Here is a 461,373-nt window from a genome sequence, read left to right on the forward strand (position 1 = left end):
GCTCGATGCCGTAGAAGAAGCCGTTGCCGCGGACGTCGCCGACGATCGGCAGGTCGAGCAGCTTGCTGAGGGTCTGGTGGAACGCGTCCTCGTTGTCGAGGACGTGCTGGTTGAGGCCCTCCTTCTCGAAGATGTCGAGGTTGGCTATGCCGACCGCGGCGGAGACGGGGTGGCCGCCGAAGGTGTAGCCGTGCAGGAAGGTGTTCTCGCCCTTGTAGAACGGCTCGGCGATGCGGTCCGAGATGATGCACGCGCCGATCGGGGAGTAGCCCGAGGTCATGCCCTTGGCGCAGGTGATCATGTCCGGGACGTAGCCGAACTTGTCGCAGGCGAACATCGTGCCGAGGCGGCCGAAGGCACAGATGACCTCGTCGGAGACGAGCAGCACGTCGTACTTGTCGCAGATCTCGCGCACCCGCTGGAAGTAGCCGGGCGGGGGCGGGAAGCAGCCGCCCGCGTTCTGCACCGGCTCCAGGAAGACGGCGGCGACCGTCTCCGGGCCCTCGAAGAGGATCTCCTGCTCGATCTGGTCGGCGGCCCAGCGGCCGAAGGCCTCGGGGTCGTCGCCGTGGATCGGGGCGCGGTAGATGTTGGTGTTCGGCACCTTGTGCGCGCCGGGGACCAGCGGCTCGAAGGGGGCCTTGAGGGCCGGCAGACCGGTGATGGACAGGGCGCCCTGCGGGGTGCCGTGATAGGCGACCGCGCGCGAGATGACCTTGTACTTCGTGTGGTTGCCGTTGAGCTTGTGGTACTGCTTCGCCAGCTTCCACGCGGTCTCGACGGCCTCGCCGCCGCCGGTGGTGAAGAAGACCTTGTTGAGGTCGCCCGGCGCGTAGTCGGCCAAACGCTCCGCCAGCTCGACGGCCTTCGGGTGGGCATAGCTCCACACCGGGAAGAAGGCCAGCTCCTGCGCCTGCTTGTAGGCGGTCTCGGCGAGCTCGTGACGGCCGTGGCCCGCGTTGACGACGAAGAGGCCGGACAGGCCGTCCAGGTACTTCTTGCCCTTGTCGTCGTAGATGTAGGTGCCCTCGCCACGCACGATGGTGGGGACGGGCGCGTTCTCGTACGACGACATGCGGGTGAAGTGCATCCACAGGTGGTCGTAGGCGGTCTGGCTGAGGTCCTTGCTCACGGCTATCGGGTTCCCCACATATAGGTCTGCTTCTTGAGCTTGAGGTAGACGAAGCTCTCGGTGGAGCGCACGCCGGGGAGGGCGCGGATGCGCTTGTTGATGACTTCGAGCAGGTGGTCGTCGTCTTCGCAGACGATCTCCACGAGGAGGTCGTGCGAGCCCGCGGTCATCACCACGTACTCGGCCTCCGGCATGGCGGCCACGGCGTCCGCGACCGGGTCCACATCGCCCTCGACGTCGATGCCGACCATCGCCTGCCTGCGGAAGCCCACGGTGAGCGGGTCCGTGACGGCGACGATCTGCATGACGCCCTGATCGAGCAGCTTCTGGACGCGTTGGCGCACGGCCGCCTCGGAGAGGCCCACGGCCTTGCCGATGGCGGCGTACGGACGGCGTCCGTCCTCCTGGAGCTGTTCGATGATCGCCAGAGATACGGCGTCCACGGGAGGGGTGCCGTTCCCACTGCCGCTTCCGCCAGGGTTTCCGGTGCGGGAGCTGCGAGGGGTGCTGGGGTCTGCGCTGCGACTGGCCACAGGCTCACTGTGCACGACGTCTCGTCACTTCCGCAAGCCTCGATCGATGAAATTCGTTGTCTGAGACTCGGATACTCACGGATTCCGCAGTTCTGGGCAGCTGGGTATGTTGAAAGCGTCGGTGCAGCGACTAGGGTGGGTGTCTCATCCACTGGACATCTGACTTGGAGGGCCGCGGAAGTGACCACCGAGCTGCGCCGTCTGCGCAACTACATCAACGGAGAATTCCGGGACGCGGCCGACGGACGGACCACCGAGGTCATCAACCCGGCGACCGGCGAGGCCTACGCGACGGCGCCGCTGTCCGGCCAGGCCGACGTGGACGCCGCGATGAAGGCCGCCGCCGACGCGTTCCCCGCCTGGCGCGACCTCACCCCCGCCGAGCGGCAGAAGGCCCTGCTCAAGATCGCCGACGCGTTCGAGGAGCGGGCCGAGGACCTCATCGCCGCCGAGGTCGAGAACACGGGCAAGCCGACCGGGCTCACGCGGTCCGAGGAGATCCCGCCCATGGTCGACCAGATCCGCTTCTTCGCGGGCGCGGCCCGGATGCTCGAAGGGCGCGCCGCGGGCGAGTACATGGAGGGCCTGACCTCCATCATCCGCCGCGAGCCGATCGGCGTCTGCGCGCAGGTCGCGCCGTGGAACTACCCGATGATGATGGCCGTCTGGAAGTTCGCCCCGGCGCTCGCGGCCGGCAACACGGTCGTGCTCAAGCCGTCCGACACGACCCCCGCGTCGACCGTCCTGATGGCCGAGATCATCGGCTCCATCGTGCCGCCCGGCGTCTTCAACGTCGTCACGGGCGACCGCGACACCGGCCGTGCCATGGTCGAGCACCCCACCCCGGCGATGGCGTCCATCACCGGTTCGGTGCGCGCGGGCATGCAGGTCGCCGAGTCCGCCTCCAAGGACCTCAAGCGCGTCCACCTGGAGCTCGGCGGCAAGGCCCCGGTCGTCGTGTTCGAGGACACCGACATCGCCAAGGCCGTCGAGGACATCTCCATGGCGGGCTTCTTCAACGCGGGCCAGGACTGTACGGCCGCCACGCGCGTGCTCGTCCACGAGTCCATCCACGACGACTTCGTGACCGCGCTCGCCAAGGCGGCCGCCGACACGAAGACCGGGCAGCCGGACGACGAGGACGTGCTCTACGGCCCGCTGAACAACGCCAACCAGCTGAAGCAGGTCTCCGGCTTCATCGACCGCCTCCCGGCGCACGCCAAGGTCGAGGCCGGCGGCCAGCGGGTCGGCGAGAAGGGCTACTTCTACGCCCCGACCGTCGTCTCCGGCCTCAAGCAGGACGACGAGATCATCCAGAACGAGGTCTTCGGCCCGGTCATCACCGTCCAGTCCTTCACGGACGAGGCGCAGGCCGTGGAGTACGCGAACGGCGTCGAGTACGCGCTCGCCTCCTCCGTCTGGACGAAGGACCACGCGCGCGCGATGCGCATGTCCAAGGTCCTCGACTTCGGCTGCGTCTGGATCAACACGCACATCCCGCTGGTCGCGGAGATGCCGCACGGCGGCTTCAAGAAGTCCGGCTACGGCAAGGACCTCTCGGCGTACGGCTTCGACGACTACACGCGCATCAAGCACGTGATGACGTCGATCGAGGGCTAGTACCGCTCCGGCCTCGGTTTTATTGAGGTGACCGGCCGAGCCGCCCCCGCGTACCGTTGCGTACGCGGGGGCGGCTCCGCGGTGTGCTTCCTTCTTTCTCTTCTCTGCAAAAGATCCGTAGCGCACCCACTCCCCGCCCCCGCTTTTTCTCTGCACCACGGGGTGGGACCTATGACGACGACAGCGATGACCGACGACCTGCTGGGCCTGCTGCTCCGCCGCCGACAGAGCGTGTACGTCCCCGAGGGCTCTGTCCCTGAGGGCCCCGTCCCTGAGGGCTCCGGACCGTCCGCCGTGACCGAGGCCGGCGTCGTCGTCCTCGAAGCCGAACTCGCCGACCGCGGGCACCTGCTGACCGCCCCGCTGCGCCGCGCGCTGACCGCGCTGTCCGCCCACGACCTCGCGACGACCGGGCGCAAGCTGCTCGCCGACGTCGACGCCCTGATGGGCTCCGACCGGCACCACGCCCCGCTGTTCGCCCGGTTCCCCGCCGAGACCGCCACTCAGCCGGCGTACGAGCGGTACACCACCGTCATCGCCGAGTACCTCGCCGCCCAGCCGCACCAGCCCTGCATGAACTGCGCGGGCACCAAGGCGAGCGTGCGGGCGCTCGACCCGTGCGCCCACCTCCTGTGCGACGACTGCCTCGGCGCGAAGATCGTCCCCTGGAACTGCTGCGACCAGTGCTGCGAGTGGTACGAGTGCCCGATCTGCGACAAGCGCTACGAGACCGAAGGACCCCTCGACCCCTGGCTCGACACCGGCGCCGGCCGGGGCGGTGACGGCGGCCCCGTCCTGCGCGCCCTCTCCCTCGGCGCGCCCGGCGACGCCGCCGCCGAACTCGCCGCGCTGCTCGCCCGCCGCACGCCCCTGAACCCGCGGGACCACGACGACCTCGTCCTCCTCCTCGGCCACCTCGACCCGGCCGCCGCCGCGGACTGGCTGCCGGCCGCCATCCCGCTGCGCGAGAGCAAGGCACTCGCCCTCGCGCCGCTCCTCGACCTGCCCGACGTGCGCCCGCTGATCGGGCGGTACGCGGACACGGCCACCGACGTGCTGCGCATCCTCGTCGTACGCTCCGGGGGCGACCCCGACCTGCTCGAACTCCCGCGCCTGCGCGGTCTGCCGCGTCCCGTGCGCCGCGAACTCCTCACCCTGCTCGACGGGTTCGACTTCCGGCGTCTCGCGGAGGACATGGCACGCCACCCGCGCGCGTGGAAGCGCGTCGGTGAAATCCTGCACCCCTTCGAGCACGCCCACCGCCACGCGCGCGTGGCACTCGCCTTCGCCGCCCTGCGCGGCACGCGCGTGCGGGACGGCGCGCTCGGAGAGGTCCTGCTCGCCGAGGCCGCCCGGCACGACGACGTCCGCCTCGCGGGCGACCGGCTGCACGTCGTCACCTGGCAGGCGCGCGTCGAGGAGGCGCTCGGCCGCTGGGACGTCGAGGCCGCGGTGCGCCTGCTGCGCGAGCGCCCCGGCGAACTCCTGCGCCGCCTCGACCTGCTCCTGGCCCGCTCCGGCTCGGCGACGCTTCCCGACACCGTCGGCGAGGCGCTCGCCGACGCCCTGCCGCGCTCCGGCCCCGGGCCGCTGCTCGGCGCGTACGGCCGCATGAAGGTCCGTGCCGTGCCGGGGCACCGCCGCGTCTTCTTCCCGCGCGGCCGCGTCACCAAGGCGTACGCGGTCGAGGACCACCGGCCGCCGCTGCCCGCCCGGGTGGCGGGGCGCGCCGGTGAGCTCATCGAGGCCGAGGCGGTGCGACGCCTCGCGGAGCGCGACGGCGAGCGGTACGACGTGGCCGTCCTGGACGCCGCCCTCGCCGACCTGCCCCTGCCCTTCGCCGAGCGGGCGTCGGCCGCCTCGCTGGTCGCCGTGCCGCGCGGCAGCTCCCTGCCCATGCCGGAGGACAGCGAGACCGTCCGCCTCTTCCTGCACTGGACGCAGCCCAAGGGCGTACGCGTCGACCTCGACCTGTCCGTCGCGCTCTACGACGACCTGTGGCGCTTCATCGGCCTGTGCGACTACACGCGCCTTGAGTACGCGGGCGGCGCCGCACGCCACTCCGGGGACCTGACCTCCGCGCCCGCACCGCAGGGCGCCACCGAGTACCTGGACCTCGACCTGCCGCGGCTCGCGAACACCGGGGTGCGGTTCGTGGTGCCCGCGGTGTTCTCGTACAACGACATCCCCTTCGATGAACTCCCCGACGCCTTCACGGGGTTCATGGCGGTCAAGGGCAAGGAGCGGGCCGTCTACGACCCGCGCGCCGTCCGGCAGCGCTTCGACCTCGCGGGCGACGCGAAGCTGACCGTGCCCATGATCGTCGACCTGCGGACGCGCCATGCCTGGTGGACGGACGTCACCCTCGCCACGACGGGCACCCACCACGCCGTGTGGGGGTACCGGAAGCAGATCGGCCGCATGGGCAACGACCTGCTCGACACCTTCCAGCCGCGCGGCCGCGCCACGCTGTGGGACCTGGCCTGCTGGACGGCGGCGGCCCGCACCGACGGAGACGTGTACGTGCGCGGCCGCGGCCACGTCCTGTGGGGCTACCGCCGTGCGGAGGGCGAGCCGCGCGCCGACTTCGCGCTGCGCATACGGGACGGCTGGGAGCCGGACGCGCTGCGCGCGGAGGCGGAGTTGACGGACCGGACCGCCCTGCTGGCGCTGCTGCACGGCGACCTGCCGGGCGCGCGGGACGCGGCGTCCGGCACGGCGTACCGCCTCTACCCGGGGCCGGTCGACGAGGGGGCGCTGGAGCGGGTCACCGCGGGCGACCTGGCGGGGTGGCTGGAGCCCGCGTGACGTACGCGTTCGTGTCGCGGTGATCGACAAGGTGTCGGCTCCTCGGGGCGGGGCTCGACGCTGCGTCCATTGCCGCGCCGCCGAGCGGAGGCGCATGCTGCCGGGGTGCGAGCGAACCCCATGACCTCCTCCGTGTCCCGGTCCCGGACCTCCTCCGTGTCCCGCCGTTCCCTGCTCCGCGTCCTGGGCGGCGGTGCGGCCGTCGGCACGCTCGCCGGATGCGGGGTGCCGGCCGCGTACATCGAGCCGGGGGAGCGGGCGGCGGCGAGCGACCGCTCGCGCAGGGACAGGGCGCTGACCTTCGCCAACTGGCCGCTGTACATCGACACCGACGACAACGACAAGACGAAGCGCCCCTCGCTGGACGCCTTCGAGAAGCGGACCGGCATCGACGTCCGCTACACGGAGGAGATCAACGACAACGACGAGTTCTTCGGCAAGATCAGCCCGTCCCTGATGAACCACCAGGAGACCGGCCGCGACCTCATCGTCATCAGCGACTGGATGTGCGCACGCTTCGTGCGGCTCGGCTGGGTCCAGGAGATGGACCGCGCCCGGCAGCCCAACGTCACCAAGTACCTCGACCCGCTCCTGCGCTCGCCGCACTTCGACCCGGGCCGCAAGTACACGGTCCCCTGGCAGTCGGGCATCACCGGCATCGCGTACAACAAGCGCAAGGTCGGCCGCGAGATCAAGCAGGTCTCCGACCTGTGGGCGGACGACCTCAAGGGCCGCGTCACCCTCCTCTCCGGCCTCGACGAGGCGTTCGCGCTGCTCCTCCAGGGCGACGGCGTCGACATCAGGAAGTGGACCGCGGACGACTTCCACCGGATGTGCGACAAGGTCGAGAAGATGGTGAACAGCCATCACATCCGCCGCTTCACCGGCAACGACTACATCAAGGACCTCTCCAGCGGCGACGTCCTCGCCTGCCAGGCCTACAGCGGCGACGTCATCCAGCTCCAGGCGGACGACCCCGACATCGAGTTCGTCGTCCCCGAGGAGGGCGCGGAGCTGTGGGCGGAGTCCCTGATGGTCCCCAACCTGGCCCGCCACAAGCAGAACGCCGAACGGCTCGTCGACTACTACTACGAGCCCGAGGTCGCCGCGGAACTCGCCGCCTGGGTCAACTACGTCTGCCCCGTCCCGGCCGCCCGCGACATCCTCGCCTCCTCCAAGGACAAGGAACTCGCCGCCCTCGCCGAGGACCCACTGATCTTCCCCGACGACGCGATGCGCGAGCGGCTCGTCATCGCACGCGACATCACATCGAAGGAACGCACGGAGTTCGCGAAGCGGTGGAACGCGTTGGCGGGGCTGTAGCCGCTCCGGTGGTCAGCCGCGGCGGCGGCGCAGGGCGGTGCGGGCGTTCTCGACCGCGTACGTGATGTTCAGCCGCCAGGTCGCCAGCTTGTCCTCCACCTTCGATGCGACCGTCCGCCACTTGAACCAGAGCGGCAGGTCCCGGAACGGCACGTAGTCGAGGGTGTCGTCGACGGCGGTCGCCGCGATGCCGCGATGCCCCTCCGCGCGAAGCGCGGCGAACAGCTCCGGGGTGAGTGCGCCATGGACGCGAGCAGCAGTGCCCGCAGCGGTGTATGCGAATCCCCGCTGGCCGGGGTCCGACAACCGCATGGCTCGGATGATGCGCGGGGAAACTTCACCGAGTGTGCAGTTGAAGGCCAAGCCGATGGCTGCCGTACCGAGACGGCTCTCACCGCGCTCGTACGCCGCGTCCCACTCGGCGGGGTCGTCGATGCCCAGCAGGCCTTCGCCGGTTTCCCAGTTCCACTCGGCCGCCATGGCCTCTTTCCTTCCATTGCCCGCCCGTCAGTTTTTGCACGGAGGCGGGAGCACCTTCTGCTTCTTCTTGTTGTTGATCATCTTCTCCTGTACCAGCCTGGTCAGGTCGTTTTCCTTCACAGTGTTGGACGGGTACGAGGCCTGCACGTGGCCATGGTAGATCTCCTTGACGATCTTGCCGTTCTTGTCGGTGACGTACTCGTGACGATCGAGGACCACAATCTCGTTGTTCACGTGGTCCACACCGACGCGACGGAATTTGGCCGGGTTGGTTCCGTCGCCCAGGGGGATGGACCGGTCCAGCGCTGCCTGTCCGTTCGCAGGCCTCCGGCCGATCTCGCCCTTGGCCGACGAACTGCTCCCAGAGCCATGCTTGCTGTACGACGAGTCGTCGTAGATGCGCGTCGGCTCGTCACTCTCGAGGCCGAGCGGGTCGCTCCACCGCAGAGGATTGTCGACGTACGCGTGATGGTTCGGCGCCGGGACCAGGCCGAGCGGGTCGGGGGAGAGATAGCTTGCCGTGTCCGGGTCGTAGTAGCGGGACAGGTTGTAGTGCAGGCCCGTCTCCGGGTCGCGGTACTGGCCCGGAAAGGCCAGCGGGCACAGGCCGCTGTCGTCGTCGGCCAGCGGCTTTCCCCACAGGCTGGTCGCGGAGCGCCAGGCGATCGAACCGTCCTCCCCGACGAGTTCGTTCGGGGTGCCGACGAGGTCGGTGACGATCGCATAGAACTGCCTGCTGATCTCGTCCGGATCGGCTGTGCGCCACCGGCTGCGCACCTGGGCTGCCGCCCGGTGGGTGCCGGGCTCCCAGTCCCAGGTGTCGGTCTCCGTCAGGTCGCCACGGAGCGACCGCTGTTCCGCGAGGTTGACGCCGTCCCAGGTGAAGAGGGTCTCGTCGGCGACCGAACCGTCGTCGTCGACGCGTACCTTGGCGGTGCGCCGGCCGAGCACGTCGTAGCGGTACCGCCATACGCCGTTATCCGGCGTCCGGGCCTCGGTGAGCCGGTCGTCGGCGTCCCAGGCGTACGTCCAGATCCGGCGAAGGCCCGACAACGTCCGTCGGATCACGCGGATCACGCGCCCCTGGGCGTCGTGCTCGTACGTGGAGCGGCCCGCCGAGGTGACGCGCGTTCCGGAGTGCCGCGCCGGGCCCTGTGCGTCCTGGCCGCCGGGGGCCGGGTGGGATGCGGCGGTGAGGTTGCCGAGATCGTCGTAGGCGTAGGTCTCGGTCCAGGTCTTCGCGGATACCCGGGTGACGCGGCCCGCGGGGTCGAGGTCGAACGTGCGGGCGCCTGCCAGTCGGTCCGCGATCCCGGTCAGGTATCCGTCCGCGCGATAGGCGTAGGAGCGGGACTGCCGCACCGCACCGTCGCCACCCGTGCGCGCCCGGACGGTCTGCTCGACGAGGCGGTGCCCCGCGTCCCAGGACTGCGTCAGGGTGGCGGCGGGGCCCAGGCCGCGAGCGGTCTCCCGGCCGGCCGCGTCATACGCGAAGGTCAGCTCGCCACCCGCGGTGACCAGCGAGGTGGGCAGACCGACGGAGTCGTATGCCCAGCGCGAGGTGGCGCCGGAGGGCGTGGTCCGGCGGACCCGCCGACCCAGTACGTCGTACTCGCTGGTGACGGTCCGGCCGTCGACGGCCTCGGCGACGATCCGGCCGGCCACGTCATAGGCGTAGGTGACGCTGCCGAGGGCGCTCGTCGCCTCCAGAAGGCGTCCGGCGGGGTCGTAGCGCAACGAGGTGACCGTGCCGTCGTCGGTGCTCATGGTCACCATCCGGCCCGCGGTGTCACGGGTCATCCGCACCGTCTGGCCGGAGCCGTTGGTGCGCTCGACCTGGCGTCCGGTCGGGTCGCAGCGGTAGGTGAGCGTGCGACCGTCGAAGTCGGTCTCGCCGATCAGCGTGCCCGCCGCGTCGTAGCGGTAGCTCCACGCGTCGCCCCGCGGATTGTGCACGGTCGTGAGTCGCAGCTCGGTGTCGTGCGAGAAGCGGTAACGGGTGCCGTCCGGGTCGGTCCGGGCGCTGGGCAGGTCGAACGCCCCGTACTCGAACTCGGTGGTGGTCCCGGCCGCATCGCGGTATGCGGTGAGGTTGCCCTCCGCGTCGTACCTCCATGTCTCTCGCCCGCCGTCGGCGCGCTCACGCCACAGGAGCAGCCCCTCGGTGTTCCAGCTCTGGCGGACGGTCCCACCGACCGGGTCGTGGATCTCCACGGCACGGCCGAATACGTCCCTGCGCACGGAGACGACGCTGCCGCGCGGATCGACGACCCGCACCGGCAGGCCCGCCTCGTCGTTCTCGTACCGGGTCGTGTTGCCGAGCGCGTCGGTCTCGGCGATCCGGTGTCCGCGCTCGTCGTAGTGGTACGAGGTCACCGCGCCCTGCGGGTCGGTGCTGGTGAGCAGATTGCCCCGGTCGTCGTACGCGCCTTCCCAGCGTGCGCCGTCGGCCTGTGTGATGGCGACCGGCAGGACACCGTCCGCGTACTCGACATGGACGCTGGTGCCGTCAGGGCGGTCCATGCGCAGCGGTTGTCCGTGTGCGTCGAGGGTGTAGCGCGTCGTGCGGCCCAGCTCGTCGGTACGAGACAGCAGGTGTCCACGGGCATCGTGCTCGGTGTGCACGGTGAAGCCCAGTGGGTCGACGACACGGGTGAGGTGGAGCCGCTCGTCGTGGTGGTACTCGGTGGTGTGGCCGAGCGAGTCGGTGTAGCGGGTGACGCGGTGGTCGGAGTCGTAGCCGATGACGCAGCTGAGGGCGGAGTCGGCGCCCTCCCCGCGTATGCAGCGGTCGTCCTCGTCGTAGGTGAAGCGGTACCAATAACCGTTGCGGTCGGTCCAGGACGTGATGCGGGCGTGCGCGTCGTAACTGAGCCGGTAAGGCAGGCCGGACGAGTTGTGGATCTCGCTCAAGTTGCCGGCGGCGTCATACCGGTAACGCATCAACGTCCTGCCGTTGGGACCGTACCCGGGGTCGCGCAGGCGCAGTCCGGTCACCCGGCCGTCGTCGGTGTCGACGTCGACGTGGTAGCCGCCCGAATGACGCACGGCCACGGGTGTGCCGTGGGCGGCACGGTCGATGTCGACGCGATGGCCGTTCTGGTCCGTCACCGCGGCGAGCGGCATGGTGAACGCCTCGTCGGCGGCCACCGCGCGGCGGGTCGGCGCGAAGTGGCGGGTGTGGCCGCTTTCCGGGTCGGTGACGCGGATGGGGGTGCCGGGGGCGCCGTCCCAGTCCAGAGGCCAGCGCGGACCCGCCACCGGCAGGACAGAGGCGCCGGGCGCGGGCACCGGGTAGCGGAGGATCATGCCGTCCTCGGTGGCGAACAGCACCCCTTCATGGTCCAGTTCGAGACGTTCGTCCAGCGTGGAGGCCCAGGAGGGGCCGAAGCAGCGGCCCGAGAAGTAGCTCGACAGGTGGGTGCGGCGCAGGGCCAGCGGGAGCAGGCCTGGCAGTTCGACGTCGGTCTTCTCCATGATCATTTCGCCGGAGATCATGTCGACGGGGTCGCCGTTCTTGCAGCGGGCCTTGGCGGGCTTGCTCGTCGCCACGTCGTCCGCGCCGCGCCGCAGGCCGTTCTTGAGGCCTTTGGCCATGCCCTTGAGGCCCTTCAGCCCCTTGCCGAGTTTGGCGGCGGTGGTGATCCCCTTCATGCCGGGGACGCAGTCCATGGCGGCGAACGCCACGTCCATGAGGGTGGCTTGTCCTTTTGCGTATTTGCTCAAGGTGTCGGCCAGCACGATGGCACCCGCGACGATGACGATGGCGGCGAGGATCGGGCCGCCGACGATCATCGCGATCACACCGACCACGGCGACGACGACCTTGCAGACGGCGACGATGGTGTCCCAGTTGTCGGAGACCCAGTCGCCGATCTCCTCCCACCACTTGCGGTTCCTGATGCCCGCGTCGGAGGCCTCGTCGATCTTCTTCTTCGCGGTGCCCGCGGCCTCCTCGCGCATCTTGCGCGCGTCGGCGGCCATCTTCTTCGCCGCCTCCAGCGCACTCTTCGCGGAGTCCACGTCACCCTGCGCGGACTTCTGCGCCTTCTCGGCGGAGTGCGCGTTGCGGGTGGCGGCCTTGACCTTGTCCTCGTCCGGCTTGGGCACGTCCTTGCCGCCGCCCGGCTTGTCCTTGTACTTGTCCGCTTCCTTGCCCGCCCGCTCCACCCAGGAATCGGCCGAGGAGAGCCGGGACTTGGCGCTGCTCAGGTCGGCCTGCGCCTCACGGCCCTTGACCAGCGCCTTGTCGGCCAGCGACTGGGCACGCTCCAGCTCCGGCCAGTACGCGGACAGCGCGTCGCCCGCCATCTCGTAGCTCTTCTTGAGCTTCTTCAGCTTGCTGGGCGCGTCCTCGAACTTCTCCGTGAAGGCGTCCGCGGTCTTGCCCACCCACTTCAGGATGGCCTCATCGCCCGCCATCCCCTTGATGTCCCGCAGGACCCTGCCCACGTCGTCCGCGAAGTCGTGGAGGTTCTTCGCCAGCGACCGCACCCGGTGCGGATCACCCGGCGTCGGATCCTCGTCCAAGTCCAGGACATGCCAATCCTTCGGCCTGTGTCCCGCCATCGTGCAACCCCCGTCACGCCTTACTCACCAAGAACCCGCGTACGGACGAACGTACAAGCTTCGGCTGTTTGGTGGAAACGCGACGGGGCACGGCGTCAGGACTCCGGAGCTCAAGGTCGGAGTGCGGCTTCCACTATGCGCTGGGTGACCGGGTTCGCCTCCATGCCCTTCGCGTCGGTCGCGTTGACCGAGTAGACGAGGGTGCGGGAGCCGTTCTCGGTGGAGGCGATGATGTTCGTGTAGCCGTAGCGCGCACCCGTCTTGAACCAGTACGTCTTCCCGTTGATGTCCATGGTCTGCAGGCCCGCAGCGAAGGTGGGCTTCGCGGGAGCGTTCGGCCCGAGACGGGGGAGGGTGAACATCTCCTTCAGTTGCGGCTGCGGCACGACCTTTCCCGCGAACAGCGCCTGGGTGAACGTCTCCAGGTCGGCCGTGGAGGAGATCATGTCGCCGGCCGCGAACCGGTCGTACTGGGTCCACACGGTGGCGTCGACCAGGCGGGTGGTGCCGTCCGGCTGCTCCTGCTTCTGGTAGCCGCGGTTGTGCGGGCCGCGGATGTGGAGGTCCTTGCCGGGGAAGTAGGTGTCGCGCATGCGGAGCGGGTGGAAGATCCGCCGGGCCGCCTGGTGGGCGTACGTGTCTCCGGTGACCTTCTCGATCAGCAGGCCCAGCACGGTGTAGTGGATGTTGCGGTAGTGCTGCTCGGCGCCCGGGTCGTGCTCGGGGCCCTTGGCTATCGCGGAGTCGAGGACGGTCCGGGGGTCCAGCGTGTCGTAGCGGTGGGCGAACACGTCGTCGAAGCCGTCGCCATTCTTGAGGCCGCTCGTGTAGTTGAGGAGGCTGCGGACCGGGATGGGGTCGAACTCCGCCGTGAACAGGCCCGGCAGGTAGTGCTGCACGGGTCGGTCGAGGTCGATCGTGCCCTCGGCGGCCAGTTGCAGCACCATGGCCGCCGTCACGATCTTTGTCGTCGACCCGGCGCGCAGTCGGCCGTGCGGATCCGCCTTGCGGTGCGTGACCAGGTCGTGCACGCCGGAACTGCCGCGCCAGGTCCCGTCCGTGCCGCCGACCCGGACGAGCGCGGCGGTCGCGTCGGCGTTCGGCAGCCCCTTGATCGCGTCCCGCAGGAGCTTGTCGTTCGGTCTGTTCGACGTCGACGGGGCGTCCGTCGCAGCGTGCGAGGGGTATGCGAGCGCCGGGGCGGCCGCCGCGCCGGTCAGCCCGAGGACGAGGGCGGCGGCGACGGCGGCACGGGCGGGAACCTTCACGGTGACTCCTGGGACGGGTTCGACGGGATGTGGTCACATCCTGGCGAGCGCCCCGGGGGCGGTGGATCGTCAGTGGGGAGGGCTCTGTCCCGGGAAGCTGTCGGGGGCCAACGGGGCTCGGAGTCGGGGGTGTTGGAAGGGGAGTCCCCTAGGGGGTGGCGCTAGGGCCGGCGAAGGCCGTGCAGCGTTTCGATGCGGTTCGTCGTGATCGCGTCGGTGCCCGCGGCGATCAGGCGGCGCATCGAGCGGCGTGTGTCCGGGGTCCAGGCCGAGACGAGCAGGCCCTGGCGGTGTACGTGGAGCGTCAGTTCGCGGTCGACCAGCGGGAAGCGGAAGTTGAGCCAGCGCGGCTTCACCGCGTCCAGGAGGACGGGGCGGGGCGGGGCCAGGGTCGTCCAGGTCAGCGCGATCTCCGCGGCCGGATCCGCCTCGCGCACGGCGAGCATCGTCCGCCCGCCCGCGCAGTAGTACACCCGCTCCGCCGCGCCGCACTCCGCGACGACCCCGACGACCGTGCGCACGGCGTCGTACGTCGCCCCCGGCAGGTCGATCATGAGCCGGTGCCCCTCGGTGGCCGCGAGGGCCGCGGCGAGGGTCGGGACGCCGCCCTCGGTGAGGCCTTCGACCTCCGCGGAGGACAGGGCGGCGAGCGGCCGCTCGTACCCCCACAGGCGCTTCAGGGTCGGGTCGTGCAGCAGGACGGGTACGCCGTCCCCGGTCAGGCGGACGTCGATCTCCACCGCGTCCGCGCCCCGCTCGAACGCGGAGCGCAGGGACGGGAGGGTGTTCTCACGAACGCGGTAGGGATCGCCTCGGTGGGCCACAGCAGTCACGGTGCGCATGGGCCCATTGTGGTCACGGGATGCGGATGGGTGGGTTTATTGCGGATGGGCGCGTTCGTTGCGGATGGGCGCGTTCGTTGCGGATGGGTGCGGTCGTTGCGGATGGGCGCGTTCGTCACGGCGCGAGCCACGTGTCCGTGTACGTGTCGATCTCGGCGGCGATCCGCGCCTTGCCCGCCGGGTCGAGGAAGGACGCCTCGACGGCGTTCTTGGCGAGGTCCGCGATGCCGCGCTCATCGAGGCCGAGGAGACGGGCCGCCACGGCGTACTCGTTGTTCAGGTCCGTGCCGAACATCGGCGGGTCGTCGGAGTTGATCGTGACGGTCACTCCTGCCTCGACGAACTGCTTGACCGGGTGCTCGTCGAGGGTGCTGACCGCGCGGGTCGCGATGTTCGAGGTCGGGCAGACCTCCAGCGGGATGCCGTGCTCGGCCAGGTGGGCGAGGAGCTTGGGGTCCTGCGCGGACGTCGTGCCGTGCCCGATGCGCTCGGCGCCCAGGTGGATCAGGGCGTCCCAGACGGTCTCGGGGCCCGTCGTCTCGCCGGCGTGCGGGACCGAGTGCAGGCCCGCCGCGATCGCCCGGTCGAAGTACGGCTTGAACTGCGGGCGCGGCACGCCGATCTCGGGCCCGCCGAGCCCGAAGGAGACCAGGCCCTCGGGGCGCAGCTTGTCGGTGGTGGCGAGGCGGAGCGTCTCCTCGGCCGATTCGAGTCCGGCCTCGCCGGGGATGTCGAAGCACCAGCGCATTACGGTGCCGAACTCCTTCTCGGCCGCCGTGCGGGCGTCCTCGATGGCGTCCATGAAGGCGCGGTCGTCGATGCCGCGGCGCACGGAGGAGTACGGGGTGATCGTCAGCTCGGCGTAGCGGACGTTCTGGCGCGCCATGTCGCGGGCCACCTCGTACGTGAGGAGGCGTACGTCCTCCGGGGTGCGGATCAGGTCCACGACGGACAGGTAGACCTGGATGAAGTGCGCGAAGTCCGTGAACGTGAAGTAGTCGGCGAGCGCCTCGGGGTCGGTCGGCACCGAGGAGTCGGGGTGCCGGGCGGCCAGCTCGGAGACGATGCGGGGGGAGGCCGAGCCGACGTGGTGCACGTGCAGTTCCGCCTTGGGCAGTCCGGCGATGAAGGCGTGCGTATCTCTGGCGGGCGCGGCTGTGGTCTGCTGCTCGGTCACGGTTTCCTCCCCAGGAACGGGTTTGATCGGCTGATCGATGGGTCGGGGATCATCGTAGGCGGCGGTCGGCGTGGGGAAAGCGAGGGCCGTAGCATGACGGAACGTACGAAAGAGGTGACCCGTCATGTCCGCGAAGTCCGAGGACGACGCCGTGCCCGACGCGGGCGGCGCGGGTGGCGCGAGGGCGCCGGAGGAACGTGATCCTTGGGCGCCGCCGGTGGAGGACCAGCCGCGGAGTGTCCCGACAGGGGGTGCCTGGGGGTCGGTGCCGCAGCCGCCCGTGTCTCCGGTGGCCGGTGTGCCGCCCGTCGGCAACCCCTTCGCCGCGCCCGGCGAGCCGGTGCCCCCGCCGCCCGTCTCACCGGACGGGCCAGGGCAGATGCCGTACGGGTACGGGTACCCGGGTCCGGGGCAGCAGGGGTTTCAGGGGCAGCAGGGGTATGCCGGGTACCCCGGATACGGCTGGGCCGCCATGCCCATGGCTCCCGCGAACGGCATGGGCGTCACCGCGCTCGTCCTCGGGATCATCGCCGCCGCCGGTTTCTGTCTGTGGCCGCTGGCGATCGTCCTCGGCATCCTCGCGGTGGTCTTCGGCGCGGTGGGACGCGGCAAGGCGCGGCGGGGCGAGGCGACGAACGCCGGACAGGCCCTCGCCGGGATCATCTGCGGAGCCGTGGGCATCGTCCTGGGCGTGGCGCTGCTCGTGATCCTCGTCGTCGTGCCGGACGACGACTCGGACGACGGGTCCACGCGGGACGACGAACCGGGCTATTCGGCCGCGGCGACCTCTGCGGCTCCTGCGGCTTCGGCGGCCGCCTCCTCCGTGGGGCCGAGTCTCACCCTCCGTACGTAGCCTCCGACTCGCCGAGCACCGCGGCGAAGTCCGCTGCGAGCCTCGCCGCGTCCGCGGGACCGAGCGCGGACGTGGTGATGCGTACACCCGTGGGCGCCGCGATCCGGAACCGCGCCCCCGCCGCCACCCACCACCCGTGCGACCGCAGCCCGTTGACGACCGCGGACTCGTCCCGCACCGGCACCCACACGTTCATCCCGCTCTCTCCGTGTGCCGCGATCCCGTGCCCCGCCAGCTCGCGGATCAGTGCCGCGCGCCGCTCCCCGTAGACACGCTCGGCCCGGCGCACCACCTCGCGGGCCGCCGGGTCGGCCAGCGTCCGCTCGACCGTCTCCTGCAGTACGTGGCTGACCCACCCCGAGGTGAGCAGCATCCGTCCCTCGTGCCTGGCCAGCGTGGTGGCGTCGCACGCGAGGGCAGCCCAGCGCAGGTCGACGCTCAGATGCTTGGAGACGGTGCGGACCTGCGCCCAGCGCGGGAGCCCGCCGGTCGCCAGCGAGTGCGGGGCCGCCCCCGCGATCTCCGCGTTGTGGTCGTCCTCGACGACGAGCACGTCCGGATGCCCGGCGAGTGCGTCGAGCAGCGCGTCCCGCCGCTCCGCGGTGAAGTGGCCGCCCACCGGGTTCTGCCCGCGCGGGCTGCACACCACGGCCCGCGCGCCCGCCCGCAGCGCCCCGCGCAGCGCCTCCGGCCTCATGCCCTCGCCGTCCACGGCGACCGGCGCCATGCGCAGCCCCAACGCCGGTACGAGGTCGAGGAGGTGGTGGAAGCCGGGGTCCTCCACGGCGACCGTGTCGCCCGGCTTCAGCTCGACCGAGAGCAGCCGGGCCATGCAGTCCAGCGCGCCGTGCGCGAACGTCACGTCGCCGTCGGGCACGCCGTCCCGCGCGAACCACTCCCGGGCCCGCTCCTCGAGACCGGCGAGGCGCGGCGACCCGCGGTACGAACCGTTCACCGGCTCCACCCGGGCGGGCGGCAGCAGGACCGGAAGCAGCTCCGGATCCGGATGCCCGCCCGCGAGGTCGCGCACCCCCTGGGGCGCCTTCGGCGGCCTGCGGGTCCCGACCGCAGGGGCCTGCGCCACGACCGTTCCGCCCCGGCCGCGGGTCACGACGATGCCGCGCTGCCGCAGTTCCTTGTAGGCCGTCGCCACCGTGCCGGCGCTGACCCCCAGGTCGTCGGCGAGCCTGCGCACCGGGGGCAGGGCGGCGCCCGGCGCCAACCCGCCGTCGGCCACGGCCTGTTCGACCGAAGCGGTGATTCCCTTGGCGGTCGAGCCACTGATCACATATTGTGCTGCCACGTAAACAATTATGTACCGGTACAAAAGAGAGCGTCAAGGGGGACGGGTGAGCCTCAGGCGGAAGCGGTCCGCGCTGTACGCACGCATACCGGGGGGCGCCGACGGCCGGCGCATGCTCTGGATCGCCCTGATCAACAAAATGGGGACCGGTCTGTGGATGGGGGCGGCCGCCCTCTACTTCACCCTGGTCGCCGGACTCTCCGTCGCCGAAGTCGGCGTGCTCCTGGGGGTCTCGGGCGCCGTCGGCATCGCGGGCGCGCCGCTCGCGGGCCACCTCGCCGACCGCTTCCCGGTCACCCGCATCCTCATCGGCGCCCAACTCCAGCAGGCCGCGGCGCTGTTGGCGCTGCTCACGACGGACGACTTCGCGCTGCTCCTGCTGTACTCAGCCGTCAACAGCCTCGCCGACCGCGGCGCCAACGTCCTCACCAAGCTGTACGCCGCCCGCATCGCGGGCCCGGACCGCACCCGGTACCAGGCCGTGCAGCGCACCGTCTCCAACGCGGGCTGGGCCGTCGGCGGGCTGGCCGGCGCGTGCGCCCTCGCGATCGGCACCACCCACGCCTACCAGGCGCTGCTCCTCGGCAACGTGGTCAGCTTCCTCGCCGCCGCGGCCCTCACCCTGCGCTGCGCCGAACCTCCGTCGCCGTCCCGCGTGGTGTCCGGCTCGATGACGGCCGGACCGGTGGCAGCAACCGCCCCCCGACCGGCATCCAACCCATGGCGCGACCGCTCCTTCCTGCTCTTCACCGTGACCGAGGCGGCCCTCTTCCTCGACGACGCGGTGCTCCAGGTCGGCATCCCCCTGTGGATCGTCCACGCCACGGACGCCCCGCACGGGCTCGCGCCGCTCCTCATGGTGCTCAACTGCGTGCTGGTCGTCTGCTGCCAGGTCCCGCTGTCCCGGTTCGGCAGCACACCGGAGCGGGCCCGCGCGCTCCTCGTACCGCTGGCGGGCTGTTTCGTCGTCGGGTGTGCCGCGCTGACCGCGTCCGCGTTCGGCGGCACCGGGCTCGCCGTCGCCGCGCTCACGGTCGCCGCCGTCGCCCTGACCTTCGCCGAGATACTCCACGCCATCGCGTCCTGGGAGCTCTCGATCGCGCTCGCCCCCGGTGACGCCCAGGGCGCCTATCTCGGGGTCCACGGCCTGTCCTCGTCGGCGCAGCGCAGCGGCGGGCCGCTCCTGGTCACCGCGGTGATCGCGGCGGGTCCGCTCGCCTGGCCGGTCCTCGGGGCCGGTGTGATCGTGACGGTGGCGGCGCAGAGCCGTCTCGTACGGAAGCGGCTGACCCGGCAGCGCGTCGAGGCGAGTCGGGCCCCGGCCGACCACGTGGTGGGGGTACCTCCAGCCGGTTATGACACAGGCTCCTAGACCCGCTCCCGCGCTTCCATCAGCGCGAACCCCAGCAGGTTCGGTCCCCGCCACTTCTCGGGGGCCTCCGCGCGGGGGTCGTCCGCCGCCAGGCCGATGCCCCAGATGCGGTCCAGGGGGCTGGCCTCGACCAGGACGCGCTGCCCCGTCGCCACGAGGAAGTCCCGCAGCGCGGGGTCCGACGCGAACTTGTGCGTACTGCCCGCCACCACGATGCCGAAGCGCTCGCGCACCCATATCGCGTCGTCGAAGTCCCGGACGAGGCGGCCGGCCTTCTTCGCCTCGGCCGGGGTGCGGGCCGCGAGGACCGCCCGTTCCGCGTCCGCGTCGCCGAAGAGGCGGGCCTTGGCCGCCATCATCCAGTGCTCCGCCGTCGCGTACTCCACGCCGTCCACCGTGAACGGCGAAGGCCACCACTGACTCAGACAGCTCGCACCGAGCGTGCCGTCCCGCCGCGGGGTGTGGCCCCAGAAGTGCAGATACTTCACCTTCTCGCCCGCGCGCACCGCGCCGACCAGCGCCTCCACCGAGTCGATCTTCGTCATGCACGCGAGTCTGGCACGCACCACTGACATTCCGTCCTGGGTTTTCCGGGTCGACTCGACACCTGGTCGACAGATTCCGTCGCGTAACCAAAAGGCAACAACGGAATCACTTGTTGGACTATCACTGCTCTGTCAGGATCGGCACTCAAATCGATCCGGAGCTACGCCGACCCCCGCGGGACGGGGCGGGCGGCGGAGGAGAGCGTCATGCACAACTTCCAGGCGCGGGACCACTTCGCGGACGGTGCGCAGTACATCGCCGGGCGGCTGACCAAGGGGACGTCCGGCGCCTCCCACGCGGTGATCGACCCCGCCACGGGCGACGAGGTCTACACGTACGAGCTCGCCGGGAGCGACGACGTCGACGCCGCCGTCGCCGCGGCCGCCGAGGCGTTCCCCGGCTGGGCGGGCGCCACCCCGGGCGAGCGTTCCGACGCCCTGCACCGGTTCGCGGGCGTCCTGGCGGAGCGTGCCGAGGACATCGCGCAGGCCGAGTCGCTGCAGTGCGGCAAGCCGATCAAGCTGAGCCGCGAGTTCGACGTCCCCGGGACCGTCGACAACGCCGCCTTCTTCGCGGGCGCGGCCCGGCATCTCCAGGGCCAGTCGGCCGGCGAGTACACCGGTGACCACACCTCGTACGTACGCCGCGAGCCCATCGGTGTCGTCGGGTCCATCGCCCCCTGGAACTACCCGCTCCAGATGGCCGCCTGGAAGGTCCTCCCGGCGATCGCCGCGGGCAACACCATCGTCCTCAAGCCCGCCGAGCTCACCCCCTTCACCTCCCTCCTCTTCGCGCAGGCGGCCACCGAGGCGGGCATCCCCGACGGTGTCGTCAACATCGTCACGGGCGCGGGCAAGGACGCCGGTGAACACCTCGTGGGTCACCCCGATGTCGCCATGACGTCCTTCACCGGGTCCACCGGCGTCGGCAAGCGCGTCGCCGAGATCGCCACCGCCACCGTCAAACGGCTCCACCTGGAGCTCGGCGGCAAGGCGCCCTTCGTCGTCTTCGACGACGCCGACCTGGACGCCGCCGTGCACGGCGCGGTCGCCGGCGCGCTCATCAACTCCGGGCAGGACTGCACGGCCGCCACGCGCGCGTACGTGCAGCGCCCGCTCTACGAGGCGTTCGTGCAGGGCGTCGCCGACCTCATGGAGAGCGTGCGGCTCGGCGACCCGTTCGACCCGAGCACCGACATGGGGCCGCTCATCTCGCACGCGCACCGCGACCGCGTCGCCGGGTTCGTCGACCGCGCCCGCTCCTACGCGCGCGTGGTGACCGGCGGCGAGGCGCTCCAGCACCCCGGCGCGTACTACAAGCCGACCCTGATCGCGGACGCCGCGCAGGACAGCGAGATCGTGCAGTCCGAGATCTTCGGGCCCGTCCTCGTCGTGCTGCCCTTCGACGCCGACGACGAGGGCATCCGGCTCGCCAACGACACCCCCTACGGCCTCGCCGCCTCCGCCTGGAGCCGCGACGTGTTCCGCGCCAACCGCGCGACCCGCGAGATCAAGGCGGGCTGCGTGTGGGTCAACGACCACATCCCGATCCTCAGCGAGATGCCGCACGGCGGCTACAAGGCATCCGGCTACGGAAAGGACATGTCCGCGTACTCCTTCGAGGAGTACACGCAGGTCAAGCACGTCATGTTCGACAACACGGCGGTCGTCCGCAAGGACTGGCACCGCACGATCTTCGGGGACCGGTAGTCACGCGGTCACGTCGTCACAGGCCGCGTGACCGGCGGCCGCCTCCCTCCCGAAAGGGCAACCACGCGCATGGAGCAGTACGAGCCCCACCGCCTTTCCCCGGCCCAACTGGCCGCCATGCACCGCAGCTACCGGAACGGCAGGGCCGCCCTGACCCGCCGTAGTGTGCTGCGCGCCTCCACGGGCGGCGCGCTCGCGATCGGCGGCCTCGGTGCGCTCAGTGCCTGCGGCATCCCCGCGGCGGGCAAGAGCCAGGGCGAGGTCTCCTCCGACGACCACTCGGCGGGGGAGAAGCGCATCAGCTTCTCCAACTGGACCGAGTACATGGACGTCGACGAGAAGGACGAGAACCGGCGGCCCACCCTGGACGCGTTCACGAAACGCACCGGGATCACGGTCAAGTACACCGAGGACATCAACGACAACGTCGAGTTCTTCGGCAAGGTCAAACCGCAGCTCGCCGCGGGCCAGGAGACCGGACGCGACCTCATCTGCGTCACCGACTGGCTGGCCGCCCGGCTCATCCGCTTCGGGTGGGTCCAGAAACTGGACCCGGCCAACCTGCCGCACGCGTACACCAATCTCTCCGCCCAGTTCCGTGATCCGGACTGGGACCCGGGCCGGTCGTACTCCTATCCCTGGACCGGCATCTCCACCGTCATCGCGTACAACAAGAAGGCGACCGGCGGTAAAGAGATCACCTCGGTGTCGCAGCTGCTCGACGACCCGAAGCTGAAGGGGCGCGTCGGGTTCCTCTCCGAGATGCGCGACACCGTCGGCATGACACTCATCGACATGGGCAAGGACCCCGCGGACTTCACCGACGACGACTTCGACGCGGCCATCGCCCGCCTCCAGAAGGCCGTCGACCGCAAGCAGATCCGGCGCTTCACCGGCAACGACTACACGTCCGACCTGGCCAAGGGCGACATCGCGGCCTGCCTCGGCTGGGCCGGCGACATCGTGCAGCTCCAGGCCGACAGCCCCGATGTCGCCTTCCACATCCCCGACCAGGGCTACATCACGTCCACGGACAACCTGCTCGTCCCGAACAAGGCGCGGCACAAGAAGAACGCCGAGCGGCTCATCGACTACTACTACGAGCCCGAGCCCGCGGCCCGCCTCGCCGCGTACATCAACTACGTCTGCCCGGTCGACGGGGTACGGGACGCCCTCGCGGAGCTCGACAAGGACGCCGCGTCGAATCCGCTGATCATCCCCGACAAGGAGATGAAGGAGAAGTCCCGGGCGTTCCGGTCGCTCACGCCGAAGGAAGAGACGGCGTACGAAGAGAAGTTCGCGAAGCTGTCCGGCGCGTGACGCTCCGGCGGACGAGGCCACTTTTTGCCTGCGGGTCCGCCGTGGCTGGTCGCGCAGTTCCCCGCGCCCCTAAAAGACACGGGACGCCTCCGCCCCCCTCTACTCCTTCCTGGACCACACCATGACCTCTGCTCAAGAACACGGCGGCGACGTCCGTCTCTCCGGGATCAGTAAGACGTACGGCTCGTTCACCGCCGTGCGGCCGCTCGACCTCACCGTGCCGCAGGGCTCCTTCTTCGCCCTGCTCGGGGCGTCCGGCTGCGGCAAGACCACCACGCTCCGCATGATCGCGGGCCTGGAGGAGCCCAGTTCGGGGACCGTGCACCTCGGCGACCAGGACGTCACGGCGCTGCCGCCGTACAAGCGGCCCGTGAACACCGTCTTCCAGTCGTACGCGCTCTTCCCGCACCTGGACATCTTCGAGAACGTCGCCTTCGGGCTGCGCCGGCGCGGCATCAAGTCCGTGAAGGGCCAGGTCGGCGAGATGCTCGACCTGGTGCAGCTCGGCGAGCACGCCCGAAAGAAGCCGCACCAGCTCTCCGGCGGCCAGCAGCAGCGCGTCGCCGTCGCCCGCGCCCTCATCAACCACCCCAAGGTGCTCCTCCTCGACGAGCCGCTCGGCGCCCTCGACCTGAAGCTGCGCCGCCAGATGCAGCTGGAGCTCAAGCGCATCCAGACCGAGGTCGGCATCACCTTCGTGCACGTCACGCACGACCAGGAGGAGGCCATGACCATGGCCGACACCGTGGCCGTGATGAACGGCGGCCGCGTCGAGCAGCTCGGCGCCCCCGCCGACCTGTACGAGAACCCGCGGACGACGTTCGTCGCCAACTTCCTCGGCACGTCGAACTTCATCGAGGCGGATGTCCAGGCGGGCGCCGCACGTAGCGGTGACGACATGGTCGTCAAGGCGGGCGACTGCAAGCTGACGCTGCCCGTCGCGCGATGTAGCGGCCCCACCGCCACGGGCGGCAAGGTCATCGTCGGCGTGCGCCCCGAGAAGATCTCCCTCAGCCACGCGGACGACGCCGGACGGATCCCCGAGGGCCGCAACCGCATCACCGGACGCATCGCCGACAGCAGCTTCATCGGCGTATCGACGCAGTACGTCGTCCGCAGCCCCGTCTGCCCGTCCTTCGAGGTGTACGCGCAGAACATCGAGCGCGACACCCGCCTCGTCCCCGGCGCCGAGGTCGTCCTGCACTGGAACCCGGCCCACACCTTCGCCCTCGATGCCTCCCAGGACGTCGACGCGGGCGTCGAGAAGGTCGAGGAGGACGCCTCCGCATGACGACCGTGACCGACGCACCACCACCGACGGCGCCCGCTCCCGAGGAGCCACCCGCACGCAAGCCGCGCAAGCGAGGGCGGCTCGTTCCCTACTGGCTACTGCTCCCCGGCATCCTCTGGCTGATCGTCTTCTTCGCCCTGCCGCTCGTCTACCAGGCGTCGACGTCCGTGCAGACCGGCTCCCTCGAAGAGGGCTTCAAGGTCACCTGGCACTTCGCCACGTACTGGGACGCGCTCACCGACTACTGGCCGCAGTTCCTGCGCTCGGTGCTCTACGCGGGCGCCGCCACGGTCCTGTGCCTGCTGCTCGGCTACCCGCTCGCCTACCTCATCGCGTTCCGCGCGGGCCGCTGGCGCAACGTCATCCTCGTCCTGGTCATCGCGCCGTTCTTCACCAGCTTCCTCATCCGTACGCTGGCGTGGAAGACGATCCTCGCCGACGGCGGCCCGGTGGTGGGCGCCCTCAACTCCCTGCACGTCCTCGACGTCACCAGCTGGCTCGGCGTCACGGCGGGCGACCGGGTCCTCGCCACACCGCTCGCGGTGATCTGCGGACTCACGTACAACTTCCTGCCGTTCATGATCCTGCCGCTCTACACCTCGCTGGAGCGCATCGACGGCCGGCTGCACGAGGCCGCGGGCGACCTCTACGCCAAACCGTCCACCACGTTCCGCAAGGTGACCTTCCCGCTCTCCATGCCGGGCGTCGTCTCCGGGACGCTGCTCACCTTCATCCCCGCGGCCGGTGACTACGTCAACGCCGACCTGCTCGGATCCACCGACACCCGTATGGTCGGCAACGTCATCCAGACGCAGTTCCTGCGCATCCTGGACTACCCGACGGCCGCCGCTCTCTCCTTCATCCTCATGGCCGCCATCCTCTTCATGGTGACCTTCTACATCCGCAAGTCGGGGACGGAGGATCTCGTCTGATGGCCGCCCTCTTCCGCTGGCTCCGGCGCAATGTCGTCGTCATCGCGGGCCTGCTGACGCTCGCCTATCTGCTGCTCCCGAACGTCGTCGTCACGGTCTTCTCCTTCAACAAACCGAAGGGCCGCTTCAATTACTCCTGGCAGGAATTCTCGCTCGACGCGTGGAAGGATCCGTGCGGCGTCGCCGACATGTGCGGGTCCCTCTCGCTGAGCCTGCAGATCGCCACCTGGGCGACGATCGGCGCGACCGTGCTCGGCACGATGATCGCCTTCGCCCTCGTGCGCTACCGGTTCCGGGCGCGCGGCGCCATCAACTCGCTGATCTTCCTGCCGATGGCCATGCCCGAGGTCGTCATGGCCGCCTCGCTGCTCACGCTCTTCCTGAACATGGGCGCGCAGCTCGGCTTCTGGACCGTCCTCATCGCCCACATCATGTTCTGTCTCAGCTTCGTGGTGACCGCCGTCAAGGCGCGCGTCATGTCGATGGACCCACGCCTGGAACAGGCCGCCCAGGACCTCTACGCCGGTCCCGTGCAGACGTTCCTGCGGGTGACGCTGCCGATCGCCGCACCCGGCATCGCGGCGGGCGCGCTGCTCGCCTTCGCGCTCTCCTTCGACGATTTCATCATCACGAATTTCAACGCGGGCTCGACTGTGACCTTCCCCATGTTCGTATGGGGATCCGCGCAGCGGGGCACGCCCGTTCAGATCAATGTGATCGGTACGGCGATGTTCCTCGTCGCCGTCCTGCTCGTACTCTCCGGAATGCTCATCGGCAAACGCCGCAACAAGCAGTCCCGGTAATCCAAGCAATTGATGAAGGAGTGGAAATCATGGCCCCTGGTGCCATGACCCGTTTCACCGAATCCCTCTCCGACGCCAAGCCGGTGTCGTTCTGGCTCGACGACCCCGGCAGGCCCGCCCCCGAGCCCGCCCTCACCGGCGACGAGCGGTGCGACCTGCTCGTCGTCGGCGGCGGGTACAGCGGCCTGTGGACCGCGCTCATCGCCAAGGAGCGCGACCCGCGCCGCGACGTCGTCCTCGTCGAGGGCCGTGAGGCCGGCTGGGCCGCGTCCGGCCGCAACGGCGGATTCTGCGCCGCCTCCCTCACCCACGGCATCGCCAACGGCCTCTCCCGCTGGCCGGACGAGATCGCGAAGCTGGAGGAGCTCGGCGCGCGCAACCTCGACGAGATCGAGGCGGCCGTCAAGCGGTACACCATCGACTGCGACTTCGAGCGCACCGGCGAGATCGACGTCGCCACCGCACCGCACCAGATGGCCGAACTCCGCGAGATGTACGAGGAGATGGCGGAGCACGGCCTCGCCGAGGGCTCCGAGCTCCTGGACGCGGACGCGCTGCGCGAGCACGTCGACTCGCCTACCTTCCTCGGCGGCCTCTGGGACCGCGAGGGCGTCGCCATGCTGCACCCGGCGAAGCTGGCGTGGGGCCTGAAGCGGGCCTGCCTGGAGAAGGGCGTACGCGTCTACGAACACACGCCCGCGCTCGAACTGGCGTCCTCCGGCGCCGGCATGGCGATCCGCACGCCCTACGGCAGGGTCTTCGCCCGCCACGTCGCCCTTGCCACGAACATCTTCCCCTCGCTGGTCAAGCGCCTGCGCCCGTACACCGTGCCGGTCTACGACTACGCGCTGATGACCGAGCCGCTGACCGACGAACAACTGGCGGCGATCGGCTGGAAGAACCGCCAGGGCCTCGGCGACAGCGCCAATCAGTTCCACTACTTCCGGCTCTCCGCCGACAACCGCATCCTGTGGGGCGGCTACGACGCGATCTACCCGTTCGGCGGGAAGGTGCGCGCCGAGTACGACGACAGGCCCGAGACGTACGCGAAGCTCGCCGGGCACTTCTTCACGTGCTTCCCGCAGCTGGAAGGGGTCCGTTTCACGCACGCGTGGGGCGGCGCGATCGACACGTGCTCGCGGTTCTCGGCGTTCTTCGGCACGGCCCACAAGGGGCGCGTCGCGTACGCGGCGGGCTACACGGGCCTCGGTGTCGGGGCCTCCCGGTTCGGCGCCGACGTCATGCTCGACCTCCTGGCGGGCGAGCGGACGGAGCGCACGGAGCTGGAGATGGTGCGGACGAAACCGCTGCCGTTCCCGCCCGAGCCGTTCGCGTGGACCGGTGTCGCGCTGACCAAGTGGTCGCTGGCCCGCGCCGACGCCAACGGCGGCAGGCGGAACCTGTGGCTGAAGACGATGGACAAGCTGGGGCTCGGCTTCGACAGCTGAGGCGCACGGCGCGGTCGTCACTGCTTCGATTCGTCGCCGAAACCCGCGTAATGCTCCGGCCCGCGGCCTCTCTCCCCTGTGACGCGCATGTTGCCGCACAGGGAAGGAAGGTTCTGTCATGACTGGCTCGGGTGACTCGGGGGCGAGGACGGCGATCGAATGGCTGGTGTCGGTGGCGCCGGATCCGGACGCCTGCCGCTGGGAGTGGGAGCGCAGCCCCCTGGGGGTCGCGCTCCTGCCGGCGGGCCGGCGCTGGGACGTGCTGATCCTGCCCGGCGAACTCGGCTATCCCACACTGGACGTGCTGGGCCGCTGCGTCGACCGCCCCGGCCCCGTGCTGGCCGACTTCGGCGACGAACGCATGGGGTTCTTCGTGCCGCCGGGCACGGTCTCGCGCTGGCTCGGCACGGGGGTGCGCGGCGCGGGCCGCGGCACCTGGGTCGTCGTGCCCTATCCGGGCCGGGCCGCGGGCGGCGTCCGCTGGCTGGTCCCGCCGGACGGCTCGGGGACGCTGACGGATCCGGGAGTCCTCGAACTCGCGATGCACGAGGCGGCCGCGCGCCTCGCGGGCGACGGCCACGACGGTGGGACGTGAGCTGCCGGAAACCTTGACAACTCGATTGGTCTGGACCAAGTTATGCGCGACCCGCCCTCCAAACCCCCCATGCCCGGAGGCAGTTGTGGATCGCTCTTCGTTGCCCCGAACAAGCCCCGCCGGCCGCATGAGACGCGCCGCCGTGGTCGCCGTCGCCGCCTGCGCGCTCGCCGCGTCCGGCCTGCTCTCCACCCGCGCGACGGCGGCCCCCGAACCCCGGGCCGCCGAGCCCCGGGCCGCGGGACCGGCCGCGCCCGCCGACCACGCCCTCGTCGGCTATCTGCACACCAGTTTCGCCAACGGCTCCGGCTACACCCGGCTCGCCGACACCCCCGACAGCTGGGACATCATCGACCTCGCCTTCGGCGAACCCACCTCCGCCACCTCGGGCGACATCCGCTTCGGCCTCTGTCCCAAGTCGGAGTGCCCGAACGTCGAGACGAAGGACGAGTTCAAGGCCGCGATCAAGGCCAAGCAGGCGGCGGGCAAGAAGGTCCTGATCTCCATCGGCGGCCAGAACGGCCAGGTCCAGCTCAAGACGGCGCAGGCCCGCGACACCTTCGTCGCCTCGGTCTCGAAGATCATCGACGAGTACGGGCTCGACGGCCTGGACATCGACTTCGAGGGCCACTCGCTCTCGCTCAACGCCGACGACACCGACTTCAAGAACCCGAAGACCCCGGTGATCGTCAACCTCATCTCGGCGGTGAAGACCCTCAAGGCCAAGTACGGCGCGGGCTTCACGCTCACCATGGCGCCCGAGACGTTCTTCGTGCAGCTCGGATACCAGTTCTACGGAACGGGGAAGTGGGGCGGCCAGGACCCGCGCGCGGGCGCGTACCTGCCGGTCATCCACGCCCTGCGCGACGACCTCACTTTGCTGCACGTCCAGGACTACAACTCGGGGCCGATCATGGGCCTCGACAACCAGTACCACTTCATGGGCGGCGCGGACTTCCACATCGCGATGACCGACATGCTGCTCACCGGCTTCCCCGTGGCGGGCGACAAGAACAACGTCTTCCCGCCGCTGCCGCCCCGGAAGGTCGCCATCGGCATGCCCGCCTCCGTCAACGCGGGCAACGGCCACGTGTCCACGGGCGAGGTCAACAAGGCCCTGGACTGCCTCACCAAGGGCAGCAACTGCGGCTCGTACAAGACCCACGGAACCTGGCCCGACCTGCGCGGCCTGATGACGTGGTCGATCAACTGGGACCGCTTCAACAACCGGGAGTTCTCGCAGAACTTCGACCGGTACTTCGGCTGACCGGCGCCGCCTTCCGGCTGACCACCAGCACCACCGCCTGCAGCAGCACCGCGGCCAGGCACCAGCTCGCCACCACGTCCAGCGGCCAGTGGTAGCCCCGCCGCACCAGACCGAACCCCACCGCCACGTTCAACAGGCAGCACCCGATGACCAGTTCGCGGCGGCCGTACGCGCCACGGAGCAGCGGCAGCAGGAGCAGGGCCGCCGCTCCGTAGGCGACGGCGGCCGTCGCCGCGTGGCCGGAGGGGTAGAAGCCGCCGTCACCCGCCGTGCCGGGCGGTCCTGCACGGTCGATCACCGCCTTGAGCGGGGCGACCAGCACGGGCACCGCCGCCATCGCGACCAGCGCGGCGACCGCGGGCAGCCACCACCGGAACGCACCGCCGCGCCGCGCGTGCCATGCGGTGTACGCGGACACGGCCACAAGGAACGGCACGGCCACCGTGGCGTTGCCGAGGTCGGCGAGGAACTCGGCGGCACCGTCCGGCAGCCGGCTCCCGGTGAGGGCGCGCCCCGCGCGCTCGTCGGCGCGGCGCAGCGGGCCTTCGGCGACGACCTGCCAGGTCAGCAGCGCGAAGAGGAGGACGCTCAGGGACATCGGCAGGAGCGGCCGCCGCGGCATGGGCGGCCGCTCCATCGGCGCGGCGGGCACGCCCCGGGAACCCGGAGCCTGGGGTGCGGACATGTGCCCCAGCCTGTCATCCCTGTCGTTCCCTCGGCCCGCCAGGAGGGATCACCGGCGCGTGCCGGACGGCCTCAGTGCTCGTGGTCGCAGCACTTGTTCCGCAGCTGCTTGCCCGTCCGGGCCCACTGCTTGCGCTCCTTCGACGTCACCTTCACCGCGGGCACCGCCGACACCAGGTCGCTCACCTCGTACGGGATGCCGCCGCGCATCACCGACACCGTGCGCACCAGCGAGTCGAAGTCGGTGAACGGGTCGCCGTCGATCACCGCCAGGTCGGCGAGCTTGCCCACCTCCAGCGTGCCGAGGTCACGGTCGAGGCCGAAGATCCGCGCGGGCGCGGACGTCGCCGTGCGGAGCGCCTCGGAGACCGAGTAGCCGCCGCGCCGCAGCGCGCGCAGGCCGAGGTGGACGCCCAGGCCGGTCGGGATGCCCGGCGAGTCCGTGCCGAGGGCGATCAATCCGCCGCCCGTCGTGATCCTGCGATAGATGTCGACCTCCCGCGCCATCGTGGCCAGCTGTGCCTCCGTGGGTGCCTGCGCGGCCAGGCTCTGCACCTGGGCCGTCTCCCACGGCGGCATCAGGCGGGTGACCCGCTCGTCGTCGGCGAGGCTCGGCGCCGCGCCGATCAGGGGAGACGCCGAGAACGGCGTCGCGACGAGGTGGAAGTCGCCGGTGGCGGTGTAGATCTCCGTCACGTCCTGGTACGCGAGCTCGCCCGCGGACGTCGCGTGGCCGAACTCGGCGCGCTGGGTGGCCTGGAGGTGCGTCGTCAGGTCCTGGCCGAGCTGGATGCCGGGGGAGAGGTTGTGGCTGCCGGTGCGCACGCCCATCTCCTCGTGCGCGAAGCGCGCGGCCTCCTCCATCACCCAGCCGGGGGCCCGGACGTAGGTCTTGACGAAGTCCCAGTCCAGGGCCTTGCCCCGGGAGAGGGTCAGGCGCAGGCCCTCGCGGGTCGCGTGGACACGGTTGTCCCAGGCGACGCGCGATCCGTCGAGGACCTCGCTCGCCGTGACGAGCCGGGGGCCGGTCAGCTCCCCGGAGGCGGTGGCCTCGCGCAGCCTCGCCCCCTCGTAACCGGAACCGCCCATCGACATGGCGCTGGTGACGCCGTACGAGAGGAAGAGGGCGGACTGCCGGCCGCCGTAGACGGCGGGCTGCGGATGCATGTGCGTGTCCCACAGGCCGGGGATCACGGTCCGCGCGGAGGCGTCGACGCGGCGGCCCGCCGCGCGCCCGGCACGGTGCGGCGCGACGTCCGTGACGCGGCCGCCCCGGATGGTCACGTCGACGTCCTCGCGGACGCTGTCGTCGCCCCCGGAGCCGTCCCAGAAGCGGCCCGCGTGCAGGACGGTGTCCTCGGGCGCGGGGCGGCGTGTGGTGAGCGGCAGCTTGACCGTACGGACGCTGCCGTCGGCCACGGTGAGGAGCCGGAGCCGCCCGGCGGAGAGGTACAGGACGTGGCTGCTGTCGCCCGACCAGGTGGGGTGGTCGGCGGCCTCCGCGGGGAAGACGCGGGGCTTGCCGTCCGGGGTGCCGTCGGCGTCCACGGGCAGCAGCCACAGCGCGGACTCGACGACCGCGGCCATGTGGCGGCCGTCGGGGGACCAGACGGGTCCGTTGCTGTTGCGGTCGGAGATGGAGGTGTGCGGCGCCACGGCGTGGGTCCGCGCGGACCCGTCGGCCGTGTCGATCACGCGGATGAGGTTGTAGCCCTCGCGGAAGCGCTGGTTGACGCGGTTGCGGAAGCTGACGGCGACATGGCGGCCGTCGGGGGACCAGCTGGGCCTGCCGGACAGCTCCCCGCCGGGCGGGCTGGTCGCGAGGACCTTCTCCTGGCCGGTCCGCAGGTCCTTCACCAGCAGGTTCGTCACGAGGTCGAAGCAGGCGAGACGGTGGCCGTCGGGGGAGAGCGCCGCCTGGATGCGCCCGCCGGACGCGAGGACGGTCTCCTCGCCGGTGTCCAGGTCACGTCTGCGGATCGCGGGCATGCCGTCGCGGTCGTCGGAGAAGAGCAGCGCCTTGCCGTCGGGCGTCCACGCGGCCGCGTAGAGGTACCCGGTGGCCTTGGCCCGCGTCACCCGGCGCGGCGCCCTGCCGCCCGAGACCTCGCCCACCCAGAGGGAGTTGAGGGCGGTGAAGGCGACCCGCTTGCCGTCGGGCGACAGCACGGGCAGGTCGTAGGCGCGCACGGGACGGCTCGCGGTGTCGGACAGGTCGAACGTCTTGAGCTCGTACTCCGGTCGGTCGACGGGCAGCGGCGCGGTGAAGGGGATGTCCTTGCGCGTGCCGGGATCGTCGGCGCGTACGACGGTGAAGTGGCCGTCGACCGTGAGGAGCAGCTCCTTGGCGGAGATCCAGCGGGGCGGCGCGGGCTCCACGTCGCCGCCGACCGCGACCGCTTTGCCGTCCACGACGAGGGCGCAGGAGGCGTTCGGCGCCGCGGTCGTGCGCAGGTACGCCAGGGTGCCGGTCGAGGAGACGGCGGGCACGAAGATCTGGGCGGTGGTCGGGTCGGTGTGCTCCACGGTCACCGCGCCGCTGCCGTCGGCGGCCACGGAGGCGATCGTGCGGGCGTCCAGGGCGCCCGACTTCACCGCGGCGCGGACGAACAGCACCCGCTTGCCGTCCGGCGACCAGACGGGGTCGAAGTCCTCCCAGGCGCCGTCCTGCACGGGACCGGACTGGCCGGGCTTCCCGGTGAGCCGGGTCAGCTCACCGCTCGCGAGGTCGAGGACCCAGATGCGGTAGGGCGCGCCCGAGACGGGGTCGCCGCCCCGCTCGGAGGCGAACGCGATCCGCTTGCCGTCGGGCGACCAGGCGGGGCCGCGGTCGTCCCACGGGCCCTCGGTGCGCTGGGTGAGCTCGGAGCCGTCCGGCTTCAGCGTCCAGATGTGGAAGTTGCCCGTACGGAACGCGCAGACGGCGATCAGCCGGCCGTCGGCGGTGTGCACCGGACGCGTCGGCTCCAGGTCCGCGGGGGTGAGCGGCACGGCGTCGCCGCCCGTGCGCGGCAGGGACCACAGCACGCCCTGCACCTCGGCGACGAGCCGGTCGCCCGCGAGGGACGCGGCGCCGTTGGTGGTGGCGGTGAAGCGCAGCCGGGTCGCCGCGGCGGCTTCCGCGGCACCCCCGGCCCCGGCGGGGCGGGTGGCGGCGTGGGCGCTGCCGAGGCCGGCGAAGGCACCCGTCGTGGCAGCGGCACCGACGGCCGTCGTCGTCTGCAGGAAACGGCGGCGCGATATGTAGGGGATGCTCAACTTTTCTCCCGCGTAGGCCTGTTGGTGCACTGACGGTGACCGGAAAGGACGCTTCGCGATCTTCACGCAGCGGGCGGGCGGCGAGGAGTGCTGCGCAGGATCACGGCAAAAACGACATGACCCGCGCAGGAAGGCGCGTTATACAGGGAGGCGTGAGAACCCATTCGCCGACCGGCGGCGCAGCCGAGCCGCTCGCGGCGGAGCCGGACCTCGACCGACTGGACCTGCGCATCGTCGGCGCCCTGCAGATCGAGCCGCGGGCCTCGTGGGCGAAGATCGGCACCGTGCTCGGCGTGGACGCCGTGACCGTCGCGCGCCGCTGGAACCGGCTGCGGGCGGCGGGCCTCGCCTGGGTGACGGCGTACGAACCGGGGCCCGCGCAGGGACGCCTCGCGGTCGTCGAGGTGGAGTGCGCGGGCAACCCGCTGGAGGTCGCCGACACGCTCGTCGGCGACCAGGAGTGCCAGACGCTCGACATCGCGTCCGGCGGGCGCGACCTGCTCGTCGGGGTCTGCGCGCACGACGAGGTGGCACTCGCCGACTACCTCCTGAAGCGCCTCGGCACCGGACCGCAGATCCGGGCCGTGCGCACCCAGCTCGTCACGTCCTTCGTGCGGGAGGCGGGCGACTGGCGGCTCGGGGAACTGCCCGCGGACCTGGCGGCCCGGTTCACGGAACACGGCGCGCGCGAACCGGGCGCCCCCGTGGCCCTGACCGGCCTGGAGCGCGCGGTCCTCGATGTCCTGCGCGAGGACGGGCGGATGCCCGCCACCGCGATCGCGGCCCGCACGGACGTCCCCGTGCGCCGGGCACGCGATGTCGTGCAACGCCTGTTCCTGCACCGCCGGGTGGCGCTGTGGACGGACGTCGCCCGCGCGAGGTGCGGGCGGTCCGTGCAGGCCTGGTTCTTCCTCCAGGTCCCGGCCCGGCGCCTCGCGGGGGTCGCGGCCCGCCTCGCCCGCCTGGACGAGGCGCGCCTGGTGGTCACCACGGTGGGCACGTACAACCTGGCGGTCTGCGTCTGGATGCGCGAACTCGCCGATGTCACGCGGCTGGAGGCGCAGATCGAGGACGGCCTGGAGGGCGTACGGATCGCGGACCGCTGCATCACGCTGCGGACGGTGAAGCGGGCGGGCAACCTGCTGGACGCACAGGGCCGAAGAACGGGCCGCACGAGCTGAGAGCCCGCGGCGGCCCCGGACATGCCGAAGGGCCGACGCAAGGGGGGGAGTGCGCCGGCCCTTTGGTGGCCGACCGGCCCGGACTGTCCGAGGGGACCTGCTCACGCGGGTCCGTCGGGGGAGTCTCCGAAGCGGTCTTCCGGATCGGGGGGCCGCGCGCCCCGGGGGGTGTGGGGCGGGCGGCCGTCCGATCGGTGAGGAGTTCCGGAGCCCGAAGCTCCGGGTGTGTGCGCTGGGCACTACCAGGGCGGGGCTGGGGAGGCTCCGCCGTGGCGCCGCCCACAGTCCCCTGTGAGCGGGTGTTTCTCTCATCTGCAGAAACCGTACGGCAGCGGATGGCGGGCCGACAGCCGGAACGGCAACCCGTCATGGGGCCCGCACACCTTCTTCACACGCCCCGACGGTCACCCCGGTCGCGGGGCCGCTCAGACGCGGGCGAACGCGCCCTCGATGATGTCCAGACCCTCGTTCAGCAGGTCGTCGCCGATGACCAGCGGCGGCAGGAAGCGCAGGACGTTGCCGTACGTGCCGCAGGTCAGCACGAGCAGGCCCTCCGCGTGGCAGGCCTTGGCCAGCGCGGCGGTCGCCTCCGGGTTCGGCTCCTTGGTCGTACGGTCCTTGACCAGCTCGATGGCGATCATCGCGCCGCGGCCGCGGACGTCGCCGATGATGTCGAACTTCTCGGCCATGGCGGAGAGCCGGGCCTTCATCGTCGACTCGATCGCCTTCGCCTTGGCGTTGAGGTCGAGCTCCTTCATGGTCTCGATGGCGCCGAGGGCACCGGCGCAGGCCACCGGGTTGCCGCCGTAGGTGCCGCCGAGGCCGCCCGCGTGCGGGGCGTCCATGATCTCGGCGCGGCCCGTCACGGCGGCGAGCGGCAGACCGCCCGCGATGCCCTTGGCCGTGGTGATGAGGTCCGGGACGATGCCCTCGTCCTCACAGGCGAACCACTGGCCGGTGCGGCAGAAGCCGGACTGGATCTCGTCGGCCACGAAGACGATGCCGTTGTCGTTGGCGAACCGCACGATCTCCGGCAGGAAGCCCTTGGCAGGCTCGATGAAGCCGCCCTCGCCGAGGACCGGCTCGATGATGATCGCGGCGACGTTCTCGGCGCCGACCTGCTTGTTGATCATGTCGATGGCCTGCTTGGCGGCCTCGGGACCGGCGTTCTCGGCACCCGTCGGCCAGCGGTAGCCGTACGCCACCGGGACGCGGTAGACCTCGGGGGCGAACGGGCCGAAGCCGTGCTTGTACGGCATGTTCTTGGCGGTCAGCGCCATCGTCAGGTTGGTGCGGCCGTGGTAGCCGTGGTCGAAGACGACGACGGCCTGGCGCTTGGTGTACGCACGGGCGATCTTGACGGCGTTCTCGACGGCCTCGGCACCGGAGTTGAACAGCGCCGACTTCTTCGCGTGGTCACCCGGCGTGAGCTCGGCGAGGGCCTCGGCGACGGCGACGTAGCCCTCGTACGGCGTGACCATGAAACAGGTGTGGGTGAAGTCCTGGAGCTGGGCGGAGGCCCGGCGCACGACGGCCTCGGCGGAGGCGCCGACGGACGTCACGGCGATACCGGAACCGAAGTCGATCAGACGGTTGCCGTCGACGTCCTCGATGATGCCGCCGCCCGCGCGCGCGGTGAAGACGGGCAGCACGGAGCCCACGCCACCGGCGACCACGGCGGTACGGCGGGCCTGCAGCTCCTGCGACTTCGGACCGGGGATGGCGGTGACGACGCGGCGCTCCTGCGGAAGGGCAGTCATGAGGGGCTCCTGTTGCTGACGGGGGTGGGGCGACGTTACGGACGCTCTCCTGCTTTCTTCGCAGGTTAGGGGCGGCACCAGGGGGTGGGCATGCTCCATGGGGGAGTCGTTCGGCGTGGCGGTTGTCCGTGGTGGACATAGCGGAGCGCTGATCGCCGGGCGCGTATCCGGTGAGCTCGCCCCGCGGGGGCACTAGATTGACCCGCGAAACAGGAGAGCGGCAGGCCAGGGGGCAAGAATCGTGGATTCCGACGGCACGCAGGACGCGCAGGGCACGCATGCCACGCCGGTGCCGCGCCCGGCGTCGCCACCGCACGGGGCCGTACCGCCCGCGCCCGCACAGCGGTCGCAGGGCGCGCCGGGTCCGGCGGCCGGTCCGCCGCCCCGGCCCGCGCAGGCCCCCGGCGCCCCGCCGCTGCCCGACGGGGCCGCCTTCCTCGCCTGGCTGCGCGCGCCGCGCCCCGCCGCCCTGCCCGGCATCTGGCGGTTCGCGCACCGGCCGCGGCCCGCCCAGGAGCCCGACACCGTGCCGACCCGGCAGCTGTTGAGCGGCGCCCTGATCTCGTTCCTGGTCGGCTGGCTGCTCTGGTCGCTGCTGTGGAACGGGTATTTGGGCGGCTGGTGGGTCCTGCCGATCGAGCTGTTCCTGCCCGACGCCTGGCTCTACACCGGCGACAAGGTCGGCAACGCCGTCGTCTGGTACGGCTACTACACCCTCATCGCGTTCGCCATCATGATCGGCGTCGGCAGGCTCGGCCGCTGGGGCGAGGTCTGGCGCCGCTTCGTCGCCCCCCGCCTGCGCCGCCCCGACGCGCCTCCGCCGCCGCCCGCCCCCGAGGACGACCCCGCCCGCTGGCCGCAGCTGCGGGCCGCGGGCGCGGAGGCCGCCGCCGACCGGCTCGCCGCCGACGCGCGGGCCGGTCTGATGCGGGACGTGGACCACGCGCGGATCGCGCGGGCCTGGCGGTCCGTGCGCACCGGCCACAGCCCGCTGCACGTCTTCACCGACGCCGTCGTGCGCGACGGCGCCCGCGCCTGCCCGCACCCCTCGGGGGACAGGGACCTGCCCGCGCGGGCCGCCCGGCACGACCTCGCCACCGCACAGGTGCGGATCGGCACGACCGCCGACGACCCCCGCAACCCCTACGCCTACCGCGACACAGGGCTCGCGCTCGGGCCCGAGCTGCTCGGCACCTCCCTGCTCGCCGTCGGCCCCGGCGGCTCCGGCAAGACCGGCCGCGTGGTGTGGCCGATCGCCGAATCGTTGTGCCTGGGCGCACTCGCCGGGCGGGCCGCCGTGGTGGTCGTCGGGGCGGCCGGCGCCGGACTGGGACCGGCCGAGGACTACGACGTGATCGTCCGGATCGGGCAGCCCGACTCCGTGTACGACCTCGACCTGTACGGCGGCACCAACGACCCCGACGAGGCCGCGGCCGTCCTCGCCGAAGCCCTCGTCGGCGACCTCGTCGACCCGCACCCCAGCGGTGACAGCCGCCGCTCCACGACCTGCCTCGCCCAGCTCCTCGGCCCCTTCCTCGCCGTCCACCGGCGCTTCCCCTCGGTGCCCGAACTGCGCGCCCTGCTCGACGGGTCGCCCGGCCCGCTCGGCGCCCTGCGCAAGGCGCTCCAGTCGGCGGGGCACGACGCGATGATCAGGGAACTCGACGCCCGCGAACGCCAGTTGGGGCATCCCGGCGACCCGGGCGCGGTCCTCGCCGACCGCATCGCGCTCCTGGACCGCCCCGCCTTCGCGCCGTTCTTCGACACCTCGGGCCGCAGCACCCCCTTCTCGCTGCGCGCCCTCGACCACCCCGTACGGGTCCGCATCGACCTCCCCGAGCGCGGACACGCCGACGCCTCGCGGATCCTGGCCCGCCTCGTCCTGGCCCAGTTCACGGCCGTCGCCGCCGGACGCGAGGACCGCTCCCTCTTCGCCTGCCTCGTCCTGGACGACGCGTCGGGCACGATCACCCCGGAATCCGTACGCCGGGTCCAGCGGCTGCGGTCCGCCAACGCGGGCGTCGTCATGACCTTGCGTACGCTCGACGACGTACCCCGTCCGCTGCGCACACCGCTGCTCGGCGCGATCGGCTGCCGCATGGCGCTCTCCGGGCTCACGCCGTGGGACGGCCAGGACTTCGCGGAGGTCTGGGGCAAGGAGTGGACAGAGGCCCGCGATGTGACCGACCGGCAGATCATCGCCGAGACCCCGCTGGGCAAAACCGTGCACATGCTGCGCCGCGTCATCACCGGCAACGCGCCGACGGCCCGCGCCGTCACCGTCCGTCAGGTCGAGCGTGAGCGCTGGTCCGCTTCCGAGCTGGCGCACGGGGTGCCGCCGGGGCACGCAGTGCTGTCCCTGACGGACGTACGCGGGGAGCACGCGCCCCCGCTCCTGGTGGACCTGCGCTCCTGAAGCGGCGCGGGCCCCGGCCTGAAGCGGCGTGGACGGGGCACCCGGAAAGTCCGGCGCGGAGAACGCGCCGGATCACCCCCATCCGGATCACCCGTACGGGGAGTTCGGTCTCTGCGGCACCATACGGTGAGGCAGAATCGACACAGGTCGTTCATACGGACCGGCCAAAAGATCCACATCCGGCGCCCGTGAACCGGGGGCCGGGAAACCCACCCGCCCCGCCTGCCGCAGACCTGAAGGTCCCATGCCGCCCACGCTCGCCTCGCTCGTCCACCACTCCGCGCTCAAGCTGACCGTGCGCGCGGGCGAGGAACGCCTGGACGCCCCCGTGCGCTGGGCGCACGCCAGCGAGCTCGCCGACCCCGTGCCCTACATGGAGGGCGGCGAACTCCTCCTGATCACCGCGCTCAAGCTGGACGCGGAGGACCCGGACGCCATGCGGCGGTACGTGAAGCGGCTGGCCGGCGCCGGGGTCGTCGGGCTCGGCTTCGCCGTCGGCGTGCACTACCCCGACATCCCGCGGGCCCTCGTCGACGCCGCGACCGACGCCGACCTGCCCCTCATCGAGGTGCCGCGGCGCACCCCGTTCCTCGCCATCAGCAAGGCCGTGTCCGCCGCCATCGCCGCCGAGCAGTACCGCGCCGTGACGGCGGGCTTCGCCGCCCAGCGCGAGCTGACCAAGCAGGCGCTGAGCGACGGCCCCGAGGGACTGCTCCTCGCGCTTGCCGGACAGGTCGACGGGTGGGCCGCGCTGTACGACGCGTCGGGCGCCGTCGTCGCCGCCGCGCCGGAGTGGGCCAACCGCAGGGCCGCCCGGGTCACCGCCGACGTGGAACGCCTCAGGGAGCGCCCCGCGCCCGCCAGTTCCGTCGTCGCGGGCGCCGAGGACCGCGTGGAGCTGCACTCGCTCGGCACGGGACGCAGGCCGCGCGCGGCGCTCGCGGTCGGCACGGCATCGACCCTCGGCACGGCCGAGCGCTACGCGGTCCACTCCGCCATCGCCCTCCTCACCCTGACCACCGAGCGTTCCCGCTCCCTGCACGCCGCCGAGCAGCGGATCGGCGCGGCGGTCCTGCGCATGCTCCTCGCGGGGGAACCGGACCACGCCCGGACGGTCGCCGGCGAGCTGTACGGAAGCCTCCTCGACGCACCGTTCCGCCTCGTCGTCGCCCAGGTCGCGTCCGCGTCCGCGGCGCGGGTGCGGGCGGGCGCGGAGGAGAACGGCGAGGGCGATGCGCGGCCCGGCACGGCGTCGGCCGCGGTGCTCGCCGCGGTGGCCGACGCGTCCGGGAACGGCGACCCGCTCGCCGGACTCGTCGACGTCGTCGAGGCCGCGGCCGCACGCTCCGGCGAGGCCCTGCTCGTCGTCCCCTACGGGGAACGGCTCGTGCTGCTCGTCGTGGACGGGGGAGCGGGCGCGCGGGCGTGCGCGGAGTACGCGGCGGCGCTGGAGGCGGGCCGGGGCACGGCGGGGCGCGATACGTCCCCCTCGGGCGAGGAGGGCGAGCTGGTGATGGGCCTGTCGGCCCCGGCAGGACCGATCGCCGCGGCGACGGCGTACAAACAGGCGGAACAGGCGCTGTCCGTCGCGCGGCGGCGCGGCCGTGCGCTCGTCGAGCACGAGGAACTCGCCGCGGGGTCCGTCCTGCCGCTCCTCGCGGACGACGCGGTGCGGGCCTTCGCGGACGGCCTCCTGCGCGCCCTGCACGAACACGACGCGACGGGCCGCGGCGACCTGGTCGCCTCCCTCCGCGCCTGGCTCTCCCGCCACGGCCAGTGGGACGCGGCCGCGGCGGACCTGGGCGTCCACCGCCACACCCTCCGCTACCGCATGCGCCGAGTGGAGGAAATCCTCGGCCGCTCCCTGGATGACCCGGACGTCCGCATGGAGCTCTGGCTCTCCCTGAAGGCAACGTCCACGAACTCGGACTGATCCCGAGCCCCGTAAGGGGCGCGGGGAACTGCGCGACAAGCCCCCACCGCCCCGCAGGTGAAGAACCGCCGCCCCGGCGCAGGCCAGCGCAGAGACGACGACACATACAAAGCGGCACAAGGCCCCAGGCCAGCACTCCGCACAGGACAAACACCGACGCCCACCCCTACCCCTACCGTGAGGGACGTACGTACCGCCAGACACACCACCGCGGAAGGGCCGGGAATCGACATGACTTCCATCCACGCCTTCTGGCTCGCCGGTCGCCAGACCACCGGCGAGACCACCTTCGACGTCACCTCGCCCTGGGACGGCCGGGTCGTCGGCAAGGCCGCCGTCCCGACGGACGCCCAGGTGGAGGAAGCCGTCGCCGCCGCGTACGCCGTGCGCGACGAGTTCGCCGCCACCCCGGCCCACGTCCGGGCCGCCGCCCTCACCCACGTGTCGAACCGCCTGGTCGAGCGCACCGAGGAGATCGCCCAGCTGATCTCCGCCGAGAACGGCAAGCCGATCAAGTGGGCCCGCGGCGAGCTCGGCCGCGCCGTCTCCGTGTTCCGGTTCGCCGCGGAGGAGGCCCGCCGCTTCAACGGCGGCGAGGCCCAGCGTCTGGACACCGATGCCGGCGGCCAGGGCCGTCTCGCCCTGACCCGCCGCTTCCCCAAGGGCGTCGTCCTCGGCATCGCGCCGTTCAACTTCCCGCTGAACCTCTGCGCGCACAAGGTCGCCCCCGCCATCGCGGTCGGCGCGCCGATCATCCTGAAGCCGGCCCCCGCCACCCCCCTCTCCGGCCTGATCCTCGGCGAGCTGCTCGCCGAGACGGACCTGCCCGCCGGTTCGTGGAGCATCCTGCCGGTCGCCAACGACAAGATGCCCGCCCTCGTCCAGGACGAGCGGCTGCCGGTCATCTCCTTCACGGGTTCCGAGAAGGTCGGCTACGCGATCATGGACTCGGTGCCGCGCAAGCACTGCACCCTGGAGCTCGGCGGCAACGGCGCGGCCGTCGTCCTCGGCGACTACTCCTCCGACGAGGACCTCGACTGGGCCGCCTCGCGCATCGCCACGTTCTCCAACTACCAGGGCGGCCAGTCCTGCATCTCCGTGCAGCGGGTCATCGCGGACGCGTCCGTGTACGACCGGCTCGTGCCGCGCGTGATCAAGGCCGTCGAGGCCCAGGTCACCGGCGACCCGTCCGACCCGGCGACCGAGGTCGGCCCGCTGGTCAACGAGGACGCCGCCAAGCGCGTGGAGTCCTGGGTCGACGAGGCCGCGAAGGCCGGCGCCAAGATCCTCACCGGCGGCAAGCGCGACGGCGCCTCCTACGCGCCGACCGTCCTCGCCGACGTACCGGCTGACGTCACGATCGCCTGCGAGGAGGTCTTCGGTCCCGTCCTCACCCTGAAGAAGGTGAACGGCGAGGCCGAGGCGTTCGACGCGGTCAACGACTCCAAGTACGGCCTCCAGGCGGGCGTCTTCACGCACGACCTGCAGACCGCCTTCCGCGCCCACCGCGCCCTGGAGGTCGGCGGCGTGGTCATCGGCGACGCCCCCTCGTACCGCGCCGACCAGATGCCGTACGGCGGCGTGAAGCAGTCCGGCGTGGGCCGTGAGGGCGTGCGCTTCGCGATGGACGACTACACGTACGAGCGCGTCATGGTCCTGACGGGCCTGGCCCTGTAGCCGGTCCGGCAGACCAACGGCCGGAGCCCACTGTGCGGGGGCTCCGGCCGTTGTCGTACGCCCCCGGGCCTGCCTGGTGGTGGTGACACCAGGCTCCGCACGCTCTCCCCACCCGCCGCCCCGCGCCGCCACTGTGGTCCGCATGGACCGACACACCACCCTCGTCACCGGCGCGACCCAGGGCCTCGGCCGCGGCATCGCCCTCGATCTCGCCGCCCGCGGCCACGCCGTCCTCCTGCACGGCCGCGACCGCGCCCGCCTGGACGCCGTCGCCGCGGAGGTGCGCGAGCACGCCCCGGACGCCCCCGTCCGCACCTACCTCGCCGATCTCGGCGACCTCGACCAGGTGCGCGGGCTCGCCGCCGAGATCGCCGCCGCCGAACCCCGGCTCGACGGGCTCGTCAACAACGCCGTCGCGGGTGGCGGCGCCGAACCCCTCCGGCGGGAGTTCAGCGCGCAGGGGCACGAGCTGCGGTTCGCCGTGAACCACCTCGCCCCCTACGCCCTCGTCCGCGGACTGCTGCCCCTGCTCACCGCGTCCGCGCCCGCCCGCGTCGTCAACGTCGCCTCGATCGGGCAGGAGGCGGTCGACTTCGACGACGTGATGCTGGAGCACGGCTACGAAGGGCTGCGCGCCTACTGCCGGAGCAAGCTCGCGATGATCATGGCGACCTTCGAGCTGGCCGCCGAGCTCGAAGGCACCGGCGTCAGCGTGAACGCCCTCCATCCGGCGCACCTCATGGACACCGAGGGCGTACGCGCGTACGGCCTCGCCCCGCTCGTCGGCGTCGACGAGGGCGTACGGCCCACCGTGCGGCTCCTCGTCGACCCCGAACTCGACGGCACGACCGGCCGCTACTTCGACCAGTACAGCGACACCCGCGCCCACGAGCAGGCGTACGACCCCGCGGCCAGGGCCCGCCTGATGGAACTGACCCACCGTCTCCTCGGCCGACCCCCGTCTCCTCCGCGTCCCTGGGGGAGCGAAGGCTGCGCGAGGACTGGTGGGAGCGGGGCGGATCGGGTACCAACGATCCAGTAGCACCAGTCAGTAACCGACCGGGTCACGATCGGGCCGACCGGTCCGACGGCCCCACTCCGCGGCGAGGTGAGCTCCTCATGTCCGCAGCAACCCCCAAACCGTCCGTGAGCGAACGCGAGGCCCGGCAGGTCGCCGAGGCCGCCCGCGAGCAGGACTGGCGCAAGCCCAGCTTCGCCAAGGAACTCTTCCTCGGCCGATTCCGGCTGGACCTCGTCCACCCGCACCCGATGCCGCCCGACGAGGACGCGCAGCGCGGCGAGGAGTTCCTCGCCAAGCTCCGCGACTTCTGCGAGACGAAGATCGACGCGGCCCGCATCGAGCGCGAGGCGAAGATCCCCGACGAGGTGCTCAACGGCCTCAAGGAGCTCGGCGCCCTCGGCATGAAGATCGACACGAAGTACGGCGGGCTCGGCCTCACCCAGGTGTACTACAACAAGGCCCTCGCCCTGGTCGGCTCCGCCAGCCCCGCGATCGGCGCGCTGCTCTCCGCGCATCAGTCGATCGGCGTACCGCAGCCCCTGAAGATCTTCGGCACGCAGGAGCAGAAGGACGCCTTCCTGCCTCGCTGTGCCCGTACCGACATCACCGCGTTCCTGCTCACCGAGCCCGACGTCGGCTCCGACCCGGCGCGTCTGGCCACCATGGCGGTGCCCGACGGCGACGACTACGTGCTCGACGGCGTGAAGCTGTGGACCACCAACGGCGTCGTCGCGGACCTGCTCGTCGTCATGGCGCGGGTGCCGAAGTCCGAGGGCCACAAGGGCGGCATCACCGCGTTCGTCGTCGAGGCGGCGTCCGAGGGGGTGACGGTGGAGAACCGCAACGCGTTCATGGGGCTTCGCGGGCTCGAGAACGGCGTGACCCGCTTCCACAACGTGCGGGTCCCCGCCGCCCACCGCATCGGACCCGAGGGCGCGGGCCTCAAGATCGCGCTCACCACCCTCAACACCGGACGGCTCTCCCTGCCCGCCATGTGTGTCGGCGCGGGCAAGTGGTGCCTGAAGATCGCCCGCGAGTGGTCGGCCGCGCGGGAGCAGTGGGGCAAGCCCGTCGCGTTCCACGAGGCGGTCGGCTCGAAGATCTCCTTCATCGCGGCGACGACCTTCGCGCTGGAGGCCGTCCTCGACCTGTCCTCGCAGATGGCCGACGAGGACCGCAACGACATCCGCATCGAGGCGGCCCTCGCCAAGCTGTACGGCTCCGAGATGGCCTGTCTGATGGCCGACGAACTCGTCCAGATCCGCGGCGGCCGCGGCTTCGAGACCGCAGAGTCCCTCGCGGCCCGCGGCGAACGCGCCGTCCCCGCCGAGCAGATCCTGCGCGACCTGCGCATCAACCGCATCTTCGAGGGCTCCACGGAGATCATGCACCTGCTGATCGCCCGCGAGGCGGTGGACGCCCACCTGAAGGTCGCGGGCGACCTCATCGACCCCGACAAGACCCTCTCCGACAAGGCGAAGGCGGGCGCGCGGGCCGGTGGCTTCTACGCCAAGTGGCTGCCGCAGCTGGTGGCGGGGCCCGGCCAACTCCCGCGCTCGTACAGCGAGTTCCACCCCGAGGGGTACCCCGACCTCTCCGGTCATCTGCGCTACGTCGAGCGGGGGGCCCGCAAGCTGGCGCGCTCCACCTTCTACGCCATGTCCCGCTGGCAGGGGAAGATGGAGACCAAGCAGGGCTTCCTCGGCCGCGTCGTCGACATCGGCGCCGAACTCTTCGCGATGAGCGCGGCGTGCGTGCGCGCCGAACTCCTGCGCACCACCGAGGACCACGGCCGCGAGGCGTACCAACTGGCCGACGCCTTCTGCCGCCAGTCCCGCATCCGGATCGAGGAGCTGTTCGGGCGGCTGTGGACCAACACCGACGATTTGGACCGCAAGGTGGTCAAGGGCGTCCTGTCGGGGACGTACACCTGGCTGGAGGAAGGGGTCGTCGACCCCTCCGGCGACGGCCCGTGGATCGCGGACACCGCGCTGCCCGCGACGCCGCGGCCCGATGTGCGCAGGGTGATCGAAGAGGGCTGAGGGTCAGCCGAGCGCCAGCTGGTGCAGGGCGGCGAGCGCGCCGTCGATGGCGTGCGGCTGCAGCCTCCCCGAGGCGTCCGGCCTGTTCCACCGCATGAGGTTGAGGGCGAGGGTCATCTGACGCCGGCCGTCGGCACTGGTCTGGGACGTCGTCCCGGCGCCCCAGACCGTGCCCTCGTGCCCCCAGTACACGCGGCCGCCGGGGGCCTCGGTCCGTGTCAGGCCGAGCCCGTAGTCGAGCTTCTTGCTGCCGTCCAGGGCGCGCACCGGGCCCGTGCGCTGCATCTGCGCCAGCGACTCCCGGTCGACGACGCGGCCGTCGAGCAGCTCGCGGAAGAAGTGGTTGAGGTCCGCGACGGTCGACACGAGGCCCGCGCCCGTCATCACCCAGGACATGTCGTAGACGCTGTAGTCGCGGGGCGGCTCGATCAGGCCGTACAGCGACTCGTACATCAAGGAGTGCGGTTCCTCGATCCGCGGCGTCCCGGTCGGGAACGAGGTGTTCCGCAGTCCGGCGGGCTCGATGACGTCCCGGGTGATGCACTTCTCCGCCGTCACGCCGGTGACCTGCTCCAAGACCTCTCCGAGCAGCAGGTAGTTGGTGTTCGAGTACGTTCCGACGGGCCCTCCGGGCGCACCGCCGGGGGGTGCCGCGAGGCCCATCTCGATCAGCTCGGCCGCGCGGAACTCGCGGAACCGGTTGTCGTCCAGGCTCGCGGGCGACACGTCCTTCAGGACCGGCAGGCCCTTGAGGGACGGGAAGGCGTACGGGAGGTAGTCGCTGATGCCGCTCGTGTGGTCGAGAAGCATCCGGACCGTGATCTTCCGGCCGCGCTCGCCGGGCACGAGCTCCGGCAGGTACGCGCCGATCGGCTCGTCGAGCCGGACCCTGCCCTCCTCGACCTGCCGCAGGACCGCGGCGGCGGTGAAGGTCTTGGTGACGCTGCCGACGCGATGGCGGATGTCGGGGTCGACGGGGCGGCCGGTGCCGAGGTCGGCGACGCCGGACGCGCCGCGCCACACCCGGTCGCCGTCGCGGACCTCGGCGCAGATGCCCGGCATGCCGGCGCGGTGGACGGCGTCCAGGGCGGACTGCAGCCGGTCGGGGTCAAAGCCTGATTCCTGGGTTCGGTTCGTCATGGCGGCCATCCTCACGGGGCGCCCCGTGCGAGGTCAGCCGCCGTCCGTCGCGTGTCACGCCCCGAAAACCCGCCGAACGGCGCCAACCCCCGGGCTACCGTGGCCCGGTGATGACCCAGGTGATCGTTCTCAACGGTGGTTCAAGCTCGGGCAAGTCCGGGATCGTGCGCTGTCTGCAGTCGGTCCTGCCGGAGCCGTGGCTGGCCTTCGGCGCCGACACGCTGGTCGCCGCGATGCCCGCGTCCCTGCAGTCGTCGGACGGCGGCATCGAGTTCGCGGCGGACGGCACGGTGAGCGTCGGGGAGGAGTTCCGGGCCCTGGAGGCGGCGTGGATCGAGGGGGTCGCCGCGATGGCCCGCGCGGGTGCCCGGATCATCGTCGACGAGATCTTCCTCGGCGGCGGGGAGTCGCAGCGGCGCTGGCGGAAGGCCTTGGGGGAGCTGCCGGTGCTGTGGGTCGGTGTCCGGTGCGACGCCGCGATCGCCGAGGCCCGCGGGATCGCACGCGGGGACCGGGCCGTCGGCATGGCCGCGTCGCAGGCCGAGGTGGTCCACCGCGGCATGGTCTACGACCTGGAGATCGACACCGCCCACGCCGAGTCGATGGAGTGCGCGCGGACCATTGCTGCCGCCGTGTGACCCAGCCCACAATGGGTGGACCGGCCGACGGGCCGGGGAGGGGTCGCCATGTCCGTCCTCAGGCTGGACCAGCTCACCGGCAAGATCATGCGTGCGGGCGAGGGCAGGCTCCTGCGCAAGCTCGAACGCGTCAGGGCCCAGGTCAACTCCGTCGAAGGCGAGATCGAGCGGCTCTCCGACGCCGAACTCCGCGCCCTCACCGACGAGTACAAGGAGCGGTACGCCGACGGGGAGAGCCTCGACGCGCTGCTCCCCGAGGCCTTCGCGACCGTCCGCGAGACCGCGCGGCGCGTCCTCGGCATGCGCCACTTCGACGTCCAGGTGATGGGCGGCGCGGCGCTCCACCTCGGCAACATCGCGGAGATGCAGACGGGGGAGGGGAAGACCCTCTCCGCCACGCTGCCCGCGTATCTGAACGCCCTGACCGGCAGGGGAGTTCACCTCGTCACGGTCAACGACTACCTGGCCGAGCGCGACGCCCGCTGGATGGGCCGCGCCTACCGCTTCCTCGGGCTCACCGTCGGCGTCATCAAGGCCGACATGAGCCCGGACGAACGCCGTGCCGCGTACGCCTGCGACATCACGTACGGCACGAACAACGAATTCGGCTTCGACTACCTGCGCGACAACATGGCCTGGTCCAAGAGCGAACTGGTGCAGCGCGGGCACCACTTCGCGATCGTCGACGAGGCGGACTCCATCCTCATCGACGAGGCCCGCACCCCCCTGATCATCTCCGGCCCCGCCGACCAGCCGACGCACTGGTACGGATTCTTCGCCGACGCCGTCCGCAGAATGCGGGGCATAGCCATCCAGGAGGAGAAGTACACGGCGCCGCAGCGCAAAATGGAACTCGCGGAACTGCGCGCCGCGTACGACTACGAGTACGACCCGAAGAAACGTACCGTGGCGGTCCTCGACAGCGGTGTGGAATTCCTTGAGGACCAGCTGGGCATCGACAACTTCTACGACTCCGCCCACACCTCGCTCATCGGCCAGCTGCACAACGCGCTCAAGGCGAAGGAACACTTCAAGAAGGACAAGGACTACGTCGTCACCGACGGAGAAGTCCTGATCGTCGACGAGCACACCGGCCGCATCCTCGCGGGACGGCGCTACAACGAAGGCGTCCACCAGGCCATCGAGGCCAAGGAGGGCGTCGAGATCAAGGACGAGAACCAGACCCTCGCCACGATCACCCTGCAGAATTTCTTCCGCCTCTACGAAAAACTCGCCGGAATGACGGGAACGGCCATGACGGAGGCCGCCGAATTCCACCAGATCTACAAACTCCACGTGGTGCCCATCCCCACGAACAAGCCGATGATCCGGGCCGACAAACCCGACGTGATCTACCGCGACGAGTCCGTCAAATTCGAGGCCGTCGTCGCCGACATCATCGAAAAGCACGGCACCGGCCAGCCGATCCTCGTCGGCACCGTCTCCGTCGCGAAGTCCGAGCACCTCTCCGCCCTGCTCACCCGGCGCGGCATCCCGCACGAGGTGCTCAACGCCAAGAACCACCTGCGCGAGGCGCAGATCGTCGCCCAGGCAGGACGCAAGGGCGCCGTCACCGTCGCCACGAACATGGCGGGCCGCGGCACCGACATCATGCTCGGCGGAAACCCCGAGGCCATGGCGGAGGCCGAGCTGCGGGCGGACGGCCGCACCCCCGAGGACGACCCGGACGGATACCGCGCGGCCCTCGACCGCAGCACCGCCGCGGCCGCCGCCGAGCACGACGAGGTCACCGCCCTCGGCGGGCTCTACGTCCTCGGCACCGAACGCCATGAGTCACGCCGCATCGACAACCAGCTGCGCGGCCGCTCGGGCCGCCAGGGCGACCCCGGCCGGTCCCGCTTCTACCTCTCGCTCGGCGACGACCTGATGCGCCTGTTCCGCGCCGAACTCGTCGAACGCGTGATGCTCATGGCCAACGTCCCCGACGACGTGCCCATCGAGAACAAGATGGTGACCCGCGCCATCGCCTCCGCACAGTCCCAGGTCGAGCAGCACCACTTCGAGACCCGCAAGAACGTCCTCAAGTACGACGAGGTCCTCAACCGCCAGCGCGGCCTCATCTACCAGGAACGCCGCCGCGTCCTGGAGGGCGAGGACCTGCGCGAGCAGATGCACCACTTCATGGCCGACACCATCGACGCGTACGTCGCCGCCGAGACCGCCGACGGCTTCCCCGAGGAGTGGGACCTGGAACGGCTCTGGACCGCCTGCCGCCTCCTCTACCCCGCCCGCGTCACCACCGACGACCTCGACCGGAAGGCGGGCGGCCGCGCCGAGGTCACCCCGCTGCTGATCACCCGGACCCTCACCGACGACATCCACGCCCGCTACGAGGAACGCGAGCGCGCCCTGGGCCCCGACGTCATGCGCGAACTGGAGCGCCGCGTGGTGCTCTCCGTCCTCGACCGCAAATGGCGCGAGCACCTGTACGAGATGGACTACCTCCAGGAGGGCATCTGGATGCGGTCCTACCTCGGCAGGGACCCCCTGTTCGAGTTCCAGCGCGAGGGCTTCGACCTGTTCACCGCCATGATGGACGCCATCAGGGAGGAGTCCGTCGGCTACCTCTTCAACCTGGACGTCCGCGCCGAAAGCCTGGAGGCGCGCAAGAGCAGCGGCCAACTCCGCTTCAGCGCACCGACGATGGACACCGCGGAAGGCGTCCAGGAGGGCGATTTCGACAGACGCGACAAGAAGGAGTGACCCCGATCGGGCACGCCCTGTCGGGCCGGACCCGGGATACGGCCACAATAGGGGGATGAGCGACAGCCCATCCCCCCTCGCCGACCCGCATCTCGTCTTCGACCCGCTCACGGGCGACGGACCGCGGGACATCGTGATCCTCGGCTCCACGGGTTCGATCGGCACCCAGGCCATCGACCTCGTCCTGCGCAACCCCGACCGCTTCCGCGTCACGGCGCTCTCCGCCGCGGGCGGCCGCGTCGGCCTCCTCGCCGAGCAGGCGCGCAGGCTGCGGGCCGGGACGGTCGCGGTCGCCGACGAGAACGCCGTACCGGCACTGCGCGAGGCCCTGCAGGGGCAGTACGCCGCGGGGGAGCGGCTCCCCGACATCCTGGCCGGACCGGACGCCGCCACCCAGCTGGCCGCGTCCGACTGCCACACCGTCCTCAACGGGATCACCGGCTCCATCGGCCTCCGCCCGACGCTGGCCGCCCTCGAAGCGGGCCGCACCCTCGCGCTCGCCAACAAGGAATCCCTCATCGTCGGCGGCCCCCTCGTGAAGGCGCTCGCCAAGCCCGGCCAGATCATCCCGGTCGACTCCGAGCACGCCGCGCTCTTCCAGGCGCTGGCCGCCGGCACGCGCGCGGACGTACGGAAACTGGTCGTCACCGCCTCCGGCGGCCCCTTCCGCGGGCGTACGAAGGCCGACCTGGCGGACGTCACCCCCGAGGACGCGCTGGCGCACCCCACCTGGGCCATGGGCCCGGTCATCACCGTCAACTCCGCGACGCTGGTCAACAAGGGTCTGGAGGTCATCGAGGCGCACCTGCTCTACGACATCCCCTTCGACCGCATCGAGGTCGTCGTCCACCCCCAGTCGTACGTCCACTCCATGGTGGAGTTCACCGACGGCTCGACCCTCGCCCAGGCCACCCCGCCCGACATGCGCGGCCCCATCGCCATCGGCATCGGCTGGCCCGAGCGCGTCCCCGACGCCGCCCCCGCCTTCGACTGGACGAAGGCGTCGAGCTGGGAATTCTTCCCCCTCGACAACGACGCGTTCCCGTCGGTCGGGCTCGCCCGGCGCGTCGGGGAGCTCGCGGGCACGGCTCCGGCAGTGTTCAATGCCGCCAACGAGGAGTGCGTGGACGCGTTCCTGAAGGGCGCCCTGCCCTTCAACGGGATCATGGAGACGGTCACGAGGACGGTGGAGGAGCACGAGACCGCCGTCACCGGCGGTCCGGGAACCTCCCTGACCGTCGCGGACGTCCTCGAAGCGGAGACCTGGGCGCGTGCTCGGGCACGCGAACTGGCAGCGAAGACGACCGCGGAGGCCCGTGCATGACGACACTGATGATGATCCTCGGGATAGTCGTCTTCGTGATCGGGCTGCTCTTCTCGATCGCCTGGCACGAGCTGGGGCACCTGTCGACCGCCAAGATGTTCGGCATCCGCGTGCCGCAGTACATGGTGGGCTTCGGACCGACCCTCTTCTCGCGCAAGAAGGGCGACACCGAGTACGGCGTCAAGGCGATCCCCCTCGGCGGGTACATCCGCATGATCGGCATGTTCCCGCCCGGCGCCGACGGCCGCATAGAGGCACGCTCCACGTCCCCGTGGCGCGGCATGATCGAGGACGCGCGCTCGGCGGCGTTCGAAGAGCTCAAGCCCGGCGACGAGACCCGCCTCTTCTACACGCGCAAGCCCTGGAAGCGCGTCATCGTCATGTTCGCCGGGCCGTTCATGAACCTGATCCTCGCCGTGGCGATCTTCCTCGGCGTGATGATGACGTTCGGCATCAGCAGCCAGACCACCCAGGTCGGCAAGGTCTCCGACTGCGTCATCCAGCAGAGCGAGAACCGCGCCAAGTGCGAGAAGGGCGACAAGGCCGCACCCGCCAAGGCGGCGGGCCTCAAGCCCGGCGACAAGATCGTCGCCTTCCAGGGGCAGAACGTCGACGACTGGTCCGCGCTCCAGTCCAAGATCCGCGAGACCATCGGCCCGGCCACCATCACGGTCGAGCGCGACGGCAAGCGGCTCGACCTGCACGCGAACCTCATCAGGAACCAGGTCACCAAGACCGACGGCGACGGTGCCTACGTGGAGGGCAAGTACGTCTACGCGGGCTTCCTCGGCTTCACCCCCGCCACCGGCATCGTGCAGCAGTCCTTCGGCGACTCCGTCGACCGCATGGGCGACATGATGGAGAACGGCGTCGAGTCGATCATCGCCCTGCCGTCCAAGATCCCCGACCTGTGGAACGCGGCGTTCGGCGACGGCGAGCGCAAGCAGGACTCCCCGATGGGCGTCGTCGGCGCGGCCCGCGTGGGCGGCGACGTGTTCACCCTGGACATCCCGCCGGAGAACCAGATCGCGATGATGCTGTTCCTCATCGCGGGCTTCAACCTCTCGCTCTTCCTCTTCAACATGCTGCCGCTGCTCCCGCTCGACGGCGGCCACATCGCCGGCGCCCTGTGGGAGTCCGTGCGCCGCAACGCCGCGAAGGTCCTGCGCCGCCCCGACCCGGGCCCGTTCGACGTCGCCAAGCTGATGCCGGTCGCCTACGTGGTGGCGGGGATCTTCATCTGCTTCACGATCCTCGTCCTCATCGCGGACGTGGTGAACCCGGTCAGAATCTCCTGATTACGAGAAATTTACGGCGCCCCGGCACGTTGTGTGTCGGGTCGCCCACCATTGGGTGGACTTCCGGACGTGATGTGCCCGGGCCCCGGAGGGTGCCGTAATCTCGAATCCGGAGCCCGCAGATCTCGGGACCCGGAGCACACCGCGTGCTCGACACTCTGTGATCCACACTCTTGGGGATGCTCGCCAGATGACTGCCGTATCGCTCGGAATCCCGTCCGTTCCGACCAAGCTCGCCGACCGAAGGGTCAGCCGCAAGATCCAGGTCGGCACGGTGGCCGTCGGCGGGGACGCACCGGTCTCGGTCCAGTCGATGACGACGACGCGCACGTCCGACATCGGCGCCACGCTGCAGCAGATCGCGGAGCTGACGGCGTCCGGCTGCCAGATCGTGCGCGTCGCCTGCCCGACGCAGGACGACGCGGACGCGCTGTCGGTCATCGCGAAGAAGTCGCAGATCCCCGTGATCGCGGACATCCACTTCCAGCCGAAGTACGTGTTCGCCGCGATCGACGCCGGGTGTGCGGCGGTGCGCGTCAACCCCGGCAACATCAAGCAGTTCGACGACAAGGTCAAGGAGATCGCGCGCGCCGCGAAGGACGCGGGTACGCCGATCCGCATCGGCGTCAACGCGGGCTCCCTGGACGCGCGCCTCCTCAAGAAGTACGGCAAGGCGACCCCTGAGGCGCTCGTCGAGTCGGCCCTCTGGGAGGCGTCCCTCTTCGAGGAGCACGACTTCCGCGACATCAAGATCTCGGTCAAGCACAACGACCCGGTCGTCATGGTCAACGCGTACCGTCAGCTCGCCGCCCAGTGCGACTACCCGCTCCACCTCGGTGTGACCGAGGCGGGCCCCGCCTTCCAGGGCACGATCAAGTCCGCCGTCGCGTTCGGCGCGCTGCTCTCCGAGGGCATCGGCGACACGATCCGCGTCTCCCTCTCCGCGCCGCCCGCGGAGGAGATCAAGGTCGGCATCCAGATCCTCGAATCCCTCAACCTGCGCCAGCGCCGCCTGGAGATCGTCTCCTGCCCGTCCTGCGGCCGCGCCCAGGTCGACGTCTACAAGCTCGCGGAAGAGGTCACCGCCGGCCTCGACGGCATGGAGGTCCCCCTCCGCGTCGCCGTCATGGGCTGCGTCGTGAACGGCCCCGGCGAGGCCCGCGAGGCCGACCTCGGCGTCGCCTCCGGCAACGGCAAGGGCCAGATCTTCGTCAAGGGCGAGGTCATCAAGACGGTGCCCGAGTCCAAGATCGTGGAGACGCTCATCGACGAGGCGATGAAGATCGCGGAGCAGATGGAAAAGGACGGCGTGGCCTCCGGCGAGCCGACGATCTCGGTCGCGGGCTGACCCACCCGGCTGCGCGGCCCGAAGGCCCCAAAGCCCCGGGGCCGCACCACGCCTGCCCACGATCACCCCAGCCCCCAACCCCGCCGCTCCGCGGCGGCCCCTCCCACCCACCCACCCGTGCACCCCGCACCACCTCGCTCCGTAGGAACCGCTGCCCTACCCCAGCGCGAAGGTGCCGAGCAATGGGCGGGCGGGTGGGTACGACGCCGCGGAGCGGCGGAGAAGCCCCCACCCCCACCCAGGGGAAGCCCGCCCCCCACCCGGGACCCCGACGGACAAAAGGCACCCCCGCACAAGGCGCCCCCGCCAGGTACAGTGCGGAGATCAGCAGACCGTATGGTGAGGCCCCCGCACGTGTTGACTCAGACCACCACCCGGGTCCTCGAACCGAGTGACCTCGACGCCGCGCTCGCCGTGCTCGACCGCGAGCCGGTCGCGAACGCGTTCGTGACCGCCCGCGTCCAGGTGGCGGGCCTCGACCCCTGGCGTCTCGGCGGCGAGATGTGGGGCTGGTACGAGGACGGCATGCTCGCCTCCCTCTGTTACGCGGGCGCCAACCTCGTCCCCATCTGCGCCACCCCCCGGGCCATCCGCGGGTTCGCCGACCGCGCCCGCAGGGCGGGCCGCCGCTGCTCGTCCATCGTCGGTCCCGCCGAGTCCACCGCCCGGCTGTGGCGGCTCCTGGAGCCCTCCTGGGGCCCCGCCCGCGAGGTCCGCGCCCAGCAGCCCCTGATGGTCACCGACCGGCTCCCGGACGACGTCGTCCCCGACCCGTACGTCCGTCGCGTCCGCAAGGACGAGATGGAGACGATCATGCCGGCGTGCGTGGCGATGTTCACGGAAGAAGTCGGAGTGTCACCGCTCGCGGGGGACGGCGGCCTGCTCTACCAGGCCCGCGTCGCCGAACTCGTCGGCTCCGGCCGCTCCTTCGCCCGCCTCGACCGCGACGGCAAGGTCGTCTTCAAGGCCGAGATCGGCGCCGCCACGTCGCAGGCGTGCCAGATCCAGGGCGTCTGGGTCGCCCCCGAGTACCGCGGCCGCGGCCTCGCCGCCCCCGGCATGGCCGCCGTCCTGCGCTACGCCCTCGCGGACATCGCCCCCGTCGCCAGCCTCTACGTGAACGACTTCAACACCGCGGCCAGGGCGGCATACCGACGCGTCGGCTTCCAGGAGGTCGGGGCGTTCATGAGCGTCCTGTTCTGAACGTGGGCGTCGCGAAGTAGGGTCGCCCCATGACAGACGATGTCGTGATCGCGCCGCTCGACCTCGCCGCGCGCGTGGACGACGCACTGAGCGTCCAGGCCCACGCCTTCGGGCTGAGCGACGACGAAGTGGCCGTCCGGCGGCAGATCGTCCTGCGACACCTCACCTACCCGGGCGCCCGCGCGTTCGGCGCGACGACCCCCGACGACCGCCTCGTCGGCTTCGTCTACGGCATGCCCAACAGCCGCGGCCACTGGTGGTCGACGGTCGTCGAGCCGTACCTGCGCAGCCAGAACCTGGACGGCTGGCTCGACGACTCCTTCGTGATCACCGAGCTCCACGTGCACCCGGGCCACCAGAACCGCGGCATCGGCCGCGCTCTGATCACGACGATCACCGAAGGCGTCCCCGAGCCCCGCTCGATCCTCTCCGCCATCGACGTCGAGAGCCCCGCCCGCGGCCTCTACCGCTCCCTCGGCTACGCGGATCTGGCCCGCCGCGTCCTGTTCCCGAGCGCCGCCCGGCCGTACGCCGTGATGGGTGCCCCGCTGCCGCTGCCGGCCCCGCCGAAACGGTTCTGAGCCGTAACCGATTTCCGCCCGCCGCCGGCCCCCGGCTAACCTCCTGGTCATCATCCTTACGCAGCAGGAGTTCACCATGGCCCAGGTCCAGCGCATGTCCCGACTGATGGCGAAGACGCTGCGCGACGACCCCGCGGACGCCGAGGTGCTCAGCCACAAACTCCTCGTCCGCGCGGGATACGTGCGCCGCACCGCCGCCGGTGTCTGGTCGTGGCTGCCGCTGGGCAAGAAGGTCCTCGCCAACGTGGAGCGCGTGGTGCGCGAGGAGATGGACGAGATGGGCGGCCAGGAGGTCACCCTGCCCGCCCTGCTGCCCAAGGAGCCCTACGAGGCGACCGGCCGCTGGACCGAGTACGGCGCCGAGCTGTTCCGCCTCAACGACCGCAAGGGCGGCGACTACCTCCTCGGCCCCACCCACGAGGAGATCTTCACCCTCCTGGTCAAGGACCAGTGCACGTCCTACAAGGACCTGCCGGTGATCCTCTACCAGATCCAGACGAAGTACCGCGACGAGGCCCGCCCCCGCGCCGGCATCCTGCGCGGCCGCGAGTTCCTCATGAAGGACTCGTACTCCTTCGACACGGAGGACGAGGGCCTGGCCCAGTCGTACGCGCTGCACCGCGCCGCGTACCAGAAGATCTTCCAGCGCCTCGGCCTGGACTACCGCATCTGCGCCGCCACCGCCGGCGCCATGGGCGGCTCGAAGTCCGAGGAGTTCCTCGCCCCGGCCGCGGCCGGCGAGGACACCTTCGCCGACTGCCCGAACTGCGACTACGCGGCGAACACCGAGGCCGTCTCCTTCGCCCTCAAGCCGGTGGACGCGGCGGATGTGCCCGCCGCCGAGGAGATCCCCACCCCGGACACCCCGACCATCGAGACGCTCGCCGCGCACCTCGGCGTGCCCGCGTCGGCCACCCTCAAGAACCTCCTCGTGAAGGTCGACGGCGAGATCGTCGCCGTCGGCGTCCCCGGCGACCGCGAGGTCGACATGGACAAGGTCGAGGCGCACTTCGCCCCCGCCGCGGTGGAGCTGGTGACGGCCGCCGACTTCGAGGGCCGTGCCGATCTCGTACGCGGCTACGTCGGCCCGCAGGGCCTGGAGAAGGTCCAGTACATCGCCGACCCGCGCGTCGCCCCCGGCACCGCCTGGATCACCGGCGCCAACAAGGACGGCGTGCACGCCAAGAACGTCGTCGCGGGCCGTGACTTCGAGGTCGACACGTACGTCGACGTGGTCGTCGTCCAGGAGGGCGACCCCTGCCCGAACTGCGGCACCGGCCTCAAGCTGGACCGTGCCATCGAGATCGGCCACATCTTCCAGCTCGGCCGCAAGTACGCCGACGCCTTCCAGCTCGACGTCCTCGGCCAGAACGGCAAGCCCGTCCGCGTCACCATGGGCTCGTACGGCATCGGCGTCTCCCGCGCCGTCGCCGCCCTCGCCGAGCAGCACGCCGACGACAAGGGCCTCATCTGGCCCGAGGAGATCGCCCCCGCCGACGTCCACGTCGTCGCCGCCGGCAAGGCGCTCCAGACCGAGCTGGCCCTTGAGGTCTCCGACAAGCTGGCCGCGGCCGGCGTCCGGGTCCTGGTCGACGACCGTCCCGGCGTCTCCCCGGGCGTGAAGTTCACCGACTCCGAGCTGATCGGCGTGCCGAAGATCCTGGTCGCGGGCCGCCGCTCCGCCGACGGCGTCGTCGAGCTCAAGGACCGCCGCACCGGCGAGCGCGAGGAGCTCACGGTCGACGAGGCCATCGCCCGCCTCACGGCCTAGTCAGTGCCTCAAAGGGGCGCGGGGAACTGCGCGACCAGCCACATGACATGCGGTCCGCAGTTCCCCACGACCCGTCAGAGCCAGTCCGCGAACTCCAACAGCAGCTCAGCGTCCTGCGCACGCCCTACTCGCCGTGCCCTGACACCTGACTCGACCGCGCGGAACAAGGTCCAGCCCCGCAGCCGCTCCTGCTCGACCTCCAGGGACTCCGCCAGCTTCTTCACGCGCCGCCGCGTGATCGAGGCGCCCGACGGCGACGCGATCAGGTCCTCGACCCGGTCGCGGACGAGCCGGGCCAGGTCGAAGGCGGGCTCGCCGACCACCGGGTCGGGGCCCACGGCGAGCCACGGCAGCCGGTCCCCGGCGAGCACCTTGCTCTGCCGGAACGTGCCGTGCAGCAGCCGCGGCTCCACGTCCGCCGCGAGCAGCTCGTCCCGCGCCGCGAGCGCCGCGTCGACCAGCGGGGCGACCTCCGCGTCGGCCGCGGCGGAGGTCCGCATGGCCTCGGCCTGCCGGCCCGTGCGCTCGGCGACCGTCTCGAAGCGGTGGTCGGCGGGCGGCTTCACCCACAGCCTGCGCAGCGTCCCCGCCGCCTCCAGGAGGGCCTTGGCCTCGGGCAGCGACCGCACGGACACGTCACGGTGCAGGCGCTCCATGAGCAGCGCCCCGTCCGCGCACTCGGGGTCGAGCAGCCGCGCGGCGCCGAGCCCGTTCCAGTGGGCGAGCGCGGCCCGCTCGCTCTCGGGACGCGACCGGGGCGGCACGAGCTTCAGCACCGCGGGCGTGTCGTCGGCGCGCCGGACCATCAGCACGAGGCTGCTGCGGCCGCCGGGCACGTGCACCCGCTCGACGGTCAACTCGCGTAGAGCGACGGCTTTTTCGGCTGCCCCCGGCAGCTTGTCCAGCCAGTCGTCGCCGTCCTGCGCCGTCTCGCCGAGTGCTGTGACGAGGCGCTGCGGCGGTTCGAGAGCCATGCGCGAGTCGTTCCCTTCCTGAGCGCGTTACGCCTGGGGTGTCGCCGGTGCGGACGACGGTGTCGACCGCTCGGCGAGCCCAGGGAAGGCTACGCTCCCGCCGCGCCACCGTGCCGCACGGACCGCCGCCTCCCGCAGTGCGAGGGCCGCGGTGCCCCGCCGGGTGCCCGACGAGGCGCGTACGAGATCGGAGTAGACGCCCGCGACCCGGTCCTCCAGCTCCGTGGCGAGCCGGACGGCGGCCGCGGCGTCCGGCACCGGGAAGGGCAGCGAGTACGCGGCGTCCGCGGACTGCGGCTCGCCGCCGAGGTCGCGCACCGCGCGCTGCAGCTCGTCGCGCCGGGCGCGGTGCGCGTCGTACGCCGTGCGCGCCTCCGTCCTGCGCTGGTCGCCGATGCGGCCGCCGACGACGCCGTAGCCGTACACGGCGGCGTGCTCGGCGCCGAGGGCGGCCTGCAGCGCCTTCAGCTCGTCGTCCTTGGACGGCTCCGGCGAGTCCTTCGTATCGCTCACTTGTCGTCCTCCTTCTCCGTCAGCAGGTAGGCGTGGGCCGCGCCCGCGGCGGCCACCGAGGCGAGCAGCCTGCCCTCCTCGGCGGGGGCGTCGAGCAGGGCCTTGCCCCGCCGGTCGGCCAGCTCGCGTTCGGCCTCGGCGAGGTCGCGCACGGCCTTCTTCGGGTCGGAGGCCACGGAGGGCGAGGGCGCCTTCGACGCGGAGCCGCCGGCAGGACCGGACGCGGCGGGGGAGGGGGTCTTGCCGTCCGTGCCCGTGGGGCCCGTGCTCTTCTCGAACGCCTCCACGTGCCGCTTCACCTCGCCCCGCAGCGGCCCGAGCCGCCCGTCGAGCGAGGGGTGCGCCGCGAGCACGGCGTCGTACCGCCGCAGCAGTTCCCTGCTGTCCTTCGCCGCGGCGGCGCGCAGGCGCCGGGCCGCGGACGGGCGCCCGTCGGGATCGGAGTCGGCGGAGTCCGAGCAGCCCGCGAGCAGCGCCGCGGACGCGACGCCCGCGGCCCCGGCGAGCAGACTCCTTCGGCGCGGTCCCGGACGGGAGCGCGGGGCGGTGCGATACGACGGCACGGCAGACGTCCTCGGAAGGAAGGCCAAAAGGCGCGAGCGATAACGGTGCGAAAGGGAACGGAAAGGAACAGAAAGGGAGATCGGTGGGCACAGGCCCGGTGATCACCGTACCTTCGGACCGCCCCGGCGCCCGCGATCGGCTCGGAACGGAGCGCCGCATCGTCCGGTCCGTGGGCGGCAACACCCCTTCGGACCGGATACCCTTTGACCTGACACGCAGACTTGCAACGCACCCACAACAGCACACGCGGCCGAGGAGTCACCCGGATGAGCACCACCCAGAGCGAGAGGCTGCGGCAACTACTGGAACCGCTCGTCACCTCGCAGGACCTGGATCTCGAAGAGATCGAAGTGGCCTCCGTCGGACGCAAGCGGGTGCTGAGAGTCGTGATCGACTCCGAGGACGGCGTGGATCTGGACCAGATCGCGGACGTGAGCCGAGCGCTCTCCGCGAAGCTCGACGAGACCGACGCGATGGGCGAGGGCGAGTACGACCTGGAGGTCGGTTCCCCCGGCGCCGAGCGCGCGCTCACCGAGCGCCGCCACTACCTGCGCGCCGTCGACCGCCTGGTGAAGTTCACGCTCACCGAGGGCGGCGAGGTCACCGCCCGCATCCTCACCGTGGACGACGAGGGCCTCGACCTCGAAGTGCCCGGCGTCAAGGGCCGCAAGCCCACCTCCCGCCGCCTCGCCTTCGACGAGATCGAGAAGGCACGCGTGCAGGTCGAGTTCAACCGCAAGGACAAGAAGGAAGAGGAGGCGTAGCCGTGGACATCGACATGAGTGCCCTGCGGGGTCTGGTCCGGGAGAAGGAGATCTCCTTCGACCTCCTCGTCGAGGCGATCGAGTCGGCCCTCCTCATCGCCTACCACCGCACCGAGGGAAGCCACCGCCGCGCGCGCGTGAAGCTCGACCGCGAGAGCGGACACGTGACGGTCTGGGCGAAGGAGGAGGCGGACGACCTCGAGGAGGGCCAGGAGCCCCGCGAGTTCGACGACACCCCGTCCGACTTCGGCCGCATCGCCGCGACCACCGCGAAGCAGGTCATCCTGCAGCGCCTGCGCGACGCCGAGGACGACGCGACGCTCGGCGAGTACGCCGGGCGCGAGGGCGACATCGTCACCGGCGTGGTCCAGCAGGGCCGCGACCCGAAGAACGTGCTGGTCGACATCGGCAAGCTGGAGGCCATCCTGCCCGTGCAGGAGCAGGTGCCCGGCGAGCAGTACCCCCACGGCATGCGCCTGCGCAGCTACGTCGTCCGGGTGGCCAAGGGTGTCCGCGGCCCGTCCGTGACGCTGTCGCGCACGCACCCGAACCTGGTGAAGAAGCTCTTCGCGCTGGAGGTCCCGGAGATCGCCGACGGTTCCGTCGAGATCTCCGCCATCGCCCGCGAGGCCGGCCACCGCACCAAGATCGCGGTCCGCTCGACGCGCTCGGGCCTCAATGCCAAGGGCGCCTGCATCGGCCCCATGGGCAGCCGTGTGCGCAACGTCATGGGCGAGCTCAACGGCGAGAAGATCGACATCGTCGACTGGTCCGACGACCCCGCCGAGATGGTCGCCCACGCGCTCTCCCCGGCCCGCGTCAGCAAGGTCGAGGTCGTCGACCTCGGCGCCCGCTCGGCCCGCGTGACCGTGCCGGACTACCAGCTGTCGCTCGCGATCGGCAAGGAGGGCCAGAACGCCCGCCTCGCCGCGCGGCTCACGGGCTGGCGCATCGACATCAGGCCCGACACGGAGCAGCCCGCCGACCAGTAGCGGGCCGGGTGCGGAGCCGCTCCGGGAATAAATTCCGGGCGGCCACCGCTTCGATCACGACAGTATGTGGCGAGTAGCCGTTCGATTCTTGCCCCAAAGGGGTGAGGTCGGTGCGGGGAGGTAGACTTAAGCGTGTCTGGCCGGACGCATGCCCGCGCATGCCCTGAGCGCACCTGTGTGGGGTGCCGGGAGCGAGCGGCCAAGAGCGATCTGCTGCGCATCGTGAGGAAAGAGGGCGCCTGCGTCCCCGATCCGCGCGGTACGCTGCCCGGCCGGGGTGCGTATGTACACCCCGCCCTGGTCTGTCTGGACCTGGCGGTCCGCCGCCGGGCGTTCCCGAGGGCGTTCCGCGCCCAGGGGCCGCTCGACACGGAGGCACTGCGCCGGGCTGTCGAGACAGTCGCCCAGGAGGCGACACCGTAAGACGTGGGCGCACGGAACCCCGTGTGGCCCTGGTACCCCGCGAGTTGGAAGTAGGTCGAGATTGCGATGAGCACTCGATGAGCACGCGATGAGTACGCCCATGAAGTAGCGACGGTCCGGCGTAACCCGGACCTAAAAGGAGCGAAGTGGCTAAGGTCCGGGTATACGAGCTCGCCAAGGAGTTCGGCGTAGAGAGCAAGGTCGTCATGGCCAAGCTCCAAGAACTCGGTGAATTCGTACGTTCGGCGTCCTCGACGATCGAGGCGCCGGTAGTACGCAAACTGACTGACGCATTGAACCAGGGCGGTGGCAACGGCAAGTCCGCCGCCAAGCCCGCGGCGCCGCGCAAGCAGGCCGCCCCCAAGCCGGCGAGCCCCGCGGCTCCCGCAACCCCCTCTCCCGCGCAGGCCGCCCGTCCGGGTCCGGCCGCGCCGAAGCCGCCGGCGCCCAAGCCCGCCGCGGCCGAGAAGCCCGCGTCCCCCGCGACGCCGGGCCCGCGCCCGACGCCCGGCCCGAAGCCGCCGGCCCCCAAGCCCGCACCGGCCTCGCCGGCGCCGACCGCCCCGGAGTTCACCGCTCCGCCGGCCGCGCCCGCAGCCCCCGCGGCCCCGCAGGCGCCCCGTCCGGGTGCCCGTCCCGGCGCCCCGAAGCCCGGTGGCCGTCCGGCCCCCGGTCAGGGCCAGGGTCAGGGTCAGGGCCGTGGTGACCGCGGCGACCGTCAGGGTGCTCCGCGCCCCGGCGGCCAGGGTGGCGCCCCGCGTCCCGGCGGCGCCCGTCCCTCGGGTCCGCGCCCGGGCAACAACCCCTTCACCTCTGGTGGCTCCACCGGCATGGCGCGCCCGCAGGCGCCCCGTCCGGGCGGCGCCCCGCGTCCTGGTGGCCAGGGCGGTCAGGGCGGCCCCGGTGGCGCCCCGCGTCCGCAGGGCCAGGGTGGCCCCGGTGGCGCTCCCCGTCCGCAGGGTCAGGGCGGCGCCCGTCCGACCCCCGGCGGCATGCCCCGTCCGCAGGGCGGCGCTCCGCGTCCCGGCGGCGGTCCCGCCGGTAACCGTCCGAACCCGGGCATGATGCCGCAGCGTCCCGCCGCGGGTCCGCGTCCCGGCGGTGGCCCCGGCGGTGGCCGTGGTCCCGGCGGCGGCGGTCGCCCGGGTGGCGGCGGCGGTCGTCCCGGTGGCGGCGGCTTCGCGGGTCGTCCCGGTGGCGGTGGCGGCGGTTTCGCCGGCCGTCCCGGCGGTCCGGGTGGCGGCGGTGCCGGTCGTCCCGGTGGTGGCGGCGGCTTCGGCGGTCGTCCCGGCTTCGGTGGCCGTCCCGGTGGTCCCGGTGCCCGTGGTGGCACGCAGGGTGCGTTCGGCCGTCCCGGCGGGCCCGCCCGTCGTGGCCGCAAGTCGAAGCGGCAGAGGCGCCAGGAGTACGAGGCCATGCAGGCCCCGTCGGTGGGCGGCGTCATGCTGCCTCGCGGCAACGGACAGACCGTCCGCCTGTCGCGCGGTGCCTCGCTGACCGACTTCGCCGAGAAGATCAACGCGAACCCGGCCTCGCTGGTCGGCGTGATGATGAACCTCGGTGAGATGGTCACCGCCACGCAGTCCGTCTCCGACGAGACGCTGAAGCTCCTCGCCGAAGAGATGAACTTCGTCCTGGAGATCGTCAGCCCGGAGGAGGAGGACCGCGAGCTCCTCGAGTCGTTCTCCATCGAGTTCGGCGAGGACGAGGGCGGCGAGGACATGCTCGTCTCCCGTCCGCCGGTCGTGACCGTCATGGGTCACGTCGACCACGGTAAGACCCGACTGCTGGACGCGATCCGCAAGACGAACGTCGTTGCGGGCGAGGCCGGCGGTATTACGCAGCACATCGGTGCGTACCAGGTCGCCACCGAGGTCAACGGTGAAGAGCGCGCCATCACCTTCATCGACACCCCCGGTCACGAGGCGTTCACCGCCATGCGTGCCCGTGGTGCGAAGTCCACCGACATCGCGATCCTCGTGGTCGCGGCGAACGACGGTGTGATGCCGCAGACGATCGAGGCGCTGAACCACGCCAAGGCGGCCGACGTGCCGATCGTGGTCGCGGTCAACAAGATCGACGTCGAGGGTGCCGACCCGACCAAGGTGCGCGGTCAGCTCACCGAGTTCGGTCTGGTGGCCGAGGAGTACGGCGGCGACACGATGTTCGTCGACATCTCCGCGCGCCAGGGCCAGAACATCGAGCAGCTGCTCGAGGCCGTGGTCCTGACCGCGGACGCCTCGCTCGACCTGCGGGCCAACCCGGAGCAGGACGCGCAGGGCATCGCGATCGAGGCCCACCTCGACAAGGGCCGCGGCGCCGTCGCGACCGTCCTCGTCCAGCGCGGTACCCTCCGCGTCGGCGACACGATGGTCGCCGGTGACGCGTACGGCCGAGTCCGCGCGATGCTCGACGACAAGGGCGAGAACGTCGAGGAGGCGACCCCGTCGACTCCCGTCCTCGTTCTCGGTCTCACCAACGTGCCGGGTGCCGGCGACAACTTCCTGGTTGTCGACGAGGACCGTACGGCGCGTCAGATCGCCGAGAAGCGTGCGGCCCGTGAGCGCAACGCCGCGTTCGCCAAGCGCACCCGCCGGGTGTCCCTCGAGGACCTCGACCAGGTGCTCAAGGCCGGTCTGGTCCAGGACCTCAACATCATCATCAAGGGCGACGCGTCCGGTTCGGTGGAGGCTCTCGAGTCCTCGCTGCTCCAGCTCGACGTCGGTGAAGAGGTCGACATCCGCGTCCTGCACCGCGGTGTGGGTGCGGTCACCGAGTCCGACATCGACCTGGCGATGGGCTCCGACGCCATCGTCATCGGCTTCAACGTCCGTGCGGCCGGTCGTGCCGCGCAGATGGCGGAGCGCGAGGGCGTCGACGTCCGCTACTACTCGGTGATCTACCAGGCCATCGAGGAGATCGAGGCGGCCCTCAAGGGCATGCTCAAGCCGGAGTACGAGGAGGTCGAGCTCGGCACCGCGGAGATCCGCGAGGTCTTCCGCTCGTCCAAGCTCGGCAACATCGCGGGTGTCCTCATCCGTTCCGGCGAGGTCAAGCGCAACACCAAGGCCCGCCTGCTCCGCGACGGCAAGGTCATCGCGGAAGGCCTCAACATCGAGGGTCTGCGCCGCTTCAAGGACGACGTCACCGAGATCCGCGAAGGGTTCGAGGGCGGTATCAACCTCGGCAACTTCAACGACATCAAGATCGACGACGTCATCGCGACGTACGAGATGCGCGAGAAGCCGCGCGGCTGATCAGTTCACTGATCTGATCCGCTCGGTTCAGTGTCGGGGCCGGTCGACGGGGAAAATCCCGTCGATCGGCCCCGGCCGTTCCGTGTACGGTTCTTGTGTCCCTGCCAAGTGGTTGGCGGGGCCTCGACCCCGTACCGGCGGGACATCCGGACACACATGTATGTGGGGACTCTGTCCTTCGATCTGCTCCTCGGCGACGTACATTCGCTGAAGGAGAAACGCTCCGTCGTCCGTCCGATCGTCGCCGAGCTCCAGCGCAAGTACGCGGTGAGCGCGGCGGAAGTGGGCGGTCAGAACCTGCACCGCAGAGCCGAGATCGGCCTCGCGGTGGTGTCAGGCGACGCGGGCCACCTCCACGACGTACTGGACCGGTGCGAGCGGCTCGTCGCCGCCCGGCCCGAAGTGGAGCTGCTGTCGGTACGACGGCGGCTGCACGGCGACGATGATTGAACACAGCAAGACAAGCCCAGGGAATGCCCGGGGATAAGGGAGACGGAGCAGTGGCCGACAACGCGCGGGCGAAAAGGCTGGCGGACCTCATCCGAGAGGTGGTTGCTCAGAAGCTGCAGCGCGGGATCAAGGACCCGCGGCTCGGCACGCACGTGACGATCACGGACACCCGGGTGACCGGCGACCTGCGGGAGGCCACGGTCTTCTACACGGTCTACGGCGACGACGAGGACCGCGCGGCGGCCGCGGCGGGCCTGGAGAGCGCCAAGGGCGTCCTCCGGTCGGCGGTCGGACAGGCCGCGGGCGTGAAGTTCACGCCGACCCTGTCCTTCGTCGCGGACGCCCTGCCGGACAACGCACGGGCCATCGAGGACCTCCTCGACAAGGCACGGATGTCCGACGCCAAGGTGCGCGAGGTCTCGGCAGGCGCCGAGTTCGCGGGCGGTGCGGACCCGTACCGCAAGCCCGAGGACGAGTCCGACGAAGAGACGGACGGCGACGCCCGAGCATGAGCAACAGCGGCACCACGCCGGACGGCCTTGTCATCGTCGACAAGCCGTCCGGCTTCACTTCGCACGACGTGGTGGCCAAGATGCGCGGGATCGCCAAGACCCGCCGCGTCGGGCACGCGGGCACCCTCGACCCCATGGCGACCGGTGTCCTCGTGCTCGGTGTCGAACGCGCCACCAAGCTCCTCGGCCACCTCGCGCTGACCGAGAAGGAGTACCTGGGCACGATCCGGCTCGGCCAGAACACCCTGACCGACGACGCCGAGGGCGAGATCACCTCGTCGACGGACGCTTCGAAGGTCACCCGTGAGGCCGTGGACAAGGGCATCGCCAAGCTGTCCGGCGACATCATGCAGGTGCCGTCGAAGGTCAGCGCCATCAAGATCGACGGCAAACGGTCGTACGCCCGCGCCCGCAAGGGCGAGGACTTCGAGATCCCGGCCAGACCGGTCACCATCTCGGCCTTCACGGTGTACGACGTCCGCGACGCGGTCGCCGAGGACGGCACGCCCGTGCTCGACCTGGTCGTCTCGGTCGTCTGCTCCTCGGGTACGTACATCAGGGCCATCGCCCGCGACCTGGGCGCCGACCTCGGCGTCGGCGGTCACCTGACCGCGCTGCGCCGCACCCGCGTCGGCCCCTACAAGCTGGACACGGCGAAGACCCTCGACCAGCTCCAGGAGGAGCTGACCGTGATGCCCGTGGCCGAGGCCGCGGGCCGCGCCTTCCCGCGCTGGGACGTGGACGAGAAGCGCGGACGGCTGCTGCTCAACGGCGTCCGGATCGACATGCCCGAGGAGTACGCGGGTGTGGGCGCCGTCGCCGTCTTCGACCCGGAGGGCCGCTTCCTGGTCCTCGCGGAGGAGTCGCGGGGCAAGGCCAAGAGCCTGGCCGTCTTCGCCTGACGGCCTGCTCCGGATGGTGGAACGTAGTGGAGCGGCGGACCTCGGTCCGCCGCTCCACGATTCCCCCCTCTAGAGGTCTGTCCACCGACACGCCTCCATTCACCCCATCGGGCAGGCGCTCGGAGTGAACCGGGGGGTCGGAAGGGGGCGCGTTCGCGCCGTCACCTGTCCTGCCGATCATCCCCGACCTACGGTCGAAGGAACGGGGCACGTCGGGGAGGTTCGAGCATGGCGGGACGCGGCCGGGACGGCTTCTCGGTTCCCGGCTTCTCGGTTCCGGCGCCGGAGGCGTCTCTGGTGCGGGTCTGTGATCTCGCGGGACGGCCGCGCGGCACGGGGTTCGCCGCCGACGAGCACGGCACGGTCGTCACCAGCCACGAGGCGGTCGACGGCCTCGCCCGGATCGTCCTGCACGCCGCGGACGGCCGCACCTGCGTGGTGCCCGCCGAAGCGGTGGCGGAGCTGCCCGGCACCGACCTCGCCCTCGTCCGCACCGAAGGACTCGGACTGCGGCCTCTCCCCGTCTCCGCCCGGGCATCCGTGGCGACCGGCACGTACGTACGCATCGCCGCGGGCGGCTGGCGCGAGGCGCGGGTCCTCGGCACCTCGCCGGTCACGTACACGGCGACGGACCGCTTCCACGCGGTCGGCGCCGCCCTGGAACTCGCGATCGGCACGGACGGCGCCGACGCGCTGCGGCTCGGCGGGGGCGCCGCGGGCGGGCCGGTCGTGGACGCGGCGACAGGCGCGGTGCTCGCCGTCCTCGGAACGGCCCTGCGGCCCCGCCATGGCTCCGGACCTTCTTTCGAGGACGCCCACCGCCCGGCGGGCTTCGCCGTCCCGCTCCTTGAGGCGGCCGCCACCGACCCGGGCGGACCGCTCGCCGAGCTCGTCGCGCGCAACGCGGCGACCGTTCCCGCGTACGGCGAGGACCTCAACCTCGCGGGCGCACTGCACCTCACCGCGACCTCGACGGGCTCCGACGGCCCGCCCGTCCCGCTCCGCGAACCGGTCGAACGCCCCTCCTTGGCGCGGGAGTTCACCACCTTCATGACCGGCACCGCCCGCGTGCTCGGCCTCGTCGGCGACCCCGGCACGGGACGCACGACGGAACTGGCCGCGCTCGCCGCACGACGCGCCCAGGGCACCGAGCCCGCCCCCACGCTGTGGCTGCGCGGCGCGGACCTGCGGGGCACGGACGCGTCCGTCGCCGACGCGGTGGAGCGCGCGCTCGACCGCGCGGGACGCATCCTCACGGCGTCGGCGGGGGACGAGCGGACCCTCGGCGACGTGGGGGCCGACCGGCTGGCCCGGCTCGTACGGGACGCCGGACGACCACTCCTCCTCCTGCTCGACGGCCCCGAGGAGATGCCGGCCGTGCTCGCCCACCGCCTCGCGCAGTGGAGCGCCGGCACGGCGCGCTGGCTGCGGGACACGGACACACGGCTCGTCATCGCCTGCCGCGTGGAGTACTGGGAACAGGCCGGGGCCCACTTCGACGCGGCGTCGCTGCACGCGGCGGCGGGCGGCGCGGAGCTCCCCGGCTGCGTACGCCTCGGGGACCTGCCGGAACCCCAGGCGAGCGAGGCCCGCGCGCTCCACGGCATCCCCGACGACGCGCTGGCCCCCGCCGACGCCCGGCACCCACTGGCCCTGCGCCTGCTCGGCGAAGTGCGGGGCGCGACGCCGACCGCCCCGCCGCCGGGCACTCCGACCCGTGAGGAAGTCTTCAGCGCCTACCTGCACCTGCTCTGCCTGCGGGTCGCGGTGCGGCTCGCGGCGGCGAACGGGCTGCGCGGGAGCGCGGTGCGGCGCCTGGCGGCGCGGGTGGCCGGCCAGGTCCACGAAGCGGCACGGCGCTGCCTCGGCCCCGGCCACGGGGAACTGGACAGGGCCTCCTTCGAAGAAACCTTCCCGTGGGGGGCACGCCTGCACGGCTGCACGGGCTGGGCGTCAGCGGTACTCACGGAGGGCCTCCTCGTGCCGGCGGGCCCGGGCTACCGCTTCGCACACGAGGAGCTGGCGGACTGGCTCCAGGGCACGCATCTGGACGTGGACGGGGCTCTGGAGGCGCTGGTGCATCGCCACAGGGGTCGGGGGCGGGGTGGCCCCGTGGTTCCGGAGCAGCGTCGGCGCAAGCCGGGCAGCACCTCCGCCCCGGCCCCCGCTCGCCCCCTGCCCGTGCCGCGGCACCGCATCGGGCCCGTGATCCAGGCGCTGCTGCTGCTCGGGCGGCAGCGGGGGGCCGCGGAGCTGGCGTCGCGACTGGGGGAGCTCACCGACGCGCTGGTGGAGTTCGGCCGAGAGGGAGAGGGAGGGGCAGAGGCAGAGGGGCCGGGTGGCGGAGGGACGGGGGACTCGGGGGATTCGGGGGACGCCGTGTGGTGGGCCGGGCATCTTCTCGGCGAGGTGCTGCTGCGCGTGCCCGACGCGACGCCCTATCTCGCGGTGCTCGAACCCCTCGCCGTGCGCGGGGAGTTCGGGACGGCGTTCTGGCTGCGGCTGCCGCTCGCCGAGGCCGACCGGTTCTCGCTGCTGCGCCGGCTCGTCGTGCACGACGGCCCCCCGGGGTCCCCGGACCGCCGCCTGGACGCCGTCGCCGCACTGCTCCGCGCCGACCCCGCGAACGTACAGCCGCTCCTCGCGCGGTGGTTCGCCGACGAACGCCCGCTGGACGCGGCGCCCGACGCCACCGTCGCCTCCGCCGCGCAGGCGCTGCTCCACACCCACCGGCACCGTGCCATCGACGACCTCACCGAGGCCCTCGTCGACTGCGCGCACGCCCGCGCCGACGAACTGCTCGCCGCGCTCGCGGAGGAGGAGCCCGCGGCCTTGTGCCGGGCCGTCGACCGCTGGGCCCGCGACGAACGCCCCGCCCGGCGCGTGGCGGCCGCCGCCTACGCCCTGCGCGCCGCCCCGCACGCCACCACCCCCGCCGAACACGCCCTCCTGCGGTGCGCCGCCCTCGCGCTGCTCGCCCACCCGGCCGACGACGCCCTCCACGGCGCCGCCCTCGCCCTCCTCGTACGCGACCCGCAGACCCGCGCCACGCACCTGCCGGACGCCCTGCGGCGCTTCAGCGCCGGGGACCCGCGGCTGCCCGCGAGCGCCCTCGCCGCCGCCCTCACGACCCACCCCGACCCCGTCCTCGACGCCTTCCGCACCCGGCTGCACGCCTCGGACCCGGCCGCCGACGCCATCCTGTGCTGCCTCGCCGACGTGACCACGCCGACGCTCGCCCGCCGCGTCGCCACCCTCGTCCACGACCTCCTGGAGGCCCGCCCCGAAGCGGCCGCGCCCGCCGTCGCGTACATCGACCGCCGCCTCGAACACGGCCCCGACGTGCGCCCCGTCCTCTTCCCCCTGGTCGCGGGGCTCCTGCACAGCAGGCACGTACAGGTCCGTGCGGCCCTCGCGCCCGTGCTCGCCGCGCCCGGCACCGACGCGTCACGTGCCCTGCGCGGCGAACTGCTCGACGTCCTGCTCAGCCAGGAGCGGGACGCCGCCGTCCTGGAGAGCGTCCTGCGGGCGGTGGTGCTCGGCGCGGCGGAGTGCGGCGGGGACCGAACGCGCGAGCGCGTCCACCGCACCGCGCTGCTGCTCGTCCGCACGCCGGAGGGCGCGTCCCGGTGCGACCGGTGCCTCGTCGAACTGGCCCGCGGCGGCCGTCCGGGCTTCGCCGCGCTGCTCATCGGCTGGCTGACCGACGCCCCGCAGGACTGGGCCGCACTCGTCGGCCCGAGCGCCCTGCGGGTGCTGGAGAACCTGGCGGGCGGTGTCAGCGTCCCCGCATAGGAACGACGCACGGGAATGATGCGCGGGAGTGACCCCCGCCACTCCCTCCGGTGCGAGCCGCGAGGTGTCGGCATGGCACTCTTAGTCCTGCGCAATCGGCAATGGGAACGTACAGATGTACGTGACGTATACGGGTTCGGCGAGGAGCAAAGAAGTGCAGCGCTGGCGTGGCTTGGAGGACATCCCCCAGGACTGGGGGCGCAGCGTCGTCACCATTGGTTCCTACGACGGCGTGCACCGCGGGCACCAGCTCATCATCGGCCGCGCGGTGGAGCGCGCCCGTGAGCTCGGCGTGCCCGCCGTCGTCGTCACCTTCGACCCGCACCCCAGCGAGGTCGTGCGCCCCGGCAGCCATCCGCCGCTGCTCGCCCCGCACCACCGGCGCGCCGAGCTGATGGCCGAGCTGGGTGTGGACGCGCTCCTCATCCTCCCCTTCACCACCGAGTTCTCGAAGCTGTCGCCCGCGGACTTCGTGGTCAAGGTCCTCGTCGACAAGCTGCACGCGCGCGTGGTCGTCGAGGGCCCCAACTTCCGCTTCGGCCACAAGGCGGCGGGCAACGTCGACTTCCTCGCGGAGCTCGGTGGCACGTACGACTACGAAGTGGACGTCGTCGACCTCTACGTGAGCGGCGAGGCGGGCGGCGGCGAGCCGTTCTCCTCGACGCTGACCCGGCGTCTCATCGCCGAGGGCGATGTCACCGGAGCGGCGGAGAGCCTGGGCCGGCCGCACCGCGTCGAGGGCGTCGTGGTCCGCGGCGCCCAGCGCGGACGGGAACTGGGCTTCCCCACGGCGAACGTGGAGACCCTCCCGCACACGGCGGTCCCCGCGGACGGCGTCTACGCCGGCTGGCTCCATGCCCAGGGCGAGGCGATGCCGGCGGCGATCTCCGTCGGCACGAATCCGCAGTTCGACGGGACGGAGCGGACGGTCGAGGCGTACGCGATCGACCGCGTCGGGCTCGACCTGTACGGGTTGCACGTGGCCGTGGACTTCCTGGCCTTCGTCCGCGGCCAGGCGAAGTTCGACACGATCGACTCGCTGCTGGTGGCCATGGCGGATGACGTGAAGCGGTGCGGGGAGCTTGTGGCGGCGGCGGGCCGATCGTAGTGCCTCGGCCGGCGTGACCGGCCCTGCCTGCGGCTGGGCGGCGGGCGCTCGCGCAGTTCCCCGCGCCCCTTGAACGCACTCGCCGTGGGGTGCCGGGGTCTTTACGCGGCTGCGGGCCGGTGGGGGCTGGTCGCGCAGTTCCCCGCGCCCCTGAAAGCGCCCGTTGGGCGCTCCCATGTCGTGGGAGCCTTGTCGCTCGTCCGGTCGTCGCAGGGTCGCGCCCCTGGGAAGCGCCCGTAGGGTGCTTCTTCAGGGGCGCGGGGAACTGCGCGAGCAACCACGATGTACGCGCACTCGACCACGGGCCCGGGGTTCCACGGCGATGGTGCTCAAGAGCGCGCCGCCGCCCAATGGCACGCGACCTGCGTCTCGCCCGCGCCGGAGAGCACCGGCAGATCCTCCCCGCGGCAGCGGTCCGCGACCCCCGTCCGGGCCGCCTCGCCGGAGGCGAGTACCTGGCAGCGGGCGTGGAAGCGGCAGCCGCCGGGGATGCGGGAGGGGTCCGGGGGCTCGCCCGTGAGGACCACCGGGTCACCGTCCGCTTCGGGCAGGACGGACAACAGGGCCTGGGTGTAGGGGTGTTGCGGCGACGTGAGGACCTCTTCCACCGTTCCCGTCTCCACGATCCGGCCCAGGTACATCACCGCCACCCGGTCCGCGATGTTCCAGGCGAGGCCGAGGTCGTGGGTCACCACCAGCGCGGACAGGTTCAGTTCGTCGCGGAGTCGTAGCAGGAGTGCCAGGATCTCGCCCCGTACGGACGCGTCCAGCGACGCCACCGGCTCGTCGGCGACGATGAGTTCGGGTTCGAGGACCAGCGCGCCCGCGATGACCACACGCTGGCGCTGGCCGCCCGAGAGTTCGTGCGGGTAGCGCAGGAAGAAGCGTTCGGGCGGGCGCAGGCCGGCCCGGGAGAGGGCTTCGGCGACCGCTGCCCGCTCGTCGCCCCGGTAGCCGTGGATGCGCAGCCCCTCCGCCACGGCGTCGTACACCGTGTGCCGCGGATTGAGCGACCCGCTCGGGTCCTGGAGGACCAGCTGGACCCGCTTGCGGTACGCCTTCAGGGCGCGGCCGGAGTAGTTCAGGGGCTCGCCGCCGAACGTGACCTTGCCGGACGTCGGGGGGACGAGGCCCAGCAGCGAGCGGGCCAGCGTCGTCTTGCCGCAGCCCGACTCGCCCACGAGGGCGACGATCTCGCCGCCCTTGATGTCGAGGTCGACGCCGTCCACGGCGCGCGCGGTGGGCCCGCCGCGGCGGCCGGGGAAGGCGATGTGCAGGCCGGCGGCGGTCAGCAGCGGCCCCTCGGGCGCCGCGACAGTGGTCTTCTCGGGTTCCGCGACAGTGGTCTTCGGCTCCTGCGTGGTCATGCGCGCGTCCTCTTCACGGGGGCTCTCGGTCACGGTGTGCGCTCCGCCGTCGCGGGAGCCGATGTGGGCTGCGCGGGCAGCGGCGCGCCCGCGTGGACGCAGGCCGCGCGATGGTGCGGCCCCGCGTCCCGCAGCGCCTGGTCCTCCGTGGCGCAGGTGTCGAGGGCGACCGGGCAGCGCGGATGGAACGTACAGCCCGTGGGGAGCGCGGACGGGTCGGGCGGATCGCCCGGCAGGCCGCGCGGCGCGAACCGCGACGTGATGTCGCCGATGCGCGGGAAGGCCGCCGAGAGCGCCTTGCCGTACGGGTGCCTGGCGTTCTCGTAGACCTCGGAGGCCGGGCCCTCCTCGACGACGCGGCCCGCGTACATCACCGCGAGCCGGTCACATGTGTCGGACAGTACGGCCAGGTCGTGGCTGATCATCATCAGGCCGAGGTCCTGCTCGGACACCAGCTGTTCGATGAGGCGGAGAATCTGCGCCTGGATCATGACGTCGAGCGCGGTGGTCGGCTCGTCGGCGATGATCAGCCGCGGATCGCAGGCGAGCGCCATCGCGATCATCACGCGCTGACGCTGGCCGCCGGACAGCTCGTGCGGATAGGCCTCCGCGCGGGCGGCGGGCAGCCCCACGTGTTCGAGGAGCTCGCCCACCTTGGTCTTCGCGCCGGCCTGCGTCGCCTTCTTGTGCAGCAGGATCGGCTCGGCGATCTGGTCGCCGATGCGGTGGACGGCGTTCAGGGAGTGCATCGCGCCCTGGAAGACGATCGAGGCGCCGGCCCAGCGCACCGCGCGGACCCGCCCCCACTTCATGGTGAGGACGTCCTCGCCGTCGAGCAGGATCTCGCCGGACACCTTCGTGCCTGCGGGCAGCAGCCGCAGCAGGGCGAGCGCGAGCGTGGACTTGCCGCACCCCGACTCACCCGCGACGCCCAGCTTCTGGCCCGCCTCGACGTGCAGGTTCACTCCGCGGACCGCGGCGGCGCCGTTCGCGTACGTCACTTCGAGGTCGCGTACGTCGAGCAGCCGCCGCGGGCTCGCTTCGGTCATGTCGGGCGGGCTCGCTTCGGTCATGTCGGTCGACTCGGTCAACGGGAGGCCCCCAGCCTGGGGTTGAGCACGGATTCCACGGCGCGGCCGCACAACGTGAACGCCAGCGCGACGACGGCGATGGCGAGACCGGGCGGGGCGAGGTACCACCAGTGCCCCGCGCTGACCGCGCCCGCCTCGCGCGCGTCCTGCAGCAGCCCGCCCCAGGAGACGCTCGTCGGGTCGCCGAGGCCGAGGAACGCGAGCGTGGCCTCGGTGAGGATGGCGCCGGAGATGACGAGCGTGGTCTGCGCGAGGACGAGCGGCATGACGTTGGGCAGGACGTGCCGGGACATGATGTGGCCGTGGCCGCCGCCGAGGGCCTGCGCCCGCTCGATGTAGGGGCGGGACTCCACGGCGAGGGTCTGCGCCCGGACCAGGCGTGCCGTGGTCGGCCAGGTCGTCACGCCGATCGCCAGGATGATCGTCCAGATCGTGCCGGACATCACCGCGGCGAGCGCGATGGCGAGCACGAGCGTGGGCATCACGAGGAACCAGTCGGTGATGCGCATGATCACGGTGGCGTACCAGCCCTTGAAGTGCCCGGCGGTGATCCCGACGAGCGTGCCGATGGCCACCGAGAGGACGGCGGCGAGCAGTCCCACGGTGAGCGACATGCGCGCGCCGTACACGAGCAGGCCCAGCAGGTCGCGTCCGAACTGGTCGGTCCCCAGCGGGAATTCACCGCTCGGCGACTCCATCGGGTCGCCCGGCGCGCCGGTCACGCTCTGCGCGTCGGAGCCGACGAGCAGTGGCGCGAAGACCGCGGCGAGGGCGATGAGGACGAGCACGGCGAGGCCGACGAGTCCGGCGCGGTGCGTGCGGTACTCGCGCCAGAAGCGCGCCGCGGAGTGCCTGCGCCGCGTCCAGGCGAGTGACCGCGCGCTCTTGGCGGCAGTCGGCGTGTGGGTCGCGGGTACGGGGTCGGTCGGTGCGGATTCGGTCGTCATCGGCCCACCCGGGGATCGAGCAGCGGATAGATCACGTCGGCCAGGGTGTTCATCAGGATCACCGCGACGGAGAAGACGAAGAACAGTCCCTGCACCAGCGGCAGGTCGGGCACGCTCAGCGCCTGGTAGAAGAGCCCGCCGAGGCCCGGCCAGGAGAACACGGTCTCGACGAGGATGGCGCCCGCCACGACCGTGCCGAGGTTGACGAACATCAGGGTGACGGTCGGCAGCATGGCGTTGGGGACGGCGTGCCGACGCCGTACGAGATCGTCCCGGAGCCCCTTCGCCCGCGCGGTCGTCAGGTAGTCGCTGCCCATCTCGTCGAGCAGGGACGACCGCATGACGAGCAGTGTCTGGGCGTACCCGACCGCGACGAGTGTGACGACGGGAAGCACCATGTGGTGCGCGACGTCGACGACGTACGCGAAGCCCGTCTCGCCGCCGGACTCCAGGCCGCCGGTCGGGAACATCCCGGGAATGGGCCCGATGCCCACCGAGAAGGTGATGATCAGCAGCAGCCCCAACCAGAACGACGGCACCGAGTACAGCGTCAGGGCGAGCCCGGTGTTGAAGCGGTCGCCGAGCCTGCCGTTGCGCCACGCGGTGCGCGTGCCGAGCCAGATGCCGATGATCGTGTAGAGGACGTACGCCGTTCCGGTGAGCAGGAGCGTCGCGGGCAGCGCCTCGGTGATCTTGTCCATCACGGGAGCGTGGAACTGATAAGACGTGCCGAAGTCGCCGCTCAGCACATTGCCGGTGTAGTCCCAGAACTGGGCCATGACCGACTTGTCGAGGCCGAACTCCTCGCGCATGGCGGCGAGTTGTTCGGCCGAGACGCGCTTGCCGCCCGTCATCTGCTTGACGGGGTCGCCGGGGATCAGCCGGAACAGGAAGAAGCTGGTGACGAGCACGGCGAACAGCGACACGACGGCGCCGCCGATCTTGCCCGCCACATAGAGGAGGTAGGCGCGGGTGTTGCGGTCCCGGGGCCCGCGGGCCGACGCCGCCCCGGCGGCGGCCGGGTCGCCGTCGGCCCCGGGACCCTTGGGGCCCTCGGTGTCGAGCAGTGCGGGATTGCTGTCAGCGGTCATGCGTTACTCGCGGTCCTCTGCGGTAGAACGGCGGCGCAGGGCGAACAGGACTCCGCCGCCCACGAGCACCACCGCGGCAGCGGCGATACCGATGATGACACCGGTCGAGCTGCCGTCCTTGGAAGAACTCTTCCCATCCGCGGGCACGGCCGACCACCAGCTCCAATATCCGTCCTGGCCGTAGATGTTGCCGGCGGCCGTCGGCATGGTGGTGATGGACTTGATCTGGTCGGTGCGGTAGGCCTCGACGGCGTTCGGGTACAGGAGCACGTTCATGTACCCGGAGTCGTACAGCCACGACTCCATCTGCTTCACGATGTCGGCGCGCTTGCCCGGGTCGTACTCGGCGAGCTGCTTGTCGTACAGGCTGTCGAACTTCTTGTCGCAGATGAAGTTGTCCGTGGCCGCGCTCTCCTTGGCCTTCTTCGGCAGCGCGGCGCAGGTGTGGATGCCGAGGACGAAGTCCGGGTCGGGGTTGACGGACCAGCCGTCGAAGGCGAGGTCGTACTCACCCGCGTACCAGGGCACGGACACGTCGTCGAGGCAGTTCACCTTGAGCCCGATCCCGAGCTCCCCCCACCACTCCTTCAGATACTTCCCGACGGCCTTGTCGTTGGGGTCGGTGGCGTGACAGAGGATGCGGAAGTCGAGAGGCTTTCCGTCCTTCCCGACCCGCTTGCCGTCACTGTTCTCCTTGTACCCCGCCTCGTCGAGAAGTTCGGCGGCCCGCTTCGGGTCGTACTTCAGCTCCTGCTCGGCGGACGGCTTCCAGGCGTACTCGGAGAAGCGCGGCGGAATGTATCCGGCCCCTTCGACAGCATGCCCCTGGAAGACCTTCTCCACGAGCGCCTCCCGGTCGACGGAGAGGAAGAGCGCCTGCCGGACCCTCTTGTCGAGCAGCGCGGGATGCCCGTCACCGAACTTCTTGCCGTCGAGGGTCTTGGCGCCGGGGTTGGTGGCGAGGGCGAAGAAACGCCGCCCGGGTCCCTCGTTGACCTTGATGTTGTCCTCGTTCTTCAAGGACTCGGCCTGCGCGGGAGTCAGCGCGGGCTGCCCGGCCACGAACGACACCTCGCCCTTCCTGAGGGCGGAGACGGCGGCGTCCTGGTCCTTGTACGTCTTGAAGACCAGCTCGTCGAACTTGGGCGCCCCGCGCCAGAAGTCCTTGTTGGCCTTCAGCCGTACGTACTGGTCGACCTTGTAGTCCGTCAGGGTGAACGGCCCGTTCCCGACGATCGGGAAGTCCTTGTCGTTGTTGAACTTCGAGATGTCGTCGACCTTTTCCCAGACGTGCTTGGGAACGATGGGCACATCGAGTGCGGCCATGGTCGCCTGCGGCTTCTTCAACTCGATGACCAGCTTGGTGGGGCTCGGCGCGGTCACCTTCTTGAAGTTGGTGACGAAGTTCGAGTTCGCGGTGGCGGTGCCTTCCTTGGACATCACCTTGTTGAACGTCCACGCGGCGTCCTCGGCGGTGGCCTGCTTCCCGTCCGACCACTTGGAGTCGTCCCGGATGGTGTACGTCCAGGTCAGCTTGTCGTCGGAGGACTCCCACTTCTTGGCGAACCCGGGGATCGCCTTGTTGTCCTTGGCGTCGTAGTTCGTCAGGTACTCGTACGTCAGCCGGTGGATGCTGGTGCTGAGCAGCCGCTGGGCGAGGAACGGACTGAGCGAGTCGACGCTCTGCGCCACGGCGACGGTGAGCACGTCCTTCCCACCGCCGTCCTCGGCCTGTGCGAGCTGCGGCCCCGGATTGAGCGGCGTGGCGAGACCGGCCGTCAGAGTGAACGCGGCGACGCCACCGGCGAGGACGAGCTTCAGGGGGCGGTGGGGGTGGGGGCGACGACGGGAGTGGCACTGGTGCCGGGGTGTTGCTTCCCGCCGGGGTGCTGCTGATCTGCCGTGCTGATCTTGTGTGTCCATGGGTCGGTGACCTCGCGTCATCGCTCGCGCAGGGATGGCTGGTTGCACATTGTTCGATCAAGAAACGTCAGCTGGTTGCTGTGTGTTTACCAGCGCCGGTCTGCGCGCGTCAACGGCGTGCGCACCCCATGTGGCCTGCGGAAATAACGAGTTGACCGGTATGGAGCACACATTGGTCGAGACCAGTGACGCGTGGCTGGTGAGGGGGTGACGGCTGGGGGAGGGGTGACTTGACCTGGCGGTCCGGGGGGTGCGGGCGCGGTCGGGGTTGGGGCGCGCCCGGGGCGGGCTGTGTGGCGGGACGGGTTCTGGGGCCCTCCCTGCTGTGGGCAGGCGTTCCGCACGGCGGAACGGGTGGGCACAGCCCCCGGTGCCGGGTGGGACGTACGGAGGCGTACATGCGGGTGGGCCCGCACCGAGGAACGGTGCGGGCCCACTGATGAGTCGGCGGTGACTACTGCTGCTGCTGCGGAGGCGGCGGCTGCTGGAAGGGCGCGCCGGGCTGCGCGGGCGGAGGAGCCTGCTGTGGCTGCTGTGGCGGTTGGGGTTGTTGAGGCTGCTGCGGCTGCCACCCCTGCGGGGCGCCGGGCTGCTGCGGATAGGGCTGCTGCCCGGGCTGGGGCGCCTGCGGCTGGGGCTGGGGCTGTTGGGGAGCGTACGGCTGAGGTTGCTGAGGAGCGTACGGCTGCGATTGCGCCTGCGCCTGCGCCTGCGGCGAAGCCTGCGACACCTGCTGCCCCGGCATAGGCGGAGCCAAATGCGGCGGCGGATTCCCATCCGACGTCCACAGCCCCTGCTGCTGCTGTGCCCGCACGAAGTCCTCCGCGACCATCGCGGAAAGATTGAAGTACGCCTCCCGCACCTTCGGCCGCATCATGTCGAGATCGACCTCCGCACCGGCGGCGAGATGCTCGTCGAAGGGGATGACGACAACGCCCCGGCACCGCGTCTCGAAGTGCGACACGATGTCGTCGACCTTGATCATCTTGCCGGTCTCGCGCACCCCGGAGATGACGGTGATGGACCGCGAGACGAGATCGGCGTACCCGTGCGCGGAGAGCCAGTCCAGAGTCGTCGATGCGCTGCTCGCACCGTCCACGGACGGCGTGGAGATGATGATCAGCTGGTCGGCGAGGTCGAGAACCCCGCGCATGGCGCTGTACAGCAGCCCCGTACCGGAGTCGGTGAGGATGATCGGGTACTGCTTGCCCAGTACGTCGATCGCGCGCCGGTAGTCCTCGTCGTTGAACGTGGTCGACACGGCCGGGTCCACGTCGTTGGCGATGATCTCGAGCCCGGACGGCGCCTGCGAGGTGAAGCGCCGGATGTCCATGTACGAGTTGATGTACGGGATCGCCTGGACGAGGTCACGAATGGTCGCCCCGGTCTCGCGCCGCACGCGCCGGCCGAGCGTACCGGCGTCGGGGTTGGCGTCGATCGCGAGGATCTTGTCCTGCCGCTCGGTGGCGAGCGTGGAGCCCAGCGCCGTGGTGGTGGTCGTCTTGCCGACGCCGCCCTTGAGGCTGATGACGGCGATGCGGTAGCAGGAGAGGACCGGAGTACGGATCAGCTCCAGCTTGCGCTGCCGCTCGGCCTCCTCCTTCTTGCCGCCGAGCTTGAACCGCGAACCGCCCGCGGGCCGACTGCTCTTGGCCTTGGGCTTGGTGTTGCGCAGCAGCCGGTCGGAGGACAGCTCGACGGCAGCGGTGTACCCGAGCGGAGCCCCGGGATTCGTACGCTCCCGCTGATCGTGCTGCACGGCCTGCGGCCAGGCGGCACCGGTACGGGGGTCGACGGGGGCTTGGGGCTGCTGGGGCTGCTGGGGCTGCTGGGGAGCGTAGGGCTGAGCGGGAGGCTGAGCCTGGGCGGGCACGTGAGGCTGCGGTTGGGCAGGTGCCTGAGGCTGGGCCTGGGCCTGCTGCTGCGGTGCGGCCTGCTGCTGAGGCGCGAGCGGCTGGTTCGGGAAGGGCTGCTGGTTCGAAAGGGGCTGTGCGCCAGGAACGGCCTGCTGTCCGGGAACCTGCGGCTGTGCCGGGAACGGCTGCGCGGGCTGTACAGGCTGTACTGGCGGCTGCGGCGCCTGCTGCCCCTGCGGCGCGGGTGCTTGCGGGAACCCGTAGCCGCTGCCCGGGCCGGCCGATTCGGGCGTGACCGGAGCGGTGGGGGCGGGGGCGAAGTTCTGCGGGGGAACGCCGGGCGCGGGGGCGCCGGATTGCGGGAATCCGTAGCCGCTCTGCGGGGGCTGCGGAGCGGCAGGCGCGGGGGTGGGGTTGGGGTTGGAGTTCTGCGCGGGCGGGGCCGGCGTGGCGGCGGGCGCGGTCTGCGGGAACCCGTACGCGCCCTGCGGCGCCTCGGGGGTCGCGGGTGCGGGCGGAGCGGAGTTCTGGGCAGGCGGAGGCGGCGCTGTGAAGGGCGTGCCGGGGGCGGCGGCAGGCGCGGTCTGCGGGAACCCGTACGCGCCCTGCGGCGCCGCAGGAGCGGCGGGCGTGGCCGGAGTGGCCGGAGTGGAATCCTGGGCAGGCGGAACGGGCGCCGCGAACGGCGCGCCGGGAGCGGCGGCAGGCGCAGGTGCGGTCGGAGGCCACGTACCCGGCGCGGGCTGAGGGGCCTGCGGCTGAACCGGCGCAGCGGGCTGGACCTGCGCCTCCGGCGTCTGGCCGGCCGCAGGCTGCTGCGCGTCCGGCGCGGGCACGGGCCATTGCGGAGCGGCGGTGGGAGCCGCGGGCTGGAACGCGGGCGGCAGCGGAGGCAGCACGTCCTGAGGAGAGGGCGGCGGAGGCCAAGCGGACGGCACGGCGTCCTGTACGACATCGTCAGCCCCGCCGGAGCCGGACGAACTGACCTCGTGGTCCACGGAACCGTCTGCGGACTCACCGGACTCGGCAGACGCACCGGATTCACCGACGTCATCGGACGAGACCACACCGGACTCGTCCACGCCGGAGGAAGCAGCACCAGAGGAAGCAGCACCAGAGGAAACCGCACCGGAGGAAGCCGAATCAGCGGAAGCCACACCAGAGGAAGCGGAAGCCACGTCGGACCGCTCGGCCTCGGCCCCGGCCTGCGCCTCCACGTCCCGCCCAGCCGCAGCGGCCAGCTCCTCGAACTCCCGCTTCAGGGCGCGAGCGGAGAACCGCATGGTGGCGCCACTCTCAAGATCGCCACCGCCAAGACTCTCACCGGCGGGTTCGACGACATCGCTGTCGGCAGAGGCGGAGGCAGCCCCAGGCGAGGCCTCGACCTCCTGCTCCTTTGCCTCCTCGGCCTCCACGAGGGCGTCGACGTCCTTCTTGGGCACGACGCCCGTCACATGCACGGAAGCCGCAGGCCCGGCGAGGGCCCCGCTCCAGTCGGAAGCCCCACCACCGGAAGCCACGGGCGGCACGGAGGAAGGGGCGTCCGGAGACTCGACGTCGACGGCGGAGGACCCAGCAGACGCCGAGGCACCTGTCTCCTCCGCGTCATCCACAGAAGCGGAAGCATCCGAAGAATCCGAAGCAGCCCCGGACCCCGCAGGCTGAAACCCACTCCCGACGGGCAACTTCGGCACCACGCCGGGAACACCGGCCGAAGGCGGCCCCAGCGGCAGCGGAGGAGGCGGCGGAGCGGCGAAGGAGGGCATGGCGGGAGCGGGAGCCGCCGGCGCGGAAGCAGCGGCAGGCCCGGCGACACCCGAACCGGAACCCGAGGAGTCGGACTCCTCCGAGCCAGACTCCTTCGAGCCGGAGGAATCCGCAGCAGCGGAGGAATCCGACGCAGCGGAGGAATCCAACGCACCCGACGTGGAAACAGGCGCCGCCGAAGGCGTCTCACCCGCACTGCCGGAAGCGTTCTGCGTGTACCAGGCAGGCGGCGCGTAGTCGATGGTGAACTCGCCCGTCGTCTCGGCAGCGGACTCCGCGTCGGACTGATCATCGACGGGTGAGTCCCAGCCCCTGCGGATCTCGTCCCGATCGCTGTTCACAATGCCTCCTGATGTGGTCGAGCACCCTCGTGCCGTGGTGGGGGGCGACCGTTCCTGTCGTCCGATCCGCCTGGCTCTCCCCGTTGAGGGACGCGTAGGACCCGTTCAAGGGTTCTGGCGTCGCGCCCTGTCCCAGCCTAATCACCAAAACCAGGAGCACGGCAGGGCAGTCCGCCCCACCCATGCTGTCCATTGGGTCACGCTCCACGCAGAAGCGATCCACGTACATCAAACGGTGACAGACAAAACCCTCAACGCCCGACACTCCACCCCGAATTACCAGAGGCCGCGCCTGATCAGTCCATCCGTCGAGCGGTACCCAACAATCCGGTCTCGGCATCCGTGCAGCGACTCCTGTGAGTCGACTCGCGAGCTGGTCCGCGGTGCGCACCACGCACCTCTGGGCCCCGTCAGGCCGCCTCCGCGCGCTGGCACGGCCTCGGGGGAGAGCTGCGGGTCGAGCGTGAGGGCGATCCAGGTGATCCGTACGGTCGGCGCGCCCGTGAGGGCCTGCGGAACCGCCGTCACGAACGTTCCGTCACCGACCATGCCGACCTGCCGACGGTCCCGCCCGCTGTAGGCGTACGTCCGGAGAGCGGGGTCGCATTCGACCGCCGGTACCCCGGGCCGGGCCGACGGCGACTACCGAGACGGCGACCTGAAGGGGGCGAGTTATGCGCAGTGACCCCGTGCCGGGGCAGGGCGTAGACGAAACGGGGTGGACGCGCGCGGGAGGCGTCCACCCCGTTCTCCGTACGCCGGTACGCGGCGTGGCGTCACCTCACTCGGTCGCCGCGACCCCGCCATTGCGCACCGAAGGCTCCAGGTCGAACTCCCCGTCCCGCGCGCCGAGGACGAACGCCCGCCATTCCGCGGCCGTGTACCGGAGCACGGTCTCCGGATCCAGCGACGACCGCATGGCCACGGCGCCCTCGGGCAGGTACGCGATCTCCACACGCTCCTCGTGCTTTTCGGTGCCCGGCGCGCTGTGCCACTCGACGCCGGAGATGTCGAGGGCGTAGAGCTCCTCCTTCTCGCGTTCCTTGCGAGCCTTTTCCTGCGCCTCGGTGTCGGGTGCGTCGGTCATGGCGGAGGGTCCCTTCACAACATACGAAAGAGCTGTGGGGCCACCCTACTTGCGGGCTCTGTCCCTGTTCAGACGTTGGAGAGAACGGCAGCCCCTCAGAGGCCGCACCCCGTCCCCGCCGTGGGCCCGGGCGCCAATGAACCGCACATACCTGCGCGAAGTCCACACTTCAGATATCCGAGACAGTCGCGCCGCAGGCCCGCCAACTGCCCCTACTCGCCTCGGCGGTAGCGGATCAGCATCGCCACGGACATGGCCACCGTCGACGCCACCATGACCATGCCCATGACCTTCATGAGCGGGTGTGCGCTCGCCACTCGGGGATAGGGTGCCCGACGTGCACACGAGTGGCAGGTGATCCAGTCGACCGTTGAAGGGGTCAACTGCCCGCAGAATGCGGGCATTTCCCGGTACGTGTCGGGGGCACGGCTCAGAAATAGGCCACGGGGGTCGGTTCTCCCACGGCCGCGCCACGCCGTACGAGACAGTCGGTGCACAGGGCGCGGGCGCAACACCGGCAACAGAGGGCGCCCGGACCGCCCGTGCCCGGCGATGGCACCGGCATCGGTATTGAGGGGGAACAGCAGGTGAGCACGACGGCCTCCACGACGACCATCGCATTCGGGCGGCCGAGCGGCGGAAACCCTCCCGCAAGCACATCCGGACGCGGGGCAGGGGCCCGGACCGACACGGCCTTCGGCTTCTGCCGGGTCACCATCGTCGCGCCCGACAGTCGCATCGACGTGGCGCTGCCCGACGACGTCCCGGTCGCCGGCCTCTTCCCCGAGGTTCTGCGGCTCTCCCGGCAGGGCCCGGCCGAGGGCGCACCGGTCGGCTACCACCTCGTACGCCGCGACGGCACCGTCCTCGACAGCGCCCACACCTTCGCGACCCAGCGCATCCTCGACGACGAGTTCCTCGCGGGGGTACGCACGCGGGTGCACGGCGACCGGGCTTCTTCCGCTACCCCACCCAGGTCGCCGCCGTACTGACCGCCGGCCTGGTAACCCTCGTCCTGCTCGGTATCGGGCTCTGCCGCGACCTGCCCACCGGTTCGGCAGGTGGCAGCACCGCACTCGACCTGCGGACCATCTGGCTCGTCGCGGCGATCACGGCGTCCCCCAGCCCATTCGTACCTGCGCAGAAAGGCCCTACCAGCGTGAGCTTCGGCCCGCCCCCGTCCCCTTTCACCCAGTCCACACTGGCGGCAGCCGAGGGAAAGAAGCGCCGCACGGTGCTTGTCGTCGGCGTGCTGCTCGCGCTGACCGCGGCGCTGTGCGCGGGTGGCTGGGTCCTGTGGGGGAGGGGCGGTGACAGCACGTCGAAGCCGGACGCCGACCGGGCCCGGCCCGCCGACGCCATCAGGGAGACAGTGGAAACGCCTCCCAGGACCCCGGAGGGCGGCACCGCTGCCGAGTACGTGGACAAGCCCCTCAAGGAGGGCCAGACCGCCTCGGCGAAGGGCACATGGGCGACGGAGAAGATCGTCGCGAAGGGCATCGTGAACGTCGTCAGAGGATTCAGGATCGGCGACTCCGAGAAGGTCTGGCAGCTCAAGTTCCCCGGCCCCGTCTGCGCGGTGACGCGCCACGTCAGCGTGGACGGCAGAACGGCCGTCGCCTTCTCCGGCGAACGCCCCAAGAAGACCGACACGGGCGAGGGGGACACCGCCCCGTGCGACCGGATCGCGGTGTTCGACATCGACACGGGCAGAAAACTCTGGGACAAGAAACTGCCCGGCGAGGCCGCTCTGGCGATGGGCGTCAACGTGACGATGACCCGGGGGACGGTCGTCGCGGTCTCCGGGCAAGCCTCGGTGGCGTACGACATGACCAGTGGAAGGCGGCTGTGGACCGACACCTCGGTCTCGAAATGCGCCGACCTGGGGTATGCCGGGGGCCGTGGCCTGGTCGCCCTCGTCCGGTGCGGTGACTCCGGGGACCCCGAGTTCCGCGTTCAGAAGGTCGCCCCGCGTACGGGGAAGACCCTGTGGACGTACAAGGTCGCCGCGTCGATCAAGGGGGTCCACCTGGCCTCCTCGTCACCGCCCGTCATCGCCGTCGCGGCCGGGGACCTGACGTCCACCAACCTGATCGCCCTCAGCGACGACAAGGGCAGACAGCGCGGCACGATCCGTCTTGAGGGCGATCGCTACGTACATGGCTGCGACGAGACCTTCAGCGCCGAGGTGGAGCGCTGCACCGGGGTGGTCGTCGGGAAGCGGCAGCTCTACATGGCGACGAAGCCGCGAGAGTTCTCTCCGGAGACGTCCCGCGGCCCGGTGGCCAACGAGATCGTCGCCTTCGATCTGGCGACCGGTAACACCGTACGCAAATTCGATGCAAGGCCTGGCCGTCCGATGTTCCCGCTGCGCATGAGCGGGGACAAGGTGATCGCCTACCGGGAAGCCGCGACCGCGCCCTCCGCGGCCGTCAGCCTGGACCCGGACTCGGGGAAGGAGTCCCTTCTGCTGCTCTTCGGGGAGGACGAAGCGCCGGAGATGAACGGCCTGGAGCCGCCCGAGGTCGTCTACGAGCACGGCCGCATCTTCCTGGCCGCCACGAGCGTCACGCGGTCCAAGGGCGACGGGCCCCAGCAGTGGGTGATGAGAGGATTCGAGAGCAGCGGCTGACCGTCGCGCCGGGCCCGCCACGCCGACTGGTAACCTGTGTAACGACCGTCAGTCTGCATACCCCCGGATCCCGCAGGGATCAGGACGGGAAACGCAGGGACCCGGACCCGCGAGGGCCCGCCCGACGGCTCATCCCCGCCTCCCGAGTCACGGAAGCCCCCCTGAGACGTAGACCAGGGGCACTCGGAGGCACTCGAAGACATCACGAGGAGTACGCGTGTCGCTCGACGCCGCTACGAAGAAGCAGATCATGACCGAGTTCGGCCAGAAGGAGGGCGACACCGGCTCCCCCGAGGTCCAGGTGGCGCTGCTCTCTCGCCGCATCTCCGACCTGACCGAGCACCTCAAGACCCACAAGCACGACCACCACTCGCGTCGTGGTCTGCTGATCCTGGTCGGTCAGCGTCGCCGCCTGCTGCAGTACCTGGCTAAGAAGGACATCCAGCGCTTCCGTGCGCTGGTCGAGCGCCTGGGTATCCGCCGCGGCGCGGCGGGCGCCAAGTAAGACGGCGTGAAGGGAGCGGTTCCCACTCGAAGCACTCGAAGGGGGCCGCTCCCTTTGCTGTACATGCGCGCTGTCACCGACGCTTTGTAGTCTGGTGACATACGCACGCCCCCGGGGCAAGAGAATCCGGGGGCGGCGAGAACGACGTAAGAACGAAAAACCCCCACGAGGGAGAGGCGCACCAGCCGCCGCCGGTCCTCGGTAGTGGCCCCCGGGAGACATCCCCGGGTGCTTCGATCGAAGACCGGCCCGCAACGACGGCGCGCTTCTCCACACCGTCCCGGCGGCCGCGCACGACGCGCGGCCGCAGACGAACGGGACACCGCCCTGGTCCACACGGGATCCGGGCGGGACGACGAAACGTAGACACGTAGACACGTAGGAGAACAGTGGAGAACGAGACCCACTACGCCGAGGCCGTCATCGACAACGGCACGTTCGGCACCCGCACCATCCGCTTCGAGACGGGCCGCCTGGCCAAGCAGGCCGCCGGCTCCGCCGTCGCGTACCTGGACGACGACACCATGGTGCTGTCGGCCACCTCCGCTTCCAAGCGGCCCAAGGACCAGCTCGACTTCTTCCCCCTGACGGTGGACGTCGAGGAGCGGCAGTACGCCGCCGGCAAGATCCCCGGTTCGTTCTTCCGTCGTGAGGGTCGCCCCTCCGAGGACGCGGTCCTGACCTGCCGCCTGATCGACCGCCCGCTGCGTCCTTCCTTCAAGAAGGGCCTGCGCAACGAGATCCAGATCGTCGAGACGATCATGGCGCTCAACCCCGACCACCTGTACGACGTAGTCGCGATCAACGCCGCCTCCTGCTCCACGCAGCTGGCCGGCCTGCCCTTCTCGGGCCCGATCGGCGGCACGCGCGTGGCGCTCATCAAGGGCCAGTGGGTCGCTTTCCCGACGCACACCGAGCTCGAGGACGCCGTCTTCGACATGGTCGTCGCCGGTCGCGTCCTGGAGGACGGCGACGTCGCGATCATGATGGTCGAGGCCGAGGCCACCGAGAAGACCATCCAGCTCGTCAAGGACGGCGCCGAGGCGCCGACCGAAGAGGTCGTGGCCGCCGGTCTCGAGGCCGCGAAGCCCTTCATCAAGGTCCTCTGCAAGGCCCAGTCGGACCTCGCCGCCAAGGCCGCCAAGCCCACCGGCGAGTTCCCGGTCTTCCTGGACTACGAGGACGACGTCCTCGAGGCCCTGACCGCCGCGGTCAAGACCGAGCTCGCCCAGGCGCTCACCATCGCCGGCAAGCAGGAGCGCGAGGCCGAGCTGGACCGCGTCAAGGAGATCGCCTCCGAGAAGCTGCTCCCGCAGTTCGAGGGCCGCGAGAAGGAGATCTCCGGTGCCTACCGCGCGCTGACCAAGAAGCTGGTCCGCGAGCGCATCATCAAGGACAAGGTCCGCATCGACGGCCGCGGCGTCACGGACATCCGTACGCTGGCCGCCGAGGTCGAGGCCATCCCGCGCGTGCACGGCTCGGCGCTGTTCGAGCGTGGCGAGACCCAGATCCTGGGCGTCACCACCCTCAACATGCTCCGCATGGAGCAGCAGCTCGACACCCTCTCCCCGGTGACGCGCAAGCGCTACATGCACAACTACAACTTCCCGCCGTACTCGGTCGGCGAGACCGGCCGCGTCGGTTCGCCGAAGCGCCGCGAGATCGGCCACGGCGCGCTCGCCGAGCGCGCGATCGTGCCGGTGCTCCCCTCGCGCGAGGAGTTCCCGTACGCGATCCGTCAGGTCTCCGAGGCCCTCGGTTCCAACGGCTCGACGTCCATGGGCTCGGTCTGCGCCTCCACGATGTCGCTGCTGAACGCCGGTGTGCCGCTGAAGGCCGCCGTCGCCGGTATCGCCATGGGTCTGATCTCCGAGGAGATCGACGGCCAGACGCACTACGTCGCCCTCACCGACATCCTCGGTGCGGAGGACGCCTTCGGTGACATGGACTTCAAGGTCGCCGGTACGAAGCAGTTCGTGACCGCGCTGCAGCTCGACACCAAGCTCGACGGCATCCCCGCCTCGGTCCTGGCCGCCGCGCTGAAGCAGGCCCGCGACGCGCGTCTGCACATCCTCGACGTGATGAACGAGGCCATCGACGTTCCGGACGAGATGTCCCCGAACGCGCCGCGCATCATCACCGTCAAGATCCCGGTGGACAAGATCGGTGAGGTCATCGGCCCCAAGGGCAAGATGATCAACCAGATCCAGGAGGACACCGGCGCCGACATCACGATCGAGGACGACGGCACCATCTACATCGGTGCCGCCGACGGTCCGGCCGCCGAGGCCGCCCGCGCCACGATCAACGGCATCGCCAACCCGACCATGCCGGAGGTCGGCGAGCGCTACCTGGGCACCGTCGTGAAGACGACGACCTTCGGTGCGTTCGTCTCCCTGCTCCCGGGCAAGGACGGTCTGCTGCACATCTCGCAGATCCGCAAGCTCGCCGGCGGCAAGCGCGTGGAGAACGTCGAGGACGTCCTCGGTGTGGGCCAGAAGGTCCAGGTCGAGATCGCCGAGATCGACTCCCGCGGCAAGCTCTCCCTCATCCCCGTCATCGAGGGTGAAGAGGACGACGACCAGAAGGACGACACCGACAAGTGACGTCGCGTAGCACCACGACGACGGCCCGCACCTCCTCGGAGGCGCGGGCCGTCGCCCGTACCCAAACCCTCATCAAGGGCGAGAACGGCATCGGCACCGTCCGCAGGACGACCCTCCCCGGCGGCCTGCGCGTCGTCACGGAGACCCTGCCGTCCGTGCGCTCGGCCACCTTCGGCATCTGGGCCAACGTCGGCTCCCGCGACGAGACCCCCTCCCTGAACGGCGCCACGCACTACCTGGAGCACCTCCTCTTCAAGGGCACCAAGAAGCGCAGTGCCCTCGACATCTCCGCCGCGCTCGACGCGGTCGGCGGCGAGATGAACGCCTTCACGGCGAAGGAGTACACGTGCTACTACGCGCGCGTGCTCGACACGGACCTGCCCCTCGCCATCGACGTCGTCTGCGACATGCTGACGGGCTCCCTCATCCTCCAGGAGGACGTCGACGCCGAGCGGGGCGTCATCCTCGAAGAGATCGCGATGACCGAGGACGACCCGGGCGACTGCGTGCACGACCTGTTCGCGCACACGATGCTCGGCGACACGCCCCTCGGCCGCCCGGTCCTCGGCACGGTCGACACGATCAACGCCCTCGACGCGGGCCGCATCCGCCGCTTCTACAAGAAGCACTACGACCCGACGCACCTCGTGGTCGCGGCCGCCGGCAACGTGGACCACAACAAGGTCGTACGCCAGGTCCGTGCCGCCTTCGAGAAGGCCGGCGCGCTCCGCGACACCGACGCGACCCCGATGATCCCGCGCCAGGGCTCCCGCACCCTGCGCACCGCCGGCCGCGTCGAGGTCGTCAACCGCAAGACCGAGCAGGCCCACGTCATCCTCGGCATGCCGGGCCTGGCCCGCACCGACGACCGCCGCTGGGCCCTGGGCGTCCTGAACACGGCCCTCGGCGGCGGCATGTCGTCCCGCCTCTTCCAGGAGGTACGGGAGAAGCGCGGCCTGGCCTACAGCGTGTACTCGTACACGTCGGGCTTCGCCGACACCGGCCTCTTCGGCGTGTACGCGGGCTGCCGCCCCAGCCAGGTGCACGACGTCCTGAAGATCTGCCGCGACGAGCTCGACCAGGTCGCCGAGCACGGTCTGACGGACGACGAGATCGGCCGCGCCATCGGCCAGCTGTCCGGCTCCACCGTCCTCGGCCTCGAGGACACCGGCGCCCTGATGAACCGCATCGGCAAGAGCGAGCTCTGCTGGGGCGAGCACATGTCGGTCGACGACATGCTGGCCAGGATCTCCGCGGTCACCCCCGACGAGGTGCGCGAAGTGGCCCGCGACGTACTCGGCCACCGCCCGTCCCTGTCGGCCATCGGCCCGCTCAAGGACAAGCAGGCGGCCCGCCTCCACGAAGCGGTCGCCTAGTTCCGTACGGGCCCCACCTCTCGATACCTCTCGAAGGAATGAAGGACATGAGCAAGCTGCGCGTGGCGGTCATCGGCGCCAAGGGCCGTATCGGCTCCGAGGCCGTGAAGGCCGTCGAGGCCGCCGAGGACATGGAGCTGGTCGCCGCCCTCGGCCGGGGCGACAAGCTGGAGTCGCTGACCGAGGCGGGCGCCCAGGTCGCGGTCGAGCTGACCAACCCCGACTCGGTGATGGACAACCTCGACTTCTGCGTACGGCACGGCATCCACGCTGTCGTCGGTACGACGGGCTGGACCGACGAGCGTCTCGCGCGGCTGCGCACGTCGCTGGCCGCGTCCCCGGAGACGGGCGTGCTCATCGCCCCGAACTTCTCCATCGGCGCGGTCCTGACCATGAAGTTCGCGCAGATCGCGGCGCCGTACTTCGAGTCCGTCGAGGTCGTCGAGCTGCACCACCCGAACAAGGCGGACGCCCCCAGCGGCACCGCCACGCGTACCGCCCAGCTCATCGCCGAGGCCCGCAGGGAGGCGGGCAGCGCCCCGCAGCCCGACGCCACGACGACGGCCCTGGACGGCGCCCGCGGCGCGGACGTCGACGGCGTGCCGGTGCACTCCGTGCGCCTGCGCGGCCTCCTCGCCCACCAGGAGGTCCTGCTGGGCGGCGAGGGCGAGACCCTGACGGTGCGCCACGACTCGCTGCACCACAGCAGCTTCATGCCGGGCATCCTGCTCGGCGCGCGCCGCGTGGTGAGCACTCCGGGCCTCACGTTCGGCCTGGAACACCTCCTGGACCTCGGCTGAGCGACATGCGCGCGAAGATCACCTACGCCGTCACGGCTGCCGTCCTGGTCGTCTACTTCGTCCTGGTCGGCAGCCGCGGCGTGCTCCTGATAAAGCACGGCACCGCGCTCACCGTCACCTTCGGTGTCGCGGTGCTCATCCTGCCGTTCATCGGCATCTGGTTCCTCTGGAAGAACACCCAGTTCGTCCAGCGCGCCAACCGCCTCGCGGCCGAGCTGGAGGCCGAGGGCGGGCTGCCGGTCGACGAGTTGCGGCGCACCCCGGCGGGCCGTATCGACCGCGACTCGGCCGACGAGGTGTTCGCCCGCCGCAAGGCCGAGACCGAGGACGCGCCGGACGACTGGCGCTGCTGGTTCCGGCTGGCCGTCGCGTACCACGACGCCAGGGACACGCCCCGCGCGCGGAAGGCCATGCAGCGCGCCATCGCCCTGCACGCGGGCAGGCCGGTCGACGTCTGACGAAGATGGTCAGGCGGTGGGCCGGTACTCGTCGGCCCACACCTCGATGGAGTCGGCCGCGCGGTTGAACGCCTCGTGGCGCGCCAGGAAGTCCGCGTTGCGGTCGGTCAGGAGCAGCTGCTGCGGCCCGGTCGACTGCTGATCACGTCGTACGAGAACAAGTGCCTGGCCCTGGACCGTGCGGGGGAGTCCCAGCCAGCGCACCGGCTGCTGCGCGGTCCGCACGGCGGAGATCTGCTCCCACGCGAGCGTCTGTGTCGTCAGGAAACCGACCCTGCGCAGCCCGTGGGCGCTGACCCAGGTGCCCATGCGCAGCAGGCGCAGTGCGCTCACGATGATGAGGACGGCGAGCGCCGCGCAGATGGCGGCACCCGCCAGGGAGTCCGCGAACGCGATGATCACCGCGGCGAACAGGACGAACGAGGCGAGCAGCAGCAGGACCGCGCCCGCGCCCACACGCCAGGGGCCCGGCCGGTAGGGCCGGCGCCAGTGATCGCGGTCGTCGAAGGGCAGCGCCGCGTCGTGCGCCACGTCTTCGAATGCGCGGTCCGCGGTCAGGAAGGGCAGGGGCACGGGCTGATCCTCACTCGATCCACACATGGGCTGTGCCCGGTGAGGCTATCGAGCCGTGCCCCCCGCTACCACCCTTGGGGGTCCGGACGAGTTCAGTGCCGGACGATCATGGTCGGCCCCGGTCAGCGGTTGTCGGACGCTTCCGACTTCTGCGTGTGCGCGGGTGACTGGTCGGCCGACATCGCGGGCATCCCGAAGAGCAGGGATCCCACCAGACCGGCCACGACGGTGAGGCCGATCAGCGTGCGGCTCACGACCTGACTGGCCGACGCGCGCTCGCGGGGAGGGGGAGTGACGTTACTGCGGAACTTGTCGGCTTCGGCGATGAAGGCGAACGGGACGGGCTCTCGCCGACGGAACATGGGGTGCGCTTCTCCTCACGGGTCTCGAACGGAGCTGTGTGAGCTCTGTTACTTGGATAGACGCGTGAATCGCCCAAAAGGTGCCCTGTTTCGGCAAATTAGTCGAAGAATGTCGTGGCGGGTCACCGAACGGCCGATTGTCAGTGGCTGGCCATAGAGTGGGCGCCGCCCGAGTGATGCACATGGAAGGACCCCCGCCTGTGAGCGAGACCCCCACCGAAGACCTCAAGCCCAGCTTCCGCAGCGAGGTCACCGTCGAGCTGGTGAAGCATGCCGCCACCGACTCCGACGTCCTGTGGGCCGCCCGCGTCTCCACGGCGGGCGAGCAGTCCCTCGACGAGCTCCAGAAGGACCCGGAGCGCTCCAAGGGCCTGATCAACTACCTGATGCGGGACCGCCACGGCAGCCCCTTCGAGCACAACTCGATGACCTTCTTCATCAGTGCCCCCATCTTCGTCTTCCGCGAGTTCATGCGGCACCGCGTCGGCTGGTCGTACAACGAGGAATCGGGTCGGTACAGGGAGCTGCAGCCCGTCTTCTACGTCCCCGACGCCTCCCGCAAGCTCGTCCAGGAGGGCCGCCCCGGGAAGTACGTCTTCGTGGAGGGCACCGAGGCCCAGCAGGAGCTGACGAGCCGCGTCATGGAGGACTCGTACCGCCAGGCGTACGAGGCGTACCAGGAGATGCTCGCCGCCGGTGTCGCCCGCGAGGTCGCCCGCGCGGTGCTCCCGGTCGGCCTCTTCTCGTCGATGTACGCGACGTGCAACGCGCGTTCGCTGATGCACTTCCTCGGCCTGCGCACGCAGCACGAGCTCGCCAAGGTCCCGTCCTTCCCGCAGCGGGAGATCGAGATGGTCGGCGAGAAGATGGAGGAGCAGTGGGCCAAGCTCATGCCCCTCACCCACGCGGCCTTCAACAAAAACGGACGTGTGGCGCCCTAAGGGACGCGCCGTAAGGCACTGATGTGCGGGTGCACCGAGCGAAGTGTCCGGTTTGCGGCACTTCGTGAAGTTCATCTAGCCTGATCAAACGGACCCGGCACTGCTTGAACCCCCGAGCAGGCAGTGCCGGGCTCCACACTTGTCAGGTCCCCACACATCCCCCGAGGGGCGACCCCGCGCTGAGCAGCGAGTAGCGTGTTACCCATGGCTCCGACCTCCACTCCGCAGACCCCCTTCGGGAGGGTCCTCACCGCCATGGTCACGCCCTTTACGGCGGACGGCGCACTTGACCTCGACGGCGCGCAGCAGCTCGCCGCCCACCTGGTGGACGCAGGCAATGACGGCCTGGTCATCAACGGCACCACCGGTGAGTCCCCGACCGTCAGTGACGCGGAGAAAAACGATCTCGTACGAGCCGTACTGGACGCTGTCGGAGACCGCGCCCACATCGTCGCGGGCGTCGGCACGAACGACACCCGGCACAGTCTCGAGCTCGCCCGCGCCGCCGAGCAGGCAGGCGCCCACGGCCTCCTGACCGTCACGCCGTACTACAACAAGCCCCCGCAAGAGGGCCTGTTCCGGCACTTCACCGCCATCGCCGACAGCACCGACCTGCCCGTCATGCTGTACGACATCCCGGGCCGCAGCGGCGTTCCGATCAACACGGAAACCCTCGTCCGGCTCGCCGAGCACCCCCGGATCGTCGCCAACAAGGACGCCAAGGGCGACCTCGGCCGCGCCAGCTGGGCCATCGCCCGCTCGGACCTGGCCTGGTACTCCGGCGACGACATGCTGAACCTCCCGCTCCTGTCCGTCGGCGCCGTCGGCTTCGTCTCCGTCGTCGGCCACGTCGTCACCCCCGAGCTGCGCGCCATGCTCGAGGCCCACCTCACCGGTGACGTACAGAAGGCCACGGAGATCCACCAGAAGCTGCTCCCCGTCTTCACCGGCATGTTCCGCACCCAGGGCGTGATCACGACGAAGGCGGCGCTCGCCCTCCAGGGGCGCCCCGCGGGCCCGCTCCGTCTCCCGATGGTGGAACTGTCACCCGACGAGACGGCCCAGCTCAAGATCGATCTCGCGGCCGGCGGGGTACAGCTGTAACCACAGACTTCACAACTGAATAAGCGAGACCCGCGGGCGCGTCCCGGACGAACAACCGCCCGCAACCCCACACAACAACTGCTACTGCACGAACGTCATACGCGCCACGTGCCTTGGAGGTACGTGGCGCGCGTGGTGAGGAGAGTCTTTTGAGTCATCCGCATCCTGAACTCGGTGCTCCGCCGAAGCTCCCGAAGGGCGGCCTGCGCGTCACGCCGCTCGGCGGCCTCGGCGAGATCGGCCGCAACATGACCGTCTTCGAGTACAACGGTCGCCTGCTGATCGTCGACTGCGGAGTGCTCTTCCCCGAGGAGGAGCAGCCCGGAATCGACCTGATCCTGCCGGACTTCTCGTCCATCAGGGACCGCCTCGACGACATCGAGGGAATCGTGCTCACGCACGGGCACGAGGACCACATCGGTGGTGTCCCGTACCTCCTGCGCGAGAAGCCGGACATCCCGCTGATCGGCTCTAAGCTGACCCTCGCACTGATCGAGGCGAAGCTCCAGGAGCACCGCATCCGTCCGTACACGCTCGAGGTCGTCGAGGGCGACCGCGAGCACCTCGGCCCGTTCGACTGCGAGTTCGTCGCCGTCAACCACTCCATCCCGGACGCCCTGGCCGTCGCCATCCGCACCCCCGCGGGCATGGTCGTCGCCACCGGCGACTTCAAGATGGACCAGCTCCCTATGGACGGGCGCCTCACGGACCTGCACGCGTTCGCACGGCTGAGCGAGGAAGGCATCGACCTCCTCCTCTCCGACTCGACGAACGCCGAGGTCCCGGGCTTTGTGCCGCCCGAGCGCGACATCTCGAACGTGATCCGCGGTGTCTTCGCCGGCGCCCAGAAGCGCATCATCGTGGCGAGCTTCGCCAGCCATGTGCACCGCATCCAGCAGATCCTGGACGCCGCCCACGAGTACGGCCGCCGGGTCGCCTTCGTCGGCCGCTCGATGGTCCGCAACATGGGCATCGCCCGCGACCTGGGCTACCTGCGTGTTCCGCCGGGCCTGGTCGTCGACGTCAAGACGCTCGACGACCTTCCCGACAACGAGGTCGTCCTCGTCTGCACGGGTTCCCAGGGCGAGCCCATGGCCGCGCTCTCCCGCATGGCCAACCGCGATCACCAGATCCGGATCGTCCAGGGCGACACGGTGATCCTGGCGTCGTCGCTCATCCCCGGCAACGAGAACGCGGTCTACCGCGTGATCAACGGCCTGACCCGCTGGGGAGCGAACGTCGTCCACAAGGGCAACGCCAAGGTGCACGTCTCCGGCCACGCGTCGGCCGGCGAGCTCCTGTACTTCTACAACATCTGCAAGCCCAAGAACCTGATGCCGGTCCACGGCGAATGGCGCCACCTGCGCGCCAACGCCGAACTCGGCGCCCTCACCGGCGTCCCGCACGACCGCATCGTGATCGCCGAGGACGGCGTCGTCGTCGACCTCGTCGAGGGCAAGGCGAAGATCGTCGGCAAGGTCCAGGCGGGTTACGTCTATGTGGACGGCCTCTCCGTGGGAGATGTCGGCGAGCCGGCACTGAAGGACCGCAAGATCCTCGGCGACGAGGGCATCATCTCGGTCTTCGTGGTCGTGGACTCCAGCACCGGCAAGATCACCAGCGGCCCGACCATCCAGGCACGCGGCTCCGGCATCGAGGACTCGGCGTTCAACGCCGTGATGCCGAAGATCCACGAAGTACTGGGGAAGTCGGCCCAGGACGGCGTCGTCGAACCCCACCAGCTGCAGCAGCTCATCCGCCGCACGCTGGGCAAATGGGTCTCGGACAACTACCGCCGCCGCCCGATGATCCTGCCCGTGGTCGTCGAGGTCTGACCTTCACGACTGCGTGAACTCCGGAGCGGGGCGCCTCGATTTGCATCGGGGCGCCCCGCTCCGTTAGGTTTACGGCTCCGCCAGCGAGGGAAGCCCCGAGCACTCACGTGCCTGGGACCGACCGAGCGGGGCGGGAAATCCGACTCAGAACTTCTGATAAAGTCGGAGCCGCCGGAAAGGGAAACGCGAAAGCCGAAAGGCCGGAGCGGGAACCGGAAAGGCACCGAGGAAATCGGACACGAAAGAGTCTGATAGAGTCGGAAGCGCAAGAACAAAAGAAACACCGAAGGGAAGCGCCCGGAGGAAAGCCCGAGAGGGTGAGTACAAAGGAAGCGTCCGTTCCTTGAGAACTCAACAGCGTGCCAAAAGTCAACGCCAGATATGTTGATAACCCCGGCTCACTTCGGTGAGTTGGAGGTTCCTTTGAAAAAACACAGCGAGGACGCTGTGAACGGACGGGATTATTCCTCCCGACCGTTCCGCTCTCGTGCTGTGTCACCGGATTACCGGTACACATTCACGGAGAGTTTGATCCTGGCTCAGGACGAACGCTGGCGGCGTGCTTAACACATGCAAGTCGAACGATGAACCACTTCGGTGGGGATTAGTGGCGAACGGGTGAGTAACACGTGGGCAATCTGCCCTTCACTCTGGGACAAGCCCTGGAAACGGGGTCTAATACCGGATAACACCTTCTCTCGCATGGGAGAGGGTTGAAAGCTCCGGCGGTGAAGGATGAGCCCGCGGCCTATCAGCTTGTTGGTGAGGTAGAAGCTCACCAAGGCGACGACGGGTAGCCGGCCTGAGAGGGCGACCGGCCACACTGGGACTGAGACACGGCCCAGACTCCTACGGGAGGCAGCAGTGGGGAATATTGCACAATGGGCGAAAGCCTGATGCAGCGACGCCGCGTGAGGGATGACGGCCTTCGGGTTGTAAACCTCTTTCAGCAGGGAAGAAGCGAAAGTGACGGTACCTGCAGAAGAAGCGCCGGCTAACTACGTGCCAGCAGCCGCGGTAATACGTAGGGCGCAAGCGTTGTCCGGAATTATTGGGCGTAAAGAGCTCGTAGGCGGCTTGTCACGTCGATTGTGAAAGCTCGGGGCTTAACCCCGAGTCTGCAGTCGATACGGGCTAGCTAGAGTGTGGTAGGGGAGATCGGAATTCCTGGTGTAGCGGTGAAATGCGCAGATATCAGGAGGAACACCGGTGGCGAAGGCGGATCTCTGGGCCATTACTGACGCTGAGGAGCGAAAGCGTGGGGAGCGAACAGGATTAGATACCCTGGTAGTCCACGCCGTAAACGGTGGGAACTAGGTGTTGGCGACATTCCACGTCGTCGGTGCCGCAGCTAACGCATTAAGTTCCCCGCCTGGGGAGTACGGCCGCAAGGCTAAAACTCAAAGGAATTGACGGGGGCCCGCACAAGCAGCGGAGCATGTGGCTTAATTCGACGCAACGCGAAGAACCTTACCAAGGCTTGACATACACCGGAAACGGCCAGAGATGGTCGCCCCCTTGTGGTCGGTGTACAGGTGGTGCATGGCTGTCGTCAGCTCGTGTCGTGAGATGTTGGGTTAAGTCCCGCAACGAGCGCAACCCTTGTTCTGTGTTGCCAGCATGCCCTTCGGGGTGATGGGGACTCACAGGAGACCGCCGGGGTCAACTCGGAGGAAGGTGGGGACGACGTCAAGTCATCATGCCCCTTATGTCTTGGGCTGCACACGTGCTACAATGGCCGATACAATGAGCTGCGATACCGTGAGGTGGAGCGAATCTCAAAAAGTCGGTCTCAGTTCGGATTGGGGTCTGCAACTCGACCCCATGAAGTTGGAGTTGCTAGTAATCGCAGATCAGCATTGCTGCGGTGAATACGTTCCCGGGCCTTGTACACACCGCCCGTCACGTCACGAAAGTCGGTAACACCCGAAGCCGGTGGCCCAACCCCTTGTGGGAGGGAGCTGTCGAAGGTGGGACTGGCGATTGGGACGAAGTCGTAACAAGGTAGCCGTACCGGAAGGTGCGGCTGGATCACCTCCTTTCTAAGGAGCACTTCTAAGCCAAGCTTGCTTGGTTCAGAGGCCACTACGTCGGCACACGTTCGACGGTGGTTGCTCATGGGTGGAACGTTGACTACTCGGCACACTTGATCGTCTTCTCCTTCTAGTACTGCTCGTCAGAGCGTGGAGGGTTGAGGGAAGCGGTAAAGGGTGTCGGGCACGCTGTTGGGTATCTGAGGGTACGGGCTTGTTCCCGACCTCAATGCCGACCCCAGTGCACTCGGGCTACTGGTCCGGGGTGATGGGTGGTTGGTCGTTGTTTGAGAACTGCACAGTGGACGCGAGCATCTGTGGCCAAGTTTTTAAGGGCGCACGGTGGATGCCTTGGCACCAGGAACCGATGAAGGACGTGGGAGGCCACGATAGTCCCCGGGGAGTCGTCAACCAGGCTTTGATCCGGGGGTTTCCGAATGGGGAAACCCGGCAGTCGTCATGGGCTGTCACCCGCTGCTGAACACATAGGCAGTGTGGAGGGAACGCGGGGAAGTGAAACATCTCAGTACCCGCAGGAAGAGAAAACAACCGTGATTCCGGGAGTAGTGGCGAGCGAAACCGGATGAGGCCAAACCGTATGCGTGTGAGACCCGGCAGGGGTTGCGCATACGGGGTTGTGGGATCTCTCTTTCACAGTCTGCCGGCTGTGAGACGAGTCAGAAACCGTTGATGTAGACGAAGGACATGCGAAAGGTCCGGCGTAGAGGGTAAGACCCCCGTAGTCGAAACGTCAGCGGCTCGTTTGAGAGACACCCAAGTAGCACGGGGCCCGAGAAATCCCGTGTGAATCTGGCGGGACCACCCGTTAAGCCTAAATATTCCCTGGTGACCGATAGCGGATAGTACCGTGAGGGAATGGTGAAAAGTACCGCGGGAGCGGAGTGAAATAGTACCTGAAACCGTGTGCCTACAAGCCGTGGGAGCGTCGGGATGGAGCTTGCTCCATCCTCGTGACTGCGTGCCTTTTGAAGAATGAGCCTGCGAGTTTGCGGTGTGTTGCGAGGTTAACCCGTGTGGGGAAGCCGTAGCGAAAGCGAGTCCGAACAGGGCGATTCAGTAGCGCGCTCAAGACCCGAAGCGGAGTGATCTAGCCATGGGCAGGTTGAAGCGGCTGTAAGAGGTCGTGGAGGACCGAACCCACCAGGGTTGAAAACCTGGGGGATGACCTGTGGTTAGGGGTGAAAGGCCAATCAAACTCCGTGATAGCTGGTTCTCCCCGAAATGCATTTAGGTGCAGCGTCGTGTGTTTCTTGCCGGAGGTAGAGCACTGGATAGGCGATGGGCCCTACCGGGTTACTGACCTTAGCCAAACTCCGAATGCCGGTAAGTGAGAGCGCGGCAGTGAGACTGTGGGGGATAAGCTCCATGGTCGAGAGGGAAACAGCCCAGAGCATCGACTAAGGCCCCTAAGCGTACGCTAAGTGGGAAAGGATGTGGAGTCGCAGAGACAACCAGGAGGTTGGCTTAGAAGCAGCCACCCTTGAAAGAGTGCGTAATAGCTCACTGGTCTAGTGATTCCGCGCCGACAATGTAGCGGGGCTCAAGCGTACCGCCGAAGTCGTGTCATTCCAGCAATAAGCCCCAACGGGTGCTGGGATGGGTAGGGGAGCGTCGTGTGCCGGGTGAAGCTGCGCCGGAAGGCAGTGGTGGACGGTTCACGAGTGAGAATGCAGGCATGAGTAGCGATACATACGTGAGAAACGTGTGCGCCGATTGACTAAGGGTTCCTGGGTCAAGCTGATCTGCCCAGGGTAAGTCGGGACCTAAGGCGAGGCCGACAGGCGTAGTCGATGGATAACCGGTTGATATTCCGGTACCCGCTGTGAAGCGTCAAACATCGAATCAGGCGATGCTAAGTCCGTGAAGCCGCCCCGGAGCCTTCGGGCAAAGGGGAGTGGTGGAGCCGACGGACCAGACTTGTAGTAGGTGAGTGATGGGGTGACGCAGGAAGGTAGTCCAGCCCGGGCGGTGGTTGTCCCGGGGTAAGGGTGTAGGCCGTGCGGTAGGTAAATCCGTCGCACACGAGGCTGAGACCTGATGCCGAGCCGATTGTGGTGAAGTGGATGATCCTATGCTGTCGAGAAAAGCCTCTAGCGAGTTTCATGGCGGCCCGTACCCTAAACCGACTCAGGTGGTCAGGTAGAGAATACCGAGGCGTTCGGGTGAACTATGGTTAAGGAACTCGGCAAAATGCCCCCGTAACTTCGGGAGAAGGGGGGCCATCACTGGTGATCGGATTTACTCCGTGAGCTGGGGGTGGCCGCAGAGACCAGCGAGAAGCGACTGTTTACTAAAAACACAGGTCCGTGCGAAGCCGTAAGGCGATGTATACGGACTGACGCCTGCCCGGTGCTGGAACGTTAAGGGGACCGGTTAGTGCGCTTTCGGGCGTGCGAAGCTGAGAACTTAAGCGCCAGTAAACGGCGGTGGTAACTATAACCATCCTAAGGTAGCGAAATTCCTTGTCGGGTAAGTTCCGACCTGCACGAATGGCGTAACGACTTCTCGACTGTCTCAACCATAGGCCCGGTGAAATTGCACTACGAGTAAAGATGCTCGTTTCGCGCAGAAGGACGGAAAGACCCCGGGACCTTTACTACAGTTTGATATTGGTGTTCGGTTCGGCTTGTGTAGGATAGGTGGGAGACTGTGAAGCGGGCACGCCAGTGTTCGTGGAGTCGACGTTGAAATACCACTCTGGTCGTGCTGGATGTCTAACCTCGGTCCGTGATCCGGATCAGGGACAGTGTCTGATGGGTAGTTTAACTGGGGCGGTTGCCTCCCAAAGGGTAACGGAGGCGCCCAAAGGTTCCCTCAGCCTGGTTGGTAATCAGGTGTTGAGTGTAAGTGCACAAGGGAGCTTGACTGTGAGACCGACGGGTCGAGCAGGGACGAAAGTCGGGACTAGTGATCCGGCGGTGGCTTGTGGAAGCGCCGTCGCTCAACGGATAAAAGGTACCCCGGGGATAACAGGCTGATCTTCCCCAAGAGTCCATATCGACGGGATGGTTTGGCACCTCGATGTCGGCTCGTCGCATCCTGGGGCTGGAGTCGGTCCCAAGGGTTGGGCTGTTCGCCCATTAAAGCGGTACGCGAGCTGGGTTTAGAACGTCGTGAGACAGTTCGGTCCCTATCCTCTGTGCGCGTAGGAATATTGAGAAGGGCTGTCCCTAGTACGAGAGGACCGGGACGGACGAACCTCTGGTGTGCCAGTTGTCCTGCCAAGGGCATGGCTGGTTGGCTACGTTCGGAAAGGATAACCGCTGAAAGCATCTAAGCGGGAAGCCTGCTTCGAGATGAGTATTCCCACCCCCTTTGAGGGGTTAAGGCTCCCAGTAGACGACTGGGTTGATAGGCCAGATCTGGAAGCCCGGTAACGGGTGGAGGTGACTGGTACTAATAGGCCGAGGGCTTGTCCTCAGTTGCTCGCGTCCACTGTGTTGGTTCTGAAACCACGAACAACCCCATGCAAGGTCACGCATGGTGCGGTTGACAGTTTCATAGTGTTTCGGTGGTCATAGCGTGAGGGAAACGCCCGGTTACATTCCGAACCCGGAAGCTAAGCCTCACAGCGCCGATGGTACTGCAGGGGGGACCCTGTGGGAGAGTAGGACGCCGCCGAAATCCTTTTAATAGAGCTGGTCCCTGAACTTCGGTTCAGGGACCAGCTCTTTTTTGTTTTCTGTCACTTGCCGTTCACGTTGTGCAGCCAACATCCGCTGTATGGGGACAGTTGCAATGTTGCGCGCAGCCGGCGTCGGTGCCGGTGACGAAGTCGTCGTGCCTGCCTACGGCAACACCGAGGTGGCCGAAGCCGTGACCCTCACCGGAGCGGTGCCCGTCTTCGCGGACATAGAGCCCACCACGTACTGCCTCGACCCCGACGCCGTAGCCGCCGCGGTCACCCCGCGCACCGCTGCCGTCGTCGTCGTACACCGCTTCGGCAACCAGGCCGACGTACGGCGGCTGAGAGACGTAGGACAGCGCCACGGGCTGCTCGTCCTGGAGCAAGGCGAAGCCGAGGGATCGGGCGACGCGCTGTCGCGTCGACGGCAGCACGCCGCGTACCTCAGCGGGCGGCTCAACGGAGTCGTGACACCCGACGGCGGCGCAGGGCACAGCTACGAGCAGTACGTCGTGCGGGTGCCCGGGAACGGGCGGCCCGACCGGGACGCCTTCGCACGTGCCGTACGGGCCAAGGGCGTTGATTGTCATGTGCCGGTGAAGACGCCCGTGCACCGCATGCCGCGGTTCTGGAGGGACGTGCGGCTGCCCGAGACCGAGCGGGCCGCGGACGAGACGCTGGCGCTTCCCGTCGGGGCGTCCATGACGCGACGTGAACTCCAGCGCGTGGTGTCCGCGTGCAATGCGCTCGGCGGGCTGCTGCAGCCGGCCTTCTGAGCCTTACCCGGCTTTCCTGGTGTGAGACCCGAAGAACTCCCACATCAGGTCGGTCGCGCTGATGCCGGCCGTCGGATCGGACATTCCACCGCCCGCGCCCTTCGGCCAGGAGTGGCCCATGTCCGGCAGCCGGTAGACGACCACGTCCGAGCCGTCGCGGCACGTGGCCTCGGTCTTCTCGACGGTGGTCCTGTGCAGTTCCTCGGGGTTCCCCACTGTGCAGGACAGGCGTTTCTGCCAGGTCTTGATGCCCTTGTCCATCGCGCTGAAGTATGGGTCCGCGCCCCCGAGGAACGTGATCACCGAGACAGGGGCCTTCGGCTTGTAGGACGCCTTTTCGGCGTCCGTGCCGAGGAATCCGCCGCTCACCGGAGCTATGGCCGCGAAAGTGCCGGGGAGTTCGACGGCGAGCTTGTACGTCATGTCGCCGCCGTTGGAGATGCCGGTGGCGTAGACGCGGTCCGGATCGGCGTTCCAGGTGCTGGCCAGCCGCTTCGTGAGCGTACGGATGAATCCCACGTCGTCCTCCGTGCCGCAGCAGATCATCGCGTTGAACGCCTTGTCGAGGCCGTCCGGATAGGCGACGAGGAAGTCCTTGTCGTCCGCCTTCGCGTTGAGGCCGCTGATGGCTGCCGCGGCACTGCCGTCTCCCGGATACGGGTGCATCGCGACGACGAGCGGGAGGCTCTTGGCGCGGGAGAAACCGGGTGGGGCGTGCACGGTGTAGACACGCTTCTCGCCTTTCCAGGAGAGCGTGACCTTCTGGTCTCCCGGGCGTGGGCTCTCCGTCGGCGACGACTTCTTGGCGGGGATCCGGTTCGACGGATTGTCGTCGTCGGAACCGCAGGCCGCCAAGGGCAGGAGCAGGGCCACGACGGCCAGGGGACGGGCGTACCGCACATGCGTACCGCGTTGGCTCGGCATGGGCGCAGAGTGGCAGCGTCGGAAGGGGCGGTCCAGAGGAAGGGACGGTTCGAGGCCCCTTCGATTTCGGGTATGATCTATTCCGTTGCCGCGGGGAAAACCCCCGAAGGGCAGCAGGCCCCTATAGCTCAGTCGGTAGAGCGTCTCCATGGTAAGGAGAAGGTCAGCGGTTCGATTCCGCTTGGGGGCTCAAGCACGAAAGGCCTCCGCCCAGTTGGGCGGGGGCCTTTTTGCGTATCCGGGTTGCCCAGGAGGGGAAGGCCGGGGCACTTTGCGGTGCCCCGGCGGCCTCAGTCCTTCTGCAGGCCGGGGACCCGCATCGCGAGGATCGCCATGTCGTCCGACGGTGCGTCCGTCGCGAAACGCTCCACCGCGCGCATGATGCGGGCCGCGACCGCGCCGGCCGTCAGGCCCGTGCAGGTCGTGAGGACGTCGGCCAGACCGTCGTCGCCGAGCATCCGCGTGCCCTCGCGGCGTTCCGTGACCCCGTCGGTGACGCAGAGCAGGACATCGCCCGGGTCGAGCGTCGCCGTCTGCTCGTACAGCTCCAAGTCGTCCATGACGCCGAGCAGGGGCTGCGGTTCCGCGTACGGCTCGACCGTGCCGTCCTGGCGCAGGCGCAGCGGCAGCGGATGGCCGGCGCAGACGATTTTCAGCACCGCCGAGCCGTCCTCCTGGGGCCACAACTCGCCGTACAGAAGCGTCAGGAAGCGGCTGCGGGCACCCTCGTCGAGGATCGCGGCGTTGAGGCGTTCGAGGACGGCCGGGCCGCCGAAGCCCTCTCGGGCGAGCAGGCGCAGCGCGTGGCGGGCGAGGCCCGTGACGGCCGCGGCCTCCGGGCCCGTGCCGCAGACGTCGCCGATCGCGAAGCCGTACGCACCGTCGCGGATCGGGAAGAGGTCGTAGAAGTCACCGCCGACTTCGTTGCCCTCGCCGGCCGCGCGGTAGATGACGTCGACCTCGACGCCCGGCACCTGCGGCAGTCCCGGCGGCAGCAGGCTGCGCTGGAGGGACTGGCTGATGGCCATGCGCTCCGAGTAGAGGCGGGCGTTGTCGAGGGCGAGGGCCGCTCGGCGGGAGAGATCTTCGGCCAATTCCAGGATCTCTTGGCGGAAGTGTTCGTCGGCGGGCTTGCCGAGCGTGAGCATGCCGATGACGCGGTTGCGGGCGACCAGCGGCAGGACCACGGTCTCGCCGCCCACCGCCGAAGCGGTGGAGAGCGTCGTGCCGATGCCCGAGCCGAGACCCGGGGTCTCGCCCAGGCCCAGGCTGCGCATGGACGTGCGCAGGGCGGCCTGGTGGGCGGCCTCGGAGGGGGCGGCCCAGACGCGGGCGCCCGGGGTGGGCACCGGGTCCGGCGGCGCGATCTTGGAGAGGAGTGCCTTGAGGCCGTCGATGCGCTCCTCGTCCTCATGCAGGACGTACGAAAGATAGGGCTCGGCGGACTGGTCGGCGATCGTGTAGACCGCGCACCAGGTGGCGAGTGTGGGGACCGTCATCTGGGCCATGAGGGCCAGCGTCTGGTCGCGGTCGAGGGTGCCCGCAAGAAGGTCGGAGGCCTCGACGAGGAAGGAGAGCGAACCGCGGCGGAGCCTTTCGAGCTCGCCGAGGCGGGCGGACTCCACGGCCAGGGCGATGCGGTCGGCGGCGAACTGGAGACGCAGGGCCTCCTCGTTCGAGTACCGCCCCGACGCCTCGGCGGCGACGCCCAGGGAACCGGTGAGGCGGCCCTCCACCTTCAGCGGGACCGTGACGACGGAGCGCATGCCGGTGCCAGAGAGCAGGGGGACCGCGCCGGGCACCACCGTGAGGTCCTCGTGGACGGCCGGCATGCGGGCGGAGCCGTAGCGTCCGGGGGCCGACTCGACCTGGACGCGGGCGAAGCGCTGGCGGGCCGAGGGGAGGCCCGTGGAGGCGCGTACTTCCAGCTCGGTCTCGTCGTCGGTGGCCAGGAGCAGGAACGCGGCGTCGCCGTCGAGCATGTCGCGGGCGCGCTCCACGGTGCGCTGGAGCAGGCCGTCGAGGTCGTCCGGGGCGGGCGAGCCGATGAACACCTCGAAGGGGTCCGCGGCGTGCGGCTCGCTGAGGGAGCCGGGCTCGGGGGCCGCGCCGCGCAGCGGGGTCTGGAGGACGGCACGCTCGTCGTCGCGTACGAGGAGACAGACGGTGGAGGGTTCGCCGTCGGCGTCGCGCACGCGCAGGTGCGAGGCGTAGACGGGGACCACGCGGCCGTGGGCGTTGCGGACGCCGTAGCTGCCCTCCCAGCGGGAGAGCTGGAGGGCCTCGGCGATGCCGGTGCTGGTGCCCGGGGTGTGCGGCCAGGCCGCGAGGTCGTTGAGGGGCTTGCCCATGACCTGCTCGGCCACGTACCCGAAGAGTTCCTCGGCGTCCTCGTTCCAGGCGGAGATGGCGCCCAGGCGGTCGATCTGGATGACGGCGACGCGGACTCGGCCGTCGGCGACGGGCAGCAGGTCGGCCGGGAGCGAGGGGCCCGCGGTGCGGGTGCCGACGGAGCGGTGGGGCAGGTCGAGCTGGAACCAGACCTGTTTGTGCGTGGGGGTGTAGTCGACGCCCCAGCGGGTGGCCAGCGCGGCGCAGAGCTGGAGGCCGCGGCCGCCCTCGCGGTCGGGGCTGCCCATGTTCACGGAGGACTGCTGGAGCGGGATCTCGCGTTCCGGATAGCGGTCGGAGACCTCGATGCGGACGGCGTCCTCGCTGCGCAGACACTCGACGTCGGCGGCCGTGCCGGCGTGGACCACGGCGTTGGTGACCAGCTCGCTGGTGAGGACGACGGCGTCGTCGATGACGTCCGAGAACCCCCAGCCCTGGAGGGTGTCGCGCACGAAGGAGCGGGCCGTCGCGACGGAACGTCCGACGGGTTCGAAGGTGGCAGCCGCACGCGCGGTGATCACAGCACTCCTCGTACGAGTATCGACGGCGTCGACAGTGGCGACTGTCTCGACGCCCAATTCTCCCGAACCCATGGTGCGGCCGCCCCTCCGATGCCCGCTTGTTTCGTGTACCACCGCCCAGGCCGGGCAGGACCGGGGTGGTTGGACAGCCGGATGCAAGGTTACTTACCTTCGCCGTCCATGCTGATGCCGGTCGTCAGTGTTTCCGCCCGGAGGGTGTGCGGACGGTGTGCGAAGCTGCCGAACTGTTATGGCCTGGTTCGGCCATGGTGAAACACTGGGCAAGCTTCATGCAGCAGCTCAGAACAACCCGAGCAGTACCGGTCGACCCTTGCGGGAGGGACACAGTGGAGTCTGGCGCAGCGACGCGGGGCACTAAGACGCGCGCGAAAGACGGACAGTCCCTGAACAAACAGCGCAAACCGCGCAACGGGACGACGGCGTCGGTGGATGCGGCGGCTCTGAACAGGCTGCTCGCGGCCCTGGTGGCGATGCGGGACGGCAATTTCCGCAAGCGGCTCACGGTCTCCGGCGACGATGTGATGTCGGAGATCGCCGCCGTCTTCAACGAGGTGGCCGACCGGAATCTGCATCTCACGGGAGAGCTGTCGCGGGTGCGGCGCATGGTCGGACGTGAGGGAAAACTCACGGAACGGCTGGAGGCCGGTGCGAGCGAAGGGTCGTGGGCGGCCGCGATCGACGCGTCGAACGCGCTGGTCGACGATCTCGTACGTCCGGTCTCGGAGGTCGGCCGGGTTCTGTCCGCGGTGGCGGACGGCGACCTGGAGCAGCGCATGGAGCTGCGGGCGCAGGGGGCCGACGGAAACGGGCACCCGCTGCGTGGTGAGTTCCTGAAGGTTGGGCGGACGGTCAACAACCTCGTCGACCAGCTCTCCACGTTCACGGACGAGGTCACGCGCGTGGCCAGTGAGGTCGGCACCGAGGGCAAGCTCGGCGGGCAGGCCCGGGTGCGCGGTATGTCGGGTTCGTGGAAGGACCTCACGGACTCCGTGAACACCATGGCGTACCGCCTGACCGCTCAGGTGCGGGACATCGCGCTGGTGACGACGGCGGTGGCCAAGGGCGACCTGTCGCGGAAGGTCACCGTCCATGTCGCGGGCGAGATGCTTGAGTTGAAGAACACCGTCAACACGATGGTGGACCAGCTGTCGTCGTTCTCGTCGGAAGTGACGCGCGTCGCCCGCGAGGTCGGCACGGAGGGCGAGCTCGGCGGCCAGGCGCAGGTGCCGGGTGTGGCGGGTGTGTGGAAGGACCTCACCGACTCGGTGAACCTCATGGCCGGCAACCTCACCGCCCAGGTGCGCGGCATCGCGGAGGTCACCACGGCGGTCGCCAACGGCGATCTGTCCCGGAAGGTGACGGTGAGCGCGCGCGGCGAGGTCGCCCAGCTCGCCGAGACCATCAACCAGATGACCGAGACGCTGCGCACGTTCGCGGACGAGGTCACGCGCGTGGCGAACGAGGTCGGCGCCGAGGGGCAGCTCGGCGGGCAGGCGAATGTGCCGGGCGCCGCCGGTACGTGGAAGGACCTGACGGACTCGGTCAACACGGTTTTCCGCAACCTCACCACGCAGGTGCGGGACATCGCGACGGTGACGACGGCGGTGGCGAACGGCGACCTGTCGCAGAAGGTCACCGTCGATGTCGCGGGCGAGATGCTCGAACTGAAGAACACCGTGAACACGATGGTCGACCAGCTGTCGGCCTTCGGCTCCGAAGTGACGCGCGTGGCGCGGGAGATCGGCGTCGAGGGTGAGCTGGGCGGCCAGGCGCAGGTGCAGGGTGCGGCCGGTACGTGGAAGGACCTGACGGACTCCGTCAACACCGCGTTCCGCAACCTGACCGGGCAGGTCCGCAACATCGCGCAGGTGACGACGGCGGTGGCGAACGGCGACCTGTCGCAGAAGGTCACGGTGGACGTCTCCGGCGAGATGCTCCAGCTGAAGAACACCGTGAACACGATGGTGGACCAGCTGTCGTCGTTCGCCGACCAGGTCACGCGGATGGCGCGCGACGTGGGCACGGAGGGGCGCCTCGGCGGGCAGGCCCGCGTGGACGGCGTGAGCGGCACCTGGAAGGACCTCACGGACTCCGTCAACTTCATGGCGGGGAACCTGACGTCGCAGGTGCGTCAGATCGCGCAGGTGACGACGGCCGTGGCGCGCGGCGACCTGTCCCAGAAGATCGAGGTCGACGCGCGTGGCGAGATCCTGGAGCTGAAGAACACCATCAACACGATGGTCGACCAGCTGTCCGCCTTCGCGGACCAGGTGACCCGGGTGGCCCGCGAGGTGGGTACCGAGGGACGCCTCGGCGGTCAGGCGCAGGTGCCCGGCGTGGCCGGTGTGTGGCGTGATCTGACGGATTCCGTGAACGGCATGGCCGGGAACCTGACGGCGCAGGTGCGCAACATCGCGCAGGTCGCGACGGCGGTGGCGCGCGGTGACCTGTCGCAGAAGATCGACGTGGACGCGCGTGGCGAGATCCTTGAGCTGAAGAACACCCTGAACACGATGGTGGACCAGCTGTCCGCCTTCGCCGAGCAGGTCACGCGGGTCTCCCGCGAGGTGGGCACGGACGGCATCCTCGGCGGCCAGGCCGAGGTCCAGGGTGTGTCGGGCACCTGGAAGGACCTCACGCAGTCCGTGAACGGCATGGCGAACAACCTCACCCTTCAGGTGCGGAACATCGCCGAGGTCACGACGGCCGTCGCCATGGGCGACCTCTCCAAGAAGATCACCGTCGACGCGAAGGGCGAGATCCTCGAACTCGTCACGACCGTCAACACGATGGTCGACCAGCTCTCCTCGTTCGCGGAGCAGGTCACGCGCGTGGCCCGCGAAGTGGGCACCGAGGGCCAGCTGGGCGGCCAGGCGCGGGTGCCGGGCGTCACCGGCATCTGGAAGGACCTGAGCGACAACGTCAACCTGATGGCCAACAACCTGACCAGCCAGGTGCGGAACATCTCCCAGGTCTCGGCGGCGGTCGCCAACGGAGACCTGACCAAGAAGGTGACGGTCGAGGCGCGCGGCGAGGTCGCGCAGCTCGCCGACACGGTCAACACCATGGTGACGACGCTGAGTTCGTTCGCCGACGAGGTCACGCGCGTGGCCCGTGAGGTGGGCACCGACGGCATCCTGGGCGGGCAGGCGCGCGTGCCGGGCGTCTCCGGTACGTGGAAGGACCTCACCGAGTCCGTGAACTCGATGGCGTCCAACCTGACCGGCCAGGTCCGCAACATCGCGATGGTCACCACCGCGATCGCCAAGGGCGACCTGACCAAGAAGATCGACATCGACGCCCGGGGTGAGATCCTGGAGCTCAAGACGACCATCAACACGATGGTCGACCAGCTGTCGTCCTTCGCGGAGCAGGTCACGCGCGTGGCCCGCGAAGTGGGTACGGAGGGCCAGCTGGGCGGCCAGGCGCGCGTGCGGGACGTCGACGGCACGTGGCGCGACCTCACCGAGTCCGTGAACGAGATGGCGGGGAACCTGACCCGTCAGGTGCGTGCCATCGCGAAGGTCGCCACCGCGGTGACCCGCGGTGACCTCAACCTGAAGATCGAGGTCGACGCGGCGGGCGAGATCCAGGTCCTCCAGGACAACATCAACACGATGATCGCCAATCTCCGCGACACGACCCTCGCCAACAAGGAGCAGGACTGGCTGAAGGGCAACCTGGCGCGGATCTCCGGTCTGATGCAGGGCCGCCGCGACCTGGAGGACGTCGCCTCGCTGATCATGAGCGAGCTCACGCCGGTCGTCTCGGCGCAGCACGGCGCGTTCTTCCTGGCGATGCCGACGGACGACGGGCAGGACCTCGGGGGCGATCACGAGGACGCGTACGAACTGCGCATGCTCGGCAGCTACGGCTACTCGATGGGGTCCATGCCGACGTCCTTCCGGCCCGGCGAGACGCTCATCGGGACGGCCGCCAAGGAGCGGCGCACCATCCTGGTGGAGAACGCGCCGTCCGGGTACCTGCGGATCGCGTCCGGTCTGGGGGAGGCGCCGCCCGCGCAGGTCATCGTGTTGCCGGTGCTCTTCGAAGGGACTGTCCTCGGCGTGATCGAGCTGGCCGCCTTCCAGCCCTTCACGCAGATCCAGAAGGACTTCCTCAGCCAGATCGCCGAGATGATCGCGACGAGCGTCAACACCATCAGCGTCAACACCAAGACCGAGGTGCTGCTCAAGCAGTCGCAGGAGCTGACCGAGCAACTGCGGGAGCGGTCGGCCGAGTTGGAGAACCGGCAGAAGGCCCTGCAGGACTCCAACGCGGAGCTGGAGGAGAAGGCCGAGCTCCTTGCCCAGCAGAACCGCGACATCGAGGTCAAGAACACCGAGATCGAAGAGGCCAGGCAGGTCCTGGAGGAGCGGGCCGAACAGCTCGCGGTCTCCATGCGCTACAAGTCCGAGTTCCTCGCGAACATGTCGCACGAGCTGCGTACGCCGCTCAACTCGCTGCTGATCCTGGCCAAGTTGCTCGCCGACAACGCCGACGCGAACCTCACCCCCAAGCAGGTCGAGTTCGCCGAGACGATCCACGGCGCGGGTTCGGACCTGCTGCAGCTCATCAACGACATCCTCGATCTGTCGAAGGTCGAGGCGGGCAAGATGGACGTCTCCCCGACGCGCATCGCCCTGGTCCAACTCGTCGACTACGTAGAGGCCACTTTCCGGCCGCTCACCGCGGAGAAGGGACTCGACTTCTCCGTACGGGTCTCCCCGGAACTGCCCGCGACGCTGCACACGGACGAACAGCGCCTGCTCCAGGTGCTGCGCAACCTGCTGTCGAACGCGGTGAAGTTCACCGACTCCGGAGCGGTCGAGCTGGTGATCCGGCACGCCAGCAACGACGTGCCCAACGCGATCCGCGAACAGCTGTTGGAGGCCGGTTCGCTGCGGGACGCGGACGCCGACCTGATCGCCTTCTCGGTGACGGACACCGGCATCGGCATCGCGGCCAGCAAGATGCGCGTCATCTTCGAGGCGTTCAAGCAGGCCGACGGCACGACGAGCCGGAAGTACGGCGGTACGGGCCTCGGCCTGTCCATCAGCCGTGAGATCGCGCGGCTGCTCGGCGGCGAGATCCACGCGCAGAGCGAGCCCGGACGCGGCTCCACGTTCACGCTCTATTTGCCGCTGCACCCGAGCGAACTGCCGCCCCAGGGTTACGCGCAGTTGGCGCCCGCCCCCCAACCGCGGGAGCTGCCCGCCCTGGAGGAGGCCCCCGCGGCCGAGGGCACCGCACAGCCGGAGGTCGCTCCGGCGCGCCGTGAGGAGCCCCAGGGGCCCTCCGCGCTGTTCCGGCGGCGGCGTCGCCCCGCGCCCGTACAGGAGCCCTCGGCGCTGCCCGGGCAGCCCGCCGGCGGCGCCCAGGAGGAGCAGCGGACGCAGGAGCCGTGGCCGACCGCGGGCCAGGAGACACCGGCCGTGGCACGGCCCGGTTTCCACTTCGGCGGCGAGAAGGTGCTGATCGTCGACGACGACATCCGCAACGTCTTCGCGCTCACCAGCGTCCTGGAACAGCACGGCCTCGCGGTGCTGTACGCGGAGAACGGCCGGGAAGGCATCGAAGTGCTGGAACAGCACGACGATGTGACGGTGGTGCTGATGGACATCATGATGCCCGAGATGGACGGGTACGCGACGACGACCGCGATCCGCAGGATGCCGCAGTTCGCCGGGCTCCCGATCATCGCGCTCACCGCGAAGGCGATGAAGGGCGACCGCGAGAAGGCGATCGACTCCGGAGCTTCCGATTACGTCACGAAGCCGGTCGACCCGGATCACCTGTTGTCGGTCATGGAGCAGTGGATGCGCGGCGAGTGACCGAGAACCGGCTTCGTCACACGGAGTTGCTGACAGAGTGTGGCCGAGGTCGTGTAGAACCGCGGTATACGGGGAACCTTCTGGTCTCCCACCGCGTTTCTGCTACGTGCACAGTGACATCGCGGTGACAGGGTGTGGCGACAGGCGGGGTGCGGCTACCATGACCGGCACAAGGACGGGCGGCGCAAGGGAGTCGTCCCCTGGGGCGGCGCCCGGTGTTTCGCCGGGGCGAGGAGGGCGGGCCATGGTGCAGAAGGCCAAGATCCTCCTGGTCGATGACCGGCCGGAGAATCTGCTGGCGCTGGAGGCGATCCTCTCTGCGCTCGATCAGACGCTGGTGCGGGCATCGTCCGGGGAGGAAGCGCTCAAAGCACTACTCACGGACGACTTCGCGGTCATTCTGCTGGACGTCCAGATGCCAGGAATGGACGGTTTCGAAACCGCGGCGCACATCAAGCGGCGGGAGCGGACCCGGGACATCCCGATCATCTTCCTCACCGCCATCAACCACGGGCCACATCACACCTTCCGTGGGTATGCCGCGGGGGCCGTGGACTACATCTCCAAGCCGTTCGACCCGTGGGTGCTGCGCGCGAAGGTCTCGGTGTTCGTCGAGCTGTACATGAAGAACTGCCAACTGCGGGAGCAGGCGGCTCTGCTCCGTCTCCAGCTGGAGGGCGGCGGCAAGGCGACGGCCGGCGACACGAAGGAGCCCGCGGGGCTGCTCGCCGAGCTGTCGGCGCGGCTCGCCGCGGTCGAGGAGCAGGCCGAGGCGCTGTCCAAACAGCTGGACGACGAGTCGGCGGACGCGGCGGCGGTGGCCACGGCCGCCCATCTCGAACGCAAACTCACCGGTCTGCGGCGGGCTCTTGACGCCCTGGGACCGGGCACAGGCACCGGCGCCCCTTCGGTGCCCTCGCAGAACTGACGCGGCACGAAGCCTCACTGACGAGGTTTCGTGCCGTCGGCATCCGGTGAACCACCGTCAGTTCCAGGCCTCCGGAGGGGCGACACGAACGGGTGAAGCAGTGGGCACACGTGTCCACAGAGGCCCGCACCGGTAACCTCACACCCATGGCCTCACGTCAGTCCGCAGCCAAGAAGACGCCCGCGAAGAAGGCGGCCGCGCCGACGAAGGCTCCGGCGAAGAAGGCCGCCGCCAGACCTCCCGCGAAGAAAGCCGCGGTGAAGAAGGCGCCCGCGAAGAAGGCACCGGCCAAAAAGGTCGTCGCCAAGCCCGCACCCAAGCCGGCGCCGAGCCCCACAGGGGGCCTGTACCGGATCGTGCGCGCCGTCTGGCTCGGCCTGGCGCACGGGGTCGGCGCGATGTTCCGCGGCATAGGGCGGGGCGCCAAGGGTCTCGACCCGGCGCACCGCAAGGACGGCCTCGCGCTCCTGCTGCTCGGCGTCTCGCTGATCGTCGCCGCGGGCACCTGGTCGAATCTGCGCGGACCCGTCGGCGACCTCGTCGAGGTCCTGGTGACCGGCGCCTTCGGCCGCCTCGACCTGCTGGTGCCGCTGCTGCTCGGCGCCATCGCCGTACGCCTCATCCGGCATCCCGAGAAGCCCGAGGCGAACGGCCGCATCGTGATCGGTCTGTCCGCCCTCGTCATCGGCGTCCTCGGACAGGTCCACGTGGCCTGCGGCTCGCCGGCCCGCAGCGACGGCATGCAGGCGATAAGGGACGCGGGCGGCCTCATCGGCTGGGGCGCCTCCACTCCGCTGATCTTCACCATGGGCGAGATCCTCGCGGTCCCGCTCCTGGTGCTCCTCACCGTCTTCGGTCTGCTCGTCGTCACCGCGACGCCCGTCAACGCCATCCCGCAGCGGCTGCGGCTGCTCGGTGTGAAGCTCGGCGTCGTCCAGGCGGAGCCCGAGGTCTACGAATTCACGGACGACGACGAGCGGTACGACGAGCAGTGGCGCGAGGCGCTGCCCGCACGCCCCGCGCGCAGGCGTTCCACCGCCCCCGAGGCGTACGACCCCGGTCACGCCGAGGAAGAGGCGCTCACCAGGCGCCGCAGGCCGCGCAGGACCCCCGTACAGCCGGACATGGACCGGCCCATGGACGCCGTGGACGTGGCGGCCGCCGCGGCCGCGTCCCTGGACGGCGCGGTGATGCACGGCATGCCGCCCTCACCGCTGGTCGCCGACCTGACGCAGGGCGTCTCCCAGGAGCGCGAGGAGCGCGAGCAGAGCCGTCGGCACGACCGCGGCCAGGAACAGCTCCAGGAACAGAGCCAGGAGCAGGGGCGCAAGGCGCCCGTGCCGACCGCGCGCGCCACGGACGCGCCGGTGCCCGGCAAGCTCAGGAAGAAGCCGCAGGCGGCCGCCGACAGCGCGGACAGCCCCGTCCCCGACCTCACGAAGTCCACGCCCGAGACCCAGCGCGAGCTGCCGCCGCGCGCCGAGCAGCTCCAGCTCTCCGGCGACATCACCTACTCGCTGCCCTCGCTCGACCTCCTGGAGCGCGGCGGCCCCGGCAAGACCCGCAGCGCCGCCAACGACGCGGTCGTGAACTCGCTGACGAACGTCTTCACCGAGTTCAAGGTCGACGCCGCCGTCACTGGCTTCACGCGCGGCCCGACGGTCACGCGGTACGAGATCGAGCTCGGCCCGGCCGTGAAGGTCGAGAAGATCACGGCGCTGGCCAAGAACATCGCGTACGCGGTGGCCTCCCCGGACGTCCGGATCATCTCGCCCATCCCCGGCAAGTCCGCCGTCGGCATCGAGATCCCGAACACCGACCGCGAGATGGTCAACGTGGGCGACGTGCTGCGCCTGGCCGACGCGGCGGAGGACGACCATCCGATGCTCGTCGCGCTCGGCAAGGACGTCGAGGGCGGCTACGTGATGGCCAACATGGCGAAGATGCCGCACATCCTGGTGGCCGGAGCCACCGGGTCCGGCAAGTCGTCCTGCATCAACTGCCTGATCACGTCGATCATGATAAGAGCGACGCCCGAGGACGTCCGGATGGTCCTCGTGGACCCCAAGCGCGTCGAGCTCACCGCGTACGAGGGCATTCCGCACCTGATCACGCCGATCATCACCAACCCCAAGCGGGCCGCCGAAGCACTCCAGTGGGTCGTCCGCGAGATGGACCTGCGCTACGACGACCTCGCCGCGTTCGGCTACCGGCACATCGACGACTTCAACCAGGCCGTGCGCGAGGGCAAGCTCAAGACGCCCGAGGGCAGCGAGCGCGAGCTCAAGGCCTACCCGTACCTGCTCGTGATCGTCGACGAGCTCGCCGACCTGATGATGGTCGCGCCGCGCGACGTCGAGGACTCGATCGTGCGCATCACGCAGCTCGCGCGCGCGGCCGGCATCCACCTGGTGCTCGCCACCCAGCGCCCGTCCGTGGACGTCGTGACGGGTCTGATCAAGGCGAACGTGCCCTCGCGGCTCGCGTTCGCGACCTCCTCGCTGGCCGACAGCCGCGTCATCCTGGACCAGCCGGGAGCGGAGAAGCTCATCGGCAAGGGCGACGGCCTGTTCCTGCCGATGGGGGCGAACAAGCCCACCCGTATGCAGGGCGCCTTCGTCACCGAGGACGAGATCCACGCCGTGGTGCGGCACTGCAAGGACCAGATGGCGCCGGTCTTCCGCGACGACGTCACCGTCGGCACCAAACAGAAGAAGGAGATCGACGAGGACATCGGCGACGACCTCGACCTGCTGTGCCAGGCCGCCGAGCTGGTCGTCTCCACCCAGTTCGGCTCCACGTCGATGCTGCAGCGCAAGCTGCGCGTCGGCTTCGCCAAGGCCGGCAGGCTCATGGACCTCATGGAGTCGCGCTCCATCGTGGGGCCCAGCGAGGGTTCGAAGGCACGTGACGTTCTTGTGAAACCTGACGAGCTGGACGGCGTGCTCGCGGTGATCCGCGGGGAGGCTCAACCAGAAGGGTGAGCGAGGCTCACCCGTAAGGGAACGGCAGGCAACCGTTTCTCTTCGGCATACGTCAAGTTGAGGAGAGAAGAGCACGATGTCCCACCATCAGGATGTCCGGCCATTCTGATGGCGTACAAAGTCCGTCCGCCCGGTTGCCCCACCGTTTCGAGACCCCCCTAAAATGAACCTCCGGCAGGTGGCTACACGCTCGAAAGGCGCCCCCGTGTCCATCGGCAACTCCCCTGAAGAAGACCGACCTTCGGACGACCGCCTCGACCGCACCGCCCGTGCCACGGACGACAGTCCGGCGGACGCCCGCCCGGCCGAGCAGCGGCCCTCGATCGGCCACGTCCTGCAGCAGGCCCGCATCGCCGCCGGCCTGACCGTCGACGAAGTGAGCACCTCCACGCGCGTGCGCGTCCCGATCGTGCACGCGATCGAACAGGACGACTTCTCGCGCTGCGGCGGCGATGTGTACGCCCGCGGACACATCAGGACGCTGGCGCGCGCCGTCGGCCTCGACCCGGCCCCACTCGTCGCCCAGTACGACGAGGGCCACGGCGGCCACCCGCCGGCGCCCACGCCGGCGGCGCCCCTCTTCGAGGCCGAGCGCATCCGCTCCGAGCCGCGCCGCCCGAACTGGACCGCGGCCATGGTCGCCGCGATCGTCGCCGTGATCGGCTTCGTCGGCTTCACCGCGTTCAGCGGCGGCGACGACAGCGACGAAGGCTCCAAGTCCGTCGCCGAAGGCGCCACCGCGGCGCCCACCAAGACCAGTGAGAAGCCGAAGCCCTCCAAGCCCGCCGACCCCAAGCCCGATCCGTCCGACAGCGCCATCGCCGGAGTCCCGCGCGACAAGGTCACGGTCAAGGTCCAGGCCGCCGACGGCCGCAGCTGGATCTCCGCCAAGGACCACAACGGACGCACGCTCTTCGACGGCGTCCTCGAGCAGGGCCAGGACAAGACGTTCCAGGACAAGCAGAAGGTCGACCTCGTCCTGGGCGACGCGGGCGCGATCGAGCTGTATGTGAACGGCAAGCAGGTCGAGAACGAATTCGAGCCCGGCCAGGTGGAGCGCCTCACGTACACGAAGGGCGACCCCGAGGTCGGCTGACCGCCTTCCGCACGCCGCTGACCTGCGGTTCCGTGCGGGACGCGGTGACGGTGGGGTGACGTGCCGGGGGCCGTGGGCCGACCGCCGGGTAACCCTGGCGGCGGGGGCCGAGGCGCGGACGAAGTAGTCTTGAGACCATGCCCGAACGCCGCACCGTCGCCCTTGTCACCCTTGGCTGCGCCCGTAACGAGGTGGACTCGGAGGAGCTCGCAGGCCGCTTGGAGGCGGACGGCTGGCAGCTCGTCGAGGACGCCGAGGACGCGGACGTCGCCGTCGTCAACACCTGTGGCTTCGTCGAAGCCGCCAAGAAGGACTCCGTCGACGCCCTTCTCGAAGCCAATGATCTGAAGGGCCACGGCAAGACCCAGGCCGTCGTCGCGGTCGGCTGCATGGCCGAGCGGTACGGCAAGGAGCTCGCCGAGGCGCTGCCCGAGGCCGACGGCGTGCTCGGGTTCGACGACTACGCCGACATCTCCGGCCGTCTGCAGACGATTCTCAGCGGCGGCAGCGTCGAGGCCCACACCCCGCGCGACCGGCGCAAGCTGCTGCCGATCAGCCCCGCCGAGCGCCAGCTGGCCAAGGCGGACGTCGCGCTCCCTGGCCACGCGGACGCCGCGGCGCCCACCGACCTGCCCGAGGGCGTCGCGCCCGCCTCGGGACCGCGCGCCCCGCTGCGCCGCCGCCTCGGCACCAACCCCGTCGCCTCCGTGAAGCTGGCCTCCGGCTGCGACCGGCGCTGCTCGTTCTGCGCCATCCCGTCCTTCCGCGGCTCGTTCATCTCGCGCCGCCCCTCCGACGTCCTCGGCGAGACCCGCTGGCTCGCCGAGCAGGGCGTCAAGGAGGTCATGCTCGTCTCCGAGAACAACACCTCGTACGGCAAGGACCTCGGCGACATCCGCCTCCTGGAGACGCTGCTCCCCGAGCTGGCCGCCGTCGACGGCATCGAACGCGTGCGCGTCAGCTACCTGCAGCCCGCCGAGATGCGCCCCGGCCTCATCGACGTCCTCACGTCGACGGAGAAGATCGCGCCCTACTTCGACCTGTCCTTCCAGCACTCCGCGCCCGGCGTCCTGCGTGCCATGCGGCGCTTCGGCGACACCGACCGCTTCCTGGAGCTTCTGGACACCATCCGGTCCAAGGCGCCGCAGGCCGGCGTCCGGTCCAACTTCATCGTGGGCTTCCCCGGCGAGACCGAGGCGGACGTCGCCGAGCTGGAGCGTTTCCTGACGGGCGCGCGCCTGGACGCCATCGGTGTCTTCGGATACTCGGACGAGGAGGGCACCGAAGCGGCCACGTACGACGCGAAGCTCGACCAGGACGTCGTCGACGCGCGGCTGGCCCACATCTCCCGGCTCGCCGAGGAGCTCACCTCGCAGCGCGCCGACGAGCGGCTCGGCGAGACCGTCGAGGTCCTCGTCGAATCCCTCGACGAGGAGGAGGGCCCGCTCGGCCGGGCCGCGCACCAGGCCCCCGAGACGGACGGCCAGATCCGCTTGACGGGCACCATCGGTGGGGATGCCTTGCAGGTCGGCCGTATGGTCGTGGCAAAGGTCGTCGGCACGGAGGGCGTGGACTTGGTGGCCGAGTGTCTCGAGGAGGCCCGCAGATGACAGGAGTCCCGGCACCCGCGGGCGGCTCCGGCGCTCAGGGCGCTTCGAGCGCCAAGCCGGTGCGCGGCGGGAAGCTGGGCGCCGCGGCGGTCAATCAGGCCAGCCTGTGGAACGTCGCGAACCTGCTGACCATGGTGCGGCTGCTGCTCGTGCCCGGCTTCGTGATGCTGCTGCTCGGCAACGGCGGGTACGACCCGGCCTGGCGCTCGTTCGCCTGGGCCGCCTTCGCCGTCGCCATGATCACCGACCTCTTCGACGGTCACCTGGCGCGCACGTACAATCTGGTCACGGACTTCGGGAAGATCGCCGACCCCATCGCCGACAAGGCGATCATGGGGGCGGCGCTGATCTGTCTCTCCTGGCTCGGCGATCTGCCCTGGTGGGTGACCGGCGTGATCCTCGGGCGCGAGCTCGGGATCACGCTGCTGCGGTTCTGGGTGATCCGTTACGGCGTCATTCCGGCCAGTCGTGGCGGCAAGATGAAGACGCTGGCGCAGGGTACGGCCGTCGGGATGTACGTTCTTGCCCTGACCGGGCCGCTCGCGACCCTGCGGTTCTGGGTGATGGCCGTCGCCGTCGTGCTGACCGTGGTGACGGGGCTCGACTATGTGAAGCAGGCCGTCGTGCTGCGCAGGCAGGGCATGGCCGAAGCGCGTGCGGCGGCTGCGGAGTCCGCCCGGGAGGCAGCGAAGTGACGTCCCGCGGGCTCTCGGCCGACGGTGTGCCGGTTCCGGCCTCGGAGCTTCCGGCTGCCCGTCTGGTGCGGCTGCTGGCCGCGCGCGGTGAGACGCTCGCGGTCGCCGAGTCGCTGACCGGGGGCCTGGTGGCCGCCGAGATCACGTCGGTGCCGGGCGCCTCGAAGGTCTTCCGGGGGTCGGTCACCGCGTACGCCACGGAGCTGAAGCGGGACGTGCTCGGGGTCGACGGCACTCTGCTGGACGAGCGCGGGGCCGTGGATCCCGAGGTCGCCCGGCAGATGGCGGACGGTGTGCGCCGGTTTCTCGGCGCGGACTGGGGCATCGCCACGACCGGGGTCGCCGGTCCGGAACCGCAGGATGGGCAGCCGGTCGGCACCGTGTACGTCGCGGTGGCGGGGCCTGACAGTGCTGCTGACGGGCCGGATTTCGAAAGCATGCGCGGTTACGCCGATGGCGGAGCGCGTGGGAAAGTGGCCGCCCTGCGGTTGAACGGTGACCGTTCGGAAATCCGTATGGAGAGTGTACGGAGCGTGCTCACGTTGCTTCTCGAGCGGCTGTCCGGAGAACGGTCCGGGAATGGGCGGGCACAGGATACGGAACAGAACGGGGGGAATTGATGTTTGCAGCCCTGAGTGAACACGACATCGCTCCCCGCACGGCCGCCGCGCAAGGCGGTACGGTGGGGCGTGAAGGATGCGGCTACGCGGTCCGAGGAGGGAGCCACCGATGATTCTGCTCCGTCGCCTGCTTGGTGACGTGCTGCGTCGGCAGCGCCAGCGCCAGGGCCGTACTCTGCGCGAAGTCTCCTCGTCCGCCCGAGTCTCGCTCGGCTATCTCTCCGAGGTGGAGCGGGGGCAGAAGGAGGCTTCCTCCGAGCTGCTTTCCGCGATCTGCGACGCGCTTGACGTACGGATGTCCGAGCTCATGCGTGAAGTGAGCGACGAACTGTCGCTCGCCGAGCTGGCTGAGTCTGCAGCAGTCCCGGAACCGGTGCGTGCGCCGGTTCGCTCGATGCTCAATTCCGTGTCCGTGGCCGGCGTGCCACCGGAACGGGTCACGATCAAGGCACCCGCGGAGGCGGTCGACGTCGTCGCGGCGTGATGCGACGCTGCTCCTGAGCAGCTCTGGGAAGTGTGTGGAAGCCCCGACCGGGTACCCGGTCGGGGCTTTCGTTTGTTGAGGTGAGCCCACCTGGCCCCGCTACCGGATGGTCTGGTACCGGATGGTTGGGGCAGCTGTTCGCAAATCGACCTATTTGGCTATTTTGTGTCATGGTTGGTGGGGATTTACCTCATTCGCTCGTGTGTTGGAGGAGACAGATGTACGTCGTGAAGAGCCCGCTGTCCGATGCGGATCTCAAGACGGTCTCGGAGGCACTGCAGGGTGCGCTCGTGGACCTGGTCGACCTGTCGCTGGTCGCCAAGCAGATCCACTGGAACGTGGTCGGCCCGCGCTTCCGCTCCGTGCACCTGCAGCTCGACGAGGTCGTGGACACCGCCAGGCAGCACTCGGACACCGTCGCGGAGCGTGCCTCCACGCTGGGTGTCTCGCCGGACGGGCGCGCGGCGACCGTGTCCCAGAGCAGTGGCATCGGGAAGGTCCCCGAGGGCTGGGTCAAGGACGTGGACGCGGTCGGGACGCTCGTGGACGCGCTCGGCGCGGTGATCACGCGGATGCGTCAGCGTGTCGAGGCGACGGGCGAGGCCGACCCGGTCAGCCAGGACATCTTCATCGGCATCACGGCCGACCTGGAGAAGCACCACTGGATGTTCCAGGCGGAGAGCAGCTGATTCCGCGTGTGAGGGCGCGTGAGGGTGCTCCCCATGAGGCGGCGTGGCCGTTCGTGCGCCGGGAGCGTGCGGCGGGGCAGTCGCTCCCGGCCACGCTCCAGGCGCCGCCGATACGCCCTCCCATGGGGTGAACCCCGGCGTTTAGCGTCGATCTCGCGTTGGGCGGGAGGTGGCATCTGTGGCAGCCGTGACCGGGACAGCCGTGACATGGCGGGCCGTACGATGGGTGCCCTTCCTGGCGCTCGGCGCGCTCTGGTGGTGGGGCGTGCTGCGGCTCGCCTTCTCGCCCGACGCGGGAGTGCTGGAAGGAGCGGTCGCCGCCGGAGGGTGGGGACTGAGCGTGCTGCCCGTGCACTGCGTGCCCAGGGCCCGCGCGCTGGATGAGGCGAGGGCGGCCAGGGGAGCTGACCCCGCGCAGTACGCGCGGCGCCCCGACGGGGAACTGCGGTGGCCGGGGGAGCGCACGGCTCTCGCATGGTGGGGACGGGCCGTCGTGTCGGCGGGGCGGGTGCGGGGGCGCGCTCTCAGGGTGCGGGCTACCAGGGCATGGCGACGCCGCCGTTCGGGCGGAGGATCTGGCCCGTCGTGAAGGACGCGGCGTCCGACGCCAGGTGCAGCACGGCGTGCGCGATGTCGTCCGGATCGCCCACACGGCCGAGCGGTGCCATGCGCCGCATGGTGTGTTCGGTGTGCGCCTGCTTCTCGCTGTCGGGGCGCTCCGATGTTGTCATAGGGGTGCGGATCCATCCCGGTGCGACGACATTCACGCGGATGCCGTGCGGGCCGAGCTCTGTGGCCAGCGTTTTCGAGAGCTGGACGACGGCGGCTTTTGACGCTCCGTAGCAGAGGAGGCCGGGGGCGCCTGTGTCGACGGCGCCCGACGCCATCGTGATGATGCTGCCGCCGGAGCCTGCGTCGACCATCGTGCGGGCGGCGGCCTGGCATGCGTACAGGACGCCTTTGAAGTTGATGTCCATGACGCGATTCAGGTCTTCGTCGCGGGTCTCCAGGACCGGACTGCTGTGCATGACGCCGGCTATGGCGGCGAGGATGTCGAGGCGGGGTGTCGCTGCTGTGGCTATTGCCCGGTCGACTTGAGCCCTGTCGGTCACGTCCAAGGGGTACGTGTATGCGGTGCCGCCGGCCTTCGTGATGAGCGCGGCGGTCTCCTGGAGTCCTGGCTCGTCGCGGTCGGCGCAGTGCACGGCGGCACCCGCTTCCGCGAGGAGCCGCGCCGTCGCACGCCCGATGCCGCTGGCGGCGCCGGTGATGAATGCGGTGCGTCCGGTGAGGTCGTACGCCGTGACGGGCATGGGGGGACGGTACGGCCGAATCTGATGGGGCGTCAACTGGCTGGGTGATGGCTGTTGTTGACGGTGTGCAGGTTGCGGGTGGTGTGTCCGGGCGGCCGGGCGTGTCGTTGGGGCGCCGGTCAGGGGGTTGGGCCCTGCTGGCAGGTGGGGCACCAGTAGGTGGGACGGTCGCGGGAGCCGTCTCCTTGCTGGGCGCGGCGGATCGGGGTGCGGCAGCGCCAGCAGGGGCGGGACGCACGGCCGTAGACGAAGAGGCGCTGGCCCGGACGGTCGCGGCCCGTAGTGGTGCGGTTGGGCTGGTTCCGGTTCGCTTCCAGGAGCTTCTTGGAGAGGCTCGGCACGCGGGCGGCCGTCTCTTCGGAGAGGTCGCCGACGGGGAGCCACGGGGTGACGCCGAGGATGAAGCAGATGTCGCTCTTGAACACGTTGCCGATGCCCGCGAGGTTGCGCTGGTCCAGGAGGGCTTCGCCGAGGGCGCGGTCGGGAACCGCCAGGATGTTGTTCAGCGCGCGCTCCGGGTCCCAGTCCGGGCCCAGCAGGTCGGGGCCCAGGTGGCCCACGGCCTTGTCCTCGTCGGCGGTGCGGAGCAGCTCAAGGACAGGCAGGCGGTACCCGACGGCGGTGCGTTCGGCGGTGCCGAGGATGGCCCGGATCTGGTACGAGGGACCGCCGCGCCAGCGCTCTCCGGGGGCGTACAGCTGCCAGGAGCCGTCCATCCGGAGGTGGGAGTGGAGGGTGAGGCCGCCCTCGATGCGGGTCAGGAGGTGCTTGCCGCGCGGGGTGACGTCCAGGATGGCGCGTCCTGTGAGGTCGACCGTCGCGAGTTTGGGGACGCGGAGGTCGGAGCGCGTGATCGTGTGCCCCGCGAGGGCGGCGTGCAGGCGTCGGCACGCCTGGTAGATCGTGTCACCTTCGGGCATGGGTCCAGGGTGGCATGACGGGGGTGGCGGGGGCTGGAGTGGCTGGCGCGCGGGTGATCCTGCGCGTGGGCCTCATGCGCGGAGCCTCAGTCCGCGTGGCGTGGCGTGGAAGCCCGCTCCTTCCAGGAGAGGGGCGAAGGGGGACGTGAGTGCGGCCTCGCCATTGACCCGCTCCACCGTGACCGTGCCGAGGGAGCCCGCGCGGGCGGCCCCGGCCAGGGCTTCCGAGGCGGCGTGCAGGCGGGGGTCGTCGGCGATCGGGGCGTCCGGGACGGCGGGCCAGGCGAGGAGCGTCTTGCCGCCGCGTTCCATGTAGAGCGTCAGCTCGCCGTCGACCAGGACGACCAGGGAGCCGGCCTTGCGGCCCGGCTTGTGGCCGGCGCCGTTCGGCGGCTCGGGCCACGGCAACGCGGCGCCGTACGCGTTGGCGGGGTCGGCGGCGGCGAGGACCACCGCGGCCTGGGCGTCCGAGGGGCGTGAACCGTCCGTACGGTCGCGGGAGTTCGCGGTCGCGCGCAGGCGGTCCACCGCTCCGTCCATGGCGAACTGTGCGGCGCCGAGACCTTCGACCACGTAGCCCCGACGCGCCTGGCCGCTGTCTTCGAAGGCCGACAGGACGCGGTACACCGCCGAGAAGCCGCCCTCGACCCCCTCGGCCGCGACCGCGCCGCGCGTGACGACGCCGTGCCGGTCCAGGAGGGCGCGGGCCAGGGCGTGGGCGCGCAGGGTCGGGTCGGGCTCGCGGGGAGGGAGCAGGGACCAGCGGCCCGCGACGGTGGGAGGGCCGGTGCGGGAGGCGGTGCGGGCGGCCGCGGTGAGGCTTCCGTAGCGCCCGCGCGGGACGCCACGCTTGGCGCGGTGGGCCGTGGAGCCCGCGGTGCGCCCCGAGCCGAGGAGCGAGCGCATCGGGCCGAGCGTGTCGTTCGTGAGCAGGCCGGACCAGGACAGCTCCCAGATGGAGTCGGCCAGTTGCGGATCCAGCGCGTCCGGGTGGGTGGTGGCGCGCACTTGGTCGGCGATCTGGCGGAAGAACAGTCCGTACCCCCCGGAGAGGGCGTCCAGGATCGACTGGTGCAGTGCGGTGAGCTCCAGGGGGTGCGGGGGCGGAAGGAGCAGGGGCGCGGTGTCGGCCAGATAAAGGGAGACCCAGCCGTCCTTCCCGGGCAGGGAACCGGCGCCCGCCCAGATGACCTCGCCGGCCGCCGTCAGTTCGTCGAGCATGGCCGGGTTGTAGCCCGTCACGCGCGAGGGCAGGACGAGCTTCTCCAGGGCGGAGGCGGGAACCGTGGCGCCCTGCAACTGCTCGACGGCGCGCACCAGGCCGTCGATGCCGCGCAGGCTGTGCTTGCTCAGGTTCTGCCACTGGGGCAGGAACTGGGCCAGGGCGGCGGGCGGCACCGGTTCCAGTTCGTGCCGCAGGGCGGCGAGGGAGCGGCGGCGCAGCCGGCGCAGTACGGCCGCGTCGCACCACTCCTGGCCGATGCCCGCCGGATGGAACTCTCCCTGCACCACACGGCCGTTGGCCGCGAGGCGCTGCAGCGCGCCCTCGGTGACCGCGGCGCCGAGCCCGAAGCGGGCCGCGGCCGCGGCGGACGTGAACGGGCCGTGCGTGCGGGCGAAGCGGGCGAGGAGGTCGCCCAGGGGGTCCTTGACGGGCTCCGTGAAGGCCTCGGGGACGCCCACGGGCAGGGCGGTGCCCAGGGCGTCCCGCAGCCGTCCCGCGTCCTCGATGGCCGCCCAGTGCTCCGCCCCCGCGATGCGGACCCGGATCACACGGCGTGCGGCCGCCAGCTCCTCCGCCCAGTCCGGTTCGGCGCCGCGCTCGGTGAGCTCGGCCGCGGTGAGCGGGCCGAGCAGCCGGAGCAGGTCGGCGACGCCTTCGGCGTCCTTGACGCGGCGGTCCTCGGTGCGCCACTGGAGCTCCTGCTCCAGCTCCGCCAGGACGTCGGCGTCGAGCAGTTCGCGCAGTTCCGCCTGGCCGAGGAGCTCGGCGAGCAGCCGTGAGTCCAGGGAGAGGGCCGCTGCGCGCCGCTCGGCGAGGGGGGAGTCGCCCTCGTACAGGAACTGGGCCACGTACCCGAACAGGAGGGAGCGGGCGAAGGGGGAGGGCTCGGGGGTGGTGATCTCGACGAGCCGGACGCGGCGCGACTCGATGTCGCCCATCAGCTCGGTCAGGCCCGGTACGTCGAAGACGTCCTGGAGGCACTCCCTGACCGCTTCAAGGACGATGGGGAAGGACCCGAACTCGCTCGCCACCTCGAGGAGCTGGGCGGCGCGCTGGCGCTGCTGCCACAGCGGGGTGCGCTTGCCGGGGCTGCGGCGCGGCAGCAGCAGCGCGCGGGCGGCGCACTCGCGGAAGCGGGAGGCGAACAGCGCCGAGCCGCCCACCTGGTCGGTGACGATCTGGTTGACCTCGCCCTTGTCGAAGGTGACGTCACCGGCGCCCACGGGGGGCTTGTCCGCGTCGTACTCCACAGGGGGCGTGGTGGGCTCCTGGTCGAGCAGGTCGAAGCCCATCAGGTCGGCGTCCGGGAGCCGGAGGACGATGCCGTCGTCGGCGTGCATGACCTGGGCGTCCATGCCGTACCGCTCGGTGAGGCGGGCGCCGAGGGCGAGGGCCCACGGAGCGTGCACCTGGGCTCCGAAGGGGGAGTGCACGACGACCCGCCAGTCGCCCAGTTCGTCGCGGAACCGCTCGACCACGATGGTGCGGTCGTCGGGGATGTGCCCGCAGGCTTCGCGCTGTTCGCCGAGGTACGCGAGGACGTTGTCGGCGGCCCACGCGTCGAGCCCGGTGGCGAGGAGGCGCCCGCGCGCGTCCTCCTGCGAGAGCGCGCCGACCTCGCGGAGGAACGCGCCCAGGGCGCGGCCCAGTTCGAGCGGGCGGCCCAGCTGGTCGCCCTTCCAGAAGGGGAGGCGGCCCGGGACGCCGGGCGCCGGGGAGACGAGGACCCGGTCGCGCGTGATGTCCTCGATGCGCCACGAGCTCGTGCCGAGGGTGAAGACGTCACCCACCCGCGACTCGTACACCATCTCCTCGTCGAGCTCTCCGACGCGGCCGCCGCCCTTCTTGGGGTCGGCGCCCGCGAGGAACACCCCGAAGAGACCGCGGTCGGGGATCGTGCCCCCGGAGGTGACCGCGAGGCGCTGCGCCCCCGGGCGTCCGGTGACCGTGCCCGCGACGCGGTCCCAGACCACGCGCGGCCGCAGCTCGGCGAAGGCGTCGGAGGGATACCGGCCCGCGAGCATGTCCAGCACGGCCGTGAACGCGGACTCCGGGAGGGAGGCGAAGGACGCCGCGCGGCGGACCACCGTGAGCAGGTCGTCGACCTGCCAGGTGTCGAGTGCGACCATCGCGACCAGCTGCTGGGCCAGCACGTCCAGCGGGTTGGCCGGGATGCGCAGGGACTCGATGGAGCCGGTCCGCATCCGCTCCGTGACGACCGCGGCCTGCACCAGGTCTCCCCGGTACTTCGGGAAGACGACTCCCGTCGAGACGGCGCCCACCTGGTGGCCCGCGCGGCCCACGCGCTGGAGCCCGGACGCGACCGACGGCGGCGACTCGACCTGCACGACCAGGTCGACCGCGCCCATGTCGATGCCCAGCTCCAGGCTGGACGTGGCGACGACGGCCGGGAGCCTGCCCGCCTTGAGGTCCTCCTCGACCTGCGCGCGCTGCTCCTTGGAGACCGATCCGTGGTGGGCGCGCGCCAGGACCGGAGGGGCGCCCTTGGCGGCGCCCGATTCCGCCATCAGCTCCGCGGGGGAGTGGTCCTCGGGGAGCGACTCGCCGGTCGCCCTCTCGTACGCGATCTCGTTGAGGCGGTTGCACAGGCGCTCGGCGAGACGGCGCGAGTTGGCGAACACGATCGTCGAGCGGTGCGCTTGCACGAGGTCCGTGATGCGCTCCTCGACGTGCGGCCAGATCGAAGGGCGCTCTGCCTCGGCCCCCGGCCCGTCCCCGGAGTCGCTGACCGGGGAGCCGCCCAGCTCCGCGAGGTCCTCGACGGGAACGACCACGGACAGGTCGAACTCCTTGCCGGAGTCCGGCTGGACGATCTCCACCTTGCGCTTGGGCGACAGATAGCGTGCCACCTCGTCCACCGGACGCACCGTGGCCGACAGACCGATGCGGCGCGCGGGCTTCGGCAGCAGTTCGTCGAGCCGCTCCATGGACAGGGCGAGATGGGCGCCGCGCTTGGTGCCCGCGACCGCGTGCACCTCGTCGAGGATCACCGTCTCGATGCCGGTCAGCGCGTCCCGCGCCGCGGACGTCAGCATCAGGAAGAGCGACTCGGGCGTGGTGATCAGGATGTCCGGCGGGCGCGTCGACAGCGCACGGCGCTCGGCGGCCGAGGTGTCACCCGAACGGATCCCGACCCGCACCTCCGGCTCGGGCATGCCGAGGCGCACCGCCTCCTGACGGATACCGGTCAGCGGGCTGCGCAGATTGCGCTCCACGTCGACCGCGAGCGCCTTCAGGGGCGAGATGTACAGCACCCGGCAGCGCTTCTTCGCGTCGGCCGGCGGCGGTGTCGACGCGAGCTGGTCGAGGGCCGCGAGGAACGCGGCCAGGGTCTTTCCGGAGCCCGTGGGTGCGACGACGAGCACGTCCGAGCCCTCGTGGATGGCCTGCCACGCTCCGGCCTGGGCGGACGTGGGCGCGGAGAAGGCACCCGTGAACCAGCCGCGGGTCGCGGGGGAGAAGCTGTCGAGGGCGCTGTGAGCGCCGGCGGCGCCGGGAGCACTGGACGCGGAGCTGACCATGACCCCATCGTGCACCCCACCACTGACATCGGCGCCCACCTGCGGAAAAGAGGTCGCGTGCCCCTCGCGGAATGGAGGCGTGGTGGGTTCGGCGGAACAGGCGCGGCACTGGCGGTACGCGGCGCGCTCGCCGCAGACACGGTGCTCCGGGTATGGCGGTGACCCGGCTGCTGCGGCTCAACGGCGGGCATCTGCCGCAGCGCACGGTTCGCACGGCGGGCCCCAGGACCGCCGCACGCGCGCGTACCGTTCCTCGTCGTCATCGCCGCGGCCGTCGCCGTCACGGCGGGGCTGCGCGCGCTGGCGAGGTGAGGGGGGCGATCCCGGTGCTCGCGGTACCCAGGGTGTCCTCTCAGGCGATGTCCCGTCCGTACGCCCGGAGCGTACGCAGCGCCTGGATGGTGACGATGGGCCGCGCCTCCATGGCCGTGCCGGGAGCCCACTGCCGCCAGCGCACCGGCCAGCCGCCGTCCGCCGCCTGGTCCCGCGCCAGGAAGTCGAGGGAGCGCGCCATCTCCGCGTCGGTGAACCACGAGCGCGCGAGCGACTCCGGGACCTTCGCGAAGTCGTGCGGGAAGTGGTGTTCTCCCGGTGCGTAGCCGGGCTGCACCGGATAGGCGTCGAGGTCCGCGGGGTCCAGCGCCACGAGCCGCTGCTCGCGCACGAGACGACCCAGGCGGTCGGCGGCGGCACGCGCGCGTGGGCGGTCGGGTACACCGTCCAGGAAGGCGACGGCCGCCTGGATCTCGTAGGGATGCGACGTCTTCAGCGACTCGACGGCCGTCCAGCAGAAGTCCGTGGCGCGGAAGAGCCAGGCGTGCCACACCTCGTTGCGGTGCAGCAGACCCACTACGGGGCCGGTCGCGAGCAGCTCGCTGGGCGGGTCGTCCATGATCGGCATGAACGGCGCCGAGGGGTAGCCGCGCTGGCTGGGATGGATCGCGGGAAGGGCACCCTCGGGCGTCGACACCGACGTCAGGTAGCGGCAGACGCGCTCCACCCGCTGTCCGCCGCAACGGTGGATCGAGTCCAGGACGCCCAGCGCGTGCCCGGTGTGCAGGGGCTGGCTCACGGGCCCGCGCAGATCGGGCTCCAGTGCGTAGCCGTACCCGCCGTCCGCGGTGGCGTACGAGGTCAGGGCGGTCTCCACCGCGTCCGCGGCCGCGTCACCTCCCGCGCCGTCCAGGAAGTGGTACGCGAACCGTCGCTGCTCCAGGACGCGCGCGGTGAGCCAGACGAAGCGCTCGGCGCGGGCGAGCGGGGAGAGCGCCGCGTCGGGTGAGGGCACTGCGGGAGATGCTCCGGTTTCGGCCATGCACCGACCGTAGGACGGAAAGCGTTCTCGACGACCCCCTGCGCCCGGCCGCCCCCTCAGGGGCGTGATACTGGAGTCATGCGGTTGACGGTCTTCTGGCAGCGGATGGCGGCCCACTTCGGTGCGGGGTACGCCGACTCCTTCGCGCGCGATCACGTGATGGCTGAATTGGGCGGCCGTACGGTCAATGAGGCGCTGGATGCGGGCTGGGAGGCCAAGGACGTCTGGCGTGCGGTGTGCACGGCGATGGACGTACCCGCCGAGAAGCGCTGAAACAGGGGCTGTCCGGCGGCGCCGGAAGGGTTCCACGCGCGCGTGGGTCGTGCCCTCCCCGTCCCAAGCGCGTCCCAAGATGTGAGGGTGGCGTCCGGTCGGCGCCGACGTGGGCGAGACTTGGCCCGTGGCACCGACAGACGAGACCGCGCAGGTCACCCAGGACACCGCTCCGCCCGGCACGACGCCGCCCGCACAGCCCCCCGCCGGAACCCAGGCAGGGCAGGGCGCCCGCATGCCGCGCTGGCTGCCGCGCGCCATGGTTCTCGCCCTCGCGCTCGTCGCCTGCTTCCAGCTGGGCAGCTGGGCGTTCCATCAGTTGACCGGGCTGTTGATCAACGTATTGATCGCGTTCTTCCTGGCGCTCGCGGTCGAGCCCGCGGTGAGCTGGATGGCCGCGCGCGGTATGCGCAGGGGTTTCGCCACGTTCCTGGTCTTCCTGGGCGTCGTGATCGCCAGCGCCGGCTTCATCGCCTTGATGGGGTCGATGCTCGCGGGCCAGATCGTGGACATGGTCGAGGACTTCCCCGACTACCTGGACAAGGTCATCAGCTGGATCAACCAGACCTTCCACACGGACCTCTCCCGCGTCGAGGTCCAGGACAGCCTGGTCCACTCGGACTGGCTGCAGAAGTACGTGCAGAACAGCGCCAGCGGTGTCCTGGACGTGTCCGCGCAGGTGCTGGGCGGTCTCTTCCAGCTCCTGACGATCCTGCTGTTCTCGTTCTACTTCGCGGCCGACGGGCCGAGGCTGCGGCGCGCCCTGTGCTCGGTGCTGCCGCCCGCCAAGCAGGCCGAGGTGCTGCGGGCCTGGGAGATCGCGGTCGACAAGACCGGCGGCTACCTTTACTCGCGCGGCCTGATGGCGCTGATCTCCGGGATCGCGCACTACATCCTGCTGCAGGTGCTCGAAGTGCCCTACGCGCCCGTGCTCGCCGTGTGGGTGGGCCTCGTGTCCCAGTTCATCCCCACCATCGGCACGTATCTCGCGGGCGCCCTGCCGATGCTGATCGCCTTCACGGTCGACCCCTGGTACTCGCTCTGGGTGCTGGTCTTCGTGGTCGTCTACCAGCAGTTCGAGAACTACGTACTGCAGCCCAAGCTCACCGCCAAGAGCGTGGACATCCACCCCGCCGTCGCGTTCGGCTCGGTCATCGCGGGCACGGCGCTCCTCGGCGCGGTGGGGGCGCTCATCGCCATCCCGGCCGTCGCGACGCTGCAGGCGTTCCTCGGGGCGTACGTGAAGAGGTACGACGTCACGGACGACCCCCGGGTGCACGGGCACCGGCGCCAGGTCGGAGCTCCCCTCCTCGCCCGGATGCGGCGGGCGCTGCGGGGGCCGAACAGGCCGGAGGCCCCGGCGGAGCCGGGTGGATCCTCGCCGAAGCCGGGCAAGCGCAAGTAGGAGAGAGCGGGCGCCGGGGGAGGGCGGGCGCGGGCGTCGGCGGGAGCCGGCGGACGGCGTCGGCCCCGGCGTGCCACGCTTGACACTAAATTCGAACATCCATTCTCATGGGTTGTCCGGCGGCGATTCTGCGGGGTGGACCTCGAGTTATCCACAGGCTGGACGGGCGTCGGGGCGGATTGTCAGTGGCAGGCGTTAGCGTCTTTGACGTGAAGCGATCGACTCAAGCAAATCGGGTGGAACCCATGGCAGGAACCGACCGCGAGAAGGCGCTCGACGCCGCGCTCGCACAGATTGAACGGCAATTCGGCAAGGGCGCAGTGATGCGCATGGGCGAGCGGCCGAACGAGCCCATCGAGGTCATCCCCACCGGGTCGACCGCGCTCGACGTCGCGCTCGGCGTCGGCGGCATCCCCCGCGGCCGTGTGGTGGAGGTGTACGGCCCGGAGTCCTCCGGTAAGACGACCCTCACCCTGCACGCCGTGGCCAACGCCCAGCGGGCGGGCGGCGCGGTGGCCTTCGTGGACGCGGAGCACGCCCTCGACCCCGAGTACGCGAAGAAGCTCGGCGTCGACATCGACAACCTCATCCTGTCCCAGCCGGACAACGGCGAGCAGGCCCTCGAGATCGTCGACATGCTGGTCCGCTCCGGCGCCCTCGACCTGATCGTCATCGACTCCGTGGCCGCCCTGGTGCCGCGCGCGGAGATCGAGGGCGAGATGGGCGACTCGCACGTGGGTCTGCAGGCCCGCCTGATGAGCCAGGCCCTGCGAAAGATCACCAGCGCGCTCAACCAGTCCAAGACCACCGCGATCTTCATCAACCAGCTGCGCGAGAAGATCGGCGTGATGTTCGGTTCCCCGGAGACCACGACCGGTGGCCGCGCGCTGAAGTTCTACGCGTCGGTGCGCATGGACATCCGCCGCATCGAGACCCTGAAGGACGGCACGGACGCGGTGGGCAACCGCACCCGCGTCAAGGTCGTCAAGAACAAGGTCGCGCCGCCCTTCAAGCAGGCCGAGTTCGACATCCTCTACGGCCAGGGCATCAGCCGCGAGGGCGGCCTGATCGACATGGGCGTCGAGCACGGGTTCGTCCGCAAGGCGGGCGCCTGGTACACGTACGAGGGCGACCAGCTCGGCCAGGGCAAGGAGAACGCCCGCAACTTCCTGAAGGACAACCCCGACCTCGCCAACGAGATCGAGAAGAAGATCAAGGAGAAGCTGGGCGTCGGAGTGAAGCCCGAGGCGCCGACCGAGGAGCCGAGCACGGACGCGACGGGCGCCGCCCCGGCCGCCGACGACGCCAAGACGGTGCCCGCTCCGGCGGCCAAGGCCGGCAAGTCCAAGGCCGCGGCGGCCAAGAGCTAGTCCGTGACGCGACGAACCGACTGGGCGGACCACACCGCCCCCGAAAGCCGCACCGGCACTGCCGGGCGGCGCCACGGGGGCGGTGTGGATCAGGACGGCGCGGGCCGGTGCGCCGACCGGGGTGACGGCGACGGTTTCCAGGCCAGCGGAAGCTTCCGGGACGGCGACGGCTTCCAGAACGATGGTGGCCACCAGGACGACGAAGGCTTCCGGGGCGGAGGCGGTCGGAGTCGTGGGCGCCGGCGCCGCCGCGGCCGATTCGGGGACTCCGGCAGCCCGGATTCCGACAGCCCCGGCGGCCACCAGGACAGCGGTTCCCCTTCCTCGTCGAGGGCCGAGAAGGGGGAGCCGCCCACGGATCCCGCCGAGCGGGCACGGGCGATCTGCCTGCGCCTCCTCACCGGCACCCCCCGCACGCGCAAGCAGCTCGCCGACGCACTGCGCAAGCGGGAGATCCCCGACGACGTGGCGGAAGAGGTCCTCTCCCGCTTCGAAGAGGTCGGACTGATCAACGACAGCGCCTTCGCGGACGCCTGGGTGGAGTCCCGGCACCACGGCCGGGGTCTGGCCCGCCGTGCACTCGCGCGGGAGCTGCGCACCAAAGGCGTGGAGTCCACGCTGATCGACGAGGCCGTGGGGCAGCTCGACGCGGAGCAGGAAGAGGCGACCGCGCGGGAGCTCGTCGCCCGCAAGCTCCGCTCCACGCGGGGCCTCGACCGCGACAAGCGCCTGCGCCGCCTGGCGGGCATGCTCGCCCGCAAGGGTTACGCGGAGGGCATGGCGCTCCGCGTGGTCCGGCAGGCGCTGGAGGAAGAGGGCGAAGAGACCGACGACCTGGGGTACGAAGGGTTCTGAGCGGGCCGCCCCCACGGGGGTGGGGCGGCAACCGGAACGATCTCCGTACCCCGGCTCGCGCTCCGCAGGGTGGGGGTAACCCCCCTGCGGAGACGCCGGGTTGCCGCAGTGCACAGGAACCTGTGCACAGGCGACTGTGTACGCATGGCAGAGGAACCCGGCAGGACCGGGGCGGAGCGGGCCGAGGGCCCGCGGGAACTCAATGATCTCCACGTTCTGAAGGCGCTCGCGCAGCCGCGGCGGCAGCAGATGCTGCAGCACCTCACCGTGCACGGCCCGGCCACGTCCGCGACGCTCGCCCGAGCCCTCGGGCTCAACACCGGCGCGACCAGCTATCACCTGCGCGAACTCGCCCGCTACGGCTTCGTCGAGGAGACGCGCGGCTCCGGGCACGGACGTGAGCGCTGGTGGCGCGCCGTCCCGGGCGACCGGCGCTTTCCGCCGCGCAGCCGGCAGAGCCCCGAGATGCGGCTCGTCATGGACGAGCTCAACCGTCTCTCGTACGCCGCCGACCTGGAACTCTTCGGGCAATTGCAGCGCGATCCCGGCCCCGACGAGTGGGCCGACGCGCTGCCGCACTCCCGAGGCACGATTCGGCTGACCCTCCCCGAACTCCACGAGTTCTTCGAGGAGTACATCGCGCTGCTCAACCGCTACAAGCGGTCCGAAGCGGACACCCCGGACGGCGCTCGCACCGTCCTCACCCGCTTCCTGGCCTTCCCCGCGCCCACCGCCTCCTCCGCCGACGCCGGCTCCTCCGACAACAACCGAAAAGAGTCCGAGCCCTCATGATGCTGCGCTACGCCCTGCAGACCGTCAGAGACCGCAAAGGCGGATTCGTCGGCGCCTTCCTCGCGCTGATGTGCGCCGCGGGCCTCATCACGGCCTGCGGCACCCTCCTGGAAACCGGCCTGCGCGGCACGATCAAGACCGAGCGCTACGCCGCGGCCCCCGTGATCGTCTCCGCCGACCAGAACGTGCACCAGACCACGGTCAAGCATAAAAAGGGCAAGACCAAGATCAAGCACAAGGCGAAACCGATCGCCGAACGCGCGTGGCTGCCGGCCGACGACATCGGGAGCAGGATCAAGAGGGTCCCGGGCGTCGATTTCGTCGTACCCGAACTCACCTTTATTGCCCAGCCGTTGAGCCCGGGTGCCGGAACAGGAGCGGGACCCGACGACAACGCCGACACCCCCACGTACGGGCACGCATGGAAGTCCGCCGCCCTCACCCCCTTCCGCCTCGTCGACGGAAAGGCCCCGCGGTCCTCGCGCGATCTCGTCATCGACCGCGGTCTCGCCGACCGCGCGGGGCTGCGCCCCGGCGACCGTCTCACCGTCCAGTCGACGCAGAGCCCGCGCGACTACCGCATCACCGGAGTGGCCGCGCCCGCGAACGGCGCCCTGACCCACCAGACCTCGCTCTTCTTCTCCTCCGATGAGGCCGAACGGCTTGCGGCGCACCCCGGGAAGGTCACCGCCTTCGGCGTCATACCGGCCGAGGGCACCTCTGTCGCCGACCTGGAGAAGGCGGTCGAGCAGGCCGTCGAGGGGACGACGGCCCAGGTCAGCGCGGGGGACGACCGCGGGCCCGTGGAGTTCCTGGACGCGGCGGGAGCGCGCGTCAAGCTCGTCAGCATGGGCGGGGCCATGGGTGGCACCTCCCTCCTCGTCGCTGTGCTCGTGGTGGTCGGCACCTTCGCCCTCTCCATTCAGCAACGCCACCGCGAACTCGCCCTGCTGCGTGCCGTCGCCGCGACTCCGCAGCAGATCCGCAGGCTCCTCGGGCGTGAGGCGGTGCTCGTCGGCGTGGTGGCGGGTGCGGCCGGCGCGCTCGCCGGGATCCCGCTCGCAGGCGTGCTGCACGAGCGGTTCGTGGCAACGGGGGCCGTGCCCGCCACCCTTGAGCGCACCGTCAGTGCCTTCCCGCCTCTCGTCGCCGTCGCTGCCACCGTGCTGGGAGCCTGGGCCGCCGCGCGCATCGCGGGGCGCAGGATCGTCCGTATCCGCCCGGCGCAGGCTCTTGCCGAAGCGCAGATCGAGCCGCGACGGCCCGCCTGGAGCCGAGTCGTCGCCGGTCTGGTGCTGCTCGTCGGCGGTGTCGTCCTCGTCGCCGTGCTGAGCGTGCTGCGCACCGAGGCGGCGTCGACCCCCGTGACGTTCCTGACGGTCGTGGTCTTCGCCTGCGCCATCGCCCTCCTCGGTCCGTTCGTCGTCCGGGCAGCGGCCGCACTCCTCCGAGGACCGCTCAGGCTGTCCGGCCCCGGAGGCAAGCTCGCCCACGCCAACCTGCGCGGCAACGCGGCCCGCATGGCCGCCGTCGTCACGCCGCTCGCCCTCCTCACGGGCATGGCCTGCACCGTCCTCTTCGTCCAGCCCACCCTCGACGACGCCGCCCGCGGCCAGGCCCGCGACGGCATCCGCGCGGACTGGGTGCTGGCCGCGCAAGGCCCCGGCGTACCGGCACAGGCCGCCCGGAAGCTGCGGACGACCGACGGTGTGCAGGCTGCCACCGAGGTCGTCCGCACGACGGTCCGCGTGGGGCTCGACAAGTACCCCGCGCAGGGCGTCACCCCTGAGCACCTGGCCCGGACCTGGGACCCGGACGTCACCGCAGGATCCATCGAGGACTTCGGTGAGGAGAGTGGCGCCGTCAGCGAACTGGCCGCCGACCGGCTGGGGCTGAAGCCGGGCAGCACGCTCGCGTTCACCTTGGGAGACGGCACGAAGACGAAACTCACCGTGCGCGCCGTCTACGCACGCGGGCTCGGCTTCGGGGACCTGACCATGGCGCACGACCTGGTCGCCCGCCACGTGGACAACCCGCTCGCCGCCACGGTCCTCGTCAGGAGCGACCGTACACAGGAACAACTCGCGGCGGCCGTCGACAAGTTCCCGGGCGTCCGTGTACTCACCCCGGCGGCCGCGGACGACCTCCAGGCGGAGAGCCGCAGGACCAACGCCGAGGTGAACCTGCTCGCGATGGGGCTCGTCCTGGCCTTCACCGCCATCGCCGTCGTCAACACACTGGCGATGTCCGTCTCCGAACGCGTCCGTGAGTTCGCGATGCTGCGCCTGGCCGGGGCGACGCGCCGTCAGGTGCTGCGGATGCTCCGGACCGAGGCGCTGGCCGTCCTGTTCATCGGTACCGCGCTCGGCAGTGGGGTGGCACTCGCCGTCCTGACGGCGTTCAGCATCGGCATGACCGGAAGCGCGGCACCGACGGTCGCCCCTCTGGTGTACGTCTCCGTGCTCACCGTCGCCGGTTTGCTCGCCCTGATCGCGACCGCCCTGCCCGGCCGCGCCGCCTTGAGGCCGCTCCCCGTCACGGTGGCGACGGCCAAGGAGTAGGCGGCACGGCCGTCCTCACGCCTGGGCGGTCACCACCGGCAGCCCCGCCGCCCGCCACGCCTGAAAGCCCCCCGTGAGGTCAGTGGCGTGGCGGAGCCCCAACTGCCGCAGGGAGACGGCCGCGAGGCTGGACGCGTACCCCTCGTTGCAGACCACGACGACGCGCAGGTCATGGCTCGTGGCCTCCGGAGCGCGATGGCTGCCCTGAGGGTCGAGCCGCCACTCCAGCTCGTTGCGTTCGACGACGAGTGCGCCGGGGATGAGCCCGTCCCGCTCCCGCAGCGCCGCATAGCGGATGTCGACCAGCAGGCCACCGGCCTCGGCGGTTTCGTACGCCTTCTCCGGAGAGAGCCGGTCGAGCCCGAGCCGTACCCGTTCCAACAACGTGTCGATGCCCACCGGCTGTTCGTCACCCACCGGCTGTTCGTCGCTCACTGCCAGTCCTCCGGGCGCTCGACGGACTCCAGACGGAGCACGTCACCCGTCCGGCTGTAGCGGCGGATCCGCGGCAGCGGCGGGTAGTACGCGTGCACGGAGACGGCGTGCTCGGTCGTCGACTCGTTCAGGACCTCGTGCACGTGGTTCCGGCCGAAGGCGCGGCCCTCGCCGGGCGTCAACTCCCGTTCGCGGTCGACGTCGTCGGAGAGCTCCAGGGTCTTCCACCCGTCGGTGGGAAGCCGCGCGGCCAGGGAGTTCTCCTTGAGGGTGCCCGCCGCGGCGAGGAAGGCGCCGACCGACTCCGCGTGGTCGTGCCAGCCGGTGCCGGTGCCGGGCGGCCAGCCGATCAGCCAGGCCTCACTGCCACCGGGCCCCTCCAGGCGTACCCACGTACGGCCTTCGGGGTCCAGCGGCAAGGAGGCGATGAGTTCGGAGTCGGCCGCGGTGCGGCGGACGAAGGCGAGGAGTTCGGCGGCGGTGGGCGCCGAGGACCGCGTCGACGACGGCGCGGTGGAGGAAGGGACAACAGACAACGGATACCGTCCTGGAGGTTCGCGGAAAGCGCGCACGACGTGACCCGGAGCGGTGCTCGGTGAACGGTGCTCGGTGCGCGAGGGGAAAATGCGAATTCAGCAGGACGGGTGACACACGCAGCCTGCGTAGCGGACGAGGTCCATATGGACCCTCCGCCACAGGCGCACATCGGTGTCGGTCACGATCCGGAGTAGACCACGGGGGTGCAGGCCGGTCAACCCCGGCTCAGCATGCGAACGGGGACCGTCCACGGAGACCGTGCAGAGCGCAGCCGAGGTGGTGTCCTTGCCCTCACCCCGAACGCCGTGCCGCCCCCGCAGCCCCCGCCGAGCTCTCCTCCTCGCCCTCGCCCGCGCTCGTGCCCGCGCGGCCGTTCTGCTCCCCACCGTCCGCCCGCCCGGTTGGGGCGGGCCCGCCCAGTGCCGCCTCGGCCGCCGCGTACAGCTCGGCGGGGCGTACCCCGGACAGCGCGGTGACCAGGTGGCCGTCGGGGCGTACGAGCAGGACCGAGTGGGCCGCCGCGCCGGGGTAGCTCTCCGCGACGAGCAGCTCGGCGGCGTGCGGCAAGGCCGTGACCGCGGCGGCGAGCCGCGGCATGATCCCGGCGGTCACCCAGTGCCGCCGCTCCCACACCACGGTGCCCGGCGCGACGAGGACGACGATCAGATGCCCGAGCCCCAGGCGGTCGCGCAGTTGGACGAAGGACCCGTCCGGCGCCGTCACCCGCACATCCGCGACGGGCGCGCCCGGCTCCGTCCCGACCGCTGTGACGGACTCGGAGGGAACGGGTGCCAGCGGCGAATCGGCGTACGACGAGGGGGCGCCCAGGGGCCCGCGCCCGACGTGACCGTCCGTGAGGAGCGTGTCGTGCCCGCGGGCCGTCCCGGGGACGTACGAGCGCAGGTTCTTGCTGCCGCGCAGCGCGGGCAGCGACTGGTCGGCGGCGCGCAGCCGTGCGGCCACACCGGCCCGCCGCTCGACCTGATAGCTGTCCAGCAGCGCTTCGCGCGCGCCGTGGTGCCAGGCGAGCCCCAGCTTCCACGCGAGGTTGTCGGCGTCCCGCAGCCCTTCGTCCAGCCCCTGGGTGCCGAGCGCGCCGAGCAGGTGCGCGGCGTCCCCGGCGAGGAAGGCACGGCCGACCCGCCACCGTCGGGCGAGTCGGTGGTGGACGGTGTGCACGCCCGTGTCCAGCAGTTCGTACGGCGGTGTGGAGCCACCGCACCAGCCCGCGAGGGTCTCCCGGATGCGGACGACGAGGGCGTCGGGCGTCACCAGGTCGCCGCGCGGCGGAAGCAGCCAGTCGAGCCGCCACACTCCGCCGGCCAGCGGCCGCCCCACCACCTCGGCGCCTCCGTGGCGCCACGGAGGCATCCGATGCAACAACGCCTGGCCGGGCCAGGGAAGTTCCGTGCGCAGCGCGGCCACGGCGTGTCGCTCGACGGCCGTACGTCCCGGGAAGCGGACGTCGAGGAGTTTGCGCACGGTGGAGCGCGATCCGTCGCAGCCCACGAGGTAACTGCCGCGCCACCACGTGCCCTTGGGGCCGCGGGTGTGGGCGGTCACGCCGCCGGCGTCCTGCTCCAGGGAGTCGAGCTTGCTGTCCACCGCGACCTTGACCAGCCGCTCGTCGGCGATGGCCTCGCGCAGTGCGGCGGTCAGCTCGTGCTGCGCCAGGTGCAGCGGGGCCGGGGTCGCCTCATCGAAGTCGAGTTCCCGCATCAGTTGCTTGCGCCGCACCGAGCGCCAGCCCGTCCAGCGCGCGCCCGTCTCCGTGTCGCCGAACGAGTGACCCGCGAGCCGTTCGGCGAACGCCGCGGTGTCGTCGCGGAGGACGACCGTCCGCGCGGGTCGCTGTTCGTCCTTGCCGGGTCCCTCGTCGAGGACGACGGTCGGCACCGAGTGGCGGGACAGTGCGAGGGCGAGCGCGAGTCCGACGGGACCCGCACCGACGACGATCACCGGGTCCACGGCGCACACCCTCCGGCCCGGCGGGCTCCGAGGGTCCGGGCTGCCCGGATGCTCTGGACGTACGTACAGGAACTGGCAGTTGGAGCCCGGTGCACGATCACAGAACGTATGCAACCTATTGCCGCTGCTTGCGTCAAGCGACGGCGGCCCCGACGCGACCTTCGGCGCCACCTCCCTGTCCGATCGTCACATCACAGGCCGAGGACCGGCCCGGAAACGGTAAGGGGCGACGCCCCATGGACGCCGCCCCTTACCTCGGCTCGTTCGCCGCAGCTCACTCAGCCCGATTTCCCGGGCGGCTCGTCGGCCTTGGCGGCCGCCTGCTCGGCCTCGGCCGTCGGACCCTTGGGGTCGGACGGGTCGAGCGCCCCCGGAGCCTCGGCGGGCTCGGCGGCAGCGGCGACGGCGATGCCCGTCTTGGCGCGGCGCCCGCGCTTCTCGACCCAGGTGGCCAGGCCGGAGAGCGCCATGCACATCGCCACGTAGATCGTGCCGACGACCATGATCACCGGAACGTAGATGTACTGCCCGTTGACGAGAGTCGTGTTGGCCAGCTGCCGGGCCGCATACAGGAGCTCCGCGTACGTGATGATGTAGCCGAGCGACGTGTCCTTCAGCGTGACCACCAGCTGGCTGATGATCGTCGGCAGCATGGACCTGACCGCCTGCGGCAGCAGCAGCATCGTCATCACCTGGGACTTGCGCAGTCCCAGTGCGTACGCCGCCTCCACCTGACCGCGCGGCACGGCGTTGAAACCGGCTCGCAGCACCTCTGCCTGCACGGCGCCGTTGTAGACGGCCAGACCGATGACCAGGGCCCAGAAGCCGTTGTTCTCGCCGACGAAGCCCAGGTCACTCTTGTAGGTGAGGAAGAGCACCCAGAGGGCGTAGATCGTGATCAGCAGCGGGATGGCACGGAACAGCTCGATGAAACCCGTGGCCAGCCAGCGGATCGCGCGGTGATCCGACGCGCGGGCGACCGCGAGCAGCGCACCCAGCACCAGGGACAGCGCACCGGCGAGCGCGAACACCTTCAGCGTGGTGAAGATGCCGTCACGGATGGCGATCCGCACGTTGGCGTAGTTGAAGGTGTTCCAGACCTCGGACGCGAAGTGCCCTCGGTCGGCGAGCCGCATGATCACGAAGGTGATGAGACCGATGATCGCGACCGTGCCGATGACCGAGTAGATGCGGTTGCGCATCCGGGCCTTGGGGCCCGGGGCGTCGTACAGGACGCTGGAGCTCATCGTGCGACCTCCAGGCTCCGCTCGAGCAGCCGGAACAGGCCGCTGATGGTGAATGTGATCACGAGGTAGCCGAGCGCCACCCAGAGGAAGAGCCAGGCGATGGCGAAGCCCTGGTCGCTGAGGACCTTCTGCCAGCCGAACAGTTCCGTGACGCTGAAGGCGCCCGCGATGGCGGAGTTCTTGGTCAGGGCGATGAAGATGCTGCTCAGCGGCGGCAGGACGGTGCGCACGGCCTGGGGCAGCACGATCGTTCCGAGCGTCTGGAAGAACGTCATGCCGAGGGAGCGGGCGGCCTCGGCCTGCCCGAGCGGCACGGTGTTGATACCGGACCGTACGGCCTCGCAGACGAACGACGAGGTGTAGACGCTGAGCACGATCAGCGCCTTGGTCCACGGGTCGAAGCCGAAGTCGAAGACCTGCGGCACGGCGAACCAGATGGTCAGGAAGAGCAGCGTCAGCGGCGTGTTCCGGAACAGGGTGACCCAGGCGGCGCCGAAGAACCGCAGCGGCGGTACCGGCGAGACCCGGAAGCCGGCGAGCACGACGCCAAGGATCAGCGCGAGCACGCTGCTGGCCACGGTCAGCCAGACCGTGCCTATGAATCCCTCGCGGAATTCCGCGAAGTGGTCGAGCAGTACGTTCACGGGGATGTCCTCGTGGGCGGCAGTGGTCGGGCAGGGTGAGCCGGTCCCCGTACGCACCGTGATGCGTACGGGGACCCGGTCAACTCACTGCCGGGGAGTGGGACGAGCGGTTAGGCGCGGTCAGTAGCGCTCGAGAGCCGGCGGCTCGGTGTACTTGGACTTCGACAGGCCGAGCGTCGCGTCGTACGCCTTCTTGTAGTCGCCGTTCTTCTGGTGCGCCTCGATGGCGTCCGCCACGGCGTCGCGCAGGGCCTTGTCGTCCTTGCTCATGCCGACGCCGTACGGCTCCTTGGTGAAGGGCTTCTCGACGACCTTCAGCGCCTTCGGCTGCTGCGCCGCGTACCCCTTGAGGATGGCGTCGTCGGTGGTGACGGCGTCGACTTCCTTGTTGATGAGCTGCTGCACGCACTCGGAGTACTTGGCCAGCTCGACGGTCTTCGCGCCGTACTTCGACTTCTTGATCTCCTGGAGCGGAGTGGAGCCGACGATCGAGCAGACCTTCTTGCCCTTCACGGTGTCCGGACCGGTGATGTCCTTCTCATCCGCGCGGACGAGAAGGTCGGCGCCCGCCATGAAGTACGGACCGGCGAAGCCGACCTGCTTCTTGCGCTCGTCGTTGATCGTGTACGTGCCTACGTAGAGGTCGACGTCGCCCTTGGAGATGGTGGTCTCGCGGACGCCGGAGTCGATCGTCTTGAACTCGATCTGGTCGGGCTTGAAGCCGAGGTCGGCGGCGACCATCTTGGCGATCTCGATGTCGAAGCCGGAACGCTTGCCCGCGCTGTCCTTGAAGCCCAGGTACGGCTGGTCGTCCTTGGCGCCGATCACGATCTTGCCGGCCTTCTGGGCCTTCTTCAGGACCGAGGAGTCGACCTTGACGTCGGACTTCACGGCGTACGTGGGCAGCTTGGGCGCGTTCTTGCCGCCGGTCGGGTCCTTCGGCTTGTCGCCGGCCGTACCCTCCTCGCCGCCGCATGCCGTGGCGGTCAGGGCGAGAGCGGCGACGACGGCCGCCGCGGCAGCGGACTTGCGGAGCTTCATGGTGAACATCCTCTGTTTCGACTGGTGTGGAGACGGCGTGGGAGCCTCAGTGCTTAAGGATCTTCGACAGGAAGTCCTTGGCCCGGTCGCTGCGCGGGTTGTTGAAGAACTGGTCCGGCACTGCCTCTTCGACGATCCGGCCGTCCGCCATGAAGACGACGCGGTTGGCCGCGGAGCGTGCGAAGCCCATCTCGTGGGTGACGACGACCATCGTCATCCCGTCCCTGGCGAGCTGCTGCATGACCTCGAGGACCTCGTTGATCATCTCCGGGTCGAGCGCCGACGTGGGCTCGTCGAAGAGCATCACCTTGGGGTCCATCGCCAACGCGCGTGCGATGGCGACGCGTTGCTGCTGGCCGCCGGAGAGCTGCGCGGGGTACTTGTCGGCCTGGGAGGCGACGCCGACGCGGTCGAGCAGACCGCGTGCCTTCGCCTCCGCCTCCGCCTTGCCGATCTTGCGCACCTTGGTCTGGCCCAGCGTCACGTTCTCGAGCACGGTCTTGTGCGCGAAAAGGTTGAAGGACTGGAAGACCATGCCCACGTCCGCACGGAGCCTCGCGAGCTCCTTGCCCTCCTGGGGCAGCGGCTTGCCGTCGATCGAGATGCTTCCCGAATCGATCGTCTCAAGGCGGTTGACGGCACGGCACAGGGTCGACTTGCCGGACCCGGAGGGGCCGATCACGACGACGACCTCACCGCGGGCGATGGTCAGGTCGATGTCCTGGAGCACGTGCAGAGCGCCGAAGTGCTTGTTGACGTTCTTCAGCACGACCAGGTCGTCCGCCCCGGGCGGTATCGCGTCCTTGGTCACCGATACTTCGGTCACGGCTTGTTGCTCCATCCTCCTCGGTTGGGAGGACAGTAATAACCCAGTGCGACCAGCGTCATTACATCTGAGGGGAAATTGAGCATAACGATCCGGCCGCAACCGGACACACCGTGTGAAGAGGGTCCACGGAGTGCGTACCGGGTGGGTAACGGAACGTGCTCGTGACCTGAACCCTCTTGACGTGGTCCTTATGCATCGGCGTGGATGCCTTGATGGCGCGTGCCCGGACGGCCCGTGCCGCGGTGCCTCGCACCGCCGCCGACCATGATGACCAGCCGCGACGGAACGACCGATGAACCGGAGGGGGCCCCTATGAGACTGCTTCTCGTCGAGGACGACGACCATGTGGCGGCCGCCCTCTCCGCGGTCCTGGCCCGGCACGGCTTCGACGTCAAGCACGCCCGCAACGGCGAGGAGGCCCTGCAGGCCCTGCTGCCCGCGGAAACGCCCCCCTTCGGAGTGGTGCTTCTCGACCTGGGCCTGCCCGACCAGGACGGCTACGAGGTGTGCGGCAAGATCCGTAAGCGTGGCTCGACACCCGTGATCATGGTGACGGCCCGCTCGGACGTACGCTCCCGGATCCACGGCCTCAACCTCGGAGCCGATGACTACGTAGTGAAGCCGTACGACACCGGGGAACTCATCGCCCGCATCCACGCCGTCATCCGCCGGCCCACCCCTGGGGGCGCACCGGCATCCGAGGACAGCGATCTGCGACTCGGGCCCGTGCACATCGAGCTGCCCACCCGGCAGGTCACCGTTGACGGTTCAGTTGTCCAACTGACCCGCAAGGAATTCGACTTGCTGGCACTCCTCGCGCAGCGCCCCGGAGTGGTCTTCCGCCGGGAGCAGATCATCAGCGAGGTGTGGCGCACCAGTTGGGAGGGGACCGGGCGCACGCTGGAGGTGCACGTGGCCTCCCTGCGCTCCAAACTGCACATGCCCGCCCTGATCGAGACCGTGCGCGGCGTCGGCTACCGCCTCGTCGCCCCGGCCGCGTGACCGGGAGCAAGGACAGGTGCGTTCCCGCCTCCTCCCGCTGCTGATCGTCCTCATGGCGGGTGTACTGCTCGCGCTCGGCTTCCCGCTCGCCGTCAGCGTCGCCGCGGCCCAGCAGCAGAAGGTGGTCGTCGACCGGATCGACGACACCGCACGCTTCGCCTCGCTCGCGCAATTCGTCACCAAACGCCCCAGAGGTCCATCGGGACTGGGCGGCACGGACGAACGCCGCGAGACGCTGCAGAACGAACTGGACGACTACTTCGACGTCTACGGCATCCGCGCGGGCGTCTTCTACCGCGACGACGGCGCCATGGCCCAGTCCCCGAACGGCTGGTTCCTGCCCCGCCACGGAGCCCTGCGCAGCGCCTTCGAGGAGGCGCTGCGCTCGCGCGGCAGCCATGACCCGGAGCAGGTCTGGCCGTGGCAGCGGGGGCGGCTGGCCGTCGCGTCGCCGGTGATCAAGGACGGTGACGTCATCGCGGTCGTCGTCACGGACTCGCCGACCGGACGCATGCGCTCCGAGACACTGCACGGCTGGCTGCTCATCGCCGCGGGCGAGTCGGCTGCCATGCTGCTGGCCGTCGGCGCGGCCCTACGGCTCACCGGCTGGGTGCTGCGGCCGGTGCGGATCCTGGACGCGACCACGCACGACATAGCGACAGGGCGTCTCAAGTCCCGGGTCGCCGCGGCGGGCGGCCCACCGGAACTGCAGCGCCTCGCCCGTTCGTTCAACGAGATGGCCGACAACGTCCAGGACGTCCTGGAACAGCAGCGCGCCTTCGTCGCCGATGCCTCCCACCAACTGCGCAACCCCCTGTCAGCACTGCTGCTCCGCATCGAACTGCTCGCCCTCGAACTGCCCGAGGGCAACGAGGAGGTCGCCTCGGTCCGTACCGAGGGCAAACGCCTGGCCCAGGTCCTCGACGATCTGCTCGACCTCGCGCTCGCCGAGCACGCCGAGGCCGACCTGAGCGTCGTCGACATCGGGGAGCTCACCGCCGAACGCGTCGCCGCCTGGCGGCCGCTCGCCGACGAGCGCGGCGTGCGGCTGACGGGCGACTGCCCGGCCACCACCGGCTGGGCCGATCCGATCGCCCTCTCCAGCGCGCTGGACGCGGTGATCGACAACGCCCTGAAGTTCACGCCCGAGGGCGGGGACGTGCGGGTGGCGGTCGCGTCGAGCAACGGGACGACGACCGTCGTGGTCACGGACGGCGGGCCCGGCCTGACCGAGGACGAGCTCGCGCGTATCGGCGACCGCTTCTGGCGCAGCAACCGCCACCAGAACGTGCGGGGTTCGGGTCTTGGCCTGTCCATCTCCCGGACGCTGCTCGCGGCCGGCGGCGGCTCCATCGCGTACGCGCGCCACGAACCGCACGGCCTGCGGGTGACGGTCCGCGTCCCGCGCAGCGAGCCCCTGGGAACGGCCTGAGGGGCCCGCTCAGCGCCGCGGGCGCCGGGTCAGGGCTTCACCGAGCGGTAGTAGCGGCGCGCCCCTGTGTGCAGCGGGAGCGGGTCCGTGAACAGCGCCGTGCGCAGATCCACCACCTGTGCCGCGTGCACCTGATCGCCGATGTGGTCGCGGCTGTCGATGACCGTGCGGGTCAGCTGCTCGGTGAGCGCGGGATCGGTGCGGTCCGTGGTCACCAGGAGGTTCGCCACGGCCAGCGTCGGCACGGCGGAACCGTGCTGGGCCTCGGGGTACGCGTCCGCCGGCATCGTCGCGGCCCGGTAGTAACGCGAGCCGCCGCCCTGCTTGTGCAGCGCCTCCACGAGGTAACCCAGCTTCACGAGCTTGATGTCCATCTTCTTGGAGAGGGCACGCACGGAGTTGGTCGGGAGCCCGCCGGACCAGAAGAACGCGTCGATGGAGCCGCTCTTCAGGAGGCCGGGCATGGTGTCTATCCCGGCGGCCACCGGCTCGATGTCGGATTCCGGTTCGAGCCCCGCGGCGCTCAGCACCCGGTCGGCTATGAGCCGCACCCCGGAGTGGTCCTGGCCCACCGCCACGCGCTTGTCGCGCAGATCGGCGACGTTCTTGATCTTCGAGGACCGGGGCACGACGAGCTGTACGTAGTCGTCGTAGAGGCGCGTACAGCCCCGCAGCCGGTACCAGCCCGGTTCGGCGTCCAGCCGGTACGTCTCCACCGCGTCGGCGGCCGCGATGGTGAAGTCGGACTTCCCGGTGGCCACGCGCGCGACGTTCTGCTGCGACCCCTCGCTGTTGAGGAGCTCGACGTCGACGTCCGGCATGTCCTTGGAGATCGCCGTCTCCAGGAGCTTGCCGTACCGCTCGTACACGCCTTCCCGCACGCCCGTGCTGAACGTGATCCGCCCGCTGGGGGAGTCCGCGTCCATGGGCAGCAGCCACCACATCAGCAGACCGAACACCACGAGGGCCGCGGCGGAACCCTGCAAGGCGCGGCGCCTGCTGATCCCGGGGAGTGCCTTGAGCATGCGCGCGATCCTGCCAGCCCACTCACCGTGATGACCAGGGGAGAGGTCACACCGGGCCGCCGCGGAGCCCGCCCGCCGGGTGCCGCCGTCGCAATCCGCGGGCACGCGCGCGTGGCGACCCCGTACCCTGGGGGGCGAGATGAGCGCGAAGACTTACGAGGTGCGCACCTACGGGTGCCAGATGAACGTCCATGACTCCGAGCGGCTTTCCGGCCTCCTTGAGGACGCCGGCTACGAACGTGCGCCCGAAGGAGCCGACGGCGACGCCGACGTCGTCGTCTTCAACACGTGCGCCGTGCGCGAGAACGCCGACAACCGTCTGTACGGCAATCTCGGCCGCCTGGCGCCGATGAAGACCAAGCGTCCCGGGATGCAGATCGCGGTCGGCGGCTGTCTGGCCCAGAAGGACCGCGACACCATCGTGAAGCGGGCGCCCTGGGTGGACGTCGTCTTCGGCACGCACAACATCGGCAAGCTGCCGGTCCTCCTGGAGCGTGCCCGCGTCCAGGAAGAGGCGCAGGTCGAGATCGCCGAGTCGCTCGAAGCCTTCCCGTCGACGCTGCCGACCCGCCGCGAGAGCGCGTACGCGGCCTGGGTCTCCATCTCCGTCGGCTGCAACAACACCTGCACGTTCTGCATCGTGCCCGCGCTGCGCGGCAAGGAGAAGGACCGCAGGACCGGCGACATCCTCGCGGAGATCGAGGCGCTCGTCGGCGAGGGCGTCTCGGAGATCACCCTCCTCGGGCAGAACGTGAACGCGTACGGCTCGGACATCGGTGACCGCGAGGCCTTCAGCAAGCTCCTGCGGGCCTGCGGGAAGATCGAGGGCCTGGAACGCGTGCGCTTCACGTCCCCGCACCCGCGCGACTTCACCGACGACGTGATCGCCGCCATGGCCGAGACGCCGAACGTGATGCCGCAGCTCCACATGCCGCTGCAGTCCGGCTCGGACCCGATCCTCAAGGCGATGCGCCGCTCCTACCGGCAGGATCGTTTCCTGGGCATCATCGAGAAGGTCCGCGCGGCCATGCCGGACGCGGCCATCTCGACCGACATCATCGTGGGCTTCCCCGGCGAGACCGAGGAGGACTTCGAGCAGACGATGCACGTGGTCCGCGAGGCCCGCTTCGCGAACGCCTTCACCTTCCAGTACTCCAAGCGCCCCGGGACCCCGGCGGCCACCATGGAGGGCCAGATCCCCAAGGAGGTCGTCCAGTCGCGCTACGAGCGTCTGGTGGCCGTCCAGGAGGAGATCTCCTGGGAGGAGAACAAGAAGCAGGTCGGCCGCACCCTGGACCTCATGGTCGCCGAGGGCGAGGGCCGCAAGGACGGCGCCACCCACCGCCTCTCCGGCCGTGCGCCCGACAACCGCCTGGTCCACTTCACCAAGCCGGACACCGAGGTGCGCCCCGGCGACGTCGTGACCGTCGAGATCACCTACGCCGCGCCGCACCACCTGCTCGCCGAGGGCGCCGTCCTGAACGTGCGTCCCACGCGCGCGGGCGACGCCTGGGAGAAGCGGAACACCGAGGCGGCCGCCAAGCCCGCGGGCGTGATGCTGGGCCTGCCGAAGATCGGCGCTCCGGCACCGCTGCCGGTGGCGACGGGCAGCGGCTGCGGCTGCGACTGACGGAGTCAGGCCCCACCCGGGGGCGTTACGCTGCGGATCATGCTTGTCGCCGCCGCCGTCTGCCCCTGCCCGCCGCTGCTCGTTCCCGAGGTCGCCGCGGGTGCCGCTCCTGAACTCGACGCCGCGCGTGCGGCGTGTTCGGACGCCATCGGGGTGCTCGCCGCCGCACGGCCCGATCTCCTCGTCGTGATCGGGCCCGCCGAGCAGAGCGGGCGCGGACCGCATCCGCAGGGTGCGCGCGCCTCGTTCCGCGGCTTCGGGGTGGACGTGGACGTCCGTCTCGGACCGGTACCACCCGAAGCGGAAGCGGAAGCGGAATCGGCGCCCGGAGCCGAGGGGCGGAGTGGGCTTCCGTCGTCGCTCGCTGTCGCGGGCTGGCTGCTGGAGCGCGCACAGTGGTCGGCGGCGCCGGTCGAGGGTCTCGGTGTGGGGGAACCCCTTGAGGCGGAGCGGTGCATCCACGTCGGAGCGGGCATCGGGGCCCGGGCCGACCGGGTGGCACTGCTGGTGATGGGCGACGCCAGCGCGTGCCGCACGCTGAAGGCGCCTGGATACCTCGACGAGCGGGCGGCCGGCTTCGACGCCGAGGTCGGGCGTGCCCTTGGGGAGGCCGACATCGAGGCGCTGAAGGCGCTGGACGCGGGCCTCGCGTACGAACTCAAGGCGGCGGGCCGCGCACCCTGGCAGGTGCTCGCCGGAGCGGCGGAGGGCGCCGCGCTGCGCGGCGAGCTGCTCTATGAAGACGCGCCCTACGGCGTGGGGTACGTGGTGGCTGCCTGGTCGTAGCCCGGCTGCCGCGGCGGTGCGGCACGCACGGACACACGGTGGCGGCCGCGAAGCGAGGTGCTTCGCGGCCGTCCTCCGCTGCGGTTCAGGAAGCAGGCGGGGGCGACGGAGGCGTCTGGGGAGTCGTAGGGCCGGCGCTGCTGCCCGCGTCCTTGTCCCCGTCCGCCCCGGCGATGCGGTCGAGGGCGTCCTTCGCCTTCCCCGTGCCCGCCTGGATCTTGTCGCTGTACTTGCCCTTGGTCTTCTCGTCGACCACCTTCGCAGCCTTGTCGAGGCCCTGGTCGATCTTGCCCCCGTGCTGTTGCGCCAGGTCCGAGACCTTGCCCTTCGCAGGGGCGAGCTTGGCTTTCAGTTGGTCCAGGAAGCCCATGGGTCCACCTTCCCTCGCTGGGGAGCTACTTGCGGGCGCCCTCGCCGGCTCCGTTGTCGGCGGCCTCCTCGGCGGACTGCTGCTTCGGAATGTCCACACCCTCCGCGTCAGCCGCTTCGGCGGCCTCCGCGGACTTGTCCTCGGCAGCGCTCTCGGTGTCGGTATCGGCACTGGCCTCGGCGGCGGGCTTCGCGTCGCTGTCGGCCTCCGAGGCGGCCTCTTCGGCTGTCTCGGGCTCGGCCGTCAGCGTGGCCGCTGTCGCCTCGGCCGTCGACGCCTCTTCGCTGTCCTTGGACTTCCGGCGGAAACGTGCAAAAACGCCCATATCTACTCCATACGTTACTCGTGTGGGCGAAATCCCGCCCCACCCGGTGCGTCCCATTGCGTCGCCCGGGTCATCGGTCCTCGAAACCGGCGGCCGGAACCTCGCAACAGGCAACGACCCCAGAGCCGTGCCGTCACGTAGCTCGTTCGGGGACGAGGCCCGATGTTTGCGAGACTGGGGCGGTGAGTAGCACAGCCCCCGCCCCGCGGGTCATCGCCGTCGTCGGTCCGACCGCGGCAGGAAAGTCCGATCTGGGCGTTTTCCTCGCCCAGCGCCTCGGCGGCGAAATCGTCAACGCCGACTCGATGCAGCTCTACCGAGGGATGGACATCGGCACCGCCAAGCTGACGCCCGAGGAGCGCGGCGGCGTGCCCCACCATCTCCTCGACATCTGGGACGTCACGGAGGCCGCCAGCGTCGCCGAGTACCAGAAGCTGGCCCGCGCCGAGATCGACCGACTCCTCGCGGAGGGACGCTGGCCGATCCTCGTCGGCGGCTCCGGCCTCTACGTACGGGGGGCAGTGGATCACCTGGACTTCCCCGGCACCGACCCCGACGTGCGGGCCCGCCTGGAGGAAGAGCTCACGCTGCGCGGCTCCGGAGCGCTGCATGCCCGCCTCGCGGCCGCCGACCCCGAGGCGGCCCGGGCCATCCTGCCCAGCAACGGCCGCCGGATCGTCCGCGCCCTGGAGGTCATCGAGATCACCGGCAAGCCCTTCACCGCCAACCTCCCCCGCCACGAATCCGTGTACGACACGATCCAGATCGGCGTCGACGTGGCACGCCCCGAGCTCGACGAACGCATCGCCACGCGCGTGGACCGCATGTGGGACCGCGGCCTGGTCGACGAGGTGCGCGCACTGGAGGCCCAAGGGCTGCGCGAGGGGCGTACGGCGGCACGGGCGCTCGGCTACCAGCAGGTGCTCGCGGCGCTCGCGGGAGAGTGCACCGAGGACGAGGCGCGCGCCGAGACCGTGCGCGCCACCAAGCGCTTCGCACGCCGCCAGGACTCCTGGTTCCGCCGTGATCCGCGGGTGCACTGGCTCAGCGGGGCACTGGCCGACCACGAGGAACTCCCGGAGCGCGCGCTGGCGTTGGTCGAACGACCGGTCACAGCCTGATCACGTGATGGCATCGGGACGCTCCGGCGGTCATCCCGGCACCTGACGCCGTGCCATCATCGACCTTCGATCGACCGGTGAAGTCCGAAGTGGGAGGGCGCGTGGCGATGGAGGCCGGCCCTCGTGACACCGCACATGACGGCGGAGAGCAGCTCAGTCCCGACGGTCCCGACGAGACGTCGGGAGGCGTGACGTCGAGCGGCGTGACGGACGACGGTCCCGACGCGGACGAGATGTCCACCGCGGCCGAGGTCGAGGTCGAGCTGCGTCCCCAGCCGCGGCTGCGCATCTGGCAGCTCGCACCCATCGTGATCCTGGCCGCGGTCGGCTCCCTGATGTTCGCCTTCCCGCTCGCCTTCGAGTTCGGCGACGGCGGCGCGGTGGTCGCCATGCTCGGTCTGCTGATCAGCTGCTGCGCCGCCGGCTGGGGCATGATGGCCGCCCGCCGCGTGGGCCACACCTGGCCGGGGCTGCCCGAGCGCGGCTCCGGGAGCCGCCCGGACTGGCGCGTCGTCTCCGGGTACGCCGTGCTGTTCCTGAGTGCGGTGGTCCTCGCCGTGTGGCGGGTGGCCAGGCTCCGCTGAGCACACCGCGTGGACCGGGTGTCGTACCCACCCCGTACGATCGAGGAATGAGCACGCGGATCGCCTTCCTCAAGGGGCACGGGACCGAGAACGACTTCGTGATCATCCCCGACCCCGACAACGCCATCGAGCTGTCCCCGTCGGCCGTGGCCGCTCTGTGCGACCGCCGCGCGGGCATCGGTGGCGACGGCCTCCTCCACGTCGTGCGCTCCGCGGCCCACCCCGACGCCCGCCATCTGGCGGACCGCGCCGAGTGGTTCATGGACTACCGCAACGGCGACGGATCCGTCGCGGAGATGTGCGGCAACGGAGTGCGTGTCTTCGCCCGCTACCTGCAGCGCGCCGGGCACGCCGTCGAAGGCGATCTGGCCGTGGCCACGCGCGGCGGCGTGAAGACCGTGCACATCGCCAAGGAGGAGTCCGGCGGCGACATCACCGTCGGCATGGGCAAGGCGGCCCTCCCCGAAGGGGACGTCACCGTCACGGTCGGCCACCGCCGGTGGCCCGCGCGGAACGTGAACATGGGCAACCCGCACGCGGTCGCCTTCGTCGACGACCTCTCCGAAGCGGGCAACCTCTACGAAGCACCCCCCTTCAGCCCCGCCTCCGCCTACCCGGACGGCGTGAACGTCGAGTTCGTCGTCCCCCGGGGCCCGCAGCACGTCGCCATGCGCGTGCACGAGCGCGGCGCGGGCGAGACCCGCTCCTGCGGCACCGGCGCCTGCGCCGTGGCCGTGGCGGCCGCCCGCAAGGACGGCCTGGACCCGGCCGCGACCGGGACCCCGGCCACGTACACCGTCGATCTGCCCGGAGGGCGCCTGGTGATCACCGAGCGGCCCGACGGCGAGATCGAGATGACGGGCGGGGCCGTGATCGTCGCCGAGGGCGAGATCGCGTCCGAATGGTTCGAAACGGCAAGCGCATGAACTGTCGCTCGAATGGGTGATCCGTTTCACGCTCGGCGAGAGGCGGTCAGCGCCACGTGATGGGCTCGGTAGCATCAAGCACCGGCCCGGACGGAGTACGCCGCCGTCCGCACACCGCCGGTCGAAGCAGCCGGAGGTGCTCATGAGTGCGGAGGCCACGAACCCTGCCACGCCCGGCCCCGTCGTGTCCGGGGTCCAGCGCAAGCGCGGCCGTGCGCGTCTCGACCTGCGCAGGCTCGGCAGGGCCGCCCTGCTCGGATCCGGCACCCGGGACCGGCTGCCCGACGCGATCGGCCATGTGGCGGAGGCCCACCGGAACCACTATCCGGACGCAGATCTGGAGCCGCTGCGCCGTGCGTACGTCCTCGCGGAGTCCTCGCACCGCGGCCAGACGCGCAAGAGCGGCGAGCCGTACATCACCCACCCGCTCGCCGTCACCCTGATCCTCGCCCAGCTCGGTGCGGAGATCACGACCCTGACCGCCTCCCTGCTCCACGACACCGTCGAGGACACCGACGTCACCCTCGACCAGGTGCGGGCCGAGTTCGGCGACGACGTCTGCTACCTGGTCGACGGCGTCACCAAGCTGGAAAAGGTCGACTACGGAGCGGCGGCCGAACCCGAGACCTTCCGCAAGATGCTCGTGGCCACCGGCAACGACGTGCGCGTCATGTCGATCAAGCTCGCCGACCGCCTGCACAACATGCGCACCCTCGGTGTCATGCGCCCCGAGAAACAGGCCCGCATCGCCAAGGTCACCCGGGACGTGCTCATCCCGCTCGCCGAACGCCTCGGCGTACAGGCGCTCAAGACCGAGCTGGAGGACCTCGTCTTCGCGATCCTCCACCCCGAGGACTGCGCCCAGGTCAAGGCCATGATCGCCGCCAACGCCGAGAGCGAGGGAGACCCGCTCGGGGACATCGCGGGCGAGGTCCGCAACGTACTGCGCGACGCCGGCATCACCGCCGAGGTGCTCATCAGGCCCCGGCACTCCGTCTCCGTCCACCGCGTGCACCGCAAACGCGGCGAACTGCGCGCGTCCGACTTCGGCCGCCTCCTCGTGCTCGTCAACGAGGACGCCGACTGCTACGGAGTCCTGGGCGAGCTGCACACCTGCTTCACGCCGGTCGTATCGGAGTTCAAGGACTTCATCGCCGTACCGAAGTTCAACCTCTACCAGTCGCTACACACGGCCGTGACCCGCTCCGACGGCGAGGTCGCCGAAGTCCTCATCCGCACGCACCAGATGCACCAGGTCGCCGAGGCAGGCGTCGTAGCCCTGCACAATCCCTTCGCTCCTCCTTCGGAGGAGCCGTCCGACCGCGCCGACGACGAGCGCGTGGACCCGACCAGGCCCGGCTGGCTCTCCCGGCTCCTCGACTGGCAGCAGGCCGCCCCCGACCCGGACACGTTCTGGTCGACGCTGCGCGAGGACCTCGCCCAGGACCGCGAGATCGCCGTCTTCCGGCCCGACGGCGGCACGCTCGGCCTGCCCGCGGGCGCCAGCTGCGTGGACGCCGCCTACGCCCAGTACGGCGAGGACGCCCACGCCTGCATCGGCGCGCGCGTGAACGGCCGTCTGGCGACGCTGAGCACGGTCCTGAGGGACGGCGACAGCGTCCAGCTGCTCATGAGCCAGGACCCCACGTCCGGGCCCTCACGCGACTGGCTGGACCACGCCCGCACGCCCGCCGCGCGGATCGCCATCCGGCGCTGGCTCACGACGCATCCCACGCCGGCACCCGCAGCCGTCGCGCCCACGTCGTCCACGCAGCGGCCGCCGCAGCAGACGTCCGCGGTCGTGCCCGGGCCGGAGGACTCCGCGGCCCTGCGGCCCGCCGCGGCCAACGCCGTCGTGGACCGCGAAGGCGCCAGCGTGCGCCTCGCCGGCTGTTGTACGCCGGTGCCTCCCGACGACGTCACCGCGTTCGCCGTCCGCGGCGGCGTCGTGACCGTCCACCGGGTCGGCTGTCCCGCGGTGGAGCGCATGAAAGAAGTGGGACGTCCGGAGATCGGCGTGCGCTGGGGAGACACGGCCGAGTGCCGCGTCACCCTGATCGCCGAATCGTTCGGCCGGGCGCATCTGCTCGCCGACCTCACCGAAGCGATCGCCCTCGAAGGAGTGGCGATCATCTCGGCGACCGTGGAGCCGCCGACACAGCAGCGCGTACGCCACACGTACACGCTCCAACTCCCCGACGCCGCACACCTTCCCGGGCTGATGCGCGCGATGCGCGAGGTCCCCGGGGTGTACGACGTGAGCCGCGCGCAGCATCCGGCGGCCGCCGCCCACTGAGCGTGCCCGGAGGGACGCTCGGCGTCTCGGCGCCTCAAGAGAGACTCGTTCGAGTGGCACGGCGCGCGCCGTCACCACGCGGAAGACGCGCGCTGATAGCGGTTGCTCATGCTGCTCACCCCTCGGACCACGGCCTCAGGGCCGAAGGCCCTCCGCCCCCCTCGTGTCGCCGCCGCACTGATCACGGCGACCGTGTCCGCCGCCCTCCTCGCGGCGAGCGCCCCCTCGCCCGCCACCCCGCTCGGCATCGGTGACCGCCTCTTCCCGCACCTGGGCAACCCCGGATACGACGTGCAGTCGTACGACATCGCCTTCACCTACCGCGGTGACAACCGCAAGCCGCTGGACGCCGTCACCACGATCGAGGCCACGGCGACCGAAGCCCTGGACCGTGTGAACCTGGACTTCGCGCACGGCACAGTGCGCTCCGTCGAGATGAACGGACGGCGTGCCCGCTTCGAAAGAAGCGGCGAGGACCTTGTCGTCACGCCGTCCGCGCCCCTCGGACGGGACGACCGGATGCGGATCACCGTCCGCCACACCAGCGACCCCGTGTACGCGAAGGGCACCCAGGGAGGCTGGGTGCGCACCGATGACGGTCTCGCCATGGCCAACCAGGCCGACGCCGCCCACCTGGTCTTTCCGTGCAACGACCACCCGGCGGACAAGGCGGCCTTCACGTTCCGCGTCACCACGCCCAAGGGGTACACCGCCGTCGCCAACGGCCTCCCCGTCGGCACGACCCGGCGCGGCGCCGCCACCACCTGGGCGTACCGGCACCACCACCCCATGGCGACCGAGCTGGCGCAGGTGTCCATCGGCCGCTCCACCGTGCTGCACCGCGAGGGCCCGCACGGCCTGCCCGTGCGTGACGTGGTGCCCACGGCGGACCGCAAGGTCCTGGAGCCCTGGCTGAAGAAGACACCCGCCCAGCTCGGCTGGATGGAGAAGAAGGTCGGCCGCTACCCCTTCGAGGTCTACGGCGTCCTGATCGCCCAGGCAAACACCGGTTACGAACTGGAGACGCAGACGCTCTCTCTCTTCGAGAGAGAGCTCTTCACCCGCCCCGAGTTCCCGGAGTGGTACGTCGACGCGATCATGGTGCACGAACTCGCGCACCAGTGGTTCGGCGACAGCGTCAGCCCGAAGTCGTGGTCGGACCTCTGGCTCAACGAGGGCCACGCCACCTGGTACGAAGCCCTCTACGCCGAGGAGAAGGCGCACAAGCCCATGGCCGACCGGATGCGGCAGGCCTACCGCCAGTCGGACGGCTGGCGCGCGGCAGGCGGGCCCCCGGCCAGGCCGAAGGCGCCCGCACCCGGCAAGAAGATCAGCATCTTCCGCCCCGTCGTCTACGACGGCAGCGCCCTGGTGCTCTACGCCCTGCGCCAGGAGATCGGCCGCCCCGCCTTCGAGCACCTGGAGCGGAACTGGGTCCGCCGCCACCAGGACGGCAACGCCGAGACCGCCGACTTCGTGCGGCTCGCCTCCCACGTCGCCGGGCGCGACCTCACCGGGTTCTTCGACAGCTGGCTGTACGGGAAGAAGACGCCGCCGATGCCGGGGCATCCGAAGTGGAAGTCCGGGAAATAACCCGGGTGACGAGACGGGCCGTGTCGTGCAACCATCGTCAGGTCGACGGCACGGGCCCGTCAGGGACATCCCCTCGGGGACATCTCAGGGCACGATCGGCAGGTTCCGGGAATCTCCGGACCGCATCGGGCGTTGTCGACTGTGACGGATCCCGCATCCGTCGCCTTCCCATCGACGGATCGACGTAAGGACCCAATGACCTCCTCTTCTTCCCCTTCCCAGGACGCACAGAGCTTCGCGCAGAACTACCCCGAAGGTCTTCGGGCCGATGCCCTGATGGAAGAGGACGTCGCCTGGAGCCACGAGATCGACGGAGAGCGGGACGGCGAACAGTTCGACCGCTCCGAGCGCGCGGCTCTGCGCCGCGTCGCGGGCCTCTCCACCGAGCTCGAGGACGTCACCGAAGTCGAGTACCGACAGCTCCGTCTGGAGCGCGTGGTGCTCGTCGGCGTATGGACCTCCGGCACGGTCCAGGATGCGGAGAACTCCCTCGCCGAGCTGGCCGCTCTCGCCGAGACGGCGGGCGCGCTCGTGCTCGACGGCGTCGTCCAGCGCCGCGACAAGCCCGACCCGGCGACGTACATCGGCTCCGGCAAGGCCTTGGAGCTGCGCGACATCGTGCTCGAGACCGGAGCCGACACCGTCGTCTGCGACGGTGAGCTGAGCCCCGGCCAGCTGATCCACCTCGAAGACGTCGTCAAGGTCAAGGTGGTCGACAGGACCGCCCTGATCCTCGACATCTTCGCCCAGCACGCCAAGTCCCGTGAGGGCAAGGCGCAGGTGGCCCTCGCGCAGATGCAGTACATGCTGCCGAGGCTCCGAGGCTGGGGTCAGTCGCTCTCCCGTCAGATGGGTGGCGGCGGCGGTGGCGGCATGGCCACCCGTGGTCCCGGTGAGACCAAGATCGAGACGGACCGGCGACGGATCCGCGAGAAGATGGCGAAGATGCGCCGGGAGATCGCGGAGATGAAGACGGGCCGCGACATCAAGCGCCAGGAACGCAGGCGCAACAAGGTGCCCTCGGTCGCCATCGCCGGATATACGAACGCGGGCAAGTCCTCGCTGCTCAACCGCCTCACGGGCGCGGGCGTGCTGGTGGAGAACGCACTGTTCGCCACCCTGGACCCCACCGTCCGCAGGGCCGAGACGCCGAGCGGCCGGATCTACACCCTGGCGGACACCGTCGGGTTCGTCAGGCACTTGCCGCACCACCTCGTCGAGGCCTTCCGCTCCACCATGGAGGAGGTCGGCGACTCCGACCTGATCCTGCACGTGGTGGACGGTTCGCACCCGGTGCCCGAGGAGCAGCTCGCCGCCGTGCGCGAGGTCATCCGTGACGTGGGCGCGACCGACGTGCCCGAGATCGTGGTGATCAACAAGGCGGACGCGGCGGACCCGCTGGTGCTCCAGCGCCTGCTGCGCAACGAGAAGCACGCGATCGCGGTCTCCGCGCGGACCGGCGCCGGCATCGAGGAGCTGCTCGGGCTCATCGACACCGAGCTGCCGCGGCCCGAGGTCGAGATCGAGGCCCTCGTTCCGTACACGCACGGACAGCTCGTCTCGCGGGCACACGCCGAGGGCGAGGTGCTCTCCGAGGAGCACACCGCCGACGGCACCCTGCTCAAGGCGCAGGTGCACGAGGAGCTCGCCGCGGAGCTCGCTCCGTATGTGCTCGCCGCGCACTGAACCTGGGCGCATCGTGCATGAGTGAAGGCCCGCCCCCTCTCGCAGGGGGCGGGCCTTCGCCGTTTCAGTGACGCCGCGCGACGGTGGGGCCGCGCGGCTGTGTGCCTACTGAGCGCCGTACTTCTTGCTCATCATGTCGTAGACCTGCTCGGCGCCGCGGCCCAGCTGCGGGCCCGCCAGCCAGGTGTTCTCGGCCGGGCCGATCGAGGTGTTCGACACGAGCTTCGTCTTGCCGCCCGACACCCGGAACCAGCCGCCACCGGACGAACCGCCGGTCATGGTGCAGCCGATGCGGTACATCGTCGGCAGCGACGGCGACAGCGAGAGACGCCCCGGCTTGTCGACGCACTTGTGCATGATCAGGCCGTTGTACGGGGGAGCGGCCGGGTAGCCCCAGGCGCCCATCGAGCTCACGCTCCGCGTGGCCGGGGTCGAGAAGTCGACGTCGAGCGCGTTGCCGACGGTCTCCTCGAGGGACTTGCTGCCCTGCTCCGGCTTGACGTGCATGACGGCGTAGTCGTACGTCGCACCCGCGCCGCCCGTCGGACCGCCGCCGCTGATCCACTCATTGGAGGTCGAGACCCAGTCCGCCCAGTACTGGCCGTAGGGGGCGATCTCCTGCGGTGCCGCGTTGCGCAGGTCGGTCTCGGACTTGCCCAGGTCGTTGTACGACGGCACGAAGGCGATGTTGCGGTACCAGCCGCCCTCGGCGCCCGCGTGCACGCAGTGGCCCGCGGTCCACACGAGGTTGGACTTGCCGGGGTTGCGCGGGTCCTTCACCACGGTGCCCGAGCAGACCATCGAACCCTTGGGGGAGTCGAAGAAGATCTTGCCGACCGGAGCGGCGTTCTCGTGGTACGGCGTCTTCTCCTGCTTGGCCTGGACCGGCCTCGGCTCCGGGTCGGTCGCGCCCTGATCGGCGGTCGCGTCCTTCGCGGCGATCGTCTTGTTCGGGTCCTTCGCCTTCTTCATCCGCTCGGGCTTCCAGTGCCCTTCGATGACCGGGTTGGCGAAGTCCTTGGCCTCTCGGACCCAGTCGTCCTTGTCCCAGTTCTTCCAGGCGCCGTTCTTCCAGTCGTCCAGGTCGATGCCCTTGTCCTTGAGCTTGTCGGCGAGGCCGTCGGGAAGCCGGACATCGGAACCGGAGTCGGAGCCGTCGGCCCCCTGGGACGTGGTGGAGTCCGGCTTGTCGCTCGCCGTGTCGTCGCTGGGACCACAGGCCGTGGCGGTGAGCGCCAGAGTGGCCGCGAGCCCGGTGGCGGCGAGCGCCACCCGCCGTCCGCGGCTGCGCGCGAACGGCGCACGAGTGGAACGCATGGTGCTGTTACCCCCGATGGAACGTGAATCTGCCATGTGCGTGTCATGTCTGTCGGTGCGGAACCCCGCGCCGGACGACGATGCAACACCCCACTATGCCTGTGGGGTTGGGGACGAACGGCGGCGGGGGCGTGAAGGTTTCCGACGCCCCGCCGCCGTACAGAGATCCCTCTGGGGAAGACCCTGAGGTCCTCCCCGCGGGGAGGACCTACTTGTCGGCGAACTTCTTGCTCACCGCGCTGTAGATGCCCTTGGCCTCCTTGCCGAGGCGCGGACCGGCCAGCCAGCCCGCCGTCACCGGACCGATGGAGGTGTTCGAGACGAGCGCGGGCTTGCCGTCCTGGCCCTTGGCGACCCAGCCGCCGCCGGACGAGCCGCCGGTCATGGTGCAGCCGACGCGGTACATCGTCGGGTCGGGCTTCGTCAGCGAGAGACGGCCCGGCTTGTCGGCGCACTGGAACATCTTCTGGCCGTCGAACGGCGGCGCCGCCGGGTATCCCGTCGCCGTCATCGTGTCGATCCGCGGAACGGCCGGTGCGTTGAAGTCCACCGGGAGGGCGGAACCGACCGTCTCCTCGAGCGACTTGCCCTCACTGCCCTTCTCCGGCTTCACATGGATGACCGCGAAGTCGTACGGCGCGCCCGCACCGCCGGTCGGACCGCCCTGCTCGATCCACTGGTCGGAGGTCTGCGCCCAGTCGCCCCACCAGACGCCGTACGGAGCGACCTCTTCCTTCGGAGCGTTCTGCAGCTCAGCGACCGACTTGCCGCTGTTGTTGTACGACGGCACGAAGACCATGTTGCGGTACCAGCCGCCCTTGGCGCCCGCGTGCACGCAGTGGCCCGCGGTCCACACCATGTTGGACTTGCCCGGGTGGGCCGGGTCCTTCACGACGGTCGCGGAGCAGACCATCGAACCCTCGGGGCCGTCGAAGAAGAGCTTGCCCGACTCGGCGACCTGGTCGTGGTACGGCGGCTTCACGGCGGCCGCCGCCACGGGCTTGGGGGTCGGGTCGGTGACGCCCTGGTCACCGGAGATGTCGTTGTCGTCGACGCCCCGGTCGGGGTTCTTGTCGGCGTCGCGCATCCGGTCCGGGTCCCAGAGGTCCTCGATGATCGGGTTGACGAAGTCGCCGGCCTCGCGGAGCCAGTCGTCCTTGTTCCAGTTCTTCCAGGCGCCGTTCTTCCATTCGTCCAGATCGATCCCGTTCTCCTTGAGCTTGTCCTTCCAGGCGTCCGGGATCTTGATCTTGTCGTCACCGTTGCTGTCGCCGGGCTGGGCCGAGGACGAGTCACCGCCGGCGTTGTCCTCGGTGGGACCGCAGGCCGTGGCGGTCAGTACGAGCGCCGCGCCGAGCGCCACAGCCGCCACAGGGGAGGTTCTGGAGCGCAGGCTCCTCCTACTGCGAACAGCGAAGAGCGGACGTATGGGTCGCATCGTGAGATTCCCCCTGGGCCTCGAAATTGTTCCAAAGTGCTGGACATCCGGGTGCGGAGCACCCGTTGCCACCGGTGCGGCACCCCTTCGCTCGATTTGCTCGGGTTTGCTCGGGGGAGCGGCGCCAGCCGTGGCTGATGAACGGCCCCCACACTATGCCGGTGCCGTTGGGGACGGCCGACGGAAGGGCAACGGTTCCGTCACGGCAAGGATCTTCCACTTGCCCGTGTTCCGCCGGGACTCTCGTCGTTGGTACGTACGGGGGAGTCGCCGCATGCGTTCATCCCCCTGCCCAACTCGCCTGCGCGTTCGCCCAGATGACGCTCTCCGGACCGTCGCCGGACGGCCGCGTTCGTCCACAGCGGGAGGACCAACAGTCGTGGCCGTGACCGAGCCTGCGCCCGCGGCGGCGTCCGCAGTGAATTCCGTAACGCAGCCCGTAACACAGTCCGTGACGCAGTCCGTGACGCACGGAGGGGCGAACCCCGTGGCGGCTCCCGCGGCGCAGACCACAGCTCACGAGGGCATCCTGCGACGCCAGGCCGCGCGCGAATCGGCCGCCCGTACCTACGCGCGAGCCCTGCCGATCGTCCCGGTCCGAGCCCGCGGCCTGACGATCGAGGGCGCCGACGGCCGCCGCTACCTCGACTGTCTCTCCGGCGCCGGGACGCTCGCGCTCGGCCACAACCACCCCGTGGTGCTCGAAGCGATCAGGAAGGTCCTCGACTCCGGGGCCCCGCTGCACGTCCTCGACCTGGCGACGCCGGTCAAGGACGCCTTCACCACGGAGCTGTTCCGTACGCTGCCGCCGGGTCTCGCGGACCGTGCGCGGATCCAGTTCTGCGGCCCGGCCGGGACGGACGCGGTGGAGGCGGCGCTGAAACTCGTGCGTGCGGCCACCGGTCGCGACGGGCTCCTCGCCTTCACCGGCGCCTATCACGGCATGACCGCGGGGGCGCTCGAAGCGTCCGGCGGCGCGTCGACCGTCCGGGTCGGGCGCCTGCCCTACCCCCAGGACTACCGCTGCCCCTTCGGCCTCGGCGGCGCTCGGGGCGCCGAACTGTCCGCCCGGTGGACGGAGAACCTCCTCGACGACACCAAGTCGGGCGTACCGGCCCCGGCCGGCATGATCCTCGAACCCGTGCAGGGCGAGGGCGGGGTCTACCCCGCACCCGACGCCTGGCTCCGACGGATGCGCGAGATCACCGCCGCCCGCGGCATCCCGCTCATCGCGGACGAGGTGCAGACGGGTGTCGGCCGTACCGGCGCCTTCTGGGCCGTCGAGCACAGCGGCATCGTCCCGGACGTGATGGTGCTCTCGAAGGCGATCGGCGGCAGCCTCCCCCTGGCCGTCGTGGTCTACCGCGACGACCTCGACGTGTGGCCCCCCGGCGCCCACGCGGGAACCTTCCGCGGCAATCAGCTCGCCATGGCCGCGGGTGCGGCGACCCTCGCGTACGTCCGTGAGAACGGCCTCGCCGAACGCGCCGCCACCCTCGGCGCCCGCATGCTCACCCAACTCCGCTCCCTGGCCACGCACCACCCCTGCATCGGCGAGGTCCGCGGCCGGGGGCTGATGATCGGCGTAGAGCTGGTGGACCCGAACGCCGGACCCGAACCGGCGACGGAGCGAGAACCAGAACCGGAACCGGCCCTGGACCCGCTGCCCACCGCACAGCCCCGCCCCCCGGCGCCCGAACTCGCCGCCGCCGTGCAGCGTGAGTGCCTGCGCCGAGGGCTCATCGTCGAACTCGGCGGCCGTCACTCCAGCGTCGTACGACTCCTGCCTCCCCTCACCCTCACCGACGAACAGGCGGCCGCGGTCCTCGACCGCCTCGCCGACGCGCTGGCCACCGCGGCGCGCGCCCACCTCAGATAACCGAGACGGGCCCGGGCGGCCGTCCTGCAGGACATGATCCGCTCAGCACGTCCCGAGCCGCGTCACCACACGGAGACCCGAACAACCCCACAAGGAAGCCCTCTTGAACGCCACCCCCGCATCCGAAGGCCGCCCCCAACCCGACGCCCCACGCGCGTGCGGCGCGCACACCTCACTGGTGGCGGAGTCCGGTACGGTTCCCCGGCAGAAGGGTGGCGGCCAGGAGGCCGAGCGCCTGCGCGGGGCATCCACCGACCTGTTGGAACACCCCGACCCGCACATCGCCGCACAGGCCGCGGCCGTCGAGAACCTCCTGCGCTGCTGGGTCAGGGAGAACAACCTCCCCGCCCCGGACCGCGGCATCCTGCGGGTCCCCCTGGAGGCCAGCGGAACGGCCCTGCTCGTCCCCGTGCACTACTGGTCGGCCACCGGATGGCACCGCTTCAGCCTCCCCTACCTGGAGGACGGCCCCGCCGGCGCCCCACCCGTGGACGCCGTCACCGTCGCCGCCCTCCTCGGCCGCGAGTCAGCCCGGGGTACGACGGACTCGCCGGCCCAGGACGACAGCGCGGAAGCGGCGGCAACCGCGGTCAACGCCGCCGACAAGACAGAGGCAGCCGGCGCGGATCAAGCAACCGGCGGGGAGCAAGCAGTCGACGCGGAGCAAGCGGATCGAGCAGCCGACCCGCCCGAGCCGGTCGACGGCGCCGACCTGGTGGGGCGCGTCGCCGACTCGGTTCGGCGCACGGCCACCTTCATCGCCGACCGTCGCGACCGGCCAGCCGACGAACCCGACCTCTTCCTCGCCGCCGAGCAGTCCCTCCTCCTCGGGCACCCCCTGCATCCGACCCCCAAGAGCCGCGAGGGCCTGTCCGACACCGAATCCCGCCTCTACTCCCCGGAGTTGCGCGGCGCTTTCGCGCTCCACTGGCTGGCCGTCGACCGCTCCGTGCTCGCCTCCGACTCGGCGTGGACCGAGCGCGGCCGCACCGTCCCCGCCGACCGGCTCGCCGCCCGCCTGGTCGGCTCCGAGCTGCCGCTCCCGGACGACCGCGTCGCCCTTCCCGTGCACCCGTGGCAGATCCGCGAGCTCCGGCACCGGCCCTCCACCGCCGCGCTCTTCGACGCCGGCCTGCTCCAGGATCTCGGCACGCACGGCGTCCCGTGGCGCCCCACCTCCTCCGTCCGGACCCTCTACCGACCGGGCGCGGCCGCCATGCTGAAGCTGTCGCTCGGCCTGCGCATCACCAACTCCCGTCGCGAGAACCTCCGCAAGGAACTCCACCGCGGCGTCGAGGTCCACCGGCTGTTGCGCAGCGGCCTCGCCGAGGAGTGGCAGTCGGTCCACCCCTGCTTCGACGTGGTCCGCGACCCGGCATGGCTCGCCGTCACCGCACCCGACGGCACGCCCGTCGCCGGGCTCGACGTCATGATCCGGCACAACCCCTTCCGGCCCGGAGACGACGCCACCTGCATCGCCGGACTCGTCTCACCCCGGCCCTCCGCACTGCCCTCCTGCCAGGACAGCCACGCGATGCACTCCCGACTCGGCGAAACCGTCACCCGCCTCGCCGGGCGAACCGGACGCTCCCGAGGCGCGGTCGCCACCGAGTGGTTCCTGCGCTACCTCGAAACCGTCGTACGCCCCGTGCTCTGGCTGGACAGCGAAGCGGGTGTCGCCCTGGAGGCGCACCAGCAGAACACCCTCCTCCTGCTCGACCCCGACGGCTGGCCCGTGGGCGGCCGGTACCGCGACAACCAGGGCTACTACTTCCGCGAGTCCCGGCGCGCCGACCTCGATCGACGACTTCCCGGCATCGGGCGGGACAGCGACACATTCGTGTCCGACCAGGTGACGGACGAGCGGTTCGCCTACTACCTCGGCATCAACAACGTCCTCGGCCTCATCGGGGCCCTCGGAGCCGAACGGCTCGCGGACGAACGGCTGCTGCTGGCCGCCTTCCGTCGTTTCCTCGCCGACGTGGCATCGGGCCCCGCCAAGCTGCGCACCTCGCTGCCCGCGACCTTGCTCGACTCACCCGTGCTGCGCTGCAAGGCCAACCTGCTGACCCGGTTGCACGGTCTCGACGAGCTCGTCGGCCCGGTCGACACCCAGTCCGTCTACGTCACCATCCCCAACCCCCTCCATTCCTGAGGACATGCCCCACCTCTGCTGACAGGAGCGACGTCGTGCCTCCCACCGACGCGAGCACCGATGCCGGGACGGATGCCGGTCCCGAGGCCGGACCCGATGCCGGAATCGAATCCGCCTCCAGCGGCGCCGACTGCACGGACACCCTCGACCTGCGGCTGCCCGATGAACTCGTCGCCCTGATGGCGGAAGGCGAGCGGCGGATCGGTGGGATGCGGGACGATCTCCTGGACGGCGTCGGTGACTGGGGCCCTGTCACCACCGGCGCCGGTGTCTTCCAACTCGTACCCGTACGTCTCGAACGCGACCTCCCGGTGATCAGCCGCTGGATGAACGACCCCGCGGTGGCCGCCTTCTGGGAACTGGCCGGACCCGAAGCCGTGACGGAGGCCCACCTCCGGACACAGCTGGACGGGGACGGGCGCAGCGTTCCCTGCCTGGGCGTGCTGGACGGCATGCCGATGAGCTACTGGGAGTTGTACCGGGCGGACCTGGACCCACTGGCCCGGCACTACGCCTCGCGACCGCACGACACCGGCATCCACCTCCTCATCGGCAGCGTCGCCAACCGCGGCCGGGGCCTCGGCACTTCGCTGCTCAGAGCCGTGGCCGACCTGGTGCTCGACCACCGCCCTTCCTGCGCACGTGTCGTAGCCGAACCCGACCTGCGCAACACCCCCTCCGTATCCGCCTTCCTGAGCGCCGGCTTCCGCTTCTTCGCCGAGGTGGACCTGCCCGACAAACGCGCGGCTCTCATGGTCCGTGACCGGGCCCTGCGCGCCGTGCTCTGACCCGGTCACTCCGAGAACTCCGCTCGCCCCGATCCGGTTCCCTCACTGAGGAGTCCCCGTGCCGAATCCGTCCGTCAGTCCGACGTCCCGCCCGTCAACCGAGCTCTACGATCCGCCCGAACTGACCCAGGACAGATGGCGAGAGGCTGGACGCCGGCTGCTGGCCAAGATGATCGGGGAGTTCGCGTACGAGGAGATCATCCGGCCCGTGCCCGCACCCGTCTCCGCGCCTGAAGGGGAGCGGGACGGGGACGGGAGCGAGAGCGGAGGCGGGGAGGCGGTCACCTACCGGCTCCGGCTCGAACCCGCAGGACCGGACGAGGCCGCGGACGAAGCGCAGGGGCGGGACGAGCCCGCCGACACCGCGGAGCAACAAGGCACCGTCGTCACGTTCCGGGCGCGCCGCGGATCGTACGGAAGCTGGTATGTGGACCCGGCCGGCCTGACCCTCACCGAGGGCAACGGGCCGGCCGTCGCATTGAGCGACCCCCTGCGCTTTCTCGTACTGGCCCGCCGGACGCTGGGCCTGGACGGTGCCACCCTCGGACATCTCATCCGCGAGCTCACCGTGACCCTCAGCGCCGACGCCCGGATAGATCACACGGCGCTCGACGCGGCTCAGCTCGCCGACCTCGGCTACGCGGAACTCGAAGGACATCAGACAGGCCATCCCTGGCTCGTCCTCAACAAGGGCCGCATCGGATTCTCCGCCGGCGACACCGACCGCTGGGCGCCCGAGGCGCGCCGTTCCACGACGCTCCCGTGGATCGCCGTCCACACCGACCTCGCCGTGTACCGGGGCGTCGCGGGACTGGACACCGCCGCGCAGCTCTACGCGCGTGAGCTGTCCGCCGACATCAGGGAAGTCTTCGCGGACTTACTGCGCGCACGCGGGCTGGACCCCCAGCACTATCTCTTTCTGCCGGTGCACCCCTGGCAGTGGGACGAGACCGTGCTCCCGCTCTTCGCGCCGTCCATCGCCGCGCATGCCATCGTCCCCCTCTGCTCCGACGGCGACCTGCGCCTTCCGCAGCAGTCCATCCGTACGTTCCTCAACACCACCCGACCCGACCGGCACACCGTGAAGCTGCCGCTGTCGGTCCTGAACACGCTCGTGTGGCGGGGCCTGCCCACCGGCCGCACGGTCGCCGCGCCCGCCGTCACGGCCTGGATGCACGCGCTGCGGGACGCCGACCCCTTCCTGCGCGACGAGTGCGGGGTGATTCTGCTCGGCGAGGTGGCGTCGGTGGCCGTCGAGCACCCTGTGTACGACGGATTGCCGGAAGTTCCTTACCAGTACCGAGAATTGCTCGGCGCCATCTGGCGAGAGCCCCTGCACCCGTACCTCGCTCCCGGTGAACGCGCCCGCACGCTGGCCTCCCTCACGCACACCGACTTCGACGGACGCGCGTTCGTCGCCGAGCTCGTGGAACGCTCGGGACTGGCCCCCGGGGTCTGGCTGCGACGGCTCTTCGCCGCACTGCTGCCGCCCCTGCTGCACTTCCTCTACCGCTACGGAACGGTGTTCTCTCCCCACGGGGAGAACGCCATCGTCGTCTTCGACGACCACGACGTGCCCGTCCGGCTCGCGGTGAAGGACTTCGTCGACGACGTCAACGTCAGCGCCGTGCCGCTGCCCGAGCACGAGGCGATGCCCGAGGACGTACGCGACGTACTCCTCACCGAGCCGCCCGGTTTCCTCACCCAGTTCATCCACTCGGGCCTCTTCGTGGGTGTCTTCCGTTACCTCGCGCCCCTCTGCGAGGAGCAACTGGGCGTTCCGGAGGCCGACTTCTGGTCCTACGTACGGGCCGAGATCCTGCGGCACCAGGCGCGCGCTCCCGAGCTGAAGGAACGGTACGAGATGTTCGACCTGCTCACCCCCCGTATCGAGCGGCTCTGCCTGAACCGGAACCGCCTCCACCTCGATGGATACCGCGACCGGCCCCAGCGTCCGCACGCCGCTGTGCACGGAACCGTGGCCAACCCCCTCCATCAACCGTGATCGGCGGATTGTCAGTGGGGCACCGTAGGGTGGTCGCGCTATGACGAAGCCCTCGCTCCCCGAGCTCCTGCACGCTGCCGTCGCCGCTGTCGGCGGTACGGAACGCCCTGGCCAGGTGTCCATGGCCGAGACCGTCGCCGAGGCGATCGACGATGGCTCCCACCTGCTGGTCCAGGCCGGCACCGGCACCGGTAAATCCCTGGGCTACCTGGTGCCGGCGCTCGCCCACGGCGAGCCGGTGGTGATCGCGACGGCCACCCTCGCCCTGCAGCGACAGCTCGTGGAGCGCGACCTGCCGCGCACCGTGGACGCCCTGCATCCGCTGCTGCGCCGCCGACCGCAGTTCGCGATGCTCAAGGGGCGCTCGAACTATCTCTGCCTGCACCGCCTCCACGAGGGCATGCCGCAGGACGAGGAGGAGGGCCTTTTCGATCAGTTCGAGGCGGCCGCTCCCACCAGCAGGCTGGGCCAGGACCTCCTGCGCATGCGGGACTGGGCGGACGAGACCGAGACCGGTGACCGCGACGATCTGACCCCCGGGGTCTCCGACCGGGCCTGGTCCCAGGTGTCCGTCTCCTCCAGGGAGTGCCTGGGAGCGTCGAAGTGTGCCTACGGAGCGGAGTGCTTCGCGGAGGCGGCCCGCGAGCGCGCCAAGCTCTCCGAGGTCGTCGTCACGAACCACGCGCTGCTCGCCATCGACGCCATCGAAGGCGCCCCTGTCCTGCCTCAGCACGAAGTGCTGATCGTGGACGAGGCGCATGAGCTGGTCTCCCGCGTCACCGGCGTGGCCACCGGGGAGCTCACTCCGGGGCAGGTCAGCCGTGCCGTGCGCCGGGCCGCGAAGCTGGTCAACGAGAAGGCCGCGGACCAGCTCCAGACCGCTTCGGAGGGCTTCGAGCGGCTGATGGAGCTGGCCCTGCCCGGCCGACTCGAAGAGATTCCCGAGGACCTCGGCTATGCGCTGATGGCCCTGCGGGACGCCGCGCGCACGGTCATCAGCGCGCTCGGCTCGACCCGGGACAAGTCGGTCCAGGACGAGGACGCGGTCCGCAAGCAGGCGCTCGCCTCCGTGGAGTCGATCCACGACGTGGCGGAGCGCATCACGAACGGTTCCGAGTGGGACGTGGTCTGGTACGAGCGCCATGATCGCTACGGAGCCTCCCTCCGGGTGGCCCCCATGTCCGTGTCGGGGCTCCTCAGGGAGAAGCTCTTCGCCGACCGTTCGGTCGTCCTGACCTCCGCCACGCTCAAGCTGGGCGGTGACTTCAACGGAGTGGGGGCCTCGCTCGGTCTCGCCCCGGAAGGCACCGAAGCCGATGACGCGCCCGTCTGGAAGGGGCTCGACGTCGGCTCCCCGTTCGACTACGGCAAGCAGGGCATCCTGTACGTCGCCAAGCATCTGGCCCGGCCGGGACGCGAGGGCACGCGCAGCGACATGCTGGATGAGCTGGCCGAGCTGATCGAGGCGGCCGGCGGGCGCACCCTCGGCCTGTTCTCCTCGATGCGAGCCGCTCAGGGGGCGGCGGAGGAGCTGCGGGAGCGGTTGGACATGCCGATCCTCCTGCAGGGTGAGGAGACGCTGGGCGAGCTGATCAAGGGCTTCGCGGCCGACCCGAAGACCTGCCTGTTCGGGACGCTCTCGCTGTGGCAGGGCGTCGACGTGCCGGGCCCCAGCTGCCAGCTGGTGGTCATGGACAAGATCCCGTTCCCGCGTCCCGACGATCCGCTGATGAGCGCCCGCCAGAAGGCGGTCGACGAAGCCGGTGGCAATGGCTTCATGGCGGTCGCGGCGACCCACGCGGCCCTGCTGATGGCGCAGGGCGCGGGACGTCTCGTACGGGCCTCCGGGGACCGTGGAGTGGTCGCTGTCCTGGACCCCCGCCTGGCGACGGCCCGCTACGGCAGCTACCTGCGGGCTTCGCTGCCCGATTTCTGGTACACGACGGACCGCAATCAGGCCCGTCGCTCGCTGGCCGCGATCGACGCGGCGGCGAAGGCGGACGAGGCGTAGCCCCGACTGGCTCCGACGGCGCAGGTCGTCGGAGACGCAGCAGGGCCCCGGAACCGGCGCAGTTGGTTCCGGGGCCCGGTCAGGGGCGAGTCACACCCGCCGGAGCACCGCCACGACCTTGCCGAGGATCGTCGCCTCGTCGCCGGGGATCGGCTGGTACGCGGAGTTGTGCGGGAGCAGCCAGACGTGGCCGTCCTCGCGCTTGAATCGCTTGACCGTCGCCTCGCCGTCCAGCATGGCGGCCACGATGTCGCCGTTCTCCGCGACGGGCTGGCGGCGCACCGTGACCCAGTCGCCGTCACAGATGGCGGCTTCGATCATGGAGTCACCGACGACCTTCAGTACGAAGAGCTCGCCGTCACCGACCAGCTGGCGCGGGAGCGGGAAGACGTCCTCGACCGATTCTTCGGCGAGGATCGGTCCGCCGGCGGCGATGCGGCCCACGAGGGGGACGTACGACGCGGCGGGCTTGCCTGTGGTGTCGGTGGGCTGGCTGCTGGGCTGGTCCGAGCCCCGCACCTCGTACGCCCGCGGGCGGTGCGGGTCGCGGCGCAGGAAGCCCTTGCGCTCCAGAGCCATCAGCTGGTGGGCCACGGAGGAGGTGCTGGAGAGCCCCACCGCCTGACCGATCTCCCGCATGGACGGCGGGTAGCCTCGCCGCTGCACGGAGTCCCTGATGACCTCGATCACTCGGCGTTGCCTGTCGGTCAGCCCCGAGCTGTCCGCGCGGATGCCTGGAGGTCGGCCCGGCAGGGAGCGAGTGGGCTTGGGCCCCTCCTGGTTCGTGGCTGCGTCATTCATGGCATGCACCGGCTCGAGTCGGCTCTGGGAGCGGTCCTGGGCTGTGATGGTGGCGCTGTCTGCGGTGGTGGTCACGTCGGTCGGCCCCTCTCGAGATGTTCTCTCCCTAGCTAGCCAACGGTAGTTGCTTTCGAAAGGTTGCGCCAAACACACGTTCGAGTGAAAAAACGGAGATTACCTACCGTGATCATGTGTTTGGGTGTATGGCTAACGCTCGGGCCGAACGGCAATTCGGTTCATTACGGTACGCTTCACCGCCGGGACAGTGAGCCCCTCGGTGGGGCCCCCATACTGCCACCCGGCACCCCGTCAACCCGGCACCGGCCCCCGCCCAGAGCGGCGCGAGTGGCCTTTGCGTGCGTCCGGGATGGTCTGATGCGGCACGACACGCGCGATGCCGAAAAAGCGACCAAACCCCAGATCTAGTGGTTGGATTGCGGCAGCAGCCCAGAAGTTGTGGTCCCTGGTCTTTCAGGGGCTCGAGGATCGCCTATGCTTGGGGCTGCTTCGAGGGGCCCCAAGGGCCCGTTGATGCCGATGAGTCGTGCCGTGAAGGAGGGTTGGAAGTTCCATGCACTGCCCCTTCTGCAGGCACCCCGACAGCCGCGTGGTCGACAGTCGCACCACTGACGACGGCACGTCGATCCGACGGCGCCGTCAGTGCCCCGACTGCTCCCGTCGTTTCACGACCGTGGAGACGTGCTCACTCATGGTGGTGAAGCGCAGCGGCGTGACGGAACCCTTCAGTCGCACCAAGGTCATCAATGGCGTCCGCAAGGCATGCCAGGGACGGCCCGTGACCGAGGATGCCCTCGCACTGCTCGGCCAGCGGGTCGAAGAAGCGGTGCGGGCCACCGGAAGCGCCGAGCTCACCACTCATGACGTGGGCCTTGCCATACTCGGCCCGTTGCAGGAGCTCGACCTCGTCGCCTACCTGCGCTTCGCGTCCGTGTACCGGGCCTTCGACTCGCTCGAGGACTTCGAGGCCGCCATCGGGGAACTGAGGGAACAGCGGCTCGAGGCCGAGCCGCGCGACGCGGGCGGAGAGCGCGTCGTGAACGACCGCGGGCCTGGCGGGACTGTCGAAGTCCCGGTGCCCGCCACTGCCGCCGACTGACCGGCTGGCCGACGGGCCGGCGGCGAACCAGACCTGTTGAAGGCGCCCTCCGGGGTGCCCTCGACACCAGACACACATCCGTGCCATGGGAACAACGTGGCACTTCAGGGCGTTTTAGCCTGATATAGGGAGGCGGCATGACCGAGACGACGAGCGGCCCGGCACGAGGTTCCCGCGCCAAGGGTTCCAAGGCCAGCAAGGGTCTGCGTATCGAGCGCATCCACACGACCCCCGGCGTGCATCCGTACGACGAGGTGGTCTGGGAGCGCCGTGACGTCGTCATGACCAATTGGCGCGACGGCTCGATCAACTTCGAGCAGCGTGGCGTCGAGTTCCCCGACTTCTGGTCGGTGAATGCGGTCAACATCGTCACCAGCAAGTACTTCCGCGGGGCCGTCGGCACCCCGCAGCGCGAGACCGGCCTCAAGCAGCTGATCGACCGCATCGTGAAGACGTACCGCAAGGCTGGTGAGGACTACAACTACTTCGCCTCGCCCGCCGACGCGGAGATCTTCGAGCACGAGCTGGCCTACGCCCTCCTGCACCAGATCTTCAGCTTCAACTCTCCGGTCTGGTTCAACGTCGGAACGCCCCAGCCCCAGCAGGTGTCCGCCTGCTTCATCCTGGCCGTCGACGACTCCATGGAGTCGATCCTCGACTGGTACAAGGAAGAGGGCATGATCTTCAAGGGCGGCTCCGGCGCCGGCCTGAACCTGTCCCGCATCCGTTCCTCCAAGGAGCTGCTGTCCTCCGGAGGCAACGCCTCGGGCCCCGTCTCCTTCATGCGCGGTGCCGACGCCTCCGCCGGAACCATCAAGTCCGGTGGTGCCACCCGCCGCGCCGCCAAGATGGTCATCCTCGACGTCGACCACCCCGACATCGAGGGCTTCATCGAGACCAAGGTGAAGGAAGAGGAGAAGATCCGCGCCCTGCGTGACGCGGGCTTCGACATGGACCTGGGCGGCGACGACATCACGTCCGTCCAGTACCAGAACGCCAACAACTCGGTCCGTGTGAACGACACGTTCATGAAGGCGGTCGAGGAGGGCGGCAAGTTCGGCCTCACCTCCCGCATGACGGGCGACGTCATCGAGGAGGTCGACGCCAAGTCGCTCTTCCGCAAGATGGCCGAGGCCGCCTGGGCGTGTGCCGACCCCGGCATCCAGTACGACGACACGATCAACGCCTGGCACACCTGCCCGGAGTCCGGCCGCATCAACGGCTCGAACCCGTGCAGTGAGTACATGCACCTGGACAACACGTCCTGCAACCTCGCCTCGCTGAACCTGATGAAGTTCCTGAAGGACGACGGCAAGGGCAACCAGTCCTTCGAGTCCGAGCGCTTCTCCAAGGTCGTCGAGCTGGTCATCACCGCGATGGACATCTCCATCTGCTTCGCGGACTTCCCGACGCAGAAGATCGGCGAGAACACCCGCGCCTTCCGTCAGCTGGGCATCGGCTACGCCAACCTGGGCGCCCTGCTCATGGCGACCGGCCACGCCTACGACTCGGACGGCGGCCGTGCCCTCGCCGGTGCCATCACGTCGCTGATGACGGGTACCTCGTACAAGCGCTCCGCCGAGCTCGCCGCGGTCGTCGGCCCGTACGACGGCTACGCCAAGAACGCCACGCCGCACAAGCGCGTCATGAAGCAGCACGCCGACGCCAACGCCGCGGCCGTCCGCATGGACGACCTGGACACGCCGATCTGGGCCGCCGCCACGGAGGCCTGGCAGGACGTCGTCCGCCTCGGCGAGAAGAACGGTTTCCGTAACTCTCAGGCCTCGGTCATCGCCCCGACCGGCACCATCGGTCTCGCGATGTCCTGCGACACCACGGGCCTGGAGCCCGACCTCGCCCTGGTGAAGTTCAAGAAGCTCGTCGGCGGCGGCTCGATGCAGATCGTCAACGGCACCGTGCCGCAGGCCCTGCGTCGCCTGGGCTACCAGGAGGAGCAGATCGAGGCGGTCGTCGCCCACATCGCCGAGAACGGCAACGTGATCGACGCCCCGGGCCTGAAGCCCGAGCACTACGAAGTCTTCGACTGCGCCATGGGCGAGCGTTCCATCTCCGCGATGGGCCACGTCCGCATGATGGCCGCGATCCAGCCCTGGATCTCGGGAGCCCTCTCCAAGACGGTCAACCTCCCGGAGACCGCCACCGTCGAGGACGTCGAAGAGGTCTACTTCGAGGCCTGGAAGATGGGCGTCAAGGCGCTCGCCATCTACCGCGACAACTGCAAGGTCGGCCAGCCCCTCTCCGCCAAGAAGAAGGAGGAGGAGAAGGCCGAGATCACCGAGAAGACCGAGGACACGATCCGTGCCGCGGTCGAGAAGGTGGTCGAGTACCGCCCGGTCCGCAAGCGCCTCCCCAAGGGCCGTCCCGGCATCACCACGTCCTTCACGGTGGGTGGCGCCGAGGGCTACATGACCGCGAACTCCTACCCGGACGACGGTCTCGGTGAGGTCTTCCTGAAGATGTCCAAGCAGGGCTCGACCCTCGCGGGCATGATGGACGCCTTCTCCATCGCCGTCTCCGTCGGTCTGCAGTACGGCGTGCCCCTGGAGACGTACGTCTCCAAGTTCACGAACATGCGCTTCGAGCCGGCCGGCATGACGGACGACCCGGACGTGCGGATGGCGCAGTCGATCGTCGACTACATCTTCCGCCGCCTGGCGCTTGACTTCCTGCCCTTCGAGACGCGTTCCGCGCTCGGCATCCACTCGGCCGAGGAGCGTCAGCGCCACCTGGAGACCGGGTCGTACGAGCCCGCCGAGGACGAGGTGGACGTCGAGGGCCTGGCCCAGTCCGCTCCGCGGCAGCCCGAGTCCCTGAAGGCGGTCGCCACGCCGAAGGCGGAGGCGGAGACGGTCAAGGAGGTCCCGCAGCAGGCGCACACCAGCGCTGAACTCGTCGAGATGCAGCTGGGCATCCAGGCCGACGCCCCGCTCTGCTTCTCCTGCGGCACGAAGATGCAGCGCGCCGGCTCCTGCTACATCTGCGAGGGCTGCGGCTCGACCAGCGGCTGCAGCTGACAGCGACCGGTCCACGTCCGACGCGCGGTGCTGAGCGCTCCGCGCGGAGGACGGTGGGCCGAACCTGAGAGAGGGTGTCGACCATGGGTCGGCACCCTCTTCCGGTGCGTCAGTGTTCGCTGCCCATCAGGGACGCGAAGGTCGTCGGGTCGGCATCGAAGCCGCGGACGAGACCGCGGAACGACCACGCTCCGGCTGCGTCCCGCGTGAACTGGGCGATCGTTGCGGCCGTGCTGCCGGCGACGTCGGAGAGGTCGCTCTCCGCCAGGTTGTTGTGACCCTCGCGGATGCGGAACGCGGCGTTGGAGATGTCTCCGAAGACCTTCTGTCCCGTCTCCTGCTGTATGGCCACTCCCACCACGACACGCGTGTAGGTCGGGGCGAGCCGGTCCAGTTCCAGCGTCATGATCTCGTCGAAACCGAAACCCTGGCCCGTCCTGCTGTCACGGTTGAGGGTGATCGTGCCGTCGGGGGAGCGGCTGTCGAAGTGCACGAGGTACACAGGGGCGCCATACGGAGCGTCGGCCGCGTACGTCGCCGCGATGATGTCGAGGTCATTGGGCGGCGTTCCGGCCGGGCTCGGGTCCCACTTGAGACCGACTTCGACCTTCTTGATGCCCTTGTGGACACTGTTCACTGGACTTCCCCCTCCTTGTTCCCCGGGTTCCCCGGCCGCTCCGACCGCGCGAGGCCTGTTCCACCACGTGCACGCCATGACGTAACGCACACGCTACGGCGTACGACTGACAACGTCGTAGCGCCCCAGGTCAGAGACTGGTCAAGTGAGCCACGCCCAAACCTGGTTGGTGCGGTGCACGACCCCGTAGATCATGGACCCATGACATGGAACGGGGAAGAACTCGACATCGATGCCTACTTGGCGAGGCTCGGACATACGGGCAAGACGGAGCCGGACCTGGAGACCCTGCGCACGCTCCACAGGGAGCATGTCGCGGCGATCCCCTTCGAGAATCTCGAGATGATGCTCGGCAGGCCGGTCCCGCTGGACCTGCCCGCCCTGCAGGACAAACTGCTGCGTCGGCAACGGGGCGGCTACTGCTACGAACAGAATCTGCTCTTCGCGGCCGCCCTGGAACGCATCGGCTTCCATGTCGTCGGTCTCGGGGCACGTGTCAGGGCCGGGGCCACCTCCACGCGTGCGGTGAGTCACATGCTCCTCAAGGTGGAGGTCGACGGGGAAGCCTGGCACTGCGACACCGGCTTCGGAGCCGACGGGCTGCTCGAACCGATCCCGTTGCGCGGGGATGTGGAAATGCGACAAGGAGAGTGGCGATTCAGCCTCCACGAGGAGGATGAGGACGAAGGCGTCCTGGTGCTGCGGACATGGCAGCCCGGAAGCGGATGGTTCGACCTCTACGCGTACACACAGGAGCGGCGCCTCCCCGTCGACTACGTGGTGATGAACCACTACACCTCGACCCACCCCAGGTCGTCGTTCATTCGCCGGCCCGTGCTGCAGAAGGCCGGTCCCGAGGTGCGCCGCAGGCTGGTCGGCGATCTGCTGACGCTGACCCATCCGGACGGCACGACGGACGAACGAAGCGTTCCTGTGGGCGAATTGACGGACGTTCTCGACCGCGAGTTCGGTATTGAACTCGATGCCGAGGACTCCGCGGAGCTGATCCGGGTGCACTACGCCGGAGCGTGACCCGGGCCGTGCTCCGCGCCGTACGATGGCGCGGTGCTGGTCAAGTGGATTCGCTGCTCCGTGGTCGATCGTCGGGGGTTCGAACGAGGACAGCGGAAGTGGGCGGGGCTCTTGGGGGAGCCGGGGTTCCGGGGGCAGGGCGGGGGGTGGAGCCGAGGGCGGCAGGGTGTCGCCCATGTCTTCACGTTCTGGGAGAGCCGCGCCTTCTACGACTCCTTCATGGCCCGTTCCCACGATCGGCTGGCGGCCGGGCAGTCCGGCACCTACAAGGACCTCCGAGCCAAGCTCTTCGACCACCGTTTCGATGTGAAGACCGGGTTCGAGCCGCGCTTCACCGACGTGGACGTGGTGCGCGTCGCGCACTGCCGGGTCCGGGAGCCGCGGGTGGAGCATTTCGCGCTGATGCAGGAGAAGGTCTGGAACCCTGCCATGGCCGGCTCGCCCGGCATGGTGCGGGGCCTCTTCGGCGAGGCGCCCGGACACGAATTCCTGGTCCTTTCCATGTGGTTGTCGTCGGCCGAGCACGGCAAGTACCGCGCCGAGCGGGTGGAGCGTCTCTCGCTGCGGGCGCAGACGGAGGCCGATGTCGCTGCGCTCGCGGGCGACATCGTGGAACTGGAACCGTCGTGGACGGTGTGACCTCTTCTTGATCCTGGGGCGGCCGGGCACGCTGGGGCCGCTGGGCTTGCTGGGGCGGCCGGGCCCGCTGGAGGCCGGGGGCCTGGGTTGCCGCCCACCTCACCGCCGGGCGAACGCACCCGCACGTGTCGCGGCGACGGCAGCTGCGGCCGCCTGGTCAGCGAGAGCCGTGTCGACCGGTTCTCGCGTGATGAATACGCGGAGCAGCAGGGGCGCGGACACGGCACGGACGAGCGCCGCCGCGTCGGTGTCCGGGGCCGCCTCGCCGCGTTCCACCGCGCGCTCGACGACCGTCTCGCAGCGCCCGAACCGCTCGGCGTAGAAGGCGTGGAGGGCATCGGCTGCCCGTGCCGACTGGAAGGCCGCCGCGACGAAAGCGGTGGGGGCCGCCGCGGTCGTCTCGTCGGAGAAGGACTCGACCACCTCGCGGGCGAGCTCCCGCAGATCGCCTTCGAGGCTTCCGGTGTCCGGCGGAGTCCACGTGTCCTCACCCGCCATTTCCAGGGCGTCGGCGACCATGCCTTCGAGGCCGCCCCAGCGGCGGTACAGCGTGGTCTTGTGGACTCCGGAGTGATCGGCGACGTACTCGACGGTGAGCCCGGGATATCCGTGGTCGGCGAGTCCGCTCAACACGGCGTCGCGGACGGCTGCGCGAGTCCGGGCCGTCCGGCCGCCGGGGCGACGGGTGCCCGGCGCGGGCGAGACCGACGAAGCGGGCGAAACGGACCCTGAACCCGCTGGCTCGGTCGACTCGGCCCGTTCCTCTGCGCCCGGCCCCCTTCCTTCCGCGCTGGGTGCGCCACCGCTCTGACCAGCAGAAACAGCCTTGCCCTTCATCTTTACGCCCCTTCCCCGGCCGTTCGGTCGGCACAATAATCGCTACCCGTGTTGCGTTAGGTGCGCCAGTCTGCCACACTCATCGTAATGCGACAGAGGTTGCGTTTGATGGAGTGGATGGAAACCGGGGGTTCCTGTGCCTACTCAGATTTCTCTGCACGACGTGACCAAAGCTCGCGGGGATCGGCTGATCCTCGACGCGGTCTCTCTCGCGATCAGGCCGGGTGAACGCATAGGCGTTGTGGGGGAGAACGGCGCGGGCAAGTCCACGCTGCTGCACCTGATGTCCGGAGACCTGCGGCCCGACGAGGGTGAGGCGGTCACTGTCGCCGAACGGGGGGCCGGCCTGCTCGCGCAGACTCCCCGGCTTCCGGCGGACCGGCACGTCGGCGATGCCATCGACGCGGCTCTGACCGAACTTCGTTCCATGGAGCGTCGCTTGCGGGAACTTGAAGCGGGGCTCGGGTCCGCCGGTGAGCAGGACCTGGGCCGGGACCTGGGCGAGTACGGGGACCTGCTCACCGCTTTCGAGTTGCGCGGCGGATATGAGGCGGACGCGCGCGTGGACAAGGCGATGCACGGTCTGGGGCTCGGGCACATCGGCCGGGACCGGGTGCTGGGGAGTCTGTCCGGCGGCGAACAGGCCCGGCTCGGTCTCGCCTGCCTCATCGCGGCCGCTCCCGAGGTCATGTTCCTGGACGAACCGACGAATCACTTGGACGAGAGTGCGCTTGACTGGCTGGAGAGTGCCCTCTCGGCACATCGCGGGACGGTCGTCGCGGTCTCCCATGACCGCATGTTCTTGGAGCGCGTGACCACCGCGATCCTTGAAGTGGACGCCGACCGTCGATCGGTGGTGCGGCACGGCGGTGGCTACCAGGGACTGATCGCGGAACGGGCGGCTGCGCGGCTGCGCTGGGAGCAGCAGTACGAGCAATGGTGCGAGGAGACGAGCCGCCTCCAGGAGTTCATGGCGACCACCGCCCATGCGGTGGCCGGTGGGCGAGGGATGAAGGACAACAACAAGATGGCGTACGACCGGGCCGGCGGGCGGGTCCAGGCCTCGGTCGCGGGACGTGTCAGGAACGCCCAGGAACGACTCCGAAGGCTGCGGGAGCAGCCGGTTCAGCGGCCGCCCGAACCGCTCAGCTTCACTGCACGTCCGCTGACAGGCGCGACGCAGGGCGAGCTGGTGAGCCTGCGGAACGTGAAGGTGGGAGAGCGCCTCTCCGTGGAATCGCTCACCGTCTCGGCGGGGGAGCGACTGCTGATCCACGGAGGCAACGGCGCGGGCAAGTCCACACTGCTGCGCATCATGGCGGGAGTGCTGCAACCCGACGCAGGCACGGTCGTCCGCAGAGGACGGATCGGCTACCTCGCCCAGGAGATACCGGTACGACGCCCGACCGAGTCTGTCCTCGACGCCTTCGGGCAGGGCCTGGGCCTGGCTGACGACGAGCAGAGGGAGCTGCTCCTCTCCTACGGCCTGTTCAGGCCCCGTGACCTGCACGTCCCGGTGGGCTCCCTGTCCGCGGGGCAGCGGCGGAGGCTGGCCCTCGCCCGCCTGCTCGCCAGACCCGCCGACCTGCTGTTGCTTGACGAGCCGGCCAACCATCTGGCGCCGGGTCTGGTCGAAGAACTGGAGGCGGCACTGGACCAGTGGACAGGAGCGCTGGTCGTCGTCTCGCACGACCGATTGCTCCGTCGGCGCTTCACGGGCCGAATACGCCGGATGGAGTCCGGGCGGCTACCCGACTGAGCAGCCCACCAGCGACCCGATCTAGGGTTTCCCTATGGCACGCCCGAGGCGCATCATCCTGGTCAGGCACGGCGAGTCGGCAGGCAACGCCGACGACACCGTGTACGAGCGCGAACCCGATCACGCCCTCGAGCTCACCGAAACGGGGTGGTCGCAGGCGGGGGACACGGGGAAACACCTGCGGGAACTGCTCGGTCGCGAGCGCGTGAGCGTGTACGTGTCGCCGTACCGCCGCACCCACGAAACCTTCCAGGCCTTCCGGCTCGACCCGGAGCTGGTGCGCGTCCGGGAGGAGCCGAGGCTGCGGGAGCAGGACTGGGGCAACTGGCAGGACAGGGACGACGTGCGGCTGCAGAAGGCGTACCGCGACGCGTACGGGCACTTCTTCTACCGGTTCGCGCAAGGAGAGTCGGGGGCCGACGTCTACGACAGGGTCGGGGCCTTCCTGGAGAGCCTCTACCGGAGCTTCGAGGCGCCGGACCATCCGCCCAACGTCCTGCTGGTCACGCACGGGCTCACGATGCGGCTGTTCTGCATGCGGTGGTTCCACTGGTCGGTGGCCGAGTTCGAGTCGCTGTCCAACCCGGGCAACGGGGAGATGAGGGTGCTGGTGCTCGGCGACGACGGCAAGTACACGCTGGACCGGCCGTTCGAACAATGGCGGAAGCCTGAGTCGTACGGCGTCACGGGCTAGACGACGTCGGAGGGGAGGGGGGTCGACCCCGGTCCGGAGCTGTGACCGGGATATCACCGGGCGGCGGTTCCGGCAGGCTCGGGGGAAGCGGTTGAGTGGTGCTGGATCCGTTGGCAACGAATTAGAGTGGCAGGGCGATGACCGCTGATTCCTCTCCCGACCGGCGCCTCGAGCGCGCTCTGGCCAGTCTGCGCGGACTGGCGGTGGGGGACGCGCTGGGCTCACAGTTCTTCGTCCCCGCGCATTACCCCCTGCTCAAGCGCCGCGAGCTGCCCGACGCTCCCTGGCAGTGGACTGACGACACGGAGATGGCCTGCTCCGTACTGGCCGTCCTCACCGAGCACCGTCGAATCGACCAGGACGCCCTCGCCCTGTCGTTCGCCCGGCACCACGACTTCGACCGTGGCTACGGTCCCGCCGTGAACCGGCTGCTGCGGCAGGTCCGCGAAGGCGGGGACTGGCGGGAGCTGGCCTCCGCGCTCTTCAAGGGGCAGGGGTCCTGGGGGAACGGTGCGGCCATGCGGATCGCCCCGCTCGGCGCCTGGTACGCGGACGACCCGGAGCAGGCGACGCACCAGGCGGAGATCTCGGCGTACCCCACGCATCAGCACCGTGAGGCCGTCGTCGGAGCGATGGCGGTGGCCGCGGCCGCGGCGCTGGTGGCCGCTCCCGCGGGGCCGCCCGCGCCGAAGGAACTGCTCGACGGCGTGATCGACCTGGTGCCGCGCAGTGCGGTGGGGGCGGGGTTGCGCAGGGCGCGGGACATGCTCGACTACGGCGACGCGGGAACCGTCGCGGCGGTGCTGGGGTGCGGTCGGCGGACGACGGCGCACGACACGGTGCCGTTCGCGTTGTGGTCGGCGGCTCGTGGGCTCGGGGCGTACGAGCGGGCGATCTGGGACACGGCTCAGGTCGGCGGGGACATGGACACGACGTGCGCCATCGTCGGCGGTGTCGTCGCCGCCGGGGAGGGTGGGGCGCCGCCCCGCGAGTGGCTGGACCGGACGGAGGCGCTGCCGGACTGGGCTCTCGACGGGACGGTCTGAACCTCCGCTCGGAGACCCGTGCTCGACGACCCGCGCGTGACGGGTCCGCTCGGCGACCTTCGCTCAGCGAGTCTCAGCGAGCCTCAGCGCAGTGACTGTCCGCTGAGGTTGTCCGCGAGGGTCTCCTCGCTCGGCACGCGGCCCGCGGTGGGCGGTGCGCCCGGTCCGGGGCTACGGCTCAGGCCGTTGCCTCGGGGCCACGGCTCGGGCCCCCGTGTCTCGGGGCCACACCTAGGGCTCCCGTGGCTCAGGGTCACAGTTCGGGACCCCGTGTCTCAGGGGCCACGGCTCAGAGCCATGCCTCAGAGCCATGCCTCAGAGCCATGGCTCATGGCCACACCGTGGTCCGCCCCGTGTGCACCGGCACCGGCACCGGCCCCGCGCCCCGCTGCGTGCGGGCTCTGCTCCACGCGCCGCAGGTGCCGACCGGCGTGGTGGTTGAGGTCGCCACGTCTGTCGGCACCCGTTCTGTCGGCACCCGTTCCCGCGGTCTCGCGGGTGGTTGTTCGTCAGCCGGCTGCCGGGCCCGCCGCGCTGGCCGTGCCGGCGAGGGCGTCGAGGTCGCTCTTGCGGACGCGGATCACCAGTGCCGCGGTGATCAGGGCCAGGACGGCCATCGCGGCGGCCGGGATGAAGGCGGTGGAGATGCCCTCGGCCAGGATCTCGTGGCTCCAGGGAGCCGGGAGCTCGTGGGTCTTGGCGAACTCGGCCTTCTGCTCCGGGGAGGCGGTGGCCATGAAGTCGGCCACTTGGTCCTTGGCCTCGTTGCGGCTCGCCGTCCCGAAGACCGTGGTGAGGATGGAGAGGCCGAGCGAGCCGCCGACCTGCTGGGTGGCGTTGAGGAGGCCGGATGCCGCGCCCGCCTCGTGCAGGGCCACTCCGGAGACGGCGGTCAGGGTCAGGGTCACGAAGTTCAGGCCCATGCCGAAGCCGAAGAGGAGCATCGGGCCGAGTACGCCGCCGACGTACGAGCTGTCGGGGCCGATCAGGGCCTGCCAGCCGAGGCCGACGGCGACGATGGCCGAGCCGGTCACCATGAACGGCTTGGGACCGAGGACGGGGAGGAACTTCTGCGACAGGGCCGCGCCGATCGCGATGACCACCGTGACCGGGAGGAAGGCGAGGCCGGCCTCGATCGGGGTGTAGTTCAGGATGTTCTGGACGAAGAGGACGATGAAGAAGAACATGCCGAACATCGCGGCGGCCAGGCTGAGCATGATCACATAGGTGCCGGAGCGGTTGCGGTCGGCGAACATGCGGAGGGGTGTGATCGGCTCCTTCGCCCGCTTCTCGACGAACACGAAGGCCACGAGCAGGACGACCGCGGCGGCGAACGAACCCACGGTGATGCTGTCGCGCCAGCCCTCTTCGGAGGCGCGGATGAACCCGTAGACCAGGGAGGCCATGCCGAGCGTCGATGTCAGGGCGCCGAGGATGTCGAAGCGGCCGGGGTGGCGTTCGGACTCATTGATGTAGAGCGGGGTGAGGACGGCGATCAGGATGCCGATGGGCACGTTCACGAACAGGACCCAGCGCCAGTTCAGCCACTCGGTGAGCATGCCGCCCGCCAGGAGGCCGATGGCGCCGCCACCCGCGGAGACGGCGGCGAAGACGCCGAAGGCGCGGTTCCGCTCGGGGCCTTCGGGGAAGGTCGTCGTGATCAGCGCCAGCGAGGTGGGCGAGGCGATGGCGCCTCCGACGCCCTGCAGGGCGCGGGCGGCGAGCAACTGCCAGGGCTCCTGGGCGAATCCGCCGAGGAGCGAGGCGAACGTGAAGAGGAGGATGCCGGCCATGAAGACGCGGCGGCGTCCCAGGATGTCACCGGCGCGACCGCCGAGGAGCAGCAGCCCGCCGAAGGTGAGGGTGTACGCGCTGACGACCCAAGTGAGGTCGGTCGTCGAGAAGTTGAGGGCTCCCTGGATGTGGGGGAGCGCGATATTCACAATCGTGGCGTCCAGTACCACCATGAGTTGGCAGGCCGCGATGACGGTGAGAGCTAAGCCGGGGTGCCCCTCTCGGCGGGCGGTTCCGGGCTTTTGATTCTTCGTCAGCTGAGAGGTGGTCGACATGATCCCCCACAAGTTCCTTAGTGAACGGTTCCGTTCACTGTCAATCACGACGGTAGTGACACCTCTTGAGTGAACGCAACCGTTCACTGATCCTTCTTCTGTTCTCTGCCTCCCTTGTGTCCTCTATGGAGAGAAATTGATGGCTACTTCCCGTTGGTCCGCGGTTCCCGCACGGACGGCGTCGGCGCGCCGCCGGGGGCCCGTCCTGGAACGGGCGATCCTCGATGCCGCCCTGGAGCAGCTCAGCACGGTCGGCTGGAGCGGGCTGACGATGGAGGGCGTGGCCGCGGGGGCGCAGACGGGCAAGGCCGCGGTGTACCGGCGGTGGCCGTCCAAGGAGGATCTCGTCGTCGACGCGCTGCGGGCCGGGCTGCCTCGGCTCGACAGTCCGCCGGACCGCGGCAGCGTCCGCGAGGACCTGTTGCAGCTGTGCAAGGAGATGCGGGTCACGATGTTCTCGCGCACCGGTTTCGCCCTGCGTGCGGTGCTTCACGAATGCGATACGGCGACGGCCGAACGTTTCCATGAAGTGATCTTCCAAGGCGTCATCGAGCCGAGTGTCCAGTTGATCAAGGAGGTCATACGCCGGGGAATCGAGCGCGGAGAGGTGCGCTCCGGGGGAGTGGACGCGTATGTCTGCGATGTCATTCCGGCGATGTTCATGTATCGCTCGAAGGTGTGCGGGAGCGAATGGAGCGACGAGGAATTCGAGGCCTTGATCGACCGGGTGATGGTTCCGATGCTGCGCCTCTGAGGGGCCGGCCGTCCGAGGGCGGGGCTGGGTGTCGCGGGCGGGCCCCGGCGGCGTAGGCTATTGCCGCCATGCCGTACGAACCACCCACCCACACCGTCGAGCGCTCCTTGCGCGCCACCACCGGAGCGAAGATCGTCGCCGGTGTCGACGAGGTCGGGCGCGGCGCGTGGGCGGGGCCGGTCACCGTCTGTGCGGCGGTCACGGGCCTGCGCAGGCCGCCGGAAGGGCTCACCGACTCCAAGCTGATCACTCCCAAGCGGCGTACCGCGCTCGCCGAGGAGCTGACGGGCTGGGTCACGGCGCACGCCCTCGGTCATGCCTCGCACGAGGAGATCGACGACATGGGGATGACGGCCGCGCTGCGGCTCGCCGCGGTGCGTGCTCTGGAGGGGCTGCCGGTCCGCCCGGACGCGGTCATCCTCGACGGGAAGCACGACTATCTCGGCACTCCCTGGCGGGTTCGTACGGTGATCAAGGGCGACCAGTCCTGTGTGGCCGTCGCCGCGGCTTCGGTGATCGCGAAAGTTCAGCGCGACAAAATGATGGCCGAACTGGGCATCGAACATGCAGACTTCGGTTTTGCGGCCAACGCCGGCTATCCGTCGCCGGTGCACAAGGCCGCGCTGGCGGAGCGGGGGCCCACCCCGTACCACCGGCTCACGTGGGCGTATCTTGATGCGTTGCCCCAGTGGCGGCACCTCAAGAAGGCCCGCAGCTGGGCGGACGGAAATGTTCCGGAAATCGAGGGTCAGCTCGGCTTTGAGTTCTGACGCTTTTCCGGGCCTTCCCGTCGCACTCATGTGCCACCCGCCGACGCGCGTCGCATCGGCGTTTGATAGACAACACTTCATGCCTCTCATTCCCGAGGAGCCTCAGATTCACGAGAGTGCCCAGGGTCCCCGCGCCACGACGGCCAGCGGCCGTACCGCGCCGACCCCCCGCCCCGTACCCGGACCGCGTCCCGCGGCCCCGCCGCGCCCCGGCCGTCCGGGTCCTGCCCGGCCGATGCCGCCCGCGCAGCGCACGCCGCGTGACGCGGCAGCCAAGCCCGGGCCCGCCGCCCCGGCTGCCCCCGGTCCCACCGCCTCCGACGCCCCGGCGCCTGTGCCGCAGATCCAGCTGATCCCGGCTTCGGCCGAGGGTGCGCTGGACGCGGCCGAGGAAGCGGTCGACCTTCTTCTCGACTCCGGGCGTGCCCCCGGCGAGGTCCTGGTGATCAGCACCGGTGACCCGCACCCGTGGGCCGCGCACGAGCTGTCCTTCGGTGAGGCCTCCTACTGGGCCCAGCACGACGCGGGCGACGACGTCTTCTACGCCGACGCCGCCGCCCTGGATCGTGCCGCGTCCCGGCCCGTGGTCGTCGTCGCCCTCAACGGCGGCAGCGAGGAGACCGCGGTCGCGGCCCTGCCGACGGCCCTCACCCGAGCCGGCACCCTGCTGATCGTCTGCGGCGACCCGCAGCGGATCAACTCGATGCTGGGCGCGGCCGCCTGAGACGACCTCCGTCGGCCGAAGTCATGGCCGACATGGGGTCGTGGCAGGCGTGGAGTCGTGGTTGACCGTGCGGTGGTGCCGTCGGGCGCCGACCGCGCGGGAGCACGGTGACGTGGCCGACGTGCGCTGATGTGGGCCGACGTACACCCGACGTGCCGTACGTCAGCGTGCCGCCGCGCGGCGCAGGACATCGGAGGCAGCCCCTCCGGTGCGTATCGCCGGCGGATCGGTTCCGGTGAAGGGCTCGGGCCGCGAGCCGATGCTCGGCTGTCGGCCGCCGCGCCCCTCGCCCAGCACCTGCCAGCCGTCGGACGTCAGCGTGATGTACGCGCCGCAGCGCAGCCCGTGCAGCGTGCAGGCATCGCGCAGGCCCCACATCCAGGCACCGTCCTCCTGGGTCCAACGGGCGTCCCCTTCACGGCAGTAGAGCAGTACCGCGGTGCGTACCGGAGTGCGGCGGCGCAGGTCGTGCGGGATGACCCGGCGCAACTGCGCGAGCAGCGCGTTGCGGAAGACCCAGCCGTCCGTCACCGTCGCGCGCCGACTGAACGAGGCGCTCGCGCGCAGCCGTTCGTCGGGGTCGAGGACCGCCACGACGGCCGTCGTCGGCGTCGGCAGATGGCGCGCGTGCAGACCGCTGACGACGTCTCGCGGGTTGCGCAGCAACGGAATGCCCGCCGCCGACCACTCGGCGGGTTCCAGCATCCGCGCCAGTCGGTGGGCGGAGTCGGCGGAGTCGGGGGAGAACTCGGCCGAAGCCGAGGTCGAGGTCGACGCCGACACGGGTGAGCCCGGCGTGGATGCCGCGCCGGACGAGGCGAATCCGAAGGTCACGGTCCTCCCTTCGGCTACGCGCCCGTACGCGGGCGGGGTCGGGCTGGGGGAGCGCACCGCGGCACGGCCCTGGGGACCACGGGGCGCACGGGAGCGCTTCCAATTGTTCCCGCCGCGATCGCCGGGGGCAATGAACAAATCGGCACGGGATGCCGGTATCGGACGGTGCGTTGCTTATATCCCTGCCCAGATCATCCGCGTCCGAGTCCTCCGAGTCCTCCGAGCCCTGTGACTCCTCCGGGTCCTCCGGGTCCTTGGGGTCCTTCGGGTCCTTCGAGCCTTCCGGGACCCGTGGGGCCGTGGCGGATTCGGCGATTGTCAGTGGCATCGGGTTGCATGGAGCCATGGACACCCTGGAGCTCCGCACCGAAGCCGACGCCATCCTCGCCGAGCTCGTCGGCGACCCCGGGGGGTCGGCCCGGCTGCGCGAGGACCAGTGGCAGGCGGTCGCCGCGCTGGTGCAGGAGCGGCGGCGCGCCCTGGTGGTGCAGCGCACCGGCTGGGGCAAGTCGGCGGTGTACTTCGTGGCGACGGCCCTGCTGCGCCGCCGCGGCGCGGGCCCGACCGTGATCATCTCCCCGCTCCTCGCCCTCATGCGCAACCAGGTCGAGTCCGCGGCGCGCGCCGGTATCCAGGCGCGCACCATCAACTCGGCCAACCCCGAGGAGTGGGACACGATCTACGGCGAGGTGGAGCGCGGCGAGACCGACGTCCTCCTCGTCAGCCCGGAGCGTCTCAACTCGGTGGACTTCCGCGACCAGGTGCTGCCCAAGCTCGCGGCCACCACCGGTCTGCTGGTGGTGGACGAGGCGCACTGCATCTCCGACTGGGGCCACGACTTCCGGCCCGACTACCGCAGGCTGCGGGCGATGCTGGCCGAGCTCTCGGCCGGCGTGCCCGTGCTCGCCACGACCGCGACGGCCAACGCGCGCGTGACGGCGGACGTGGCCGAACAGCTCGGCACCGGTGCGGGCGAGGCGCTGGTGCTGCGCGGCGCGCTGGAGCGCGAGAGCCTGCGCCTCGGCGTCGTGCAACTGCCCGATGCCGCCCACCGGCTGGCCTGGCTCGCCGAGCACCTCGACGAACTGCAGGGCTCCGGGATCATCTACGCCCTGACCGTCGCCGCCGCCGAGGAGGCCACCGCGTTCCTGCGGCAGCGCGGCTTCAAGGTGGCGTCGTACACGGGGCGTACGGAGAACGCCGACCGGCTGCAGGCCGAGACCGACCTCCAGGAGAACCGGGTCAAGGCGCTGGTCGCCACCTCGGCGCTGGGCATGGGCTTCGACAAACCGGACCTGGGTTTCGTGGTGCACCTCGGCTCGCCGTCCTCGCCGATCGCGTACTACCAGCAGGTGGGCCGCGCGGGGCGAGGCGTCGAGCACGCCGACGTGCTGCTGCTGCCGGGCAAGGAGGACGAGGCCATCTGGCGCTACTTCGCCGATACGGCGTTCCCGCCCGAGGCGCAGGTCCGCCAGACCCTCTCCGCGCTCGCCGACGCGGGGCGGCCGCTCTCCGTGCCCGCCCTGGAGGCCGTGGTGGAGCTCCGCCGCACCCGGCTGGAGACGATGCTGAAGGTCCTCGACGTGGACGGCGCGGTCAAGCGGGTCAAGGGCGGCTGGATCTCCACGGGCGAGCCGTGGGTGTACGACGCCGAGCGGTACGCGTGGGTGGCCAGGCAGCGACAGGCCGAGCAGCAGGCGATGCGGGACTACGTGAGCACGGACCTGTGCCGCATGGAGTTCCTGCGCCGGCAGCTGGACGACGAGGGTGCGGCTCCGTGCGGGCGGTGCGACAACTGCGCGGGTGCCTGGACCGACGCGTCCGTCTCCGAGGACGCGCTGTCGGGCGCCACGAAGGAGCTGGACCGGCCCGGCGTCGAGGTCGAGCCGCGCAGGATGTGGCCGACGGGCATGGCGGCGCTGGGTGTCGAGCTCAAGGGGCGTATTCCGGCCAAGGAGCAGTGCTCCACCGGTCGGGCGCTCGGCCGTCTCTCGGACATCGGGTGGGGCAACCGGCTGCGTCCGCTGCTGGCCGAGAACGCGCCGGACGGGCCTGTCCCCGACGATGTACTGAAGGCGGCGGTCGCGGTCCTCGCCGACTGGGCACGTTCGCCCGGGGGATGGGCGACCGGCGGCGCGGACGCGGCGGCCCGGCCGGTGGGCGTCGTGGCCGTGCCGTCGCTCTCCAGGCCGCAGCTCGTCGGCTCGCTCGCGCAGGGGATCGCGAGCGTCGGTCGCCTGCCCTTCCTGGGGACGCTGGCGTACGAGGGTCCTGACGGCGCGCACGCGGCGCGCCGCAGCAACTCCGCCCAGCGGCTGCGGGCGTTGTCGGACGCCTTCGCCGTCCCGGAGGAGCTGGCCGCCGCGCTCGCCGCCTCACCGGGTCCTGTCCTGCTCGTCGACGACTACACCGACTCGGGCTGGACCCTCGCCGTCGCCGCGCGTCTCCTGCGCAGGGCGGGCGGCAGGGAGGTGCTGCCCCTGGTGCTGGCGGCGGCGGGCTGAGCCTCCCCCGGAGGGAGGGGAGGCTCAGCCGGGGGGAGGCTCCGAAACTGCGGAGCCATGGCTCACGGACGGCTCGTCAGGTATCCGCCCATGGAGGTGAAGTACTCCGTCGCGGGCAGCTCGCGGCCGTCCTCGGTCCGTACGTGCGTGATGGCCAGGCCGTGGTTGCGGCCGAAGCGCGCGTCGGCTCCGGCGACGATCACCACGCCCTCGCCCTCGCGGTAGAAGATGCGGCCCGGCGTGCCGCCGTAGCGGTTCTCGGACACGACCGCGGAGACGATCTCCAGGCGCTTGCCCTTGTGGAAGGCGTAGGCGCTCGGGTACGGCGCGGACTGGGCGCGCACCAGGCGCTCCAGGTCCTCGGCGGGCCAGGTCCAGTCGATGCGGATGTCCTCGGCGGACCGCTTGTGGAAGAAGCTCGCCTGGGAGCGGTCCTGCTTGGTGAACTCCGTCTGCCCGCCGGCGATGAGGTCGAGTGCGCCGATGGTGACCGGGGCGATGAGGTCGACGGTCTTGTGGAAGAGGTCGGTGGCGGTGTCCTTCGGGCCGACCGCGACCGCCTCCTGCCGGACGATGTCGCCGGCGTCGAGCTCGTCGTCCATCATGTGCGCGGTGACGCCCACTTCGGACTCGCCGTTGATCATCGCCCAGATGATCGGCGAGAAGCCGGCGTACTTCGGCAGCAGCGAGTCGTGGACGTTCAGCGTGCCGTAGCGCGGGAGGCCGAAGATGCGCGGCGGGATCCAGGTGCGCCAGTTGTTGGCCACGATGATGTCCGCGTCCGCCTCCTTGAGGCGCTCGAACAGCTCTTCGTCGTCAGGGCGGTTGCGGATCAGGACCGGGACGCCGTGCTCCTCGGCGAGGTCGGCGACCGAGTCGCTCCAGATCTTCTCGTACGCGTGCTCGCTCTTGGGGTGAGTCACCACCAGCACCACGTCGTGCTCGGAGTCCAGGAGGGCTTGCAGGGTGCGGTGCCCCCAGGTCTGGTAACCGAACATGACGACCCGCATGGGGGTTCCTCCTCAGGGCAGGGAATGACTGACGCTAAGTAAAGCAAGGCTTACCTTACTGTGCAATGCGTCCACTCGGCACCGTAACAACGCGAGTGCTCCGTGCCCCAGTTGAGGGCGTGACTGCCCGTCCGGTATGCCCCCATGTCTGTTTTGCCCGGTCGACAGCTGTCACGTATTAGCTTAGGCTCACCTAAGTTCGAGTGGGTCGCCCGTCGACGTGCCCACTTTTTGTACCTTCCCCCACGCCTGACAGGCGGCTTCCCCGCACGATGGGAGTGACATGTCACAGGTTCTTCCTGGCGACGACGCACCACTGGTCCACGACCTCATTGGCATCGGCTTCGGCCCGTCCAACGTGGCGATGGCGATCGCGCTCAGCGAGCACAACGCGAGCGTCGGCAGGGAGGAGACGGTCACCGCTCACTTCTTCGAGCAGCAGCCGAGCTTCGGCTGGCACCGCGGCATGCTGATCGACGACGCGACCATGCAGGTGTCCTTCCTCAAGGACCTGGTGACACAGCGGAACCCCACCAGCGAGTTCAGCTTCCTCTGCTACCTGAAGAGCAAGGGCCGCCTGACCGACTTCATCAACCACAAGAACCTGTTCCCGCTGCGCGTCGAGTTCCACGACTACCTGGAGTGGGCCGCGGCCAAGGTCGACGACCAGGTCTCCTACGGCCACGAGGTCGTCGGGGTCACGCCGTTCGTGCGGGACGGAGCGGTCGAGTACCTGGACGTCACCGTCCGGTCGGCGGAGGGCCTCGCGGTCCACCGCGCCCGCAACCTCGTCATCGGCACCGGCCTGCGCCCCCTCATGCCGGAGGGCGTGGAGCGCGGCGACCGCGTCTGGCACAACTCCGACCTGCTCGCCAAGGTCGACGGCCTGGAAGGCACTTCGCCCTCCCGCTTCGTCGTCGTGGGCGCGGGCCAGAGCGCCGCCGAGAACGTCGCCTACCTGCACCGCCGCTTCCCCGAGGCCGAGATATGCGCCGTCTTCTCGCGCTACGGCTACAGCCCCGCGGACGACAGCTCCTTCGCCAACCGGATCTTCGACCCGGACGCCGTCGACGAGTACTTCGAGGCCCCCGAGGGCGTCAAGCGCCGCCTGATGGACTATCACGGCAACACCAACTACTCCGTGGTGGACATCGACCTGATCGACGACCTGTACCGGGAGTCGTACCGGGAGAAGGTCCTCGGCACCGAGCGCCTCCGCTTCCTCAACGTCTCGCGCCTCACCGGCGTCAAGGAGACCCCGGACGGCGTCCGCGCCACCGTGAAGTCCCTCGTCACCGGCGAGGAGAACCCCGTCGACGCCGACGTCGTGGTCTTCGCCACCGGCTACAGCCCCGCCGACCCCATCGGCCTCCTCGGCGAGGTCGCCGACCGCTGCCTCCGTGACGACGAGGGCCGCGTCCGCGTCGAGCGTGACTACCGCGTGGCGACCGACGCCGACCTGCGGTGCGGCATCTACCTCCAGGGCGGTACGGAGCACACGCACGGCATCACGTCGTCGCTGCTGTCCAACATCGCGATCCGGGTCGGTGAGATCCTCGACTCGGTGCGCGAGCGGAGCGCCGCGTCCGCCGAGGCCCGCCCGGTCGCCGGCGAGACGGGCAGCGCCGCGCGCTAGAGCGCGGGCGCACGAGCCACGACGCAGGCCCCGCCCGCCGTACGGCACGATCCGATCAAAGGGACAACGGATCAAAGGGATAACGTACGTCGACATGAGCACGACTGCAGTGGAGCGACCCGCGCCGAGGGACGCAACGGAGTCCCGTCGGCGGCGGGTCGTGGGCCTGGGCGTCCTCGCCGCGGTCCTGGTGATCGCGGCGGCGGCGTCGCTGGCCGTCGGGGCGCGGGCGCTGACCCCGGCCGAGGTGTGGCACGGGCTGTTCGCCGGGCCGGAGTCCGACCAGCGGCTGACCGAGATCCGGCTCATCGTGCAGACCGTCCGCGTGCCGCGGACGGTGCTCGCCGTGGTGGCGGGCGTCGCGCTCGGTGTCGGCGGCGCGCTGATCCAGGGGTACACCCGCAACCCCATCGCGGACACGGGCCTGTTGGGCGTGAACGCGGGCGCGTCGTTCGCTGTGGTGACGGTGGTCGCTCTGTTCGGGTTCTCCAACCCGTTCCAGTACGTGTGGTTCGGCTTTCTCGGAGCGGCCGTCTCCGGTGTCGTCGTGTTCGGCCTCGCGAGCATCGGGCGGGGAGCCGGGAATCCCCTGACCCTGGCCCTCGCCGGGCAGGGCATCACGGTGTTCCTCGCCGCGATGACCACGGCCGTCTCCCTCTCGGACACACAGTCCCTGAACGCGCTGCGGTTCTGGAACGCGGGCTCCGTGGCCGGTGTCGACTTCGACGTGATCTGGCCGGTGACCGCGTTCATCGCCGTCGGCCTGGTCCTCGCCCTGACCACGCTGCCCGCCCTCAACCTGCTCAACCTGGGCGAGGACGTGGCGCGGGGGCTCGGCGTGAACATCGCGGTCAGCCGGACCGTCGGCATCCTCGCCATCACCCTGCTCGCGGGTGCGGCGACGGCGGCCTGCGGCCCCATCGCGTTCCTCGGCCTGATGGTGGCGCACGTGGCCCGCTACCTCACAGGACCGGACTACCGTTGGCTGGTGCCGTACGCGGGACTGCTCGGCGCGGTCGTCCTGCTGGTCTGCGACATCGTGGGCCGACTGGTGGTGCGGCCCGGCGAGTTGGAGGCCGGGGTCGTCGTGGCCCTGCTCGGGGCGCCGTTCTTCGCGGTCCTGGTCTGGCGAGGAAAGTTCAAGAACGCATGAGCGAGACAGATGTGAAGCCCGCACTGACGCCGGGCGTCCGGCTCGGACCCCTGTCGTTCGTCTGGCGGCCCTGGCTCGTCCTCGTCACGCTGGTCCTCGCGGCGGCGACCTTCCTGGTGTTCTGCCTGTCCATCAGCATCGGCGACTTCCCCATCGGCCTCTCCCGCGTGCTGGCCACGCTCGTCGGCCGCGGCGAGCAGGTCGACGAGTTCGTCATCATGGATCTGCGGATGCCGCGCGCCCTGGCGGGGCTCGTCGTGGGCATCGCGCTCGGCGTCTCCGGCGCGATCACGCAGTCGGTCGCGCGCAACCCGCTGGCCAGCCCCGACATCCTCGGCATCACCGGCGGCGCCAGCGCGGTCGCCGTGTTCTCGGTGACGGTGTCGGGCGGGACCGCGGCGGCGGTCATCGACTCGATCGGGCTCTCCGCCGCGGCCCTCGCCGGTGGCCTGTTCACGGGCCTGCTCGTGTACTTCCTGGCGTGGCGGCGCGGGGTCGACGGCTTCCGGCTGATCCTCATCGGCATCTCGGTGAGCGCCGTGACGCAGGCGATCACGACCTGGCTCCTCGTCTCCGCCGACATCAGGGATGTGGCGCGCGCCCAGGCGTGGCTGGTCGGTTCGCTGGAGAACCGGTCGTGGGACCAGGTGTGGGTGGCGCTCTGGTGCTCGCTCGGCCTGCTTGTCGTCGTGGCCGCGGCAGCCTTCCAGTTCAAGCCGCTGCACCTCGGCGACGACATCGCGGCGGGGCTCGGTGTCCGCTTCGGGCGGGTGCGTGCGGTGCTGCTGCTGTGCGCGGTACTGCTGGCGGCCGTGGCCGTGAGCTCGGCGGGACCCGTTCCGTTCGTGGCGCTGGTGGCGCCGCAGGTGGCGATGCGTCTGACGCGCCGTCCGACGCCGCCGCTGATCGCGTCCGGTCTGTTCGGGGCGCTGCTCCTGATCGGCGCCGACCTCACCGCGCGTGCGGTGCTGCCGAACAATCTCCCCGTCGGCGTGGTCACCGCCGCGATCGGCGGCCCCTTCCTCGTCTACCTGTTGGTGCGGGCGAACCTCAAATAGCGGGCTCGGCTCGATTAGCTGGTACAAAGGTGAGGCAAACCTAATATTAGGGGGGCTTGTGGTCGCTCAGTACATCACCGAGATCGAGCCGGCGGTCCAGGACACCGCGCGGCTCGCCGCCAGGGGCGTCTCGGTCGGATACGGCAGCCGTACCGTCATCGACGATCTCGACGTGTCCATCCCGCCCGGAGTGATCACGACGATCATCGGCCCCAACGGGTGCGGCAAATCGACCCTGTTGCGCACCCTGACGCGGCTGCTGAAACCGGTCAGCGGCTCGGTCGTGCTGGACGGCCAGGACATCGTCAAGCTCAAGACCCGTGACGTGGCGAAGAAGCTGGGGCTGCTGCCGCAGACGCCGGTCGCGCCGGAGGGCCTCACGGTGGCCGATCTGGTCGCCAGGGGCCGTCACCCGCACCAGAGTTGGCTGCGTCAGTGGTCGTCGGACGACGCCGGTGTCGTGGAGCGCGCGCTGGCCATGACCGGCGTCTCCGACCTGGCCGACCGCCCCGTCGACTCGCTCTCCGGCGGTCAGCGCCAGCGCGTCTGGATCTCCATGACCCTGGCGCAGGGCACCGACCTGCTGCTCCTCGACGAGCCCACCACGTACCTGGACCTGGCGCACGCGATCGACGTACTCGACCTGGTCGACGATCTGCACGAGTCGGGGCGCACCGTGGTCATGGTGCTGCACGATCTCAATCTGGCCACGCGGTACAGCGACCACCTCGTCGTGATGAAGGCGGGTGCGATCCTTGCGCAGGGGCACCCGCGCGACGTGATCACGGCGGAGCTGCTGCAGGAGGCGTTCGGGCTGCGCGCCCGGGTCGTCGACGACCCGGTGGGCGACCGCCCGCTGATCGTGCCGATCGGCCGTACGCACGTCCAACTCGACTGACCCCACTGCGAAGCGGTTCGGTAAGGCTAGGCTAACCTCATCTCTGCAGGATAAGGTTTGGCTGCCCTGAGTCCGGGGCGCAGCGGTCAGCGCGACAGCAAGGGAATGCGGATGCTCCTCCACCGAACGACGCTCACGAAGCCCCGGCGGCTGGCGGCCGTACTGACCGCCACGGCGCTCGGTGTCGGCCTCCTCGCTGGCTGTGGTTCCGACTCGGACGACAAGGCGGACGACAACGCCCCGGCGGCCGCCGCCGGCGGTACGTTCCCGGTCACCGTGGAGCACGCGTTCGGGTCCACGAAGGTCACCGAGGCCCCCAAGCGCGTCGTCACCGTCGGCTACACCGACGACCAGACCGCCCTGGCCCTCGGCACCAAGCCGGTCGGCATGGTCGACCAGTACCCGAACCCGGAGGGCAAGTCCCCCGACATCAACACCCAGTGGCCTTGGGTGAAGGACAAGTGGGGCGACACCAAGCCCGACGTCATCATGAAGAACGGCGACTCCGGCCCGAACTACGAGAAGATCGCCGCCCTGCGCCCGGACCTGATCATCGCGGTGTACTCCGAGATCGACAAGGCCGCCTACGACAAGCTCTCGCAGATCGCCCCGACGGTGGGCCGCACCAAGGGCGAGAAGGAGCTCTTCAGCGCCCCCTGGCAGGACAACGCGGTGCACATCGCCAAGGCGCTCGGCAAGGAGGACGAGGGCAAGAAGCTCGTCGAGGGCATCGAGGACAAGCTCGCCGAGGCGAAGAAGTCGCACCCGAAGTTCGCGGACCAGACCTCCGTCGCCCTGTCCTGGTACAAGGACTCCATCAACCCGTTCACCTCGAAGGACGTCCGCGGACGGCTCCTGACGGGCATGGGCTTCACGTACCAGACGAAGATCGACAAGATCGCCGGCGGCAAGTTCTCCACCGAACTCTCGCCCGAGCGCACCGACCTGGTCGACGTCGACCGCATCGTCGTCATCAACGACAAGGCCGACACCGCCGCGCTGAAGAAGTTCAAGCTGTTCGCCAACCTGGACGCCGTGAAGAAGGGCAACGTGTCCTACCTCCTGGACAGCGAGGGCCCGGCGGTCGGTGCCGCGATGTCGCAGGGCACCGTCCTGTCCCTCCCGTACGCGATCGACGAGCTCGTCAAGTCGGTCGAGTAGCGATGACGTTCCCCTTGCCCCGTCCCCGTCCCCGGCTCGACTTGGTCTTCGTGTGAGCATCACCGAAACACCCACCACCGCAACACCCCCCGCGACGCTGCGCACCGCGTCCGGACGCGAGGCCACCCGGTGGGTCTCGGCCCACTGCCGCGAAGTCCCGTGGCTGACGACGGCCACCGTGTTCACCACGGTGGCCGGGGCGGCGCTCCAAGTGCTCCCCGTGCTGCTCCTCGGCCGGGTGGTCGACGGAGTGGTCGAGGGGGAGGGGCGCTCGGTCCTCGTCACGATCGGCGTCCTGATGGGCGTCGCCGCGCTGCTCGGCGCGGTGGCCACCGCGGCCTCGACGTATCTGATCGGGCGCCTCGGCGCGGACCTGCTCGCGCGGCTGCGGGAGGGCGCCGTCCGCGCGGTGCTCGGCATGCCGAGCGCGCGGATCGAGCAGGTCGGCCGCGGAGACGTGCTCTCCCGGGTCGGCGACGACGTGGCCGTGCTGTCCAAGGGCATCCGCACGGCCATCCCCACCGTGTTCTCGGCGGGCGTGCTGGTCCTCATCGCCACGGTCGGCATGTTCGGCCTGGACTGGCGGCTCGGCCTCGCGGGCGCCGCCGCGCTTCCCGCGTACGCGCTGGCCCTGCGCTGGTACCTGCCGCGCTCCGCCCCGCTCTACCGCAAGCAGCGGATGGCCCAGGCCGACCGCGCCCAGGCGCTGATCAGCGGCCTCAACGGCATCGACACAGTCCGCGCGTACCGCCTGGAGGACGACGTCCGGGAGAAGGTCACCGCGGAGTCCTGGCGGGTGCGCAACCTCGGGATCGACGTGTTCCGGTTCTTCGGCCGGTTCGTGGGCCGCGAGAACCGAGCCGAGTTCATCGGGCTCGTCCTCATCCTCGTGGTGGGATACGCCCTGCTGGAGGCCGACGCCGCCAGCCTCGGCGAGGTGTCGGCGGCCCCGCTGATGTTCCACCGCCTGTTCACCCCGCTCGGCGCCATCATGTTCACCTTCGACGAGGCGCAGAAGTCGGGCGCGAGCCTGACCCGTCTGGTCGGGGTGCTGGGGGAGTCCGCCGAGGAGCGGCTGGTGGGCGACACGTCCGTCGCCGTGGCCGACGCCGTGCCGCACCAAGTGACGGTGCAGGGGCTGACGTTCACCTATCCGGGCGCCGACGAACCGGTGCTCAGGGACGTCGACCTGACGATCACGGCCGGCGGTTCGCTGGCGCTCGTGGGCGCGACGGGTGCCGGCAAGTCGACGCTGGCCGCGCTGATCGCGGGCATCGGGACTCCGCAGACGGGTTCGGTGCGCATCGGCGCGCACGACCTGGGCGGTCTCGACGAGGCCGGGGCGCGGGCCCTGGTGAGCATCCTGACGCAGGAGACGCACGTCTTCTCGGGACCGCTCGCCGACGACCTGCGGCTCGCGGCACCGGAGGCGACCGACGCCGAACTCATGGACGCGCTGCGCACGGTGGGCGCCTACGACTGGGTCGAGGCGCTGCCGGAGGGCCTGCACACCACGGTCGGCGAAGGCGGTGAGCGCCTGGACGTCACGAAGATCGCGCAGATCGCGCTGGCCCGCCTCGTCCTCGGCAGGGCGCCGGTCGTCGTGCTCGACGAGTCGACCGCGGAGGCGGGCAGCGAGGGCGCGGCGGAGCTGGAGCGTGCCGTGCTGGCCGCGTGCGCGGGCCGTACGACGCTGTTCGTGGCGCACCGGCTCACGCAGGCGATGGCCGCGGACCGGATCGCCGTGCTGGACGCGGGGCGTGTGGTGGAGCAGGGCACTCACGACGAGTTGGTGGCTCTGGGCGGCCGGTACGCGCGTCTGTGGCGGGCCTGGCGAGAGGGTAGTTAGGCAAGCCTAATTTAGGTTAGCCTAACTGCGATTACCTGAAAGGGACGCTGTGTCTTCGATGATGGAACCGAGCACTCGCCTCGTGCTGCTCTCCCCCGACCGCCTGGCCGATGTGCGTCGGCGTGCCGGCGACTACTCCGACCGGACCATCGCCGAGGCCTGCGCCATCGGCCTGTCGTACTGGGCGACCGGCCGCAGCCCCGAAGGCATCGAGCTCGCGCCGGGCACGCTCTTCGCGGACGTCCTCGGCTGGGTCGACAACGGCGGTACGGGGCCCGGCAGTCGGGAAGCAGGCAGCCACGAAGCCGGCGCCCGCGAGGCAGGCGCCCAAGGCTGGCATGTCCCTGTCCCCGACGGCGTCGATCCCGAGGAGGCGCAGCTCGCACTCGACGACCTCGCCGACTTCCCCGACCGGCCCCTCGGCACCGTCGCCCCGGTCGACGCGGAGGCGCGCCTCAAGATCCTCGCCGAGTGGAACGACACCGGCGCGGACCGGGCCCGCCCCACCATCGTCGAGATGTTCCGCGAACAGGCCCGCACCAGGCCCGACGCCGTCGCCATCGTCGACGAGCACCGCTCCCTGACCTACCGTGAGGCGGCCGAACGCTCCGCCCAGCTGGCCCACCATCTCCTCTCCCGCGGCCTCGCCCCCGAACAGGTCGTCGGCATCTCGCTCGGCCGCTCCGCCGACATGGTCGTCGGCCTCCTCGCCGTACTGCAGGCGGGCTGCGCCTTCGTACCGCTCGACCCGCAGTGGCCCGCCGCGCGCCGCTCCGTCGTCATCGAGGACGCCCGCGTCGTCCTGCAGCTCAACTCCTCGGGCGAGCACGACCCGCAGGAGCCGGAAGCCGTCGCCGTCGACCTCGCCGACTGGGCGTTCGGCTCCCTGCCCGCCACGGCACCCGGCGTCTCCGTGGACGGCGACTCACTCGCGTACGTGATCTTCACATCCGGCTCGACCGGGCGGCCCAAGGGCGCGATGATCCGGCACGCGGCGATCAGCGAGCGGCTGCTCTGGCAGGTCGACGAGATCCTGCACTTCGGCCACGACGACGCGTCCCTGTTCAAGGCGCCGCTGTCGTTCGACATCTCCATCAACGAGATCTTCCTGCCGCTGGTCAGCGGCGGCCGCCTCGTCGTCCTGCGGACCGGCGGCGAACGCGACCCGCACCACCTGCTGAGCGTCATCGCCGAGCAGCGCGTCACCTTCACGTACCTCGTGTCGTCCATGCTGGACGTGCTCCTGGAGATGGCGGGCGACTCCGGCCGCCTCGACAGTCTGCGCCACGTCTGGTGCGGCGGCGAGGTGCTCACGCCCGAGCTGTACGAGCGGTTCCGCACTCGGCTCGCCATCCCGATGTACCACGGCTACGGCCCCGCCGAGACGACGATCGGTGTCTCGCACGTCATCTACCGGGGCGAGGCCGAGCGCCTCTCCACCTCCATCGGCAGGGCCAACCCCAACACCCAGCTGTACGTCCTCGACGACGAGCTGCGCCCGGTCCCGGTCGGTGTGGGCGGCGAACTGTACGCGGGCGGCCTCCTCCTGGGGCGCGGCTACGTCAACGCGCCCGGCCTGACCGCCTCCCGCTTCATCGCCAACCCCTTCGCCTCGGACGGGTCCCGGCTCTACCGCACCGGCGACCTGGCACGGTTCGCGCCCGACGGAACCCTGGACTTCCTCGGCCGCGCCGACAACCAGATCAAGATCCGCGGCATGCGCCTGGAGATCGAGGACGTCGAGGTCGGCCTCGCCGAACACCCGCGCGTACGCCACACCTGCGTCGTCGCCAAGAAGAACACGGCAGGCGGCACCTACCTCGTGGGATACGTGATCCCCGCGGCCGGCAGCGAGGACCTGCGGGCCGACGAGGTCAAGGCGTGGGCCGTCGACCACATGGTCGAGTACATGGTCCCCACCCACATCGTCGTGATGGACGCGTTCCCGCTCACCGCGAACGGCAAGCTCGACCGCAAGGCACTGCCCGAGCCCGCCGCCACGACCGGCGCGGTCGCCCCGCCCACCACCGAGAACGAGCGCGTGGTCTGCGCGGCGGTCGCCGCGGTCCTCCAGCTCGACGAGGTCGGCGTCGACCAGGACTTCTTCCAGCTCGGCGGCGACAGCATCCTCACCATCTCGCTGCTGAGCGCGCTCCGAGAGGCCGGGCTCTACGTCACGGCACGGCAGATCTTCACCCACAGCGTCGTCGGCGCCCTGGCCGCCGTCGCGAGTCGAGAGGACGTCTCCACCGTCGACCACGGCGACGTCGCGACCGGCGCCGTCGTCGGCTCGCCCATCGTGCAGTGGCTCGGCGAGACCACCGACGCCGTCGACGGCTTCGTCCAGTCGGTCGTCCTCAACACCCCCGCGGAACTCACCGCCGAGGCGCTCGACGAGATACTCGGCGCCGTCCTCGGACGGCACGACATGCTGCGCGCGAAACTCGTGCGCGGCGACCGCTGGAGCTTCGACATCCCGGAGGCCGACCGCGCCGCCGCCCCCGTGTGGCAGGAGAGCGACCGGCCGCTGGAGGCGTGCGTCGAGCTCGCCACCGACGGGCTCGACCCGGACGGCGGAGTGATGTTCCGCGCGGTCTGGCGCCGCGCCGACAACCAACTCGTGATCGTCGTCCACCACGTGGTGATCGACGGCGTGTCCTGGCGGGTCCTGATGGAGGACCTGGCCACGGCGTGGCGCCAGTGCTCCTCCGGCGCACCCGTCGAACTGCCCCCGGTCGGCACGTCGTTCCGGCGCTGGACGCAGCTTCTGGAGCGCGCGGACTTCACGGCGGACCTCACCTACTTCCAGCGGCCCCTGCCGGGCACCGACCAGCCGGTGGGCCGGCGCGCCCTGACCGCCGCCGACACCGTCGCACGCGAGCGGATCCGAACCGTCTCCGTCGGCCCCGAGGTCACGGCCGCCCTCCTCGGCGAGATCCCCGCCAAGTTCCACGCGGGCGTCAACGACGTGCTCCTCACCGGCCTCGCCGTCGCCCTCGCCCGGTGGCGCCGCGACCTCGGGCAGGACCAGACGTTCGCGCACATCGAGCTGGAGGGCCACGGCCGCGAGGGCGGGTACGTGGCGGACGCCGCGGGCTTCGAGCCGGAACTCTCGCGCACGGTGGGCTGGTTCACGACCCTCTTCCCGGTGACCGTCGACCCCGGCACCGCCCCCGACCTCACCGATCCCGCGTACCTCGCCGCCGCCCTCAAGGCGGTCAAGGAAGACCTGTCCCACGTACCGAGTAACGGCATCTCCTACGGCGCCCTGCGCTACCTGAACGACACGCGGTTCGACGCCCCCGCCCCCCAGGTGCTCTTCAACTACCTGGGCCGCTTCGACGCGGGCGCCTCGGGCGACTGGCAGCTCACGGGCGCCACCGGCCAGCTCGGCGAGAAGCGCGACCCGGACATGCGCCTGCCGCGCGCCCTGGAGTTCAACGCCATCGCCGAACCCGCCTCGGCCGGCGGCGAGTACGAACTCGTCACCACCGTCTCCTGGCCCGACGGCATGTTCACCGTCGAGGACATCGCGACGCTCGGCGGCTACTTCCGCGTCGCCCTGGCCGGTCTCGCCGCGCTCGACGAGGGCGGCCACACCCCCAGCGACTTCCCCTTGGTGCCGCTCACCCAGGCCGACGTCGACAGCCTGGACGGCCCGGCGCTGCGGGACATCCTGCCGCTGACCCCGCTGCAGGAAGGCCTGTACTTCCACTCGGTCTTCGACGACGACTCGGCGGGTGCCTACGTAGAGCAGCAACTCCTCACCCTTGAGGGGGAGGTGGACGCGGACCGGCTCGCCGCCGCCGCGACCCGGCTGCTCACGCTCTACCCGAACCTCGCCGCGCGCTTCACGGCCCTCGCCGACGGCCGCGTGGTCTCCGTCCTGGAGAACGGCGTCCAGGCGCCCTTCACGACGGTGGACCGCCCCGGCATCACCGATGCCGAGATACGCGACCTCGCCGAGCGGGACCGGCGCGCCGGGTTCGACCTGGCCACCGGGCCCTTGATGCGCTACACGCTCGTCCGCGCGGGCGACGAGCGCACGGTCCTGGTGCAGACCGTGCACCACATCATCGCCGACGGCTGGTCCGTGCCGCCGATGCTGCGCGCGCTGCTCGCCGAGTACCACGCGCCGGGCACCGTGTACCCCGTCGGCGGCTTCCCCGACTACGTGCACTGGCTCGCCGGACGGGACGACGACGAGAGCGACCGGGTGTGGGGCGAGGAGCTGGCCGGGCTGCCGGGGTCCTCCCTGGTCGCCGAGGGCCACACTCCGTCGGACCGGTTCGCCGACACGGCCGTCGAGGCTCAGCACGACGTCGACGCGGCCGTCCGGACCGCCGGTGTGCCGCTGAGCGTCGCCGTGCACAGCGCGTGGGCCGTGACCCTGGGCGGCATCCTGCACTCCGACGACGTGGTGTTCGGCTCCACGGTGTCCGGGCGCGACGCGGACGTGCCCGGCATCGGCGACATGGTGGGCCTGTTCATCAACACGATCCCCGTACGGGCCCGTTGGTCCGGCTCGACCACGGCGGGGGACCTGCTCGCCCGGGTGCGGGAGCACCAGAGCGCCGTCCTGCCGCACCAGCACGTCTCGCTGGCGCGGATCGGCCGCCAGGCGGGCGCGGGGCCGCTCTTCGACACCCTCGTGGTGTTCGACGTCGCGACCGATGTGGACGGCCTGCGGACCCCCGACGCCGAGCTCGTCATCACCGACATCGTCAACGAGGGCGCCCCGCACTACCCGCTCACCCTCGTCGTGGAGCGCGCCCTCGACGGACGCCCCCGCTTCAACCTGATCTACGACGGCGAGCTCCTCGGTGAGAGCACCGCCCAGGGCATCCTGCGCACCTTCACGCGGGCCCTCGACGGCCTCCTGACGCGTCCGGACGCTCTCGTCGGCGACCTGGTACCCGAGGGGGACCGGAGGCCCGCACGCGTCGCGCAGGAGACTTTGGGCGGCCTCTTCGACGCCGCCGCGCGCCGTGACCCGGCGGCCACCGCCGTCACCCAGTGCGCGCTCGACGGCGGCACGAGGTCGCTGACGTACGGCGAACTGGCCGACGCCAAAAGCGAATTGGCGGTGGGGCTGCGCGCCGCCGGGGTCGGCCCCGGCAAGCGCGTCGCCGTCGCCGTCCCGCGCTCCGTGGAGCAGGTCGTCGCGCTCGTCGCGATCGTCTCCGCGGGCGGTGCCTACGTACCGCTGGACCTGGCCTACCCGGACGAGCGCCTGGAGTACATCCTCGCCGACGCCTCCCCGCAGGTCGTCCTCGTCGACCGCGAGCAGCGCGACCGCTTCACCGGGCTCCTGGAGCGGGCGGGCGTACCGGCCCGCGTGCTCGTCCAGGGCGAGGAACTGCCGCGGGACACGGACGAGTCCGCCGACGAGGCCCGCCCGCACGATCCCGCGTACGTCATCTACACGTCCGGCTCGACCGGCCGCCCCAAGGGCGTCGTCGTACCGCACTCCAGCGTGGTCACCCTGCTCGCCAACACCCGGCCTGACATGGGCTTCGGGCCGCACGACGTGTGGGTGCAGTTCCACTCCTTCTCCTTCGACTTCGCGGTCTGGGAGCTCTGGGGCGCGCTGGCGCACGGCGGTGAGCTGCTCGTGCCCGAGTACGGCCTGACCCGCTCCCCGGTCGACTTCCACCGGCTCGTCCGCGAGCGCGGTGTGACCGTGCTCAACCAAACACCGTCGGCGTTCTACCAGTTCATCGAGGCGGACCGGCACGCCGGCGAACCGCTCCCCGCGCTACGGAAGATCATCTTCGGTGGCGAGGCGCTCGACCTCGGGCGGCTGCGCGGCTGGGTCGAGCGGCACGGCACGGCGGCGCCCGAGCTGGTCAACATGTACGGCATCACCGAGACGACCGTGCACGTCACGCACCGGGTGCTGACCGACGCCGACTTCACCCGTGGCCAGGACGTCAGCCCCATCGGCGGTCCGATCCCCGGTCTCGTCACCCATCTGCTCGACGACCGGCTCCGGCCCGTGCCGCCGGGTCGCGTCGGTGCCATCTATGTGGCGGGCGACCAGGTGTCGCTCGGCTACCTCGGCAGGTCCGGCCTGACCGCGGGCCGTTTCGTGGCGAATCCGTTCACCGACGACGGCTCCCGCATGTACCACACGGGCGACCTCGCCCGCCGTACGCTCGACGGCGAGCTGGAGTTCGTGGGCCGCGCCGACGACCAGGTCCAGCTCAAGGGCTTCCGCATCGAGCTCGGCGAGGTCGAGTCCGCGCTGCGCGAGCTGGACGGCGTGGTCGATGTGGCCGTCACCGTCGCTGACAGCGGCGATCACCTCGTCGCGCACGTCGTGGGCCGCGTCCCTGGCGACCTCGCGGGCCTGCTCGCCGCGAAGCTGCCCGTGCACATGGTGCCGAGCCGGGTCCTGACGGTCGACGCGCTGCCGCTCACCGTCAACGGCAAGCTGGACCGCAAGGCACTGGTCGAACGCGCCGCGCACGAGGACGACGCTTCCGCCGCCGTCGCGAGCGATTCCGCGCTCACGTCGCTGGTCGGCATCTTCGCGGAGGCGCTGCCCGGGTCCGCCGCCGTGGACGAGGACACCGACTTCTTCATGGCGGGCGGCGACAGCATCGTCGCCATCACCGTGATCAACCGCGCCAGGGCGCTCGGACTGCCGATCGCGCCGCGCGACGTCTTCCTGTTCAGGACGCCGCGCGCGCTCGCCGAGCACGTGGGTTCGAGCACGCCGCAGGCCAAGGCGCCCGCTCCCACCCGCCACGAGGACGGTCCTCTCACGCCGACGCCGATCATCCTGCGCCAGCGCGAACTGGGCGGCTCCCTCGACCGGTTCGTCCAGGCCAGGACCCTGTCGGCGCCCGAGGGCACCGGCTTCGCCGACGCCGAGCGCGCCGCGAACGCCGTCGTGGCCGCCCACCCGGCCCTGCGGACGCGACTGCGCGTCGAGCACGGCGTGTGGGCGCTGCGCACCGAACCCGCCCGCGAGGTCACCGTCGCCCGCACGGACGCCGACGCCTCGACGGCCGCGGACGAGGCCGCCGGACGGCTCGACCCCACCACCGGCGACGTCGTGGCGTTCTCGTGGCTGGAGGCGACCCGCACCCTCGTCGTCACCGTGCACCACATCGCCGTCGACGCCGTGTCCTGGCTGGTCCTCCTCGACGACCTGGCCACCGCCATGCGCGGCGCGGACCTGGCGCCGCCGACCACGTCCTACGCCGAGTACGCCGACGCGCTCACGCTCGGCGCCGCCTCCGACGAGGTGATCGGCGGCCTCCCGCACTGGATCACCACCCTCGACGCGCCCCCGCTGCTGCCCGGCGCCGACACCGGCAACCTGCGCGAGACCACCGTCGTCCTGCCGCCCGAGGCCGGCGACCGCCTCACCCGCACCGCGCCCGCCGCCCTCGGCGTCGGCCTCACCGAGCTGCTGTGCGGCGCGCTCCGCACCGCCCTGACCCACGTACAGCCGACGCCCACCGACCTCGCGGTCGAGCTGGAGCGGCACGGACGGGTCGCCCTCTACGAAGAGCACGACTACACGCGCACAGTGGGCTGGTTCACCTCCATCGCGCCCGTACGGCTCACCGCGCACACCGACCCCGTCGCCGCCGCGCGCGAGGTCGCCGAGCGCCAGCCGGACGAGCGCGGGCACATCGCGTACGGACAGCTGAAGTACCTCAACCCGCAGACCGCGCCGCTGCTCACCGGCCGCCCTCAGGTCCTCTTCAACTACCTGGGCCGTGGCAGCGAGTCGCAGGCGGTGCACGTCACCGGAGGCGACCAGGGCAGCCCGTACGCCGTCGAGGTCAACGCCTGGACCGACGACGCCACCGGCAGCCTGCACGCCGTCTTCACCCTCGCCGACGGCATCCCCGACGCCGTCGCCGAGCACTGGCTCGCCGCCCTGGAGCGCGTCGCCGACGCCTCCGCGTCCGCCGAGCGCACCGCGCCGGTCACCCCGCTGCAGCGAGGCCTGTTCTTCCAGGCGCAGCTGGCGGGCGCGGCCGGGCACTATGTGGCGCAGAGCTGGTTCACCTTCGACCGGCGCCTGGATGCCGATGCGCTGGCCGAGGCCATGGCGCACGTCATCGCACGGCACCCGGTCGTCGGCGCCGGCTTCACCACCGACGACGACGGCAACCCGGTCCAGGTCCTCAAGGCAGGACGGCGCGTCGACGTCCGCACGGTCGAGCTCGCGGACGACGCGGAGGTCGAGGAGTTCCGTACCCGCGACCGTGACGCCGGATTCGACCCGGCCGACGCGCCGCTCATCCGCCTCACCGTGGTCCGCCTGCCCGGCGGCCACGACGGACTGCTGCTCAGCTACCACTTGCTGCTGTGGGACGGCTGGTCCCGCGAGATCGTGCTGCGGGACCTGTTCGACGCGTACGAGGCCGTGGTGGCGGGCGAGCCGTTCGACTCGGCCCCGGCCACGCCGAGCTTCGAGGAGTACGCCAGGGCGCTCGACGCCAAGGACTCCGCCGTGGCGGAACGTTTCTGGGCGGAGCACCTGGCGGGCGTCCCGGGCCCGACCCTGCTCGCCGGACCCGCGCCGACGCTCTCGCAGGACCTGCCGCCCGCGCTCGTGCACCGGTTGACCGCCGAACAGTCCGACCTCCTGAAGGACGCGGCCAAACAGCACGGCGTCACGCTGAACGCCGTCCTCACCGGCGCGTTCGGCCTCCTCCTCGGCGCCCACACGGGCCGCAGCGACGCGGTGTTCGGCGTGACCGTGTCGGGCCGGGACGGCGAGGGACTCTCCGACGTCGTCGGCGTGCTCCTCAACACCGTGCCGACCTGGACGAAGGCGCGGCCCGACGACACCGTCGGCGGCTACCTGTCGGCCGTACAGGCGGCCAGGGTCGAGGCGATGGAGCACGAGCACCTCGGGCTCGGCGAGATCCAGCGCGCCAGCGGACACGACACCCTGTTCGACAACCTGTTCGTGCTCCAGAACTTCCTGGACATGGACGCCTTCGCCGAGATGAACGCCCGGCATGGCATCACCTCGGTGAAGGCCGACGACTCCACGCACTATCCGTTCACGTGGGTCGTGACGCCCGGCGACCGGCTCACGGTCAAGCTGGAGCACCGCTACGGAGACACCGATTACGCCCGCCGCCTCCTCGACGACTACGTACGCGTACTCGACGACCTGGCCCGTGCGACAGGCCCCCTCGGCGCGCTCCCCGGCCTCGGCCGCGCCCCCGAGCCCGCCGAGCGCACGGACGTCGGCACGGACACCGTCGTCGACCGGTTCGACCGGGCGGCCGAACGGGACCCCGAGCGCGTCGCCCTCGTCGCGCACGGCTCGACGATGACCTTCGCCCAACTGCGGGACCGCAGCCGCGCGGTGGCCGGTGTGCTCGCCGGGCGCGGTCTCGGCCCCGAGACGACCGTGGGGCTCGCGATTCCGCGCTCCCTCGACTCGATCGTGGCGCTGTTCGCGGTGCTGCGCGTCGGTGCCGCGTACGTACCGCTGGAGCTCGACCACCCGGACGAACGGATCGCGGCGATCGTCGAGGACGCCCGCCCCGACGCGATCCTCACGGTGAGCGCGGTCTCGCCGCGGCTGACCGGCACCGTGGCCGACGCCGGCGGTCTGATCGAGCTGGACCGTCCGCTTCCGGCCGCCGAACCGTTCGTCACGTTCACCCCCGACGACCCGGACCGGCTGCGCCACCCCGCGTACACGATCTACACCTCCGGGTCGACCGGCAAGCCCAAGGGCGTGGTGACCGAGTACGCCGGACTCACCAACATGCTCGTCAACCACCAGCGGCGGATCTTCGAACCGGTCCTCGCCGAGCACGGCCACCGGACCTTCCGGATCGCGCACACCGTGTCCTTCGCCTTCGACATGTCGTGGGAGGAGCTCCTGTGGCTCGCCGACGGACACGAAGTGCACATCTGCGACGAGGAGCTGCGCCGCGACGCGCCCGGCCTCGTCGAGTACTGCCTGGAGCACGGGATCGACGTCATCAACGTGACCCCGACGTACGCGCAGCAGCTGGTGGCCGAGGGCCTGCTCGACCAGCCGGAGCGACGCCCGGCGCTCGTGCTGCTCGGCGGCGAGGCCGTCACGCCGACGCTGTGGCAGCGGCTCGCCGAGACGGAGGGCACGGTCGGCTACAACCTGTACGGGCCCACCGAGTACACGATCAACACCCTCGGCGTCGGCACCTTCGAGTGCCAGGACCCGGTGGTGGGCGTGCCCATCGACAACACCGACGTGTACGTCCTCGACCCGTGGCTGCGGCCGCTGCCCGACGGTGTCCCCGGCGAGCTGTACGTGTCGGGCGTCGGCATCGCGCGCGGCTACCTCGGCCAGTGCGCGCAGACCGCGCACCGCTTCGTGGCCTGCCCGTTCGGTGCCCCCGGCGAGCGCATGTACCGCACCGGAGACCTGGTGTTCCGCAGGCCCGACGGGAACCTGACGTACCTGGGCCGCACCGACCAGCAGGTCAAGATCCGTGGCCACCGCGTCGAACTCGGCGAGGTCGAGGCCGCGTTCGCCGGGCACCCGGCGGTGCGGTTCGCCGCCGCGGTCGCCCAGCCGGACCCGCAGGTCGACGGCGCGTACCGGCTCGCCGCCTATCTGGTGCTCGACGGCGCCGACCTGGCTGCCGTCGCCGCCGAGGTGGGCACGGGCCTGCCGGACTTCCTGCGCCCGACGCACTACGCCGAGGTCGACAGCATCCCGCTGACCGTGAACGGAAAGGCGGACACCAAGGCGCTGCCGGAGGCCAAGCCCCTCGGCGCGCTGACCACGTCGGGGGAGCGCGGTCCGGAGACCGAGACGGAGACCGTGGTCTGCGAGTTCTTCGCCGAAGCACTGGACCTCGACGACGACGAGGTGAGCGCGGTGAGTGACTTCGTGTCCCTCGGAGGACACTCGATGCTGGCGGTACGGCTGATCGGGCTGCTCCGCCGCGAGTACGGTCCTGTGATCACCATCCGAGACCTCTTCACCCTGCGAACCCCGGAAGCGATTGCCCGCCATCTCGATGAAGACAACGACAACGCCGACAACGCCGACGACTCCGTCGGCTCCTGACATGAAGCCGCCCCGACCGGGATCCGACATCCTCCGGACCGCTCTGCGCCGCAACATCGGCGCGATGGTCCTCGGCACCGTCCTCATGGGCCTGTACCAGGCCGGTGAGACGGCGTTCCCCATCGCGCTCGGCATGATCGTCGAGCACACGATGCGGGACGACAGGACCCTCGGCGCGCTCGCGGTCTCCATCGGCGCGCTCGCCGTGATCATCACGACGGTCTCGCTGTCGTGGCGGTTCGGGATGCGCGTCCTGCAGAAGGCCAACACGACCGAGGCGCACCGCTGGCGCGTGAAGGTCGCCGCCTGCGGGCTCCAGCCGGTGGCCAGGGACGTCGACCTCAAGTCCGGCGAGGTCCTGACCATCGCCACCGAGGACGCCGACCAGACCGCCGACATCATCGAGGTGGTGCCGCTCCTGATCAGCTCGCTGGTCGCGGTGCTCGTCGCGGCGGTCGCGCTCGGCATGGCCGACTACCGGCTCGGGCTGCTCGTGATCGTGGGCACCGTCGCGATCCTGTCGATCCTCAGCGTGATGTCGAAGCGGATCGGGTCCAGCACGCGCGAGCAGCAGGCCCGGGTCGCGCGGGCCGGCGCGAAGGTCGCCGACCTGATCAGCGGCCTGCGCCCGCTGCACGGCTTCGGCGGCAACCACGCGGCGTTCCGCTCCTACCGGACCGTCAGCTCGGAGGCCAAGCACCAGGCGGTCACCGTCGCCAAGGTCAACGGCGTGTACGCGGGCACGGCCCAGGCCCTCAACGCGGTCCTCGCGGCCGCGGTGACCCTGACGGCGGGCTGGCTGGCCTTCGACGGCGGCATCACCATCGGCGAACTCGTCATGGCCGTCGGCCTGGCGCAGTTCATCATGGAACCCCTGAAGATGTTCTCGGAGATGCCCAAGTACGTGATGATCGCGCGGGCGTCGGCCGAGCGGATGGCGCTGGTCCTCGGCGCGCCGCCGGTGACGGAACCCGGGCGGGGGCGCCCGGCCGCGGGCGGGGGCCTGGAGATCGACTGCGTCCGGTACGGGTCGCTGCGCGAGCTGAAGTTCACGGTGGCGGCGGGCGAGTTCGTGGCGATCGCCGGGTACCAGCCGCGCGCGGTCGCCGATCTGGCGGCGATCCTCGCGATGAACGTGCCGCCGGACGCGTACGAGGGAGTGGTGCGGGTCAGCGGCCAGGAGATGGCGGACCTCTCGGTCGAGGCGGTCCGCGAGCACATCCTGGTGAACCCGTACGACGGGGAGATCTTCGCCGGCACCCTCCGCTCGAACATCGACCCCTCGGGCACCAGCCGGACGATCTCCGAGGCCGTCGAGGCGTCCATGCTCACCGACGTGGTCGCCCTCCACCGCGAAGGCCTCGACTACGGAGTGCGCGATCGGGGAGCCAACCTCTCCGGAGGACAGCGTCAGCGCCTCTCCCTGGCCCGCGCGCTGGCCGCCGACACGGACGTCCTCGTCCTGCACAATCCGACGACGGCCGTCGACGCGGTCACCGAACAGCTCATCGCGCGGAACGTCGCCGAGCTGCGCCGGGGCCGTACGACCGTCGTCATCACCAGCAGCCCGGCGATGCTGGACGCCGCCGACCGCGTCCTCGTCCTGGACGACGGCGTCATCACCGCGGAGGACAGCCACCGCAACCTGCTCGCCTCCGACGAGGCCTACTGCGCGGCGGTGGCGAGGTGACGGGCCGCGTCGAGATGTCCGTCAGGAGAGGGCCCAGGCGACGTCCCTGAGGAGGGCGTGCCGCCAGCCCGCGCGGTCGTGGCCGGCGGCCGCCCGCGAGATCCGTACGGTCGCACCGGCCTCCTTGACCAGCGTCTCGGTCAGCTCGCAGTGCGGGAGCATCCGCGGCTCGTGCTCGCCGAGGTCGAACGCGATGCGCAGGCCGGACAGGTCGGGGCGCTCCGCGCGCAGCCGCGCGGCGACGGTCCCGCCGACCGGGCCGCCCAGCGGATCCTCCGACGCCATGGCGTCGGGCGTCCACCAGAACGACGGTGACTGACACGCCACACGGGACACCAGGTCGGGGAAGTCCAGCGCCGCGTACATCGCGCTGAGCCCGCCGAGGCTCTGCCCGGCGACCACCAGACGCTCCGGGTCCGCGTGCACGCCGCTCCCGGCCACCAGAGGCAGCAGCTCGTCCCGTACCGCCTCCCACAGCGCCGGATCGCACCCGAACTCGCCCAGCCTGTCTTTGGACGGCAGGAAGACGAGGGTGACCGGCTCCATCTCACCCGCGGCGACGGCGGATTCGAAGGCGGTCATGGCCGGGTGCAGGTAGAGCCAGTCGTCCCCGTCGAGCAGCAGCACCAGCGGGCCGCCGCCGGCCACCGCGTGGACGCGCACGGTGCGCCGCCCGCCGAGCCGCTCACTGGCCCACCGGATCCGGGTGCCGGGCAGGGGGAGCGTGTCGTCGGCCCCGACGGCCGGCCAGTGGGGCTGGGCGGGGGCATCGGGGGTCGCGGCGATGGAGCGGTCGCCGCCGGCGCCGTGCGGGTTGAGCGGGTCGGCGTACGCCTCGTCGCCCACCAGGAATCGGTAGGTCACGCGCAGCCGCCGAGGCATGCGTACTTCGGCGTACCAACAGTCCGTGTCGGCCCATTGGGTCAGCCGCACGGGGTCCGACCAGCTCTCGAAGTCGACGCGGGGGGACGGTCCGTGCCCGCGCCAGAGGAACAGGGTCCGCCAACCGCCGTCGTCTGCGGGTACGGAGACGGGGCTCCGGGCAGCCGACCAGAAGGCTTCGGTGCCGGGTCCGCCGGACAGTCCGTACTCGGCGAAGGCGTTCCCGGTGTCGGCCGCGGGGCGCATCAACGTCTCCTTGTGAGAGGGAAGGGAGTAAGGCTAAGCTCGCATTAATTTAGGGGAGCCTAACCTAATCATCCTGACGGAGGCACTGACACATGAGCACCAACCCCTTCGACGACCCCGACGGCCGCTTCCTGGTCCTGGTGAACGACGAGGGGCAGCACTCGCTCTGGCCGTCCTTCGCCGAGGTGCCCGGCGGCTGGACGACCGCCTTCGGCGAGGACTCGCGGGACGCCTGCCTGGAGTACATCGAGACCAACTGGACGGATCTGCGGCCGCGTTCCCTCGTGGCGTCGGTGGAGGGCTGACCGCACCTCTTCGGCGCGTGATGAGGCCCTTCTTAAGAGGCACCTTTCAAGGAGGCCCCTTTGGTGCTCTGCAAGAGGCTGACGAACGCCCGCTTCCTCACCATGGATCCGGACCACCCCGTCGCCCACGACCTGGGCATCCTGCGGGGCCGGATCGCGGGCCTCGACGCGGCCGTGACCTCCCGGCCCGCGCGCGAGGTGATCGATCTGCGGGGCGCCACCGTGCTGCCCGGCTTCATCGACGCCCACGTGCATCTCGCCTGGACCGGGCTCAAGGAGGGCACCCCGAGCATCGCGGGCCGCACCCGCGTCGACGACGTACTCGCCGTCGTGGCGGCGGCCGCGGCCCGCGAACGCTCGCCCGGCTCCTGGCTGAGCATCGCCGGATACGACCAGCGGGCCCTCGGCCGCCATCTGACCGCCGCCGAACTGGACACGGTCAGCGGGGGCCACAAGGTCTACGTCCTGCACGAGTCCGGACACGGCTGCGTGGTCAACTCCGCCGTCCTGGACCTGCTCCCGCCCGGCACCCCGCACGAGAACGGCTTCCTCGCCGAGGGCGCGATGGGCGCCGCCCGCGCGCTGCGCCTGCCGTACTCCCAGCGCGAACTGGCCGAGGCGATCGGACGGGCCGCCCGCACCTGCCTGGCCGAAGGCGTCACCGCCTGCGCCGAGGCGGGCATCGGCGGCACCCTGTTCGGCCACAGCCCGGTCGAGCTCGGCGCCTACCAACTCGCCCGCGACGAAGGGCTGCTCCCGCTGCGCGTGCAGCTGATGGTGGCCGCGGAACGCCTCCGCCCGGTCGCAGCGCACGAGGACGACGGCTTCCCCAGAGCCCTCGACCTGGGCCTGCGCACCGGCTTCGGCGACGACTGGCTCTCCGTGGGCGCGCTGAAGGTGTACACCGACGGCGGCATGATGGCCCGGACGGCCGCGCTCAGCAGACCGTACGAAGGACTCGGCCACGCGGGTCAGTTGCAGGACGACCCGGCCGCGCTCACCGACCTGATTGTCGACGGGCACCTGGCGGGCTGGCAGCTCGCCGTCCACGCCATCGGCGACCGCGCGGCCGACCTCGCCCTGGACGCGCTGGAACGGGCCCAGCGCCTCCGCCCGCGGCCCACCGCACGGCACCGCATCGAACACGCGGGCCTGATCCGCCCCGACCAGCTCGCGCGGTTCGCGCGGCTCGGCGTCAGCGCGGTCGTCCAGCCCACCTTCCTGCACAGCTTCGGCGACGACTACGCCGCGATCATGGGCGAGGAGCGGGCGCCCTGGCTCTACCGCGGCCGCGCCTTCCTGGACCACGGCATCCCACTGGTCGGCAGCTCCGACCGGCCCGTCACGGACGGCGCCCCGCTGCGGGCCGTCCAGTTCATGGTCGAGCGCGCGTCCGGGTCGGGCCGGGTGATCGGCCCGGACGAGGGCATCACCGTCGACGAGGCCCTGTACGCCTACACGGTGGCCGGTGCCCGCGCCTGCCACTGGGAGGACGCGTTGGGCACCCTCACCCCGGGCAAGCGCGCCGACCTGGTGGTGCTCGGCGACGACCCCCGACGTGTCGACACGTCACGCATCGGCGACATCGACGTGGTGGCGACGTACGTGGAGGGACGCGAGGTGGCCCCTAGGAGCTCGTGAGGACCACGAGTTGCCGCGTCGCGCGGGTCATCGCCACATAGCGGTCGACCGCGCCTTCGACGCCCTCGCCGAACGTCTCCGGGTCGACGAGGACGACCAGGTCGAACTCGAGCCCCTTCGACAGCTCCGGGGTGAGGGACCGTACGCGCGACGGGACCTGGTACCGCTCCCGGAACTTCTCGTGGAAGGCCCGGTCGCCGATGACGCAGGCGACGCCGTCGGCGTGCTCGTCGAGCCAGGTGCCGAGGACCGAGTCCAGTTCGGCGACCGACCCGTGGGCGACGGGAATGCCGCTGCTGCGGATGGACGTCGGGACGTTGGCGTCGGGGATCTCGGCACGGATGACCGGCTCGGCCTCCGCCATGACCTCTTCGGGCGTGCGGTAGTTGATGCTGAGGGCGGCCATGGTGACCCGGTCGATCCCGGCCCGCGCGAGCCGCTCCTCCCACGACTCGGTGAAGCCGTGCCTCGCCTGGGCGCGGTCGCCGACGACGGTGAAACTCCGCGACGGGCAGCGCAGCAACAGCATCTGCCACTCAGCGTCGGTCAGTTCCTGCGCCTCGTCCACGACGACGTGCACGAACGGCCCCGCGAGCCGGTCCGGGTCCTCCGCGGGCAGCGCGCTCCCGTCGATCAGCGTGTCCTGGAGGTCCTTGCCGCGCAGCATCCGCACCGCGCCCTCGCTGTCGTCACCGGCCGAGGAGAAGTCGGCGGCCGAGAGGATCTCGTCGATGACACCGGACATGCGCTCGCGTTCGGCGGCGACGGCGGCATCGTGGCGCCGCTTGCGCCGCGCCGCCTCCGGGTCGCCGAGCCGCTGCCGCGCGGCGTCCAGGAGCGGCAGATCGGACACGGTCCAGGCCTGCGGGGCTTCCTTGCGCTGCAGCCGCGCGACCTCGTCCCGGTCGAGCAGGGGCGCGCACATCCGCAGGTACGCGGGGACCGTCCACAGGTCGGACACGAGGTCCGCGGCGTCGATCAGAGGCCACGCGCGGTGGAGCGTCGTGACCAGCTCCCTGTCCTGGCGCAGCGCCCGCAGGAACGTCTCGGCGGAGACATCGCCGTCGTGCGTCTCCATGTCCTCGTCCAGGCCGAGCTTGTCCATGAGGATCGTGGCCAGCTCCTCCCAGATCAGCTCCCGCGCCTCGTTGTGCGGGGTGCCGGGGCCCGGCGCCCGGAAGGCCTCGGCCCAGTCGTCGGCGCTCACCCGGACGTCGGCCCAGGGCGTGGAGACCGTGTACGCGTCCGTGGGCGGCTCCTCGTAGAACCGGACGGCCTTCTCGATCGCCCGCACCATGTCCGCGGTCGACTTCAGGCGTGCCACGTCCGGGTCGCTCTCGGGGACGGCCGCTGCGCCCTCGGGGACCAGGTCGCGCAAGGTGCAGGTCTGTACGCCCTCCTCGCCGAGGCTGGGCAGGACGTCGGCGACGTACCCCAGGTAGGGCTCGTGCGGACCGACGAAGAGCACTCCGCCGCCGCGGCGATGCCGGCCGAGCCGGGGGTCGGAGTAGAGCAGGTACGCGGAACGGTGCAGGGCGACGACGGTCTTGCCCGTGCCGGGCCCGCCGTCGACGACGAGCGCCCCGCGTGAGCCCGCGCGGATGATCGCGTCCTGGTCGGACTGGATGGTGCCGAGCACGTCGCGCATCCGGGCCGAACGGTTGCCGCCCAGGCTGGCGATGAAGGCGGACTGGTCGTCCAGCGCGGCGTGGTGTTCGAGGCCGTCCGCGGTGAAGACCTCGTCCCAGTAGTCGCTGATCCGGCCGCCGGTCCAGCGGTACCTGCGGCGGCTCGCCAGCCCCATCGGGTTGGCGTGGGTCGCCGCGAAGAACGGTTCGGCGGCGGGCGAACGCCAGTCGACGAGCAGTCGGCGGCCCTCGCTGTCGGTGAGGCCGAGACGGCCGATGTACAGGGGTTCGGCGTCGGTGCCGTCCTTGCCGTCCTTGTCGTTCTTGTCGTTCTTGACGTCCACGACGTCGACGCGTCCCAGGCAGAGGTCGAGACCGAAACGGCGCAGGGCGCGCAGCCGGCTGCTCACCCGGTGGATCTCCGAGTCACGGTCCATGGCCTCCCGGCCGATGCCGCCGGGCGCCTTGCGGAGGGTGTCGAGACGGTCGGAGAGCTCGGCGACGGTCTGGTCGAGACACTCCGCGATCGCCGCGAAGTGCCGCTCGTCGCGGGCGATCAGCGCCGGCTCGGCCTTGGGCGAGAGATTGGCGGGCAGGTTGAACGCGCTGCTGCTGGTCAGGGGGGTCTCCGATGTCCGCGAAGCTGGGGTGGGCCAGTGATTCTGCGGGACGGAGGGGGCCTTGCCGCAAGCCCCCCTGTGGGCTATAACTTGAGAGTGGCAAGAGGTGGGTTTTCCCTCTTGCCTTTGTTGTGTCCGGACGGGATGTCCGACCCGCCCCTTCTTCAAGTTCCTTCCTCCCTGGCCCTGGCCGTTCTGTGCCGACTGGACTCGATAGTTAGGTAAGGCTAGCCTTACCTCGCCAGTTCGATCGTGGACCATCGTGAACCATCGTGGAACCGAGGAAGGTACAGCCTTGATCACGGCTACGCCGCGCCCTGCCCCGCTGCGCGAACTCCCCGCGCACGAATTCTCCGCGGGAGCACCCTCCAGGGTGCCCGTCGTGCGCCCGGCCCGTGCGGAGGACGCCGCCGAACTCGCCGCCCTCTCCCGGCCCTTCGTGCGCTCCGGTGCGCTGCGCGAGAGGCCCGCGTCGGTCTACGCCGACCATGCCGCCGACTTCCTCGTCATGGCCGAACCCGGTGGCACCCTCGAAGGCTGCGTGGGCCTGCGGGTGCATCCGGCCGACCCGGCGGAGGGCCGTGGCCCCGCGGGCGTTCTCTACAACTTCTGCGTGGCAGGGCACCGGCAGGGCCGCGGCGTGGGCGCCGGGCTCATGCGCGCCGTACTGGCCGTCGCTCGCGCCAAGTCGCTCGGGGCGCTCTTCACGGCGACGACCGGCGGGGGAGACCTGTTCCTCCGGTACGGGTTCGCCCCCGCGGCCGTGCGGACGGCGCCGTCGGCGTGGGCGGGCTCCCTCGACCCGCGGCGCAACGCGCGGATTCTCGCCAGGAGTCTGTGAGGTCCAAGGACCTCGTGCGGCCAAGGACTGCGTGAGGCCAGGCACTTCGTAGGTGCAGGCAGTGCAGGCAGTGCAGGCAGTGCAGGCAGTGCAGGCAGTGCAGGTCAGACGGTGCACTCGTCGTGTTCGGCGCTCTCATCACGCTCGACGACCTCGTCGAGCACCACGGTCGTGCCGGGACTCGTCTCGCCGAGTACGCCGCTCAGCACCGCGTGCCGCACCCGGCCGTCGAGCACGTGCGCCATGCGCACACCGCCGCGGACGGCCCGCAGGCAACCCTCCATCTTCGGCAGCATCCCGCTGGCGAGCCCCGGCAGCAGCTCGTCCAGCTCGTCGGCCGTGAGGCGCTCGATCACCTCGGTGCTGCGCGGCCAGTCCGCGTACAGACCCTCGACATCCGTGAGCATCACGAGGCGTTCGGCGTCGAGGGCCACGGCGAGCGCCGACGCGGCGAGGTCGGCGTTGACGTTGTAGACCTGGCCGTCCTCGCCGCGTGCCACGGGGGAGACGACGGGGATGTGGCCCTGCTCCAGGAGCGTGCGCACTGTCCCCGGATTCACCTTCACGACGTCTCCGACGAGACCTATGTCCACCGGCCGGTCGTCCACCCAGGCGGCCCGCCGTACGGCCGTCATCGTGTGTGCGTCCTCGCCCGTCATGCCGACGGCGAAGGGGCCGTGCGCGTTGATGTGGCCGACCAGTTCGCGCTGGACCCGGCCGGTCAGCACCATGCGGACCACCTCCATCGTCTCCGGAGTGGTCACCCGCAGGCCCGCCGCGAACCGCGTCTCCAGGCCGAGCCGGTCGAGCATCGCGTTGATCTGCGGCCCGCCTCCGTGGACGACGACGGGGCGCAGACCGGCCCGCCACAGCTCCACGACGTCCTGGGCGAACGCCCGCTGCAGATCCGCGTCCACCATGGCGTGCCCACCGAACTTGACGACGACGACGCTGCCTCGCATGTGTGCCTCTACTCCGTTCACGAGCTGTACGCGCTGTTCTCGTGGACGTACGCAGCGGTCAGATCATTCGTCCAGATCGTCGCCGACGCATCCCCGGAGCGCAGGTCGACGGTGACCGTCACCTCGCGCCCCGAGAGGTCCACCTTGTCCCGCGGCTCCCCGGCCGCACCGTCCCTGCACACGCGTACGCCGTTGATGGATACGTCGATGCGGTCCGGATCGAAGACCGCGGAGGTCGTGCCGATCGCCGACAGCACCCGGCCCCAGTTCGGATCCTCGCCGTGCAGGGCGCACTTGAGGAGGTTGTTGCGGGCGATCGACCGTCCCACGGTCACGGCGTCCGGCTCCGAGGCCGCGCCGACCACCCGCACCTCGATCTCCTTCGACGCGCCCTCCGCGTCCGCGACGAGCCGGAGCGCCAGGTCGAGACAGACGCCGTGCACGGCCTCCGCGAACCCGGCCGGGTCCGGCCGCACCCCCGAGGCGCCCGAAGCCAGCAGCAGCACGGTGTCGTTGGTGGACATGCAGCCGTCCGAGTCCACCCGGTCGAAGGTGGTGCGCACCGCTTCCCGGAGCGCGGAGTCGAGCGCCGGGGCGCTGACGTCGGCGTCCGTGGTGAGGACCACGAGCATCGTCGCGAGGCCGGGGGCCAGCATGCCCGCGCCCTTCGCCATACCGCCCACCGTCCAGCCGGGACCGGACGCGACCGCCGTCTTGTGCACCGAGTCGGTCGTCTTGATCGCGATCGCCGCGGACTCGCCGCCGTCCTCCGACAGCTCCGCGGCGGCGGTGTCGATGCCCGCCGTCACCCGGTCCATGGGCAGCCGGACACCGATGAGCCCGGTGGAGCAGACCGCGACCTGCTCGGCCACGCAGAGGGCTCGGGCGGTGCGCTCGGCCATCGCGCGGGCGTCGTCCTCACCCGCGGGACCCGTACAGGCGTTGGCGCCCCCGGAGTTGAGGACGACGGCGGCCAGCGCACCGTCGCCGGTCACGCGCCGCGACCAGCGCACGGGCGCGGCCTGCACCCGGTTGGAGGTGAACACCGCGGCCGCCGCGTCCGACGGGCCGCGGTTCACCACGAGTGCCAGGTCGGGGGCGCCGGAGTCCTTGATCCCCGCGGACACCCCGCTCGCGGCGAATCCACGGGCAGCGGTCACGCTCACGGAGCCACTCCATTCACGGGCAGCCCCGTCCCTTCGGGGAGTCCGAGTGCGATGTTCATGCTCTGCACCGCACCACCGGCGGTGCCCTTGGTCAGGTTGTCTATCGTGCTGACGCACACGAGCCGCCCGGCGGCCGCGTCCACGGTCACCTGCACCTGGGCGGTGTTGGACCCGAGGACGGCGGAGGTGGAGGGCCAGGTGCCGGGCGGCAGAAGGCGTACGAAGGGTTCGTCGGCATAGGCGGTCTCGTACGCGGAACGCACCGCGTGCTCCAGGGCGTGTACGGCGGTCGGGGTGTTGACGTCGTCCGGGGGATGTACGTCGTCCGGGGCGGCGTGGGGGCGCAGGCGTGCCGAGCAGGTGGCGAGGATGCCGCGCGGCATCGGTGCGAGGGTCGGTGTGAAGGACACGCTCACGCGCTCGCCCGCGACGCGGGACAGGTTCTGCACCAGCTCGGGCGTGTGCCGGTGGCCGCCGCCGACTCCGTAGGGCGTCATCGAACCCATGACCTCGGAACCGACGAGATGCGGCTTGGCCACCCGGCCCGCCCCCGACGTGCCACTGGCCGCGACGACGACGGCCTCCGGCTCGACGAGCCCCGCCAGGAAGGCCGGGAAGAGGGCGAGGGTCACCGCCGTCGGGTAGCAGCCGGGCACGGCGATACGGTCGGTCCCCTTCAGCTCGCCCCGGGCGCCGGGCAGTTCGGGCAGCCCGTAGGGCCACGTACCGGCGTGCGGGGAGCCGTAGAAGCGCTGCCAGTCCTCCGCGTCGCGCAGCCGGAAGTCGGCGCCGCAGTCGACGACGAGGGTGCCGGGTTCCAACTGCTGTGCCAGCGCGGCGGACCGGCCGTGCGGCAGTGCGAGGAACACGACGTCGTGTCCCCGCAGGGACTCCGCCGACGTCTCCAGGAGGATCCGGTCGGCGAGAGCGGCCAAGTGCGGCTGTACGTCGCCGAGTCGCCGCCCCGCGCTGCTGTGCGCGGTCACCGCGCCGATCTCGACCTCCGGATGCGACACCAGCAGACGGAGGAGCTCCCCGCCGGCATAGCCACTGGCTCCGGCCACCGCGGCCCGTACTGTCATGGCAGCCCGTACTGTCATGGTCTCCGTCTTTTGTGCTGGGTCCGACCTGCGAAGTGAGCTTAGCCTAACCTAATTAAGTCCGGTGGCTGTTCGCGGGTTGGCGTGCCCCTGATCGGGGTTATCCACAGGGTGAACCGGAACCCGGCGCTTCGCGGGAGAGTCGGCGCATGACGAACCACAGCGAAGCAGCGGGTCAGTTCGAGCCCGACAGTTCCGTCCATGCCGACAGCGTCGTCGCCCGCCCCGGGAACGCGGGCGACCCGTTCGGGCAGCCGGTGGTCACGCTCCGCACGCCGGCCGAACTGGCGGACGCGTTGCCGTACTTGCTCGGGTTCAGGCCCGAGGAGAGCATCGTGCTCATCGCCCTGCACGGAGAGCGGGGCCGGTTCGGCGGCCGCGTGCGCCTCGGCGTTCCCGAGCGGGCGGAGGACTGGCCGTGCGTCGCGGAGCAGCTGGCCCAGTGCCTGGTGGGCGGCTCCGCGCGGAGGGGCGAGCGGCCCGACGGCATCGTCGCGTTCCTCTGCCAGGATCCCGTCGGCGCGGAGACGGGACGGCAGGTCGTGGAGCGGCTGCGCCCGCTGGCGCAGGAGCTGCGCACGGCGTGCGGCCGCCTGGACGTGCCCGTCTTCGAGGTCGTGTGCATCTCGCAGGACCGCTTCTGGACCTACTGCTGCCCGGACGTCCGCTGCTGTCCGCCGGAAGGCATCCCCCTGCTCAGGCCGGGCACCTCGGTCCTGGCCGCCGCGGCGACGTACATGGGGGTGCGGGCCACCGCCACGCAGAGCGAGATCCGGGGACGGCTCACCCCGTGGGAGACCGCGGCGGCTGCGGATCAGGAGCGAGCGCTCGACGCGGCGAGCGTCGAACTGCTTCCCAGGATGCTGCGCGAAGCGGAATGCGACGGGGACCGTGACACGGACTCGCGCGAGGTGAGCGACGAGACGAGCCGCGAGGTGTGCGACGAAGAACAGGGCGTCGGCGTCGCCTCGGAGACGCTCGACCTGGCGCGCCGGATCATGGCGCGTCTCGAAGCGGCGCCCCCGGCACCCGGCGACATCCTCGACGCCGACAACAGGGACGACGAACTGATCGCGCACGACGAGGCGGCCGCGCTCATCTTCGGGCTCCAGGTCCGCACGACCCGAGACCGCGCGGCGGAGTGGATGGAGGGGAGCGAGGGGCCGCCCGCGCTGCGCCTCTGGAGGGCCCTGTCCCGGCGCTGCGTCGGGGCGTACGCGGAGTACGCCGCCGCGCCACTCGCCCTCGCCGGCTGGGTCGCCTGGTCGCTCGGCGACCTCGCGGAAGGTCAGGAGGCCCTGGACATGGCGCTGGTCGCCGACCCCCGGTACGCCTTCGCGCTGCTCCTCAACCAGGCCTGCAACGACGACCTGGACCCCGAGTCGATCCGCCGCTGCCTGCGACGGAAGCGCGAGGCCCGCGACGACGTCGCACCTCGGCGCCGCCGTCGCCGTCGGACGCGTACGGCGAGCGAGGCTTCCCGGCGCACCGCGAGCGAGGCTTCCCGGGCGCCCGGGAGCCCGGCCAGGGGCCCGCAGCAAGGCCGCCGCCCGGGCCGCCGCATCGCGAAGGACACCCGATGACCGCACAAGCTGTGGGCCACATGGTCGGCTTCGTCCGGGCAGGCGTGACTTGGCGCAGGGTCTGCCCGTTCACCTGAGTGGCGGTACCCGGCCGTGTCGCACCGCCGATTCACACGCACGACAGACACCGCAGACACGCAGACCGCCAGACACGCAGACCGATATACACGCAGACACGCAGACACCGTGCAGGCACCGCAGACAACGCAAAAGAAGCTGCCCATGTCTCTTCCCGCCCCGTCTTCTGTCGGACGACCCCCGTCGTCCCGGCCTACACGCCCGTCGCCGCCCACACCCCCGCCCTCACCCTCATCCTCACCGGCCGTGGCGCCTGAGCCGCGCCGTGTCCGCGAACTCCCGCCCGCGCACACCGCACTGATCTGCGTCGCCCTGCCCGCCCTCGCGATCTCGACCGACCAGGGGCAGCTGACCGGCCGAGGTCTGGAGGGCTTCTACCGCGCGGGTCGCCGGACCCTGTCCCGCTGCCAGGTACGGGTGGCGGGGCGGGACCCGGTCGCCGTACAGGCGCGCATGCTCTCCGCGGACAGCGCCCGGTTCGTCGCGACGCTCCGGCTGTCGACGGACGGCGGTCCCGACCCGGAGGTCGTCGTCGAGCGGATCCGGCACGCGGACGGCACGGAGCGGATCACCTTGCACAGTGCGTCGGGGCGGCCCCTGCGGCTGCCCCTCGAGGTCGCGCTCGGCACGGACCTCGCGGAGGTGGGCGCGGTCGCCTCGGGCCGGGCTGGACCCGAACTGCCCGCCAGCGTGCACGACTCCGGCATGCGGTGGTCCTCCGCCGCGGCCCACTGCGTCGTCACGGCCGACCCCGCGCCCGCGGACGCCCTGGCCTCCGCGGGACTGCTGCGCTGGGAGGTGGACCTGCCGCCGGGCACCTCCCGAAGCGTAGAACTCAGGGTGCGGCCCGACGGCGCGGGACCGGTCCGCGCCGCGGGACGCGGTGCGATGCGCCCGGCCAACGGGGCACGGGCGACCGGCGACGACCCGAGGGTCCAGCCGCTCCTCGCCCGCTCCGTCGAGGATCTGCAGGCACTGCTGCTCCGGGATCCCGGGCATCCGTCCGACATGTATCCGGCCGCGGGCGCGCCGTGGCGCTGCGGACTCGCACCGGCCGAGGCGCTGGCCGCCGCCCGTATGGCACTGCCGCTCGGCACCCGTATCGCCGCGGGCACGCTGCGCACGCTGGCCCGCGGCCAGCTCGGGGGCCCGGGGTCCCGGTCGGGCCTGATCCCGGGTCCGCTGCGTGACGCGGGCCCCCATCTGCCGCCCGGTTGCACGGGCACCGAGGCGACCCTGCTCTTCCCGGTGCTGCTCGCGGAAGCCCGGCGCTGGGGGCTTTCCGCGCAGGAGGTCGAGGAGCTGCTGCCCGCGGCGGAACGGTGCCTGCGATGGCTGCACACCGCCATCGGTGACGGCGTCTTCTTGTCCGACGTCCACCGGTCGGGGGTCGCGCGCGCCGAGGTCCAGGCGCACGCGCATCGAGCGGCGCTGCTCGGCGCGGACCTGCTCGCCGCGCACGGCCGCGCGGATTCCCTGGGGCTGCGCCAGTGGGCGGCCCGGTTGCGGTCCGCCTTCCAGGAACAGTTCTGGGTGGACGACCGGGCGGGTGGCAGGCCGGCCGCCGCGCGTCTGGCCGACGGAAGGCTCGTGCCGCACCTCACCGCAGGCGCGGCCCACCTCCTGGACACCGGTCTGCTCGGCTTGGGCACGCTCGCCCCAGGACTGCTCGACAAGGTCAGGACCGAGCAGCTCGCCCGGCTCTTCGGCGGGCCCGTCATGGACTCCGGCTGGGGGCTGCGCAGCCTGGGGGCGAAGGAAGTCGCGTACAACCCGTTCGGGCACAGGGGTGGGGCGGTCCGCGTGCACGAGACGGCGGTCGCCCTCACCGGGCTCGCGGCTGCCGGGTACGAGAAGGAGGCGAGCTCGCTCCTGCGCGGCCTGTTGTCCGCTGCCGAGTGCTTCGGCCACCGGCTGCCCGAGATGTACGCGGGGGAGCAGCGCACGGAAGGCGCGGCTCCGCTGCCGCACCCGGCGGCCTGCCGCCCGGCCGCCACCGCCGCGGCCGCAGGGGTGCACGTCCTCACCGCGCTCGCCGGGATCCGGCCGGACGCACCCGCGGGCACGGTGAAGCTCGCTCCGATGCGCAGCGCCCCGCTGGGCGAGCTGGGTCTCAGCGGGCTGAGCGTCGCCGGAGCACCGTTCTCCGTACGGGTGAGCCGGCTCGGCCTCGCCATGGTCGAGGAGGCGGCCGACAGGCTGCAGTTGGGGGTATGACCATGTCCCACGTACAGCGTTGGCGCACGGACGAACGGACCCGCGCACCCGGCGACCCGGGCGGCGAAACGACGGGAAGCAACTGGACGGCAATGGGCGAAGGAGGTGTTTATCGTCAAGCAGACGACTATGATCGCGGCATGTCGCCCTACGACCCGTCGGCCTTCCCGCCCTTCGCTGTCACCGTCGACCTGGTCGTGCTGACCGTGCGCCGGCACGCGCTCTGTGCGCTGGCCGTGCGGCGCGGCGAGCAGCCGTTCCAGGGACGTTGGGCGCTGCCCGGAGGGTTCGTACGCGCGGATGAGGACCTGTCGTCGGCGGCGGCGCGTGAACTGAGCGAGGAGACGGGCCTGTGCGCGCACGCGCCCGACGCCCCGGCGCAGGCCAACGGAGCGCACCTCGAACAGCTCGGCACGTACGGCGACCCGAAGCGCGACCCCCGTATGCGTGTGGTCAGCGTCGCCCACCTCGCGCTCGCCCCGGACCTGCCGGCGCCGCGCGCCGGTGGCGACGCGAACAGCGCCCGCTGGGCCCCGGTTGAGGCCCTGCTCAAGCAGGGTGGCTACGGCCGCGACGACGAACAGGCCGCCCCCCTGGCCTTCGACCACGCCCAGATCCTCGCGGACGGCGTCGAGCGCGCCCGCTCCAAGATCGAGTATTCCTCGCTGGCCACGGCCTTCTGCCCGCCGGAGTTCACCGTCGGCGAGCTGCGGCGCGTGTACGAAGCCGTCTGGGGCGTCGTCCTCGACCCGCGCAACTTCCACCGCAAGGTCACCGGCACCCCGGGCTTCCTCGTGCCCACCGGCGGGACCACCACCCGCCAGGGCGGACGCCCCGCCCAACTGTTCCGCGCGGGCGGCGCCACGCTCCTCAACCCACCGATGCTGCGCCCCGAGGTCTGAAACCCGCCGACGCTGTGCCCGAGGTCTGACGCACTGGACACCAGTGACCCACGCCCTGACCGAAAAGCCGCAAATGTCGCGTTATCTTGCTGCAGTACCCACGGGGTTCGTCCGTCCCCGATCCGGCGGACGGGCCCCGGCCGCCGAGCGGTCGCACATCCTGCGAGAGAAGCGATGATCCAGGCCATCGGACTGACCAGCAATCCCCGCCAGGAGCTCCCGCCCGCCGTCGAGGACGTGTCCTTCGAGGCACGCACTGGCCGTGTCACGGCACTGCTCGACGCCGAGCCGATCGGCACGACCACGGCGCTGCGGTTGATGCTCGAACTCCAACAGGGCCGGGGCGTCACGTACTTCAGAGGCCGCCCCCTGCACCGGATCGCCCACCCCTCGCGCGAGGTCGGTGTCCTCATGGGTGACGTCCCCGGCCACCCGGCGCGTTCGGTCCGCGGCCATCTGCGCATGCTGTGCGCGGCCGTGGGAGTGCCCGTCCTGCGCGCCGACGACGTCCTGGAGGCCGTCGGACTCGTCAGCCTCCGGGACGAGCGCCTCGGCACCCTCTCCCGCGGCATGGACCGGCGACTGGGTCTGGCCTGCGCGCTGCTCGCCGACCCCCACACGCTTGTCCTGGACAGGCCGGGCGAGGGCCTCTCGACCCGGGAGAGCGCCTGGCTGCACGGCATCCTGCGCGCCCACGCCTCCCAGGGCGGCACGGTCCTGTTCACCACGAACGATCCCAAGGAAGCGGCACGCACCGCCGACCGCGTCGTCACCCTGGACTCCGGACACCTGGTCGCCGACCAGGAGGCCGCGGACTTCGCACGCACCAGACTCCGCCCCCGCGTCGCCGTCCGAACCCCGCACGCCGCCCGCCTGGGCGCACTCCTCACCAAAGAGGCGCGCGCGGCACACCGCACGATCGAGGTCGTCAAAGAGGACGGCAACCGCCTCTCGGTCTACGGAAGCACGTGCGCCGACGTGGGCGAGACCGCGTACCGCCACGGAATCCTCATCCACCAACTCGCCACCGAAACCGGCGACACGGGCCCACGAACCCCTCCGGGCCCGGCGCCCCTGCCACATCGGACGCCTCCGACAAGCCAGACGCCTCCAACGCATGAGGCGCCCCCAGCGCATCAGACGAGCCCGACACGGGAGCCGAGCCCGAGGCACCCGACGAGCCCGACACACCCGACGACCCCAACCAGCCGGAGACACCAGCCGGACCCGCAGGGTCGGCCGGACCTGCAGGGTCGGCCGGACCTGCAGGGTCGGCCGGACCTGCAGGGTCGGCCGGACCAGCAGGGTGGTCGAGACCGCCCGGGTTGCCCGGGGCGGCAGGGCAGCCAGGACCGCGAGGATGGGCCGGACCAGCAGGCCGCCCAGGACCGTCCAGGTCACAAGGACTACCAGGGCGGCCCCCGGGACCACCAGGGCGGCCCCCGGGACCACCAGGGCGGCTCGGCCCAGAAAGAACGGTCGAACCCCGCAGCCCCGCCCGGCCCGATCCCCGCCCCGGCTTCGGCCGCCGAGGCCGTCCCCGCGGTCACCTGCGAAACCGCCACGGAAGCGCAGGCCCAATGTCACCCGGCTGACGACTCGCCCGGCGCCGACGCCGCAGGCGTGGCAGAAGCCACCTCCGAAGCCGTCTCCGACGCCCCCGGCGAAACCGCCGCCATGGCCCCACCGGCAGGAAGCGGCGACGACACGACGCCGCTCGACACGGTGCGGTCCGACCCCACGCCGCCCGACACCGAACCGCTCGACACAGTGCCGACCGACGCGGCGCTGCTGAACACGGCACCGTCCGACCCCGGGCCGCTCGACGCGGTGGCGCCCGGCGCGTTGCCGTCCGGCGCGTTGCCGTCCGAGGCCGCCCCGCCCAACCCGGCGCCGCCAGACACCGTCCCCCTCGACACCGGCACCCGCCCTCACCGCTCCCACACGCCGGCAGGGACCGGGACCTCGACCGCCCCCGAGGGCACAACCTCGGCGCCCGCGCACGCGCCCGCGCCCGTTTCCGCATCTGTGTCACCCCCCGCCCCGACCTCGGCCTCCGCCCTCCCGCCTCCCATCACCGTCCGCGCCGGCAGAAGCCCCCTGCGCCCTCTGCGCTACGAAATCCGGCGCCTGCTGGGCGTCGGCACGGGCTACTTCACCCTGGCTGCCGTCCTCGCAACCTCCGTCCTCTTCTCCGTCTTCTTGGCGCGGTCCGGGCACACCCCCCAACCGCACCTGCTCGCCGCCTGGCCCCACGAACTGCCCCTGCCGCCCGCCGCCCTCGGCGCCGGGCTCCTCGGCGCCCTCGCCTTCGGCGACGAGTTCCGCCACCCCGCCCTCGCCGCGGACCGTGGCACCGTCCCGCGCCGCCTCGGGCTGCTCGGCGCCAAACTCCTCGTCGCGGCCGCGACAGGGCTGCTCCTCAGCACTCTCGCGGTGCTCTCCGACGCCGTTCTGCTCCACCTTGTATACGGAGAAGAACTCACGAAAGTTCCCGCCGACTGGCCATCTCTGACCGCCAGTTGGTACGCCTTGGTGACGGGGTGTGCCTGGGCCGGCGTGCTGGCCGCCGGAGTGTTCCGGTCCACGACCGCGGGCCTCGCCGCGGTGCTCGCCGTGCCTATCGTCGTCGTACCTCTCGTACAGAAGGCCGTCGAGGGACCAGCTGTGCGATCAGCCGTCGGGCTTCCGGCACGGCTCCGGGACCTCGCCCTGGTGCAGTGGCCGTTCGGCGCCGAGCGATATCTGGCCGCGGGAGTGCGCATGATCGCTCAACCCGTGGGCACCGCGCTGATGTTGTCGCTGACCGCTCTGCTCTGCGCATATCTGCTCACGGCGATGCGCACCAGAGTCCGATGACGACCACCCGCCGCCTTCCGGAACGGGGCTGCGCGCAACTCCCCGCAGGGCGTCCGTTTCTTTCCGATAAGGCGTCAATTGCGGCGGGGTAAGCGATCACCCTTTCGTGTGCTTTTCACCAAAGACCTCAAGGGAGTTGGAGGCAGCGCCGACAACTGATCCGTGAGTACCCTTGCGCACACCATGATGACCACCGCCCGCTCCGCCGACTCCGGTCTCGCCGGCCCGGGCGACCTCGACCGATACCCGTACGCGGAGTCCGCCGTCGGCGACCGCGTCGCACCTCCCGTCTGGGACGGCCCCGACCAGGACCTGGGGCGCGTGGGCCGGCGCGCCGCCGGAAGCCGCGGCCGCGGGCTGCACGGCCAACTCGTCCAGCAGCTCGGCCAGATGATCGTCTCCGGTGACCTCGGCGCCGACCGCCCGCTCGTCCCCGAAGAGATCGGCCAGCGCTTCGAGGTCTCCCGCACCGTCGTGCGCGAGTCCCTGCGCGTGCTCGAGGCCAAGGGCCTGGTCAGCGCCCGGCCCAACGTCGGCACGCGCGTGCGCCCCGTCAGCGACTGGAACCTGCTCGACCCGGACATCATCGAGTGGCGCGCCTTCGGGCCGCAGCGCGACGACCAGCGCCGGGAGCTCGGCGAGCTGCGCTGGATGATCGAGCCCCTCGCCGCGCGCCTCGCCGCCGGACACGGCCGCGAGGAGGTGCAGCAGCGCCTCGCCGACATGGTCGAGATCATGGGGCACGCGCTGGGTCAGGGTGACGTGATCACCTTCTCCCGCGCGGACGCCGAGTTCCACTCGCTGCTCATCCAGGTCGCGGGCAACCGCATGCTGGAGCACCTCTCGGGCATCGTCTCGGCCGCCCTGCAGGTCTCCGGCGGCCCGATCACCGGCTGTGACCGTCCCAGCGAGGCCTCGCTCGTGCACCACTCCCGTGTCGTCGACGCCCTCGCCGCCGGCGACGGATCCGGCGCGGAGGCCGCCATGCGGCAGCTGCTCACCGTCCACCCCGAGGTGGAGCGCGTCGTGCCCGCCCCGCGCGAGCACTGACCGCGCCTCCACGTAGGCGCCGCGGCCGTGCGCGTGCCCCGCGCCGGCGCTGAGTCGTCGCGTACGTCACTCCGTGCCCGTCGGCGACTCCGCCGTCGCCCCCTGTGTCGCCGGACCCGCCACGAGCTCCTCGGAGAGCACGGGGGAGTCCGGCGACACGAATGTGGGGGGTTTCTTCGCGGGGCATCGGGGGATCATTCGTGCATGCGTATAGGCCGCTTCTGACCGCATCTGGATGCTTTTGTGCGCTTACGGGGTGTGACTCGGGCCACGTAGATTGGGCGTAACGCTCCAAGGAACAGCGCGATGACCTAAGAGGTGATAGCCGAGGAAGGAATACAGCGGTCGTTCGCGACGCTGTGCAGCTCCCCGGCCCCGCCCGCGCCGTCGGCCCAAATCCCTAGCCGCCGGTCGTCGGCTCCGGTCCACAATGGACGGGGCCGGAAGCCGTTTTCCAACGTTCCGAGAGGTTGTTCGTGTCGGCCAGCACATCCCGTACGCTCCCGCCGGAGATCGCCGAATCCGTCTCTGTCATGGCGCTCATCGAGCGGGGAAAGGCTGATGGGCAGATCGCCGGCGATGACGTGCGTCGTGCCTTCGAAGCTGACCAGATTCCGGCCACTCAGTGGAAGAACGTTCTGCGCAGCCTCAACCAGATCCTCGAGGAAGAGGGTGTGACGCTGATGGTCAGTGCCGCGGAGCCGAAACGCCCCCGCAAGAGCGTCGCAGCGAAGAGCCCGGCCAAGCGCACCGCGACCAGGACGGTCGCGGCCAAGGCCACCACGGCGAAGCCCACCGCCACCGCCGCCACTGAGGCGCCGACCGCGGACGGCACCGCCGAGGACGCGCCCGCGAAGAAGGTCGCAGCCAAGAAGACGACGGCCAAGAAGGCCGTCGCCAAGAAGACCACCGCCAAGAAGACGGCGGCCAAGAAGACCACCTCCAAGAAGGACGCCGACGAGCTCCTCGACGAAGAGGTCACCGAGGAGGCACCCGCCGCCGGCAAGCCCGGCGAGGGCGAGCCCGCCGAGGAAGGCGCCCAGGGCTTCGTCCTCTCGGACGAGGACGAGGACGACGCGCCCGCCCAGCAGGTCGCCGCGGCCGGCGCCACCGCCGACCCGGTCAAGGACTACCTGAAGCAGATCGGCAAGGTCCCCCTCCTCAACGCCGAGCAGGAGGTCGAGCTCGCCAAGCGCATCGAGGCCGGTCTGTTCGCCGAGGACAAGCTGGCCAACGCCGACAAGCTCGCCCCGAAGCTCAAGCGCGAGCTGGAGATCATCGCCGAGGACGGGCGCCGCGCCAAGAACCACCTCCTCGAGGCCAACCTCCGCCTGGTGGTCTCCCTGGCCAAGCGCTACACCGGCCGCGGCATGCTCTTCCTGGACCTCATCCAGGAGGGCAACCTCGGTCTGATCCGCGCGGTCGAGAAGTTCGACTACACCAAGGGCTACAAGTTCTCCACGTACGCCACCTGGTGGATCCGTCAGGCGATCACCCGCGCCATGGCCGACCAGGCCCGCACCATCCGTATCCCGGTGCACATGGTCGAGGTCATCAACAAGCTGGCCCGTGTCCAGCGCCAGATGCTCCAGGACCTGGGTCGCGAGCCCACGCCGGAGGAGCTGGCCAAGGAACTCGACATGACCCCCGAGAAGGTCATCGAGGTCCAGAAGTACGGCCGTGAGCCGATCTCCCTCCACACCCCCCTGGGTGAGGACGGCGACAGCGAGTTCGGTGACCTCATCGAGGACTCCGAAGCGGTCGTGCCGGCCGACGCGGTCAGCTTCACGCTCCTGCAGGAGCAGCTGCACTCCGTCCTGGACACCCTGTCCGAGCGTGAGGCGGGCGTGGTCTCCATGCGCTTCGGCCTCACGGACGGCCAGCCCAAGACCCTCGACGAGATCGGCAAGGTCTACGGAGTGACGCGCGAGCGCATCCGTCAGATCGAGTCGAAGACGATGTCGAAGCTGCGTCACCCGTCGCGCTCGCAGGTCCTGCGCGACTACCTCGACTAGGCACAGGCCGGTCACCCGAAGGCTCCACGAAAGGCCCGAAGCCCGCGACAAGCGGACTTCGGGCCTTTCGCCTGCGCGGGTGCGGGGTGAGCGATACTGCATGACTCTGGGGTACGCAATGGCAACCCAGAGTGAGGAGATCGCATGCGTCGTCCCTTCGCCCGAGCGTGGACGGGGGTGCTGGCTCTGGCGGCCACTACCGTCGCCCTGCCCCTGGCCGTCCCGGCCCCCGCGTCGGCCGACAGCGTGGTCGTCGGAGGCCATCCGGTGGACGTGTCCGACAGTCCATGGGTGGTCGCCGTGTCCAGCCGTGCCCGGTTCGGCAGCTCACGAGCAGGCCAGTTCTGCGGCGGCGTGATCACCGGGCGCTCCACGGTCCTGACCGCGGCCCACTGCGTGAGCAAGGACGTGCTGGGGGTGCCGCTGAAAGAAGTGACGGACCTGAAGGTCCTCGTCGGCCGCGGGGACCTGCGGTCCTCCGAGGGGGACGAGGTGTCCGTACGCGAGGTCCGGGTCAACCCGGAGTACGACGCGCACACGAACTCCGGCGACGTGGCGGCCCTGACCCTCGCCGAGCCCCTTCCGGAGGGGCGCACCATCCGGATGGCGGGGCCCGGCGACCCCGCGTACCGGCCGGGCACGGGTGCCGCCGTATACGGCTGGGGGGACACCACCGGAGAGGGCGATTACGCCCGCTCGCTGCATTCGGCGCACGTCGAGGTGCTTGCCGACCAAGTGTGCGAGGAGGCGTACCCGGGCAGTGCCGAGGGGCGGTACATCGCCCGGACCATGCTCTGCGCCGGCGAGATGAAGGGGCGACGGGACGCCTGTCAGGGCGACAGTGGCGGCCCGCTCGTCGCGCGCGGCCGTCTCATCGGGCTCGTGTCCTGGGGGAGCGGCTGCGGCCGTCCCGGGAGCCCTGGCGTCTATACGCGGATCTCGGACGTCACCAGGGTGCTGAGCGCCCGCGACTGAGCCGTCCCCGGCCGGTGACGGGTCGGCGGGCGGCTCAGAGGGGCCCAGAAGGGCTCTGGGTGCCTCTGTGACGAGAGCGGGCGGCCGTCCCTGCGGTTGGCAGGGGCGGCCGCCCGTTCGCCGGCCTGGTGCGCCGGAGCTGGCTCGTCGTGGATGCGAGGTGTCAGCGTTCCTCTTCGGTGACGCTTTCCGGAACGGCGGTCAGGCGCTCCGTCTCGTCCTGTATCTCAGCGGCGATCTTCTTGAGTTCCGGCTCGAACTTGCGGCCGTGGTGGGCGCAGAAGAGCAGTTCACCGCCGCTCAACAGGACGACGCGCAGGTATGCCTGGGCGCCGCAGCGGTCGCAGCGATCAGCGGCCGTCAGGGGGCTCGCGGGGGTCAGAACAGTAGTCACGTCGCCTCTTCTCTAGCTCGACGAGCTGTCGTACCAGGGTCAACATCCAACCAGGCCGAAAACGTTCCCGCTCGTGGCTTTTCCTCGAACTTTTCTTTCGAGGTGGCTGTCCGTTGCCGGTTGGCGGCGAATGTGCCGTATTGCGTCTCTTACGTGTCTTACGGTTTCGCGCTGTCTGTCAGGTCAGGTCGTCCCCGGCTGGGTTGCCGGTTGTTCATGAGGACGTGCCCGGAGCCTAAATGGTTCATGCCTCGAAGGGAACGTGACGTGCGCTTCACTCCATCGAGGGATCGAACGTGTATGCGAGTCTGGACTAGTCTGAGTTGAGACGAGGGTGGCGTGACAACGGCTCTACCAGGCCTCGGTACCCTCTGACCGGTAACCGAAGCCGCGTCCTTACCCCAAAGGACCCCCCTTGAAATTCAGCGAGGAGCGAACCGCGTGACCGCCGAGACGTCCGTGCCGTCCACAGCGTTGCTGACAGGAGCAGACCGGGACGGTTCCAACTACACCGCGCGGCACCTCCTCGTCCTGGAGGGGCTCGAGGCCGTCCGCAAGCGTCCGGGCATGTACATCGGGTCGACGGACAGCCGCGGTCTGATGCACTGCCTCTGGGAGATCATCGACAACTCCGTCGACGAGGCCCTGGGCGGGTACTGCGACCACATCGAGGTCATCCTCCACGACGACGCCTCCGTAGAGGTCCGGGACAACGGCCGAGGCATCCCGGTCGACGTCGAGCCCAAGACCGGCCTCTCCGGGGTCGAGGTCGTCATGACCAAACTCCACGCGGGCGGCAAGTTCGGCGGCGGCTCGTACGCCGCCTCGGGCGGCCTGCACGGCGTGGGCGCCTCCGTGGTGAACGCGCTCTCCGCGCGCCTCGACGTCGAGGTGGACCGCGCCGGGCACACCCACGCCATCAGCTTCCGCCGCGGTGTCCCCGGCGCCTTCGCCAAGCCGGGCCCCGAGGCGCCCTTCGACCCCTCGGCCAGGCTGAGCAAGGTCAAGAAGGTCCCCAAGGCCCGCAGCGGCACGCGCGTGCGCTACTGGGCGGACCGCCAGATCTTCCTGAAGGACGCCAAGCTCTCGCTGGAGAACCTGCACCAGCGCGCCCGCCAGACCGCCTTCCTGGTCCCGGGCCTGACCATCGTCGTGCGCGACGAGCTCGGTCTCGGCGACGGCGGCTCGAAGGGCGAGGAATCCTTCCGCTTCGACGGCGGCATCAGCGAGTTCTGCGAGTACCTGGCGCAGGACAAGGCGGTCTGCGACGTCCTCCGGTTCTCCGGTCAGGGCACCTTCAAGGAGACCGTCCCCGTCCTGGACGAGCACGGCCAGATGACGCCCACCGAGGTCACCCGTGAGCTGGGCGTGGACGTGGCCATGCGCTGGGGGACCGGGTACGACACGACGATCAAGTCCTTCGTCAACATCATCGCCACCCCCAAGGGCGGCACCCACGTCTCCGGCTTCGAGCGCTCCCTCACGAAGACGATGAACGAGGCCATGCGCACCCAGAAGGTGCTCCGCGTCGCCGAGGACGACATCGTCAAGGACGACGCCCTGGAGGGCCTCACGGCGGTCGTCACGGTCCGTCTCGCCGAGCCGCAGTTCGAAGGCCAGACGAAGGAAGTGCTCGGCACCTCCGCGGCCAACCGCATCGTCGCGAACGTCATCGCCAAGGAACTCAAGGCGTTCCTGACCTCCACCAAGAGGGACGCGAAGGCTCAGGCCCGCGCGGTCATGGACAAGGCCGTCGCCGCCGCGCGCACCCGCATCGCGGCCCGCCAGCACAAGGACGCCCAGCGCCGGAAGACGGCCCTGGAGTCCTCGTCGCTGCCCGCGAAGCTCGCCGACTGCCGCAGCGACGACGTGGAGCGCAGTGAGCTCTTCATCGTCGAGGGCGACTCCGCGCTCGGCACCGCCAAGCTGGCCCGGAACTCCGAGTTCCAGGCGCTCCTGCCCATCCGCGGCAAGATTCTCAACGTTCAGAAGGCGTCCGTGACGGACATGCTGAAGAACGCCGAGTGCGGCGCGATCATTCAGGTCATAGGAGCCGGGTCGGGCCGGACCTTCGACATCGACGCGGCGCGCTACGGAAAGATCATCCTGCTCGTCGACGCCGACGTCGACGGCGCGCACATCCGGATCCTGCTGCTGACGCTGTTCCAGCGGTACATGCGGCCGATGGTCGAGGCGGGCCGGGTCTTCGCGGCGGTCCCGCCGCTGCACCGCATCGAGCTCAGCCAGCCGAAGAAGGGCCAGGACAAGTACATCTACACGTACTCGGACCGCGAGCTGCGCGAGACGCTTCTCGAACTGCAGCGCAAGAACATCCGGTACAAGGACTCCATCCAGCGCTACAAGGGCCTGGGCGAGATGGACGCCGACCAGCTGGCCGAGACGACGATGGACCCGCGCTTCCGGACCCTGCGCCGCATCAACATCTCCGACCTGGACTCCGCCGAGCAGGTCTTCGATCTCCTGATGGGCAACGACGTCGCGCCGCGCAAGGAATTCATCACGAGCTCCGCGGCGACGCTGGACCGCTCGCGGATCGACGCGTAACAATCCGCGCGCCCCGGTGCAGGGGCGCGCGAGATACGGCAGGAGCCGTGCTCTCCACCCGCGGGTGGAGAGCACGGCTCCACCCGTGTTCAACCCCTGCGCCGATGCCGTGACCAGGCGGTTTCCGTAGCGTCGAAGGCGTCGGTCCTCCGCGGACCGGCCTCGTCCCGCTCGCCGTACGGAGGCTGACATGTCCGGGCTCACCAACGCACTGGTGATCTGCGCCGTCGTGGTGCTGGTGGTCGTCCGCCAGTTCAAGGCGCAGGAGATCGGCACGGACCGGCGCTGGTGGCTGATACCAGCCGTGCTGGTCTTCATGGCCGTGCGCGAACCCGACCTGATCGATCCCCAGCACCGTGCGACGTCCGTGACACTGCTGGCCGTCGAGCTGCTCGTCGGCCTGGCCATGGGCGCCGGCTGGGCGCGTACGTCCCATGTGTGGACCGAGCCCGACGGCACCGCGTGGAGCAAGGGCACCAAGGCCACCGCCGTGGTCTGGGCCGTCGGCATCGGACTGCGGGCGGGGCTCTTCGGCATCGGCTCGCTGCTGCATGTGCGCCAGGGCACCCCCGGTCTGATGCTGGCCCTCGCGGCCACGCTGCTGGTCCGCAGTGGTCTGCTCATACAGCGCGCCGGCACCCGACCCGCAGCGTACGGTATGGCCGACGCGGCGCCCGAGCCGATGCGGAAGGAACCCGTGTGAGTGGGGACTGGTGGACGAGGTGGCCCTCCCGCGAGGCGCTCACCTGGGCGGGGATGAGCCTGGCCCGACTGTGGTTCGTCAGGGTCCTGCGCGTGGTGATCCTCGGCAGCCTGCTCTGGGACGCGTTCCACACGGAACGCGGTTGGCGGCTGGTCGCCGGGGTGGCGATCGTCCTGGCCGTCGCCGGGGTGGGATGGGCGTTCTTCCGGGTCTCGTTCGCCCACCGCCTCTGGCCGTCCCTGGCACTGATGTCACTGCTATGGGCCGCCGCGATCGCTGCCGAGTCCGGTGACTGGCAGGTGCTCGCCACGGTGCTGTGGTGCGGCTCGGCGATCTCCGCCCTGGAACGCCTCCCGATGGTCGCGGCGGCGCCTTGTGTGCTCCTGGCGATGACCGGATACGCCGCATACATAGGCGACAGCCCGCTCACCACGGCGCTCGTCGTCATCGGCCTGGCACTGGCCGGGTACACCCTGCGACTGGACGCGGAGGCGCGAGGCAGCGCCCTCCGGCTGCTCACACAGGAGCGCGCCGCGCGGGTCGCGGAGACGGAAGCGGCCGCCCTCGCCGAGCGGGCCCGCATCGCCCGCGAGATCCACGACGTGCTCGCGCACAGCCTCTCCGCCCAGCTCGTCCACCTGGAGGCCGCGCGGCTGCTGATCGAGGGCGACGCGTCCAAGGAGCAGGTTCTGGGCCGGGTGGTGGCGGCGCGGTCCATGGCCAGGGAGGGGCTCGCCGAGACGAGACAGGCGCTGTCCGCGCTGCGCGGGGAGATGACCCCGGTCGAGGACTTCCTGCGCGAGCTCGTCGCGGCGGACCGTGCGTCGGTCACCGTGACGGGGGACCGGCGCCCCCTGCCGGCCGAGGCGTCCCAGGCGGTGCGGAGGGTGGCGCAGGAAGCCCTGACGAACGTCCGCAAGCATGCGCCCGGCGCGCAGGTCGAGGTGTGCCTGCGGTACGAGAACGATCAAGTGAGGCTCGACGTCAGGGATTCGGGAGGGAAGTCGCCGGGTGAACTCGCCGCTTCCGGTGCCGGGTACGGTCTGCTCGGGATGCGCGAGCGCGCCGAGCTGCTGGGCGGATCCCTGGAGGCGGGACCGGGTGAGGAGGGCTTCGTGGTGACGCTGAGGGTGCCGGGATGACGGGGGACGAAACCGCTGCGAAGGCGGCGGACGCCGGTCCGGCGGGGCCTGTCGAGAGCCGGGGTAAGCCACCCGCGCGGGTGATCGTGGTCGACGACCAGACCGTGGTGCGTGAGGGGATCGTGATGCTGCTGGGACTGCTGCCCGGCATCGAGGTGGTGGGCGCCGGAGCGGACGGCGAAGAGGCCGTGCGCCTGGTCGGCGAACTCGCTCCGGACGTCGTCCTGATGGACCTGCGGATGCCCCGGTGCGACGGCGCGGAGGCCACGCGACGTATCCGCGCCGAGTATCCGGGAACTCAGGTCGTCGTGCTCACGACCTACGCGGACGACGACTCGCTGTTCCCCGCGCTCAAAGCGGGGGCGCGCGGCTACCTCACGAAGGACGCGGGCGGGGACGAGATCGTGCGGGCCGTCGAGGACGTGCTCTCGGGGGACGCGGGACTCTCCCCTCGGATCCAGCGGCGGCTCCTCGAGCGGCTGTCGGAGCCGGACGACGCGCCGTCGGCGGCTCCGCCCGACGGCCTGACCGCGCGGGAGACCGAGGTGCTGGTCCTGATCGCCGAGGGAATGTCGAACCACGAGATCGCGCGGGCGCTGCACGTCTCCACCGCGACAGTGAAGACCCACATCAACAACCTCTTCGCGAAGGCATCCCTCAAGGACCGCGCGCAGGCCGTGCGTTACGCGTACCGACATGGGCTCATCAAGCTGGACAGAGGCTCCGGCATCTGACGTGGCTTCACCTGATGGGGTGAAGAGCATTGAGAGGAGAGTCAGGGATCTTACCGTTCTGTCCATCCTTGGGCACGTGGCCGAACAGGGCTGCGGACTAAGGAGAGTTCGGTGGAGAAGCACGAGGGGCCCGACGGCGGACCGGGCCGGGCCGCTACCGGCCGGGACCGCTCCGGCGACCTGAGAGACCCCTGGTACGACACGCTTGCCTCCGGCTGGGGAGAGCTCGACGGCACAGGGGAGCCGGCTCCCGCGGGCCCGCAGGGGAGCACGAGTGCGGCCGACATCTACGTGGAAGTGCAGCGCAGCGCCGCTTTCCAGGAAGTGCGCGGTCGCTACCGGAGGTTCGTCGTCCCGGGAGTGGCGCTCTTCTTCACCTGGTACGTCGCGTACGTCGTGGCCGCGACGACGGCACCGGGCCTGATGGCGCGGCCCGTCAGCGGCGCGGTGAACGTGGCGATGGTGGCCGGGCTCGGGCAGTTCCTGACGACGTTCCTGCTGACATGGGCGTATGCGCGCCACGCACGGCTGCGGCGGGACAGGGCGGCGCTCGACCTGCGCTGGGCCGTCTTCGAGCAGAAACGGGAGCAGGAGCAGCGGGTGGAGCGGGGTGCGGGGGTGCGGCCGGACGTGGTGCCCGCGCAGAACGAGGTCCCTGCGCATGAAGCGGTGTGCGCCCGGGAGGTGGAGCGGTGAAGGGGGATCACCAGACCTTGGCGTTGCTGTTGTTCGGGGTGTTCGTTGCCGTCACCCTTGCGATCACCACCTGGGCGAGCCGCAAGAGGCACGGCTCGGCGGAGGAGTTCTACGCGGGCGGGCGGCTGTTCTCCCCGATGGAGAACGGTTTCGCCATCGCCGGTGACTACATGTCGGCCGCCTCCTTCCTCGGCATCTCCGGGCTGATCGCCCTCTTCGGCTACGACGGGCTGCTCTACTCGGTGGGCTTCCTCGTCGCCTGGCTGGTCGTCCTGTTTCTCGTGGCCGAACTCGTGCGCAACTGCGGGAGATACACGCTCGGCGATGTCGTCGCCGCGCGGATGAGGGAGCGTCCCGTGCGGATCGCGGCGGGAACTTCTTCGGTCACCGTGTCCGTTCTCTATCTGGTGGCGCAGATGGTGGGGGCCGGCTCACTGGTGGGGCTGCTGCTCGGAGGGACGAGCGGGGCGGCGCAGACCTGGACGGTGATCGGCGTCGGCGCGCTCATGGTCGTCTATGTGTCGCTGGGAGGGATGCGGGCCACCACCTGGATCCAGATCGTCAAGGCGGTCCTGCTGATGGCCGGGGCGATCGCGCTGACCGTCCTCGTCCTGGTGCGTTTCCACGGCGACTTCGACCAGTTGCTGCGGACGGCGGCGGACCGCAGTGGTCACGGCGACCGGTTCCTCGCGCCCGGGCTGAAGTACGGCGGGGACTGGACCGCGCGCCTCGACTTCATGAGCCTCGGCCTCGCCTTGGTCCTCGGCACCGCCGGTCTGCCGCACATCCTTTCCCGCTTCTACACCGTGCCGACCGCGCGGGCCGCCCGCCGTTCCGTCGTCTGGTCCATCGGCCTGATCGGCAGCTTCTACCTGATGACGATCGTGCTCGGGTTCGGCGCGGCCGCGCTCGTCGGCCCCGATGCGGTGCGCGGGTCGAATGCCGCGGGCAACACGGCGGTTCCGCTCCTCGCGCTCGACCTGGGAGGCGGCGCGCACTCCACGGGCGGAACGGTTCTGTTCGCGATCGTCGCCGCCATCGCCTTCGCCACGATCCTCGCCGTGGTCGCCGGGATCACGCTCGCCTCGTCGGCGTCCGTGGCCCACGACCTGTACGCCTCCCTGCGGCGGCGGGACGCGAAGCCGCGCAGCGAGGTGGCGGTCGCCCGGCTCGCCGCCGCGGGGATCGGCGTGATCGCGATCGGCCTCGGTCTGCTGGCCCGCGATCTCAACGTCGCCTTCCTGGTGGGCCTCGCCTTCGCCGTCGCCGCGTCAGCGAACCTTCCGGTGCTGCTCTACTCCCTGTTCTGGCGGAGCTTCACGACGCGGGGTGCGGTGTGGTCGGTGTACGGGGGACTGCTGCCCGCGCTCGTGCTGGTGGTCCTGTCGCCGGTGGTCTCCGGAGGGCCGCACTCCCTCTTCCCCGGGGTCGACTTCCAGTACTTCCCCCTGGAGAACCCGGGTCTCGTCTCCATCCCGCTGGGCTTCCTCGCGGGGTGGCTCGGCACGGTCACCTCGCGCGAGGCGGCGGACGAGATCAAGCACGCGGAGACGGAGGTGCGGTCGCTCACGGGTGCCGGTGCGGCGTAACGATTCCCCCCACGTGAGGGGAAGGCGGCCCGCTCGGCACGTCGGGTCTTCGCGGTGTCTCAGGCGCTGGCCGCCCACTCGTAGCGGTGCTCGGGGCGGCCCGTGTCGCCGTACTTGAGGCTCAGCCGGACTCTGCCCGTGCGCTCCAGGAGCTTCAGGTAGCGCTGTGCCGTCTGCCGGCTCAGTCGGGTGCGGTCCGCCAGCTCCTGGGCCGACAGCGGCCCCTCCGCGGCCATCAGGGCCCGGCGCACCAGCTCCGCCGTCGTGGGGGAGTGCCCCTTGGGGAGCTCGGGCGCGGGAGTCGACGACAGGGCGCTGAACATGCGGTCGACCTCGGCCTGTTCGGCCTCGCCGCCGCTGTCCAGGGTGCGGCGCAGGGCGGCGTACGCGTCGAGCTTCGCGCGCAGACCCGCGTAGGAGAACGGCTTCACCAGGTACTGGAGCGCACCGTGGCGCATCGCCGCCTGCACGGTCGCGACGTCGCGCGCCGCGGTCACCATGATCACGTCCGTCTGGTGGCCCCGCTCCCGCAGGCTGCGTACGACGGAGAGTCCTGTCTCGTCCGGCAGGTAGTGGTCAAGCAGCACCAGATCGACGGGCACGTCCTCGACGAGGCGCAGGGCCTCGGCGGCGTTGTGCGCCTTCGCGGCCACGCGGAAGCCGGGGATCTTCTCCACGTAGGCGGCGTTGACGTCCGCGACGCGGGTGTCGTCGTCCACGACGAGAACCTCGATCATCGTGGCTCCTCGGGGACGCGGGTCATCGTCGCTCCTTCGTGCTGTGGACCGTTCTGCTCGTCCGCCGTGGCGATCCCGGGCTCCGTCAGCCCCTCGGGCAGTACGACGGTGAACTCCGCGCCGCCGTCCGGAGCTTCACCGACGCGTGCGCTGCCGCCCTGCCGTTCGGCGAGCCTGCGGACCAGGGCGAGACCGATGCCGCGTTTGCCGTGAGCGGGCGGCTCCTTGGTAGTCCACCCCTCCGTGAAGATCGTCTCTCGCTGTTCCGCGGGCACTCCCGGGCCGGAATCGCGCACCTGTAGGACCACGGTGCGCCCTTCGGTGCGCAGATCGACCTCCACGCGTGCGTGGCGGGTGCCGGCGACGGCGTCGAGGGCGTTGTCGACGAGGTTCCCGACGATCGTGACGAGACCGCCCGGATCGACGAGGCGGTCCGGCAGGGCGGTGTCGCGCCGTACCGAGAGAGCGACGCCGCGCTCCGTCGCCACGGTCGCCTTGCCGACCAACAGGGCGGCGAGCAGCGGATCGTGGATCTTCTCGGTGATCTGCTCGGCGGTCACCCGGTGGGCGCCTGCGACCTCGCCGACGAACTCCGCGGCCTCCTCGTACATCTCCAGTTCCAGCAGCCCGAGGAGCGTGTGCATGCGGTTGGCGTGCTCGTGGTCCTGCGCGCGCAGGGCGTCGATCAGGCCTCGGGTGGAGTCGAGCTCCCGGCCGAGTTGTTCGAGCTCCGTGCGGTCGCGCAGGGTGGCGACGGCGCCGCCGTCGTCCATGGGCATGCGGTTGGCGACCAGGACGCGCTGCCCGCGCACGGTCAGCAGATCGGTTCCGGTGACCCGGCCGGCGAGCACGTCGGTCGTACGCCCGTCCCCGAGCGCTTCGTCGAGCGGCTGCCCGATCACCTCCGTACCGAGCCCGAGGAGACGCTGCGCCTCGTCGTTGAGCAGCCGGATCCGGCCGGTCCGGTCCAGCGCGACGACTCCCTCACGGATGCCGTGCAGCATCGCCTCGCGCTCGGCGAGCAGCGCGGAGATGTCGGAGAAGGCCAGGTCGCGGGTCTGCCGCTGCACCCTTCGGGAGATCAGGTACGCGGCGAGCGCACCGACGGCCAGGGCCCCGCCCGCGTAGGCGAGCAACCCGGGGATCGAGTGGACCAGACGGGCCCGCACGCTGTCGTACTCGATGCCTACGGAGACAGCGCCCACAATGTCCCCGCCCGCGTCCCTCAATGCCACCTTGCCGCGGGCCGAGCGCCCCAGCGTGCCGTTGTCGATCTCCATGACATCACGCCCGGCGAGGGCGTCGCTGGGGTCCGTCGAGACGACCTTGCCGATCTGGCCGCGGTCGGTGTGGGACCAGCGCACGCCTTCCTTGTTCATGATCACTACGTACTCGGCGCCGCTGGCCCGCCGGATCCGCTCGGCCGCCTTCTGGACGGGTCCTTCGGCCGTGGGCGGGGACGACGACAGGTCCTCGGCGAGGCGCGGCTGGGCGGCCGTCGTCTGCGCGATGGCCAGCGCCCGGCGCATCGCCTGGTCGTCGAGCTGGTCGCTCAGCGGCGCGAGGAAGAGGCCGGTGGCGAGCACCGCGACCCCGGCCGCGATGGCCAGCTGCATGAGCAGCACCTGCGAGAACACACGCCGCGGCAGGCCGAGGCGCAGGCGTCGCGCAGGGGAGGTCGGGCTCATGTGTACGAACGGTACGGCCGCGACGGGGCTACTTCGAAGTCACTGTGGCGGGGATCTCGTACGTGGGCCCGTCGGCGCTCTCGGGGATCGTCCGCACGGCCACGACGTCCATCCGCGCGGGTGAGCCGAGTTCCGCGCCGCAGCTCTCCGGGCGGGGCGGCAGCGACACCTCCTGCGCGACGGTGACGCGCCACCGGCGGCCGTCCGCGTGCGCGACGGTCACCTCCCAGGGCGACGCCTTTCCGTCCGCTCCGGCCGCCCTGTCCGTCGCGACGACCCGCAGGGCGTCGGCCGCGTCTTCGCCCGTCTCCTCGCGCACGGCGAGCTCGGCGGCCTGCCCGGGCCGCTCCCAGGCCGAATTGCCCCGGCAGCCCTTGGTGAGGACGCGGCCCGCGCGTGCGGCGTCGAGGACTTCCTTGACGGCGGGTGTCTCCATGCGGCCGTACGCATATCCGTAGGGCAGCACGAGCAGGGTGGGCGAGAAGCGATGACCACCCAGATGAGTGGTTTCCCAGGTGCCCTCTGCCTCGGAGGCGGCGAGGTCGGCGGCGAGCGGCCGGCCGAGCAGGGCACAGCAGCGGTCGCGCTTGCCGTTCGTGCACACGAGCGCGAGCGGGTCGCCGGTGTGCGGGGCGCCGAAGCCGCCGTGGTCGCCCGCGCCGAGGGCGGCGAAATCGAGGTCCAGCAGCTGACGGGGATCGTCGAGCACCGTGCCGCGCAGCCAGGTGCGGCCCGGGACGGTGTGCCCCACGTAGACCTGGTGCCGGGCCGCCGCGTGACAGTCCGCGTGGCGTCCGGGGCGGCGGATCAGGGCGATGCGCACGCCGGTGCCCTTGGCGGCCCTGTCCAGGGCGCGGCCGAGCTCCGGGTCGAGGTGGCTGGACGTCAGGGCCTTGGCGCCCCAGGGGCCCGGCTGTTCCAGCAGGAGCCATGTCCGGGCGGTGGCCGCGGTTCCCGCGAGCGGTTCGGACAGGTCCCGCGAGGCGGTCGCACACGTACTCACGCAGGCGAGCCTAACCCCCGCTGCTTCCCGGGTCCTTCAGGCACCGTCTGCCACCGCTGGTGGGCCTCTGGGGCGGGCCGGGCGACGCGGAGGGCGTCACGTCCCCGAGGCGGCCTGCGGGGAGGGCATCGGCTGGGGCGGGCGAAGACCGACGTACTGGCCGCTGGGACGCATCCGCAGCGGATGCTCCTGGTACTCCTCGAGAGCGTGCGCGATCCAGCCGGCCGTGCGTGCCACCGCGAAGATCGTCTCGCCCGCCTCCGCCGGCATCCCCGTGGACGACGTGAGGACGGCCAGGGCGAGGTCGACGTTGGCCCGCAGGTCGGTGTGGCGGGCGGTGGTGGCGACCACGTCGCGTGCCGCCGCCAGGGCGGGGGCGGCCTTGGGCATCCCCTCCAGGAGGGCGAACAAGGCCTGCGCGCGCGGGTCCTCGTCGGGGTAGAGCCGGTGGCCGAGCCCCGGGACCCGGCGGCCCGCGCGGAGTTCGTCGGCGACCACGGGAGCCGCGCTGCCCCGGTCGAGCACTTCGAGCAGCATCCGGTGGGCGAGCCCGCTCGCCGCGCCGTGCAGGGGGCCTTCCAGGACGCCGAGTCCTGCGGACACCGCGGCGTAGGGGTGGGCGCGCGCCGAGGCCGCGACGCGGACGGCGAGCGTCGACGCGGCGAGGTCGTGGTCGACGAGCAGCGCGAGTGCCGTGTCCAGGGCCTCCAGCGCGGCCTCGTCGGGCTCGATGCCGGTCAGTCTGGCCCACAGGCGGCGGGCGAGCGGGCCTGCGTCACGGTGCATGGGCAGGACGGGCGGAAGCGCGGTGACGAGGGTGGGGATGAGGGTGCGCGCGGTGCCGATGACGGCGTCTTCGGAGAGGTCGAAGCGGAGCGGGTCGGCGGCAGCGGCGGCAATGGCGGCGACGCGCAGCCGGTCGGTGGGGCCGCTGTGCTCGGGCAGCGCGTCGACGGCGCCGCGGGCCGCGGCGACGGTCTCCTCGGGGGCGGTGAAGTCGACGCCGGGGCGCAGGACGCCCGTCCACAGCCACTCGGCGACCTCCTCGTAGGAGTGGTCCAGCGCGAGCTGCGCGGCGTCGACACCGCGGTAGTAGTAGCGGTCCTTGTCGATGAGCGTGATGCGGGTGCGTACGGAGAGCTCGTTGGCCGCGGTCGGTGCGGCGGGTTCGCGTCGGTTCCTGCGGGCCAGCGCCTCGACCTCCTTGACGTCGAAGGTGCTGCCGCGGGAGCCGGGGCCGCGGCGGCTGCTGAGCTGTCCGCGGCTCACGTACGCGTACACGGTCTCGGGCTTCACGCCGAGCAGTTCGGCGGCTTCCTTGGTGCTGAGCCGCCGGCTTTCGTGCGTGGTTCCTTGATCCGTCATGGGCGTCACCGTATCCGCATCCCGATACCTGTACGTTCATATTGATCGAATCAATATTGACACAATATCAGTCAAGCATGGACAGTCGAATCAAGTCCAGGGAGGAAGTCGAGGAAGAACATGCCGATCAATGGCTCCACCGCCGCCCCCACCGAGCCCGTCGAGGTCCCACGAGGACTCGCCGGCGTCGTCGTCACCGAAACGGAGATCGGAGACGTCCGGGGGTACGAGGGCTTCTACCACTACCGCCAGTACTCGGCCGTCGAACTCGCGCAGCAGCGCGGCTTCGAGGACGTGTGGCACCTGATGTTCCACGGCGAGCTGCCCGACGCCGCGCGGAGTGCCGCGTTCGCCGCGCACACCGCGTCGCTGCGTCATCTCCCCGCCGAGGTGCGCGATGCGCTGCCCGCCATAGCCCGCGCCAGTGTCCTGTCGGGCCCGCTCTCGGGCCTGCGCACCGCCCTGTCCCTCTTCGGTGCGTCGCAGGGCTTCCGCCCGGTGTACGACATCGACGACGAACGACGCCGCGCGGACGCCCTGGCCGCGTCCGCCGTCGTGCCGACACTGCTCACCGCGCTGTACCGGCTCGGCCAGGACCTCGACCCCGTGGAACCGCGCGACGACCTGTCGTACGCCGCCAACTACCTCTACATGCTCACCGGTTCGGAACCGGACGCCGCCCGCACCCGGGCGATCGAGCAGTACTTGATCTCGACCATTGATCACGGCTTCAACGCGTCAACATTCACCGCCCGGGTCATCACCTCGACGGGCGCGGACGTCGCGGCCTGTCTGGTCGGCGCGGTCGGCGCGCTGTCGGGCCCGCTGCACGGTGGCGCCCCGAGCCGGGCCCTCGACACGCTCGACGCGATCGGCACCCGCGACCGCATCGACGGCTGGATCCGCGAGCGGGTCCTCGCCGGGGACCGCATCATGGGCTTCGGCCACCCCGTCTACCGCACCGAGGACCCCCGCTCCCGCATGCTGCGAGGCATCGCCCAGCAGTTCGGCGGCGACATGGTGGAGTTCGCGGTGGAGGTGGAGCGCCGGGTCGAGGCGATCCTCGCGGAGCTGAAGCCGGGCCGCGAGCTTCACACGAACGTGGAGTTCTACGCGGGCGTGGTCATGGAACTGTGCGGCCTGCCCCGCGAGATGTTCACGCCGACGTTCGCATCGGCACGGGTGATCGGCTGGAGCGCCAACATCCTGGAACAGGCACGCGACACAAAGATCATCCGCCCGGCGGCACGCTATGTGGGGACGGTTCCTCCGGTGCCAGTGCCGGCACCGGCGCCTGCGGCGCCAAGGCTTACGTAGGCCCGTCGTCGAGAGGGGCCGGCCTTTCAGGCTGTGGCGTGAAGTGGCCATGCCCGGGAGCTGCGAGCGTAAGGCACCCCCGGTGCGCCGCTTCACGCGGAGCTCCGGGGGCGCGGGTCAGCGCGTGCAATTCAGTGCTCAGACATCAGGAATGTCGATCTTGGCGCGAATTAGTGTCTCGCGGGTGATGACCACGATCCGCTCGTCACGCGAACGCCCGGCGTCGGCCGGAAGTCTGCTGTCGAGCGCCGCTGTCCTGTCGGCGCCGATGACGGCGAAAGTGCCGTCACTCAGCTCGAAGATGTCGGGGCATGTGTTGCCGTCGAGGCTGCCGCGCTGACGGGGAGAGGCGCCGATGCGGCGGGTGATGTCTGGTGTGCTCACGAGCGGTAGATTCCCATCTGTCGGGGGCTGTTTCTCGCCGATTCCGCTCGCTGGGACCAGCGAGAATCAGCCAACCTGTGTATCGCCTGTGAGTTCTCCATGAGCACTTCGTGGGACGTCGCCGCGGTGTCCCAGCTTGGTTCACTCGGCGCCGGGCGGAGCGGGGTGCGGCGGCGTGAAGTACGTCGTGGACGCCACGGCGGGGCCGGCGTCCACGGCGCTCGCGTACACCTCGTCGGCGGTGCGCACGAAGGCGCGCATGCGGCGGTCGGAACCCGACTCCGCGAGTCGGTGCCAGGACGCTCCGCTGTTCGCCCAGTAATTACGGCCCACCTCGCCGCGGAAGTAGTCACTCAGGACCGCCCGCAAGGAAGACTCGTTGAGCAGATCGAGTGTGAAGTCGCTCCACCACATGCTGACGATCAGGTTGCTCACGAGAATCTGCCGCCAGCGCTCCTGTGTGACAGGTGTGTTGGGTGGCTCCCAGCACACCAGGAAGGACGGGTCCTGCAAGGTGAGCAGAGTGAGCTGATGGTGATTTGAGCGGTGGGCTGTCTCGTTCTGTATGCGGGTCTGCCGCGACTGGTGGGCGATGGATAGGACGACGCCCATCAATGCGGCGGCCGAGAAGAGAACCGACAGGGCACCGTAGGTCTGGCTGATGTCGCTGAGGCGGTTCCAGTCCAGCGAGCGTGGTGCCAGGCCGTCGAGCAGGAACGGGGTGAAGCAGATGACAGCGAGTGAGGCCAGGGTCACGCAGGCCCATGCCGCGGCGCCGCGAGGCCTGCTGTTGCGTCGGGTCACTGAGGCGTCCTCCTCCGGCCTCAGCCGACCGGGCCGAGGCCGTCCGGTTCGTCGCGGGAACCGGCCGGGAGCGCGGGGGTATCCGTCCCGCGCCCCTGAGAGGTCACCGCTTGGCTACTTATCAGGGATGTCCGCTTTAGCCCTGATCAACGTTTCGCGGCTGATGACGACGATGCGCTCGTAGTCTGCGCGCCCGGCGTCGGAAGGCAATTCTGCTTCCAGGACTGTGGTCCAGTCCGTCCCAATGACGGCGAAGTTGCCATCGTTCAGCTCAAAGATGTCGGGGCACGTCTGGCCGGAGGTGCTGCCGCGTTCACGCGGGGACACACCGATGCGGCGCACGATCTGCAAAGGGATCCTGATCCTCTGATGACGGATGGATGGGGTGGCGGAAGGTTACTCCTCTTGTGGTCGGATATTCCGCCGATATGACCTCTATCGGGTTACTCCGGCGGAGTGCCCACCACCCACCACTCCTCCGTGTCGGATTCATCCAGGTCCTGGATCAAGTGGTCCACCATCCGCCCCACTTGGGCCTCTACGGAGTTTTCTTCGAGGCTCGCCCTGGCGTCCCGGGTGACCTCCCAGTACTCGCGGAAGATGGGATTTTGGAGTGTCCCGCGCAGGTGGCCGAAGAGCTCGACCCGGCTGACGTTGCCGATGCGGTAGGCGAGCAGGGCGTTTGTGTACAGGGCGTTGGCGAAGAGGAACTGGCGATGCTTCGCATGCGGAAGTGAACCCTCGGACGTGTCGAGCACCGCGGCCAGTGTGGGATCCTCCATCGCCTTGCTCAGCAGTTCCCACTGGAGGCGCTGCTGGTTGGCCAGATCGATGTGTCGCTGCGGCTCTCCACGGTCCTTCTGTTCGCACCGGTCGAGCCGCATACGCAACTTCTTGAGCTGATGCTGCTGGTTGAGGAGGACGCCGAGAGCGCCCACGGTCAAGGCCAGCCCCGCTGCGGCGGCAGGACCCACCCCCCGTAACCAAGCCTTCTGTGTGGTCATGTCAACCCCCGAATCGGCGACCGTCCGCCGGTCGTCGGGTGCGGGTCGACAGGGAGCGGACCGGCGAGCGATGGGCGGTGCGCTTGCCGTCTCCCAGGGTGCCGAGCGGCTCTGATCGGCGGGGAGGCGGAGAGGAGGCGCACGGAAGGAAGCGGTGGTCTGACAACCCTGCGCCGTGCCTAACGTGTGCCCCGCGAGCGCCGCTAACAATCGTTCACTCCGCGGCTCGACTACGCGTGCCTATCCTGGCCCCGTCTTCATTCGTCGTACGGAATCCGTCGCGGTCCGTACCAGCGTCGATACGAGAGGTCCGCGTTGAACAGGCAGCAGATCCCGGTCGTCGTCCTCGCCGGCTTCCTCGGCTCGGGCAAGACGACCCTGCTCAACCATCTGCTGCACCACAGCGGCGGCAGCCGGATCGGGGCGATCGTCAACGATTTCGGTTCGATCGAGATCGACGCCATGTCCGTCGCCGGTCAGCTCGGCGACTCGACCGTCTCCCTCGGCAACGGCTGTCTGTGCTGCGCCGTGGACGCCAGTGAGCTCGACGAGTACCTGGAGCGGCTCGCCCGGCCCACCGCCGGGATCGATGTCATCGTCATCGAGGCGAGCGGGCTCGCCGAGCCGCAGGAGCTCGTGAAGATGCTGCTGGCCAGCGAGAATCCGCACATCGTGTACGGGGGGCTCGTCGAGGTCGTGGACGCCGCCGAGTTCGACGCCACCAGGGAGCGGCATCCCGAGGTGGACCGGCACCTCGGGATCGCCGACCTCGTCGTGGTCAACAAGGTCGACCGGGTGCCGGGTGGGGAGCGCGAGCGCGTTCTCGAGGTCGTCCGAGGGCTCGCGGGGCGCGCGGCCGTCGTCTCCGCCTCGTACGGCCGCGTCGACGTGGAGCTGTTCTTCGATCGCGCTCCCGTGGGGGAGCGCGTGGGGCAGCTCTCCTTCGACGACCTTCGCGAGGACGACCACGGTGACCAGCATGACCACCACGACCACGACGGCCATCTGCACTCCGCGTACGAAAGTCTTGCCTTCACCTCCGACGTGCCCATGGGGCCACGCCCCCTGATGGCCTTCCTGGACAGCCGTCCCGAAGGGCTTTACCGCATCAAGGGGTACGTCGATTTCGGTACCGCCGATCCGCGGAACCGGTACGAGGTCCACGCCGTGGGACGGTTCCTGCGCTTCTACCCGCAGCCGTGGGGTCCCGGTGAGCCGCGGCTGACCCAGCTGGTGCTCATCGGGTCGGGCGTCGACGTACTGGCCCTGGAAAAGGAACTGGAGGCCTGTCGCGAGTACGCCCCACAGGCCGCCGACGAGCGGAGCATGTGGGGCGTACTGCGGTACGTGCAGGAGCCGGACGAAGATCTCGGTGAGGAAGAGGGGGCCACCGGCTTCTGGTCGGCTACACCGGCCCCGCCACCGCCGCCACCGGCTTCTTGAGCGAGACGCCCGAGCCGTCGCGGCGCGGGTCGATCTCCGGCAGCTCCGCAGGCGTGCCGTTGCGCTGTGCCGCGTGCGGCGGCGTCGGGCCCGTCCAGGCGAAGCTCAGGCAGTCCTCGCCCTTCAGGAACCGCTGGACGCGCACGCCACCCGTGGCGCGCCCCTTGCGCGGGTACTGGTCGAACGGCGTCAGCTTGGCCGTCGTCTGCACCGAGTCGTCCAGCGTGCCGCGCGAACCCGCCACCGTGAAGACGACCGCGTCCGTCGCCGGATCCACCGCCGCGAAGGAGATGACCTTCGCGCCCTCGGCGAGCTTGATGCCCGTCATGCCACCCGCCGGGCGCCCCTGGGGGCGGACCACCGAGGCCTGGTAGCGCAGGAGCTGGGCGTCGTCCGTGATGAAGACGAGGTCCTCCTCGCCCGTGCGCAGCTCGGCCGCGCCGACGATGCGGTCACCGTCCTTGAGCGTGATGACCTCCAACTCCTCCTTGTTGGACGGATAGTCGGGGACCACACGCTTGACGACGCCCTGCTCGGTACCGAGCGCGAGGCCCGGCGAGGACTCGTCCAGCGTCATCAGACAGATCAGCTTCTCGTCCTTCTCCAGGGTCAGCAGCTCCGAGACGGGCGCCCCTCCGGAGAGGTTGGGTGCGCTCGCCGTCTCCGGCAGCTGGGGAAGGTCCACTACGGAGAGGCGCAACAGGCGCCCACCCGACGTGACCGCGCCCACCTCGCCGCGCGCCGTCGCAGGCACCGCCGAGACGATCACGTCGTGCTTCACGCGCTTGGTGCCGCCCTCGGCGAAGGGCTCGCCGTTGGCCGTACGGGCCAGCAGACCCGTGGAGGAGAGGAGGACCCGGCACGGGTCGTCCGCCACCTGCAGCGAGATCGGGGCGGCGGCGGGGGAGCCGGACGACTCCAGGAGCACCGTGCGCCGGTCGGTGCCGAACTTCTTGGCGACGGCGGCCAGTTCGGAGGAGACCAGCTTGCGCAGCTCCGCGTCCGACTCCAGGATGCCGGTCAGCTCGTCGATCTCGCCGTTCAGCTTGTCGCGCTCGGACTCCAGCTCGATGCGGTCGAACTTGGTCAGGCGGCGCAGCGGCGTGTCCAGGATGTACTGCGTCTGGATGTCGCTGAGCGCGAAGCGCCCGATCAGGCGCTCCTTGGCCTGCGCGGAGTTCTCGCTGGAGCGGATGAGGCGGATGACCTCGTCGATGTCCAGGAGGGCGACCAGGAGGCCGTCGACCAGGTGCAGACGGTCGCGCTTCTTGCCGCGGCGGAACTCGCTGCGGCGGCGCACCACGTTGAACCGGTGGTCGAGATAGACCTCCAGGAGCTCCTTCAGACCCAGGGTGAGCGGCTGGCCGTCGACCAGCGCCACGTTGTTGATGCCGAAGGACTCCTCCATCGGCGTCAGTTTGTAGAGCTGCTCCAGGACGGCCTCCGGGACGAAGCCGTTCTTGATCTCGATGACCAGGCGCAGGCCGTGCGCGCGGTCGGTGAGGTCCTTGACGTCGGCGATGCCCTGGAGCTTCTTCGAGCCGACCAGGTCCTTGATCTTGGAGATGACCTTCTCGGGGCCGACGGTGAAGGGCAGTTCGGTGACGACGAGGCCCTTGCGGCGCGCCGTCACGTTCTCCACGGACACCGTCGCGCGGGTCTTGAAGGTGCCACGGCCCGATTCGTACGCGTCCTTGATGCCGCCGAGGCCGACGATCCGGCCGCCCGTGGGCAGGTCCGGACCCGGCACGTACTTCATCAGCGTCTCGAGGTCCGCCCCCGGGTGCTTGATGAGGTGGCGGGCGGCGGCGATGACCTCGCCGAGATTGTGCGGCGGCATGTTCGTCGCCATGCCGACGGCGATGCCGGACGCGCCGTTGACCAGGAGGTTCGGGTACGCCGCCGGGAGGGCGGACGGCTCCATCTCCTGGCCGTCGTAGTTCGGCTCGAAGTCGACGGTGTTCTCGTCGATCGACTCCGTCATCAGGGAGGTGGCGTCGGCCATCTTGCACTCGGTGTACCGCATGGCGGCCGGCGGGTCGTCGTTGCCGAGCGAACCGAAGTTGCCGTGGCCGTCCACCAGGGGGAGGCGCATCGAGAAGGGCTGCGCCATGCGCACCAGCGCGTCGTAGATCGACGCGTCGCCGTGCGGGTGCAACTTACCCATGACCTCGCCGACGACACGGGCGCACTTCACATAGCCGCGGTCGGGGCGCAGGCCCATCTCGTTCATCTGGTACACGATCCTGCGGTGCACCGGCTTCATGCCGTCGCGGGCGTCCGGCAGGGCACGGGAGTAGATGACCGAATACGCGTACTCGAGGAAGGAGCCCTGCATCTCGTCGACGACGTCGATGTCGAGGATCTTCTCCTCGTACGACTCGTCGGGCTGCGGGGTCTTCGTGCTGCGGCGGGCCATCGCTGCTGCGGCTCCTTCACCAAGCAAGTGCGGGTTCTGACGCCGACCATTGTGGACTGTCCCACTGACAACGCCGACCACGACCCGTGCACCGGCGCTGTCACCCGCGACTACGCCGAGGGCGGAGCGGGAACTTCGTCAGGTGCTGACACGCTTGCATACAGTGGCAGGACTGGCAGCAATTGTTCTGATCCAGCGATGATCCAGCGATCGAAGGGACGTACATGCCCATGGGTCACACGGCCACAGCCGAGGCCGGCTCCGGCGGCCTGAAAGCGACCGAGCACCGGCTGGCCAACGGCCTGCGCGTGGTGCTCTCGGAGGACCACCTGACCCCGGTCGCCGCGGTCTGCCTCTGGTACGACGTCGGCTCGCGCCACGAGGTCAAGGGGCGTACCGGCCTTGCTCACCTCTTCGAGCACCTGATGTTCCAGGGTTCGAAGCAGGTGCACGGCAACGGCCACTTCGAGCTGGTCCAGGGAGCGGGTGGCTCGCTCAACGGCACGACGAGCTTCGAGCGCACCAACTATTTCGAGACCATGCCCGCCCACCAGTTGGAGCTGGCCCTCTGGCTCGAGGCCGACCGGATGGGCTCCCTGCTCTCCGCGCTCGACGAAGAGTCGATGGAAAACCAGCGCGACGTCGTCAAGAACGAGCGCCGCCAGCGCTACGACAACGTTCCCTACGGAACCGCGTTCGAGAAGCTCACCGCGCTCTCGTACCCGGAGGGCCACCCGTACCACCACACGCCGATCGGCTCCATGGCTGACCTGGACGCGGCCACCCTGGAGGACGCCCGCGCGTTCTTCCGTACGTACTACGCGCCCAACAACGCGGTCCTCTCGGTCGTCGGCGACATCGACCCGGAGCAGACGCTCGCCTGGGTCGAGAAGTACTTCGGGTCGATTCCCGGCCACGACGGCAAGCAGCCGCCGCGCGACGGCTCGCTGCCCGAGCGCATCGGCAAGGAGCTGCGCGAGGTCATCGAGGAGGAGGTCCCCGCCCGCGCCCTGATGGCCGCCTACCGCCTCCCGGAGGACGGCACGCGCGCGTGCGACGCCGCCGACCTCGCCCTCACCGTCCTCGGCAGCGGCGAGTCCTCCCGGCTCTACAACCGGCTCGTCCGCAGGGACCGCACCGCGGTCGCCGCCGGCTTCGGTCTGCTGCGTCTCGCCGGGGCGCCCTCGCTCGGCTGGCTCGACGTGAAGACGTCGGGCGACGTCGAGGTCCCCGTCATCGAGGCCGCCGTCGACGAGGAGCTGGCCCGCTTCGCCGCGGAGGGCCCCACCCCGGAGGAGATGGAGCGCGCCCAGGCACAGCTGGAGCGCGAGTGGCTCGACCGGCTCGGCACGGTCGCGGGCCGCGCCGACGAACTGTGCCGGTACGCGGTCCTGTTCGGCGACCCGCAGCTCGCCCTGACGGCCGTACAGCGCGTCCTCGACATCACCGCGGAGGAGGTGCAGGAGGTCGCCGCGGCCCGCCTGCGCCCCGACAACCGCGCGGTGCTCGTGTACGAGCCCGTGGAAGGCGCCGACGAGGGTGCCGAGGAAGAAGAGGAGGCGGCGAAGTGACCGAGGCCGCGACGATGCAGTTCCACCCCCAGCCCCAGGCCGGTACGGCGAAGCCGTGGGCCTTCCCCGCCCCCGAGCGCGGCACGCTGCCCAACGGCCTCACCGTCCTGCGCTGCAACCGCCCCGGCCAGCAGGTCGTCGCCGTCGAGGTCCACCTCGAAGCGCCCCTGGACGCCGAGCCGGAGGGCCTGGACGGCGTCGCCACCATCATGGCGCGGGCCTTCAACGAGGGCACCGACAAGCACTCCGCGGAGGAGTTCGCCGCCGAGCTCGACCGCTGCGGCGCGACCCTCGACGCGCACGCCGACCACCCGGGTGTGCGGGTCTCCCTGGAGGTCCCGGTCTCCCGCCTCCCGAAGGCGCTCGGCCTGCTCGCCGACGCCCTGCGGGCCCCCGCCTTCGCGGACAGCGAGATCGAGCGGCTCGTGCGCAACCGCCTGGACGAGATCCCGCACGAGGCCGCCAACCCGGCGCGCCGCGCCGCCAAGGAGCTCTCCCGGCAGCTGTTCCCGCCGACGTCGCGCATGTCGCGCCCGCGCCAGGGCACCGAGGAGACGGTCACGGCCATCGACTCGGCGGCGGTGCGCGCCTTCTACGAGAAGTTCGTCCGCCCCGCCACGGCCACCCTCGTCGTCGTGGGCGACCTCGAGGGCACCGACCTGGACGCCGTCCTCGCCGACACCGTCGGCGCCTGGACCGGCTCCGCGGGAGAGCCGCGCCCGGTGCCGCCGGTGACCGCCGACGACCGCGGCCGCATCGTCATCGTGGACCGCCCCGGAGCGGTCCAGACGCAGCTGCTGATCGGCCGGGTCGGCGCCGACCGGCACGACCGCGTCTGGCCGGCCCAGGTCCTCGGCACGTACTGCCTGGGCGGCACCCTCACCTCGCGCCTGGACCGCGTCCTGCGCGAGGAGAAGGGATACACCTACGGTGTACGGGCGTTCAGCCAGGTCCTGCGCTCCGCCCCGGACGGGACGGGCGCCGCGATGCTCGCCATCAGCGGCTCCGTGGACACCCCGAACACGGGCCCGGCGCTGGACGACCTCTGGAAGGTGCTGCGCACCCTCGCCGCCGAGGGGCTGACCGACACCGAGCGCGACGTGGCCGTGCAGAACCTGGTGGGCGTGGCCCCCCTCAAGTACGAGATGGCGGCCTCCGTGGCGGCGACGCTCGCCGACCAGGTCGAGCAGAACCTGCCGGACGACTTCCAGGCGCAGCTGTACCGGCAGCTGGCCGCCACGGGCACCGTGGAGGCCACCGCGGCCGTCGTGAACGCCTTCCCGGTCGACCGTCTGGTGACGGTCCTCGTCGGGGACGCCGCGCAGATCGAGGAGCCCGTCAGGGCCCTCGGGATCGGTGAAGTCAGCGTGGTCACCGGCTGAGTGACGGACGACTGAGAGGACCCCGGCGGACCGTTTCGGCCGCCGGGGTCCTCATATGTCCGGATTCATATGCTGGTTGCCTGTCTGCCGTGTGGCGTGCGCTACAAAAGTCGCGTTCTGTTTGTCGATTGAAAGACGATCCGTTTAGCGTCGACCCGGCTGTCCGTCGCGCAGTACGCCGCATCCGCGGCACCGGGCAGTCATCGCCGAGTCCCCGTACGGCGCGAGCCAGGGGAGCCGGGGACCCACATGTCCCCTGGGGTGAATCGGGAACCTTGCCGTGAGGCGAGGGACTCGTAGGAGACCTTCCTGCTCCGAACCCGTCAGCTAACCCGGTAGGCGAGAGGGAAGGAAAGGAACACCCGCCACATGGCGTTCACCCGTGCCACCGGGAAGCACCGTCGTCCGAGCCGCATGACGCGGACCACCGCGAACGTCGCGGGTGTCGCGGCGCTCACCACCACCGGTGTCATCGGAGGCCTCGCCGGCCCCGCGCTCGCCGCCGCCGACGAAGCGGCCGTGGAGCACACCGGCCTCACCCAGGCGATATCCGTCGGCGACTCGCTCGCCGAGAGCATCGACGCGCAGGCCGCCGCACAGCGCCAGGCCGCCGACGACGCCGCTGCCGCCAAGAAGGCGGAAGAGGCGGCCAAGAAGAAGGCCGCCGAGGAGAAGCGCAAGGCGGAGGCCGAGGCCAAGGCGAAGGCCAAGAAGGAGCGCGAGGCCAAGGAGCGCGCCGCCCGCGAGGCCGAGCGCAAGCGCCTGAACACCTACGTCTCCCCGATCTCCGGCTCGTACGTCTCCACGGGCTACCAGACCGGCGGCGCCATGTGGTCCTCCGGCAGCCACACCGGTGTCGACTTCCACGCCGCGTCCGGCACGTCGGTCCACGCGGTCGGCTCCGGCACCGTCGTCGAGGCCGGCTGGGGCGGTGCCTACGGCAACAACGTGGTCATCAAGATGAACGACGGCACGTACACCCAGTACGGCCACATGTCGTCCCTCAGCGTCACCGTCGGCCAGACGGTCACCCCGGGCCAGCAGATCGGCCTCTCCGGTTCCACCGGCAACTCCAGCGGCCCGCACCTCCACTTCGAGGCCCGCACCGGCGCGGACTACGGCTCGGACATCGACCCGGTCTCGTACCTGCGCTCGCACGGCGTCAACGTCTGACCGACGCGGCCCACGCGGCATCACACCGAAAGCCCCGGCTCCTCGTGAGCCGGGGCTTTCGCCGTTCACGGCCGACATGTTCACGGCCGCCGCGTTCTTGGCCAAAAGATATCCATGAATTCCGGCCCGCCGTCGGAAATTCCGGTGCCCTGCAATAGAGTCACGGAAACGAGCGTCGGTCGACCGCGTCGCGCGGGGATCAAAGCGGAGGTCCGGTCATGCGCGTTCCCGCGCACTCGGTATGCACGGCCATTCGGGACGACATAGTCGCCGGTGTATACGCAAGAGGTGGCAAACTCACCGAGGAACTCCTGGCCCGGCGCTACGGAGTCTCCCGCGTCCCCGTGCGCGAGGCGCTGCGCACGCTGGAGGCCGAGGGCTTCGTGGTGACCCGCAGGCACGCGGGCGCGTGCGTCGCCGAGCCGACGGAGCAGGAGGCCGCGGACCTCCTGGAGGTCAGGACGCTGCTCGAACCGCTCGCCGCGGCCCGCGCCGCGCAGCGCCGCACGGACGCACACCTGAAAGTCCTGCGCGGACTCGTCAGGCTGGGTCAGGAGCGTGCCAGGAGCGGCCTGGGGGAGGATCTGCGCTCCCTGGGCGGCTGGTTCCACGAGACGCTCGCCCAGGCGTCCGGCAGCCCCGGCCTCACGGCGCTGCTCACCCCGCTCCGGCACAAGATCGCCTGGATGTACGCCGTCGAGCCCTCGGCGGCGCCGGGCGAGTCCTGGTCCGAGCACGCGGCGATCGTCGACGCGGTCGCCCGCAGGGACGAGCAGCGGGCGCGGGCACTGACGGCGGCGCACGTCGAGCGGACGCGCGCGTCCCACCGCTTGCGTCCCGTGCACGGGGGCGGCCGTGTGAGGGATCCGCAACATGCCGTAAACACAATGAGTCTCCGCAATTAACGGGGACCCCGTATATAAATGCCCGATGGTGTGCGCGAATTGTTTGGCATATTCGGCGCCGTGCATACGTCGATGGGGTCACCCGGAATTCCGGGTGACCCCATCGACGTAATGCGAGGAACGTGTCCTAGACCGTCTCCGGAAGCTCCTCGAGCCCCTCGGCGACCAGCTTCGCCAGACGGTCGAGGGCGGCGTCGGCGCCCTCGGCGTCGGAGGCGAGCACGATCTCTTCGCCGCCCTGGGCGCCCAGGCCGAGCACCGCGAGCATCGAAGCGGCGTTGACCGGGTTGCCGTCGGCCTTGGCGATCGTCACGGGGACGCCGGCGGCCGTGGCCGCGCGGACGAAGATGGAGGCGGGTCGGGCGTGAAGGCCCTCGGCCCAGCCGACGTTGACGCGGCGCTCAGCCATGTGTTGCTGCCCTTCCAGATGTCACACAGTTGTCTAGACCAGTGTCTCATGCCGTAGCGGGTGCTCTGCCGGACAGAGGTCCCGGCCCAGACCGCCCTTCGACCTGTCCTAGCCTGCCCCGGCCCGGGCGGCCGCGCGACCCGTACCCTGGCCCCATGCAGACCCCGTCGGATCAGCAGGATCGGCACGACTACCCGTCGCACTGGGAAGCCGATGTGGTGCTGCGCGACGGAGGCACCGCCCGCATCAGGCCCATCACGGCCGAGGACGCGGACCGCCTGGTCAGCTTCTACGAACAGGTCTCGGACGAGTCGAAGTACTACCGCTTCTTCGCGCCCTACCCGCGGCTGTCCGCCAAGGACGTGCACCGCTTCACCCACCACGACCAGGTGGACCGGGTGGGGCTCGCGGCCACCGTGGGCGGCGAGTTCATCGCCACCGTGCGCTACGACCGCATCGACGAACGCGGCATGGCCGCCAGCGCGCCCGCCGATGAGGCCGAGGTCGCCTTCCTCGTGCAGGACGCCCACCAGGGCAGGGGAGTCGCCTCCACGCTCCTCGAACACATCGCGGCCGTCGCCAGGGAGCGCGGCATCCGCCGCTTCGCCGCCGAGGTGCTGCCCGCCAACACCAAGATGATCAAGGTCTTCACGGACGCGGGCTACCAGCAGAAGCGCAGCTTCGAGGACGGTGTCGTCCGCCTGGAGTTCGACCTGGAGCCCACCGACCGCTCGCTCGCCGTGCAGCGCGCCCGCGAACAGCGCGCCGAGGGGCGGTCCGTGCAGCGGCTCCTCACACCGGGGTCGGTCGCGGTGATCGGGGTGGGCCGGGCGCCCGGCGGCGTGGGCCGCAGCGTTCTGAACAACCTCCAGGAGTCCGGTTACACAGGGCGCCTGTACGCGGTGAACAGCGCCTTCGTAGAGGGCCGCCAAGGCGACGCGGACATCGACGGGGTACCCGCGCACCGCTCCGTGGCGGACATCGAGGAGCCCGTGGACCTCGCGGTGGTCTCCGTGCCCGCCGACCGTGTCCCGCAGGCCGTCGCCGAGTGCGGTGAGCACGGAGTGCGCGGCCTGGTGGTGCTGTCCGCCGGGTACGCGGAGAGCGGCGTCGAGGGGCGCGAGCGGCAGCGCGAACTGGTGCGCCAGGCCCGGTCCTACGGCATGCGCATCATCGGCCCGAACGCCTTCGGTGTCATCAACACCTCTCCGGAGACACGGCTCAACGCCTCGCTCGCCCCGCAGTCCCCCGCGCGGGGCCGCATCGGCCTGTTCACCCAGTCCGGCGCTATCGGCATCGCCCTGCTGTCCGGACTGCACCGCAGGGGCGCGGGCCTCTCCACCTTCGTCGGATCCGGCAACCGCGCGGACGTGTCCGGCAACGACCTCCTCCAGTACTGGTTCGAGGACCCGGACACCGACGTCACGCTGATGTACCTGGAGACGATCGGCAACCCGCGCAAGTTCACCCGGCTCGCACGGCGTTCGGCGACCACCAAGCCGCTGGTCGTCGTCCAGGGAGCCCGGCACAGCGGCATCGCGCCGACCGGCCACGCCGTCCAGGCGACCCGGCTGCCGCACGCCACGGTCTCGGCGCTGCTGCGCCAGGCGGGCGTCATCCGCGTCGACACCGTCACCGAGATGGTCGACGCGGGGCTCCTGCTCGCGGGGCAGCCGCTCCCGTCCGGGCCCCGCGTGGCCATCCTCGGCAACTCCGAGTCCCTCGGCCTCCTCACGTACGACGCGTGTGTCGCCGACGGACTGCGGCCGCAGCGGCCCCGCGACCTGACGACCGGGGCCACCCCCGCGGACTTCCGCACCGCGCTCACCGAGGCCCTGTCCGGCGACGGCTGCGACGCGGTGATCGTCAACGCGATCCCCTGGGTGGGGGAGGACGGCGCGACGACCGACCCCGAGACGCTCGCCACGGAGCTGCGGGCCGCTGCGGCAGGCTGCCCGGCGAAGCCGGTGGCCGTGGTGCACGTCGAGCTCGGCGGTCTCGCCGAGGCACTCGCGGCCGCGACCAGCACGGGACCCGACGCGCCCACCCCGCCGACCGGCAGGGAGCCGGAGGCACCGGGCCTTGCGGAGACACCGGCCGCCGCGGAACCGATGACTCCGGAAGCCCCAGGACCCCCCGAGCCGCCCGCCTCCGACCAGTACCGCATCCCCGCCTACATCCCCGCCTACCCCGCCGCCGAGCGAGCCGTCCGCGCCCTCTCCGAAGCCGTCAAGTACGCCCAGTGGCGCCGCGAGGCCGCCGAGCCCGGCCGGGTCCACGAGTACGACGACATCGACGAGAACGGCGCCGCGGCGCGCATCGAGGAGCTGCTCGCCGCGGACGGTGACCCGCGCGGGCTCACCCTCGCCCCGGACGACGCCCACGAACTGCTCGGGCGGTACGGCATCCACGTACGGCAAGCGCTTCCCGCGCCCGACCCCGACGCCGCCGCGGCAGCCGCGCGGACCCTCGGCTATCCCGTGGCCCTGAAGACCACGGCTCCGCACCTGCGCCACCGCGCGGACCTCGGCGGGGTGCGCCTCGACCTCGCCGACGAGGAGCAACTGCGCCGGGCGTACCAGGAGCTGACGGACGCCTTCGGCAAGCCCGCCGAGCTGCGTCCCGTCGTGCAGGGCATGGTCCCGCGCGGGGTCGACACCGTGGTCCGCGCGGTCATCGATCCGGCGGCAGGGGCCGTGCTCTCCTTCGGCCTCGCGGGGGCCGCGTCCGAGCTGCTCGGCGACACCGCCCACCGCCTCGTCCCGGTCACCGACCGCGAGGCGGCCTCGCTCGTCCGGTCCATCCGGACCGCGCCGCTCTTGTTCGGCTGGCGCGGTTCGGCGCCCGTCGACACCCCGGCCCTCGAAGAGCTCCTCCAGCGGGTCTCCCGGCTCGTCGACGACCACCCCGAGGTGGTCGGCGTCTCCCTGGAGCCGGTCGTCGTCGCCCAGCGCGGCCTCTCCGTGCTCGACGCCTCCGTACGGCTCGCGCCCCCGCCTGCCCGCGACGACCTGGGCCCGCGCACCCTTCCCGGCTACTGAGGCGCCCACGGGGCACCGTGCGCCCCGCGCCGGGCCGTAGGATGGACGGCATGGCAAAGACCGGTACGACGACCCAGGGGCTGCGCGCGGCGATCGAGCGCAGCGGCTACTACCCGGCCCTCGTGGCCGAGGCGGTGGAGGCCGCGATCGGCGGCGAGGCCATCGGGTCCTACCTGGTCCACCAGGAGACGACGTTCGACGCCAACGAAGTGCGCCGGCACGTCACCGTCCTCGTCCTGACCGGCACGCGCTTCATCGTCAGCCACACCGACGAGCAGGCGGCGGACAGCACGTCCCCGACGCCGTACGCGACGACCTCCACGGAGTCCGTCAAGATCGGCCGCATCTCCTCGGTCGTCGTCAGCCGAGTCGTCGCCAACCCCGAGAAGTACGTTCCCGGGACGCCGCCCCGCGAGGTCGTCCTGACCATCGGCTGGGGCGCCGTGTCGCGCATCGACCTGGAGCCCGCGGCCTGCGGCGACCCCAACTGCGAGGCCGACCACGGGTACACGGGCAGCTCGACCGCCGACGACCTCAGCCTGCGCGTCAGCGAGGCGGGCGACGGCCCCGACACCGTGCGGCAGACCCTTGCCTTCGCCCAGGCCCTGTCCGAGGCGACCGCGGACAACGCCCGCTGATGTCCCTTTCCTCCTGGGACGACGTACAACCGATCGCCCTCGACACCGCTCCCGTGCCCGCGTACGGCGCGGGCTCGCTCGCCGACCTGCTGCCCACGCTCGTCGCCCACCAGGGCGTCGACGGCTTCGCGCCCGTCATCCCCGAACTCGCACCGGCCGACCGGAACTGCGTCTTCCTCATCGACGGCCTGGGCTGGGAACAGCTCAAGGCCCACCCGGCCGAGGCGCCCTTCCTGACGTCGCTGCTGCAGAGCTCGCGCGGCGGCACGGGCCGCCCGATCACCGCGGGCTTTCCCGCCACCACCGCGACCTCGCTCGCCTCGGTCGGCACGGGCCTGCCGCCCGGCGCGCACGGCCTGCCCGGCTACGCGGTCCGGGACCCCGCCACCGGCCAGCTGATGAACCAGCTGCGCTGGAACCCGTGGACCGACCCGCACGCCTGGCAGCCGTACCCCACCGTCTTCCAGCGCGCCCACGACGCGGGCGTGCACACCGCGCAGGTCTCCTCGCCGACCTTCGAGCACACCCCGCTCACCAAGGTCGCGCTGAGCGGCGGCACCTTCCGTGGCAGGGCCTCCGGCGAGGACCGCGTGGACCTCGCCGCGAAGCAACTGGCCGCGGGTGACCGTTCGTTGATCTACACGTACTACGCGGAAGTGGACGGCAAGGGGCACCGCTTCGGCGTCGACTCGGACGCCTGGCGCGGCCAGCTCATGTACGTCGACCGGCTCGTCCAGCGCCTCGCCGAGCAGCTCCCGCCGCGCAGTGCCCTGTACGTCACCGCGGACCACGGCATGATCGACATCCCCTTCGACGACGCGTCCCGCATCGACTTCGACGAGGACTGGGAGCTGCGCGCGGGTGTCGCGCTCCTCGGCGGCGAGGGCCGCGCCCGCCACGTGTACGCGGTGCCGGGCGCCGCGAACGACGTCCTGACGGTGTGGCGCGAGGTGCTCGGCGAGCAGTTCTGGGTCGCGGGACGCGACGAGGCGATCAACGCGGGCTGGTTCGGTCCACACATTGATCAACGTGTGTACGACCGTATCGGTGACGTCGTCGCGGCCGCCCACGACGACGTGGCGATCATTGCTTCGGAGCGCGAGCCCAAGGAGTCCTCCCTCGTCGGCATGCACGGCTCCATGACCCCCGTCGAGCAGCTCGTCCCGCTCCTCGAAGTACGCTCCTGACCGGGCTCCGCCGGCCCGCCCTCCCACCCGCCCCGAAAGGTCTTCCACTCCCCATGCCCGAGCTGGTGTTCTTCTCCGGAACGATGGACTGCGGAAAGAGCACGCTGGCTCTGCAGATCGAGCACAACCGTTCCGCTCGCGGACTCCAGGGGATGATCTTCACGCGGGACGACCGGGCGGGTGAGGGCAAGCTCTCCTCCCGGCTCGGTCTCGTGACCGACGCGATCGAGGCGGCGGACGACTTCGACTTCTACGCCCACCTCGTCGACCACCTCTCGCAGGGCGGCCGCGCGGACTACGTGATCGCGGACGAGGCGCAGTTCCTGGCCCCGGACCAGATCGACCAGCTCGCCAGGATCGTCGACGACCTCGGTCTGGACGTCTTCGCCTTCGGCATCACCACGGACTTCCGCTCCAAGCTCTTCCCGGGCTCGCAGCGGCTGGTGGAGCTCGCCGACCGCGTCGAGGTGCTTCAGGTCGAGGCCCTCTGCTGGTGCGGCGCACGGGCCACGCACAACGCCCGCACCATAGGCGGCGAGATGGTCGTCGAGGGTGCCCAGGTGGTCGTCGGCGACGTCAACCAGTCGCCGGACGAGGTGGGTTACGAGGTGCTGTGCCGCCGCCACCACCGGCGCAGGACGACGGCGGCGACCGCGCGCGCGGGAGCCCTGTCGCCCGACGTGCTGCCGGTCGACACGGCCGCCGCCCGCGTCTGAGGGCCGGCGTCATGACACAGGCTCTGAGTCAGGCGTCCGCCCGTGAGCGTACGAGGGTGAAGGCGGCGCCCTCCGGGTCCGCGACGGTCGCCATCCGGCCGTAGGAGGCCTCCCAGGCGGGTTTGACGACATGGCCGCCGAGCTCGACGACCCGCTCCACCGCCTCGTCCACGTCGGCGACCTCGAAGTGCGTCATCCAGTGCGGCCCCCGGTCGTGCGGCAGCGCCTGTCCGAGGCCGTGCACGGACGCGACCGGCCGACCGTCCACGTGCAGCGTCACGTAGTCGAAGTCCGCCGAGACGACGGCCTCCACCGTGCAGTCGAAGACGTTCTGGTAGAACTTCACGACGCTGCTCGTCTCCACCGTCAGAAGCTCGTTCCAGGTCGGCGTGCCTGGCCTGCCGACCACCGCGGTGCCCAGATGCGCCGCCGCCTGCCAGATGCCGAACACGGCGCCCATCGGGTCCGACGCGATCGCGAGGCGCCCCGCGTCGCCCGCGTCGAGGGGCCCCACGCCGACCGTGCCACCGCAGTGGCGCACCGCCTCCGCCGTCGCGTCCGCGTCATCCGTCGCCAGGTAGGTCGTCCAGGCGATGGGCAGATGGCGGTCGGCGGGCAGTCGGCCGATGCCCGCCACCTCGTGACCGTCGAGCAGGGCCCGCACGTACGGCCCGAGTTGCTCGGGGCCGGGGCGGAACTCCCACCCGAAGAGTGCCCCGTAGAACTCCTGGGTCGCGGGGAGGTCGCGCGTCATCAGGCTCACCCAGCAGGGCGTGCCGGGCTTGGGCCGGCCCGTCCCGCCGCCGTCCTGCCGCACTTTCCCGAAGGGGTCCGACGAGCTCTGTCCCGACGAGCTCTGTTCAGGGGAGACCCCATTCGCCCGCGCCTCGGTCATCGTCACCCTCTCCTCGGCCTGTGTGTCGGCCGCTCGGTTCTTGTTCGCATGTGCGTGCGGTAGCCCGCGCCGCGCTGTCCGGCTTCCCGCGGTAGATGCCCGATTTCTTGCTTCTCATCCGTGAACACGTGATTGCTGAGCGATGTCTGCGCATCGACAGGGCGTGCATGTTTCCATACGCCCCGTGTTCGGCCGTGTCCGGCGGAGCAGGGTAGCCGGACCTTGGCGGCGCGACTACCCCGTACGCAAGGATGGGGCCATGAATGCCATCATCTCCGCATCCGAACTCGCCAGCGAGCTGGCGGGCGAGAATCCGCCGGTCCTGCTCGACGTCCGCTGGCACCACGAGGGCTCGCTGCGCTCCGCGTACGAGGAAGGCCACATTCCGTCGGCCGTCTTCGTCGATCTCGACGCTGACCTGGCCGGTCCCGCCGGTGCGGGCGGCCGGCATCCACTGCCCGACGTGGATCGCTTCGGCGCCGTGATGCGGGCGGCTGGCGTCTCCCCGGACCGTGCCGTCGTCGTGTACGACGGTGGCCAGAACTGGGCGGCGGCACGTCTGTGGTGGATGCTCCGCTGGACGGGTCACGTGTCCGTGCGCGTGCTTGACGGCGGTATCGGCCTGTGGACGGGACCGCTGGAGAAGGGGGCGGGTACGGCTCCCGCGGAGGGTTCCTTCGAACCGGCACCGAACAGCGAGGATCTGCTGGACGCGGATTCGGCCGCGGCCCTGGCCCGCTCCGGGCTGCTCCTGGACGCCCGGGCCGCCGAGCGCTACCGCGGCGAGGTCGAGCCGATCGACAACGTGGCCGGGCACATCCCAGGCGCGGTCTCGGCACCCACTACGGAGAACGTCGCTGCGGACGGCCGCTTCAAGTCCGCCGCCGAGCTGGCGGAGCGTTTCCGGAAGCTGGGCGCCGCCGACACCGCGGAGATCGGCGTCTACTGCGGCTCGGGAGTCTCGGGCGCCCACGAGGTGCTCGCCCTCGCCGTGGCGGGCATTCCCGCCGCGTTGTACGTCGGCTCGTGGTCGGAGTGGTCGGCCGACTCGAAGCGCCCCGTCGCGACGGGCCCGGACCCGCAGTAAGGCTTTACCGCTGCTCTACGGAGAGCCCGGCCAAGGAGAGGGGGGTCGCACCGGACGGTGCGACCCCCCTCTCCGTAACAGCTGCCCGTCGGCGGCTACTCCTGCTTCTTGCGGCGCGTGCCGAAGACGATCTCGTCCCAGCTGGGGACGGCCGCGCGCCTGCCCGGCCGCACGCCGTCTGCCTCCGCCTGACGGTCCGTCGAGCCGACGAGCCGGTCGCGGTGGCTCGCCACCGAACGCGGCATGAGCACGTCCGCGTAGGCGGCGCCCGCGCCGGCCGCCGCCGGGGGCTCCTCGGCGTCCGGCTCCTGCTCGGGCTCCTCCGAGACGGGTGCCACGGGCGTGACGCTCGGCGGCAGCTCCGCGGTGGCCGCCGAGGGGCGCTCGGGCACCACCATGTCGCCGCGGAAGCTCGGCACCGCCTCCAGGAGGCTGGTCAGGGAGTCGCGCTCCTGTTCGGCGACCGCGGCGCCCGCTCCGACCCCTTCCTCCGGCGGGTCGACGGGAGGCGCGGGAATGCTCGGGCGGTCCAGCTGACGGTCCAGAGCGCGGTCGAGCGGCCGGTCCGCGGGACGGTCCCTCGGAAGCCTCGCGATGCGCGGCACGAACGGGAAGCTGGGCTCGGGCGCGGCGATGTCGTCCGTCTCGCCGATCAGCGAACGCGCTTCCTCGTCCACGGCCTGGACGAGCCGCCGGGGCGGGTCGTACGTCCAGCACGCGGAGTGCGGCTCGGTCGCGACGCGGTAGACGAGCAGGACCTCCCAGGTGCCGTCGTCACGGCGCCAGGAGTCCCACTGGACGGTGTCCTTGTCGGCGCCCCGCAGCAGCAGCCGCTCCTGGACGGCCTCGCCGAGCTGGGGTCCGGTGTTCTCACCGGGACGGCGTACGGGGGTCTTCCTGGCGCGCTCCGCCATGAAGGCGCGCTCGGCGAGCACGGGTCCTTCGAAGCGGCGGACGCGATCGACGGGGATGCCCGCGAGCTGGGCCACTTCTTCCGCGCTGGCACCGGCACGTATCCGTGCCTGGATGTCGCGGGGGCGGAGGTGGCTCTCCACCTCGATCTCGATCTGTCCGAGTCGGGGCCTGTCGCCGCGGACGGCCGCACGCAGCCGCTCGTCGATCGGAAGCGTGTACTCCGTGCTGTCCGCAGCCTTCAGCACCAGCCGTGTGCCGTCGTTGCTGACGGCCACGACACGCAGTTCGGGCATGGGGACCTCCCGGGTGGTGCCTGCCGACGTCACGTGCGTCGCTGCTTCCGCTAGTCGAGTGTGGCCTGCCCGGGTGCAGCCTGCCACAACCTTGCCGAGTTGCCCGGCGTGTCGGGCAAGGGCCCTGGATCGCCGTTATGGCACGGTTACCTATTCGCAACGCTAAGTGACGACCTTCGTCACCCTGTGCAGCGAGCCCCCCACCCGGCGGTCCTGCAAGGCCCCGGGCACCCTGGCGGGAGACCGGACCCAGGGCTCGCAACAGTACTCCATTCGGGCCACGCGGGTGGACCGCCGCGCCGCCGAACTTCTCGTGGCGGACGGGAGTTGGCGCCCGCCCCTGCCCTGCGCCGTCCGTGCGCGGGTGGCGCACTTCACGTAATCGGCAGAAACGGAACTAATCACTTCGCCCATACGTCCCTGTCTCGTGTAGTCAGACGAGAAAGGCAGGCAAGGGTCGGAGATGCGTGAAAAGCCGGATTCCGGCAAGGAGTCGAAGGACCAGGGGGAGCCGGAGGAGAAGCGGCGCCTCGATCTGAGTGTGCCGCAGGTGGCGGGGAGCGCCATCGCCGCGGTCGTGGCGGCGAAGCTCGCCTCGAACCTCGGTGTCTACGGGACGATCCTCGGCGCCGGTGTCGTGAGCGCGATCGCGACCTGTGGCGGCACCGTCTTCCAGCATTTCTTCAAACGTACGGGCGAGCAGATACGTGACGTCACGGTGCAGGCCAAGCCGAGGGCGCGGCAGGTTCCCGTGACGGCCGCGACACACGTGCCCGACACTTTCAGGACGTCGGCGAGAACCTCCGCCTACCCGGGAGCTCTTGGTGCGACGGGGCCCGTGACCACGACGTGGGGGAGACCCGAGGCGGCCGCCCCCGGCACCGATGCCGACGCGACCGCGCTGCTGCCCACGGCCGGGGACGCGGATCCCGCGGCGGATCCCACCACCGTCCTGCCCGCCGCCGGCACGGATCCCACCACGGTGCCGCCGCCCGCGGGCGACGCGGACGCCACGACACTGCTGCCCACGGCAGGGACGGTCGGCGCCGACGCCGAGAGGACGCAGTTCCTCGGTGCGGTCGACGCCACACAGGCGTTGCCGCAGGACGACGCCACGCGCGTGCTGCGCACCGCGGGCCCTGGCCAGGCGCCGGCGCCGACGACCGTCTTCGAACCCGCACTCCCGTCGGAGGAGTTCACCGAGGGCACCACGCACCGCACGCAGGTCCGCAGCTGGAAGCGGCCGCTGATCGCCGCGGCCGTCGTCTTCGGTGTCGCCATGGCGGGCATCACCACGTACGAGCTGGTCTCCGGCAAGGACCTGAGCGGCGGCGAGGGCACCACCATCAGCAACGGCGTCTCGGGGCACAACTCCTCCCCGAGGAAGCAGTCCCCGTCCACCGACGAGCCCTCCGGACAGCCTTCGGACGACGGCACGTCGGGCACGGGTGACGGCTCGCAGGAGGACGGCGACAACGCGTCGCAGGACCCGAACGGGACCGGCGGCGACAACTCGGGCAACGGTACGGGCGACAACAGCGGCAATGGCAACGGCACCGACTCCGGCTCGAAGGACGACACCGGAAACGGCACCGGCACGGACCCGGACAAGGACAAGGGCGACGGCTCCGACTCCGGAGACGACGGAGCGACGACGGACCCGACGCCCACGCCCAAGCCCACTCCGACGCCCACTCCCTCGAAGGGCTCGGGCACGGGCGGCGACCCCCAGCAGGGCGGAACGCCCACTCCGTAGGGGAGGGTCAGGCGCCGAGGACCCGCCGCAGATAGTCGTTGCCGAACATGCGGTCGGGGTCGAGGCGGTCGCGCAGGGCGGTGAACTCGCCGAAGCGGGGGTACTGCTTGGAGAAGTACTCCGCGTCGCGCGTGTGCACCTTTCCCCAGTGCGGCCGCCCCTCGTGCGCGGTGAAGATCCGCTCGGCGGCCGTGAAGTACGCCTGGTACGGCGTGCCCCGGTACATGTGGACGGCGATGTACGCGGTCTCACGGCCCGACGCGGTGGAGAGCGTGATGTCGTCGGCGGGCGCCGTGCGCACCTCCACGGGGAAGCTGATGCGCAGCCGTGAGCGGTCCACCATCGCCTTCAGCTCGCGCAGTGTCTCCACGAGGGCGTCGCGCGGAACGGCGTACTCCATCTCCATGAACCGGACCCGGCGCGGGCTCGTGAAGACCTTGTAGGGGATGTCCGTGTACGTCCGCGCGGAGAGCGCCTTGCTGGAGAGCTTCGCGATGCCCGGGATGGTGGCGGGGAAGGCCCGGCCCACGGAATTGACCACCTGGAAGAGGCCGTTGGAGAGCAGCTCGTCCTCCACGAAGGCGCTGACCCTGCCGGGCGGCGCCGCGGGGCCCGGGCTGCGGTTGTTGCGCTTGGTGTTGCAGTTGCCGGTGTGCGGGAACCAGTAGAACTCGAAGTGCTCGTTCTCGGTGACGAGGGCGTCGAAGTCGTCGGTGACCTTGTCGAAGGTCATCGGCTCCTCGCGGGCCGTCAGGAAGAAGATCGGCTCGACGGCGAAGGTGATCGCGGTGATCACGCCCAGCGCGCCGAGTCCGATGCGCGCGGCGGCGAAGACGTCGGGGTTCTCGTCGGCGGAACAGGTCAGGACCGTGCCGTCCGCGGTGACCAGTTCGAGGCCGGCGATCTGGGCGGCGATCGAGGCCGAGTCGCGGCCGGTGCCGTGCGTGCCGGTGCTGACGGCCCCCGAAACGGTCTGCTCCATGATGTCGCCCATGTTCGTGAGCGACAGGCCCTCCCGCGCGAGCGCCGCGTTCAGGCGCTTCAGCGGGGTGCCGGCCTCCACGGTGACCGTGCCCGCGGCGCGGTCGATGCCGCGGATGCCGGTCAGCAGGTCGGGGCGTATGAGGAGGCCGTCGGTGGAGGCGGTCGCCGTGAACGAGTGCCCCGTCCCGACGGGCTTCGCCTTGAGGCCGTCCTCCTTGGCCCGGCGCAGGGCCGCCGCCAGCTCGTCGACCGAGGCCGGGGTGGTCTCCCTGGCCGGCCGCGCGGTGACGTTGCCCGCCCAGTTACGCCACGTCGCTGTGCTCTTCCCGCTGCCCGTGCCCGTGCTCATGGGACCCTCCCCGTTGCGGAACCGGCCGCTTCAGCCGGCGATACCCAAGGAATCCGACCGCGGCCGCGACGGCCCCGGAGATCCCCGGTACCCCGTACCCGGCCCCCGACCCCGCGGCGTCGATGACCCAACCGGCCGCGGAGGAGCCGAGCGCGACGCCGACCGCGAGTCCCGTGCTCACCCACGTCATGCCCTCGGTCAGTTTCGCGCGTGGTACGTGCTGCTCGACGAGGGCCATCGTCGTGATCATCGTCGGTGCGATGGAGAGGCCCGCCACGAACAGCGCCACGGCCAGAAACAGCAGGTTCCCGACCAGTTGCAGCGGGATCATACTCACGGCCATCGCACAGACACCCAGCAGCCACCTGGGGGCGGGCGCCCCCTTGAAGTGCACGAGCCCGAAAGCGGCCCCCGCCACGCAGGAACCGAGCGCGTAGACGGCGAGGACCAGGCTCGCCGCGGACTTGTGGCCCTGGTCCTCCGCGTACGCCACGGTCACCACGTCGATCGACCCGAAGATCGCGCCGGTCGCGACGAACGTGGCGACCAGCACCTGGAGGCCGCCGCTCCGCAGCGCCGACTCCTTGGTGTGGTGCTCGCGCGGGTGCGGCACCGGCTCGGTGGCCCGCTGCGCCGTCAGCCAGAAGACGCCCACGGCGAGGAAGACGCCCGCGAGCAGCGGTCCGGCCTCGGGGAACCACACCGTGGAGAGCCCGATCGAGATGATCGGGCCGAAGATGAAGCAGACCTCGTCGACCACGGACTCGAAGGAGTACGCGGTGTGGAGCCGCGGGGTGCCGCGGTACAGGACCGCCCAGCGCGCCCGGATCATCGAGCCCACGCTCGGCACGCAGCCGACCAGCGCGGCGAAGACGAAGAGCGTCCAGTCGGCCGTCTCGAACTTCGCGCACAGCAGCAGCCCGGCGACCGCGGCCAGGGACACCAGCGTCGCGGGGCGGAGCACCCGGCGCTGTCCGTACCGGTCGACGAGCCGGGAGATCTGCGGCCCGATCGCGGCCGCGGACAGCGCCACGGTCGCCGACAGGGCGCCGGCGAGGCCGTACCTGCCGGTCAGCTGGGACACCATGGTCACGATGCCGATGCCCATCATCGACAGCGGCATGCGGCCGAGGAACCCGGCGGTGGAGAACGCCTTGGTGCCGGGGGCGGCGAAGATGGCGCGGTAGGGGCTGGGCACGTGGACTCCGCGGAAACGCCGGGGCGGCTTCCGACGGAAGGACCCCGGTAAGGCATGAAGATAGCCGATACAGCTTACGGCTCCGGCGGGGCTCGGCGCACCGTGATTTCCGCGGCGGTACACCGAGATACACCGACCCCCCCGGGCCTGACGCAGTGTGACTTTTCCGGACGGCGGAGGCCGTTTTCCGCCTGTCAGTGGCGGGTGGCAGGATCGGATACATGTCCGATGCGCTGGATCCCACTCCGTATGACGCCCTGCTGCTGCTCTCGTTCGGCGGCCCCGAAGGCCCGGACGACGTCGTCCCGTTCCTGGAGAACGTGACGCGCGGGCGCGGCATCCCCAAGGAGCGGCTCAAGGAGGTGGGGCAGCACTACTTCCTGTTCGGCGGGGTCAGCCCCATCAACGACCAGAACCGCGCCCTGCTCGACGCCCTGCGCAAGGACTTCGCCGAGCACGGCCTCGACCTGCCCGTCTACTGGGGCAACCGCAACTGGGCGCCCTACCTGACCGACACCCTGCGCGAGATGGTCACCGACGGCCACCGTCGCATCCTCACCCTGGCCACCAGCGCGTACGCCTCGTACTCGGGCTGCCGCCAGTACCGCGAGAACCTGGCCGACTCCCTCGCCGTCCTGGAGTCCGAGGGTCTGGAGCTGCCGAAGATCGACAAGCTGCGGCACTACTTCAACCACCCCGGTTTCGTACGTCCCATGATCGACGGAGTCCTGAAGTCCCTCGCCGACCTCCCCGACGACGTGCGGGACGGCGCGCACCTCGCGTTCACCACGCACTCGATCCCGAACGCCGCGGCGGACACCTCAGGCCCCGTCGAGGACCACGGCGACGGCGGTGCGTACGTCAAGGAGCACCTCGACGTGGCCCGCCTCATCGCCGACGCCGTCCACGAGGAGACCGGCACCGAGCACCCCTGGCAGCTCGTCTACCAGTCCCGCAGCGGCGCCCCCCACATCCCGTGGCTGGAGCCCGACATCTGCGACCACCTGGAGGAGCGGCACGGCGCCGGGGCCCCCGCCGTGGTCATGGTCCCCATCGGCTTCGTGTCGGACCACATGGAGGTCCTGTACGACCTCGACACCGAGGCGGAGGCCAAGGCGGCGGAGCTCGGCCTCCCGGTCCGGCGCTCGGCGACCGTCGGGGCCGACCCGCGCTTCGCCGCCGCGATCCGGGACCTCGTCCTGGAGCGGGCCGCCGCCGAGAGCGGCACGCCCGTGAACCCCTGCGCCCTGGGCTCTCTCGGCGCGAGCCACAACCTCTGCCCGGTCGGCTGCTGCCCCGCCCGCGCCCCCAAGCCCGCCGCCGCGGGCGCCGACAGCCCGTACGCGTAAGGACCCTCTTGTGAACGACGGAGCCGACGTGACCGACGTGTCCGACCCCACCGGCCTCAAGGCCGAACTCCTCGCCGTCGCCCTGGAGGCCGCCCACCGCGCGGGGACCTTCCTGCGCGACGGGCGACCCGACGACCTCGGCGTGGCCGCCACCAAGTCCAGTGCCGTCGACGTCGTCACCGAGATGGACATCGCCTCCGAGAAGCTCATCACCGACTTCCTCGCGGAGCGCAGGCCCGCCGACGGCGTCCTCGGCGAGGAGGGCGCCAGCTCCGCAGGGAGCAGCGGCGTCCAGTGGGTCGTCGACCCCATCGACGGCACCGTCAACTACCTCTACGGCCGCCCCGACTGGTCCGTGTCCATCGCCGCCCGCAAGGACGGCGAGACGCTCGTCGGGGTCGTGCACGCCCCGATGCGCGGGGAGACGTACCGCGCGGTCCTCGGAGAGGGCGCCTACGTCAACGACGTGCCCGCGCGCGTGCGCCCCGCCCCCGCCCTCGACCAGGCCCTGGTCGGCACCGGCTTCGGGTACATCGCCGAGCGCCGCGCCCAGCAGGCCGAGGTGGCCCGCCACCTGATTCCGCGGGTGCGCGACATCCGGCGCGCCGGTTCGGCCGCCATCGACCTGTGCGACGTCGCGGTGGGCCGCCTCGACGCGTACTACGAGCGGGGGCTCAACCCGTGGGACTTCGCGGCGGGCGACCTCGTCGCGCGGGAAGCGGGCGCCCTGACCGGTGGCCGCCCCGGAGAGCCCCTCTCGGGCGAGCTGAGCATCGCCGCCCCACCGGTCCTCTTCGAGACGCTCCAGGGCCTCCTGGAGGACCTCGGCGCCTGGCACGACTGAGACGCACCTGCCCGGCGGACACCGCATCCGCGCAGACAGAAGGGCCCCGACACCTCGTCCAGGTGTCGGGGCCCTTCCGTTTAGATCTTCGGGGCTCGGTCAGGCGTGGAGTGCGCCCACCTCGACACCGTGCTCGGCGGCCAGGCGGTGGAGATCTTCCAGCTCCGCCAGCTCGACCTCGGCAAGGAAGTCGTCTCCCGTCTCACGGGCCTTCGTGAGGTCGGACTCCGTGGCCTTTATGCGCTGCAGAAGACCTGCGGTGAATGCGTCCATGGTTGCGCCCCCTCGGCTGGGTCGTGGGTCGATGGCACGGGGGTGTGCCCTCAAAGAAGGGGCGATCACGTCTCAAGCCGCTCTGGGAAAGCGGTTCGTGGCGCGCCACATACAAAGCGTGATCGCGGGTGTAAGGCCGTCCTCCCCTGGCTCCCTTCCGCAGAAACCTCAACGGACCGAGAAAATCCGGCATTCCCGTGGCCCGATCACGTCGACAGGCCGCCTTACAGCCGGTTTATGGCCGAAAGGGGCAGGATGGAGGCCTACCCCAAGACAGACCTGCCCGCAGGGGCACAGAGGAAGGACAGCGACGTGCGCGTACTCGTCGTCGAGGACGAGCAGCTGCTCGCCGATGCGGTGGCCACCGGACTGCGCCGGGAGGCCATGGCCGTCGACGTCGTGTACGACGGCGCGGCCGCCCTGGAACGCATCGGCGTCAACGACTACGACGTCGTCGTGCTCGACCGGGACCTCCCGCTCGTCCACGGCGACGACGTCTGCCGCAAGATCGTCGAGCTCGGCATGCCGACCCGCGTCCTGATGCTCACCGCCTCGGGTGACGTCAGCGACCGTGTCGAAGGCCTGGAGATCGGCGCGGACGACTACCTCCCCAAGCCCTTCGCCTTCAGCGAGCTCACGGCACGCGTGCGTGCCCTCGGACGGCGCACCAGCGTGCCGCTGCCGCCCGTCCTGGAGCGCGCCGGGATCAAGCTCGACCCGAACCGCCGCGAGGTCTTCCGCGAGGGCAAGGAGATCCAGCTGGCCCCCAAGGAGTTCGCCGTCCTCGAAGTGCTGCTGCGCAGCGAGGGCGCGGTCGTCTCCGCGGAGCAGCTCCTGGAGAAGGCCTGGGACGAGAACACGGACCCCTTCACCAACGTCGTCCGGGTGACCGTCATGACCCTGCGCCGCAAGCTCGGCGAGCCCGCCGTCATCGTGACGGTGCCGGGCTCCGGCTACCGGATCTGACCGGCGGTGGCCGCGACCCCGGCGCCGCCAGCCGCGCCTCCGAAGCCGACGTGGGACCCGAGGAAGGCCGAGCCGCCGTTCCCCTGGCTGCGCCCGACCATCCGCATACGGCTCACGCTGCTCTACGGCGGCATGTTCCTGATCGCGGGCATCCTGCTGCTCTCGATCATCTATCTGCTCGCCGCCCAGGCCCTGAACGTCGGCAGCGACCTGCCGTTCAGGGTCACGGGCAAGTCCACGGTCAGCAGCAGCACCTGCGCCAACTTCCAGGGGCTTCCGGAACAGCCGACCGAGGCGCAGCTGAACCACGCGCTGAACGAGTGCGTCAACCAGATGCGGCAGAGCGCCCTCGACAACCTGCTGAGCCGCTCGCTGCTCGCCCTGCTCGGCCTCGCCGTGATCGCTTTCGCCTTCGGGTACGCGATGGCGGGCCGCGTGCTCTCGCCGCTCGGCCGCATCACGCGCACCGCGCGCCGGGTGGCCGGCACGGATCTGTCCCGCCGCATCGAGCTGGACGGCCCGGACGACGAGCTGAAGGAGCTCTCGGACACCTTCGACGAGATGCTGGACCGCCTGGAGCGGGCGTTCACCGCCCAGCAGCGGTTCGTCGGCAACGCCTCGCACGAGTTGCGCACGCCCCTGGCGATCAACCGCACGCTTCTGGAGGTGTCCCTCTCCGACCCCGGGGCCCCGCCGGAGCTCCATCAGCTCGGCAAGACGCTGCTCGCCACCAACGAGCGCAGTGAGCAGCTCGTCGAGGGCCTGCTGCTGCTCGCCCGCAGCGACAACCAGATCGTGGAGCGGAAACCGGTCGACCTCGCCGAGGTGGCCAATCGCGCCGTCGACCAGGTGCGGGCCGAGGCCGACGCGAAGGGCGTGGAGATCCGCGGTGAGCGCGGTCCGGCCGTCGTGCAGGGCAACGGCGTCCTCCTGGAGCGGATCGCCCTGAACCTCGTCCAGAACGCCGTCAGGTACAACGTGCAGGACGAGGGCTGGGTCGAGGTCACCACGGAGGCCCAGCACGGCCAGGCGGTCCTGGTGGTGTCGAACACGGGCCCGGTGGTGCCCGCGTACGAGATCGACAATCTTTTCGAGCCGTTCCGGAGGCTGCGCACGGAGCGGACGGGCAGCGACAAGGGCGTGGGTCTCGGCCTGTCGATCGCCCGGTCGGTGGCGCGGGCCCACGGGGGCCGTATCATCGCGGAGCCGCGTGAGGGGGGAGGGCTCGTGATGCGAGTCACCCTGCCTCTCTGAGAAGCGGCCGCAGACGCGCTGACGTGTTCGCTTTGAGCGGAATTTCCAGGGGTGGACCCCGGGGATGATGTGTGCGATCGATCACAGAGGCGATTTTTCGGCCATCTACTCTCTGTGATCGTGAAAGTCGTCGGAAAGCCGGGAAAATCCGGGTTTTCGGGAGTCTTGATCACGGGAAGTACACGGGGTGGCGCCCGTGAAGCGCAGTACGAGGACCGTGTACGGTCCCGATCGCCATCCAACAGAACGCCTCTTCAGAGGTGCGGTTGGGTGTCGATTGAGTAACAGACCTTGATGTGAGGCAAAATCTCCGCCTCAGGTCGGGCACAAGTCCGGCCTCTCACGCGTTACGTGCGCTGGAGACACCCGCAGACACCCAGAGGGGGAGAGCGACATGGCAACGGACTACGACACCCCACGTAAGACCGACGATGACGTCAACGAGGACAGCATCGAGGAGCTCAAGGCACGGCGGAACGACAAGTCGACCTCAGCGGTCGACGTCGACGAGTTCGAGGCCGCAGAGGGCCTCGAGCTGCCCGGCGCCGACCTTTCCAATGAGGAGCTCGCCGTCCGCGTGCTCCCGAAGCAGCAGGACGAGTTCACCTGCATGAGCTGCTTCCTGGTGCACCACCGCAGCCAGCTGGCCAAGGAGAAGAACGGCCAGCCGATCTGCCGCGACTGCGACTGAGGCGGGGTCGGCCGTGACTGGCTCGACCCCGTTCCGGAAGCGCCGCTTCCGCAAGCGCGGGGCGGACGAAGCCGGCGTCTCGGACGTCGGCGCACGTGACGACGGGCGAGGCTCTTCAGCAGACGGAGCAGCCTCGCTCGAACCGGCGAACGCCCTGGAGGCGGTGCCGGACGCGACGGCGGCCGACAAGGCCCCCAGGACCGCAAGGAGCGCCGATGAGGCCGGGTCCAGGGGCAGCCGTGTCGCCGCCGTCACGCACGGAGTGAAGGAAGGCGTGCGCAAGGGCGGGCGCGGCGCCAAGGCCGGCATCGGCTATCTCGCCGACCGGCTCATCGAGAACGCCCCGCGGATCCCGGTCCGCGATCTCGCGACCCTCCGCAAGCAGTTCCCGGGCCTCGGCCCCGAACAGCTCGCGGACAAGCTCATCGCGGGCGCCGCCAACGCCACGTCCACCGTGGGCGCGGGAGTGGGCGCCGCCGCGATGCTGCCGGTGCCGCCCGCGATGCCCGCCGAGCTCGCGGCGGAGATCACCGGCGTCGCCGCCATCGAACTGAAGCTGATCGCCGAGCTGCACGAGGTCTACGGCCTGCGGCCGGAGGGCAACCTCAAGCAGCGCAGCACCGCCTACCTCAACTCCTGGTCGCAGGAGCGCGGCGTCGAGGTGACCAAACCCGCGACCTTCAACGCCGCCCTGGGCGGCCAGATGAAGCGCGAGCTGCGGCAGCAGATCATGAAGCGGATGGTCCGGAACCTGCCGAACCTCATGCCCTTCATGGTCGGTGCGGCGGTCGGAGCGGTCATGAACCGCAGGGACACCAGGAAGCTGGCCTCGCGCATCCGCAAGGACCTGAGCAAGAACCAGGTGCCCTGGAGCGAGCTGCCCCAGCTGCCGCCCCTGGAGAAGCCGGACAACCCGCTGCGGATGGGAGAGATCCCCCGCGAGCTGGGGCGCTGAGCCCGCGACCAGTCCCTTACGCGGCGCTCTGGCGCACGGAGTCGAGGGCCGCCGCCAGCTCCTCCGGGTGCCGCGTCGAGACGTACACGTACGGAGTCGGATCCTCGGGATCCGTGATGTTCACGCGCAGCGCCGTCGGGATGTAGGCGCGCAGCAGCATGTACGCGCGAGGGTCCGCCTTGTACGAGCGCCAGGCGCGCGTCTCCTCACCGGTCAGGACCTCCGCGTCACCCAGCGCGGACACCGGGATCTTCGCGTCGCCGACGACCAGTGAGCCCGCCACCACGCGGATCCGCACCGCGCCGTACGCGCTGGTGACGACCGCCGCCACCGCCGTGCCGCCGACCAGGCCGCCGAGCAGCGGCAGCGTGCCGAACGGCAGCAGGATCAGGGCCATCGCCACACCCACCAGGACCGAGGCGAACCACCACGAACGGGGCGCGGTCAGGCGTTCTTCGTAAGGCTGCATGGAACCTAGCTTGGCACGGTGCGGTCCCCACGCTGACGCGGAGGTAAGGTCTGCGCCTGTGAGTGGTACATCAGCAGCTCTGACGCCCCCGGCCGACGCCATAGCGCCCGTCCGCCACCCCGACGCACCCGCCCCCGGTGAGCTCATCGGTGCTCACTACGAGCACTGTTTCGGCTGCGGCGAGGGACAGGCGCACGGACTGCACCTCGCGGCGCGGGCCGGCGAGGGCGTGGCGGTCACCGCCGAGTTCACCGTGCGCGAGGCGCACCAGGGCGCCCCCGGGCTCGCCCACGGCGGGGTCCTCGCCACCGCGCTCGACGAGACGCTGGGCTCGCTGAACTGGCTGCTGCGCGTGATCGCCGTGACCGGACGCCTGGAGACCGACTTCGTGCGGCCCGTTCCGCTGGGCACCGTGCTGTTCCTGGAGGCCGAGGTCACCGCGGTCGCCGGGCGGAAGATCTACTCGACCGCCACCGGACGCATCGGCGGCCCCGAAGGCCCCGTCGCGGTCCGTGCCGACGCGCTCTTCATCGAGGTGAAGGTCGACCACTTCATCGACAACGGCCGCCCGGAGGAGATCCGGGCCGCCATGAACGATCCGGACCAGATCCGGCGCGCCCGCGCCTTCGAGGTGAACCCGTGATGCCCTCCCGTGAGCTGGACGTGCTGATCAGGCGCGTCGACCCCGAGGTGCCGCTGCCCGCGTACGCGCAGCCCGGCGACGCCGGCGCCGACCTGCGGACGACGGAATCCTGCGAACTGGCGCCCGGCGAGCGGGCAATTCTGCCCACCGGAGTGTCGATCGCCCTCCCTGAGGGGTACGCGGCGTTCGTACACCCCCGTTCGGGGCTCGCCGCACGCTGCGGTGTCGCTCTGGTGAATGCCCCGGGGACGGTGGATGCCGGGTACCGTGGGGAGATCAAGGTGATCGTGGTGAATCTCGACCCGCGCGACAGCGTGCGGTTCGAGCGTTTCGACCGGATTGCCCAACTGGTCGTCCAGCAGGTCGAGAAGGTTCGCTTCCAGGAGGTGGCGGAGCTTCCCGCATCGGCGCGGGCCGAGGGGGGCTTCGGGTCCACCGGCGGCCATGCCGCCGTGGGCAGCGGTCCGGGTGCGAACCCGGGCGAACAAACGGGTGGGAATCGATACGCATCGGTCGTATCCGACCGGGAAGGACAGTGACGTGTTCGGACGTCGCAAGAAGGACAGTGCCGCCGAGGACGCGGCGGGCGCGGACGAGCAGGTCGTCGACGACGTGCACGGTGACGAGCCCGCGGACTCCGCCGACGGCGCGCGCTCGCGCGTGAGGCTCGAGCCCGAGCCCCGTCCCGACGGTCCCTGGGACCTCTCGGAGGTCCGTGAGCCCGGCGAGGGCCGGGTGGACCTCGGCGGGCTCTTCGTGCCGGGCGTCGAGGGCATGGAGCTGCGTGTCGAGGTCGCGGGCGACGCGATCGTCGCGGCGACCGTCGTGCTCCAGGACAGCGCCATCCAGCTGCAGGGCTTCGCCGCCCCCAAGAAGGAGGGCATCTGGGGCGAGGTCCGCGAGGAGATCGCCTCGGGCATCACCCAGCAGGGCGGTGTCATCGACGAGGTCGAGGGCCCTCTCGGCTGGGAGCTGCGCGCGCAGGTGCCGGTGCAGCTGCCCGACGGCACGGGCGGCGTGCAGGTCGTGCGCTTCATCGGCGTCGACGGCCCGCGCTGGTTCCTGCGCGGTGTGATCTCCGGCCAGGGCGCGGTGCAGCCGCAGGCCGCCGGGCTCCTCGAGCAGATCTTCCGGGACACGGTCGTCGTCCGCGGCGAAGGACCGATGGCGCCGCGCGACCCGATCGTCCTGAAGCTGCCGGACGACGCGCAGATGGTCGCCGAGGGCGTCCAGCAGGAGCAGCAGGAGGGCTCGCGCTTCTCGGGCGGCATGGGGCAGCTGCAGCGCGGCCCCGAGATCACCGAGGTGCGCTGATCACCCACGTGATCTCAGGAGGGTGCTGACCCTCCCTCACATGCGCGGTGGCCCGCGATGGTTCCGGTTCGTCCGGACCGTTGCGGGCCACTTTTGTGTCCGCCCATACTGTGCCGGTCACTCGGGGGGAGACCGGTGCGGTGAGGCGACGGCGGTTGCCCGCGGCGGTGCGGGGGAGCAGGCGGCACGGCCTGGTGTTTGGCGCGGCCGGGCTCGCCGTGCTGCTCGCCGCGACGGTGCTGGCCGCGCTGGCGGCACTCTCCGAGAAGGCCGTCGAGGGCGGAGTCCAGCGCAGGCTCGCCGCGGACCGTGAAGCCGTGGTCGAGGTGGCGGGCCCCCACCGGGCGCGTGGCGCGGGGAAGTTGAACGCGGACGTACGTGCCGCGCTCGACCGAACCTACGGCGACGTGCCCCACCACACCTGGTCCGCGCTGCGCGCACCCGCGGCCCGCAACGACGAACTCGCCGTCACCACGGCCGCCGGCCGCCCGCGCGAGGACGCCACGCTCTCCGTGGTCGCCGTTCAGGGCACGGAACGGCACGCCTCGCCGGTCACCGGACGGTGGCCGCGCACCGGCGGGGGACCGGTCGAGGTCGCGCTGACCGAGAGCGCCGCCGCGGAGCTCGCCGTGCGGCCGGGCGACGGGATCACCGTGCGGGGCGCGGACGAACGTCCTGTGCCGATGCGTGTCGTCGGGGTGTACGCCGCCGAGGGCCGCGCGCCGGCCGTGTGGGCCTCCTTGAGCAGTACGTTCGGGACGCCCGACACGATCGCGGTCGTGCCCCGCGAGGCCTTCGCCCGCACCGAGGGCCTCGCGCGGGACGCCAGGGCGCTGTGGCTCGGGGTGCCCCGCGCGGACGGGCTGCGACTCGGCGACATCGAGCCGCTCCGGGAGCGGGCCGAACGCTTCGCGGGCAGCGACGCGGTCGGCGGCGGCGACCTGACGCTGTCCGCCGGGCTGCGCCGCGCCCTCGACCGGCTCTCCACTCCGATCGCCGTGGCCCGCGCCGGGCTCTACGTCCCCGCGACGCTCCTCGCCGCGCTCGCCGTGGCCGCCCTCGTGCTCACCGCACGACAGCTCGCCGAACACCGACGCCCCGAGTTGGCGTTGCTGGCCGCCCGCGGAGCGGGTACGCGCCGGCTCGTCCTGTCGACCGCCGGACAGTGGGCCTGCGTCGCCGTCCCGGCCGGACTCGCCGCGCCGTTCCTCGCGGGGCCGCTGCTCCACGTACTCGAAGAGGCCGGGCTCATCGAGGGAGACATGCCCGCGACGGCGGTGACCGGGCCGGGGTGGGCGGCGGCCGTGGCGGCGCTCGTCGTGCACGGTCTCGGAGTGCTCGTGCCGACCGCGCGGGTCGTGCGGGACCGGCGGGCCGTGGCGAGGCTGCGGCTGCGCGTCGCGCGGTTCGCGGGGGCGCAGCGGTTCGGGGCGGATCTGGCGCTCGCCGCGGTCGCCGTGCTCGGCTGGCTGCAACTGCGGCAGTACCGGTCGCCGGTGACCGGCGGCAACGGTGTCGACCCGGTCCTCGTGCTCGCGCCCGTCGCGATGACCGTGGCGGCCGCGCTGCTCGTCCTGCGCTTCCTGCCGCTCCTTGCCCGCGTCGTCGACCCGCTCGCGCGGCGCGGGCGCGGCCTCGTCCTGCCGCTCGGCGGCTGGCAGATCGGCCGCCGCGCGGCCCGGCACGCGGGACCCGCTCTCGTGGTCACGCTCGCCCTCGCCGTCGCCGCCCTGAGCAGCACGGCACTCGCCGTCCTGGACCGCGGCGACCGCGACCAGGCCGCCTTCCAGGTGGGGGCCGACCTGCGCGTGGAGCCGGGAGACGGGGTGCCGCCGGGCGAGCGGCGCGCCGCGTACGAGGCGCTGCCGGGTGCCGCGTCCGTCACTCCGGTGGTCACCACGGAGGGGTACGTCGAGCAGGACGCCGTGGCCGTCACCGGCATCAACACCGGGCGCGGACCGGTCCCTTCGCTGCGCGGCGACCTCGTGGAGCGGCCCGTGCGGGAGCTTGTGGCGCCGCTCGGCCGAGGCATTCCGGAGCACGGCCTGCCGGTGGGGCGGGCGGCCACGGACCGGGGGCCGCTGACGGAGCTGCCGCTCCGCGTACACCTTTCGGCGGACGGGGGCGGCACTGTGGTGCCCGTGCGTCTCACCGTCTTCTTCGAAGACGGCGACGGGTTGACCCGCTCGAGCTCCGTGACGATCAAGGAGGGCGGTGCCCGGACGCTCCTGCTGAAGGTGGGGGTCCGTGGTGCGGGCGTACGCATCCTCCAGATCGACCTGAGCATGGTCGGGGAGCGCGTACGGCGCACGTACCGGCTGACGGTCGACCGGGTGCCGGGTCTCACGCGCCCCGCGCGCTGGCGCGACCTGCGCACGGATCCGCCCGACCGGCGCGCGGCCGGCTGCCCCGGCGCCGCGCGCGAGGAGCCGGGACGTGGCCGGAAGCCACCCTCATCCGGGGCGGCGCCGGGACCCGTCCTCTGCTCCGACCGGCCCGGCGCCGGCAAGCTCATCGACGCGGTGCTGCGGGGGCCGGACGGAGACCTCAAGTACCCCACCTGGAGCGTGCGGCTCGGCACCGACCGCTCCAAGGGGCGCCCGGCCGCGCCCGCCCTCGCCGACGACGCGCTCCTGGCCTCCGGCACGGTGCGGGTCGGCGACACCGTGACCGTGCGGGGGAGCACGGGCGGGAGCGCGCGGGTCAAGATCGTCGGGCGGGTCGCGGCGGTGCCGGGGCTGCCGCGCGACCGGCCGCGCCTGCTCGCCGACTCCCGTGCCATGGCCGCGCAGTGGGCCCTGGGCGGGGCGTTGCCGGGGGCGGAGAGCGCGTGGTGGGTGGGGGTCCGGGGCCGGGACGCGGGGGCTGCGCTCGCGGCGGTGCGGGACGATCCGCGCCTCGGGCACGCGGTGGACGTCCCGTTCGTTCAGGAGGAACTGGCCGCCGATCCCCTGCGGCGCGGGGCGCGCGGGGCGCTCGTCCTGTGCCTGGTGCTCGCGCCCGCGTTCGCCGTCATCGCGTTCACCCTGCACACGGTGGTCTCCGCGCGCTCCAGGGAACGGGAGTTCGGGCTGCTGCGAGCGCTCGGGGTGCGCCGGGGACAGCTCGCCGTATACCTCTGGACCGAGCAACTGGCCCTGGCCGCCGTGGCGACGCTGCTCGGCACGGCGCTGGGCACCGCGCTGGCCCTGCTGATCGTGCCGGTGGTGACGGTCGACGCGGAGGGGGACCCGGTCTTCCCGGACCTCCTGGCGTCGGTGCCGTGGGTGCGGGTGACGGTGACGGCGGGACTGACCGCGGCGGTGATCTGCGGGGTCGTGACGGTGGCGGCGCGGGTCCTCGGACGGGTGGACCTGGCGCGGGTGCTGCGGGCGGGGGAGGGGGCGTGAGGGGGCGTGGGCGCGAGCGCGCGTGGTGTTCCCGGGGCGCTTCTGGGCGTGTGCGGCGCGGGCGGCGGAGCTATTTGCTGTGTCGGGGTGTGGCTGGGTGAGCGGGGCGGTGGGGTGTGGTTCGGGGGTGGTGGGTGGTTGTGAGGGGTGAGTGGGGGCGGTGGGCGGTGCTCGTGGTGGGGCTCGGGGTGTTGGTCGGGGTGCTCGTCGCCGTGGCCGCCGGGGGGCCCGGGCTGGTCGAGCGGCTGGGTGGGGAGGCGCTGGCGGGGCGGTTCGAGCAGGTGCAGCGTGCCGCGCCCGGCGTCGTGCACAGTGCGCGGTTCGATCCGGAGGACCCTCCTCCCGGTGACGAGAGCGACCTCGGCGCCGATCTCGCGCGGTACGGCACCGTCATCGAGAACGCCGCGCCCGCCGCCCTGCGCGGCAGCCTCGTCCTCGACTCCACCCGGATCGCGCTGCCCACCGTGGACGCGGACGTGGCGGGCGGCGCCTCGCTGTCCCTGGTGTACGCATCCGACGCCCCCGGTCGGGCCGCGTACGTCGCCGGGCGGGCACCCCGCGCGCGTGGGCAGGTGGTGGAGCTCGCCGTGTCCGAGCGGACGCGTGACGCGCTCCGGCTGCGCGTAGGGCAGCGGATCGATCTGCGCGGCGGCGCTCTCACGAACGTGCAGGCCGTGGGACGGGTCGTAGGGGTCTACCGCGCGGAGGGCGGCGGCCACGGGCCGCAAGGTGACGGGGAGCAAGGTGACGGGGAGCAAGGCGACGGGGAGCGCGCGCACCAGCGTCTCTGGAGCGAGAAGCCCCTGTTGTCCCGCCCCCTGCCCGGCCCCGCCGGTACCGCCCCGGACGCCGGCGCGCTCATCGCGCCCCGCGCCGCCGAGGTCCTGCAGAACCAGGCGGACGCCGAGCTCACCGTCGAGTGGAACATGCGCCTCGACCTGCGGGGCGAGACGGCCGCCCGCTTCGTGGGGGACAGCGGGGCGCGGGACTTTCAGCGGCTCATGGCCCGCTACCCGATCGCCGCGAAGCAGGCCTTCTGCAACGTCGAGACGTACGGCGGCAAGTGGTGCGTCCTCGGCACCCACCCCGCCTCCGAACTGGAGAGCGACACCGAACTGACTAGCGCCTTCGAGGAGTTCCGTACCCGCTGGCGTCAGGCGAACGTCGTGATGTCGTTCGCACCGGCGTCCCTGCTCGGCGTGGGCCTCGCCGCCGTCGTGGTGACCTCGCTGCTCGTCGTGCGCCGACGGCTCGACGGTGACCGGCTGCGGCGGGCCCGCGGGGCGTCGGCCACCGCGCTCGCCCTGCGGCGCGCGGCGGAGAGCGCGCCCGCCGCGGTGCTCGGGGCAGGCATCGGCTGCGCGGTCGCCGCCGCGGTGCCGGGGAGTTCACCCGCGTACGGCCAAGGGCTGACCGTCGCCCTCGTCTGCTGGCTGCTGCTGCCCGCCCTGACGTGGTTCGCCGTGCGGGACCGCGCCGTGCTGCGGGAGCGGGCGCCGCGCGGCGGCGGGCGCAGACTGGTCGTGGAGGCGCTGGTGGTGCTCCTCGCCGCGGGCGGTGTCCTCGCGCTGCGGGCGCGGGGCACGGAGGGCGCGGCGGGTCCTGACCCGCTGCTCGCCGCGGTGCCCGTGCTGCTGGGGCTCGCGACCGTCGCCGTCCTCGTGCGGTGTTATCCCTTGCCCGTACGCGCGGTGGCGCGGTGGTCGGCGCGGGGGCGGGGTGCCGTGGCGCTCGTCGCGCTCTCCCGTGCCGCCAGGGAGGCTCCCGCGCGCGGTCTCGCGCTGCTCGTCCTGGTGGTGACGCTCGCGGGTGCCGTCTTCGGAGGGCTCGTCCTGGGGACGCTCGTGGAGGGGCGGCACACCGCGGCGGCCTGGCGGGTGGGCGCGGACGCCTCCTTCCTGGGCGCCGAGCGCGACCCGGGCACGGCGGAGCGGCTGGCACGCGCGCGTGGAGTGCGGAAAACGGTGACCGTGCGGCAGGTGCGCGTCGATCCGGTGAGCGAGAGGGACGGGGGACGGTACGGGGTCTCCAGTCTGGTCGGGGTGGACGGCGCGAAGCTCCGCGCGGCGGCGCCGGGTTCGTCCGCCGCCCGCGCGCTGCACGACGCCGGACTCACCCGGGGCGGCCGCGGACGCGACATCCGCGTACTCGCCTCCGAGGGGCGCACCGGCGACCTGCTGACCTTCACGCGGCTCGGCAAGGAGACGCGGCTGCGGATCGTCGGGACGCTGCCGGACGGCGTGGCGCGCGACGCCGCGCTCGGACCCTTGCGCGACGCCACCACGTCCCGGCAACACCTCCTCGTCGCCGACAACAGGGACCTGCGCGCTTTCAAGGCCGCCGAGTTCGAGGGGTCCGCGCTCCTGCTGTACGGCGCCCGTATGGACACCGAGGCGCTGCGTTCCCTCGTACCGCGAGCCGCACCCGGAGCGGCCGGCGGGGAGCTCCGCATCCGCGCCGAGGAGCAGGCGGACGCCGACGACGACCGGCTGATCGCCGCCGTGGCGGCGGCACACACCGCCTGCACCGCGCTCGCCGTGCTGCTCGCCCTCGTCGCCCTCGTCCTCGAACTGCTCCTCTCCGCACCCGCGCGCGGGCGCACCACGGCCTACCTGCGCACGCTCGGCCTCGGCGGGCGCGCCGCGTCCGCCCTGCACCTGCTGCAGCTCCTGCCTCTCGTGCTCGCCGCGGTCGTGGGGGGCGTCGCGCTCGGGCTCGCGCTGCCCTCGCTGCTCGGACCCGCCCTGGAACTGCGGGAGTTCACCGGTGGGCCCGCGGCGCCCGCCCGGCACGTCGACGCGCTGTTCACCGCGGCCCTGGCCGCGGGACTCTGTCTCCTGGCCGCCGCGGCGGTGGGCGTGGAGACCTGGCTCGGGCGGCGCCGGGGGCTCGGCGCGGTCCTGCGACTGGGGAGAGCGGATGACCACTGACCTGGCCGAACTGGAGGCGCGGGCCCGCGCCGCGGGGCGTCCCGCGGCCGACGAGGGGCTGGTCGTCTGCGACAACCTCGTCCGCGTCTACCGCACCGAGGCGGTCGAGGTGCAGGCACTCCAAGGCCTCGACCTGGTCGTCTCGGAGGGCGAGTGCGTGGCCCTGGTCGGCGCGTCGGGGTCCGGCAAGTCCACGCTCCTGTCGATCCTCTCGGGGCTCGACCTGCCCACCGCGGGCCGCGCGAGGGTCGCGGGGCACGACCTGCTCACCATGGGGCGCCGCGAGCGGCTCGGCTACCGCAGGAGCACGGTCGGCTTCGTCTGGCAGCAGACCGGCCGCAACCTGCTGCCGTATCTGACCGCCCTGGAGAACGTGGCGCTGCCGATGAAGTACACGCGCGTGCCCCGTCGTACGCGGCAGGAGCGGGCCGCCGAACTGCTCGGCGTGCTCGGTGTGGCGCACTGCCGCGGCCGGCGGCCCGACGAGCTCTCCGGCGGCGAGCAGCAGCGCGTGGCCGTCGCCGTCGCCACCGCCAACTCCCCGCGCGTCCTGCTCGCCGACGAGCCCACGGGGGAGCTGGACACGGCGAGCGGCGAGGACGTCTTCGCGGCGTTGCGCCGCGCCAACGAGGAACTCGGCGCGACGGTCCTGGTCGTCACGCACGACCCGCTCGTCTCGGAGCAGGTGCGGCGCACGGTACGCATCCGGGACGGACGCACCTCCACGGAGACGCTGCGCGAGCGGGGCGGCGACGGCGAGGAGTTCACGGTTCTGGACAGGGCGGGACGGCTGCAGCTGCCGGGGGAGTACGTCGAGAGGTACGGGCTGCGAGGGCGCGTACGACTGACGGCGGAGCCGGGGCACGTGGGGGTGTGGCCGGACAGGGAGAGCGGCCCGCCCAGGACCTAGGCAGGCCGGGCGCCGGGTGGTGATACTGGCGCCATGGTCGTCGTCGAGGATCTCCACCGGACGTACGGCTCCGGCGCTGCCGCCGTCCGCGCCCTGCGCGGTGTCTCCTTCACCGTCCCGCGCGGCGAGCTCGTCGCCCTGAAGGGCCGCTCCGGATCGGGCAAGACGACGCTGCTCAACCTCGTCGGCGGACTCGACGCCCCGGACCACGGGAAGATCGCCGTGGACGGCGTGGAACTCGCGGGCCTCGGCGAACGCGGCCTCCTGGAGCTCCGCCGCGACCGGCTCGGCTTCATCTTCCAGTCCTTCGGGCTCATCCCCATCCTCACCGCCGCCGAGAACGTCGGCGTCCCGCTGCGGCTCCGCAAAACCGATCCACGCGCGCGTGAAGAACGCGTCGCCCTCCTCCTGGCCCTCGTCGGACTCGCGGACCACGCCGCGCAACGACCCGGCGAGCTCTCCGGCGGACAGCAGCAGCGCGTGGCCATCGCCCGCGCCCTCGCCAACAGGCCCGCCCTCCTGATCGCCGACGAACCCACCGGGCAGCTCGACGCGGAGACCGGGCTCGCCGTGATGGAGCTGCTGCGTGCCGTCGTCCGCAGTGAGGGCGTCACCGCGCTCGTCGCCACGCACGACGCGGCACTCCTCGACCTGGCCGATCGGGTCCTCGAACTGCGCGACGGCGAGATCGTCACGCCCTGAGCAGGCCCTCCACCGGTCCCGCCTCTCCCCGGCCCCGACCCATCAGGGTTCTGTCAAGGACCGCGCCCCCGTACCCCCTCGTCCGTATTGCCGGAATTGTTGGCCGTAAGGTCGACGCTGCGTACACAGCAGTTTCTGCGTACACAGCAGTTTCGGGAAGACAATGAGGCCATGGCACGCGGCAAGCTACGGATCTACCTCGGTGCGGCACCGGGCGTCGGCAAGACGTACGCGATGCTCTCCGAGGCCCACCGCCGAGTCGAGCGCGGCACCGACTGCGTGGTCGCCTTCGTGGAGCACCACGACCGGCCCCGCACCGAGGTGATGCTGCACGGACTCGAACAGGTGACCCGCAGGGACCTGGAGTACCGCGGCACCGCGTTCACCGAGATGGACGTCGACGCGGTCCTGGAGCGCGCCCCCGCGGTCGCCCTCGTCGACGAACTCGCCCACACCAACGTCCCCGGCTCCCGCAACGCCAAGCGCTGGCAGGACGTCGAGGAGCTCCTCGCCGCCGGCATCGACGTCGTCTCCACCGTCAACATCCAGCACCTGGAGTCGCTCGGCGACGTCGTCGAGTCGATCACCGGCGTGCGGCAGAAGGAGACCGTGCCGGACGAGGTGGTCCGCCGCGCCGACCAGATCGAACTGGTCGACATGTCGCCACAGGCACTGCGACGCCGCATGGCGCACGGCAACATCTACAAGTCCGACCGCATCGACGCGTCCCTCTCCAACTACTTCCGGCCCGGCAACCTCACGGCCCTGCGCGAGCTCGCGCTGCTCTGGGTCGCCGACCGCGTCGACGAGTACCTCCAGCAGTACCGCGGCGAGCACAACATCCGCTCCACCTGGCAGGCCCGCGAACGCATCGTCGTCGGCCTGACCGGCGGGCCCGAGGGCCGCACCCTGATCCGCCGCGCGTCCCGCATGGCCGCCAAGGGCTCCGGCAGCGAGATCCTCGCCGTCTACATCGCCCGCAGCGACGGCCTGACCGGCGCGTCCCCCAAGGAACTCGCCGTCCAGCGCACCCTCGTCGAAGACCTCGGCGGCACCTTCCACCACGTCATAGGCGACGACATACCCGCCGCCCTCCTCGACTTCGCACGCGGCGTCAACGCCACGCAGATCGTCCTCGGCTCCTCGCGCCGCAAGACCTGGCAGTACGTCTTCGGGCCCGGCGTCGGCGCCACCGTCGCCCGCGACTCGGGACCCGACCTGGACGTGCACATCGTCACGCACGGCGAGGTCGCCAAGGGGCGCGGCCTGCCTGTCGCCCGCGGCGCGCGCCTCGGCAGGTCCCGCGTCATCTGGGGCTGGCTCGTCGGCGTCGCCGGGCCCCTGCTCCTGACGGTGCTGCTCACCCACGTCGACGCGGACCTCGGCCTCGCCAACGACATGCTGCTGTTCCTGACCCTCACGGTCGCCGCCGCACTGGTCGGCGGACTGATCCCGGCGCTCGCGTCGGCGGCCGTCGGCTCGCTGCTCCTCAACTACTACTTCACGCCGCCGCTGCACCTGTGGACGGTCTCCAACAACAAGAACATCGTGGCCATCGCCGTGTTCGTGGGCGTCGCCGTGTCCGTGGCCTCCGTCGTGGACCTCGCGGCCCGCCGCACCCACCAGGCCGCCCGGCTGCGCGCCGAGGCCGAGATACTCTCCTTCCTCGCCGGCAGCGTGCTGCGCGGCGAGACCAGCCTCGAAGCTCTCCTCGAACGCGTCCGCGAGACCTTCGCGATGGAGTCCGTCGCCCTCCTGGAACGCGCCGGCGACACCGACCCGTGGACCTGCGCGGGCAGCGTCGGCGACGGGCGCCCGCTGGAACGCCCCGAGGACGCCGACGTGGACATGCCCGTCGGCGACCACATGGCGCTCGCCCTGTCGGGCCGGGTCCTGCCCGCCGCGGACCGCCGCGTCCTCGCCGCGTTCGCCGCCCAGGCCGCCGTCGTCCTGGACCGCCAGCGCCTGCAGTCCGAGGCCGACCAGGCCCGCACCCTCGCCGAGGGCAACCGCATCCGCACCGCCCTGCTCGCCGCCGTCAGCCACGACCTGCGCACCCCGCTCGCGGGCATCAAGGCCGCCGTGTCCTCCCTGCGCTCCGACGACGTCGAGTGGTCCGACGAGGACGAGGCGGAACTCCTCGAAGGCATCGAGGAGGGCGCCGACCGCCTGGAACACCTCGTCGGCAACCTCCTCGACATGTCCCGGCTGCAGACCGGCACCGTCACCCCGCTGATCCGCGAGGTCGACCTCGACGAGGTCGTCCCCATGGCGCTCGGCGGCGTCCCCGACGGCAGCGCGGAACTGGACATCCCGGAGACGCTGCCCATGGTCGCCGTCGACAAGGGCCTCCTGGAGCGGGCGGTCGCCAACATCGTCGAGAACGCCGTGAAGTACGCCCCCGACGACACGCCCGTCAAGGTCTCCGCGAGCGCCCTCGGCGAGCGCGTCGAGATCCGCGTCGTCGACCGGGGGCGCGGCGTGCCCGACAGCGCCAAAGACCGCATCTTCGCCCCCTTCCAGCGCTACGGTGACGCTCCCCGAGGTGCCGGCGTGGGCCTCGGCCTCGCCGTCGCCCGCGGCTTCGTCGAGGCCATGGGCGGCACGCTCGCCGCCGAGGACACCCCCGGCGGCGGCCTCACCATGGTCCTCACCCTGCGGGCGGCGGCCGGACGCCCGCCGGTACGCCCCGAGCTGTCGTCCCAGGTCACCTCATGACCCGGAACCAGGCGGCCACTCCACAGAACCAGCAGTCCAGCACTCCGAAAGGCAGGTACGCATGACCCGGGTGCTCGTGGTCGACGACGAGCCGCAGATCGTGCGCGCCCTCGTGATCAACCTGAAGGCGCGCAAGTACGACGTGGACTCGGCCCCCGACGGCGCCACCGCGCTGCAGGTCGCCGCGGCCCGCCACCCCGACGTGATCGTGCTCGACCTCGGTCTGCCCGACATGGACGGCGTGGAGGTCATCAAGGGCCTGCGCGGCTGGACGCGCGTCCCCATCCTGGTCCTCTCCGCCCGGCACAGCTCGGACGAGAAGGTCGAGGCGCTCGACGCGGGCGCCGACGACTACGTGACCAAGCCCTTCGGCATGGACGAACTCCTCGCCCGACTGCGCGCCGCAGTCCGCAGGGCGGAGCCCACCGGGACGGGCGACGACGACGCGATGGTCGACACGGGCGACTTCTCCGTCGACCTGGCCGCCAAGAAGGTCAACCGCGGCGGCCGCGACGTACGCCTCACCCCCACGGAGTGGCACCTCCTGGAGGTGCTCGTACGCAACACCGGCCGCCTGGTCAGCCAGAAGCAGCTCCTCCAGGAGGTCTGGGGGCCCTCCTACGGGACGGAGACCAACTACCTGCGCGTCTACATGGCGCAGCTGCGCCGCAAGCTGGAGACGGACCCCGCGCATCCGCAGCACTTCATCACGGAACCGGGAATGGGATACCGGTTCGAGAAGTGACCCTTCCGAAAGGTGACCGGATCGGTCGCTTCAGCACGCTCCTCAGCGGGTACTGAGCGGACATAAGCACAGATGAGCGCACCCCTTTCACCGGTGTCCCCGCCCCCCGGTACGCTTCTTGTATGAGTGCTGTTTCTGGTTCCGACAAGCCGGCGGGCCGTTTCCGGCGCATGCTCGACCGGCTCTCCTCCTCCCAGGAGGATCTGGAGTCGGAGGAGCTGCGGGAGGACGCCGAGACAGCGGGCTGCGTCCGCATCGGCGACTGCCGTGACCGCCAGATAGTCACCGTTACTGGTACCTTGCGCACGGTCACTCTGCGACCACGGGCCGGGGTTCCCGCCCTGGAGGCCGAGCTGTTCGACGGTTCGGCTGCGCTGGACGTGGTGTGGCTCGGCAGGCGCTCCATCGTGGGAATCGAACCGGGGCGCAAGCTGATCGCGTCCGGCCGGATCTCGGAGAGCCGGGGACGCCGGGTGCTCTTCAACCCGAAATACGAACTCAGACCCCTCGGACGGGAGTAGCCGGTGACGTCCCTCGACAAGCCGACGGAGCACGGGAACGCGCCGACGGACCACGGGAACGCGGGTCAGGACGCGGATTCCCGGGCCGTGACCGAGGCAGCGCTCTTCGAGGCCTTCGGCGGCGTGCGAGGCATGGTGGAGACCGTCCTCCCCGGCCTGCTCTTCGTGACGATCTACACGATCAACAAGGACCTGCACATGTCGGCCATCGCGGCCCTCGCGGTGTCCCTGGTGCTCGTGGTGGTCCGCCTGGTCATGAGGGACACCGTCAAGCACGCCTTCAGCGGTGTCTTCGGGGTCGCCTTCGGCGTGGTCTTCGCGATGATGACCGGCAACGCCAAGGACTTCTACCTGCCGGGCATGCTCTACACCCTGGGCCTCGCCCTGGCGTACATGATCACGACCATCGCGGGCGTCCCGCTGATCGGCCTCATCCTCGGCCCGGTCTTCAAGGAGAACCTCTCCTGGCGCACCCGCAACCCCGGCCGCAAGAAGGCGTACGCGAAGGCCAGTTGGGCCTGGGGCCTGATCCTGCTCGCCAAGTGCGCGATCCTCTTCCCGCTGTACTGGTGGGCGGACACGACACAGTTCGGCTGGGTCCTGATCGCCCTGAAGATCCCCCCCTTCCTCCTCGCCGTCTACCTGACCTGGGTCTTCCTGGCCAAGGCCCCGCCACCGATCGACGTCTTCGCGGAGATGGAAGCGGCGGAGAAGGCGGAAGAGGAGCGCAAGGCCGCGCGGCCTTAGCGGGTGGGTGCGCCCCGCCAGGGGCGCGGGGAACTGCGCGCCCAGCGCACGAAAAGCCGCAGTCGCGTCTGCCGGGATCTCGGCAGACGCGACTGCGGCTTTCTTCTGGTTGCTCGCGCAGTTCCCCGCGCCCCTTACGGGACCTCAGCCCACTGCATCCTCGCGGCGCACCGAGAGCAGATCCTCCAGCTGCTCCTCCCGCGCCTGCGCCGCGACGAACAGCAGCTCGTCACCCGCTTCGAGGGAGTCGTCCGCGGTCGGCGCGAGGACGCGCGTACCGCGGATGATCGTGACCAGCGACGTGTCCTCGGGCCACTGCACGTCGCCGACCTGCGTGCCCGCGAGGGCCGACTCGGGCGGCAGCGTCAGCTCGACGAGGTTCGCGTCGCCGTGGCTGAAGCGCAGCAGCCGTACGAGATCACCGACGCTCACCGCCTCCTCGACGAGCGCGGACATCAGGCGCGGCGTGGACACCGCGACGTCGACGCCCCAGGACTCGTTGAACAGCCACTCGTTCTTCGGGTTGTTCACCCGGGCGACGACCCGCGGGACGCCGTACTCCGTCTTGGCGAGCAGCGAGACGACGAGGTTGACCTTGTCGTCGCCGGTCGCGGCGATCACGACGTTGCAGCGCTGCAGCGCGGCCTCGTCGAGCGAGGTGATCTCACAGGCGTCGGCGAGCAGCCACTCGGCCTGCGGGACGCGCTCGACCGAGATGGCGGTCGGCGCCTTGTCGACGAGAAGGACCTCGTGGCCGTTCTCCAGGAGCTCACCGGCGATGGAACGTCCCACCGCGCCGGCTCCGGCAATGGCGACCCTCATCAGTGACCGCCCTCCTCGGGGCCTTCGGCGAACGCCGCTTCGACCTTGTCGACCTGGTCGGTGCGCATCATGACGTGCACCAGGTCGCCTTCCTGCAGGACCGTCTGCGAGGTCGGCAGGACCGCCTCGCCCAGCCGGGTGAGGAAGGCGACGCGTACGCCGGTCTCCTCCTGGAGCTGGCTGATCTTGTGTCCGATCCACGCGGGCGACGCGTGCACCTCGGCGAGCTGCACCCCGCCGGTGGGGTCGCGCCACAGCGGCTCGGCGCCGGACGGCAGCAGCCTGCGCAGCATCTGGTCGGCGGTCCAGCGGACCGTGGCGACCGTGGGGATGCCGAGGCGCTGGTAGACCTCGGCGCGACGCGGGTCGTAGATGCGGGCCGCGACGTTCTCGATGCCGAACATCTCGCGGGCCACGCGGGCGGCGATGATGTTCGAGTTGTCGCCGCTGGAGACGGCGGCGAAGGCGCCCGCCTCCTCGATGCCGGCCTCGCGCAGGGTGTCCTGGTCGAAGCCGACGCCGGTCACGCGGCGGCCGCCGAACCCGGCCCCGAGGCGGCGGAAGGCCGTGGGGTCCTGGTCGACGACGGCGACCGTGTGCCCCTGTTGTTCCAGGTTCTGGGCGAGAGCGGAGCCGACTCTCCCGCAGCCCATGATGACGATGTGCACCTGTCCTTTACCCCGCACTCCTGGTCATCCCGCTGACCTGCGAAAACATCCTGCTCACTCTTTTCTGTCACTGTGCCGGCAACCACGGGGCAACAGCGTGCGGCGTTGCCAGGAGACGAGCTTAAGCCGCAACGGGTCCCTCGCACTCACCCGCGTGCCGGAGAGGTCAGTCGACGCTCCGCAGCAGGCTCTCCACGTTCTGCAGGCGGTGGCCGAGTTCGACGAGCTGGAGGCGGGTCGACTCCTGCTCGGATCTGGCGCGCTCGACGGCCTCGCGGTACTCGTGCATGGCCTCGGCGTACTGCCGGTCGCGCTCGCGGTTGCGCTGCGTCTGGAAGTACGCGACGGCGACGATCGCGCCGGCGAGTATCAGGAAGAAGGCGACCGGAATGATCACGTCGTCCATTAAGACCCCTCTGAAGGTTGCTGACCGGTCTCGCCGGATTGCTGACCGGCCTCGCCCGGCGCACCGTGCCGGACGGCCGCGAGGATCGTATCCACGTTCAACCGCACGTCGAACGGCGCCAGTTCGAAGTACTTGAGCGCCTTGCCGTCGTCGGAGAGTTCCAGGCGGCCGACGACGAGACCGGCCTTCTCCAGGCGTTCGAGGTGCATGTAGAGCAGGGGGCGGGAGACGCCGAGCCGCCGCGCCAGTTCGCTGACGTACAGCTGTCCCGCGGCGAGCTCGGTGATGATCCGGATCCGCTGGGCGTGGCCGACGGCGGAGAGGAAGGCGAGCAGCTCTTCGCTGTCCATGCTCCGCCTTCGCGCTGGTCCCGAAACCTGTCAAACCTGTCAGCCAAGGCTTACGCATGACGGGATCCACTGTCAATTCCCGTGGAACCGCCTCATGGGCTCCTCCAGTCGTCCGTCACATGACAGTTGACGGCTCGTTCCTTCACCTGTCAGTGTCTTCTTACACATGAAGCAACGGGGAGTCGGGGGAAGTCATGAGAAAGCGATCGGTCACGGTGCGCGTGGCCCGGTGGAGCGCGCTGCATCCAGGGCGCGCGGTCATCGGCTGGCTGGTGTTCGTGGTGCTGTGCCTGGGGGGCGGCATCGCCGCGGGCATGAACAGCGCGACGGCGGAGGACTTCCGCGTCGGCGAGGCAGGCCGGGCCGAGGCCCTGGCGGCCGAGGGCGGCATCCCGCTGCGGTCCACGGAACACGTACTGATCCGTGACGCGTCGGGCTCGATCGGCAAGCCGGGCCCGCTGGACAGGGCGGCCGCCGACGCCGCCGTCGAGGACATCACGGCGCGGATGAAGTCCCTGCCCGAGGTCGCCGCGGTGAAGGCACCCGTGGCCTCCGCCGACGGACGCGTCCTGCGGGTCCCCGTCGAGCTGACCGGGACCGAGCAGGACGACCAGGAGAGGGTGCCGCCCCTCCAGGAGCAGACGGCCGAGGCCGCGAAGGCCCATCCGGGCCTCGTCATCGAGGAGACCGGCGACGCCTCCGTGAGCAAGGGCGTCGACGACCAGCGCGACGAGGACCTGAAGTTCTCCGAGGCGATCACGCTGCCCATCACGCTGATCACGCTGGCCGTGGTCTTCGGCTCGGTCGTCATGGTCGGCGTACCGCTGCTGCTCGCCGTCACCTCGATCATGGCGACGATGGGCCTGGCGATGGTGGCGTCGCACCTGCTGCCCGACACGGGTGTCGGGATGAGCATGATCCTGCTGATCGGCATGGCCGTCGGCGTCGACTACACGCTCTTCTACCTCAAGCGCGAACGGGAGGAGCGGGCCCGCGCGGGTGGCCGCCTCACCTCGGAGGCGCTGGTCGAGGCCGCCGCCGCGACGGCGGGCCGCGCGATCGTCGTCTCCGGGCTCGCGGTGATCGTCTCCACCACCGCCCTCTACCTGGCCCGCGACGTCATCTTCGACTCGCTCGCGACCGGCACCATCCTGGTCGTCGCCGTGGCGATGGTCAGCTCGGTGACCGTGCTGCCCGCGCTCCTGGTCAAGCTCGGCCGCCGGGCGGAGCGGCGCACGGCGAAGCGCGTCGCGCGGGGGAAGCCGGTCCGGACGTACGGCGAGAAGAAGCCGGGCCGCGCCTGGAACCTCCTGCTGGCCCCCGCCCGCAAGCGCCCCGCGCTCACGCTCGGCCTCTCGGTCCTCGTGCTGCTGGGGCTCGCGCTCCCCGCGCTGGACATGAACCTGAAGAACCCGGCGCGGGACAGCTTCTCCCGCGACATCCCGGCGATGCGGGGGTACGACAGGCTGCTCGAGGCCTTCCCGGAGCAGCGGGTGCGGCACGTGGTCGTGGTGCGGGCGGAGGCTTCGCGGGCCGGTGACGTACGGGAGGCGCTGGGGGCGCTGGAGCGCAGGGCGCAGTCGGACCCGCTCTTCGCGCGCGCCGGCGGCGGCGACGGGACCGAGAAGGGCTCCTCCGGCGGTCCGCTCCTCCGCTCCTCCGAGGACCGGAGGACCACGACACTGGAACTCAACGTTCCGCACCCCACGTACTCGAAGAAGGCTGAAGACTCACTCGACCACCTCCGCGCCACCCACCTGCCCGCCACCGTCGGCAAGCTGCCCGGTGTGGAGACGGCCGTCACCGGCGAGGTGCCGCGCGGCGTCGACTACGTAGGACACCAGAACGACAAGCTGCCGCTCGTCCTCGGCTTCCTGCTCCTGATGACCTTCGTGATGACCGTCTTCGCGTTCCGCTCGGTCGTGCTCGGGCTGCTCGGCGTCGTCCTCAACCTGCTCTCCGTCGGCTCCGCGCTCGGCGTGCTCGTCCTCGTCTTCCAGGGGGACTGGGCCGAGGAACTGCTCTCCTTCGTCTCGCTCGGCGGCATCTCGTCGCGCGTGCCGCTCTTCCTCTTCGTGATCCTCTTCGGGCTCTCGATGGACTACCAGGTCTTCGTCGTCAGCCGGATCCGCGAAGCGGCCCTGAACGGCGTGCCCACGCGGAAGGCGGTCATCGACGGCATCACGTCGTCCGCCAAGGTCGTCACCAGCGCGGCGATCGTCATGGTCACCGTCTTCGCGAGCTTCGTGATGCTGCACATCCTGGAGATGAAGCAGATGGGCCTCGTCCTCGCGGTGGCCGTCCTGCTCGACGCGTTCGTGATCCGCGTCATGATCCTGCCGGCCGCGCTGCTCCTGCTCGGACGCGCGGCGTGGTGGCCGTCGCGAGCGATACGCCGGGCGGAGGCGCGGGTGGCGGAGGCGCGGACGGCAGAGGAGCGGATGGCGGAGGCGCGTCCGGTACCGCTTCCCGCCCGTCCGGAGGGGCGCAGGATCGCACAAGGCAGATAAGCGGAGCAGTTGGGGGTGGTGGGTGGGCGCGCCCCCATTCGAACGCTTACGATCCTCTCCGTGTCCAAACTGACCGACGTGCCCAAACGCATCCTCATCGGGCGCGCACTGCGCAGTGACCGGCTCGGAGAAACGCTCCTGCCGAAGCGCATCGCACTCCCCGTCTTCGCGTCCGACCCGCTCTCGTCTGTGGCGTACGCGCCGGGAGAGGTCCTCCTGGTCCTCTCCATCGCGGGTGTGTCGGCCTACCACTTCAGCCCCTGGATCGCCGTAGCGGTCGTCGTGCTGATGTTCACCGTGGTGGCGTCCTACCGCCAGAACGTGCGCGAGTACCCGAGTGGTGGTGGCGACTACGAGGTCGCCAACACCAACCTCGGCCCGAGAGCCGGCCTCACCGTCGCGAGCGCCCTGCTCGTCGACTACGTCCTGACCGTGGCCGTGTCGATCTCCTCGGGCATCGAGAACCTCGGGTCCGCGGTGCCGTTCGTGGTCGAGCACAAGGTGCTCTGCGCGGTGGCGGTCATCGTCCTCCTCACCCTGATGAACCTGCGGGGCGTGAAGGAGTCGGGGAAGCTCTTCGCCATCCCGACGTACGTCTTCGTGGCCGGGGTCTTCATCATGATCGCGTGGGGTGCTTTCCGGAGCATCGTCCTCGGCGACACGATGAACTCGCCCACCGCCGACTACGAGATCAAGCCCGAGCACCAGGGCCTGGCGGGCTTCGCTCTCGTCTTCCTGCTCCTGCGGGCCTTCTCCTCGGGCTGTGCGGCCCTCACCGGCGTCGAGGCGATCAGCAACGGCGTCCCGGCCTTCCGCAAGCCGAAGTCGAAGAACGCCGCGACGACGCTCGCGCTCATGGGCGGCCTGGCCGTCACCATGTTCTGCGGCATCATCGGCCTCGCCATGGCGACCAACGTCCACATGGCCGAGAAGCCCGCGCACGACCTGATCCACAACGGCGTCCCCGTCGGCAGCGACTACGTCCAGAACCCGGTGATCTCCCAGGTCGCCGAGGCGGTCTTCGGCCACGGCAGCTTCCTCTTCATGATCCTGGCCGCCGCCACCGCGCTGGTCCTGTTCCTCGCGGCGAACACCGCGTACAACGGCTTCCCGCTGCTCGGCTCGATCCTCGCCCAGGACCGCTACCTGCCGCGCCAGCTGCACACCCGCGGCGACCGCCTCGCGTTCTCCAACGGCATCGTGCTGCTCGCGGGCGCGGCCGCACTGCTCGTAGTGATCTACGGCGCGGACTCGACCCGCCTGATCCAGCTCTACATCGTCGGCGTCTTCGTCTCCTTCACGCTCAGCCAGATCGGCATGGTCCGGCACTGGAACCGCCACCTGGCGAAGGAGAAGGACCAGACGAAGCGCCGCCACATGATCCGCTCGCGCGCGATCAACACGTTCGGCGCGTTCTTCACGGGCCTCGTCCTGGTGGTCGTCCTCGTCACCAAGTTCACGCACGGCGCGTGGGTCGCGCTGCTCGGCATGTGCATCTTCTACGTGACGATGACGGCGATCCGCCGCCACTACGACCGCGTGGCCGAGGAGATCGCCGCCCCGGAGACCCCCAACGACGACAGCGTGCGCCCCTCGCGGGTCCACTCGATCGTCCTGGTCTCCAAGATCCACCGGCCGACGCTGCGCGCGCTGGCGTACGCGAAGCTGATGCGCTCCAACACGTTGGAGGCCCTCAGCATCAATGTCGACCCGGCGGAGACGAAGGCACTCAAGGAGGAGTGGGAGCGCCGCGGCATCACGGTCCCCCTGAAGGTCCTCGACTCGCCGTACCGGGAGATCACCCGCCCGATCATCGAGTACGTCAAGAACCTGCGCAGGGAGAGCCCGCGCGACGTCGTCAGTGTGATCATCCCCGAGTACGTGGTGGGCCACTGGTACGAGCACCTGCTCCACAACCAGAGCGCCCTGCGCCTCAAGGGCCGCCTCCTCTTCACCCCGGGAGTCATGGTCACCTCCGTCCCCTACCAGCTGGACTCCTCGGAGGCCGCGAAGAAGCGGGCCCGCAGGCGTTCGGAGTGGAACGCGCCGGGTGCGGTGCGGCGGGGCCCGGTGGAGAAGCCGAGGCGCCCGAAGGAGCAGAACAAGAAGGACCAGAACAAGAAGGAGCCGAGCAAGAAGGCCTGAGGCTTTCAGCCCGTCTGACTCATGGTGAGCGGCCGGACGACACCCACGTAGACTGGTGGGCTGTAGTCCGGCCGTCGCCCTTTTCTCATTTACGTAGTGGAGTCACCCCGCCATGCAGGCAGATCCGAAGAATTCGCAGGCGGGGAACTCGCTGGTGGGCCAGGAGTACGAGGTCGAGATCGGCCCCGTCGCGCACGGCGGCCACTGCATCGCCCGTACGGACGAGGGCCAGGTCCTCTTCGTCCGCCACACGCTGCCGGGCGAGAAGGTCATCGCCCGCGTGACCGAGGGCGAGGAGGGCGCACGCTTCCTCCGCGCGGACGCGGTTTCCGTGCTGGAGCCCTCCAAGGACCGCGTGGAGGCCCCCTGCCCCTACGCGGGCCCCGGCCGCTGCGGCGGCTGCGACTGGCAGCACGCGAAGCCGGGCGCGCAGCGCCGCCTCAAGGGCGAGGTCATCGCCGAACAGCTCCAGCGCCTCGCCGGACTCACCCCCGAGGAGGCGGGCTGGGACGGCACGGTCATGCCGGCGGAGGGCGACAAGCTCCCGGCCGGCGAGGTCCCGTCGTGGCGCACGCGCGTGCAGTACGCGGTGGACGCGGACGGCAACGCGGGCCTGCGCCGCCACCGCTCCCACGAGGTCGAGCCGATCGAGCACTGCATGATCGCGGCAGAGGGCGTTTCGGAGTTGGGCATCGAACAACGGGACTGGTCGGGCATGGCGTCGATCGAGGCGATCGCGGCGTCGGGCTCCCAGGACCGCCAGGTGATCCTGGCCCCGAAGCCGGGCGCGCGCCTGCCGATCGTCGAGCTGGACAAGCCGGTGTCCGTCATGCGCGTGGGCGAGAAGGACGGCGGAACGCACCGCGTCCACGGCCGCCCCTTCGTTCGCGAACGCGCCGACGGCCGTACGTACCGGGTGGGCAGCGGCGGCTTCTGGCAGGTCCACCCGAAGGCGGCGGAGACCCTGATGCTGGCGGTCATGCAGGGCCTGACCCCGCGCAAGGGCGACACGGCCCTGGACCTCTACTGCGGCGTGGGCCTCTTCGCGGGAGCCCTCGCGGACCGCGTCGGCGAGAAGGGCGCGGTGCTCGGCATCGAGTCCGGCAAGCGCGCGGTGGAGGACGCCCGCCACAACCTCGCGGGCTTCGACCGCGTCCGCATCGAACAGGGCAAGGTCGAATCGGTCCTCCCGCGCACGGGCATCACGGAGGCCGACCTCATCGTCCTGGACCCGCCGAGGGCGGGCGCGGGCAAGCAGACGGTGAAGCAGTTGGCGGGGCTGGGTGCGCGACGCATCGCTTACGTGGCGTGCGATCCGGCCGCGCTGGCGCGGGACCTGGGGTACTTCCGGGAGGGTGGGTATCGGGTGCGGACGCTTCGGGCGTTTGATCTGTTTCCGATGACGCATCATGTGGAGTGTGTGGCGATTTTGGAGCCTGCCGCCAAGGGGGCCTGACCCTGGTGTGGGGGGTCAGCGGTTCACTGGGGTTTCGTGGGTGAGGCGTGACAGCTTTTCGGGGTTGCGTACGGCGTAGATTCCAGTGATGAGGCCGGCTTCGAGGCGGAGTGCCAGGACTGAGTCGATCTTGGGGTTGTTCTCGGAGTTGTTCTCGGGGTCGTCTTCGGCGGCGTCCGTGCGGAGGATCAGTGCTGGGTGGCCGTTGACCTGGGCCGGGTGGAAGGTCGCCGAGGTGAGTCGGCTCAGTACGTTGATCACCGGTTCGGCGCCCACGACCGGTTCCAGTGCGGCCCGTACGACTCCGCCGCCGTCCGTCAGCAGCACGACGTCCGGGGCGATCATGTCCAGCAGGCGTTGCAAGTCGCCGGTCTCGACCGCCTGTTGGAATGCCGCGAGCGCGTCGCGTGACTGGTCCGGTGAGACGACCTCGCGCGGTCGGCGCGCCGCCACGTGGGCCCGCGCGCGGTGCGCGATCTGCCGGACCGCGGACGGGGTCTTCTCGACGGCCTGCGCGATCTCGTCGTAAGCGAGATCGAAGACGTCACGCAGGACGAACACGGCCCGCTCGGTCGGCGCGAGCGTCTCCAGTACGAGCAGCATCGCCATGGAGACGCTGTCGGCCAGCTCGAAGTCCTCGGCGACATCGGGTGAGGTGAGCAGGGGCTCGGGCAGCCACGGGCCGACGTAGGACTCCTTGCGGCGGCGCACCGTGCGCAAGCGGGTCAGTGCCTGGCGCGTGGTGATGCGCACCAGGAAGGCGCGCGCGTCCCGGACCGTGTCCTGGTCGATGTCCGCCCAGCGCAGCCAGGTCTCCTGGAGGACGTCCTCGGCGTCCGAGGCGGAGGCGAGCATCTCGTAGGCGACGGTGAACAGCAGGTTGCGATGGGCGATGAACGCCTCGGTCGCGGGGTCGGGCTCGGTCACCGGTGGCTCCTGTCTGTCGCGTACCTGATCCCTTCACGCACAAGTCGCCGCCCGGCGGCCCCTTGTGACACGGCAGCCTGGTGGCCTGTGTCACATCGGCGTGGTGTCACAGGGGTCCGGCGGTCGGTGACTTATGGGCGTCAAGACGCTGCGCGGATCATCCGCGCGGCACACGATCCCACGAGCGAGGACGTTGTCATGGAACCCCGTATGAACCTGTTCGCGAACGAGACCGGCGCCAAGATCGGCAAGCGGATCTTCGCCGTCAGTCAGGTGATCCACGAGTCGTCACTGCCCAAGCCGACCCAGGAGCTCGTGCAACTGCGCGCCAGCCAGATCAACGGCTGCGGTTTCTGCGTCGACATCCACGGCAAGGACGCCGCGGCCGCCGGCGAGACCGCGACCCGGCTGAACCTCGTCGCCGCCTGGCGGCACTCCCAAGTGTTCACCGAGGCCGAGCGGGCCGCGCTGGCCCTCGCCGAGGAGGGCACCCGCATCGGTGACGGCCGCGAGGGCGTGTCCGACGAGACCTGGGACCGGGTCCGCAAGCACTACGACGAGGACCAGGTCGTCGCGCTGGTCGCCCTGATCGCAATGATCAACGCGACCAATCGGCTCGGTGTGATCCTCAATAACGTGGGCGGCGCCTATGAGTCAGGCAATCTCGCCACCATCGCCGGCTGATCACCATCGCCGGTCGCCGGTCGCCGGTCGCCGGTCGCCGGTCGCCGGTCGCCGGTCGCCGGTCGCCGGTTGCCGGTGATCACCGTCCGCGCCGTCCATCGGACCGTACGTCCCGTCGAGGGGCTGCGGCGCCTGCGGACCTGCGCCGAGTGAGTGTCCCCTACTTCGGCTGCCGGCGGCGGACCACCTCCGTGATCCAGACGGGCGCGAAGGGAGACGTGCAGCCCGGAGAGGTCGGATAGTCCCTCAACACCTCCAGGCGCTCGCCGATGGCCACCGCACGCGCGCGGTACTCGGCGTGCTCGATGCCGATCTGCGCCAGGCAGTGGTTCATCGCCCACTGGAGGCGTTCCGGCGCGTCCTTCATCTCCGCCTCGATGACGTCGAGCAGCCCGGGGAGGTCCAGGCCCTCGGGCTTCTTCGCCACGCGCTCCGTGGTCAGCGCCCAGCCGGCGCTCGCGACCACCGGGTCCGGATCGGCGGACCAGGCCCGGCGCAGTTCCTCGGAGTGCGGGCTCTTCTTCACCACGTAGTTCACGAGCCAGTCGTGCACCTTGGGTGTGCGTGCCTCGCGGATCATGGTGTCCAGCTGATCGCGCTCGAACGCCTTCGGGCGGCAGATCAGGAGAGCCAGCAGTCTCGCCGCCGTCTCCTCCGTCTCCCAGAGCCGGCAGGCGAGATCCTGCTGCGTCTTCAGCCGCTTCGCGAGCGCGCGCAGACTGCCGAGGTGCACACCGTGATCGTCACCGTGCTTCTCGTTCACCTTGCGCGTCTTCGGGTCGTCGAGCTCGGCCAGCTCGGCCATCACCTCGTCGAACGCCACCGTCTCGGTCACCTCGGTCTCCTGCCGTCCCCGCCATGAAACGTGGTTGCGCGTTCCACCTTGCCCTGGGCCCGTGAGTCCTCGCCCGTCGGTACGACCGCCCGCGGCAATCGCGGCTCCACCACCGGCCGGAACACCTTCCGCACCGGCGGAGTCGACAGCAGGAACACCGTCGTGATGACGGCGACCGTGAGGAGGGCCTGGCCCGGTACGCCCAGGTCCTTCAGGTACGGGTACAGGCCCGCCGCCTCGCCCGCGCGGATCAGGAGGCCGTGGAGGAGGTACGGGTACATCGTCGCGGCGCCCAGGGCCGTGAAGACGGTGCGGCGGCGGGGGACGCAGGCGAAGAACGCCGCTACCAGGGCCGCGCTCAGCAGGAAGATGCCGATGCGGATGGCCAGGTACTGGGGCCAGGTCACGTCCAGGTCCGTATAGCCCGCGTCCATGGAGAGCCAGTGTTCGTCGGGGGCCGGGAGCCACAGGTACGACGCCGCTCCGGCGCAGACCAGGGCGGGGATCGCGCAGCGGCGGGCCAGGCTCGTGCGCAGGAGGGCGAAGTGTTCCGGGCGCAGGTTCAGGCCCAGGACGAACCAGGGCAGGAACATCAGCACGCGGGGGAGCGCCAGGTCGTAGGCCATCGTTGTCAGGCCTGCCAGGAGGGACACAGCTGCCGCTGTGGGCACCGGGTAGCGGATCGCTCGCCATACCGGGGTGCTGAGCCGCCAGAGGAACAGGGCGATCAGGAACCAGCAGAGGTACGTCGGTTCCGTGGGGGTGTACGCGAACGGCTCGTCCCGCACCGCGCTGTTCGTGGCCGCGTACGCCAGCTCGAAGAGCAGGTACGGGAGGAGGACTCCCTCCAGGAGTCGGCGTACCTGGGCCGGGGTGCCCGTGAAGCGTTGCGAGAAGTAGCCGCACAGCAGGATGAACGCCGGCATGTGGAACGTGTAGATCAGCGTGTGCACCGACTGGAGCGCGTGCGTGCCGTACACGATCTGTTCCCAGGAGTGGCCCAGGGCGACCAGCACGATCAGGAGGAACTTCGCGTTGTCGAAGAACGGGTCCCGGGTGAGGTCCGGCCCGCCTGCCGCGTTCTGTGTGCGGGGCGGATCCTGCGGCTTCGTGCCCGGCATCCGTACGCGCATCACGCCCTCGACCTCCCCTCCGTCGGGGACCCCACCGGCTGCCAGGGAGCCAGGCGACCTCCTCCACGCGTGGCATGGGTCCAGTACAGGCGGCTGTCGAGGCCGAGCATCGTGAGGACGACGCCGCCCGACGACAGGGGGGCGCTCGACGGGGCGCCCGCGGGGAGTACGCCGGTGTGGTTCCACTGCGGGCGGGTCTGCGGGCGGTTCCTCGCCCTGCCCGAGGTCCCCCACGCCGTGGCGACATCGCCCGTGGCGGTACGGGCCGCCAGCAGCACGTCGCCCCAGTCGTCGGACGTGGCGCTCACGGGGCCGTAGCCGCCCGCCCCGCCCAGGTCGGCGACGGACGTCGACGTGTGTGCCGTGGACGAACGGCGTACGCGGCCCGGTTCCGCGGAGTCGGAGGGGGAGGAGGCGGTGAGGGCGCTCGCGTGCAGGCGGGCCGAGCAGACGTTGCCGGAGTTCGGGGCGCGGTAGAAGACCCGGACGCCGTCGTCGTCGCGGCGGACGGTCAGCGGCAGGGTGGTGGCCGGGAGGCCGGTGGCCAGGGGGCCGCGCACCTCGGCTCCCGGCTCGTCCTTGATCCAGGCCAGCACGGTGTGCGGGGTGGCGGCCAGGACGTACGACCGTCCGGTGCGGTCCGTCGCCGTCACCGGGTCGCTGTGCACCGCCTTGCCGCCCAGGCTCCGCCACGGCGTCCACGTGCCGTCCGGCTGCTGGGCGCGCGTCGTCAGCTGATGGGTGCTGTCGCGCAGGAAGACCGACATCGCGCCGTCGCGGTCCACGGCGACCGCCGGGGAGCTGATGTCGTTCGTACCGATCTCGTCGGACAGCTCGGGGGTGCCGAGGGACTGCCAGGGACCGAAGGGCTTCCCCGGGGCCTCCTGGACCACGTACCCCACTTCCTTGCCGTACCCGGCCGCCGTTCCGTCGCCGAAGAGGGTGCGGGTGCCGAAGACCGCTATCCGCCCGTCGGGAAGAGCCGTGGGGCGTACGCCTGTGTCCATGTCGGTCTCCGGCTGGAACACGGGACCCTTCCAGTCGCGCGCGTCCCACTTCCCGCCCTTGACGCCCTTGCCGCCCGGGCGGTGCCAGTGCGCGATACGGCCGTCCAGCACGGCGAAGGCCCACAGGCTGTCGTCCTTGCCCGTGAGCAGCCAGTCGGCGCCGCTGTCGCCGGCGTGGTGGATGCTGTGCGACCAGCGGGGCTTGGGGCTCGCGGCGACCTTGAGGTCACCGCAGCCCGCCGGGTCCTCGCAGGAGTCGCGGGTGGCGTCGTCGCTCCAGGAGTACGTGGCGAGCGTACGGGCCTTCGACGCGCCGGACGCGGGGTCCAGGGCCTGGGGGAGACCGCCGTTGAAGTAGCCCATGTAGGTCTGCACGGTGAAGTGGGGGCGCGATCCGGTGGCGGCGTACCGGGAGAGGGCCTGCTGCACGAAGCGGGCGCCGAAACGGTGGTCCTGGTGGTCGGAACACTTGAGGTTGCGGTCGAGGCGGCCCGGTGTCGGGTTCTGCATGCGGACCTGGGTGGGGCGGAACCGCTCGAGGTAGCCGGTCAGGGTCTGGATGAGCTGTTCCTTCGTGTACGAGAAGTCGCGGGTGACCGGACCGCCGTGCGCCAGCTGCGAGCCGAGCGCGTCGATCCGGCCCTCCCACAGTCCGTGCAGGCTGTGCGGGCGATCGCCGGTGATGCTGCCCGCCTCGTGCAGCAGCGTCCACACCAGGTGGATGTGGGGGTACCCCTGCAACGTGTCGAGCTCCGCCTGCCCGCCGCCCGCCGTCGCAATCACGGTGCGCTGCCAGGGGTGGCCGGGGCGTCCGGTGACCATCTCCGCGTACGCGGCGCGAATGCCGTTCTGCCGCGCCTTGGCGTACTTGCGCTTGTCGCGCGTCGGGCGGGGGCGGCCCTGGCTCGCGCCCATGCCCACGCCCTTGCCCGAACCACCCGTGCCCGTATGCGCGCCCGCCCGCGGGCCGTTGACGCCGTTGGACTCGCCGGACGTGAGGTAGATCGTGGTCAGCGGCCTGCCGCTGCGCAGCGACTGCCCGACTTCCGGGTTGATGAAGAACAGGTCGTCGTCGGGGTGCGCGACGATCTGCACGATCGCTTCCGTCGTCTGCGGCTGCGGCCCGGACGCCGCCCACGTGCCCGTCGGGGCGGCCCTGCTCAGGTCCGGTGCCTGATGCGGCACCGCGGGCGCTTCCCCGCCGCCACCGTTCGACCGGACGGCCAGTCCTATGCCGACCCCTATGGGCGTCATGGCACCCAGCACGGTGGCCGCGAGGACGTTGCGACGGGTGGCGCGCGGGCGCGAGAGAAGGCGCTTCTCGGGGGGCATGGGTGGTCTTGCCTATCTGCGTCTGACGTACCGGCCACTCGGCTCGCGAGGCGCCGCCGTGAACTCCTTGATCACTGGGGAGGATGACGCTCGGAAGCGGGGGGTTGTCCTCAGTGATCTTCCTCACGGGTGATCCGGGGGCGTCTTGGAGGTGTTCTATGGGTGTCCTGCGGTCGTCCTCGCGGGTGGGTCTCACGTCACTCAGTGACGGGGCGCAGGTGCACTGGACCGCGGCGCTGCCGGACGGCGCGGGTGGGGACGGTGCGGGCGCAGGCGGTGGGCGGACGTCGCCCGTCGTGCTGCTGCACGGCGGTCCCGGGCTCCCCGACTATCTGGGCGACGTCGCCGGCATGGTCGCGGACCTCGCGCCCGTGTACCGGTACGACCAGCGCGGGACCGGGCGGTCGGTGTGGCAGGGGCGTCATACGTTCGCGCGGCACGTCGGCGACCTCGCCGAGCTCCTCGACGCGTGGGGCGCGGCCCGTGCCGTGCTGGTCGCGCACTCCTACGGTGCCGATCTCGCCGCCCGGTTCTGTCTCGCGCACCCGGACCGGGTGGCCGCCGTGCTGCTGATGTGCGGGCCGTTCCTCGGGGACTGGCGTGCCGGGTACCGGGCCGAGCGGGATCGCCGCATGACCGACGCGCAGCGGGAGCGGCTCCGCGTACTGGAGGAGTTGCCGCACCGCAGCGAGGAGCAGGAGGTCCAGCTGCTCACCCTGGCGTGGTTCACCGATCATGCCGATCATTCCGATGCCGGACGTGGGTGGCGGTGGGCCGAGCGCGACGCGCGGCTGAGGCGGCCCGTCAACTGGGGGATGAACCGTGAGCTGGGCGCGGCGGGGCGGGCAGATCCCCTCGACGGGCATCTGGACGAGTTGCGCGCGTGTCTGCCCGTGCGGGCGGAGCTGCTGGGCGGGTGCGACGACCCGCGGCCGCTGTCGGCGCTCGACGGCCTCGCGCGGTCGCTCGGTCTGCCGCTGACCCGGATCGAGGGCGGCGGTCACGAGCCCTGGCTGGAGCGGCCCGACGCCGTGCGGGCCTGTCTGCGGCGTTTCGTGCGGGGGCGTTCCTGATCTGACTCGACGCTCCTATTGCACATATATTGCAAGTGCGTATGGAGTGCAGAGGGAGTGTGCGGTGGGTCAAGGCAAACCAGTCGTGCTGGGCATCGAGTCGTCGTGCGACGAGACCGGAGCGGGGATCGTCCGGGACGGAGAGCTGCTCGCGCACGTGGTCGCGTCGAGCATGGACGAGCACGCGCGGTACGGCGGCGTCGTGCCCGAGATCGCCGCCCGCGCCCACCTGCACGCCTTCAACCCGGTCGTACGACAGGCCCTCGACCAGGCAGGACTGCGGCTGACGCAGCTCGACGCGGTCGCCGTCACCACCGGTCCCGGCCTGTCCGGCGCCCTCCAGGTGGGGCTCGCCGGCGCCAAGACCCTGGCCTACGCGGCCGGGGTGCCGCTGTACGGCGTGCACCACCTGGCCGGACACGTCGCCGCCGACACCCTGGAGCACGGCCCGCTGCCCGAACCGTGCGTCGTGCTCATCGTCTCGGGCGGGCACACCTCGCTGCTCCTGGTCCGGGACCTCGTGCGCGAGCCGATCCTGCACCTCGGGGACACGCTCGACGACGCGGCGGGGGAGTGCTTCGACAAGGTCGCCCGCATCCTGGGCCTGCCGTATCCGGGCGGGCCCGCGATCGACCGCGCGGCACGGGACGGGGATCCGCGGGCCGTGGCGTTCCCGCGGCCGCTGACCCGCCCCGGCGACGACCCGTACGCCTTCTCCTTCTCCGGGCTCAAGACCGCCGCGGCCCGCTGGGTCGAACGGCACCGCCTCCGGGGCGAGGACCTGTCGGTGGCCGACGGGGCCGCCGCGCTGCAGGAGGCCGTCGCCGACGTACTGACCCGCAAGGCACTGGCGGCCTGTCGCGCGTACGACGTGCGGACGCTGGTCGTCGTCGGAGGCGTGGCGGCGAACTCCCGGGTCCGCGGACTCGCCGAGGAGCGGTGCGCGGCCGCCGGGATCGAGCTGCGCGTGCCGCCCATGACGCTGTGCACCGACAACGGCGCGATGATCGCCGCCGTCGGCGATCTGCTGATGCGCTCCGACGCCGAGCCCGCGCCGCTGAACGTGTCGATCGACCCGTCGGCGCCGCTCGCATACGCCTCGCTCACCCCGCTGCCGAGCGCACCGGGACGGGCTGCCTGACAGGCATCACCATCGGCCCCCCGGGTGACCGTCTGCCGCCGTACGCGGACGACGTCCGCAGTGTTGGCGTGGACGCCTTAAGGGGTGCGCCCCGCGCGAGGGGTGCGCACCCCTCGCGCGGGACGTTCAGTTCGTGGACGTCAGCGGCCCGTACGCGTCCGGGCGGCGCGTCGCCAGGAACGGGAAGAGCTCCAGCCAGTCGCGGCGCGCGTCGAGGTCGAGGTCGGCGACCAGGACGGCGGGCTCGTCGCGCGGGGCCTGCGCGAGGACCCGGCCGTAGGGGTCGACGATGAACGAACTCCCGTAGAACGTGAGGCCGTTCTCGGAGCCGATGCGGTTCGGCACCACCATGAACGTCGCGTTGGCGATCGCGTTGCCGGTGATGACCTTCTGCCAGATCGGCTGCGTGTCGAAGCCGGGGTGGCCGGGCTCGGAGCCGATGGCGGTCGGGTAGACGAGGACGTCGGCACCGGCCAGGGAGTAGGCGCGGGCCAGCTCCGGGAACCACTGGTCCCAGCAGGTCGGCAGGCCGAGGTGGGCGTCGTCGACCCGGACCAGCGGGAACGCGTCGTCGCCGGCCGGGCCCTGGCGGAACCAGTGGTCCTCGTAGTAGCCCTCCGAGACAGGGATGTGGGTCTTGCGGGTGCGCTGGGCGAGGCTGCCGTCCGGGGCGACGAGGATCGCCGTGTTGTAGCCGAGCCCGTCGTCCTCGCCGTCCGGCGCGGGGGCCCGCTCGTACAGCGAGGCGTGCACGTACAGCCCGTGCTCGCGTGCCGCCTCGGCGGCGAACGTGAACGTCGGGCCGGTGAGCAGCTCCTCGGGCTCGGCCGGGGCGGGGTGGTCGGCCTTGCGCACGACCGCGAAGTACGGCGACAGCGTCAGCTCCTGGAGGCACACCACGCGCGCGCCTTCCGCCGCCGCGAGACGGATGCCCTCGCGCAGGGCCGCGCGGTGCTCGTCCGGGTCGCGGTGCCAGCGCTGCTGCACGGCGGCCACGCGGAGGGGGGACCGTTCGGCGGGGCGGGTCCTGGTGGGGGACGCGGGCGGGTTGTACGCGGTGATCAGACGCATGACGACTTCCAGGGGAGGAGTACGGGGAGGGCGGAGTGGTGTCGCTCGCCGGTGCCGGAACGTTCCGGCACGGCCGAATGTAAACCGTGCCGGAACGTTCCGGCAAGAGTCGGCCCCGACTGATCGCGTACGTCTACACTTCGGCCACGTGAATGCCCGTACCGTCACTCTCCTCGACGTCGCCCGCGCCGCCGGAGTCTCCAAGAGCACCGCCTCCGACGCCCTGCAGGGCGCGGGCCGCGTCGCGGAGGCCACCCGCGAGCACGTCAGGGAGGTCGCCGCCCGCCTCGGCTACCGGCCGAACAGCGCCGCGCGCAGGCTCCGCCGCGCCAGTACCGGCGCCATCGGGCTGCACCTGCCCCAGACGGCGACGCGCCTCGACTACTACATGAACCTCGCCTTCGGTGCCGTCGCCCGCGCCCAGGAGGAAGGCTTCGACGTCGTCCTGCTCGCGCCCGCCACCGGCACGCACGAACCGCTCGCCTCACGCGTCGACGGCCTCCTCGTCATCGACCCCGAGCTCGACGACCCCGCCGTGCCGGGTCTCCTCGGCGCGGGCATCCCCGTCGTCACCGGCGAGCGCTACCTCGGGTCGGCCCCCGCCCCCAGCGGCGCGGTCATCTGCGACAACTCCGCCTCCCTGACCGCCCTCCTGGACCACGTGCACGCCCGCGGCGCCCGCCGCCCCGCCCTGCTGGCGCCCGCCGACACCTCCGCGTGGGCCGCGGCGCTGCACGGCACGGCCGGTGTCTGGGGGCGTATGCACGACGTGCCGGTCGAGGTCCGCACGGTCTCCTTCGCGGCGACGCCCCGCGAGGCGGAGGAGGCCACGCTCGCGCTCCTCGCCCAGGCGCCGGAGATCGACGCGGTGATCTGCGCCCCGGACGGCGCGGCACCGGGGGTGCTCCACGCGGCCGCCGCCCAGGGCCGTGCCGTGGGTCGCGACTTCTACGTGGCCGCCTGCGTGGACGGAACCGCAGTCCGCGGCGCGGCGCCGCCCGTCACCGCCGTCGACCTGCGCCCTTCGGCGTACGGGCACGCCTGCGCGGAACTCCTCTGCGACATCCTCGCGGGCCGCACCGACCCGGCGACGGTCCGTACCCACCAGTGGGCCCTGGAGGCCCGCGCCTCCACGCTCGGCCCGGCCGACTGACGCGAGCCGCCCGGAATGCACCCTTCCGTGAACGGCGGGAGAGTGGGTACGTCGCCCGACCAGGGGCGGCGCCGAGCGAGCGTGTCGCCGAGGGAGCGTGTCGAACGTGGCCAAGGAAAAGAAGCTCAAAAAGGGTGACCAGGTCTCCTGGAAAAGTCATGGGCAGACCGTTCCTGGCAAGGTGAAGAAGAAGATCACGGAGCGTACGGAGGCCGCGGGGCGCAGCGTCGACGCGTCCAAGGACGAGCCCCAGTACGAAGTCATCAGTGACAAGTCCGGCCGCAACGCCGTCCACAAGCCGGGTTCTCTGCGCAAGAAGGGCGGCGGCTCTTGAGCGGCGACGGCGACGGCGAAGGAAAAGAGCAGCGGGACGACACCTACAAAGAATTCAAGGAAGCCGTCAATATGACGCCTCGCGCGCTCAAGGACTGGCTGGCCACGGACGACTCGAAGAGCGTGGGCCAGTCGGACGGCGGCGGCGAGAGCGTGGGACACGCGTCCGGGCGCCGCATCATCGAACTCCTGGAAAAGAAGAAGGCCGATCTCACGGACAGCGACATCGCGCACATGCGTAAAGTCGTCGGATACGTGCACCGCCATCTGAAGCAGCGGCCGAGCGGCGACGTCACGGAAACGCGGTGGCGATACTCCCTCATGAACTGGGGGCACGACCCGACGGCGTAGAGGCGAGCAGGAACACCATGAGCACCGGTCCCGGAGAGCCCGAGCAGCAAGCCCTTTTCGGGTGGTCGGACACCGTGCCCGAGGGCGCCGCGCCCCCGCCGGGCCGCGCCTTCCGCGACAGCCCCGAAGCCCGCCGCATGCTCGACGTGCGCGAGGTCTACGCCGAGCCCGCCGCCCTCGACTCCCCGCGCGGTCAGCAGATCATGAGCCGGCTCCCGCCGGACGTGCGGGTGACCGAGGTCGACGGGCACTGGCGCATCCCGTCCCTGCACGGCAACGACGGCAACATCGGCCGGTGGGTCCGGATCAAGACCGAGACGCTCGTCCTCGGTGTCAAGCACAAGCTCGCCACCCGCCCCAACGGCCGCTCCGCCGACTGGATCGCCCCGGGCCCCTCCAACGGGTGCGCGATGGCCTGCGCCTACTGCTACGTCCCACGGCGCAAGGGCTTCGCCAACCCCATCACGCTGTTCACCAACATCGAGGCGATCGTCGCCCACGTCCGGCGCCACGTGCGGGCCCAGGGCCCGAAGACCGAGCCCAACCAGTGCGACCCGCGGGCGTGGGTGTACGACATCGGCGAGAACGGGGACTGTTCCGTCGACGCCCTGGTCAGCGACAACACGGCCGACCTCGTCGCCGCGTTCCGCGCCATGCCGACCGCCAAGGCCTCCTTCGCGACCAAGTTCGTCAACCCCGACCTGCTCGCGCTCGACCCGCGGGGGCGCACGCGGGTGCGCTTCTCCGTCATGCCTCCCGACGACGCGCGGCTCCTCGACATCCGCACCAGCCCGGTCCCCGAGCGGATCGCCGCGGCCGCCGACTTCCTCGACGCGGGGTACGAGGTCCACTTCAACCTCTCGCCCGTCGTGCTGCGCCCCGGATGGCAGCGGGACTGGGCCGAGCTGCTCGTCCACCTCGACGACGTCCTGCCCGCCCGCGTCAAGGAGCAGGCGGCCGCCGAGATCATCATGCTGACCCACAACGCGGGGCTCCACGAGGTCAACCTGGGCTGGCACCCCAAGGCCGAGGAGCTCCTCTGGCAGCCGGACGCGCAGGAGACGAAGCGGTCGCAGAACGGGGCCCTCAACGTCCGCTACTCCCAGGACGTCAAGCGCCAGGCCCTCGCGCGCCTCCACCAGCTCCTCGAGGAACACGCGCCCTGGCTGCGCATCCGGTACGCCTTCTGACGAGCCCGGTCCTGCGATCCCGGTCCTGGATCCCGGTCGTGAGAGGAGGATCGTTACTTCTTTCACGTACGGGTGATATGGGGCGTATCGGGACGGAGGGCTGGGGAGTCACCGGGCGGCTCGCGTTGCTCGTCGAGCCGCAGGCAACTCAGCTCACAGGAAAGAGAGTTCACATGCGCCGCTCCGCCGCCGTCATCCTCGGTGCCGTCATGCTGCTGGGGGTCCTCGCGGTGCCCGCCAGTGCCGTGCCGGACCCCGTCACGACCGTCGACTGCCTGACCCAGGCGGCCGGCGACGTCACGTCCCTCGTCGACCCGGCGAGTCTCGGCGTCCCCTCGGAGGTGCCGGGCGCGGCGTGCCTCGCTCCGTGACGGTCTGAAGGGGCGGGCGGCCCGCGCGGGCCGCCTCAGCCGCCCCATCGGTAGCCGTCGCCGAAGAGGAGCGTGTGCTCCAGCACGTCCTCCATCGGGTCGTCGATCTGGCCGGTGTTGACCAGCGCGACCACGGGCGCGTTGTGCGAGTTCTCGTGCGTCTCGTCGGCGTGTGCCGTGCCGGAGCACAGGACGGCCGGTGCGGCCGCTGCGGTGACCAGGGTCCAGCGGGACATCTTCCGTACCCAATTGCCGTTCACTGCGGCCTCCTTGGAGCGTGCGCGTGCGGGCCGCCGGTCGCGGCCCGCTCACCGGGGGTAACCCGGGCGCGCTCGTGAAGTCACCGATTGTCACTGACGATCATACGAACGGGTTGTCGCCGTCCGTCGCCCGAATGACCCAATCCCTCTGTCCCGTAAGGCTTCCGCATGTTCCGTCACGCTCTGGCTCTCGCTCTCTTCGCCCTTGCCGCTGCTATGGGACCGGCCGCGGCGACCACCGGCGCGGCGAATCCCGGCCCGCTGCCCCTGCCGCTGCCCGTCGCCGACACCGTCGTCAATGAAGGGGTCTCGGTCGAGGGGCCGCTGATCAACAACATCGGCCTGCCCACCGTGTTGTGACCGTGCAGGTGAGAGGGGTCAGGTGCGGAGTCCGGGCGGGAAGCCGGTCCAGCGCAGGGCCTCGGGCAGGTGCCCCATGTCGTTGTAGAGCACCAGCGCGGCGGGGCGGCCCGGGGTGTAACGGATGACGGTCAGGGCCGCGTTGCCGTGGTTCAGGCCGAGCCAGCGTGCGGGTGGGGCGTCGAGTGCGGCGCGGACCAGCCAGGCGGTCAGGAAGTTGTGGGTGACGAGGAGTTCGTGGCGCGGAGTGTCACCGGGGACGGGGCCGGTGAAGCGGGACAGCGCCTCGGCGGCGAGTGCGGGGCCTTCCTCGCGTTCCGCGTCGGGGAAGCGGGCCAGGCGTTCCAGGGTCGCGTCGGCCGTTTCCGGGGGCAGTTCCTCCGTGCGCGGGATGTAGGGGAGGTAGTCGCCCGCCGGGGCCGAGCGGATCAGGGGGGCGTTGCCGTCCAGGGCGTCGGACATCAGGGTCGCGGTCTGTTCGGCCCGGGGGAGGGGGCCGTGGTGGATCGCCGCGAACGGGATGCCGCGCAGCCGCTCGCCGAGCAGGGCCGCCTGTGCGCGGCCTCCCGGCGTGAGGCCGCTCTCGTCGGGCGTGGCCTCGCCGTGCCGGGTGATGTAGAGGTGGCGGGCGGACGTCGCGTCGGTGTCGGCCGTACGGGTCGTGGGGGTGATCATGACGGCAGGGACGCCCTCGCGTTCCGCGTCGGTTCCGCCCGCTCGTGCGGACCCGGCGCAGGTTCCGCCCGCCCCGAAGGCCGCACGAGACCGTACGTAGGGTGGCGGGACACCACAGAAGAGGAGCGTGACATGTCCGCCGCCGAACGGAAGCCTGCCGCCCTGCTGGGCCTGGACGCCATCAAGGATGACCTCGCCGCCCTCTACCGCGACCTGCACGCCCACCCCGAGCTGTCCTTCGCCGAGCACCGCACGGCCGCCGAGGTCGCCCGCCATGTGGAGTCGTACGGCTACGACGTCACGACCGGCGTCGGCCGCACCGGCGTGGTCGCCGTCCTGGAGAACGGCGCGGGACCGACCGTCCTGCTGCGCGCCGACTTCGACGGGCTGCCCGTGACCGAGCGCACCGGGCTGCCGTACGCGTCCGTGCACGACGGGGTGATGCACGCGTGCGGGCACGACATGCACGTCACCTGTCTGCTGGGCGCGCTGAAGCTGCTCGCGGACGCCCGCGCCGACTGGTCGGGCCGGATCGTCGGTGTCTTCCAGCCCGCGGAGGAGGTCGCCAAGGGCGCGCAGGCGATGGTCCGGGACGACTTCTACGCGCGGTTCGGCGTGCCGGACGTCGTGCTCGGGCAGCACGTCGCGCCGCTGCCCGCCGGGATGATCGGCGCGCACCCGGGGCCCGCCTTCGCGGCCACCGACTCCCTGCGCGTGCGGATGTTCGGCAAGGGCGCGCACGGTTCGCGGCCGGAGTCGTCGATCGACCCCGTGGTGATGGCGGCCGCGACGGTGATGCGGCTGCAGACGGTCGTGTCCCGGGAGATCTCCGGCGCCGAGACGGCCGTGGTGACCGTCGGCTCGCTCCAGGCGGGCACGAAGGACAACATCATCCCCGACGAGGCCGAGCTGAAGATCAACATCCGATCGTACACGCCCGAGGTCCGTGCGAAGGTGCTCGCCGCCGTCGAGCGCATCGTCAAGGGCGAGGCGGCCACGGCAGGCGCGGAGCGGGAGCCCGAGATCACGGAGATCGACTCGTTCCCCGTGCTCGACAACGACGCCGACGCCGTGACGAAGACGATGGCCGCCGTCGGCGCGGTGCTCGGGGAGGACCGTGTCTTCGACCCCGGTCCGGTCACCGGCAGCGAGGACGTCGGGTACTTCGCGACCTCCGCCGACCGCGAAGTGCCCCTCTGCTACTGGCTGTTCGGCGGCGCAGACCCCGCGGAGGTCGCCGCGGCGCAGAAGGCGGGGACCTACGAGCGGGACATCCCCTCCAACCACTCGCCGTTCTTCGCGCCGCTGGTCGAGCCGACCCTGACCACCGGGGTCACGGCGCTCACAGCGGGTGCGCTGGCGTGGCTGGGCGGCCGGCCGTCACAGTGACGGCCGGCCGTAAGAGGCCTGCGGAGGAACGCTGGTGACGGGGGCTCAGCCCTCGTCGCCGCCGTCCTCCAGGTTGCCCTCGGTCTCCAGGTAGGCCTGTCGCAGCGCTTCGAGCACCGCCGGGTCCGGCTTCGCCCACATGCCGCGCGACTCCGCCTCCAGGAGGCGCTCCGCGATGCCGTGCAGCGCCCAGGGGTTGTTCTCCTGGAGGAACTGACGGTTCGTCGGGTCCAGGACGTACGTCTCGGTGAGCTTGTCGTACATCCAGTCGGCGACGACGCCCGTCGTGGCGTCGTACCCGAACAGGTAGTCCACCGTGGCGGCGAGTTCGAAGGCGCCCTTGTAGCCGTGGCGGCGCATCGCCTCGATCCACTTCGGGTTGACCACGCGGGCGCGGAAGACGCGGCTGGTCTCCTCGACCAGCGTGCGCGTGCGGACCGTCTCGGGGCGGGTCGAGTCGCCGATGTACGCCTCCGGGGCGGTGCCCCGCAGCGCGCGCACGGTCGCCACCATGCCGCCGTGGTACTGGAAGTAGTCGTCCGAGTCCGCGATGTCGTGCTCGCGGGTGTCCGTGTTCTTCGCGGCCACCGCGATGCGCTTGTACGCGGTCTCCATCTCGGCGCGGGCCGGGCGCCCTTCGAGGCCGCGCCCGTAGGCGTAACCGCCCCACACCGTGTAGACCTCGGCGAGGTCCGCGTCGGTGCGCCAGTCGCGGGAGTCGATGAGCTGGAGCAGACCCGCGCCGTACGTGCCCGGGCGCGACCCGAAGATGCGGGTGGTGGCCCGGCGCTCGTCGCCGTGCTCGGCGAGGTCGGCCTGGGCGTGGGCGCGGACGTAGTTGCGGTCGGCGGGCTCGTCCAGGGAGGCGGCGAGCCGCACCGCGTCGTCGAGCAGCCCGATCGTGTGCGGGAACGCGTCGCGGAAGAAGCCCGAGATGCGCAGCGTCACGTCGATGCGCGGGCGGCCCAGCTCCTCGTACGGAACGGCCTCCAGGCCCGTCACGCGGCGCGACGCGTCGTCCCAGACCGGGCGGACGCCGAGCAGCGCCATCGCCTCGGCGACGTCGTCGCCCGCGGTGCGCATCGCGCTCGTGCCCCACAGGGACAGGCCCACGGAGGTCGGGTGCTCACCGTCGTTGTCCTGCTTGTACCGCTCCACCAGCGAGTCGGCCAGCGCCTGGCCCGTCTCCCACGCGAGGCGGGAGGGGACGGCCTTCGGGTCGACCGAGTAGAAGTTGCGGCCGGTCGGCAGGACGTTGACCAGACCGCGCAGCGGCGATCCGGACGGGCCCGCCGGGACGAAGCCGCCGTTCAGGGCGTGCACGGCGTGGTCGAGCTCGGCGGTGGTCGCCGCGAGGCGCGGCACGACCTCGCGGGCCGCGAACTCCAGGATGGCGGCGACCTGTTCGCCGTGGTCCCCGGCGACGGAGACCGCGGCCGCCGGGTCCCAGTCCGCGTCGTCCATCGCCTGGACCAGCGCGCGTGCCTTGTCCTCGGCCTCGTCGGCCGTCACGCGCGTGGCCGCCGACTCGTCGAGGCCCAGCGCCTCGCGCAGACCCGGCAGCGCGGTCGTGCCGCCCCAGATCTGGCGGGCGCGCAGCACCGCGAGGACGAGGTTGACGCGGTCGGCGCCGGCCGGCGGGTTGCCGAGGACGTGCAGACCGTCACGGATCTGCATGTCCTTGATCTCGCAGAGCCAGCCGTCGACGTGCAGCAGGAAGTCGTCGAAGCCGTCGTCGTCCGGGCGCTGTTCGAGGCCCAGGTCGTGGTCCAGCTTCGCGGCCTGGATGAGCGTCCAGATCTGCGCGCGGATCGCCGGGAGCTTCGCCGGGTCCATGGAGCTGATCTGCGCGTACTCGTCGAGGAGCTGCTCCAGGCGCGCGATGTCGCCGTAGGAGTCGGCGCGCGCCATCGGCGGCACCAGGTGGTCGATGAGCGTGGCGTGGACGCGGCGCTTGGCCTGCGTGCCCTCGCCCGGGTCGTTGACCAGGAACGGATAGATCAGCGGCAGGTCGCCGAGCGCGGCGTCGGGCCCGCAGGCCGCGGAGAGGCCCGCGTTCTTGCCGGGCAGCCACTCCAGGTTGCCGTGCTTGCCGAGGTGGATCATCGCGTCCGCGCCGAAGCCGTTGTCGGCGGCGGGCGCCGCGATCCACCGGTACGCCGCCAAGTAGTGGTGCGACGGCGGCAGGTCGGGGTCGTGGTAGATCGCGATGGGGTTCTCGCCGAAGCCGCGCGGCGGCTGGATGAGGATGAGCAGGTTCCCGCGGCGCAGCGCCGCGAGCACGATGTCGCCCTCCGGGTCGCCGCCCCGGCCCACGCGGGACCGGTCGAGGAACATCTCTCCGGGCGGCGGCCCCCAGTGCTCCTCGACGGAGTCGCGCAGCTCCTGCGGCAGCGTCGCGTACCACCGCTTGTAGTCGGCGGCCGGGATGCGCACCGGGTTGGCGGCGAGCTGCTCCTCGGTGAGCCAGTCCTGGTCGTGGCCGCCCGCGTCGATGAGCGCGCGGATCAGCTCGTCGCCGTCGCCGGAGACCAGCCCGGGAATGTCGGCCTCGGGGCCGAAGTCGTACCCCTCGGCGCGCAGCCTGCGCAGCAGCTCCACGGCGGACGCCGGGGTGTCGAGGCCGACCGCGTTGCCGATGCGGGAGTGCTTCGTCGGGTACGCGGAGAGCACCAGGGCGAGGCGCTTGTCGGCGGCCGGGATGTACTTGAGGCGTGCGTGGCGTACGGCGATTCCGGCGACGCGGGCCGCGCGCTCGGCGTCGGCGACGTACGCGGGAAGGCCGTCCTCGTCGATCTCCTTGAAGGAGAACGGGACGGTGATCAGGCGGCCGTCGAACTCCGGCACCGCGATCTGGCTCGCGGCGTCCAGCGGCGAGACGCCCTCGTCGTTCTCCTCCCAGGCCGAGCGCGACCCGGTCAGGCAGAGCGCCTGGAGGATCGGCACGTCGAGGCCGGTCAGCGCGCCCGCGTCCCACGACTCGTCGTCGCCGCCGGCGGAGGCCTCGGCGGGCTTGGTGCCGCCGGCCGCGAGGACCGTGGTCACGATGGTGTCGGCGACGCCCAGCGCCTCGATGAGCTCGGGTTCGGGGGCGCGCAGCGAGGCGACGTACAGCGGCAGGGCCCTGGCGCCCGCGTCCTCGATCGCGCCGCACAGCGCGTCCACGAACGCGGTGTTGCCGCTCATGTGGTGGGCGCGGTAGTAGAGCACCGCGACCGTCGGGCTGTCAGTGCCTTCGGCGCCGTCGGCGCGGGCCGTGCGCTCCAGCGGGCCCCACGAGGGGGCGGCCGCGGGCGGCTCGAAGCCGTGGCCGGTGAGCAGCACGGTGTCCGAGAGGAAGCGGGCCAGCTGCTCCAGGTTCGCGGGGCCGCCGTGCGCCAGGTAGGCGTGCGCCTCGGCGGCGATGCCGACGGGCACGGTCGAGGAGGCCATGAGCTGGGCGTCGGGTGCCTGTTCACCGGTGAGCACGACCACGGGGAGGCCGGTCGCGATGAGCTGGTCGAGGCCGTCCTGCCAGGCGCGGACGCCGCCGAGGAGGCGTACGACGACGAGGTCGACGCCGTCGAGCAGGGCGGGCAGCTCCGCGAGGTCGAGGCGGGACGGGTTGGCGAACCGGTAGTCGACCGGGCCTCCCGCCGCGCGGGCGCTGAGCAGGTCGGTGTCGGAGGTCGACAACAGCAGAAGCATGCGGGCGCAGGCCTTCCTCGGGGTGTCCGCGCCCCGGGTGGTCGTATGGACGGCAGGAGTTCCTGGCTCACCCCACGTGGGTGGGGCTCACAGTGGCGGGACCGCGCCGGATTCGCACCGGGCTTCCTCCCTCGGGTCCTGGTGGACCCACGCCGTCGCTGGCGTCGACGGACCTGGCGGTCCGCCGCCTGCATAGTAAGTCCTGCCCGCGCTCCGCGGTGCGGGCACCTGCCCGGACGGTCCGGATCGGAAGGCGACCGGCCGGATCCGCGTGGGTATGCTCGCCGCCATGCCGCCCACCCCAGCATCCTCCCCAAACAAGGGCGAATCCCTCATACGCGACCGGGGCGACGCCTGCCCCGGAGCCCTCCGCCTGCACCGCGCCGACGACGGCCTCCTGGCCCGACTCCGCCTGCCGGGCGGGCTTCTGACTGCTCGTCAGGTGGAGGTGTTGGGTGTCGCCGCGGAGGGTTTGGCCGACGGCAACCTCAGCATCACCTCACGCGGCAACGTCGAGCTGCGCGGCCTCGGCGACGCGTGCGGCGGCGAACTCTCCGCGCTGCTCGCGGACGCGGGCCTGCTCCCCTCCGAGCGGCACGAACGCGTCCGGAACGTGGTGGCGTCCCCCCTCGCGGGAACGGACGGAATCGGCCACGCCGACGTCCAGTTGTGGGCCCGTGACCTGGACGGACTCCTCTGCGCGGAGGACTGGACGCCCCGACTTTCCGGCCGCTTCCTGTTCGCCCTCGACGACGGTCGGGGAGACGTGGCGGGACTCGGCGGCGATGTGACCTTGATCGCAGAATCGGGCGGGACGGCGGTGGTCGGGGTGCGGAGCGTGTCGTTCCGGATCGCCGGAGCCGACGCCCCGCGGGCGGCGCTCGCCGCGGCGAAGGCGTTCCTCGCGGCGGCGAGCGCCGCGGGGAACGGGGCTTGGCGTGTGGCCGAACTCCCGGCCGGGCAGACCGTCGACTTGGGCGGGGCGCTTGAGGAGGCGGGGGTCGGTGCGGTGCGGCTCGGGGCAGGGGGCGGGGGCTCGGGTGGTCCGGCGGTGCCGGGTGGTCCGGCGGTGTCGGGTGGTCTGGTGGCGTCTGGGGGCTCGGCGGTGTCCGGTGGCGCGGGTGGTCCGGCGGTGTCGGGTGGTCTGGTGGCGTCCGGGGGTGCGGTGGCGTGCGATGGTTCGGCGGTGCCCGGTGACCTGGTGGCTTCCGGGGGCTCGGCGGTGCCGGGCGGCTCGGCGGTGTCCGGTGGCGCGGGTGGTCCGGCGGTGTCGGGTGGTCTGGTGGCGTCCGATGGTTCGGTGGCGCCTGGTGATCTGGTGGCGTCGGGGGGCTCGGCGGTTTCGGGCGGCTCGGCGGCGTCTGGGGGTTCGGTGGCGTTCGGTGGGTCGGGGGATCGGGCGGCGCCCGGTGGTTCGGGTGGGGGGTCGTCCGATGGCGGAGCCGTCGCGGGGTGGTCGGGGCGGCCGGGGACCGCGAGTCCGGGTGGCCCGCCACCTGGTGTCATCGGGCGCGCTGTCTCCGTATACGCCCCGCTGGGGCGCGTCACCGTTGCCCAATGGCGGGCCCTGCTTCCGCTTCCGACGGACGAGCTCCGCGTCACCCCGTGGCGCGGCCTCGTGATTCCCGGCTTCGGAGACGAGGGGGCCGCCCGGGAGCGGCTGACCGCTCTGGACCGCGCCGGGCTCCTCGCCGACCCCGACTCGCCCTGGCTCGGCGTCGGCGCCTGCACCGGTCGCCCCGGGTGCGCCAAGTCCCTCGCCGACGTCCGCGCGGACGCCGCGCCCGGCCACGGCTCGCTGCCCGTCCACTGGTCCGGCTGCGAACGGCGGTGCGGGCACCCGCACGGCGACTGGGTCGACGTCCTCGCCACCGGGGACGGCACCTACGAAGTGACGCTGCACACCGGCGGCTCCACTATCCCCGTCACGGGCGACACCCTGACCGAGACGGTCACCACGGCACGTACCACCACGAAACCAACGGCCACGAGATGAGCGAGAGCACAGTGTTCGACTACGAGAAGGACGGCGCGGCGATCTACCGCGAGTCCTTTGCCACCATCCGCGCGGAGGCGGACCTCCAAGGCCTGCCCGCCGACGTCAGCCAGGTCGCGGTCCGGATGATCCACGCCTGCGGGATGGTCGACCTCGTGCGCGACCTCTCGTACAGCCCGCGCGTGATCGCCGACGCACGCAAGGCGCTGCGCGACGGCGCGCCGATCCTCTGCGACGCCAACATGGTGGCGAGCGGCGTCACGCGCAAGCGGCTGCCCGCCGACAACGACGTGATCTGCACCCTCGCCGACCCGTCCGTGCCGGACCTCGCGCAGCGCATGGGCACCACCCGCAGCGCCGCCGCCCTCGAACTCTGGCGCGACCGCCTCGAAGGCTCCGTCGTCGCCATCGGCAACGCGCCCACCGCCCTCTTCCGCCTCCTGGAGATGATCGAGGAAGGCGCGCCCCGCCCGGCCGCCGTCCTCGGCATCCCCGTCGGCTTCGTCGGCGCGGCCGAGTCCAAGGACGCGCTCGCCGAGCACGACTCCGGCCTGGAGTACCTGGTCGTACGGGGCCGTCGCGGCGGTAGCGCGATGGCCGCGGCGGCGATCAACGCGATTGCGAGCGAAGCGGAATGAGCGGCGTGCCGATGCCCATCGAACAGAGCTCGCCCAACGAGCGGAACTCGCCCACCGAACAGGACTCGCCCACCGAACAGGAATCGCCCACCGGGCAGCGCCCCACGGGGCGGCTCTACGGCGTCGGGCTCGGGCCCGGCGATCCGTCGCTGATGACCGTGCGCGCCGTGGAGGTCATCGCCGCCGCCGATGTGGTCGCGTACCACTCCGCACGGCACGGCCGCTCCATCGCCCGCTCGATCGCGGCCGCGCACCTCCGCGCCGACCACATCGAGGAAGCGCTGGTCTACCCCGTCACCACGGAGAGCACCGACCACCCCGGCGGCTACCGCGGCGCCCTCGACGACTTCTACGAAGAAGCCGCCGCCCGCCTCGCCGCCCACCTCGACGCGGGCCGTACCGTCGCCGTCCTCGCCGAGGGGGACCCGCTTTTCTACGGCTCCTATCAGCACATGCACAAGCGCCTCGCGCACCGCTACCCGACCGAGGTCATCCCCGGCGTCACCTCGGTGAGCGCCGCGGCCGCCCGGCTCGGCGAGCCCCTCGTCGAGGCGGAGGAAGTACTGACGATCCTGCCCGGCACGCTCCCCGAGGAGGAGCTCGCCGCGCGCCTCGCGGCGACGGACTCCGCGGTCGTCATGAAGCTCGGCCGTACGTTCGGGAAGGTGCGCGGCGCCCTGGAGCGCGCGGGCCGGCTCGACGAGGCGCGGTACGTCGAGCGGGCCACCATGAAGGGCGAGCGCACCGGGAGCCTCGCCGAGGTGGACCCGGAGTCGGTGCCGTACTTCTCCGTGGCGGTGCTGCCGAGCCGGGTCGCGCCGCTCACCGGAGGCCCCGCGCCCCGGTCCGCCGAAGAGTCCCGTGAGCGCGGTGAGGTCGTGGTCGTCGGCACGGGGCCCGCGGGCCCGCTCTGGCTGACGCCCGAGACGCGCGGCGCGCTCGCCGCCGCGGACGACCTGGTCGGCTACACGACGTACGTCGACCGTGTACCGCACCGGCCCGGACAGCGGCGGCACGGTTCCGACAACCGGGTGGAGTCCGAACGCGCCGAGTTCGCCCTGGAGCTCGCGAAGCGCGGGCGGCGCGTCGCCGTCGTGTCGGGCGGCGATCCCGGCGTCTTCGCGATGGCCACGGCGGTCCTGGAGGTCGCCTCGCAGGACCAGTTCGCCGACGTCCCCGTCCGTGTGCTCCCCGGGGTGACCGCCGCCAACGCCGCGGCCGCCCGCGCGGGGGCGCCGCTCGGGCACGACTACGCCACGATCTCCCTGTCGGACCGGCTCAAGCCGTGGGAGGTCATCGCGGAGCGGCTCGCCGCGGCGGCCGCGGCGGATCTGGTCCTCGCGCTCTACAACCCCGGCTCGCGGAGTCGCACCTGGCAGGTGGGCAAGGCGCGGGAACTCCTCCTCGCGCATCGGACGCCGGATACGCCGGTCGTCCTCGGCCGGGACGTCGGCGGTCCCGAGGAGAGCGTGCGGATCGTACGCCTCGGGGACCTCGACCCCGCGGAGGTCGACATGCGGACGCTCCTGATCGTCGGCTCCTCCCAGACGCGGGTCACGCGGCGGCGCGGGGGCGAGGACCAGATCGTCTGGACACCACGGAGGTACCCGGAGGGGTAGCCCTCGTGTGTGCCGTCTGCGGGTGCGGTGTGGTTGCTCGCGCCCCGCGGCGGAGCCGCACGTGTCAGAGCCCCGCGCCCCTGGAAGCACGGGTCCGCGCCCCGTCAGGGGCTCGGGGAACTGCGCGACCAGCCACGACGCACCCGCACCTGGCCGCGCAGCGTCCGCGCCCAGGCAGCCGCCTCCTCCGGCGTCGCGACGGCGGTGACCCCCTCCGGACCGGCGGGGCGCCGGACGACCACCACCGGCACCCCCGCCTCGCGCGCAGCGACAAGCTTCGGCGCGGTCGCGGAACCCCCGCTGTCCTTCGTCACCACGACGTCGACCCCGTGGGCGCGCAGGATCTCCCGCTCGCCGTCGAGCGTGAACGGACCCCGGTCGAGGAGTACCTCCATGCGCGCGGGGAACGGCGGCTCGGGCGCGTCGACGGAACGTACGAGAAACCAGTGAGCGCCCAGCTCGGGGCCCGCGAACGCGGCCAGCCCCATCCGCCCGGTGGTCAGGAATACCCGCTCGCCGAGGGCAGGCAGCACCCGAGCCGCCTCCTCCAGGGAACCGACCTCGTGCCAGTCGTCCCCCTCCGACGCGACCCAGCCGGGGCGGCGCAGGGCGAGCAGGGGAACATGGGCACCGGCGGCGGCCTTCGCCGCGTTGAACGAGATCGTCCCGGCGAAAGGATGGGTGGCGTCGATGAGCGCGTCCACGTGGTGCTGCCGCAGCCATGCCGCAAGGCCCTCGGCGCCGCCGAAACCGCCGACGCGCACCTCGCCCGGCGGCAGCCGGGGCGAGGCGACCCGCCCCGCGAGGGAGCTGGTCACCCGCATCCCCGCGTCGCCCGAGCCCCCCGCGTGGCCCGAGTCCCCCGCGTCGTCCGCCTCGGCCGCGAGGAGCTCCGCCAGACGGCGGCCCTCGGTCGTTCCCCCCAGAATCAGTACGTGCACGGAGTTCGGTTTCCTTCATGAGTGAGGCAGCTAAGGCCACGGGCGGGCGCAGCGCCCAACTCAAGCACACCGGTCTGCGGTCCGGCTGGACGACCGGCGCCTGTGCGACGGCCGCCACGACGGCCGCGTACACGGCGCTGCTCACCGGCGACTTCCCCGACCCGGTGACCATCACGCTGCCCAAGGGCCAGACGCCCGCGTTCGCCCTCGCCGCCGAGGAACTGGGCGTCTCCCACGCCATGGCGGGCATCGTGAAGGACGCGGGTGACGACCCGGACGTCACCCACGGCGCCCTCGTACGGTCGACGGTGCGGCGGCTGCACACCGGTGCGGGCGTCGTCTTCAAGGCGGGCCCGGGTGTCGGTACCGTCACCCGGCCCGGGCTGCCCCTGGACGTCGGTGAACCCGCGGTCAACCCCGTACCGCGGCAGATGATGCGGGACCACGTGACGGAGGTCGCTGTCCGCGCCGGGACGACACCCGACGTGGAGATCACTCTCTCCGTCGACCACGGCGAGGAGATCGCCCGCTCCACCTGGAACCCGCGCCTCGGCATCCTCGGCGGCCTGTCCATCCTCGGCACGACCGGCATCGTCGTGCCCTACTCCTGCTCGGCGTGGATCGACTCGATCCGGCGGGGCGTGGACGTGGCGCGCGCGGCGGGGCGCACGCACGTCGCCGGGTGCACGGGGTCGACGTCGGAGAAGACGGTCGTCGCCGAGTACGGGCTGCCGGAGGACGCGCTGCTCGACATGGGGGACTTCGCGGGCGCCGTCCTCAAGTACGTGCGCCGGCATCCCGTCGACCGCCTCACCATCTGCGGCGGCTTCGCGAAACTCTCCAAGCTGGCCGCGGGCCACCTCGACCTGCACTCGGCCCGCTCCCAGGTCGACAAGGGCTTCCTGGCCGTCCTCGCCCGCCGGGGCGGCGCGTCCGAGGATCTTGCCGCGCAGGTCGCGGACGCCAACACGGGTCTGGCCGCGCTCCAGTCGTGCGCGGCGGCCGGGGTGCCGCTCGGCGACCTGGTCGCCGAGACGGCGCGCGACGAGGCGCTCGGGGTGCTGCGGGGCGCCCCGGTGATGGTCGACGTCATCTGCATCGACCGGGCGGGGAACGTGGTGGGGCGCAGCGCCCTCAAGTGAGGGCCCCTCGCCGCTCCTGGTGGGCCGCGCCGTCAGCAGGTGTGACGGTCCCGGTCCGCCGAGTACAGGTGGCTGTCGCGGAACTGCGAGGCCCCCAGCGTCCGGCCCACCATGATGACGGCGGTCCGTACGATGCCCGCCTCCTTGACCTGCCCGGCGATCGACTCCAGCGTGCCGCGCAGGATCACCTCGTCGGGGCGGCTGGCGAGGGCGACCACGGCGGCGGGGCACTCGGCGCCGTAGTGCGGCAGGAGCTCCTCCACCACGCGGTCGACGTATCCGGCGGCCAGGTGGAGGACGAGCAGCGCGCCGCTGCGGCCGAGCGTCGCCAGGTCCTCGCCTTCGGGCATGGCGGTCGCGCGCTGCGCGATGCGCGTGAGGATGACGGTCTGGCCGACGGTCGGGACGGTCAGCTCCCGCTTCAGCGCGGCCGCCGCCGCGGCGAACGCGGGGACGCCCGGCACCACTTCGTACGGCACTCCGGCCGCGTCGAGCCGCCGCATCTGCTCGGCGACCGCGCTGAACACGGACGGGTCGCCCGAGTGCAGCCGCGCCACGTCGAGGCCCTGCTCGTGCGCGCGCACCAGCTCGGCGGTGATCTCGTCGAGGTTGAGCTGCGCGGTGTCCACCAGCTGCGCGCCGTCCGGGCACTCGGCGAGCAGCTCGCGCGGCACGAGGCTGCCCGCGTACAGGCAGACCTGGCAGGAGGCGATCCGCCGCGCGCCGCGGACCGTGATCAGGTCGGCGGCGCCGGGTCCCGCGCCGATGAAGTACACGGTCATCTGTCGTCAACTCCTGCTGTTCTGTGCCTGCTGCTCTGTGCCTGGGCGGGGACCGTGGTGGGCGCTGCCGCGGTGGCGGCGGTGATGGGCGCTGCCGTGGTGGGGGCAGTGGTGAGCGGTTTGGTGACGGACCACTGGGTGACCGGCATCGCCTGCCGCCAGCCGGTGAAGCCGCCCACGGGGACGGCCTGCGCGACCGCGAGCCGCACCAGCTCGCCGCCGTGGCGCCGGTACCACTCGGTGAGCAGCGCCTCCGACTCCAGCGTGACGGTGTTGGCGACGAGGCGGCCGCCGGGCGGCAGCGCGTCCCACCCGGCGTCGAGGAGGCCGGGCGCGGTGAGGCCGCCGCCGATGAACACGGCGTCGGGCGTGGGGAGTCCGGCGAGGGCGGCCGGTGCGGCGCCGGTGACGACGCGCAGGCCCGGCACGCCGAGCCGGTCGGCGTTGCGGGTGATCCGTTCCGCGCGCACGGGGTTCTTCTCGATGGTGACGGCCCGGCACGACGGGTGCGCCCGCAGCCACTCCACGGCGATCGAGCCGGAGCCGCCGCCGACGTCCCAGAGCAGTTCGCCGGGTGCGGGCGCGAGCGCGGCGAGCGTGGCGGCGCGTACGTACCGCTTCGTGAGCTGTCCGTCGCTCTCGTACGCGGCGTCCGGCAGGCCAGGCACGACGCCGAGCCGCAGTGCGTCGGGGGAGCGGCGGCACTCGACGGCGACGACGTTCAGCGCGTCGCCGGGCGCGTGCGACCAGGTGTCGGCGATCCCTTCGTACGAGGACTCGCCCTCGGCGCCGAGCTGTGCGAGGACGCACAGCCGGCTCGGGCCGAAACCGTGCTCGCGCAGCAGGGCGGCGACTTCGGCGGGCGTGTCGGCGTTCGCGCTGAGCACGAGGACGTGGCGCCCGTCGTGCAGCGCGGCGGCGAGCCGCGCTGCCGGGCGCCCGACGAGTGTGACGACCTCGGTGTCCTCGACGGGCCAGCCGAGGCGCGCGCAGGCGAGGGAGACGGAGGACGGGTGCGGGAGCACGTGCAGCGCGGCGGCGCCGACCTCTTCGGAGAGGGCGCGTCCGATGCCGTAGAACATGGGGTCGCCGCTGGCGAGGACGGCGACGCGGCGTCCGGCGTGGGCGGCGAGCAGGCCGGGCACGGCGGGCCGGAGCGGGGAGGGCCAGGGGACGCGTTCGCCGGGGCACTCCGCGGCGGGCAGCAGCTCCAGCTGGCGGGGTCCGCCGATGAGGACGTCGGCTTCCGCGAGGGCGGCGCGTGAGGCGGCGGGGAGTCCTTCCCAGCCGTCGGCCCCGATCCCGACGACGGCGACGGCCGGTATGCCTGTAGGGGATGCGGGGGTCACTGCTGGTACCTGACCTCGGGGTTTGGGAAGGGACTGCGCAGCCGCACTCTACTGGGGACCCGGCGCCGCATCCCTATCGCCGGTTGCGCAGCGAGCGCTGCGAGCCGCCGCAGGCGGCAGGTTAGCTTAGGCTAAGCTAACCAATTCATGGATCTGGTGAGAGAACACGAGCTGAGGGAACACGAGCTGAGGGAACCCGAGCTGAGAGAACCCGAGCCGGGAGTACCGGAGGCGGGAGACCCCGAGCCCGCCGACGGCCCCGCCGCGCCCAGCCCCGCCCTCGAAGGCCTCGCCCGCCGCGCCTCCGCCGCCGACGAGGGCGAGCTCCCCGCGCTCCTCGACGCGTTCTGGCAGGACGTCGAAGCGCGCGGCGGCACCCCGCTCGTCGAGCCCGTCGACGGCGACCACCAGTACCGCGCCGTCACGTTCCTGTGGCGCGGGCACCGGGCCACCCGCCAGGTCCTGCTGCTCGCCAACCGGCTCTACGACCGCGAGCACCTCGCCGACGCCCTCCTGGCCCCGCTGCCCGGCACGGACGTCTGGTACCGCACCCTCCGCCTCCGCGCCGACCACCGCGCCTCGTACCGCCTGGCCGCCGACCTCACGCCCGGCGACCTCCCCGCCGGCCCCGAAGCCCGTCAGCTCCGGCTCCGCGCCCTCGCCCCGCACGCGGCCCACGACCCCCTCAACTTGCGCCGGATCGGCGACCGCTGGGGGCAGCCGGACGGCTCCGTCTTCGCGCTGCCCGACGCGCCCGCGCAACCGTGGACCGAGCGGCGTGCCGGTATCCCGCGAGGCCGCGTCGAACGCCACCGGCTGCCCGCGGGTGCGCTGGGCGCCGAACGCGACGTCTGGACCTACCTGCCGCCGGGCGGCCCGCGGCCCGACAGCCCCGTCGTCGTCCTCTGCGACGGCGACATGTGGTTCGGACGGCTCGCGCTCGAAGACACCCTGGACGCCCTCGCCGCCGACCGCGCCGTACCGCCACCCGTCGTCCTCGCGCCCGACGCCGTCGACCGGCTCACCCGCTGGCACGACCTCACCGCACACGACGACTACGTCACGTTCCTCGCCGACGAGGCACTGCTCTGGGCCGCCGAACGCCTGACCTTGACACTCCATTCGGCCCGCACGGCCGTCGCGGGCCAGAGCCTCGGCGGACTCACCGCCCTGTACGCGGCGCTGCGCAGGCCCGACCGGTTCGGCGCCGTCCTCGCCCAGTCACCGTCGCTGTGGTGGCGGCCCGGACTGCCGCACGGCACACCGAAACTCGCGCCCGCAGACGAAACGCCCTGGCTCGCCGAGCGCTTCGCCACCGACACGCCGCGTCCGGCCCTCCGCGTCCATCTCGACGTCGGACTCCACGAGGGCGCGATGGTCGATCACAGCCGGTGCATGTACGAGACGCTCGCCGCGCGCGGCGACCTCGTGTCCCTCAGGGAGTACAACGGCGGTCACGACTACGCCTGTTGGCGCGGCGGCATCGCGGAAGGCCTGGTCAACCTGCTCGGCCGGGCGGGCGCGCGCCGACCGCAGGTCTGACCGCAAGAACTCCGGCGCCGGGGGAGCCATCCGTGTCGCTGTTGGGCTGAACGGGTGACTTGGCGTAAGAATTGGCCGGTGCAGAGAACAAGTGCGAGCCAGGACGGGGTGGATCAGTGAGCAGCAGTCAGCGCCACGACGTCACCGACGAACAGTGGGAAGGGCTCGCCCAGGTCGTACCGCTGCGCAGCCGCAACGAATGGCCTTCCTGGCCGGGGCACCGCGCGCTGCCCGACGCGGAGACCGAGACGCGCCGCCGCTTCGTCGTGATGCGCGTCAACGTCTTCGCGGACGCCCGCGAGGTCGCCGAGACCGTGATGGCACAGATCCCGGTCCTCCTGGATCTGACCGGCGCCGAGACGGACGTCGCCAAGCGCGTCCTGGACTTCAGCAGCGGCGTCGTCCTCGGGCTGAACTGCGGGATGCACCGGGTCGACAAGAACGTCTTCCTGCTCGCACCGCCGGGCACGGAGGTACAGGGCCTGGTGGACGCGGTCTCGCAGCCCTGAGAACAGGGTACGGCCGGGCGGGGCTCCACCCGTTCGGGGGCTCTAGCCGTTCGGCGGGCCACGCGGGGGATCTTCGGGGGGAATCCCCCGATCGTAGGAAGGTCGGTTGGGCGTAACGGTTCGCCGTGCGCACGGCCGCCTACCTTCCGGTCATGACGGTGCATTCCCGAAAGCCGGCCGCCGAGCCATCGGCGGCCCAGGATCGGCCGCAGGTCACCCAACTGCGTCTGTCCGCCTTCGCAGGACACCGCGCCGCGGTGCTCCCGCTCGGCCCGATGACGCTGCTCACCGGCCCGAGCGGCAGCGGGAAGTCCAGCGCGCTGGGTGCGTACGAGGCACTGGCACGGCTCTGCGCCGGGGCGGAACTGCCCGACGTCTTCGCGGACCCCGTGGCCTGCGTTCCCGAGCGTGCCCGCGCCGACGGGCAGCAGCGGCGTGGCTTCCGCATCGGCTGCACGGTCGACGGACCCGCCGGTCCCGTCCGGCTCGACCTCGCCGTGCAGGCCGAACCCGAACTGCGCGTCGTGGGCGAGCGGCTGACCCAAGGTGACCTCGTGCTCCTGGAGACCGCGCTGCGCGATCCGGGCCGGCGCGTGGTGCAGGCCGCCTGGCACACCGCGGGCGCGACCCCCGTGACGCGCGCCCCCATGCCGGACGACCGGCTCGGCACGGCGCTCGTGCCGCTGCGCGTCGCGGGCAAGACCGACGGGCAGCGCCTGGTGCTCGCGGCGGCGGAACAGGTCGTCGTCGCGCTGCGCTCGGCGTACGTGTGCGACCCGCGGCCCAGCCGCATGCGCGCCCCCGTCCCCGCCGGACTCATCGGTTCCGGGCGTCTCCTGGGCGGCTGCGACAACCTCGCCGAAGTCCTGTGGCGCACCCGTGCCGAGTGCGCGGTACGCCACGCCATGCTGGTCTCCGCGGTGCGGTCCGGGTGCGCGGGGCCGGTCGCCGACGTCGTCGCCGAAGAGGTGGAGGACGGCGCGGTGCACGCCTACATCGACCGGGGCGGCGGGGTGCGCACGCCGCTCGGGCGGCTCGGCGACGGCGAGTTGAGGTACCTGGCCCTGGCGCTGGTCCTGCTGACCGGCACCGGAGTGCTCGCCGTCGACCCGGTGGCGGAGGTGCCGCAGGCGTACCAGAGCCTGACGATCCTCGCCGACGGCCTGGACCGGCGCCTCGACGCACGACAGGCCCGGACCCTCGGGGAACTGGCGGCGCGCACCTGCGGACGCGGGCACATCAGGCTGGTGGGGGCGGTGGGGGACGCGTCCTGGGCGGCGGACGCCGGGGCCTCGGTGGTAGACCTGGAGCCGTGACGGAACGACTTGACGTGGCGGTACTGCAGCGCAGGCTGGCCGAGTTCGCGGCGGCACGCGACTGGGAGCGGTACCACACCCCCAAGAACCTGGCCGCGGCGCTCAGCGTGGAGGCCTCCGAACTCGTGGAGATCTTCCAGTGGTTGACGCCGGAGGAGTCGGCCCGGGTGATGCGGGACCCTGACACGGCGCCCCGCGTGACGGACGAGGTGGCCGACGTCCTCGCGTATCTGCTGCAGTTCTGCGAGGTCCTGGGGATCGACGCGCTGGCGGCGCTCGCGGCGAAGATCGAGCGGAACGAGACACGTTTTCCGGTGCCGCCGGTGCCCGAAGGGCCCTGAATCTCATCGGTGGCTGCCCGGTGGCCGGCCGGTGGATCTCCGGATCCAGCATTTTCGTCACTCTCCGGAGTGGATGGCTTGTCCAAACTCGACTATGTGTCCACAGATTTCCGCCCTGCCCTGGCTTTTCGCCCCGATGGGCCTCACTCTGGGTAGTGGACAGGGGAGTTCGGGCAAGCGTGCGGTGAGTGCGCGCGGGATGCGGGATGGAGGGGCCGGGATGAACGCGACGCGGCTCATCGAGGCGAACCGCCGTGCTCTGGCGCGCAGCCAGGATCCCGCGGACATCGTCGTGGAGGTCTGGCAGTCGCAGGCGCTCGCGCAGGCGATCGGCAACCACCTCGCGGTCGCGGGCCCTCCCGAGTTACGGAGCGAGGCGCTGGGCCTGAGCGAAGTCGGCGGCAGAGCCTGCGGGGTGCTCGACGCCCCGCGCCTCGGAATGGAGGACATACGGGCGGCGCGGCTGACGGGGACAGGCGACGCGCACGAGGTGCTGCTCGGGCTCGGCAGGCTCCTCGGGGAGGTCGGCATCGCACTCGTCGGTGTCGCCATGGGGGCCGAGGAAGAGGGGGTGTACTGGCAGTGCATGGAAGCGATCGACGCGGCGGACGAGTCCAGGGACCGCGTGCTGGAGATGCTGCGCAGACTCGCGGTGCGGGCGGAGGCCCTGCCGGAGCCGGACTCGGCGGCGGGCCCGGCATGACAGGCCCCCCGGCCGACCCCGCCGAGGGGCGGGGCCGCGGAGGAAGTGGGGGACTAGAGGCGTCGGGGTTCGCCCTCGCCCTGGGGGCGGGTGTCCGGGTCGAGAGTGCCGGAGGCGGAGCCCGACGGTGCCGTCGACTGCTGCAGGTCGGCGTCGAGCTGGGTCAGATCCGCGTTGAGCGCGGCCATCAGCTCCTCCATCTGCTGCAGCAGACCCTTGGGTGGCTGCTGCGCGGGCACGGACGCGTCGTGCGCGGCCTCTTGAGCGGGCGCGGCCTCCTGATCGGGCACGGCTTCCTGGGACATGACGGCCTCCTCGGCCCTCGCCCTCCCGAAGGGGACGGGCAGTTGACGCGGGCGACGCCCCGGCAGCGGCCGCCGGCGCGGGTGCCGGGCGGTCCGGCTCCGCCCGAGCCAACGATCACCCGTCGGACGGGGTCACTGGACGCGGACCCGCGCCGACACCCCGTTGACGGTTTTTCACCCGACCGGGTCGGTGGGGGAACGGCGGGACCGGCGGGGTTGACGGGCGTTCGAGCGTGCAGGATGGATCCATGGATCTTCGAATCTTCACCGAGCCCCAGCAAGGGGCCACCTACGACACCCTGCTCACCGTCGCCAAGGCCACCGAGGACCTGGGTTTTGACGCCTTCTTCCGCTCGGACCATTACCTCCGCATGGGCTCCTCCGACGGTCTGCCGGGCCCCACGGACGCATGGATCACGCTCGCCGGGCTCGCCAGGGAGACCAAGCGGATTCGGCTGGGCACACTGATGACGGCCGGCACGTTCCGGCTGCCGGGTGTCCTCGCCATCCAGGTGGCGCAGGTCGACCAGATGTCGGGCGGCCGGGTCGAACTGGGACTCGGTGCGGGCTGGTTCGAGGACGAGCACAAGGCGTACGGCATTCCGTTCCCCAAGGAGAAGTTCGCCCGCCTCGAGGAGCAGCTGGAGATCGTCACCGGCCTGTGGGGCACGGAGGTCGGCCAGACCTTCAGCCACGACGGCAAGCACTATCAACTCACCGACTCCCCGGCCCTGCCCAAGCCGGCGCAGGCGAAGGTGCCGGTCCTGATCGGCGGCCACGGCGCGACCCGCACCCCGCGCCTCGCCGCGCAGTTCGCCGACGAGTTCAACATTCCCTTCGCCTCCGTCGAGGACAGCGAGCGGCAGTTCGGCCGGGTCCGCGCCGCCGCCGAGCAGGCCGGGCGCAAGGGCGGCGATCTGGTGTACTCCAGCGCGCTGGTGGTGTGCGTCGGCAAGGACGACGCGGAGGTCGCACGGCGCGCGGCGGCGATCGGGCGCGACGTGGACGAGCTCAAGGCGAACGGGCTCGCGGGTTCCCCGGCCGAAGTGGTGGACAAGATCGGGCGGTACGAGGCGATCGGCGCGAGCCGCATCTACCTCCAGTGCCTGGACCTGGCCGACCTGGACCACCTGGAGATCATCTCCTCGCAGGTGCAGTCGCAGCTGTCGTAGGCGACGGGTCGGCCCTCTGGACGTGGCCGCCGGGCTCACCCCTCCGGTGCCCGGCGGCCACTTCTGTGCACGGTGGTGAGGCTGAATAAACCTTTCGGGCGGCAAGATCGCTGCATCGGGGTAACCGGGCGGCATATACAGGCGAGTTGGGCGAAACGGCAGTTAGCGTTCCCAGCGGATCCGGGCGCTTTCCCGGATCCGCCCACGTCTCACCGCATGTCTCCGTATGTCTCCGTATGTCTTCGCACGTCTCCGCACGTCGTAAAGGAGAGCTCGCCCCGATGACCGTTGAGACCAGCCCGGCAGAGCGGCTGGAGCCCGCTCCGCGGACCAGCCTGAGCACCGAGGCCGCCCGCAACCTCGCCACCACGACCAAGTCCGCCCCCCAGATGCAGGAGATCACCTCACGGTGGCTGCTGCGGATGCTGCCATGGGTGGAGACCAAGGGCGGCACCTACCGGGTGAACCGGCGGCTGACCTACACCGTCGGCGACGGGTGCATCGAGTTCCTGCAGGACGGTGCCGACGTCCGGGTGGTGCCGCGGGAGCTGGGCGAGCTGGCCCTGCTGCGCGGCTTCGACGACGTCGACGTGCTGTCGGCCATCGCCGACCGGTTCGTGCAGCGCGACTTCCGAGCGGGTGAGGTGCTGGTCGAGCGCGGCGCCCCCGCCGAGCACATCCACCTGATCGCGCACGGCCGGATCAAGCAGACCTCCGTCGGCAAGTACGGCGACGAGGTGGCCGTCGCCGTACTTGCGGACGGAGGCCGGTTCGGCGACGACGCGCTCCTCGACGACGGCGCGCGGTGGGACTTCACCGCCACGGCCGAGACCTCCGGCACGCTGCTGACCCTGTCCCGCTCCGACTTCGCCTCCCTCAGGTCGTCCGCGCCGACCCTCCACGCACACCTGGAGGAGTTCGCGTCGCGGTCCGTGCCGCGGCAGACGCGGCACGGCGAGGCCGAGATCGCGATGTCGTCGGGGCACGTCGGCGAGGCGAAGCTGCCGGGCTCCTTCGTGGACTACGAAGCGCACCCGAGGGAGTACGAACTCTCCGTCGCGCAGACCGTTCTCCGGGTCCACACGCGGGTCGCCGACCTCTACAACGGCCCGATGAACCAGACCGAGGAACAGCTGAGGCTCACCGTCGAGGCGCTGCGCGAGCGCCAGGAGCACGAGCTGATCAACAACCGTGAGTTCGGCCTGCTCCACAACGCGGCCTTCAAGCAGCGCATCCAGCCCCACTCCGGCACGCCCACGCCGGACGACCTCGACGATCTGCTCTGCCGCCGGCGCGGCACCAAGTTCTTCCTGGCCCACCCCAGGACCATCGCGGCCATCGGCTGGGGCTTCAACGCCTACGGGGTGTACCCGGACAACGTCGACCTCGGCGGCCAGCAGGTTCCCGCCTGGCGTGGCGTACCGATTCTGCCGTGCAACAAGATCCCCATCACCGAGGACAACACCAGCTCGATCCTCGCGATGCGTACGGGCGAGGACAACCAGGGCGTGATCGGCCTGCACCAGACCGGGCTGCCCGAGGAGTACGAGCCGGGCCTCTCGGTGCGCTTCATGGGCATGAGCGAGCAGGCGATCATCTCGTACCTGGTCACGGCGTACTACTCGGCGGCCGTCCTGCTGCCCGACGCGCTCGGCGTCCTGGAGAACGTGCAGATCGGCCGCAGGCGCGACTAGGGCCGCTGTCCCGGTGGATCCGCCCGTCATCACATGAAGGAGCTACGGATGCCCGATCCCGGGCTGCCCACCCTGCACCCGAACCCCGCCCTCGAAAGGATTCTGCGCGGCCCGAGCGGGCTGGGCACGGCGGGGCTGCACCTGGGCGAGGTGCCGGTCCGGGCCGCGAGCCCGGCGCAACCGGCCGTGCTGCCGGAACCGGCGAGCCCGGCGGAACCCGCCGAAGCGGTTGAGGCGGTCGACCCGGTCGACCCGGTCGAACCTGCCGAAGGGACGCCGATTCCGGGGCTTTATCACCATGCCGTGCCGGAGCCCGATCCGGCGCGGGTGGCCGAGGTCAGCCGGCGGATCAAGGCGTGGGCCGTGGACGAGGTCCAGGCGTTCCCGCCGGAGTGGGAGGACCAGTTCGACGGCTTCTCCGTCGGGCGCTACATGGTCGCCTGCCACCCCGACGCCCCCACCGTCGACCACCTGATGCTCGCCACCCGGCTCATGGTCGCCGAGAACGCGGTCGACGACTGCTACTGCGAGGACCACGGCGGCTCGCCCGTCGGCCTCGGCAGCCGTCTGCTGCTGGCCCACACGGCCCTCGACGACCTGCACACGACGGAGGAGTACGAACCAGCGTGGCGGGAGTCTCTCACGGCGGACGCACCGCGCCGCGCGTACCGCTCCGCCATGGCGTACTTCCGGCAGCACGCCTCGCCGTCCCAGGCCGACCGCTTCCGGCACGACATGGCCCGACTCCACCTGGGCTATCTCGCCGAGGCCGCGTGGTCCGAGACGGACCACGTGCCCGAGGTGTGGGAGTACCTGGCGATGCGCCAGTTCAACAACTTCCGCCCCTGCCCCACCATCACCGACACCGTCGGTGGCTACGAACTGCCGGCCGACCTCCACGCCCTGCCCGCCATGCAGCGGGTCATCGCCCTCGCGGGCAACGCCACCACCGTGGTCAACGACCTGTACTCGTACACCAAAGAACTCGACAGCCCCGGCCGTCACCTGAACCTGCCCGTAGTGATCGCCGAACGGGAGGGCCTCTCCGAACGGGACGCCTACCTGAAGGGGGTCGAGGTCCACAACGACCTGATGCACGCCTTCGAGGCGGAAGCGGCCGCCCTCGCGGCGGCCTGCCCCGTCCCGAGCGTGCTGCGCTTCCTGCGGGGAGTGGCCGTGTGGGTCGACGGCAACCACTACTGGCACCAGACCAACACCTACCGATACAGCCTGCCCGACTTCTGGTAAGAGGAGCCGACACCACTGTGACCAGCACTGAACTCGCCAACGGTACGTCCCTGTCCATCCCTGCTCCGGCGTCCCCCTACCAAGGGGACATCGCCCGCTACTGGGACGGGGAGGCCAGGCCGGTGAACCTGCGCCTCGGCGACGTCGACGGGCTCTACCACCACCACTACGGCGTCGGGGACGTCGACCAGGACGCGTTGGGGGACGCGGCCGACAGCGAGTACGAGAAGAGGCTGATCGCCGAGCTCCACCGCCTGGAGTCGGCGCAGACCGACGTACTCCTCGACCAGCTCGGGCCCGTCGGGCGCGACGACACGGTCGTGGACGCAGGCTGCGGGCGCGGCGGCTCGTTGGTCATGGCCCACCAGCGGTTCGGCTGCCGCGCCGAGGGGGTCACCCTCTCCGCCAAGCAGGCCGACTTCGCCAACCGGCGGGCCCGTGAACTCGGCGTGGAGGACTACGTCCACGCCCGCGTGTGCAACATGCTCGCCACGCCGTTCGAGACGGGCCAGGCCAAGGCCTCGTGGAACAACGAGTCCAGCATGTACGTCGATCTGGACGACCTCTTCGCCGAGCACTCGCGCATCCTCGCGCCCGGCGGCCGCTATGTGACCATCACCGGCTGCTGGAACCCGCGGTACGGACAGCCCTCGAAGTGGGTCTCCCAGATCAACGCGCACTTCGAGTGCAACATCCACTCCCGCAGGGAGTACCTGAAGGCCATGGCCGACAACCGCCTCGTACCGCAGGCGATCGTCGACCTGACGGACGCGACGCTGCCCTACTGGGAGCTGCGGGCGACGTCGTCGCTGGTCACCGGCATCGAGGAAGCGTTCATCAACTCGTACAGGGACGGCTCGTTCCAGTACGTGCTGATCGCCGCCGACCGGGTCTGACCCGGGGTGAGGGTGTGAGGTCCGGGGCCGTCCAGGACGGCCCCGGACCTTCTACTGTCCGCCCGTGGAGCGGCCGAAGAACTCCAGCTCGGCGATGGCCACCTGGCGCTTCTTGCCGGTGCCGTACGCGGAACGCAGGATGAGCCGTGCGTTCACCGCGTCCCGTACGCGTACGTCGAGCTTCTGCACGCCACCGTCGTTGATGCGGCGGTGCATCACGTGCTCCTTGCCCGCCGAGTCGTTGACCACGATGTCGAACTCCATCGGCCGCGCCTGCTCGGCGGCCTGCGCGCTGCGCGGCGAAGTGCCCGGCGTGATCAGGAGGTTGAGCAGGTCCGTGGGCTGGCCGAAGTCGGCCTGGATCCACTGGCCCGCCGAGTCGCCGGAGTAACCGGTGCCCCACCAGGTGTTGCTGTAGCCGTCGAAGGCGAGCTTGGCGGCCTGCTTGGGGGCGGCGTGCGAGGCGCTGTAGTCGGTGGGGTGGACGGGGACCCGCTTGGCGAAGTGGTCCTGCACGGCGCGCGCGGCCGGCGGCCCGCCGAAGATGCCGCCCACGACCAGGCCGACGACCGCCGCGATGCCCACGGCCCGCGCGATCCAGCGGGTGCGGTCGCGGTGGAGGCGGGGGCGCTGTCCCGCGTACGGGCCCTCGGCGGCCGGGGCGCCGTGGTCCTTGAGCGGGCTCGCGCAGCTGCGGCAGAAGTGGCGGCGGGGGGCGTTGGGCGTCCCGCAGCTCGGGCACGGCGGGCCCGACTCGGGCTCTGCGGGCACGGCGGCCTGCCGTACGCGCGGCCGTGCCGCCTCGGGCCTGCCCGGCAGCACGCTGCCCGGCGTCTCCGGCGCCACGGGCTCGGAGCCCTCGGGCACGGGTACGAGCAGGGACCGGATGGCGGTGTCGGAGGGCCGCGGTGGTCCGGCCGACGGCTCCGCGGGACGGCTCTCGGGGCGGTTCTCGGGGCCGGTGGAGGGGAGCGGGACGGTGGTGTCGGTCGATCCGGCACCGGCGCCCGCCCCCGCCCCGGCGGGGGGAGCGGTCCGGGGGTCGACCCGGGGGTCGGCCGGGGTCTGCGGCGCGGGAGAGCTGTCCGCGGCCGGAGCGGTGGCCGGGGTGTCCCAGCGGAGGAAAGCCCCGCACGAGTCGCAGAAGGACTGGCCGTGCTGGCGGGCCGGGGTGCCGCACTCGGGGCACGGCGTCGTGTTGGCGGGGGAGTTCTGCATGGCGTCCGTCTCGGGCTCGTCGGGCATCTCTAGGTCCCTTCAGGGAAAGGCGTGGCTGTCACCTCGGCCGTGAAGGGGAGGTGTGCGGGGCGGGCCGCCGCGACGACGGCTCGCAGGCGGTGCGTGTCCACGGATGCGGGATCGTGGACGCGCAAGGTGACGTGCAGGGCGGGGTGCGGGGCACCGGGGAAGGCGCCCAACGGGCGTGCGGACCAGGACGCGCCGCCGCTCTCGGCGATCTCCGGGCGGACCCCGAAGGCGAGTTCGACGGCCGCGGACAGGCCACGGCGGGTGCCGCGGACGCGGTGCAGGTCGACGGCGGAGGCGACGGCGTGGCGGCGGGTGGCCAGCGGCTCGGTGCCGTCGAGCTCCGTGCCGACCCAGTCCGTCAGCCAGTCGAGGAAGTCCGCGGGCGTCAGGGACGGCGTGAAGTACGCCTCCAGGCTGTCCAGGACGGCGAAGACGGGGGCGAGGACGACGTCCAGGCCGGAGACGAAGCGCAGGATGAAGTCGTCGTCGGCGAAGACGGCGGGCAGCTGGTCCCCGATGGGATGCGCGGAGCCGAGTCCGGGCAGGGACCCCCGCCTGGACGCGTGGCCGTCACCGCCGCCGTTCCCGTCCCACCCGTCACCGGACCCGGGGCCGTCCCCGCCGCTGCCGCCCCCGCCGGCCGCACCCGGCGCGTGCCCCGCCTGGGAGGCGGGGGCGCTCGTGACCCCGGACTTCACCCAGGAAGCACGCGCGCCGCCCAAGGTGACGGAGTCCCCCGGAGTGCTCTCGGCCGAGGACTCGGTGCGCCCGGCACGGCTCTTCGCCTGCGCGGCGGGGCGCTTCTCGGCGGGGCCGCGGGACGCCTTGGGCGCGGGTTCCGTCTTGGCAGGGATGCGGCTCGCCTTGGCGGCGGGTTTCGCTTCGAGGGCGGGGCCGGGGCCCGGGGTCGCCTCGGGGGTGTGGCCCGGTGTTGCGTACGGGTTTGTCTCCGGGGTGCGGCTTGGGGTGGTGGTGTGGGGGTTCGCTTCGGGTGCGGGGCTCGGGTTCGTGTCCGGGGTTGTCTCGGGGGTGTGGCCCGGTGTTGCGTACGGGTTTGCCCCCGAGGCGTGGCCCGGGGTGGTGGCGTACGGGTTCGGCTCCGAGGTGGGGTGCGGAGTCGTGGCGTACGGGTTCGGGGCGGGTGCGGGGCCCGCGTCCGCGTACGGGTTCGTCCCGGAGGTGTGCGGGGCGTCGGTCGCCGGGCCGAAACCGGGCGTGGGGGCGGGAGCCGTTTCCGGAACGCCCTCGGCCCTCGGACCCCGCTCCGCCTCCGCGGCGGGCTCCGGGGTGTCGTTCGTGCGGTTCTCGTCGGTCGTCATCGTGCCTCGATGACGCGGACGCGGTGGTCGAAGGGGAACAGGAGGGCCGAGGGGGCCAGTTCGATGCGGTCCGTGGCGTCGCCCCTGCGGCCCGTCAGGGGGTCGGCGGGGTGCAACAGGACCTCGTCGACGAGCTCCACGCCCGGCACCCGCTGCAGCGCGGCGAAGATCTCGCCCGCGCGCAGCGGGCGGCCGAACGGCCAGCCCTCGCGGTGGGCGCCGCCGGTCAGCGGGTCGAGGTAGGCGTAGAGGGCGTCGAGCGCCTCGGAGCGGACGCGTTCGGCGTGGGCGGCGCGGAAGGAGTGGAGCGTGGCGACGACGGTGACGCCCTGGTAGTAGGGCGGGCCGACCGAGAGGCGCGTGCCGAGGGGGCGGCGGTCGTCGAGGAACGAGGTGACACGGGAGAGGAGTTCCTCACCCGGCACCAGCTGCTCGAAGCGGAGCCGCCCGCCCCGGTCCGGCACCGCCTGCGGCACGACGAGGACCCGGACCGCGTTCTCCCCGGCCTTGGCGGAGTCCGCGGCCAGGCAGTGGATGCGCGCCGTCTCGGGCGCGGCCCGCCGGGCCAGCTCCTCGTAGTCGCGCGCCGTCACCGCCCGCTCCTGCGCGCGCAGCGCGATCGGCGCGCGGACCTTCGCCTCCTCGACCGTCTCGCCGTCCACGCCGCCGCGCGCCGCCTCGCGGTTCTCCACGCGGGCGACGTACGGGATGGAGCTGCGCAGGACCTGGATGGCGCCGCGGGCCACGTTGCCCGTGCGGCCGCCGCCCGTGCGGTAGCGGGTGGCGCGGATCGCCGCGCCCTTCTGGGGGACGGCGCCGAACTGCCGCAGGGAGCCGTCCGGTTCGCGCACCGCGGGGCCGAACGCGATCTCGCCGGTCGCCGCGTCCAGCGTGATGTGCGGGTCGTACGGTCCGGACGAGGCGAAGTCGTCGACGACCTGCCACTCGGCCCAGCCCGCACCCTCGCCGTCGGAGACCTCGAGGATCAGCGGCGGCCGGTCGGCGACCACCGGGGCCTGGGCGAGGCGGACGCGCTGTCCGGGCACGCCCGTGGAGTCGCCGAGGAGTTCGTCGCGCACGACGTCCGCGTGCGCGACACCGGTCGTGCCGCCGATGGTGAACGCGGCGGCGGACCGCACGGTCGGCGACGCGCTGTAGAACGGCTGGCCCTTCGCCGCCTCGGTGACCCGGCAGCGCACCCAGCCCGCGTCCTGCCGCCCGATGCGCGAGACGATGTGCCCGGCCGGAATGTGCAGCACGACGTCGCCGGGCCGGTTGAGGCCACCCGTGGAGTCCTCGTCCACCTCGCACTCGGTCCAGCCGTCCGCGGTCCACGCCTCCCACACCAGCGGCGGCTGCCGCGGGTCGACGCCCACACCGTCCACCCGGCTGTCGAGCTGCAGCACCGCCGCGCACCGCGGCACCGCCGCGCTGAGCCCGAAGAGCAGCGTGTCGCCCGGCCGCGGCGACTCGGCGAAGACCGCCACGTCACGGCCGCCGAAGATGTCCTGCCCGCAGTCCTGCGGCGTGCTGCCGTCCTCCTGGCGCAGTACGGCCGACAGCTCGCAGGGCACCACGGTCAGATCCGCCTCGGTGGCGAAGGCCACCGCTTCCTCGGTCTCCGTGCGGCTGGTCGCCACCTCCGTGCCGGTGGGCAGGACCACCGGCTCGGGCTGCGGCGCGGACAGCCAGAACGTGACGTCCGCGCGGGCCGCGGACGGCGGGAAGAGGGTGACGCCGAGGAGGTCGAGGAAGGCCAGGTGGTTCTTCTCCGGCACGCGGTTGAGCCGGTACACGATCTGGTCGGCCATGTGCGCGACGGCCTCGACGAGGGTGACTCCCGGGTCGGAGACGTTGTGATCGGTCCACTCCGGGCAGCGCTGCTGGATGTAGCGCTTGGCGTCGTCGACGAACTGCTGGAAGCGCCGGTCGTCGAGGTGGGGTGCGGGCAGGGCCATCGGACTTCAGACTCCGCTCTCTGATTCCGTGGACGGGATCACGTAGAAGGGGAAGACGAGACTGCGCGGATTGTTGGTGCCGCGCACGGTGTAGCTCACGTCGATGAACAGGACGGACGGGTCGTCGGGGGCCGGACTGACCTCGACGTCCAGGACGTCGATGCGCGGCTCCCAGCGGTCGAGCGAGGACCGCACCTCGTACCGGATCCGCCCCGCCGTCGCCTCGTTGACCGGCGCGAACACCATGTCGTGCACGGCGCAGCCGAATTCGGGCCGCATCGGGCGTTCGCCCGGCGCGGTGGCGAGCACGAGCCGGATCGACTCCTCGATCTCGCGCTCGCGCCGGGCCAGCGCGATGCCGCCGCCGGCGTTGATGCGCAGCGGAAACGTCCAGCCCGCACCGACGAACTGCTCACTCATGATCAGTGGCCCCCTCGACCCTGGACTCGACGCTAGAAAGGAATGCCATTGCGCAGCACGGCAGGTGCGGTCAGGGTGACGGTCGCCGGTGACGTGATGGCCGCGGCGGCGCCCGCGTTGACGGCCACCGCGCCCGCGGCGGTCACGGAGACCGCGCCGACCGCGTTGACGGCGACGGCGCCCGCCGACTTGAGGCTGACGACACCGGTCGCGTTGATGTCCGCCATGCCGCCCGCGTTGACACCGAACTTGGCGCCCGCCTTGATGTCGACCGCGCCGCCCGCGCTCATCGTCAGCGAACCGCCCGCCGTCAGCGACAGGTTGCCGCCCGCCCTGATGCTGACGTTGCGGGTCCCCGAGATGGACACCGTGCCGTCGCTGCGGATGGTCACGCTGGTCCGCGCCTCGTCCATGTGGACGGTGAGGCGGCCGTTGCCGGTCTGCAGCCGGATGCCGCTCTTCATGCGGGACTTGGCGTCCACGAGCTCCATGGTGTGACCGCTGCGCGAGGAGACGGAGCGCCAGTTGACCCGGCCGCTGGTCGGGTCGATCGGCTGCAGCCCGTCGGTGTTGGGCGTCGGCTTGTCCCGCCCGTTGTACAACCCGGCGAGAACATAGGGGTGTTCCAGAGACCCCCGGTCGAAGGCGACGAGCACCTCGTCGCCCACCTCCGGCATCATCAACCCGCCGCCCCGGACGCCGCCCAGCTGCGCGATACGGCACCAGTCGCTTTCGTACGTGTCCGAGAGCCACGGAAAACGCAGCTTGACCCGGTTCATCTTCAGCGGGTCCTTCGCGTTGCTGACCAGCGCCATCGCGACGCCCGGCATCGGCGGCGCGGCGTCCGCGCCGCCCGACGCGAGCCCGTACAGGGAACGGAACTGACGCCCCGAGACGGTCAGCCACGTCGTGAACGGCCGCCCGGACTCGAAGAGATGACGCACCCCGGTCGCCGTGTACTTCCCCTCGAAGGGGAACCCCGCCCCCTTCAGCGCCACGGGACGCCCCGGCCGCAGATCGGGGTTGCCGGTGACGGCGACCTCCAGTTCGGCGAACGACCCCGCCACGTCGTCCGCGAGCGACCGGGCGGCGTGCGTGACCTGCGCCTGCGTCGTGTACGGCCACCCCGTATCCGTCAGCTCCGCCTTCCCGAACGGCTGCGACAGCTGCCCGGGCGTGATGTCGGCGACGATGTCCTTGCTGCGGACCGCGGGGGACTGCGCGGACAGGGCGCGCTTGGCCCGCATGTCCCACCCGCGCACCCCGGCCGTCGCGACCTGGCCCGCCGCCGTCACCGCGACCCGGCTGTGCAGCGCGTTGTGCCTGAACTCCAGGACGTACGGGCTCTGCGCGGCCGGTGTCGAGTCGGAGGGCGCCCCGGAGGCGGGCGCGAGCTTGGCGAAGCACAGCTTCCCGTCCTCGTCGAAGGACAGGTGGGTGTCGTTCTCCTGCGCGAGCCGGGAGAGGAAGTCCCAGTCGGTGATGTTCGGCTGGGTCGCCAGTTCGTACACCGTCGGAGTCGACTCGATCTTCCCGAGCTTCACCTTGTTGGCGGCGGCGACGCGGCGCACGATGTCGGACGCCGTCATGTTCGGGAAGCCCTCCACCCGGCGGTTGCGGAGCAGCCGGTGCCCCGGGTCGTAGCCGCGCACGACGAGCTGCTTGCCGCCCGCGTCCGCGTCGACCTCCAGGGCGGTGACCTCACCGGTCAGCATCGGCTTGCCGCGCACGCCGTCCGTGAACGGGCACAGGACGGCCTCGGCGCCGACCTTGATCTGCGGGAACTTCTCCAGGATGTCCCCGCCTTCGTCGACGAAGGTCAGCTGGAAGGCGGACGGCACGTTCACACTGGCGTCCACCCAGCCCTCCACGAGCAGCACGGCGAGCTTGTCGGGCAGGACGGACCCGCCGATCTCGGCGTGCAGGACGCTCGTGTACGTCTTCTCACTCATCAGGACTCCACGTGCGAGGGGGCGGTGACGGGGCCGGGCCGGGCCTCGTCGGCGGCGGGCAGCAGCAGCTCGGTGCCGGGCCGCAGCCGCATCGGGTCGTCGATGTCGTTGGCCTCGGCGATCAGCCGCCAGCGGGTGGCGTCCCCGTACTCCCGCCACGCCAGCGACGCCAGCGAGTCACCCGCGACCGTGCGGTGCACACGGCGCGCGGAGAGCGCGCCGGACGTCGGGTTCTGCCCCTTGGTGGGCATCGACACCTCGGTCAGCGAGAGCGAGCACGTGGCACGGATCGGCTCACCGGTCGGATTGAAAAGGGTGTACGTGGCGCTGACATTGGTCACGTACGCCACGAACTGCACGGTGTTGAACGACCCCCACGAGAAACGCACCCACGGCGGCGAGGGCCGCTTGGAGCTGACGCTCTGCGGAGTCACCTCGCAGCACGACAGAAGCATCTCGACCTGCTTCTGCACCTTCCCCGAGTTGGGCGTGCCCGACGAGTCGAGGAACACCTCCAGCTGGAGGGTGGCGGGCGCGGCACCGGTGAACTTCGGCGGCGCGCCACGCGTGTACGCGACCGCACGCTGCGTACGCCACTCAGCCGACCGCGCCATCTGCAGCTGCGTCGGATTGAACTGGAACTCCACCTCACCGATCCGCCCGCCCATCGACCCGCCGAGGTCGGTGGGCGGCTGGTGGATGGCGAGCGCGGCGCGCACGAGGCTGGCGCCGGCCTTTCCGCCCGTGGGCGCGGCCATCTCAGGCACCTCCCGCGTCGGTGAACCCGTGGTGCGCGATCTCCAGCGTCTCCGTCGCCACGGCGGGACTGTCCGGACTGAGGCTCGGCCCCTGCCAGCGCACGGGCAGCACCTCGACGAGCCCCCACTGCGCGACGATCGAACCGTCCGCGCGCAGCGCCGCGATCTGCGCGGTCGGCCGCGAGATCCCCGTCGCGATGGACGAGATCCAGGCGGCCACGCGCGCGGTGTCGGCGGTCAGCGGCCGGGTCAGCCGGATGGTGGAGAAGGTCACGCGGGTCGGCAGCTGCCAGACGAACCCGTTGTTGCCGCCCTCCTGCCGCTGCTCCACCTCCACCTCGGAGGAGAGCCCGTCGCACCCGTTGAACAGGCCGAGGTCCTGGCCGTCGATGGTGAGCTTGAAGAAGACGGTGGAGCCGGGGTCCTTGGGCGAGGGCATGGTTTCTCTTTGCTGTGGAGGTGGTTTGGGTTCGGTCTGGTTGCGGTCGCTCGTCCGCTAGCGGCCGTGGTCGCGGAGTCGGCCCACCCGCTCGCGGTCACTGCGCAACTCCGCGCGGAGCAGCCGCGACAGCGGGGCGAGGAGCCGCCGTGCGAGGTCGTCGAGGTCGGCCGGGGCGGCGGCCTCGGGGGCGAGCCCGGGTTCGGAGCCGGGCTCGGCGTGCTCCGCCCGGGCCGGGGCGGGCGCTTTGGTCTCCGCGGGGGCGGGCCGGGGTGCCGGGGCCGGAGCCGGGGCGGGCTGCACCGGGATGGATACCGGTGGCTGCGCCTGGGGCTGTGGCTCGGGCCGCGGGGGCGCGGCGCGTCGTTGGACGGCGGGCGCGGTACGGACGAGGGGCGGGGTGGGGCTCGGCGTGTGCCGGGGCGCGGGAGCACCGGGCTTCGCGAGGGGTACGACGACGGGCGCGACGCCGCCGTTGCCGGGCGCGTGCGTGTGCGTGTGCGTTGTGGCGTGCGGCGCCGGGGTCGTCGACTTCTGCAGGGGTACGGGGGTGGGGGCGGTCGCCGCTTGTGCGGGGGCGGGCGACGTGCTCGCGGTGTGCGGCGTCAGGCCCCGGGCGGGGATGAGGGGGTACTGCTCCGCGGCGGGCCGGTAACTGCCGGGGGCGACGCGGCGGTTGATGGGGACGACGGGGAGCGGGTGGGGTGACGGCTGCTGGTGTTGCTTCGGGGCCGGCGCGGGTGCGGGCGCGGATTCGTTGGCGGTCGCGGGGGCGGGTGCGCCGGGGTGGGGGTGGTTTTGGGGCGCCGGGGCGGCGGAGGGTGCGGGTGTGGGTGCGGGTGCCACGGCGGCCGATCGCTGGACGGGTGGCACGGGTGCGCCTATGGCGGTGCGGCGCGGGCGGTTCTGATCCCCGGCTGTGGGGGCGACCCGGTTCGGGTGGTCTTGGGGTGCCGGTGCCGGTACCGGGGCGGGTACCGCGTTCGCTGAACGCTGGACTGGGGGCACGGGGGCGCCGATCGCGGTGCGGCGGGGGCGCGTTTGGCCACTGGCCGTGGGGGTGGGGCCGTCGGTCTTCGGCTGAGGCGTAGGAGCGGTGGGCGGCACGGAGCTCGCCGACCGCTGCACGGGGGGTACGGGTGCGCCGATCGCGGTGCGGCGCGGACGGGTCTGGCTGCTCGCCGTGGGCGCTGCGGGTGCGGATGCGGGTGCGGGTCCGGCGTTCGTCGGCTGGGAGGTGGGGCGGGTGCCCTTTTGGACGGGTGCCGTGGGCGTGGTTGCCGCGCTGGTCGCCCCCTGGACGGGGGGCGTTGGGCCCTGGGCTGGGGTGGCGTTGGGGTTCGCCGTCCTCGGGGCAGGGGGGATCGGCCCGTCGACCGGAGTGCGGCTGCCCACCGTGGGGGCGGTCGTGGGCTCGGGCGCGGGGCGGTTGGCCGCCGTCCGCTGGACGGGGGCCTCGCGCGGGGCGCTCTGAGGTGCGGGCGCGGCGGCCGTCGACTCGTGCGGGGCACTCTTCGGCGCCGGGGCGCCCGCTGCGGGACTGCTGTTCGCCGCCCGCTGAACGGGAGCCTCGTGCGGGCGGCTCTTCGGTGCGGGGCTGCTCGTCGTGGGCGTGGATGTGGACGTGGGCGTAGGTGTGGGGGCGGACTGTGGCGCGGGGCTGTTGGTCGTCGCCTGCTGGGCCGGGGTCCGGTGCGGGGTGTTCTGCGGTGCGGACGCGCGGGGCGTGCTTGTCGTGGGCGCGGGTGCGGGGCCGTTGGTTGTCGCCTGCTGGGCCGGGGTCCGGTGCGGGGTGTTCTGCGGCGCGGACGCGTGCGGCGTGCTTGTCGTGGGCGCGGGTGCGGGGCCGTTGGTCGTCGCCTGCTCGGCCGGGGACCGGTGTGCGGCGTTGTGCGGTGCCGACGGGCGGGGCGTGCTTGTCGTGGGTTCGGGTGCGGGACCGTTGGATGCCGACCGCTGCACGGGCGCCCGGTGCGTGGTGTTCTGCGGTGTCGACGCGTGCGGCGTGCGCGTCGTGGAGGTGGTGGTGGGCTTGGGCGCGGGCCCGTTGGATGCCGACCGCTGCACGGGGGCCTCGTGCGGGTTGCTCTGTGGTGCTGATGCGCGGGGAGTGCTTGTCGCGGGTGCGGGTGCGGGGCCGCTGGTCGTCGCCTGTTGGGCGGGGGCCCGGTGCGGGGTGCTCTGTGGTGCGGACGCGCGGGGCGTGCTTGTCGTGGGTTCGGGTGCGGGGCCGCTGGTCGTCGCCTGTTGGGCGGGGGCCCGGTGCGGGGTGTTCTGTGGTGCGGACGCGCGGGGCGTGCTTGTCGTGGGTTCGGGTGCGGGCTCGTTGGATGCCGACCGCTGGACGGGCGCCCGGTGCGTGGTGTTCTGCGGTGTCGACGTGCGGGGCGTGCTCGTCGTAGGCGCGGGCCCGTTGGATGCCGACCGCTGCACGGGCGCCCCGTGCGGGTTGCTCTGTGGTGTCGACGCGTGCGGCGTGCTTGTCGTGGGCGCGGGTGCGGGAACGGTGGTCGCCGACCGCTGCACGGGGGCCTGACGCGGGGTGTTCCGCGGTGCGGGTACGGCCGCACCCGCCTCGTGCGGGTGGTTCTTCGGTGCCGGTGCCGGTGCCGGACTGTTCGGGTTGGCCGCGGCGTCGGTCGCCGTCCGCTGGGCGGGGGCCTCGCGCGGGGTGCTCCGCGGCGCGGGCGCGTCCGGTGCGGTGTCCTGCGCACGGCTCTTCGGCGCCGGGGCGCTCGCCGATACGGGGCCCGTGGACGCCGTCCGCTGGACGGGGGGCTGGGGCGGGGTGTTCGTCGGTGCCGGGCCGCTCGCCGCGGGCGCCGGCTTCGGGGCCGGGGCGGTGGGAGGCTCGGGCGTGGCGCTCTGCGGCGCGGGCGTGCCGGTCGGCGTACCGGCACCGGGCTGCGCGCGCTGGACCCGGCGTATGCGGGGCCGTCGCTGTACGGGCTCAACGGGGGAATTCGCCCGTACAGCGACGGGGTCCGTGGCCGCGGAAGCGGCCGGGGACCCCGGGCCGGTAGGGGGTACCGGCCCGGGGACGTCGGTGGGCGGAGCGTCGGATGCGACGCCTCGCGCGGCAGGGCTCGGCGCCGGACCTGCCGCGCCGACAGGGAACAGCCGGCGCTGCGGCACCACGCCGGGCGCCGCCGACACGAGCGGCGAACGCCGGGTCGTACGCGAAGGCCGCGCCACGGCAGGGCCGCTCGCCGGAGCGGGCACCGACCGCGCGGCGGCGGACCGCTGCACCGGCGCCGCGGCGGACGGGGACGGAGCGCCGACGCCGCCCGCCTCGGGAGACGCGGCCTGCTCCTCCGTACCGGTCTCGCCCATCCCTCGTACCGGCAGATGGAGCGAGGGCAGGTCGAGGTCGCCCGGCCGGCCCGCCACCGGCGTCAGGACGTCGTGCAGCACGCCTCCGGGCGCGGAGGCACGTACCGCATGCCCCAACTCCCCGCCGAAGGACGGGTTCTGGTGTGTGGCGAGCATCGCGCCGAAGCCCTGTTCGGCGACCGTCCGCGGCGCCGCGAGCACACGCTGGACCGGCGGCAGGGCGGCCCACCCGCCACCGCCACCGCCGCTGACGACGCCGGCACCGGATCCGACACCCAGGCCGGAGCCGGAGCCGGATCCGGACTCAGCAGAGGCAACCTCCGGAGCCGCCGGAACAGCCGCACCCGGCACCTCCGCACCGGAAACTTCCGCACCCGGCACCTCCGTACCCGGCGCCCCCGCCTCGCCCCGCGACCCCCGCCGCCACTTGAACAAGCCCATCACTTACCTCGACTCACCGACCGGTCGCCCTAGCCTCCGCCTGCTCCACCAACGTGGCGGTCCGCCCCACGTACGCGCGCCGGTCCGCGTGTTCGAGGTCGAGGATGTCGTCCATGCCCCAGTGGAAGTGGTAGGCGAGGTACGCGACTTCCTCCTCGATGCGGTCGGCCGCGTACGTCACGATTCCCCCAGGCGGCTCCCGGCCAGCTCCACCTCGAAGGACTCCGAGCAGTGCGGGCAGGCCACCGCCGCGCGGGTGTGGCCCTCCGCGTTGATCTGCCGGTAGAAGTCCTGGAGGAAGGCCAGGTCGGAGGCGAACATGTTCTCCACCGTGCCGTCGTGGACGGAGCCGAGCGTGCCGAGCCGGGTGATGACCCGGCCCAGCAGCACGACGGACAGGTAGGCGGGGTTCTCGCGCACCCGTACGTCCCGCAGCGGCACCAGTTCGTCACGTGCCGTCGCGAGCCGCATCGCGCCGTTGCGGTGCACGGTGCCGGACTCGTCCACGAAGCCGCGCGGCAATTCGAACTCGAATTCCGTGCGCAGCGGTTCGCGGACGCCCGTCACCGCGCCGGGCACCGTGCCCGCCCCCGCAGCCGCCCCCGCCGGACCCTCGCGCCGCATTATTCGATGACCAGCTCTTCGAAGACGATGGTGACCTGCTCGGTCAGCGCGGCGGCGTCGCCCGCCTTGACCCCGCTGGTCTCCACCTTGCTGCACCAGGCGTTGCGCAGGTTGTAACGCTTCACCGGGTTGTTCTGGTAGTCCATCATCATGATCGTCGCGTTCTTGCGCGCCGAGCCCATGTCGCCCGCGATGGACTTGTTGATCCACTCGCTGAAGACGGGGCTCTGCGTCATGCCGCGGGTGACCGTGCACTCGCCGGCCTTCTTCACGCCGGGCATCTTCTTGACGACGGGCTTGCCGTCGGCCGACACCTGCTGGTACTCGATGACGTCCTGCTCCATGGACAGGCCGCTGACCTCCTGGAGGTACTCGACCATGACGCCGTCGATCTGGAGGCCGAAATTGTGTGTGGTGAGGGCGTCACCGGGCTGCAGAGACAAGGGGTTTCACTCCTGTTGTGCCTGTTGTGATGGTTCTCGGGGGACGTGCGGCGAGTATGTGGACTACTCCTCCAGTTCGCCGCCCCCGCCGGAGAACTGGGCGAGCCGGAACACCACGAACTCGGCGGGCTTGACCGGCGCGATGCCGATCTCGCAGACGACCCGGCCGAGGTCCACCGACTCCGGAGGGTTGGTCTCCTCGTCGCACTTCACGTAGAAGGCGTCCTCGGGGCGCGCGCCGAACAGGGCACCGGAGCGCCACTCGTTGACCAGGAACGCCGAGACGTTGCGACGGATGCGCGCCCACAGGGCGTGGTCGTTCGGCTCGAACACCACCCACTGGGTGCCGATGAGGATCGACTCTTCGAGGTAGTTGAAGTAGCGGCGCACGTTCAGGTAGCGCCAGGCCGGGTCGGACGCCATCGTGCGCGCGCCCCACACGCGGATGCCGCGGCCCGGGAAGGCGCGGATGCAGTTCACGCCGATCGGGTTGAGCAGGTCCTGCTCGCCGCGGGTGATCTGCAGGTCCAGGTCGACCGCGCCGCGCACGATCTCGTTGGCCGGCGCCTTGTGCACACCGCGCTCGGCGTCGTTGCGCGCCCAGATGCCCGCCATGTGGCCGGACGGCGGCACGACCACCGACTGACCGGAGGCCGGGTCGAAGGACTTGATCCAGGGGTAGTAGAGGGCGGCGTAACGGGAGTCGTAGCCGGCCAGCTCCTGGCGCCACTGCCGGACCTGGCGGGCGTTCAGCGACGGCGGCGGGTCGATGATGGCCATCCGGTCGCCCATGAGCTCGCAGTGCGAGATGAGGCCGAGCTGGACCGCCTTGACCTGCTCCTCGTCGATGATGCCCTGCTGGTACGCGGCCATCAGGTCGGGCACCGCGACCATGTTGATCTCGTCGAGGGCCTCCAGGCCGCCGAAGCCGGTGCGGTCCGAGGAGTCGCCGATGAACTGGGCGGTCTCGACGCGCGACACATGGCCGTTCGAGTCGGGCACGGCGGGGGTGGCGGGAGCCGGGGGCGCCAGGGTCACGGTCTGCGCGTCGGGCTTGGCCAGCTGGCCGCCCGCCGTGGAGGCCTCTTCCAGGGCGATCGTCTTGGAGCGCTGCCTGACCTGCGTGACCACGTAGTTGCGGGCGGTCTTCTTCGCGCTGACGTCGAAGTTCTCGACGACCTTGTCGCCGTCCTTGACGATCAGCTTGAAGCGGTCGGCGGCGCCCTCGCCCTCGCCGTCCTGCACCTCGACGGTCAGCGCGCCGCCGTCCGTGGTGCCCGCGGTGATCGCCGACACGGTGAACGCGCCGAGCGCCACGGGCTCGCCCGCGGTGAGCTCCTTGGGGGCCTGCGCCCGCGTCTGCTGGGCGGGGGCCTGCTGCCGCGTCTCGGCCGCGTCGGTGCCGCCGACGCGCACGATGTACGCCGCGCTGCCGCCGTTGTTGAAGAACCCGTACACCGAGTGCGCCAGGTAGTACCCGTCCGTGAACTCGCCGAACGCGGCCACGTACTGCGACCAGTTGGTCACCAGCGTCGGCTCGTTGAGCGGTCCCCGCGGCGCGAGGCCGACGAAGGCCGCGACGGAGGTGCCGACGCCTTCGATGGGCCGCGAACCGCTGGCGACTTCCTCGATGTAGACGCCGGGGGACAGGTAGTTGGGCATGCTGCTGTGCTCCAAGGCTCGAGGGGTGGCGAGGGTGTGGCGGGCGGACCGGCGCTGCGCCGGTGCGGCTGCCGCTCGTTCCCCCTGTGTGCCGGCCGTGTGCCGGTCCCCGCTGGTTCGTACCTTGTCGACGATGTCTCACGCGCGGGCCGGTGCGTAGAGACGGAAGGACGTCAGTGAGGGCAGATGCCGCTGCCCGTTCAGCCGTCGGGCGGACGCCGCCGACCTGTGCGTTCGCGGCGGCGGCCGCGCGTGCCGGGTCGGTACGGGGTGCGTTGCCCGTCCGGTCATCGGCCCGGGGGCGGAGGGCAGGCCGGGGGCGGTGCGACGGGCGGGGTGTGAGCGGCTCGGTGCGGGGCACGGCCGAATGTGAAGGGTCGGTGGCGCATATGCCACGCCCCGGGTGCCCGGCACGTCAACAGCTGGTCAACATGGTGGCGCAAGTGACCCGCACGAGTCGGCGGACCTCTGGGGCTGACGTAACGTTTGGTGCGTACGGCCATCCGTGGCGCGTACGAACGGGCACTTCGCGGTGCGTCACAGGGCAAGGGGTGCGGGCTGACAATGCGGGGCGACGCGGGCGGCCGCACGGGCCGCGACGGCGGGAGCGGGGCCGAACCGGGGGACCGGGACGGCCTGGGCGGGCCGTTGTGGTTCCAGGTCCTCGGGCCGGTGCGGGCCTGGCGCGACGGGCAGGCCCTGACGCTCGGGCCCCCGCAGCAGCGGGCGACGCTGGCCGCGCTGCTGCTGCGCGGCGGGCGGCCGGTGTCGGCGGCGGAGCTGGTGGACGCGCTGTGGGACGAGTCGCCGCCGCCGCGCGCGGTCGGCACGCTGCGGACGTACGTCTCCCGGCTGCGCGCCCTCCTCGAACCGGACCGGCGCGCCCGCGAGCCCGCGCGGCTCCTGGTGTCGGCGGGCGACGGCTACGCGCTGCGCGTCCCGCGCGGCGCGCTCGACGCGAGCGAGCTGGAGGACCGGGTATCGGCGGCGCGTACGCTGCGCGGCGCCGGTGAACTCCCCGACGCCTACGCCGAGTTGACGGCCGCGCTGGCCCTCTCCGACGGCGCGCCGCTGGCCGGGCTGCCCGGCCCGTACGCGCGGCGTCAGCGGGACCGGCTCACCGAGCTCTCCGTCACCGCGCAGGAGGAGTTCTTCGCCTGCGCGCTCGAACTCGGCTGCCACGGCGAGACGATCGCGCCCCTCAGCGTCTTCGCGGCCGAACACCCGCTGCGCGAGCGCGCGCAGGCCCTCCTCATGCTCGCCCTGCACCGGGGCGGCCGTCGTGCGGACGCGCTCGCGGCGTACGAGACGACGCGCCGCACGCTGGCGACGGAGCTCGGCGTGGACCCGGGCAGGGAACTGACCACGCTCCACGCGGCCCTCCTCCAGGGCACCCCCTTGCCCTCCACGGCCCTCCCATGGCCGGGCCCCGGCCCTTCCGCCCACACGGCACGATCCCGCGCCGCGGCCCAGCGACGCGAGCTGTCCGGGCGCGCGCCCGGAATGAGGGGGTGGGCACCCGCCGACACCGGGTCCGGCGGGGCGCCCGGGACGGGGCGTGGCGAGGCGCCGTCCGGGACCGCGCGTGGCGGGGCGCCCGGGACGGGGAGTGGTGGGGTGCCGTCCGGGGTTGCGTGTGGCGGGGCGCCCGGGACGGGAAGTGGTGGGGCGGCGTCCGGGATCGCGCATGGCGGGGCGCCCGGTTCGGCTGGTGATGTGGCGCACGGTGCGGCAGGTGGCGGCGCGTCCGCCGGGGCATCTGGCACGGTGCGGGCCACGGCACCCGGTGCGGCGGCGGGTGTGGCGTGCGGCTCTGCGGACGATGCCGTGTCTGGCACGGGTGTCGGTGCGGTTCCGGGCGTGGGGTCTGGCGGGGTTCCTGGTGTGTCGTTGGGTGTGGCGTGCGGCTCTGCGGACGATGCCGTGTCTGGCACGGGTGTTGGCTCGGTTCCGGGCGTGGGGTCTGGCGGGGTTCCTGGTGTGTCGTCGGGTGTGGCGTGCGGCGCTGCGGACGATGCCGTGTCTGGCACGGGTGTTGGCGCGGTTCCGGGCATCGCGTCTGGTGCGGTTCCTGGTGTGTCGTCCGGCGTGGCGAACGGCTCTGCGGGTGACGCCGTGTCCGGCACGGGTGCCGGTGTGGTGTCGGGGGTGGGCTCCGACGCGGTTCCGGGTGTGGCGTGCGGCGGTGCGGGTGACGGTGTGTCCGGCGCTACCGCTGGTGCCGTGTCCGGCATGGCGTTGCGTGGGATGACCGGGGCGGTGTCCGGCGCCGAGAAGCCCGTCGTAGTCCCCGGTCGTCTATCCGGCGCCGTACCATCCCTGCCCGGCACCGCCCCCGCCGTCCCCGTCGCCCCCACCGACCTCACCGCCCGCCCCCTCCCCCTCAGCGTCCCCGCCCCCCTCCACACGACCGTCCCCAGCCCCGTCCGTGCGTCCGCCGCCCCCCTCACTCCCGCCCAGCTCCTTCCCGACGTGCCCGACTTCGCGGGGCGGGAAGGCGAGGCGCGGGTGTTGACCGAGACGTTGCGGGCCGCCGTTTCCGGGAGTGCGATGGCCGTGGCCACGCTCACCGGGCTCGGCGGCGTCGGCAAGACCGCGCTCGCCGTGCACGTCGCCCACGCCTTACGGGACGAGTTCCCCGACGGACAGCTCTACGTCGACCTGCGCGGCGCCGACGCCGCCCCCGGCGTGGACAGCGGCAGCGCGCTCACCGGGTTCCTGCGCGCGCTCGGGGTACCGGAGAGTGCCGTTCCGGATGGGCTCGATCAGCAGACCGCGCTTTATCGTTCGCTCCTCGCGGGGCGGCGCGTCCTCGTGTTCCTCGACAACGCGCGCGCCACCGCGCAGGTGCGGCCGCTGCTGCCCGGCGCGCCCGGCTGCGCGGTCCTCGTGACCAGCCGCTCGCGGACCATCACCCTGCCCGGCGCGCGCCTCGTCGACGTCGAGACGATGGACGAGCCGCAGGCACTCGGCCTGCTGAACGCCATGCTCGGCGCCGAGCGCGTGGCCGCGGAGCGGGACGCCGCACGCGAACTCGTCGCCGTCTGCGGCGGGCTGCCGCTCGCCGTCCGCATCGCCGCCGCGCGCCTCGCCGCACGGCCGGGGCGCCCCATGGCCGACCTCGTCGCCCGGCTGCGCGACGAGCGCCGCAGGCTGGACGAGCTGCGGGTGGACGATCTGGGCGTCGAGGCGACCTTCCGGCTCGGGTACGAGGCGCTGGAACCGGGGCTCGCCCGCGCCTTCCGCATGGTCTCGCTCTGCTACATGCCGTCCTTCTGCCGCGGCGCGGCGGGCGCCCTGCTGGGCGTCGACGAGGAGGAGGCCGAGCAGGCCGTCGAGCGGCTGGTCGACGCCGGGCTGATGGAGCTGCACGGCGAGGACCGCTACCGCTTCCACGACCTCGTACGGCTCTTCGCGCGCCGCCAGTGCGAGCTGCGCGAGAGCGCGGCCGAACGTGCCGCCGCGCGGCTGCGCTTCCTCGACTACGTCCTGGCCACCGTCATCACCGCGATCCGCCGCACGAAGCCGCACAGCGTCCTGCCCGAGCTGCTGCACCGGCCCGACTCCGACGGCAAGGCGCTGCCCGACGAGGCCGCCGCGCACGACTGGCTGGTCGTCGCGCACTCGCGGCTCTGCGACGCGGCGGAGAACGCGCTGCGACACGTACCGGACGAGGCGGACGAGGCGAATGAGGCGGGCGAAGCCGCCGACCGGGGCGCCCCGGATTCCCGCACCCCACCCGGGCTCCGCCCCGTCGTCGACCTCCTCACCGCCTGGTCCCACCTCGTCGTCGGCACCGCCCGCCACCGCGACCTGGAGCCCCTCGCCGAACTGGCCCTGCGCACCGCACGGCGGCACGGCGACGACCGGTCGGCCGCCCGCGCGCTGCGGCTGCTCGGCGCGCCGCACTACGGCACCGAGACGTACGGCCGCGCCGAACAGGCGCTCCGCGAGAGCCTGCACCTCGCCGCGGGCTGCGGCGACCTCCTCGTCGGCGCCGAGGGCAGCCACGAGCTGGCCATCGTCCTCATGGGCACGGGGCGGTTCGCGATGGCCCTCGAACAACTGCGTCTCGCGTACGCGAGGTTCGGCGCGCTCGGCGGGCACGACGACCGGATCCGCATCCTGTCGCACATGGCCCGCGCGTACGTCGCCCTGGGCCGGCGCCCGGCGGCGGACACCGCCATCGACGAGGCGGTGCGGCAGGCGCGGCGCTCGGGCAGCAGTCACACGCTCGCGCACGTCCTCTACCAGGCGGGCTGCGCGCTGCTCGCGGACGGCAGGGCGGTCGCGGCGTCGGAGCAGCTGCGCGAGGCACAGCGTCTGCACGGCAGAGCCCGCAACCCGCGCTGGGAGGCGCTGTGCTGGGCCCGTCTCGCCTACTGCGAGCTGGAACAGGGCAGCGTCGGCGAGGCCATGCGCTGCGCGGACGCGGCGCTCGCCGTCGAGGGCGAACTCGGTGACGCGTTCTGCCACGCGCTGGCGATGGCCGCGCGGGGCCGGGCGCTGCTCGCCCTGGGCGACCTCGAACGGGCCAGGGCCGCCCTGCGGATCGCCCACCGCGTCATGGAGCGGCGCGGTGCCCTGGAGGCCGATGAGATCGCCGCTCTGCTCGCCAAGTGGCGGCCACGCGCGGCGACCCACGGACCGGCACTCTCCGCATACGGCTGAGAGCCCGTGTCACGACCCCGGTCCGCGCACCCCGTCCGCAAGGGCAGTGGGGCCTGCCCTTGACGTCGCCCTTTCGTACAAGGAGGGACCCGGAGGTGCGCTCTACCGTGCCCGTATGACGTGGTGGAACTCCCTTGACCCGGCCGCGGTGACCGTTGACCCCGGTGGCCGGGCGACCGTGCGGCTTCGCGTACGCAACACGGGAGACACCGTCGAGGAGTACCGTCTCGGGGTCGTCGGCGCGGCGGCCGGATGGGCCCGCGTCGAACCCGACGTGCTGCGGCTCTACCCCGGCAGCGAGGGCACCGCCGAGATCTCCTTCGCGCCGCCCCGCTCGCCCGACGCCGCGGCGGGACCCACGCCGTTCGGCATCCGCGTCGAGCCGCGGGAGAACCCCGAGGCCCGGGACGTGGTCGAGGGGCAGGTCACCGTCGCGCCGTTCTCGGAGATCCGCGCCGAACTCCTGCCGCCCACCATCGTCGGACGCTTCCGCGGCCGGGCCTCGGTCGCCGTGGACAACCTCGGAAACACCCCGCTGACGGCGGCCCTCACCCTCCGCGACGACGCGGGCCGCCTCACCTACGAGGTCGACCCCACGGCCGTCCAAGTGGCGCCGGGCCGCGCCGCGTTCGCGAACCTGACCATCCGCCCGCAGCAGGTGCTGTGGACGGGGTCCGGGCAGACGCACCCGCTCACCGTCTCCGTGCGCCGCTCCGGCGACGAGCAGGGCCACGAACTGCCCGGCAGCTTCGACCAGCGGCCGGTCCTGCCCCGCAGACTGCTCGCCGTCGGCGGAGTGCTCGCGGCGCTCGCCGTCGCGTCCGTCGTGGCGTGGCTGACCTACGCGCCCGACTTCGACGGCTCGGCCCGCGAGAACCAGGCGGCCGCCGCGCCCGCCGCCGTCCCGCAGGGCGGCGAGAAGAACAGCCTCGACGACGCCCCGGCGCCTCCCAAGGGGGAGAAGGGCGGCGGTGGCGGTCACGGCGGCACGGACTCGGGCTCCGGCGGCACCGGCGGCGGGACCAGCGGCGGCGGCTCCGGCGACGGCGGCTCATCGGGCGGCGGCGCCGGTGGGGCCGAAGGCGGCGGCAGCGACGGCGGCGGCGGTGGCGAGAAGGCCGAGCCCGGCGGCGGCAGCCGCAAGGCGCAGGCCGGCCCGCCCTGGCGGCGCGGCTACGCGCCGGACATCGTCGTCGAGTATGCGCAGCACCGCCTCGCCGCGCTCGGTTCGAAGAATCCCTGCACGCTGACCGGCCACTGGACGCCGGGCGTCATCGACTCCAACACAGAGGCAAAACTCATCTGTTACCAGAAGGCCGTGGTCCGCACCGGCCAGAACTCCGGGAACAACACCGCTCAGATCTTCGAGACGGACGACGTGGGCACGCTCGGCCGTGCCACCCTCACCTCGCTGTGGGCGCAGGGCATCCGGCCCGACGCCGTGCGCTCCGGCGCCGACACCTGGGAGGTCGTACAGCTCCAGGCGGCGTTCTGGTGGGCCTCGCAGGCCGGCATCAGCGACAAGGACCTGGACCGCGACCGTGCGTACGCCGAGCACGGCGTCGCCTACTTCAAGAACGGCCGCAGCGCACCCACCACGGCCAGGTACAGCAGCAACACGGCGGCTCACATCAAGGAGTACCAGGCCTCCGTCGGGCTCCCGGCGACCGGCAAAGCCGACAGCGCGACCCTGCAGGCCCTGGTCGGCGGCAGCGTCCACCACCCCGGCGTGACGGGGCGGTGAGCGGCATGTGGACCTCTCTCGAACCGACGGCGACGACCGTCGAGCCCGGCTCGACCGCGAGCGTGCGGCTGCGGGTGCGCAACACCGGCGACACCGTCGAGGAGTACCGCCTCCAGGTGGTCGGCGCGGCGGCGGGCTGGGCCCGCGTGCAGCCCGACGTCCTGCGGCTGTACCCCGGGGCCGAGGGCACCGCCCAGGTGGAGTTCGCCCCGCCCCGCACCTCGGACGCGCAGGCGGGCCCGACCCCGTTCGGCGTCCGCGTGCAGCCCCGCGAGACCCCGCACACCGTGGACGTCGCGGAGGGCCAGGTCACCGTCGGCCCGTTCACCGAACTCCGCACGGAACTGCTCCCGTTGGTCGTACGCGGCCGACTGCGCGCCAAGGCGTCCGTGGCCGTCGACAACCTCGGCAACCAGCAGCTCACGGCGTCCTTCTCGGGCCGTGAGAACGGCGACGAGCTGGAGGTCGAGTCGGAGCCAGGCTCGGTGCAGGTCGCGCCGGGACGTGCCGCGTTCGCCGACCTCAGCATCAAGCCCGGCGCGGTCAGCTGGGTCGGCGGCACCGTCAAGCGCCCGTTCACGGTGTCCGTGCTGCGGGCCGGGGTGCCGGAGCCGGTGGAGCTGCGCGGCACGTACGTACAGCCGTCGTTCATCCCGCGCTGGGCGATGGCCGTCTTCTCGGTGCTGTTCGCGCTGGGCCTCGCGTTCGCCGTGATGTGGTTCAACCACAAGCCGGCCATGTCGACGCAGGCCAAGGAGAAGGTCGGTGAGCAGCGGGAGCTGCCGCAGACCGACGGCATGAAGAAGGCACCGAGCCCGTCGCCGAGCGCCTCCGAGGAGAAGGAGGAGCCGAAGGAGCCCGCGAACGAGGCCAAGCCGCCGGAGTCCGGCGGGGGCGGCGGCGGTGGCGGCGGCGACAAGAAGGACGACAAGCCGAAGGGCCCCAAGCTGCGCACCATCCGCAGCGCGGAGGGCAGCGGCTGGTACCTGGAGACCAAGCGGGGCGCGAAGGCGGACGGCACGTATGTCGGCCAGAACCCCGAGCTGACGGACGAGTTCGGCAAGAACCAGAAGTGGATCCTGCACCACTACCCGGAGACCGACACGTACTCCCTGGAGGCGGCCAACGCCCCCGGCGCGATCATGGACCTGAAGGTCGGCACGAACATCGTGCAGATCTTCCACGCGCCCCCGGAGAACATCAAGAGCGGTCAGCTCCCCGACAACCAGAAGTGGAAGCTGGAGAGCCAGCCCAACGGCCTGACCCACATCGTCGGGGTCGGCAACGGCGAGTGCGTGGTCGACATGCAGAACGACACGAGCGCGATCACCTGGAAGTGCGACGACCGCAAGAGCATGGGCTGGACGATCTCGGACTGGCCGGAGTAACCCCGGCCAGTCGGAGACCGTCGCCGGTCAGCGTTGCCAGGGCAGGGACGTACCCGGTTCCAGGCGGCCCATCTTGCGGTACTCGCGGCGGGCGCCGGCCCGGACGTCCGCGCCGGACACCGGGCCGCCGTGGCCCGCCGCCTGATACGCGGCGGTCACGGCGGCCGACCGGATGGCGCCGCCGGACAGTTCGAACTCCTTCGCGCAGGCCGCGAGTTCCTCGTCCAGGTCGTCGGCGCAGGGCGTCCCCGTCAGGCACGTGCGCCACAGGGCGAGCCGCTGCTCGACGTCCGGGAACGGGAAGTCGACGACCAGGTCGAGGCGGCGCGTGAACGCGTCGTCGATGTTGGCCCGCAGGTTCGTGGTCAGCACCGCGATCCCGTCGAACGCCTCCAGACGCTGCAGCAGGTACGCGCTCTCCAGATTCGCGTACCGGTCGTGCGAGCTCTTGACCTCCGAGCGCTTGCCGAAGACCGCGTCGGCCTCGTCGAAGAGCAGCACCGCGTCCGTGCGGTCGGCCTCCACGAAGATCCGCTCCAGGTTCTTCTCCGTCTCGCCGATGTACTTGTCGACGACCGCCGACAGGTCCACCACGTACAGGTCCAGGCCGAGTTCACCGGCCACGACCTCCGCCGACAGCGTCTTGCCCGTGCCGGAGTCCCCGGCGAACAGCGCGATGACACCGCGCCCGCGCCCGCCGCCCGTGCGCAGCCGCCACTCGCCGAGCACCTTGTCGCGGTGCCGGGCACGCAGCGTCAGCTCGTTGAGCATCGCGAGCGGCTCGTCCGGGAGCACGAGGTCCGCGAAGCCGACCTCCGGCCTGATCCGCCGGGCGTGCTTGTCGAGCAGCGGCGCGGACTGGAGCCGGGCGCTGCGCTGCAGGTGCGCCACGGTCGGCGCGGTTCCGTCGAACGCGGCCAGTTCGGTGGCGTCCCTTGCCGCGCGCCGGATCTGGGTCCCGCTGAGCCGGTACGGGGCGACGGCCTCGCCGATGTCGAAGTCCGGCTCGTACGCGGGGGAGTGCCGCGAGAGTTCGGTCTGCCAAGTACTGGCCGTGTCGACGGAGTCCTGCGGCGCGTCGAGCACGAGCAGCCCGGCGTCGGGCGCCCACCCCGGGTCGTACGGCTCGCTCCCGAAGAACACGACCGGCACGTCACCGGTGGCGGTCAGAGCCCGCATCAGGGGCCCGGCCCCGTCGGGCAGCGGCCCCACGAGGAGCGCGGCGCGCCGCAGCCGCGCCTCACGGACCAGCGCGACCGCCGCCGCCTCGCCCGCCGTTCCCGACGGCCGGTACCGCAGCACGGGCAGCCCGGCCGCCCGCAGCGCGTCCGCCACCGGCTCGGCGGCGGTGCCCTCCCTGCGCTCGCGCAGATGTACGCGGAGCGGCCGCTCGGCGACGAGGGCGGCGAGCCGGACGGCGAGCGGATGCGCGGAGCCGGCGTCCTCGGCGGCCGGCGCCTCCGACAACTCGACGTCGAGGTCGACGAGCTCCGGGTCGAGCGCGTCGTCCCCGAGCAGCTGCGCCACCACGCGTTCCGGCACGCGCAGCGCCCTTCCCGGCAGCGGGCGGTCCTCCTCCTCCACGACGAGGAGGCCCCCGGCACGCAGCGGTGACCGGGGGTGGAAGCGGCGTCGGGCGAGTGGATCGTGCGGTCCCGTGCCCGAGAGGTCGAGGGCCAGCGTGACGGTGGCGCGGCGGCGCCCGACGTCGTCGTTGAGGTAGCCGTACAGCGGCTCGAAGCGGCGGTCGACGTCGGGGGCGAGGGCGGCGAGCAGGATCTGCTGGTCGAGCGCGCTGAGCCCGAACTCCCGGGCCAGCGAGTCGAGCACGTCAGGACCCTCGCCCGGAGCCCCGCCCACCACACCGGCACCGTCCGTACCCCCGGAGACAGCCGCCGCGGCGGGCAGGGGAGTGGTGGCGAGCCGGAAGGCCGTCTCGGGCGTCACGTACATCCCGCGGAGAGGGTCCGCCGCCGTGGGGTCGTCGGCGGAGCGCCGCTCGACCAGTTCGGCGACGCGCCCGCGCAGTGCCTCGAGCCGCTCGACCATGACGTCGCGCGCGCTCACTCGCCCGCCTCCGTCGCGTTGTCCTCGCGCCGCTTCCGCATCATCCGGGGCCGGGAGTCGCCCGGCTCCCCGTCGAGGCCGCGGACACCGACGACCGCGCCTTCGGTGACCGGCGGTGCCACGTCGTACGTGGGCGAGACCGGGAACGGCACGGTGATCACGACGTCCAGGGACGGCTTGAGCTCACCGCCGAGCGCCGACCAGATGTCGGCGATGGACCGCGCCTCGGGCGGCGGCACCGCGACGGACAGCGGCAGCGTGGCGCCGAGCGAGGCGAGCGCGTCCGGCAGCCGGTCCGGGGGCAGCAGCTCGTGGGAGAGGAGCGTGCCGAGGGCGGCGGAGAGCAGCCGGTGCTCGTCCTCGGGGCGGTTGGTCCAGGCGGTGAGCAGGTAGGAGAGCCGGAACCAGCGGGGCGGCTGCCGCCTGCGCAGCACGATGCCGTCCGGCCCCCGCTCGGCGTAGGCGCCGCGCTCGCGGCGGGCGACGTCCTCGCGGATGTCGTACAGGTACGAGTTGAGCGTGGGTGCGTTGCGCCGTGCCGCCCAGTCGCGGGTCGGTGCCTCGAAGACGACCTCGCCGGTCCCCTCCGGAAGCGCCTCGCGCAGCAGCGCGCGGAGCGCCTCGTCGACTTCGTGGATCACGGCCGCGCTCCCCGTATGGAGGTGGGGAGCCGGTCGGGCCGCGGCATCGGCGGGTCTTGTCGCCGCATTAGATGTACCCCTCCCGCAGCGCGTACGCGACGGCATGCGCGCGGTTCTGCAGCTGCAGGCGCGTCATCAGCGCGTGCAGAACGTTCTTGACGGTGCGTTCGGAGTAGGCGAGTTTCTCCGATATCTGCTTGGTGTCGAGCCCCTCCGCGATCAGCCGTACCACGTCGACCTCGCGGGGCGCCATGCCCAGCGTCGGCACGAGGGCGCCGGCGGCGGACGGTGTGCCGTCGAGCGCGGAGAGCCGGAGGCGGCCCAGCTGGGTCATGAGCCGGTTGATGAGGTCGGGCGGCAGCTCGCCCTCGCCGCGCGCCGCGCTGTGCACGGCCCGCAGCAGCTTCTGCGGGGTGGCCTGGTGGCGCCAGAGGATGGCCCGTACGCCGTACTCGACGACGGCGAGCAGTTCGGGCTCGCGCAGCTCGCTGGCGATGAGGACGACGCGCTGTTCCGTGGACCGGGCGAGGCGGCGCAGCTCGCTGCCCGCCGGGTCGTCGAGCCGGTCGACGAGCATGACGGCGACGCGTTCCTGCGCGGCGGCCGTCGGCGTTCCGGGCGGCGCGGGGCTGGAGCCGTCTGTGGCCCGGTCCACCAGCTCCACGGTGGGCTCGTGCCGTAGATGGCTGATGACCCCGGCCCTGCTGAGGGGGTCGGTGGCGTGCACGGCCACCGAGATACGTGTATCCGACACTGAACTTCCCTGTCTTCCCCCGAATAGCGACGGGCACAGGGTGGCCGGAAGCAATCAACAAATGATTGCCGTTGAATCAACGTGGTTGTTTACGCGTACGTGAGTGAACACTGCGCGGCTGGGGACTTGGTGTGCAGGACCGGTACGGCGGCGTTCCCCCGGGGGACCGTTCCGGTCCAGGTTTCCCTGGTTCGGCCATGAGCCGGGGAAACCGTGCCCGCTTCACGGCTTCGTGAAACCGCCGTGCGCGCACACCTGCGCGGCGACATCACGGAGCTTCACGTTGTTCTCCTGCGAGTAGCGGCGCAGCACGTCGAACGCCTCCTCCTCGGAGAGGCGGTGCCTGCCCATGATGATGCCCATCGCCTCGCCGATGGTGTGCCGGGTGGAGATGGCCCGCTCCAGCTGGGCATGGGTGCGGGCGCTGGAGAAGGCGACGGCGGCGTGCGAGGCGAGGAGCAGGCCGGCCGTCTCGTCGTCCTCGGTGAAGGCGCCGGGCCGGGAGGAGTACAGGTTCAGCGCGCCGAGCTCCTCGTCCTCGGTGAAGAGCAGGAAGCCCATCATGCTGCCGATGCCCAGCGTCCGCGCCTCACCGGCGTAGGCGGGCCAGCGCGGCTGCTCACGGGTGAAGTCCGAGATGCGGAAGACCCGCTCACCGCCGCAGCTCCGCGCGACGTCGAAACAGGGCCCCTCGCCCTTGCTGGCCTGAAGCTCGTCACTGTCGACGACGATCCGGTGGGTGGGTGCGAGCGTCTGCACCTCCCCGCCGTGCAGGATCAGGATGCCGGCCGCGTCACAGCCCGCCACGAGCTCGGTGGCCGACGCGGTGATCCGCTCCAGCGTGGCGTCGACGGAGGTCTGCGCCAGCAGGTCCCGCGCCATCGAAGCCATCTGCTTCCCGAACCGGGCCCAGTCCACACGGTCCTCCATCCTCACGACGCCTGAGCACACCTCTTCTACCCAGCTTCCCGCGAGACCCTCGCGACCGCGCGCACGACACCGCTTCGTGCCTGGTCGGGGCCGTACGGCGGCGAAAATTCCTGCGTGCGCCCCGTGCGTTCGCTGTACGTTGAAGGGGCGCGCCGGAGACGGGGAGCGCCCCGCGGAAGCCGTGCGCCGCGTCCCGCTGTTGATCACCCAACCGCAGCTCAGACTGTGTTTTGAGGCCGACCTGAAGTGTTTCTGACGATCAGTACCACCGGTACCCCCGAGCGCCCCGCCACCGACCTCGGCTTCCTGCTGCACAAGCACCCCGACAACCGGCATACGCGCAGCGTGTCCTACGGGACCGCGCACGTCCTCTTCCCCGAGGCGAGTGAGGGGCGCTGTACCGCCGCGCTGCTCCTCGAGGTCGACCCCGTCGCGCTCGTGCGGCGCGGCAAGGGGAAGGGCAAGGGGCGGGGCGGGGCCCCGGACGCGGCTCTGGCGCAGTACGTGAACGACCGGCCCTACGCCGCCTCCTCGCTGCTCGCCGTGGCGCTGAGCGCCGTGTTCTCCAGTGCCATGCGGGGCGTGTGCGCCGCACGGCCGGAGCGGGTCGCGGAGCCGCTGCCGCTCCGTGTCGAGGTGCCGGTCCTGCCCGCCCGTGGCGGTGCCGAGCTGGTGCGGGCGCTGTTCGAACCGCTCGGGTGGGCCGTGACGGCGACGCCCGTGCCGCTGGACGTGCGGTTCCCCGAGTGGGGCGACTCGCGGTACGTACACCTCGTACTCGAAGCGCCCGACGGGACGCTCACGCTGGGCGAGGCGCTGCGGCACCTGTACGTGCTGCTGCCCGTCCTCGACGACGCCAAGCACTACTGGGTCTCGCCGGACGAGGTCGACAAGCTGCTGCGGGCCGGGGAGGGGTGGCTCGCGGACCACCCCGAGCAGGCCGTCATCACCAGTCGTTATCTGGCGCGCCGGTGGTCCCTGACCCGGGACGCCAGGGAGCGGCTCGAACTCGTGCGGCTCGCCGACGCGGACGACACGGACGTCGACGAGATCGACAACGCCGTCGACGAGGACACCGACACCGAGGAGAAGCCGGTGCCGCTCGCCGTGCGGCGCCGGGAGGCGATCCTCGCCGAGCTGGCCGACACCGGCGCCGGACGAGTGCTCGATCTCGGCTGCGGCCAGGGCCAGTTGGTGCAGGCCCTGCTCAAGGACGTCCGGTACACCGAGATCGTCGGGGTCGACGTGTCCATGCGCGCGCTGACCGTGGCCTCCCGGCGGCTGAGGCTCGACCGCCTGGGCGAGCGCCAGGCCGGCCGCGTCCAGCTCATGCAGGGCTCCCTCGCGTACACCGACAAGCGGCTCAAGGGGTACGACGCGGCCGTGCTCAGCGAGGTCATCGAGCACCTCGACGAGGCGCGGCTGCCCGCCCTGGAGTACGCCGTGTTCGGCTCCGCGCGTCCCCGTACCGTCCTCGTGACGACGCCGAACGTCGAGTACAACGTCCGCTGGGAGTCGCTCCCCGCGGGCCACGTCCGCCACGGCGACCACCGCTTCGAGTGGACGCGCGACCAGCTCGCGGAGTGGGCCCGACGTGTCGGTGAACGGCACGGCTATGCCGTCCGGTTCGTGCCCGTCGGCGACGACGACCCCGAGGTGGGTCCGCCCACGCAGATGGCCGTATTCACCCAGGAAACCAAGGAAACCAGGGCAGCCGGCGCAGCCAAGGCAGCCGACACAGCCGACAAGGACCGGGTCGCATGACTGACGACGACAACCGCACCGCCGACGCCGCCCGCGTCCTGCCCGTCACCGACCTCTCCCTCGTCGTGCTGATCGGCGCCACCGGCTCCGGCAAGTCCACCTTCGCGCGCACGCACTTCAAGGAAACAGAGGTCATATCCAGCGACTTCTGCCGCGGGCTCGTCGCCGACGACGAGAACGACCAGGGCGCGAGCCGCGACGCCTTCGACGTGCTGCACTACATCGCGGGCAAGCGCCTGGCCGCGGGCCGCCGCACCGTCGTCGACGCGACCAGCGTGCAGAGCGACAGCCGCAAGCAGCTGATCGAGCTGGCCAGGCAGTACGACGTACTGCCCATCGCCATCGTGCTCGACGTGCCCGAAGACGTCTGCGCCGCGCGCAACGCCGCCCGCGCCGACCGCGCGGACCTGCCCCGCCGCGTCATCCAGCGCCACCAGCGCGAACTGCGGCGCTCCCTGCGCCACCTGGAGCGCGAGGGCTTCCGCAAGGTGCACGTCCTGCGCGGGGTGGCGGAGATCGACGCCGCCACCGTCGTCACCGAGAAGCGGTACAACGACCTCACCCACCTCACGGGCCCCTTCGACATCGTCGGCGACATCCACGGCTGCGCCGCCGAGCTGGAGACCCTGCTCGGCAAGCTCGGATACGTGGACGGCGCGCACCCGGAGGGCCGCACCGCCGTGTTCGTCGGCGACCTCGTCGACCGCGGCCCGGACACCCCGGGCGTGCTGCGGCGCGTCATGTCGATGGTCGCGGCGGGCACCGCGCTCTGCGTGCCCGGCAACCACGAGAACAAGCTCGGCCGCCACCTCAAGGGCCGCGGCGTCCAGCACACCCACGGACTCGCCGAGACCGTCGAGCAGCTGTCGGCCGAGAGCGAGGAGTTCCGCACGCGGGTGCGGGAGTTCATCGACGGCCTCGTCTCGCACTACGTCCTGGACGGCGGCCGGCTCGTCGTCTGCCACGCCGGACTGCCCGAGAAGTACCACGGCCGCACCTCCGGCCGGGTCCGCTCCCACGCCCTGTACGGCGACACGACCGGCGAGACCGACGAGTTCGGCCTGCCCGTGCGCTACCCGTGGGCCGAGGAGTACCGGGGCAGGGCCGCGGTCGTCTACGGCCACACCCCCGTGCCCACCGCGACCTGGCTCAACAACACCATCTGCCTGGACACCGGAGCCGTCTTCGGCGGCCGGCTGACCGCGCTGCGCTGGCCGGAGCGGGAACTCGTCGACGTACCGGCGGAGCGGGTCTGGTACGAGCCCGCCAAACCGCTGCGCACCGAGGCGCCCGGCGGCCACGACGGCCGGCCGCTCGACCTCGACGACGTGCACGGGCGCCGCGTCGTCGAGACCCGGCACGTGGGCCGTGTCGCCGTGCGCGAGGAGAACGCCGCCGCGGCCCTGGAGGTCATGAGCCGCTTCGCCGTCGACCCGCGCCTGCTCCCGTACCTGCCGCCGACGATGGCGCCGACGGCCACGTCCCGCCGCGAGGGCTACCTGGAACACCCCGAGGAGGCCTTCGCGGCGTACGCGGACGACGGTGTCGCCCGCGTCGTGTGCGAGGAGAAGCACATGGGGTCGCGGGCCGTGGTCCTGGTCTGCCGCGACGCGGACGTGGCCCGCGAGCGGTTCGGGGTGGGGGACGGTGCCACCGAGGGAGGCCCCACCGGCTCCCTCTGCACCCGCACCGGCCGCCCCTTCTTCGACGACCCCGCCACCACCGAGCAGATCCTCGGCCGCGTGCGCGACGCCGTCACCGAGGCCGGTCTGTGGGAGGAGCTCGCGACGGACTGGCTGCTCCTCGACGCGGAGCTGATGCCATGGTCGCTGAAGGCGTCGGGGCTGCTCCGCACGCAGTACGCCGCCGTGGGCGCCGCCTCCGGAGCCGTCTTCCCCGGCGCGGTCGCAGCCCTCGAAGCGGCGGCGGCACGCGGCGTCGACGCGGGCGAACTCCTGACCCGCCAGCGGGAGCGCGCCGCGGACGCCGCCGCGTTCACCGACGCCTACCGCCGCTACTGCTGGCCGACCGAGGGCCTGGAGGGCGTGCGCCTCGCACCGTTCCAGATCCTCGCCGTCCAGGGCCGCAGCCTCGCCGGGCTCCCGCACGACGAACAGCTGGCCCTGATCGACCGCATGGTGGAGCACGACAGCAGCCAGGGCTCCGACCTGCTGCAGACCACGCGCCGCCTGTACGTCGACACGGGCGACCCGGAGTCGGTGCGGGCCGGTGTCGACTGGTGGCTGGAGATGACGAGCCGCGGCGGCGAAGGCATGGTCGTCAAGCCGGTCGAGGCGCTGGTCAGGACCGCGCAGGGCCGGCTCGTCCAGCCCGGCATCAAGTGCCGCGGCCGCGAGTACCTGCGGATCGTCTACGGCCCGGAGTACACACGCCCGGAGAACCTGGCGAAGCTGCGCGACCGGTCCCTCGGCCACAAGCGGTCACTGGCCGTCCGCGAGTACGCCCTCGGCCTGGAAGCGCTGGACCGCCTGGCGGACGGCGAGCCGCTGTGGCGGGTGCACGAGGCGGTGTTCGCGGTCCTGGCGCTGGAGTCGGAGCCGGTGGACCCCCGGCTCTGAGAGCCTGTCTTTGAACCCCCGCCTGCGCCCCGACGCCCGGCACGCCCGCTCGCTGCACGGCGTGCCAGGACAGGTGGCTCCGCCACATGACCTGGCACGCCGCACACCGATCGCACGCACCGACCGCCGCTGCGCCCGCGCTCCGCGCGAACGACGGGGGTTCAAAGACAGGCTCTGACCGGATGGCCCACGGCTTCGGCCAACCGTGCGCGTGCGCCGTCCGGCCGGGGAAAGATGGACCCCATGGGATTCCATGTCGACTCCGAGGCCGGGCGGCTGCGCCGCGTCATACTGCACCGCCCCGATCTGGAGCTCAAGCGGCTGACTCCGAGCAACAAGGACGCCCTGCTCTTCGACGACGTCCTGTGGGTGCGCAGGGCCCGTCAGGAGCACGACGGGTTCGCGGACGTGCTGCGCGACCGGGGGGTGGCGGTCCATCTCTTCGGCGACCTGCTGACCGAGACCCTGGACGTGCCCGCGGCCCGCCTCCTCGTCCTGGACCGCGTCTTCGACGAGAAGGAGTACGGGCCGCTCGCCACCGACCACTTGAGGGCCGCCTTCGAGACCCTGCCCTCGACCGAGCTCGCCGAGGCGCTGGTCGGCGGCATGACGAAGCGGGAGTTCCTGGAGCGCCACGCCGAGCCGACGTCCGTGCGCTTCCACTGCATGGACCTGGACGACTTCCTCCTCGGCCCGCTGCCCAACCACCTCTTCACCCGCGACACCTCCGCCTGGATCTACGACGGCGTCTCCATCAACGCCATGCGCTGGCCCGCCCGGCAGCGCGAGACCGTGCACTTCGAGGCGATCTACCGGCACCACCCGCTGTTCCGCGGCGAGGACTTCCACGTCTGGTCGCGCGGCCAGGCGGACTACCCCTCGACGATCGAGGGCGGCGACGTCCTGGTGATCGGCAAGGGGGCGGTGCTCATCGGCATGAGCGAGCGCACCACACCGCAAGCCGTGGAGATGCTCGCGCACAAGCTGTTCGCGGCGGGCTCGGCGCAGACCATCGTTGCCCTCGACATGCCGAAGCGGCGTGCGTTCATGCACCTCGACACGGTGATGACGATGGTCGACGGCGACACGTTCACGCAGTACGCGGGGCTCGGCATGCTCCGCTCGTACACGATCGAGCCGGGCGTGGGGGAGCGGGAGCTGAAGGTGACCGACCATCCCCCGGAGCACATGCACCGCGCCATCGCCGCCGCGCTCGGTCTCGACGGCATCCGGGTCCTCACCGCCACGCAGGACGTGCACGCGGCGGAGCGTGAGCAGTGGGACGACGGCTGCAACGTCCTCGCGGTGGAGCCGGGCGTCGTCGTCGCGTACGAGAGGAACTCGACGACCAACACGCACCTGCGCAAGCAGGGCATCGAGGTGATCGAGATCCTGGGGAGCGAGCTGGGGCGCGGCCGGGGCGGGCCGCGGTGCATGAGCTGTCCGGTGCAGCGGGATCCGGTGCCGGGGCTGTAGCGTCCGCACACGCCGGCCGGGCGCCCGCCCGGGTCCTGTATATAAATGTGGAGCGTCGTATATAGTTTCAAAGGTCACCGTCTTTCGTACGCCCATCCGCATTCCTGGAGCGCCTCATGGCCACAGACCTCACCGGCCGCCACTTCCTCAAGGAGCTGGACTTCACCGCCGACGAGTTCCGCGGCCTGATCGAGCTGGCCGCCGAGCTGAAGGCGGCCAAGAAGGCCGGGGCCGAGACGCGGCGGCTGCGGGGCAGGAACATCGCGCTGATCTTCGAGAAGAACTCGACGCGGACCCGCTGCGCCTTCGAGGTGGCCGCCGCCGACCAGGGTGCCTCGACGGTGTACATCGACCCGGCCGGCTCACACCTGGGCAAGAAGGAGTCGGCCAAGGACACCGCCCGGGTGCTCGGCCGGATGTTCGACGCCATCGAGTTCCGCGGGGACGCGCAGGACACCGTCGAGACGCTCGCCGCCCACGCGGGCGTGCCCGTCTACAACGGCCTGACCGACGCCTGGCACCCCACCCAGATGCTCGCCGACGTGCTCACGATGACCGAGCACAGCGCCAAGCCCCTCACCGGCATCGCCTTCGCCTACCTCGGCGACGCCCGCTTCAACATGGGCAACTCATACCTGATCACCGGCGCGCTGCTCGGCATGGACGTACGCATCGTCGCCCCCGAGGCGTACTGGCCGGCCCCGGAGATCCGCGCGCGGGCCCAGGAGCTCGCCGCGGTCAGCGGGGCGCGCCTGACGCTCACCGAGGACGTCGCGGAGGGCGTCCGGGGCGCGGACTTCGTCGGCACGGACGTCTGGGTGTCGATGGGGGAGCCGCAGGAGGTGTGGGCCGAGCGCATAGCCGCCCTCGTGCCCTACGCGGTGACGATGGACGTCCTGCGCGCCACGGGCAACCCGGACGTAAAGTTCTTGCACTGCCTGCCCGCCTTCCACGACCTCGGCACGAAGGTCGGCCGCGAGGTCCACGAGACGTACGGCCTGGAGTCCCTGGAGGTCACGGACGAGGTCTTCGAGTCGGAGCACTCCGTGGTCTTCGACGAGGCGGAGAACCGTATGCACACGATCAAGGCGGTCCTTGTCGCCACCCTCTCCTGATCACCGAGCACCACGCACCACGCACCACCAGAATCGAGAACCACCCCATGAGCCCCACACGCACCAACGGGCTTCGCATCAAGTCCCCCGACCAGCTCGTCGCCGAATCCGGCGCGGACCTCGAGGGCCACGGCCTGCGGCGCACCATGGGGCTCTTCCAGCTCGTGTGCTTCGGCGTCGGCGCGATCGTCGGCACCGGCATCTTCGTCGGTCTCTCGGACTCGGTCGCCGAGGCGGGTCCCGCGGTCGCGATCTCCTATGTCCTCGCGGCCGTGACCTGCATCTTCACCGCGTTCTCGTTCGCCGAGCTGGGCGGCGCGATCCCGGTGTCGGGCAGCTCGTACTCCTTCGCGTACGCCTCACTCGGCGAGCGCACCGCGTTCCTCGTGGGCTGGTGCCTGATCCTCGAGTACGGCGTGTCGGTCTCCGCGGTCGCGGTCGGCTGGAGCCAGTACCTGAACGAGCTGCTGCACAGCCTCACCGGCTGGGAGCTGCCCGCCGCGCTCTCCGCGGGGCCCGGTGAGGGCGGCGCGGTGAACCTGCCCGCCGTCGTCGTCATCCTGCTCGCCGCCGTGCTGCTGGTGCGCGGCATCCGCGAGAGCGCGGGCGCCACGGCCGCGATGGCGGTGCTGAAGATCGGCATCCTGCTGCTCTTCCTGGCGATCGCGTTCACCGCGTTCGAGGACGGCAACCTGACGCCCTTCGCGGGCGCGGGCGCCTCCGGCATCACCGCGGGCGCCTCGCTCGCCTTCTTCTCCTTCATCGGCTTCGACGCGGTCACGACGGCCGGCGAGGAGGTGAAGAACCCGCGGCGCAACATTCCGCTCGCCATCCTGATCTGCATCGGCGTCGTCACCCTGCTCTACGTCGCCGTGGCGCTCGCGGCCATCGGCGCGCTCGGCCCGGATGCCGTCGCCGACAAGCCCGCCGCGCTGTCGCTCATCGTCAACCAGGTCACCGACTCGACCCTCGGCGGCGGCATCATCGCCTTCGGCGCGGTCGTCGCCATCGCCTCCGTGGTGCTCGCCGTGATGTACGGCCAGACGCGCATCCTGATGTCGATGTCGCGCGACGGGCTCATGCCGCGCGTCTTCGAGCGTGTCTCGCCGCGCACCAGGACCCCTGTCGCCAACACGTGGATCGTCGCGGCGGTCGTCGCCGTGCCCGCCGCGTTCTCCTCGCTCGACGTCGTCGTCAACCTGACCACCATCGGCACGCTGGCCATCATGGTCGTGGTGAACGTCGCGGTGATCGCGCTGCGCCGGTCGGCGCCGGATCTGCGGCGCACCTTCCGGGTGCCGTTCCACCCGGTGAGCCCGCTCCTGGGCGTCGGCTTCTGCCTCTATCTGATCTGGGGCACGGGCTGGACGACGTGGCTGCAGTTCGCCGTGTTCGTGGCGGTGGGCGCGGTGGTCTACGCGCTGTACGGGCGGCGCCACTCGCGGCTCGGCCGGGGCGAGGCGCCGGGCGTCAGCACGCGTGCGGGGGCCTCGTAGGAAGCGTGAACCAGACCGCCTTGCCCGACGCGGTGGCGCGGTGGCCGCAGGACGAGCTGAGGGTGCGGATCAGGAGCAGGCCGCGCCCGTGCTCCTGCCAGGGGTCCGGCTCGACGTGCGGGCCAGGGTCCGTGAGGTCGCCGGGCGGCGACGGGTTGGAATCGTGCACCTCGACCTGGCATCCCGTCGGCAGCAGCTCGATCACCAGCTCTATGGGGTCCTGCCCGCCGGTGTGCTCCACGGCGTTGGCGACCAGCTCCGCGGTGAGGAGCTCGGCGGTGTCGGTGTCCGGGGACGACTCGATGTCGGTGAGCGCCGTGCGGACCAGGGCACGCGCGACCGGCACGGCTGCCGTGGTGTGCGGCAGGGCGATGCGCCAGGAGGCGGGGGAGGAAGGCTCGTGCAAGGCGGGTCCGTTCAGCGCAGCAGGTGGCGGTCCTGCTTTCAACCGTACGAATCCTAAGCGCTGTGCCGACAGGGGCGACGGTCGGGCATTCCCGGGACGTCCGACCCTGAGGTGTCCCGAGGTGTCCCGAGGTGTCCGGGAGTCCTTCGCCGCGTGGTGAGGCCTCCCCCCTGGACGGCGTATCGCGTACTCGTGACGACAGTCACGGAACGGTGATAGCTTCGTGAGGTAGCCCACGTCCGAGCACCCCAGCCTCAGGCCGAGGAGGCCGCACCTGATGAGTCCCTTCACCGGCTCCGCGACCCGCACTCCCGACTGGCGGCATCTGCGCCTCACCGTCGACGAGGGGGTCGCCACGGTCACCCTCGCCCGCCCCGACAAGCTCAACGCGCTCACCTTCGGCGCCTACGCCGACCTGCGCGACCTCCTCGCCGAGCTCTCCCGCGACAAGTCCGTGCGCGCCCTCGTGCTCGGCGGCGAGGGCCGCGGCTTCTGCTCGGGCGGCGACGTCGACGAGATCATCGGCGCCACGCTCGCCATGGACACGGCCCAGCTCCTCGACTTCAACCGCATGACGGGCCAGGTCGTCCGCGCCATCAGGGAGTGCCCGTTCCCGGTGATCGCCGCCGTGCACGGGGTGGCGGCGGGCGCCGGCGCGGTGCTCGCCCTCGCCTCGGACTTCCGCGTCGCCGACCCCTCCGCGCGCTTCTCCTTCCTCTTCACCCGGGTCGGCCTCTCCGGCGGCGACATGGGCGCCGCCTACCTCCTGCCGCGCGTCGTCGGCCTCGGCCACGCCACGCGGCTGCTCATGCTGGGCGAGCCGGTGCGCGCCCCCGAGGCCGAACGGATCGGGCTCATCAGCGAGCTGACGGAGGAGGGCGGCGCCGCGGAGGCCGCGCAGACCCTGGCCCGCCGCCTCGCCGACGGACCCGCCCTCGCGTACGCGCAGACCAAGGCGCTCCTCACCTCGGAGCTCGACATGCCGCTCGCCGCCTCCATCGAACTGGACGCGTCCACGCAGGCGCTCCTGATGAACGGCGAGGACTACGCCGAGTTCCACGCGGCGTTCACGGAGAAGCGCCCGCCGAAGTGGCAGGGACGGTGACCATGACGACCCCGCACCGCATCGCGGTCATCGGCGGCGGCCCCGGCGGGCTCTACGCCGCCGCGCTGCTCAAGCGCCTCGACCCCGCCCGCGAGGTCACCGTCTGGGAGCGCAACGCGCCCGACGACACCTTCGGCTTCGGCGTCGTCCTCTCCGACGAGACCCTCGGCGGCATCGAACACGCCGACCCCGCCGTCTACGCCGCCCTCCAGGCGGAGTTCGTGCGCTGGGACGACATCGACATCGTGCACCGCGACCGGCGCCACACCTCCGGCGGCCACGGGTTCGCCGCGCTCGGCAGGCGCAGGCTCCTGGAGATCCTGCACGACCGCTGCCGGGACCTCGGCATCGAGCTGCGCTTCCGTACGGAGGCGCCGCCCGCCGCCGCGCTCGCCGCCGAGTACGACCTCGTCGTCGCCGCCGACGGCATCCACAGCCTCACCCGCGAGGCACACGCCGACGTCTTCGGGCCGACCCTGACCACCCACCGCTGCCGCTACATCTGGCTCGCCGCGGACTTCGCCTTCGACGCGTTCCGCTTCGAGATCGCCGAGACGGAACACGGCGTGATGCAGCTGCACGGATACCCGTACTCCTCGGCGGGGACGGGCGCCTCCACCGTCATCGTCGAGATGCGCGAGGAGGTGTGGGAGGCCGCGGGCTTCGCGGACCTCGACGAGTACGAGTCCACGGAACGCTGCGCCAAGATCTTCGCGGACGCGCTGGGCGGCCGCCCGCTGCGCGGCAACAATTCCTCGTGGATCAACTTCCGCACCGTCACCAACTCCCGCTGGTCGTACGGCAACACGGTCCTGCTCGGCGACGCCGCGCACACCGCGCACTTCTCCATCGGCTCCGGCACGAAGCTCGCCGTCGAGGACGCGCTCGCGCTCGCCGCCTGCCTGGAGGAAAAGACCGACATCCCGGCCGCGCTCCGGGCGTACGAGGAGGAGCGCAGGCCCGTCGTCGCCTCCACGCAGCGTGCGGCCCGCGCCAGCCTGGAGTGGTTCGAGCGGCTGCCGGACTACCTCGACCAGCCGCCGCGCCAGTTCGCGTTCAACCTCCTCACCCGCAGCCGCCGCGTCACCCACGACAACCTCCGCCTGCGCGACGCCGACTTCACCCGCGCGGTCGAGAGCGACTTCGGCTGCCCGGACGGCACCCCGCCGATGTTCACGCCCTTCCGGCTCCGCGACCTGACCCTGCGCAACCGCGTCGTCGTCTCGCCGATGGACATGTACTCCGCCGTGGACGGCGTCCCCGGCGACTTCCACCTCGTCCACCTGGGCGCGCGGGCGCTCGGCGGCGCGGGCCTCGTCATGACCGAGATGGTGTGCGTCAGCGAGCGCGGCCGCATCACGCCGGGCTGCGCGGGCCTTTACACCGACGGGCAGGCGGAGGCGTGGCGCCGCGTCACGGACTTCGTGCACGCACAGGCACCCGGCGCGGCGATCGGCCTGCAGCTCGGGCACTCCGGCCGCAAGGGTTCCACGAAGCGGATGTGGGAGGGCATCGACGATCCGCTGCCCGAGGGCAACTGGCCGCTCGACGCGGCGTCGCCGCTGCCGTACAAGCGGGGCAGTCAGGTTCCCCGTGAACTGTCCCGGGCGGGGCTCACGGAGATCCGCGAACAGTTCATGTCGGCGGCGCGGCGAGCCGACCGGGCGGGCTTCGACCTCCTCGAACTCCACGCGGCGCACGGGTACTTGCTGTCGGGATTCCTCTCCCCGCTCACGAATCGCCGCACCGACGCGTACGGGGGTGATCTGGCGGGCCGTCTCCGCTACCCCCTGGAGGTCTTCGACGCGGTACGGGCGGTCTGGCCCGCCGGGAAGCCCATGACGGTCCGCATCTCCGCGACGGACTGGGCGGAGGGCGGCACGACGGCCGAGGACGCGGTCGAGATCGCCCGCGCGTTCGCCGCGCACGGCGCCGACGCGATCGACGTCTCGACCGGGCAGGTCGTGGCGGAGGAGCGCCCCGAGTTCGGCCGCTCGTACCAGACGCCGTACGCGGACCGCATCCGCAGTGTGACGGGCATTCCGGTGATCACGGTGGGCGCGGTCTCGTCGTGGGACGACGTGAACTCCCTGCTGCTGGCAGGACGGGCGGACCTGTGCGCGCTGGCCCGGCCCCACCTCTACGACCCCCACTGGACGCTGCACGCGGCGGCGGAGCAGGGGTATGTGGGGGAGGGGGCGACATGGCCGCTCCCGTACCGCGCGGGTAGCCGCCGCCCCCAGACGGGCCGCACGGACGCGCCCAAGCAGAGACTGCAACTGCCCATGTGACGCCGGGTGCGGGTTGTTTGTGGCTGTTCGCGCAGTTCCCCGCGCCCCTGGGGGGCGGACCGTTTCCGTCGTTCCTCGGGTGCCGGTAGTGGGCTCAGGAGGGTGCCGTGATGGTGATCTCGGCCGTCGCGCCCTCGCCCCGTAGTCTCACCGTGCCGGGGCCGGAGTGGCGTACGCAGTCCAGGCGGGCGAGGGGGGTGTCCCTGCCGTCCGGGGTGACCAGGGCGAGTCCCTCCGTGACGGGCATCAGCAGGAGGATCTCATCCGCCTCGCACCCCGGCTCCGTCCCACCCGCCGCCGCGGCGACGTCGACGATGCGCACCCGGGCCGACGCCCCGCCCCTCCGCGTCATCACGTTCAGGTTGCGCACCGGGCCCGACGGGAGGTGGCAGTGCGTCGGGGCGTCGCCCGGGAAGGCGAAGGGGGTCAGGGGAGCGATTCGGTGCGGGATGCCCTCCACGGTCAGCAGCATCGCGGCCGCGCCCTCCGCCTCCACCGGGGTGATCACCCGGTCCGTGTCGGGGAAGTGGGAGAAGGGGCCGTCTCCGGCCACGTCCGCCACGCTCACCCGCCAGCCCGCGCCCTCCGCGACCTCCCTGGTCGTACCGCCGCCGTTCTTCCACGGCACGGTGCGGTACGCGGTCCAGCGCAGCAGTTCTTCGTTCATCGGCGCAGTCTAGGCGGGCCGCACGAAGCGGGCGCCCGGCTCTCTGAGGCGTTCGTCCAGGGCCGCGAAGACCGCCGCCGAGCGGGCGCCCGGCCAGTTTGAGGGGAGCAGGTCGGCGGGGAGGCCCGGGTCCGCGTAGGGGAGTTGGCGCCAGGAGTCCAGGGCGAGGAGGTAGTCGCGGTACGCCTCCTCGGGGGAGTCACCGGGGGCGCCGCGGGATTCCCAGGACCGGAGTACCGGCTCGTGGCGGTCCAGGAACGCCTCGTGCTGCTTGGCCAGGGTCGCCAGGTCCCACCAGCGGGCCACCGCCTCCGGTGTCGGGGTGAAGCCCAGGTGCTCGCCCCGGAACAGGTCCACGTACGGGGCGAGTTGGAGGCGGGTCAGGGTGTGCCTGGTCTCGGAGTACAGGTGGGCCGGGGCGATCCAGACACCCGGCGCCGCCGTGCCGAAGCCGAGGCCCGCGAGGCGCGACCGCAGCACGTGCCGCTTGGCGCGTTCCGCCTCGGGGACGGAGAAGACGGCCAGGACCCAGCCGTCCCCGTGCTCCGCCCCCGCGCCGTAGATGCGGCGGTCGCCGTCTTCCAGGAGCTGGCGGGCGTCCGGCGAGAGCGCGTACCCGGCGGCGCCCCCCTCCGCGCGTCCGGGCACGAGCAGGCCGCGCCGCTTCAGCCGGGACACCGACGACCGCACGGACGGCGCGTCGACGCCGACCGGCGCGAGGAGGCGCACCAGCTCGGCGACCGGCACGGGGCCGGGCGCGGCCCGGCCGTAGGCGCCGTAGAACGTGACGATCAAGGACCGTGGAGTGTGCTGCTCGGACACGTGATCACTCTACGGGCCCGGGGCCGCCCGGCATCCGGCCGCGCAGCCGGAAGCGCTGCAGCTTGCCGGTCGCGGTGCGGGGGAGTGCGTCCAGGAAGACGATCTCGCGCGGGCATTTGTAGGGCACCAGTTCCCCCTTCACGAAGTCCCGCAACCGGTCCGCGTCCGGCTCCGCGCCCGCGCGCAGCACCACGTACGCCACGGCCACCTGCCCGCGCAGCTCGTCGGGGCGGCCCACTACCGCCGTCTCGGCCACGTCGGGGTGGCGCAGCAGGGCGTCCTCGACCTCGGGGCCCGCGATGTTGTACCCGGCGGAGATGATCATGTCGTCCGCGCGGGCCACGTACCGGAAGTAGCCGTCGGCGTCCCTGACGTAGGTGTCGCCGGTGATGTTCCAGCCGTGGCGTACGTAGTGGAGCTGCCGTTCGTCGGAGAGGTAGCGGCAGCCGACGGGCCCGCGCACCGCGAGCAGTCCGGGCTCGCCGTCCGGCAGCGGCGCCCCGGAATCGTCGACCACGCGCGCGTGCCACCCGGGGACGGGCAGCCCGGTCGTACCGGGCCGTATCGCGTCGTCGGCGGCGGAGATGAAGATGTGCAGCAGCTCGGTCGCGCCGATGCCGTTGATGATGCGGTGCCCGGTGCGCCGCTGCCAGCTCTGCCAGGTCGCCGCGGGCAGGTTCTCGCCCGCGGACACGCAGCGCCGCAGCGAGGAGACGTCGTGCGCGTCGAGCTCGTCCAGCATCGTGCGGTACGCGGTCGGGGCGGTGAAGAGCACGCTGATCCCGTGCCGCCCGATCGCCGGCAACAGCTGCTTGGGACCCGCCTGTTCGAGCAGGACGGAGGAGGCGCCGAAGCGCAGCGGGAAGACGACGAGACCGCCGAGGCCGAAGGTGAAGCCCAGGGGCGGGCTGCCCGCGAACACGTCGTCCGGCGTCGGCTTCAGGACGTGCCGGGCGAACGTGTCGGCGATGGCGAGCACGTCGCGGTGGAAGTGCATGCAGCCTTTGGGGCGGCCCGTCGTGCCGGAGGTGAACGCGATCAGCGCGACGTCGTCGGCCGCCGTGTCCACCGCTTCGTACCGGTCCGGCTGCCGGGCGGCGCGCGCGAGGAGGTCGTCGGGGCCCTCGCCGCCGTACGTGGTGACGTTCAGGCCCGGCACGCCGGCCTTGATCAGGTCGTCGACCGACCGGACGTCGCAGAGCGCGTGCCGCACCTCGGCGATCTCGCACATCGTGGCGAGCTCCTGCGCGCGCTGCTGGGCGAGGACGGTCACGGCGACCGCGCCCGCCTTCATCACGGCGAGCCAGCAGGCGGCGAGCCACGGCGTGGTGGGCCCGCGCAGCAGGACGCGCTGGCCCGGCCGTACGTCCAGTTCCGCGGCGAGCGCGTGCGCGATCCGGTCGACGTGCTGCCGCAGCGCGCCGTACGTCCAGGTCTCGCCGGACGCGGCGTGGAAGACGGGACGTCCGGCGCCGAACCGCTCGGCGGACCGGTCCAGGAGCTCCGAGCCGCAGTTGAGGCGGTCGGGGTAGTGCAGTTCGGGGCGGTCGTGGACCAGTGCGGGCCACTGCTCGCGCGGCGGGAGGTGGTCCCGGGTGAACGTGTCGACGTGGCCGGACGGTATCGGCCCCGGGTTGGCTGGATTGCCGGTCGGTTCCATGGCGGCTCTGCCCCCTTGCCTGCCGGACGGGCGCTGTGGTGGGCTCGCTCCATGAGCGTATCGTGATGGTGACGACAGTCAACGGTGCGCGATAAAGGAGGGGACCGGCTTGACGGCATTCTCGCTCAATCCTGAACAAACCGCCCGTTGCGCGGAGCTGCGGACGCTCGCCGCCGAGCGGCTGCGCCCCCTGGCGGAGAAGGGCGAGCCCGGCCATGTGAACCGGCCACTGGTCGCGGCGCTCGGCGAACTCGGGCTGCTGGACGCGCTGTTCGAGGAGCGGTTCGAGGGAGGGGGCGCCGGTGCGAGTCCGCCGGGCGGGGCGTCCGGCGCTCTCGACCTCTGCCTGACCCGGGAATCCCTCGCGTACGCCTGCACGGAGGCGGAGACCGCCTTCGCCCTGCAGGGGCTCGGCGCCCACCCCGTGCACGCCCACGGCTCACCCGAGCAACGGGAACGGTGGCTGCCGCCCGTCCGCGCCGGACACGCCGTCGCGGCCTTCGCGCTCTCCGAGCCGGGCGCGGGCTCGGACGCGGCCGCCCTGAGCCTCGCGGCGGAACCGGACGCCTCCGGGGGCTGGCGCCTCACCGGCGAGAAGTGCTGGATCTCCAACGCGCCCGAGGCCGACTTCTACAGCGTCTTCGCCCGTACGTCACCGGGCGCGGGAGCGCGCGGCGTCACCGCGTTCCTGGTCCCCGCCGACCGCGCGGGCCTCACCGGTACCCCGCTCGACATGCTCTCCCCGCACCCCATCGGCGCCCTGGCCTTCGACGGCGTACGCGTCGGCACGGAGGACGTGCTCGGGGAGGTCGACCGCGGCTTCCGGGTCGCGATGACGACGCTGAACCGGTTCCGGCCGAGCGTCGGCGCGTTCGCCGTCGGCATGGCGCAGTCCGCGCTCGACGCGACGCTGGCGCACACCGCCGAACGGACCGCGTTCGGCGGCACGTTGAAGGATCTGCAGTCGGTGGGCCACCAGGTCGCCGAGATGGCGACGCGCACGGAGGCGGCCCGCCTGATGGTGTACGCGGCAGCGGCGGCGTACGACGGCGAGGGGCCCCAGGGCCCCGGCATCGCCCGCCGCGCCGCGATGGCGAAACTCATCGCCACGGAGACCGCGCAGTACGTGGTCGACGCGGCGGTCCAGCTGCACGGCGCCCGCGCGCTGCGCCGCGGCCACCTCCTCGAACACCTCTACCGCGAGGTGCGCGCACCGCGCATCTACGAGGGCGCGAGCGAGGTCCAGCGCACCATCATCGCCAAGGAGCTGTACGCCGCACACGAGGAGGAGCCGCCCGCATGAGCGACAGCGATCACCTGCACCGCGTCAACCCCGCCGAACTCTCGCCGCCCACGGGCTTCTCGCACGCCGTCACCGCGACGGGCTCCCGCCTCGTCTTCCTCGCCGGGCAGACCGCGCTGGACAGCGAGGGCAAGGTCACCGGGTCGACCCTGCCCGAGCAGTTCGAGAAGGCCCTCACCAACCTCCTGACCGCCCTGCGCCACGCGGGCGGCACCCCGGCCGACCTCGCGCGCGTCACGGTCTACGCCACGGACGTCGCCGACTACCGCGCCTGCGCCGCCGAACTGGGCCGGATCTGGAAGAGGCTGGCGGGCCGCGACTATCCGGCCATGGCAGTGCTGGGCGTCGTCAGGCTGTGGGACGAGGAGGCCTTGGTGGAACTCGACGGGACCGCGGTGCTCGCCTGACCACCGCGCACGTCCCGCACCGTTCTGGCACGTCGGCGGGCCGAGGCGAGGGCCTGCTCCAGGGAGCGGGTGCCGGTGATGACGCACAGGGTGTACGTGACGTCGTCGAGCTGTTGGCGCAGCGCCGGGTCGACGGCCGCGCTGCCGGTCTTCGCGTGGAGGGATTCGTAGCGTTCGACGAGGTCGGCGAGGACGGAGGGGTGTGCCTGCAACATGAACGTACTCCTGGACAGAGGTCGGTGGGGGCACTGGTGGGGGGATCTGATGCCCCTGTTACCCCCGGTTTCCGGCGTCATGCACCACTCCCCTTCCTGAAGAGCGGAATGCCTGCTACCGGGTGCGACGTGCGGATCACGGGGTACTCGGCGACGAACGACCGAGAGCTCCACAGGTTCCGCAGGAGGGGTTACCACGTGCGTACACGACGGGTTTCGGGTGTCATCGGAGTTACCGTGCTCGCGGCGGCGCTGCTGTCGAGCTGTGGCGACAGCGACGACGACGGCTCGGACAAGCCGTTCGCCAAGGACAGCGCCGACCAGATCGCCGCCAAGGCGGTGGCGGCCACCAAGGGCGCGGACTCCATGCGCATCAAGGGCGACATGCGGCAGGAGGGCAAGCCGGTCAGCCTGGACATCGCGGTCGACCAGGAGAAGAACTGCGAGGGGACGATCGGCACCGGCGGCTCGAAGGCCGAGGTGCGGCACACGGACGGCACCTTGTACATGCGCGGCAACGAGCAGTACTGGAAGACCTCGCTGAAGAACCGGCCCGGTTCCGAGAAGGTCATCTCCAAGGTCGCCGACAAGTGGGTCAAGATGCCCGCCGACGACGCCTCGACCGCCGGCATGTGCGACAAGCAGGGCCTGGTCGCGTCGATGGACGAGAACAAGTCCGAGCGCAAGGGCATGAAGAAGGGCGAGACGACGTCCGTCGACGGCAAGGACGCGATCGCCCTGACGAAGAAGGGCTCGGGTGGTGAGACGAACACGATGTACGTCGCCACGGAGGGCAAGCCGTACATCCTCCGCGTCTCCACGAAGGGCGGCGACGCCCCGAACGACGCGACGTTCGGCGACTACGACAAGCCGGTGAAGCCGGACACCCCGGACAAGGGCGAGACGGTCGACCTGAAGGAGCTCGCGGCTTCGGGGCAGTGACCGCGTGAGCGGCGACGACGTACAGGGGCCCGCACCGTGGTGCGGGCCCCAGGCCGTGGCTCGGTGCGCACCCCCGGCGTCCCGGACTCAGATGTCCCGGAACGTCTCGATCTGCGCGCCCACCGAGTTCAGGCGCTCCGCCAGGTCCTCGTAGCCGCGGTTGATCACGTACACGTTGCGCAGCACCGACGTGCCCTCGGCCGCCATCATCGCGAGCAGCACGACCACGGCGGGGCGCAGGGCGGGCGGGCACATCATCTCCGCCGCGCGCCAGCGCGTCGGGCCCTCGACCAGGACGCGGTGCGGGTCCAGGAGTTGCAGGCGGCCGCCGAGGCGGTTGAGGTCCGTGAGGTAGATCGCCCGGTTGTCGTAGACCCAGTCGTGGATCAGCGTCTTGCCCTGCGCCGCCGCCGCGATGGCCGCGAAGAAGGGGACGTTGTCGATGTTCAGGCCGGGGAACGGCATCGGGTGGATCTTGTCGATCGGCGCCTCCAGCTTGGAGGGGCGGACGGTGAGGTCGATCAGGCGCGTACGGCCGTTGTCGGCCGGGTACTCCGCGCTGCGGTCGTGGTCGAGCCCCATCTCCTCCAGGACCGCGAGCTCGATCTCGAGGAACTCGATCGGCACCCGGCGCACCGTCAGCTCCGACTCCGTGACGACCGCGGCGGCCAGCAGGCTCATCGCCTCGACCGGGTCCTCGGAGGGGGAGTAGTCGACGTCGACGTCGATGGTGGGGACACCGTGCACGGTCAGGGTGGTCGTGCCGATGCCCTCCACCTTGACGCCGAGCGCCTCCAGGAAGAAGCACAGGTCCTGGACCATGTAGTTCGACGACGCGTTGCGGATGACGGTCGTGCCCGCGCCGCGCGCCGCGGCGAGCAGCGCGTTCTCGGTGACCGTGTCCCCGCGCTCGGTCAGGACGATCGGGCGGTCGGGGGAGACGTCGCGGGCGACCGTCGCGTGGTACAGCCCCTCGGTCGCCGCGATGTCCAGGCCGAACCTGCGCAGCGCGATCATGTGTGGCTCGATCGTGCGGGTGCCCAGGTCACAGCCGCCCGCGTAGGGCAGCTTGAAGTGGTCCATGCGGTGCAGCAGCGGGCCGAGGAACATGATGATCGAGCGGGTGCGGCGGGCCGCCTCCGCGTCGATGGCGTCCATGTCCAGCTTGGCGGGCGGCACGATCTCCAGGTCGACGCCGTCGTTGATCCAACGGGTGCGCACCCCGATGGAGTTGAGGACCTCCAGGAGGCGGTAGACCTCCTCGATGCGGGCCACGCGGCGCAGCACCGTACGGCCCTTGTTCAGGAGGGACGCACAGAGCAGCGCCACGCACGCGTTCTTGCTCGTCTTGACGTCGATGGCGCCGGAGAGCCGACGGCCGCCGACAACTCGCAGATGCATGGGGCCCGCGTACCCGAGCGAGACGATTTCACTGTCGAGAGCCTCGCCGATCCGGGCGATCATCTCAAGGCTGATGTTCTGGTTGCCGCGCTCGATGCGGTTCACGGCGCTCTGGCTGGTGCTGAGCGCCTCGGCGAGCTGCGTCTGCGTCCACCCCCGGTGCTGCCGGGCGTCGCGGATGAGCTTGCCGATGCGTACGAGGTAGTCGTCTGCCATGAGTCGTACGTTATCTCAGATATGAGATGTCGTACGCGCTGGGGTAGGCCATCCGAGGATCGGCCGTAAGAGGGGCCTTTTCTCCGGTGCACGGGTGCACGGGGAAGCTCAGCCGCAGCCGCACGAGGCGTGCCGGCCGTGCACCGACGCGTACGCCGTGGGCCGGGGCCCCGCCGCCGCCCGCGTCACTCGGGCGGCGGCCGCGCGTCCTGCCGACGACTGCGCGTCGTGCACCACTGTGCCTCCGACGAGCGTCATGCGCACCTCGGACGAGCTGATATCGGCCACCGGACACCGCGTCACATCGCGGTCGAGCAGCACGAGATCGGCCGCTTTTCCCCTCTCCACGGTGCCGGTGAGGTGGTCCGAGCGGAGCTGACGCGCGGTGCCCAAGGTGTGCATGAGCAGGGACGACGTACGGCTGAGGCCTTCCTCCGCGCGGTACAGGTCGCCCTCGCCCTCCATGCCCTCGCGGTCGATCGCGGTGCGGATCTGGTTCCAGACCTGCAGAGGGTCGACCGGCCAGTCCGAGCCACCCGCGAGCGCCGCGCGCCGGTCCCGGAGACTGCGCGCCGGGTACTGCCAACGGTGGCGCCGGGCCCCGATGTAGGGCAGCAGGGCGTCCATCGTCCAGGTGTTGCGGGCGGCCCACTGGAGCTGCATGCAGGCGACGACGCCGAGCGCTGCGAACCGCGGCAGGTCGCCGGGATCGACCAGTTGGAGGTGGGCAGTGGTGTTGCGGAGATCACGGCGGCCGGTCTTCCGCAGGGCGTACGCGTACCCGTCGAGGGACGTGCGCACGGCGCGGTCGCCGATGGCGTGCGCGTGCATCTGCCAGCCCTCGGCGTTGAAGGCGGCGCTGAGCCGTCCGTAGTCCGCCGCCGACACGTACAGGTCGCCGCGGTGGTCCGTGGGGCGGCCGTCCTTGTCGAGGTACGGCTGAAGGAGCGCGGCGGTCTGCGCCGGGTACTCGATGACGCCGTCGAGGAACACCTTGACGGTCCCGAAGCGCAGTCCGCGTACGTCCCGGAACTCCGCCCGCAGCTTTTTCGCGTACGCGAGTGCCGCGGCCGGATCCCTCGTCATGTCGGTCTCGACGCGCAGGGCGGGCACGATGCGCTGGAGCAGCCGGTCCGACGCGGCGAGCCGCTGATACAGCTTCAGCTCATCGCGCCCCACGACGGCTTCCATGAACGTGGTGACCCCGGACGCGGCGGCCTCGGCGAGAGTTTTCGCGGCGGCATCCGCCAACCGGGTCTCGTCCGGCTCGGGGATGTGCCGCGAGACGAGCGGCTGGGCGTCGTCCTTGAGCACGCCGGTCGGCTTGCCGTCCGCACCCTTCACGATCTTGCCGCCGACCGGGTCGGGCGTGGCCGCGGTGATCTTCGCGATGTCCAGGGCCCGCTGATTGGCCCACAGGTTGTGGCCGTCGCCGCCGCGCAGCGCGATGGGACGGCGGGTCGGCAGGGTGTCGAGCATCGTGTGGTGCGGGGCGGTGCCGTGCGGCAGGAGCCCGACCGGATTCCAGTCCTCCACGACGAGCCACCCGTCGGGCTCCTGCTCCGCCGAGTCCTTCAGGAACCCCGTCAGCGTCTTGTGCAGCTCCTCGACGGTCTGCTCGGCACCCGCGAGCGAGGGCCGCAGCGACCGGCTCGCCGCGTCCATCGGGTGGGCGTGCCCGTCGTGGATGCCGCTCATGAGGGTGCCGCCCGCCGCGTCCACGACGGCCGTGTCCCGCCCGACGTGCCGCTTGACGGCGGCGTCCGAACCGACGGCGAGGATCCGCCCGTCCCGCCCGACGGCCACGGCCTCGTGCCGGGTCGCGTGGCCCGAAGTGCCGGTGAACACGCGGGCGTTGTGGACGACGAGGGCGGCGGAGCGGCGGCGGGAGGAGGGGGACGCGGCGGATTCGGGGGCGGCCGCGGCGGCGGGACCGGCCGCGGTGACGATGCCTGCCGCTCCTGCGGCACCCACGGCTCCGGCGGCGGCGAGGAGACCCCTCCGCGAGAGGGGAGAGGGCTGGGCGGGGACTTCGTACGACGGGGACACGACCACACACACTCCAAGGCGTAGCGGGACCGATGAGGAAGGTGGACGGAACCCTCGACGAGTAATCCGTTAACCAGAACCCGCCCCGGACGACGGATTCCGTACGATGTGCCGCGTGCCAGGGCCGACACTCGCCGACATAGCCCGCGCCGCGGAGGTCTCGACGGCGACGGTCTCGCACGCCCTCAACGGCACCGGCAGGGTCGGCGACGCCACCCGCCGCCGGGTCCGCGAGACGGCGACCCGCCTCGGCTACGGCACGCCGGGCCCGCCCCGCACCCGCACGCTCGGCATCGCGGTCACCACGTTCCCCGCCGCCTGGAACTACACGGACATCGCCTACTTCTCACGAGCCCTCACGGCCGCCACCTCCGCCGCCCACGCCCGCGGCTACGCCCTCATCACCCTCCCCGCCGACCGCGCCGCCGACGACTCCTGGCACCACCTCGCCGTCGACGGCATGCTGATCATGGACAGTCCGCGCGGCGACCCGATGGTCCGCGCCCTGCGCGCCCGCGGCATCCCGCTCGTCTTCGACGGCGTCCCCGGCGACCCGCGCCCCGGCGACCACTGGGTCGACAACGACCACGAGTCGGCCACCCGCGAGGTGCTCGACCACCTCGCGGCGTCCGGTGCCCGCCGCGTCGCCCTGCAGTCCGGCAGCGGCGACGAGCACTACGCGCACGCGGTGACGGCGGCGTACGAACGCTGGTGCGCGGACCGCACCACGCCCCCGCTCGTCGTGCCCTTCGACGTGACCGACGACGAGGGCCACGCGTTCGACGCGCTGCTGAGGGGAACCGAGGGCCGCGTCGACGCCGTCTACGCCGCGTACGACCCCGGGGGCCGCCAGCTCCTCGCCGCCGCGGCCCGCCACGGCCTGCGCGTGCCGGACGACCTGCGCGTGGTCTGCGCGAGCGAGGACCCCGCCTACGCGGAGACGACCCCGCCCGTGACGACGCTGACCCTCTCCCCGGAACAGATGGCCCACACCGCCGTGGCGCTCCTCGTCGCCCTGATCGAAGACTCCGGCACGGCACCGCCGAACCCGGTGACGGTCCCGACGACCCTGATCCGACGAGCATCATCGACCACACGCCCCCCTCACCCCGCCTGAGCCCCCGCCGCCACGAAAACCGAGCCGACAATCCCGCAGCCCGCCCCCCCCCCGCCGACGCCCCGTCTTCGGCCCCCCCCGCGGCGGCCGGTGTCCGTCCCGGCGGGGCTGGCGGTGCGTGCGTGCCCCAGGCCGCGCGCCTCTCAGCCCGCCCCAGGCGCCGCCGCCGCGAGGGCCTGGCCGACGATCCTGCGGACCTCCGCGGTCGGCGGCGCACCGCGCTCGCACCCCGCGAACAGCAGATGTCCGCTCCCGATGAGCGTGAACGCGAGCGTGTCGGGGTCGGAGTCGGGGGCGAGCCGGCCGAGGGCGCGCTCCGTCGCGAGGTAGGCGGCGAGCACGGTGCCCGCCTCCGTCAGGAGCGGGATGCCGACCGGCGTGGTCCGGCGCAGCCGCGCCCGCAGCGCGTCCCGCGAGGTGACCAGGGCGAGAACGCCCAGCGCGAGCGGCCCGAACAGGTCCGTCAGCGCGGCGGCGACGTTGTCGACGACGGTGCCGGTCCCCGCCGCCCCGCGCAGTGCCGCGCCCCGCTCCTCCACCTCGCCGATCCGGTCGCGCACCAGCTCGGCGAGGAACGCGTCGAAGTCGTCGAAGTGCCGGTGCAGGACCCCCTTCGCGCACCCCGCCTCCGTGGTGACCGCCCGGCTGGTCAGCGCGTTCGGCCCGTCCCGGAGCAGGACGCGCTCGGCGGCGGCGAACAGCTGCTCGCGCACGTCGCGGATGGCCACCCCTGTGGGCACGTCGGTCCCGCCTCTCTGCCGTACGACCACACCCGGCCATTGACGAGTGGGCGCGCGCCCACTCAGAGTGGGCGCATGCCCACTATCCCTGAAAACCGCCCGCACCGACACCGTCGGATGGCGGAGTCCTTCGGCGCGGACGCCGAGCGCTACGACCGCGCCCGCCCCCGCTACCCCGACGAGCTCGTCCGCCACATCGCCGCGACCGCCCCCGGTCCCGCCGTCCTCGACGTCGGCTGCGGCACCGGAATCGTCGCCCGGCAGCTGCGCGCGGCAGGGTGCGAGGTGCTCGGTGTCGAGCCCGACGCGCGGATGGCGGACCTGGCGAGGCGGCTCGGCACGGAGGTCGAGCCCGGGACCTTCGAGGAGTGGGACCCGGCGGGCCGTACGTTCGACGCGGTGGTCGCAGGCCAGGCCTGGCACTGGGTCGACCCGGTCGTGGGAGCGGCGAAGGCGGCGCGGGTCCTGCGCCCCGGCGGCCTCCTCGCGGCGTTCTGGAACATGCACGAGCCACCGCCCGCCGTGGCGGACGCGTTCGCCGACGCGTTCCTCGCCGTGGCGCCCGACGCGCCGTTCGACGTCCGCGCGAAGCCGAGCCCGGACCCGCTGCTCGACGTGACCGCCGACGGCATCCGTGCCACGCGCGCCTTCGGCGACCCCGGGCGACGGTCGTACGCGTGGGAGTGGACGTACACCCGCGACGCCTGGCTGGACCAGCTGCCCACCCAGGGCGCGCTCACCCGCCTCCCGGCGGAAGCGCGGTCGGAGGTACTCGCGGCCGTGGGCGCCGCCGTCGACACGCTGGGCGGCAGCTTCACCATGCGCTACACGACCGTGGCGCTCACCGCCCGGACCGCGGGCGCCTCGTGACGCAGGGCATGCGGGCGCGCCTCGTCGGACCGAGGGGTCATGTACTAGAGTTATCTCGACATCGAGATATCTGCCGAGGCGCACCAGAAGCCGCCACTCGGTAAGGGTTACCTAACTAAGCCTTACCTTAGCGGACCGACGAGGAGTCGTGGCGGCAGGATGTACGGAACGCGCGAAAAAATCTGAAGGAGACTGTCGTGTCGGCGAACAGCTTCGACGCCCGCAGCACGCTGCGCGTGGGCGACGAGTCGTACGAGATCTTCAAGCTGGACAAGGTCGAGGGCTCCGCACGCCTTCCCTACAGCCTGAAGGTGCTGCTGGAGAACCTGCTCCGTACCGAGGACGGCGCGAACATCACCGCCGACCACATCCGCGCGCTCGGCAACTGGGACTCGCAGGCCCAGCCCGCGCAGGAGATCCAGTTCACGCCGGCCCGCGTGATCATGCAGGACTTCACCGGCGTCCCCTGCGTCGTGGACCTCGCCACCATGCGTGAGGCCGTGAAGGAACTCGGCGGCGACCCGGCGAAGATCAACCCGCTGGCCCCGGCCGAGCTGGTCATCGACCACTCCGTCATCGCCGACAAGTTCGGCACGGCGGACGCCTTCGGCCAGAACGTCGAGCTGGAGTACGGCCGCAACAAGGAGCGCTACCAGTTCCTGCGCTGGGGCCAGACCGCCTTCGACGAGTTCAAGGTCGTCCCCCCGGGCACCGGCATCGTCCACCAGGTCAACATCGAGCACCTGGCCCGTACCGTCATGGTCCGCAACGGCCAGGCGTACCCCGACACCCTCGTCGGCACCGACTCGCACACCACGATGGTCAACGGCCTGGGCGTCCTGGGCTGGGGCGTCGGCGGCATCGAGGCCGAGGCCGCGATGCTGGGCCAGCCGGTCTCCATGCTGATCCCGCGCGTCGTCGGCTTCAAGCTGACCGGCGAGCTGAAGCCGGGCACCACCGCCACGGACCTCGTCCTCACGATCACCGAGATGCTGCGCAAGCACGGCGTCGTCGGCAAGTTCGTCGAGTTCTACGGCGAGGGTGTGGCGGCCACGAGCCTCGCCAACCGCGCCACCATCGGCAACATGTCGCCGGAGTTCGGCTCCACCGCCGCGATCTTCCCGATCGACGACGAGACCCTGAACTACCTGCGTCTGACCGGCCGCGACGCCCAGCAGGTCGCGCTCGTCGAGGCGTACGCCAAGGAGCAGGGCCTCTGGCTCGACCCGGCCGCCGAGCCCGACTTCTCCGAGAAGCTGGAGCTGGACCTGTCGACGGTCGTCCCGTCGATCGCCGGCCCGAAGCGTCCGCAGGACCGCATCGTCCTCGCCAACGCCGCCGAGCAGTTCAAGACCGACGTGCGCAACTACGTCGACTCGGTCGACGAGGCGGGCAAGGAGTCCTTCCCGGCCTCCGACGCCCCGGCCACCACGAACGGCGTCCCGTCGAACCCGGTCCTCGTGACCGCCCCCGACGGCTCGACGTACGAGCTGGACCACGGGGCGGTGACGGTCGCGGCCATCACCTCCTGCACCAACACCTCGAACCCGTACGTGATGGTCGCCGCCGCGCTCGTCGCGAAGAAGGCCGTCGAGAAGGGTCTGACGCGGAAGCCCTGGGTCAAGACCACCCTCGCGCCCGGCTCCAAGGTCGTCACCGACTACTTCGACAAGGCGGGGCTCACCCCCTACCTCGACAAGGTCGGCTTCAACCTCGTCGGCTACGGCTGCACCACCTGCATCGGCAACTCGGGCCCGCTCCCGGACGAGGTCTCCAAGGCCGTCAACGACCACGACCTGGCCGTGACGTCCGTCCTCTCCGGCAACCGGAACTTCGAGGGGCGCATCAACCCCGACGTCAAGATGAACTACCTGGCGTCCCCGCCGCTGGTCGTCGCGTACGCCCTCGCCGGCTCGATGAAGATCGACATCACCACCGAGGCCCTCGGCGTCGACCAGGACGGCAACCCGGTCTACCTGAAGGACGTCTGGCCCACCGAGGCCGAGGTCAACGACGTCGTGGCGAACGCCATCGGCGAGGACATGTTCAACAAGTCCTACCAGGACGTCTTCGCGGGCGACGCCCAGTGGCAGGCGCTGTCGATCCCGACCGGCAACACCTTCGAGTGGGACAGCGAGTCCACCTACGTCCGCAAGCCCCCGTACTTCGAGGGCATGGCGCACGAGCCGTCCCCCGTCGAGGACATCACGGGCGCCCGCGTCCTCGCCAAGCTCGGCGACTCGGTGACGACGGACCACATCTCGCCCGCCGGTGCGATCAAGGCCGACACCCCGGCCGGCAAGTACCTGACGGAGCACGGCGTGCAGCGCCGCGACTTCAACTCGTACGGTTCGCGCCGAGGCAACCACGAGGTCATGATTCGCGGCACGTTCGCGAACATCCGCCTGCGCAACCAGATCGCGCCGGGCACCGAGGGCGGCTTCACGCGTGACTTCACGCAGGCCGACGCGCCGGTCTCGTTCATCTACGACGCCTCGCGCAACTACATCGACCAGGGCATCCCGCTGGTCGTCCTCGCGGGCAAGGAGTACGGCTCCGGCTCGTCCCGCGACTGGGCCGCCAAGGGCACCGCGCTCCTCGGCGTCAAGGCCGTCATCGCCGAGTCGTACGAGCGCATCCACCGCTCAAACCTCATCGGCATGGGCGTCCTGCCGCTCCAGTACCCGGAGGGCCAGTCGGCCTCGTCCCTCGGCCTGACGGGCGAGGAGACCTTCTCCTTCTCCGGCGTGACCGAGCTGAACAACGGCTCGACCCCGCGCACGGTCAAGGTCACCACCGACACCGGTGTCGAGTTCGACGCGGTCGTCCGCATCGACACCCCCGGTGAGGCGGACTACTACCGCAACGGCGGCATCATGCAGTACGTGCTGCGCAGCCTGATCCGCAAGTAGGCGATCGACTACGGCAGTTGAGGGCCGCACCCCCGGGCATGTCCCGGGGGTGCGGCCCTCGCCGCGTCCTCGGCCCCCCGACGTACGGCTGATCAGCTCAGCGGAATGCTCTTCACGGCCGACAGCAGCGGCACGAGGACGTAGTCACCGTTGCCCGCACCGCACACGGGCCGTGTGTCGACGGTGTCGGAGATGTTCGTGCCGGTCGTGTACCGCTTGTCCGGCGCGGGCACCACGCTCGTCATGTGGCTCTTGAGCCGCTCCGAGTAGTACACGCACTGGTGCAGGTTGAGGCGGCTGCCCGCGGTCAGGTCCAGGGGCAGGGAGCCCGAGAGACCCGGGTTGGGCACATGGCTGCCGTTGCCGGGACCGCAGGTCGGGGAGGTCTCCTTGCTGTTCGATACTTTCGTGCCGGTGGAGTAGCGCCCGTCGCCGCTCGGCGTCACCAGGGTGGTGAAGCGGTCGGTGCTCGCGCTCCGGTAGTAGTCGCACTGCTGGAGGTTGAGGTAGCGCCCGGTCCCCAGGTTCAGCGCTTTGACGCCGTGCAGGACCGGCACGGGCACGTGATTGCCGTTCCCCGCGCCGCAGGCCGCCGTGGTGTCGGCGGTGGCGGAGTGCTTCGTGCCGGTCGAGTAGCGGCCGTCGCCGCTCGGGGTGACGAACGTGTTGAAGTGGTCGTCGAGGCTGCTCGCGTAGTACGCGCACTGGTGCAGGTTCAGATAGCCGGAGGCGGCGACCGCCGACTCCTGAGCGCCCAGGTCCCGGGCCACGGCAACAGGCGCCGTCGTACCCACGAATGTCCCCACGCCGACCGCGAGGGCGAGTACCGGTCGCCACGCGCGCGTGGCCTTCCGTCGCATCATTTCGGTTCTCCCGTCCGGGTGCGGGCTGCGCTCTGGAACCGTCCCGCACTTCCTGCGACGAAGGTCCCAGGGGCACCCCGCACCCCGGTATCCCGAAACCTGGGGATTGGCGGATACGCGCCGCTACGCCCGCGGCCACCCGCCGTACGGAACGGTGATGAGCTCCATGGCATGCCCGGCAGGATCGAGGAAGTACACGCCCCGGCCCCCGTCATTGCGGTTGAACTCGCCCGGCAGCTGTTGCCGCGGGTCGGCCCAGTGCTCGATTCCCCGAGTCCTGATCTTCTCGTACGCGGCCTCGAACTCCGCCTCCGAGACCAGGAAGGCGTAGTGCTGCGGCGTGATCGACTCGGCGGGAACGGCGGCGAAGTCGAGAGTGACCGCATTGCTGAGGGCGACGGCCACGAACGGCCCCCACGCTCCGGCGACCTCGAGACCCAACAACTCCGCGAAGAACTCGGCGGATTCCCGGTTGTCCCGGGCATGGACGATCGTGTGATTCAACTGAACGGACAAGGAATGCCTCCACAAGGCATCTCCCGACACCTCCATGCCTCACCCAGCCGGTGACCGACACGCGATGTCGCCGTGGATCTTAGACACGAGGCCCGCGCGCTGTCGAGTGGCGTCGCGCGTACCGTGCGCGCGCCGCCTCATGGGCGTCGCGCAGCAGCCGCACCACCGTGGCCGTCGTCCTCGCGCCGGGATTGACGACGCAGATCCAGCCGAGCGCGCCGTACACCGGGTGCGGCAGCACGCGGTCGGTGGCCGTGTGGTCACGGGGAAGGGTGATGCCGTGCGGGTCCTCCCCGGTGAGTTCGCGGAACGTGGCGCGGTCCACGTGGACGTTCACGCGCCAGCGGCCCGGAGGGTCCAGGTCGGAGGCGGTGTCGTCCGGGTAGTCCTTGGTGACGATCGTTCCGTAGGGCTGCGTGTTCTCGGGCAGCCGGCCGTCGGGAGCGTAGTAGAAGAACGCGTCGCCCCACGCGAGCTCGGGGGAGTCGCCTCCCGGCTCCGGGACGAGCACGAGCGCGCCGTCGAGGCTTCGTACGGCCGCGATGATCTGTTGCATACTCATGGTTCAAGCATCACCTTCAAGTGCTTATGTGGGGTTGGAGGGCAGCTGAGAACGGTCGATGTCGCCCGCGAGTCGGGGTACTCGGTGCAGCAGGTCCGCGACCTGGAGCGCCTTGGCGTCATTCCCCCGGCCGCCCGGTCGGGCAACGGCTACCGCTCGTACACGGCAGCCCACGTGCATGCCCTTCGCGCCTATCGCGGACTCGCCGGCGCGGTCGGCCCCGTCGAGGCCCGGCGGATGCTCGTGGAGCTGCGGACGGAGACGATCGCCGTGGCGGCCGCGGCGATCAGCGCGGTGCATGTCCGGCTCGCACGGGAACGGGAAGAGGCGTTGCGCGCGCAGGAGGCGTTGCGTGCGATCCAGGGGGAGACGGACACACCCGAGTCGGCGCGGGAGGGCGACGCCATGACGATCACGCAGCTGGCCGCGGCGCTCGACGTGCGTCCCTCGACCCTGCGGTTCTGGGAGCAGGAAGGACTCGTCACCCCTGAGCGGGTGACGTCACTGCGCGTACGTCGATACGGCCTCGCGGCGATCGGCGCCGCCCGCATCGTCGCGGCCCTCCGCAACTCCGGGTACGGCGTCCCCGCGGTGCGCGACATCATGGGCTCCCTGCACCGGCTCGACGGCCCGGAAGAGACCGGGCGCATCCTCCAACGACGGCTCGACCGGATCGCCGCGCGGACCGTGGCGCTGCTCCGAGCGGGAGCCGACCTGGCAGCCGTCGTCACGGCCGGTCAGGAACCGCCTCCCGCCCCGTAGGCCCGAACCACCGCTTCACGAGCGGGCGGGCCCGCAGGTCTGGACTTGTCCGCACGGGCTCTCTACGCTCAGCCGCATCACCCGCACTGAGAGCGCTCTCAATAGTTCAACTCTGGTCAACTCCGGTCTACCGCACCCCCGTTGGCACGACCTGACCCGAACCATGAGATCCGAACCACGAGAGGACACCCACGTGAGACGCAAGACCAGCGCACGCCTCGGCCTGTCCGCCTTCCTCCTGGCGGCCGCCTGTGCCGGTACCGGGCTCGCTCCCACAGCCACGGCGACCGCCGACTCCCCCGACACACCCCTCGCCTCCGACGGGCTCCTCAAAGCCATGCAGCGCGACCTCGGGCTCTCGCCCGCCGCCGCCCGTGAGCGGCTCCTCGACGAGAAGCGGGCCGTCAAGGTCGAGCGCGCGGCGAAGAAGGCGGCCGGTGACGCGTACGGTGGGGCCTGGTTCGACGCCGGGAAGGGGCGGCTCACCGTCGCCCTCACGGAGCGTTCCGTTGCCGCGGATGTACGTGACGCCGGCGCCGACGTCCGCTACGTCGAGCACAGCGCCGCCGAACTGAACGCAGCAAAGGCGCGCGTCGACAAGTTCGCCGACAAGTCCAAGGCGCCCAAGGGCGTGGCGAGTTGGCGGGTCGACGTCGAGACCAACCGCGTCGTCGTCGACGTCGTCGAAGGCCACCGTGCCGACAACGATGTCACCACCTTCCTCCGCGGTGCCCGCGCCACCGCCCCCCTGCGCGTGGACACCGTCCCGGAGGCCCCGAGCACCTTCGCCGCCGGGACCGTCGGCGGCGACCCGTACTACACCGGCAACGTCCGCTGCTCCATCGGCTTCTCCGTGCACGGCGGCTTCGTCACCGCCGGGCACTGCGGCAAGGCGGGCGCGGGGGTGCGCGGCTGGGACGGGTCCAACATCGGTTCGTTCCAGGGCTCCTCGTTCCCCGACAACGACTACGCGTGGGTGTCCGTCGGCAACGGCTGGTGGACCGTGCCCGTCGTGCTCGGCTGGGGCACCATCCCCGACCGGCTCGTCAAGGGATCGGCGGAGGCACCCGTCGGTACCTCGATCTGCCGCTCCGGCTCCACCACGAAGTGGCACTGCGGGAATCTTCTCGCCAAGAACGAGACCGTCAACTACTCGGGCGGCGCCGTCGTCCACCAGCTGACCAAGACAAGTGTCTGCGCCGAGGGCGGTGACTCGGGCGGCTCGTTCATCAGCGGCGACCAGGCCCAGGGCGTGACGTCCGGCGGCTGGGGCAACTGCAGCAGCGGTGGCGAGACGTGGTTCCAGCCGGTGAACGAGATCCTTCAGCGGTACGGGCTGCGGCTGCACACCGCGTGACGTCGTGAGCGGTGCGCCCGGCTCCGGCAACTGCCGGGCGCATTGTGCCCGTTACCGCGCGGGGCGGACCGACAACCTGTGCCGGAACTCGTCACGCGGGTCGTACTCGGCCTTCACCCGTTGCAGCCGCGGGTAGTTGTCCTTGTAGTAGAGCGTGTACCAGGGCACGCCCGACGTGTTCTGCTCCGGGTCGGCGAGGTCCGCGTCCGGGTAGTTGATGAACGCGCCGTCGCTGACCGCGCCCGGCACGGGGACGCCGCCGCTGTCGGCGTACAGGCCCCGGTACAGCGAACGCACCCACGCGGTCTCGCGCTTCCCGTCCTGCGTCTCCGCGTCCCAGCCCGCCATGTAGACGGCCTTCAGGATCGAGTCGCGCTGCGCGACGGCGGTGGCGTCGGGCGCGACCTTACGGGCTGCGCCGCCGTACGCGACGAGCCACAGCGTGCCGCTGATGCGCGCGGCGGGATCGTCGGACGGCCTGAGGTGTTCGTGCAGTACGTCGAGTTGCCGGTCCGTGTAGGTCTTCCGCAGGTACGCGCTCTTGACCTTGAACGGCGATGACCTGGTGTCCGTGATGGACGTCAGCGCGTTCAGCCACGACAGCGGCGGCCTGCGGATCGCGGGCTCGGCGCCCACGCCGCGCCCGACCGCGGCGATGTAGTCGTCCACGAGCCGCCGCGCGCCCGGCACAGCGGCGTCGATCACACCGGCCAGGACGGCGCCGGAACCCGCAGCCTGGGTGGTGTTGACCATCAGCACGCTGAACAGGTTCGCGTACGGCGAGTCCGGGTCGCTGTTGCCCTCGCACCACTGCCCGTGGTTGCGCACGAGGGTCTTGAAGTCCCGCGTGTCGAGGTCCTTCCAGCTCCAGCCGGCCCGGAAGGCGAGGAAGGAGGCGGGGGCCTTGGGCAGCAGCTCGGTCGGGTCCTCGCCCCGCGCACCCGGGCTGCGGAACCAATACCGCGTCACGACGCCGAAGTTGCCGCCGCCCGCGCCGGTGTGTGCCCACCACAGGTCGTGGTGCGGGTCGTCCGGGTCGCGCTTCGCGATGACCGCTCGCGCGGTGCCGTCCTTGTCGACGACGACGACTTCGAGTGCGTACAGGTGGTCGACGGAGACGCCGTCGCGCCGCGACATCACGCCGTAGCCACCGCCGACGACGTGCCCGCCGATGCCGACCTCGGCGGTCGCGCCCGCGGGGATGGTCACGCCCCAGCCGATGAACAGCTCCCGGTATACCTCGGCGAGTTGCGCGCCGGGCTCCACGCAGAAGGCCCGCCGCTCGGCGTCGTACGAGATCTCGCGCATCGGCGACATGTCGATGACGGCCTTGATGTCCGGGTGGTCCACGAAGTCCTCGAAACAGTGCCCGCCACTGCGTACGGCGATGCGCCTCCCCTCGCGCACGGCGCGCTGCACGGCGTCGACGACCTCGGCGGTGGAGTGGACGACACGGAAGTAGTCGGGTTTGCCGACGAAGCGGGCGTTGCAGCCGCGTTGGGTGAGGGAGAGGTAGCGGGGGTCTTCGGGGCCGATGGGGGTGGTGGGGGTAGTAGGTGCCCCGGTGCTCGGGGTCGACCTCCCGTCGACGGCTCCGGCCGTTCCGGCGGCGCCCACCGCCATGGCCGCGCCCCCGGCCGCGGTGGCCGCGAGCACGTGCCTGCGACTCGGGACGGCTGAGGAGGGCGTGACTCTCTCTGGGTTCTCCGGCTCTGTCATGCGTTGTCCCCCGTCGGGTGAGTGACGTGCGGCGCGTGAGGCGCGATCGACCCCACCACCATCACCGCGGGTGTGACCCCCGTCATCCACCGTTCGTCCAAGGGACGCGTGCTCTCCAGGGTGCAGACGGACCCCTTAGGGGTGGGCCCGTAGATGGAGCGGTTTCCGGCCACGAAGTGAGTACGCGCACTCATGTGGACGCGGGGGCTCGCTCGGAGACTTGGCGCATGAGTCGAAGACATGCCGCAAGGCCCACGTTCGCGTTGACGGCGCTCGCCGCGCTGGCACTCGTCGCCTGCGGCACCGAGAAGTCAGGTGCCGAGAGTCCGCAGGACAAGTCCGCCGATGCCGCCGGGGTTCGGAGCGGTGCGGCGTTCACGGACATGATGAGGAAGGTCGCCCGGTCGTGCCCGGACAGTACGTCATCCGAGCGGCCGCCGACCGGTCCGGCGCGAACGGTGCCGTCCGGCCCGGCGGAGACGTCGCCCTCCGATACGCCGAAGACACCGCCCACCGACGCGATCGAGCCCGCCCTCCCCACGGCGGGGCCGGAGGTGGAGCTGAACGCCCGTGACTGGTGCGCGAGCGCCCTGCACGAGGAGCGGATAACCCAGGCGCTGTGGGATCTGGCGGACCCCACCCCCGCGAAGGTCAGGACGATCCTGCACGACCTCGGCTACATCGACGAGCGCATCCACGACCTCAGGCGGTCCGGCACGACCACGCGCTTCTCCCTCGACCTGCGCGACCGAGGCGGACAGCTCTGCCTGGACGGTACGGCGGCCGGCGAGAAGACCGTCGTCGACAAGTGCGGGGCGCCGTCCGGGACCTGACCCCGGAACTGACTCCGGAACCCGAGGGGGACGTCGACGGTCAGAGCACCGTCGCGTGGATGCGGGCGATGGCCCGCAGCACCTCGTCGCGGTTCTTCGCCTGCTGCATCCACGCGGGCAGCCGGGCCACCACGGTCATCTTGCGACCGTGGTCGTCCCAGGGAATCCCTTCACGCAACGACGCCCGCACGAACCGCTTGAGCAGGTCCAGGTGCTCCAGGTTGTACGCCCACACCCAGCCGTGCCGGGTCTCGGTCTGGAGCCACAGGCGGGCCCCGAAGAAGGGATCCCCGGCCGATCCATGGGGGTCTCGACGGAAGGTCATGCCTCCCCGGCGCGATTCCTTGGCCGTACCGCAGCCGCGACAGATGAGACGCCTCGGCACGTAGACGCCCGGGGTGCGCTCTCCCGGAGGGCCGGGAGCCGGTGCGACGTGTGCGGCTTCGTCGCAGTCGGGGCAGCGCACGAGGACGGAGTCCAGGAAGTCGAGCCGCGTGCGGCGCGGGTCCCGGAAGCGGTGGGGGTGGGTCGCGGTCCGGTTCGTCGGGCATATCGGGCTCATGGGATCAGTATGATCCAGCGGTTGGGGCGCTACGACGACACGTGGCGTACGGCCGGCGCGACCTCAGCGCCTGCGGTCCGCGATCGTGCGGAGCGCCGCACGCGCTTCCTCGGTCGCGAGGCCCCTCGTCCGGCAGTACGTGAGGACGTGCGCGTCGGCCTCCTCCGTGTCCAGCGCCGCGAGGCCGCGCAGTGCGGTGCCGCGCAGGCGGGAGGCGTGGGCGGCGGTGAGCAGTGCTGCCAGGGGAGCGGCGCAGGCGGGGGAGCGGCGGGTGGCCAGGGCCTCGGTCGCCGCCAGGTGGATGTCCTCGGTCTCCGGTGAGGTGGCGAGCGCCACCAGTGCCGTCACCGCCTCGGCTCCCGGGCACTCGGCGAGTGCCTGGACCAGTTCCTGCCCCACGTCCCGCCGGAACCGCCCCGCCAACGCGGCGAGGACGTGCACCGCCGGGGCGCCCATGCGGCCCAACGCCCGTACCGCGCCCCGCGCGACATCACTGCTCGCGTCCGTCGACGCGGCCTCTCCGAGGGCGTCGGCCGCCTCCCGTACGGGGAACCGGGCCAGGCTCTGCACCGCCTGCACCCGTACCGGCTCCGACGGGTCGCGGGCAGCGGCCAGCAGCACCGGCAGCGAAGCGTCCGCGCCGATCAGGCCCACCGCGTGCACCGCCCGCGCGCGCAGCGTGCCCGGCTCCTCGCCGTCGCCAGCGAGGGTCCCGAGACGGGTGGCGGCGGGTTCGTGCCGCAGGGCGCCCAGCGCGTCCGCGGCGGCCGACCGTACGTCCCGGGGGTTCTCCGCGTCGAGTGCCTCCAGGAGCAGTGGCGCCGCGTCCGCGCACTCCAGCAGGCCCAGCGCGACGGCCGCGCCCCGGCGTCGGGACCGGGCTCCCGGGGAGTCGTCCGCCAGCAGTGCCAGCAACTCCCGTACGGGCGGCGCGGACAGCCCCGACAGGGCCTGCGCGACCGTGTCGCCTGTCCTGTCGTCGGCCAGGGAGGCGAGCAGCGCGTCGGTCGCCGCGCTGCCTCCGAGCGCGCCGAGCGCCGATGCCGCCGCTCTGCGCACCATCGGTACGGACTTCTCGCCGAGCAGTGCGATCAGGTTCCGTACGTCCCGGCCGTCCTGTCCCGCACCGAAGAGTTCGGGGCGTTCCTGGATCAGCGCACAGACCGTGACGGCGGCGCTGTCCGGGGTACGGTCCTCGGGCGGGTGCCACGGCGCGGCGTCGCGGAGGTGGCTCCGCAACAGCTCCCGGCCGTAGTCGGTCCTGGCCAGGAGCGCGGCCGCGGGGCGCGCGGTGGCCGCGTCCGGGTCACGCAGCGCGCGCATCAGCATGAACTCGGCGTCCTGGCCCGCCGGTGGCGGCCAGCACTCCTCGGGGAGTTGCGTGAGTGCCCGGACCGCCCCCTTCCGCAGGCGCGGTGAGCTGCCTTCCGACTCCGCCAGGTACAAGAGGGCCGGTGCGGTACGAGGGTCACGCATCGCCCCCAGCGTCTCCACGGTGTGCATCTCGTCGCGGGGCAGCAGGGCCCAGAGCGCGGCCAGCAGTGCGGGCACGGCCTCCGGCGGGCGCAGCCGGGCCACTGCTTCGACGACCACCCGGAACGGCCGCGGATCGCCGAGCCGGTGGACGAGTTCGCGGACCGCCTCGGGCCCGCCGATCGCGCCGAGGTCCTCGTACACGCGGGCCGCCCGCGCCCCGTCGCCGGGCAGTCCTCGCTGTACTTGCCTGAGAATCCCGGGCAGGGCGCGGCGGTCCCGCAGCTCCGCGAGGGTGGACAGCGCGTGCAGGTGCAGCCGTTCCGGATAGGCGGTCGGTCGGCTCACGCAGTCGTAGAGGGCGTCGGCCGCCTCCCGGCCACCGATGTCCCTCAGCAGGTCGACGGCCCACACGTGGTACGGGGAGGGGCCGGACCGCATGACCTCGGCCAGGCCCGCGACGTCGCCCTCCAGCCGCATCCGCACGATGTCCGGCTCCACGTCAGGCCTCCCGGCGCGGGTCCTCGTCCGCCATCGCCACGTACAACGGTGTGCCCACGACGATGTCGACCTGTCGTCCGTCCCGCCCGGTCGCCGTGCCGTGCAGCAGCCGCCGTGCGAGGAACTCACCGTAGATCGGCGGCTCCTTCAACGTCTCCGCGAATTGCAGGACCTGGTGTGCCGCGTCCTCCCCGTGCGCGCTCTCCGGCGCGTCTTCCAGGAGCCTGAACAGTGACGGCAGCATCGAGTAGGAGCGCTGGATCGTCTCGGGCGCGGTGCGTTGCCCCAGCAGGTGGTGCGCCGAGCCGATCAGGGCGATGACGGTGTCGCCGTCGCGTCCCGTCATGAACGTCGGCCCGTCGGGCGCCCCGAACCCGGCGATCCGCAGCTCCAGGTCGCCCCGGAACCAGGGCCTCGGCTCCGTCATCCAGCTGACGTCGAACTCCCGCTCCAGGTAAGCCTCGACGATGTCCAGCCGGTCGTACGTTGTCACGTCGGCACGCGGCGACTGAACGGCGACGCTGAGCACCTTGAGGTCGACCTTCGCCTCAACGGCGAGCCGCTTCAGCAGCTTCGGCGGGATCTGCTCGTACAGCATGTCCAGCTTGGTGCCGGAGACGTAGAGGTAATAGCGCACGTGGTGTCAGGGGGGTTCCGGTTGCAGGGAGGCGGTCCTGAAGTTCGGGGCGACGGTGAAGTGCGGACCTGTGTCCGCAGCATCGCATATTTCTGGGAAGAGGACCCCGGCAAGGAAGTGGTGCGAGTTCGGGGCGTCGCTCGCGTCACCCCTTCTTGTTGCGGTCGAACCAGATCGTGGCGGCGGTCGGGACCAGGCCCGCCCAGAACAGCGCCTGGGGCACGGCCCGTTCGGTCCACGGGATCTCCGCCATGAGGAGCGTGCAGAGCATCGTCCAGGCGGCTTGGGCGAGGACGACGCGGGGCCACACGCGGCGGCGGATCAGGGAGCGGATGTTGATGCGGACGCCGGCGCGCAGCCGCCGGTACCTGAGCAGGGCGCCGACCGCCCAGAGCGCGGACATCGGGACGAGGAACCAGAGGCGCTGGCCGAGCGAGACCGGTAGGTCGCGGGGGGTCTCGCCGTCGGTGGGGAAGAGGTCGAGGCCGGAGGCCGCGATGACGGCGAGGCAGAGCAGGGCGATCCAGCGGATGCCGCGCAGCATGCGGTACGACGCGTCGTCGAGGCCGTCCTGCATCGGACGGGAGTCCGGGGCCGCGGCCAGCGCGTCCGCGTACAGCGTGGCGGCCTCGCGGGGCTTCACGCCGGGCGCGGACGCGGCCTTGCGGGTCTGGCGGGCGACGGCGTACGGATGGTTCGGGTCGAGGCGGAGGATCGCGTGGTCCAGTTGGTCGGCGACCGTGCTGTTGCCGGCCAGGTCGGCGATCTGCCAGGCGACTTCGTGCGCGTACACCTCTTCGGGACCGAGGCGCAGCGCCTCCATGGCGATGTCGCCCGCCTCCTGGAGGGGGGCCTGCATCTGTTCGGCGGTGATCTGGCCGCCGCCCGCCTGGCCGATGCGGACGAGGCGGATGCGCCAGACGACGTCGGCGAGCAGGGCGTACGCGTACCAGTAGTCGGGCGCGAGGCGTATCGCTTCGCGCAGTACGCCCTCCGACTCCTGCCAGCGCGTGCCGCCGATGCCACGCAGGGCGTGCGAGCGCATGATGAGGCCGCCGACGTCCTCGGGGTCGATGGCGAGGGCGCGGTCGGTCGCTGTCAGGGCCTTCGCGTGCTGCTCGGAACGGACGAAGCAGAGGGCGAGTTTGGTCCAGGCCCGGATGTCGTCCGGGTCCTCGACGAGGCGCTGACCGAGCAGCGCCTCGGCCTCGTCGTACCGCTTGAGCTCGATGAGCCCGTCGGCCCGCTCCACGGCGGGGTGCACAGTGCCAGTGCTCACAGCTTCCGCTTCTTCTTGAGGTAGGTGACCAGGTCGTCGTACATGCCGCCCTCGTTGGCGAACATCGCCACGTTGCGGGCGGAGGCGAACCACGGGTCGCTGGAGGGCGAGATGGTGGCGGCCGCTTCCGTCAGGTCCCGCATGCCGATCATGCGGACGGTGCCGGTGCGCGCGGAGTCGAGCAGGGCGCGCTCGGCGGCCGCCTCGCAGAGGTGGGCGAGGTCGGCGCCGGACAGGCCGTCGGTGGCCTTCGTGAGTTTCCGCAGGTCGATGTTTGCGACGGGGCGGTCGCGGAGGTGGTAGCGGAGGATGGCCTCGCGGGCGGGGGCGTCGGGCGGCAGGACGAGGATCGTGCGGTCCAGGCGGCCGGGGCGGCGCAGCGCGTTGTCCACGTCCCAGGGGACATTGGTGGCGGCCAGTACGAACACGCCCTCGTTGGCGCCCGCGTCGATGCCGTCGAGCTCCGTGAGGAGCTGGTTGACGGTGTTGCGCATCCCGCTGTGCGCGGTGCGGCTGCGCTTGGCACCGAGGGCGTCCAGCTCGTCGAGGAAGAGGACGCAGGGGGCCTGACGGCGGGCCGTCTCGAACACCTCGTGCATGTTGCGCTCGGAGTTGCCCATCCACATGTCGAGCACGTCGTTGATCGATATGGAGAGGAAGTTGGCGCCGAGTTCGCCCGCGACGGCGCGGGCCATGAAGGTCTTGCCGCAGCCGGGCGGGCCGTAGAGCAGGAGCCCGCCGCGCAGGCTCTTGCCGTACAGCTTGCGCAGCTCGGGGTTGCGCAGCGGCGCGAGGAACGCGGCCTCCAGGCGGTCCTTGACATCCTGCATGCCGCCGACGTCGGCGAGCCGCACGCCGTGGGGCGTCTCGACCTCCCAGGCGGAGGCGGCACCGGCGTCGCCGCTCCCGTCGGCGGTCTGCGGCGCCTCCGGGGACGGTGGTGCCTCGGGGGCCGGTGGGCTTTCGACGAAACGGGGCGGGATGACGTCACCGACCTGGTCCTCGGCGGCCTTCCAGTTGAACCCGGCGGGCGGCGGCGGCACTTCGGTCACCGGCTGCACTTCGGGCACCGACGGCACTTCGGGCACCGACGGCCGCGGCGCCCCCATCGCCCGCGCCATCACCTCCCGCGCCTGCGCGTCACCCGGCGCGTGCTGAAGGGCGACGGCGGTCTCGGCGACCGCCTCGTCGTGATGCCCGCCCGCGATGAGGAGCTCCGCGAGATGCAGCCGCAACGGCACGTCGTCGGGAGCGCCCGCGACGGCTGTGCGCAGGCTCTGGATCAGGGGCGAGTGATCGGGCATGGCACGAGGATAAGGGGGCGTGCGAGTGGTGCTCGAACGGTGATTCGTGCAGAGAGCGGCCCGCCCACCCCACCCGATCGAGGTCAGGTGGGGCAGGCGGGCCAGGGTCCGGCGCGCGGTCAGCCGAGCAGCTCCACCTCCGCGAGCGTCAGCGAACCCGTGCTGCCCGTGCCGCCCTTCGGCACCAGGCGGTAGTGCCCGTACGCGCCCGGATGGGCGATCGTGAAGGCGCGGGTCTGCTGGTCCCAGGTGAAGGACTCACCCGAGCGCTTGTCCAGGTCCCGCCATTTCTTGCCGTCCGCGGAACCCTGGAGCACCCAGTCGCGCGGCGCCTTCGCCTTGTCGGCGGGGGACGTCAGCGTGTACTGGACGGCCTTCGTCTTCCCGGCCACCGGCAGGGTCACCGCCGCGTCCGAAGTCGCCTCCGTCGCCGACGAGTCGTCGAAGAGCGCGCCGTCACCCTTGAGGGCGTCCTTCCTCGGCGACGGGACCTTGTCGTCCTTCGTGATCGACGCAGGCTGCGCGTTCTTGCCGCTGCCCCACGCAAAGGGCTTGGGGCCCATGTCGAACTCCAGGACCCCGCCGCGGGCCACGACGTCGTGCGGGAGCGCCGTCGACTTCCACGCCTTGCCGTTGACCTTGAGGCCCTGCACGTACACGTTCTTCGCGCTGTTCCCCGGTGCCTTCACGACCAGGTCGCGGCCGTTGTCGAGGTGCAGCGTCATCTTCGTGAACTGCGGCGACCCGATGGCGTACTCGCCGCTGCCCATCACCAGGGGGTAGAAGCCGAGCGACGAGAAGAGGTACCAGCCGGACTGCTCGCCGTTGTCCTCGTCACCGTGGTAGCCCTGCCCGATCTCGCTGCCCGTGTAGAGGCGGGAGAGGACCTCGCGGACCTTCTCCTGCGTCTTCCACGGCTGCCCGGCCGCGTCGTACATGTACGCGGCGTGGTGGGCCACCTGGTTGGAGTGGCCGTACATCCCCATACGTACGTCACGCGCCTCCGTCATCTCGTGGATGACGCCTCCGTAGGAGCCCGCGAACTCGGCGGAACCCGTCTCCGGAGTGGCGAAGTACGTGTCGAGCTTCTCGCCGAGACCCTTGCGGCCGCCGTACAGGTTCGCCAGACCGCGCGAGTCCTGCGGCGCGGTGAAGGCGTACCCCCAGGCGTTGGTCTCCGTGTAATCGTGGCCCCACACGCGCGGGTCGAACTTCTCCGACGGCACGCGCCAGACGCCTTTGGTGTCCTTGCCCTGGAAGAAGCCGGGGTCGGTGCCCGCGCCGGCCGCCTTGGAGTCGAAGAGGTTCACGTAGTCACGGGCACGGTTGAGGAAGTATTCCGACTCCTCCTTGTAGTGCTTCTTGCCCGTCTTCTTGTAGAGGGCCGCTCCCATCCGGGAGATCCCGTAGTCATTGAGGTAACCCTCCAGGGCCCACGACAGGCCCTCGTGGGTCTCGCTGGGCGTGTAGCCGAGGAACGGCGATGTCTTCATGCCCTTGCGGCCGACGCCCGAGGTCGGCGGGACCACGGTCGCGTTCTTCAACGCGGCGTCGTACGCGGCCTCCGCGTCGAACTTCACGCCCTTGGTGTACGCGTCGGCGAACGCCACGTCGGACGACGTGCCCGTCATCAGGTCGGCGGCACCGGGCGACGACCAGCGCGAGGTCCAGCCGCCGTCCTTGTAGTGCTGCACGAAACCGTCGACCAGTTCACCCGCCTTCTCCGGCGTGAGCAGCGAGTACGCCGGCCACGTCGTGCGGTACGTGTCCCAGAAGCCGTTGTTCACGTACGGCTTGCCCTCGACGATCTTCGCGCCGGTGTGGGTCGGGGTGTCCGGTCCCGTCTGGGGCGAGAACGGGGAGGCGTACTTGTACGTGGCCTTGCCGCCCTTCGACCCGACCCTCTCGAACCCGGAGTTGGGGTACAGGTACAGGCGGTACAAGCTGGAGTACAGCGTCGTGCGCTGGCCCTCGCTCGCGCCCTCGACCTCCACCTTGCCGAGGATGTCGTCCCACTGCTTCTGCGCGCGGTTCCTCACGCGGTCGAACGACGTGCCCTGCGGTATCTCGTCGGCGAGGTTCGCCTTCGCCTGGTCGAGGCTGATGAGGGACGTCGCGAGCCGCAGGTTGACCGTGCGGTCCTTGCCGGGCTCGAAGCGCAGGTAGCCCGTGACGTCGCCGCCACCGCCGCCCTCCAGCTTGCCGCCCGCGGTGACGGGGGAGTCGAAGGTGCCGTAGACGAAGAGGCGCGTGGCGCCCGCCGACAGGCCGGACTTGACATCCGAGAAACCGGAGACGATGCCCTTCTCCTTGTCGAGGGTCAGGCCGCCCTTCTCCGACACGTTGTCGAAGATGACGCTCGCGTCGTCACCGGGATAGGTGAACCGCATCATCGCCGCGTGGTCGGTCGGCGCCATCTCGGCCTTCAGGCCGTTCTCGAACGTCACGCCGTAGTAGTGCGGGCGCGCCGTCTCCTTCTCGTGCCGGAACGGCAGCGCACGCTTCGTGCGGGACGCGCTCGGGGTGTCCTTGTCGACGGACGGCATCATCTGGAACGTCTGCCGGTCGCCCATCCACGGGCTCGGCTCGTGGCTCGCGCTGAATGCCTGCATTGTCGGCAGGTTGTCGTCGTTGTTGCCGCGCGCGTAGTCGTACAGCCAGCTCAGGGAGCCCGCGTTGGTCACCGGGGTCCAGAAGTTGAAGCCGTGCGGGACCGCGGTGGCGGGGAAGTTGTTGCCGCGCGAGAAGCCGCCGCTGGAGTTGGTGCCGCGCCGCGTGTCGGCGTAGTCCGACGGGTGCGCCTTCGGCTTCGCCGGGGCCTTCTCCCGCAAACTCACGTCGTCGACCCAGCCGCGGAACTTCGCGGGCCCCTTCGGGGAGTCGTACGCGACGAGGACGCGGTCGACGGTCTTGCCGCGCGCGACCTGCCCGATGCGCGACGCGACGTTGTTCCACTGATTGACGTAGAGGACCTTGGAGTTGCCCTGCCCCTGCGGGGTCAGCGGGAACCCGTGCTGGTCGACGGCCCTCAGCTCGCTCAGATACGTCCCGTCGGTGAAGGCGAGGTCGACGGAGACGTTGGTGGCGGCGTAGTCGAGGTCGCCCTCGGCCATGGAGGGGAACACCCGATACCCGAGCTCGGTGTCCCGCTCGACCTTCACATTGACGTCGAAGACCTTGTTGTACGAGTAGCCGCGGCCGTCCGCCTTGTGGCTGCCCGCGTAGCGCAGCGCGTGCTTTCCGGTGAACCCGGCGCGGGCCTTGGCGGTGGGGGAGCCGCTGGGGCCGCGGTCGACGAGGCTCAGCATGTCCTCGGGCCCGGGCGCCTGCGTACCGCCGACGGACAGCTGCACGTCGGCGAGTTGGAGGGCGTCGGAGGCGCCGTTGTTGGCGGTGACGTCGAGGCGGAAGTGGGAGTACGCCTTGGCGTCGTCGGGCTTGGCGAAGTCGTACTTCTTCGTCTTGTGCCGCCCGTCGAAGACCTCCCCCTTCCGCTCGTCGAGGACGGTCCACGTCCTGCCGTCGGTGGACCCCTTCAGGGTCCAGTCCTTCGGGTCGCGCTCCGCGTGGTCGTTGGCGGACGTCAGCGCGTACGTCACGACCTTCGCGGGCTCGTCCAGGTCGAACTCGGCCCAGCCGTCCTTCGCGAACGTCAGCCATTTGCTCGTCGCCTCGCCGTCCACGAGGTTCGCGGCGACCTCGCCGGACCCGGCGTTCTCGCCGCTGGCCCGCACCTCGGTGACGTGGTCGTTCACGCTGCCGGGCAGCCCGGAGCCGAACTCGCCGTTCACCCCTGCGGACTTCTTCTTCCCGTCGGGCCCCGTCTCGACGGTGCTCAGCCAGTCCGGCAGGGCCTGGCCGTTCTCGAACGACGAGGAGAACTCCCGGTCGGCCCTGGGCGCCCGCTCGGGCCCGGCGACGGCGGCCCCCTGTGCCGCCACGACGAGCGCGATCGCGAGCGTGCCGGCGGCCACGGCTGTGCGGGGCCCTTGACCGGGCGGACGGTGCTGTCTAGATCCAGGTCTGCGTGCCGAGTTCGGCATCCCCGAGCCCCTCCTTGCGAGTTGGACAACGTTGTCACGGTCGCTGCGCAAGGTCTAGTAGGGCGGCAAGTGACGGATGGTGTCAAGGCTGTTGGCGAGCGGGTCCGATGGTGTAAGGGAGAGGAGTCGCCATCGTGATGGTGATCGCGAGGACGGGGACGGGGCGGGCGATACGCTTCACGTCGGCGTGACGGGGCTGGAGCGGCGGGGGCGTCTCGGGCGGCCTGGTCGGCGCGTACGTCCTGGCGGGCGAGATCAACCGGCGCGTCGGCGACCTGCCCACCGCCCTGACCGCCTACGACCACGTCCTGCGGCCCTTCGTCGACAAGGTCCAGGCAGAGGTCAGCCCACGCGTCCTGCGCGTGGGCATGCCCACGAACAAGCACGCCATCAGCGCTTTCCAGAACGCCACCGCACTGGCCTGCTTCTTCCGTATCCCCGACCTCATCGCGCGGTTCGCGAGGGAGGACCGCGGCGGCGACCGGCAGCTGCCCGCCTACGCGGACGTGCCCGCGCCCACCGCGTGATCCGGCGCCGCGTCGACCTGCCGTTCGGCGAGCAGCCGCCTGCGGTGGGCGCGGCGGCGGACCGCGGTGACGGCGGTGATGGTCGTGCCGATGAGGATGCCGAGGGCCGGCAGAGCGACGGCCGCGATCACGCCGACCATCAGCGTGACGTACCCTCCGCGGTCCCCGATGGCGTACTGGGACGGTCCTTCGGACGTGCAGGTGATCTCGTAGTCGCCCGTCCGCGACACCTCGATCGTGCGGAGCGGGTTCCACGTCGCGTCGCGGGTGAGGAACACGTCGATTCCCGGGGCCGAAAGGCGGGGTTCGCCCGGACCGGAGATGCCGCACTTCTGGGCGGGGGGATGGGCCCCGCTCCTCGATCCAGATCGCCCTGTCGCTCTCCGGGCCGAGCCGCAGGGTGACGGTGTCACCGTCGGCGAACCGGCTGCCCGTGTCCACGGCGTCGAGTGCGCCGGTGAACCGGTACACGCCGATGCCCACGCCCAGCAGGCCCGACACGACGGCGATCACGGCCGCGGTGACGTACCAGTGACGGCCGGGCCGGAGCTCCTTCGCGGATATGCGGGGCGGTGACGGTGGCGGTGGGACGGGCTGCATCGACACACTTTGGAGCGGCCGTACACAGGTCTCTCACAGGGCCTGCGCCACCCACATCCCCTCACGCAAGATGACCCTCCCGCGCAGCTCCGGCTCGCCCCGCCAGGCGCGTACGGTCCGCGGGACCACGCGTATGTAGACGAAGGGGGCCTCCTCGCCCCGCGGGTCCCAGCCGAACTTGTGGGCGAACGCCCGCGCCGCCGCCTCCGGCACCTCCTGGTCCGGAAAGCACTCCGCCTGCCCCTGAAGGAGCACCACGTCGAAGGTGTCCGGCAGCGACAGCCGCACGCGCGGCTCCGCCCGGACGTTCCGCGCCGTCGCGGACGTGGCACCGGTGCACATCCACACCGCCCGCCCGTCCCACAGGAACCACAACGGCACTTGGTGCGGCCCGTGCTCCGGGTGCGCCGTCGCCACCCATATGTCCCGCTCGGCGGCGAGCCGCCCCAGTGTGTCGCGCGTACGCTCCTCCGCCGGGCGGCCGGCAGTGGTCTCCGTGATGTCCATGCGCCGACCCTAATCATGCCGCCCGGCCCTCGCCCCTCCGCCCACTCGGGTGACCCGAGGGAAAGTCCATGGAAACCGGCGCGAAAGTCCACGGGTTCCGGCGGTGATGTGCGAGAGGTTCGGACGGGGATCCTCACCGGCCCCCAACCGGGATCATCACTGGTCCCGACCCGGGATCGTCGCAGGTCTCAACTCGGAAAAGGCTGCAGTCCAAAGTCGTATTCGATCTTGCCCACCCGGCCGCGAGTGGACTATACCTGTCCGCGTCTGCCCGGCCGTCCGACCCGGCCGCAGGCCCGGGGGTGTGGGGGCGGGGCGCGTCGAACGTCAACTGCCTTATCCCGTCCGAGAACCCGGCGCACGAGCCCAGCTTCACACCACCGCGGTGCCGGGGAGGGTCCGGTTCACCGCCTGAGTCCTGGAGAAGGCGAGGACTTGAGCATGGGATCCACCAGCGTCAACCGTCGTGATGTCATGAAGAGGGCAGCGGCAGCCGGGCTGCTCGCCGTGCCGGCCGTGGGGGCGCTCAGCTCGTGCGCCAGCGGTGGCGGCGAGGAGAACAAGGCCGAAAAGGGCGAGAAGAGCAAGAAGAACCCGCTCGGTGTGAAGGAGGATGCCGGACTCACCGTCTACATCTTCAACGGCGGGTACGGGGACAAGTACGCCCAGTACGTCACCGACATGTACGCCAAGAAGTACCCCAAGGCCGATCCGGAGCAGAAGCCCACCGAGAAGATCGCCACCCAGGTCCAGCCGAAGATCGTCCGCGGCAAGCCCACCGCCGACGTCGTCAACAACTCCGGCGCCGACCAGATGAACCCCGGCAAACTCGTCCACAACAAGCAGGTCGCCGACCTCAGCGAGGTGCTCGACGCGCCGTCGTGGGACGACCCGAACGTCACCGTGCGCGAGACCCTCGTACCGGTCGTGGAGCAGATGGGCCGCTTCGGCGGCAAGGAGTGCTACCAGCTCAACATCGCGCTGACCGTGTACGGGAACTGGTACTCGAAGAAGTTGCTCGAGGACGGGCTCGACTCCTCGTATCCCAAGACCTGGGACGAGATGCTCGCCGTCTGCAAGAAGGCCAAGGCCAAGGGCATCCACGGCTGGAGCTACCCGGGCGGCCACCCGCGCTACATGTTCTTCAGCATGTACGCGATGTTCGCCCAGCGCGGCGGCCGCGACGTCACCACGGCGATGGACTATCTGGAGCCGAACGCCTGGAAACACGAGGCGGTCAAGGAGGTCTTCGAGGCGTGGGAGGAGCTCGTCGCCAAGAAGTACGTCCTCACCGGCTTCGACGGCACCGAGGCCCACACCGAGATGCAGACCGCGTGGACGAAGGAGGGCAAGTGCCTCTTCGTGCCCAACGGTTCCTGGGTGGAGAACGAGGCCAAGGACACCACGCCCAAGGACTTCGCGATGACGGTCGGCGCGACCCCGTCGCTCGACTCCGGCGACAAGATGCCGTTCGGCACGCTCTACTCGCCGGCCGGTGAGCCGTTCATCGTCCCGGCCAAGGCCAAGAACCGGCAGGGCGGCCTGGAGTGGCTGCGGATGATGTACAGCAAGGAAGCCGCGCTCAACCTCTTCAAGGAGATCGGCTCCATGCCGGTCGTCAAGGGCGCCATCGACGGGCAGAAGCTGCCCTCGGGCACGGCGAGCGCCCAGGCGGCGATCAAGGCGGCCGGCGACAACATCGTCATCCCCCAGTTCATGGACTGGTACAACGAGCTGTTCCGCGAGGACTTCAACAACATGATCCACAAGTTCATGCAGGGCCAGATCGGGCCCAAGCAGGCGATGGACACCATGCAGAAGGCCTCCGACCGGATCATGAAGGACCCCGACATCACCAAGGTCAAGAAGGCCTGACGGCTGACTTGACCGGTCGGTCCGGGGTCCTCGCGGCCCCGGACCCCGGCACACGAGCGAACACGCAACCGGGCACGTGCAGGCATGTGAAAGAGCGGGCGGGGCTGATCAGCGTGAAGACCGACACCCGGGTGGACCAGACGCCACCTCCGAAGAAGCAGGCCGAACGCAAGCCCCCACCGGGCCCGCCGCACCTGCTGCTGTTCGTGGTGGCGGCGGTGCTGCCACCCCGCTTCACCCCCGAACGCGTCCGCTACGACCGGCGCTACCGCACGCTCGACAAGTACCGCTTCATCGTGGGCTTCCTCGCCGTGCCGCTCGCGTTCTACGCGCTCTTCGTGATCTCGCCCTTCCTCCAGGCGATCTACTACTCGTTCACCGACTGGTCCGGCGGGCCCGTCGCGAACTTCGTCGGGTTCGACAACTACGAGAAGATGTGGAACGACGAGCGCTTCTGGGACTCGCTCCAGGTGAGCGTGTTGCTGCTCGTCATCGCGCCCGTCCTCACCCTCGTCCTCGGCATGTTCTTCGCCTACATGATCACCTCGGGCGGGCGGCACCGCAGGGGCCGGGCCATCGCGGGCGTCGCGGGCTCCTCGGTCTACAAGGTCGTCTACTTCTTCCCGCAGGTCCTCTCCGTCGCCATCATCGCCGTGGTGTGGGGGCGCGTCTTCAACACCAACAGCGGCCTGATCAACGGCGGTCTCGACAAGGTCGGCGTCGACGGGCCCGCCTGGCTCGGCGGCGACGAGACCCTCGGCCTCATCTCCCTGCTCACCGTGATCAGCTGGAGCTTCATCGGCTTCTACGTGGTGCTGTTCTCCGCGGCGATGGGCGCCATCCCCAAGGACATCTACGAAGCCGCGCTCCTCGACGGCGCGGGCCGCGCCCGCACCTTCTTCAACGTCACACTGCCGCTGATCTGGGACACGGTGCGCACCGGCTGGATCTACATGGGCATCCAGGCGCTCGACACCTTCGCGATCTGCCTGGTCATGGTGCCGCCGCACGTCCTGAAGGTGACCCCGGTCTTCCTCTACGAACGGTTCAGGGACGGCCAGTACGGCTACGCCACCGCCATCGGCGTCGTCCTTCTCCTCCTCAGCATGGTGTTCTCCCTGATCGTCATGCGGGTCGGGAACCGCGACCGGATCGAATACTGAGACCGCCCCCGAGACCGCGGGAGTCACTGCATCATGACCACGACCACCACCACCGCCCCGCCGTCCAAGCCGATGTCCGCGGCCCGCCGCGAGAAGGAGACGGGCGGCGCCCTCAACGTCTTCTCGCACGCCTTCCTGATCCTGTGGGTCGTCCTCGCCGCCGGGCCGCTGATCTGGGTCGCCCTCACCGCGTTCCGGCCCTCCGCCGAGATCCTCAGCGACCCGATGGGCTGGCCCGCCTCCTTCCACTGGGAGAACTTCTCCAACGCGTGGAACAAGGCCAACATCGGGCAGTACACCCTCAACTCACTGATCATCCTCGCCGGTTCGCTGACCGGCACCATGCTGCTCGGCTCGATGGCGGCCTACGTCATCGCCCGCTTCACCTTCCCCGGCAACCGCGTCATCTTCATGCTGTTCGCGGGCGGCATGATGTTCCCGGTCATCCTCGCCCTGGTGCCGCTGTTCGCCGTGATGGAGAACTTCGGGCTCCTCGACACCCGGCCGGGCCTGATGATCGCGTACATCGCGTACTCGCTGCCCTTCACCACCTTCTTCCTGACCTCCTTCTTCCGTACGCTGCCGACCGGCGTGCAGGAGGCGGCGATGGTCGACGGGGCCTCCCACACCCGGACGTTCTTCCAGATCATGCTGCCGATGGCCAAGCCCGGCCTGGTCAGCATCGGGATCTTCAACTTCCTCGGCCAGTGGAACCAGTACCTGCTTCCGCTGCTGCTCAACAACGAGGACGAGAAGAGCTACGTACTGCCGCAAGGGCTCGCCTCGCTCGCGGTCTCGCAGGGGTACCGGGGCGACTGGGGCGCCCTCTTCGCGGGCCTGACGATCGCCATGCTCCCGGTACTCGTCGTCTACGCCGTCTTCCAGCGACAGGTACAGGCCGGTCTGACCGCGGGAGCCATCAAGTGACCAGGTGAGGCAGGTCATTTCGAGTTGGCCACGAAAGTGGTCTAGGCCTGTCGAGGCGAATCCGGGCCTGAGTAGTGTCGGCGCGACGGCGCCGCGGGGGGCGACTGGAAGCGCTCAAGTCGACACCGATGTCGAAGGGTTGAATCAGCATGAGGAATCGAATAGTCGCCACCGGTGCGGCAACGCTCGCCATGGCTCTCGGACTTACCGCCTGCAGCGGTGACAGCGACAGCGGGGACAGCAAGACGATCAAGCTCGTCGCCGCCGACTACGGCGACAAGGCCTCCAACGCCTCCAAGGTGTACTGGGCCGAGGTCAAGAAGGAATTCGAGAAGGCCAACAAGGGCTACAAGGTCGACGTCCAGGTCATCAACTGGAACGAGATCGACAAGTCCGTCAAGAACATGATCCAGGCGGGCGACGAGCCCGACCTGCTCCAGACCGGCGGTTACGCCGACAAGGTCGCCGACGACCTGCTCTACAAGGCCGACGAGGTCCTCTCGCGCGAGACCCGCGACAACCTCATCCCGTCGTTCGCCGAGGCCGGCGAGGTCGACGGCACCCAGTACGGCATCCCGTGGGTCTCCTCCAGCCGCGTGATGTTCTACAACAAGGCCGTCTTCAAGAAGGCCGGCGTCAAGAACCCGCCCAAGACGTGGGACGAACTCGCCGACGCCGCAAAGAAGATCAAGGCCAAGAAGGCCGCCGACACCCCCTACGCCCTGCCGCTCGGCCCCGAGGAGACCCAGGGCGAGACGATGATGTGGGAGCTCGGCAACGGCGGCGGCTACACCGACGCCGACGGCAAGTACACCCTCGACAGCGCCAAGAACGTCGAGACCTTCGAGTGGCTCAAGACCAACCTGGTCAAGCCCGGCCTGACCTACCCCAACCCGGCCTCCACCGACCGCAAGACCGCCTTCGCGGACTTCGCGGCGGGCAAGGTCGGCATGCTCAACGGCCACCCGAGCCTCATCCAGATGGCCAAGGAGGGCAAGGTCGACTACGGAGTCGCGCCCATCCCCGGCAAGACCGGACCGCTGAACAGCACCCTCGGCGTCGCCGACTGGATGATGGCGTTCAAGGACGGCGGCGCGGAGAAGGAAGGCGTGAAGAAGTTCCTCGACTTCACGTACTCCAAGAAGATGCTGGCGTTCGACGAGATGTACAACCTCATGCCGGTCACCAAGGACGCCCTCAAGCAGATGACCGACAGCGGCAAGCACAAGGACCTGGAGCCCTTCTTCCAGGTGCTGCCGAACGCCAAGTTCTACCCGCTCGGCGACACCAGCTGGGACGTCGTCTCCGCCGAGATGAAGAAGACCGGCGGCAAGGCCGTCTCCGACGACCCGAAGCAGGTCCTCGGCGACCTCCAGAAGAAGGCGGAGTCGGCCGCGGCCGACGCCAAGTAGCGGCCGGCGCCGGACAAAGGAGTTCTCGTGTCGCTCAAAGCCCCTTCGCCTCCGGCCGGCACCGGCCGGGGGCGGGGCGGGCGCGCACCACGGCCGGTGAGCCGCCGCAGCGGCCTGGCCCGGCTCGGTCCGCTGCCCTGGATAGCGCCCGTCATCCTGCTGATCCTCGCCGTGGTCGTCTGGCCCGTCGTCGAGCTGATCCGCACCTCGTTCCTCAACATCTCCATCTCCGGCAAGGTGCGCGGCAGCGCCGGGACCGACAAGTTCAAGAAGCTCTTCGAGGAGAGCGACTTCGGCGCCGTCCTCATCTGGACGGTGGTGTGGACGGTCGTCGTCGTCACCGTGACGATGCTGTTCTCGCTGGCCCTCGCCCAGCTGTTCAACCAGAAGTTCCCCGGCCGCCGCTACGCCCGCTGGGCCCTCATCGCCCCCTGGGCCGCGTCCGTCCTGATGACCGCCATCGGCTTCAAGTGGATGCTCAACCAGACCGCCGGCGTCCTCAACACGCTCATGCTCGACCTGGGGCTCATCGACAGCTCCAAGGACTGGCTGGGCAAGCCGGAGACGGCCTGGCCGTGGATGATGGGCGTCGCCGTCTTCGTGTCGCTGCCCTTCACCACGTACACGCTCCTCGCCGGCCTCCAGACCATCCCGCAGGACGTGTACGAGGCGTCGCGCATCGACGGCGCGAGCCCCTGGCAGACCTACCGGCACATCACGCTGCCGATGCTGCGGCCGGCCTTCCTCGTCGGCGTCGTCATCAACCTCATCAACGTCTTCAACTCCTTCCCGATCATCTGGGCCATGACCCAGGGCGGTCCGGGCTACGACACCTCCACGTCGATGGTGTTCATGTACAAGCTGAAGGAGACCGACATCGGTGAGTCCGCGGCCATGTCGGTCGTCAACTTCCTGATGGTCGTGGTGCTCGTGCTGATCTTCCTGAAGGTCAGCCGGTGGAACGAGGAGGACTGATGGCCACCGCGACGGCGACCCGCCCCGCGCCCCGGAAGGACGACGCGCCGAAGAAGGCGAAGCGCACCTTCCGGCCCCGCACCCTGGTCATCACGGCCTGCGCGTGGCTCCTTGCCGCGATCTTCCTCGCGCCGTACCTGGAGATGATCGTCACCGCGCTCCGCCCCAAGGACGAGCTGCGGGACCGCACGTACCTGCCCAAGGACCTGGAGTGGGCCAACTTCATCGACGTCTGGAAGGAGTCCGAGCTCGGCCAGAACCTCCAGGTCACGCTGCTCGTGGCGGGCGGCGCCACGCTGCTCGTCCTGCTCGTCTCGCTGCCCGCCGCGTACTACACGGCCCGCATGCGCTACCGCGGCCGCAAGGTCTTCCTGCTCCTGGTCCTGGTCACCCAGATGTTCCAGCCCACGGCGCTCCTGGTCGGCCTGTACCGCGAGTTCCACCAGCTCGACATGCTCAACTCGGTCTGGACGCTGATCCTCACCAACGCGGCCTTCAACCTCGCCTTCGCGGTGTGGATCCTGACGGCCTACATCAGCTCCATCCCGGCGGAGCTGGAGGAGGCCGCCATGGTGGACGGCACCAGCCGCTTCGGCGCCATGATCAAGGTGACGCTGCCGCTGGCGCTGCCGGGTGTCGTGACGGCCGTGATCTTCACGTTCATCACGTCCTGGAACGAGTTCGTGATGGGCCTGACCCTCACCACCGAACCGGAGAAGCAGCCCCTGACGGTCGGCATCAACAACTTCATCGGCAACTACACGGTGCAGTGGAACTACCTGTTCGCGGCGTCCGTGGTCGCTATCGTCCCGGTCATCGTGCTGTTCGCGATCATCGAACGGCATGTGGTCTCGGGGCTCACGGCGGGATCCGTAAAGTAGGCGGCCCATAGGATCATCCGATCGTGAGGCGGCAAGTGGGAACAACCGTGGCGGGCGGCGCCTCCGGGCAGCAGAACAAGATCGGCGGACGCGTCCTCGCCGCGGCCTCCGTCACGGTCGTGCTCTGGGCGTCGTCGTTCATCTCGATCCGCAGCTCCGGCGAGCACTTCGGCCCCGGCGCGCTCGCCTTCGGCCGCCTCGCCGTGGCCTCCCTCGTCCTGGGCGCCATCCTGCTGGTCAGGCGCGAGGGGTTCCCGCCGCGCGAGGCATGGCTCGGCATCGTGACCTCGGGTGCCCTGTGGTTCGGCGCGTACATGGTCGCGCTCAACTGGGGCGAGCGCGAGGTGGACGCAGGCACCGCATCCATGATCGTCAACATCGGACCGATCCTGATGGCCCTCCTCGGCGGCTGGCTGCTCAAGGAGGGCTTCCCGCCCAAGCTGATGGCGGGCATGGCGGTGTCGTTCGCCGGTGCCGTGGTGGTCGGGTTCGCCACCTCCGGCGGGGGCGGCTCCTCCCTCCTCGGCGTGCTGCTGTGCCTGGTCGCCGCCGTCGCGTACGCCGTCGGTGTGGTGCTGCAGAAGCCGACGCTGAAGCACGCGACACCCCTTCAGGTGACGACGTTCGGTGCGCTCACGGGAGCGGTGGCGTGTTCGCCGTTCGTCGGACAATTCGTGTCCGAGGTGGAGCGTGCGCCGATGTCGGCGACGCTGCAAGTGGTGTACCTGGGCGTGTTCCCGACCGCTCTCGCGTTCAGTACTTGGGCGTACGCCATCTCCCGCAGCACCGCGGGGAAGATGGGTTCGACCACGTACGTCGTGCCGGTGCTCGTCATCCTCATGTCGTGGCTGTTCCTCGGCGAAGTGCCCGGCCGGCTCGCCCTCCTCGGCGGTCTGCTCTGCCTGTCCGGCGTCGCGGTGGCGCGCATGCGCGGCAGGGCGCCGGAGCGCGCGCCGGGTGACGCGCCCGCGGGGCCCGTCGCCGCGGACCCCGACGCCGCCGCGAAGACCACGCGCTGAGGGTCGCGCGGACGGTCTCGATTTCCGTCAACGACTTGACTGCGACAGCTCCTTCAGCGGAGTTTGGAGTTCACAACTTGTACATGGCCCGGTACCCGTTTCCGAGACCGGCGTCACGGGGGGCCACGGGCCGCCCGAATGAGGGCAAAGGGTGAGAGTCAATGGAGACTCCGGGGTCGCAGTCGTCTCTGCACCGGGCCAATCTGGAGCGGGTCGTGCGCGCCGTGCGCCTCGCCGGGTCGCTCACGCAGGCCGAGATCGCGAGGACGACGGGCCTTTCGGCCGCGACGGTCTCCAACATCGTCCGCGAGCTCAAGGACGGCGGGACGGTCGAGGTCACGCCCACCTCGGCGGGCGGCAGGCGCGCCCGCAGCGTCTCGCTCAGCGGTGACGCGGGCATCGTCATCGGCGTCGACTTCGGCCACACGCACCTGCGTGTCGCGGTCGGCAACCTCGCCCACCAGGTCCTCGCCGAGGAGTCCGAGCCGCTGGACGTCGACGCGTCCGCCGCGCAGGGCTTCGACCGGGCCGAGCAGCTCGTCAGCAGGCTGATCGAGGCCACCGGTGTGGACCGTACGAAGATCGCGGGCGTCGGACTCGGCGTGCCGGGACCCATCGACGTGGAGTCCGGCACCCTCGGCTCGACGTCGATCCTGCCGGGCTGGACCGGCACCAAGCCCGCCGAGGAGCTGGGCGGCCGCCTCGGGGTGCCCGTGCACGTCGACAACGACGCCAACCTGGGCGCGCTCGGCGAGCTGGTCTGGGGCAGCGGCCGGGGCGTCAAGGACCTCGCGTACATCAAGGTCGCCAGCGGCGTCGGCGCGGGCCTCGTGATCAGCGGCCGGATCTACCGGGGCCCCGGCGGCACCGCGGGGGAGATCGGGCACATCACGCTCGACGAGTCCGGCCCCGTCTGCCGCTGCGGCAACCGCGGCTGCCTGGAGACCTTCACCGCCGCCCGCTACGTCCTGCCGCTCCTCACCTCCAGCCACGGCACCGACCTCACCATGGAGCGCGTGGTGGGCCTCGCGCGCGACGGGGACCCGGGGTGCCGACGGGTGATCGCCGACGTCGGGCGGCACATCGGCAGCGGCGTCGCCAACCTCTGCAACCTCCTCAACCCCTCCCGTGTCGTGCTCGGCGGCGACCTCGCGGAGGCCGGGGAACTGGTGCTCGGACCGATCAGGGAGTCGGTCGGGCGGTATGCGATCCCGAGCGCCGCGCGGCAGCTGTCCGTACTGCCCGGGGCGCTCGGCGGCCGCGCCGAAGTGCTCGGCGCGCTGGCCCTCGCACTCAGCGAGATGGGCGATTCAACCCTTTTGGACGGATCGCTGCCCGCGGGCGCACCTGCCTTCACTTAGATAACGCATGGCACCGTTGTCATCTCGTTAAGGATTTACTCCTTGACGCTGGTGTGGCGGCCGAGTTGACTTCGAGCCACCTCGGCCGCAACGACGCGGCCTCGTCAGGGAGGCACCCCACCATGAACGCAATGACGCGTCGCGTCGTCATAGGCACGGCCGCGGTTTCGATGGCACTCGCCATGACCGCATGTGGCAAGGCAGGCGACGGCGACGACAAGGGCAGCGGCGGCGACACCAAGACCATCGGTCTGCTGCTCCCCGAGAACAAGACCACGCGCTACGAGACCTTCGACCGTCCTTTCATGGAGGACAAGATCGAAGAGCTCTGCTCGGACTGCAAGGTCAAGTACAACAACGCGGCCCAGGACATCGAGACCCAGAAGAAGCAGTTCGACGCCCTCGTCACCCAGGGTGTCAAGGTCATCATCCTGGACGCGGTGGACTACAAGTCGACCAAGTCCTGGGTCAAGCAGGCCGACAAGCAGGGCGTGAAGGTCGTCGCGTACGACCGCCTCGCCGAGGGCCCGCTCGCCGCCTACGTCTCGTACGACAACGAGAAGATCGGCCGCCTGCAGGGCGGGGCCATGGTCAAGGCGCTCGGCTCCGACGCCAAGGACGCCAACGTCGTCATGATCAACGGCTCGCCGACCGACCCGAACGCCCCCTTCTTCAAGAAGGGCGCCCACTCGGTGCTCGACAAGAAGGTCAAGAAGATCGTCTACGAGCAGGACATCCCGGACTGGTCGCCGGACGAGGCGAACCGCAAGATGGCCTCCGCGATCGACAAGCTCGGCAAGGACGGCATCCAGGGCGTCTACGCCGCCAACGACGGCATGGCCGGCGGCGTCATCACCGCCCTCAAGCAGCGCGGCATCAAGGTCCCGGTCGGCGGCCAGGACGCCGAACTCGCGGGCGTGCAGCGCATGTTGAGCGGCGACCAGGACTACACGATCTACAAGCAGATCAAGCCGGAGGCCGAGACCACCGCCGAGATCGCCGTCCGCCTGCTCAAGGGCAAGGACATCGACACGATCACCGACCGCAAGGTCGACTCGCTCAGCGGTGACTTCAAGGGCATCCCGGCCAAGCTCTACGACGCGCAGGCGATCACCAAGAACGAGGTCGCGGACACGATCGTCAAGGACAAGGTCTACAAGGTCAGCGAGATCTGCACCGCCCAGTACAAGAAGGCGTGCGACGCCGCGGGTATCAAGTAGCTCCCGCTTGCGGTAAATCCGTCTCTACGAGACGAGGCCCACGGGCGGCGTGAGAGCGCTTCCGGGCCCCCGTATGGGACGGCTTCCAGTACCGGTCAGGTGCCCGCCCCATCACACCGCCCCGCAAACGGGGGGCGGGCACCCGACCTGCCCTTGCTGCACCACCATTCCCCGCCGGTCAGGCGGCGAAGGAGATGATTCACGTGTCCGCTACGCCCGTGCTGGCGTTGCGCGGGGTCTCCAAGCGGTTCGGCGCCGTCCAGGCGCTCACGGACGTAGACCTCGAAATCCACGCCGGTGAGGTGGTCGCCCTCGTCGGCGACAACGGCGCCGGCAAGTCCACTCTCGTCAAGACGATCTCGGGCGTTCACCCGATCGACGACGGGACCATCGAGTGGGAGGGCAAGGGGGTCCGCATCGGACGCCCGCACGACGCCCAGAACCTCGGCGTGGCCACCGTCTACCAGGACCTGGCCCTCTGCGACAACCTCGACGTCGTCGCCAACCTGTTCCTCGGCAGCGAACTGAAGACGGCCTCCGTCCTCGACGAGATCAAGATGGAGAAGCGGGCCAAGCAGCTCCTGGACACCCTCTCCATCCGCATCCCCAGCGTCCGCATCCCGGTCGCGGCGCTCTCCGGCGGCCAGCGCCAGGTCGTCGCCATCGCCCGCGCGCTCGTCGGCGACCCCAAGATCGTCATCCTCGACGAGCCGACCGCGGCGCTCGGCGTCGAGCAGACCGCCCAGGTCCTCGACCTGGTGGAGCGGCTCCGCGAGCGCGGCCACGGAGTCATCCTCATCAGCCACAACATGGCCGACGTGAAGGCCGTCGCCGACCGGGTCGCGGTGCTGCGCCTCGGCCGCAACAACGGCACCTTCACCGTCGCCGACACCACCAACGAAGAGATCATCGCCGCCATCACCGGCGCCACGGACAACGCCGTGACCCGCCGCAAGGCGCGTACGGCCACGGTGACGAAGGAGGACGCGAAGTGAGCGACCTCGCCAAGACCCCCAAGGCCCCCGCCGACGCGCCGACGCCCGAGGCCGAGCCCTCGGCCGCGCCGTCCGCCGCGGTCGACCCGCGTCTCCTCGTCCGCGAGGAGGGCCTGGCCGGCTACTGGACCGAGTTCAAGCGCAAGATGCGCGGCGGTGAGCTCGGCTCGCTGCCCGTCGTCGTCGGCCTGATCGTCATCGCGATCGTCTTCCAGCTGAAGAACGAGCACTTCCTGGACGCGAGCAGCCTCGCGAACATCGCCGTCTTCACCTCCGGCCTCGGCATCATGGCCGTCGGCATCGTCTTCGTCCTGCTCCTCGGCGAGATCGACCTGTCGGTCGGTTCGGTGGCCGGCATGGGCGCGGCCGTATGGGCCGTGCTGAGCGTCACACATGAGCTGAACGACTGGCTCTCGGTGCTCATCGCCATCCTGTCCGGTGCGGTCATCGGCTGTCTGCACGGGTTCTTTTTCGCCAAGATCGGCGTGCCCGCCTTCGTGGTCACCCTCGCCGGCTTCCTCGGCTGGAGCGGTCTGCAGATCTGGCTGATGGGCGGCGAGGGCAGCATCAACACGCCCGAGGGCAGTGTCGTCGAGGACCTCACCGGCCACTTCTTCGCGGAGAAGGGCGCCGCGTACGGCCTCGCGGCCGTCGCGATCATCGCGTACGCCGGTTCCCTGCTCCTCGACAGCAAGCGCCGCAAGGCCGCCGGGCTCCCGTCCCGGCCGGTCAGCGAGATCGTCCTGCGCACGGTCGTCGTGGCGGTCCTCGCGGGCGGCGCGGCGTACGAGCTGAACGAGCCGCAGGGCGCCCGCGGCCTGCCGCTGGCCCTGGTGCTCTTCCTCGCCGTCCTGGTGATCGCGGACTTCGTGGCCCGGCGCACCACCTTCGGCCGCCAGGTCTTCGCGGTCGGCGGCAACGCGGAGGCCGCGCGGCGCGCGGGCATCAACGTGGACCGCGTCCGGATCATCGTCTTCGGCATCTCCGGCATGCTCGCCGCCTTCGGCGGCCTCTTCATCGCCAGCCTCTCGGGCGGCGCCACGAAGAGCCTGGGCGGCGGCAACACGCTGATGATGGTCATCGCGGCGGCGGTCATCGGCGGCACGAGCCTCTTCGGCGGGCGAGGCAAGGTGTGGTCCGCGCTGCTCGGCATGCTGGTGATCCAGTCCATCCAGCAGGGCCTGAACATGCTCGGCATGGCCAGCGAGATCCAGTACATGATCACTGGCGCGGTGCTGCTCGCCGCGGTGGTCATCGACTCCGTCTCGCGCCGGACGCAGAAGTCGGCGGGTCGCGCCTGAGTCACCCACCGGACGCACCACTACGGGAACTTTTGTCCCGTAGTGGTGCGTCTGTTCGTGTGACGGGGAAAACCCCTCCCGGACGCGTGCCTCAGCCGCGGAACATTAGACTCGACAGACCCGGCAACGCTCGAACAGCACATCTCAGCTCTACTGCAAGGAGGCACGGGTGCCGCTGCTGACCCGCATCACGGGACCGCGCGATCTGGACCGTCTCAGCCCGGAGGAGCTGAACCAGCTGGCCGGAGAGATCCGCAGCTTCCTCGTCGATGCCGTCGCCAAGACCGGCGGCCACCTCGGGCCGAACCTCGGCGTGGTCGAGCTCACCATCGCCCTGCACCGCGTCTTCGAGTCCCCGAAGGACAAGGTCCTCTTCGACACCGGCCACCAGAGCTACGTGCACAAGCTGCTCACCGGCCGCCAGGACTTCGCCAAGCTGCGCGGCAAGGGCGGCCTCTCCGGGTACCCCTCGCGCGCCGAGTCCGACCACGACGTGATCGAGAACAGCCACGCCTCCACCGTCCTGGGCTGGGCCGACGGCTTCGCCAAGGCCAACGAGGTCCGCGGCAAGGACGACCACGTCGTCGCCGTCATCGGTGACGGCGCGCTGACCGGCGGCATGGCCTGGGAGGCGCTGAACAACATCGCCGCGGCCAAGGACCGCCCCCTGGTCATCGTCGTCAACGACAACGAGCGGTCCTACGCCCCGACGATCGGTGGCCTCGCCAACCATCTGGCGACGCTGCGGACCACCGACGGCTACGAGCGCTTCCTGGCCCGCGGGAAGGACTTCCTGGAGCGCACGCCGGTCGTCGGCAAGCCGCTCTACGAGACCCTGCACGGCGCCAAGAAGGGCCTGAAGGACTTCATCGCCCCCCAAGGCATGTTCGAGGACCTCGGCCTGAAGTACGTGGGACCGATCGACGGCCACGACATCGAGGCCCTGGAGTCCGCCCTGCAGCGCGCCAAGCGCTTCGGCGGCCCGGTCATCGTGCACTGCCTCACCGAGAAGGGCCGCGGCTACCAGCCCGCCGAGCAGGACGAGGCCGACCACTTCCACGGCATCGGCCCCATCCACCCCGACACGGGCCTGCCCATCGCCGCCTCCGGCATGGACTGGACGTCCGTCTTCGGCGAGGAGATGGTCAAGCTCGGCCACGAGCGCGAGGACATCGTCGCGATCACCGCCGCCATGCTGCAGCCGGTCGGCCTGAAGAAGTTCGCCGAGGAATTCCCCGGCCGGGTCTACGACGTCGGCATCGCCGAGCAGCACGCCGCCGTCTCCGCCGCCGGCCTCGCGTCGGGCGGCCTGCACCCCGTCTTCGCGGTGTACGCGACCTTCCTCAACCGCGCCTTCGACCAGCTCCTGATGGACGTGGCGCTGCACAAGTGCGGCGTCACCTTCGTCCTGGACCGGGCGGGCGTCACCGGCACGGACGGCGCCTCGCACAACGGCATGTGGGACATGTCGATCCTGCAGTGCGTGCCGTCCCTGCGGATCGCCGCGCCGCGCGACGCCGACCAGGTCCGCCTCCAGCTGCGCGAGGCCGTCGAGGTCGACGACGCCCCGACCGTCGTGCGCTACTCGAAGGGCGCGGTCGGCCCGGCCGTCAAGGCCGTCGGCAAGGTCGGCGGCATGGACGTGCTGCGCAAGGCGGGCACGAACAAGCCGGACGTCCTCCTCGTCTCCGTCGGCGCGCTCGCGCCCATGTGCCTGGAGATCGCCGACCTCCTGAACAAGCAGGGCATCACCACCACCGTGGTCGACCCGCGCTGGGTCAAGCCGGTCGACGAGGCCATGGCGCCGCTCGCCGAGCAGCACCGCGTCGTCGTCACCGTCGAGGACAACTCGCGTGCGGGCGGCGTCGGTTCGGCGATCGCACAGGCCCTGCGCGACGCGGGCGTCGACGTGCCGCTGCGCGACTTCGGCATCCCGCCGCGCTTCCTCGACCACGCGTCCCGCAAGGAGATCATGGCCGAGATCGGCCTGACCGCCCCGGACATCTCCCGTCAGGTCACGGGCCTGGTCGCCAAGCTCGACGGACGGTACGAGCGGCACGACCGGAATGCAGTGGCCGCCGTGGACTCCGTGGAGCCCGCCCGCGACTGAGGCAGCCCCTGGCGTCGACACGCACCGCCGATGGGCCGGTCACATCACCCTGTACGGGTGGTGGAACCGGCCCATTCGCGTGAATGGGCCCGTCCCGGCGCTTGCGGGGTACCCGGCCTCTCGATCATGTCGGGGACGACAAGCGTGGGAGGTAGCCCGTGAGCAGCACCCTCTTCAGGACGAAGAGCGTCGAGCAGTCCATCAAGGACACCGAGGAACCGGAGCACGCGCTCAAGAAGTCGCTGTCCGCCCTCGACCTCACGGTCTTCGGCGTCGGCGTCATCATCGGCACCGGCATCTTCGTGCTGACCGGAAAGATCGCCAAGGAGACGGCGGGGCCCTCGGTCGCCCTCGCCTTCGTCGTCGCCGGGGTCGTCTGCGCCCTCGCGGCCCTCTGTTACGCCGAGTTCGCCTCGACCGTGCCGGTCGCCGGATCCGCGTACACCTTCTCGTACGCCTCTCTCGGCGAATTCCCCGCCTGGATCATCGGCTGGGACCTGATCCTGGAGCTCGCGCTCGGCTGCGCGGTGGTGGCGGTCGGCTGGTCCGGCTATCTGCGCTCACTCCTCGACACCGCGGGCATGCACCTGCCGCAGGCGCTGAGCGGGACGCACGAGGGGCGGTTCGGCTTCGACCTGCTCGCCGCCGTCCTCGTGCTCGTCCTCACCGGCATCCTGGTCGCCGGGATGAAGCTCTCCTCGCGGGTCACCAACGTCATCGTCGCCGTCAAGGTCACCGTGGTGCTCCTCGTCATCGTCGTCGGCGCGTTCCTCATCACGGGCGCCAACTACGACCCGTTCGTCCCGCCCACCGAGCACGTCGAGGGCGGCGGCGGCATCACCGCGCCGCTGGTCCAGCTGCTCTTCGGCTTCACGCCCTCGCACTTCGGCGTCATGGGCATCTTCACCGCGGCGGCCGTAGTCTTCTTCGCGTTCATCGGCTTCGACATCGTCGCGACCGCCGCCGAGGAGACCCGCAACCCGCAGCGCGACGTGCCCCGCGGCATCCTCGGCTCGCTGCTCGTCTGCACGATCCTCTACGTCGCCGTCTCCGTCGTCGTCACCGGCATGCAGAAGTACACCGAGCTCTCCACGGACGCGCCGCTCGCCGACGCCTTCAAGGCCGTCGGGCACCCCTTCTGGTCCGGTGTGATCAGCTTCGGCGCGGCCGTCGGACTCACCTCCGTCTGCATGATCCTGCTGCTCGGCCAGACCCGCGTGTTCTTCGCGATGAGCCGCGACGGCCTGCTCCCGCAGAGCTTCTCCAAGGTCCATCCGAAGTTCGGCACCCCGTACCGCTCCACGATCCTGCTCGGCGTGATCGTCGCCGTCGTCGCCGGGTTCACCTCCATCGACGAGCTCGCCGAACTCGTCAACATCGGCACCCTGTTCGCCTTCGTCGTGGTCGCCCTCGGCGTCATCCTGCTCCGCAGACAGCGCCCCGACCTGCCGCGCGCCTTCCGCACCCCGATGGTGCCGCTCGTGCCCGTCCTGTCGATCCTCGCGTCGCTCTGGTTGATGCTGAACCTGCCCGCGGAGACCTGGGTGCGGTTCGGTGTCTGGATGGTCCTCGGCGTCGTCGTCTACTTCGTGTACGGGCGCTCGCACAGCCGGCTGCACCAGCGCGACCCGCACGCGAACGACGCACGGTAGTCACCCCGTATGGTCGCGCCGCCCTCGGCGTCACCGCGCTCCGTACGCCACCTCCGGGTGCCGGGCCCACGGAAGGAGCACGTCGCCGAAGGCGGTGCCCGGCGCCCCCGCGCCTACTGGGCCCGCCTGCTGCCCCTGCTCGCCGCCCTCGCCTGCGCGACCCGGCTGCCCTCGTTCCGGTGGCCCCTGTGGAACCCCGACGAGGGGTACCTCGCCGTGCAGGCACAGATGCTGGCGCACGGCGGCGCGCTCTACGAAACCGTCGTCGACCGCAAGCCGCCGCTCGTCCCCTGGCTGTACGCGGGGGCCTTCGCGCTCTTCGGCGACGGCTCGCTCCTGCCGCTCAAGGTGCTCGCGGTCGCCGCGCAGCTCCTGACGGCGGCGCTCCTCGTCTCCCTGGCCCGGCGCCGCTGGGGCGACGGCGCGGGCCGCACCGCAGGCGTGCTGTACCTCCTGATCTCCATCGGCCTCAACCCCGAGGACACCCAGGCCGCCGCCTTCGAGGTCTTCATGCTGCCCTGCACGGCCGCCGCCATGTGGTGCGCCGACCGGCGCCGCTGGGGAGCCGCGGGAACGGCGGTGGCCTGCGCGTTCCTCGCCAAGCAGACCGGGGGAGCGGTCCTGCTCCCGGTCGGCTGGCTGCTGTGGCGGGCCGGGGCCCACCGCCGCGACACGGTGCGCCTCGCGGCCGGACTCGGCGCGCCCGTCCTCGCCGCCGCCCTCCTGACGACCCCCGCGGGCTTCGTGTTCTGGACGGTGACGGGCTCGGGGGCCTACGCCTCCTTCACCGGCTCCGAACTCCACGTCCTGGGGCGGGGCCTGGTGAACGCCGCCGTCCTCGCCGCGGCCTGCGCGGGCATCGCCGCGCCCGTCGTACGCGTCCTGCGCATCGCCCGCACCGGGGCGCCGGAACTCTGGCTCTGGCTCGCCTCGTCCGTGGCCGCCGTGCTCCTCGGCTTCCACTTCTTCGGCCACTACTACCTGCAACTCATGCCGCCGCTCGCCCTCCTCGGCACGGCCGCCCTGCAGATCCTGCCGCGCGAGCGGACGGCCCGCGCGATCGCCGTCTCCGGCTGCGCGTGCGCCGTGTTCCTGGCGTGGGGCCTGCTCGCGCCGCGCCCCGAACTGGCCCACGCCACACGCCTCGCGGAGGCCGTCAGGGACCGCACCGCGCCGGACGACCGCGTGCTGTTCTGGGGCATACACCCCGAGGCGTACTGGCTCGCCGACCGCACCCCCGCGAGCCGCTACCTCACCGCCGGACTCCTCACCAACTACAGCGGCGGCAGGAACGGGCCGCAGGTGGGCGAGAAGTACGCGGTCGACGGCGCCTGGCCGGTCTTCCGTGAGGAACTGCGCAGCCGGCCCCCCGCGGTCGTCGTCGACGACTCACGCGGCAAGCCGTTCGCCCCGGACCGCGTCCCGGCCCTGCGACGGTTCCTCGCGGTCGGATACGAGCCGGTGCTGCGGACCGGGGGAGCGGTGGTGTACGTACGGGTCACGGAGCAGGACGGGCGGTGACGGAGATCAGGGGCGCACGGTTCGCGGGCCCGCGCACTCCGCGCCCGTCTCGCCCACCCTGCGGCGCAGCTCGCGGTCGGCCGTGACGACCAGGCAGGGCCGGCCCGCGGCCGCCGCGGCCACCTCCACGATCCGGTCGTCACCGCTCCCCGACGCGCTCTCCACGCGTACGCCCGGCACGGACTCCACACCGCGCGCCGCGCCCTCGACGACCAGGACGACCTCCAGCGGCCCCGGGTGCCCGGGCAGCCCCTCCTCCGCGTACCGGACGAGGGAGTCCCGCAGCCGCTCGGCGGCTCCGCGGCGGTCGCGCCACCAGCCGTCGGGCACGGATCCGACGACGTTCGCGGCATCGACGACGACGAGAGTATGCATGCGGCAAACGTAAACTAATGGGCGGAACACCGTGCGTCCGTGAACGTGGTCCTGAACGTGGAAGGGATGGCGCAGAGTCATGCCGTCGAGGTCAAGCAGCACCGGTGCGCCGGAGACCGCCCGCTGGCTGCTGCGCGGCCGTGACGGCCGTCTCACCGCCTACGCCCGCGCCGAAGGAGGCCTCCTGCGCTGGACGGAGGCCCGGCCCGGCGGACCCGCCTGGGAGGGCCCCGACTTCTTCGAGGCGCCCGACCTGACCTACCTCACCCTCGCCCAGGGCACCGACGGATACGTGCACTTCCTGGGCCGCCGCGAACGGCGCGACCCCGACGGGAAACCCCTCGTCGACGTCGTGCACTCCATCCAGTACCAGTCGGGGCGGCCGCTCATGGACTGGCGCTCACTCGGCAACCCGCACACCAAGCTCGTCGAGCGCGCCCCGCACCTCGGGGCGCCCGCCGCCGCGGTCGACGCCGCGGGCACCGTCCACGTCTTCGTGCGGGACGCGGTGGGCAGCGTCCGGATGCGCCGCGAGGGCAAGGGCGGCAAGTGGGAGGGCTGGAAGGACTTCAAGGTCCGCGGCACCCTGGACGGCACGGCCGCGGTCGCCACGTCGACGGGCCGCGTCGAGGTCCTCGCACCCTCGGGCAAGGCCACGCTGCGCTGGGCCCAGGAGAAGCAGGGCGGTGAGCTGGTGCGCGCCGACGACGTCCCGCTCGCCCCGGCCCCCGGCTCCGGCACGGCCCTGGAAACCGGCCCCGACCGCCTCACGTACTACGCGGCCGACGCCCTCGGCGACGGCGTCCTCGCCCACCGCACGGCCGACGGCGGCCCCGCGCTGCCCCTCGGCGGCAACCCCGGAACCGGCCCCACGGCGGCCGTCCGCACGGCCATAGACGGTTACGACTGCACGGTCCTCGCCCACCGCGCGAGCACCGGCCGGCCCGCGCTCGCCGCGTTCCCCACGGAGGACGAGGGGGCGGGCCTGTGGTGGGCCGAGACCGGCGAGCCGTGCCTGGGCGCGCCCGCGCTCGCGCTCGACGCGCGGGGCCGGGTGGTCATGGCGGCGATCGGCCTCGACGGGACGCTGCGGATCGCCCGCCAGAAGGCGGAGGCGGGGCTTGCGCTGGAGGCGTGGACCCGCGTCTGAGCACATAGAAGCGGGCCGTACGGGAGTTGTCCCGTACGGCCCGCTTCTGTTGCTGCGTTACGCGGGTACGCTCGCCACGCCCTGCGCCAGGAACCGCTTGCCGTTGACGCGCTCGCTGACGCCCTCACGGTCCAGGTACGGCGTGATGCCGCCCAGGTGGAAGGGCCAGCCCGCGCCGGTGATCAGGCAGAGGTCGATGTCCTGGGCCTCGGCGACGACGCCCTCGTCGAGCATGAGCCCGATCTCCTGCGCCACCGCGTCGAGCACGCGGTCCCGCACCTGCTCCTCGGTCAGGACGGAGTCGCCCTGCTTCAGGAGGGCGGCGACCTCGGGGTCGAGCTCCGGCTTCCCGGAGTCGTACACGTAGAAGCCGCGCTTGCCCGCCTTGACGACGGCCGCGAGGTTCGGGGAGACCGTGAAGCGCTCCGGGAAGGCACGGTTGAGCGTCTCGGAGACGTGCAGACCGATGGCCGGACCGACCAGCTCCAGGAGCACCAGCGGCGACATCGGCAGACCGAGCGGCTCGACGGCCTTCTCGGCGACGGCGACCGGGGTGCCCTCGTCGATGACGTTCTGGATCTCGCCCATGAAGCGGGTGAGGATGCGGTTCACGACGAACGCCGGGGCGTCCTTCACGAGCACCGCGGTCTTCTTCAGCTTCTTGGCGACACCGAAGGCCGTGGCCAGCGACGCGTCGTCGGTCTGCTCGCCGCGCACGATCTCCAGGAGCGGCAGGATCGCGACCGGGTTGAAGAAGTGGAAGCCGACGACCCGCTCGGGGTGCTTCAGCTTCGACGCCATCTCGGAGACCGAGAGCGAGGAGGTGTTGGTGGCGAGGATGGCGTGCGCCGGAGCGACCGCCTCGACCTCGGCGAACACCTGCTGCTTGACGCCGATCTCCTCGAACACGGCCTCGATGATGAAGTCCGCGTCGGAGAAGCCCTCGGCCTTGTCCAGGACACCGGAGACCAGCGCCTTCAGGCGGTTGGCCTTGTCCTGGTTGATACGGCCCTTGAGGAGCAGCTTGTCGATCTCCTCGTGGACGTAGCCCACGCCCTTGTCGACGCGCTCCTGGTCGATGTCGGTCAGCACGACCGGCACCTCCAGGCGGCGCAGGAAGAGCAGCGCGAGCTGCGAGGCCATCAGACCGGCGCCGACGACGCCGACCTTGGTGACCGGACGCGCGAGGTTCTTGTCGGGCGCCCCGGCGGGACGCTTGCCGCGCTTCTGCACGAGGTTGAACGAGTAGATGCCCGCGCGCAGTTCACCGCCCATGATGAGGTCGGCGAGCGCGGTGTCCTCGGCGTCGAAGCCCGCCTGCAGGTCGCCGTCCTTGGCGGCCTCGATGATCTCCAGGGCGCGGTAGGCGGCCGGAGCGGCGCCGTGCACCTTGGAGTCGGCGATGGCACGGCCGCGCGCGACGGCGGCGTCCCAGCCCTCGCCGCGGTCGATCTCGGGGCGTACGACCTCGGTCTTGCCGTTGAGGACGGACGCCGTCCAGATCAGCGACTGCTCCAGGAAGTCCGCGCCCTCGAAGAGCGCGTCGGCGATGCCGAGCTCGAAGACCTGCTTGCCCTTGAGCTGACGATTCTGGTTCAGCGAGTTCTCGATGATGACCGAGACGGCCTTGTCGGCGCCGATCAGGTTCGGGAGCAGCGCGCAGCCGCCCCAGCCCGGGACCAGGCCGAGGAAGACCTCGGGCAGCGAGAACGCGGGCAGCGCCTTGGAGACGGTGCGGTAGGAGCAGTGCAGACCGACCTCGACGCCGCCGCCCATCGCGGCGCCGTTGTAGTAGGCGAAGGTCGGCACGGCGAGGCCGGAGAGCCGCTTGAAGACCTCGTGGCCGCCCTTGCCGATGGCGAGCGCGTCCTCGTGGCGCTTCAGCAGCTCCACGCCCTTGAGGTCGGCGCCGACGGCGAAGATGAACGGCTTGCCGGTGATGCCGACGCCGACGACCGTGCCCTCGGACGCCTCCTTCTCGACCTGGTCGATCGCCGTGTTCAGGTTGGCGAGGGACTGCGGTCCGAAGGTGGTCGGCTTGGTGTGGTCGAAGCCGTTGTCCAGGGTGATCAGCGCGAAGCGCCCGGCACCGTGGGGGAGGTCGAGGTGGCGCACGTGCGCCCGCGTGACGACCTCGTCGGGGAACAGCTCGGCCGCACCCTTCAGGAGCTCGGTGGTCGTGGTGCTCATGCTTCGCCTCCGGCGTCCTTGTGGTGGGGGTTCTCCCAGATGACCGTCGCGCCCATGCCGAAGCCGACGCACATGGTCGTGAGGCCGTAGCGGACCTCGGGCTGCTCCTCGAACTGCCGCGCCAGCTGCGTCATCAGGCGTACGCCGGAGGAGGCGAGCGGGTGGCCGAAGGCGATGGCGCCGCCGTACTGGTTCACGCGGGCGTCGTCGTCCGCGATGCCGTAGTGCTCCAGGAAGGCGAGGACCTGCACGGCGAAGGCCTCGTTGATCTCGAAGAGACCGATGTCGGAGATGCTCAGCCCCGCCTGGGCGAGGGCCTTCTCGGTCGCCGGGATCGGGCCGTAGCCCATGACCTCGGGCTCGACGCCCGCGAAGGAGTACGCCACGAGGCGCATCTTCACGGGGAGGTTGTTCGCCCGGGCGAACTCCTCGGAGGCGATGAGGGAGGCGGTGGCGCCGTCGTTGAGACCGGCGGCGTTGCCCGCGGTGACGCGGCCGTGGGTACGGAACGGCGTCTTGAGGGTCGCGAGGCTCTCGAGCGTGGTCCCCGGCCGCATCGGCTCATCGGCGGTGGCGAGGCCCCAGCCGGTCTCACCGGCCTCCTCGTTCGTCCGACGCACGGAGATCGGCACGAGGTCGGCCTGGATCTTGCCGTCGGCGTACGCCTTGGCGGCCTTCTCCTGCGAGCGCACGGCGTATGCGTCGGCGCGCTGCTTGGTGATGCTCGGGTAGCGGTCGTGCAGGTTCTCGGCGGTCATGCCCATGAACAGGGCGGACTCGTCGACGAGCTTCTCGCTCACGAACCGCGGGTTCGGGTCGACGCCCTCGCCCATGGGGTGGCGGCCCATGTGCTCGACACCGCCCGCGACGGCGATGTCGTACGCACCGAAGGCCACGCTGCCCGCGACGGACGTCACGGCGGTCAGGGCGCCGGCGCACATGCGGTCGATGGAGTAGCCGGGCACGGACTGCGGGAGCCCGGCGAGGATGCCGGCGGTGCGGCCGATCGTCAGACCCTGGTCGCCGATCTGCGTGGTCGCGGCGATGGCGACCTCGTCGATCTTGGCGGGGTCGAGGTCCGGGTTGCGGCGCAGCAGCTCCCGGATGGCCTTCACGACGAGGTCATCGGCACGGGTCTCGTGGTAGATGCCCTTCGGGCCCGCCTTGCCGAACGGGGTGCGGACGCCGTCCACGAAGACGACGTCCCTGACGGTACGAGGCACGATGGCTCTCCTCCAGGGTGCGGTTGCGCCACGCCTGCGGCGCGCTTCCTCCGTCCACCCTACTTGTCGGTAACTACGTGGCCAAGGGCGACGTCGGCGAGGCAAAGGTCACACTCCCGCGGCGGCCTCTTCCCGCACCCCACAGCCGGGCCTGCCCCGCCGCTCCGCGGCGGATTCCCCCCACCCACCCACCCGTTCACCCCGCACGTATATGCCCCGTAGGGGCGGGGTCTCGCTTGTCTGCCGCGGACCGCTGGGCTCGCCCTACCCCGCCGCTCCGCGGCGGACCCGACCCACCCGCCCACCCGTGCGCCCCGCACGTTCGTGTGCCGTAGGGGCGGGGCGGCTCGTTCGCCGTGCGGTGCGGGGTGAACGGGTGGGCGGGTGGGAGTGATCCGCCGCGAAGCGGCGGCACAGGGGCGCCTGAGTGTCTCGTTCACCAGGCGGGTGCGTGGGTGTGGGCCCTTGGCAGCGGCGAGGCATGGGGCGGCGGCCCCTGGCAGGCGACGGGTTCTCCGCCCCTACGGGGCATATACGTGCGGGGTGAACGGGCGGGCGGGTGGGTGGAATCCGCCGCGGAGCGGCGGGGTAGGGGTCGCCACTGGGCGGCGCCGTGGGGTCAGGTGAGGGCCGTTACCAGGGCCGGGGTTACCTGGGTGATTTGCCAGGGGCGGGCGCCGTGCGAGGCGAGCGCCGCCGCGACAGAGGCTTCGTCGACCTGCACCGGCGGCTCCCAGCACACCCGCCGCACCGTATCCGGGGTGATCAGGTTCTCCTGGGGCATGTTGAGCTGCTCCGCCAGAGAGGAGATCGCCGCGCGCGCGGCGGAGAGCCGCGCCGCCGCCGCCGGGTCCCGGTCCGCCCAGGACCGGGGAGGCGGCGGACCGGTCACCGCTTGGCCCGGCTGCGGAAGCTCCGCGTCGGGCAGCGCCTTCGCGCGGTCGACCGCCGCCTGCCACTGCTCCAGCTGCCGCCGCCCCATCCGGTGCCCGAAGCCCGACAACCCCGCCAGCGCGTGCACGTTCGGCGGCAGTCCGAGCGCCGCCTCGACGATCGCCCCGTCGCTGAGCACCTTGCCCGGCGACACGTCACGCCGCTGGGCCACCTTGTCGCGGGCGGTCCAGAGCTCTCGTACGACCGCCATCTGACGGCGACGGCGGACCTTGTGCATACCGGACGTGCGGCGCCAGGGGTCCTTGCGGGGCGGAGCCGGCGGCGCCGACGCGATGGCGTCGAACTCCTCGCGGGCCCACTCCAGCTTGCCCTGCCGGTCGAGCTCCTTCTCCAGCGCGTCGCGCAGGTCGACGAGGAGCTCGACGTCGAGTGCCGCGTAGCGGAGCCAGGGCTCGGGGAGCGGGCGGGTCGACCAGTCGACCGCGGAGTGGCCCTTCTCCAGGACGTAGCCGAGCACGCTCTCCACCATCGCCCCGAGACCCACGCGCGGGAACCCGGCGAGGCGCCCCGCGAGCTCCGTGTCGAAGAGCCGGGAGGGGACCATGCCTATTTCGCGCAGGCACGGCAGGTCCTGCGTGGCCGCGTGCAGGACCCACTCCGCGTCGCCGATGGCCGCGCCGAGCCCGGAGAGGTCGGGGCAGGCGACGGGGTCGATGAGCGCGGTGCCCGCGCCCTCGCGGCGGAGCTGGACGAGATAGGCCCGCTGTCCGTACCGGTAGCCGGACGCGCGCTCGGCGTCGACGGCGACGGGTCCGGTGCCGCCGGCGTACGCGGCGATCATCTCCGCGAGGGCCTCCTCGTCGGCGATCACCGGCGGAATGCCGTCGCGGGGCTCGAGCAACGGGGTCGGCGCCGTTTCGACGTCGTCCGGAGGAGCGCCTCCGGTGGTTCGCAGTGAGCTGTCTGCTGCGGTCTCTTGGGCGTCGGTCACCTGTCAAGGGTATCTGTGTATGGACAGCGCCCGTCGACGGAACGTTCCGTCGACGGGCGCTCGGGGGGTGTAAATCAGTCAGTGGATGATGCCGGTGCGCAGCGCGACCGCCACCATCCCGGCCCGGTCACCCGTGCCGAGCTTGCGCGCGATCCGGGCGAGGTGGCTCTTCACGGTCAGGGCGGACAGGCCCATCGAGACGCCGATGGCCTTGTTGGACTGGCCCTCGGCGACGAGGCGGAGCACCTCGACCTCACGGCCGGACAGCTCTCGGTAGCCGCCGGGGTGGCTCGGGGTGCCCGGAGGGCGACGGTGCATGCGGGCGGCGGCCGAACCGATGGGGGCCGCGCCGGGGCGGGTGGGGAGTCCGACGTTCGTGCGAGTGCCGGTGACGACGTAGCCCTTGACGCCGCCCGCGAGGGCGTTGCGCACGGCACCGATGTCGTCGGCGGCGGAGAGGGCGAGGCCGTTGGGCCAGCCCGCGGCACGGGTTTCGGAGAGGAGCGTCAGGCCGGAGCCGTCGGGGAGGTGGACATCAGCGACGCAGATGTCCCGGGGGTTGCCGATGCGGGGACGAGCCTCCGCGATGGACGAGGCCTCGATGACGTCGCGTACACCGAGTGCCCACAGGTGGCGGGTGACGGTGGAACGGACGCGGGGGTCGGCCACGACGACCATGGCGGTCGGCTTGTTCGGGCGGTAGGCGACCAGGCTTGCGGGCTGCTCGAGGAGAACGGACACCAGGCCTCCTGGATGGGGGGACGGGAGGGGGACCGGCTCGGGGATGAAGCCGGGACGAACCGTGCTTTCAAGGTCACAAACCTCTTCGGCAGCAATCCCTGCCGCCTTTAGGAAATGATCACGATTTGGTGAGCAATAATTCGGGCAATTCGGACACGCGCTCGATCATCCGAAGATCAAACCGAACACGCCCACGTTCGAGTGACCCCTTATGAGACAAACCCCGGGGCAAGACGAACCCCGCGGCGCGGGCCGCGGGGGAGGAGGGTGAATGTTCGAGGGAGTGTTCGTCAGTGGGAGAGCGGGCCCCGCCGTTGCGGCAGCGACACCACGGAGGCGTCACCCGAGCCCGACCCCGAGCCCCCGGAGCCCGAGGCGCCCGGCCCCCCGGGACCCACCGGCGGCAGCCCCGCGACCTGGCAGAGCAGGTCGCACCACGCCGCCAGATGCGCGCCCGTGTCCGGCACCCCGCCGCTGCCCTCCCGCGGCGTCCACGACGCCCGGATCTCGATCTGCGAGGCGGGCGGCCGCTCCGAGAGCCCCCCGAAGTAGTGCGAGCCGGCGCGCGTCACCGTTCCGCTCGCCTCGTCCGCCGAGAGCCCCCGCGCGCTGAGCGCGCCGGTCAGCCACGACCAGCAGACCTCCGGCAGCAGCGGATCCGCCGCCATCTCCGGCTCCAGCTCCGCCCGTACGAGCGTGACGAGCCGGAAGGTGCCCTGCCACGCGTCGTGCCCCGCCGGATCGTGGAGCAGGACGAGCCGCCCGTCGGCGAGGTCCTCGTCGTCCTCCACGACCGCCGCCTCCAACGCGTACGCGTACGGCGCGAGCCGTTGCGGCGGCCGCGTCGGGTCGATCTCGATCTCCGGCCGCAGCCGTGCCCCCCGCAGCGCGTCGACCGCCGCGCGGAAGGGCAACGGAGCCGAATCCGCCACCTTCCCCTCCGAACCGTCCATCTCGCCAGCGCCGTCCGACCGTTGTCCCTGAGCCGCAGCCATGCGGGGAAGGTTAAGGGGAACGGCGCCTTCGCGCAGGGAGAGACACCCGTCGGGGCGTTCCCGGTCAACGTGCGAGACTTTCCGCGTGAGTGCCAATGACAGCCGTGGCCCCGAGGGCCGGCAGAACACAGCGACGTACGACTCCCCCTTCATGAAGGCGTGCCGGCGCGAGGCAGTGCCGCACACACCGGTCTGGTTCATGCGGCAGGCGGGGCGCTCACTTCCCGAGTACCGCAAGGTCCGCGAGGGCACGGCCATGCTGGAGTCCTGCATGCGCCCCGACCTCGTCACCGAGATCACGCTGCAGCCCGTGCGCCGCCACAACGTCGACGCCGCGATCTACTTCAGCGACATCGTCGTCCCGCTGAAGGCCATCGGCATCGACCTCGACATCAAGCCGGGCGTCGGTCCCGTCGTCGAGAACCCGATCCGTTCGCGCGCCGACCTGGCGCAGCTGCGGGACCTCACGCCCGACGACGTCCACTACGTCACCGAGGCGATGGGCATGCTGACGGCCGAGCTCGGCTCGACGCCGCTCATCGGTTTCGCCGGTGCGCCTTTCACTCTCGCGAGCTACCTCGTGGAGGGCGGTCCGAGCCGTAACCACGAGCACACCAAGGCGCTGATGTACGGCGACCCGCAGCTCTGGGCCGACCTGCTCGACCGTCTCGCGGAGATCACCGCCGCCTTCCTGAAGGTGCAGATCGAGGCGGGCGCGAGCGCCGTGCAGCTCTTCGACTCGTGGGTGGGCGCGCTGGCGCCCGCCGACTACCGCCGCTCGGTGATGCCCGCGTCGGCGAAGGTCTTCGACGCCGTCGCCTCGTACGGCGTGCCGCGCATCCACTTCGGTGTCGGCACCGGCGAGCTCCTCGGCCTCATGGGCGAGGCCGGCGCGGACGTCGTGGGCTCGGACTGGCGGGTGCCGCTGGACGAGGCCGCGCGCCGCGTCGGTCCCGGCAAGGCGATCCAGGGCAACCTGGACCCGGCCGTCCTCTTCTCCACGCGTGAGGCCGTCGAGCGGAAGACGGACGAGGTCCTCGCCGCCGCGAGCGGCCTGGAGGGGCACATCTTCAACCTCGGGCACGGCGTCCTGCCCACCACGGACCCCGAGGCGCTGACCCGCCTCGTGGAGTACGTGCACACGCGCACGGCCGTCTGAACGGCGAGCGTCCACGCAGCGGGCGTGTGAACAGCGGGCGTCTGAAAGATGTCCGAAAAGAGTCCCTGTCCGATCGGGCAGGGACCCTTTTCGCGGCCTCGACACAGGCCCTAGCCCTCCGACCGCACCGCCGCCACCGCCTTCCGTGCCGCCACCAGGACCGGGTCCCACACCGGGGAGAACGGCGGCGCGTACCCGAGGTCGAGTGCCGTCATCTGTTCCACCGTCATCTGCGCCGTCAGCGCGACGGCCGCCACGTCGACCCGCTTCCCCGCGCCCTCGCGGCCGACGATCTGCACGCCGAGGAGCCGCCCCGTGCGCCGCTCGGCGATCATCTTCACCTTCATCGGCGCGGCCCCCGGGTAGTAGCCGGCCCGGCTCGTCGACTCGATGGTCACCGTCACGAACCGGAACCCGGCGGCCAGCGCGTCCCGCTCGCGCAGGCCGGTGCGGGCGATCTCCAGGTCGCAGACCTTGCTGACGGCCGTGCCGACGACACCGGGGAACGTCGCGTAGCCCCCGCCCGCGTTGGAGCCGATGACCTGCCCGTGCTTGTTGGCGTGCGTGCCGAGCGGGATGTGCCGCTCGCGCCCCGACACCAGGTCGAGGACCTCCACGCAGTCGCCGCCCGCCCAGATGACCCCGCCCGCGTCGGTTCCGCGCACGCGCATCGCGAGGTCCGTGAGGAGTCCGCCGTACGCGCCGACCGGCAGCCCCGCCTCGCGTGCGAGCTCCGTCTCCGGGCGTACACCGATGCCGAGCACCACCACGTCCGCCGGGTACTCGGCGTCCGCCGTCGCCACCGCCCTGGCCCGCCCGTCGTCGCCGGTCAGGATCGCGGTGACCTCGGCGCCGTTCACCATCCCGATGCCCATGCCCGTCATCGCGTCGTGCACGAGGCAGCCCATGTCCGGGTCGAGCGTCGACATGGGCTCCTTGCCGCGGTTGACGACCGTCACCTCGTAACCGCGGTTGACGAGCGCCTCCGCCATCTCGACGCCGATGTAGCCCGCGCCGATGACCACGGCGCGGCGGCCCGGCGTCCCGGCAAGGGTGTCGAGCAGGGCCTGCCCGTCGTCCAGCGTCTGCACGCCGTGCACATTGGGTGCGTCGATGCCGGGGAGCGCCGGGCGCAGGGGGCGCGCGCCGGTGGCGATGACGAGCTTGTCGTACGCCGTCCAGTACTCCTCACCCTCCTCCACGTCCCTGGCCAGGACGCGGCGTCCCGCGACGTCGATGCGCACCACCTCCGTGCGCATCCGCAGATCGATCGCCCGCTTGCGGTGCTCCTCGGGCGTCCGCGCGATCAGGTCGTCCCGCTCGCCGACGTCGCCGCCCACCCAGTAGGGGATGCCGCAGGCGGAGTACGAAGTGAAGTGGCCGCGTTCGAACGCGACGATCTCCAGTTCGTCGGGGCCCTTGAGCCTCCGCGCCTGCGACGCGGCGGACATGCCCGCCGCGTCGCCCCCGATGACCACCAGTCGCTCTCGTGTGCTGCTCGTACCGCTCATGGGCACACGCTACGGCGCACGCCGACGCCACCGGGGACGTACGACGCGCAGCCACAGCAGCACGAGCAGCGCGACGACCGCCGCGAACGGCAGGGCGGCCGCGAGAACGATCGCGATCCAGCGCAGCGCGGTCACGAACGCGTCCCAGCCGCCGCCGAGCGCGTCCCCGAACGACGGGTCGTCGTCCCCGGCGTCCGCCTTCGCCCCGTTCTCGGTGAGCGAGAGGGTGATCGTCGCCATGCTCGTCCGGTCCTTCAGCGACTCCTGCCGGGCGAGCAGCGCCTCCAGGTCGGACTGGCGGGTGCTCAGCTCACCTTCGAGGGTGACCACGTCGCTGAGCTTGGTCGCCCTGTCCATCAGCTCCCGTACGCGCGCCACGCTCGCCCGCTGCGACTTGATGCGGCTCTCGACGTCGACGACCTGGTCGGTGACGTCCTGGGCCTTCGCGTCCTTGCCGAGGAGCTTGCCGGTGCCTTCGAGGGCGGTCAGGACGTCCTCGTACTTGTCCTGCGGCACGCGCAGCACGACGCGGGAGCGCTCGCGGCCCTCGCCGTCGCGCGAGGTGTTCTCGTTCCCGACGATGCCCCCGGCGTCCTCGGCCGCCCGCCGGGCGTCGTCCAGGGCATCGGGCACGTCCTTGACGCGGACGGTGAGCTTCGCGGTGCGGATGATGTGGGTGCCGGTGGGGTCGGGCTGTTTGCGGTCGGCCTTGCTGCCCGAGGCGCCCTTCCCGTTCCCTTCGGCCTGGAGGCCCGCGGCCTTGTCGTCGCCCCCGGCGCCGGAGTCGGTGTCGGCGCCGCCGTCCCCCGCGCTCGTGCATCCCGCGAGCGCGAGAGCGAGGGCCAGGACGAGGCCGGCCACGACCTGAATCATGCGACGGTGCCTGGACTTGCCGGACGTGTGCATCGGCGTACCCCCGAAGAACGGTGACTGATGCTCCTACGACGGAGGAGCGGGGCGAAACGATGGTGTCCGTGCGGTCCCGATGCGGTCACGGTGGGGACTCGCCGGTCGCGACCGCGGGGTCTGAGAGAGTGGGGGCATGCGCGCAACGGACACACGTACGGGAAACGGTCACGTCGTCGTCATCGGGGGCGGGATCGCCGGACTGGCCGCCGCGCACCGGCTGCTCACCGCCGACCCGGACCGCCGGGTGACCGTCATCGAGGCCTCGGACCGGCTCGGCGGCAAGCTCCACGCCGGTGAGATCGCCGGGGTCCGCGTCGATCTCGGCGCCGAGTCGCTGCTCGCCCGCCGCCCCGAGGCCGTCGCCCTCGCCCGCGAGGTGGGCCTCGCCGACCGGCTCCAGCCGCCCGCCACCGCGAACGCCGCGATCTGGACCCGCGGCGCCCTGCGCCCCATGCCCAAGGGGCACGTCATGGGCGTGCCCGGCGACGCGTCCGCCCTCGCGGGAGTCCTCTCCGAAGAGGGACTGCACCGCATCGCACGGGACGGTGAACTGCCGCCCACCGAGGTCGGTGACGACGTCGCGGTCGGCGAGTACGTCGCCGCGCGCCTCGGCAGGGAAGTCGTCGACCGGCTCGTGGAGCCCCTCCTCGGCGGGGTCTACGCGGGCGACGCGTACCGCATCTCGATGCGCTCGGCCGTCCCGCAGCTCTTCGAGGCGGCCCGCACGCACACCTCCCTCACGGAGGGCGTCCGCGCCATCCAGGCGCGCGCGGCGAGGAATCAGCAGACCGGGCCCGTCTTCATGGGCATCGAGGGCGGCGTCGGACAGCTGCCGCTCGCCGTCGCCGACGCGGTGCGCGCCCTGGGCGGCGACATCCGCACGGGCACGCCGGTCACCGAGCTGCGGCGGACCCCGACGGGCTGGCAGGTCGGCACCGAGGCGGCGGTCATCGACGCGGACGCCGTGGTCGTCGCCGTGCCCGCCCACTCCGCCGCCGCGCTCCTCGGCGTCGAGGCGCCCGCCGCCGCGGCCGAGCTCGCCACGGTCGAGTACGCCTCCATGGCGCTGATGACCCTCGCGTACCGCCGCGGCGAAACCGACCTCCCCGAAGGCAGCGGCTTTCTCGTGCCGCCGGTCGACGGGCACACCATCAAGGCGTCCACCTTCGCGTCGCGCAAGTGGGGGTGGATCGCGGACGAGGACCCCGATCTCCTCGTCCTTCGCACGTCCGTCGGGCGGTACGGCGAGACGGAGATCCTGCGGCGCGACGACGCCGAACTGATCGAACTCTCGCGGCACGACCTGCACGCCGCCACCGGCCTGGACGCCGAGCCCGTCGCCACCCGCGTCACCCGCTGGCACGACGGCCTTCCGCAGTACCCCGTCGGGCACCACGCGCGCGTGGCCCGCATCCGCGAGCACGTGGGCAAGCTGCCGGGACTCGTCGTGTGCGGAGCGGCGTACGACGGCGTGGGCGTCCCCGCCTGCATCGCGAGCGCCCATGCGGCCGTCGACCAGCTGGGCGGTGACACGGTCGGTGTGGAGGAGCTCACCCGCAACCCGGTGCAGAGTCTGCACGGCGGCGGAGGAGAATAGGGTCATGAGTGACGACGCCCCCGCCAAGACGCCCAACGCGGGCAAGAAGGCCAAGGACCTCAACGAGGTCATCCGCTACACCCTGTGGTCCGTCTTCAAGCTGCGCGACGTGCTGCCCGAGCAGCGCGCGGGCTACGCCGAAGAGGTCCAGGACCTGTTCGACCAGCTCGCCGCCAAGGACGTCACCGTCCGCGGCACCTACGACGTCTCGGGCCTGCGCGCCGACGCCGATGTCATGATCTGGTGGCACGCCGAGACCGCCGACGAGCTGCAGGAGGCCTACAACCTCTTCCGCCGCACGAAGCTCGGCCGCGCCCTGGAGCCGGTCTGGTCGAACATGGCGCTGCACCGCCCCGCCGAGTTCAACAAGTCGCACATCCCGGCGTTCCTCGCCGACGAGACGCCCCGCAACTATGTCAGCGTCTACCCCTTCGTGCGCTCCTACGACTGGTACCTGCTGCCCGACGAGGACCGCCGCCGCATGCTCGCCGACCACGGCAAGATGGCCCGCGGCTACCCCGACGTGCGCGCCAACACGGTCGCGTCGTTCTCGCTCGGCGACTACGAATGGCTGCTGGCCTTCGAGGCCGACGAGCTGTACCGCATCGTCGACCTCATGCGTCACCTGCGCGCCTCCGAGGCCCGCATGCACGTGCGCGAAGAGGTCCCGTTCTACACCGGCCGCCGCAAGTCCGTGGCCGAGCTCGTGGCGGGCCTCGCCTAGCGCTCCCTGGGGAGCGCCGCCCGCACCTCCGTGGACGGCCTGGGCTCCTTGTGCGGGGCGCACGACGCCGCGCGCCGCACGGGGAGCTCGCCCTTCAGGAGGTAGGCGTCCAGGTGGCTGTTCACGCACTTGTTGGGGCCGCCCGCGATGCCGTGCGTGCCGGCGGCGCGTTCGGTGACCAGGGCCGAGCCCGACAGTCTGCGGTTCAGCTCCCGCGCGCCCTGGTAGGGGGTCGCCGCGTCGCGTTCGGCGGCCAGGATCAGGGTCGGCGGGAGCGCGCCCTCCGGCGTGCCCACGTCGACGGGCTGCTGCCGGGGCGCCTTCCAGTAGGCGCACGGCAGGTTCATCCACGCGTTGTCCCAGGTCTCGAAGGGCGCCACGCGCGCCAGCTCCGAGTTGTCGCGGTCCCAGGTGGCGAAGTCCGTGGGCCAGGCCGCGTCGTTGCACTCGACGGCCGTGTAGACCGCGTTGCCGTTCTCGCTCTGGGCGGCGCCGCGCGGCTCGGGCGCCGCCTGTTCGATGAGCGGCTTCGGGTTGCCCTTCAGGTAGGCGGAGAGCGCCGCCGCGCGGGTCGGCCAGTAGTCGTCGTAGTACCCGGCCTGGAGGAACGCGGACTGCAGCTGGCCGGGCCCGACCTTGCCGCCCGCGGGCTTGCGGGCCAGCGCGGCGTTCACCTTCTCGTAGCTGCGCAGGACGTCGTCGGGCGTCTCGCCCAGGTGGTACGTCTTGTCGTGCTTGGCCACCCAGGTGCGGAAGTCCGCCCAGCGCCGCTCGAAGGCCAGCGACTGGTCGAGGTTGTTGCGGTACCAGATCTGCTCGGGGTCGGGGTTCACCGCCGAGTCGAAGACCATGCGGCGCACGTGTGACGGGTACAGCGTCGCGTAGACCGCCCCGAAGTACGTGCCGTACGACGCCCCCATGAACGTCAGCCTCTTCTCGCCGAGCGCCGCCCGCAGCACGTCGAGGTCGCGCGCGTTGTTCAGCGTCGTGAAGTGGCGTACGCCGGGGTTGCGTTTCATGCACCCGCGCGCGTACGCCTTCGCCCGCGCGATCCGCTTCTGTTTGTACGCGTCGTCGGGGTGCGTCGGCGCCTGGGAGGGCGCGTGCGAGAAGTCCTTCGGATCCTGGCAGGAGAGGGGTGCGGACCGGCCGACCCCGCGCGGCGCGTAGCCGACCAGGTCGTACGCCGCCGCGATGCGCTTCCACTCGGGCATGACGCCCACCAGCGGGAAGTACGTGCCCGACGCACCGGGGCCGCCCGGGTTGAAGACCAGCGCGCCCTGGCGTGCGACCGCCTTGCCCGCGCTCTTCTTCGTGGCCTTCGTGCGGCTGACGGTCAGTTTGATGCGCTTGCCGTCGGGGTGGGCGTAGTCGAGCGGCACGGTGACGGTGCCGCACCGGACGGACGGGGGGAGGCCTTCGGCCTTCGGGCAGGTGCCCCAGCGGATCCCGGCGGCCTCGGCGCGCTGGGCGGCGACGGCGACGCCGTGCTCCTCGGGGGAGGGAGGGGTGCCGGTCGCACTTCCCGCGGGGGCGGCGACGAGGGCGGTCAGGACCAGGGACCCGGCGGTTCCGTACCGGGCGGCGGCTGCTCTCATCGCGCTTGTCTATCTTGTGGTATTTGGCTATGTAAAGCACCGGCGTCCGGGTGTCGGTGCAATGCCCTCCACTGGGCCCGGACCGCTCACCTGCGCGGCCGGTGGGCGAACGCCGCCCGCAGCTCCGGGTCCCCCGTGGCGCGCACCCCGCGCACGGCGACGGCCGTGAGCTCCTCGCCGCCCGACGGCACCGCACCGAGGAGCCGCTGGCCCGCGGGGGACGCCCACCGCGTGTACGGATGCACCTCGACGCGCGCGATGACCAGACACGCCACGCACAGCAGCAGTGGCAGCGAGAACCAGACCGCGACCGGCACCTGGCCGGTCGCCGCGGGACCCTGGGCGGGCATCAGCACCGCCACGGTGCCGAGGGCGAGCACCGCGCCCGTCGCCGCCCACACCTGCCGCACCGCGGCCGCGACCCCCGCGCCGAGGCCGTCCGGTACGGCCAGCCCCGCCGCGACGAGCCGGTCCGCGAGCGCCCGCACCGGGTGTGCGGCCGAGGCGCCGAGGCGTATCGGCGCTATCCGCGACTGCCCGGCCGGGCCGATCGCGCCGAGCACGGAACGCTCCATGTCGTCGCGGCCCACCGGGTCGACGACGGTCGCCCAGCCGGTGTGCGCGATCAGCAGGCGGCGCGCCCTGGCCATCGCGACGAGCGTCACGTCGGCCACCCGGGAGGGGCCTCCGGAGAGGAACGCCGTCTCGTACAGGGTGAGTTCGCGCCCGTCACCCGCGGACCGCTCCTGGACGGCGGCGCGGCTCGTGGCGAGGCAGAGCCGGCCACAGGACAGACCGGCGGCGGCGCAGGCGAGGAGGAGCAGAGGGACCCAGAACATGGCGGTTTTCTATGCGAAGGCGCCGCATTGCGCCATGGCGTTTCCAGTATGTGGACACGGGGTGACGGGTGGGTAACGTTCCGTTTTCACGGTCGACCGGTGTCCGGCCTGGGGCGGGAGGCCGCGGGCGGCAGCGGGAACGTGGGCGAAGGGGTGACCGGGGTCGCGGAGCCGGGGGCGTCCGTGGGACCCGGCGGGGCCGGGGAGCGGGTCGCGGGGGCATCGGGTCCGGTGGACGCCGCGTCCCGGGCGAGGCCCTCGAAGTCGACGAGGCCGGTCTGCTCGAGGACCGTGATGTGGTCGAGGACGGTCGTGTTCGTGTCGTCGGCCAGGTCGCGCACGAGCGAGTTGCGGGTGTTCGCGCGCACGTCGGCGACGACGGAGAACACCTTGCCGTGCGCGCGGCGCAGGATGTTCGCGAACTCCTCGTTGTACGTCTCCCCGCGGGCGCTGCTCAACTCCGCGAGCCAGTCGCGCTGTTGGGCGTTCGGCTGGCTGGGCAGTTCGAGGTCGAGCCGGGTGGCGACCTCGCGTACGCGCGCGTCGAGGAACGTGTGGCCCTCCACGAGGTGCTTCCCCGCGGTCCGTATGGCTTTCGTGGTGCCGCGCTCCTCCGCCTGCTGCCCGGCGGGCAGCTCCCACAGCCCCGCGAGGCGGACCTTGGTGATGAAGTCCCGGTCCAGGGCGGAGAGCGGCCCGAAGTCGGTGGACACGGTGTCGGCGTCGAGCAGGTCGAGCGGGGTGCCGGAGCGGTCCTCGTAGGACCAGAGGGGAAAGAGCAGTGCGGCCAGGGTCGCGACGAGTCCCGCGACGATGAGGCCGGTGCCGTTGATGGTTCGTAATCGCATGGTGCCTCCTGGTGCGGCACCGCACGTTAGTGCGCCGGGGGAGGTGCGCGGCCCGATACGGCGGGGAGTACGTCACCTGCCGTACCGGGACGCTGAGTCGATGGGCGCGGCGTGCGCCCCCGCGGGACATCAGGGAGCGCAGGACGGTCCGCTCAGGACGACCCGCCCCCGCAGGACGAGCCGCCGCCACCGCCCCCGCCGCACGAGGACCCGCAGCCACCGCCGCACGACGAGCCGCCGCCCGAACAGGAGGGACCGCCGCTGCCCGAGCAGGCGAAACCGCCGTCGTCGCCCGCGTCGATGCCGCACCAGGCCGGAGTGCCCCCGCCGCCACCGCCGCCCCCCGAGTTCCACGCGGCCGCGTTCTGGTGTCCGGCGCGCCCGGGCTCGTCGGCGGCCGTCGGCGGGACCCGGACGCGGGCCGCCGCGATCAGGTGGGACCGGATGTCCGGGTGGGCCCGCGAGAGGCCGCGCGTCGCCACTTGGTGCGCCGCGCCCGGCTGGTGCCGCGTCGCGGCGACGTACTGCCGCAGCGCGTACCGTCCCGCCACCGTGATCTGCTTCGAGGTGACCGCGAGGCAGACCGCGCCGCTCACGACGCCGAACGCGGCGCCGGGCAGCATGACCAGGATGTCGACGAGCGGCGACTGCGAACCGCCCGGCAGCTCGATGTCGCCGGCGGACAGCAGCAGCGCCGCGCCCGCGCACACCACGAACCCGACCAGGGTCAGGGCGACCTGCGTCCCGGCCCACGCGCGCCACTTCCGCTGGCGCCCCGGCCGCACCAGGAGCCCCCGGCGCGCGAGGGCCTCGCCCGTCTCCTGCACCGGCAGGCTGCGCATCACGGCGATCCGCAGCCCGTGCAGCGCGCCGCTGGGCGCCGCCGCGTGGGCGTCGATGACCGCCTGCTCGGCGGCGTTCCCGCCGGCCGGGCCGGTGATCCCGACGACGCCGGGGCCCACGACGACCAGTCGGCCGTCCTCGTGAAGACCCGCGAGCAGCGCGTCCGCGACGCGGGCGGGGCCACCGGCGAGGAACGCGGCCTCCAGCGTCCCGCCGACGTACACCCCGTGCTCGGCGTCGAGCGGCTGCCTGCCCCGGTACGGGGACCCGGTGCGGCGGGCCGCCGCCACGCCCCGGATCAGCTCGGTGGCGGCGAGCGCGACCACGACCGTGTACACCATCGCCACGACGGTCACGGCGTCACCGCCTCAGCAGGACCCGGCGGGTGGCGTGCAGCAGTCTCGCCGCGGGCCGCTTCGACAGCGGGGCGGGCCCGGAACGCTCAAGCCACCAGTCGCGCAGCTCCCGCCGGGCGTCCGCGTCCTCGGGGCGCCCCGCGAGCATCAGGTGCTCGGCGAAGGCCAGCGCGTCGTGCCGGTAGCCGCCGGTCATGGGCCGCGTGCGCGCGTACGCGAGGAACTCGTCGCGGTACGCCGCGCCGAGGATCTCCGGCAGCTCCGGCGCGACCTTCGCGACGACGTCGGCCCGCTTGGCGGCCAGCGCGCGGCTCTGCACCTTCAGGCGCGCGTGGTCGAAGCCCTCGGGCGCCGGGGTGCCCGCGACGAGCGCGGAGAGGAGGGCGGCCTGGGCGACGGCGGTGCGCTGCCGGGCCGCGTCGGAGGCGGCGGGAACGTCACGGCGCTCGCCGCCGGGGCCCACGACGAGGCCCCCCGACGTCTTCACCGTCGCCCGGATGGCGTCCAACTCCCGCTCCAGCTCAGCCGGTTCGGGGAAGTTCTCGTCGCGCTCCAGCAGGACCCCGGGCGGGGAGACGCGCGACGCGAGGTCGGCGAGGATCGCGAGCACCGGCTCGGGCACGGGGTGCGCGTGGCTGTCGTGCCAGACGCCCTCCCGCTCGAAGCCGCCCGCCACGTGGACGTACGCGATGGCCTCGACCGGCAGTTCGTCCAGCGCCTTGGCCGGGTCCTCGCCGCGGTTGACGTGGTTGGTGTGGAGGTTGGCGACGTCGATGAGGAGCCGTACGCCGGTGCGCTCCACCAGCTCGTACAGGAACTGCCCCTCCGTCATCTCCTCGCCCGGCCAGGAGATCAGCGCCGCGATGTTCTCGACGGCGAGCGGCACGGGCAGCGCGTCCTGGGCGACCCGGACGTTCTCGCACAGGACGTCCAGCGCGTCGCGCGTGCGCGGCACCGGCAGCAGGTGCCCGGCCTCGAGCGGCTGTGTCGCGGTGAGGGCGCCGCCCGCGCGTACGTACGCGATGTGCTCGGTGACCAGCGGCGCCCCGAGCGCCACGGCACGCTCGGCCAGCGCCGCGAGCCGCCCCTCGTCGGGACGGTCCGCGCCACCGAGCCCCAGCGAGACACCGTGCGGCACGACGGTCACCCCGCGCTCGCGCAGCCGTAGCAGCGAGTCGGGCAGATGCCCGGGACACACGTTCTCCGCGACGACCTCGACCCAGTCGATGCCGGGCATGTCCTCCACGGCGCCCGCGATCTCGGGCCGCCAGCCGATCCCCGTTCCCAGCCGCTCTCTCGGCTGCCCCATGTCAGCTCCCCCTTCGTCCCCCGTTGCCAGGACCATGGCCCAGGCCGTTCGGATCGAACCCTCGGGAGGAGACGTTCAGAGCTACATTTGAGGTTCCGGCCGACCGGTGTCGATCTCCCCGGGCGGCCCCGGCGAGGGCCTCGACGTGGTGGAGACGTCGCCGCTCGGCCCGGCCGGCGCGGGCTCGGGAGGTGCGGCTCCGGAGGGCTTGGGCGGGCCTGTGGGGCTGGCGGTCGCGGTCGACGCGGCGCCGTTCGCGATCGCGTCGAAGTCGACGAGCCCGGTCGCCTCCAGCATCGTGATGTGGTCGAGGACGGTCTGGTTGGAGTCCGTGGCGAGCTGTCGGATCAGCGAGTTGCGGGTGCTGTCGCGGACCTGCGCGATGACGCTGAACACCTTCCCGTGCGAGACCCGCAGCAGGTTCGCGAACTTCCGCTGGTACGTCTCGCCGCTCGCCGCCGACAGTTCGTCGAGCCACCCCTGCTGCTGGTCGGTCGGCTGGTTGGGCAGCTCGACGCCGAGCTGCGCGGCCACGGTGCGCGTGCGCTTGTCGAGGTCGGTGTGCCCGACGATGAGGTGGTCGCCCGCCTCCTTGATGGCCTCGGTCGGCGCGCGCTCGACGGCCTGCTGCCCCGCGGGTATCTCCCACAGCCCGGCGAGCCGCACCTTCACGAGCAGGTCCCGGTCGGCCGCGGACAGCGGCCCCCACTGCGTGGCCACGGACCCGGCGGCCAGATTGGCGGGCCCGGTGCTCGACCGGTCGGCGTAGGACCACACGGGGAACGCGATGGCCCCCAGCGTGGCGACGAGTGCCGCGATGATCAGAGCCGTGCCGTTGACGCGCCGCAAGGTGCCTCCCGTGGTGCTCCGTGTCGCCGGTGATACCGGGGAGTACGGAAGATACGGGTGGGGTGTTCAGCGGCGCGAGATGTCGGTCGTGACGAGGTCGGTCGTGACGATGTCGGTCAGAGCCGCCTTCCGGGGCGCAGGGCCGGGTGGTCCGCCACGACCGTGCAGGAACCCGGGGTGATCTCGGTGAAGCCCGCGTCGCGGACCACCGGGAGTCCGCCCGTCGTGAGGTCGCGCCACCGGGCCGGGTCGGCGGTGCGGACCGAGAGGGGGAAGCCCGCGTCGCGCCAGGCCGCGCGATCCTCGGGGGACAGCTCCCACCACGCCAGCTGCGCGCCGTGCCCCGCCTGCGCCATCGACTTGCCGGCCGACATGTCGACCTCGGGGCTCATCCACAGGACGGGGTGCGCCGGGTCGGGCCCCGCCGGGGGCTCCGGGTCGTCGAGTTCCGTGCCCGAGACCTGGAGGCGCGCCAGATCCTTGGGCCAGCCGTCGAGGGGCACGGGCGGGTAGACCCGCACCTCCGCCGACTTGCCGGTGACCGTGATGCCCGGCAGCGCCTCGGCCCTGCGCCACTCCGCGCCGCGCGCCCTGCGCACCACCTTGCGGATCCGGGCGTCCTGCCAGTCGCGCATCGCCTGCGCCCAGGGGCCTTCGCCGAGGGACCGCTCGTCGCTCAGGATGGTCAGGACGGCGCGGGCCGCGGTCTCCAGGGCGTCCGTGCGGGCCGGGGGAGCGGCGCGCTCGATGCGGGCGACGAGCGGCAGCACGAACTGCGGTGCCTCGTCGCGCGAGGTGGTCTCGTGGCGGAACGGGCTGTCCTGCGGGTCCGGTGCGTCGGGAGTGGTCGGTTCTTCGTTGCTCACGTCCGTCAGTCTGCCAGCCGGGTGCCGCCGCCCGTGCGCGAGGATGACCCTCATGGAACGTGATCTTGCGGTGCGGCTCGACGGGGTGGGCCGCCGCTACGGCGTGGGCGGCACGTGGGTGCTGCGCGGTGTCGACCTTGGCATACGGGCGGGCTCCCTGGTGCGCGTCGAAGGGGCCAACGGCACGGGGAAATCAACCCTGTTGAGGCTGCTCGCCGGGATCGACGCGCCGTCCGAAGGGCGGGTGTCCGGGCGTCGGCGCACGGCGTTCGTCCCCGAGAGGTTCCCCGCCGCCCTGCCGTTCACCGCCCTCGGCTACCTCACGCACATGGGCCGCGTGCATGGCCTCGGGGCCGGTGCGGCGCGGCGGCGCGCGAGCGAGTGGCTGGAGCTGTTCGGCGCCGCCGGATACGCGCGTACGCCGCTCTCGGAGCTCTCCAAGGGCAGCAGCCAGAAGGTCGCCGTGGCGCAGGCGCTGCTGGCCGAGCCCGACCTGCTGGTCCTCGACGAGGCGTGGACGGGTCTGGACGCGCCCGCCCGCTCCACGCTCGACCGCGCGGTGGCCGACCGTACGGCGGCGGGCGGTTCCGTGGTCTTCGTCGACCACGACCCGCGGCGGCTCCGGGGGGTGGCGGACGAGACGTACGCCGTGGTCGGCACGGCGCTGAACCGGCGTACGCCAGAGGGCACTTCCGCCGCGTCGGGTGACATGCGCGACGGGGACGGGCCCGTCGTCCTCGTCGAGGTCCAGGGGCCGCGGGGCGCGGAGCTTCCGGGATCGGTGGCGGCGGCCGTGCGGATGCGCCCCACCACCTCCGACGGCGGCACCACGCGCCTCACCGTCCCTGAGCCGCACTCCGATCGTGTCCTGCGGGAACTCCTGACGGCGCGGCCGCCGTGGCACGTGGTGGCGGTGCGCGCGACGGCCGACGAGCGGCGCGGCGGCGGGCGGGGCGAGGAACTGTGAAGCCTTCTCTGTCCTCGCTGCCCTCTCTGTCCTCTCTGGCCCCGCTCCCTGCTCTGTTGCGGTACCAGACCGCCCTGCTCGTCCGCTCCCAGCGCTGGCTTCCGCCCGTGATCCTCTACGCCGTATTCCTCGGCATCGGCGTACAGGGCGGTCAGCCGATCCTCGACTCGCTCGCGTACGCCGCCGGGGCGCTGCTGCCCGTGGCCGCCTGGCTGGTACGGATCTGCGTGACCAACGAGCCGCCCGCCGCCCGGAGTTGTACCGCCGCGGCGGCGGGGCCGGGGCGCGCGCATCTCGCCTCGCTGCTCGCGGCGTTCCTCGCGGCGTCCGCGCTGGGCGGCGTGGCGGCCGTCGTCGTCACGGCCATCAGCGACGCGACGAGCACGAACGCGCGGGTGCCGGTGCCGCGGCTCTCCGCGGGTGCGGTCGGGCTGCTCGCGATGCTGGTGAGCGCGTTGCTCGGCACGGCGCTCGGCGCGCTGGCCAACTGGCCGCTGCTGCGTTCCGCGGGGCGGTCCGTGCCCGCGATGCTGCTCGGCGCGCTGCTCCTGCTCGTCACCACGGGCTCCCCGGCGAAGTCGGTCCTCACCGATCTGACCACCGGGTCACGGGAGGGCGTGGTGCCGTTGCCGCTGGGCGCGCTCGCGGGTGCGCTCGCCGTCGCTGCGGCGGCGATGTGGGGGGCGTGCGTGCTCAGTTCGCGGCGGGGGTGAGCGGTGTGGTGGCGTCAGCCCGAGCGGCAGAGCACGCAGTCGGCGGTGGCTTCCGGTGTGACCCCGTCCTCATCCGTCATACCGCCACCCTAAATCCGTCATACCGCCACCCCTAACCACGCGCCCCCGCACCCCCCGCCGCCCCGATCTGCTCCGACACCCGGACGAAGCGGAAGCCGCGTTCGCGCAGCTTCGGGATGATCGTGCGCAGGGCGCGTTCCGTCGCGGGGGCCGCGCTGCGTGTGCAGTGCATGACGACCACCGAGCCGGGCCGAACCCCGTCGAGGACCTGCCGGGCCACCGCCGCGGAGTCCGTCGCGAAGGCGTCGCCGCTGACCACGTCCCACTGCACGGCGGTGACGCCGCCGGGAGCGAGGGCACGCAGGGCCCGCTGGTCGTAGCAGCCGCCGGGGAAGCGGAAGTACGGCACCGGGCGCTCGACCCCGGCCGCGCGGAACGCGGCGAACGCGCGCTCCATGTCGGCGCGCATCCGGGCGGCGGGGACGGCGGGCAGTCCGTAGCAGCGGCCGGTGAAGGCGTGGTGGCTGTACGAGTGGTTGGCGACCTCGAAGAGCGGGTCGCGGCCGATGGCCCTGGCCTGCGCCGGGTACTCCTCGGCCCACCGCCCCGTCATGAAGAACGTCGCCGGTACCCTCAGCCGCCGCAGCGTGGCGACCAGCGCGGGGTTGTCGAACCGCTCGCCGGCCGCCGCGCGCGGGCCCTGGTCCGCGGTCATGTCGGCGTCGAAGGTGAGGGCGACGGTGCGGCCGCGGGACCGGGGGCCGTTCTCGAACACGGGGGTCAGGCCGGAGGGGCCGGGGGCCAGTGTGGGCGGGGCGGGCTGCGAGGGGGCTGCGGCGCTCGCCGGGGGGTGGGCGGGGCGGCCGACCTCACCGGGCGTGGCACCGGACGTGTCACCGGCGCAGCCGGCGAGGGCGGCGGTCAGGGTGCCGAGGGCGCAGAGCGCGGCGCATCTCCGTACGAGAGTGATCACCCGCTGAACATATGGGTGGAAATGCAGTAAATCCGACTATGGGGGACTGTGGGGCGGCTCGGGTCCGGGTATCGCCACCCGTATGGGCCCGCCGCGCACCCGCGCCGGCCTCCGCGGCGTTCACAGCCAGCCGTCCAGCGACCCCATGAACCCCTCGAAGTCGTCCCGGTGGATCGTGTGCCCCGCGCCCCGCACCGTGCGGACCTCGAAGCCGCGCCGCGCCAGCTCCTCCGCGAGCGTGTCGGAGACGACGGTGCTCGGGTCCGCGACCTGCACGAGCGACGGCACGGCGGGCGCGGCCGGGGTGTGGTCGACGGCGCCCGCGCCGGAGATCGAGAGCGCGGTCTCCGGATCCCAGACCGCCAGCGTCGCCATCTCCACGTCCACGTCGGCCGCCTCCCAGCGCGGGTTGAACTTCGCCAGGACGTCGCGCGGGATGTGCCGGAACTCCACGAACAGGGCGGGGTCGACCGAACCCTCGCCGCCGAGCGCCCACGCCGGGTCGGAGTAGACGGCCCGCGCCGGCGCGAGCCGCTCCACCGCGAGGGACAGGGCGAGGCCGCCGAGCGAGTGCCCTATCGCCAGCTCCGCACCCACCGGCAGCGTGTCGACGAGGTCGTCCGCGAAGATCTCCGCGCCGTACTCGCCGCGCCCGCTCGCGCCGTGGCCGCGCAGGTCGACGCCGATCACGCGGTACCCCTTGTCGGCGAGCGCGGGACCCACGCGCCGCCACGTGCGGTGGTCCGACATGATCCCGTGGACCAGGAAGGCGACGCGGTCGCCGGTTCCCCACTCGTGGGTGTGCAGCTTCATGGTGGCGGTGCCTTTCTCGTGCCCGGCCGGTGGCGTGTGTCGCCCCCGCTCGTCGGCGAGCATCCGTGCCATGTGGGTTTTGAAGTGAGCGATCCAGAATGTGCTAGCGTCCACCTTCGTCAGTTCTGAAGCGCTCGCTTCAATATGTGCCGGTCAAGTGTCAACAAAAGGGGGCCGCCTTCATGCCGCTCGCGGTGTACATGGTCGGGTTGGGCATCTTCACCCAAGGAACCTCGGAGTTCATGCTGTCCGGGCTCCTGCCGGGCATGGCCGACGACCTCGGGGTGTCCGTCCCCGACGCCGGACTGCTCATCTCGGCGTTCGCGGTCGGCATGGTCGTCGGCGCCCCGCTGCTCGCCGTCGCCACCCTCCGGTGGCCGCGGCGCACGGCGCTCGTCTCGCTGCAGGCCGCCTTCGTCGTGGCGCACGTCGTCGGCGCCCTCGCGCCCGGCTACGCCGTCCTGTTCGTGACCCGCGTGATCGGCGCGCTCGCGTACGCCGGGTACTGGGGCGTCGCCGTGGCCACCGCGGTCGCGCTCGTCCCGGCGGACGCCAAGGCGCGGGCGGTCGCCGTCGTCGCGGGCGGGCTGACGCTCGCCACCATCGTCGGCGTCCCCGCGGGCACGCTGCTCGGCCAGGTCTCCGACTGGCGCGCCGCGTTCTGGGCGGTGGCGGCGGCCACCGCGGTCAGCGCGGTCTGCACCCTGCTCGTCGTCCCGGGCGGCCGCGGCGAGGGCGAGCGGCCCTCCGTCGGGGCCGAACTGCGCGCCATGGCGCGGCCGCAACTCTGGCTCTCGTACGCCGTGACCGCCTTCGCCTTCGGCGCCGTCATCGTCACCTTCAGCTACCTCGCCGCCCTGCTCACCGAGGTGACCGGGGTGTCCGAAGGGTGGGTGCCCGCGGTCCTCGCGCTGTTCGGCGTCGGCGGGATGGCGGGCATCGTGATCGGCGGACGCACCGGCCAGACACGGCCCCTCGGCACGCTCGGCGCGGGGCTCGGCGCCCTCGCCGTCTTCTCCGCGCTGCTCGCGCTGACGGCACACGTCACGGCCGCCGTGATCGCCCTCGTCTTCCTGCTCGGCCTCGTCGGCTACGTCACCAACCCCGCCCTGCAGTCACGGGTGTTCGCCCTCGCGCCGGGCGCGCCCACGCTGGTCGGCGCGACCAACACGGCCGCGTTCAACGTCGGCAACACGGTCGCCCCGCTCCTCGGCGGCCTGACCATCGACGCCGGGTACGGCTACGCCTCGGTGGCCTGGGTCGGCGCCGCGCTGGCGGCAGTGGGGGCGGCGGGCGTGCTGTGGGCGGCGGTGCTGCAGCGGCGGACGGCGGGCGGTGCGTTTTGTAAGTCCGTTCCAAAACGTCTACCGTGGGGCCATGGCCAGACCCCGGGAGTTCGATGAGGACCGCGTCGTCACCGCGGCCATGGAGACGTTCTGGCGGCACGGGTACGAAGCGACCTCGACGCGCGACCTGTGCGACAGCACGGGGCTCGGGCCCTCCAGCCTCTACAACACCTTCGGCGGCAAGCGGCAGCTCTACCTCCGGGCCCTGCGGCGCTACCACGACACCGCCACCGAGGAGCAGGTCGCGATCCTGCGCGGCGACGGGTCCGCGAAAGAGCGGCTGCGCGCCATGATGATGCACTCCGTCGACGCCGACCTCGGTGAGGGCGGCCGGGCGGGCGCGACGGATGCGGCGGGTACACGCGGGTGCTTCGCGATCAACGCGGCCGTCGAGGCCGCCGCGTACGACCCGGAGGTCAGGGAAGCCGTGCGGCGCAGCTTCGACCGGGTCGAGGACGAGCTGTGCGCGGTCGTCGAGGCGGGGCGCGCCGCGGGGGAGATCCGCGCGACCGGGGACGCCAGGGTCGTGGCCCGGCGGGTCCAGAGCACGTACTACGGGCTGCGCGTCCTCAGCCGCGTACAGGACGACCGCGACGTCCTCCTCGCCACGGTGGACGGCGCGCTCGCCGACCTGTGACGGCGAGCGCGCGCATGCGGACCGCTGACGCTCCGCTCACGCGCGTCGCGTGGCCGTTTATCGGACGTTGATCGGGCGGGTCGATGCTCCTCGCAGGTCCATGTCCCGCATGGACGCCGACGGAACCGACCGGAGGTACACATGAAGGTTGTCCGCTCCCTCAAGAAGAAGATCACCGGCGAGAAGAGCCTCAAGGCGTACGCCTGGTACCACTGGTACTAGGCCGGCCCAGTTGGTGACGGGCGGCCCGCCTGTCGCCGACTACAGGGACGTAATGCGCCGTTGAGGCCCGGGCCCGGCGTGCCGCGAACCGGCCGCCGGGCTCGGCCCTCCCGCCCTGGGAGATCCCCGATGTCCATTTCCGGCACCGACCGGCTCGCGCGGACCACCGTCTTCACGCCGCGACTCCACGCCCTGCTGCGCGACCACCGCGGCCAGGACGTGTTCCGCCTGGACGACGACACCGTCGGCGTCGCCGGGCCCGTCCTCACCGACCAGATCCTCGCCGCGCGGCCCGCCACCGAGCTCGAACGCCCCACGTTCAAGCCACTGCACGGCCGTTCCATCCCGCGCACCGAGGCCGCCACCGTCATGCAGGCCATCGGCCGTGACGTGCGGGCGGCGCTGAAGAAGCCCGTGCCCGGACGGCTCGACCTCTCGGGGGAGTGGCCGCACATCGGCCACGTCTACCTGCGCGACCTGATCCTCGGCGCCGACCCGTACCGGCTGCGCATCCTCATGGACCGCACGCTGGAGCTGACGCCCAAGCTCACGTGGACGGTCATCGCGACCGGCGCCGCCCTGCCCGGCAGGCTCCGCCCCGGCGCGCCCGTCACCAGCATCGCGGGGCTCACGGCGAACGCCGCGACGTACGGCGACCGCCGCTACGCCATGGGCCTGTACCGGCGCGCCGCCGCGCCCGTCTGCTTCACCGTGTCCACGCTCGTCGCCAACGCGTACTGGCTCGGGGCGCCCTTCGACGACGAGACGCCCAACGAGCACATCCTGTACGAGTCCATGCGGCTGCTCCCGCCGTCCTGGAACATCCTGCGCAACGCGTCCCCCGAGTACACCGCCCTCGACGCCCGCATCGGCACCGGAGACGACGTCCTGCTCCTGCCCCTGCTCAGCCACCGCGACCCGGAGCTCTGGGACGACCCCGACGTGTTCCGCGCCGACCGCTGGGCCACCCTGGACCCCGACGACCACCCCGGCTACCTCCCCTTCGGCCACGTCTCCGAGCGCTGCTGGGGCCGCCACATGGTGATGCCCCTGGCCGGCATGCTCCTCGACATCCTGCGCGCCGAGGGCACGACGGTCGACCCCCGCCAGACCACGGCGAAGGTGCCGCTCGCCGGACTGCTCGGCGTCGACAAGGTACGGCTCGTCGGGGCGGGCCGGGGCTAGAGATGTGAGCAACACCCTGATGTCGGGCGCCAGTTGTGCACTGGCGCCCGACCGGCATGACAGGGCATGGTGGGAGTCCGCACTCAGGGAGTGATGAGCATGGCTGCGAACTATCGGCGCATGTGCGCCCGTTCCCACGGGATGTGACCCCGGTCGCCGGGGCCGGCCCCGGACGCAGCCCTGCCCTCCGACCCACGTCGGACGCGTCTCCGTCGGCCATTCGGCACCCCCCGGAATCCTGAAGGGATTCCGACCGTCACCCGCTCCGCCCTGCCGACGGAGGAACCGCCATGACCACCATTCTCATCGAACTCGCCGCGGGAACACCTGAGTTCCTGCTCGCCGCTGTCGTCGTGATCGCCGTGACCTTTCTGGCCGCCCTCGCCATCGCGGTCCGGGGCACGGCCCCGGAGGAACGCGCGGCCGTCCTGCGCGCCTTCGCCCAGATCCTGCCGGTGCGACGGAGATAGGAGGCGGGTGAACGGGCGGGCCCGAGAAGCGCGGACTGCGTTCACGCGATGTATCCCCAGGCGTAATCGCAGCTGCTTGGATGTGCGGGCCCGCAGCAATCACCCCCCACTCCGAGGAGTCTCCGTGTCGCATGCAGTGCCGCGCAGGACCCGTGCCGCTGTCGTCGCCGCCGCGGTCGCCGGTGCCACGCTCGTCGCCGTCGGCCCGGCGGCCGCCGCCGACGCGTCCGCCGCGCCGCCGCCGCTCAAGGTGCTCACGTACAACACCTTCCTGTTCAGCAAGACGCTCTACCCGAACTGGGGGCAGGACCACCGGGCGAAGGCGATACCGGCCGCCGACTTCTTCCGGGGGCAGGACGTCGTCGTGCTCCAGGAGGCGTTCGACAACTCCTCGTCCGACGCGCTCAAGGCGAACGCGGCGGGGCGCTATCCGCACCAGACGCCCGTCATGGGGCGCGGGAAGAGCGGGTGGGACGCCACCGGCGGTGCGTACTCGTCCGTGACGCCGGAGGACGGTGGCGTGACCGTGCTCAGCAAGTGGCCGATCGTGCGCAAGGAGCAGTACGTCTACAAGGACGCCTGTGGGTCCGACGCGTACTCCAACAAGGGCTTCGTCTACGCCGTGCTGGACGTGAACGGGGTCAGGACGCACGTCGTCGGCACCCACGCCCAGTCCACCGACCCCGGCTGCGGCAGCGGCGAGGCCGCGGCGACCCGCGCGAAACAGTTCAAGGAGATGGACGCCTTCCTGGACGCCAAGAACATCCCCGCCGGGGAACAGGTCGTCGTGGCCGGGGACTTCAACGTCGACTCGCGCAGCCCCGAGTACGCCTCGATGCTCGCCGACGCGGGCCTCGCCCCCGCCGACGGCCGCACCGGCCACCCGTACTCCTTCGACACCCGGGACAACTCGATCGCCGCCGAGCGCTACCCCGACGACCCCCGCGAGGACCTGGACCACGTCCTGCACCGCAAGGGCCACGCCCGCCCCGCCACCTGGCACAACAACGTGATCAAGGAGCAGAGCGCGCCCTGGACGGTCTCCAGCTGGGGCAAGGAGTACACCTACACGAACCTGTCGGACCACTACCCCGTGACTGCTGGATAGGGTCCACCGGCACCTGCTACTGGCCCACTCTTCCGTCGACGCACTCGCGCAGCAGGTCCGCGTGTCCGCAGTGCCGCGCGTACTCCTCGACGCGGTGCACCAACAGCTCGCGGACCGACGTGCTGTCCTTGCCGAGCCGCTCGCCCAGGTCCGGGTGGGCGGCGAGGACCGCGTCGGTCGCGGCCTGCTCGCGTTCCAGCGCGGCGAACGCCTCGTCGACCACCGCCGGGTCCGCGACCGCACCGTGGAAGTCCGCGTCCTTCGGGCCCCACAGCCGCGGAGCCTGGTCCTCGCTGATCCAGTTGCGCCAGTCCCGCTCCACCTCGGCGAGATGGCGGACCAGGCCGAGGAGCGACATCGGCGACGGAGGCACCGAACGGCGGGCGAGCTGCTCCGCGTCCAGGCCCTCGCACTTCATCCGCAGGGTCATGCGGTACCCCGACAGGAAGTCGAGCAGCGTCGGCAGCTCGCCGTCCGGACTGTTCCCCTCGCTGTCGCGCGGGTCGTCGTCCGGATCGGCCCACATGTCGGGGTAGATGGTGGCCCGGCCCCATCGCTCGGGGCGGTCGCTCAGGTCGCTCTGGTCGCTCATGCCGCCCATGGTCGTGCGTGCGGAGCCGGGCCCGCCAGTGAATTGTCGCGGCAGTGAACTGTCGTGGCACCCCGCGACGCGTGCCCCTACTCGTGCCAGGGGCCCGTCACCGCGAACGTCGTGCCGGGCGTGTAGCAGTTCACGTACATCGTGTCGTGGTCGGGGGAGAACGTGACGCCCGCGAACTCGCCCCACTCGGGCTCTTCCGGGGTGCCGATGTTCTGACGGTTGCGGGCCATCGCGTAGACCTCGCCGCCGCGCGTGAGCCCGTACACGTGCTGGGCGCCGCTGCCGTCCTCGCACACCATCAGGCCGCCGCTCGGCGCGAGGCAGATGTTGTCGGGGGACTCGCCCGGCAGCTGGATGTCGGTGCTCGGACCGAACACGATGACGAGGGTGAGGCGGCGCCTGGACGGGTCGTACCGCCAGATCTGGCCGAAGTGATCGGCCGCCGAGCCCTCCGCGCTGTGGGCGAACGACGAGACGAAGTAGACGGACGAGCCGCCCCAGTAGCAGCCCTCCAGCTTCTGCGCGTGCGTGATGCCCTTGGGGCCGAAGTCCTGCAGCCGGATGGGGGTCCGCGCCGCCAGCGGGTCCGGTACGTCGACCCACTCGATCCCGTCGAAGCAGGCGCCCGTCTCCTGCACGGCGGACAGGTCGGGCACGCCGGGCACCCGCATGGCCTGCAGCTTTCCGCCCGCGCGCAGCGAGCCGCGGCCGCCCTCGGGCTTCTTGGGCAGGAAGCGGTAGAACAGGCCGAAGGGCTTCTGGAAGGCGTCCTCGGTCTCGTAGACGACGCCGCGCTTCGGGTCGACGGCGATGGCCTCGTGCTGGAAGCGGCCCATCGCGGTCAGCGGCACCGCGCCGGTGCGGTGCGGGTCCACCGGGTCGACCTCGAAGATGAAACCGTGGTCCTTGGTGTAGCCGTTCGTGCCGGCCTTGTCCTCGGTCTCCTCGCAGGTCAGCCAAGTGCCCCAAGGGGTCGGCCCGCCCGCGCAGTTGACGGCGGTCCCGGCGATGGCGACGCGCTCGCCGAGGACGTCGTTTCTCCGGTCGAGCGAGAGCGCCGTACAGCCGCCCTTGGCCATCGGGTCGTAGGTCAGGCCCTTGACGGTCGGCACGCCGATCTTGCCGGTGACGCGGTTCTCGTGGTTGCGCACGAGGTGGACGCCGCCGTGCCTGCCCCGGAAGGCGGCCATGCCGTCGTGGTTGCTGGGCACCTTGCCCTCACCGGACCGCAGTGCGTCGCCCTCACGGGAGAGCACCTTGTAGCGGAAACCTTTCGGCAGGTCGAGCAGACCCTTGGGGTCGGGGACGAGAGGGCCGTAACCGGCCTTGCCGTGCGCGGCCGCGGTGCCCGCGAAGAGTTCGGAGAGCGCGCCGGTGAAGGCGATTCCGGCACCCACGGCGCCGGAACGGGCGAGCATCTGACGTCGAGTGGCAGACATGATGGGCAACCTCCTGCTGGCGGACAGGAATGTGACCGGATGTGTGTACCACGCGCTCTGGTGCACGGGAACCACGCGCGTAGCTTCCGTTTCGCGTGCCGTCCCGTGTCACCGCCGCAGCAGCGACTAGTCGCCCACGAGCCCCTTGGCGTCCCGCGCGAGCGCCGTGAGCCGCGAGATGGCACGGAAGTACTTCTTCCGGTACCCGCCGTTGAGCATGTCCTCGCTGAAGAGCCGGTCGAAGGGGACACCGGAGGCGAGCACCGGCACCTCTCGGTCGTACAGCCGGTCGGCGAGCACCACAAGGCGCAGAGCGGTCGACTGGTCCGGCACCGGCGTCACGTCGGTCAGACAGACGGCGCCGAGGTCGTCGGTCAGCGCGCCGTACCGGCTCGGGTGGACCTTGGACAGGTGGTCGAGGAGGTGCGGGAAGTCGTCGAGGGAGGCGCGCTCGGTCGCGTACGCCGCCTTGGTGACCTGCTCCTCCGAGTACGGGGCGGGCGCCTCCGGAAGGCCGCGGTGGCGGTAGTCCTCGCCGTCGATCCGCAACGCCGTGAAGTGGGACGACAGGCCCTGGATCTCGCGCATGAAGTCCGTGGCCGCGAACCGGCCCTCGCCGAGCTTGCCCGGCAGCGTGTTCGAGGTCGCGGCGAGCGCCACGCCTTCCCCGACGAGCTTGGAGAGCAGCGAGGAGACGAGGACCGTGTCGCCCGGGTCGTCGAGCTCGAATTCGTCGATGCAGAGGAGCCGGTGTCCGCCGAGGGTGCGCACGGTCTGCTGGAAGCCGAGCGCGCCGACCAGGTTCGTCAGCTCGACGAACGTGCCGAACGCCTTCTGCTCGGGGGCGGCGGG

At 71.2% G+C, this 461,373-nt stretch carries 359 protein-coding genes, 1 tRNA gene, 3 rRNA genes, 4 pseudogenes and 2 riboswitches (2 of these 369 only partly in view); of the genes and pseudogenes, 222 read left to right on the forward strand and 145 right to left on the reverse strand.

The window, feature by feature from the left end; genetic code table 11:
• Both DEJ49_RS26790 and DEJ49_RS26795 read right to left on the reverse strand, forming a co-directional pair.
• A protein-coding gene (locus DEJ49_RS26790; protein ID WP_150186474.1) for an aspartate aminotransferase family protein crosses the window boundary here: on the reverse strand, nt 1-1,150 show its 5' portion. It extends 230 nt beyond the left edge of the window; the window shows 1,150 of its 1,380 coding nt (coding positions 1-1,150); the start codon lies at nt 1,148-1,150; its stop codon lies off the left edge, out of view.
• Nucleotides 1,135-1,680, reverse strand: a complete 546-nt coding sequence (locus DEJ49_RS26795; RefSeq protein ID WP_150172765.1) for an Lrp/AsnC family transcriptional regulator — start codon at nt 1,678-1,680, stop codon at nt 1,135-1,137. The genes DEJ49_RS26790 and DEJ49_RS26795 overlap by 16 nt, the downstream gene beginning before the upstream one ends.
• Before the next feature lie 165 nt (nt 1,681-1,845).
• On the opposite strand from DEJ49_RS26795, the gene DEJ49_RS26800 reads away from it, so the two are divergent.
• From DEJ49_RS26800 to DEJ49_RS26810, 3 genes are all read left to right on the forward strand, one after another.
• Nucleotides 1,846-3,285, forward strand: a complete 1,440-nt coding sequence (locus tag DEJ49_RS26800) for a gamma-aminobutyraldehyde dehydrogenase (RefSeq protein WP_150172767.1) — start codon at nt 1,846-1,848, stop codon at nt 3,283-3,285.
• A 171-nt stretch (nt 3,286-3,456) separates the two neighbouring features.
• Nucleotides 3,457-6,093 (forward strand): MXAN_6230/SCO0854 family RING domain-containing protein, encoded by a 2,637-nt coding sequence (locus tag DEJ49_RS26805; RefSeq protein ID WP_150186475.1) that lies wholly within the window; start codon nt 3,457-3,459, stop codon nt 6,091-6,093.
• A gap of 156 nt (nt 6,094-6,249) precedes the next feature.
• Nucleotides 6,250-7,416: a PotD/PotF family extracellular solute-binding protein gene (locus tag DEJ49_RS26810; protein WP_150186476.1), complete on the forward strand. Its 1,167-nt coding sequence runs from the start codon at nt 6,250-6,252 to the stop codon at nt 7,414-7,416.
• Between the two features lie 12 nt (nt 7,417-7,428).
• Here the strand turns inward: DEJ49_RS26810 and DEJ49_RS26815 are convergent, their stop codons facing one another.
• The 5 genes from DEJ49_RS26815 to DEJ49_RS26835 form a co-directional block, all read right to left on the reverse strand.
• On the reverse strand, nt 7,429-7,896 hold the full coding sequence (locus tag DEJ49_RS26815; protein ID WP_150186477.1) for a hypothetical protein: 468 nt from the start codon (nt 7,894-7,896) through the stop codon (nt 7,429-7,431).
• 27 nt (nt 7,897-7,923) lie between these two features.
• Complete coding sequence (locus tag DEJ49_RS26820; protein WP_150186478.1) at nt 7,924-12,426, reverse strand: DUF6531 domain-containing protein; 4,503 nt, start codon at nt 12,424-12,426, stop codon at nt 7,924-7,926.
• A gap of 149 nt (nt 12,427-12,575) precedes the next feature.
• A complete protein-coding gene (locus DEJ49_RS26825; RefSeq protein WP_150186479.1) occupies nt 12,576-13,733 on the reverse strand; it encodes a serine hydrolase domain-containing protein in 1,158 nt (385 codons plus the stop codon).
• Nucleotides 13,734-13,894: 161 nt separating this feature from the next.
• Entirely contained in the window at nt 13,895-14,575 is a 681-nt protein-coding gene (locus DEJ49_RS26830; RefSeq protein WP_150186480.1) for a glycerophosphodiester phosphodiesterase, read from the reverse strand.
• 115 nt (nt 14,576-14,690) lie between these two features.
• Nucleotides 14,691-15,752: an adenosine deaminase gene (locus DEJ49_RS26835; protein WP_150186481.1), complete on the reverse strand. Its 1,062-nt coding sequence runs from the start codon at nt 15,750-15,752 to the stop codon at nt 14,691-14,693.
• 124 nt (nt 15,753-15,876) lie between these two features.
• Between DEJ49_RS26835 and DEJ49_RS26840 the strand changes: the two genes are divergently transcribed.
• Nucleotides 15,877-16,605, forward strand: coding sequence for a DUF4190 domain-containing protein (locus DEJ49_RS26840; protein WP_190329454.1), 729 nt, complete (start codon nt 15,877-15,879; stop codon nt 16,603-16,605).
• Here DEJ49_RS26840 and DEJ49_RS26845 read toward each other — a convergent pair.
• Complete coding sequence (locus DEJ49_RS26845; protein ID WP_150186482.1) at nt 16,589-17,908, reverse strand: GntR family transcriptional regulator; 1,320 nt, start codon at nt 17,906-17,908, stop codon at nt 16,589-16,591. The two genes, DEJ49_RS26840 and DEJ49_RS26845, sit on opposite strands and share 17 nt — an antisense overlap.
• 46 nt (nt 17,909-17,954) lie before the next feature.
• On the opposite strand from DEJ49_RS26845, the gene DEJ49_RS26850 reads away from it, so the two are divergent.
• Nucleotides 17,955-19,280 carry an MFS transporter gene (locus tag DEJ49_RS26850; RefSeq protein WP_317850469.1) on the forward strand — a complete coding sequence of 442 codons (1,326 nt, stop codon included), beginning with the start codon at nt 17,955-17,957 and terminating at the stop codon, nt 19,278-19,280.
• On the opposite strand, the gene DEJ49_RS26855 is transcribed toward DEJ49_RS26850, so the two are convergent.
• Nucleotides 19,277-19,855, reverse strand: a complete 579-nt coding sequence (locus tag DEJ49_RS26855; protein ID WP_150186483.1) for an NADAR family protein — start codon at nt 19,853-19,855, stop codon at nt 19,277-19,279. The genes DEJ49_RS26850 and DEJ49_RS26855 overlap by 4 nt on opposite strands.
• A 177-nt stretch (nt 19,856-20,032) precedes the next feature.
• On the opposite strand from DEJ49_RS26855, the gene DEJ49_RS26860 reads away from it, so the two are divergent.
• The 8 genes and pseudogenes from DEJ49_RS26860 to DEJ49_RS26895 all read left to right on the forward strand — a co-directional run.
• Nucleotides 20,033-21,535, forward strand: a complete 1,503-nt coding sequence (locus DEJ49_RS26860) for a gamma-aminobutyraldehyde dehydrogenase (RefSeq protein WP_150186484.1) — start codon at nt 20,033-20,035, stop codon at nt 21,533-21,535.
• Between the two features lie 69 nt (nt 21,536-21,604).
• Nucleotides 21,605-22,855, forward strand: coding sequence for a spermidine/putrescine ABC transporter substrate-binding protein (locus tag DEJ49_RS26865; RefSeq protein WP_150186485.1), 1,251 nt, complete (start codon nt 21,605-21,607; stop codon nt 22,853-22,855).
• Nucleotides 22,856-22,976: 121 nt separating this feature from the next.
• Complete coding sequence (locus DEJ49_RS26870) at nt 22,977-24,146, forward strand: ABC transporter ATP-binding protein (protein WP_150186486.1); 1,170 nt, start codon at nt 22,977-22,979, stop codon at nt 24,144-24,146.
• Nucleotides 24,143-25,078 carry an ABC transporter permease gene (locus DEJ49_RS26875; protein WP_150186487.1) on the forward strand — a complete coding sequence of 312 codons (936 nt, stop codon included), beginning with the start codon at nt 24,143-24,145 and terminating at the stop codon, nt 25,076-25,078. Before DEJ49_RS26870 ends, DEJ49_RS26875 begins: the two co-directional genes overlap by 4 nt.
• The gene (locus DEJ49_RS26880) at nt 25,078-25,881 is read left to right on the forward strand and encodes an ABC transporter permease (protein ID WP_150186488.1); all 804 of its coding nucleotides are present in this window, start codon (nt 25,078-25,080) and stop codon (nt 25,879-25,881) included. The genes DEJ49_RS26875 and DEJ49_RS26880 overlap by 1 nt, the downstream gene beginning before the upstream one ends.
• Before the next feature lie 29 nt (nt 25,882-25,910).
• The gene (locus tag DEJ49_RS26885) at nt 25,911-27,329 is read left to right on the forward strand and encodes an NAD(P)/FAD-dependent oxidoreductase (RefSeq protein ID WP_150186489.1); all 1,419 of its coding nucleotides are present in this window, start codon (nt 25,911-25,913) and stop codon (nt 27,327-27,329) included.
• 118 nt (nt 27,330-27,447) lie between these two features.
• Nucleotides 27,448-27,924, forward strand: coding sequence for a hypothetical protein (locus tag DEJ49_RS26890; RefSeq protein WP_150186490.1), 477 nt, complete (start codon nt 27,448-27,450; stop codon nt 27,922-27,924).
• A 262-nt stretch (nt 27,925-28,186) separates the two neighbouring features.
• Nucleotides 28,187-29,191: pseudogene (locus DEJ49_RS26895) on the forward strand (chitinase); the annotation flags it as partial.
• Here DEJ49_RS26895 and DEJ49_RS26900 read toward each other — a convergent pair.
• The gene (locus DEJ49_RS26900; RefSeq protein ID WP_317850470.1) at nt 29,145-29,876 is read right to left on the reverse strand and encodes a phosphatase PAP2 family protein; all 732 of its coding nucleotides are present in this window, start codon (nt 29,874-29,876) and stop codon (nt 29,145-29,147) included. The pseudogene DEJ49_RS26895 and the gene DEJ49_RS26900 overlap by 47 nt on opposite strands.
• Before the next feature lie 71 nt (nt 29,877-29,947).
• Nucleotides 29,948-33,133, reverse strand: a complete 3,186-nt coding sequence (locus DEJ49_RS26905) for an amidohydrolase family protein (RefSeq protein ID WP_150186492.1) — start codon at nt 33,131-33,133, stop codon at nt 29,948-29,950.
• 152 nt (nt 33,134-33,285) lie between these two features.
• Here DEJ49_RS26905 and DEJ49_RS26910 point away from each other — a divergent pair, with 152 nt between their 5' ends.
• On the forward strand, nt 33,286-34,314 hold the full coding sequence (locus DEJ49_RS26910) for an Lrp/AsnC family transcriptional regulator (RefSeq protein ID WP_190329455.1): 1,029 nt from the start codon (nt 33,286-33,288) through the stop codon (nt 34,312-34,314).
• A 425-nt stretch (nt 34,315-34,739) separates the two neighbouring features.
• Here the strand turns inward: DEJ49_RS26910 and gabT are convergent, their stop codons facing one another.
• Nucleotides 34,740-36,074, reverse strand: a complete 1,335-nt coding sequence (gabT, locus tag DEJ49_RS26920) for a 4-aminobutyrate--2-oxoglutarate transaminase (RefSeq protein WP_150186494.1) — start codon at nt 36,072-36,074, stop codon at nt 34,740-34,742.
• 241 nt (nt 36,075-36,315) lie between these two features.
• On the opposite strand from gabT, the gene DEJ49_RS26925 reads away from it, so the two are divergent.
• From DEJ49_RS26925 to DEJ49_RS26945, 5 genes are all read left to right on the forward strand, one after another.
• Nucleotides 36,316-38,490 (forward strand): ATP-binding protein, encoded by a 2,175-nt coding sequence (locus tag DEJ49_RS26925; RefSeq protein ID WP_150186495.1) that lies wholly within the window; start codon nt 36,316-36,318, stop codon nt 38,488-38,490.
• Nucleotides 38,491-38,734: 244 nt separating this feature from the next.
• Nucleotides 38,735-40,423 (forward strand): PucR family transcriptional regulator, encoded by a 1,689-nt coding sequence (locus DEJ49_RS26930; protein ID WP_150186496.1) that lies wholly within the window; start codon nt 38,735-38,737, stop codon nt 40,421-40,423.
• A 231-nt stretch (nt 40,424-40,654) separates the two neighbouring features.
• The gene (locus DEJ49_RS26935; protein WP_150186497.1) at nt 40,655-42,100 is read left to right on the forward strand and encodes an aldehyde dehydrogenase family protein; all 1,446 of its coding nucleotides are present in this window, start codon (nt 40,655-40,657) and stop codon (nt 42,098-42,100) included.
• A gap of 142 nt (nt 42,101-42,242) precedes the next feature.
• A complete protein-coding gene (locus DEJ49_RS26940; RefSeq protein ID WP_150186498.1) occupies nt 42,243-43,142 on the forward strand; it encodes an SDR family NAD(P)-dependent oxidoreductase in 900 nt (299 codons plus the stop codon).
• Between the two features lie 77 nt (nt 43,143-43,219).
• Nucleotides 43,220-45,163: an acyl-CoA dehydrogenase family protein gene (locus DEJ49_RS26945; protein WP_150186499.1), complete on the forward strand. Its 1,944-nt coding sequence runs from the start codon at nt 43,220-43,222 to the stop codon at nt 45,161-45,163.
• A 3-nt stretch (nt 45,164-45,166) separates the two neighbouring features.
• On the opposite strand, the gene DEJ49_RS26950 is transcribed toward DEJ49_RS26945, so the two are convergent.
• Nucleotides 45,167-46,303, reverse strand: a complete 1,137-nt coding sequence (locus DEJ49_RS26950; protein ID WP_223833010.1) for a serine hydrolase domain-containing protein — start codon at nt 46,301-46,303, stop codon at nt 45,167-45,169.
• A 110-nt stretch (nt 46,304-46,413) separates the two neighbouring features.
• Here DEJ49_RS26950 and cpt point away from each other — a divergent pair, with 110 nt between their 5' ends.
• The 8 genes from cpt to DEJ49_RS26990 all read left to right on the forward strand — a co-directional run bounded on the left by cpt (nt 46,414) and on the right by DEJ49_RS26990 (nt 57,190).
• Nucleotides 46,414-46,941 (forward strand): chloramphenicol phosphotransferase CPT, encoded by a 528-nt coding sequence (cpt, locus tag DEJ49_RS26955; RefSeq protein WP_150186501.1) that lies wholly within the window; start codon nt 46,414-46,416, stop codon nt 46,939-46,941.
• A gap of 48 nt (nt 46,942-46,989) precedes the next feature.
• A complete protein-coding gene (gene secA / locus DEJ49_RS26960; RefSeq protein ID WP_150186502.1) occupies nt 46,990-49,665 on the forward strand; it encodes a preprotein translocase subunit SecA in 2,676 nt (891 codons plus the stop codon).
• Between the two features lie 55 nt (nt 49,666-49,720).
• Entirely contained in the window at nt 49,721-50,989 is a 1,269-nt protein-coding gene (gene dxr / locus DEJ49_RS26965) for a 1-deoxy-D-xylulose-5-phosphate reductoisomerase (RefSeq protein WP_150186503.1), read from the forward strand.
• Entirely contained in the window at nt 50,986-52,287 is a 1,302-nt protein-coding gene (locus tag DEJ49_RS26970) for a M50 family metallopeptidase (protein WP_150186504.1), read from the forward strand. Before dxr ends, DEJ49_RS26970 begins: the two co-directional genes overlap by 4 nt.
• Nucleotides 52,288-52,477: 190 nt before the next feature.
• Entirely contained in the window at nt 52,478-53,635 is a 1,158-nt protein-coding gene (gene ispG / locus DEJ49_RS26975; RefSeq protein ID WP_150186505.1) for a flavodoxin-dependent (E)-4-hydroxy-3-methylbut-2-enyl-diphosphate synthase, read from the forward strand.
• Nucleotides 53,636-53,989: 354 nt separating this feature from the next.
• Nucleotides 53,990-54,838 carry a GNAT family N-acetyltransferase gene (locus DEJ49_RS26980; protein ID WP_150172827.1) on the forward strand — a complete coding sequence of 283 codons (849 nt, stop codon included), beginning with the start codon at nt 53,990-53,992 and terminating at the stop codon, nt 54,836-54,838.
• A gap of 29 nt (nt 54,839-54,867) precedes the next feature.
• A complete protein-coding gene (locus DEJ49_RS26985) occupies nt 54,868-55,419 on the forward strand; it encodes a GNAT family N-acetyltransferase (protein ID WP_150186506.1) in 552 nt (183 codons plus the stop codon).
• A 76-nt stretch (nt 55,420-55,495) separates the two neighbouring features.
• Nucleotides 55,496-57,190 (forward strand): proline--tRNA ligase, encoded by a 1,695-nt coding sequence (locus tag DEJ49_RS26990; RefSeq protein WP_150186507.1) that lies wholly within the window; start codon nt 55,496-55,498, stop codon nt 57,188-57,190.
• 74 nt (nt 57,191-57,264) lie between these two features.
• Here DEJ49_RS26990 and DEJ49_RS26995 read toward each other — a convergent pair whose 3' ends face one another.
• Genes DEJ49_RS26995 through DEJ49_RS27005 form a run of 3 tightly spaced genes read right to left on the reverse strand, consistent with a single transcriptional unit; the run spans nt 57,265 to nt 59,240 of the window.
• Nucleotides 57,265-58,164, reverse strand: coding sequence for an aminoglycoside phosphotransferase family protein (locus tag DEJ49_RS26995; protein WP_150186508.1), 900 nt, complete (start codon nt 58,162-58,164; stop codon nt 57,265-57,267).
• A 27-nt stretch (nt 58,165-58,191) separates the two neighbouring features.
• A complete protein-coding gene (locus DEJ49_RS27000; RefSeq protein WP_150186509.1) occupies nt 58,192-58,677 on the reverse strand; it encodes a ferritin-like domain-containing protein in 486 nt (161 codons plus the stop codon).
• Nucleotides 58,674-59,240 carry a hypothetical protein gene (locus tag DEJ49_RS27005; protein WP_150186510.1) on the reverse strand — a complete coding sequence of 189 codons (567 nt, stop codon included), beginning with the start codon at nt 59,238-59,240 and terminating at the stop codon, nt 58,674-58,676. The genes DEJ49_RS27000 and DEJ49_RS27005 overlap by 4 nt, the downstream gene beginning before the upstream one ends.
• 267 nt (nt 59,241-59,507) lie before the next feature.
• Between DEJ49_RS27005 and rimP the strand changes: the two genes are divergently transcribed.
• The 9 genes from rimP (at nt 59,508) to DEJ49_RS27050 (ending at nt 71,444) form a co-directional block, all read left to right on the forward strand.
• Nucleotides 59,508-60,005: a ribosome maturation factor RimP gene (gene rimP, locus DEJ49_RS27010; protein ID WP_150186511.1), complete on the forward strand. Its 498-nt coding sequence runs from the start codon at nt 59,508-59,510 to the stop codon at nt 60,003-60,005.
• Nucleotides 60,006-60,007: 2 nt separating this feature from the next.
• A complete protein-coding gene (gene nusA, locus DEJ49_RS27015) occupies nt 60,008-60,997 on the forward strand; it encodes a transcription termination factor NusA (protein ID WP_150186512.1) in 990 nt (329 codons plus the stop codon).
• 132 nt (nt 60,998-61,129) lie between these two features.
• Nucleotides 61,130-61,420 (forward strand): YlxR family protein, encoded by a 291-nt coding sequence (locus tag DEJ49_RS27020; RefSeq protein ID WP_150186513.1) that lies wholly within the window; start codon nt 61,130-61,132, stop codon nt 61,418-61,420.
• 146 nt (nt 61,421-61,566) lie between these two features.
• On the forward strand, nt 61,567-64,677 hold the full coding sequence (infB, locus tag DEJ49_RS27025; RefSeq protein WP_150186514.1) for a translation initiation factor IF-2: 3,111 nt from the start codon (nt 61,567-61,569) through the stop codon (nt 64,675-64,677).
• A gap of 156 nt (nt 64,678-64,833) precedes the next feature.
• Entirely contained in the window at nt 64,834-65,127 is a 294-nt protein-coding gene (locus DEJ49_RS27030) for a DUF503 domain-containing protein (protein WP_150172847.1), read from the forward strand.
• 50 nt (nt 65,128-65,177) lie between these two features.
• The gene (rbfA, locus tag DEJ49_RS27035) at nt 65,178-65,639 is read left to right on the forward strand and encodes a 30S ribosome-binding factor RbfA (RefSeq protein ID WP_150186515.1); all 462 of its coding nucleotides are present in this window, start codon (nt 65,178-65,180) and stop codon (nt 65,637-65,639) included.
• Nucleotides 65,636-66,541, forward strand: coding sequence for a tRNA pseudouridine(55) synthase TruB (gene truB, locus DEJ49_RS27040; protein WP_150186516.1), 906 nt, complete (start codon nt 65,636-65,638; stop codon nt 66,539-66,541). The genes rbfA and truB overlap by 4 nt, the downstream gene beginning before the upstream one ends.
• Nucleotides 66,542-66,769: 228 nt before the next feature.
• On the forward strand, nt 66,770-70,336 hold the full coding sequence (locus DEJ49_RS27045; RefSeq protein WP_223833011.1) for a trypsin-like peptidase domain-containing protein: 3,567 nt from the start codon (nt 66,770-66,772) through the stop codon (nt 70,334-70,336).
• A 154-nt stretch (nt 70,337-70,490) separates the two neighbouring features.
• Nucleotides 70,491-71,444: a bifunctional riboflavin kinase/FAD synthetase gene (locus DEJ49_RS27050; protein WP_150186517.1), complete on the forward strand. Its 954-nt coding sequence runs from the start codon at nt 70,491-70,493 to the stop codon at nt 71,442-71,444.
• Between the two features lie 329 nt (nt 71,445-71,773).
• Here DEJ49_RS27050 and DEJ49_RS27055 read toward each other — a convergent pair whose 3' ends face one another.
• The 8 genes from DEJ49_RS27055 to DEJ49_RS27090 all read right to left on the reverse strand — a co-directional run bounded on the left by DEJ49_RS27055 (nt 71,774) and on the right by DEJ49_RS27090 (nt 82,914).
• Nucleotides 71,774-72,811: an ABC transporter ATP-binding protein gene (locus DEJ49_RS27055; protein WP_190329456.1), complete on the reverse strand. Its 1,038-nt coding sequence runs from the start codon at nt 72,809-72,811 to the stop codon at nt 71,774-71,776.
• 29 nt (nt 72,812-72,840) lie between these two features.
• Nucleotides 72,841-73,860, reverse strand: coding sequence for an ABC transporter ATP-binding protein (locus tag DEJ49_RS27060; RefSeq protein WP_150188497.1), 1,020 nt, complete (start codon nt 73,858-73,860; stop codon nt 72,841-72,843).
• 38 nt (nt 73,861-73,898) lie between these two features.
• Nucleotides 73,899-74,849 (reverse strand): ABC transporter permease, encoded by a 951-nt coding sequence (locus tag DEJ49_RS27065; protein ID WP_150186518.1) that lies wholly within the window; start codon nt 74,847-74,849, stop codon nt 73,899-73,901.
• On the reverse strand, nt 74,846-75,940 hold the full coding sequence (locus DEJ49_RS27070) for an ABC transporter permease (RefSeq protein WP_150186519.1): 1,095 nt from the start codon (nt 75,938-75,940) through the stop codon (nt 74,846-74,848). Before DEJ49_RS27070 ends, DEJ49_RS27065 begins: the two co-directional genes overlap by 4 nt.
• Before the next feature lie 3 nt (nt 75,941-75,943).
• A complete protein-coding gene (locus DEJ49_RS27075) occupies nt 75,944-77,863 on the reverse strand; it encodes an ABC transporter substrate-binding protein (protein WP_150186520.1) in 1,920 nt (639 codons plus the stop codon).
• A gap of 454 nt (nt 77,864-78,317) precedes the next feature.
• Nucleotides 78,318-81,827, reverse strand: a complete 3,510-nt coding sequence (locus tag DEJ49_RS27080; RefSeq protein ID WP_150186521.1) for an SCO5717 family growth-regulating ATPase — start codon at nt 81,825-81,827, stop codon at nt 78,318-78,320.
• A 276-nt stretch (nt 81,828-82,103) separates the two neighbouring features.
• A complete protein-coding gene (locus DEJ49_RS27085; protein WP_150186522.1) occupies nt 82,104-82,376 on the reverse strand; it encodes a type VII secretion protein EccE in 273 nt (90 codons plus the stop codon).
• Between the two features lie 232 nt (nt 82,377-82,608).
• Entirely contained in the window at nt 82,609-82,914 is a 306-nt protein-coding gene (locus DEJ49_RS27090; RefSeq protein WP_150186523.1) for a DUF397 domain-containing protein, read from the reverse strand.
• A gap of 587 nt (nt 82,915-83,501) precedes the next feature.
• On the opposite strand from DEJ49_RS27090, the pseudogene DEJ49_RS27095 reads away from it, so the two are divergent.
• The 8 genes and pseudogenes from DEJ49_RS27095 to DEJ49_RS27125 all read left to right on the forward strand — a co-directional run.
• Nucleotides 83,502-83,834, forward strand: a pseudogene (locus tag DEJ49_RS27095) (EsaB/YukD family protein); the annotation flags it as partial.
• 80 nt (nt 83,835-83,914) lie between these two features.
• Nucleotides 83,915-83,974, forward strand: a pseudogene (locus tag DEJ49_RS36785) (hypothetical protein); the annotation flags it as partial.
• A 174-nt stretch (nt 83,975-84,148) separates the two neighbouring features.
• Nucleotides 84,149-85,546, forward strand: coding sequence for a PQQ-binding-like beta-propeller repeat protein (locus DEJ49_RS27100; protein ID WP_150186524.1), 1,398 nt, complete (start codon nt 84,149-84,151; stop codon nt 85,544-85,546).
• Nucleotides 85,547-85,763: 217 nt separating this feature from the next.
• Nucleotides 85,764-86,051: a 30S ribosomal protein S15 gene (gene rpsO / locus DEJ49_RS27105; protein WP_055568703.1), complete on the forward strand. Its 288-nt coding sequence runs from the start codon at nt 85,764-85,766 to the stop codon at nt 86,049-86,051.
• A 389-nt stretch (nt 86,052-86,440) separates the two neighbouring features.
• Nucleotides 86,441-88,657 carry a polyribonucleotide nucleotidyltransferase gene (locus DEJ49_RS27110; RefSeq protein WP_150186525.1) on the forward strand — a complete coding sequence of 739 codons (2,217 nt, stop codon included), beginning with the start codon at nt 86,441-86,443 and terminating at the stop codon, nt 88,655-88,657.
• Nucleotides 88,654-90,033: a M16 family metallopeptidase gene (locus DEJ49_RS27115; RefSeq protein ID WP_150186526.1), complete on the forward strand. Its 1,380-nt coding sequence runs from the start codon at nt 88,654-88,656 to the stop codon at nt 90,031-90,033. The genes DEJ49_RS27110 and DEJ49_RS27115 overlap by 4 nt, the downstream gene beginning before the upstream one ends.
• A 47-nt stretch (nt 90,034-90,080) precedes the next feature.
• Entirely contained in the window at nt 90,081-90,833 is a 753-nt protein-coding gene (gene dapB, locus DEJ49_RS27120) for a 4-hydroxy-tetrahydrodipicolinate reductase (protein WP_150186527.1), read from the forward strand.
• Between the two features lie 5 nt (nt 90,834-90,838).
• Nucleotides 90,839-91,291, forward strand: coding sequence for a hypothetical protein (locus tag DEJ49_RS27125; RefSeq protein WP_150186528.1), 453 nt, complete (start codon nt 90,839-90,841; stop codon nt 91,289-91,291).
• A gap of 9 nt (nt 91,292-91,300) precedes the next feature.
• On the opposite strand, the gene DEJ49_RS27130 is transcribed toward DEJ49_RS27125, so the two are convergent.
• Nucleotides 91,301-91,864: a PH domain-containing protein gene (locus DEJ49_RS27130; RefSeq protein ID WP_150186529.1), complete on the reverse strand. Its 564-nt coding sequence runs from the start codon at nt 91,862-91,864 to the stop codon at nt 91,301-91,303.
• 122 nt (nt 91,865-91,986) lie between these two features.
• Nucleotides 91,987-92,226 carry a hypothetical protein gene (locus DEJ49_RS27135; protein WP_150186530.1) on the reverse strand — a complete coding sequence of 80 codons (240 nt, stop codon included), beginning with the start codon at nt 92,224-92,226 and terminating at the stop codon, nt 91,987-91,989.
• Between the two features lie 200 nt (nt 92,227-92,426).
• On the opposite strand from DEJ49_RS27135, the gene thyX reads away from it, so the two are divergent.
• From thyX to DEJ49_RS27175, 7 genes are all read left to right on the forward strand, one after another.
• Nucleotides 92,427-93,167, forward strand: coding sequence for an FAD-dependent thymidylate synthase (gene thyX, locus DEJ49_RS27140; protein WP_150186531.1), 741 nt, complete (start codon nt 92,427-92,429; stop codon nt 93,165-93,167).
• 204 nt (nt 93,168-93,371) lie between these two features.
• The gene (gene dapA / locus DEJ49_RS27145) at nt 93,372-94,271 is read left to right on the forward strand and encodes a 4-hydroxy-tetrahydrodipicolinate synthase (protein WP_150186532.1); all 900 of its coding nucleotides are present in this window, start codon (nt 93,372-93,374) and stop codon (nt 94,269-94,271) included.
• 149 nt (nt 94,272-94,420) lie between these two features.
• Nucleotides 94,421-96,106 (forward strand): ribonuclease J, encoded by a 1,686-nt coding sequence (locus tag DEJ49_RS27150; protein ID WP_150186533.1) that lies wholly within the window; start codon nt 94,421-94,423, stop codon nt 96,104-96,106.
• Nucleotides 96,107-96,622: 516 nt separating this feature from the next.
• A 16S ribosomal RNA gene (locus DEJ49_RS27160) occupies nt 96,623-98,148 on the forward strand.
• 310 nt (nt 98,149-98,458) lie between these two features.
• A 23S ribosomal RNA gene (locus tag DEJ49_RS27165) occupies nt 98,459-101,580 on the forward strand.
• 87 nt (nt 101,581-101,667) lie between these two features.
• Nucleotides 101,668-101,784, forward strand: a 5S ribosomal RNA gene (rrf, locus tag DEJ49_RS27170).
• Together the 16S, 23S and 5S rRNA genes form the textbook arrangement of a ribosomal RNA operon.
• 114 nt (nt 101,785-101,898) lie before the next feature.
• Nucleotides 101,899-102,561, forward strand: coding sequence for a DegT/DnrJ/EryC1/StrS family aminotransferase (locus DEJ49_RS27175; protein ID WP_150186534.1), 663 nt, complete (start codon nt 101,899-101,901; stop codon nt 102,559-102,561).
• A gap of 3 nt (nt 102,562-102,564) precedes the next feature.
• Here the strand turns inward: DEJ49_RS27175 and DEJ49_RS27180 are convergent, their stop codons facing one another.
• Nucleotides 102,565-103,485 carry an alpha/beta hydrolase family esterase gene (locus DEJ49_RS27180; RefSeq protein WP_150186535.1) on the reverse strand — a complete coding sequence of 307 codons (921 nt, stop codon included), beginning with the start codon at nt 103,483-103,485 and terminating at the stop codon, nt 102,565-102,567.
• A gap of 117 nt (nt 103,486-103,602) precedes the next feature.
• Between DEJ49_RS27180 and DEJ49_RS27185 the strand changes: the two genes are divergently transcribed.
• Nucleotides 103,603-103,675: transfer RNA gene (locus DEJ49_RS27185), tRNA-Thr, on the forward strand.
• Between the two features lie 100 nt (nt 103,676-103,775).
• Here DEJ49_RS27185 and DEJ49_RS27190 read toward each other — a convergent pair.
• Entirely contained in the window at nt 103,776-106,397 is a 2,622-nt protein-coding gene (locus tag DEJ49_RS27190; protein ID WP_150186536.1) for a SpoIIE family protein phosphatase, read from the reverse strand.
• Between the two features lie 446 nt (nt 106,398-106,843).
• Here DEJ49_RS27190 and DEJ49_RS27200 point away from each other — a divergent pair, with 446 nt between their 5' ends.
• The 10 genes from DEJ49_RS27200 to DEJ49_RS36525 all read left to right on the forward strand — a co-directional run bounded on the left by DEJ49_RS27200 (nt 106,844) and on the right by DEJ49_RS36525 (nt 121,947).
• Nucleotides 106,844-112,252, forward strand: a complete 5,409-nt coding sequence (locus DEJ49_RS27200) for a HAMP domain-containing protein (RefSeq protein WP_190329457.1) — start codon at nt 106,844-106,846, stop codon at nt 112,250-112,252.
• A gap of 244 nt (nt 112,253-112,496) precedes the next feature.
• The gene (locus DEJ49_RS27205; RefSeq protein WP_150186538.1) at nt 112,497-113,180 is read left to right on the forward strand and encodes a two-component system response regulator; all 684 of its coding nucleotides are present in this window, start codon (nt 112,497-112,499) and stop codon (nt 113,178-113,180) included.
• Between the two features lie 146 nt (nt 113,181-113,326).
• Nucleotides 113,327-116,164 (forward strand): DNA translocase FtsK, encoded by a 2,838-nt coding sequence (locus DEJ49_RS27210; protein ID WP_150186539.1) that lies wholly within the window; start codon nt 113,327-113,329, stop codon nt 116,162-116,164.
• A gap of 205 nt (nt 116,165-116,369) precedes the next feature.
• Nucleotides 116,370-117,260, forward strand: coding sequence for a helix-turn-helix domain-containing protein (locus DEJ49_RS27215; protein WP_150186540.1), 891 nt, complete (start codon nt 116,370-116,372; stop codon nt 117,258-117,260).
• Nucleotides 117,261-117,397: 137 nt separating this feature from the next.
• Entirely contained in the window at nt 117,398-118,870 is a 1,473-nt protein-coding gene (rimO, locus tag DEJ49_RS27220) for a 30S ribosomal protein S12 methylthiotransferase RimO (protein WP_150186541.1), read from the forward strand.
• Entirely contained in the window at nt 118,867-119,565 is a 699-nt protein-coding gene (gene pgsA / locus DEJ49_RS27225) for a CDP-diacylglycerol--glycerol-3-phosphate 3-phosphatidyltransferase (protein WP_150186542.1), read from the forward strand. The genes rimO and pgsA overlap by 4 nt, the downstream gene beginning before the upstream one ends.
• A 26-nt stretch (nt 119,566-119,591) precedes the next feature.
• Complete coding sequence (locus tag DEJ49_RS27230; RefSeq protein WP_223833231.1) at nt 119,592-120,185, forward strand: CinA family protein; 594 nt, start codon at nt 119,592-119,594, stop codon at nt 120,183-120,185.
• Nucleotides 120,186-120,294: 109 nt separating this feature from the next.
• Nucleotides 120,295-120,669, forward strand: a complete 375-nt coding sequence (locus tag DEJ49_RS27235) for a helix-turn-helix domain-containing protein (protein ID WP_055564110.1) — start codon at nt 120,295-120,297, stop codon at nt 120,667-120,669.
• A 218-nt stretch (nt 120,670-120,887) separates the two neighbouring features.
• Nucleotides 120,888-121,358, forward strand: coding sequence for a Dps family protein (locus DEJ49_RS27240; RefSeq protein ID WP_150186543.1), 471 nt, complete (start codon nt 120,888-120,890; stop codon nt 121,356-121,358).
• A 202-nt stretch (nt 121,359-121,560) separates the two neighbouring features.
• On the forward strand, nt 121,561-121,947 hold the full coding sequence (locus DEJ49_RS36525) for a hypothetical protein (protein ID WP_223833232.1): 387 nt from the start codon (nt 121,561-121,563) through the stop codon (nt 121,945-121,947).
• Here DEJ49_RS36525 and DEJ49_RS27250 read toward each other — a convergent pair.
• The 4 genes from DEJ49_RS27250 to DEJ49_RS27270 all read right to left on the reverse strand — a co-directional run bounded on the left by DEJ49_RS27250 (nt 121,895) and on the right by DEJ49_RS27270 (nt 129,673).
• The gene (locus DEJ49_RS27250) at nt 121,895-122,671 is read right to left on the reverse strand and encodes an SDR family NAD(P)-dependent oxidoreductase (protein WP_150186545.1); all 777 of its coding nucleotides are present in this window, start codon (nt 122,669-122,671) and stop codon (nt 121,895-121,897) included. The genes DEJ49_RS36525 and DEJ49_RS27250 overlap by 53 nt on opposite strands.
• A gap of 119 nt (nt 122,672-122,790) precedes the next feature.
• A complete protein-coding gene (locus DEJ49_RS27255) occupies nt 122,791-123,591 on the reverse strand; it encodes an Fpg/Nei family DNA glycosylase (protein ID WP_150186546.1) in 801 nt (266 codons plus the stop codon).
• A gap of 72 nt (nt 123,592-123,663) precedes the next feature.
• Nucleotides 123,664-128,358 (reverse strand): ATP-dependent helicase, encoded by a 4,695-nt coding sequence (locus DEJ49_RS27260; RefSeq protein WP_150186547.1) that lies wholly within the window; start codon nt 128,356-128,358, stop codon nt 123,664-123,666.
• A gap of 352 nt (nt 128,359-128,710) precedes the next feature.
• Nucleotides 128,711-129,673 (reverse strand): hypothetical protein, encoded by a 963-nt coding sequence (locus DEJ49_RS27270; RefSeq protein WP_150186548.1) that lies wholly within the window; start codon nt 129,671-129,673, stop codon nt 128,711-128,713.
• A 78-nt stretch (nt 129,674-129,751) separates the two neighbouring features.
• Between DEJ49_RS27270 and DEJ49_RS27275 the strand changes: the two genes are divergently transcribed.
• The 6 genes from DEJ49_RS27275 to DEJ49_RS27300 all read left to right on the forward strand — a co-directional run bounded on the left by DEJ49_RS27275 (nt 129,752) and on the right by DEJ49_RS27300 (nt 136,929).
• A complete protein-coding gene (locus DEJ49_RS27275; RefSeq protein ID WP_150186549.1) occupies nt 129,752-129,946 on the forward strand; it encodes a DUF3046 domain-containing protein in 195 nt (64 codons plus the stop codon).
• A gap of 127 nt (nt 129,947-130,073) precedes the next feature.
• Nucleotides 130,074-131,351, forward strand: coding sequence for an AI-2E family transporter (locus DEJ49_RS27280; protein WP_150186550.1), 1,278 nt, complete (start codon nt 130,074-130,076; stop codon nt 131,349-131,351).
• 245 nt (nt 131,352-131,596) lie between these two features.
• Entirely contained in the window at nt 131,597-132,721 is a 1,125-nt protein-coding gene (recA, locus tag DEJ49_RS27285; protein ID WP_150186551.1) for a recombinase RecA, read from the forward strand.
• A 3-nt stretch (nt 132,722-132,724) separates the two neighbouring features.
• Complete coding sequence (recX, locus tag DEJ49_RS27290) at nt 132,725-133,576, forward strand: recombination regulator RecX (protein WP_150186552.1); 852 nt, start codon at nt 132,725-132,727, stop codon at nt 133,574-133,576.
• 144 nt (nt 133,577-133,720) lie between these two features.
• Complete coding sequence (locus tag DEJ49_RS27295) at nt 133,721-134,368, forward strand: winged helix-turn-helix domain-containing protein (protein WP_150186553.1); 648 nt, start codon at nt 133,721-133,723, stop codon at nt 134,366-134,368.
• Nucleotides 134,365-136,929, forward strand: coding sequence for an FtsX-like permease family protein (locus DEJ49_RS27300; RefSeq protein ID WP_150186554.1), 2,565 nt, complete (start codon nt 134,365-134,367; stop codon nt 136,927-136,929). The genes DEJ49_RS27295 and DEJ49_RS27300 overlap by 4 nt, the downstream gene beginning before the upstream one ends.
• Nucleotides 136,930-136,944: 15 nt before the next feature.
• Here DEJ49_RS27300 and DEJ49_RS27305 read toward each other — a convergent pair whose 3' ends face one another.
• The 8 genes from DEJ49_RS27305 to DEJ49_RS27335 form a co-directional block, all read right to left on the reverse strand.
• Nucleotides 136,945-137,364: a rhodanese-like domain-containing protein gene (locus DEJ49_RS27305; RefSeq protein ID WP_150186555.1), complete on the reverse strand. Its 420-nt coding sequence runs from the start codon at nt 137,362-137,364 to the stop codon at nt 136,945-136,947.
• The gene (locus tag DEJ49_RS27310; RefSeq protein ID WP_150186556.1) at nt 137,361-137,900 is read right to left on the reverse strand and encodes a cysteine dioxygenase; all 540 of its coding nucleotides are present in this window, start codon (nt 137,898-137,900) and stop codon (nt 137,361-137,363) included. The genes DEJ49_RS27305 and DEJ49_RS27310 overlap by 4 nt, the downstream gene beginning before the upstream one ends.
• Before the next feature lie 96 nt (nt 137,901-137,996).
• Nucleotides 137,997-138,287 carry a putative leader peptide gene (locus DEJ49_RS37015; protein ID WP_411757201.1) on the reverse strand — a complete coding sequence of 97 codons (291 nt, stop codon included), beginning with the start codon at nt 138,285-138,287 and terminating at the stop codon, nt 137,997-137,999.
• Complete coding sequence (locus DEJ49_RS27315; RefSeq protein ID WP_150186557.1) at nt 138,193-139,869, reverse strand: FAD-dependent monooxygenase; 1,677 nt, start codon at nt 139,867-139,869, stop codon at nt 138,193-138,195. Before DEJ49_RS27315 ends, DEJ49_RS37015 begins: the two co-directional genes overlap by 95 nt.
• Before the next feature lie 278 nt (nt 139,870-140,147).
• A complete protein-coding gene (locus DEJ49_RS27320) occupies nt 140,148-141,116 on the reverse strand; it encodes an amino acid ABC transporter permease (protein WP_150186558.1) in 969 nt (322 codons plus the stop codon).
• On the reverse strand, nt 141,113-141,760 hold the full coding sequence (locus DEJ49_RS27325) for an amino acid ABC transporter permease (RefSeq protein WP_150186559.1): 648 nt from the start codon (nt 141,758-141,760) through the stop codon (nt 141,113-141,115). The genes DEJ49_RS27320 and DEJ49_RS27325 overlap by 4 nt, the downstream gene beginning before the upstream one ends.
• 120 nt (nt 141,761-141,880) lie before the next feature.
• A complete protein-coding gene (locus tag DEJ49_RS27330) occupies nt 141,881-142,801 on the reverse strand; it encodes a glutamate ABC transporter substrate-binding protein (protein ID WP_150186560.1) in 921 nt (306 codons plus the stop codon).
• 46 nt (nt 142,802-142,847) lie between these two features.
• On the reverse strand, nt 142,848-143,627 hold the full coding sequence (locus tag DEJ49_RS27335; protein ID WP_150172958.1) for an amino acid ABC transporter ATP-binding protein: 780 nt from the start codon (nt 143,625-143,627) through the stop codon (nt 142,848-142,850).
• Nucleotides 143,628-143,942: 315 nt separating this feature from the next.
• On the opposite strand from DEJ49_RS27335, the gene DEJ49_RS27340 reads away from it, so the two are divergent.
• Together DEJ49_RS27340 and DEJ49_RS27345 are read left to right on the forward strand one after the other, a co-directional pair.
• Complete coding sequence (locus DEJ49_RS27340) at nt 143,943-144,632, forward strand: response regulator transcription factor (RefSeq protein ID WP_150186561.1); 690 nt, start codon at nt 143,943-143,945, stop codon at nt 144,630-144,632.
• Nucleotides 144,633-144,648: 16 nt separating this feature from the next.
• The gene (locus DEJ49_RS27345) at nt 144,649-146,064 is read left to right on the forward strand and encodes a sensor histidine kinase (protein WP_150186562.1); all 1,416 of its coding nucleotides are present in this window, start codon (nt 144,649-144,651) and stop codon (nt 146,062-146,064) included.
• 29 nt (nt 146,065-146,093) lie between these two features.
• Here the strand turns inward: DEJ49_RS27345 and DEJ49_RS27350 are convergent, their stop codons facing one another.
• Nucleotides 146,094-147,089, reverse strand: a complete 996-nt coding sequence (locus tag DEJ49_RS27350; RefSeq protein ID WP_150186563.1) for a TAXI family TRAP transporter solute-binding subunit — start codon at nt 147,087-147,089, stop codon at nt 146,094-146,096.
• Between the two features lie 139 nt (nt 147,090-147,228).
• Here DEJ49_RS27350 and miaB point away from each other — a divergent pair, with 139 nt between their 5' ends.
• Nucleotides 147,229-148,719, forward strand: a complete 1,491-nt coding sequence (gene miaB / locus DEJ49_RS27355) for a tRNA (N6-isopentenyl adenosine(37)-C2)-methylthiotransferase MiaB (RefSeq protein WP_150186564.1) — start codon at nt 147,229-147,231, stop codon at nt 148,717-148,719.
• Between the two features lie 39 nt (nt 148,720-148,758).
• Complete coding sequence (locus DEJ49_RS27360) at nt 148,759-149,505, forward strand: class III extradiol dioxygenase subunit B-like domain-containing protein (RefSeq protein ID WP_150186565.1); 747 nt, start codon at nt 148,759-148,761, stop codon at nt 149,503-149,505.
• Between the two features lie 85 nt (nt 149,506-149,590).
• On the opposite strand, the gene DEJ49_RS27365 is transcribed toward DEJ49_RS27360, so the two are convergent.
• Nucleotides 149,591-149,875 carry an antitoxin gene (locus DEJ49_RS27365; protein WP_150186566.1) on the reverse strand — a complete coding sequence of 95 codons (285 nt, stop codon included), beginning with the start codon at nt 149,873-149,875 and terminating at the stop codon, nt 149,591-149,593.
• Nucleotides 149,876-149,900: 25 nt separating this feature from the next.
• Nucleotides 149,901-150,200: a hypothetical protein gene (locus DEJ49_RS27370; RefSeq protein ID WP_150186567.1), complete on the reverse strand. Its 300-nt coding sequence runs from the start codon at nt 150,198-150,200 to the stop codon at nt 149,901-149,903.
• A gap of 182 nt (nt 150,201-150,382) precedes the next feature.
• On the opposite strand from DEJ49_RS27370, the gene miaA reads away from it, so the two are divergent.
• The 6 genes from miaA to hflX all read left to right on the forward strand — a co-directional run bounded on the left by miaA (nt 150,383) and on the right by hflX (nt 158,406).
• Entirely contained in the window at nt 150,383-151,321 is a 939-nt protein-coding gene (gene miaA, locus DEJ49_RS27375; protein WP_150186568.1) for a tRNA (adenosine(37)-N6)-dimethylallyltransferase MiaA, read from the forward strand.
• 107 nt (nt 151,322-151,428) lie between these two features.
• Nucleotides 151,429-151,905: a hypothetical protein gene (locus DEJ49_RS27380; protein WP_150188500.1), complete on the forward strand. Its 477-nt coding sequence runs from the start codon at nt 151,429-151,431 to the stop codon at nt 151,903-151,905.
• A 47-nt stretch (nt 151,906-151,952) separates the two neighbouring features.
• Nucleotides 151,953-152,831: a diaminopimelate epimerase gene (gene dapF, locus DEJ49_RS27385; RefSeq protein ID WP_150186569.1), complete on the forward strand. Its 879-nt coding sequence runs from the start codon at nt 151,953-151,955 to the stop codon at nt 152,829-152,831.
• Between the two features lie 142 nt (nt 152,832-152,973).
• Complete coding sequence (locus DEJ49_RS27390; protein WP_150186570.1) at nt 152,974-155,127, forward strand: RelA/SpoT family protein; 2,154 nt, start codon at nt 152,974-152,976, stop codon at nt 155,125-155,127.
• Nucleotides 155,128-155,235: 108 nt separating this feature from the next.
• Nucleotides 155,236-156,720: a M1 family metallopeptidase gene (locus tag DEJ49_RS27395; protein ID WP_150186571.1), complete on the forward strand. Its 1,485-nt coding sequence runs from the start codon at nt 155,236-155,238 to the stop codon at nt 156,718-156,720.
• Nucleotides 156,721-156,915: 195 nt separating this feature from the next.
• Complete coding sequence (gene hflX, locus DEJ49_RS27400) at nt 156,916-158,406, forward strand: GTPase HflX (RefSeq protein WP_150186572.1); 1,491 nt, start codon at nt 156,916-156,918, stop codon at nt 158,404-158,406.
• A gap of 105 nt (nt 158,407-158,511) precedes the next feature.
• Here hflX and DEJ49_RS27405 read toward each other — a convergent pair whose 3' ends face one another.
• Both DEJ49_RS27405 and DEJ49_RS27410 read right to left on the reverse strand, forming a co-directional pair.
• On the reverse strand, nt 158,512-159,723 hold the full coding sequence (locus DEJ49_RS27405; protein WP_150186573.1) for a trypsin-like serine peptidase: 1,212 nt from the start codon (nt 159,721-159,723) through the stop codon (nt 158,512-158,514).
• A 208-nt stretch (nt 159,724-159,931) separates the two neighbouring features.
• On the reverse strand, nt 159,932-161,161 hold the full coding sequence (locus tag DEJ49_RS27410) for a trypsin-like serine peptidase (protein WP_150186574.1): 1,230 nt from the start codon (nt 161,159-161,161) through the stop codon (nt 159,932-159,934).
• A 487-nt stretch (nt 161,162-161,648) separates the two neighbouring features.
• Between DEJ49_RS27410 and DEJ49_RS27415 the strand changes: the two genes are divergently transcribed.
• The 5 genes from DEJ49_RS27415 (at nt 161,649) to DEJ49_RS27435 (ending at nt 169,999) form a co-directional block, all read left to right on the forward strand.
• Nucleotides 161,649-163,040, forward strand: coding sequence for a diaminobutyrate--2-oxoglutarate transaminase family protein (locus tag DEJ49_RS27415; protein ID WP_411757202.1), 1,392 nt, complete (start codon nt 161,649-161,651; stop codon nt 163,038-163,040).
• Between the two features lie 103 nt (nt 163,041-163,143).
• Nucleotides 163,144-165,195 carry an IucA/IucC family protein gene (locus DEJ49_RS27420; protein ID WP_150186575.1) on the forward strand — a complete coding sequence of 684 codons (2,052 nt, stop codon included), beginning with the start codon at nt 163,144-163,146 and terminating at the stop codon, nt 165,193-165,195.
• A 35-nt stretch (nt 165,196-165,230) separates the two neighbouring features.
• Nucleotides 165,231-165,983, forward strand: a complete 753-nt coding sequence (locus DEJ49_RS27425; protein ID WP_150186576.1) for a GNAT family N-acetyltransferase — start codon at nt 165,231-165,233, stop codon at nt 165,981-165,983.
• A 58-nt stretch (nt 165,984-166,041) separates the two neighbouring features.
• Nucleotides 166,042-167,988 carry an IucA/IucC family protein gene (locus tag DEJ49_RS27430; RefSeq protein ID WP_190329459.1) on the forward strand — a complete coding sequence of 649 codons (1,947 nt, stop codon included), beginning with the start codon at nt 166,042-166,044 and terminating at the stop codon, nt 167,986-167,988.
• A 40-nt stretch (nt 167,989-168,028) separates the two neighbouring features.
• Entirely contained in the window at nt 168,029-169,999 is a 1,971-nt protein-coding gene (locus tag DEJ49_RS27435; RefSeq protein WP_150186577.1) for an ATP-dependent DNA helicase, read from the forward strand.
• Nucleotides 170,000-170,089: 90 nt separating this feature from the next.
• Here DEJ49_RS27435 and lexA read toward each other — a convergent pair whose 3' ends face one another.
• Nucleotides 170,090-170,875, reverse strand: coding sequence for a transcriptional repressor LexA (gene lexA, locus DEJ49_RS27440; RefSeq protein WP_030778599.1), 786 nt, complete (start codon nt 170,873-170,875; stop codon nt 170,090-170,092).
• A 496-nt stretch (nt 170,876-171,371) separates the two neighbouring features.
• Here lexA and nrdR point away from each other — a divergent pair, with 496 nt between their 5' ends.
• Nucleotides 171,372-171,917: a transcriptional regulator NrdR gene (gene nrdR / locus DEJ49_RS27445; RefSeq protein ID WP_150186578.1), complete on the forward strand. Its 546-nt coding sequence runs from the start codon at nt 171,372-171,374 to the stop codon at nt 171,915-171,917.
• 137 nt (nt 171,918-172,054) lie between these two features.
• Complete coding sequence (locus DEJ49_RS27450; RefSeq protein WP_150186579.1) at nt 172,055-174,952, forward strand: vitamin B12-dependent ribonucleotide reductase; 2,898 nt, start codon at nt 172,055-172,057, stop codon at nt 174,950-174,952.
• A gap of 109 nt (nt 174,953-175,061) precedes the next feature.
• Here DEJ49_RS27450 and DEJ49_RS27455 read toward each other — a convergent pair whose 3' ends face one another.
• Nucleotides 175,062-175,667, reverse strand: coding sequence for a TerD family protein (locus DEJ49_RS27455; protein ID WP_263398830.1), 606 nt, complete (start codon nt 175,665-175,667; stop codon nt 175,062-175,064).
• A 123-nt stretch (nt 175,668-175,790) separates the two neighbouring features.
• On the opposite strand from DEJ49_RS27455, the gene DEJ49_RS27460 reads away from it, so the two are divergent.
• A complete protein-coding gene (locus tag DEJ49_RS27460; RefSeq protein WP_150186581.1) occupies nt 175,791-176,621 on the forward strand; it encodes an arylamine N-acetyltransferase family protein in 831 nt (276 codons plus the stop codon).
• Between the two features lie 33 nt (nt 176,622-176,654).
• Complete coding sequence (locus tag DEJ49_RS27465) at nt 176,655-177,260, forward strand: YdbC family protein (protein WP_150186582.1); 606 nt, start codon at nt 176,655-176,657, stop codon at nt 177,258-177,260.
• A 99-nt stretch (nt 177,261-177,359) separates the two neighbouring features.
• Here the strand turns inward: DEJ49_RS27465 and DEJ49_RS27470 are convergent, their stop codons facing one another.
• A complete protein-coding gene (locus DEJ49_RS27470) occupies nt 177,360-177,890 on the reverse strand; it encodes a TetR/AcrR family transcriptional regulator C-terminal ligand-binding domain-containing protein (protein WP_409238966.1) in 531 nt (176 codons plus the stop codon).
• Between the two features lie 343 nt (nt 177,891-178,233).
• Between DEJ49_RS27470 and abc-f the strand changes: the two genes are divergently transcribed.
• From abc-f to DEJ49_RS27485, 3 genes are all read left to right on the forward strand, one after another.
• Complete coding sequence (gene abc-f / locus DEJ49_RS27475) at nt 178,234-179,856, forward strand: ribosomal protection-like ABC-F family protein (protein ID WP_150186584.1); 1,623 nt, start codon at nt 178,234-178,236, stop codon at nt 179,854-179,856.
• A 34-nt stretch (nt 179,857-179,890) separates the two neighbouring features.
• The gene (locus DEJ49_RS27480; RefSeq protein ID WP_150186585.1) at nt 179,891-180,550 is read left to right on the forward strand and encodes a histidine phosphatase family protein; all 660 of its coding nucleotides are present in this window, start codon (nt 179,891-179,893) and stop codon (nt 180,548-180,550) included.
• 137 nt (nt 180,551-180,687) lie between these two features.
• On the forward strand, nt 180,688-181,596 hold the full coding sequence (locus DEJ49_RS27485) for an ADP-ribosylglycohydrolase family protein (protein WP_150186586.1): 909 nt from the start codon (nt 180,688-180,690) through the stop codon (nt 181,594-181,596).
• Between the two features lie 509 nt (nt 181,597-182,105).
• Here DEJ49_RS27485 and DEJ49_RS27490 read toward each other — a convergent pair.
• The gene (locus tag DEJ49_RS27490; RefSeq protein ID WP_150186587.1) at nt 182,106-183,665 is read right to left on the reverse strand and encodes an MFS transporter; all 1,560 of its coding nucleotides are present in this window, start codon (nt 183,663-183,665) and stop codon (nt 182,106-182,108) included.
• Nucleotides 183,666-183,804: 139 nt separating this feature from the next.
• Between DEJ49_RS27490 and DEJ49_RS27495 the strand changes: the two genes are divergently transcribed.
• The 3 genes from DEJ49_RS27495 to DEJ49_RS27505 all read left to right on the forward strand — a co-directional run bounded on the left by DEJ49_RS27495 (nt 183,805) and on the right by DEJ49_RS27505 (nt 185,913).
• Entirely contained in the window at nt 183,805-184,419 is a 615-nt protein-coding gene (locus tag DEJ49_RS27495; RefSeq protein WP_150186588.1) for a TetR/AcrR family transcriptional regulator, read from the forward strand.
• Nucleotides 184,420-184,487: 68 nt separating this feature from the next.
• Nucleotides 184,488-185,189, forward strand: coding sequence for a ribonuclease HII (locus tag DEJ49_RS27500; protein WP_150186589.1), 702 nt, complete (start codon nt 184,488-184,490; stop codon nt 185,187-185,189).
• 79 nt (nt 185,190-185,268) lie between these two features.
• On the forward strand, nt 185,269-185,913 hold the full coding sequence (locus DEJ49_RS27505) for a hypothetical protein (RefSeq protein WP_150186590.1): 645 nt from the start codon (nt 185,269-185,271) through the stop codon (nt 185,911-185,913).
• Nucleotides 185,914-186,075: 162 nt separating this feature from the next.
• Here DEJ49_RS27505 and DEJ49_RS27510 read toward each other — a convergent pair whose 3' ends face one another.
• On the reverse strand, nt 186,076-186,747 hold the full coding sequence (locus tag DEJ49_RS27510; protein WP_150186591.1) for a hypothetical protein: 672 nt from the start codon (nt 186,745-186,747) through the stop codon (nt 186,076-186,078).
• 344 nt (nt 186,748-187,091) lie between these two features.
• Between DEJ49_RS27510 and DEJ49_RS27515 the strand changes: the two genes are divergently transcribed.
• Nucleotides 187,092-189,251 carry a RecQ family ATP-dependent DNA helicase gene (locus DEJ49_RS27515; protein ID WP_150186592.1) on the forward strand — a complete coding sequence of 720 codons (2,160 nt, stop codon included), beginning with the start codon at nt 187,092-187,094 and terminating at the stop codon, nt 189,249-189,251.
• A gap of 62 nt (nt 189,252-189,313) precedes the next feature.
• On the opposite strand, the gene DEJ49_RS27520 is transcribed toward DEJ49_RS27515, so the two are convergent.
• Nucleotides 189,314-190,261 (reverse strand): methionyl-tRNA formyltransferase, encoded by a 948-nt coding sequence (locus DEJ49_RS27520; RefSeq protein WP_150186593.1) that lies wholly within the window; start codon nt 190,259-190,261, stop codon nt 189,314-189,316.
• Nucleotides 190,262-190,544: 283 nt separating this feature from the next.
• Here DEJ49_RS27520 and DEJ49_RS27525 point away from each other — a divergent pair, with 283 nt between their 5' ends.
• The 8 genes from DEJ49_RS27525 to DEJ49_RS27560 all read left to right on the forward strand — a co-directional run bounded on the left by DEJ49_RS27525 (nt 190,545) and on the right by DEJ49_RS27560 (nt 210,759).
• The gene (locus DEJ49_RS27525; protein WP_150186594.1) at nt 190,545-191,897 is read left to right on the forward strand and encodes a lysine N(6)-hydroxylase/L-ornithine N(5)-oxygenase family protein; all 1,353 of its coding nucleotides are present in this window, start codon (nt 190,545-190,547) and stop codon (nt 191,895-191,897) included.
• A gap of 94 nt (nt 191,898-191,991) precedes the next feature.
• Complete coding sequence (locus DEJ49_RS27530) at nt 191,992-193,050, forward strand: FecCD family ABC transporter permease (protein WP_150186595.1); 1,059 nt, start codon at nt 191,992-191,994, stop codon at nt 193,048-193,050.
• Nucleotides 193,047-194,108, forward strand: a complete 1,062-nt coding sequence (locus DEJ49_RS27535) for a FecCD family ABC transporter permease (protein WP_150186596.1) — start codon at nt 193,047-193,049, stop codon at nt 194,106-194,108. Before DEJ49_RS27530 ends, DEJ49_RS27535 begins: the two co-directional genes overlap by 4 nt.
• A 58-nt stretch (nt 194,109-194,166) precedes the next feature.
• Nucleotides 194,167-195,006, forward strand: a complete 840-nt coding sequence (locus tag DEJ49_RS27540) for an ABC transporter ATP-binding protein (protein ID WP_150186597.1) — start codon at nt 194,167-194,169, stop codon at nt 195,004-195,006.
• 111 nt (nt 195,007-195,117) lie between these two features.
• A complete protein-coding gene (locus tag DEJ49_RS27545) occupies nt 195,118-196,167 on the forward strand; it encodes an iron-siderophore ABC transporter substrate-binding protein (RefSeq protein WP_150186598.1) in 1,050 nt (349 codons plus the stop codon).
• 52 nt (nt 196,168-196,219) lie between these two features.
• Nucleotides 196,220-198,016: an ABC transporter ATP-binding protein gene (locus DEJ49_RS27550; protein ID WP_150186599.1), complete on the forward strand. Its 1,797-nt coding sequence runs from the start codon at nt 196,220-196,222 to the stop codon at nt 198,014-198,016.
• A 58-nt stretch (nt 198,017-198,074) separates the two neighbouring features.
• Nucleotides 198,075-209,069, forward strand: coding sequence for a non-ribosomal peptide synthetase (locus DEJ49_RS27555; protein WP_150186600.1), 10,995 nt, complete (start codon nt 198,075-198,077; stop codon nt 209,067-209,069).
• Between the two features lies 1 nt (nt 209,070).
• Complete coding sequence (locus DEJ49_RS27560) at nt 209,071-210,759, forward strand: ABC transporter ATP-binding protein (RefSeq protein ID WP_150186601.1); 1,689 nt, start codon at nt 209,071-209,073, stop codon at nt 210,757-210,759.
• Between the two features lie 21 nt (nt 210,760-210,780).
• Here the strand turns inward: DEJ49_RS27560 and DEJ49_RS27565 are convergent, their stop codons facing one another.
• Nucleotides 210,781-211,887 carry an alpha/beta hydrolase-fold protein gene (locus DEJ49_RS27565; RefSeq protein WP_150186602.1) on the reverse strand — a complete coding sequence of 369 codons (1,107 nt, stop codon included), beginning with the start codon at nt 211,885-211,887 and terminating at the stop codon, nt 210,781-210,783.
• Between the two features lie 92 nt (nt 211,888-211,979).
• Here DEJ49_RS27565 and DEJ49_RS27570 point away from each other — a divergent pair, with 92 nt between their 5' ends.
• The gene (locus tag DEJ49_RS27570) at nt 211,980-212,192 is read left to right on the forward strand and encodes an MbtH family protein (protein ID WP_150186603.1); all 213 of its coding nucleotides are present in this window, start codon (nt 211,980-211,982) and stop codon (nt 212,190-212,192) included.
• Nucleotides 212,193-212,255: 63 nt separating this feature from the next.
• Nucleotides 212,256-213,833: an amidohydrolase gene (locus tag DEJ49_RS27575; RefSeq protein ID WP_150186604.1), complete on the forward strand. Its 1,578-nt coding sequence runs from the start codon at nt 212,256-212,258 to the stop codon at nt 213,831-213,833.
• Here the strand turns inward: DEJ49_RS27575 and helR are convergent.
• Nucleotides 213,820-216,081, reverse strand: a complete 2,262-nt coding sequence (gene helR, locus DEJ49_RS27580) for an RNA polymerase recycling motor ATPase HelR (protein WP_150188503.1) — start codon at nt 216,079-216,081, stop codon at nt 213,820-213,822. The genes DEJ49_RS27575 and helR overlap by 14 nt on opposite strands.
• A 295-nt stretch (nt 216,082-216,376) precedes the next feature.
• Here helR and DEJ49_RS27585 point away from each other — a divergent pair, with 295 nt between their 5' ends.
• Nucleotides 216,377-216,922, forward strand: coding sequence for a GNAT family N-acetyltransferase (locus DEJ49_RS27585; RefSeq protein ID WP_150186605.1), 546 nt, complete (start codon nt 216,377-216,379; stop codon nt 216,920-216,922).
• A gap of 104 nt (nt 216,923-217,026) precedes the next feature.
• Here DEJ49_RS27585 and argB read toward each other — a convergent pair whose 3' ends face one another.
• From argB to argC, 3 genes are read right to left on the reverse strand one after another with little or no spacing between them, the layout of a single operon-like run.
• Complete coding sequence (argB, locus tag DEJ49_RS27590; protein ID WP_150186606.1) at nt 217,027-217,884, reverse strand: acetylglutamate kinase; 858 nt, start codon at nt 217,882-217,884, stop codon at nt 217,027-217,029.
• A 17-nt stretch (nt 217,885-217,901) separates the two neighbouring features.
• Nucleotides 217,902-219,050, reverse strand: a complete 1,149-nt coding sequence (gene argJ / locus DEJ49_RS27595) for a bifunctional glutamate N-acetyltransferase/amino-acid acetyltransferase ArgJ (RefSeq protein WP_150186607.1) — start codon at nt 219,048-219,050, stop codon at nt 217,902-217,904.
• Entirely contained in the window at nt 219,047-220,132 is a 1,086-nt protein-coding gene (gene argC / locus DEJ49_RS27600) for an N-acetyl-gamma-glutamyl-phosphate reductase (RefSeq protein WP_150186608.1), read from the reverse strand. The genes argJ and argC overlap by 4 nt, the downstream gene beginning before the upstream one ends.
• A gap of 167 nt (nt 220,133-220,299) precedes the next feature.
• Here argC and DEJ49_RS27605 point away from each other — a divergent pair, with 167 nt between their 5' ends.
• From DEJ49_RS27605 to DEJ49_RS27635, 7 genes are all read left to right on the forward strand, one after another.
• A complete protein-coding gene (locus DEJ49_RS27605; protein ID WP_150186609.1) occupies nt 220,300-221,733 on the forward strand; it encodes a DUF4192 domain-containing protein in 1,434 nt (477 codons plus the stop codon).
• A gap of 222 nt (nt 221,734-221,955) precedes the next feature.
• Nucleotides 221,956-224,028: a glycogen debranching N-terminal domain-containing protein gene (locus tag DEJ49_RS27610; RefSeq protein ID WP_150186610.1), complete on the forward strand. Its 2,073-nt coding sequence runs from the start codon at nt 221,956-221,958 to the stop codon at nt 224,026-224,028.
• Nucleotides 224,029-224,168: 140 nt separating this feature from the next.
• Complete coding sequence (locus DEJ49_RS27615; protein ID WP_223833013.1) at nt 224,169-224,930, forward strand: NUDIX hydrolase; 762 nt, start codon at nt 224,169-224,171, stop codon at nt 224,928-224,930.
• A 174-nt stretch (nt 224,931-225,104) separates the two neighbouring features.
• Entirely contained in the window at nt 225,105-227,789 is a 2,685-nt protein-coding gene (locus DEJ49_RS27620) for an ATP-binding cassette domain-containing protein (RefSeq protein WP_150186612.1), read from the forward strand.
• Between the two features lie 162 nt (nt 227,790-227,951).
• Entirely contained in the window at nt 227,952-228,839 is an 888-nt protein-coding gene (locus tag DEJ49_RS27625) for a FadR/GntR family transcriptional regulator (protein ID WP_190329460.1), read from the forward strand.
• Nucleotides 228,840-229,309: 470 nt separating this feature from the next.
• Nucleotides 229,310-230,854 (forward strand): RNA polymerase sigma factor, encoded by a 1,545-nt coding sequence (locus DEJ49_RS27630; protein WP_150186613.1) that lies wholly within the window; start codon nt 229,310-229,312, stop codon nt 230,852-230,854.
• A gap of 144 nt (nt 230,855-230,998) precedes the next feature.
• Complete coding sequence (locus tag DEJ49_RS27635) at nt 230,999-231,829, forward strand: S1 family peptidase (RefSeq protein WP_150186614.1); 831 nt, start codon at nt 230,999-231,001, stop codon at nt 231,827-231,829.
• A gap of 163 nt (nt 231,830-231,992) precedes the next feature.
• On the opposite strand, the gene DEJ49_RS27640 is transcribed toward DEJ49_RS27635, so the two are convergent.
• Nucleotides 231,993-232,223 carry a hypothetical protein gene (locus tag DEJ49_RS27640; protein ID WP_150186615.1) on the reverse strand — a complete coding sequence of 77 codons (231 nt, stop codon included), beginning with the start codon at nt 232,221-232,223 and terminating at the stop codon, nt 231,993-231,995.
• A 441-nt stretch (nt 232,224-232,664) separates the two neighbouring features.
• On the opposite strand from DEJ49_RS27640, the gene DEJ49_RS27645 reads away from it, so the two are divergent.
• From DEJ49_RS27645 to DEJ49_RS27670, 6 genes are all read left to right on the forward strand, one after another.
• Nucleotides 232,665-234,788 (forward strand): type IIA DNA topoisomerase subunit B, encoded by a 2,124-nt coding sequence (locus DEJ49_RS27645; protein WP_150186616.1) that lies wholly within the window; start codon nt 232,665-232,667, stop codon nt 234,786-234,788.
• 190 nt (nt 234,789-234,978) lie between these two features.
• The gene (locus DEJ49_RS27650) at nt 234,979-235,491 is read left to right on the forward strand and encodes a DUF1453 family protein (protein WP_150186617.1); all 513 of its coding nucleotides are present in this window, start codon (nt 234,979-234,981) and stop codon (nt 235,489-235,491) included.
• A complete protein-coding gene (locus DEJ49_RS27655; RefSeq protein ID WP_150186618.1) occupies nt 235,488-236,633 on the forward strand; it encodes a sensor histidine kinase in 1,146 nt (381 codons plus the stop codon). The genes DEJ49_RS27650 and DEJ49_RS27655 overlap by 4 nt, the downstream gene beginning before the upstream one ends.
• Nucleotides 236,630-237,367 (forward strand): response regulator transcription factor, encoded by a 738-nt coding sequence (locus tag DEJ49_RS27660; protein ID WP_150186619.1) that lies wholly within the window; start codon nt 236,630-236,632, stop codon nt 237,365-237,367. The genes DEJ49_RS27655 and DEJ49_RS27660 overlap by 4 nt, the downstream gene beginning before the upstream one ends.
• Nucleotides 237,368-237,478: 111 nt before the next feature.
• Nucleotides 237,479-238,063 carry a DUF485 domain-containing protein gene (locus DEJ49_RS27665; RefSeq protein WP_150186620.1) on the forward strand — a complete coding sequence of 195 codons (585 nt, stop codon included), beginning with the start codon at nt 237,479-237,481 and terminating at the stop codon, nt 238,061-238,063.
• Nucleotides 238,060-239,652 (forward strand): cation acetate symporter, encoded by a 1,593-nt coding sequence (locus DEJ49_RS27670; protein WP_150186621.1) that lies wholly within the window; start codon nt 238,060-238,062, stop codon nt 239,650-239,652. The genes DEJ49_RS27665 and DEJ49_RS27670 overlap by 4 nt, the downstream gene beginning before the upstream one ends.
• 59 nt (nt 239,653-239,711) lie before the next feature.
• On the opposite strand, the gene DEJ49_RS27675 is transcribed toward DEJ49_RS27670, so the two are convergent.
• The 4 genes from DEJ49_RS27675 to DEJ49_RS27690 form a co-directional block, all read right to left on the reverse strand.
• Nucleotides 239,712-240,389, reverse strand: a complete 678-nt coding sequence (locus DEJ49_RS27675) for a response regulator (RefSeq protein ID WP_150186622.1) — start codon at nt 240,387-240,389, stop codon at nt 239,712-239,714.
• Entirely contained in the window at nt 240,386-242,077 is a 1,692-nt protein-coding gene (locus DEJ49_RS27680; RefSeq protein WP_223833014.1) for a sensor histidine kinase, read from the reverse strand. The genes DEJ49_RS27675 and DEJ49_RS27680 overlap by 4 nt, the downstream gene beginning before the upstream one ends.
• Nucleotides 242,078-242,105: 28 nt before the next feature.
• The gene (locus DEJ49_RS27685; RefSeq protein ID WP_150186623.1) at nt 242,106-243,080 is read right to left on the reverse strand and encodes a sucrase ferredoxin; all 975 of its coding nucleotides are present in this window, start codon (nt 243,078-243,080) and stop codon (nt 242,106-242,108) included.
• A 96-nt stretch (nt 243,081-243,176) separates the two neighbouring features.
• The gene (locus DEJ49_RS27690; RefSeq protein WP_150186624.1) at nt 243,177-244,445 is read right to left on the reverse strand and encodes a citrate synthase family protein; all 1,269 of its coding nucleotides are present in this window, start codon (nt 244,443-244,445) and stop codon (nt 243,177-243,179) included.
• A gap of 120 nt (nt 244,446-244,565) precedes the next feature.
• On the opposite strand from DEJ49_RS27690, the gene DEJ49_RS27695 reads away from it, so the two are divergent.
• Nucleotides 244,566-245,762, forward strand: a complete 1,197-nt coding sequence (locus tag DEJ49_RS27695) for a citrate synthase/methylcitrate synthase (RefSeq protein ID WP_150186625.1) — start codon at nt 244,566-244,568, stop codon at nt 245,760-245,762.
• 138 nt (nt 245,763-245,900) lie between these two features.
• On the opposite strand, the gene DEJ49_RS27700 is transcribed toward DEJ49_RS27695, so the two are convergent.
• From DEJ49_RS27700 to DEJ49_RS27715, 4 genes are all read right to left on the reverse strand, one after another.
• A complete protein-coding gene (locus DEJ49_RS27700) occupies nt 245,901-246,146 on the reverse strand; it encodes a hypothetical protein (RefSeq protein WP_223833015.1) in 246 nt (81 codons plus the stop codon).
• A gap of 141 nt (nt 246,147-246,287) precedes the next feature.
• Nucleotides 246,288-246,950, reverse strand: coding sequence for a DUF6082 family protein (locus DEJ49_RS27705; protein WP_150186626.1), 663 nt, complete (start codon nt 246,948-246,950; stop codon nt 246,288-246,290).
• Between the two features lie 114 nt (nt 246,951-247,064).
• Entirely contained in the window at nt 247,065-247,301 is a 237-nt protein-coding gene (locus DEJ49_RS27710; protein ID WP_150186627.1) for a hypothetical protein, read from the reverse strand.
• Between the two features lie 92 nt (nt 247,302-247,393).
• Entirely contained in the window at nt 247,394-247,954 is a 561-nt protein-coding gene (locus DEJ49_RS27715) for a DUF6082 family protein (RefSeq protein WP_150186628.1), read from the reverse strand.
• A 315-nt stretch (nt 247,955-248,269) separates the two neighbouring features.
• Here DEJ49_RS27715 and DEJ49_RS27720 point away from each other — a divergent pair, with 315 nt between their 5' ends.
• Nucleotides 248,270-249,397, forward strand: a complete 1,128-nt coding sequence (locus tag DEJ49_RS27720) for a CobW family GTP-binding protein (protein WP_150186629.1) — start codon at nt 248,270-248,272, stop codon at nt 249,395-249,397.
• On the opposite strand, the gene DEJ49_RS27725 is transcribed toward DEJ49_RS27720, so the two are convergent.
• On the reverse strand, nt 249,360-251,816 hold the full coding sequence (locus tag DEJ49_RS27725) for a DNA topoisomerase (ATP-hydrolyzing) subunit A (RefSeq protein ID WP_150186630.1): 2,457 nt from the start codon (nt 251,814-251,816) through the stop codon (nt 249,360-249,362). The two genes, DEJ49_RS27720 and DEJ49_RS27725, sit on opposite strands and share 38 nt — an antisense overlap.
• 224 nt (nt 251,817-252,040) lie before the next feature.
• Here DEJ49_RS27725 and DEJ49_RS27730 point away from each other — a divergent pair, with 224 nt between their 5' ends.
• The 4 genes from DEJ49_RS27730 (at nt 252,041) to DEJ49_RS27745 (ending at nt 256,847) form a co-directional block, all read left to right on the forward strand.
• Nucleotides 252,041-253,387: a M16 family metallopeptidase gene (locus tag DEJ49_RS27730; RefSeq protein ID WP_150186631.1), complete on the forward strand. Its 1,347-nt coding sequence runs from the start codon at nt 252,041-252,043 to the stop codon at nt 253,385-253,387.
• Nucleotides 253,384-254,769, forward strand: a complete 1,386-nt coding sequence (locus DEJ49_RS27735; RefSeq protein WP_150186632.1) for a M16 family metallopeptidase — start codon at nt 253,384-253,386, stop codon at nt 254,767-254,769. Before DEJ49_RS27730 ends, DEJ49_RS27735 begins: the two co-directional genes overlap by 4 nt.
• A 194-nt stretch (nt 254,770-254,963) precedes the next feature.
• Nucleotides 254,964-255,126, forward strand: a riboswitch (cyclic di-AMP (ydaO/yuaA leader).
• Nucleotides 255,127-255,138: 12 nt separating this feature from the next.
• On the forward strand, nt 255,139-255,942 hold the full coding sequence (locus DEJ49_RS27740) for a M23 family metallopeptidase (protein ID WP_150173098.1): 804 nt from the start codon (nt 255,139-255,141) through the stop codon (nt 255,940-255,942).
• Nucleotides 255,943-256,160: 218 nt separating this feature from the next.
• Nucleotides 256,161-256,847, forward strand: a complete 687-nt coding sequence (locus tag DEJ49_RS27745) for a GntR family transcriptional regulator (RefSeq protein ID WP_150186633.1) — start codon at nt 256,161-256,163, stop codon at nt 256,845-256,847.
• 127 nt (nt 256,848-256,974) lie between these two features.
• On the opposite strand, the gene DEJ49_RS27750 is transcribed toward DEJ49_RS27745, so the two are convergent.
• On the reverse strand, nt 256,975-257,256 hold the full coding sequence (locus DEJ49_RS27750; protein WP_030021209.1) for an HPr family phosphocarrier protein: 282 nt from the start codon (nt 257,254-257,256) through the stop codon (nt 256,975-256,977).
• Nucleotides 257,257-257,411: 155 nt separating this feature from the next.
• Here DEJ49_RS27750 and DEJ49_RS27760 point away from each other — a divergent pair, with 155 nt between their 5' ends.
• Genes DEJ49_RS27760 through DEJ49_RS27775 form a run of 4 tightly spaced genes read left to right on the forward strand, consistent with a single transcriptional unit; the run spans nt 257,412 to nt 262,838 of the window.
• Nucleotides 257,412-260,297 (forward strand): bifunctional GNAT family N-acetyltransferase/acetate--CoA ligase family protein, encoded by a 2,886-nt coding sequence (locus DEJ49_RS27760; RefSeq protein ID WP_150186634.1) that lies wholly within the window; start codon nt 257,412-257,414, stop codon nt 260,295-260,297.
• Nucleotides 260,298-260,347: 50 nt separating this feature from the next.
• Nucleotides 260,348-260,935 (forward strand): DUF5998 family protein, encoded by a 588-nt coding sequence (locus tag DEJ49_RS27765; RefSeq protein ID WP_055569569.1) that lies wholly within the window; start codon nt 260,348-260,350, stop codon nt 260,933-260,935.
• Nucleotides 260,935-262,122 (forward strand): alkaline phosphatase family protein, encoded by a 1,188-nt coding sequence (locus DEJ49_RS27770; RefSeq protein ID WP_150186635.1) that lies wholly within the window; start codon nt 260,935-260,937, stop codon nt 262,120-262,122. The genes DEJ49_RS27765 and DEJ49_RS27770 overlap by 1 nt, the downstream gene beginning before the upstream one ends.
• Before the next feature lie 53 nt (nt 262,123-262,175).
• Complete coding sequence (locus DEJ49_RS27775) at nt 262,176-262,838, forward strand: thymidine kinase (protein ID WP_150186636.1); 663 nt, start codon at nt 262,176-262,178, stop codon at nt 262,836-262,838.
• Nucleotides 262,839-262,866: 28 nt separating this feature from the next.
• On the opposite strand, the gene DEJ49_RS27780 is transcribed toward DEJ49_RS27775, so the two are convergent.
• A complete protein-coding gene (locus tag DEJ49_RS27780; RefSeq protein ID WP_150188507.1) occupies nt 262,867-263,592 on the reverse strand; it encodes a VOC family protein in 726 nt (241 codons plus the stop codon).
• 400 nt (nt 263,593-263,992) lie between these two features.
• Between DEJ49_RS27780 and DEJ49_RS27790 the strand changes: the two genes are divergently transcribed.
• The gene (locus tag DEJ49_RS27790; protein WP_150186638.1) at nt 263,993-264,820 is read left to right on the forward strand and encodes a sulfurtransferase; all 828 of its coding nucleotides are present in this window, start codon (nt 263,993-263,995) and stop codon (nt 264,818-264,820) included.
• 95 nt (nt 264,821-264,915) lie between these two features.
• Here DEJ49_RS27790 and sepH read toward each other — a convergent pair whose 3' ends face one another.
• The gene (sepH, locus tag DEJ49_RS27795; protein WP_150186639.1) at nt 264,916-266,028 is read right to left on the reverse strand and encodes a septation protein SepH; all 1,113 of its coding nucleotides are present in this window, start codon (nt 266,026-266,028) and stop codon (nt 264,916-264,918) included.
• A gap of 463 nt (nt 266,029-266,491) precedes the next feature.
• Between sepH and DEJ49_RS27800 the strand changes: the two genes are divergently transcribed.
• Nucleotides 266,492-267,784, forward strand: a complete 1,293-nt coding sequence (locus DEJ49_RS27800; protein WP_150186640.1) for a hypothetical protein — start codon at nt 266,492-266,494, stop codon at nt 267,782-267,784.
• Between the two features lie 7 nt (nt 267,785-267,791).
• Here the strand turns inward: DEJ49_RS27800 and DEJ49_RS27805 are convergent, their stop codons facing one another.
• Nucleotides 267,792-269,117, reverse strand: coding sequence for a D-arabinono-1,4-lactone oxidase (locus DEJ49_RS27805; protein ID WP_150186641.1), 1,326 nt, complete (start codon nt 269,115-269,117; stop codon nt 267,792-267,794).
• Complete coding sequence (locus DEJ49_RS27810) at nt 269,071-270,315, reverse strand: MFS transporter (RefSeq protein WP_150186642.1); 1,245 nt, start codon at nt 270,313-270,315, stop codon at nt 269,071-269,073. Before DEJ49_RS27810 ends, DEJ49_RS27805 begins: the two co-directional genes overlap by 47 nt.
• A 221-nt stretch (nt 270,316-270,536) precedes the next feature.
• On the opposite strand from DEJ49_RS27810, the gene DEJ49_RS27815 reads away from it, so the two are divergent.
• A complete protein-coding gene (locus DEJ49_RS27815) occupies nt 270,537-271,664 on the forward strand; it encodes a ferrochelatase (protein WP_150186643.1) in 1,128 nt (375 codons plus the stop codon).
• A gap of 37 nt (nt 271,665-271,701) precedes the next feature.
• On the forward strand, nt 271,702-272,508 hold the full coding sequence (locus DEJ49_RS27820) for an inositol monophosphatase family protein (RefSeq protein WP_411757253.1): 807 nt from the start codon (nt 271,702-271,704) through the stop codon (nt 272,506-272,508).
• Nucleotides 272,509-272,607: 99 nt separating this feature from the next.
• On the opposite strand, the gene DEJ49_RS36045 is transcribed toward DEJ49_RS27820, so the two are convergent.
• Nucleotides 272,608-272,781 (reverse strand): hypothetical protein, encoded by a 174-nt coding sequence (locus DEJ49_RS36045; RefSeq protein ID WP_190329462.1) that lies wholly within the window; start codon nt 272,779-272,781, stop codon nt 272,608-272,610.
• A gap of 312 nt (nt 272,782-273,093) precedes the next feature.
• Here DEJ49_RS36045 and DEJ49_RS27825 point away from each other — a divergent pair, with 312 nt between their 5' ends.
• The 4 genes from DEJ49_RS27825 (at nt 273,094) to DEJ49_RS27840 (ending at nt 276,647) form a co-directional block, all read left to right on the forward strand.
• Entirely contained in the window at nt 273,094-273,747 is a 654-nt protein-coding gene (locus DEJ49_RS27825) for a response regulator transcription factor (protein WP_055563081.1), read from the forward strand.
• Nucleotides 273,748-273,753: 6 nt separating this feature from the next.
• Complete coding sequence (locus tag DEJ49_RS27830) at nt 273,754-275,001, forward strand: sensor histidine kinase (protein WP_150186644.1); 1,248 nt, start codon at nt 273,754-273,756, stop codon at nt 274,999-275,001.
• A gap of 394 nt (nt 275,002-275,395) precedes the next feature.
• Complete coding sequence (locus tag DEJ49_RS27835) at nt 275,396-275,692, forward strand: DUF4193 domain-containing protein (protein WP_055563079.1); 297 nt, start codon at nt 275,396-275,398, stop codon at nt 275,690-275,692.
• A 13-nt stretch (nt 275,693-275,705) separates the two neighbouring features.
• On the forward strand, nt 275,706-276,647 hold the full coding sequence (locus tag DEJ49_RS27840) for a hypothetical protein (RefSeq protein WP_150186645.1): 942 nt from the start codon (nt 275,706-275,708) through the stop codon (nt 276,645-276,647).
• Between the two features lie 16 nt (nt 276,648-276,663).
• Here the strand turns inward: DEJ49_RS27840 and DEJ49_RS27845 are convergent, their stop codons facing one another.
• On the reverse strand, nt 276,664-277,116 hold the full coding sequence (locus tag DEJ49_RS27845) for a DUF3093 domain-containing protein (RefSeq protein WP_150186646.1): 453 nt from the start codon (nt 277,114-277,116) through the stop codon (nt 276,664-276,666).
• Nucleotides 277,117-277,174: 58 nt separating this feature from the next.
• On the opposite strand from DEJ49_RS27845, the gene DEJ49_RS27850 reads away from it, so the two are divergent.
• From DEJ49_RS27850 to DEJ49_RS27900, 11 genes are all read left to right on the forward strand, one after another.
• On the forward strand, nt 277,175-277,759 hold the full coding sequence (locus DEJ49_RS27850) for a PaaI family thioesterase (protein WP_150186647.1): 585 nt from the start codon (nt 277,175-277,177) through the stop codon (nt 277,757-277,759).
• Nucleotides 277,759-278,298 carry a dUTP diphosphatase gene (gene dut, locus DEJ49_RS27855; RefSeq protein ID WP_150186648.1) on the forward strand — a complete coding sequence of 180 codons (540 nt, stop codon included), beginning with the start codon at nt 277,759-277,761 and terminating at the stop codon, nt 278,296-278,298. The genes DEJ49_RS27850 and dut overlap by 1 nt, the downstream gene beginning before the upstream one ends.
• Before the next feature lies 1 nt (nt 278,299).
• Entirely contained in the window at nt 278,300-279,073 is a 774-nt protein-coding gene (locus DEJ49_RS27860; RefSeq protein ID WP_150186649.1) for a DUF3710 domain-containing protein, read from the forward strand.
• Between the two features lie 140 nt (nt 279,074-279,213).
• On the forward strand, nt 279,214-282,462 hold the full coding sequence (locus tag DEJ49_RS27865; protein WP_223833017.1) for an ABC transporter permease: 3,249 nt from the start codon (nt 279,214-279,216) through the stop codon (nt 282,460-282,462).
• Between the two features lie 140 nt (nt 282,463-282,602).
• Nucleotides 282,603-285,392, forward strand: a complete 2,790-nt coding sequence (locus tag DEJ49_RS36050; RefSeq protein ID WP_190329463.1) for a hypothetical protein — start codon at nt 282,603-282,605, stop codon at nt 285,390-285,392.
• On the forward strand, nt 285,382-286,302 hold the full coding sequence (locus DEJ49_RS27875; protein ID WP_150186650.1) for an ABC transporter ATP-binding protein: 921 nt from the start codon (nt 285,382-285,384) through the stop codon (nt 286,300-286,302). The genes DEJ49_RS36050 and DEJ49_RS27875 overlap by 11 nt, the downstream gene beginning before the upstream one ends.
• A 33-nt stretch (nt 286,303-286,335) precedes the next feature.
• Nucleotides 286,336-287,004 (forward strand): ABC transporter ATP-binding protein, encoded by a 669-nt coding sequence (locus DEJ49_RS27880; RefSeq protein ID WP_150186651.1) that lies wholly within the window; start codon nt 286,336-286,338, stop codon nt 287,002-287,004.
• Between the two features lie 171 nt (nt 287,005-287,175).
• Nucleotides 287,176-289,722 carry a sensor histidine kinase gene (locus tag DEJ49_RS27885; protein ID WP_150186652.1) on the forward strand — a complete coding sequence of 849 codons (2,547 nt, stop codon included), beginning with the start codon at nt 287,176-287,178 and terminating at the stop codon, nt 289,720-289,722.
• A 61-nt stretch (nt 289,723-289,783) separates the two neighbouring features.
• Nucleotides 289,784-290,467 (forward strand): response regulator, encoded by a 684-nt coding sequence (locus DEJ49_RS27890; protein ID WP_150186653.1) that lies wholly within the window; start codon nt 289,784-289,786, stop codon nt 290,465-290,467.
• A gap of 122 nt (nt 290,468-290,589) precedes the next feature.
• On the forward strand, nt 290,590-290,988 hold the full coding sequence (locus DEJ49_RS27895) for an OB-fold nucleic acid binding domain-containing protein (protein ID WP_150186654.1): 399 nt from the start codon (nt 290,590-290,592) through the stop codon (nt 290,986-290,988).
• A 3-nt stretch (nt 290,989-290,991) separates the two neighbouring features.
• Nucleotides 290,992-291,735, forward strand: a complete 744-nt coding sequence (locus DEJ49_RS27900; protein ID WP_150186655.1) for a DUF3159 domain-containing protein — start codon at nt 290,992-290,994, stop codon at nt 291,733-291,735.
• 144 nt (nt 291,736-291,879) lie between these two features.
• Here the strand turns inward: DEJ49_RS27900 and DEJ49_RS27905 are convergent, their stop codons facing one another.
• From DEJ49_RS27905 to DEJ49_RS27920, 4 genes are all read right to left on the reverse strand, one after another.
• A complete protein-coding gene (locus DEJ49_RS27905; protein ID WP_150186656.1) occupies nt 291,880-292,557 on the reverse strand; it encodes a potassium channel family protein in 678 nt (225 codons plus the stop codon).
• The gene (locus tag DEJ49_RS27910; RefSeq protein WP_150173158.1) at nt 292,557-293,225 is read right to left on the reverse strand and encodes a potassium channel family protein; all 669 of its coding nucleotides are present in this window, start codon (nt 293,223-293,225) and stop codon (nt 292,557-292,559) included. The genes DEJ49_RS27905 and DEJ49_RS27910 overlap by 1 nt, the downstream gene beginning before the upstream one ends.
• 166 nt (nt 293,226-293,391) lie before the next feature.
• On the reverse strand, nt 293,392-293,631 hold the full coding sequence (locus DEJ49_RS27915; RefSeq protein ID WP_150186657.1) for a hypothetical protein: 240 nt from the start codon (nt 293,629-293,631) through the stop codon (nt 293,392-293,394).
• Nucleotides 293,631-293,981: an ArsR/SmtB family transcription factor gene (locus DEJ49_RS27920; RefSeq protein WP_150186658.1), complete on the reverse strand. Its 351-nt coding sequence runs from the start codon at nt 293,979-293,981 to the stop codon at nt 293,631-293,633. Before DEJ49_RS27920 ends, DEJ49_RS27915 begins: the two co-directional genes overlap by 1 nt.
• Nucleotides 293,982-294,175: 194 nt before the next feature.
• Between DEJ49_RS27920 and DEJ49_RS27925 the strand changes: the two genes are divergently transcribed.
• The 3 genes from DEJ49_RS27925 (at nt 294,176) to DEJ49_RS27935 (ending at nt 300,092) form a co-directional block, all read left to right on the forward strand.
• The gene (locus tag DEJ49_RS27925) at nt 294,176-296,491 is read left to right on the forward strand and encodes an MMPL family transporter (RefSeq protein ID WP_150186659.1); all 2,316 of its coding nucleotides are present in this window, start codon (nt 294,176-294,178) and stop codon (nt 296,489-296,491) included.
• Nucleotides 296,492-296,551: 60 nt separating this feature from the next.
• The gene (locus tag DEJ49_RS27930; RefSeq protein WP_150186660.1) at nt 296,552-298,636 is read left to right on the forward strand and encodes an APC family permease; all 2,085 of its coding nucleotides are present in this window, start codon (nt 296,552-296,554) and stop codon (nt 298,634-298,636) included.
• Nucleotides 298,637-298,748: 112 nt separating this feature from the next.
• On the forward strand, nt 298,749-300,092 hold the full coding sequence (locus tag DEJ49_RS27935; RefSeq protein WP_150186661.1) for a class I SAM-dependent RNA methyltransferase: 1,344 nt from the start codon (nt 298,749-298,751) through the stop codon (nt 300,090-300,092).
• A 15-nt stretch (nt 300,093-300,107) separates the two neighbouring features.
• Here the strand turns inward: DEJ49_RS27935 and DEJ49_RS27940 are convergent, their stop codons facing one another.
• Nucleotides 300,108-301,019, reverse strand: coding sequence for an RNA polymerase sigma-70 factor (locus tag DEJ49_RS27940; protein WP_150186662.1), 912 nt, complete (start codon nt 301,017-301,019; stop codon nt 300,108-300,110).
• Nucleotides 301,020-301,217: 198 nt separating this feature from the next.
• Here DEJ49_RS27940 and DEJ49_RS27945 point away from each other — a divergent pair, with 198 nt between their 5' ends.
• A complete protein-coding gene (locus tag DEJ49_RS27945) occupies nt 301,218-301,703 on the forward strand; it encodes a carboxymuconolactone decarboxylase family protein (protein ID WP_150186663.1) in 486 nt (161 codons plus the stop codon).
• A 160-nt stretch (nt 301,704-301,863) separates the two neighbouring features.
• Here the strand turns inward: DEJ49_RS27945 and DEJ49_RS27955 are convergent, their stop codons facing one another.
• Genes DEJ49_RS27955 through DEJ49_RS27965 form a run of 3 tightly spaced genes read right to left on the reverse strand, consistent with a single transcriptional unit; the run spans nt 301,864 to nt 306,010 of the window.
• Nucleotides 301,864-302,508, reverse strand: coding sequence for a DNA alkylation repair protein (locus DEJ49_RS27955; protein WP_150188510.1), 645 nt, complete (start codon nt 302,506-302,508; stop codon nt 301,864-301,866).
• Between the two features lie 26 nt (nt 302,509-302,534).
• Complete coding sequence (locus tag DEJ49_RS27960) at nt 302,535-303,671, reverse strand: acyltransferase family protein (RefSeq protein ID WP_223833236.1); 1,137 nt, start codon at nt 303,669-303,671, stop codon at nt 302,535-302,537.
• A complete protein-coding gene (locus DEJ49_RS27965; RefSeq protein WP_150186665.1) occupies nt 303,671-306,010 on the reverse strand; it encodes a PIG-L family deacetylase in 2,340 nt (779 codons plus the stop codon). The genes DEJ49_RS27960 and DEJ49_RS27965 overlap by 1 nt, the downstream gene beginning before the upstream one ends.
• Before the next feature lie 158 nt (nt 306,011-306,168).
• On the opposite strand from DEJ49_RS27965, the gene DEJ49_RS27970 reads away from it, so the two are divergent.
• Nucleotides 306,169-307,083, forward strand: a complete 915-nt coding sequence (locus tag DEJ49_RS27970) for an alpha/beta fold hydrolase (protein ID WP_150186666.1) — start codon at nt 306,169-306,171, stop codon at nt 307,081-307,083.
• A 64-nt stretch (nt 307,084-307,147) separates the two neighbouring features.
• Entirely contained in the window at nt 307,148-308,224 is a 1,077-nt protein-coding gene (gene tsaD / locus DEJ49_RS27975) for a tRNA (adenosine(37)-N6)-threonylcarbamoyltransferase complex transferase subunit TsaD (protein WP_150186667.1), read from the forward strand.
• A gap of 126 nt (nt 308,225-308,350) precedes the next feature.
• Here tsaD and DEJ49_RS27980 read toward each other — a convergent pair whose 3' ends face one another.
• The gene (locus tag DEJ49_RS27980) at nt 308,351-309,295 is read right to left on the reverse strand and encodes a carbon-nitrogen hydrolase (protein WP_150186668.1); all 945 of its coding nucleotides are present in this window, start codon (nt 309,293-309,295) and stop codon (nt 308,351-308,353) included.
• A gap of 148 nt (nt 309,296-309,443) precedes the next feature.
• On the opposite strand from DEJ49_RS27980, the gene DEJ49_RS27985 reads away from it, so the two are divergent.
• The 5 genes from DEJ49_RS27985 (at nt 309,444) to DEJ49_RS28005 (ending at nt 312,693) form a co-directional block, all read left to right on the forward strand.
• Complete coding sequence (locus DEJ49_RS27985; RefSeq protein WP_150186669.1) at nt 309,444-310,448, forward strand: LacI family DNA-binding transcriptional regulator; 1,005 nt, start codon at nt 309,444-309,446, stop codon at nt 310,446-310,448.
• A 106-nt stretch (nt 310,449-310,554) separates the two neighbouring features.
• A complete protein-coding gene (locus DEJ49_RS27990) occupies nt 310,555-310,782 on the forward strand; it encodes a DUF2945 domain-containing protein (RefSeq protein ID WP_150186670.1) in 228 nt (75 codons plus the stop codon).
• Nucleotides 310,779-311,132, forward strand: a complete 354-nt coding sequence (locus DEJ49_RS27995; RefSeq protein WP_223833018.1) for a DUF3140 domain-containing protein — start codon at nt 310,779-310,781, stop codon at nt 311,130-311,132. Before DEJ49_RS27990 ends, DEJ49_RS27995 begins: the two co-directional genes overlap by 4 nt.
• Nucleotides 311,133-311,149: 17 nt before the next feature.
• Complete coding sequence (locus tag DEJ49_RS28000; protein WP_150186671.1) at nt 311,150-312,322, forward strand: spore photoproduct lyase family protein; 1,173 nt, start codon at nt 311,150-311,152, stop codon at nt 312,320-312,322.
• 173 nt (nt 312,323-312,495) lie between these two features.
• Nucleotides 312,496-312,693: a hypothetical protein gene (locus DEJ49_RS28005; protein WP_150186672.1), complete on the forward strand. Its 198-nt coding sequence runs from the start codon at nt 312,496-312,498 to the stop codon at nt 312,691-312,693.
• 35 nt (nt 312,694-312,728) lie between these two features.
• Here the strand turns inward: DEJ49_RS28005 and DEJ49_RS28010 are convergent, their stop codons facing one another.
• On the reverse strand, nt 312,729-312,953 hold the full coding sequence (locus DEJ49_RS28010; RefSeq protein ID WP_409240381.1) for a hypothetical protein: 225 nt from the start codon (nt 312,951-312,953) through the stop codon (nt 312,729-312,731).
• A 168-nt stretch (nt 312,954-313,121) separates the two neighbouring features.
• Here DEJ49_RS28010 and DEJ49_RS28015 point away from each other — a divergent pair, with 168 nt between their 5' ends.
• The gene (locus DEJ49_RS28015; protein ID WP_150186673.1) at nt 313,122-313,313 is read left to right on the forward strand and encodes a hypothetical protein; all 192 of its coding nucleotides are present in this window, start codon (nt 313,122-313,124) and stop codon (nt 313,311-313,313) included.
• A gap of 18 nt (nt 313,314-313,331) precedes the next feature.
• Here the strand turns inward: DEJ49_RS28015 and DEJ49_RS28020 are convergent, their stop codons facing one another.
• Nucleotides 313,332-313,988, reverse strand: a complete 657-nt coding sequence (locus tag DEJ49_RS28020; protein ID WP_150186674.1) for a histidine phosphatase family protein — start codon at nt 313,986-313,988, stop codon at nt 313,332-313,334.
• Nucleotides 313,989-314,120: 132 nt separating this feature from the next.
• Between DEJ49_RS28020 and DEJ49_RS28025 the strand changes: the two genes are divergently transcribed.
• Complete coding sequence (locus DEJ49_RS28025) at nt 314,121-315,377, forward strand: amidohydrolase (protein ID WP_150186675.1); 1,257 nt, start codon at nt 314,121-314,123, stop codon at nt 315,375-315,377.
• A gap of 45 nt (nt 315,378-315,422) precedes the next feature.
• Here DEJ49_RS28025 and cobN read toward each other — a convergent pair whose 3' ends face one another.
• The gene (gene cobN / locus DEJ49_RS28030; RefSeq protein WP_150186676.1) at nt 315,423-319,064 is read right to left on the reverse strand and encodes a cobaltochelatase subunit CobN; all 3,642 of its coding nucleotides are present in this window, start codon (nt 319,062-319,064) and stop codon (nt 315,423-315,425) included.
• Nucleotides 319,065-319,097: 33 nt separating this feature from the next.
• Nucleotides 319,098-319,236: riboswitch (cobalamin riboswitch) on the reverse strand.
• 117 nt (nt 319,237-319,353) lie between these two features.
• Here cobN and DEJ49_RS28035 point away from each other — a divergent pair.
• The 3 genes from DEJ49_RS28035 to DEJ49_RS28045 are packed head-to-tail and all read left to right on the forward strand — an operon-like array spanning nt 319,354 to nt 323,317.
• Nucleotides 319,354-321,060, forward strand: a complete 1,707-nt coding sequence (locus tag DEJ49_RS28035) for a cobalamin biosynthesis protein CobG (RefSeq protein ID WP_223833019.1) — start codon at nt 319,354-319,356, stop codon at nt 321,058-321,060.
• Complete coding sequence (locus tag DEJ49_RS28040) at nt 321,057-321,698, forward strand: precorrin-8X methylmutase (RefSeq protein ID WP_150186677.1); 642 nt, start codon at nt 321,057-321,059, stop codon at nt 321,696-321,698. Before DEJ49_RS28035 ends, DEJ49_RS28040 begins: the two co-directional genes overlap by 4 nt.
• A gap of 11 nt (nt 321,699-321,709) precedes the next feature.
• Nucleotides 321,710-323,317, forward strand: coding sequence for a precorrin-2 C(20)-methyltransferase (locus DEJ49_RS28045; RefSeq protein WP_150186678.1), 1,608 nt, complete (start codon nt 321,710-321,712; stop codon nt 323,315-323,317).
• 104 nt (nt 323,318-323,421) lie between these two features.
• Here DEJ49_RS28045 and DEJ49_RS28050 read toward each other — a convergent pair whose 3' ends face one another.
• Nucleotides 323,422-324,258, reverse strand: a complete 837-nt coding sequence (locus DEJ49_RS28050; protein ID WP_150186679.1) for a cobalt-precorrin-6A reductase — start codon at nt 324,256-324,258, stop codon at nt 323,422-323,424.
• A 17-nt stretch (nt 324,259-324,275) separates the two neighbouring features.
• Here DEJ49_RS28050 and DEJ49_RS28055 point away from each other — a divergent pair, with 17 nt between their 5' ends.
• Entirely contained in the window at nt 324,276-325,400 is a 1,125-nt protein-coding gene (locus tag DEJ49_RS28055) for a cobalt-precorrin-5B (C(1))-methyltransferase (protein WP_150186680.1), read from the forward strand.
• Between the two features lie 32 nt (nt 325,401-325,432).
• On the opposite strand, the gene cobM is transcribed toward DEJ49_RS28055, so the two are convergent.
• Both cobM and cbiE read right to left on the reverse strand, forming a co-directional pair.
• On the reverse strand, nt 325,433-326,182 hold the full coding sequence (cobM, locus tag DEJ49_RS28060; RefSeq protein WP_150186681.1) for a precorrin-4 C(11)-methyltransferase: 750 nt from the start codon (nt 326,180-326,182) through the stop codon (nt 325,433-325,435).
• Complete coding sequence (cbiE, locus tag DEJ49_RS28065; RefSeq protein ID WP_150186682.1) at nt 326,179-327,531, reverse strand: precorrin-6y C5,15-methyltransferase (decarboxylating) subunit CbiE; 1,353 nt, start codon at nt 327,529-327,531, stop codon at nt 326,179-326,181. The genes cobM and cbiE overlap by 4 nt, the downstream gene beginning before the upstream one ends.
• Nucleotides 327,532-327,678: 147 nt before the next feature.
• Here cbiE and fes point away from each other — a divergent pair, with 147 nt between their 5' ends.
• The 5 genes from fes to DEJ49_RS28090 all read left to right on the forward strand — a co-directional run bounded on the left by fes (nt 327,679) and on the right by DEJ49_RS28090 (nt 331,942).
• Nucleotides 327,679-329,073: an enterochelin esterase gene (fes, locus tag DEJ49_RS28070; RefSeq protein ID WP_150186683.1), complete on the forward strand. Its 1,395-nt coding sequence runs from the start codon at nt 327,679-327,681 to the stop codon at nt 329,071-329,073.
• A gap of 116 nt (nt 329,074-329,189) precedes the next feature.
• Nucleotides 329,190-329,582 (forward strand): cell division protein SepF, encoded by a 393-nt coding sequence (locus DEJ49_RS28075; protein WP_150186684.1) that lies wholly within the window; start codon nt 329,190-329,192, stop codon nt 329,580-329,582.
• A gap of 152 nt (nt 329,583-329,734) precedes the next feature.
• Nucleotides 329,735-330,898, forward strand: coding sequence for an AAA family ATPase (locus tag DEJ49_RS28080; RefSeq protein WP_150186685.1), 1,164 nt, complete (start codon nt 329,735-329,737; stop codon nt 330,896-330,898).
• A complete protein-coding gene (locus DEJ49_RS28085) occupies nt 330,895-331,239 on the forward strand; it encodes a nucleotide pyrophosphohydrolase (RefSeq protein WP_150186686.1) in 345 nt (114 codons plus the stop codon). Before DEJ49_RS28080 ends, DEJ49_RS28085 begins: the two co-directional genes overlap by 4 nt.
• A gap of 220 nt (nt 331,240-331,459) precedes the next feature.
• On the forward strand, nt 331,460-331,942 hold the full coding sequence (locus DEJ49_RS28090; protein ID WP_150186687.1) for a DUF6099 family protein: 483 nt from the start codon (nt 331,460-331,462) through the stop codon (nt 331,940-331,942).
• Between the two features lie 53 nt (nt 331,943-331,995).
• On the opposite strand, the gene DEJ49_RS28095 is transcribed toward DEJ49_RS28090, so the two are convergent.
• Nucleotides 331,996-332,247, reverse strand: a complete 252-nt coding sequence (locus tag DEJ49_RS28095; protein ID WP_150186688.1) for a hypothetical protein — start codon at nt 332,245-332,247, stop codon at nt 331,996-331,998.
• A gap of 248 nt (nt 332,248-332,495) precedes the next feature.
• Here DEJ49_RS28095 and DEJ49_RS28100 point away from each other — a divergent pair, with 248 nt between their 5' ends.
• The 4 genes and pseudogenes from DEJ49_RS28100 (at nt 332,496) to DEJ49_RS28115 (ending at nt 337,257) form a co-directional block, all read left to right on the forward strand.
• On the forward strand, nt 332,496-333,419 hold the full coding sequence (locus DEJ49_RS28100; RefSeq protein WP_150186689.1) for an LLM class F420-dependent oxidoreductase: 924 nt from the start codon (nt 332,496-332,498) through the stop codon (nt 333,417-333,419).
• Nucleotides 333,420-333,700: 281 nt separating this feature from the next.
• Nucleotides 333,701-335,113, forward strand: coding sequence for a family 2B encapsulin nanocompartment shell protein (locus DEJ49_RS28105; protein ID WP_150186690.1), 1,413 nt, complete (start codon nt 333,701-333,703; stop codon nt 335,111-335,113).
• 90 nt (nt 335,114-335,203) lie between these two features.
• Nucleotides 335,204-336,361 (forward strand): annotated as a pseudogene (locus DEJ49_RS28110) (family 2 encapsulin nanocompartment cargo protein terpene cyclase); the annotation flags it as partial.
• A 17-nt stretch (nt 336,362-336,378) separates the two neighbouring features.
• Nucleotides 336,379-337,257, forward strand: a complete 879-nt coding sequence (locus DEJ49_RS28115; RefSeq protein ID WP_150186691.1) for a geranyl diphosphate 2-C-methyltransferase — start codon at nt 336,379-336,381, stop codon at nt 337,255-337,257.
• Between the two features lie 51 nt (nt 337,258-337,308).
• On the opposite strand, the gene DEJ49_RS28120 is transcribed toward DEJ49_RS28115, so the two are convergent.
• The 8 genes from DEJ49_RS28120 to DEJ49_RS36060 form a co-directional block, all read right to left on the reverse strand.
• A complete protein-coding gene (locus DEJ49_RS28120; RefSeq protein WP_223833020.1) occupies nt 337,309-338,502 on the reverse strand; it encodes a discoidin domain-containing protein in 1,194 nt (397 codons plus the stop codon).
• 2 nt (nt 338,503-338,504) lie between these two features.
• A complete protein-coding gene (locus DEJ49_RS36535) occupies nt 338,505-339,050 on the reverse strand; it encodes a phage tail protein (protein ID WP_150188515.1) in 546 nt (181 codons plus the stop codon).
• Between the two features lie 770 nt (nt 339,051-339,820).
• Nucleotides 339,821-341,782, reverse strand: a complete 1,962-nt coding sequence (locus tag DEJ49_RS28130) for a putative baseplate assembly protein (protein WP_150186692.1) — start codon at nt 341,780-341,782, stop codon at nt 339,821-339,823.
• 6 nt (nt 341,783-341,788) lie between these two features.
• On the reverse strand, nt 341,789-342,202 hold the full coding sequence (locus DEJ49_RS28135) for a GPW/gp25 family protein (protein WP_150173253.1): 414 nt from the start codon (nt 342,200-342,202) through the stop codon (nt 341,789-341,791).
• A gap of 32 nt (nt 342,203-342,234) precedes the next feature.
• Nucleotides 342,235-344,154 (reverse strand): VgrG-related protein, encoded by a 1,920-nt coding sequence (locus DEJ49_RS28140; protein WP_150186693.1) that lies wholly within the window; start codon nt 344,152-344,154, stop codon nt 342,235-342,237.
• Nucleotides 344,154-344,912, reverse strand: a complete 759-nt coding sequence (locus tag DEJ49_RS28145; RefSeq protein ID WP_150186694.1) for a LysM peptidoglycan-binding domain-containing protein — start codon at nt 344,910-344,912, stop codon at nt 344,154-344,156. The genes DEJ49_RS28140 and DEJ49_RS28145 overlap by 1 nt, the downstream gene beginning before the upstream one ends.
• A 1-nt stretch (nt 344,913) precedes the next feature.
• Nucleotides 344,914-345,351: a phage tail protein gene (locus tag DEJ49_RS28150; protein WP_150186695.1), complete on the reverse strand. Its 438-nt coding sequence runs from the start codon at nt 345,349-345,351 to the stop codon at nt 344,914-344,916.
• A gap of 57 nt (nt 345,352-345,408) precedes the next feature.
• Nucleotides 345,409-346,197, reverse strand: coding sequence for a hypothetical protein (locus tag DEJ49_RS36060; RefSeq protein ID WP_190329465.1), 789 nt, complete (start codon nt 346,195-346,197; stop codon nt 345,409-345,411).
• 250 nt (nt 346,198-346,447) lie between these two features.
• On the opposite strand from DEJ49_RS36060, the gene DEJ49_RS28165 reads away from it, so the two are divergent.
• Both DEJ49_RS28165 and DEJ49_RS28170 read left to right on the forward strand, forming a co-directional pair.
• The gene (locus DEJ49_RS28165) at nt 346,448-346,825 is read left to right on the forward strand and encodes a hypothetical protein (protein ID WP_150186697.1); all 378 of its coding nucleotides are present in this window, start codon (nt 346,448-346,450) and stop codon (nt 346,823-346,825) included.
• Between the two features lie 150 nt (nt 346,826-346,975).
• On the forward strand, nt 346,976-347,887 hold the full coding sequence (locus tag DEJ49_RS28170) for a hypothetical protein (protein WP_150186698.1): 912 nt from the start codon (nt 346,976-346,978) through the stop codon (nt 347,885-347,887).
• Between the two features lie 1,251 nt (nt 347,888-349,138).
• Here the strand turns inward: DEJ49_RS28170 and DEJ49_RS36065 are convergent.
• The 4 genes from DEJ49_RS36065 to DEJ49_RS28190 form a co-directional block, all read right to left on the reverse strand.
• Entirely contained in the window at nt 349,139-349,306 is a 168-nt protein-coding gene (locus DEJ49_RS36065; protein ID WP_190329466.1) for a DUF6760 family protein, read from the reverse strand.
• Entirely contained in the window at nt 349,303-349,749 is a 447-nt protein-coding gene (locus DEJ49_RS28180; protein WP_150186699.1) for a hypothetical protein, read from the reverse strand. The genes DEJ49_RS36065 and DEJ49_RS28180 overlap by 4 nt, the downstream gene beginning before the upstream one ends.
• On the reverse strand, nt 349,749-350,192 hold the full coding sequence (locus DEJ49_RS28185; protein ID WP_125515614.1) for a phage tail protein: 444 nt from the start codon (nt 350,190-350,192) through the stop codon (nt 349,749-349,751). The genes DEJ49_RS28180 and DEJ49_RS28185 overlap by 1 nt, the downstream gene beginning before the upstream one ends.
• A 63-nt stretch (nt 350,193-350,255) precedes the next feature.
• Nucleotides 350,256-351,854, reverse strand: coding sequence for a phage tail sheath family protein (locus tag DEJ49_RS28190; RefSeq protein WP_150186700.1), 1,599 nt, complete (start codon nt 351,852-351,854; stop codon nt 350,256-350,258).
• Nucleotides 351,855-352,418: 564 nt separating this feature from the next.
• Between DEJ49_RS28190 and DEJ49_RS28195 the strand changes: the two genes are divergently transcribed.
• The 3 genes from DEJ49_RS28195 (at nt 352,419) to DEJ49_RS28205 (ending at nt 359,657) form a co-directional block, all read left to right on the forward strand.
• Entirely contained in the window at nt 352,419-356,525 is a 4,107-nt protein-coding gene (locus DEJ49_RS28195; protein ID WP_150186701.1) for an AfsR/SARP family transcriptional regulator, read from the forward strand.
• A gap of 115 nt (nt 356,526-356,640) precedes the next feature.
• Entirely contained in the window at nt 356,641-358,269 is a 1,629-nt protein-coding gene (locus DEJ49_RS28200; protein WP_150186702.1) for a peptidoglycan-binding domain-containing protein, read from the forward strand.
• A gap of 5 nt (nt 358,270-358,274) precedes the next feature.
• Complete coding sequence (locus tag DEJ49_RS28205; RefSeq protein ID WP_150186703.1) at nt 358,275-359,657, forward strand: hydrogenase expression protein; 1,383 nt, start codon at nt 358,275-358,277, stop codon at nt 359,655-359,657.
• 27 nt (nt 359,658-359,684) lie between these two features.
• On the opposite strand, the gene DEJ49_RS28210 is transcribed toward DEJ49_RS28205, so the two are convergent.
• The 4 genes from DEJ49_RS28210 to DEJ49_RS28225 form a co-directional block, all read right to left on the reverse strand.
• Nucleotides 359,685-361,706, reverse strand: coding sequence for an AAA family ATPase (locus tag DEJ49_RS28210; protein ID WP_150188516.1), 2,022 nt, complete (start codon nt 361,704-361,706; stop codon nt 359,685-359,687).
• Between the two features lie 14 nt (nt 361,707-361,720).
• Nucleotides 361,721-362,365 carry a DUF4255 domain-containing protein gene (locus tag DEJ49_RS28215; protein WP_150186704.1) on the reverse strand — a complete coding sequence of 215 codons (645 nt, stop codon included), beginning with the start codon at nt 362,363-362,365 and terminating at the stop codon, nt 361,721-361,723.
• Between the two features lie 67 nt (nt 362,366-362,432).
• Nucleotides 362,433-363,119 (reverse strand): response regulator transcription factor, encoded by a 687-nt coding sequence (locus DEJ49_RS28220; protein ID WP_150186705.1) that lies wholly within the window; start codon nt 363,117-363,119, stop codon nt 362,433-362,435.
• A 222-nt stretch (nt 363,120-363,341) separates the two neighbouring features.
• A complete protein-coding gene (locus DEJ49_RS28225) occupies nt 363,342-364,049 on the reverse strand; it encodes a GAF and ANTAR domain-containing protein (RefSeq protein ID WP_150186706.1) in 708 nt (235 codons plus the stop codon).
• Nucleotides 364,050-364,295: 246 nt separating this feature from the next.
• Here DEJ49_RS28225 and DEJ49_RS28230 point away from each other — a divergent pair, with 246 nt between their 5' ends.
• The 5 genes from DEJ49_RS28230 to DEJ49_RS28250 all read left to right on the forward strand — a co-directional run bounded on the left by DEJ49_RS28230 (nt 364,296) and on the right by DEJ49_RS28250 (nt 372,479).
• Nucleotides 364,296-365,813: a 3' terminal RNA ribose 2'-O-methyltransferase Hen1 gene (locus tag DEJ49_RS28230; protein WP_150186707.1), complete on the forward strand. Its 1,518-nt coding sequence runs from the start codon at nt 364,296-364,298 to the stop codon at nt 365,811-365,813.
• On the forward strand, nt 365,810-368,392 hold the full coding sequence (locus tag DEJ49_RS28235) for a polynucleotide kinase-phosphatase (RefSeq protein ID WP_150186708.1): 2,583 nt from the start codon (nt 365,810-365,812) through the stop codon (nt 368,390-368,392). Before DEJ49_RS28230 ends, DEJ49_RS28235 begins: the two co-directional genes overlap by 4 nt.
• A 243-nt stretch (nt 368,393-368,635) precedes the next feature.
• Complete coding sequence (locus DEJ49_RS28240; protein ID WP_150173291.1) at nt 368,636-369,868, forward strand: arginine deiminase; 1,233 nt, start codon at nt 368,636-368,638, stop codon at nt 369,866-369,868.
• A 116-nt stretch (nt 369,869-369,984) separates the two neighbouring features.
• Entirely contained in the window at nt 369,985-370,983 is a 999-nt protein-coding gene (gene argF, locus DEJ49_RS28245; RefSeq protein WP_150186709.1) for an ornithine carbamoyltransferase, read from the forward strand.
• A 47-nt stretch (nt 370,984-371,030) separates the two neighbouring features.
• Complete coding sequence (locus DEJ49_RS28250) at nt 371,031-372,479, forward strand: amino acid permease (protein WP_150186710.1); 1,449 nt, start codon at nt 371,031-371,033, stop codon at nt 372,477-372,479.
• Here the strand turns inward: DEJ49_RS28250 and DEJ49_RS28255 are convergent.
• Nucleotides 372,454-372,900, reverse strand: a complete 447-nt coding sequence (locus tag DEJ49_RS28255) for an ATP-binding protein (protein WP_150188517.1) — start codon at nt 372,898-372,900, stop codon at nt 372,454-372,456. The genes DEJ49_RS28250 and DEJ49_RS28255 overlap by 26 nt on opposite strands.
• A gap of 262 nt (nt 372,901-373,162) precedes the next feature.
• Between DEJ49_RS28255 and DEJ49_RS28260 the strand changes: the two genes are divergently transcribed.
• Both DEJ49_RS28260 and DEJ49_RS28265 read left to right on the forward strand, forming a co-directional pair.
• The gene (locus DEJ49_RS28260) at nt 373,163-373,990 is read left to right on the forward strand and encodes an enoyl-CoA hydratase family protein (protein ID WP_150186711.1); all 828 of its coding nucleotides are present in this window, start codon (nt 373,163-373,165) and stop codon (nt 373,988-373,990) included.
• Between the two features lie 2 nt (nt 373,991-373,992).
• Entirely contained in the window at nt 373,993-376,281 is a 2,289-nt protein-coding gene (locus DEJ49_RS28265) for a bifunctional salicylyl-CoA 5-hydroxylase/oxidoreductase (protein WP_150186712.1), read from the forward strand.
• Nucleotides 376,282-376,375: 94 nt separating this feature from the next.
• Here the strand turns inward: DEJ49_RS28265 and DEJ49_RS28270 are convergent, their stop codons facing one another.
• Genes DEJ49_RS28270 through DEJ49_RS28280 form a run of 3 tightly spaced genes read right to left on the reverse strand, consistent with a single transcriptional unit; the run spans nt 376,376 to nt 379,430 of the window.
• Entirely contained in the window at nt 376,376-376,948 is a 573-nt protein-coding gene (locus DEJ49_RS28270) for a HutD family protein (RefSeq protein ID WP_150186713.1), read from the reverse strand.
• 9 nt (nt 376,949-376,957) lie between these two features.
• Nucleotides 376,958-377,770: a PaaX family transcriptional regulator C-terminal domain-containing protein gene (locus tag DEJ49_RS28275; protein WP_150186714.1), complete on the reverse strand. Its 813-nt coding sequence runs from the start codon at nt 377,768-377,770 to the stop codon at nt 376,958-376,960.
• A gap of 4 nt (nt 377,771-377,774) precedes the next feature.
• Complete coding sequence (locus DEJ49_RS28280) at nt 377,775-379,430, reverse strand: AMP-binding protein (RefSeq protein WP_150186715.1); 1,656 nt, start codon at nt 379,428-379,430, stop codon at nt 377,775-377,777.
• A 109-nt stretch (nt 379,431-379,539) separates the two neighbouring features.
• Here DEJ49_RS28280 and DEJ49_RS28285 point away from each other — a divergent pair, with 109 nt between their 5' ends.
• Together DEJ49_RS28285 and DEJ49_RS28290 are read left to right on the forward strand one after the other, a co-directional pair.
• A complete protein-coding gene (locus tag DEJ49_RS28285; RefSeq protein ID WP_150186716.1) occupies nt 379,540-380,733 on the forward strand; it encodes an acyl-CoA dehydrogenase family protein in 1,194 nt (397 codons plus the stop codon).
• Complete coding sequence (locus DEJ49_RS28290) at nt 380,730-381,140, forward strand: RidA family protein (RefSeq protein WP_150186717.1); 411 nt, start codon at nt 380,730-380,732, stop codon at nt 381,138-381,140. Before DEJ49_RS28285 ends, DEJ49_RS28290 begins: the two co-directional genes overlap by 4 nt.
• Here the strand turns inward: DEJ49_RS28290 and DEJ49_RS28295 are convergent.
• On the reverse strand, nt 381,053-381,355 hold the full coding sequence (locus tag DEJ49_RS28295) for a DUF5133 domain-containing protein (RefSeq protein WP_150186718.1): 303 nt from the start codon (nt 381,353-381,355) through the stop codon (nt 381,053-381,055). The two genes, DEJ49_RS28290 and DEJ49_RS28295, sit on opposite strands and share 88 nt — an antisense overlap.
• 198 nt (nt 381,356-381,553) lie before the next feature.
• On the opposite strand from DEJ49_RS28295, the gene DEJ49_RS28300 reads away from it, so the two are divergent.
• Entirely contained in the window at nt 381,554-382,297 is a 744-nt protein-coding gene (locus tag DEJ49_RS28300; RefSeq protein WP_150186719.1) for a hypothetical protein, read from the forward strand.
• Nucleotides 382,298-382,384: 87 nt separating this feature from the next.
• On the opposite strand, the gene DEJ49_RS28305 is transcribed toward DEJ49_RS28300, so the two are convergent.
• Together DEJ49_RS28305 and DEJ49_RS28310 are read right to left on the reverse strand one after the other, a co-directional pair.
• Nucleotides 382,385-383,914: a helix-turn-helix domain-containing protein gene (locus tag DEJ49_RS28305; protein ID WP_150173344.1), complete on the reverse strand. Its 1,530-nt coding sequence runs from the start codon at nt 383,912-383,914 to the stop codon at nt 382,385-382,387.
• Nucleotides 383,915-384,022: 108 nt separating this feature from the next.
• The gene (locus DEJ49_RS28310) at nt 384,023-385,963 is read right to left on the reverse strand and encodes an amidohydrolase (protein ID WP_411757254.1); all 1,941 of its coding nucleotides are present in this window, start codon (nt 385,961-385,963) and stop codon (nt 384,023-384,025) included.
• Nucleotides 385,964-386,069: 106 nt separating this feature from the next.
• Here DEJ49_RS28310 and DEJ49_RS28315 point away from each other — a divergent pair, with 106 nt between their 5' ends.
• Nucleotides 386,070-387,080 carry a LacI family DNA-binding transcriptional regulator gene (locus DEJ49_RS28315; protein WP_150186720.1) on the forward strand — a complete coding sequence of 337 codons (1,011 nt, stop codon included), beginning with the start codon at nt 386,070-386,072 and terminating at the stop codon, nt 387,078-387,080.
• Between the two features lie 143 nt (nt 387,081-387,223).
• On the opposite strand, the gene DEJ49_RS28320 is transcribed toward DEJ49_RS28315, so the two are convergent.
• Nucleotides 387,224-387,820, reverse strand: a complete 597-nt coding sequence (locus tag DEJ49_RS28320; protein ID WP_150186721.1) for a TetR/AcrR family transcriptional regulator — start codon at nt 387,818-387,820, stop codon at nt 387,224-387,226.
• 75 nt (nt 387,821-387,895) lie between these two features.
• Between DEJ49_RS28320 and DEJ49_RS28325 the strand changes: the two genes are divergently transcribed.
• A complete protein-coding gene (locus tag DEJ49_RS28325; protein WP_150186722.1) occupies nt 387,896-388,690 on the forward strand; it encodes a class I SAM-dependent methyltransferase in 795 nt (264 codons plus the stop codon).
• Nucleotides 388,691-388,887: 197 nt separating this feature from the next.
• A complete protein-coding gene (gene acnA, locus DEJ49_RS28330; RefSeq protein ID WP_150186723.1) occupies nt 388,888-391,602 on the forward strand; it encodes an aconitate hydratase AcnA in 2,715 nt (904 codons plus the stop codon).
• Between the two features lie 92 nt (nt 391,603-391,694).
• Here acnA and DEJ49_RS28335 read toward each other — a convergent pair whose 3' ends face one another.
• The 3 genes from DEJ49_RS28335 to DEJ49_RS28345 all read right to left on the reverse strand — a co-directional run bounded on the left by DEJ49_RS28335 (nt 391,695) and on the right by DEJ49_RS28345 (nt 393,537).
• The gene (locus DEJ49_RS28335; protein ID WP_150186724.1) at nt 391,695-392,465 is read right to left on the reverse strand and encodes a hypothetical protein; all 771 of its coding nucleotides are present in this window, start codon (nt 392,463-392,465) and stop codon (nt 391,695-391,697) included.
• Nucleotides 392,466-392,588: 123 nt separating this feature from the next.
• The gene (locus tag DEJ49_RS28340) at nt 392,589-392,981 is read right to left on the reverse strand and encodes a VOC family protein (protein WP_150186725.1); all 393 of its coding nucleotides are present in this window, start codon (nt 392,979-392,981) and stop codon (nt 392,589-392,591) included.
• Between the two features lie 79 nt (nt 392,982-393,060).
• Nucleotides 393,061-393,537: a DUF6194 family protein gene (locus DEJ49_RS28345; RefSeq protein WP_150188519.1), complete on the reverse strand. Its 477-nt coding sequence runs from the start codon at nt 393,535-393,537 to the stop codon at nt 393,061-393,063.
• 51 nt (nt 393,538-393,588) lie between these two features.
• Between DEJ49_RS28345 and DEJ49_RS28350 the strand changes: the two genes are divergently transcribed.
• Nucleotides 393,589-394,305: a MerR family transcriptional regulator gene (locus tag DEJ49_RS28350; protein WP_150188520.1), complete on the forward strand. Its 717-nt coding sequence runs from the start codon at nt 393,589-393,591 to the stop codon at nt 394,303-394,305.
• Nucleotides 394,306-394,498: 193 nt separating this feature from the next.
• Complete coding sequence (locus DEJ49_RS28355; protein WP_411757203.1) at nt 394,499-395,662, forward strand: S1 family peptidase; 1,164 nt, start codon at nt 394,499-394,501, stop codon at nt 395,660-395,662.
• Nucleotides 395,663-395,713: 51 nt separating this feature from the next.
• Here DEJ49_RS28355 and DEJ49_RS28360 read toward each other — a convergent pair whose 3' ends face one another.
• Nucleotides 395,714-397,318, reverse strand: a complete 1,605-nt coding sequence (locus DEJ49_RS28360; RefSeq protein WP_317850471.1) for an FAD-dependent oxidoreductase — start codon at nt 397,316-397,318, stop codon at nt 395,714-395,716.
• Between the two features lie 290 nt (nt 397,319-397,608).
• Here DEJ49_RS28360 and DEJ49_RS36540 point away from each other — a divergent pair, with 290 nt between their 5' ends.
• Nucleotides 397,609-398,214 (forward strand): hypothetical protein, encoded by a 606-nt coding sequence (locus tag DEJ49_RS36540; protein WP_223833022.1) that lies wholly within the window; start codon nt 397,609-397,611, stop codon nt 398,212-398,214.
• A 40-nt stretch (nt 398,215-398,254) separates the two neighbouring features.
• On the opposite strand, the gene DEJ49_RS28370 is transcribed toward DEJ49_RS36540, so the two are convergent.
• The 6 genes from DEJ49_RS28370 to DEJ49_RS28395 form a co-directional block, all read right to left on the reverse strand.
• Complete coding sequence (locus tag DEJ49_RS28370; RefSeq protein ID WP_150186728.1) at nt 398,255-398,776, reverse strand: hypothetical protein; 522 nt, start codon at nt 398,774-398,776, stop codon at nt 398,255-398,257.
• Between the two features lie 63 nt (nt 398,777-398,839).
• Complete coding sequence (locus tag DEJ49_RS28375) at nt 398,840-400,750, reverse strand: HEAT repeat domain-containing protein (protein WP_150186729.1); 1,911 nt, start codon at nt 400,748-400,750, stop codon at nt 398,840-398,842.
• A gap of 1 nt (nt 400,751) precedes the next feature.
• On the reverse strand, nt 400,752-401,387 hold the full coding sequence (locus tag DEJ49_RS28380) for a DUF7019 family protein (protein WP_150186730.1): 636 nt from the start codon (nt 401,385-401,387) through the stop codon (nt 400,752-400,754).
• 145 nt (nt 401,388-401,532) lie between these two features.
• On the reverse strand, nt 401,533-402,666 hold the full coding sequence (locus DEJ49_RS28385; RefSeq protein WP_223833023.1) for a tetratricopeptide repeat protein: 1,134 nt from the start codon (nt 402,664-402,666) through the stop codon (nt 401,533-401,535).
• The gene (locus DEJ49_RS28390; RefSeq protein ID WP_150186732.1) at nt 402,663-403,970 is read right to left on the reverse strand and encodes a tetratricopeptide repeat protein; all 1,308 of its coding nucleotides are present in this window, start codon (nt 403,968-403,970) and stop codon (nt 402,663-402,665) included. The genes DEJ49_RS28385 and DEJ49_RS28390 overlap by 4 nt, the downstream gene beginning before the upstream one ends.
• A 119-nt stretch (nt 403,971-404,089) precedes the next feature.
• Complete coding sequence (locus tag DEJ49_RS28395; RefSeq protein WP_150186733.1) at nt 404,090-408,013, reverse strand: GH92 family glycosyl hydrolase; 3,924 nt, start codon at nt 408,011-408,013, stop codon at nt 404,090-404,092.
• A 368-nt stretch (nt 408,014-408,381) separates the two neighbouring features.
• Here DEJ49_RS28395 and DEJ49_RS36070 point away from each other — a divergent pair, with 368 nt between their 5' ends.
• A complete protein-coding gene (locus tag DEJ49_RS36070) occupies nt 408,382-408,540 on the forward strand; it encodes a hypothetical protein (RefSeq protein ID WP_190329467.1) in 159 nt (52 codons plus the stop codon).
• Here DEJ49_RS36070 and DEJ49_RS28400 read toward each other — a convergent pair.
• Entirely contained in the window at nt 408,510-408,818 is a 309-nt protein-coding gene (locus DEJ49_RS28400; RefSeq protein ID WP_150186734.1) for a hypothetical protein, read from the reverse strand. The genes DEJ49_RS36070 and DEJ49_RS28400 overlap by 31 nt on opposite strands.
• A 128-nt stretch (nt 408,819-408,946) precedes the next feature.
• On the opposite strand from DEJ49_RS28400, the gene DEJ49_RS36790 reads away from it, so the two are divergent.
• On the forward strand, nt 408,947-409,075 hold the full coding sequence (locus DEJ49_RS36790) for a hypothetical protein (RefSeq protein ID WP_263398817.1): 129 nt from the start codon (nt 408,947-408,949) through the stop codon (nt 409,073-409,075).
• Nucleotides 409,076-409,173: 98 nt separating this feature from the next.
• On the opposite strand, the gene DEJ49_RS28405 is transcribed toward DEJ49_RS36790, so the two are convergent.
• Nucleotides 409,174-409,647, reverse strand: a complete 474-nt coding sequence (locus DEJ49_RS28405; protein ID WP_150186735.1) for a pyridoxamine 5'-phosphate oxidase family protein — start codon at nt 409,645-409,647, stop codon at nt 409,174-409,176.
• A gap of 441 nt (nt 409,648-410,088) precedes the next feature.
• Between DEJ49_RS28405 and ngcE the strand changes: the two genes are divergently transcribed.
• From ngcE to DEJ49_RS28475, 14 genes are all read left to right on the forward strand, one after another.
• Nucleotides 410,089-411,522: an N-acetylglucosamine/diacetylchitobiose ABC transporter substrate-binding protein gene (ngcE, locus tag DEJ49_RS28410; protein ID WP_150186736.1), complete on the forward strand. Its 1,434-nt coding sequence runs from the start codon at nt 410,089-410,091 to the stop codon at nt 411,520-411,522.
• Nucleotides 411,523-411,743: 221 nt separating this feature from the next.
• Nucleotides 411,744-412,685, forward strand: coding sequence for a carbohydrate ABC transporter permease (locus tag DEJ49_RS28415; RefSeq protein WP_223833237.1), 942 nt, complete (start codon nt 411,744-411,746; stop codon nt 412,683-412,685).
• Between the two features lie 72 nt (nt 412,686-412,757).
• Nucleotides 412,758-413,612 (forward strand): carbohydrate ABC transporter permease, encoded by an 855-nt coding sequence (locus tag DEJ49_RS28420; protein WP_223833238.1) that lies wholly within the window; start codon nt 412,758-412,760, stop codon nt 413,610-413,612.
• A gap of 149 nt (nt 413,613-413,761) precedes the next feature.
• On the forward strand, nt 413,762-415,024 hold the full coding sequence (locus DEJ49_RS28425; protein WP_223833024.1) for an extracellular solute-binding protein: 1,263 nt from the start codon (nt 413,762-413,764) through the stop codon (nt 415,022-415,024).
• Nucleotides 415,025-415,051: 27 nt separating this feature from the next.
• Entirely contained in the window at nt 415,052-415,999 is a 948-nt protein-coding gene (locus tag DEJ49_RS28430) for a carbohydrate ABC transporter permease (protein WP_150186738.1), read from the forward strand.
• On the forward strand, nt 415,999-416,880 hold the full coding sequence (locus DEJ49_RS28435; protein WP_150186739.1) for a carbohydrate ABC transporter permease: 882 nt from the start codon (nt 415,999-416,001) through the stop codon (nt 416,878-416,880). Before DEJ49_RS28430 ends, DEJ49_RS28435 begins: the two co-directional genes overlap by 1 nt.
• A gap of 35 nt (nt 416,881-416,915) precedes the next feature.
• Nucleotides 416,916-417,899, forward strand: a complete 984-nt coding sequence (locus tag DEJ49_RS28440) for a DMT family transporter (RefSeq protein ID WP_411757204.1) — start codon at nt 416,916-416,918, stop codon at nt 417,897-417,899.
• 161 nt (nt 417,900-418,060) lie between these two features.
• Entirely contained in the window at nt 418,061-419,260 is a 1,200-nt protein-coding gene (locus DEJ49_RS28445; protein ID WP_150186740.1) for an ROK family transcriptional regulator, read from the forward strand.
• A 122-nt stretch (nt 419,261-419,382) separates the two neighbouring features.
• Nucleotides 419,383-420,480 carry a substrate-binding domain-containing protein gene (locus DEJ49_RS28450; protein ID WP_411757205.1) on the forward strand — a complete coding sequence of 366 codons (1,098 nt, stop codon included), beginning with the start codon at nt 419,383-419,385 and terminating at the stop codon, nt 420,478-420,480.
• 194 nt (nt 420,481-420,674) lie between these two features.
• Nucleotides 420,675-421,475 (forward strand): ATP-binding cassette domain-containing protein, encoded by an 801-nt coding sequence (locus tag DEJ49_RS28455; RefSeq protein ID WP_150186741.1) that lies wholly within the window; start codon nt 420,675-420,677, stop codon nt 421,473-421,475.
• Nucleotides 421,472-422,776 carry a sugar ABC transporter permease gene (locus DEJ49_RS28460; RefSeq protein WP_150186742.1) on the forward strand — a complete coding sequence of 435 codons (1,305 nt, stop codon included), beginning with the start codon at nt 421,472-421,474 and terminating at the stop codon, nt 422,774-422,776. Before DEJ49_RS28455 ends, DEJ49_RS28460 begins: the two co-directional genes overlap by 4 nt.
• 169 nt (nt 422,777-422,945) lie before the next feature.
• Nucleotides 422,946-424,886 carry a 1-deoxy-D-xylulose-5-phosphate synthase gene (gene dxs, locus DEJ49_RS28465; protein WP_150186743.1) on the forward strand — a complete coding sequence of 647 codons (1,941 nt, stop codon included), beginning with the start codon at nt 422,946-422,948 and terminating at the stop codon, nt 424,884-424,886.
• 158 nt (nt 424,887-425,044) lie between these two features.
• Nucleotides 425,045-426,538 (forward strand): amino acid permease, encoded by a 1,494-nt coding sequence (locus DEJ49_RS28470; RefSeq protein WP_150186744.1) that lies wholly within the window; start codon nt 425,045-425,047, stop codon nt 426,536-426,538.
• A 9-nt stretch (nt 426,539-426,547) separates the two neighbouring features.
• A complete protein-coding gene (locus DEJ49_RS28475) occupies nt 426,548-428,059 on the forward strand; it encodes an ArnT family glycosyltransferase (protein ID WP_150186745.1) in 1,512 nt (503 codons plus the stop codon).
• 6 nt (nt 428,060-428,065) lie between these two features.
• Here the strand turns inward: DEJ49_RS28475 and DEJ49_RS28480 are convergent, their stop codons facing one another.
• A complete protein-coding gene (locus DEJ49_RS28480) occupies nt 428,066-428,434 on the reverse strand; it encodes an NTP pyrophosphohydrolase (RefSeq protein ID WP_150186746.1) in 369 nt (122 codons plus the stop codon).
• A 79-nt stretch (nt 428,435-428,513) separates the two neighbouring features.
• On the opposite strand from DEJ49_RS28480, the gene DEJ49_RS28485 reads away from it, so the two are divergent.
• Nucleotides 428,514-429,584 (forward strand): hypothetical protein, encoded by a 1,071-nt coding sequence (locus tag DEJ49_RS28485; protein WP_150186747.1) that lies wholly within the window; start codon nt 428,514-428,516, stop codon nt 429,582-429,584.
• Nucleotides 429,585-429,641: 57 nt separating this feature from the next.
• Here the strand turns inward: DEJ49_RS28485 and DEJ49_RS28490 are convergent, their stop codons facing one another.
• The 5 genes from DEJ49_RS28490 to DEJ49_RS28510 form a co-directional block, all read right to left on the reverse strand.
• Nucleotides 429,642-431,774, reverse strand: a complete 2,133-nt coding sequence (locus DEJ49_RS28490) for a 3-hydroxyacyl-CoA dehydrogenase NAD-binding domain-containing protein (RefSeq protein WP_150186748.1) — start codon at nt 431,772-431,774, stop codon at nt 429,642-429,644.
• Nucleotides 431,771-432,997, reverse strand: a complete 1,227-nt coding sequence (locus DEJ49_RS28495) for a thiolase family protein (protein WP_150186749.1) — start codon at nt 432,995-432,997, stop codon at nt 431,771-431,773. Before DEJ49_RS28495 ends, DEJ49_RS28490 begins: the two co-directional genes overlap by 4 nt.
• 619 nt (nt 432,998-433,616) lie before the next feature.
• On the reverse strand, nt 433,617-434,882 hold the full coding sequence (locus DEJ49_RS28500; RefSeq protein WP_150186750.1) for a ribonuclease D: 1,266 nt from the start codon (nt 434,880-434,882) through the stop codon (nt 433,617-433,619).
• A 78-nt stretch (nt 434,883-434,960) separates the two neighbouring features.
• Nucleotides 434,961-435,623, reverse strand: a complete 663-nt coding sequence (locus DEJ49_RS28505; RefSeq protein WP_016643199.1) for a response regulator transcription factor — start codon at nt 435,621-435,623, stop codon at nt 434,961-434,963.
• A gap of 290 nt (nt 435,624-435,913) precedes the next feature.
• On the reverse strand, nt 435,914-436,618 hold the full coding sequence (locus tag DEJ49_RS28510; RefSeq protein ID WP_150186751.1) for a DUF3000 domain-containing protein: 705 nt from the start codon (nt 436,616-436,618) through the stop codon (nt 435,914-435,916).
• An 85-nt stretch (nt 436,619-436,703) separates the two neighbouring features.
• On the opposite strand from DEJ49_RS28510, the gene hemE reads away from it, so the two are divergent.
• Complete coding sequence (hemE, locus tag DEJ49_RS28515; RefSeq protein WP_150186752.1) at nt 436,704-437,777, forward strand: uroporphyrinogen decarboxylase; 1,074 nt, start codon at nt 436,704-436,706, stop codon at nt 437,775-437,777.
• A gap of 110 nt (nt 437,778-437,887) precedes the next feature.
• On the opposite strand, the gene DEJ49_RS28520 is transcribed toward hemE, so the two are convergent.
• Nucleotides 437,888-439,288 (reverse strand): FAD-dependent oxidoreductase, encoded by a 1,401-nt coding sequence (locus DEJ49_RS28520; protein ID WP_150186753.1) that lies wholly within the window; start codon nt 439,286-439,288, stop codon nt 437,888-437,890.
• 9 nt (nt 439,289-439,297) lie between these two features.
• Nucleotides 439,298-440,161: a DUF4349 domain-containing protein gene (locus DEJ49_RS28525; protein WP_223833025.1), complete on the reverse strand. Its 864-nt coding sequence runs from the start codon at nt 440,159-440,161 to the stop codon at nt 439,298-439,300.
• Between the two features lie 169 nt (nt 440,162-440,330).
• Here DEJ49_RS28525 and hemG point away from each other — a divergent pair, with 169 nt between their 5' ends.
• Both hemG and hemQ read left to right on the forward strand, forming a co-directional pair.
• Nucleotides 440,331-441,794 (forward strand): protoporphyrinogen oxidase, encoded by a 1,464-nt coding sequence (gene hemG / locus DEJ49_RS28530; protein ID WP_150186755.1) that lies wholly within the window; start codon nt 440,331-440,333, stop codon nt 441,792-441,794.
• A gap of 4 nt (nt 441,795-441,798) precedes the next feature.
• Complete coding sequence (gene hemQ, locus DEJ49_RS28535; RefSeq protein ID WP_150173417.1) at nt 441,799-442,518, forward strand: hydrogen peroxide-dependent heme synthase; 720 nt, start codon at nt 441,799-441,801, stop codon at nt 442,516-442,518.
• Here hemQ and DEJ49_RS28540 read toward each other — a convergent pair.
• The 7 genes from DEJ49_RS28540 to DEJ49_RS28570 form a co-directional block, all read right to left on the reverse strand.
• Complete coding sequence (locus DEJ49_RS28540; protein ID WP_150186756.1) at nt 442,515-444,116, reverse strand: alpha/beta hydrolase; 1,602 nt, start codon at nt 444,114-444,116, stop codon at nt 442,515-442,517. The two genes, hemQ and DEJ49_RS28540, sit on opposite strands and share 4 nt — an antisense overlap.
• Before the next feature lie 86 nt (nt 444,117-444,202).
• Nucleotides 444,203-444,955: a TIGR04222 domain-containing membrane protein gene (locus DEJ49_RS28545; protein ID WP_150186757.1), complete on the reverse strand. Its 753-nt coding sequence runs from the start codon at nt 444,953-444,955 to the stop codon at nt 444,203-444,205.
• Between the two features lie 86 nt (nt 444,956-445,041).
• Nucleotides 445,042-445,803, reverse strand: a complete 762-nt coding sequence (locus DEJ49_RS28550; RefSeq protein ID WP_150186758.1) for a DUF4142 domain-containing protein — start codon at nt 445,801-445,803, stop codon at nt 445,042-445,044.
• A 152-nt stretch (nt 445,804-445,955) separates the two neighbouring features.
• Complete coding sequence (locus tag DEJ49_RS28555) at nt 445,956-447,002, reverse strand: TIGR04222 domain-containing membrane protein (RefSeq protein WP_150186759.1); 1,047 nt, start codon at nt 447,000-447,002, stop codon at nt 445,956-445,958.
• 4 nt (nt 447,003-447,006) lie between these two features.
• Nucleotides 447,007-448,311: a DUF692 domain-containing protein gene (locus DEJ49_RS28560; protein ID WP_150186760.1), complete on the reverse strand. Its 1,305-nt coding sequence runs from the start codon at nt 448,309-448,311 to the stop codon at nt 447,007-447,009.
• Nucleotides 448,312-448,392: 81 nt separating this feature from the next.
• Nucleotides 448,393-449,160: a DUF4142 domain-containing protein gene (locus DEJ49_RS28565; RefSeq protein ID WP_150186761.1), complete on the reverse strand. Its 768-nt coding sequence runs from the start codon at nt 449,158-449,160 to the stop codon at nt 448,393-448,395.
• A 116-nt stretch (nt 449,161-449,276) separates the two neighbouring features.
• Nucleotides 449,277-450,080, reverse strand: coding sequence for a peptidyl-tRNA hydrolase (locus DEJ49_RS28570; protein WP_150186762.1), 804 nt, complete (start codon nt 450,078-450,080; stop codon nt 449,277-449,279).
• On the opposite strand from DEJ49_RS28570, the gene DEJ49_RS28575 reads away from it, so the two are divergent.
• Together DEJ49_RS28575 and DEJ49_RS28580 are read left to right on the forward strand one after the other, a co-directional pair.
• A complete protein-coding gene (locus tag DEJ49_RS28575) occupies nt 450,079-450,993 on the forward strand; it encodes an ATP-binding cassette domain-containing protein (RefSeq protein ID WP_150186763.1) in 915 nt (304 codons plus the stop codon). The two genes, DEJ49_RS28570 and DEJ49_RS28575, sit on opposite strands and share 2 nt — an antisense overlap.
• A complete protein-coding gene (locus tag DEJ49_RS28580) occupies nt 450,990-451,706 on the forward strand; it encodes an ABC transporter (RefSeq protein ID WP_223833026.1) in 717 nt (238 codons plus the stop codon). The genes DEJ49_RS28575 and DEJ49_RS28580 overlap by 4 nt, the downstream gene beginning before the upstream one ends.
• 112 nt (nt 451,707-451,818) lie before the next feature.
• On the opposite strand, the gene DEJ49_RS28585 is transcribed toward DEJ49_RS28580, so the two are convergent.
• Both DEJ49_RS28585 and DEJ49_RS28590 read right to left on the reverse strand, forming a co-directional pair.
• The gene (locus tag DEJ49_RS28585; protein ID WP_150186764.1) at nt 451,819-452,700 is read right to left on the reverse strand and encodes a polysaccharide deacetylase family protein; all 882 of its coding nucleotides are present in this window, start codon (nt 452,698-452,700) and stop codon (nt 451,819-451,821) included.
• 120 nt (nt 452,701-452,820) lie between these two features.
• A complete protein-coding gene (locus DEJ49_RS28590; RefSeq protein WP_150188527.1) occupies nt 452,821-453,513 on the reverse strand; it encodes an alpha/beta fold hydrolase in 693 nt (230 codons plus the stop codon).
• A gap of 182 nt (nt 453,514-453,695) precedes the next feature.
• Between DEJ49_RS28590 and DEJ49_RS28595 the strand changes: the two genes are divergently transcribed.
• From DEJ49_RS28595 to sph, 6 genes are all read left to right on the forward strand, one after another.
• Nucleotides 453,696-454,916, forward strand: coding sequence for a Cmx/CmrA family chloramphenicol efflux MFS transporter (locus DEJ49_RS28595; RefSeq protein WP_150186765.1), 1,221 nt, complete (start codon nt 453,696-453,698; stop codon nt 454,914-454,916).
• Nucleotides 454,891-455,496: a TetR/AcrR family transcriptional regulator gene (locus tag DEJ49_RS28600; RefSeq protein ID WP_150186766.1), complete on the forward strand. Its 606-nt coding sequence runs from the start codon at nt 454,891-454,893 to the stop codon at nt 455,494-455,496. The genes DEJ49_RS28595 and DEJ49_RS28600 overlap by 26 nt, the downstream gene beginning before the upstream one ends.
• Nucleotides 455,497-455,637: 141 nt before the next feature.
• Entirely contained in the window at nt 455,638-455,718 is an 81-nt protein-coding gene (locus DEJ49_RS37020) for a tryptorubin family RiPP precursor (protein ID WP_223828759.1), read from the forward strand.
• A 129-nt stretch (nt 455,719-455,847) separates the two neighbouring features.
• Nucleotides 455,848-456,903, forward strand: coding sequence for a cytochrome P450 (locus tag DEJ49_RS28605; RefSeq protein ID WP_150186767.1), 1,056 nt, complete (start codon nt 455,848-455,850; stop codon nt 456,901-456,903).
• Nucleotides 456,904-457,193: 290 nt separating this feature from the next.
• On the forward strand, nt 457,194-457,373 hold the full coding sequence (locus DEJ49_RS28610; RefSeq protein WP_150173453.1) for a hypothetical protein: 180 nt from the start codon (nt 457,194-457,196) through the stop codon (nt 457,371-457,373).
• A 124-nt stretch (nt 457,374-457,497) separates the two neighbouring features.
• Entirely contained in the window at nt 457,498-458,481 is a 984-nt protein-coding gene (sph, locus tag DEJ49_RS28615) for a sphingomyelin phosphodiesterase (protein WP_150186768.1), read from the forward strand.
• A gap of 16 nt (nt 458,482-458,497) precedes the next feature.
• On the opposite strand, the gene DEJ49_RS28620 is transcribed toward sph, so the two are convergent.
• The 3 genes from DEJ49_RS28620 to zapE form a co-directional block, all read right to left on the reverse strand.
• Nucleotides 458,498-459,082, reverse strand: coding sequence for a DinB family protein (locus DEJ49_RS28620; protein WP_411757206.1), 585 nt, complete (start codon nt 459,080-459,082; stop codon nt 458,498-458,500).
• Between the two features lie 77 nt (nt 459,083-459,159).
• On the reverse strand, nt 459,160-460,521 hold the full coding sequence (locus DEJ49_RS28625) for a PhoX family protein (RefSeq protein ID WP_150186769.1): 1,362 nt from the start codon (nt 460,519-460,521) through the stop codon (nt 459,160-459,162).
• 126 nt (nt 460,522-460,647) lie between these two features.
• Nucleotides 460,648-461,373, reverse strand: partial view of a cell division protein ZapE gene (gene zapE, locus DEJ49_RS28630; RefSeq protein WP_223833027.1) — the 3' portion only. It continues 363 nt past the right edge of the window; 726 of the gene's 1,089 nt are visible here — the last part of the coding sequence; its start codon lies off the right edge, out of view — the gene reads right to left on this strand; the stop codon is at nt 460,648-460,650.

It is taken from the genome of Streptomyces venezuelae, from assembly GCF_008642335.1.
Classification (GTDB): Bacteria; Actinomycetota; Actinomycetes; order Streptomycetales; family Streptomycetaceae; genus Streptomyces; species Streptomyces venezuelae_F.

What these genes read in the sequence shown, in the direction of transcription:
- DEJ49_RS26805 (WP_150186475.1), top strand. Translation starts at nt 3,457, where the DNA reads ATGACGACGACAGCGATGACCGACGACCTGCTGGGCCTGCTGCTCCGC.
- DEJ49_RS26815 (WP_150186477.1), bottom strand. Translation starts at nt 7,896, where the DNA reads ATGGCGGCCGAGTGGAACTGGGAAACCGGCGAAGGCCTGCTGGGCATC.
- DEJ49_RS26830 (WP_150186480.1), bottom strand. Translation starts at nt 14,575, where the DNA reads ATGCGCACCGTGACTGCTGTGGCCCACCGAGGCGATCCCTACCGCGTT.
- DEJ49_RS26840 (WP_190329454.1), top strand. Translation starts at nt 15,877, where the DNA reads ATGTCCGCGAAGTCCGAGGACGACGCCGTGCCCGACGCGGGCGGCGCG.
- DEJ49_RS26855 (WP_150186483.1), bottom strand. Translation starts at nt 19,855, where the DNA reads ATGTCAGTGGTGCGTGCCAGACTCGCGTGCATGACGAAGATCGACTCG.
- DEJ49_RS26860 (WP_150186484.1), top strand. Translation starts at nt 20,033, where the DNA reads ATGCACAACTTCCAGGCGCGGGACCACTTCGCGGACGGTGCGCAGTAC.
- DEJ49_RS26865 (WP_150186485.1), top strand. Translation starts at nt 21,605, where the DNA reads ATGGAGCAGTACGAGCCCCACCGCCTTTCCCCGGCCCAACTGGCCGCC.
- DEJ49_RS26870 (WP_150186486.1), top strand. Translation starts at nt 22,977, where the DNA reads ATGACCTCTGCTCAAGAACACGGCGGCGACGTCCGTCTCTCCGGGATC.
- DEJ49_RS26875 (WP_150186487.1), top strand. Translation starts at nt 24,143, where the DNA reads ATGACGACCGTGACCGACGCACCACCACCGACGGCGCCCGCTCCCGAG.
- DEJ49_RS26880 (WP_150186488.1), top strand. Translation starts at nt 25,078, where the DNA reads ATGGCCGCCCTCTTCCGCTGGCTCCGGCGCAATGTCGTCGTCATCGCG.
- DEJ49_RS26885 (WP_150186489.1), top strand. Translation starts at nt 25,911, where the DNA reads ATGGCCCCTGGTGCCATGACCCGTTTCACCGAATCCCTCTCCGACGCC.
- DEJ49_RS26890 (WP_150186490.1), top strand. Translation starts at nt 27,448, where the DNA reads ATGACTGGCTCGGGTGACTCGGGGGCGAGGACGGCGATCGAATGGCTG.
- DEJ49_RS26900 (WP_317850470.1), bottom strand. Translation starts at nt 29,876, where the DNA reads ATGTCCGCACCCCAGGCTCCGGGTTCCCGGGGCGTGCCCGCCGCGCCG.
- gabT (WP_150186494.1), bottom strand. Translation starts at nt 36,074, where the DNA reads ATGACTGCCCTTCCGCAGGAGCGCCGCGTCGTCACCGCCATCCCCGGT.
- DEJ49_RS26930 (WP_150186496.1), top strand. Translation starts at nt 38,735, where the DNA reads ATGCCGCCCACGCTCGCCTCGCTCGTCCACCACTCCGCGCTCAAGCTG.
- DEJ49_RS26935 (WP_150186497.1), top strand. Translation starts at nt 40,655, where the DNA reads ATGACTTCCATCCACGCCTTCTGGCTCGCCGGTCGCCAGACCACCGGC.
- DEJ49_RS26940 (WP_150186498.1), top strand. Translation starts at nt 42,243, where the DNA reads ATGGACCGACACACCACCCTCGTCACCGGCGCGACCCAGGGCCTCGGC.
- DEJ49_RS26945 (WP_150186499.1), top strand. Translation starts at nt 43,220, where the DNA reads ATGTCCGCAGCAACCCCCAAACCGTCCGTGAGCGAACGCGAGGCCCGG.
- DEJ49_RS26950 (WP_223833010.1), bottom strand. Translation starts at nt 46,303, where the DNA reads ATGACGAACCGAACCCAGGAATCAGGCTTTGACCCCGACCGGCTGCAG.
- cpt (WP_150186501.1), top strand. Translation starts at nt 46,414, where the DNA reads ATGACCCAGGTGATCGTTCTCAACGGTGGTTCAAGCTCGGGCAAGTCC.
- secA (WP_150186502.1), top strand. Translation starts at nt 46,990, where the DNA reads ATGTCCGTCCTCAGGCTGGACCAGCTCACCGGCAAGATCATGCGTGCG.
- dxr (WP_150186503.1), top strand. Translation starts at nt 49,721, where the DNA reads ATGAGCGACAGCCCATCCCCCCTCGCCGACCCGCATCTCGTCTTCGAC.
- DEJ49_RS26970 (WP_150186504.1), top strand. Translation starts at nt 50,986, where the DNA reads ATGACGACACTGATGATGATCCTCGGGATAGTCGTCTTCGTGATCGGG.
- ispG (WP_150186505.1), top strand. Translation starts at nt 52,478, where the DNA reads ATGACTGCCGTATCGCTCGGAATCCCGTCCGTTCCGACCAAGCTCGCC.
- DEJ49_RS26985 (WP_150186506.1), top strand. Translation starts at nt 54,868, where the DNA reads ATGACAGACGATGTCGTGATCGCGCCGCTCGACCTCGCCGCGCGCGTG.
- DEJ49_RS26990 (WP_150186507.1), top strand. Translation starts at nt 55,496, where the DNA reads ATGGCCCAGGTCCAGCGCATGTCCCGACTGATGGCGAAGACGCTGCGC.
- DEJ49_RS26995 (WP_150186508.1), bottom strand. Translation starts at nt 58,164, where the DNA reads ATGGCTCTCGAACCGCCGCAGCGCCTCGTCACAGCACTCGGCGAGACG.
- rimP (WP_150186511.1), top strand. Translation starts at nt 59,508, where the DNA reads ATGAGCACCACCCAGAGCGAGAGGCTGCGGCAACTACTGGAACCGCTC.
- DEJ49_RS27030 (WP_150172847.1), top strand. Translation starts at nt 64,834, where the DNA reads ATGTATGTGGGGACTCTGTCCTTCGATCTGCTCCTCGGCGACGTACAT.
- truB (WP_150186516.1), top strand. Translation starts at nt 65,636, where the DNA reads ATGAGCAACAGCGGCACCACGCCGGACGGCCTTGTCATCGTCGACAAG.
- DEJ49_RS27045 (WP_223833011.1), top strand. Translation starts at nt 66,770, where the DNA reads ATGGCGGGACGCGGCCGGGACGGCTTCTCGGTTCCCGGCTTCTCGGTT.
- DEJ49_RS27055 (WP_190329456.1), bottom strand. Translation starts at nt 72,811, where the DNA reads ATGACCACGCAGGAGCCGAAGACCACTGTCGCGGAACCCGAGAAGACC.
- DEJ49_RS27060 (WP_150188497.1), bottom strand. Translation starts at nt 73,860, where the DNA reads ATGACCGAAGCGAGCCCGCGGCGGCTGCTCGACGTACGCGACCTCGAA.
- DEJ49_RS27065 (WP_150186518.1), bottom strand. Translation starts at nt 74,849, where the DNA reads ATGACGACCGAATCCGCACCGACCGACCCCGTACCCGCGACCCACACG.
- DEJ49_RS27070 (WP_150186519.1), bottom strand. Translation starts at nt 75,940, where the DNA reads ATGACCGCTGACAGCAATCCCGCACTGCTCGACACCGAGGGCCCCAAG.
- DEJ49_RS27075 (WP_150186520.1), bottom strand. Translation starts at nt 77,863, where the DNA reads ATGGACACACAAGATCAGCACGGCAGATCAGCAGCACCCCGGCGGGAA.
- DEJ49_RS27085 (WP_150186522.1), bottom strand. Translation starts at nt 82,376, where the DNA reads ATGGTCGGTGACGGAACGTTCGTGACGGCGGTTCCGCAGGCCCTCACG.
- DEJ49_RS27090 (WP_150186523.1), bottom strand. Translation starts at nt 82,914, where the DNA reads ATGACCGACGCACCCGACACCGAGGCGCAGGAAAAGGCTCGCAAGGAA.
- dapB (WP_150186527.1), top strand. Translation starts at nt 90,081, where the DNA reads ATGAGCAAGCTGCGCGTGGCGGTCATCGGCGCCAAGGGCCGTATCGGC.
- DEJ49_RS27125 (WP_150186528.1), top strand. Translation starts at nt 90,839, where the DNA reads ATGCGCGCGAAGATCACCTACGCCGTCACGGCTGCCGTCCTGGTCGTC.
- DEJ49_RS27135 (WP_150186530.1), bottom strand. Translation starts at nt 92,226, where the DNA reads ATGTTCCGTCGGCGAGAGCCCGTCCCGTTCGCCTTCATCGCCGAAGCC.
- dapA (WP_150186532.1), top strand. Translation starts at nt 93,372, where the DNA reads ATGGCTCCGACCTCCACTCCGCAGACCCCCTTCGGGAGGGTCCTCACC.
- DEJ49_RS27175 (WP_150186534.1), top strand. Translation starts at nt 101,899, where the DNA reads ATGTTGCGCGCAGCCGGCGTCGGTGCCGGTGACGAAGTCGTCGTGCCT.
- DEJ49_RS27180 (WP_150186535.1), bottom strand. Translation starts at nt 103,485, where the DNA reads ATGCCGAGCCAACGCGGTACGCATGTGCGGTACGCCCGTCCCCTGGCC.
- DEJ49_RS27205 (WP_150186538.1), top strand. Translation starts at nt 112,497, where the DNA reads ATGGTGCAGAAGGCCAAGATCCTCCTGGTCGATGACCGGCCGGAGAAT.
- DEJ49_RS27210 (WP_150186539.1), top strand. Translation starts at nt 113,327, where the DNA reads ATGGCCTCACGTCAGTCCGCAGCCAAGAAGACGCCCGCGAAGAAGGCG.
- rimO (WP_150186541.1), top strand. Translation starts at nt 117,398, where the DNA reads ATGCCCGAACGCCGCACCGTCGCCCTTGTCACCCTTGGCTGCGCCCGT.
- pgsA (WP_150186542.1), top strand. Translation starts at nt 118,867, where the DNA reads ATGACAGGAGTCCCGGCACCCGCGGGCGGCTCCGGCGCTCAGGGCGCT.
- DEJ49_RS27235 (WP_055564110.1), top strand. Translation starts at nt 120,295, where the DNA reads ATGATTCTGCTCCGTCGCCTGCTTGGTGACGTGCTGCGTCGGCAGCGC.
- DEJ49_RS27240 (WP_150186543.1), top strand. Translation starts at nt 120,888, where the DNA reads ATGTACGTCGTGAAGAGCCCGCTGTCCGATGCGGATCTCAAGACGGTC.
- DEJ49_RS27250 (WP_150186545.1), bottom strand. Translation starts at nt 122,671, where the DNA reads ATGCCCGTCACGGCGTACGACCTCACCGGACGCACCGCATTCATCACC.
- DEJ49_RS27255 (WP_150186546.1), bottom strand. Translation starts at nt 123,591, where the DNA reads ATGCCCGAAGGTGACACGATCTACCAGGCGTGCCGACGCCTGCACGCC.
- DEJ49_RS27260 (WP_150186547.1), bottom strand. Translation starts at nt 128,358, where the DNA reads ATGGTCAGCTCCGCGTCCAGTGCTCCCGGCGCCGCCGGCGCTCACAGC.
- DEJ49_RS27270 (WP_150186548.1), bottom strand. Translation starts at nt 129,673, where the DNA reads ATGGCCGAAACCGGAGCATCTCCCGCAGTGCCCTCACCCGACGCGGCG.
- DEJ49_RS27275 (WP_150186549.1), top strand. Translation starts at nt 129,752, where the DNA reads ATGCGGTTGACGGTCTTCTGGCAGCGGATGGCGGCCCACTTCGGTGCG.
- recA (WP_150186551.1), top strand. Translation starts at nt 131,597, where the DNA reads ATGGCAGGAACCGACCGCGAGAAGGCGCTCGACGCCGCGCTCGCACAG.
- DEJ49_RS27295 (WP_150186553.1), top strand. Translation starts at nt 133,721, where the DNA reads ATGGCAGAGGAACCCGGCAGGACCGGGGCGGAGCGGGCCGAGGGCCCG.
- DEJ49_RS27300 (WP_150186554.1), top strand. Translation starts at nt 134,365, where the DNA reads ATGATGCTGCGCTACGCCCTGCAGACCGTCAGAGACCGCAAAGGCGGA.
- DEJ49_RS27320 (WP_150186558.1), bottom strand. Translation starts at nt 141,116, where the DNA reads ATGAGCTCCAGCGTCCTGTACGACGCCCCGGGCCCCAAGGCCCGGATG.
- DEJ49_RS27330 (WP_150186560.1), bottom strand. Translation starts at nt 142,801, where the DNA reads ATGAAGCTCCGCAAGTCCGCTGCCGCGGCGGCCGTCGTCGCCGCTCTC.
- DEJ49_RS27340 (WP_150186561.1), top strand. Translation starts at nt 143,943, where the DNA reads ATGAGACTGCTTCTCGTCGAGGACGACGACCATGTGGCGGCCGCCCTC.
- DEJ49_RS27350 (WP_150186563.1), bottom strand. Translation starts at nt 147,089, where the DNA reads ATGCTCAAGGCACTCCCCGGGATCAGCAGGCGCCGCGCCTTGCAGGGT.
- miaB (WP_150186564.1), top strand. Translation starts at nt 147,229, where the DNA reads ATGAGCGCGAAGACTTACGAGGTGCGCACCTACGGGTGCCAGATGAAC.
- DEJ49_RS27360 (WP_150186565.1), top strand. Translation starts at nt 148,759, where the DNA reads ATGCTTGTCGCCGCCGCCGTCTGCCCCTGCCCGCCGCTGCTCGTTCCC.
- DEJ49_RS27365 (WP_150186566.1), bottom strand. Translation starts at nt 149,875, where the DNA reads ATGGGCTTCCTGGACCAACTGAAAGCCAAGCTCGCCCCTGCGAAGGGC.
- DEJ49_RS27370 (WP_150186567.1), bottom strand. Translation starts at nt 150,200, where the DNA reads ATGGGCGTTTTTGCACGTTTCCGCCGGAAGTCCAAGGACAGCGAAGAG.
- DEJ49_RS27380 (WP_150188500.1), top strand. Translation starts at nt 151,429, where the DNA reads ATGGAGGCCGGCCCTCGTGACACCGCACATGACGGCGGAGAGCAGCTC.
- dapF (WP_150186569.1), top strand. Translation starts at nt 151,953, where the DNA reads ATGAGCACGCGGATCGCCTTCCTCAAGGGGCACGGGACCGAGAACGAC.
- DEJ49_RS27390 (WP_150186570.1), top strand. Translation starts at nt 152,974, where the DNA reads ATGAGTGCGGAGGCCACGAACCCTGCCACGCCCGGCCCCGTCGTGTCC.
- DEJ49_RS27395 (WP_150186571.1), top strand. Translation starts at nt 155,236, where the DNA reads ATGCTGCTCACCCCTCGGACCACGGCCTCAGGGCCGAAGGCCCTCCGC.
- hflX (WP_150186572.1), top strand. Translation starts at nt 156,916, where the DNA reads ATGACCTCCTCTTCTTCCCCTTCCCAGGACGCACAGAGCTTCGCGCAG.
- DEJ49_RS27405 (WP_150186573.1), bottom strand. Translation starts at nt 159,723, where the DNA reads ATGCGTTCCACTCGTGCGCCGTTCGCGCGCAGCCGCGGACGGCGGGTG.
- DEJ49_RS27410 (WP_150186574.1), bottom strand. Translation starts at nt 161,161, where the DNA reads ATGCGACCCATACGTCCGCTCTTCGCTGTTCGCAGTAGGAGGAGCCTG.
- DEJ49_RS27435 (WP_150186577.1), top strand. Translation starts at nt 168,029, where the DNA reads ATGACGAAGCCCTCGCTCCCCGAGCTCCTGCACGCTGCCGTCGCCGCT.
- nrdR (WP_150186578.1), top strand. Translation starts at nt 171,372, where the DNA reads ATGCACTGCCCCTTCTGCAGGCACCCCGACAGCCGCGTGGTCGACAGT.
- DEJ49_RS27450 (WP_150186579.1), top strand. Translation starts at nt 172,055, where the DNA reads ATGACCGAGACGACGAGCGGCCCGGCACGAGGTTCCCGCGCCAAGGGT.
- DEJ49_RS27455 (WP_263398830.1), bottom strand. Translation starts at nt 175,667, where the DNA reads ATGGCGTGCACGTGGTGGAACAGGCCTCGCGCGGTCGGAGCGGCCGGG.
- DEJ49_RS27460 (WP_150186581.1), top strand. Translation starts at nt 175,791, where the DNA reads ATGACATGGAACGGGGAAGAACTCGACATCGATGCCTACTTGGCGAGG.
- DEJ49_RS27480 (WP_150186585.1), top strand. Translation starts at nt 179,891, where the DNA reads ATGGCACGCCCGAGGCGCATCATCCTGGTCAGGCACGGCGAGTCGGCA.
- DEJ49_RS27485 (WP_150186586.1), top strand. Translation starts at nt 180,688, where the DNA reads ATGACCGCTGATTCCTCTCCCGACCGGCGCCTCGAGCGCGCTCTGGCC.
- DEJ49_RS27490 (WP_150186587.1), bottom strand. Translation starts at nt 183,665, where the DNA reads ATGTCGACCACCTCTCAGCTGACGAAGAATCAAAAGCCCGGAACCGCC.
- DEJ49_RS27495 (WP_150186588.1), top strand. Translation starts at nt 183,805, where the DNA reads ATGGCTACTTCCCGTTGGTCCGCGGTTCCCGCACGGACGGCGTCGGCG.
- DEJ49_RS27500 (WP_150186589.1), top strand. Translation starts at nt 184,488, where the DNA reads ATGCCGTACGAACCACCCACCCACACCGTCGAGCGCTCCTTGCGCGCC.
- DEJ49_RS27505 (WP_150186590.1), top strand. Translation starts at nt 185,269, where the DNA reads ATGCCTCTCATTCCCGAGGAGCCTCAGATTCACGAGAGTGCCCAGGGT.
- DEJ49_RS27515 (WP_150186592.1), top strand. Translation starts at nt 187,092, where the DNA reads ATGGACACCCTGGAGCTCCGCACCGAAGCCGACGCCATCCTCGCCGAG.
- DEJ49_RS27520 (WP_150186593.1), bottom strand. Translation starts at nt 190,261, where the DNA reads ATGCGGGTCGTCATGTTCGGTTACCAGACCTGGGGGCACCGCACCCTG.
- DEJ49_RS27525 (WP_150186594.1), top strand. Translation starts at nt 190,545, where the DNA reads ATGTCACAGGTTCTTCCTGGCGACGACGCACCACTGGTCCACGACCTC.
- DEJ49_RS27530 (WP_150186595.1), top strand. Translation starts at nt 191,992, where the DNA reads ATGAGCACGACTGCAGTGGAGCGACCCGCGCCGAGGGACGCAACGGAG.
- DEJ49_RS27535 (WP_150186596.1), top strand. Translation starts at nt 193,047, where the DNA reads ATGAGCGAGACAGATGTGAAGCCCGCACTGACGCCGGGCGTCCGGCTC.
- DEJ49_RS27545 (WP_150186598.1), top strand. Translation starts at nt 195,118, where the DNA reads ATGCTCCTCCACCGAACGACGCTCACGAAGCCCCGGCGGCTGGCGGCC.
- DEJ49_RS27555 (WP_150186600.1), top strand. Translation starts at nt 198,075, where the DNA reads ATGATGGAACCGAGCACTCGCCTCGTGCTGCTCTCCCCCGACCGCCTG.
- DEJ49_RS27560 (WP_150186601.1), top strand. Translation starts at nt 209,071, where the DNA reads ATGAAGCCGCCCCGACCGGGATCCGACATCCTCCGGACCGCTCTGCGC.
- DEJ49_RS27565 (WP_150186602.1), bottom strand. Translation starts at nt 211,887, where the DNA reads ATGCGCCCCGCGGCCGACACCGGGAACGCCTTCGCCGAGTACGGACTG.
- DEJ49_RS27570 (WP_150186603.1), top strand. Translation starts at nt 211,980, where the DNA reads ATGAGCACCAACCCCTTCGACGACCCCGACGGCCGCTTCCTGGTCCTG.
- argB (WP_150186606.1), bottom strand. Translation starts at nt 217,884, where the DNA reads ATGCGAGGCAGCGTCGTCGTCGTCAAGTTCGGTGGGCACGCCATGGTG.
- argC (WP_150186608.1), bottom strand. Translation starts at nt 220,132, where the DNA reads ATGACAGTACGGGCCGCGGTGGCCGGAGCCAGTGGCTATGCCGGCGGG.
- DEJ49_RS27605 (WP_150186609.1), top strand. Translation starts at nt 220,300, where the DNA reads ATGACGAACCACAGCGAAGCAGCGGGTCAGTTCGAGCCCGACAGTTCC.
- DEJ49_RS27610 (WP_150186610.1), top strand. Translation starts at nt 221,956, where the DNA reads ATGTCTCTTCCCGCCCCGTCTTCTGTCGGACGACCCCCGTCGTCCCGG.
- DEJ49_RS27615 (WP_223833013.1), top strand. Translation starts at nt 224,169, where the DNA reads ATGTCGCCCTACGACCCGTCGGCCTTCCCGCCCTTCGCTGTCACCGTC.
- DEJ49_RS27620 (WP_150186612.1), top strand. Translation starts at nt 225,105, where the DNA reads ATGATCCAGGCCATCGGACTGACCAGCAATCCCCGCCAGGAGCTCCCG.
- DEJ49_RS27635 (WP_150186614.1), top strand. Translation starts at nt 230,999, where the DNA reads ATGCGTCGTCCCTTCGCCCGAGCGTGGACGGGGGTGCTGGCTCTGGCG.
- DEJ49_RS27650 (WP_150186617.1), top strand. Translation starts at nt 234,979, where the DNA reads ATGTCCGGGCTCACCAACGCACTGGTGATCTGCGCCGTCGTGGTGCTG.
- DEJ49_RS27660 (WP_150186619.1), top strand. Translation starts at nt 236,630, where the DNA reads ATGACGGGGGACGAAACCGCTGCGAAGGCGGCGGACGCCGGTCCGGCG.
- DEJ49_RS27675 (WP_150186622.1), bottom strand. Translation starts at nt 240,389, where the DNA reads ATGATCGAGGTTCTCGTCGTGGACGACGACACCCGCGTCGCGGACGTC.
- DEJ49_RS27680 (WP_223833014.1), bottom strand. Translation starts at nt 242,077, where the DNA reads ATGAGCCCGACCTCCCCTGCGCGACGCCTGCGCCTCGGCCTGCCGCGG.
- DEJ49_RS27690 (WP_150186624.1), bottom strand. Translation starts at nt 244,445, where the DNA reads ATGACGGATCAAGGAACCACGCACGAAAGCCGGCGGCTCAGCACCAAG.
- DEJ49_RS27695 (WP_150186625.1), top strand. Translation starts at nt 244,566, where the DNA reads ATGCCGATCAATGGCTCCACCGCCGCCCCCACCGAGCCCGTCGAGGTC.
- DEJ49_RS27715 (WP_150186628.1), bottom strand. Translation starts at nt 247,954, where the DNA reads ATGACCACACAGAAGGCTTGGTTACGGGGGGTGGGTCCTGCCGCCGCA.
- DEJ49_RS27725 (WP_150186630.1), bottom strand. Translation starts at nt 251,816, where the DNA reads ATGGCCCGCCGCAGCACGAAGACCCCGCAGCCCGACGAGTCGTACGAG.
- DEJ49_RS27730 (WP_150186631.1), top strand. Translation starts at nt 252,041, where the DNA reads ATGCCCATGGGTCACACGGCCACAGCCGAGGCCGGCTCCGGCGGCCTG.
- DEJ49_RS27740 (WP_150173098.1), top strand. Translation starts at nt 255,139, where the DNA reads ATGGCGTTCACCCGTGCCACCGGGAAGCACCGTCGTCCGAGCCGCATG.
- DEJ49_RS27745 (WP_150186633.1), top strand. Translation starts at nt 256,161, where the DNA reads ATGCGCGTTCCCGCGCACTCGGTATGCACGGCCATTCGGGACGACATA.
- DEJ49_RS27750 (WP_030021209.1), bottom strand. Translation starts at nt 257,256, where the DNA reads ATGGCTGAGCGCCGCGTCAACGTCGGCTGGGCCGAGGGCCTTCACGCC.
- DEJ49_RS27760 (WP_150186634.1), top strand. Translation starts at nt 257,412, where the DNA reads ATGCAGACCCCGTCGGATCAGCAGGATCGGCACGACTACCCGTCGCAC.
- DEJ49_RS27765 (WP_055569569.1), top strand. Translation starts at nt 260,348, where the DNA reads ATGGCAAAGACCGGTACGACGACCCAGGGGCTGCGCGCGGCGATCGAG.
- DEJ49_RS27770 (WP_150186635.1), top strand. Translation starts at nt 260,935, where the DNA reads ATGTCCCTTTCCTCCTGGGACGACGTACAACCGATCGCCCTCGACACC.
- DEJ49_RS27775 (WP_150186636.1), top strand. Translation starts at nt 262,176, where the DNA reads ATGCCCGAGCTGGTGTTCTTCTCCGGAACGATGGACTGCGGAAAGAGC.
- DEJ49_RS27780 (WP_150188507.1), bottom strand. Translation starts at nt 263,592, where the DNA reads ATGACGCGCGACCTCCCCGCGACCCAGGAGTTCTACGGGGCACTCTTC.
- DEJ49_RS27790 (WP_150186638.1), top strand. Translation starts at nt 263,993, where the DNA reads ATGAATGCCATCATCTCCGCATCCGAACTCGCCAGCGAGCTGGCGGGC.
- sepH (WP_150186639.1), bottom strand. Translation starts at nt 266,028, where the DNA reads ATGCCCGAACTGCGTGTCGTGGCCGTCAGCAACGACGGCACACGGCTG.
- DEJ49_RS27800 (WP_150186640.1), top strand. Translation starts at nt 266,492, where the DNA reads ATGCGTGAAAAGCCGGATTCCGGCAAGGAGTCGAAGGACCAGGGGGAG.
- DEJ49_RS27805 (WP_150186641.1), bottom strand. Translation starts at nt 269,117, where the DNA reads ATGAGCACGGGCACGGGCAGCGGGAAGAGCACAGCGACGTGGCGTAAC.
- DEJ49_RS27815 (WP_150186643.1), top strand. Translation starts at nt 270,537, where the DNA reads ATGTCCGATGCGCTGGATCCCACTCCGTATGACGCCCTGCTGCTGCTC.
- DEJ49_RS36045 (WP_190329462.1), bottom strand. Translation starts at nt 272,781, where the DNA reads ATGGACGCATTCACCGCAGGTCTTCTGCAGCGCATAAAGGCCACGGAG.
- DEJ49_RS27835 (WP_055563079.1), top strand. Translation starts at nt 275,396, where the DNA reads ATGGCAACGGACTACGACACCCCACGTAAGACCGACGATGACGTCAAC.
- DEJ49_RS27845 (WP_150186646.1), bottom strand. Translation starts at nt 277,116, where the DNA reads ATGCAGCCTTACGAAGAACGCCTGACCGCGCCCCGTTCGTGGTGGTTC.
- dut (WP_150186648.1), top strand. Translation starts at nt 277,759, where the DNA reads ATGCCCTCCCGTGAGCTGGACGTGCTGATCAGGCGCGTCGACCCCGAG.
- DEJ49_RS27875 (WP_150186650.1), top strand. Translation starts at nt 285,382, where the DNA reads ATGACCACTGACCTGGCCGAACTGGAGGCGCGGGCCCGCGCCGCGGGG.
- DEJ49_RS27880 (WP_150186651.1), top strand. Translation starts at nt 286,336, where the DNA reads ATGGTCGTCGTCGAGGATCTCCACCGGACGTACGGCTCCGGCGCTGCC.
- DEJ49_RS27885 (WP_150186652.1), top strand. Translation starts at nt 287,176, where the DNA reads ATGGCACGCGGCAAGCTACGGATCTACCTCGGTGCGGCACCGGGCGTC.
- DEJ49_RS27890 (WP_150186653.1), top strand. Translation starts at nt 289,784, where the DNA reads ATGACCCGGGTGCTCGTGGTCGACGACGAGCCGCAGATCGTGCGCGCC.
- DEJ49_RS27895 (WP_150186654.1), top strand. Translation starts at nt 290,590, where the DNA reads ATGAGTGCTGTTTCTGGTTCCGACAAGCCGGCGGGCCGTTTCCGGCGC.
- DEJ49_RS27905 (WP_150186656.1), bottom strand. Translation starts at nt 292,557, where the DNA reads ATGAGGGTCGCCATTGCCGGAGCCGGCGCGGTGGGACGTTCCATCGCC.
- DEJ49_RS27915 (WP_150186657.1), bottom strand. Translation starts at nt 293,631, where the DNA reads ATGGACGACGTGATCATTCCGGTCGCCTTCTTCCTGATACTCGCCGGC.
- DEJ49_RS27920 (WP_150186658.1), bottom strand. Translation starts at nt 293,981, where the DNA reads ATGGACAGCGAAGAGCTGCTCGCCTTCCTCTCCGCCGTCGGCCACGCC.
- DEJ49_RS27925 (WP_150186659.1), top strand. Translation starts at nt 294,176, where the DNA reads ATGAGAAAGCGATCGGTCACGGTGCGCGTGGCCCGGTGGAGCGCGCTG.
- DEJ49_RS27935 (WP_150186661.1), top strand. Translation starts at nt 298,749, where the DNA reads ATGCAGGCAGATCCGAAGAATTCGCAGGCGGGGAACTCGCTGGTGGGC.
- DEJ49_RS27945 (WP_150186663.1), top strand. Translation starts at nt 301,218, where the DNA reads ATGGAACCCCGTATGAACCTGTTCGCGAACGAGACCGGCGCCAAGATC.
- DEJ49_RS27955 (WP_150188510.1), bottom strand. Translation starts at nt 302,508, where the DNA reads ATGGCCGAGCTGGCCGAGCTCGACGACCCGAAGACGCGCAAGGTGAAC.
- DEJ49_RS27960 (WP_223833236.1), bottom strand. Translation starts at nt 303,671, where the DNA reads ATGCGCGTACGGATGCCGGGCACGAAGCCGCAGGATCCGCCCCGCACA.
- DEJ49_RS27965 (WP_150186665.1), bottom strand. Translation starts at nt 306,010, where the DNA reads ATGCCCCCCGAGAAGCGCCTTCTCTCGCGCCCGCGCGCCACCCGTCGC.
- DEJ49_RS27970 (WP_150186666.1), top strand. Translation starts at nt 306,169, where the DNA reads ATGGGTGTCCTGCGGTCGTCCTCGCGGGTGGGTCTCACGTCACTCAGT.
- DEJ49_RS27980 (WP_150186668.1), bottom strand. Translation starts at nt 309,295, where the DNA reads ATGCGTCTGATCACCGCGTACAACCCGCCCGCGTCCCCCACCAGGACC.
- DEJ49_RS28000 (WP_150186671.1), top strand. Translation starts at nt 311,150, where the DNA reads ATGAGCACCGGTCCCGGAGAGCCCGAGCAGCAAGCCCTTTTCGGGTGG.
- DEJ49_RS28005 (WP_150186672.1), top strand. Translation starts at nt 312,496, where the DNA reads ATGCGCCGCTCCGCCGCCGTCATCCTCGGTGCCGTCATGCTGCTGGGG.
- DEJ49_RS28015 (WP_150186673.1), top strand. Translation starts at nt 313,122, where the DNA reads ATGTTCCGTCACGCTCTGGCTCTCGCTCTCTTCGCCCTTGCCGCTGCT.
- DEJ49_RS28020 (WP_150186674.1), bottom strand. Translation starts at nt 313,988, where the DNA reads ATGATCACCCCCACGACCCGTACGGCCGACACCGACGCGACGTCCGCC.
- DEJ49_RS28025 (WP_150186675.1), top strand. Translation starts at nt 314,121, where the DNA reads ATGTCCGCCGCCGAACGGAAGCCTGCCGCCCTGCTGGGCCTGGACGCC.
- cobN (WP_150186676.1), bottom strand. Translation starts at nt 319,064, where the DNA reads ATGCTTCTGCTGTTGTCGACCTCCGACACCGACCTGCTCAGCGCCCGC.
- DEJ49_RS28035 (WP_223833019.1), top strand. Translation starts at nt 319,354, where the DNA reads ATGCCGCCCACCCCAGCATCCTCCCCAAACAAGGGCGAATCCCTCATA.
- DEJ49_RS28040 (WP_150186677.1), top strand. Translation starts at nt 321,057, where the DNA reads ATGAGCGAGAGCACAGTGTTCGACTACGAGAAGGACGGCGCGGCGATC.
- DEJ49_RS28045 (WP_150186678.1), top strand. Translation starts at nt 321,710, where the DNA reads ATGCCCATCGAACAGAGCTCGCCCAACGAGCGGAACTCGCCCACCGAA.
- DEJ49_RS28055 (WP_150186680.1), top strand. Translation starts at nt 324,276, where the DNA reads ATGAGTGAGGCAGCTAAGGCCACGGGCGGGCGCAGCGCCCAACTCAAG.
- cobM (WP_150186681.1), bottom strand. Translation starts at nt 326,182, where the DNA reads ATGACCGTGTACTTCATCGGCGCGGGACCCGGCGCCGCCGACCTGATC.
- fes (WP_150186683.1), top strand. Translation starts at nt 327,679, where the DNA reads ATGGATCTGGTGAGAGAACACGAGCTGAGGGAACACGAGCTGAGGGAA.
- DEJ49_RS28080 (WP_150186685.1), top strand. Translation starts at nt 329,735, where the DNA reads ATGACGGTGCATTCCCGAAAGCCGGCCGCCGAGCCATCGGCGGCCCAG.
- DEJ49_RS28090 (WP_150186687.1), top strand. Translation starts at nt 331,460, where the DNA reads ATGAACGCGACGCGGCTCATCGAGGCGAACCGCCGTGCTCTGGCGCGC.
- DEJ49_RS28095 (WP_150186688.1), bottom strand. Translation starts at nt 332,247, where the DNA reads ATGTCCCAGGAAGCCGTGCCCGATCAGGAGGCCGCGCCCGCTCAAGAG.
- DEJ49_RS28100 (WP_150186689.1), top strand. Translation starts at nt 332,496, where the DNA reads ATGGATCTTCGAATCTTCACCGAGCCCCAGCAAGGGGCCACCTACGAC.
- DEJ49_RS28105 (WP_150186690.1), top strand. Translation starts at nt 333,701, where the DNA reads ATGACCGTTGAGACCAGCCCGGCAGAGCGGCTGGAGCCCGCTCCGCGG.
- DEJ49_RS28120 (WP_223833020.1), bottom strand. Translation starts at nt 338,502, where the DNA reads ATGCCCGACGAGCCCGAGACGGACGCCATGCAGAACTCCCCCGCCAAC.
- DEJ49_RS28130 (WP_150186692.1), bottom strand. Translation starts at nt 341,782, where the DNA reads ATGGCCCTGCCCGCACCCCACCTCGACGACCGGCGCTTCCAGCAGTTC.
- DEJ49_RS28135 (WP_150173253.1), bottom strand. Translation starts at nt 342,202, where the DNA reads ATGAGTGAGCAGTTCGTCGGTGCGGGCTGGACGTTTCCGCTGCGCATC.
- DEJ49_RS28140 (WP_150186693.1), bottom strand. Translation starts at nt 344,154, where the DNA reads ATGAGTGAGAAGACGTACACGAGCGTCCTGCACGCCGAGATCGGCGGG.
- DEJ49_RS28145 (WP_150186694.1), bottom strand. Translation starts at nt 344,912, where the DNA reads ATGGCCGCGCCCACGGGCGGAAAGGCCGGCGCCAGCCTCGTGCGCGCC.
- DEJ49_RS28150 (WP_150186695.1), bottom strand. Translation starts at nt 345,351, where the DNA reads ATGCCCTCGCCCAAGGACCCCGGCTCCACCGTCTTCTTCAAGCTCACC.
- DEJ49_RS28180 (WP_150186699.1), bottom strand. Translation starts at nt 349,749, where the DNA reads ATGCGGCGCGAGGGTCCGGCGGGGGCGGCTGCGGGGGCGGGCACGGTG.
- DEJ49_RS28190 (WP_150186700.1), bottom strand. Translation starts at nt 351,854, where the DNA reads ATGCCCAACTACCTGTCCCCCGGCGTCTACATCGAGGAAGTCGCCAGC.
- DEJ49_RS28195 (WP_150186701.1), top strand. Translation starts at nt 352,419, where the DNA reads ATGCGGGGCGACGCGGGCGGCCGCACGGGCCGCGACGGCGGGAGCGGG.
- DEJ49_RS28200 (WP_150186702.1), top strand. Translation starts at nt 356,641, where the DNA reads ATGACGTGGTGGAACTCCCTTGACCCGGCCGCGGTGACCGTTGACCCC.
- DEJ49_RS28205 (WP_150186703.1), top strand. Translation starts at nt 358,275, where the DNA reads ATGTGGACCTCTCTCGAACCGACGGCGACGACCGTCGAGCCCGGCTCG.
- DEJ49_RS28210 (WP_150188516.1), bottom strand. Translation starts at nt 361,706, where the DNA reads ATGGTCGAGCGGCTCGAGGCACTGCGCGGGCGCGTCGCCGAACTGGTC.
- DEJ49_RS28225 (WP_150186706.1), bottom strand. Translation starts at nt 364,049, where the DNA reads ATGGAGGACCGTGTGGACTGGGCCCGGTTCGGGAAGCAGATGGCTTCG.
- DEJ49_RS28235 (WP_150186708.1), top strand. Translation starts at nt 365,810, where the DNA reads ATGACTGACGACGACAACCGCACCGCCGACGCCGCCCGCGTCCTGCCC.
- DEJ49_RS28240 (WP_150173291.1), top strand. Translation starts at nt 368,636, where the DNA reads ATGGGATTCCATGTCGACTCCGAGGCCGGGCGGCTGCGCCGCGTCATA.
- argF (WP_150186709.1), top strand. Translation starts at nt 369,985, where the DNA reads ATGGCCACAGACCTCACCGGCCGCCACTTCCTCAAGGAGCTGGACTTC.
- DEJ49_RS28250 (WP_150186710.1), top strand. Translation starts at nt 371,031, where the DNA reads ATGAGCCCCACACGCACCAACGGGCTTCGCATCAAGTCCCCCGACCAG.
- DEJ49_RS28260 (WP_150186711.1), top strand. Translation starts at nt 373,163, where the DNA reads ATGAGTCCCTTCACCGGCTCCGCGACCCGCACTCCCGACTGGCGGCAT.
- DEJ49_RS28265 (WP_150186712.1), top strand. Translation starts at nt 373,993, where the DNA reads ATGACGACCCCGCACCGCATCGCGGTCATCGGCGGCGGCCCCGGCGGG.
- DEJ49_RS28270 (WP_150186713.1), bottom strand. Translation starts at nt 376,948, where the DNA reads ATGAACGAAGAACTGCTGCGCTGGACCGCGTACCGCACCGTGCCGTGG.
- DEJ49_RS28280 (WP_150186715.1), bottom strand. Translation starts at nt 379,430, where the DNA reads ATGGAACCGACCGGCAATCCAGCCAACCCGGGGCCGATACCGTCCGGC.
- DEJ49_RS28290 (WP_150186717.1), top strand. Translation starts at nt 380,730, where the DNA reads ATGAGCGACAGCGATCACCTGCACCGCGTCAACCCCGCCGAACTCTCG.
- DEJ49_RS28295 (WP_150186718.1), bottom strand. Translation starts at nt 381,355, where the DNA reads ATGTTGCAGGCACACCCCTCCGTCCTCGCCGACCTCGTCGAACGCTAC.
- DEJ49_RS28305 (WP_150173344.1), bottom strand. Translation starts at nt 383,914, where the DNA reads ATGGCAGACGACTACCTCGTACGCATCGGCAAGCTCATCCGCGACGCC.
- DEJ49_RS28315 (WP_150186720.1), top strand. Translation starts at nt 386,070, where the DNA reads ATGTGCCGCGTGCCAGGGCCGACACTCGCCGACATAGCCCGCGCCGCG.
- DEJ49_RS28325 (WP_150186722.1), top strand. Translation starts at nt 387,896, where the DNA reads ATGCCCACTATCCCTGAAAACCGCCCGCACCGACACCGTCGGATGGCG.
- DEJ49_RS28335 (WP_150186724.1), bottom strand. Translation starts at nt 392,465, where the DNA reads ATGATGCGACGGAAGGCCACGCGCGCGTGGCGACCGGTACTCGCCCTC.
- DEJ49_RS28345 (WP_150188519.1), bottom strand. Translation starts at nt 393,537, where the DNA reads ATGCAACAGATCATCGCGGCCGTACGAAGCCTCGACGGCGCGCTCGTG.
- DEJ49_RS36540 (WP_223833022.1), top strand. Translation starts at nt 397,609, where the DNA reads ATGAGTCGAAGACATGCCGCAAGGCCCACGTTCGCGTTGACGGCGCTC.
- DEJ49_RS28370 (WP_150186728.1), bottom strand. Translation starts at nt 398,776, where the DNA reads ATGAGCCCGATATGCCCGACGAACCGGACCGCGACCCACCCCCACCGC.
- DEJ49_RS28390 (WP_150186732.1), bottom strand. Translation starts at nt 403,970, where the DNA reads ATGCCCGATCACTCGCCCCTGATCCAGAGCCTGCGCACAGCCGTCGCG.
- DEJ49_RS28395 (WP_150186733.1), bottom strand. Translation starts at nt 408,013, where the DNA reads ATGCCGAACTCGGCACGCAGACCTGGATCTAGACAGCACCGTCCGCCC.
- DEJ49_RS36070 (WP_190329467.1), top strand. Translation starts at nt 408,382, where the DNA reads ATGCCCACGAACAAGCACGCCATCAGCGCTTTCCAGAACGCCACCGCA.
- DEJ49_RS28405 (WP_150186735.1), bottom strand. Translation starts at nt 409,647, where the DNA reads ATGGACATCACGGAGACCACTGCCGGCCGCCCGGCGGAGGAGCGTACG.
- ngcE (WP_150186736.1), top strand. Translation starts at nt 410,089, where the DNA reads ATGGGATCCACCAGCGTCAACCGTCGTGATGTCATGAAGAGGGCAGCG.
- DEJ49_RS28420 (WP_223833238.1), top strand. Translation starts at nt 412,758, where the DNA reads ATGTCCGCGGCCCGCCGCGAGAAGGAGACGGGCGGCGCCCTCAACGTC.
- DEJ49_RS28425 (WP_223833024.1), top strand. Translation starts at nt 413,762, where the DNA reads ATGAGGAATCGAATAGTCGCCACCGGTGCGGCAACGCTCGCCATGGCT.
- DEJ49_RS28435 (WP_150186739.1), top strand. Translation starts at nt 415,999, where the DNA reads ATGGCCACCGCGACGGCGACCCGCCCCGCGCCCCGGAAGGACGACGCG.
- DEJ49_RS28445 (WP_150186740.1), top strand. Translation starts at nt 418,061, where the DNA reads ATGGAGACTCCGGGGTCGCAGTCGTCTCTGCACCGGGCCAATCTGGAG.
- DEJ49_RS28450 (WP_411757205.1), top strand. Translation starts at nt 419,383, where the DNA reads ATGAACGCAATGACGCGTCGCGTCGTCATAGGCACGGCCGCGGTTTCG.
- DEJ49_RS28455 (WP_150186741.1), top strand. Translation starts at nt 420,675, where the DNA reads ATGATTCACGTGTCCGCTACGCCCGTGCTGGCGTTGCGCGGGGTCTCC.
- DEJ49_RS28475 (WP_150186745.1), top strand. Translation starts at nt 426,548, where the DNA reads ATGGTCGCGCCGCCCTCGGCGTCACCGCGCTCCGTACGCCACCTCCGG.
- DEJ49_RS28480 (WP_150186746.1), bottom strand. Translation starts at nt 428,434, where the DNA reads ATGCATACTCTCGTCGTCGTCGATGCCGCGAACGTCGTCGGATCCGTG.
- DEJ49_RS28485 (WP_150186747.1), top strand. Translation starts at nt 428,514, where the DNA reads ATGCCGTCGAGGTCAAGCAGCACCGGTGCGCCGGAGACCGCCCGCTGG.
- DEJ49_RS28490 (WP_150186748.1), bottom strand. Translation starts at nt 431,774, where the DNA reads ATGAGCACCACGACCACCGAGCTCCTGAAGGGTGCGGCCGAGCTGTTC.
- DEJ49_RS28510 (WP_150186751.1), bottom strand. Translation starts at nt 436,618, where the DNA reads ATGGCTGCGGCTCAGGGACAACGGTCGGACGGCGCTGGCGAGATGGAC.
- DEJ49_RS28520 (WP_150186753.1), bottom strand. Translation starts at nt 439,288, where the DNA reads ATGAGCGGTACGAGCAGCACACGAGAGCGACTGGTGGTCATCGGGGGC.
- DEJ49_RS28525 (WP_223833025.1), bottom strand. Translation starts at nt 440,161, where the DNA reads ATGATTCAGGTCGTGGCCGGCCTCGTCCTGGCCCTCGCTCTCGCGCTC.
- hemG (WP_150186755.1), top strand. Translation starts at nt 440,331, where the DNA reads ATGCGCGCAACGGACACACGTACGGGAAACGGTCACGTCGTCGTCATC.
- hemQ (WP_150173417.1), top strand. Translation starts at nt 441,799, where the DNA reads ATGAGTGACGACGCCCCCGCCAAGACGCCCAACGCGGGCAAGAAGGCC.
- DEJ49_RS28540 (WP_150186756.1), bottom strand. Translation starts at nt 444,116, where the DNA reads ATGAGAGCAGCCGCCGCCCGGTACGGAACCGCCGGGTCCCTGGTCCTG.
- DEJ49_RS28545 (WP_150186757.1), bottom strand. Translation starts at nt 444,955, where the DNA reads ATGTTCTGGGTCCCTCTGCTCCTCCTCGCCTGCGCCGCCGCCGGTCTG.
- DEJ49_RS28550 (WP_150186758.1), bottom strand. Translation starts at nt 445,803, where the DNA reads ATGCGATTACGAACCATCAACGGCACCGGCCTCATCGTCGCGGGACTC.
- DEJ49_RS28560 (WP_150186760.1), bottom strand. Translation starts at nt 448,311, where the DNA reads ATGGGGCAGCCGAGAGAGCGGCTGGGAACGGGGATCGGCTGGCGGCCC.
- DEJ49_RS28575 (WP_150186763.1), top strand. Translation starts at nt 450,079, where the DNA reads ATGGAACGTGATCTTGCGGTGCGGCTCGACGGGGTGGGCCGCCGCTAC.
- DEJ49_RS28570 (WP_150186762.1), bottom strand. Translation starts at nt 450,080, where the DNA reads ATGAGGGTCATCCTCGCGCACGGGCGGCGGCACCCGGCTGGCAGACTG.
- DEJ49_RS28590 (WP_150188527.1), bottom strand. Translation starts at nt 453,513, where the DNA reads ATGAAGCTGCACACCCACGAGTGGGGAACCGGCGACCGCGTCGCCTTC.
- DEJ49_RS28595 (WP_150186765.1), top strand. Translation starts at nt 453,696, where the DNA reads ATGCCGCTCGCGGTGTACATGGTCGGGTTGGGCATCTTCACCCAAGGA.
- DEJ49_RS28600 (WP_150186766.1), top strand. Translation starts at nt 454,891, where the DNA reads ATGGCCAGACCCCGGGAGTTCGATGAGGACCGCGTCGTCACCGCGGCC.
- DEJ49_RS37020 (WP_223828759.1), top strand. Translation starts at nt 455,638, where the DNA reads ATGAAGGTTGTCCGCTCCCTCAAGAAGAAGATCACCGGCGAGAAGAGC.
- DEJ49_RS28605 (WP_150186767.1), top strand. Translation starts at nt 455,848, where the DNA reads ATGTCCATTTCCGGCACCGACCGGCTCGCGCGGACCACCGTCTTCACG.
- DEJ49_RS28610 (WP_150173453.1), top strand. Translation starts at nt 457,194, where the DNA reads ATGACCACCATTCTCATCGAACTCGCCGCGGGAACACCTGAGTTCCTG.
- DEJ49_RS28620 (WP_411757206.1), bottom strand. Translation starts at nt 459,082, where the DNA reads ATGGGCGGCATGAGCGACCAGAGCGACCTGAGCGACCGCCCCGAGCGA.
- DEJ49_RS28625 (WP_150186769.1), bottom strand. Translation starts at nt 460,521, where the DNA reads ATGTCTGCCACTCGACGTCAGATGCTCGCCCGTTCCGGCGCCGTGGGT.